At 66.4% G+C, this 339,064-nt stretch carries 306 protein-coding genes and 4 pseudogenes; 138 read left to right on the forward strand and 172 right to left on the reverse strand.

Features of this window, described 5'->3' with window-relative positions:
* Window positions 1–176 precede the first annotated feature (176 nt).
* Complete coding sequence (locus tag V3B46_RS00005) at window positions 177–464, forward strand: DUF3653 domain-containing protein (protein ID WP_329890728.1); 288 nt, start codon at window positions 177–179, stop codon at window positions 462–464.
* Window positions 465–552: 88 nt separating this feature from the next.
* Here the strand turns inward: V3B46_RS00005 and V3B46_RS00010 are convergent, their stop codons facing one another.
* From V3B46_RS00010 to V3B46_RS00030, 5 genes are all read right to left on the reverse strand, one after another.
* The gene (locus V3B46_RS00010) at window positions 553–2,220 is read right to left on the reverse strand and encodes an ATP-binding protein (protein WP_189719461.1); all 1,668 of its coding nucleotides are present in this window, start codon (window positions 2,218–2,220) and stop codon (window positions 553–555) included.
* Window positions 2,221–2,229: 9 nt separating this feature from the next.
* Complete coding sequence (locus tag V3B46_RS00015; RefSeq protein WP_329890729.1) at window positions 2,230–3,447, reverse strand: DUF4297 family anti-phage-associated protein; 1,218 nt, start codon at window positions 3,445–3,447, stop codon at window positions 2,230–2,232.
* 120 nt (window positions 3,448–3,567) lie between these two features.
* Window positions 3,568–6,189 (reverse strand): AAA family ATPase, encoded by a 2,622-nt coding sequence (locus V3B46_RS00020; RefSeq protein WP_329890730.1) that lies wholly within the window; start codon window positions 6,187–6,189, stop codon window positions 3,568–3,570.
* A complete protein-coding gene (locus V3B46_RS00025) occupies window positions 6,186–7,295 on the reverse strand; it encodes a metallophosphoesterase family protein (RefSeq protein WP_329890731.1) in 1,110 nt (369 codons plus the stop codon). The genes V3B46_RS00020 and V3B46_RS00025 overlap by 4 nt, the downstream gene beginning before the upstream one ends.
* A 354-nt stretch (window positions 7,296–7,649) precedes the next feature.
* Complete coding sequence (locus V3B46_RS00030; protein ID WP_329890732.1) at window positions 7,650–8,201, reverse strand: cation efflux transmembrane domain-containing protein; 552 nt, start codon at window positions 8,199–8,201, stop codon at window positions 7,650–7,652.
* A 160-nt stretch (window positions 8,202–8,361) separates the two neighbouring features.
* On the opposite strand from V3B46_RS00030, the gene V3B46_RS00035 reads away from it, so the two are divergent.
* A complete protein-coding gene (locus tag V3B46_RS00035; protein WP_180878399.1) occupies window positions 8,362–8,772 on the forward strand; it encodes a MerR family transcriptional regulator in 411 nt (136 codons plus the stop codon).
* 72 nt (window positions 8,773–8,844) lie between these two features.
* Entirely contained in the window at window positions 8,845–10,821 is a 1,977-nt protein-coding gene (locus V3B46_RS00040) for a TonB-dependent receptor plug domain-containing protein (protein WP_329890733.1), read from the forward strand.
* A gap of 142 nt (window positions 10,822–10,963) precedes the next feature.
* On the opposite strand, the gene V3B46_RS00045 is transcribed toward V3B46_RS00040, so the two are convergent.
* Window positions 10,964–11,674: a hypothetical protein gene (locus V3B46_RS00045; RefSeq protein ID WP_329890734.1), complete on the reverse strand. Its 711-nt coding sequence runs from the start codon at window positions 11,672–11,674 to the stop codon at window positions 10,964–10,966.
* Window positions 11,675–11,837: 163 nt separating this feature from the next.
* Between V3B46_RS00045 and V3B46_RS00050 the strand changes: the two genes are divergently transcribed.
* The 3 genes from V3B46_RS00050 (at window position 11,838) to V3B46_RS00060 (ending at window position 13,876) form a co-directional block, all read left to right on the forward strand.
* Window positions 11,838–12,593 (forward strand): hypothetical protein, encoded by a 756-nt coding sequence (locus tag V3B46_RS00050; RefSeq protein WP_329890735.1) that lies wholly within the window; start codon window positions 11,838–11,840, stop codon window positions 12,591–12,593.
* Between the two features lie 455 nt (window positions 12,594–13,048).
* The gene (locus tag V3B46_RS00055; RefSeq protein ID WP_329890736.1) at window positions 13,049–13,405 is read left to right on the forward strand and encodes a hypothetical protein; all 357 of its coding nucleotides are present in this window, start codon (window positions 13,049–13,051) and stop codon (window positions 13,403–13,405) included.
* Complete coding sequence (locus V3B46_RS00060) at window positions 13,406–13,876, forward strand: hypothetical protein (RefSeq protein WP_329890737.1); 471 nt, start codon at window positions 13,406–13,408, stop codon at window positions 13,874–13,876.
* A 90-nt stretch (window positions 13,877–13,966) separates the two neighbouring features.
* Here V3B46_RS00060 and V3B46_RS00065 read toward each other — a convergent pair whose 3' ends face one another.
* The 15 genes and pseudogenes from V3B46_RS00065 to V3B46_RS00135 all read right to left on the reverse strand — a co-directional run bounded on the left by V3B46_RS00065 (window position 13,967) and on the right by V3B46_RS00135 (window position 29,208).
* Window positions 13,967–14,593 carry a nucleotidyltransferase family protein gene (locus tag V3B46_RS00065; RefSeq protein WP_329890738.1) on the reverse strand — a complete coding sequence of 209 codons (627 nt, stop codon included), beginning with the start codon at window positions 14,591–14,593 and terminating at the stop codon, window positions 13,967–13,969.
* Complete coding sequence (locus V3B46_RS00070; RefSeq protein ID WP_329890739.1) at window positions 14,569–15,630, reverse strand: XdhC family protein; 1,062 nt, start codon at window positions 15,628–15,630, stop codon at window positions 14,569–14,571. The genes V3B46_RS00065 and V3B46_RS00070 overlap by 25 nt, the downstream gene beginning before the upstream one ends.
* A 9-nt stretch (window positions 15,631–15,639) precedes the next feature.
* Window positions 15,640–17,844 (reverse strand): aldehyde oxidoreductase molybdenum-binding subunit PaoC, encoded by a 2,205-nt coding sequence (gene paoC, locus V3B46_RS00075; protein WP_329890740.1) that lies wholly within the window; start codon window positions 17,842–17,844, stop codon window positions 15,640–15,642.
* Window positions 17,844–18,794 (reverse strand): FAD binding domain-containing protein, encoded by a 951-nt coding sequence (locus tag V3B46_RS00080; protein ID WP_329890741.1) that lies wholly within the window; start codon window positions 18,792–18,794, stop codon window positions 17,844–17,846. Before V3B46_RS00080 ends, paoC begins: the two co-directional genes overlap by 1 nt.
* Window positions 18,791–19,438, reverse strand: a complete 648-nt coding sequence (gene paoA / locus V3B46_RS00085; RefSeq protein ID WP_329890742.1) for an aldehyde dehydrogenase iron-sulfur subunit PaoA — start codon at window positions 19,436–19,438, stop codon at window positions 18,791–18,793. The genes V3B46_RS00080 and paoA overlap by 4 nt, the downstream gene beginning before the upstream one ends.
* 234 nt (window positions 19,439–19,672) lie before the next feature.
* On the reverse strand, window positions 19,673–20,014 hold the full coding sequence (locus V3B46_RS00090; protein WP_329890743.1) for a hypothetical protein: 342 nt from the start codon (window positions 20,012–20,014) through the stop codon (window positions 19,673–19,675).
* Window positions 20,015–20,092: 78 nt separating this feature from the next.
* Window positions 20,093–21,484, reverse strand: a complete 1,392-nt coding sequence (locus V3B46_RS00095) for a CehA/McbA family metallohydrolase domain-containing protein (protein WP_329890744.1) — start codon at window positions 21,482–21,484, stop codon at window positions 20,093–20,095.
* 78 nt (window positions 21,485–21,562) lie between these two features.
* A complete protein-coding gene (locus V3B46_RS00100) occupies window positions 21,563–24,631 on the reverse strand; it encodes a TonB-dependent receptor (protein WP_329890745.1) in 3,069 nt (1,022 codons plus the stop codon).
* Window positions 24,632–24,744: 113 nt separating this feature from the next.
* Complete coding sequence (locus V3B46_RS00105; protein ID WP_430541830.1) at window positions 24,745–25,794, reverse strand: FecR family protein; 1,050 nt, start codon at window positions 25,792–25,794, stop codon at window positions 24,745–24,747.
* Window positions 25,791–26,282: an RNA polymerase sigma factor gene (locus V3B46_RS00110; RefSeq protein WP_100472341.1), complete on the reverse strand. Its 492-nt coding sequence runs from the start codon at window positions 26,280–26,282 to the stop codon at window positions 25,791–25,793. The genes V3B46_RS00105 and V3B46_RS00110 overlap by 4 nt, the downstream gene beginning before the upstream one ends.
* 110 nt (window positions 26,283–26,392) lie before the next feature.
* Window positions 26,393–26,683, reverse strand: a pseudogene (locus tag V3B46_RS00115) (CHAD domain-containing protein); the annotation flags it as partial.
* A 151-nt stretch (window positions 26,684–26,834) separates the two neighbouring features.
* Window positions 26,835–27,458: pseudogene (locus tag V3B46_RS21690) on the reverse strand (CHAD domain-containing protein); the annotation flags it as partial.
* 84 nt (window positions 27,459–27,542) lie between these two features.
* Window positions 27,543–27,983 (reverse strand): hypothetical protein, encoded by a 441-nt coding sequence (locus tag V3B46_RS00125; RefSeq protein ID WP_329890747.1) that lies wholly within the window; start codon window positions 27,981–27,983, stop codon window positions 27,543–27,545.
* A gap of 117 nt (window positions 27,984–28,100) precedes the next feature.
* Window positions 28,101–28,577: a nuclear transport factor 2 family protein gene (locus V3B46_RS00130; RefSeq protein WP_329890748.1), complete on the reverse strand. Its 477-nt coding sequence runs from the start codon at window positions 28,575–28,577 to the stop codon at window positions 28,101–28,103.
* A gap of 61 nt (window positions 28,578–28,638) precedes the next feature.
* The gene (locus tag V3B46_RS00135; RefSeq protein WP_329890749.1) at window positions 28,639–29,208 is read right to left on the reverse strand and encodes a TetR/AcrR family transcriptional regulator; all 570 of its coding nucleotides are present in this window, start codon (window positions 29,206–29,208) and stop codon (window positions 28,639–28,641) included.
* A 168-nt stretch (window positions 29,209–29,376) separates the two neighbouring features.
* Here V3B46_RS00135 and V3B46_RS00140 point away from each other — a divergent pair, with 168 nt between their 5' ends.
* Window positions 29,377–30,330: an alpha/beta fold hydrolase gene (locus V3B46_RS00140; RefSeq protein WP_329890750.1), complete on the forward strand. Its 954-nt coding sequence runs from the start codon at window positions 29,377–29,379 to the stop codon at window positions 30,328–30,330.
* Window positions 30,331–30,429: 99 nt separating this feature from the next.
* On the opposite strand, the gene V3B46_RS00145 is transcribed toward V3B46_RS00140, so the two are convergent.
* Genes V3B46_RS00145 through V3B46_RS00155 form a run of 3 tightly spaced genes read right to left on the reverse strand, consistent with a single transcriptional unit; the run spans window position 30,430 to window position 33,130 of the window.
* Window positions 30,430–30,960, reverse strand: coding sequence for a cyclophilin-like fold protein (locus tag V3B46_RS00145; RefSeq protein WP_236494442.1), 531 nt, complete (start codon window positions 30,958–30,960; stop codon window positions 30,430–30,432).
* Window positions 30,957–32,165 carry an MFS transporter gene (locus V3B46_RS00150; RefSeq protein WP_329891179.1) on the reverse strand — a complete coding sequence of 403 codons (1,209 nt, stop codon included), beginning with the start codon at window positions 32,163–32,165 and terminating at the stop codon, window positions 30,957–30,959. Before V3B46_RS00150 ends, V3B46_RS00145 begins: the two co-directional genes overlap by 4 nt.
* A 2-nt stretch (window positions 32,166–32,167) precedes the next feature.
* Window positions 32,168–33,130 carry an alpha/beta hydrolase gene (locus V3B46_RS00155; protein ID WP_329890751.1) on the reverse strand — a complete coding sequence of 321 codons (963 nt, stop codon included), beginning with the start codon at window positions 33,128–33,130 and terminating at the stop codon, window positions 32,168–32,170.
* 225 nt (window positions 33,131–33,355) lie between these two features.
* Here V3B46_RS00155 and V3B46_RS00160 point away from each other — a divergent pair, with 225 nt between their 5' ends.
* On the forward strand, window positions 33,356–34,243 hold the full coding sequence (locus tag V3B46_RS00160) for a LysR family transcriptional regulator (protein WP_100472358.1): 888 nt from the start codon (window positions 33,356–33,358) through the stop codon (window positions 34,241–34,243).
* Window positions 34,244–34,463: 220 nt separating this feature from the next.
* On the opposite strand, the gene V3B46_RS00165 is transcribed toward V3B46_RS00160, so the two are convergent.
* Window positions 34,464–37,112 carry an excinuclease ABC subunit UvrA gene (locus V3B46_RS00165; protein ID WP_329890752.1) on the reverse strand — a complete coding sequence of 883 codons (2,649 nt, stop codon included), beginning with the start codon at window positions 37,110–37,112 and terminating at the stop codon, window positions 34,464–34,466.
* A gap of 178 nt (window positions 37,113–37,290) precedes the next feature.
* Between V3B46_RS00165 and V3B46_RS00170 the strand changes: the two genes are divergently transcribed.
* The 3 genes from V3B46_RS00170 (at window position 37,291) to V3B46_RS00180 (ending at window position 38,369) form a co-directional block, all read left to right on the forward strand.
* Complete coding sequence (locus tag V3B46_RS00170) at window positions 37,291–37,569, forward strand: hypothetical protein (protein ID WP_154263546.1); 279 nt, start codon at window positions 37,291–37,293, stop codon at window positions 37,567–37,569.
* A 126-nt stretch (window positions 37,570–37,695) separates the two neighbouring features.
* Window positions 37,696–37,950 (forward strand): hypothetical protein, encoded by a 255-nt coding sequence (locus tag V3B46_RS00175; protein WP_329890753.1) that lies wholly within the window; start codon window positions 37,696–37,698, stop codon window positions 37,948–37,950.
* Window positions 37,947–38,369, forward strand: coding sequence for a low affinity iron permease family protein (locus V3B46_RS00180; RefSeq protein ID WP_329890754.1), 423 nt, complete (start codon window positions 37,947–37,949; stop codon window positions 38,367–38,369). The genes V3B46_RS00175 and V3B46_RS00180 overlap by 4 nt, the downstream gene beginning before the upstream one ends.
* A 119-nt stretch (window positions 38,370–38,488) precedes the next feature.
* Here V3B46_RS00180 and V3B46_RS00185 read toward each other — a convergent pair whose 3' ends face one another.
* Window positions 38,489–38,665: a DUF3606 domain-containing protein gene (locus V3B46_RS00185; protein WP_329890755.1), complete on the reverse strand. Its 177-nt coding sequence runs from the start codon at window positions 38,663–38,665 to the stop codon at window positions 38,489–38,491.
* A 250-nt stretch (window positions 38,666–38,915) separates the two neighbouring features.
* Here V3B46_RS00185 and V3B46_RS00190 point away from each other — a divergent pair, with 250 nt between their 5' ends.
* On the forward strand, window positions 38,916–39,413 hold the full coding sequence (locus V3B46_RS00190) for a YciE/YciF ferroxidase family protein (protein WP_329890756.1): 498 nt from the start codon (window positions 38,916–38,918) through the stop codon (window positions 39,411–39,413).
* Between the two features lie 39 nt (window positions 39,414–39,452).
* Here the strand turns inward: V3B46_RS00190 and V3B46_RS00195 are convergent, their stop codons facing one another.
* The 4 genes from V3B46_RS00195 to V3B46_RS00210 all read right to left on the reverse strand — a co-directional run bounded on the left by V3B46_RS00195 (window position 39,453) and on the right by V3B46_RS00210 (window position 41,981).
* A complete protein-coding gene (locus V3B46_RS00195; RefSeq protein ID WP_329890757.1) occupies window positions 39,453–40,187 on the reverse strand; it encodes a DNA-formamidopyrimidine glycosylase family protein in 735 nt (244 codons plus the stop codon).
* On the reverse strand, window positions 40,180–40,941 hold the full coding sequence (locus tag V3B46_RS00200; protein WP_329890758.1) for a DUF72 domain-containing protein: 762 nt from the start codon (window positions 40,939–40,941) through the stop codon (window positions 40,180–40,182). The genes V3B46_RS00195 and V3B46_RS00200 overlap by 8 nt, the downstream gene beginning before the upstream one ends.
* Window positions 40,938–41,405, reverse strand: a complete 468-nt coding sequence (locus tag V3B46_RS00205) for a BLUF domain-containing protein (RefSeq protein WP_329891180.1) — start codon at window positions 41,403–41,405, stop codon at window positions 40,938–40,940. Before V3B46_RS00205 ends, V3B46_RS00200 begins: the two co-directional genes overlap by 4 nt.
* A gap of 237 nt (window positions 41,406–41,642) precedes the next feature.
* The gene (locus tag V3B46_RS00210; RefSeq protein ID WP_329890759.1) at window positions 41,643–41,981 is read right to left on the reverse strand and encodes a hypothetical protein; all 339 of its coding nucleotides are present in this window, start codon (window positions 41,979–41,981) and stop codon (window positions 41,643–41,645) included.
* A 204-nt stretch (window positions 41,982–42,185) separates the two neighbouring features.
* Between V3B46_RS00210 and V3B46_RS00215 the strand changes: the two genes are divergently transcribed.
* On the forward strand, window positions 42,186–42,578 hold the full coding sequence (locus V3B46_RS00215; protein ID WP_329890760.1) for a response regulator: 393 nt from the start codon (window positions 42,186–42,188) through the stop codon (window positions 42,576–42,578).
* 114 nt (window positions 42,579–42,692) lie between these two features.
* On the opposite strand, the gene V3B46_RS00220 is transcribed toward V3B46_RS00215, so the two are convergent.
* The 7 genes from V3B46_RS00220 to V3B46_RS00250 form a co-directional block, all read right to left on the reverse strand.
* Window positions 42,693–43,121, reverse strand: a complete 429-nt coding sequence (locus V3B46_RS00220) for a BLUF domain-containing protein (protein ID WP_329890761.1) — start codon at window positions 43,119–43,121, stop codon at window positions 42,693–42,695.
* Between the two features lie 157 nt (window positions 43,122–43,278).
* Window positions 43,279–44,016, reverse strand: a complete 738-nt coding sequence (locus V3B46_RS00225; RefSeq protein ID WP_329890762.1) for a glycosyltransferase family 2 protein — start codon at window positions 44,014–44,016, stop codon at window positions 43,279–43,281.
* Entirely contained in the window at window positions 43,968–44,555 is a 588-nt protein-coding gene (locus tag V3B46_RS00230) for a class I SAM-dependent DNA methyltransferase (RefSeq protein ID WP_329890763.1), read from the reverse strand. The genes V3B46_RS00225 and V3B46_RS00230 overlap by 49 nt, the downstream gene beginning before the upstream one ends.
* Entirely contained in the window at window positions 44,552–45,310 is a 759-nt protein-coding gene (locus tag V3B46_RS00235) for a PIG-L deacetylase family protein (protein ID WP_329890764.1), read from the reverse strand. The genes V3B46_RS00230 and V3B46_RS00235 overlap by 4 nt, the downstream gene beginning before the upstream one ends.
* Complete coding sequence (locus tag V3B46_RS00240) at window positions 45,298–46,239, reverse strand: acyl-CoA dehydrogenase (protein ID WP_329890765.1); 942 nt, start codon at window positions 46,237–46,239, stop codon at window positions 45,298–45,300. Before V3B46_RS00240 ends, V3B46_RS00235 begins: the two co-directional genes overlap by 13 nt.
* A 102-nt stretch (window positions 46,240–46,341) precedes the next feature.
* Complete coding sequence (locus tag V3B46_RS00245) at window positions 46,342–46,848, reverse strand: hypothetical protein (RefSeq protein ID WP_106468073.1); 507 nt, start codon at window positions 46,846–46,848, stop codon at window positions 46,342–46,344.
* A gap of 10 nt (window positions 46,849–46,858) precedes the next feature.
* Window positions 46,859–48,022: a zinc-dependent alcohol dehydrogenase gene (locus V3B46_RS00250; protein ID WP_329891181.1), complete on the reverse strand. Its 1,164-nt coding sequence runs from the start codon at window positions 48,020–48,022 to the stop codon at window positions 46,859–46,861.
* 149 nt (window positions 48,023–48,171) lie between these two features.
* On the opposite strand from V3B46_RS00250, the gene V3B46_RS00255 reads away from it, so the two are divergent.
* The 3 genes from V3B46_RS00255 (at window position 48,172) to V3B46_RS00265 (ending at window position 49,653) form a co-directional block, all read left to right on the forward strand.
* A complete protein-coding gene (locus V3B46_RS00255) occupies window positions 48,172–48,360 on the forward strand; it encodes a hypothetical protein (protein WP_329890766.1) in 189 nt (62 codons plus the stop codon).
* A 99-nt stretch (window positions 48,361–48,459) separates the two neighbouring features.
* Entirely contained in the window at window positions 48,460–49,098 is a 639-nt protein-coding gene (locus tag V3B46_RS00260; protein WP_329890767.1) for a DUF6766 family protein, read from the forward strand.
* Between the two features lie 3 nt (window positions 49,099–49,101).
* Entirely contained in the window at window positions 49,102–49,653 is a 552-nt protein-coding gene (locus V3B46_RS00265) for a cysteine hydrolase family protein (RefSeq protein ID WP_329890768.1), read from the forward strand.
* A 24-nt stretch (window positions 49,654–49,677) separates the two neighbouring features.
* On the opposite strand, the gene V3B46_RS00270 is transcribed toward V3B46_RS00265, so the two are convergent.
* From V3B46_RS00270 to V3B46_RS00300, 7 genes are all read right to left on the reverse strand, one after another.
* Window positions 49,678–49,911 (reverse strand): hypothetical protein, encoded by a 234-nt coding sequence (locus V3B46_RS00270; RefSeq protein WP_049422290.1) that lies wholly within the window; start codon window positions 49,909–49,911, stop codon window positions 49,678–49,680.
* A 130-nt stretch (window positions 49,912–50,041) separates the two neighbouring features.
* On the reverse strand, window positions 50,042–51,925 hold the full coding sequence (locus V3B46_RS00275; RefSeq protein WP_489686280.1) for a PepSY-associated TM helix domain-containing protein: 1,884 nt from the start codon (window positions 51,923–51,925) through the stop codon (window positions 50,042–50,044).
* A 46-nt stretch (window positions 51,926–51,971) separates the two neighbouring features.
* Window positions 51,972–54,428 (reverse strand): TonB-dependent siderophore receptor, encoded by a 2,457-nt coding sequence (locus V3B46_RS00280; RefSeq protein ID WP_329890770.1) that lies wholly within the window; start codon window positions 54,426–54,428, stop codon window positions 51,972–51,974.
* A 108-nt stretch (window positions 54,429–54,536) separates the two neighbouring features.
* Window positions 54,537–55,574, reverse strand: coding sequence for a FecR family protein (locus V3B46_RS00285; RefSeq protein ID WP_329890771.1), 1,038 nt, complete (start codon window positions 55,572–55,574; stop codon window positions 54,537–54,539).
* Complete coding sequence (locus V3B46_RS00290) at window positions 55,571–56,173, reverse strand: RNA polymerase sigma factor (RefSeq protein ID WP_329890772.1); 603 nt, start codon at window positions 56,171–56,173, stop codon at window positions 55,571–55,573. The genes V3B46_RS00285 and V3B46_RS00290 overlap by 4 nt, the downstream gene beginning before the upstream one ends.
* Before the next feature lie 418 nt (window positions 56,174–56,591).
* Entirely contained in the window at window positions 56,592–57,119 is a 528-nt protein-coding gene (locus V3B46_RS00295; RefSeq protein ID WP_329890773.1) for a DUF6622 family protein, read from the reverse strand.
* A gap of 87 nt (window positions 57,120–57,206) precedes the next feature.
* Window positions 57,207–58,040, reverse strand: coding sequence for a S1 family peptidase (locus V3B46_RS00300; protein ID WP_329890774.1), 834 nt, complete (start codon window positions 58,038–58,040; stop codon window positions 57,207–57,209).
* Between the two features lie 189 nt (window positions 58,041–58,229).
* On the opposite strand from V3B46_RS00300, the gene V3B46_RS00305 reads away from it, so the two are divergent.
* Window positions 58,230–58,508, forward strand: a complete 279-nt coding sequence (locus tag V3B46_RS00305) for a hypothetical protein (protein ID WP_329890775.1) — start codon at window positions 58,230–58,232, stop codon at window positions 58,506–58,508.
* Window positions 58,509–58,539: 31 nt separating this feature from the next.
* On the opposite strand, the gene V3B46_RS00310 is transcribed toward V3B46_RS00305, so the two are convergent.
* Together V3B46_RS00310 and V3B46_RS00315 are read right to left on the reverse strand one after the other, a co-directional pair.
* Window positions 58,540–59,409 carry a methylenetetrahydrofolate reductase gene (locus V3B46_RS00310; RefSeq protein WP_329890776.1) on the reverse strand — a complete coding sequence of 290 codons (870 nt, stop codon included), beginning with the start codon at window positions 59,407–59,409 and terminating at the stop codon, window positions 58,540–58,542.
* Entirely contained in the window at window positions 59,409–60,323 is a 915-nt protein-coding gene (locus V3B46_RS00315; RefSeq protein WP_106468084.1) for a LysR family transcriptional regulator, read from the reverse strand. The genes V3B46_RS00310 and V3B46_RS00315 overlap by 1 nt, the downstream gene beginning before the upstream one ends.
* 176 nt (window positions 60,324–60,499) lie before the next feature.
* On the opposite strand from V3B46_RS00315, the gene msuE reads away from it, so the two are divergent.
* From msuE to V3B46_RS00330, 3 genes are read left to right on the forward strand one after another with little or no spacing between them, the layout of a single operon-like run.
* Window positions 60,500–61,081 carry an FMN reductase gene (gene msuE, locus V3B46_RS00320; protein ID WP_329890777.1) on the forward strand — a complete coding sequence of 194 codons (582 nt, stop codon included), beginning with the start codon at window positions 60,500–60,502 and terminating at the stop codon, window positions 61,079–61,081.
* Window positions 61,082–61,138: 57 nt separating this feature from the next.
* Complete coding sequence (locus tag V3B46_RS00325) at window positions 61,139–62,116, forward strand: DUF1852 domain-containing protein (RefSeq protein ID WP_329890778.1); 978 nt, start codon at window positions 61,139–61,141, stop codon at window positions 62,114–62,116.
* A gap of 38 nt (window positions 62,117–62,154) precedes the next feature.
* Entirely contained in the window at window positions 62,155–63,189 is a 1,035-nt protein-coding gene (locus V3B46_RS00330) for a methionine synthase (RefSeq protein ID WP_329890779.1), read from the forward strand.
* Here V3B46_RS00330 and V3B46_RS00335 read toward each other — a convergent pair.
* Together V3B46_RS00335 and V3B46_RS00340 are read right to left on the reverse strand one after the other, a co-directional pair.
* The gene (locus V3B46_RS00335; RefSeq protein WP_329890780.1) at window positions 63,146–63,703 is read right to left on the reverse strand and encodes a hypothetical protein; all 558 of its coding nucleotides are present in this window, start codon (window positions 63,701–63,703) and stop codon (window positions 63,146–63,148) included. The two genes, V3B46_RS00330 and V3B46_RS00335, sit on opposite strands and share 44 nt — an antisense overlap.
* Before the next feature lie 91 nt (window positions 63,704–63,794).
* Entirely contained in the window at window positions 63,795–64,007 is a 213-nt protein-coding gene (locus tag V3B46_RS00340) for a hypothetical protein (protein WP_088026017.1), read from the reverse strand.
* Between the two features lie 245 nt (window positions 64,008–64,252).
* On the opposite strand from V3B46_RS00340, the gene V3B46_RS00345 reads away from it, so the two are divergent.
* Window positions 64,253–65,500, forward strand: a complete 1,248-nt coding sequence (locus V3B46_RS00345) for an arsenic transporter (protein ID WP_329890781.1) — start codon at window positions 64,253–64,255, stop codon at window positions 65,498–65,500.
* Window positions 65,501–65,534: 34 nt separating this feature from the next.
* On the opposite strand, the gene V3B46_RS00350 is transcribed toward V3B46_RS00345, so the two are convergent.
* Window positions 65,535–67,184 (reverse strand): ABC transporter ATP-binding protein, encoded by a 1,650-nt coding sequence (locus tag V3B46_RS00350; protein WP_329890782.1) that lies wholly within the window; start codon window positions 67,182–67,184, stop codon window positions 65,535–65,537.
* Window positions 67,185–67,315: 131 nt separating this feature from the next.
* Here V3B46_RS00350 and V3B46_RS00355 point away from each other — a divergent pair, with 131 nt between their 5' ends.
* From V3B46_RS00355 to V3B46_RS00370, 4 genes are read left to right on the forward strand one after another with little or no spacing between them, the layout of a single operon-like run.
* Window positions 67,316–69,706 carry a TonB-dependent receptor plug domain-containing protein gene (locus tag V3B46_RS00355; RefSeq protein WP_329890783.1) on the forward strand — a complete coding sequence of 797 codons (2,391 nt, stop codon included), beginning with the start codon at window positions 67,316–67,318 and terminating at the stop codon, window positions 69,704–69,706.
* A 27-nt stretch (window positions 69,707–69,733) separates the two neighbouring features.
* Window positions 69,734–71,176: a DUF3526 domain-containing protein gene (locus tag V3B46_RS00360; RefSeq protein ID WP_329890784.1), complete on the forward strand. Its 1,443-nt coding sequence runs from the start codon at window positions 69,734–69,736 to the stop codon at window positions 71,174–71,176.
* A complete protein-coding gene (locus tag V3B46_RS00365; protein WP_329890785.1) occupies window positions 71,173–72,528 on the forward strand; it encodes an ABC transporter permease subunit in 1,356 nt (451 codons plus the stop codon). The genes V3B46_RS00360 and V3B46_RS00365 overlap by 4 nt, the downstream gene beginning before the upstream one ends.
* A 12-nt stretch (window positions 72,529–72,540) precedes the next feature.
* Window positions 72,541–73,251 carry an ABC transporter ATP-binding protein gene (locus tag V3B46_RS00370; protein ID WP_329890786.1) on the forward strand — a complete coding sequence of 237 codons (711 nt, stop codon included), beginning with the start codon at window positions 72,541–72,543 and terminating at the stop codon, window positions 73,249–73,251.
* Here the strand turns inward: V3B46_RS00370 and V3B46_RS00375 are convergent.
* The 3 genes from V3B46_RS00375 to V3B46_RS00385 form a co-directional block, all read right to left on the reverse strand.
* Window positions 73,248–75,089, reverse strand: a complete 1,842-nt coding sequence (locus V3B46_RS00375) for an asparagine synthase-related protein (protein WP_329890787.1) — start codon at window positions 75,087–75,089, stop codon at window positions 73,248–73,250. The genes V3B46_RS00370 and V3B46_RS00375 overlap by 4 nt on opposite strands.
* 11 nt (window positions 75,090–75,100) lie before the next feature.
* Window positions 75,101–75,805 carry a lasso peptide biosynthesis B2 protein gene (locus V3B46_RS00380; protein ID WP_329890788.1) on the reverse strand — a complete coding sequence of 235 codons (705 nt, stop codon included), beginning with the start codon at window positions 75,803–75,805 and terminating at the stop codon, window positions 75,101–75,103.
* 72 nt (window positions 75,806–75,877) lie between these two features.
* Window positions 75,878–76,039, reverse strand: coding sequence for a hypothetical protein (locus V3B46_RS00385; protein ID WP_012511114.1), 162 nt, complete (start codon window positions 76,037–76,039; stop codon window positions 75,878–75,880).
* 205 nt (window positions 76,040–76,244) lie between these two features.
* On the opposite strand from V3B46_RS00385, the gene V3B46_RS00390 reads away from it, so the two are divergent.
* Window positions 76,245–77,171 (forward strand): hypothetical protein, encoded by a 927-nt coding sequence (locus V3B46_RS00390; protein WP_329890789.1) that lies wholly within the window; start codon window positions 76,245–76,247, stop codon window positions 77,169–77,171.
* A gap of 467 nt (window positions 77,172–77,638) precedes the next feature.
* A complete protein-coding gene (locus V3B46_RS00395) occupies window positions 77,639–78,322 on the forward strand; it encodes an AraC family transcriptional regulator (RefSeq protein WP_329890790.1) in 684 nt (227 codons plus the stop codon).
* Between the two features lie 49 nt (window positions 78,323–78,371).
* Here the strand turns inward: V3B46_RS00395 and V3B46_RS00400 are convergent, their stop codons facing one another.
* A complete protein-coding gene (locus V3B46_RS00400) occupies window positions 78,372–79,376 on the reverse strand; it encodes an extracellular catalytic domain type 1 short-chain-length polyhydroxyalkanoate depolymerase (protein ID WP_329890791.1) in 1,005 nt (334 codons plus the stop codon).
* 221 nt (window positions 79,377–79,597) lie between these two features.
* Between V3B46_RS00400 and V3B46_RS00405 the strand changes: the two genes are divergently transcribed.
* From V3B46_RS00405 to V3B46_RS00420, 4 genes are read left to right on the forward strand one after another with little or no spacing between them, the layout of a single operon-like run.
* Entirely contained in the window at window positions 79,598–81,760 is a 2,163-nt protein-coding gene (locus tag V3B46_RS00405) for a TonB-dependent receptor (protein ID WP_329891182.1), read from the forward strand.
* Between the two features lie 32 nt (window positions 81,761–81,792).
* Window positions 81,793–82,671: an alpha/beta fold hydrolase gene (locus tag V3B46_RS00410; protein WP_329890792.1), complete on the forward strand. Its 879-nt coding sequence runs from the start codon at window positions 81,793–81,795 to the stop codon at window positions 82,669–82,671.
* Window positions 82,668–83,144 carry a MaoC family dehydratase gene (locus V3B46_RS00415; RefSeq protein WP_329890793.1) on the forward strand — a complete coding sequence of 159 codons (477 nt, stop codon included), beginning with the start codon at window positions 82,668–82,670 and terminating at the stop codon, window positions 83,142–83,144. The genes V3B46_RS00410 and V3B46_RS00415 overlap by 4 nt, the downstream gene beginning before the upstream one ends.
* A 36-nt stretch (window positions 83,145–83,180) precedes the next feature.
* On the forward strand, window positions 83,181–86,510 hold the full coding sequence (locus tag V3B46_RS00420) for a hybrid sensor histidine kinase/response regulator (protein WP_329890794.1): 3,330 nt from the start codon (window positions 83,181–83,183) through the stop codon (window positions 86,508–86,510).
* A 4-nt stretch (window positions 86,511–86,514) separates the two neighbouring features.
* Here the strand turns inward: V3B46_RS00420 and V3B46_RS00425 are convergent, their stop codons facing one another.
* The gene (locus V3B46_RS00425; RefSeq protein ID WP_329890795.1) at window positions 86,515–87,189 is read right to left on the reverse strand and encodes a response regulator transcription factor; all 675 of its coding nucleotides are present in this window, start codon (window positions 87,187–87,189) and stop codon (window positions 86,515–86,517) included.
* Window positions 87,190–87,318: 129 nt separating this feature from the next.
* Between V3B46_RS00425 and V3B46_RS00430 the strand changes: the two genes are divergently transcribed.
* Both V3B46_RS00430 and V3B46_RS00435 read left to right on the forward strand, forming a co-directional pair.
* Window positions 87,319–88,965 (forward strand): fatty acid--CoA ligase, encoded by a 1,647-nt coding sequence (locus tag V3B46_RS00430; RefSeq protein WP_329890796.1) that lies wholly within the window; start codon window positions 87,319–87,321, stop codon window positions 88,963–88,965.
* A gap of 76 nt (window positions 88,966–89,041) precedes the next feature.
* Entirely contained in the window at window positions 89,042–90,508 is a 1,467-nt protein-coding gene (locus V3B46_RS00435) for a hypothetical protein (RefSeq protein WP_329890797.1), read from the forward strand.
* Between the two features lie 97 nt (window positions 90,509–90,605).
* Here V3B46_RS00435 and V3B46_RS00440 read toward each other — a convergent pair whose 3' ends face one another.
* Window positions 90,606–91,349 (reverse strand): FadR/GntR family transcriptional regulator, encoded by a 744-nt coding sequence (locus V3B46_RS00440; RefSeq protein WP_329890798.1) that lies wholly within the window; start codon window positions 91,347–91,349, stop codon window positions 90,606–90,608.
* A 102-nt stretch (window positions 91,350–91,451) separates the two neighbouring features.
* A complete protein-coding gene (locus V3B46_RS00445; protein WP_329890799.1) occupies window positions 91,452–94,343 on the reverse strand; it encodes a TonB-dependent receptor in 2,892 nt (963 codons plus the stop codon).
* A 241-nt stretch (window positions 94,344–94,584) separates the two neighbouring features.
* Here V3B46_RS00445 and V3B46_RS00450 point away from each other — a divergent pair, with 241 nt between their 5' ends.
* The 6 genes from V3B46_RS00450 to V3B46_RS00475 are packed head-to-tail and all read left to right on the forward strand — an operon-like array spanning window position 94,585 to window position 102,582.
* Window positions 94,585–96,024, forward strand: coding sequence for a polysaccharide lyase 6 family protein (locus tag V3B46_RS00450; protein ID WP_329890800.1), 1,440 nt, complete (start codon window positions 94,585–94,587; stop codon window positions 96,022–96,024).
* Complete coding sequence (locus tag V3B46_RS00455) at window positions 96,021–98,249, forward strand: oligoalginate lyase (RefSeq protein ID WP_329890801.1); 2,229 nt, start codon at window positions 96,021–96,023, stop codon at window positions 98,247–98,249. Before V3B46_RS00450 ends, V3B46_RS00455 begins: the two co-directional genes overlap by 4 nt.
* Window positions 98,246–99,550 carry an MFS transporter gene (locus V3B46_RS00460; protein ID WP_329890802.1) on the forward strand — a complete coding sequence of 435 codons (1,305 nt, stop codon included), beginning with the start codon at window positions 98,246–98,248 and terminating at the stop codon, window positions 99,548–99,550. Before V3B46_RS00455 ends, V3B46_RS00460 begins: the two co-directional genes overlap by 4 nt.
* A gap of 47 nt (window positions 99,551–99,597) precedes the next feature.
* On the forward strand, window positions 99,598–100,350 hold the full coding sequence (locus tag V3B46_RS00465; protein WP_329890803.1) for an SDR family NAD(P)-dependent oxidoreductase: 753 nt from the start codon (window positions 99,598–99,600) through the stop codon (window positions 100,348–100,350).
* A gap of 14 nt (window positions 100,351–100,364) precedes the next feature.
* Window positions 100,365–101,552: a GDSL-type esterase/lipase family protein gene (locus V3B46_RS00470; RefSeq protein ID WP_329890804.1), complete on the forward strand. Its 1,188-nt coding sequence runs from the start codon at window positions 100,365–100,367 to the stop codon at window positions 101,550–101,552.
* Between the two features lie 10 nt (window positions 101,553–101,562).
* Window positions 101,563–102,582, forward strand: a complete 1,020-nt coding sequence (locus V3B46_RS00475) for a sugar kinase (protein WP_329890805.1) — start codon at window positions 101,563–101,565, stop codon at window positions 102,580–102,582.
* A gap of 150 nt (window positions 102,583–102,732) precedes the next feature.
* Here V3B46_RS00475 and V3B46_RS00480 read toward each other — a convergent pair whose 3' ends face one another.
* Together V3B46_RS00480 and V3B46_RS00485 are read right to left on the reverse strand one after the other, a co-directional pair.
* Complete coding sequence (locus V3B46_RS00480) at window positions 102,733–104,184, reverse strand: S41 family peptidase (RefSeq protein ID WP_329890806.1); 1,452 nt, start codon at window positions 104,182–104,184, stop codon at window positions 102,733–102,735.
* A gap of 87 nt (window positions 104,185–104,271) precedes the next feature.
* Window positions 104,272–105,846 carry a S15 peptidase family protein gene (locus V3B46_RS00485; RefSeq protein ID WP_329890807.1) on the reverse strand — a complete coding sequence of 525 codons (1,575 nt, stop codon included), beginning with the start codon at window positions 105,844–105,846 and terminating at the stop codon, window positions 104,272–104,274.
* A gap of 321 nt (window positions 105,847–106,167) precedes the next feature.
* On the opposite strand from V3B46_RS00485, the gene V3B46_RS00490 reads away from it, so the two are divergent.
* From V3B46_RS00490 to V3B46_RS00500, 3 genes are all read left to right on the forward strand, one after another.
* Entirely contained in the window at window positions 106,168–106,425 is a 258-nt protein-coding gene (locus tag V3B46_RS00490; protein WP_154263601.1) for a hypothetical protein, read from the forward strand.
* Window positions 106,426–106,598: 173 nt separating this feature from the next.
* Complete coding sequence (locus tag V3B46_RS00495; protein ID WP_329890808.1) at window positions 106,599–107,339, forward strand: DNA/RNA non-specific endonuclease; 741 nt, start codon at window positions 106,599–106,601, stop codon at window positions 107,337–107,339.
* A 105-nt stretch (window positions 107,340–107,444) separates the two neighbouring features.
* Window positions 107,445–108,140 (forward strand): HAD family hydrolase, encoded by a 696-nt coding sequence (locus tag V3B46_RS00500; protein ID WP_329890809.1) that lies wholly within the window; start codon window positions 107,445–107,447, stop codon window positions 108,138–108,140.
* A 7-nt stretch (window positions 108,141–108,147) separates the two neighbouring features.
* Here V3B46_RS00500 and V3B46_RS00505 read toward each other — a convergent pair whose 3' ends face one another.
* From V3B46_RS00505 to V3B46_RS00520, 4 genes are read right to left on the reverse strand one after another with little or no spacing between them, the layout of a single operon-like run.
* On the reverse strand, window positions 108,148–108,378 hold the full coding sequence (locus V3B46_RS00505; protein WP_329890810.1) for a hypothetical protein: 231 nt from the start codon (window positions 108,376–108,378) through the stop codon (window positions 108,148–108,150).
* On the reverse strand, window positions 108,375–108,800 hold the full coding sequence (locus V3B46_RS00510) for a VOC family protein (RefSeq protein WP_329890811.1): 426 nt from the start codon (window positions 108,798–108,800) through the stop codon (window positions 108,375–108,377). The genes V3B46_RS00505 and V3B46_RS00510 overlap by 4 nt, the downstream gene beginning before the upstream one ends.
* Window positions 108,801–108,810: 10 nt before the next feature.
* Window positions 108,811–109,272: an AraC family transcriptional regulator gene (locus V3B46_RS00515; RefSeq protein ID WP_329890812.1), complete on the reverse strand. Its 462-nt coding sequence runs from the start codon at window positions 109,270–109,272 to the stop codon at window positions 108,811–108,813.
* A complete protein-coding gene (locus V3B46_RS00520) occupies window positions 109,269–110,195 on the reverse strand; it encodes a LysR substrate-binding domain-containing protein (RefSeq protein ID WP_329890813.1) in 927 nt (308 codons plus the stop codon). The genes V3B46_RS00515 and V3B46_RS00520 overlap by 4 nt, the downstream gene beginning before the upstream one ends.
* Before the next feature lie 91 nt (window positions 110,196–110,286).
* Here V3B46_RS00520 and V3B46_RS00525 point away from each other — a divergent pair, with 91 nt between their 5' ends.
* The 5 genes and pseudogenes from V3B46_RS00525 to V3B46_RS00540 all read left to right on the forward strand — a co-directional run bounded on the left by V3B46_RS00525 (window position 110,287) and on the right by V3B46_RS00540 (window position 113,111).
* Window positions 110,287–111,327 (forward strand): hypothetical protein, encoded by a 1,041-nt coding sequence (locus V3B46_RS00525; RefSeq protein WP_329890814.1) that lies wholly within the window; start codon window positions 110,287–110,289, stop codon window positions 111,325–111,327.
* Complete coding sequence (locus tag V3B46_RS00530) at window positions 111,324–112,205, forward strand: TolB family protein (RefSeq protein ID WP_329890815.1); 882 nt, start codon at window positions 111,324–111,326, stop codon at window positions 112,203–112,205. Before V3B46_RS00525 ends, V3B46_RS00530 begins: the two co-directional genes overlap by 4 nt.
* 68 nt (window positions 112,206–112,273) lie before the next feature.
* Window positions 112,274–112,372: pseudogene (locus tag V3B46_RS21695) on the forward strand (GFA family protein); the annotation flags it as partial.
* Window positions 112,373–112,387: 15 nt separating this feature from the next.
* Entirely contained in the window at window positions 112,388–112,810 is a 423-nt protein-coding gene (locus V3B46_RS00535; RefSeq protein ID WP_329890816.1) for a hypothetical protein, read from the forward strand.
* On the forward strand, window positions 112,803–113,111 hold the full coding sequence (locus V3B46_RS00540) for a DUF6958 family protein (RefSeq protein WP_329890817.1): 309 nt from the start codon (window positions 112,803–112,805) through the stop codon (window positions 113,109–113,111). The genes V3B46_RS00535 and V3B46_RS00540 overlap by 8 nt, the downstream gene beginning before the upstream one ends.
* Here V3B46_RS00540 and V3B46_RS00545 read toward each other — a convergent pair whose 3' ends face one another.
* Window positions 113,112–114,467, reverse strand: a complete 1,356-nt coding sequence (locus V3B46_RS00545) for a sigma-54 interaction domain-containing protein (protein WP_329890818.1) — start codon at window positions 114,465–114,467, stop codon at window positions 113,112–113,114.
* A 397-nt stretch (window positions 114,468–114,864) separates the two neighbouring features.
* Between V3B46_RS00545 and V3B46_RS00550 the strand changes: the two genes are divergently transcribed.
* The 10 genes from V3B46_RS00550 to V3B46_RS00595 all read left to right on the forward strand — a co-directional run bounded on the left by V3B46_RS00550 (window position 114,865) and on the right by V3B46_RS00595 (window position 124,137).
* Window positions 114,865–115,395 (forward strand): FapA family amyloid fibril periplasmic chaperone, encoded by a 531-nt coding sequence (locus V3B46_RS00550; protein WP_106468124.1) that lies wholly within the window; start codon window positions 114,865–114,867, stop codon window positions 115,393–115,395.
* Window positions 115,392–116,009: a FapB/FapC family functional amyloid domain-containing protein gene (locus V3B46_RS00555; RefSeq protein WP_329890819.1), complete on the forward strand. Its 618-nt coding sequence runs from the start codon at window positions 115,392–115,394 to the stop codon at window positions 116,007–116,009. Before V3B46_RS00550 ends, V3B46_RS00555 begins: the two co-directional genes overlap by 4 nt.
* Before the next feature lie 43 nt (window positions 116,010–116,052).
* Window positions 116,053–117,369 (forward strand): FapB/FapC family functional amyloid domain-containing protein, encoded by a 1,317-nt coding sequence (locus tag V3B46_RS00560; protein ID WP_329890820.1) that lies wholly within the window; start codon window positions 116,053–116,055, stop codon window positions 117,367–117,369.
* Between the two features lie 99 nt (window positions 117,370–117,468).
* Window positions 117,469–118,173 carry a C39 family peptidase gene (locus tag V3B46_RS00565; RefSeq protein WP_329890821.1) on the forward strand — a complete coding sequence of 235 codons (705 nt, stop codon included), beginning with the start codon at window positions 117,469–117,471 and terminating at the stop codon, window positions 118,171–118,173.
* A gap of 12 nt (window positions 118,174–118,185) precedes the next feature.
* Window positions 118,186–118,935 (forward strand): hypothetical protein, encoded by a 750-nt coding sequence (locus tag V3B46_RS00570; RefSeq protein WP_329890822.1) that lies wholly within the window; start codon window positions 118,186–118,188, stop codon window positions 118,933–118,935.
* A gap of 46 nt (window positions 118,936–118,981) precedes the next feature.
* A complete protein-coding gene (locus V3B46_RS00575; protein WP_329890823.1) occupies window positions 118,982–120,274 on the forward strand; it encodes a transporter in 1,293 nt (430 codons plus the stop codon).
* 109 nt (window positions 120,275–120,383) lie between these two features.
* A complete protein-coding gene (locus tag V3B46_RS00580) occupies window positions 120,384–121,268 on the forward strand; it encodes an NAD(P)-dependent oxidoreductase (protein ID WP_329890824.1) in 885 nt (294 codons plus the stop codon).
* Window positions 121,269–121,369: 101 nt separating this feature from the next.
* Complete coding sequence (locus V3B46_RS00585; RefSeq protein ID WP_329890825.1) at window positions 121,370–122,509, forward strand: SPFH domain-containing protein; 1,140 nt, start codon at window positions 121,370–121,372, stop codon at window positions 122,507–122,509.
* A gap of 21 nt (window positions 122,510–122,530) precedes the next feature.
* Complete coding sequence (locus V3B46_RS00590) at window positions 122,531–123,883, forward strand: TFIIB-type zinc ribbon-containing protein (RefSeq protein WP_329890826.1); 1,353 nt, start codon at window positions 122,531–122,533, stop codon at window positions 123,881–123,883.
* Window positions 123,880–124,137, forward strand: a complete 258-nt coding sequence (locus V3B46_RS00595; RefSeq protein WP_329890827.1) for a hypothetical protein — start codon at window positions 123,880–123,882, stop codon at window positions 124,135–124,137. Before V3B46_RS00590 ends, V3B46_RS00595 begins: the two co-directional genes overlap by 4 nt.
* A gap of 99 nt (window positions 124,138–124,236) precedes the next feature.
* Here the strand turns inward: V3B46_RS00595 and V3B46_RS00600 are convergent, their stop codons facing one another.
* Together V3B46_RS00600 and V3B46_RS00605 are read right to left on the reverse strand one after the other, a co-directional pair.
* Window positions 124,237–125,133, reverse strand: coding sequence for a tyrosine-protein phosphatase (locus V3B46_RS00600; RefSeq protein ID WP_329890828.1), 897 nt, complete (start codon window positions 125,131–125,133; stop codon window positions 124,237–124,239).
* A 17-nt stretch (window positions 125,134–125,150) separates the two neighbouring features.
* Window positions 125,151–127,439 carry a TonB-dependent receptor gene (locus V3B46_RS00605; protein WP_329890829.1) on the reverse strand — a complete coding sequence of 763 codons (2,289 nt, stop codon included), beginning with the start codon at window positions 127,437–127,439 and terminating at the stop codon, window positions 125,151–125,153.
* A 123-nt stretch (window positions 127,440–127,562) separates the two neighbouring features.
* Here V3B46_RS00605 and V3B46_RS00610 point away from each other — a divergent pair, with 123 nt between their 5' ends.
* The 6 genes from V3B46_RS00610 (at window position 127,563) to V3B46_RS00635 (ending at window position 133,307) form a co-directional block, all read left to right on the forward strand.
* Entirely contained in the window at window positions 127,563–128,207 is a 645-nt protein-coding gene (locus V3B46_RS00610; protein WP_329890830.1) for a TetR/AcrR family transcriptional regulator, read from the forward strand.
* An 82-nt stretch (window positions 128,208–128,289) separates the two neighbouring features.
* A complete protein-coding gene (locus tag V3B46_RS00615) occupies window positions 128,290–128,874 on the forward strand; it encodes an AprI/Inh family metalloprotease inhibitor (RefSeq protein ID WP_329890831.1) in 585 nt (194 codons plus the stop codon).
* A gap of 67 nt (window positions 128,875–128,941) precedes the next feature.
* Window positions 128,942–129,901 carry a cation diffusion facilitator family transporter gene (locus V3B46_RS00620; protein ID WP_329890832.1) on the forward strand — a complete coding sequence of 320 codons (960 nt, stop codon included), beginning with the start codon at window positions 128,942–128,944 and terminating at the stop codon, window positions 129,899–129,901.
* Window positions 129,902–129,973: 72 nt separating this feature from the next.
* A complete protein-coding gene (locus V3B46_RS00625) occupies window positions 129,974–130,600 on the forward strand; it encodes a DNA-3-methyladenine glycosylase (RefSeq protein WP_329891183.1) in 627 nt (208 codons plus the stop codon).
* Between the two features lie 115 nt (window positions 130,601–130,715).
* On the forward strand, window positions 130,716–132,425 hold the full coding sequence (locus V3B46_RS00630) for a sensor domain-containing diguanylate cyclase (protein ID WP_329890833.1): 1,710 nt from the start codon (window positions 130,716–130,718) through the stop codon (window positions 132,423–132,425).
* A gap of 480 nt (window positions 132,426–132,905) precedes the next feature.
* Window positions 132,906–133,307 (forward strand): hypothetical protein, encoded by a 402-nt coding sequence (locus V3B46_RS00635; RefSeq protein WP_329890834.1) that lies wholly within the window; start codon window positions 132,906–132,908, stop codon window positions 133,305–133,307.
* A 48-nt stretch (window positions 133,308–133,355) separates the two neighbouring features.
* Here V3B46_RS00635 and V3B46_RS00640 read toward each other — a convergent pair whose 3' ends face one another.
* Window positions 133,356–135,299: a MacB family efflux pump subunit gene (locus V3B46_RS00640; protein WP_329890835.1), complete on the reverse strand. Its 1,944-nt coding sequence runs from the start codon at window positions 135,297–135,299 to the stop codon at window positions 133,356–133,358.
* 2 nt (window positions 135,300–135,301) lie between these two features.
* Window positions 135,302–136,483 (reverse strand): efflux RND transporter periplasmic adaptor subunit, encoded by a 1,182-nt coding sequence (locus V3B46_RS00645; RefSeq protein ID WP_329890836.1) that lies wholly within the window; start codon window positions 136,481–136,483, stop codon window positions 135,302–135,304.
* A gap of 236 nt (window positions 136,484–136,719) precedes the next feature.
* Between V3B46_RS00645 and V3B46_RS00650 the strand changes: the two genes are divergently transcribed.
* The 4 genes from V3B46_RS00650 (at window position 136,720) to V3B46_RS00665 (ending at window position 140,252) form a co-directional block, all read left to right on the forward strand.
* Window positions 136,720–137,286, forward strand: a complete 567-nt coding sequence (locus V3B46_RS00650; RefSeq protein WP_329890837.1) for a hypothetical protein — start codon at window positions 136,720–136,722, stop codon at window positions 137,284–137,286.
* Between the two features lie 53 nt (window positions 137,287–137,339).
* Window positions 137,340–138,056 (forward strand): response regulator, encoded by a 717-nt coding sequence (locus tag V3B46_RS00655; protein WP_329890838.1) that lies wholly within the window; start codon window positions 137,340–137,342, stop codon window positions 138,054–138,056.
* A 3-nt stretch (window positions 138,057–138,059) separates the two neighbouring features.
* Window positions 138,060–139,136 carry an ATP-binding protein gene (locus V3B46_RS00660; RefSeq protein WP_329890839.1) on the forward strand — a complete coding sequence of 359 codons (1,077 nt, stop codon included), beginning with the start codon at window positions 138,060–138,062 and terminating at the stop codon, window positions 139,134–139,136.
* Between the two features lie 189 nt (window positions 139,137–139,325).
* Window positions 139,326–140,252, forward strand: coding sequence for an ABC transporter six-transmembrane domain-containing protein (locus tag V3B46_RS00665; protein WP_100472544.1), 927 nt, complete (start codon window positions 139,326–139,328; stop codon window positions 140,250–140,252).
* 59 nt (window positions 140,253–140,311) lie between these two features.
* On the opposite strand, the gene V3B46_RS00670 is transcribed toward V3B46_RS00665, so the two are convergent.
* A complete protein-coding gene (locus V3B46_RS00670; RefSeq protein ID WP_329890840.1) occupies window positions 140,312–140,920 on the reverse strand; it encodes a TetR/AcrR family transcriptional regulator in 609 nt (202 codons plus the stop codon).
* Between the two features lie 169 nt (window positions 140,921–141,089).
* On the opposite strand from V3B46_RS00670, the gene V3B46_RS00675 reads away from it, so the two are divergent.
* From V3B46_RS00675 to V3B46_RS00695, 5 genes are all read left to right on the forward strand, one after another.
* The gene (locus V3B46_RS00675; RefSeq protein WP_329890841.1) at window positions 141,090–141,926 is read left to right on the forward strand and encodes a siderophore-interacting protein; all 837 of its coding nucleotides are present in this window, start codon (window positions 141,090–141,092) and stop codon (window positions 141,924–141,926) included.
* 195 nt (window positions 141,927–142,121) lie between these two features.
* Window positions 142,122–144,299: a TonB-dependent receptor gene (locus V3B46_RS00680; RefSeq protein WP_329890842.1), complete on the forward strand. Its 2,178-nt coding sequence runs from the start codon at window positions 142,122–142,124 to the stop codon at window positions 144,297–144,299.
* A 52-nt stretch (window positions 144,300–144,351) separates the two neighbouring features.
* Window positions 144,352–144,651, forward strand: coding sequence for a DUF3649 domain-containing protein (locus V3B46_RS00685; RefSeq protein ID WP_329890843.1), 300 nt, complete (start codon window positions 144,352–144,354; stop codon window positions 144,649–144,651).
* A complete protein-coding gene (locus V3B46_RS00690) occupies window positions 144,648–146,258 on the forward strand; it encodes a PepSY-associated TM helix domain-containing protein (protein WP_329890844.1) in 1,611 nt (536 codons plus the stop codon). Before V3B46_RS00685 ends, V3B46_RS00690 begins: the two co-directional genes overlap by 4 nt.
* Complete coding sequence (locus tag V3B46_RS00695) at window positions 146,255–146,533, forward strand: DUF3325 domain-containing protein (RefSeq protein ID WP_164088645.1); 279 nt, start codon at window positions 146,255–146,257, stop codon at window positions 146,531–146,533. Before V3B46_RS00690 ends, V3B46_RS00695 begins: the two co-directional genes overlap by 4 nt.
* A gap of 255 nt (window positions 146,534–146,788) precedes the next feature.
* On the opposite strand, the gene V3B46_RS00700 is transcribed toward V3B46_RS00695, so the two are convergent.
* Together V3B46_RS00700 and V3B46_RS00705 are read right to left on the reverse strand one after the other, a co-directional pair.
* The gene (locus V3B46_RS00700) at window positions 146,789–147,877 is read right to left on the reverse strand and encodes a DNA glycosylase AlkZ-like family protein (protein ID WP_329890845.1); all 1,089 of its coding nucleotides are present in this window, start codon (window positions 147,875–147,877) and stop codon (window positions 146,789–146,791) included.
* A 77-nt stretch (window positions 147,878–147,954) separates the two neighbouring features.
* Window positions 147,955–148,539 carry a TetR/AcrR family transcriptional regulator gene (locus V3B46_RS00705; RefSeq protein ID WP_106468148.1) on the reverse strand — a complete coding sequence of 195 codons (585 nt, stop codon included), beginning with the start codon at window positions 148,537–148,539 and terminating at the stop codon, window positions 147,955–147,957.
* Between the two features lie 239 nt (window positions 148,540–148,778).
* Between V3B46_RS00705 and V3B46_RS00710 the strand changes: the two genes are divergently transcribed.
* Window positions 148,779–150,974 carry a TonB-dependent receptor gene (locus tag V3B46_RS00710; RefSeq protein WP_329890846.1) on the forward strand — a complete coding sequence of 732 codons (2,196 nt, stop codon included), beginning with the start codon at window positions 148,779–148,781 and terminating at the stop codon, window positions 150,972–150,974.
* Between the two features lie 157 nt (window positions 150,975–151,131).
* Here the strand turns inward: V3B46_RS00710 and V3B46_RS00715 are convergent, their stop codons facing one another.
* Both V3B46_RS00715 and V3B46_RS00720 read right to left on the reverse strand, forming a co-directional pair.
* A complete protein-coding gene (locus tag V3B46_RS00715; RefSeq protein ID WP_071229603.1) occupies window positions 151,132–151,488 on the reverse strand; it encodes a hypothetical protein in 357 nt (118 codons plus the stop codon).
* A 458-nt stretch (window positions 151,489–151,946) separates the two neighbouring features.
* Entirely contained in the window at window positions 151,947–152,612 is a 666-nt protein-coding gene (locus V3B46_RS00720) for a TraX family protein (RefSeq protein ID WP_329890847.1), read from the reverse strand.
* A 112-nt stretch (window positions 152,613–152,724) separates the two neighbouring features.
* Between V3B46_RS00720 and pip the strand changes: the two genes are divergently transcribed.
* From pip to V3B46_RS00760, 8 genes are all read left to right on the forward strand, one after another.
* Window positions 152,725–153,672, forward strand: a complete 948-nt coding sequence (pip, locus tag V3B46_RS00725; RefSeq protein WP_329890848.1) for a prolyl aminopeptidase — start codon at window positions 152,725–152,727, stop codon at window positions 153,670–153,672.
* A 271-nt stretch (window positions 153,673–153,943) separates the two neighbouring features.
* Complete coding sequence (locus V3B46_RS00730; RefSeq protein ID WP_329890849.1) at window positions 153,944–154,243, forward strand: EF-hand domain-containing protein; 300 nt, start codon at window positions 153,944–153,946, stop codon at window positions 154,241–154,243.
* A gap of 293 nt (window positions 154,244–154,536) precedes the next feature.
* A complete protein-coding gene (locus V3B46_RS00735; RefSeq protein ID WP_006447714.1) occupies window positions 154,537–154,836 on the forward strand; it encodes a hypothetical protein in 300 nt (99 codons plus the stop codon).
* A gap of 63 nt (window positions 154,837–154,899) precedes the next feature.
* Window positions 154,900–157,659, forward strand: coding sequence for a magnesium-translocating P-type ATPase (gene mgtA / locus V3B46_RS00740; protein WP_329890850.1), 2,760 nt, complete (start codon window positions 154,900–154,902; stop codon window positions 157,657–157,659).
* A 31-nt stretch (window positions 157,660–157,690) separates the two neighbouring features.
* Window positions 157,691–158,428: an MgtC/SapB family protein gene (locus tag V3B46_RS00745; protein WP_012511185.1), complete on the forward strand. Its 738-nt coding sequence runs from the start codon at window positions 157,691–157,693 to the stop codon at window positions 158,426–158,428.
* 129 nt (window positions 158,429–158,557) lie between these two features.
* Window positions 158,558–159,613 carry a sensor histidine kinase gene (locus tag V3B46_RS00750; RefSeq protein WP_329890851.1) on the forward strand — a complete coding sequence of 352 codons (1,056 nt, stop codon included), beginning with the start codon at window positions 158,558–158,560 and terminating at the stop codon, window positions 159,611–159,613.
* The gene (locus V3B46_RS00755; protein WP_329890852.1) at window positions 159,606–160,247 is read left to right on the forward strand and encodes a response regulator transcription factor; all 642 of its coding nucleotides are present in this window, start codon (window positions 159,606–159,608) and stop codon (window positions 160,245–160,247) included. The genes V3B46_RS00750 and V3B46_RS00755 overlap by 8 nt, the downstream gene beginning before the upstream one ends.
* The gene (locus V3B46_RS00760) at window positions 160,244–160,789 is read left to right on the forward strand and encodes a DUF1697 domain-containing protein (protein WP_329890853.1); all 546 of its coding nucleotides are present in this window, start codon (window positions 160,244–160,246) and stop codon (window positions 160,787–160,789) included. The genes V3B46_RS00755 and V3B46_RS00760 overlap by 4 nt, the downstream gene beginning before the upstream one ends.
* 153 nt (window positions 160,790–160,942) lie before the next feature.
* Here the strand turns inward: V3B46_RS00760 and V3B46_RS00765 are convergent, their stop codons facing one another.
* Both V3B46_RS00765 and V3B46_RS00770 read right to left on the reverse strand, forming a co-directional pair.
* Window positions 160,943–162,115, reverse strand: a complete 1,173-nt coding sequence (locus V3B46_RS00765; protein ID WP_329890854.1) for a low temperature requirement protein A — start codon at window positions 162,113–162,115, stop codon at window positions 160,943–160,945.
* Window positions 162,116–162,124: 9 nt separating this feature from the next.
* Window positions 162,125–162,391: a hypothetical protein gene (locus V3B46_RS00770; protein WP_032129472.1), complete on the reverse strand. Its 267-nt coding sequence runs from the start codon at window positions 162,389–162,391 to the stop codon at window positions 162,125–162,127.
* Window positions 162,392–162,594: 203 nt separating this feature from the next.
* Here V3B46_RS00770 and V3B46_RS00775 point away from each other — a divergent pair, with 203 nt between their 5' ends.
* The 3 genes from V3B46_RS00775 (at window position 162,595) to V3B46_RS00785 (ending at window position 166,468) form a co-directional block, all read left to right on the forward strand.
* Window positions 162,595–163,119 carry an RNA polymerase sigma factor gene (locus V3B46_RS00775; RefSeq protein ID WP_065723390.1) on the forward strand — a complete coding sequence of 175 codons (525 nt, stop codon included), beginning with the start codon at window positions 162,595–162,597 and terminating at the stop codon, window positions 163,117–163,119.
* Window positions 163,116–163,967, forward strand: a complete 852-nt coding sequence (locus tag V3B46_RS00780) for a FecR family protein (protein WP_329890855.1) — start codon at window positions 163,116–163,118, stop codon at window positions 163,965–163,967. The genes V3B46_RS00775 and V3B46_RS00780 overlap by 4 nt, the downstream gene beginning before the upstream one ends.
* Window positions 163,968–164,038: 71 nt before the next feature.
* Window positions 164,039–166,468 (forward strand): TonB-dependent receptor, encoded by a 2,430-nt coding sequence (locus tag V3B46_RS00785; protein WP_329890856.1) that lies wholly within the window; start codon window positions 164,039–164,041, stop codon window positions 166,466–166,468.
* A 54-nt stretch (window positions 166,469–166,522) separates the two neighbouring features.
* Here V3B46_RS00785 and V3B46_RS00790 read toward each other — a convergent pair whose 3' ends face one another.
* The gene (locus tag V3B46_RS00790; RefSeq protein WP_329890857.1) at window positions 166,523–168,262 is read right to left on the reverse strand and encodes an amidohydrolase; all 1,740 of its coding nucleotides are present in this window, start codon (window positions 168,260–168,262) and stop codon (window positions 166,523–166,525) included.
* Between the two features lie 202 nt (window positions 168,263–168,464).
* Here V3B46_RS00790 and blaL1 point away from each other — a divergent pair, with 202 nt between their 5' ends.
* Window positions 168,465–169,337 carry a L1 family subclass B3 metallo-beta-lactamase gene (gene blaL1, locus V3B46_RS00795; RefSeq protein WP_329890858.1) on the forward strand — a complete coding sequence of 291 codons (873 nt, stop codon included), beginning with the start codon at window positions 168,465–168,467 and terminating at the stop codon, window positions 169,335–169,337.
* Between the two features lie 124 nt (window positions 169,338–169,461).
* On the opposite strand, the gene V3B46_RS00800 is transcribed toward blaL1, so the two are convergent.
* Window positions 169,462–170,001, reverse strand: coding sequence for a DUF411 domain-containing protein (locus tag V3B46_RS00800; RefSeq protein ID WP_106468162.1), 540 nt, complete (start codon window positions 169,999–170,001; stop codon window positions 169,462–169,464).
* A 477-nt stretch (window positions 170,002–170,478) separates the two neighbouring features.
* Window positions 170,479–172,764 (reverse strand): FdhF/YdeP family oxidoreductase, encoded by a 2,286-nt coding sequence (locus V3B46_RS00805; protein ID WP_329890859.1) that lies wholly within the window; start codon window positions 172,762–172,764, stop codon window positions 170,479–170,481.
* A gap of 244 nt (window positions 172,765–173,008) precedes the next feature.
* On the opposite strand from V3B46_RS00805, the gene fdhD reads away from it, so the two are divergent.
* Window positions 173,009–173,848, forward strand: coding sequence for a formate dehydrogenase accessory sulfurtransferase FdhD (fdhD, locus tag V3B46_RS00810; protein ID WP_329890860.1), 840 nt, complete (start codon window positions 173,009–173,011; stop codon window positions 173,846–173,848).
* Between the two features lie 70 nt (window positions 173,849–173,918).
* Here the strand turns inward: fdhD and V3B46_RS00815 are convergent, their stop codons facing one another.
* Window positions 173,919–174,455, reverse strand: coding sequence for a carboxymuconolactone decarboxylase family protein (locus tag V3B46_RS00815; RefSeq protein ID WP_329890861.1), 537 nt, complete (start codon window positions 174,453–174,455; stop codon window positions 173,919–173,921).
* A 106-nt stretch (window positions 174,456–174,561) separates the two neighbouring features.
* Here V3B46_RS00815 and V3B46_RS00820 point away from each other — a divergent pair, with 106 nt between their 5' ends.
* On the forward strand, window positions 174,562–175,443 hold the full coding sequence (locus tag V3B46_RS00820) for an AraC family transcriptional regulator (RefSeq protein WP_329890862.1): 882 nt from the start codon (window positions 174,562–174,564) through the stop codon (window positions 175,441–175,443).
* Between the two features lie 149 nt (window positions 175,444–175,592).
* Here V3B46_RS00820 and V3B46_RS00825 read toward each other — a convergent pair whose 3' ends face one another.
* The 8 genes from V3B46_RS00825 to V3B46_RS00860 form a co-directional block, all read right to left on the reverse strand.
* Complete coding sequence (locus V3B46_RS00825) at window positions 175,593–176,153, reverse strand: TetR/AcrR family transcriptional regulator (protein WP_329890863.1); 561 nt, start codon at window positions 176,151–176,153, stop codon at window positions 175,593–175,595.
* 4 nt (window positions 176,154–176,157) lie between these two features.
* Window positions 176,158–177,690: an MFS transporter gene (locus V3B46_RS00830; RefSeq protein ID WP_329890864.1), complete on the reverse strand. Its 1,533-nt coding sequence runs from the start codon at window positions 177,688–177,690 to the stop codon at window positions 176,158–176,160.
* 181 nt (window positions 177,691–177,871) lie between these two features.
* Window positions 177,872–178,621, reverse strand: a complete 750-nt coding sequence (locus tag V3B46_RS00835) for a hypothetical protein (RefSeq protein WP_329890865.1) — start codon at window positions 178,619–178,621, stop codon at window positions 177,872–177,874.
* On the reverse strand, window positions 178,621–179,247 hold the full coding sequence (locus V3B46_RS00840) for a DUF3299 domain-containing protein (RefSeq protein WP_329890866.1): 627 nt from the start codon (window positions 179,245–179,247) through the stop codon (window positions 178,621–178,623). Before V3B46_RS00840 ends, V3B46_RS00835 begins: the two co-directional genes overlap by 1 nt.
* A complete protein-coding gene (locus V3B46_RS00845) occupies window positions 179,237–179,788 on the reverse strand; it encodes a DUF3299 domain-containing protein (RefSeq protein WP_329890867.1) in 552 nt (183 codons plus the stop codon). Before V3B46_RS00845 ends, V3B46_RS00840 begins: the two co-directional genes overlap by 11 nt.
* A 2-nt stretch (window positions 179,789–179,790) precedes the next feature.
* A complete protein-coding gene (locus tag V3B46_RS00850; protein ID WP_329890868.1) occupies window positions 179,791–181,044 on the reverse strand; it encodes an ABC transporter permease in 1,254 nt (417 codons plus the stop codon).
* Complete coding sequence (locus V3B46_RS00855; protein ID WP_329890869.1) at window positions 181,037–181,732, reverse strand: ATP-binding cassette domain-containing protein; 696 nt, start codon at window positions 181,730–181,732, stop codon at window positions 181,037–181,039. Before V3B46_RS00855 ends, V3B46_RS00850 begins: the two co-directional genes overlap by 8 nt.
* Window positions 181,729–182,262 (reverse strand): ZrgA family zinc uptake protein, encoded by a 534-nt coding sequence (locus V3B46_RS00860; protein WP_329890870.1) that lies wholly within the window; start codon window positions 182,260–182,262, stop codon window positions 181,729–181,731. Before V3B46_RS00860 ends, V3B46_RS00855 begins: the two co-directional genes overlap by 4 nt.
* A 32-nt stretch (window positions 182,263–182,294) precedes the next feature.
* Between V3B46_RS00860 and V3B46_RS00865 the strand changes: the two genes are divergently transcribed.
* Window positions 182,295–182,771, forward strand: a complete 477-nt coding sequence (locus tag V3B46_RS00865) for a MerC domain-containing protein (protein WP_329890871.1) — start codon at window positions 182,295–182,297, stop codon at window positions 182,769–182,771.
* A 114-nt stretch (window positions 182,772–182,885) separates the two neighbouring features.
* On the opposite strand, the gene V3B46_RS00870 is transcribed toward V3B46_RS00865, so the two are convergent.
* Window positions 182,886–185,018 (reverse strand): TonB-dependent receptor, encoded by a 2,133-nt coding sequence (locus V3B46_RS00870; protein ID WP_154263667.1) that lies wholly within the window; start codon window positions 185,016–185,018, stop codon window positions 182,886–182,888.
* Between the two features lie 188 nt (window positions 185,019–185,206).
* Here V3B46_RS00870 and V3B46_RS00875 point away from each other — a divergent pair, with 188 nt between their 5' ends.
* From V3B46_RS00875 to V3B46_RS00895, 5 genes are all read left to right on the forward strand, one after another.
* Entirely contained in the window at window positions 185,207–186,061 is an 855-nt protein-coding gene (locus V3B46_RS00875; RefSeq protein WP_154263668.1) for a helix-turn-helix domain-containing protein, read from the forward strand.
* Window positions 186,062–186,171: 110 nt separating this feature from the next.
* Window positions 186,172–186,549: a copper homeostasis periplasmic binding protein CopC gene (gene copC, locus V3B46_RS00880; protein ID WP_049399735.1), complete on the forward strand. Its 378-nt coding sequence runs from the start codon at window positions 186,172–186,174 to the stop codon at window positions 186,547–186,549.
* 10 nt (window positions 186,550–186,559) lie between these two features.
* Window positions 186,560–187,444: a copper homeostasis membrane protein CopD gene (gene copD, locus V3B46_RS00885; protein WP_329890872.1), complete on the forward strand. Its 885-nt coding sequence runs from the start codon at window positions 186,560–186,562 to the stop codon at window positions 187,442–187,444.
* Between the two features lie 45 nt (window positions 187,445–187,489).
* Complete coding sequence (locus V3B46_RS00890) at window positions 187,490–188,188, forward strand: heavy metal response regulator transcription factor (protein WP_329890873.1); 699 nt, start codon at window positions 187,490–187,492, stop codon at window positions 188,186–188,188.
* Window positions 188,185–189,552: a heavy metal sensor histidine kinase gene (locus tag V3B46_RS00895; protein WP_329890874.1), complete on the forward strand. Its 1,368-nt coding sequence runs from the start codon at window positions 188,185–188,187 to the stop codon at window positions 189,550–189,552. Before V3B46_RS00890 ends, V3B46_RS00895 begins: the two co-directional genes overlap by 4 nt.
* A 65-nt stretch (window positions 189,553–189,617) precedes the next feature.
* On the opposite strand, the gene V3B46_RS00900 is transcribed toward V3B46_RS00895, so the two are convergent.
* Window positions 189,618–190,511 (reverse strand): LysR family transcriptional regulator, encoded by an 894-nt coding sequence (locus tag V3B46_RS00900; RefSeq protein WP_329890875.1) that lies wholly within the window; start codon window positions 190,509–190,511, stop codon window positions 189,618–189,620.
* A gap of 106 nt (window positions 190,512–190,617) precedes the next feature.
* On the opposite strand from V3B46_RS00900, the gene V3B46_RS00905 reads away from it, so the two are divergent.
* The gene (locus tag V3B46_RS00905) at window positions 190,618–191,361 is read left to right on the forward strand and encodes an SDR family oxidoreductase (protein ID WP_329890876.1); all 744 of its coding nucleotides are present in this window, start codon (window positions 190,618–190,620) and stop codon (window positions 191,359–191,361) included.
* Window positions 191,362–191,461: 100 nt separating this feature from the next.
* Here V3B46_RS00905 and V3B46_RS00910 read toward each other — a convergent pair whose 3' ends face one another.
* From V3B46_RS00910 to V3B46_RS00920, 3 genes are read right to left on the reverse strand one after another with little or no spacing between them, the layout of a single operon-like run.
* Entirely contained in the window at window positions 191,462–194,539 is a 3,078-nt protein-coding gene (locus V3B46_RS00910; protein ID WP_329890877.1) for an efflux RND transporter permease subunit, read from the reverse strand.
* Window positions 194,536–195,708 carry an efflux RND transporter periplasmic adaptor subunit gene (locus V3B46_RS00915; protein ID WP_329890878.1) on the reverse strand — a complete coding sequence of 391 codons (1,173 nt, stop codon included), beginning with the start codon at window positions 195,706–195,708 and terminating at the stop codon, window positions 194,536–194,538. Before V3B46_RS00915 ends, V3B46_RS00910 begins: the two co-directional genes overlap by 4 nt.
* Window positions 195,705–196,952 carry a TolC family protein gene (locus V3B46_RS00920; protein ID WP_329890879.1) on the reverse strand — a complete coding sequence of 416 codons (1,248 nt, stop codon included), beginning with the start codon at window positions 196,950–196,952 and terminating at the stop codon, window positions 195,705–195,707. The genes V3B46_RS00915 and V3B46_RS00920 overlap by 4 nt, the downstream gene beginning before the upstream one ends.
* Before the next feature lie 62 nt (window positions 196,953–197,014).
* Between V3B46_RS00920 and V3B46_RS00925 the strand changes: the two genes are divergently transcribed.
* A complete protein-coding gene (locus V3B46_RS00925; RefSeq protein WP_262229367.1) occupies window positions 197,015–197,689 on the forward strand; it encodes a response regulator in 675 nt (224 codons plus the stop codon).
* Complete coding sequence (locus V3B46_RS00930; protein WP_329890880.1) at window positions 197,682–199,061, forward strand: sensor histidine kinase; 1,380 nt, start codon at window positions 197,682–197,684, stop codon at window positions 199,059–199,061. The genes V3B46_RS00925 and V3B46_RS00930 overlap by 8 nt, the downstream gene beginning before the upstream one ends.
* A gap of 660 nt (window positions 199,062–199,721) precedes the next feature.
* Here V3B46_RS00930 and V3B46_RS00935 read toward each other — a convergent pair.
* The 3 genes from V3B46_RS00935 to V3B46_RS00945 all read right to left on the reverse strand — a co-directional run bounded on the left by V3B46_RS00935 (window position 199,722) and on the right by V3B46_RS00945 (window position 202,915).
* On the reverse strand, window positions 199,722–202,073 hold the full coding sequence (locus V3B46_RS00935) for a GH92 family glycosyl hydrolase (protein ID WP_329890881.1): 2,352 nt from the start codon (window positions 202,071–202,073) through the stop codon (window positions 199,722–199,724).
* 96 nt (window positions 202,074–202,169) lie between these two features.
* Window positions 202,170–202,493, reverse strand: coding sequence for a thioredoxin family protein (locus V3B46_RS00940; RefSeq protein WP_329890882.1), 324 nt, complete (start codon window positions 202,491–202,493; stop codon window positions 202,170–202,172).
* A gap of 5 nt (window positions 202,494–202,498) precedes the next feature.
* Complete coding sequence (locus tag V3B46_RS00945; RefSeq protein WP_057501570.1) at window positions 202,499–202,915, reverse strand: baeRF12 domain-containing protein; 417 nt, start codon at window positions 202,913–202,915, stop codon at window positions 202,499–202,501.
* A gap of 162 nt (window positions 202,916–203,077) precedes the next feature.
* On the opposite strand from V3B46_RS00945, the gene V3B46_RS00950 reads away from it, so the two are divergent.
* Window positions 203,078–203,305, forward strand: coding sequence for a hypothetical protein (locus tag V3B46_RS00950; RefSeq protein WP_106468189.1), 228 nt, complete (start codon window positions 203,078–203,080; stop codon window positions 203,303–203,305).
* Window positions 203,306–203,782: 477 nt separating this feature from the next.
* On the forward strand, window positions 203,783–205,270 hold the full coding sequence (proP, locus tag V3B46_RS00955) for a glycine betaine/L-proline transporter ProP (RefSeq protein WP_329890883.1): 1,488 nt from the start codon (window positions 203,783–203,785) through the stop codon (window positions 205,268–205,270).
* A gap of 84 nt (window positions 205,271–205,354) precedes the next feature.
* On the opposite strand, the gene V3B46_RS00960 is transcribed toward proP, so the two are convergent.
* The 11 genes from V3B46_RS00960 to V3B46_RS01010 all read right to left on the reverse strand — a co-directional run bounded on the left by V3B46_RS00960 (window position 205,355) and on the right by V3B46_RS01010 (window position 217,551).
* Window positions 205,355–205,954: a hypothetical protein gene (locus tag V3B46_RS00960; RefSeq protein ID WP_329890884.1), complete on the reverse strand. Its 600-nt coding sequence runs from the start codon at window positions 205,952–205,954 to the stop codon at window positions 205,355–205,357.
* A gap of 84 nt (window positions 205,955–206,038) precedes the next feature.
* A complete protein-coding gene (locus V3B46_RS00965) occupies window positions 206,039–206,665 on the reverse strand; it encodes an ATPase (RefSeq protein WP_329890885.1) in 627 nt (208 codons plus the stop codon).
* Window positions 206,666–206,668: 3 nt separating this feature from the next.
* Window positions 206,669–207,010 carry a type II toxin-antitoxin system prevent-host-death family antitoxin gene (locus tag V3B46_RS00970; RefSeq protein ID WP_005413623.1) on the reverse strand — a complete coding sequence of 114 codons (342 nt, stop codon included), beginning with the start codon at window positions 207,008–207,010 and terminating at the stop codon, window positions 206,669–206,671.
* Between the two features lie 70 nt (window positions 207,011–207,080).
* Window positions 207,081–208,676 carry a sensor histidine kinase gene (locus tag V3B46_RS00975; protein WP_329890886.1) on the reverse strand — a complete coding sequence of 532 codons (1,596 nt, stop codon included), beginning with the start codon at window positions 208,674–208,676 and terminating at the stop codon, window positions 207,081–207,083.
* 9 nt (window positions 208,677–208,685) lie between these two features.
* Window positions 208,686–209,090, reverse strand: coding sequence for a response regulator (locus V3B46_RS00980; RefSeq protein ID WP_329891184.1), 405 nt, complete (start codon window positions 209,088–209,090; stop codon window positions 208,686–208,688).
* Window positions 209,091–209,226: 136 nt separating this feature from the next.
* Complete coding sequence (locus V3B46_RS00985; RefSeq protein ID WP_329890887.1) at window positions 209,227–210,681, reverse strand: surface lipoprotein assembly modifier; 1,455 nt, start codon at window positions 210,679–210,681, stop codon at window positions 209,227–209,229.
* Window positions 210,682–210,771: 90 nt separating this feature from the next.
* Window positions 210,772–211,536 (reverse strand): Slam-dependent surface lipoprotein, encoded by a 765-nt coding sequence (locus tag V3B46_RS00990; protein WP_154263688.1) that lies wholly within the window; start codon window positions 211,534–211,536, stop codon window positions 210,772–210,774.
* Between the two features lie 54 nt (window positions 211,537–211,590).
* A complete protein-coding gene (locus V3B46_RS00995; RefSeq protein WP_329890888.1) occupies window positions 211,591–214,713 on the reverse strand; it encodes a TonB-dependent receptor in 3,123 nt (1,040 codons plus the stop codon).
* Between the two features lie 183 nt (window positions 214,714–214,896).
* Window positions 214,897–215,853, reverse strand: coding sequence for a FecR family protein (locus V3B46_RS01000; RefSeq protein ID WP_329890889.1), 957 nt, complete (start codon window positions 215,851–215,853; stop codon window positions 214,897–214,899).
* 82 nt (window positions 215,854–215,935) lie between these two features.
* Window positions 215,936–216,439 (reverse strand): RNA polymerase sigma factor, encoded by a 504-nt coding sequence (locus V3B46_RS01005; protein ID WP_106468198.1) that lies wholly within the window; start codon window positions 216,437–216,439, stop codon window positions 215,936–215,938.
* A gap of 185 nt (window positions 216,440–216,624) precedes the next feature.
* A complete protein-coding gene (locus V3B46_RS01010) occupies window positions 216,625–217,551 on the reverse strand; it encodes a LysR family transcriptional regulator (RefSeq protein WP_329890890.1) in 927 nt (308 codons plus the stop codon).
* Window positions 217,552–217,702: 151 nt separating this feature from the next.
* On the opposite strand from V3B46_RS01010, the gene V3B46_RS01015 reads away from it, so the two are divergent.
* The 4 genes from V3B46_RS01015 (at window position 217,703) to V3B46_RS01030 (ending at window position 220,501) form a co-directional block, all read left to right on the forward strand.
* Window positions 217,703–218,569: a pirin family protein gene (locus V3B46_RS01015; protein WP_329890891.1), complete on the forward strand. Its 867-nt coding sequence runs from the start codon at window positions 217,703–217,705 to the stop codon at window positions 218,567–218,569.
* 71 nt (window positions 218,570–218,640) lie between these two features.
* Window positions 218,641–219,321, forward strand: coding sequence for a hydrolase (locus V3B46_RS01020; RefSeq protein WP_100472748.1), 681 nt, complete (start codon window positions 218,641–218,643; stop codon window positions 219,319–219,321).
* A 55-nt stretch (window positions 219,322–219,376) separates the two neighbouring features.
* Entirely contained in the window at window positions 219,377–220,018 is a 642-nt protein-coding gene (locus V3B46_RS01025) for a hydrolase (RefSeq protein WP_329890892.1), read from the forward strand.
* A gap of 84 nt (window positions 220,019–220,102) precedes the next feature.
* Window positions 220,103–220,501 carry an OsmC family protein gene (locus V3B46_RS01030; protein WP_329891185.1) on the forward strand — a complete coding sequence of 133 codons (399 nt, stop codon included), beginning with the start codon at window positions 220,103–220,105 and terminating at the stop codon, window positions 220,499–220,501.
* 28 nt (window positions 220,502–220,529) lie between these two features.
* Here V3B46_RS01030 and V3B46_RS01035 read toward each other — a convergent pair whose 3' ends face one another.
* From V3B46_RS01035 to V3B46_RS01060, 6 genes are all read right to left on the reverse strand, one after another.
* The gene (locus tag V3B46_RS01035) at window positions 220,530–220,859 is read right to left on the reverse strand and encodes a hypothetical protein (protein WP_049409507.1); all 330 of its coding nucleotides are present in this window, start codon (window positions 220,857–220,859) and stop codon (window positions 220,530–220,532) included.
* A gap of 98 nt (window positions 220,860–220,957) precedes the next feature.
* Window positions 220,958–222,703, reverse strand: coding sequence for a putative porin (locus V3B46_RS01040; RefSeq protein WP_329890893.1), 1,746 nt, complete (start codon window positions 222,701–222,703; stop codon window positions 220,958–220,960).
* A 41-nt stretch (window positions 222,704–222,744) separates the two neighbouring features.
* Window positions 222,745–223,410: a cell envelope integrity protein TolA gene (tolA, locus tag V3B46_RS01045; RefSeq protein WP_262229347.1), complete on the reverse strand. Its 666-nt coding sequence runs from the start codon at window positions 223,408–223,410 to the stop codon at window positions 222,745–222,747.
* Window positions 223,411–223,449: 39 nt separating this feature from the next.
* A complete protein-coding gene (locus V3B46_RS01050; RefSeq protein ID WP_005409874.1) occupies window positions 223,450–223,863 on the reverse strand; it encodes an ExbD/TolR family protein in 414 nt (137 codons plus the stop codon).
* A 10-nt stretch (window positions 223,864–223,873) separates the two neighbouring features.
* A complete protein-coding gene (locus V3B46_RS01055; RefSeq protein WP_329890894.1) occupies window positions 223,874–225,658 on the reverse strand; it encodes a DUF2341 domain-containing protein in 1,785 nt (594 codons plus the stop codon).
* A 38-nt stretch (window positions 225,659–225,696) separates the two neighbouring features.
* Window positions 225,697–227,313 (reverse strand): ShlB/FhaC/HecB family hemolysin secretion/activation protein, encoded by a 1,617-nt coding sequence (locus V3B46_RS01060; protein WP_329890895.1) that lies wholly within the window; start codon window positions 227,311–227,313, stop codon window positions 225,697–225,699.
* Between the two features lie 201 nt (window positions 227,314–227,514).
* Between V3B46_RS01060 and V3B46_RS01065 the strand changes: the two genes are divergently transcribed.
* Window positions 227,515–227,850, forward strand: coding sequence for a hypothetical protein (locus V3B46_RS01065; RefSeq protein ID WP_262082417.1), 336 nt, complete (start codon window positions 227,515–227,517; stop codon window positions 227,848–227,850).
* A gap of 90 nt (window positions 227,851–227,940) precedes the next feature.
* On the opposite strand, the gene V3B46_RS01070 is transcribed toward V3B46_RS01065, so the two are convergent.
* Complete coding sequence (locus V3B46_RS01070; RefSeq protein WP_049423092.1) at window positions 227,941–228,405, reverse strand: general secretion pathway protein; 465 nt, start codon at window positions 228,403–228,405, stop codon at window positions 227,941–227,943.
* 115 nt (window positions 228,406–228,520) lie between these two features.
* Between V3B46_RS01070 and gspH the strand changes: the two genes are divergently transcribed.
* Genes gspH through V3B46_RS01085 form a run of 3 tightly spaced genes read left to right on the forward strand, consistent with a single transcriptional unit; the run spans window position 228,521 to window position 229,937 of the window.
* Complete coding sequence (gene gspH / locus V3B46_RS01075; protein WP_329891186.1) at window positions 228,521–228,967, forward strand: type II secretion system minor pseudopilin GspH; 447 nt, start codon at window positions 228,521–228,523, stop codon at window positions 228,965–228,967.
* Between the two features lie 8 nt (window positions 228,968–228,975).
* A complete protein-coding gene (gene gspI / locus V3B46_RS01080; RefSeq protein ID WP_193391262.1) occupies window positions 228,976–229,326 on the forward strand; it encodes a type II secretion system minor pseudopilin GspI in 351 nt (116 codons plus the stop codon).
* The gene (locus V3B46_RS01085) at window positions 229,323–229,937 is read left to right on the forward strand and encodes a prepilin-type N-terminal cleavage/methylation domain-containing protein (protein WP_329891187.1); all 615 of its coding nucleotides are present in this window, start codon (window positions 229,323–229,325) and stop codon (window positions 229,935–229,937) included. The genes gspI and V3B46_RS01085 overlap by 4 nt, the downstream gene beginning before the upstream one ends.
* A gap of 359 nt (window positions 229,938–230,296) precedes the next feature.
* On the opposite strand, the gene V3B46_RS01090 is transcribed toward V3B46_RS01085, so the two are convergent.
* From V3B46_RS01090 to V3B46_RS01160, 15 genes are all read right to left on the reverse strand, one after another.
* Window positions 230,297–242,680: a filamentous hemagglutinin family protein gene (locus V3B46_RS01090; protein ID WP_329890896.1), complete on the reverse strand. Its 12,384-nt coding sequence runs from the start codon at window positions 242,678–242,680 to the stop codon at window positions 230,297–230,299.
* Between the two features lie 200 nt (window positions 242,681–242,880).
* The gene (locus V3B46_RS01095) at window positions 242,881–244,056 is read right to left on the reverse strand and encodes a substrate-binding domain-containing protein (RefSeq protein ID WP_100472769.1); all 1,176 of its coding nucleotides are present in this window, start codon (window positions 244,054–244,056) and stop codon (window positions 242,881–242,883) included.
* Between the two features lie 271 nt (window positions 244,057–244,327).
* A complete protein-coding gene (gene gspF / locus V3B46_RS01100; RefSeq protein ID WP_262082411.1) occupies window positions 244,328–245,527 on the reverse strand; it encodes a type II secretion system inner membrane protein GspF in 1,200 nt (399 codons plus the stop codon).
* A 7-nt stretch (window positions 245,528–245,534) separates the two neighbouring features.
* Window positions 245,535–246,968, reverse strand: a complete 1,434-nt coding sequence (gene gspE / locus V3B46_RS01105; RefSeq protein ID WP_329890897.1) for a type II secretion system ATPase GspE — start codon at window positions 246,966–246,968, stop codon at window positions 245,535–245,537.
* A complete protein-coding gene (gene gspD / locus V3B46_RS01110) occupies window positions 246,965–249,346 on the reverse strand; it encodes a type II secretion system secretin GspD (protein WP_329890898.1) in 2,382 nt (793 codons plus the stop codon). The genes gspE and gspD overlap by 4 nt, the downstream gene beginning before the upstream one ends.
* Window positions 249,343–249,870: a type II secretion system protein M gene (locus V3B46_RS01115; protein ID WP_100472781.1), complete on the reverse strand. Its 528-nt coding sequence runs from the start codon at window positions 249,868–249,870 to the stop codon at window positions 249,343–249,345. Before V3B46_RS01115 ends, gspD begins: the two co-directional genes overlap by 4 nt.
* Window positions 249,867–251,030 carry a type II secretion system protein GspL gene (gspL, locus tag V3B46_RS01120; RefSeq protein ID WP_329890899.1) on the reverse strand — a complete coding sequence of 388 codons (1,164 nt, stop codon included), beginning with the start codon at window positions 251,028–251,030 and terminating at the stop codon, window positions 249,867–249,869. The genes V3B46_RS01115 and gspL overlap by 4 nt, the downstream gene beginning before the upstream one ends.
* Window positions 251,027–251,932: a type II secretion system minor pseudopilin GspK gene (gspK, locus tag V3B46_RS01125; protein ID WP_329890900.1), complete on the reverse strand. Its 906-nt coding sequence runs from the start codon at window positions 251,930–251,932 to the stop codon at window positions 251,027–251,029. Before gspK ends, gspL begins: the two co-directional genes overlap by 4 nt.
* A gap of 9 nt (window positions 251,933–251,941) precedes the next feature.
* The gene (gspG, locus tag V3B46_RS01130) at window positions 251,942–252,379 is read right to left on the reverse strand and encodes a type II secretion system major pseudopilin GspG (RefSeq protein ID WP_262082408.1); all 438 of its coding nucleotides are present in this window, start codon (window positions 252,377–252,379) and stop codon (window positions 251,942–251,944) included.
* Window positions 252,380–252,436: 57 nt separating this feature from the next.
* Window positions 252,437–252,994, reverse strand: a complete 558-nt coding sequence (locus tag V3B46_RS01135; RefSeq protein ID WP_238381579.1) for a hypothetical protein — start codon at window positions 252,992–252,994, stop codon at window positions 252,437–252,439.
* Window positions 252,995–253,138: 144 nt separating this feature from the next.
* Window positions 253,139–253,690 (reverse strand): hypothetical protein, encoded by a 552-nt coding sequence (locus V3B46_RS01140; protein WP_262082407.1) that lies wholly within the window; start codon window positions 253,688–253,690, stop codon window positions 253,139–253,141.
* A 58-nt stretch (window positions 253,691–253,748) separates the two neighbouring features.
* Window positions 253,749–254,729, reverse strand: coding sequence for a FecR family protein (locus V3B46_RS01145; RefSeq protein ID WP_329890901.1), 981 nt, complete (start codon window positions 254,727–254,729; stop codon window positions 253,749–253,751).
* 69 nt (window positions 254,730–254,798) lie between these two features.
* The gene (locus tag V3B46_RS01150) at window positions 254,799–255,329 is read right to left on the reverse strand and encodes an RNA polymerase sigma factor (RefSeq protein WP_094001013.1); all 531 of its coding nucleotides are present in this window, start codon (window positions 255,327–255,329) and stop codon (window positions 254,799–254,801) included.
* A gap of 16 nt (window positions 255,330–255,345) precedes the next feature.
* Window positions 255,346–256,026 (reverse strand): TonB C-terminal domain-containing protein, encoded by a 681-nt coding sequence (locus V3B46_RS01155; RefSeq protein ID WP_100472802.1) that lies wholly within the window; start codon window positions 256,024–256,026, stop codon window positions 255,346–255,348.
* Window positions 256,027–256,423: 397 nt separating this feature from the next.
* Window positions 256,424–256,888: an Lrp/AsnC family transcriptional regulator gene (locus tag V3B46_RS01160; protein WP_005409896.1), complete on the reverse strand. Its 465-nt coding sequence runs from the start codon at window positions 256,886–256,888 to the stop codon at window positions 256,424–256,426.
* Window positions 256,889–257,015: 127 nt separating this feature from the next.
* On the opposite strand from V3B46_RS01160, the gene V3B46_RS01165 reads away from it, so the two are divergent.
* The 6 genes from V3B46_RS01165 (at window position 257,016) to V3B46_RS01190 (ending at window position 261,803) form a co-directional block, all read left to right on the forward strand.
* Window positions 257,016–257,747, forward strand: a complete 732-nt coding sequence (locus V3B46_RS01165) for an AzlC family ABC transporter permease (RefSeq protein WP_014037422.1) — start codon at window positions 257,016–257,018, stop codon at window positions 257,745–257,747.
* A complete protein-coding gene (locus tag V3B46_RS01170; protein WP_005409898.1) occupies window positions 257,744–258,058 on the forward strand; it encodes an AzlD family protein in 315 nt (104 codons plus the stop codon). Before V3B46_RS01165 ends, V3B46_RS01170 begins: the two co-directional genes overlap by 4 nt.
* Window positions 258,059–258,278: 220 nt before the next feature.
* Window positions 258,279–258,860: a hypothetical protein gene (locus tag V3B46_RS01175; RefSeq protein WP_157804620.1), complete on the forward strand. Its 582-nt coding sequence runs from the start codon at window positions 258,279–258,281 to the stop codon at window positions 258,858–258,860.
* A 380-nt stretch (window positions 258,861–259,240) separates the two neighbouring features.
* Window positions 259,241–259,714: a hypothetical protein gene (locus V3B46_RS01180; protein ID WP_329890902.1), complete on the forward strand. Its 474-nt coding sequence runs from the start codon at window positions 259,241–259,243 to the stop codon at window positions 259,712–259,714.
* A gap of 134 nt (window positions 259,715–259,848) precedes the next feature.
* Entirely contained in the window at window positions 259,849–260,277 is a 429-nt protein-coding gene (locus V3B46_RS01185; RefSeq protein ID WP_106548655.1) for a PAS domain-containing protein, read from the forward strand.
* Window positions 260,274–261,803: a diflavin oxidoreductase gene (locus V3B46_RS01190; RefSeq protein ID WP_329890903.1), complete on the forward strand. Its 1,530-nt coding sequence runs from the start codon at window positions 260,274–260,276 to the stop codon at window positions 261,801–261,803. Before V3B46_RS01185 ends, V3B46_RS01190 begins: the two co-directional genes overlap by 4 nt.
* A gap of 105 nt (window positions 261,804–261,908) precedes the next feature.
* Here the strand turns inward: V3B46_RS01190 and V3B46_RS01195 are convergent, their stop codons facing one another.
* From V3B46_RS01195 to moaA, 19 genes are all read right to left on the reverse strand, one after another.
* Window positions 261,909–262,577 carry a sulfate/molybdate ABC transporter ATP-binding protein gene (locus V3B46_RS01195; protein ID WP_100472814.1) on the reverse strand — a complete coding sequence of 223 codons (669 nt, stop codon included), beginning with the start codon at window positions 262,575–262,577 and terminating at the stop codon, window positions 261,909–261,911.
* On the reverse strand, window positions 262,567–263,250 hold the full coding sequence (gene modB, locus V3B46_RS01200; protein ID WP_201116384.1) for a molybdate ABC transporter permease subunit: 684 nt from the start codon (window positions 263,248–263,250) through the stop codon (window positions 262,567–262,569). The genes V3B46_RS01195 and modB overlap by 11 nt, the downstream gene beginning before the upstream one ends.
* A gap of 3 nt (window positions 263,251–263,253) precedes the next feature.
* On the reverse strand, window positions 263,254–263,997 hold the full coding sequence (modA, locus tag V3B46_RS01205; protein ID WP_329890904.1) for a molybdate ABC transporter substrate-binding protein: 744 nt from the start codon (window positions 263,995–263,997) through the stop codon (window positions 263,254–263,256).
* A 19-nt stretch (window positions 263,998–264,016) separates the two neighbouring features.
* Window positions 264,017–264,793 (reverse strand): helix-turn-helix domain-containing protein, encoded by a 777-nt coding sequence (locus tag V3B46_RS01210; RefSeq protein WP_100472820.1) that lies wholly within the window; start codon window positions 264,791–264,793, stop codon window positions 264,017–264,019.
* Window positions 264,794–264,804: 11 nt separating this feature from the next.
* Window positions 264,805–266,019, reverse strand: a complete 1,215-nt coding sequence (locus tag V3B46_RS01215; RefSeq protein WP_329890905.1) for an oxygen-independent coproporphyrinogen III oxidase — start codon at window positions 266,017–266,019, stop codon at window positions 264,805–264,807.
* Between the two features lie 97 nt (window positions 266,020–266,116).
* Window positions 266,117–267,448: an MFS transporter gene (locus V3B46_RS01220; RefSeq protein WP_100472825.1), complete on the reverse strand. Its 1,332-nt coding sequence runs from the start codon at window positions 267,446–267,448 to the stop codon at window positions 266,117–266,119.
* A 23-nt stretch (window positions 267,449–267,471) separates the two neighbouring features.
* The gene (locus V3B46_RS01225) at window positions 267,472–268,371 is read right to left on the reverse strand and encodes a peptidylprolyl isomerase (protein WP_329890906.1); all 900 of its coding nucleotides are present in this window, start codon (window positions 268,369–268,371) and stop codon (window positions 267,472–267,474) included.
* Between the two features lie 3 nt (window positions 268,372–268,374).
* Window positions 268,375–269,082: a respiratory nitrate reductase subunit gamma gene (gene narI, locus V3B46_RS01230; protein WP_010485313.1), complete on the reverse strand. Its 708-nt coding sequence runs from the start codon at window positions 269,080–269,082 to the stop codon at window positions 268,375–268,377.
* The gene (narJ, locus tag V3B46_RS01235; protein WP_065723459.1) at window positions 269,079–269,759 is read right to left on the reverse strand and encodes a nitrate reductase molybdenum cofactor assembly chaperone; all 681 of its coding nucleotides are present in this window, start codon (window positions 269,757–269,759) and stop codon (window positions 269,079–269,081) included. The genes narI and narJ overlap by 4 nt, the downstream gene beginning before the upstream one ends.
* Window positions 269,759–271,303 (reverse strand): nitrate reductase subunit beta, encoded by a 1,545-nt coding sequence (narH, locus tag V3B46_RS01240; RefSeq protein WP_329890907.1) that lies wholly within the window; start codon window positions 271,301–271,303, stop codon window positions 269,759–269,761. Before narH ends, narJ begins: the two co-directional genes overlap by 1 nt.
* The gene (locus V3B46_RS01245; protein WP_329890908.1) at window positions 271,303–275,058 is read right to left on the reverse strand and encodes a nitrate reductase subunit alpha; all 3,756 of its coding nucleotides are present in this window, start codon (window positions 275,056–275,058) and stop codon (window positions 271,303–271,305) included. Before V3B46_RS01245 ends, narH begins: the two co-directional genes overlap by 1 nt.
* Window positions 275,059–275,130: 72 nt before the next feature.
* Window positions 275,131–276,549 (reverse strand): NarK family nitrate/nitrite MFS transporter, encoded by a 1,419-nt coding sequence (locus V3B46_RS01250; protein ID WP_329890909.1) that lies wholly within the window; start codon window positions 276,547–276,549, stop codon window positions 275,131–275,133.
* Between the two features lie 145 nt (window positions 276,550–276,694).
* Complete coding sequence (locus V3B46_RS01255) at window positions 276,695–277,060, reverse strand: DUF7009 family protein (protein ID WP_049439036.1); 366 nt, start codon at window positions 277,058–277,060, stop codon at window positions 276,695–276,697.
* Window positions 277,057–277,599: a molybdenum cofactor guanylyltransferase gene (mobA, locus tag V3B46_RS01260; protein WP_049439037.1), complete on the reverse strand. Its 543-nt coding sequence runs from the start codon at window positions 277,597–277,599 to the stop codon at window positions 277,057–277,059. The genes V3B46_RS01255 and mobA overlap by 4 nt, the downstream gene beginning before the upstream one ends.
* Window positions 277,600–277,635: 36 nt before the next feature.
* Window positions 277,636–278,136 carry a molybdenum cofactor biosynthesis protein MoaE gene (locus V3B46_RS01265; protein WP_049439038.1) on the reverse strand — a complete coding sequence of 167 codons (501 nt, stop codon included), beginning with the start codon at window positions 278,134–278,136 and terminating at the stop codon, window positions 277,636–277,638.
* Between the two features lie 3 nt (window positions 278,137–278,139).
* Entirely contained in the window at window positions 278,140–278,400 is a 261-nt protein-coding gene (locus tag V3B46_RS01270; protein ID WP_049423015.1) for a MoaD/ThiS family protein, read from the reverse strand.
* Window positions 278,400–279,653: a molybdopterin molybdotransferase MoeA gene (locus tag V3B46_RS01275; protein ID WP_329890910.1), complete on the reverse strand. Its 1,254-nt coding sequence runs from the start codon at window positions 279,651–279,653 to the stop codon at window positions 278,400–278,402. Before V3B46_RS01275 ends, V3B46_RS01270 begins: the two co-directional genes overlap by 1 nt.
* Window positions 279,653–280,648 (reverse strand): bifunctional molybdenum cofactor biosynthesis protein MoaC/MoaB, encoded by a 996-nt coding sequence (gene moaCB / locus V3B46_RS01280; protein ID WP_100472846.1) that lies wholly within the window; start codon window positions 280,646–280,648, stop codon window positions 279,653–279,655. The genes V3B46_RS01275 and moaCB overlap by 1 nt, the downstream gene beginning before the upstream one ends.
* An 8-nt stretch (window positions 280,649–280,656) precedes the next feature.
* Entirely contained in the window at window positions 280,657–281,637 is a 981-nt protein-coding gene (gene moaA / locus V3B46_RS01285; RefSeq protein WP_329890911.1) for a GTP 3',8-cyclase MoaA, read from the reverse strand.
* 194 nt (window positions 281,638–281,831) lie between these two features.
* Here moaA and V3B46_RS01290 point away from each other — a divergent pair, with 194 nt between their 5' ends.
* Window positions 281,832–282,236: a ribonucleotide reductase subunit alpha gene (locus V3B46_RS01290; RefSeq protein ID WP_329890912.1), complete on the forward strand. Its 405-nt coding sequence runs from the start codon at window positions 281,832–281,834 to the stop codon at window positions 282,234–282,236.
* Here V3B46_RS01290 and V3B46_RS01295 read toward each other — a convergent pair.
* Window positions 282,230–282,559, reverse strand: a complete 330-nt coding sequence (locus V3B46_RS01295; protein WP_005416862.1) for a hypothetical protein — start codon at window positions 282,557–282,559, stop codon at window positions 282,230–282,232. The genes V3B46_RS01290 and V3B46_RS01295 overlap by 7 nt on opposite strands.
* A gap of 569 nt (window positions 282,560–283,128) precedes the next feature.
* Between V3B46_RS01295 and V3B46_RS01300 the strand changes: the two genes are divergently transcribed.
* Complete coding sequence (locus tag V3B46_RS01300) at window positions 283,129–283,503, forward strand: hypothetical protein (protein ID WP_262082397.1); 375 nt, start codon at window positions 283,129–283,131, stop codon at window positions 283,501–283,503.
* Window positions 283,504–283,548: 45 nt separating this feature from the next.
* Here the strand turns inward: V3B46_RS01300 and V3B46_RS01305 are convergent, their stop codons facing one another.
* From V3B46_RS01305 to V3B46_RS01315, 3 genes and pseudogenes are all read right to left on the reverse strand, one after another.
* On the reverse strand, window positions 283,549–283,884 hold the full coding sequence (locus tag V3B46_RS01305) for a DUF6984 family protein (protein ID WP_262226772.1): 336 nt from the start codon (window positions 283,882–283,884) through the stop codon (window positions 283,549–283,551).
* 208 nt (window positions 283,885–284,092) lie between these two features.
* Window positions 284,093–284,470: a hypothetical protein gene (locus tag V3B46_RS01310; protein ID WP_157804622.1), complete on the reverse strand. Its 378-nt coding sequence runs from the start codon at window positions 284,468–284,470 to the stop codon at window positions 284,093–284,095.
* A gap of 440 nt (window positions 284,471–284,910) precedes the next feature.
* Window positions 284,911–286,188 (reverse strand): annotated as a pseudogene (locus V3B46_RS01315) (RHS repeat-associated core domain-containing protein); the annotation flags it as partial.
* Window positions 286,189–286,244: 56 nt separating this feature from the next.
* Between V3B46_RS01315 and V3B46_RS01320 the strand changes: the two are divergent.
* On the forward strand, window positions 286,245–286,622 hold the full coding sequence (locus tag V3B46_RS01320) for a hypothetical protein (RefSeq protein WP_329890913.1): 378 nt from the start codon (window positions 286,245–286,247) through the stop codon (window positions 286,620–286,622).
* 82 nt (window positions 286,623–286,704) lie between these two features.
* On the forward strand, window positions 286,705–287,097 hold the full coding sequence (locus V3B46_RS01325; protein ID WP_329890914.1) for a diacylglycerol kinase: 393 nt from the start codon (window positions 286,705–286,707) through the stop codon (window positions 287,095–287,097).
* 49 nt (window positions 287,098–287,146) lie between these two features.
* On the opposite strand, the gene V3B46_RS01330 is transcribed toward V3B46_RS01325, so the two are convergent.
* Window positions 287,147–288,067 (reverse strand): M14 family metallopeptidase, encoded by a 921-nt coding sequence (locus tag V3B46_RS01330; protein ID WP_329890915.1) that lies wholly within the window; start codon window positions 288,065–288,067, stop codon window positions 287,147–287,149.
* 145 nt (window positions 288,068–288,212) lie between these two features.
* Between V3B46_RS01330 and V3B46_RS01335 the strand changes: the two genes are divergently transcribed.
* The 7 genes from V3B46_RS01335 to V3B46_RS01365 all read left to right on the forward strand — a co-directional run bounded on the left by V3B46_RS01335 (window position 288,213) and on the right by V3B46_RS01365 (window position 296,962).
* A complete protein-coding gene (locus tag V3B46_RS01335; RefSeq protein WP_262082389.1) occupies window positions 288,213–288,866 on the forward strand; it encodes a DUF3348 domain-containing protein in 654 nt (217 codons plus the stop codon).
* Window positions 288,867–288,876: 10 nt separating this feature from the next.
* Entirely contained in the window at window positions 288,877–291,141 is a 2,265-nt protein-coding gene (locus V3B46_RS01340) for a DUF802 domain-containing protein (protein WP_329890916.1), read from the forward strand.
* Window positions 291,138–291,776, forward strand: coding sequence for an OmpA family protein (locus V3B46_RS01345; protein WP_329890917.1), 639 nt, complete (start codon window positions 291,138–291,140; stop codon window positions 291,774–291,776). Before V3B46_RS01340 ends, V3B46_RS01345 begins: the two co-directional genes overlap by 4 nt.
* Entirely contained in the window at window positions 291,694–292,143 is a 450-nt protein-coding gene (locus V3B46_RS01350; RefSeq protein WP_329890918.1) for a DUF2894 domain-containing protein, read from the forward strand. The genes V3B46_RS01345 and V3B46_RS01350 overlap by 83 nt, the downstream gene beginning before the upstream one ends.
* A 155-nt stretch (window positions 292,144–292,298) precedes the next feature.
* Window positions 292,299–292,856 (forward strand): YrhA family protein, encoded by a 558-nt coding sequence (locus tag V3B46_RS01355; RefSeq protein WP_229655222.1) that lies wholly within the window; start codon window positions 292,299–292,301, stop codon window positions 292,854–292,856.
* Window positions 292,857–293,161: 305 nt separating this feature from the next.
* Window positions 293,162–295,480 carry a TonB-dependent receptor gene (locus V3B46_RS01360; RefSeq protein ID WP_329890919.1) on the forward strand — a complete coding sequence of 773 codons (2,319 nt, stop codon included), beginning with the start codon at window positions 293,162–293,164 and terminating at the stop codon, window positions 295,478–295,480.
* Window positions 295,481–295,501: 21 nt separating this feature from the next.
* Window positions 295,502–296,962 (forward strand): esterase-like activity of phytase family protein, encoded by a 1,461-nt coding sequence (locus tag V3B46_RS01365; protein ID WP_329890920.1) that lies wholly within the window; start codon window positions 295,502–295,504, stop codon window positions 296,960–296,962.
* 328 nt (window positions 296,963–297,290) lie between these two features.
* Here V3B46_RS01365 and V3B46_RS01375 read toward each other — a convergent pair whose 3' ends face one another.
* The 10 genes from V3B46_RS01375 to V3B46_RS01420 all read right to left on the reverse strand — a co-directional run bounded on the left by V3B46_RS01375 (window position 297,291) and on the right by V3B46_RS01420 (window position 308,968).
* Window positions 297,291–297,737 (reverse strand): REP-associated tyrosine transposase, encoded by a 447-nt coding sequence (locus V3B46_RS01375; RefSeq protein ID WP_329890921.1) that lies wholly within the window; start codon window positions 297,735–297,737, stop codon window positions 297,291–297,293.
* Window positions 297,738–297,881: 144 nt separating this feature from the next.
* Entirely contained in the window at window positions 297,882–298,640 is a 759-nt protein-coding gene (locus V3B46_RS01380) for a 2,3-dihydro-2,3-dihydroxybenzoate dehydrogenase (RefSeq protein WP_154263750.1), read from the reverse strand.
* Window positions 298,631–302,521 (reverse strand): enterobactin synthase subunit F, encoded by a 3,891-nt coding sequence (locus tag V3B46_RS01385; RefSeq protein ID WP_329890922.1) that lies wholly within the window; start codon window positions 302,519–302,521, stop codon window positions 298,631–298,633. The genes V3B46_RS01380 and V3B46_RS01385 overlap by 10 nt, the downstream gene beginning before the upstream one ends.
* Window positions 302,518–302,775 (reverse strand): phosphopantetheine-binding protein, encoded by a 258-nt coding sequence (locus tag V3B46_RS01390; RefSeq protein WP_180844389.1) that lies wholly within the window; start codon window positions 302,773–302,775, stop codon window positions 302,518–302,520. The genes V3B46_RS01385 and V3B46_RS01390 overlap by 4 nt, the downstream gene beginning before the upstream one ends.
* Window positions 302,775–303,407 (reverse strand): isochorismatase family protein, encoded by a 633-nt coding sequence (locus tag V3B46_RS01395; protein WP_329890923.1) that lies wholly within the window; start codon window positions 303,405–303,407, stop codon window positions 302,775–302,777. The genes V3B46_RS01390 and V3B46_RS01395 overlap by 1 nt, the downstream gene beginning before the upstream one ends.
* Window positions 303,407–305,059 (reverse strand): (2,3-dihydroxybenzoyl)adenylate synthase, encoded by a 1,653-nt coding sequence (locus tag V3B46_RS01400; RefSeq protein ID WP_329890924.1) that lies wholly within the window; start codon window positions 305,057–305,059, stop codon window positions 303,407–303,409. The genes V3B46_RS01395 and V3B46_RS01400 overlap by 1 nt, the downstream gene beginning before the upstream one ends.
* Window positions 305,056–306,249, reverse strand: a complete 1,194-nt coding sequence (locus V3B46_RS01405; protein WP_329890925.1) for an isochorismate synthase — start codon at window positions 306,247–306,249, stop codon at window positions 305,056–305,058. The genes V3B46_RS01400 and V3B46_RS01405 overlap by 4 nt, the downstream gene beginning before the upstream one ends.
* The gene (locus V3B46_RS01410; RefSeq protein ID WP_329890926.1) at window positions 306,246–307,442 is read right to left on the reverse strand and encodes an MFS transporter; all 1,197 of its coding nucleotides are present in this window, start codon (window positions 307,440–307,442) and stop codon (window positions 306,246–306,248) included. Before V3B46_RS01410 ends, V3B46_RS01405 begins: the two co-directional genes overlap by 4 nt.
* 153 nt (window positions 307,443–307,595) lie before the next feature.
* On the reverse strand, window positions 307,596–307,907 hold the full coding sequence (locus V3B46_RS01415) for a DUF3817 domain-containing protein (RefSeq protein WP_032129991.1): 312 nt from the start codon (window positions 307,905–307,907) through the stop codon (window positions 307,596–307,598).
* Between the two features lie 125 nt (window positions 307,908–308,032).
* On the reverse strand, window positions 308,033–308,968 hold the full coding sequence (locus V3B46_RS01420) for a TIGR03571 family LLM class oxidoreductase (protein WP_329890927.1): 936 nt from the start codon (window positions 308,966–308,968) through the stop codon (window positions 308,033–308,035).
* A gap of 66 nt (window positions 308,969–309,034) precedes the next feature.
* Between V3B46_RS01420 and V3B46_RS01425 the strand changes: the two genes are divergently transcribed.
* The 5 genes from V3B46_RS01425 (at window position 309,035) to V3B46_RS01445 (ending at window position 313,085) form a co-directional block, all read left to right on the forward strand.
* Complete coding sequence (locus tag V3B46_RS01425; RefSeq protein WP_154263758.1) at window positions 309,035–309,484, forward strand: GNAT family N-acetyltransferase; 450 nt, start codon at window positions 309,035–309,037, stop codon at window positions 309,482–309,484.
* Window positions 309,485–309,603: 119 nt separating this feature from the next.
* On the forward strand, window positions 309,604–311,124 hold the full coding sequence (locus V3B46_RS01430) for a thioredoxin family protein (RefSeq protein WP_329890928.1): 1,521 nt from the start codon (window positions 309,604–309,606) through the stop codon (window positions 311,122–311,124).
* Window positions 311,125–311,548: 424 nt separating this feature from the next.
* Window positions 311,549–312,178 carry a superoxide dismutase gene (locus tag V3B46_RS01435; RefSeq protein WP_154263760.1) on the forward strand — a complete coding sequence of 210 codons (630 nt, stop codon included), beginning with the start codon at window positions 311,549–311,551 and terminating at the stop codon, window positions 312,176–312,178.
* Complete coding sequence (locus tag V3B46_RS01440) at window positions 312,175–312,750, forward strand: flavin reductase family protein (protein WP_033833194.1); 576 nt, start codon at window positions 312,175–312,177, stop codon at window positions 312,748–312,750. Before V3B46_RS01435 ends, V3B46_RS01440 begins: the two co-directional genes overlap by 4 nt.
* Window positions 312,750–313,085, forward strand: coding sequence for a tetratricopeptide repeat protein (locus V3B46_RS01445; RefSeq protein ID WP_032129997.1), 336 nt, complete (start codon window positions 312,750–312,752; stop codon window positions 313,083–313,085). The genes V3B46_RS01440 and V3B46_RS01445 overlap by 1 nt, the downstream gene beginning before the upstream one ends.
* A 5-nt stretch (window positions 313,086–313,090) precedes the next feature.
* Here the strand turns inward: V3B46_RS01445 and V3B46_RS01450 are convergent, their stop codons facing one another.
* Entirely contained in the window at window positions 313,091–314,239 is a 1,149-nt protein-coding gene (locus tag V3B46_RS01450; protein ID WP_024957648.1) for a fatty acid desaturase family protein, read from the reverse strand.
* An 11-nt stretch (window positions 314,240–314,250) separates the two neighbouring features.
* A complete protein-coding gene (locus V3B46_RS01455) occupies window positions 314,251–315,321 on the reverse strand; it encodes a ferredoxin reductase (RefSeq protein WP_049462789.1) in 1,071 nt (356 codons plus the stop codon).
* 92 nt (window positions 315,322–315,413) lie between these two features.
* Between V3B46_RS01455 and fabR the strand changes: the two genes are divergently transcribed.
* The 3 genes from fabR to V3B46_RS01470 all read left to right on the forward strand — a co-directional run bounded on the left by fabR (window position 315,414) and on the right by V3B46_RS01470 (window position 319,037).
* The gene (fabR, locus tag V3B46_RS01460) at window positions 315,414–316,070 is read left to right on the forward strand and encodes an HTH-type transcriptional repressor FabR (RefSeq protein WP_005409961.1); all 657 of its coding nucleotides are present in this window, start codon (window positions 315,414–315,416) and stop codon (window positions 316,068–316,070) included.
* Window positions 316,071–316,345: 275 nt separating this feature from the next.
* Window positions 316,346–318,499 carry a TonB-dependent receptor plug domain-containing protein gene (locus tag V3B46_RS01465; protein WP_329890929.1) on the forward strand — a complete coding sequence of 718 codons (2,154 nt, stop codon included), beginning with the start codon at window positions 316,346–316,348 and terminating at the stop codon, window positions 318,497–318,499.
* Entirely contained in the window at window positions 318,489–319,037 is a 549-nt protein-coding gene (locus V3B46_RS01470; protein ID WP_164171327.1) for a thioredoxin-like domain-containing protein, read from the forward strand. Before V3B46_RS01465 ends, V3B46_RS01470 begins: the two co-directional genes overlap by 11 nt.
* A gap of 184 nt (window positions 319,038–319,221) precedes the next feature.
* Here V3B46_RS01470 and mntR read toward each other — a convergent pair whose 3' ends face one another.
* On the reverse strand, window positions 319,222–319,692 hold the full coding sequence (gene mntR, locus V3B46_RS01475; RefSeq protein ID WP_006372477.1) for a manganese-binding transcriptional regulator MntR: 471 nt from the start codon (window positions 319,690–319,692) through the stop codon (window positions 319,222–319,224).
* Between the two features lie 117 nt (window positions 319,693–319,809).
* Here mntR and V3B46_RS01480 point away from each other — a divergent pair, with 117 nt between their 5' ends.
* Entirely contained in the window at window positions 319,810–321,141 is a 1,332-nt protein-coding gene (locus V3B46_RS01480; RefSeq protein ID WP_329890930.1) for an Nramp family divalent metal transporter, read from the forward strand.
* A 117-nt stretch (window positions 321,142–321,258) separates the two neighbouring features.
* On the opposite strand, the gene V3B46_RS01485 is transcribed toward V3B46_RS01480, so the two are convergent.
* The 4 genes from V3B46_RS01485 to V3B46_RS01500 all read right to left on the reverse strand — a co-directional run bounded on the left by V3B46_RS01485 (window position 321,259) and on the right by V3B46_RS01500 (window position 325,543).
* Window positions 321,259–321,585: a thioredoxin family protein gene (locus tag V3B46_RS01485; protein ID WP_005409967.1), complete on the reverse strand. Its 327-nt coding sequence runs from the start codon at window positions 321,583–321,585 to the stop codon at window positions 321,259–321,261.
* Window positions 321,557–322,024 carry a flavodoxin gene (locus V3B46_RS01490; RefSeq protein ID WP_083797426.1) on the reverse strand — a complete coding sequence of 156 codons (468 nt, stop codon included), beginning with the start codon at window positions 322,022–322,024 and terminating at the stop codon, window positions 321,557–321,559. The genes V3B46_RS01485 and V3B46_RS01490 overlap by 29 nt, the downstream gene beginning before the upstream one ends.
* 25 nt (window positions 322,025–322,049) lie before the next feature.
* Window positions 322,050–323,090, reverse strand: a complete 1,041-nt coding sequence (locus V3B46_RS01495; RefSeq protein WP_005413719.1) for a ribonucleotide-diphosphate reductase subunit beta — start codon at window positions 323,088–323,090, stop codon at window positions 322,050–322,052.
* An 89-nt stretch (window positions 323,091–323,179) separates the two neighbouring features.
* Entirely contained in the window at window positions 323,180–325,543 is a 2,364-nt protein-coding gene (locus V3B46_RS01500; protein ID WP_329890931.1) for a ribonucleoside-diphosphate reductase subunit alpha, read from the reverse strand.
* 432 nt (window positions 325,544–325,975) lie between these two features.
* Here V3B46_RS01500 and V3B46_RS01505 point away from each other — a divergent pair, with 432 nt between their 5' ends.
* On the forward strand, window positions 325,976–326,953 hold the full coding sequence (locus tag V3B46_RS01505) for a zinc-binding dehydrogenase (RefSeq protein WP_329890932.1): 978 nt from the start codon (window positions 325,976–325,978) through the stop codon (window positions 326,951–326,953).
* 185 nt (window positions 326,954–327,138) lie between these two features.
* Window positions 327,139–329,766: a TonB-dependent receptor gene (locus tag V3B46_RS01510; protein WP_329890933.1), complete on the forward strand. Its 2,628-nt coding sequence runs from the start codon at window positions 327,139–327,141 to the stop codon at window positions 329,764–329,766.
* 166 nt (window positions 329,767–329,932) lie between these two features.
* Here the strand turns inward: V3B46_RS01510 and betT are convergent, their stop codons facing one another.
* A complete protein-coding gene (gene betT / locus V3B46_RS01515) occupies window positions 329,933–331,912 on the reverse strand; it encodes a choline BCCT transporter BetT (protein ID WP_154352740.1) in 1,980 nt (659 codons plus the stop codon).
* 195 nt (window positions 331,913–332,107) lie between these two features.
* The gene (locus V3B46_RS01520) at window positions 332,108–332,488 is read right to left on the reverse strand and encodes a VOC family protein (protein ID WP_154263769.1); all 381 of its coding nucleotides are present in this window, start codon (window positions 332,486–332,488) and stop codon (window positions 332,108–332,110) included.
* 150 nt (window positions 332,489–332,638) lie between these two features.
* Here V3B46_RS01520 and V3B46_RS01525 point away from each other — a divergent pair, with 150 nt between their 5' ends.
* The 3 genes from V3B46_RS01525 (at window position 332,639) to V3B46_RS01535 (ending at window position 337,116) form a co-directional block, all read left to right on the forward strand.
* On the forward strand, window positions 332,639–333,157 hold the full coding sequence (locus V3B46_RS01525; RefSeq protein WP_329890934.1) for a sigma-70 family RNA polymerase sigma factor: 519 nt from the start codon (window positions 332,639–332,641) through the stop codon (window positions 333,155–333,157).
* Entirely contained in the window at window positions 333,154–334,098 is a 945-nt protein-coding gene (locus V3B46_RS01530) for a FecR family protein (RefSeq protein ID WP_154263771.1), read from the forward strand. Before V3B46_RS01525 ends, V3B46_RS01530 begins: the two co-directional genes overlap by 4 nt.
* A 69-nt stretch (window positions 334,099–334,167) precedes the next feature.
* On the forward strand, window positions 334,168–337,116 hold the full coding sequence (locus V3B46_RS01535) for a TonB-dependent receptor (protein ID WP_329890935.1): 2,949 nt from the start codon (window positions 334,168–334,170) through the stop codon (window positions 337,114–337,116).
* Between the two features lie 181 nt (window positions 337,117–337,297).
* On the opposite strand, the gene V3B46_RS01540 is transcribed toward V3B46_RS01535, so the two are convergent.
* Both V3B46_RS01540 and V3B46_RS01545 read right to left on the reverse strand, forming a co-directional pair.
* Entirely contained in the window at window positions 337,298–337,621 is a 324-nt protein-coding gene (locus tag V3B46_RS01540; RefSeq protein WP_110712584.1) for a DMT family transporter, read from the reverse strand.
* A complete protein-coding gene (locus V3B46_RS01545; protein WP_136638070.1) occupies window positions 337,621–337,974 on the reverse strand; it encodes an SMR family transporter in 354 nt (117 codons plus the stop codon). The genes V3B46_RS01540 and V3B46_RS01545 overlap by 1 nt, the downstream gene beginning before the upstream one ends.
* Window positions 337,975–338,134: 160 nt before the next feature.
* Here V3B46_RS01545 and V3B46_RS01550 point away from each other — a divergent pair, with 160 nt between their 5' ends.
* Window positions 338,135–338,986, forward strand: a complete 852-nt coding sequence (locus V3B46_RS01550) for a LysR family transcriptional regulator (protein ID WP_329890936.1) — start codon at window positions 338,135–338,137, stop codon at window positions 338,984–338,986.
* Window positions 338,987–339,064: the final 78 nt, after the last annotated feature.

Raw genomic sequence — 339,064 nt, forward strand, 5'->3', positions numbered from 1 at the left:
TACAAGGCGGAAGCGGCTGTGCCGAACTTCGATAAGGCACACGTTGTATACATTATGCGAAATCCAGTATCCGTCGAATCTGGGCTTTTGTTGGCTCCGTGTGGCAATGGCTGGGCCTCTGGCTTGGCTCTTGCCTGCGCCCTCAGTCCCCGGCCAAGGATGAGATCGCGGCATGATTGAGTTCGACCCGCACCACCGTATTGACCTCACCGGCCCTTGGGCCGGTTTTTTCCTTCCTCGGTGATCGGCTGATCACCCCCGAAGGCCGCGAACTCCTCCCGGAAGATTTGGCCTGGCTGTCGCTGACCGCCTGCCAAGCGCAAGAATGGCGCCGAATGATGGACGCTGCTCGCTCGGCATCGTCGATCGACAGTTCCAGAAATGTGCGCAATCGGAACGCCGGCGTTCGCCATCATCCTGCCACTGTCGTCAATCTGCGGCCTGCCGCTCGACTACTGAAGTAATTTGAGCCCGACCGACACTGGCCAATCCGCAGACCGCTGTCCCAGACCGACCATAAACATTTTGCCATCTGCCGCCGCCTTCGCCTAGTTAGCGGCGCAACCACTCGTCGCGGATCTTATCGATCGCTAGATCCTTCCATTGCTCCTGCCAGAGATCCCAATAGGGAATGTCAGTCGACGCTGGAGCCACTGTGCATGCCTCGATCTGGACTACAGACGGCAGCGCGATCGATTCTCCGACCAGCAGCGCCTCCCCCTGCTTGAAAGCCGGCATCTTATCGATGAGCGTCCCCAGCGAGTCCGGCAGCAACTTACGAACGTAGCCTTGGTCGACCGGATTGGTCAGGCGCATTGCGATAAAATTGTTGCACTGTGAAAAAATCGTCTCGGAGATCTCCGAGGGCCGCTGACTCGCGAGAAGTAATGTAACGCCATATTTGCGGCCCTCCTTGGCGATGCGCTCGATCGACATCTTCGAGGCGCGGAACTTCGACAGTTCACTATTCGGCACATACTTGTGCGCCTCTTCGTAAACGAGAAGAATCGGTGCATCGTTGTTGATCTTTTCCCGCGGATCGGCGGCGCAACGCAGGCGCTTGTAGAAGTAGCCATGCTCGAAAATCAGGCGCGAGATCAGCGAGACTGTGATGCTCAAAACTTCGAACGGGACGCCGCTCAAATCGATAACGGTCACATTGTGCAGCTTGCCCGTGCTGTAGCCGAGAATGGACCGCAGCGTTTCCTCGAAAGAGATCGACTTGGATTTCTCGCCTAGGAAGAAGTCGAGGCGCCGGTCGTTGATCTTGCTCTCGAGACGGTTCACGAAGTTGGTCAGCCGCCCATAAAGGCTGCCCTGCGTGAGCTTAGGCTGCCCTGCCTTTTCCTTATTGCTCGAAGCATATACCTCTCCGGTATCGACCATCTCCGTGTTGCGATGGTTGGCGTGATCCAGAACATCGCGAATATCGAACAGGAGCGGTGTGTCCAGGTGGATCCGGTTCTTGTCGTCATCCGCTCCGGTAAAGTGCGCCTTACGGCTCTGGATCACGGCATCCTTAAACACGTTGCGCTGATTGTGATCATTCGCCTCGGTGTCGAGGAAGAACTCCTCCAACTCCTCGCCGCTCAGCATCCAGTAGGGGAGTACTAGGCTGGAGCTGTCGATGAAATTCGCTTCCGGAAAGGCCGCGCGATATTCTGAATGGATATCAAAAATGATCACGTGCGAGTTGTTCAACGTATAGTCGCCCTTAGCCCCGACCGCCTTCTGAACGATCTTTGCGACCGTGTGGGACTTGCCGGAGCCCGTGGAACCGACCACCGCGATATGCTTGTTGAAGAATTTGTTCCCGTCGACGGGAACCTCAACCTCTTTGTTCGTCGCGAGCCTCGAAAAGCAGAAGCGATCCTTCACGGGTAACGAGCTGCCATAGATCAAGCGAATATCGTCGATCGACGCCGGCTGGACCGTCTTCGGCGGGATCGCGAGGGCGTCTCCGCCGCGCTCAAACTTCTTATCGCGCAGAATGCCGAGCGGGAAAGCCTCGATCACATAGTCCTGGCTTCCGTCGTCGCGCGCCTGAATCTGGAAGTTCTCAATGATGGCGACCAGTACCGAATTCTCATTGTCGGCGATCTTTAAATATGAGCCGACGCGTAGAGATTCCTCAGCAATCCTGAAATTCTCGAGGTCATCGACGACGATCTTGACCTTGTTAGGAAAGACAGCGACGACTTCTGCTTTTACCTCACTCATAGCCACCCCCTAAATGATCTTGTCGATATCTTCGTAATTTGGAATCTGAAACCGGATGTGCCTTATAGCGCTATCACCAAATTCTTCAACGTGCTGATTGCGATAGAACTCGTAGATCTCGCGCGAGCGTCGGAACGATAGAAAGGTCTGCCTCGCCTCCGCAAGATCGCAGAATAGCCTCAGGGCCGGACCGGCTTGGGCGGATGCCGGTCGGGAGATCGACCCGGCATCGAACTTGGCACCCTTGAAATCGTAGCCGTCAACGAAGCGAACGTCTTCGTTGTGCAGCTCCTGCTTGAGACCGGCAAGTTCACTATCATCGATGCCCACGAGCAGCACGTAGGGCGAAAAGGGCTTTGCATCTCGCTTGGAGAGCTTGGAGTATTTCCGGGAGATAGTCTTCAGAAGCGTCTTGACCACGTTCCGGCTGTATTTTTCGCCAGCCGGGTGGATGATGAAAAGACGGTCGGCCGGGGAGACATTGACGCCCGCCGCGAAAAACTCGTTGCGTAGTTCGCCATAATATTTGGCCGTACCGAGCTTGGCGATGAACCACTCATCAAAAATGTAAGAAGATGTATCTATTCGCTTTATGAAGGCTGCCCTTGTCGTGGCGCGCAGAGCCTCGTCCGGCTCGATCGCCAGTTCCTTGATCACCCGCAGAGCGTTGTTATAATAGAAAAATTCTGCCACGAACGGTGAGCATCCGAACTGTTTGACAAGACTATCGATGATCGCCTGAAACTGATCCTTGAATTTCGCCGCATTCACGTCGATTGAGAGAACTTTCAGGAATTCTTCAAGCTCCGTGTCACTGACGTCAAGCTCTTCGTGTTTTTTAACCGTCTTATCTTTTGATGCAGTTGTGAGAAAATTTGTTTTGAGGAAGTTGATATCGAATGGGAGCGCCAACTTATCTTGCCCGGACGCAAAATGGCCGGTGAGCTGGTACTGGATCGTTGGCCGGCCGGCGGTCAGGCCCGCTTTATAGTGCGCGAGCATGAACATGATGGCAGGCTTGATGACCGAATGATTATATTCGGATTTCTCGTAATATTTGCACTGGACGGCAGTCGTTTCTGTAGCCGTGTGGATGTCGATATCCTCGATGCATTCGATCGATACCGAATCATTCGCACTGGATAGTCCCAGGATGCTGAGGATCGAGCGATCGAATTGATAGAAATAGCCAGTAATTGTCGAAATTGCGCTCCGATCAGCCACCATTACCCCCTGCGGTGATCTGCCGCGCGGACATCGCGTCCGCGTTCGTTCATCATCGAAATCCCCATTTTTGGATTCTCCCGTTTCTCGATGACTACATATCGGCGATTGATGACTTCATTGTCACAATGCGATCCGATTTCCAGCGACATGTCGGAAGGCGCGATCACGGCAGGTGAGAAGGACGACCTGCATGCGGGTTGCGGCCTCCGACAGAATCTCGATCATCGTGTCGAGACGGGCATCGTCGGAGTAGACCAGCGGATCGTCCAGTATCAGCGATACGGGCTTTCCCTGCTCCAACAGCATATCGGCGAATGCAATGCGCGTAAGGACAGCAAGCTGCTCTTGCGTACCGCGCGATAGGCTCGCGCAGCTTTCCTCCATGCCCGCACGGATCACGCTTTCGAGACCGAGATCCTCCGAAAAGGTGAGCTCGCATCCGGGCAGGAGACGCTCGATATGACGCTTCGCTCGCGCCGCCACCGGACCGACAAATTTGGCCGACGTCTCGTTACGGGCGGCATCGAGCGTGCTTCGCAGCACCTTCAGCGTTTGAGCTTCATCGGTGATGCGCTGAAGGGCAAGACGAGCCACCTCAACTTCCTCGGAGGCGGCAGCTGTCCGATCGGCGAGGCCGAGCCCGCCCTCGCTCTCGATAGTCCCTTCAAGGCGCGCGATATCGGTCTCCAGCCGAGTTCGGGTTTCTACGGCCGTGCGCACCCTTGCATCGATCAATTCAATCTTCCGCTCGATTGCCGCAACGTCGTGCGCAGAAGCATCGCGGAGCGCGTCTTCAACCCTGACCGAAGCCTCAGCGGCTTGCTCGCGCGCCTTGGCCAGATTTTTGGTAAGCGTCGTCCATTCAGGTCGCCGCTCGATCGCCTCAAGCGCGCTGACGGCGTTGGCAACGTCGCTCGAGGCCCTGGCTTCTGCCGTCGCAAGCGGCGCTTCCTCCTGCTCGGCGCGACGCAGGGCCTCGATGGCGCTATCCTGTGCCCCTTCGGCACGGGCTGCGGCGCTATCGGCCGTATCCATCGCCTTCGTGAGCGCCGCGATATCGGGAAGTTCCCCCTCCCCTATGGCATCTTCCGTGCCGAGCTCGGCGACGAACAGTTTGAGCGCGGCGGATCCAGCGGCAAGCTGAAGGACATCATCGGCGGGAGTGGCCGCTTCGATGCGCGCCTCCAAAGTTCGCAGCTCCGCTGCGGCATCCTTGGCAATCTCGTTGCGGGCTCTCGCGGCAGCAAGATCGACGACGCCGAGATCGTCGAGCGCCGTTTTCCGCTTACGAAGCGCAGACGCCAAGACCTCCGCGGCGCTGGTGGCAGACGCCGGCGGCGTGATCTGAAGCTCGGCGGCGCCGAAGCGGATATGAACTTCGCGATCAACGATGCGCGCGCCGATTGCCATTGGCTCGTCATCAATCGTAATTCCGTCCGCTGAGCCGGACAATGCAATCCGGGTTGCGCCGGCGTTCACCACCGCTTGCGCTTCCGCAACGGCGCGATCATGCGCTTCAAGCGACGCCAGCACTTTCGGGGCGATCGCCGTGTCGGAGAGCGCCTTCGCGGTGCTGTTTTGTTCCTCAAGCTTCAGGAGGTCGGCATGCCGCCGACGCGCGGCCTGGATCGCGGCACCACGACGGCTTTGTCGGATCCGCTCTTCGCCATCAGCCAGGGCTGTTCGTGCGGCCTGGCGGTCCGTGCGTGCGGAATCGAGTGCGGAGCGCGCATCCACCACCCTCTGCTTCGCCGCCGACAATGTGTCGATGACCCCGAGACGCTTTTCCGTTGCCTGGGTCAGCGCAACGTTGGCATCCATCCGGGCCTGCGTCGCGTCGTCGTGGCGCTGCTGGAGGTCCGCAAGCGCCTTCACCTTGCCGTTCACCGCTTCCTGCTCGGCACGACGGGTGGTGAGGATCTGGGCCGCCGCTCGTGCGATATCGAGCGAAGCAACCAGGCCGCTACGCGTCTGCGCGTCTGTGTTGTCCGACATCTCGCGCTGGATGATCTTCAGTCGGGCGCGAGTAGCCTCGACATCTGAGAAGCTGCGCTCCAGCGTGGCCAATCGATCTGCGGTTTCGCGCGCGGTAGTCTCGGCGGCCTCGAGCCGCTCACGCGCGTCGGTTTGTCGGCCACGCTTCTGGCCGGTCGGTGTCCAGTAGAGCTCATACTGAGCCTCGACCCGATCCCTGACGCGGCGATAGGCAGCGCCGCCAATGATCGATCCGACTTCCGCCTCGAGCGTGGAGGTGATGCTGTCGCGCACGATCTGGCCGGGCGCGGTCACGGACAAGGCCTCGGTCTGGGCGACCCAAAGTAAACCGAGCGCGCCATAGGTCGCGACATCGCCGCCTCGGCTCGTGTCGCGGACCGAGCCGAGCAGCGCACTCAACCGCGCCTCGGCCTCCTCCCCCTGCGCACGGCCCTGAGGCCCCGAGACCTCGACCGAGGCGCTGCGCAAGAAATGCTTGGTCACCGACCAAGACGTGCCATCGACATCGAAAGCGACCTCGACCTCAGGACTGACCGCATCGCCGTGTGGGGCGAAGGATTGGGCCAGCTGATTGCGCGTGTTGAAGCGGACGAAGAAGGCCGCGCGCAAAGCCTCGAGAAGCGTCGACTTGCCCGTCTCATTCGGCTCGATGACGATATTGAGGCCGTCGGTAAGGCCCTCGATCACGACGGGTGCGCGGAATTTCCGGAAATTCTTCACCACGATGCGACGAATGGCGAAACTCATGCCGACTCCTCCCGGCTATATTCGACGAAGAGGCGCTCAAGGGCCCGCTTCGCAATCGCCGCATCTTCGCCGCCACTTTCGATCCTGGTATTAAGCATCGCCGCCGCCGCCCCGAGCATGCCCTCGACGGCCAAGTTCGCAATGTCTTCTTCGCTCGGCCGACCCACCAGATCATCCGCGCGCACGTCGAGATACCGCAGCTGATGGCTAAGATCGTTTTCGAGTCGACCCAGCATGTCAATCCGGTCGCCGAGACTGGTGATACCAGCCAGCGTAAGGCGCAAAAGCGTTGTGGGCGCGTCGATCGCGCCGAGGAGCAAATCGCACTCGGCATCGAACGCTGCCCGGTCACTGACCATCCAGTCCCGCAAAAGCCATTGGAAGCGGCCCGTGCGGATCGGCGTGACGGACGGCTCCACACCGGGCGACAGCTCGACGACGAGGGCCTGTCCGGGATCGTCCCGCTGGAAGCGGTCGACTTCGGGCGTGCCAGCATACCAAGTACGACCATCGACGCGGAGTGCCCCGTGCCAGTCACCGAGTGCCAGATAATCGAGATTCGATCGGCGTGCGCGATCGGGCGCGATCTGGTTCCTCGTTTCGCCCTGCGAGCCGAAGTCACGGATCGAACCGTGTGCGAGACCGATACGGAGAGCCGCGCCGGGCGTCTCCATGGAGTCGAAGCGGGCGGTTGGATCTTCGAGATTGTGGCGATGCTCAAGCGGCGCGGGCAGCAGCCAGACGCCGGGGTTCATCTCGATCGGCTCGGGCTTCGACAAGATGGCGATGTTCTCGCTCGCCCGTTGACGGACGCGATCCCATAATCCGCCATTGCGGGCGAAATCATGGTTGCCTGGAAGCAGCCACCAGCGGCAGCTATGACGACTCATCCGGGATATAGCTTGGACAATCGTCCTGTCCTCCGGACCTTCGGTGTCGAAGATGTCGCCGGCAACGACGACGTGCTGTGCCCCGTGTTCGACCGCCGTGCGCCCAAGTGTATCGATTGCCTCGAACCGCGCCTCGCTGAGGCCGGCCCGGACTTCGGGCTCGAAGTACCGATACGGTTTGCCGAGTTGCCAGTCAGCAGAATGGATGAATTTCAATATGCCCCCCCGGTCAGGATTTCCCTATCCTCGCTATGCGCGGGACGTTTTGGGCCGCCGCCGGCTCGATCTTAACCGACGGGACAATGTTCGGCACCCTCAAAAAAAATACTGCTGCCCCTATGTTGGGGTCTTCCCCTAGAGTGTCACGTCGCGCTCACGCTTGCCATTCGCAGGCGATTGCCGCCCAAACTGCGAGACGATCCTGAATGACCACCTCGGGTCGAATGCAGCCCATATCTTCCCTACCCCCGATAAATCTTCCTAATCCCCTGCCCCGCTGGTGTCCGCTTTTGGCCAGTAGCGGACATCTATGCGGCACAATCGTAACCAACGCACACCTCGATCGCCCTGCTACTTCGCCGCTGCCCGCCACGCGGGCCACGCCTCCCCAATCACCCCCAACGCAGATTTCAGGAACAACAGGGCAATCACCGCGCCTGCTGCGATGTCCGGCCACCCGCTTCCGGTGAGCGCTACGCCCCCGGCAGCCACCAGTACACCGATGTTGGCGGCAACGTCATTGCGGGAGCACTCGAAAGTGCTTTTCATGTTGATGTTGAGTGCGCGGAACTGCCACAGCAATGCCAGGCACACCAGATTGGCCGCCAGCGCGATGGCGCCGAAGCCGAGCATCACGCCGCTGGAAGGGGGTACGCCGTTTGCCAGCTTGGCGATGACCTCCAGCACGATGAACACAAAGAAGCCCAGGATCAGCACCCCCTTGGCCAAGGCTGCACCGGCTTCCCAGCGCGCACCCCGGTTCACCGCCCACAGGCTCAGGCCGTACACGATGGCGTCGCCCAGCATGTCGACAGCGTCGGCCTGTAGCGCGCTTGAGCGCGCCACGATGCCTGCGCCGAATTCGATGAGGAACATCGCCAGATTGATGATCAGTACCGCCACCAGCACGCGCCGTTGCGCGCTGCGGAGTGCCAGCGTTTCCAGTTCTTGGCGCTTGTGGCCGCAGCAGTGATCCATGGGTATCTCCGGCTAGGCTTGGCCTGGGCTTGAACAGAGGCGGGGCAGCTGTTATCAACCCTGTAGCCCCTACAAGGTCAAGCCCATGTCCGCCCACCTCACCATCGGCCAGCTGGCCCGCCAGACCGGCACCAAGGCCGAGACCATCCGCTATTACGAAAAGATCGGCCTGCTTCAGCCACCGCTGCGGTCGGACGGCAATTACCGTTACTACAGCGCACAGGACCAGCGGCGGCTGTCATTCGTGCGCCGGGCCCGTGAGCTGGGCTTTTCCATTGAGCAGATCCGCGAGCTGATCGCCTTTGGTGAGCAGCGCGAACACGAATGCAGCTCGGTGGACGACGTGGTGAAGGCGCATATCGCCGACATCGCGCGACGGATCCGCGACCTGCAGGCGCTGCAGGGCGAACTGCAGCGGATGATCGGCAATTGCCCGGGCGGGCGCGTAGCCGATTGCAGGGTGCTGGAAGCACTTCAGCCGAAGGCCGCCGCTTGACCTTGTAGCTGCATCAAGGTTTACAAGACCGGGCTACTTCGCCACCGCGCGGCCTGCCCGCCCTGACGACCCATGACCCTGTTTCCCCATCCGCTTGCCCTGGCGTTGAGCGCCGCCCTGCTGTCCGCCGTCGCCCAGGCCGGTGCGCATGAACCACCCACCGCGCACGACGACCACCACGATGAGGCGGTGAAGCTGGATGCGGTGGTGGTGCAGTCCACCCGGTTAGGGCGTCGCGTTTCCGACGAACCGGTCCGAGTGGACGTCGTATCGCAGGAGGAGATCGAAGAGAAGCTGCTGATGTCGCCGGGCAACGTCTCCATGCTTGTGGCCGAGACGGCGGGCGTGCGGGTGCAGAACACCTCGCCGGGCATGGGGGCATCGAACATCCGCATCCAGGGCATGCGCGGCCGGTATACCCAGCTGCTGGCCGATGGCCTGCCGCTGTACGGCGGCCAGTCATCGTCCATCGGCCTGCTGCAGATTCCCCCGACGGACCTGGGCAGTGTCGAGATCATCAAGGGCGGCGCATCGGCGTTGTACGGCCCGGCAGCGTTGGGCGGCGTGGTGAACCTGATATCGCGCCGGCCCAAGGAGACCGCCGAGGCTGAAATGCTGCTCAATGCCACCAGCCGCGGCGGCCAGGACGTGACCGGCTATGCAGCCGGGCCGCTGGCCGAGCGCTGGGGCCTGTCGGTGGTGGGTGGCTACCATCGACAGGACCGCCAGGACCTGGACGGCGACGGCTGGGCTGACATTCCCGGCTACGAGCGAGCCACGGTCCGGCCGCGCCTGTTCTGGGAATCGGACAATGGAGCGCGTGCACTGCTGACGGCAGGCGCAACGCGCGAGAGTCGGCTGGGCGGGACGCTGCCCGGTCAGCTGGCGCCCGATGGGCAGCCCTTCGCTCTCACACAGCGCACGAAGCGCGTTGACGCCGGCGCCGTGGTCGATGTTCCGGTGCGCGAGAGCGACCGCCTGCAGCTGCGCGCATCGGCCATGTCCACCGATCACGACCACGGGTATGGCCCTGAGCAGGACAACGACACTCATCAGACCGGATTTGCCGAAGTGAGCTATGCGTCCGGAGCTGGCGCCACCAGCTGGCTGGCGGGCATTGCCGCGCAGCAGGACCGGTTCCGTTCCGCGCGATACCCGCAGTTCGATTACCGCTACACCGTGCCCGCCCTGTTCGTGCAGGCCGAGCAGGCGCTGCGCGATGACCTTACGCTTTCCGGCAGTGCGCGTTGGGATGACCACAGCGCCTATGGCGGGCACGTCAGCCCCCGCATATCGCTGTTGTTCCGCCCTGACGAGTGGACCCTGCGTGCCTCGATCGGCAGAGGCTTCTACGCGCCTACGCCCTTCGTCGAGCAGATCGAGGCCGCTGGCCTGTCACGTTTGGAGCCGCTCAGCGGCCTTCGTGCAGAGATCGCTACCACCGGGTCCATCGATGCTGGCTATGTGCATGGCCCCTGGGAGTTGAACCTCAGCGTGTTCGCATCCGACATCGACCATGCGGTACGCCTGGTGGGGTCTGCGACCGCCCCGGGAGAACGCGTGCAACTGGTCAATGTGGAGGGCGTTACCCGCACCCGTGGCAGTGAACTTCTGCTGCGCTACCGCTGGGAGGACATCACGGTGACCGGCAGCTACGTCTACACCGATGCGCGCGAGCCCGGCGAGGAAGGCGCAGGCCGACGCCTGGTCTCGCTTACGCCCCGGCACAGCGCAGGCCTGGTTGCCATGTGGGAGCAGCATGACCGTGGCCGCGTAGGGCTCGAAGCCTACTACACCGGCATCCAGGCGCTGGACGACAATCCCTGGCGTCGACGCAGCCGGCCGTATCTGGAAGTGGGTGCACTGGGGGAGGTTGTGCTGGGAAGAGTCAGCCTGTTCCTCAACCTGGAAAACATTCTCAACGTCCGTCAGAGCGGCTATAACCCGATGCTGCGCCCTCGCCGCGCCGACGATGGCCAGTGGACCGTGGATGCATGGGCACCGCTGCAGGGGTTTGTGGTGAATGGCGGCGTGAGGTTGAAGTTCTAGCGTGTAATCCAACGCCCTTGGCCGATGTCTGCTTCCGGCCGGCGTCCGACATCCACCCTACCCTCGATAAACATCCCTTATCGCTACTCCCCGTACTGAAGTGCACTGCCACTTTCAGCTTGGCGCTCGCCGAGATCCAGCCCTATGGGGCTGCCGAAACAGGAATCACACTCTTTCGCAGAATCTCCAACCTCCCAACATCGCCAACAGGCACAAGCACTGTAGCCTTCCGCGCCGGGTCCCACAGTGCATAGCTGTCACCAAGACGACCAATCAGGCTTAGGTCGCCCTGCACCTTTCCATCAACAGTCACAGCCGTCACGTGCTTGCCTCCGCCATAGGAAATCTTCTCGGCACGCTGGGAGCCAAGCATGCTTGAAGCTATCGAGACGTAGACCAGCATCACCAAGGCGTAGATCAGCCATGGGGAATCTTTCACTGCGGTGGGCACCACCGGCGAAAGATGCACGATCAACGCACAGATGACCGTCAGAAGAATCCCTATCAGAAGAGGCCACGTGTTCGACCACCAAAGCAGCAGCCCTAGGGCAGTGAAGAAAAGCACTGGAAACAGCCATGCGAACAGCTTGCTTTTGGAGCTGCCGCTCGTGACCTTCATTTCCACCCAGCCGCCTAACAGCGAGGCCAGCAGTATGAGAAATAACACCATGCCCATCCCAGCAAGCCCTGCCAGCGCAAGCTCACTCACCGCAACAAACTGAAAGGGATCCAGACCGAAGTGCCCCCAATACGCCTTCAGATAGAAGGCCCCTTGAATCAATCCGAACGTGACGAGCGCCGAACCCCATCCAGCAACATCAGCCATCGTTAGCGTCTTCTGCGTACGTTCCATGTATCCCCTTCCGTCAATGCAGCTCGCTGCATAGTGACATGTAGCGCTCCACCTCGCAGAATCCAACCAATTAACGTGACGCGTCACGCCAAGTCGCCCACCCATTGGCGCCCCACCCCACGCCCACTATAGTGCCAACCCCCACACGGACGAGGCGGCACTCATGCCCTATATCGGAATCGGACTCCACATACTGGCAGCCATCTACTTCGCGGTGCACGCCATCCGCTCAGGCCAGAGCCTCTACTGGCTCATCCTGCTCTTCTCGTTCCCGCTGCTGGGCAGCGTCGTCTATTTCCTGGCGATCTACTTTCCGGAAGCCCGTCACTCGCGCGGCGCCCGGCAGGTCGTCCGTTCCGCCAAGCAGCTCATGGACCCGGGCCAGGACCTGCGCAATGCTCGCGCCGAGCTGGCGCGCACGCCTACCGTGCAGAACCGTGTTCGCCTGGGCATGACGCTGCTGGATGCTGGCCAGGCGGAGGAAGCCAGAACCCTGCTTGAGCAGGCCGCAAGCTCGCCACTGGGTGACGACCCCTACATCCTTACTGGTCTGGCACGTGCCCGCCTGGAGTCCGGATACGCCGCACTTGCAGTCGAGACGCTGGACGGCCTGTTCGCCCGCCATCCGGACGTGCGCCGCAAGCCGGAGCAGTCGCTGCTTTACGCGCAGGCATTGGCAACCGCCCATGCCCCCGGCACTCGCGCCGCATTCGAGCGCGCTGTGGAATGCGGAAACGATGCGGCCGCCCGCTGCCTCTACGCCGAGTGGCTGATGGCACAACCGCAGCCCACCGACCGCGAGCAGGCCCGTAGCCTGTTCGCCAGCATCATCGACGATGCCCAGCACTGGTCGCGCCACGCGCGGAGCCACAATGCCGCCTGGCTGGAGCGGACCAAGGCCGCGTTGAAGGGCTACTGACGCCTGGCGGCCTTTGGCAATCCTGTCGCATCCGCCTCGCTCACGGCTCCACCGGGCGGATGCCGACACTCGTCAGGCTTGCACCACCGACATCGACAACAGCCTTGCGGCGCAAGGCTCCGGCCTCATTGAGCCGTATGCAACGATTCTGAAAATGTTGAATGTGGTGACGGCATCGGCCTTACTGCATTGGCATCGCGCACAGCCGGGCGTATTCCTCTCCGTGCCACCGAAAACAGGTGGCCGGGATTCGAAACCCCGGTAGTTCGCTGAAGTAAACGCTTGCCAGCCGGCATCACCCTGTGTGGTGCCGGCTGGCAATCCGTCGGCCGGCTATGGCGGGCGGTGCGTGGAGGCCTTGTGCCTGCCGGTTTAGCGAACACCGGGTTTCGAACCTCGCACCGTCCGCCACCTTTATCGGTGGCGGCTTCTGCATGCACGCAAGGAGCCCAGCCATGACCCCGCCCCACTCCCCTGCCCCGCATCCGATCCACGACGCGCCCGCCAACGGTCCCGCGCTGGATCCGAACACGCTCATCGCCCTGCTGCACAGCATCGGCTCCGGCGCTGCGTCCGATGGCCAGCCCTGGCCAGAGCGCCACCAAATGCCGGGCCGACGCATCGCCCTGGCAGACACCGATTGCTCGTTGGCCGGCCTTCGCGTAGTGCTGGAAATCCTGTTGGCCGCACAACGCGCCCGCGAGAACGGCGAGTTGGAGCAATACGTCGGCCCGCGCGTCATGGAGGGGCTGATCATGGCCGGGCTGGGCTTGGTGGCGCACGCCAGTACACGGGTACGCCCGGACGGCTGAGTGACGCGGCATCGCTGGGCGGCCACCGCGCTCTGTCTCGTCGCGGTGGTTGCGGCACAGGCGCAGTGGCCGGCGCCACCGGTGCCCTCGCCTGTCGGGTTCCAACGCATCAACGACGATCGATTCTCACAACTGCGCCGCCAGGCGATGCAGTTCGTGGAGTCTCGGCCACGACAGGGCTTCCAGTTCGTCGAGCGGCATCGAGATGCCGACTTCCAGGTTCATTGCCGAAGCGTACCAGTGCTGTGGCTGGAGAGGCGCTCGAAACATCTGCTGTTGCAGGTCTCACTGGACGCGGAGCAGCGGGCGCCCGCCGTTGTGCAGTTGCGGGCGCTCCTCCAATGGCAGCTGCAACCGTTGGGCCACTTGGAGCAGGTACTGGCTGGCGTGCCGGAACCTGTTCTGTTGGATCGGGTGCTGCAGATGTTCGCGGGCGAGGTGCAGGAGGGGGTGAGATGTGGCATGCCGTAGCCGAGCCTGGCTCGGCTCTAGAGAGCCGCGGCTGCGAGGGTTCGGGGCTAGTCACCTGCGCGGCGGGCATTGGTCCAGTGATCACGCGACTCACCTCACGGCATCGATCCATCCCGCAAGGCGCGCACGCGCGAGATCTTCTGGCGTGTCGATATCCAGGCCCAGCTCCGGCGCTTGAAGGGCATGCACGGCATCGATGGGAAGTTGCCTCAAGCGCGCTCCGAAGCCGCGGTCACCGCTTGCACCCACCTGATTGAACCATGCGCGCGGCACCACTGCAGGAACGCCAAGGGCGTTTGCGTGACGGGTGCCAGCGCACCCTGACGCCGAGGCGCGGGCACCCGAAAGCAACGCATGCAGATGGGAGTGCTCGATCGCGGGCTGGTCGCATGCCACGACCATCACGGCAGCCACCGCGGGCAGCAGGTGTGTGCCAGCAACCTGCAGGCTGCTGGCCAAGCCGCTTTCCCAGTGGTGGTTGGTTACCGGGGTGGCATCCAGCCCGGCAATGCTGGATGTCACGGCCTGTGCGTTCGCGCCCACCACCACCAGCACCTGCGAAGGCGCGAGCTCCAAGGCCAACCGCACTACGCGATGTACAAGGGTCTCGCCCTGCCGGGTCAGCAGCTGCTTGGGCTGGCCAAGCCGGGTGCTCCCGCCCGCAGCAAGCACGACGACTGCATGCGCGGCGGTCACGTGCCGGCGGTGCTTCGCCATTGCTGCAGCTGCGCCGCGATGCTGAGCGAAATCGCCTCCGGTCCCCGCCCGCCGATGTTGAGGCCGATGGGCGATCGAAGTCTGGAAGACAGGCGGTGGCGCTGATCCGGTGTCAGCAGCTTGAACAGATCCTCACGCCTTCGCCGCGGACCCAGAAGTCCAATGAAGGCAACCTCGGTATCGGCCAGGGCCACCAGCGCCTCGCGGTCCAGTTCGAAATCGTGATGCATCACCAGTACCGCGTCGCACGGGTCGGCATGGAGGGCCTCGGCCGGGCTGGCCTGGAGATGCGCATCCGCGCCCTGCCCCGCTGAGGCCCAGCGCGCCCGCCGTTCGGCCACGCCGACCCGCCATCCCAGGCCCCGCAGTAACGGAACCAGGAAGGGCGTTTCGGGACCGCCCCCCAACACCAGGGCCCGCGGAAGCCGGGGCAAGGGCAAACGCCACGCTGCTTCTCCAAAGGGCTGCGTGCCGTCCATCGGGTGCAGCTGCCATGCCTGCTCGCGATGGCCGGCGCGGAAAACGATCTGCCCCGACGTGCGAAGGTCGCGCTGGAGTGACACACCTTCGCGCAACCAAGCCTCGATCACGTCGTCGATGCCGGACATGGCACGCAATGGCAGGAGCGCAATCCGAAGTCGGCCGCGGCAGCCGAGCGCGGACCCACTCAACAGATCGTCGTCACTGCGGGTGTCGATCTCGATCCAGTCGACCTGCCCTGCCGCGCTCACCTGCTCCGCGCGTCGCGCGAGCTCGGGCTCCAGGCATCCGCCGCTGAGCCAGCCGACCTGGCTGCCGTTGCAGAACAGCACCATGTCGCCGGAACCGGCGTAGGTGGAGCCATCGGTTTCCAGCACCAGCGCGAGCACGGCGTGCTCGCCCGCGCGCAGGTGCGTCAACGCCGCCTCGAGCACGCCGCGCGGGCTGCCTTCGGTGAGGAAGCCCGGCGCTGCGGACAGGTGTCCGGCAGGATCCCTGGGTTCCACTCCCTCTGCCGCAGAGGGCTCCAGGACGGGTGAGGCCACGGGTCGGTCCATGCGCAAGGGTCAGCCCACGTCGGGCAAGCCGGGCAACAGCTTGTCCAGGGTGATGGGATAGTTGCGCACGCGCACACCGGTGGCGTTGTAGACCGCATTGGCGATCGCGGCACCGACCCCACAGATGCCCAGCTCACCCACGCCCTTGGCCTTCATCGGCGAGATCACCGGGTCCAGCGTGTCGAGGAAGACCACTTCCTGATACGGAATGTCGGCGTGCACGGGAACCTCGTAGCCCGCAAGGTCGTGGTTGATGAACAAGCCAAGCCGCTTGTCGACCACCAGTTCCTCCATCAGGGTCGCGCCCGCACCCATCACCATCCCGCCGATGACCTGACTGCGTGCGGACAGAGGATTGAGGATCCGGCCGCCATCGCATACGGCCAGCATGCGGCGAATGCGCGTCTCTCCGGTGTAGGCATGCACGGCGACCTCGCAGAAATGCGCTGCATAGGTGCCGACGTCGTACCCCTGCTTGAACTTGCCGAAGGCAATGCCGTCCTCTGCCGAAAGCGTGCCCGCTTCGGCCAGGTCGATGGTCCGCCCACCCGCTTGGATGTGGCCATTGGCGAAGTTTGCGGTGTCGCCGTCGAAGCCCAGTTTCTCGCCCACCTTGCGGCGCAGGCTGACGCACGCCGCGTACACGCCTGCGGTGGAGCTTGCCGCGCCCCACTGGCCGCCGGAACCGGCGGAGGCCGGATGGCGGGAGTCGCCGAGGGTGACCTGGACCCGGTCCAGCGGCACGCCCATGGTCTCGGCCGCCGTCTGCGCGATGATTGTGTAGGAGCCGGTGCCGATGTCGGTCATGTCGGTTTCCACGATCACCCCACCCTGGCCATCAAGCCGGACCCGCGCCGCCGACTTCATCGTGGGTGCGCCGCGATAGCCTGCGGACACGCCCATGCCGACCAGCCAGTGCCCTTCCCTTACCTGCGCCGGCTTGGCGTTGCGCTTGTTCCAGTTGAAGCGTTCCGCGCCCTCGCGCAGGCAGCGCACCAGGTTGCGGTCGGAGAACTTCTTGCTCGGATCGCCGGGTACGACCTCGGGTTCGTTGAGGATGCGGAATGCGATGGGGTCGAGGCCCAGCTTCTCGGCCATTTCGTCCATCGCCACTTCCAGCGCCATGTGGCCCGGCGCTTCGCCCGGCGCGCGCATCGCATTGCCTTCGGGCATGTCGAGCGTGGCGATGTAGTTGGCCACCAGGCGGTTGGCGCCTGCATAGAGTTTGGGCGTCTGCAGGGTACCGTTCTCGCCGTCCTCGCCGTTGATGTTGCCCGACCAGTTCTCATGGGCGATGGCGGAGATCCTGCCGTCCTTCGCGCAACCGATCCGGACGCGTTGGATGGTCGCGTGCCGGTGCGTGGTGTTGTTGGGCATCAATGGGCGTTGCAGCGCGATCTTCACCGGTCGCCCGACCTGCTTGGCCGCCAGCGCGGCCAGCACTGCATCGGCGCGGATGAACAGCTTGCCGCCGAAGCCGCCGCCGATATAGGGCGAGTCCACGCGCACCTTGTCGGGATCGATGCCGAGGATCGCGGCCATGCCCTGCTTGGCCCAGTCGATCATCTGGTTCGCCGTCCACAGGGTGAGCGTGTCGCCTTCCCAGGCGGCGATGGTGGCGTGCGGCTCCATCATCGAATGACTTTCGTCGGAGGTGTGGTAGGTCTCGTCGAGCTTGACCGCAGCGCTCGCGTAGGCAGTGTCGAAATCGCCCAGCGCCTGCCGGTCGGGCTTGCCGTCGCGCCCCTTTGCCAGCGGCGCGGACGGCGCCAGCGCCGGGAAATCGAAGCGCCCCTTGCCGCGCTCGTAACGGGTGCGGATCAGCGCCGCAGCGGCGCGGGCCTGCTCGAAGGTCTCTGCTACCACGCAGGCAATGGCCTGGTGGTAATGGGCGACCTCGGACCCGCCGAACAGCGGCGCGTTGTTCCAGTTCGATTTGCCGACCGGCTTGGTTTCCGGTGCGGTGATGACCGCCAGCACGCCGGGAGCGGAACGTGCGCGGGAGGCATCCATCGAAATGATGCGCCCCTTGCCGATGCCCGCGCCGACGATGTAGCCGTAGACCTGGTTCGGCGCCACGTCATGGCGCTCGTAGGCATAGGGGGCGGTGCCGGTGGTCTTGCGGGGGCCGTCGATGCGCGGCGTCGACTTGCCGACGACCTTGGCCTTGTCGAACAGGTTGTCACCGGCGGGGGCGTTGAATTCAAGGGCCATCAGCGCTCTCCTTCGGCCAGCACGGCGGCGAGGGTGCGCTCGGCGAGCGCGATCTTGAACGCGTTCTCCCGCGTTGGACGGGCACCGGCGAACACCTGTTGGGTCGCGGCCTTGACGCTCTCGCGCAGCAGGGGTTCGGCTGCCTCGATGCGCCACGGCTTCGGCGCGACCCCACCGAAGGCGAACCGCGCCGAGCCGTCACGCTGCACGACCGCGGCGACCGACACCAATGCGAACGCATAGGACGCGCGGTCACGTACCTTGTGGTACACGTGCCGGCCGCCCAGCGGTTCCGGCAGCGTGACGTGGGTGATCAGCTCACCGCGCTGCAGCACGTTGTCCTGCTGTGGCTTGTCGCCCGGGGAACGATGGAAATCGGCAATCGGAATGCTGCGCGTGCTGCCGTCACCCTTGACGGTCTGGACAGAGGCGTCCAGCACGCGCAGCGCCACCGCCATGTCGCCCGGATAGGTCGCGATGCAGCTGTCCGAGGTACCGATCACGCCCATCTGCCGGGAAAACCCTTCGAGCGCGCCGCAGCCTGATCCGGGCAGGCGCTTGTTGCAGGGCAGATGGGGGTCGTAGAAGTACGGACAGCGGGTGCGCTGCAGCAGGTTGCCGCCGGTGGTGGCCTTGTTGCGCAGCTGCCCGGACGCACCTGCCACGATCGCGCGGGTCAACACTGCGTAGTCGCGGCGCACGCGCTCATGCGAGGCCAGCGCGGTATTGGTGACCAGCGTGCCGATGCGCAGACCGCCGTCGTGGGTGGGTTCGATCCTGTCCAGGCCGATGTCCTGCACGTCGACCAGGTGCGTGGGCGTCTCGACCTCCAGCTTCATCAGGTCGAGCAGGTTGGTTCCTCCCGCCAGGAACTTCGCGCCCTCGGTGCCGGCGACGGCCCTGGCGGCCTCGGCCGGGGATTTCGCGCGTTCGTAACTGAAGGCCCTCATGAGCGCCTCCCCGCAGCGGGCACGCCAGCGACCTCTGCCATCGCCTCGGCAATGTTGGAATAGGCGCCGCAGCGGCAGAGGTTGCCGCTCATGCGTTCGCGCATTTCCATGTTGGTGGCCCGGGGCCGTGCGCTGATATCGGCCTGCACATGGCTGGGGACACCCCGCTTGATCTCGTCCAGTACCGCCACCGCCGAACAGATCTGCCCTGGCGTGCAGTACCCGCACTGGTAGCCGTCATGCTTGATGAAGGCGGCCTGCATCGGATGCAGGTCATCAGGGGTTCCGAGGCCTTCGATGGTGGTGATGGCATCGCCCTGGTGCTGCACTGCCAGGCTGAGGCAGGCATTGATGCGTTCACCGTTGACCAGCACGGTACAGGCACCGCATTGACCGTGGTCGCAGCCCTTCTTGGTGCCGGTCAGCTTCAGATGTTCGCGCAGGGCGTCGAGCAGCGTGGTCCGCGTGTCGAGCTCAAGCTCCCGGCGCGCGCCGTTGACGGTCAACGCCACCGTGCTGATGACCGGCGGCCTGGGCGGCGGGGACGCCGCCAGTTCGGCGGCGAGCGATGACGCCCCCGGTGCGGCGGACATCGCTACGGTCGTGGCGCCGCCGGCGATCACCTGGCGACGCGTCAGCTTCATTCCTTCGTCCCAACTTGGCACAGTGACCTCCTGGCGTTCGGGGAAACCCCGTGGCTGGATGGACGCGCTCAGACTACCCAAGGGGCACTATGCCCGGCTGGGTAGTACAGATCTGTGAAGCCTGTCCAGGGTGTGCCGGGATCGTCGGCCGAGCCTACTGGCCGGTCATCTTCAACGCCGCCTCTGGCAAACGTGCGCCTGGTGGACGGCGTATCGATGCCCAGGTAAAGCCGCTCAGAAAGGCCCACGGCGTGCCGTGGGCTGGTCTGCGGAACTGCGCCATGCGGCGCTCGGATACGGTGCCGCGTCAGAGGGGTACCCCAGATTGGGATCGAACGGGCCGAGCATCCAGCCGAGGCTCTTGAAGTAGTCACGTGCGAGAAAGTACAGGAAGACAAACATCCCCGTGAGTACGCTCGCCAGCAGCAGGTACCCGCCGTTGTGCATGCGCCACTGCCCGGCGATGCCTCGCCAGTCTGACCATCGGGATACCGCAGGCACCGGCGCGGCCAGCCATCGGGCAAGATCCTGGCGGCACATGCGAAGGCTGAGCATGGCTGAATAGGGTTCTGACACGGCGGTCCTTCCTCCGGTCTGCGTCTGCAGATGGGCTTGTAGCAGACAACGTGCATCACGCCAACAGGCGATACGAGGTCACCGCTGCGGCGGGATGACGCTGCCGGCAATCGTGACGAAGACCGGGTTGGAGTAGAACCACAGATCCTGCCACGGGTCCTCGCCGGGCGCGTCCGCCAGTGCATCAACCGCACCGGTGCTGTTGCCCCGCACCCGCACGAAGCCGCCGCGCGGCAGTGCCGGCAGTGACCCGCGCGCCACGATCCAGTCACCCTCCCGCACCCAGGTTGCCGCGTCGAAGCCGCGCCGTTGCATCTGCAGCCTGCCCTCCCCGTCCCTGCCGCCGATGATCAGCTCGATGCGCTTCAGCGCCGGGGGCTGCCCGTTCGCGTTGGTGCCGGCCGGCTGCCGTACCCGCACCTCCACCTGCATCGTCTGCGCTGGCCGCAGCACCAGCGTATCGCCCATTCCGCCGCTGGAGTCGCCAGCGGTCACGCGCAATTCCAAGGCATCGATCAGGTCACCGGTGACGGTGAACATGCGCCCCTTGCGCAGCGCATCCAGGATGTCTTCCGCATCCGGGCGCGCCCAGGCATAGGTCTTGCTGTACTCACCCGGGTCGTAGTCGCGCCCACCGTCGCGCAGGTTCACATGCGAGTCGGAGTTGGCGGTGATCCAGAAGCGGATGCCATCGGCCAGCATCTGGTCCCACACACCTCCCACCTGCGCGGTCATCTGGTCATAGCCGCCCATGGTGGGGGCGGCCGCATTGCGGTACAGCCCGCGTTCGCTGCGGATCGCCTGGTGCCCGGGCGCACCCTCCATGCCTACCAGCACATTGGGTGCGGCCGCATGCCAGCCGCGCAGCTCGCCCGGGGTCACCTCGCCCCACTGCCCCATCGCCGTCGCGGTGCGCGAGGGATGGTTGATGAACATCAGCGGTGCCGGGCGCAGGCTCCCGAGGTAGGCCAGTGCGGCCTGCATCTGCTGTTCGCTGTCGCGGCTATCGTGCAGCGGTTCGCTGCGACTGAAATCCCGCTCGGCGGTGACCAGTTGCTCCCGTTCCTGCGGGCCCGGCGCGATGATCAGGGAGGCGTGCTCGCCTGCGGGCACGTCGAATTCCATGCCATTGAACTGGAACACCTCGGGAACGTCGGTGCGTGCTTGCAGCAGCGCGGGATATGCCTGGTCGCGGGTGACCGCGGAGTGGCCGGGGCCACCGTGGTCGGTGTGGACCATCCAGCGCAGGCCGAACGCTCTGGCCTGGACGGCGTTGCGGCTGCGGCTGTAGGGCGAGTCACCACCGCGGACCGGGGTGGGCGGCGTGGTGCTGCGGTCCCAGTCCACGCTCCATTCGCTGTGCACGTGGTGGTCGCCGGCCAGCCATTGGCGGCCGCCATCGGCCGGGGTCGTGGCCGACAACGCCGGGGCCGCTGCTGCGAGCAGCGCCAGCATCAGAGGGGTCTTCATGAGTCTTTTCCTGAGAAAGCGCACGGACGACGCACGGACCCTCTCCGGTCCGCACGCCGCCCGTGCGGGAACGCTTGCCTAGAAGTCCGCGCGCAGGCCCAGGCTGATGCGACGGCCAGAGGTCTCATCCATGGTCGGGAAGGACGGATCCATGGTGTAGCCGCTGGTCCGCTCGTTGGTGAGGTTGATGCCCTTCAGGCTGATCTTGATGTTGTCGGTGATGCGGTAACCGATCGATACGTCCATCTGGCCATAGGCATCGCGCCAGATCGGGTACAGGTTGTAGCCGATCGATTCGACGTACTCGTCCTTGTGGTTGTAGGACACGCGCGCGTCGAAACGTTCATTCTCGTAGTACGCGGTGAAGTTCCAGGTCTTCTCCGACAACCCCGGCATCGGGGTGCGGATGCCCAGGTCGGACTCGCCGGCCAGCGAGCTGTCCAGCATCGTGTAGTTGGCGTTGATGCCGAACCCGTCCAGCCACGGCGTGAACATGTTCAGCGGCAGCTGCGCCACCAGTTCGATGCCGTCGACCTCGTAGGCACCCTTGGCATTGACCGGCTGGTACACGTCGAAATCGTAGATGCCATTGAGGCTGCCGTTGGCGTTGTACACCGCCACATCTTGGACCACGCCGGTCAGCGAGTTGATCACCACGCCGTCGATGTTCTTGCGGAAGTAGCTGGCGGCGAACAGCGCACCGTTGTCCAGGTACTTCTCCAGGCCGATTTCCCACTGCTTGGCGTAGGTCGGCTTCAGTTCGGGATTGCCGTCGGTGAAACGGTAGGAACTCCAGCTGGCGGTGCGCTTGTAGGCGATGTCGGTCAGCGCCGGGCGCATCATTACCTTGGACGCGGCCGCACGCAGCAGCAGGCCATGCGCGAGCTCAGCGGTCATGTTGAAGCTGGGCAGCAGATCGTCGTAGCTGCCATCCTTGGACACCGGCGTATCGGTGTAGCCGGTGCTGCCATTGGGCAGCTGGATCGGGTGGTAGCCGAACGAATCGACCTTCGTATCCACGTAGCGTGCGCCGGCGTTGACAGTGAAAGGCACGCTGCCGATATCGAAGGCGAAGTCGGCCATCGCGTAGAAGCTCATCACCTTCTCATCGACCTGGTAGAACTGGCCCGGGTCGAACGGGGTCTGGAAGCCCGCGTAACGGAATGCGCTGCGGGCGTAGTCGTTGGAGATCTGCTGCCAGGCCAGCCCCTTGTTGGAGTAGCTGCCGCCGGGGACGATGTCGTCGATGTACTGCAGCGGGCTGTCGGCCATCGTGCGGGTGTTGACCCAGGCCGCGCTGCCAGCGCTCGGCCCGGTGATCTTCAGTTCGCCATACTGGCGCTCCTTGGAACGGTCGGTGTAGCGCGCGCCGAACCGGACCGTGTGCAGCGCGGGCAGGAAGGCCATGTCCAGCAGGCGGGTGACATTGACCTGGGCGGCGTACTTGTCATCCTTCACCTTCTCCAGCGTGGTCTCGTAGGCCTCGAACAGATAGCGGCGCGGATCGTTGTACATGTCGAAGCTGCCGGCGGCGCCGGTGGAAAGGGTTTCACCACTGGCGCCGGTCCAGCGGGTACGCGACGGCGCATAGGCCACATGCTTGAGGTTGGAGAAATCCGAAGTCTTCTCCGCGCCCGAATACCCTACCAGCGCATCCACGTACCAGCGGTCACCCTTCCAGTCCATGGCCAGGCTGTACTGGCTGTAGTCGGTCTTGTTGATCCGCTCCTTGCTCAGCATCTCGTGCTGGGTGGCGGTGTAGGACACATCACGCAGCACCACCATGCCGTACTCGGACAGGGTGCTGGCGTCGTACGAATGGATGGTGTCGAAGGTGCTGCGGCTGGAGGCGGAATAGGCGGCCGCGTCGTACTCATCCTCGGTGCTGTCATAGCCACCGACCATCGCGTCGAAGGTCAGGTTGAAATTGTTGCTCGGCTTGTACTGCAGCGATCCAGTCGCGCCCCACTTGTCCTGCTCGTTGAGGTAGACGCGGTCGCCGACCTTGTCCTGGAACACGACCCGGTTGGTCTGCTCGGCATCATTGCGGTTGGTGATGTTGACGCCTGCGTCGCGGCGCAGCACCGACTGCGCCTGGGTGCCGCGGGTACCCGAAGCCGTGAGGAAGCGTGACGACGGGCGGAAGTTGATGCCCGAAGTGGAGTCGGTCCGGTTGGTGCGCTTGGACTGCGAGTACGACACCAGAGCGCCCCAGTCCCCCCACGTGTCGGCGGCGAGGAAGGCAAAGCGCGGGTCCACTTCCTCCGAGATGCTGTTGTGCGCGCCCTCGGCGGAGAACACCAGCTTGCGTTCGTTGTAGTCGAACGGGCGCGCGGTGGAAATCTTCACCGAGCCGGCAATGCCCCCCTCCTCGTCCGCGGCCGTGGGCGACTTCTGCACGGTCACCTGCTGGATGATCTCCGAGGCGAACATGTCGAATTCCACGTCGCGCCCGCCGCTGCCCGACGCGGTGGCCAGGTCGTTGATCGAAACGTGGGTGTACTCCGAAGGCAGGCCGCGCACATTGACCTTGGTGCCCAGGCCCTTGTTGCGTTCGATGGTCACGCCCGGCATGCGCTGCAGCGCTTCTGCGAGATTCTGTTCGGGAAAGTCGGCCACGTCGGTGGCAACGATCGAGTCAGAGAAGCCCACGGTGGCGCGCTTGATGTCCACCGCCTGCTCCAGGCTGCGGCTGTAGCTGCCGGTGACCTGGATGGTTTCCAGGTTGGCCGCCTGCGCGCTGGGCGCCGCCGCCCCTGCCTGCGCCGATGCCGCGACCGCGCCGCCCACGGGGCCTGGCGTTGCCAGCGCCGAGGTGGATGCCGGTGCAGCCGCATCCTGCGCTTCGATGGTGACGGTGGTGGCGTTGAGATAGCGGTAGCGCAGGCCGGTCCCGGCCAGCAGGCGGCTGAGCGCCGCGTCCGCGCTCAGCCCGGCCGGTACGCCCGCGGTACGCGGATTGCCGGCAGTCTGCGCGTTGTAGACGAACTGCAGGCCGGTCTGGCGCGACAGCGCGTTGAGCGCCCCATCCAGTGGCTGCGAGGCGATCGCCTCGCTGGCGATGCGGGCCGGTTCTGCGGCGTGGGCGCCGGCCGTGGCGGTGACCTGCAGTGCAAGGGCGATGGAAAGGAACAGTGTGCGGCGCATCGTGGGATCCAGTGAGGGAATGGCGGTGGTCGCGGAACGGATGTGTTCCTGCTTTCCCCAACTACGAGGGCGCAGCGCGCTGATCGGGCACCGCTTTTTCGATGAATTTTTTCTTACAGCGCCGGAGGCGGCCCGGCACGCAGCCGCACGTGGATCCCGTCCGCATCGGCCTGCGTGACCAGCGTCGGCTGCTGGTCAAGAAACGCTCGCAGCGATGCCACGTCATCGGCGCGCAGGTTGCCGGTCAGGCGCAGCGCGCCGGCGTCGTCGCTGACATGCAGGCGCAGCGCGTTGCGCCGGTTGAAGCGGTCGGCCACGTCGCGCAGCGCCTCGTCGCGGAAGATCACCCGGCCCGACCACCACGCAGTCATGCTGGCGGCGTCCTCATCGCGGATGCGCACGCGCTGGTCACGGTAATCGACCTGCGCGGCCTGCCCGGCGCCAAGGTCGGCGAGCATGCGGCCGCGACCACCATCGCCACGCACATGCACGCGGCCCTCGCTCACCCCGATGCGCGCCTGCTCGCGCAGCAGCGAGACATCGAACGTGGTGCCGATATCGGTGACCTGCAGGCCTGCGGCGTGCACCGCGAAGGGGCGCCGGTCCTTGGCCACGGCGAAGCTGGCCTGGCCACGTTCGAGCTCGACGCGCCGCCCCAGCAGGGTCATGCGCACCGATATCTCGCTTTCCGCATCCAGGCGCACGACGGTGCTGTCGGACAGGGTGATCTGGCGTGGCGTGCCATGTGCGGCCACGTAGTGCCCGGTGCGCGGCCAGGCAACGGTGGTGCCCACCCCGACGGCCAGCATCAGCACCGCCGCCACCGCGATGCGGGGCAGCCCGCGTACCGGCCGCGCCGCGCGTTCCCGGGCTGCAACGGCGGGCCGTGGCGACAACCGCACTACATTGTCGACGTCGTTGCGGGTTGGCGCAGGCGCGCTCAACAGCGCGTCCAGGTCATCGGGCATGCCGCGCAGCGTCTCGGCCAGTGCCCCGGCCACCTCGCTGATGGCCATGTACTCACGCAGATGGTCGGGGGACACCAGCAGCCACTGCATGAAAGCGCGCTGCTGCGATGGGCTGAGGTCACCTTCGCGCTGCAGCGCATGCCAGTGCGCGGCGGCCCGGGTCAGCGCCGACGGGTGTTCAATGGCCACGCTCACGACCTCCCCGCCGGTTCGGCCATCGCCCGGCGGCATACCGACAGCCCGCGTACCACGTGCTTCTTCACCATGTGCGGTGAAACACCCATGCGTTCGGCGATCTGCTTGTAGCTCAATCCATCGCGGTACTGCATGACCAGCACCGCCCGGGTGTGCTCGGGAAGGGTTCCCAGTGCCGCCTGCAGGCGTTGACGGCGCTGTTCGCGTTCGGCGGCATCTTCCACGCATTCCCCGCTGGCCAGGCTTTGGCCCGGGCCTTCGATCTCTTCGATGGACAGCGTCGACCAGCGCCGGCGCGCGGCCTGCTCGCGGGCCAGATTCTGCGCGACAGTGAACAGGTACGCTTCCGGGTTGGCGATCGGCTCGCCCTTGCCTTCATGCGCACGCAGCAGGCGCAGATAGGTTTCCTGCACCAGGTCCTCGGCATCCTGACGCGCGCCGCGCCGCACGAAAAAGCCGCGCAGCAGCGGCGCGTGGTCCTCGAACATGCGCGCCAGGCGCCGTCTTGCCTGCTCGGCCACCTGCGTCGCCTTTACCCCCTGAAGTGCGCCGCAAGGTAAGCGTGCCGTATGACGCGTTCATGACGGCCGCCTCGCCGTCAGGCGCCGGTCCCTGCGTCGGCGTCGACGGGCAGCGGGTGGCGCGCTGCGTCGATCAGCTGCAGCACCACCGCTTTGCCGCTGCAGGCGGGCATCGCCCGCACCAGATTGCGCAGGAGCCGCAGATCCTGCATGTCGCCCAGTCGATCGCTGAGCTGATGCAGCGATCGGGCGGCCTTGCCGTGTTCCGGCCCTTCGCGGGAGCGTCCAGGGCGCAGTTTCATGTCCTTGAGCAGCTCCAGCTGCATGCGCAGCCGCCGCGCGCGCCGGCGCCAGCGGTGGACGCCTTCGACGTCGTGGGTACCGCCATGGGGCGCGCGGGTTGCGGCCTTGGGGGGCGGCGGGGGGGGGGGGGGGGGCCCGCGGGGGGGGGCCGCCCGGGGGCGCGCGGGTTGCGGCCTTGCGGACCCGGCGCCGGGTCCGCTCCAGCCCGGCGCGGACGTCCCGACGGCGCAGTGCGTGCCAGGGCTGGTCCTGCAGCTGCCGGGCGACGCGCCGGAGCGTCATGGCCCTGCGCTGCAGCCCGGGATCCCGCCGCAGCAGCTGCTCGAGAATGCGGGCACGCCTGGCCGCGAGCACATCGATCACCGCTGCCCAGCCCGGTGCCGGATGAAGCTGCTGCAGCCGCTGCGCCGCTTCCACCACGACATGCGCATCGCGTGCACCGGACAGGCTGACGCCCAGGCGGCGCAGCGTGGCATCCAGGTCCTGCAGATCGAACGCTGGATTGCGCACCAGCGCCAGCAGCGAACGCAGTTTCCTGATGTGCTTGCGGGCGGAATGGATCGCGGCATGCGGATCGGCGAGCAGCGAAAGCTGCTGGAGTGCCTCCTGGCACTCACGCTGCGCGCGCTTGCTGATGATCGGCCCTGCACCGACGGCTGGCATGGGGTTGTCCATCGCATGGGTGGGGTCGAGTGTACCCGCCGGTCGCGAACAGACCAACGACGAGTCCTTGGGGTGTGTGGATGTGCTGCATCGCCGTATCACCACCGTCGCAATGGGTGACGGACGGAGCCACCTCTGCCGGACAACCGATACAGTGATCGGCATCGTCCGGCGCATCTGCGCCAGAGCGGCAACGGCACCCACGAGGCCTGGGTAGCATCGCGTGCCAGCGGAAACAGCTGCGAATGACGATGGTGCAGTTCAGCGCGCAGTTGGGCGCGATTCGGCCCGGAGGTAAGCGAGCACCAAAGCCGCAACGGGTATCGCCAGCAATGCCGCTGCCAACGCGGGATCAGGAAGCACGAACGCCGTGTAGAAGACATCCGCGCAATCGAGGCTGGCCAGCATCAGCGAGAAGCCTACAAAGCCCACGCAAATGTAGAAAAGCCAGACCTCGTAAACCCCAACGGGACACAGCAGGCGAATGACTCGCAGCACCAGTGGCAGCGCAAAGACGACAAACGCCATGATCATTACATCATCATCGCCGCCCGAGCTTAAAAGCTCTTTGCAGAAGAATGGGCCGGGTGCTGCAAAGCCACCGGGCGACCACTTCTGCCAGATCCAAGGGGTAGATGCCAGCAAGGCAAGAAGCATCATATAGACAAGCAACAGTCCTGCACGCAGGTTTCGTTGGGTCAAGCTGTATACCTCTCACGACGGGCACTTCTTTATGGTGATCCTGCCAGGAACCCCCTGAATGATGCCGACCGCTTCATCCTGGCCGAGGCGAACTTCCGGTGGCGCCACTGCGGTCGCTCACATGCCCAGGTCAGACAGCCCCGGATGATCATCCGGCCGACGCCCCAGTGGCCAGTGGAACCTGCGATCGCTTTCCTTGATCGGCATGTCGTTGATGCACGAAAAGCGGCGCTGCATCAGGCCATCGGCGCCGAATTCCCAGTTCTCGTTTCCATAGGAGCGGAACCAGTTGCCGGAGTCGTCATGCCACTCATAGGCGTAGCGCACGGCAATACGGTTGTCGGTGGAGGCCCATAGCTCCTTGATCAGGCGGTACTCAAGCTCCTTTTTCCACTTGCGGGCCAGGAACTGCCGGGCTTCCTCGCGCCCATGGGTGAACTCGGCACGGTTGCGCCACTCGGTGTCCAGCGAATAGGCCAGCGAAACCTTGTCGGCATCGCGGGAGTTCCAGCCATCCTCGGCAAGGCGCACTTTCTCGATGGCCGATTCACGGGTGAACGGGGGAAGTGGCGGGCGGGGTGCTTCAGTGGACACGGTGGGACCTCCAATCAAGTGGATGAACGGGGTGCTTTGATGGGTTTTGATGACTCAGGCGTCAGCGCCTGGCCTGCTCCAACAACACCGCTGCAACATCCCTTGCAGTGTCTGCGGCGTTGTAGTCGCCCATCACGCGCGAGACGGTGATGGCGCCTTCCATGAGAAGCAGCAGCTGCCGCGCCAGTGCTTCGGGCTGCTGGATATCCAGTTGCGCGGTGAGTTCCAGCGTGTAATCCAGCAGCTTCTGCTTGTGATGTTTTGCGATGTGGCGGATCGGATCGTCGGGGTCGCCGACCTCGCCTGCGGTGTTGATGAAGGCGCAGCCGCGATAGCCCTCGGACTGGAACCAGTCCTTGAGCACGGTGAACATGCCGAGGATGCGCGCCTCCGGGGTGTCGGCCTTGTCGCACTCCTGCTGGAACCACTGAAGCCATCGAACGTCGCGTGCGCTCAATGCCGCAGCGGCAACCTGGTCCTTGTTTTCGAAGTGGCGGTAGATGCTCTTCCGGGCAACGCCGGAGGTCTTCACCAGTAGGTCCATGCCGGTGGCGTGGATTCCGTTCTGGTAGATCAGCGCCTCGGCCGTGGCCAGGATCTTCTGCGCGGTGTCGGTGCCGGTCTTGTGCATGACGGCAAGGTAGAACGCACGTTCTACCTTGTCAACGGGCAATGAGCGGCGGTTTGTGTGCGCACAACCGTGCAAGACGCTATATCAAGAAATCCGGACAGTTCATCACCCAGGCGCCTGATTGCAGGCGCAAAGTACGCCTCACCACTCACCCATGAGAGTTCCCGCATGAACACCTTCGCCCGTACCCTGGCCGTTGCCACCCTCGCCCTCTCGGTCCAGGCCGGCCTGTCCGCGCAGGCCGCCGAACCGGCCAAGCCGGCGGCAGTCACCAGCATCGCGCGCACCGCCAGCTACATCACCACCGCCGATGGCGTGCAGCTCTACTACAAGGACTGGGGCCCGAAGGACGGCCCGGTCGTTACCTTCAGCCACGGCTGGCCGTTGAACTCGAACAGCTGGGAATCGCAGATGATCTTCCTGGCCAACCACGGTTACCGCGTCATTGCCCATGATCGTCGCGGCCACGGCCGTTCCAGCCAACCGTGGGAAGGCAACGACATGGATCACTACGCCGATGATCTGGCTACGGTGATCAACACGCTGGACCTGCACGATGTCATCCTGGTGGGCTTCTCCACCGGTGGTGGCGAGGTGGCGCGCTACATCGGCCGCCATGGCACCGGCCGGGTGAAGAAGGCGGTGCTGATCAGCTCGGTGCCGCCGCTCATGCTGAAGACCGCCGACAACCCCAACGGCCTGCCGATTGAAGTGTTCGATGGCATCCGCAAGGCCCAGATGGACAACCGTGCGCAGCTCTACAAGGACATCCCGTCGGGACCGTTCTACGGCTTCAACCGCCCGGGCGCGAAGGTCTCGCAGGGTCTGATCGATGCATGGTGGGCGCAGGGCATGCAGGGCGGCCACAAGAACACCTACGATTCGATCGCCGCCTTCTCGGCCACCGACTTCCGCGCCGACCTGAAGAAGTTCGACGTGCCCACCCTGGTCATCCACGGTGATGACGACCAGATCGTGCCGATCGACATCTCCGGCCGCCAGTCGGCGAAGCTGATCAAGGGCGCCAGGCTGATTGTGTACCCGGGTGCCCCGCATGGCCTGACCGACACCCACAAGGACAAGGTCAACCAGGATCTGCTGACATTCCTGCAGGAAAAGTGAGCAACAGGGGCTCCGGCACCGCGCCGGAGCCCGTCCCGGGCCGCAGAGTGTCATTACGGCGCCCTGCCCTGGTGTGCTTCCGCTCTCGGCCAGGAGCGGTCATTGCGAAAAAGTCACCTGTACACTGCCTTGACCGAGCTCCTGACCCAGGCCAACAGGATCATCCACGCGCGCCAGCGGGGTGTAGGCGTAAGACGAGCGGAAGGTTCTGTAGAAGACGACGACCGTACTCGATCCATAGAGCATGAGGTCGCCGCTGTGGATCGTCCCGGGGCGACTGGCATCGGCCGGAAGCGCTTGCGAGAGTTCAGCGTGCTTTTCGTTGCCGTTGAGCTCGGCCATGTCCAGCGTTAATGGGCATCGCGTGGCGAAAGTCCTTGCGGTTTCGTTGTCGGCCAAGGTGATGGCGAAGCGGCGTTCGCCGATGGTCATCCACATTCGGGACTCCTCCTGCCTGGTGGATGCCGTAACGGCATCCTGGGCGACGGCTACGGACGCCTCTGGCTGGCTGGCCTTGCACCCACCCATGACCGACAGGCCGAGCACTACGCCAAGCGCGCGCAGAGCCTTCTTCTCCGACGGTCCAAGGGTGGGGCGAGAGTAATTCGAGGTCATGGTCGTGCCGCTCATGCAACGCCCCGCGGCGCTTGTGAGCGCGATGCCAGCAGGGTCAGGAAGGCACCCAAAAAGAGGACGGCTGCACTCACCACGAAGGTGCCTTGATAGCCGCTGCCGTCGAACAGCATCCCGCCAATGGTGGAGCCCAAGGCAATCGCCAACTGGATCACCGCTACCATCAATCCACCGCCGGCTTCGGCATCCCCCGGCAAGGCCTGCGCGATCCAGCTCCACCAGCCCACTGGCGCCGCCGTAGCGAGCAGGCCCCACATTGCCAGGAGGGCGGCCGAGGTGCCGAGCCCGGTGCCGAAGGGGATCAGGGCCAGGGCGATGGCCGCCATCAGGACGGGAATGACAATCAGGGTTCGATACAGACCTTGTTTGAGGAATGTCCCGATGATTGCGGTGCCGATGACGCCGGCCACACCAATCCCGAGCAGGATGAGCGACAGCGTGGATACGTTCACGCGCACCACTGTTTCCAGGAACGGTCGCACATAAGTGAACAAGGCGAACTGCCCCAGGAAGAACGCACCACAGGCAGCCATGCCCAATGCGACCGATCGGCGCTTGAACAGACGGAACACGTTCGCCGGCTTGCTTGCCGGCTCCACGTCCATGTCTGGCACGCTGATCCACTGCCAGACGAGCGCCATCGCCGCCACCGGCACCAGGCAGAAGAAGGCCCCGCGCCAGCCGATGACCGAACCCAGGTAGCTGCCCAAGGGCGCGGCAATGACCGTGGCCAGGGCGTTGCCGCCATTGAAGATGGCCAATGCGCGCGGCACCTGGTCCGGCGGCACCAGGCGCATCGCGGTGGCCGCCGACATCGACCAGAAGCCGCCGATCACCACGCCGATCAGCGCACGCCCGGCCATATAGACAAAATAGTTCGTCGCCAGCGCGACCACGGTGCCCGACAAGGCCATCAGGCCGGTCAGTGCCAGCAGCACGGTCTTGCGGTTCTTGCTGCCGGCCAGCGCGGAGATGGACAGGCTCGTGAGCACGGCGAACGCCCCGGAAATGGCAATGCCGTAACCCGCCCAACCTTCGCTGACGCGAAGGTCGGCGGCCATCGGCGTCAGTAGGCTCACGGGCATGAACTCGGACGCGATCAGCGCGAACACGCACAGGGTCATGGCGAAGACCCCGCCCCAATGTGCAGGTTGCGCCGCCCCCCCGCCTTGGCCGACGACCGCCGGCATATCCACCGGCATGCTCATTTCGCCGCCAGGTTCTGATTGAAGAAGTCCGCCATCCTGTCGAACGGAATCTTGTCCATCTGGTCGTACAGGTCGACGTGGTTGGCGCCCGGTACGATCACCAGTTCCTTCGGCTGCGCCGCAGCGGCGTACGCGGTTTCGCTGAAGTAGCGGGAGTGGGCGTTCTCACCGTGGATGAACAGGATCGGGCGCGGCGAGATTTCCTTGATGTAGGTCAGGATCGGCATGTTCATGAAGGACAGCGGCGTCGTGATCGTCCAGGCGTTGCCGGAATTGACCGAGCGTGCGTGATACCCGCGCTTCGTGCGGTAGTAGTCGTGGTACTCGACCAGGAACTGCGCCTCGCCGCCCTTCAGTTCGTTGTAGGGTGGCTGGTAGGCGGGCTTGCCGGCCTCCGTATCCTTCCACCGCTGCCGACTCAGTTGCTCCAGCGTCTGCGTGCGCTGCTCCGGCGTCACGCGGTCGTTGTAGCCCTTGGACATGACGCGCGTCATGTCGTACATGGTGCTGGCCACGACGGCCTTGACCCGCTTGTCAACGGCGGTGGCATTCAAGGCCATTCCGCCCCAGCCGCAGATGCCGATGATGCCGATGCGCTCGCGATCGACGTTGGGTTGCAGGCCGAGGAAATCGACGGCGGCGCTGAAATCCTCGGTATTGATGTCTGGCGAGGCGACATTGCGCGGCTCGCCACCGCTTTCGCCTGTATAGGACGGGTCGAACGCCAGAGTGACGAAACCGCGCTCGGCCATCGTTTGCGCATACAGGCCGGACGACTGTTCCTTCACCGCGCCGAACGGGCCGCCGACGGCGATCGCCGCCAATTTGCCACTGGCATTTTTCGGCCGATACAGGTCGGCCGCCAAGGTGATGCCATAGCGGTTCTTGAACATCACCTTGCGGTGATCGACCTTGTCGCTTTTCGGGAACACCTTGTCCCAGGTCTGCGTCAGTGTCATGGCATATCCTCCTGATGTCGGGGCGTCCTGGGCGCTGCCAGCGACAGGCACCAGGGCCAATAGCAGCGCGGCGGACAGAGCAAGGGCTTTCATATGGCTCTCCTGGGGGTCGGGCGACCACCATTGCCGGTGCAGTCTGGTCCCAGGACGCTTCTGCGACTAGGTACTAACTAGTGAATGCGTCTATTAGTGCTTCTAATTGATGTGCATGGCACACTGGGCCCCATGGCCAGGAGCAACCTCAACGATCTGCTTGCATTCATCGCGGTAGCGCGCGAGGGCAGCTTCACGCGCGCAGCCGCCCAATTGGGAGTCACCCAATCGGCGGTCAGCCAGGCGGTCAGCGGCTTGGAGGCGCGGATGCAGATCCGCCTGCTCACCCGAACCACGCGCAGCGTGGCGCCGACACCTGCCGGCGAGCGCCTGATGCGGGCCATCGGGCATCGCTTCGACGAGATCGAAGCCGAACTCGACGCCATCACCGAACTGCGGGATAAGCCTGCCGGAACGGTGCGCATCACCAGCGGCGACCACGTGCTGCGCACGACGCTGTTGCCCAAGCTCACGCCGTTGATGCACCAGTACCCTGACATCCATATCGAGTTCGACGTCTCCTATGGCCTGCGGGACATCGTGGCGGATCGTTTCGACGCTGGCGTGCGGATGGGCGAAGAGATCGACAGGGACATGATCGCCGTGCCCATCGGGCCGCAGTTGCGCATGGCGGCAGTGGCTTCACCTGCGTACTGGGAAAAGCATCCGCCGCCGAAGGCGCCGCGTGATCTGGTCGGCCATCGCTGCATCAACATCCGGTTCCCGACCCATGGCGGCCTTTACGTTTGGGAATTCGAGCGAGCCGGGCGAGAGCAGAACGTGCGCGTCGAAGGGCAAGTCATCTTCAATGCCAGTCACCATATCGTTGCTGCGGCGCTGGAGGGCCTGGGTGTCGCCTTCCTGCCCGAAGATGAGTTCGCGCCCCACATCGAAACGGGCGAACTGGTGCGGGTGCTGGCACGCTGGTGTCCGCCATTTCCCGGATACCACCTGTATTACCCCAGCCGACGGCAGTCATCGCCAGCATTCCGGTTGGTGGTCGATGCGCTGCGCGTCTAGGCCTGCCCAGGATCGATCGGGGGCTCCAGCACTCTTGGCCGGGTTGTCTGGCGCCGGCACCTCTGACTTCGGCCAGCCGCGGACACTCTCGGTCAAGTCGAGATCTGGAAGCGCGGCCTCGATGTTGTCCTTCCGGTGCCATGGCTGGACTGGAGTTCGCAGCACCCGCTACCTGGGAGGCTCGATGCGGCGGAAATCGACAGCCGAGCATGGCTCGGCGCTACGCGGAAGCCAGCTCCCGCGCCAGGAACGGCGCCGTCCTGCTGCCCTTGGCCCGAGCCACCTGTTGCGGCGTGCCCTTCGCCACGATGGTGCCCCCTGCCCCGCCTGCGCCAGGCCCGACATCAATTACCCAGTCCGCCTGCGCAACCGCGCGCATGTCATGCTCGATCATCACCACCGTATTGCCCGCGTCCACCAGCCGCTGCAGCTGCACCAGCAGCCTGTCCGCGTCCGACGCATGCAGGCCGGTGGTGGGCTCGTCCAGCACGTACAGCGTGCGCCCGCGCTGGCTGCGCTGCAGCTCTGTGGCCAGCTTGATGCGCTGCGCTTCTCCGCCTGAAAGTTCCGTGGCCGGCTGGCCCAGCCTCAGATAGCCCAGGCCGATCTCCTGCAGCAACTGCAGCGGCCGGGCGATGGCCTCTTCCTCGCTGAAGAACGCATGCGCCTGGTCCACCGTCATCTGCAGGACCTCGGCGATGTTGCGGCCGTTCCACTGCACCTTCAGCGTGGCGTCGTTGTAACGCGCACCGTGGCAGGTGGGGCACGGCGCGTAGACGCTGGGCATGAACAGCAGTTCGACGCTGACGAAACCCTCACCTTCGCAGGTCTCGCACCGGCCCTTGGCCACGTTGAACGAGAAGCGCCCCGCATCGAAACGGCGGCGGCGCGCGGCGGGTGTCGCGGCGAACAGCTTGCGCACGTGATCGAACAAGCCGGTGTAGGTGGCCAGGTTGGAGCGTGGCGTGCGTCCGATGGGCTTCTGGTCGACCTGCACCACCCGCTGGATGGCGTCTACATCGCCGGCCAAGGTGCCCCGCGTCGTTTCAATCACGGTTGGCCCGTCAGAGGGTGCGCTGTCGGCACTGTCGTCCGCGGGCTCATGCCCGAGGTGCAGCAGCAACAGCTCGGGCAGCGCCTGCGCCATCAGACTGGACTTGCCCGAACCGGAAATGCCGGTCACTGCGGTCAACAGCCCCAATGGCACCTGTGCGTCCACGCCCCGCAGGTTGTGGCGGTGGATGCCCTTCAGTTCCAGCCAGCTGCTGGCGTTGCGCTGCCGGCTGGCGGGTGCGGGCACCTGGTCGAACAGGTACTGCGCCGTGCGCGACCCCTGGATCTGGCGCAGGCCGTCGGGCTCGCCACTGTAAAGGACCTGGCCACCGTGCTCGCCCGCCTCTGGCCCAACATCCACCAGCCACTGCGCGCGGCGCATCAGCTCCAGATCGTGTTCAACAACGAACACCGAGTTTCCGCCGTCGCGCAGGCGCTCCAGCGCGTCGTACAGCGCCTGGCTGTCGGCCGGATGCAGGCCGGCCGAGGGTTCGTCGAGAACGTACAGCACGCCAAACAGCAAGGAGCTGAGCTGCGTGGCCAGCCGCAGGCGCTGAAGTTCGCCGGCCGACAGCGTGGGCGTGGCGCGATCCAGCGAGAGGTACCCCAGGCCCAGGTCACGCAATTGCCGTACACGGGCCATGACCCCGCCTGCCAGTCGTTGTGCTGCCAGGCGCTTCTCTTCCGACAGGGCGGAGGTCAGGCGCACGTCGGGGGCAGCCTCGTGGGTCGCCTGGCCACTCGCGGCCCGACGGGCGCGATCGCGGGGTGTCGCGCGCCTGCTGGTACGCGCGCCGGTGCTGTGGGCACTGAAGTCGCCTTGCGCGATGGGCCCCAGCAGCGCCGCCAGTTGATCCAGCGGCAGCCGCATGAACTCGCCGATATCCACGCCGGCAAAGGTGACCGAAAGCGCCTCCGGCTTCAGGCGTTTTCCGTGGCAGGCCGGGCACAACCGGCCTTCCATGTAGCGCGAAACGCGCTTGCGCATCAGCGCGCTCTGGGTGTTGGCAAAGGTGTGCAGCACGTAACGCCGCGCGCCGGTATAGGTGCCCATGTAGCTGGGCTCCTGCTTGCGTTTCAGCGCGGCACGGGTCTCGGCGGGCGTGAACCCGGCATAGACGGGCACGCTGGGCGCTTCCTCGGTGAACAGGATCCAGTCCCGGTCCTTCTTCGGCAGCTTCTTCCACGGCACGTCGATGTCGTAGCCCAGCGTGACCAGGATGTCGCGCAGGTTCTGGCCATGCCAGGCCGGCGGCCAGGAGGCGATGGCGCGCTCGCGGATGCTCAGCGAGGGGTCCGGAACCATCAGCGCTTCGGTCACTTCGTAGACATGCCCCAGGCCATGGCAGGTGCTGCAGGCGCCCTGCGGCGTGTTGGGTGAGAAGTCCTCGGCATACAGCATGGGTTGGTTGGCCGGGTACGCCCCCGCACGCGAGTACATCATGCGCACCAGGCTGGACAGCGTGGTCACGCTGCCCACTGACGAACGCGCATTGCTGGCCCCGCGCTGCTGCTGCAGGGCCACTGCCGGCGGCAGGCCATCGATGGCGTCCACGTCCGGCACGCCCGCCTGATCGATCAGGCGGCGTGCATAGGGCGCAACGGACTCGAAGTAACGCCGCTGCGCTTCAGCGAAGACGGTACCGAAAGCCAACGATGACTTGCCGGACCCTGATACGCCGGAGAACACCACCAGTGCATTGCGCGGGATGGAGACATCGACATTCTTGAGGTTGTGCTCGCGTGCGCCACGCACCTCGACGCAACCGCTGGCGGCGGCAGCGCATGACGATTCACCAAAGGGGGTGTTGGACATCTCAGCGTTCCTGCAGTCGGTGGGCGCGACGTGCATGGGCACGCCGATGCGACATTCTCGCCGCTGCGGGGTGAATGGTGTGAGGGCGCCGGAGGCGGAATGCTGCCTTCACGTCCCCTTCCTACGCCGTTGCCCGGCCAAGGGCTAGCGTGAGCAATCTGGACGATGGGAGGCAATCATGCACCCCGATGTACTTGGCTGGGTCGCCACGGCGGTCCTGATGGCGACGTTGATCCGGCAGATGGTGAAACAGTGGCAGTCGCCGAACCCGGAGGCGGTATCGAAATGGCTGTTCGTGGGCCAGATGACCGCGTCCGCGCTGTTTACGGTGTACAGCGCGATGCTGGGCAGCACCGTCTTCGTGGTGACCAACGCGATGTTGCTGTTGACGGCGGTGGTTGGCCAGGTGATGGCCTGGCGCCGTCGCGGCCGACCCCGTACACCCCCGCCCTGCTGATTGTTAACGCGCTTTGCCTGAAGGCTTGACGCCACGTTGCTCCGCTCTTGATGGGACCGCTCACGATGCAGTTCCTATGCTGGGCCCCGCCACCTGAGCCGTGGCACCCAACCTGGAGACCGCACCATGCAACGTGATCAGAAAGACCTTCCCCACCCGGACCCGGAAGCGCAGAACCCCGATCCTGTCAGTCCAATACAGGCGAAGCTGCACAACCACCGCAATCATGACGAGGCGCTGCAGGAGACCTTCCCCGCCAGTGACCCGATCTCTCCCTTTGTTGCTGCACCAACACCGGAAGAGCAGGCCAAGCGTCTTGAGAAGCGGGTCAGGCTGCCGGACCGCCGCACGGATAAGGAGGCCGCGGGAGGTGATCAATGATCCGGCGCAGTTTTGCGCGTATTGCGGCCACAACGGCACGTATGTCGGGCAGCCTGGGCGCATTCGTCACGGCGCTGGGGGTGATCATCACCTGGGCCGCCTGCGGGCCGGCCTTCCACTTCAATGATACGTGGCAGCTGGTGGTCAATACGGGAACGACCATCGTGACCTTCCTGATGGTGTTTCTGATCCAGCATACACAGAACGCCGATACGGCCGCGCTGCACATCAAACTGGATGAACTGATCCGGGTCAGCAAGGACGCCAACCAGGAGCTGTTGAACCTGGAATCGATGGAGCCCGCTCACCTTGAAGAGATACGCCAGCGTTACGAGGCGCTGGCGAAGACCGCTGCAGACATCAAGTGCAAGAAAGAGCGTTGCATGCCCTGCGATGCGGATGCAGCCGCCGAAGCCTGAAAAGCGCCGCAACGGCGGCAGCCCCGCCTCAGGATGTCCTGGTGCAAGGCACTGCCTGGCAGAGCTTTGCAGCACTGTTCCGACGGAGGCCATCGACCTGGGGCGCAGACAGCCCCAGGCTACTTTCGCAGGTGCTTCCGCACAGCGACGGTTGTGGGCCCGACCGCCGCGACTGCGGCACGAAGTTCTTCCGCGGACACACCCAACGTCGTGGTCCAGTACCGCAGCTCATAGTCTTCGTCGACGTTGATACGGTCCCGGTCCGGACTGCCGGTATTCTTCTTGTCATCGCTCATGGGAGTCTCCAAGTGTGGCCCGCATGGTCGTGGCGGTAACGGTCACTGCATGGGCGCGAAGCGATGCCATCGTGAAGCCATGGCGAAGGTCTGGCTGCATTCAGATGCGGGCACGCAGTGACAGGCACAGCTTCGTGAAGACGGCGCGCAGGGTCAGCGTTGGCGCTCACATGTCACCTTCACCCGCCGCCCGCCAGGTCACAACCGGGCAGTGCCTACTCTGAGCGCTCCACTCACCACGGAGTCCACTATGGCTATCAAGACGGCGGAAGACCTGTTCATCCACGAACTCTCGGACATCTACAGCGCCGAGAAGCAACTGACCAAGGCCCTCCCACGCCTGGCCCGTGCGGCCGAGAACCCGGATCTGGCGGCGGCTTTCGAAACGCACCTGGAAGAAACCCAAGGCCAGATCGAGCGCATCGACCAGGTAGTGGAGGTGCTTGGCATCCGCCTGAAGCGCATCAAGTGCGCGGCGATGGAAGGTCTGGTAGAGGAAGGCAAGGAAGTGATCGACAGCATCGACAAGGGCGCTGTGCGCGATGCCGCCCTGATCGGTGGCGCACAGAAGGTCGAGCACTACGAGATTGCGTCCTACGGCACCATCGCCGCGCTGGCCAAACAGCTGGGCTACAAGGATGCCCTCCCCTTGCTGCTGGAGACGCTGGAGGAAGAGAAGGCGACCGATGAAAAACTGACCCTGCTGGCCAAGGGTGGCGGCAATGCCAAGGCGGCGCAGGCTGCCTGAGCCACGTCGCTGGCATACCGGCCGCCAAGGAAGGCGGCCTCAGGGCTCGTACAGCACCTGGTCGTTCGGGCAGAAGAAGGTGCGCCGCCGAGTGGTCCCCATGTAAAGCTTGCTGACCGGCCCGCTGCACGACGGGCAGATCCTGCGTGTGTGTACCTGCCAATGCTTTTTCAACTCGAAGCGGCGCTTCCACTCCAGGAAATCGAAGCTGTAGGCGCGTGCCTGCGCGATCAAGGCGGTGAGCTTGCGTGGCGGCAGGTTACCCAGGCGGGTGGCCGGATGCACGCCTATGCGGAACAGCACCTCGTTCTTGATGATGTTGCCCACGCCGGCGAAGACGGTCTGATCCAGAAGCGCGTCGCAGACCAGGACATCCGGCATTGCCTTCAGCTTGCGCCGGGCCAGCTTCGGATCCCAGGCATCGTTCATCACGTCCGCGCGCCAGTCGTAGACGTCGTCCAGTGGCTCGCCGATGAGCTTTACGGAACAGGCATAGAAGTTCAGTTCCCCATTGTCGAACTCCAGGGACACCCGCGCCGGGGTTGGCTTCCGTTCGTCGATGCGCCAGCTGCCGAACATCATCAGATGGATGCGCAGGGTCTGGTGGCTGAACTCCAACAGAAAGTGCTTGCCCCAGCTGCGAACCGCTTTCACCCTGCGCCCTTGAAGTGGCGACAGATCGATCCTGCTGTTCCCTGAAACGGTGCGGACGACGTGTCCTTTGAAATGCCTCGCAGCCTCGCGCATCAGTACGATGGATGGTCCCTCAGGCATGCTCGCCCTCCTGCAGCAGGGTCTGCAGGCGAAGGGCGTTGCTGGTGGCGTGGCCCAGCGCGGTATTGTCCAGTACGACCCAGACTGATCGCTGCGTATCCGATTCGAGCTGCAGCGCCCGCGCCAAGCCTGCCAAGGCCTGTTCGCTGTAGGCGCTTCGATAGATCTGCGGCTGGCCGTGCCAGCGCCAATAGCTCCACGTGCGGTCCCCGCCGGGAATCGCTGCCGAGGGCGCCCGTGCCGGGTCCGCTGCAACCCGTGCGACACGATGTTTGCTCAGCAGGGCGTCCACTTCCGTAGTGAACCAACTGGGATGGCGCGGCTCACAGGCCACATCGACCTCGGTACGTGCACGCAGGCCCTGCAGGAAGCCCTCCGCCGTCGCCGGGTCGTATGGCAGGTTGGGGGGCAACTGGAGCAACAGCGGCCCCAACCTGTCACCCAGTGCCAGCACGCCATCGAGGAACCGCTGCAGCGGCGGCATTGCATCGCGAAGCCGATGTTCATGGCTGATCGAGCGCGGCATCTTCACTGCGAAGCGGAAATGGTCCGGCACGCTCGCAGCCCACCGTGCATAGGTGCTGGGCAGGTGTGGACGGTAGAACGAGGAGTTGATCTCGACCATGGGCAGGCGGGTGGCGTAGCGTTGAAGAACACTGTTGCCCTGCCCAAAGGCTCCCTGCGCCGACCGGGACAGCGACCAGCCGGCGCAACCGATGCGTACCGTCCCAGGCGGCGACGGAGCTGTGTTCATCGTGCCACCCAGCCGTCAGGTTCCAGAGCGCTGCTGGCAACACCTTCCACATTTGACTGCGTCACCGACAGCAGGCGATCGAGTGCGCTGCTACTTGATGCCAGCGCCGATGCGCTGCGCACGAAGCCTGTCCAGTCGGAGATGGCGATCTTTCCCAGGACCAGTTCATCCACCCGTACGCAGCACATCCGCCAGTGCGGGAACTGCCGCCGGCCCACCCTCCCCCGGTTGAGTTCGACCACGCCGCTGTGGCTGGTAGATGCCAGGATCCGCTTGTAAGCGCCGTTGACCCCAGCCTCGGGACCTTCGAGGTACTGCAGGAAACGGGTGCCATCAAACAACAGCGTACCGGTGACATCGGCGGATTCATTGAACAGCACCGCGTCCATCACAAGCTGCTGCAGCCGTTCCGCAGTCAGGCTGTTGGACGCTTCACTTACATAGGCAATTGCGCGAAGAGGCATGACACCACCGGTTGTTGCAGACAGCTCTACCTTAGCGACGCGGATCGTACGGGCGGTGAGACCAGTGTGGAGGTTGCGTTGAGCCGTGGCGTGGCCGCTGCGCATCGCGTCTACACGCAACGTGCGCTTCGGATGTGCGCACGCGTGCCAGCACGTGGCAGGCATCGGCCGCGACGGCGGCCGGGATGGGCTGACGGTGGCAATCAGGCCGGAATGCCGTATCGGCCCAGGTCGCACTCAGGCGGTCATCGAGCTGGAGAGTGCCGCGCCCGGGAAACTCTTGAGCCTGGCCGGGTCCCGGTCCGGTTCCGCCGACATCAGCGCCTGCACCACGCGATGCTGGACGCGATGCCCACTCTCCTCCATGCCCACGATATACAGAAACTGGCCATCAAACTTCGCCTGTGCTCCCTCCATGGCGATGTCGGCCTGAAGGGCTCGCTTCACTGACTTCATCCACGCCCGTTCGGGTGTCCGGTCAAGCTCTACCACAACCGCGGTGCCACCGCAGTCCAGGGACATGTTCTCGACACGCAGCACGCGTGGCGAAGCAGGATCGGTTCCAGGTCGATGCATCGCAGAAGCTCCACTGTCGAAGATGGCGGCAATAATCCATGGCCGCTGCCAAAATGCCGTCAAGGAACAGCGGACTCTTTCCACGCCACCTCGACAGCACTGGCGACGCCATCGCAGCTTCGCACCGGCCTGACATTCCACACTCGCAGCGTTGATGGAGCACAGCACACACTGCAGTTCCCGAGGCAATACAGGCATGCGCGCATGCAATCCGATATGAGCCTGCGCAGGTGCAGCCTGCTGCTGGTGGAAGATCAGTTCGATCTGGCCGCACTCATGGAGCAGGCGCTCGAAAGCAGTGGGGGCCAGGTAACCCATGCGTACAGCGTGTTTGATGCAATGGGTCTATTGGAGAAGCAGACGTTCGATGGCGCCGTGCTGGATGTGGAGCTTCGGGATGGCGTGGTTTTTCCGGTCGCCGATCGCTTGGCCGAGCTTGGCATCCCCTTCCTGTTTGTATCTGCGGTCTACGACCAGCTGGTGCCGCAGCGCCACCGAGGCGCAGCCTTCGTGGCCAAACCCTTCCACATTGCCCAGTTGCAGAAAGCCGTCCAACGCGTGGTGGGGGACGCCTGCACGCCTTTGACCACGCACTGATGCTGCATAGCAGTCAGCTCAGATAGGGCGTCGGCACGGGAAAGCGCATTTCACTTGGCGTGCGCCGCCCCGTGAAACCCGGCAGGGTTGGCCTACAGCAGGCGCATCGGCCAATCAGGCCGCTGTTGCGTAGGGCTCGACGATCGATAGGAGCTTCTCCATCGCGGTAGCACCCGCCTGGTTCATCGCCGCCCGCTGGATGAAACTGGTCCAGTCAGCAAGGGCGATCATCCGCAGCTCATCCGCACTGACTGGCAGGCAGCGCATTGGCCAGAACGGCAACCGCCGTTGCCCGACACGCCCGCGAGCAAGCTCCATCAGGTCGGTGTGACTGCCGGCGCCGCTGACGCGGGAAAAGGCCACATCCAGCCCATCGGCGGGGCCCTCCATGTATTGCAGGAAGTGCCGGCCGTCGAATAAAAGGACGCCAGTCACACCCGCTGATCGGTTGAAGCGGGCCGCATCTTCCATAAGTGTTTTCAAGCGCTCGGACGTGAATCCAGGTACGGCTTCGCTGACGTAGACAACCGCTCTGTTCGGCATGATGACACTCCTACTCTCCCGGCCGCTCAATCTAAGGCCGGTGTCGTTGAGAGACCGTAAACGCCAAACGTGAATTGGTCACATATTGCCCGGCGAACCCGGGTTTTTCACAGTATTTTCGGCATTTCCCGCCACGGTGCGCCGAAACGGCTGATTCTCAAGCCAACAGGATCGGCTGGCCTGCCGCCGAGGCGGAACCCGCCACTCCCATCTCCGCCAGGTAGGCTGAAAACCCTCCTGCCGCGCGGCCTGCCAGGCGTGCACTGGTCATGACGAGCGGGGCACCCGCCCACCGCACATCAGCACCGAGACGCTGCAATGTCTTTACCAGCTGGACGTCCTCCCCGCAGTGCAGTGGCGCAAAGCCGCCTGCGGCAAGATAAGCCTGGGCGCAAACACCCAGGTTCGCACCGTGGATACGCCCATGATCGTCCCCCCATTGCTGCCGCCTCCGGAACGCCTTGCGCAGGCGCACCTCGGCGCTGCAGTTCGTTGCGATGTCCACCAGCCCGCAGAAGACGTCCCGGCGTTCCTCAAGCTGTGCGACCAGCCACTCAGGAGGTACCTCGCTGTCCGCGTCCGTGCTCGCCAGCCATCGTGCACCCCGGCCCAGCAGCTCGGCGGCGGCGGCGGCCCGGGCGATGCCGACGCAGCGTGCACGCAGCCGCAGCGTATCAACCCGTTGCTGGGCGCAGATGGATTCCGTGGCGTCCGAACAATCGTCCAGCGCAACAATCACCTCCACCGCTTCGCCGCCCAGCCTGGGATTCAGGGCCGCCCTCCTGATCGACTGCAGGCACCGCTCCATGCTCGCTGCCTCGTTGTGGGCCGGAACCAGTACGCCTATCACCGCAGGCCCTCCAGACGGGCCAACGACATCGCGCCGCGCGTCCACCCCTGCAGTACGAAGTCCGCGTCGCGATAGTGGAAGGCTTCCTGCAGGCCTTCACCCAGGCAGCGATGCACGACCTCGGTGCGGCTCGCGCGTCCCGGGAACGAAGGCAGCCAATGGCAGGCCACCAGCAGCCCGTCATCGCGAAGTGCTTCCCCGATACCGGCGCGCAGCTCACGCAGTGCGCCGGCTCCCAGGTAGTAGCCCATCTCGCCGCAGACGATCAGATCGAAGCGGCCCGGCGGCCATTGCTCGGGATGGCTGGCGCAGTGGACCTGCACGTGCGGCAGGTGGGCCAGGTTGCGGCGCGCCTGGAACGCAGCACGCGGGCTGATGTCGGTTGCCAGAAGGCGCTCGCAGCGGGTGGCCAGGGCCTCGGTCAGCACGCCATTGGAACAACCCAGCTCCCACCCGCGAGTGAAATGACGCTGGCTCAGACTTGCCAGCAGCAGCGCACGCTTGCGTTCTTCATACCATCGGCTGCGGTAGCCGAACGGGTCCTCCTGCTCATGCAGGTCATCGAAGTACGGTTGCGCGCTCATGCCAGGAATACCTCGTAGTTTCGGAAGAATCGGGTCAGTACATGCGCGGGCAGCACCGGAGGGCTGTTCAAGCCCGGCACGTCGCCCGTCTGCGTCCGGAAATGCGCGATCGCCTTTCGTTTCGCGGCCGCCACTGCTGAAATGTCGACCAGCCTGGGCACCTCCCACGCCATATGTGCGCAGGCCGGATCCAGCCAGTGCCAACCCCATACCGGGTACTCCAGCCGGCGACAACCCACTGCCCGCGCAGCGCTGCAGGCAGCACGCCCTGCCGCTTCATGGTCGGGGTGGCCATCAAACCGCCAAGGCGCGAGGACCAGGTCACGCGGCTGCAGATGCTGTTGCAGCCAGCCTTCCAGGCCCTGTTCGTGCGTGCTGACTGCGCCGTCGGCTATACCCAGGTGAAATATGGAACCGGCCGGTATGCCGAGTTCGCCAAGTGCCCCGGCAAGCTCCGCCCGTCGTGCCGACCGCAGGCGCTCTGGCGTCCACCACGGCTCGCCCGGGTAGCATGCTTCGCCATCCGTCACTGCAACGATGCTCACATCCATGCCCTGCCCCACTGCGTGATGGAGCAGCCCGCCACAGCCGAGGATCTCGTCGTCCGGATGCGGCGCGACCACCACCAGGCGGTCATGCCCGGCGCACAGCGCGGTTGCCGTTGTGAGCGGCTGCTGCCGGAGCCAATGGCAGCGCAGCCATGCCTGCTCGTGGGTTCCTTCGCCTTGCAGCGGTGCTTTGGCTACAGCGCCCATGTCGCCTCCTGGGCCGCCCGCTGCCCACCCAACCACTCCCAATCGCGGTCGGCGTGGTTCTGGCGAAGGAACACGGTCAGGTCCGCGCAGCGGTGGGCATGGGCGTCTTCCAGGCACATGGGGGCCGCGCCCAGGGCCCGACCCGCCAGATCCAGCACACGCGTAGCCGCACGCTCGACCACGCAGCGTACCCGCACCACGTCGTCGCGATGCGCCGATTCGGGTTCGGCATCGATGCGTGCCGCCAGTTCGCGAAGCAGCGCCGCGGCCGGCGCCAACGCGAGGTCCACTTCACCCAGTAGACGTGCGCGATTTCCCTCGGTGCAGGCTGATCGCATGCGCTCGGCCAGCGCGACCGCTGCGCCAAACCAGACTGCCGCAATACCCGCGCCTCCATGCCAGAAGCCCGGTCGCTGCAGATAGTCATCGCGCGCGCCCAGTATCACCATCGGCGCGGCATCAAAGCGCACGGTGGTGGACGGAATCCCGGCCATGCCGACGGCGGGCCATGGTTCACCCGACAGCGTCGTCCAGTGCTCCGCTGCCACCTGGCATAGCCACACCCCCTCAGCACTGCGGACCGTGACCAATGCGGCATCCACCCAGGCGCTGCCCGAACACCAGGGCTTGTCCCCGCGCAGCCTGCCCTCCGCATCGATGCGGAGTGTGCTCGCCGGGCCCTCTGCGGCCCACACCGCCCACAGTTGGCCTTCAGCAGCCGACGGGGCCTTCAACTCGGCCATGATCGCCTGCGCGTCGTAGTGCGCCTCCAACACCTTGGCCAGGCAGAGATCTTCGCCCCCCAACGCCGCAAGCGCCCTCCAACGATCCAGTGTCTGCCCGCATCCCGGCAATGGCAGTTCAGGCTGCTGGACAAGTACCTGGCGGGCGCGGTTGATCAACGATGATGGCGGCGTCACATCCTGCATGAGGGCTTCTGCAATGAAGACATGTCATGAACGTAGGCGGCAGACGGTCACATCACTGTCTTGGAGGTGTGGCGGGCACATGAATGCCCTGCGCAGTGATCCTCACGCACCTGTCCCACGCCCTTGCTGCCTCACGCGCAGGCACTGCTGCAATTCCCACAGCCATGGCAGCACCACCAGTACCAGCGCCGGCAACAGAACGAGCCACCAGGCCTCAAGCGCCGCAGGATCCACGCTCAGCGACCACCGCGGCTGCGCGTGCCAGCCGACCCAGCCCAGCAGAACCCAAGGCGCGGCATCGAGCACGCTGTGCACGTGCTGCTCCGCTGGACTGATGCGCCTGCGCCCGTCCGCGCTGACGGTGTCGAAATAGCCGGTGATCGCGTGTGCGATGACCAGAAGCGCCAGGAGCGCGACGAGTGACCGGGTATTCTCCAGCAGGAGCCATGCCAGCACGCCACTGCCAATCAGCAGTAGCTGCAGCCCGTGCAATGCGCTCTCCCGCAACGCAGAGGTGTGCGGCAGGTCGGTACGCCGGTGGAAATGGAAGTCGAGCCAACCGGCGGCCAACCAGAGCGCATAGACGCATGCCATGACGATCGCGCTCATGGCGGCATGCTCAGGGTGTCAATACGATCTTGCGGCAGTCGTCATCCTTGGCATCAAACATTGCATAGCCCTGCGCTGCATCGGCCAGGCGCATCCGGTGCGAGATGATGTCACCCGGGTCCAGCTTTCCTTCCATGATTGCGTCGAGCAGTTCCGGCATCAGTCCCTGCACATGGGTCTGCCCCATCTTGAACGTCAGCCCCTTGTCGAACGCGTCACCCAGCAGGAAGCCATGGATGAAGCCGGCGTAGACGCCTGGGATGCTGACCACCCCGCCGCGGCGTGCTGCCGCGATGCACTGCCGGATCGCCACGCCGCTGCTGCCTTCCAGTTTCACGGCGGTCAATGCTGACTCCAGCGCACTGCCCTCGGCCTCGAAGCCTACCGCCTCGATGCAGGCATCCACGCCCCGCCCGCTGGTGTGGGCAAGAATGAAATCGGCCGGGTCTTCGATCTCGTTGAAATCGATGGGGGTCACCCCGTAGGCCCGGCGCGCATAATCAAGGCGGTACCGAAGATGATCGATCATGAAGATCGTCTCGGCCCCCAGCAGGCGGCAGCAGGCCGCGCTCATCAGCCCCACCGGGCCGGCGCCGAAGATGGCTACCGTCGAGCCCGGCTTCACCCCTGCGTTCAGCGCGGCCTGATACCCGGTGGGGAGAATGTCAGACAGGAACAGCACCTGCTCGTCGGCCACGCCTTCCGGAATACGTAGCGGGCCCACATTCGCCTTGGGCACGCGCACGAACTCCGCTTGTCCACCGCCAACGCCCCCATACAGATGGCTGTATCCGAACAGCGCGGCCGGCGGCAGAAGGCCCTTCTGATTCAGCGCGGCGCCCTTGCCGGTATTGGTGGTTTCGCAGGCGGCATACTCGGCCAGCCGACAGTGGAAGCACTCACCACAGGCGATCACGAAGGGAATCACCACCCGATCCCCCGCCTTGACCTGGGTAACGCCGCTGCCGACCTCTTCCACGATGCCCATGAATTCGTGGCCCAGCACATCGCCGTCGTGCAGATCGGGAATCTTCCCCCGATACAGGTGCAGGTCCGAGCCGCAGATGGCGGTAGCGGTAACACGCAGGATCAGGTCGTCGTCTGCCGCCAGTACCGGGTCCGGCACGGTCTCGACGCGTACATCCTTGCGGCCGTGGTAGGTCAATGCCTGCATCGCGCTTCTCCAGCAAGAGGGGGTTCCAGCTTCGCAACACCCCCCTCCCCCCTGCGGTGACATCCCGGTGTGCATGGTGTTCATTTCGCGACGTCACCGCGTTAACCGGACGGGTCGCACGCTTCAACCTCCTGCTGCAGGAGCAACCCATGACCGACAAGCTTCCCTTCAATCCGACCACGGACGTGGATGATCAGTCGAAGGCACATACGCCTGACAAGCGGCGCAATGATCGAGCCAAATGGAAGGAGCACGACATGCCCGACGATGGCAATGGCCCCAAGGCCGTACCCGAGGACTACGAGCGTCCTGATCTCGATCCAACAGGAAAGCGTTGAGTCCGCCTCACATCCTGGATGCGCCGGATTCACAGCTCATGGGCCGCTGGCGGCGCAAGCTTCATCACGGCCATTGGAACAGCCTGAACGAGGTGTTGCATGTGGAAACGCAACGGTCTCTCGCTGGTACTGCTTGTGCTCACCATCGTATTCATCGGTGGGCAGGCAGTTGCGGGACATCACGTGCACAACCAGGAGCTGGTGCAGCACGGACGCACGCCGATCGATCTCTGGAACTATTTGGCGACCGGGCATTTCGTCAGCGCCACATTCGAGAACTGGGAAAGCGAATTCCTGCAGATGGGGATGTACGTACTTCTGACGGTGAGCCTGCGCCAGCGAGGATCGGCTGAATCGCGGCAGCTGGATCCTGCAAAGGAACAGAATCGCATCGAACCAGGGCCCACGCCGTGGCCGGTCAGGCGTGGTGGCGCATGGAAGGTCATCTACGGCCATTCGCTTGCCATCGCCTTCGGCCTGTTGTTCCTGACCAGCTTTACGCTGCACGCATTGGGAAGCTGGCGAGCCGAGCAGGCCGAGCAGCGGCTGCAGGGCCTGCCAGTGCCGGGCTTTGTCGAGCACCTGGCCAGCAGCACGTTCTGGTTCGAATCGATGCAGAACTGGCAAAGTGAGTTTCTGGCCGTGCTGTCTCTGGTTGTGCTGACCATCTTCCTGCGCCAGAAGGATTCGCCACAGTCCAAGCCGGTCGAAGCGCCGCATGCGCAGACAGGAGATTGAGGCATGGCACGCCCCCCTTCTACCGCCCTGCTGATCATCGACATGTTCAGTCGTTTCGACTTCCCAGGTGCAGACGCGCTGGCGCCAGCGGCAGAGAAGGCGGCCCGGCAGATCCGCCGCCTGAGAGACCACTTCGATGACCAGGGGTGGCCAGTCATCTATGCCAATGACAACTTCTCAGATTGGAAGCGGGACTTCCGCCAGCAAGTGGAGCAGTGCCAGCGGGACGGGGGGGCGGCTGCCCGAATTGCCACAGCCCTCTCCCCCCTGCCCGGCCACTATTTCGTGCTCAAGCCCAAGCACTCGGCGTTCCTCGCCAGTCCCTTGCCGATTCTGCTGGCCAAGCTGGGAGTACGCCGTCTTTGCCTCACTGGCATGACGGCCGACTCGTGTGTCCTGGCCACGGCGCTGGACGCCAACGCCAGGGAGTTCGAGGTCATGGTGGCACTGGAAGCTGTGGCGGCGATGCCCTCCCAGAAACGGCGTGCACTGGCAGTGCTGGAGGACTCGGGCGCAGCCCGGGTCATTCGACTTTCGTCGCTGGTCTCTGCGTAGTCGGCAGGATCAACCCGAGGCAACTCAGGCCCGGTCCGCTACACCCTGTACACCGGCATGACCGGCGCAATGTGCACAGCAGAAGATCTGGCCTTTTCCTTCAACGCCATGCCCGATAACCGCGCAGTCGCAATGTGCGCAGCGTGGCGCGAATGCATGGATCGCGCACTCGAACGAATCGAAGGTTCCGCTGCGTCCGCCCTGCTGCAGGGTAAAGCTCTTGTCGTAGTTGTTGCCGCAGACATCACAGGTGGCCATGTCGCACCCCTTCGTGTGTAAGGAAGGTGCAGTGTGGTGAGCGCAGGTGTTGGCAGCCGTGAATGCATCGTGTGGTATGCGTGCAGAATGCGGAATGCGGAATGCGCCACAGCGATTGCTTTGCCTGCCCTCAGCCTGCCCTCAGCATCACTACCAGCAACCCCATCAGGGCACTCCCCGCCGCCAGACTCAGCCACACCTTCCCAACACTACGGGCGCTGAAGACGCCCACAGCAATGGCAATGAACAGCACGAACCCCAGCAGTGAACCGGCCAGGACCGAAACGGACGTCCTTACCCCGAACAGCGCGGGCAACAACAACGCCAGTGCCGAAGCGGTAACGGCGGTGAGCGCGTAGCCGCCCAGCGAGGCGGCCAGCACGCGGCTCGCCACCTGCCAGCGATGGGCTGCTCCCCGCCCGGCCGGAGGCTTGGCCGTGCGCGCCGCCTCCGGCGCCCGTGGCCAGCGGCGCTGCAGCATCAGGGCCATTCTTGCCAGCATCAACCCGAACGCTAGTGCGACCAGTTCCACGCCGGCCTGCTGCCATGCACCCCGCTGCAGATACATCAGCACGCCCTGCCCGGTGGTTGCCATGTTCACCAGGGGCAGCGCCAGGCACAGTGCTGCGGCCAGCCACAGCTGCTCGATCCAGGCCAGGCGCGGTGGGCGCCACAGCGCGTGCAGCACCGAGGCAGCGCAGGCAGCAAGAAAAATGCGTATTTCCCACGCGCTGCGATCGCTCATTTCCAGTGGCAGCAACCGATTGCCGTGCAGGTAGACGATGCTTGCCAGTGCCACCCCGGCCAGCGATGCCACGTTGAAGGCTTCCACGCAGCGATAGATGCCCGCCGTGGCCGCGCCGAACTCATGCTCGCTGCGCTTGCGCCGCTTGATGGAGAACAGCAGCGTGCCAATGGCGATCATCGCCGTGCCGAGCAGACCGCTGATGAAGTACAGCCACTTCATCGGCCAGCCGCCGAAATCGGCCTTGTGCAGTGCTTCAATGGTTTCGTGCACCTGTACGGCGCCAATGACATGCGGATGTGCGCCATGCTGTTGCAGCAGCGCACCGCTGGCAGCATCGAACGTCACCCGGCTGGCCTCGGTCAGCAGATGCCTGTCCGCGCGCCCCTCGGGCTTGCGACCGATCACCTCCACCACGCTGTGCACGGTGCCGGGCGCCTGGATTACGATCAGTGCTGGCGACTGCCCGCTGATGGCCTGCGCGCGTGCCAGCAGTTGCGGCAGGTCCGGCAGTTGCGCGGTGGATACCAGAATGCCGGGCGGAGCCAGCTGCGCAGGCGCCAGCTCGGCTTCATAGCGCGCATAGGCGTCATCGGCATCGCCATAGGCTGCCTGCACGGGCCACGGCAGATAGCTGCTGTAGAAGAAGGTCAGCCCGGTGTAGCCGATCATGAACAGGAACGGCAGGGTCAGCACGGCACTCAGGTTGTGCGCATCCAGCCAGCTGCGCTGTCCCTTGCCCGGGCGGAAGGTGAAGAAGTCCTTGAAGATGCGTTTATGCACCACCACGCCGGACACCAGCGCCAGCAGCATGCAGGCGGTGATCCAGCCGACCAGCCAGTAGCCGGCCATGCCGCCGTGCAGGGTGTAGTGGAAGGACATGAAGTGGCGCCCGCCTTCGGTTTCCCGAAGACGAGGTGGAGGGTGTGACATGCCTGTACCGGCATCCACCCAGCGTTCGTGTGCGGTGCCGTCGCCATCCTCCCATGACAGCTCCAGCGGCCAGCCGTGCTGGACAGGCCAACGGATCTGCCATGCCCGGGCATCGGCGGCGTTTGCAGCCAGCCAGTGCTGTGCACGCACCGCCTGCCTTCCCGTGTCCACCGCCGACGAGGAGTCCGGCACGGGGCCGGCCTCCATCCAACGCGTGATCGGCTCACGAAACACGCTGAGCGTGCCGGTCAGGAAGATCGCGCACAGCAGCCAGCCACAGGTGAGGCCGCACCAGGTGTGCAGCCACGACATGCTCTGCCGAAAGCCCGCTTTCATGCCTGCCCCGTGGCGGGCAGGCCGTTGCCCCGCCGGCTGCGGAAGGTCACAGCGAGCCGCGCAGCGTCAGCATCACATTGCGGGGTTCGCCAAAGAAGTTGCCGCGGCGGACCTGGCTGATCATCGTGTAGTAGCGGGTGTCGAACAGGTTGGCCACGTTGACGCCTACGCTCCAGCGCGGATTGATCCGGTAGCCGGCACGCAGGTCCCACACTGCACGTCCCGCTGCGCCCATGCGCCAGTCCGGGTCGTCGTAGGCCGGATAGGAGTAGCTGCTCTGTGCCGATACTCCACCGCCCACGGAGAACGCGTTCCACTTGCCCGGCAGCTGGTAGGACGTCGACAGGCGCAGCAGGTGGCGGGGCGTCTCGGCGCTGATGGTCGCGCCCTCATCATCGCGGCTGGTGACGTGGGTATAGCCCGCCATCATCTGCCAGCCCGGCGCCAGTTCGCCGCTGGCCTCCAGCTCAAAGCCCTTGCTGCGCAGCTTCCCGCCATTGCGGTAGCAATCGGACGACGCCAGCGAGCCACGGCAGCTGCCCGGGTCGGATTCGTCCACCACGGCGTTGCCGGTCTTGCGGATGGAGAACACTGCGGCGGAGACATTCAGGCGGCCATCGTTCAATTCACCCTTCACGCCCAGCTCGTAGTTGGCGCCGATGGCCGGATCCAGCACCGAGCCGGACGCGGTGACGTACGAGCTCTGCGGCTGGAAGGTATCGGCGTAGCTGGCATAGACCGACCATTGCGGGCCCAGGTCGTAGACGAGGCCGGCGTACGGGGTGAATTCGTGTTTCTGTTCGTAGTCGCGGCTCTTTGCGCCGGTGAAGCCATCGCTGGACTGGTACTTCACCCAGCTCAGCCGGCCACCCAGCGTGAGGTGCAGCGGTTCTGCCAGCTGCAGGCGCAGGTTGCTGTACAGGCCGCTCTGCTGGGCGCGGGCGTTTTCTGACCAGTCCCACGCTGGCTGCAGCGGCTGCGCAATGGCGCTGTGGTCCGGTGCGTAGACATTGATCGGCACGTCGATGGCCAGGTCCGCCGAGCTCTGGCGGGTACGCTGGCGCGACCACATCGCGCCCAGCAGCAGCTGATGGCTGCGGCCGAAGGCGTCGAAACTGCCGGTGGTGTGCAGGTCGATGCCATCACTGCGCACGCGCGAGCGGTTGAAATAGATGTCATAGAAGCGCGAACCGATGCCGGTGGCGCGGTCTACCCCACCCAGCGGAACCGCGACACGCTGGTCCAGGTCCGATTCGGTGCGGTTCACCGACAAGCGCGCCTTCCAGCGCTCGTTGAAGCGGTGTTCCGCTTCGGCGAAGGCTTCGTCGACGGAGCCCTCCTGCCGGTTCCAGTCTTGGATGAGCGAGGTGGAGCGCTTGATGTCCAGCGCACCGCCATCGGTGTAGCGCGGCAGGCCGAACAGCCAGTAGCCGTCGGTGTCACTGGCCTGATGGCGCAGGCCGAACGTCAGCGTGGTGTCCGTGCCCAGATCGGCGTCGATCACTCCATAGGCCACCGGCGTCTTCGATGAGGTGCCCCGCTGGAAGTAGTCGCGGTCCTGGTAGGCGGCGACGAATCGGCCGCGCACGCTGCCGGCGGCATTGAGCGGGCCGCCACCGTCGACCTCGACGCGGTAGTTGTCCCACGATCCCACGGTTGCGGCCAGATCCAGATGGGCCTGGTCGCGCGGGCGCTTGCGCACCATGTTGATCGCTCCGCTGGGGTCGGCTGCACCCAGCATCATGCCACCGGCACCGCGCAACACTTCAACGCGCTCCAGCACGGCGGTGTCGATCGGCAGCCAACCCACGGGGGCATAGACGATGCCGGCCACGCCATCGACCAGATAGTTGCTGTCGTCCACGGTAAAGCTGCGGATCGAGAACTTGTGGTTGCCGAAGTTGCGGGCGGTCTTGGTCACACCCGTGGTCTGCGCCAGCGCCTCGTCCAGCGTGGTGAGGTTGCGATCGTCCAGCTGCTGGCGGGTGATCACGCTGACCGACTGCGGGGTCTGGCGGATGCTCTGCCCCAGCTTGCCCAGGCTCAGTTCACGTGCCGTGTAAGCGCCATCGCTTGGGGCATTGGCGGTCACGTTCACCGTCTGCAGGGTGGTCTGGGCATCCTTGCTGCGCGCAGGCGATGCCGCTTCCTGCGCCAGCGTGAACACACCCGGACGGGTGGCATTGACACGCACGCCACTGCCCTCCAGCAGGCGCGCCAGTGCTTCCTGCGGCGTGTAGCTGCCGGTCAAGGCCGGAGCGCGACGGCCCGCCACCGCCGATTCGCTGAACAGCACCTGCTGCCGGGACTGCTCGGAAAAGCGGCGCAGCGCGGCATCCAGCGGTTGCGCCGGAATATTGAACTGCACGCGCGCGGCCGGCTGCGCCTGTGCGATGGCCGGCGCTGCCAGCGCGCTGGAAATGCACAGTGCCAGCAACGGCAGTCGCTTGGCGTGTACCCCCGTAGAGAACGCGCCAGCGACAAGTGCGCGCTTGATCTTCATGTACCCCATTACCGCTCCATCATGCTTGGCCGCTACTGGCCTCACTGGGGTAAACGGAAAATGGCGGTGGAGTGGGAACCCGCGCCGGAAGAAATTTTCGATCCGGCGTCAGCGGGCCACAGCCCGCTCGTCGATGCGATAGCCGCCCTGGGCAGTGCGCGTCACCTGCACCGGCAACAGATCCGGCAGTGCTTCCAGGAAGATGGCCGGGGCATCGGTGGCTGCGTAGCCGGAGACCGGCAAGAACTTCAGCCCTGGCTGGCCCAGCGTGACAGGGTGGCCCAGATACTGCCCGACCTCCTGCGCCACTTCGTCCAGCGGAGTGCGCCGGAACACCAGGCGCCCGTTGCGCCAGCCGCCAACGCTGTCTGCACTGGCGGCAATGGAGCGGTAGGCGGCTGTGAGCGTGGTAACGGCCAGGCCCTGTTCGGCGTGCAGGCTGACCGGCGCGGTGCCTTCGGCGCGATCCGGCTGCACCCGCACGTGCCCATGCAGCACCTTGACCACGACTTCGCCCGGCCCATTGCGCACATTGAAGGCCGTGCCGACCACCGTCACTCGGCTGCGCTGGGCATCCACGGTGAAAGGACGGTCGGCCGCCGGGGCGACCTCGAAGAACGCCTCGCCCTGGCTGAGCACCACTTCACGACGGGATCGATAGAAATGCACGGCCAGCGTGCTGCGTGCATTGAGTGAAATCCGTGAGCCGTCCGGCAATTGCAGATCACGTATCTCGCCCGCACCGGTGACCACCTCCTGTACGTAGCTGGGCGCGGTGTACCAACCGTAGCCGACGTACCCCAAGGCCAGCATCGCCACGGCCGCAGCCGCCGCAACGCCTGGCAGCCGCCACGACCGCGCACGCCGCGCCGCCCTGCCCCGCCGTGGAGCGACTGGTACTGCCGGGGCGATCAGCGCATGCGCGTCCGAGGCCAGCACGGGGCGCGCCAGCTGCCCCAGGTCGTGCCAGGTTCTGGCCACGTCGGCGAACGCCTGTCGGTGCGCTTCGCTCTCGGCCAGCCAGTGCTGCAGGGCCGCCTCTTCTCCCGGTTGCCAGTCCGCATCCTGCCGCCGCACCATCCACGCGGCGGCCGCCTCATGCAGGGCAAACGGGTCGGAACCTGCGGCAGAAGGGAGATCGGTCATCGGCAGGGAAAATCAGCATCGATGGCAGGCGCCAACGCCTCGCCCGCCTTGATCGGGCGATGCAGTTCCTGCATCTGTGCCAGAGACGCATAGCGTACCCGCACTTCGCAGTAGGCAACCGCTCGCGACAGGTGCTTGACCACCATGCGGCGGGAGATCTGCATGCGAGCGGCCACGTCCTCCTGGGTCAGCCCATCGAAGCGGCAGAGCACGAATGCCTCGCGTTGACGCTCGGGCAGCTCGGCCAGCGCTTCTCGCAGGCGCTCCAGGCGCTGCCGCTGGGCGCTGAGCTGCAACGGGCACTGTGACTCATCGCTGGCGATGGCTTGGCCCGCATCTTCTGCATCTGCCAGTGGCAGCGTCTGGAGACGGCGGCCTGCGGTATGCTCACGATATTCATCAGCCACGGTGTTCATCACCGTCCGCCGGAAATAGGCGCCTTGCTGGTCGCACGAGGCCAGTGCAGGGTTTGCCGCCAGCCATTTGACTGCACCGTCGTGCAGGGCGTCCTCACCGTCCGCACCTCTGACACGCGCAAGGCTGCGCAGAATGGGCCCGCGCCAGCGGGCATAGGCTTTCGCAAGGAGGTTACCGCCCATTGGCGAGGCGTCTTCCGGAATGCCCGCCTCCGTGGACGAGGCCCGATCCGCGTTGCTGCCCGTGCCCCGGCCTAGCGTGGACACATCACCCTCAGGGCAAATGCCTGCGGTCTGCACGGGTGGGGCGGGGAATTCACGTTGGGAGCCGGAGTTCTGGCCGCCATAGGCGACGGAAGGGGTGGGATGCCGCAAGTGTAGTGAGAGTCATTTGCAATTGGAACCACTCGCCCCGCCCCGGCCCCGTAATGAAATGCAAGCAACAGCTCATCAGTGATGGTGCTGGACGCCAGCGAGACCTGCCGAATGCGCTGATCGCGGGCATGCGGGTTGATTGAAGCTTGTAGGGACAGGGTTGTCGGCCAGCGGCCGGCACCATCCTCCGGGGTTATTAACGTGACGCGTCACGCTGGAGCTGGTATCAGTCTGCGACCCCAACCCCTTTACCTGCCTCGCCCAGTCGCAACGAGGCCAGATAGCGGCAGTACTTGCCGATGAAGAGGCCAGTGAATCCGCCTGCCAGCAGCAGGTAGGCGGCGCTGGAGCCGGCGTTGCCGGTCAGCGACGGCGACACTGCAAATGCGACTTCGAAACCGTACTTCACCAGGAAGGTGATCAGCAGCAGCGGCAGCAGGCTGAAGTCCGCGTTGCGCCAGAGCTTTCCGGTGGCGCCATCCAGGGTCAGCTTCACGTGGCCCAGCAGCAGCCATCCCAGTGCCGCCCCGGTGCCGATGCCGGCCAGCCACTCGCCCCAGGCGTTCAGCGACGCGCCGAAGCGATGACTGATCGACCACGCGCCCCACACGGCGAACAGGACGGGCACGATCGCCAGCTTCTGCAAGGAGGTCTCACCCGGCTTCATGGCGGCGATGCCACGCGTGACCAGGAACGCCAGGAGCAGCCAGACCCAGATCGGCGTCTGCGAGGTGAGTTGCTGGAGCATGTTCATGAGCGGTCGCCTGGTGGGTGGTGGCGAGGTGCCCTCGCCTTGGCGCCCACTATTCGCTTCCGCCCGGGTTGCAACCAGTGACAGCTGTCAGTCTTCGGGTGTTACGGGCCGGTAATCGGGCGCACCCAGAACGCTCTCGATCCAGCCCACATAACGCGATACCCGCACGTTCTGCACCACCTGGCCATAGAAGCCGGCCTCAAGGGCATGCTCGGGAACGGCGGTGATCCAGGAGCCCAGCCCCACCAGCTGCCAGACGCCGTGATCCTTGATCACCAATGGGCCGCCGCTGTCCCCGTTACCGAGCACGCCTTCAAGCGGCAGGCCCTGTGGCGGGGCATCGAACCGATACCAGAGATAGCGATCATTGCCACCGGTAATGGCGTTGTACGCCCGCCGCAGCGTGGTGCGATGCGGCCCGCCCGGTACCAGCCCCATCGCACCGTTGCCGGTCGCGCCCTTTCCCATCAAGGCGACGATCTGCGCAATCTCGGCGCTACCGCGATACAGCGCCACGGGCTGCACATCCTTCACGGGCGCTGCGAGCCGGATCACTGCAATGTCATCCGACCTGGCCAGGAACGCATGGATCTTCGCCGGGCTCCCCGTCGCCAGCGCCTCTTTACCCAGTGCGTCGGGCATTCTCCTGTAGCCGGGATGCACGATTACACGCTCCACGCCGTAGCCCTTTCCGTTGATGGCGATGGTCTGCCCCATCCCTTCCATCGGTGCGGCATGCGCTGCTGTCAGCACCCACTGCGGCGCGATCAGGACGCCCTGCCCTTCGCCCGGCATGTCAGCCAGGGCCGGAAGCTCGGATCCATCGATCCGATAACGGGCATCGTCCACATCGTGGCGGATGACCACGGCTCCAGCAGCGAGCGGCAGCGCGGCAAGCGCCAGAAACAGCCAGCGGATCATGAGTGCCTTCATCCTTGCGATCAGTCGCTGCAGCCTAGCCGAACACCTCCGGTGAAGGGGAAACGTCCGACCAACCTCCCATGTTCGACGACGAATGCCGCAGAACCGGCCCCGAAGCCGGGGCGGCCACAGGGCGTTAACAGCCCCGCTCTATGCTGGTGCCTCATTGGAGACCCATGAGGAAGACCCATGACCAAGCTGCACACCCTGATGTTGACCGGCTGCCTGCTTGCACTGAGCCCACTGGCCTCGGCCGAGACCGTGAACCTGACCAACAGTGCCGACGGCGCCAACCGCGATACGGGCATCGCTGCGGTCAAGAAGAAGCTGCAGGAGGCGTGCACCGACCGCAAGGGCTCCCCCGATGCGGCTTCGTTCGAGGTGGTCTTCGAGAAAACCAGCGAGAACCCGAACGTACCCAAGCCGTACTACGTAGATGGCAAGATGAAGTGCGAACTGCCGGGCTGAAGGGCCGGGCCACGCGATCATCGATAGAGCATCAAACGCTGGCGGCCGACGTGCGCCGCCGGTACCGCTCGATCCAGTCCAGTGACGGGGCAATGCCGCCGAACGGGAAGAAGTGGGGGCTGACCGGGCCATGGGCGTCCGTCAGCCCTTTCACCAACCGATCCACAAACACCTCCGGCCCCGCCGTGCCGAGCAACCGGCCGATCGAGACGCCGTATCTGGCCAGCATCGATGCACTGGCACCCACGCCGCACATCGCGGCGTAGCGGGCCAACCGCGCAATGCTGGCCGGCCCTGGCACGCCCACCAGCACTGGCACCGTGATGCCACGGGCCCGCAGTACATCCAGCCAAGCCAGCACGATGTCCGCATCGAAGCCGAACTGGGTGATGATCAGCGGTGCCATGGCCCGCACCTCGATGGCCTGGCACTTACGCTCCAGCACGCGCCACCGATCCCCGGCGCTCATCACCGGATGCCCTTCCGGATGCCCGCCCATGGCGACAACCTTGATGCCGTAACGCTCAAGAAGGCCGGTCTCGATGATCGAGGCACTGTCGGCATACGGCCCTGCTGGCGCGGAAAGATCACCGGCGATCAGCAGGCACGTCTCTACCCCCGCTTCGCTGGCGGCGCGTTCCAGGAACCGCTCAAGCGCCGCACGCGACCCGATGCGGCGGGCAGAGAGATGCGGCATCGGCTCGAAACCGAGCTCGCGCACCGTCCGAACGGCCGCCAGCCGGGCATCGTCGTCCTCGCTCGCCAGGTAGGGAATCGAGATCGTCGTTCCGGGAGCGATGCGGCCCGATTCCGCGCGCAGTGCCGGCATGGCCTTGGCGCTCACTTCCAGAGAGAACGCGTTGATGAAGGCTTCCGTCCGCAGTGATCCAGGTGCAGACATCAACGCGCTCCGCCCACATTGCCGGCAACCGGCGTGCTGTTACGCGCCAGTTCGACGAAGGCCTGCAGATAGTCGATACCCGTATCGGCCTCACGCGCGCCCAGGTAGATCTGCTTGGGAATGCCTTTCGCACCCAGCCGCACCGGCACCACGTCCATGCGTGCGGCGTATTCCTCCACCAGCCAGCGTGGCATGGCGGCCACACCGCGGCCGCTGGCCACCATCTGCATCATGATGTCGGTGGTTTCGATGGTCTTGTGGCGCCGCGGCGTGATGCCGGCCGGCAGCAGGAACTGGTTGTAGATGTCCAGGCGCTCGAACGGCACCGGGTAGCTGATCAGCACTTCCTGGCCGAGCTGGCGCGGCTTTACGTGGTCCACCTTGGCCAGGGCGTGGTTCCTGGCCACCACCAGCACCTGCTCGTAATCGAACACGGGCACGAACTTCAGGCCCGGCTTCAGCAGTGGATCGGGCGTGACCAGCAGGTCGATCTCGTAGCCGAACAGCGCGCCGATACCGCCGAACTGGAACTTCTGCTTGACGTCCACATCCACGTCCGGCCACGCGGCCAGGTAGGGCGAGACGATCTTCAGCAGCCACTGGTAGCAGGGATGGCATTCCATGCCGATGCGTAGTGCACCGCGCTCGCCCTGGGCGAACTGTCCCAGCCGCTCTTCGGCCAGGTCCAGCTGCGGCAGCACACGGTTGGCCACCGCCAGCAGGTACTGCCCGGCCTGGGTCAGGCGCAGGCTGCGGCCTTCGCGCAGCCAGACGTCGGTGCCGAGCTGCTGCTCCAGCTTCTTCATGCTGTGGCTCAGGGCTGACTGGGTCAGGTTGAGCACGCCGGCGGCAGCGGTCAGCGAGCCCTGCTGCTCGACCTGCTGCACGATGCTGAGGTGGATCCGCTCCAGCATGACGATGAATCTCACTCATGGATTGGTGAAGTAATACCATTTTACGTCATGGAAGGGCATGACTAGGATCGGGTCATGCCTTCGGTTGCCTGCCAGCCCGGTCACCTCGCCGGCCTGCAGGACTGCGCCCCCGCAGATCGCCTGAAGGAGCTCCCTCCCCTGCTGAAAGCGAACAGATGACCCGCCCCCTCCGTATCGTCGCCGTTTCCGGCGGACTGCAGCGCCCCTCCAGGGCTGCAACTCTGGCCGAGCACCTGCTGGGCCTGATCGGCGAAGACGTCCTTTGCGAGCAGCACCTGATCGAGCTGGGCGAACTGGCGCCGCAGCTGGCCGGCGCACTGTGGCGCTCGCAGTTGCCCGACAGCGTGGAGCGGCAGCTGGTGGCCGTTGAACAGGCGGACGTACTGGTGGTGGCCACGCCGGTCTACCGCGGTTCGTACACCGGCCTGTTCAAGCACTTCTTCGATTTCATCCACCAGGATGCACTGGTCGACACCCCCATCCTGCTGGCCGCCACCGGCGGCAGCGAGCGCCACGCGCTGGTGATCGACCATCAGCTGCGGCCGCTCTTCAGCTTCTTCCAGGCCCGCACCCTGCCCCTCGGCGTCTACGCCACCGACCGCGATTTCGCCGATGGCCGCGTCCACAACGAGGCACTGATCCAGCGCGCACGGCTGGCAGTCCAGCGGGCACTGCCCCTGCTTGCCCTGTCCCATCGCGCAGCGCCCGCCATCGCCGAGACCGCCGCAATTCTCTGAATGCCGGATGCCAGCACCCTGCATTCGGATATCACCCCGCAAACCGGAACGCCACCCATGACGACCGAGAACTTCACCTTCAGCATCACGCGCATCCCGTTCAACGAGGATTACCAGCCCGCTGACGGCACGCGCATCACCACCAACTTCGCCAACCTGGCCCGTGGCGCGTCGCGGCAGGAGAACCTGCGCAACACGATCAGCATGATCAACAACCGCTTCAACGACCTGGCGCACTGGGACAACCCGAGTGCGGACCGCTACGCCGTTGAGCTGGACATCATCTCGGTGGAGATGCACATCGATGGCGATGACGGCAGCGATCCGTTCCCGCTGATCGAAGTGCTGCGCCCGACCATCGTCGACACGCGTACCGGCGCTCGCACCGAGGGCATCGTCGGCAACAACTTCTCGTCCTATGTGCGTGACTACGACTTCAGCGTGGTACTGCCGGCCAGCAACGAGGGCAAGGCCACGTTCGGCATTCCGGAAGGCTTCGGTGACCTTCACGGCAAGCTGTTCCAGCACTTCCTGCAATCGGAGGCCTACCGCGCCAATTTCAGCAAGGCGCCGGTGATCTGCATCAGCGTTTCCAGCAGCAAGACCTACCACCGCACCGAGAACCACCATCCGATCCTGGGCGTGGAATACCGCCAGGGCGAGTTCTCACCCACTGACCAGTACTTCGACAAAATGGGCCTGCAGGTGCGCTATTTCATGCCGCCGGGCAGCGTGGCGCCGCTTGCGTTCTATTTCCAGGGCGACCTGCTGGGCGACTACTCGAACCTGGAGCTGATCGGCACCATCAGCACGATGGAAGCGTTCCAGAAGATCTACCGCCCGGAGATCTACAACGCCAACTCCGTGGCCGGCAAGATCTACCAGCCCAGCCTGAAGCACCAGGACTACTCCTCCACCCGCATCGTCTACGACCGCGAAGAGCGCAGCCAGCTGGCGGTCAAGCAGGGCAAGTTCACCGAAGAACACTTCATCAAGCCGTACCGCGCCGTGCTTGAGCAGTGGGCTGCCCGCTGATCCATCGATTTCCCATTCGCCCCAGGACACAGAACGCAATGTCGACGAAGAAACTGCTCCCCACCTCCACCGCCGGCAGCCTGCCCAAGCCCTCCTGGCTGGCAGAGCCCGAAAAACTCTGGTCGCCCTGGAAGCTGCACGATGAAGGCCTGACCGAAGGCAAGCAGGACGCGCTGCGCCTGTCCCTGCAGGAACAGCAGCACGCCGGCATCGATATCGTCAGCGACGGTGAGCAGACCCGGCAGCACTTCGTCACCACCTTCATCGAACACCTCGACGGCGTCGATTTCGAGAAGCGCGAAACCGTGCGCATCCGCAACCGCTACGACGCCAGCGTGCCGACCGTGGTCGGTGCCGTGAGCCGCCCCAAGCCGGTGTTCGTGGAGGATGCGAAGTTCCTGCGCCGGCAGACCACGCAGCCGATCAAGTGGGCGCTGCCCGGCCCGATGACCATGATCGACACCCTGTACGACGCGCACTACAAGAGCCGTGAGAAGCTGGCCTGGGAATTCGCGAAGATCCTCAACGAGGAAGCCAAGGAGCTGGAAGCCGCCGGCGTGGACATCATCCAGTTCGACGAGCCCGCCTTCAACGTGTTCTTCGACGAAGTGAACGACTGGGGCGTGGCCGCACTGGAGCGTGCGATCGAAGGACTGAAGTGCGAGACCGCCGTGCACATCTGCTACGGCTACGGCATCAAGGCCAACACCGACTGGAAGCAGACGCTGGGCTCGGAATGGCGCCAGTACGAAGAGTCGTTCCCGAAGCTGCAGACCTCCAACCTCGACATCATCTCGCTGGAATGCCACAACTCGCACGTGCCGATCGATCTGATCGAGCTGGTGCGCGGCAAGAAGGTGATGGTGGGCGCCATCGACGTGGCCTCCAGCACGGTGGAGACGGCGGAGGAAGTGGCCAGCACCCTGCGCAAGGCGCTGCAGTTCGTGGATGCCGACAAGCTGTACCCGAGCACCAACTGCGGCATGGCGCCACTGGCCCGTGACGTGGCACGGGGCAAGCTGCGTGCACTCAGCGAAGGGGCCAGGATCGTGCGGGAAGAACTTTCGGCATAGCCTTCGCCGGGAACGCACTCGCATCCGGCCGTCGGGTTGACGGAGCCTGGGCTGGTATCGGCCAGGCTCCACCCCGCCCCGGCACCTCACGCTTGGCCAGCATCTCTGAGCGCCGCGGCGCCAACGCCTCCTTGATCCGCCCCATCTCGCGCGACCCGGCCTCAGCCAGGCGGCGGGCCTGCTGCCGCTGTTCCCGCGTGGGCGCCGGAGGTGATGGAGTACCGGTATCTACCAGCCGCGCCACCGCATCGCGCAGCCGCAACTGCGGGCAGAGCCGGGCGGCGCACCATCGTTCGGCGTAGCGCTTGGCCTGCCGCGCATTCGCGGCAGCCACCACCTTGGTCTGGGAGGTTTTTCGCGCATCCAGGAACAAGCGGACGCCGAATACGGCATGCGGCACGATGCTGGCCACGCAGCGGCCGTTCCACCACAGGTTCCAGCGCTCACCGTTCTGCACCCAGCCAGAGGGCCGGGTGTCCGTCATGAAACCGGGAGGGCTGGCGGTGGAGTGCATGGCCGGAAGAATACGATTGGCCGTCGCACGGACTGAGATTGCGGGTTGGTGGTGACAACGTCACAAGGCCTCCCTCGCAGCGAAGCCCCGTTCACCACTCTGGGCCAAGCAGCTTCTCCACCTCGGTTTCGAGCCTCTTGGCGGCTTCTGCCTGCGAGGCCACCTTGATGCACAGTCCGGACTGTGCGGGCCCGGGGGTCAGCCGGTAGCGGTTGATGGTGCCGCCGCCGTCGCCATCCAGTTCCACCCGGGCCACCAACGTTCGACCGTTGGCGTTGAAGGTCCAGTCCTGATATTCGAACATCGTTGATGCCACCGCAACGCATAGAGTGGTTCCCACTCTATGCGGGACGGTGGTGAAGAACGCCCGAAGAAAACGTTCGCGGAGCGTGCGCGCCAGGGGCGCAGGGCAAGCAGCCCAGCATGGGCGCGGCGCTACGTTTCGGGTGCGGCTCACGGAGTATGATGCCGCCTCCTCCCGAACTGCCGTGATTGCAGCGGACGCGTGCCGTTGAGGTATGCGTCGGCGCCGCTGAGACACTCCGCCCGATGCTCGCTTCCTACTCCTCTTTCCTCATCTGGATGGCCGTGGCCGTGGCGACCGTCGGCCTGCTGTTCCGGCCATTCCGCATTCCGGAGTATGTGTGGGCCCTGGGAGCTGCCATTCTGCTTCCGCTGCTGGGAGCGGTGTCATTCGGCACGACCTGGCACGCGGTGGCCGAGGGGCGCGATGTCTATCTGTTCCTGGTCGGCATGATGGTACTGGCCGAGCTGGCCCGGCGCGAAGGCCTGTTCGACTGGCTGGCGTTGTACGCGGTCCGTCATGCGGGTGGCTCGGGACGGCGCCTGTTCGACCTGGTGTTCCTGGTTGGCACGCTGGTGACCGTGCTCCTTTCCAACGATGCCACGGCGGTGGTGCTGACCCCGGCGGTCTACGCCGCCTGCAAGGCCGCCCGCGCCAACCCCCTGCCCTATCTGTTCGTCTGCGCTTTCGTCGCCAATGCGGCCAGCTTCGTACTGCCCATTTCCAACCCGGCCAACCTGGTGGTGTACGGCCAGCACATGCCGCCGCTGTTGCAGTGGCTGGCCCAGTTCGCGCTGCCGTCGCTGGCCGCGATCGGCGCCACCTATCTGGTGCTGCGCTGGGTGCATCGGCGCGAGATCGCGCAGCCGCTGGTGGCGGCGCCGGCGCATCGCCCGTTGACCGAAGGCGGCCGGCTCAGCGCACTGGGCGTGTTGTTCACCGGCACCGTGCTGCTGGTGACCTCCGCACTGAACGGCCCACTCGGCCTGGCCACGTTCTGCGCAGGCACGCTGAGTGTGGCAGTGGTGGCGATGCGCCAGCGGCGCAGTCCGTTGCCGCTGCTGCGCCATGTGTCATGGGGCGTACTGCCGCTGGTGGCCGGCCTGTTCGTTCTGGTGGAGGCGGTGGCCCAGACCGGTGTCATCCATACGGCGGCCAGCGCGCTGCAGGCCGTGGCGCAAGCCTCCCCACACCAGGCCAGCTGGCTGGCCGGTGGTGTGGCCGCACTGCTGAGCAACGTGGCCAATAATCTGCCGGTCGGCTTGGCCGCAGGCTCGCTGGGCCAGATGGCCGACCTGCCGGCGCAGACCCGCGCCGCATTGCTGGTCGGCGTGGACCTGGGCCCCAACCTGTCGGTGACCGGCTCATTGGCCACGATGCTGTGGCTGGTGGCACTGCGCCGCGAGGGCGAGCATGTCAGCGCGCTCGACTTCCTGCGCGTCGGTGCCCTGGTGATGCCGCCAGCGCTGGTCGGGGCGTTGTTGCTGCTCTAGGTCAGGCGTGGCTCGGTCGCCATGACCAAGCCGCTCAGCGATCACTGTCCAGTTCAATCACCCGGTCGGCCGAGCTCACGATGCCGCGCCGATGGGTGATGGCCACTACGGTTACGTCATTCGCCAGTGCGCGGATGTGGTCCATGATCTCGCGCTCGGTGGCCTCATCCAGCGCAGAGCTTGCCTCGTCCAGGAACAGGATGCCCGGCTCGCCATACAGTGCACGGGCGATCGCGATGCGCTGGCGTTCACCGCCGGACAACTTCAGGCCGCGCTCGCCCACCGTGGTTCCAAGGCCCTCGGGCAGTGCTTCGATCAACGGCAGGATCGCGGCCTTGCCTGCGGCATGCCACAGCCGGTGGTGATCGCGCGCACGCCCGAGCAGGATGTTGTCGGCCAGGCTTTCGTTGAGCAGGATGACATCCTGCGGAACCACCGCGACAGCAGCATGCCACGCAGCACGGTCGATCCGGGACAGGTCAACACCATCGACCAGGATCCGGCCATGCTGGGGATCGATCGACTTCAGGGCCAGCTTGAGCAGGGTCGACTTCCCTGCCCCGGTCGGTCCCATCAGGAAGTTGATGCTGCCCCGCTCCACCCTGAAGGACACGTTGCTCACCCCTCGCCCGTTGCCATAGCGATGGCTGACCTGCTGGAACTCCAGATGGCCACTTGCCCCGGCGAAGCGCTGGGCATCGGCCACCTGCTGCTCCTCCGGCGCGGCCCAGAGGGTTGAAAGCGGGCCCATCATGCTCCAGGAGCGCGCGACGTCGTCGATCGAACGGGCGATCATCTCGAATGGCATGTTGAGCTGCAGCAGCAGCAGATTGAACAGGACGATGTCGCCGATGCTGAGCGCACCGCTCTGGTAGCGCGGCAGCAACAGGTGGAAAGTGACAACGAACTCGACCGCCAGGCCGATGCCCAGCAGCGCGATGAAGCCGATGCGCTGCAGTACATAGGCACGCCAACTGTCGCGCACGCTCTGGGCCTTCTGCTCGAAGCGCTGCACCATCCAGGTGCTGCCGCCGAACTGCCGCAGCGTCTCCATGGCGTTCATGGCATTGCCAACGAAGCGGGCGTTCTGCTGCCCGGCCTCGACCGCGGCTTCGCGATGGATCCGGGCACGCCGGGTGGCAATCGCGGAAACGGTGACAGCCACCGTGCCGTAGACCAGCACGATCAGCACCACCTGCAGGTTGATCAGCGCGCCCAGCGTGACCAGGGTCAGCACAATCTGCAGTGCGCTGGGTATGAAGGCCACCAGCCCCAGCTGCACCACGATCTTCAGCGCGCCACGGCCTTTCTCACCTGCCACCTGCAGCTCGGCTGCATTGTGATCCAGGAAGAAACTGTTGGTCTTCTTCAGCAGGCGGGCGAAGTAGCGGGTGCTGGTGATGAAGCCGAGGTTCTCGCCGCTGAGGAACGACAGGTACTGCACGGTGTTCTGCAGGACGCTGCCTGCGCCGAGCATGACGGCGTACAGGAGGAAGCCGCCTGCCAGAGCGTCCACCCCATCGCTGGGCAGGCGGTCGATCAAGCGCGAGAAGAGATAGGGCGCCGCAACACTCGCCAGGCTGGACAGCACGACACTGCCGGCGATCAGCAGCAACAGCCGACGATCCGTCTTCCAGTACGCGCCCAGGATTTCCGCCACAGGGGGCGGAACGGCGTTCTTCATCATCGGCCTCGTTCCAGCATGGGCTCGGCCCGTCTCCGTCGCTCGCTTGAATGCTATGATATAACATCGCCATTCAGAGGCGGCGTGACCCTGCCGCAGGCCACACTCCAATGAGATCGATGGACCGGGGAATGACGAACGCATCCACTGCCATGGCGCGCGCGCGCCTGGCGATCAGCATCACCGCGGCCTTGCTGGCCAGCCTGCCCGCACTGGCCCAGAACCACGACAATGACCGTGGCTCGCAAGCGCCAGGCACACCGCCCGAGGCGCGGACCGCCACCCTGGACAAGGTGCTGGTTGTCGGCAGCAACATCCGCGATGCCGTTGGCGGCGGTGCGTCGCCGGTCATCGTGATCGACAAGGAGGCCATCGACCGTACTGGCGTGGCCACCGTGCAGCAGCTGTTCGAAAAGCTGCCACAGAACTTCGGCGGTGGCGCCAATGGCGCCAACGTCGCCAATCTCGGCGTCGACCGCGATACCGGCAACAACTTCGGCCAGGGCACTGCCCTCAACCTGCGCGGGCTGGGAACCGGCACCACGTTGACCCTGATCAACGGCCATCGCGTGACCTCATCGAACCGCTACCAGTACGTGGATATCTCCCTGATTCCGCTCAGTGCCGTCGAGCGTGTGGAGATCCTCACCGATGGTGCCTCGGCCATCTACGGCACCGATGCGGTCGGCGGCGTGGTCAACATCATCCTGCGCCGCGACTTCACCGGTTACAAGACTGCTGTGCGCTACGGCGCCGTCACCGCCGGCAGCATGGAGGAGTACCAGGCATCGCAGTCGGCAGGCTGGTCATGGAATGGCGGTCATTTGCTGGCCAGCTACGAGTTCCTGAAGCAGAGCAACCTGCCGGCGGTGGACAAGGATTTCTCGAAGAACGTGCGGGTCAAACCGTACGACCTCTACCCGGGATCCAAGCGCCACAGCCTGTATGTGGACGGCGTGCAGCAGCTCAGCGATGTGCTGACCCTGAACGTGACCGGCTCGTTCGCCAAGCGCGAAATGGACACCACCATTTCCGGCACCGCCGACGAAACCCGCCTGTTCCCGCACACGCGGCAGTTCGACCTGTTCGCCGGACTCACCCTGGATCTTCCGCGCGGGTGGCAGGCGCGCCTGGATTCCGGGTTCGGCAGGAGCGATGTGTCCTACCAGCGCACCACCATCACCGGCAGTTCGGCCAGTACCGCGCCACCCACCAATACCAACTCCGAATCGCGTTACCTGGACCTGGTCGCCGACGGCGAGCTGTTCAGCCTGCCCGCCGGTGGGGTTCGTGCGGCATTCGGCGCTGGCTACCGCCGCGACGGCTACGAACTGATCGATCACCGCGGCCTGGAAAAGCCCCTCGACCTGCAGCGCACCGTGAAGTCCGCCTTTGCCGAGCTCAACGTTCCGCTGCTGAAGGAACTGCCGGGCGTGCGCAGCCTGTCCCTGACCGCGGCAGCACGCTACGACGACTACAGCGATTTCGGCTCCACGTTGAACCCGAAATTCGGCCTGCTGTGGGAGACGACCCAGGGGCTGTCGTTCCGCACCAGTTATGGCCGTTCCTACCGGGCGCCGGTGTACCAGGACATGCAGTTGAACAACACCGTGGTGGTGGCGAATGTGCCCAACCCGAGCGCAGCCAATGGCAACACCATCCTGATGATGCTCTCCAATGGCAACCCGGATCTGGGCCCTGAGCGTGCCAAGACCTGGACCGGTGGTTTCTCGTTCGCGCCACCGTCCGTGCCCGGCCTCAAGATCGACGCGAACTACTACCACATCGAATACGCCGACCGCATCGGCAGTGGTTTCGGCAGCAGCTTCCCGTCGCTGTTCCAGCAGTCCACCGCACCTTACGCAGACATCCTGACCACCAATCCCACGCAACAGCAGATCCAGCAGGCGCGCCAGCTGGGCGTGTCTGGCCTGGGACTGTTCGTCTCGCGCGTGGGGCCGTATGCGTTGCAGCCAGGCACGGACGAAACCAACAGCCAGGTGATCCTCGACAACCGCTTCCGCAACAACGCCTTTACCCGGCAGCGTGGTGTCGACTTCAGCGGATCCTATGGCTTCGACGCCGGCCAGACCCACATCGCGATGAACCTGGCCGGGCAGTACATCATCGAATCGAAGCGGCGCGTGACCAGTACATCGCCCGAGGTGGATGCGGTGAACGCGGTGTACTACCCCGTCGATCTCAAGATGCGCGGCGGCATCACACTCAGCCGGCAGCAGGCAGCGGGCGGGCTCTTCGTGAACTACGTGGACAGTTATCGCGACCCTGCCAATGTCTCCCGGCCGCACGTCAGCTCCTGGACGACCGTCGATCTGAATCTCGCCTATCACTTCGGCCCATCGGCAGATCCGCAGCGTGGCACATCGCTTGCTTTCAACGTGCAGAACCTGTTCGACCGGGATCCGCCGTTCATCGTCAACAGCATCAACACCGGCTATGACCCCACCAATGCAACAGCGCTGGGTCGCTTCCTGTCCATGACGCTGACGCACCGCTGGTAAGCCGCCATGCGTGCCGAAGCCCCTGCCTTGTCCCGGTCCGTCATGGCCATCCAGCAGGCGTTTGCTGTTGCGGCAACCCAGCTCACGCTGATGTGGCGCGAGCGGCGCGTGCTCTGGCTCGCCCTTGCCCTGTTGCTGATTGCGGGAGCATCGGTGCTCAGTGGTGCCGCACGCCTGACCCTGCAGGCGCAGGAGCGGCAGGCAATGAGCGAGGAAGAGGCGCGGCTCTGGAACAGCCAGGGCACGATCGACCCGCATAGCGCCGCACATGTGGGGCGTGCCATTGCTGCCCCTGTGCGGCCACTGGCTGCACTGGACCCGGGGCTGACGGACTACCTGGGAACCTCGGTGTTCATCGAAGGCCACGCACAGAACCCGGCCCGGCACCGTGCCGTGGATGGTGGCACTGCACTCAGCCGCTTCGAGGGTTTCTCTGCGGCGTGGGCGCTGCAGGTGGTGGCGCCGCTGCTGATCGTCCTGGCCGGGTTCGCCACACTGTCCGGCGATGTGGCCCGCGAGACGCTGCGCCAGGAGCTCGGCACCGGTGCCTCGGCCGGCGTGCTGATCAGCGGGCGCTTGATTGCCCTGGCGACCGCCTCGCTGCTGCTGGTGCTGACCATGCTGCTGATCAGTCTTCCGGGCCTGTCCGTCCAGTATGGCGACACCGCGGATCTTGCCGCCCTGCTCGCACTGGCGGCCGCCTACCTGCTCTATCTGCTGGTGTTCTGTGCACTTACCGTGGGGGTGTCGGCTCTTGCCGGCTCGGCACGGACGTCACTGGTCGTGCTGCTGGGCTTCTGGGTGGTGTCCACACTGCTGCTGCCGAGGGTCGCGCCTGCGGTTGCCGAATCCATGTACCCGACTCCTTCGGCACCGGCATTCCGGACCGGCGTGACCGAGGAAGCGGAGAACGGCGCGGATGGCCATGACCCGGCCGACAAACGCCTTGATGCCCTGCGCGCGGCGTTGATGGCGCGCTACCGGGTCGACAGCGTTGACGACCTGCCGCTGAACTTCCGTGGCGTGGCGCTGGAGTTTGCCGAGGCCAACTCGACGCGCGTCTACAACCGTCATTTCGATCGCCTGCATGCCACCTACCAGCAGCAGGACGCCACCCAGCGCCTGTTTGCCTTTGCCTCGCCGACGCTGGCGCTGCAGTCCTGGTCGCGCGCCTTCGCCGGCACGGATTTCCCGGCGCATCTGGCGTTCCTGCGCGGCGTGGAGGACTACCGTTATCGGTTGATCCAGGCACTGAACCAGGAAGTGAAACTGCACAAGGCACCGCAGGGCGGGAAGCACGTGGCCGACATCGCCGGCATCACCCGTTCAGTGGAGTACCGGCCGCCGCAACAGACCCTGGCCGGCACTGCTATCGCGCAGCGCGGCAATCTCGTCATTCTGCTGGCCTGGCTGATGCTGGGCTGCGTGGTGGTGCTCATCTCTGCACGGAAGCTGGGGAGATCGCCATGAGCGGTGTGTCGATTGCACGCTACGAGATCCGCCGATTGCTGCGTGATCGAGCGCTGCCGGTGCTGCTTGTCCTGCTGCTCGGGCTGGGTGCCTACGCCGCGTGGAACGGCCGCGCATGGGTGGACCAGCGCGAGGCGGCCATCGCCCTGATCAAGCAGGAAGAACAACAGACGAAGGAACGCAGCCGGGCATTCGTCGGCAAGGCGCCCTCGGTGCTGCCCCGCGCCCAGCCGGTGCTTGCGCCCGCCGCCATGGCACCGCTGTCGATCGGCCAGGCAGACGCCTACCCCTACACCGCCGATGTGGTCGCGCTGGGTGATCCGACCCAGCTGCTCAAGCACGTCTGGGCCGACATCGGCAATCCAGCGGCACGGGCTGCGGGACGGTTCGACCTGGCCTTCGTGATCGTCTTCCTGCTGCCGCTGGTCATTCTCGTGGCCACCCACGATCTGTGGTCCCGTGAGCGCGAGCGCGGCATCGCGGCGCTGGTGCTGTCGCAGCCGGTGTCGGCAACGCGCCTGCTGGTGGTCAAGGTGCTGGCCCGTGGCCTGGTGGTGCTGCTGCCCGCACTGGCCATCCTTCTGGCGGTGACGATCGGGGCCGGCGCGCGCAGTCCTGCAGGCCTGGCCATGCTGGCACTGACCGTCCTCCTCTACGGCGCCTTCTGGCTGGCCCTGGCACTGCTGATCGGCTGCGTTGCCCGGCGCACCACCGAGGCGGCCATCGCCGCCGGCGCGCTGTGGCTGCTGATCGTGGTCATGGCGCCGTCGCTGACCCTGGCCACGGTGAACCTGATCGCGCCGCCGCCGTCACAGATGCAGTTCGCCACCGAAGTAAAAGCGATGCAGTCAGATATCGCCAAGCGCCAGCAGCGCGAGCATGCGACGTCGGCGCCAGTGAATTCGCCGTCCCCCGTCATCTCCGACACTGTGCGCCAAGCCTACGCCGATCGGGTTGCAGCTGACCGGGAACTGGAACGCCTGATGGCCTCGCATGCGCAGGCCGAGGCCGCACATCGCCAGGTTCTGGACAAGGTGCGGCTGCTGCTGCCGGCTGTGGCGACGCAGGACGCACTCGACCGCATCGCAGGCTCGGATGCCGACCGCGCGCTCGACTTCCAGCACCAGGTCCACGACTTCTGGCAGGCACGACGGCTGTTGCACAAGAGCTATCTGGACCGTGACGCGCCGCAGACCCTTGAAGAGTACGACGCACTGCCCCGCTTCCAGTACCGCGAGCCCGCGGGCACCGCCCGGCCCGGTGTCCTGGCCGATCTTGCTGCCTTGATCATCGCCACCCTGCTTGTCCTGCTTGCGGCCGGAGCGCTGCGCAGTCGACTGGAAATGCCCTGAGGAGACGTCCACATGCTGTCTGCAAAAAGCCTGGTCATGGAACACAGTGCACATCGGGCGCTGGATGACGTCAGTTTCGAGGTGAAGCCGGGCGAGATATTCTGCCTGCTGGGCGCCAACGGCGCCGGAAAGTCGACCACCATCAAGCTGTTCCTTGGCTTTCTGAAACCCACCTCGGGTGCGGCCGAAGTGGACGGTCTCAGTGCGCACCAGCAACCGCAGGAGGTACGCCGGCGGCTGTTGTACATCCCCGAGACCGTGGCGCTGTACGACGAGCTGACCGGCTACGAGAATCTGGATTACTTCGCGCGCCTGGCCGGTGTCGAGGAACGCTCGCCTGCACGGCTGAAGGACGCACTCAGGTCCGCCGGCCTGGCAACCGACGCATTCGGGCGACGCGTGGGCCTCTATTCCAAGGGCATGCGGCAGAAGGTCGGCATCGCACTGGCCATCGCCAAGGAAGCCAGCGCCCTGTTGCTGGATGAGCCCACCTCGGGCCTGGACCCAACGGCGTCGGCCGAGTTCCACGAGCTGATCGTGCGGCAGCGCGATCGCGGCACGGCGATCCTGATGGCCACCCACGATCTGTTCCGCGCCCGGGAAGTGGCGACCACCATCGGCCTGATGCGGGCCGGCCGCCTGCGCAGGACGCTGGATGCCAGCACGATCACCGCGAACGATCTTGAGAGCCTGTACCTGGAAGAAATGAGCCGCAGCGCCTAGGCCACTGCGGCCGCCTGCGTGCCATGCTGGCCGGACCAGCGCCGCAGCCACGCTTCGATGTTGATCTGCGGGCCGAAGATGCCGAGCACCTGCGACGAGTGGTCCGGGCCGACCTGCTGGATGCCCGCATCGGCCAGCGCGCTGTCGAGATAGCCGCGCCTGGCCAGCATGCCGTCAACCAGTAGATTCCTGATGAACTGCTGGTGCCCCTGGGTGACGGCCACCGAGTGATCATCCAGATAGGATTTCACCTTCCGCGACAGCAGCACCTCCGGCAACAGGCCTTTCATTGCACGCCGCGCGATGGTGCGGTCTTCCGCGTCCGCGATGAGCAGGTGCAGCGGAATGCGCGCGAACAGTTCGACAAGCGGCTGCGCACTGATCGGCGATACGCCATGCCAGTGGCCGGCGCCTTCAAACGGATCAAGGACGCTGGTCGGGAATACCATCCGGCCGATATGGGCCAGCTTGTAGGGTGATACTCGATGGCCCTGCGCCTGCGCATGCCGCAACCAGGCCGGCTGCAGACTGTCCTGTTCGGACAGGTCCACCCGCACCCACGGGCAGGGCTTGCCCCAGCGACCATTGATGATGCCCGGCCGCTTCAGCAGGCCGTGCACGACTGCATCCCTCAGTACGCCGTACAGTGAGTCGCCGGATTGCGCGGTTTCGAAGGCCACGCCGAAGAACGCGCGGTCGATGCCGCGTCGCCAGGCATAGTCGATCGCAGCGGCGTTGCCCTTGAAACGCAGGAACACCGCATCACCGCCGACACCGGTGAACTGCACGGTGTCACCGTCGAAGGCGACGTCACGGCGGTGGAGAAGATAGCCGGAACAATGCGCCGGCCGGGCCGTGCGCGGGAAGGTCATGATCTCTTCCAGCGCGCAGTGAGGCTGCCTTCGGTACTCGATGTATTCGCAACGCCTGCCCGAAGAATCACTGGCCCCTTGCACCGCCATCCGCGCAAACAGCCGTTCGTCGGCGCCAATGCCATCATCGTAGTGATGGACACACGCCACCTCGGGCGCCGATGGCGCCTGCAACAGGCCGGCCAGGATGATCGAGGAATCCAGCCCGCCCGACAGCTGCAGTTGGATGCGCCGGTGCTGGCTGGCCAGTGCACCGATGCAGCCCAGCAGCGTGGAACGCGCCAGCGACACGGCTTCCTGAAGATCCTCGATCGGCGCGTCGCGGGCCAGACGCACCACGTCCCACTGGCAGTGCCGGCCCACCGGCTCACCATCGCGGATTGAAACCGCTTCGCCCGCTTCTATCGCCGTGACCTCCTTGAAGCCGGTCTGCAGTCCATCACGAAACGGGTACAGCAGCGAGTACGAAAGGAAGGACCAGTCGACGCTGAAATCGCGCAGGCCCAGCATCAGGCAGTCTTCCATGTTGGAGAAGACCAACGTCAGCTGGCCCACCGTGGTCAGGTAGCACGGGATCTCCGCAGTGGGATCGCGCAGGACGAACCAGCTCCTTGTTTCCTGCTGGAAGCCGAACGCCACGTAGCGACCCCAGTACTGTTCGATGATGCTGCGGCCCTGGCTGCTGCATGCGGCGTGTGCTGATGCGGCATCCAGGTTCACGCGGCCAGGCACGGTGCCTTCGCCGAACATCTTGTGAAACAGCTTGCCCAGTACCACCAGCGCGTTCGAGCGATTGCATTCGAAATAGCCGTGGTTGTCGCTCTGCACGTGGATCACCGCGCCGTTGTCGTTCAGCACGCAGGCGATGCCGGGCAGCCGGGCGCCGATCCTTTCCACGATCCGTTCCGCCTGCGCCGTCGCGGATTCCGAGTGGGTGTTCCAGAGCACGGCGATGTATCGGTACATGGCAGGTTTCGTTACAGCACCAGGATGGGAACCATCCGGCGCAGGTTGAAGGGAATGTCGGTCAACACCTGATCGCCGTGCTGCAGCCAGCAGTGCGCGGCGAACGGCTGGGTTCTGACCGCGAACACCCAGGCCGGAACGATGCCGTAGTTCGACAGGAACCCGCGCATCGCCAGGCAGTAGAGAAAGCATTCATCGGTCTTCCGGAATGCCAGGGGTCGAAGCCAGTCGAACACCCGCACGCGCAAGGCCAGTTCTTCAGCGCTCACCGGCCTGCTGTGGCCGCGATCCGCCCGACGGCGCACGGCCGACACCGTGGTACTGAAAGGAAGGAATGTTCTGCTGCAGACGGCATAGGCGCACGAGGCAATGAATCGGCGGAGGTCGCGCGCATTGATCGGAGGACGGCCCCGCGGCTCGCCCTCGCGCACCCAGTGCCGTGGCAGCGCAATGGCGGGGCTGGCGGCGGATTTCCCCTGCTGCGGATCCGCAGTGATCAGGCGGCGGTCGATCAGGGCCTGCAGAAGCCTGGGGGCGCTTGCATCTTCGGACCGCAGGGGCCAATCGAGAACGAGATTGCCAAGGCCTGCGGCGCCGCGTTTTTCAAGGGAAAGATACTTTCCCGTGGCCTGGTCCAGTATCACCATGGCATCGCCGGTGACACAGACGTGCGCGTGCTTTGAGAGGAAGTACGGGGCAACAGCCTGCTCCATCATGTGCTCCTGCGCCGGAACCGGAGAAGCGGTGCATGCAGGGCATGCACCGCAGATGCGACATTGCGCAGTGGATCAGGGCGACGTGGTCGGGAACACGCCATCCCACAACGTGCCGTGGTTGTGCGCCTTCGTTTCCGAAACGACCGAGCCCAGCTCGATCAGTTCGCCACCCACACCCTGATCCTCAGGGTTCTGCTGTCCTGCCACTACACCCAGCTCAATCAGCTCGTTCATGAACATCTCCTATCGTCAGTGGATGTACCCACGCATTGCGTTGAACCGCGCTGCATCGGATACGGAGCAGCCAAGCCACCATCGCCACTACATTGCAGGGCGATTGCCGCCAAGGCACTGAAATGTTACGCTATAACATATTATTTTGGCGTGACGAATGACGCCGCCCGCCCGCTGTCGATGCGACCCATGAGAGGCAAGAGGGATGAACACCGAGATCAGTGATGACGGGCTGGATCCCACACTTCTGCTGAAGGGGATGTTTCCCCTGCCGAAGTTCATCCGCTTCGTACGGGAGCGCTGCCCACCGGGACGCCTCGACGAGGCTGCGCTGGTGGAGGACTGGCGGACGGCTCGTGCCGCGGTGCTGAGGCTGCAGCAGGAAGACGCCGGTGAGGCAGATGCCATCAATGTCCATGCGTTGCCGGATGAGATGCTGCCGCTGGCTGAGCAGGCGCTGCGGCAACCCTCGATGCACCGCATGACGAGTGTTCTGCCGCGCAGTTGGCAGATGGTCGATATCGATCGACTGGTGATCTTCCAGGAGTGCATCAACCTGCGTCACATCGACCAGTTGGCGGCATCCCTGACCTCCTCGCCCACCGCGCAGGAGGTCATGCAGCTTGTCGCCCGCAGCGGCAGCCATGCACATCCGGAAGTACGCTTCACCCAGTCCGATGGCAGCTACACCTTCGCGTCCACCTCGAACGACCTGCGTTTCCTCGACGTGGCGACCCTCGATCCGGCTGCCATCACCGATTACGAACCGTTCGGCGCGGCCAGCCACGCCGTCGTCATCTATCTTGGTTTCAGTGACAACCTGATCAGCGCCACCCGGTTTGGCAAGCGCCTGGTGCTGACCAATGGCTCCCATCGCCTGTACCTGCTGCGCCGGCTCGGGTTCCGCCATGCGCCCTGCCTCGTCACCGATGCCTCCGACAGCGACCTCAGCGAGATTCTGCTGCCGGCAGCGGTCAAGCAGGATCGCGGGTTCTACCTGTCTTCTCCACGGCCGCCGCTGTTCCGGGACTATGTCGATCCCCGCCTGACCTGCGTCGTTCCGGTCACCCGCAAGCACTACGCTCTGAGGGCCAAGCTCGACCTGCAGAGGATCACGGTTCCGGCCTTGTAGCTCGCGCCCACGTGGTGATTGCCTGGCCCGGCTGAGGATATGGCCGGATTGGTGAATCACCTGGCGGAACTGTCGAATGACGCCCTTCGGCTTGCCACCTACGCTACCGGTCCTCGAACAGAGAGGATGCCAACGTGAGCGAGAAAGCACTGGCTGCCGAAGCAGGAAGGACGGATCCACCCATCATCCATGTCCTGATGGGGCTGATCTGTGTCTGGCACAGGCGCGAACCGGGATCGGCACGCGATGACGAGTAAGCGCTACCGTGCTGCCCGGCGTGGCTTTGGGGCGTAGGTACCAGCGTGGAGATTTCGATTGCAGGGCTGAGCGAGGTTGGGCCCGACTACCCGGACCGTGTCGATCTTCCGGTGATGGTGCTTGGGCTGGACCCCATTCCAGATGCCTGGCAGATGCCCTTCCATGCGCATCGGAAGGCGCAGCTGCTGGTTGCCACGCGTGGCTTGATCATGCTGGAGACCGCAGCCGGACTATGGGTGGTTCCGCCACAGGGCGCGATCTGGATTCCCGGTGGCCTGTCCCATCGGGCCAGCAGCAGTGGACGGCCGCATGGCTTCGTGGTGTTCGTGGAATCCGGCGTCGTGCCGGGGCTGCCGACGCAGTGCGCTGCGATGGCGATCACTCCCTTCATGCAGGCCCTGCTGGAGCGCGCGTCCGCCCTTCCCCAGCACTACGAGCCCGGCAGCGCGCAGGACCGCCTGATGGCCGTGTTCCTGGATGAGCTGATCGCCGCGCCACCGGAGTGGCTCCATCTGCCCATGCCATCCGATGCAAGGTTGCGCCGGCTGGCCAACGCAATGCTGGACACGCCAGCCGAACGGGCAACGCTTGAAGTCTGGGCGAGCCGGATTGGAATGAGCGAGCGCAACATGTCGCGCCTGTTCTCTGGAGAAACCGGTTTAAGCGTAAGGCGCTGGCGCAGGCAGCTGCACGTGGTGGTGGCACTGCCGCTGCTGGCCAAAGGCAGGACAGTACAGGCCGTTGCGGACCACCTGGGCTATGACAGCGCCGGGGCATTCGTAACCATGTTTCGCAAGACCGTGGGTGCACCACCCAAGCGCTTCCTGGCGGAACGAGGCACTCGGCAGCGGACATCGGATGCCGACGATCAGCGGCCGCAGGAGCCACGTTGACGGATGCGGGAGCGCGTGGCTCCCGCACCGGCAAGGATTGCCCCTCCCCTCAGCGCTGGTAGTCCTTCAGGAACAGCCAGGTGATCAGCGTGGCATCCGGCCCCTTCGGGTCGGTGAACGGCAGGCCGGACTGGCTGCCGCTCCACGCATGGCCCATGCCCTGCACCACATGGTGCTGCACCAGCGTCCTGCCACCGTAGGCGTAGGTATCCACCGTATACGCACGTCCACCCGGCACCTGGCCGTGATAGGTGCTGGTCGGCACGTACTTCACCGAGTCGTTGTCCAGGCCGTCGTCGGCCAGATCATTGGTCTGCAGGAACTGGCGCACGGCCTGCTGGCCGTTCACCGGATTGACGGTGAGATCGGCGCTGCCATGGAACACCAGCACCGGCAGCGGTCGCGGCGACGGCGAACCCGAACACTGCCACGCCAGCCGGCCATTGCTGTCCGGGGAATAGATGCTGCCGGCCAGCAACGCATAGGCGCTGCCGGAAATCGTGGTCGCCCCCTTGAACATGCCACCGGAATGGATGGCGCCGGCAGCGAACATATCCGAATAGCAGGCCAGCATGATCGAGGTCATCGCACCGCCCGCGGAAATGCCGGTGACATAGACGCGATGCGGATCCACGCTGTAGCCCGCCTTCACCTTGTCCACGATGCCGGCCAGGATCGACGCTTCGCCGCTGTCGCGGGCCTGGTTGATCGGCAACTGCCAGTTCCAGCAGCGGGCCGGGTTGGAGGTGACGTTCTGCCGGGGGTAGACCACGATGAACCCTTCGCTGTCGGCAACGTCATTGAAGCCGGACGCCTCGCCCATCAGGTTCGGCCCGGTCACGCAGCCATGCAGCACCAACAGCAGCGGCAGCGGCTGGCTGTCGTCATAGCCGGCCGGCACCCATACCTGGTACTCGCGGGCGCCGAACAGATTGCCGTACAGGCCGATATCCCAATGCCCGGCCGGGCCAGCGGCAACCGCGCTGCCCGCCATCGCCAGCCAGCTGCACAACATCAGCAGTAACACCTTGATCGAATCGATTCCGGATTTCATGGCCAGATCCTCGTCAGTGAGTCGTGGATGAAGTAGTACCGGGGACCGCTTCCGGCTGGGGGCGCGCCCAGTATCCGCATCCACGGGCCGCTGCCGACTGGACCTAGGTCCACTCGCTGCTCGCCGATGGCACCGCTAGCCTTGGCTGCAGGGGTGGCAATGGGCCATCCGCACGCTCATGCCTGGGGGAGGACCGAATGAAACGGAATTGTTTGAGTCTCATGATCGGCGCGCTGCTGGCCACAGGGCCGGTACTGGCACAGGACGCGCCGACGGCAGGCAGATCCGCTTCGCCGACCAACCTGGACAGCATCAAGGTCACCGCGCGCAAACGCGAGGAGACCCTGCAGGAGGTGCCGGTTGCCGTCACCGCATTTACCTCCGAGGCGCTGGACAAGATGAATGTCCAGGACATCAGCGACCTCGATGCACAGGTCCCCAACCTGACCATCTACGCCGCCCGTGGTGCCAGCAGCACGGTCACCGCCTACATCCGCGGCATCGGCCAGTCCGATCCCACCTGGGGCGCCGATCCGGGCGTGGGCATCTACCTGGATGACGTCTACATCGCGCGTCCGCAGGGTGCGCTGCTGGATGTGTTCGATGTCTCGCGCATCGAGGTGCTGCGTGGCCCGCAGGGCACGCTCTACGGCAAGAACACCATCGGCGGTGCGATCAAGTACATCTCGCGCGGCCTGCCGACCCAGACCGAGGGCTTCGCCCAGATCACCGTGGGCAACTACAGCCAGCTGGATGCGAAGGCGGCCATCGGCGGCCCGATTGGCGGCACCGACAGTGGCCTGCGCGCCCGTGTGGCGGTGGCCAGCATGAACCACGACGGCTTCGGCGAGAACACCTTCAATGGCCAGCCGGTCAGTGACAAGCAGATCAACGCGGCACGCCTGAACCTGGGCGCGTACGCGGGCGATGACTTCGACGTGCAGTTCGCACTGGACTGGATCGACGATCAGTCCGGCATGCGCGGTTCGAAGATGCTGGCGCCCAATCCGTTCCTGCGCGCGTACCCGCCGATGGACAGCCGCTATGACATACGCTCGGGCATGCGCAACCTCAACAACGTGGAGAGCAAGGGTGCCTCGGCCACGGTGAACTGGCGACCGAACGAGGACATTGCGCTGAAGTACGTGGTCGCCAAACGCGAATCGGACAGCGAAGCCAACATCGACTTCGATACCACGCCGGTCAAGCTGGCCGACGTGGGTGGCACCTATCATGACGACCAGGTCAGCAACGAAGTGCAGTTGAACTACGACGCCGGCGGCCGCGTGCGCGGCGTGGTCGGCCTGTATCAGTTCAGTGGCGAGGCGGGCGGCCAGATCCAGAACAACTACTTCAGTGCGCAGTTCGCCGACAACCAGGGCAAGGTCTTGACCGACAGTATCGCGCTGTACGCGGACTGGACCTTCGACCTGACCAGCAAGCTGAAGCTCGATGTCGGTGCCCGCTACACCGATGAGGACAAGCGCGCGATCGTGTTGAACCGCCTCTACGCCGACCCGGGCTTCAGCCGGCCGGTGGCGGTGACCGCGGACTTCGACAAGAAGACCAACTTCAAGAACGTCTCGCCCAAGGTCTCGCTGGACTACCAGATCACCCCGGACATCATGGTCTACGGTCTGGCCACGCGTGGCTTCAAGTCAGGCGGTTACAACATCCGCGCCAACGCCGTGGCGGTGCCGCGCTCGGCCGAGCCGTTCGACGACGAGACCGTGGACAGCTACGAGGTCGGCAGCAAGATGGCCTTCCTCGACCAGCGCCTGTTCCTCAATCTGTCGGCCTTCTACAACAAGTACAAGGACATCCAGTTGTCGGTGTTCACCGGCCTGGATACCAATGGCGATGGCATCGACGATTCCTTCTTCGGTGATTTCACCAATGCCGGCGCGGGCACGGTCAAGGGCCTTGAAGTTGAATACCAGTACCTGCCCAGCCAGCACTGGCTGATCTCCGGCAACCTGGCCTGGCTGGACACCAAGTACGACGAGTACATGGACCGTGGCGTCAATGTGGCCAAGCAGATGAAGTTCACCAATGCGCCGGAATTCTCCGGAGCGTTCAACGTGGAGTACCGTACCGAGCTGGCCAATGGCAGCAACCTTTCGGCACGGGTGAGCTACAGCTACCAGAGCGAAGTGTGGCCGACCACCGATCTGAGCCCGGTGATCCGCCAGCAGGGTTACGGCCTGGTCAATGCCGGCGTCATCTGGCGCCTGGATGATGCGTGGACCTTCTCGCTGCAGGGCACCAACCTGGCCGACAAGGAATACCGCACCACCGGCTACAACATCCCGGCGGTCGGCACGCTGATTGGCTTCTATGGTCCGCCACGCCAATATAGCCTCAGCGTCCGTTACGATTTCTAGCGCATCCGTTACGATCTCCAGGAAGCTCCTGCATGACGCAGTCTTACGACGACCTGTACTGGAACAGCAATGATGGGTTGCGCCTGCACGCACGCGACCATGCACCCGATGCGGGGCAGGCAGCGCGTGGCACGGTGGTCTGCATTCCCGGGCTGACCCGCAATGGCGCCGATTTCGATGCGCTTGCCGATGCGCTTACCGCCGAGGGCTGGCGCGTGATCGCGGTCGATCTGCGCGGTCGCGCAGGGTCGGAACGCGCATATGACCCGTCCAGCTACAACCCGCGTGCCTACGCGGACGACATGGTTGCGCTGCTGCGTTCGCAGAACATCGACAAGGCAGTGTTCGTCGGCACCTCGCTGGGCGTGCTGGTGACCATTACCCTCGCCTCGCGCGCGCCCGAGCGGATCGCGGGCGCGGTGCTCAACGATGCCGGCCCCAAGGTGCCGCGTGAGGCGCTGGCACGGATCGGCAAGTACGCCGGCAAGCCGGTGCCGCCGATGGACCTGGTGCAGGCCACGGCTTACATGGAATCCATCGGCAAGGCCGCGTTCCCTCGCTTCAGTACCGACGACTGGCGGCAGATGGCGGTGCGCACCTTCCGCCCGCGCAGCGATGGACTGCTGGAGCTGGATTACGATCCGGCCGTGATCCGAACGACACGTCCTTGGCTGCTGTGGTTGCTGCGGCCGGTGCTGTGGCGTGCGGTTCGTGGGCTGACCGCACGGGTGCCGGTACTGGTGGTGCGCGGTGCGCTGTCCGACATCCTGCCGGCCGATGTCGCGCGGCAGATGGCGGCCACCTCGGAAAGTGCCCGCCTTGTGGAAGTGCCGGATGTGGGACACGCTCCGATGCTGTCCGAGCCAGAGGCGCGTGACGCGATCCTGACCTTGCTGGAGCGTGTGGCGTGAGTGTGGACAGCAACCTGCCTCCCGCGCTGCAGGCGTTGCAGCAGTGGGCGGCCAGCGAGCGGGTGAGTGGCGTGACCCGCGTGGACCAGGCGCGCATCGATGCCTTTGCCGACGCCACCGGCGACCACAACTGGATCCACGTCGATCCAGGCCGCGCGCAGACCCAGCTGCCGGGCGGGCAGACCATCGTGCACGGTTTCCTGCTGCTCTCGCTCACCGTGCAGGACGATGTGGCCGCCCTCACCCGCTTCCCCGGCATCGCCCATGTGCTCAACTACGGCCTCAACAAGGTCCGCTTCCTGGCACCGGTACCCAGCGGGTCCGGGGTGCGGGTACGCTCGCAGCTGCTGTCGCTGGACGCGCGCCAGCCCGGCCAGTGGCTGTTGACCCAGCGCAAGGCCGTCGAGCGGGTTGCCGATGGCGAGCTGGCACTGGTCGCTGAGCAGCTGTCACTGATCGTGGTCGCTCCCTAGCACCACCCTGCTCGGTTCTCTGCCTACACTGGAGCGATGTTGACGCCCTCCATCGTCCTCTTCGCCTGCATTGCATGGACCGCACTGCTGTTTGGCGTGGCGCTGTGGGGTGAGCACCGGGGGCACCGGCTTTCGAAGGCATGGCCGCTCATCCATGCGCTGTCGCTGGCCGTGCACTGCACCGCGTGGACCTACTACGGCGCGGCCTCGCAGGGACTGCAATGGGGCTTCCCGATTCCACCCACCCTGGCCGGCATGGCGTTGATCTTTGCGTTCGGCCTGCCGTTCCTGCTCCGCCTGGGGCGGCTGGCCAAGCAGCACAACAGTGCCACCATCGCTGATCTGGTCGTCGCACGACTGCGTGCCGATCGCGGCCTCGGCTTCACCATCACCCTGGTGGCACTGTTCGGCATCATTCCCTACATCGCCCTGCAGTTGAAGGCTGTCAGTCAGGGCCTGGGCGCGCTGCTGGGCGATCGTTTCGCGCCTGCTGCCGCGCAGCTGGACATGTCGTTCTGGTTCGCCCTGACGATGGCCGCGTTCACCCTGCTGTTCGGTGCACGCAAGGCATCGGCCACCGAGCCCAATCGTGGCATCGTGGTCGCACTGGGGCTGGAGTCGGTATTGAAGCTGGTGGCGCTGCTGGCCATTGGCCTCTATGCGGCGCTGTCGGTGCGCCAGGCGGGCACGCCGCTGCTGGAAAAGATGGCGCAGCTGCCGCCACCAGCCATCATGCCGGACTATCTCACCATGGTCGCGCTGGGGGCGATCTCCGCGTTTACCCTGCCGCACCAGTTCCATGTCGGCGTGGTCGAACTGCGCCAGACCTCGGACCTGAGGACGGCACGCTGGTTGTTCCCGGTCTACCTGCTGCTGATCGGGCTGCCGTCGGTGCCGATGGCGCTGGCCGGTACCGCGCAGCTGCCCGCATCGGTGTCGCCTGACCTGTACGTGCTGGCGCTGCCGCAGGCCGGTGGCCACCACCTGCTGGCCTTGCTGGCCTATCTGGGCAGCCTGAGCGCCGCCACCGGCATGATGATCCTGTCCGGGCTGACCCTGTCGATCATGCTCGGCAACCATGGCTTCGGCTCACGGTTGCTGGACGGCATTGCCGGCGGAGCCGCGGCGGCCGACCTGCGTCCGCGCGTGCTGGCCTTCCGCCGTGCCGGCATTCTCGCCGTGTTCCTGATGTCGTGGCTGTACAGCCGGGCGATGAGCGACACCGAGGCACTCAGCGACTTCGGCCTGATGTCCTTCACCGCCCTCTCGCAGCTGGCGCCGGCGGTCCTGCTGGCGGTGTATCGCCCGCGCACGCCCTCCCCGGCCATCATCGCCGGCATCGTGCTGGGGTCGTTGGCCTGGCTGTGGCTGGTGCTGCTGCCGATGGTGATCCCTGCCACGCCCCCAGCCTCGGGGCCCGATGACCTGCACTGGCTGTCCGTGGTCTCGCTGCGCCTGCAGTCGGGCCATATCGCCATCAGCATGGGCGCCAGTCTGGCGGTCAACCTGCTGACGGTTGCGCTGGTGTCGCGCGCGGTGCGTCCCTCGTTGCCGCGACGACGGGATGCGGTGGCGGCAGCCTCGCTGCGCAGGACGGCCGGACGCTTCCTCGGCCAGGAGCGGGCCCGGCAACTGATGGATGGGCATGCCGGGCAGCTGCTGGACGACGACCGGGTCATCACCATCGAACGCGAGCTGAGCGCCGTGGTCGGTGCGGGCATGGCGAGGCTGCTGGTGGAGGCCGCTCGCGACGGCGGCACTGCGCCACTGGATGCGGTGACCCGTGCAGTCGGCGAAGCAACCCAGGTGCTGCGCTTCAACCAGCGCCTGCTGGAAGCGGCGCTGGAGAACATGAGCCAGGGCATCAGCGTGGTCGACGCGCAGCTGCAGCTGGTGGCCTGGAACAGCCGCTACGCCGCGTTGTTCAAGTTTCCGCCCGAGTTGCTGCAGGTCGGGCAGCCGGTGGTCAATCTGACAGCGTGGGCGCTGGCCGAGCTGAAGATCGGCGACGGCCCCGGTGACTCTCGCGACAAGGCCCTGCAGCGTCGCGTCGCACACATGCGGCGTGGCACACCGCATCTGTCCGAACGGATCTTCCCCGACAACACCATCGTCGAGATCCGTGGCAATCCAATGCCCGGCGGTGGCTACGTTGCCACCTTCACCGACGTCACCGCCTTCCGGCGTGCCGAGGAAGCACTCAAGCGCAGCAACGAAACCCTCGAGCGCCGCGTGCAGGACCGCACCGCACGGCTGGAACAGGCAGTGCACGAAGCCGAGCGCGCGAACGTTGCCAAGACACGCTTCCTGACGGCGGTCGGCCACGACCTGATCCAGCCGCTGCATGCGGCACAGCTGCTGACCGATGCGATGTCACAGCACATCGAATCGGAGTTCCTCGACAGTTTCCTGCGCCAGATCCGTGGTGCGCTGGACTCCACCGACGACCTGCTGTCCGGGCTGCTGGATATCTCCCGTCTTGAAGCGGGCGGGCTGGTCGCCGATCCGCGCCCCTTCGCGCTGTCGACCGTCCTGGATCCGCTCGCGCAGGAGTTCGCGGTACTGGCAGCGGCGCGTGGCCTGCAGTTCCGCCATGTGCGGAGCCAGGCCTGGGTCCATAGCGACCCCCTGCTGCTGCGTCGGGTGCTGCAGAATTTCCTGGCCAATGCCATCCGTTACACCCGCCATGGCGGTGTGCTGATGGGTGTGCGCCGCCAGGGACAGGCACTGCTGATCGGTGTGCATGACACCGGCCCCGGCATTGCTCCGGAGCAGCAGGCGGTGGTGTTCGAGGAATTCCACCGGGTCGATCGAAGCAACGGCCAGGGGCTGGGCCTGGGCTTGACCATCGCGCACCGCATCGCCGACCTGCTGCACGCACCCTTGCACCTGCGCAGCGTGCCCGAGCACGGCTCGGCCTTCTCGATCAGCGTGCAACGCGCAGCCCCCCCGGCGACCCCGCGCAGCTCGCCGCCAGCGGCCGGCAGCAGCGCGCTCAAGGGAGTCCGCGTGCTGGTGGTCGACAACGACCCGGACGCATTGGAGGCGATGCGGCAGCTGCTGCTTTCCTGGGGTTGCGATGTCATCGCGGCAGGCCAAGCCGATGACATCGGACCCTCAGCGCACGAGGCGGCGCTGTGGCTGTTCGACTATCACCTGGATGATGGCGATACCGGTGTTGCGCTGTGGAAGCGGCTGGTAGGCGTGCATGGGCCGCGGCCGACGGTGATCCTCAGTGCGGATGCCGGCAGCGATACGCGCGAGGCGGTGCGCGGCGCTGGGCTGTCCCTGCTCAACAAGCCGTTCAAACCGTTGGCGCTGCGCTGGGCGATCAACCACCTGCTGGCGGCCAGCACCCCGTCCTGACCGGTCAGGGCTCAGGAAGTTCTTCGATCTGCCGGGACGGATCGGCCAATCCCATTTCGTGCAGCACGCGGATGGCCTGCGCGCGATTGCGCACGCCCAGCCGCTCCATGATGCGTGTCATGTGCGCCTTGACCGTGCGCAGCTGTACGCCCAGCCGGTCGGCAATCTGCTTGTTGAGCAGGCCCTCGGCCACCAGCCCCAGCACCTTGTACTGATGTGCCGACAGGCTGGCCAGGCGCGCGGCCAGGTCGGCATCCCTGCTGAACGTCGCCACCCGTGCCACCGGTTCGCGCAGCAGCGCCGGGATCCAGCGCTCGCCGTCGAGCACCGACTGCAGCGCCGCCTGCAGCTCGTTCAGGCCCGAACTCTTGGGTAGATAGCCGGCCGCGCCGAGATCGAGGGCGCGACGGATCACCTGCGGCTCTTCATTGGCCGAGACGATGATGATTGCCAGGCCCGGTTGCAATGCGCGGATGGTGGCCAGGCCCGCCAAGCCGTGATTGCCCGGCATGTGCAGGTCCAACAGCATCAGGTCGATCGACTGGCTCTCCAGTGTCTCGATCACGCTGTCCAGCGAGTCGGCCTCGCTGATCTGGAGATCGGCCACCGCCTCCTCGGCCGCGCGGTGCAGTGCCGCGCGGAACAAGGGATGGTCGTCGGCAATGAGCAGGGTCGGCATGTCCTGGCGAGAGTAGCAAATCACCCTTCGACAGGCACAGGTACCTAGGTACGCTGGTACGGGCGGGTGGGATGGCTAGTGTGGCCAGGAGAAGACTGGCCACCGACATGCCGCCCACGAGGAACCCTCATGCCATCCGCCCCCGCTACCGATGCCGCTGCCTATCCGCTGTTGATCAAACAACTGCTGCTGACACCCCTGGCGGTGTCCCCCGGGCAGGAGATCGTCTACGGCGATACGGTCCGCTACGACTACCGCACCCTGCATGCCCGCATCGGCCAGCTGGCGGGGCTGCTGACCTCGCTGGGTGTGAAGCATGGCGATACGGTGGCGGTGATGGACTGGGACAGCAACCGCTACCTGGAAGCCTACTTCGCGGTACCGATGATCGGCGCAGTGCTGATGATGGTGAACATCCGCCTGGCACCGGAGCAGATTGCCTACACACTGAATCACAGCGGTGCACGGGTGCTGCTGGTCAATCGCGAGTTCCTGCCGCTGTTGGATGGAATCGACGAACAGCTACCCGATCTGCGCACGCGTATCCTGATGGAAGATGCCCATGGGCCGCTGCCGGCCGGTTTCGTCGCCGAGTACGAAGCCGGGCTGCGCGACGCTGCGGCGGCCAGTGAATTTCCTGATTTCGACGAGAACACCCGCGCGACGGTGTTCTACACCACCGGCACCACCGGCTTGCCCAAGGGCGTCTCCTTCAGTCATCGGCAACTGGTGCTGCATTCACTGGCGGGGATGGCTGCCCTCGGCAGTGCGGCCAGCCAGGGACGGCTGCACCGCGACGACGTCTACATGCCGATCACCCCGATGTTCCATGTTCACGCCTGGGGATTGCCATACGTGGCAACCCTGATGGGCATCAAGCAGGTCTATCCGGGGCGCTACCTGCCGGGAAATCTGTTGGCGTTGATTGCCCGCGAGAAGGTGACCTTCTCGCACTGCGTGCCGACCATCCTGCACATGCTGCTGGAACATCCTGACGCCGCGCAGGCCGACCTGCGTGGATGGAAGGTGATCATCGGCGGTGCCGCCCTGCCCCGTGCGCTGGCGCAGCGTGCATTGGCGCGGGGTATCGATATCTTCGGCGGCTATGGCATGTCCGAGACCTGCCCGCTGCTGACCGTCGCGCAGATTGATGTGGACACCTCGACTGATCCGGATGAAGCGCTGTCACTGCGCACCAAGGCCGGTACTCCGGTGCCGTTGGTGGACCTGCGCATCGTCGACCCGGACATGGCCGATGTCGCCCACGATGGCCTCGCCACTGGCGAAGTGGTGGCGCGTGCACCGTGGCTCACCGGGGGCTATCTGCACGACCCGGCGGCTTCGGCGGCGCTCTGGGCCGGCGGCTACCTGCACACAGGGGACATCGGCAACATCGACGAAGGCGGCTACCTGCGGGTGACCGACCGTATCAAGGACGTGATCAAGACCGGTGGCGAGTGGATCTCCTCGCTGGCTCTGGAAGACATCATCGCGCTGCACCCGGCCGTCAGCGAGGTTGCGGTGATTGGTATCAGCGACACGAAATGGGGCGAGCGCCCGTTGCCACTCGTGGTCAGGAAGCCGGGCAGCGAGGTGAGCGAGGGCGAAATCATCGAGCTGGTCGCAGCGCGCAGTCGTTCGGGGGATATCTCACGCTATGCGATTCCGGAGCGTGTGAGTTTCGTGGAATCGATCGAGCGGACCAGCGTGGGCAAGATCAACAAGAAGAAGCTGCGCGGGCTGCATGATGCGGCGGTGGCGTCGGGTAGAGACTGAGAGATCTGGCCTCCGGCTTGCTTCTGTTTGCGGATGCCGGGAAGATTGCCCGGACTTGATGAAGCAAGGACGCGGCATGGCAAGTGTACTGAAGCTCTATCTGCAACCTCTCAATGCGCCGAAGTGGCCGCCGGGATACACCCATGCAGACATGACGGTGGCCTTCGCCCCACCCACCATTTCGCCACTGCCACATCCGCACGCCGTCGACATTCTGTTCGCAGCACTCGACTGCGGCTACGGGAACGTGCTCGCATTCCTTGGGCCACCGGGAGCCGTGCCTGGCCCGGGATTCGCCAACATGGGCGTGATGACCAAAGCGGATTGGAAAGCGCTTGGTACGTACATCTACGGAAAAGTCACACTGTTGGGCGATATCTTCGGCACTGCCGCAGGGGCTGGCGGTCCCTGCGTCAATACCCTTCCGTTTGTGCGCAAGCTCGAAAAGAACGAGAAAGGCAGCTTCAGCTACTTCCTCGGCATGGTCTATGCCCGCTATGCACTGGAGCAGGCCGTCGTTGCTGCGCCGGCAGTCCCGGGTTTCGTGAGTCGCATCCTTCACTTCCACACTGCTCAAGGCGGCCCCATCCAGATCCAGGGCTTGCCCATGCCCCCGGTCGCCGGGGCTGCAGATGCTCCAGATTTCCTGGTCCAGTTGAACAATGGCACGTGGGGGCTGCTCGAAGCCAAGGGCTCGTTGGGCGCACGAGCAAACAGCACCTTCCATGAAGCCCAGCAGCAGGTTGAGCAGTACCCGGCGGTCAATTTCTCCGTAGGGATCGGCGCGCCTGCACTTCTTGCCATCAATTTCTGCGCCATCAGCTACGCCTATGTTGAAAACGGAAATCTGCAGGTCGAGTACATCGATCCCGAGCCGGATAATGACCCTCTGGAAAGGGTGAGACGGGGCGAGGCATTGGCGAATCCCATTTTCATGCCCGCTGCAGACTGCCTCCGATTCCTGCAGGCCTGCGGACATTTTTCCAGCCAGGCTGAGGATGGCGGCGAAGCAGAGCGATACATGCGCTGGACGCGCTCCAAGGACGGTCTATGGTTGGGAGTGCCCAAGGATATGTGGAACAGTTTCGAGAAACTTGCCGACCTCATGACGCTGTTCCAAGCAGTCTTTGGAAAGGGATGCGTGAACAGTTGCGCCCCTTTGATCGGGACGAATTCGATCGACTTCGAAGTGACATTCACCAGGATGGCAACGACCCGCCTGCAGCGCCTTGCCGATGACGAAGCCTTTATCTTCAATCAGCACGCATCCCGTCAGCTTGCCAGGGTTGATGCCTCACGGCACTCAAATGAGGCGATCAGGCTGGGAGAATTCGCCAGGGACGTCGCTGATCCTGCGTCTGCCAACGGCATGATCCAGAGCCTGAATAGACTGTTGAGTTCGCTCCGCAGATTGTCCGAACTGAAGCTTGCTGACAAGCGCGAACGATACATCAAGTTCCTGTCCAACGGCCTCTGCATCGCCGACGACGCAGGGCGGCGGTACCTGGATGTCGACCCGCCTTTCAATACCGAGAGGTTCTAGGTTGGAGCCAACTGATTTGCTGTGATTGCCGGCCAGCGGCCGGCACTACCGACGCGCAGTCGCAGTACAACACGCTGCGCCCGCGCGAAGACGCCCTTCAGATCCGCGTCGTGGCCATGAACCGTTCACGGTCCTGCTGCGTACGGCGGCGGATCTCCTCCAGCGCCTGGCTTTCGGTCGCCTGCAGCATGGCTTCGAACAGGCGCTGGAAGTGATGGCGCATCGCATTGCGCGCGGCCACCGGATCACGCGCGCGCAGGGCTTCGAAGATCGCCATGTGCTCGTCCGCACGGCTGGCGCCATCGTCATGGCAGACCCGCGAATAGACCTCGGTCACGCGCGGCAGCTCGCTGCGCATGCGCCATATCTGCTGCACGAAGTACTCCACCACCGGATTGCCTGACAGACGGGCAATGGCCAGGTGGAAACGGCGATCGTACTCGCCGGCTTCCGCGTCGCTCAGGTCGCGGCGACACAGCGCCTCCGCCAGGACCTGCAGTTCGGCGATGCCGGCATCATCCAGATTGCTGGCGGCCAGGGCGGCAGCCTCGGCCTCGAACACCGCGCGGGCGGCAGTGAGGTCGAAGGCGCTGACATCCGGCAGCCCGCCGGACGCCTGCGTCGGGCGCGGTTTCACATGCACGCCCGAGCCGATGCGGATGGCGATCCAGCCCTGTGCTTCCAGTGCGATCTCGGCTTCGCGGACGGTGACCCGGCTGACACCGAACCGCTCGGCCAGCTCACGCTCGCCCGGCAGCCGCGAGCCCGGCGGAAATTCGCCGTCCTCGATCAGCTTGCGGAGCTTGGCAGCGATGGTCTGGTAAAGGCGGTTGGCGGACATGCGGCTGACCCTTGGCGATTCCTTCCGGGTCCCTGCCCTGCCACCGCGGCCGGCAAGGGTCCGGTTGGAGCGGCGGCGCGACCACTGGCCGCGCCGCCCTGTTCAGAACTTGTATCGTACACCGAAATACGCACGCCGCCCGTAGGTCACCACTTCGCGGAAGTTCCCATAAAGCGGCTGGTAGGCCACGCGCGGCTCGTTGGTCAGGTTCATCAGTTCCAGCGACAGCGACAACCGCTTGTTCACCCGGTAGCGCAGGCGCAGGTCCACGCTGGTGTTGTCATCGTAGTAGCGGTTCTGCTGCGCGGTGTTGCCGGTGAAGTCCTGGTAGTAGTGCGAGCGGTACTTGCCGATGGCCTGGATGTTGAAGCGCCCGACGTCCCAGTAGATCGAGCCGGACAGGACGTGCCGGGAGAAGCCGCTCAGGCCAGCCGGCGGCACGATCGCCGGGATGACCGTGCCATCACTGGCCAGCTGTTCGCCCAGTCGTGAATCCTGGGTCTGGTAGTCGGCATCGGCGTAGTTGTAGCTGACCTTGAAGCCCAGCCCGTCGAACGGCTTGGGCAGGTACGACAGGCGATGGGTGGCGGTCAGCTCGAAACCGGTCAGCGTACTGTCCTCGTCGGTGGTCACCTGCTGGCGCACCGGCACGGTCACGCTCTGGCCATCGATGGTGTAGGTCTCTGGCACCAGCGCAGTGGCGGTGCCGCCGTTGAACTGCTTCCAGTACACCGCGCCGGCCAGCATCGTGTCCGGGTTCGGGTACCACTCCAGGGAAAGGTCGCCGTTCCAGGACATCAGCGGCTGCGCGGCGGGGTTGCCGCTGGCGCTGATGTCATCCAGCGCGTCGGCCAGATTGCCGTAGGTGGCATCGCTGCTCACGTTGATGGTGCGCCCTGCACCCAGCGCGGCGATGTCCGGCCGTGACATCGCGCGGTATGCACCGACCCGCAGCAACACGTCCGGACGCAGCTCGAAGGCCGCGTTGAGGCTGGGCAGCAGCTTGTCGTTGCCCGCCTTGAACACCTGCGTGCTGTAGTCGCCGGTAGGCTGCAGGCGGATCGTGCCGTCTCCGTTGTCCTCGATGCGCAGGCCAGTACGCACCCCCTCGGAGCGCACATCGGTCTTCACCCAGCGCAGGCCGAGGTTGCCGGTCACCGGCAGCCCGAGCAACGTGCTGCTGAACTCGCCCATCAGGTAGAGCGCGCGGGTCTTCTCGGTGATATCGACATTGTTCGGATCCTGGAAACCCGGATCCAGCCCGCTGTCGAGGCTTCCGCGGAACGACTGGTACAGGCAGTTCGGATCGAAGTACGCCCACGAGGAGATCGTGTTGCCGCTGGCGGCATCCATGAAGTCATCCTGAGGGAAGAGTGCACGGCAGGCCTGGTTGGCGGCGATGATCTTCGCTTTGTCGGCCGCCACGCGCTGGTCGTAGTCGGTTACCAGGGTGTTGTCGCGCAGGCGGTAGTCGGCCTGGCTGGCGCGCACGCCGCCTTTGATGCGGGTGAAGAAACCGGACTCCGGCATGAAGCTGGCATCGAAGCGGCTGGCCTTGATCTTGTGGTCATTCTCGGTGGCGCTGGAAGTCACCCGCGCCGCCCCCGTGTAGGCGTCCCAGTTGTTGGGGTCGAAGTTCGGCGCCAGGGCAACACTGGGCACTTCGCCGTGCCAGTCCCAGTCATAGTCCACGTAGCCGGTGGCACCACTGCTGATACCGGGCACGACGGCATTGTTGACGTCGCGCTGGTTGGCGCGCACGCGGGTCATGCGCTCGCTGTCGAGGCGATTGGTATGCGAGTAGGAAAGATCGGTGGACAGCTCCCAGGCCGGGGTCGGTCGCAGGATCAGGTTCAGGCCACCTCCGGTGTATTCCTCGCCACGCCAGTAGCGGTTGGAGGTGGAGTCGATCGAGGTGCTGCCATGCAGGTGGCGCACGATGCCCCCTGCGTCCACGTCGCGCTGGGTGATGCCGCGTCGTGCGTTGGACAGGCTCAGATCGCTGCGATTCTCATACCAGTTGCGCTCGGTGTGCTCGAAGTCGAGGTTCACCTCAACCACATCATTTGGCCGCCACTGCAGTGCGGCGAACTCGCTCTGCCGGTCGTTGCGCTCCTGCTTGAGCCGGTAGATGCGGCTGCTTGGCACCAGGTAGTACGGCGCGCCGTTGGCGATGGCCTGCGCGGACACTTCGTTGCAGTTGGCATTGCCCACGTTCTGCGTACCATCGCAGGCATACCAGGTGGAACCGCTGGTAATGCTCTCTTCCGGATCGGTGCCGTCCAGGCGCTGGAAGCCCAGCGAGATGCCCAGCTTCTGCCCGTTGCCGAACTCGAACTGATCGATGTAGCTGGCGGTGCCGCGATAGCCGATGCCATCGTCGTCGCGGTACTTCTTGTCATACTCGGCCCAGCTGCCACGCAGATCGATCTGCGCCGAGCGCTTGCCGTATTCCAATGGCCGTACCGTTTCCAGGCCGATGGTGCCGGCCACGCCGCCTTCGATGAGGTCGGCGCGCTGGGTCTTGTAGATGGCCACCGTATTGATCAGCTCGGCCGGGAACATGTTGAAGTTGACCGAGCGGTCGCCACTGCCGTTGGTGATTTCGCGACCGTTGAAATTGGTGCTGCTGAGGAAGGCACCGAGGCCTCGGATCGAGATCTCCGAGGCGCCGGTCTTGTCGCGGGTCGAGGCGGCACCGGTCAAGGTCTCGATCGCATCGGCCAGCGAAGGTGCTGGCAGGTCGCCGATGTCATCGGCCGAGAGCACGTCGGCGATGACCGTGTCGTCGCGCTTCTTGTTGATCGAACTCTGCATTGATTCGCGGATGCCGGTGACCTGCACCTGGTCCAGCGTGGTGGGATCCTGCGCTGACGCGTCCTTGCTGGACTGCGCCTGGGCCGCGGGCATGCCCGCCAGCACGGCAAGCAGCGCCACGATCAGGGGTGTGGGGGACAACGAGATGCTGTGCACTGCTCCGGCGGGTCGCCGCATGGTTTCCTCCTCCCAAAGGATCGCCTGCATGCCAGGCGTGGGACGCAGCTTCGGCACGGCGACATGAAAATGTCAACCAATTGGTATGCGAATGTTCGAATGCCTTTTATCCATACCAGTTGAACGCAATTTAATGTGCTCATGCAGCATGACTTTGCGCGAAAGCTGGCTTACAACGGACTCGAAAGTGGTATGCAGGCCCACCCTGAAACGACGGCCCGCCCGTCTCTGGAAGGATTTCATGCGCATTCGTCCGCTTGCTCGACATCCGCTCAGCAATCCATCACTGTTTTGCCTGACCACTGGTCTGGCCATGTGCCTGACCACTTCAGCGGCAAGTGCAGCCAGCTGGCTCGTCCACGATGTCGCTGAGTTCACTACCGCCGCCTCGGCGCTGCAGCCCGGCGATGAGATCGTGCTGGCTGACGGCACCTGGACCGACGCCCGGTTGCTGCTGAAGGGCCAGGGCACGGCAGCCGCGCCGATCGTGTTGCGCGCGCAGACCGCCGGCAAGGTCGTCCTCAGCGGACGCTCGGACCTGCGCCTGGCGGGTAGCTACCTGCAGGTGTCCAACCTGGTGTTCCGCAACGGCTATACGCCGGGTGATGCGGTGGTGGCGTTCCGCGAATCCAGCAAGGCGGTCGCCCGCCACAGCCGGGTAACCGGCCTGGTGATCGATGACTACACCAACCCCGATGCCAGCGACCAGGACTACTGGGTATCGCTGTATGGCAGCAACAACCGGTTGGATCACAGCCAGCTGCGCGGCAAGACCAACGCCGGGCCCACGGTAGTGGTGGTGCGCGATGCCACCCAGGGCCTGGACAACCAGCACCGCATCGACCACAACTGGTTCGGACCGCGCCCCGCGCTGGGCGTCAACGGCGGTGAAACCCTCCGCGTCGGCACCAGCGACACCTCGTTGAGCGATTCCAACAGTACGGTGGATAACAACTGGTTCGAAGGCTGCGACGGCGAGACCGAGATCGTCAGCAACAAGTCCGGCGGCAATACCTACCGCGGCAACGTGTTCTACCGCTCTGCTGGCGCGCTCACGCTGCGCCATGGCAACGGCAACCGGGTGATCGACAACGTGTTCCTGGGCGACGACAAGGCCGGCACCGGCGGCGTGCGCATCATCAATGCCGACCAGACCGTCAGCAACAATTACTTCGAACGACTGGCCGGCTCCAGCAACCGTTCCGCGCTGGCGATGATGGACGCGCAGGCCGATCCGCCGCTGTCCGGCTATGCGCCGGTGGTGAATGCCACGATCAGCCGCAATACCTTCGTGGACGTGGCGAAGATCAGTTTCGGCGTCGGCCATGATGAAGCCAAGGGCATCGTGGTCGCCGCCAGCGACAGCCGCTTCAGCGGCAACCTGATCGTCAACCGCACCAGCAGGAACCCACCGAATGCCACCAGTTCGCTGGCCGGCATCGACTTCAGTGGCAACGTGCAGTCACCGGCAGCCAGCAACGTATTCCCAGGCGGCGTAGAGGGGCGTGGCGTCAGCCTGCAGCAGGCTGACAGCGGAATGTGGGTGGCCGCGCCCGCCCTACCCGCCGTGGGCGCCGATCCTGCCCTGGCGATGACCGCGCGCGAGGCGACCGGCGTCGACTGGTATCCCAAGGTGGGCGAAGTTGCCCTGTCACGCACCCGCAATGGAGTTGATCGATGAGGTTGCAGCCGCTGTTCGTCTCCCTGGCCCTGGCCACCCCCTTTGCCCTGCTGCCGGCCGCGCCGCTGTTCGCAGCCCCCGCTGCCGCTGCGAGGCAGGCCGACACCGCGCCGGTGCTGGTGACCGCAGCGCAGTGGCAGCGCATGGCCAGCGAAGGCGGCCGCTACCCGTGGTTCGCCAAGGAACAGGCACGCACGGAAAAATCGCTGAAGAAGATGATGAAGGCCGGCATCGACGTGCCGGTACCGAAGGACAAGGGCGGCGGCCGCACCCATGAACAGCACAAGCGCAACTACCAGGCCCTGCTGGCGGCCGGCACCCTGTACCGGCTGACCGGCGACAGGGCCTATGTCGACTACGCGCGCGACATGCTGCTGCAGTATGCCAAGCTTTACCCCACCCTGGGCCCGCACCCCGAAGGCCGCGGACAGATTCCCGGCCGCGTGTTCTGGCAGGTGCTGAACGATTCGGTGTGGCTGGTCAACGCCATCCAGGGCTACGACGCGATCCGTGATGCGCTGTCTGCCGAGGACCGCGACACCATCGAATCGAAGGTGTTCCGGCCGATGGCTGAGTTCCTCGTCAGCGAGCCGAAGAACTACGACCAGATCCACAACCACGCCACCTGGGCGGTGGCCGCCACTGGCATGACCGGCTACGTGCTGCGCGACCCTGAGCTGGTGGAGAAATCGTTGCGCGGCAGCCAGAAGAACGATCAGTTCGGTTTCCTTCGCCAGATCGACCTGCTGTTCTCGCCCGATGGCTATTACGAGGAGGGCCCGTACTACCAGCGCTACGCACTGGCACCGTTCCTGCTGTTCGCCAACGCCATCGAACGCAACGAGCCGCAGCGCAGGATCTTCGCGCGCCGCGACGGCGTGCTGCTGAAGGCCGTGGACGTGCTGGTGCAGACCAGCTACGACGGCCTGTTCTTCCCGATCAACGATGCGATCCTGGACAAGGGCATCGATACCGAGGAACTGGTGGCCGGCATCGGCATCGCGTATGCGCGCACCGGTGACGACCGCCTGTTGTCGGTGGCCCAGCAACAGAAACGCCTGCTGTTGTCGCCCGAGGGACTGCAGGTGGCGCAGGCACTGGCCGCCAACAAGGCCAGGCCCTTCGATTACCGTCCGATGCTGCTGCGCGATGGCCCGGACGGCGACCGCGGCGGCCTGGCGATCCTGCGCATGAACGGCGAACGCGGCCAGGCGCTGGTGCAGAAGGACACGATGCAGGGCATGGGACACGGCCACTTCGACAAGCTCAACTGGCTGTTCTACGACAACGGCAATCCGGTGGTGACCGACTACGGCGCCGCCCGCTTCCTCAACGTGGAAGCCAAGCGGGGTGGCATCTACCTGGCCGAGAATCGCAGCTGGGCCAAGCAGACGGTGGCCCACAACACCCTGGTGGTGGACGAGCAGAGCCACTTCAAGGGCGACTGGAAGCGCGGCGAGGAACATGCGCCGCAGGTGCGCTTCTTCCAGGCCGATGCCGATATCCAGATCGCCTCAGCAACGATGCGCGATGCGTATCCAGGCGTGGTCTTCACCCGCACCCAGGCGCTGCTGCGCCACCCTGATCTGGGCCTGCCGGTGGTGTTGGACCTGCTGCAGGTGCACGGTGACAAGGCTGCTCGCTACGACCTGCCGCTGCACTTCAACGGCCACATCGTCACCACCGGCTTCGAGGCAGAACACTTCCCCGCCCAGCGCCCGGTGCTGGGTAAGGACAACGGCTACCAGCACCTGTGGCTGGATGCGCGCAGCAAGCCCGGCAGCGAACCGCGTTCGCTGGCCTGGCTGCTGGATGGGCGCTTCTACACCTACCGCTTCGGCAGCAGTGCGCCGGCACAGGCGCTGCTGGTGGAAAGTGGTGCGAATGATCCGGAGTTCAACCTGCGCCGTGAACCTGCCCTGCTGCAGCGCGTGGAAGGTCAGAAGGACGTGACCTTCTTCAGCGTGCTGGAGCCGCATGGCGAGTACAACGGCACCGCCGAGTACGTGCACGGCGCCGACAGCCGCATCAAGGACATCGTGCGCACCCGCGGCAGCGATGCCGAGGTGATCGAGCTGCGCCTGGCCAGCGGCGCCCGCATCGCCCTGGGCGTGGCCGATGACAGCAGCGCCAAGGGCGAGCACAGCGTGACCGTCGATGGCCACGCTTACCGCTGGAGCGGCAGCCATGCGCGCATGGACCGCAGCAAGGGTGACGCGAAATGAACGGCCCGGCGGTGGTGAGCCAGCTGCGCAAGGTGCCGGTGCGGTCGGCGGTGCGCTGGCTGATCGTCGGCCTGATCGCCGTGGCCACGGTCATCAACTACATCGACCGCAATGCACTGGCGGTGATGTGGCCGGAAATCGCCAGGGAAGTGGGCGCGACCAAGGATGACTATGCCCTGCTGGTAACGGTGTTCATGCTGTTTTACGCCGCCGGCCAGTTCCTGTTTGGCCGCCTGTTCGACATGATCGGCACGCGCCTGGGCTTCGCCCTGTCGATCAGCGTGTGGTCGATCTCGATCGCGCTGCACTCGATCACCCATTCGATGCTGTCCTTCAGCCTGGTGCGGGCGATGCTCGGCATCAGCGAGGCCGGTGCGTGGCCGGGCGCGGTGAAGGCCAATGCGGAGTGGTTCCCGGCACGCGAGCGGGCACTGGCGCAGGGCGTGTTCAACGCCGGTGCGTCGATCGGCGCGATCGTTTCGGCACCGGCCATCGCCGGCCTGTACCTGTGGCTGGGCTGGCGCGGCACCTTCGTGCTGGTCGGTGCCATCGGCTTCCTGTGGCTGCTGCCGTGGCTGTTCGTGTACCGCGCCGGCCCGGACAAGCACCCGTGGGTGAGCGACGCCGAGCGCCGTTTGATCATGGAAGACCGGGCCGGGCAGCAGGACGCCGCTGCACCGAAGGTGAGCGTGCGTTCGCTGCTGGCCCATCGGCAGAGCTGGGGCATGCTCGCCTGCCGCTTCCTGCTGGACCCGATCTGGTGGCTGTTCGTGTCCTGGCTGCCGATCTACCTGGCCGAAACCTTCGGCTTCGACATCAAGCAGATCGGCCTGTTCGCCTGGGTGCCATTCGTGGGCGCGATGCTCGGCAGCCTCAGTGGCGGCTGGCTGTCCGGTCGCCTGATCCGCGCCGGGCAGAGCGTGGACCGCGCCCGCAAGCTGTCCATCACCCTGGGCTGCGTGATCATGGCCCCCGCCCTGCTGGGCGCGGTGCTGGCCAACCAGCCCTTGTTTGCCGTGCTGGCAATTGCCGCCGTGCTGTTCGGTTTCCAGGTCGCCATCGGCAACATTCAGACCCTGCCGGGCGACCTCTTCGATGGCCGCTCGGTCGGCACCCTCGCCGGCCTCGGTGGCCTGGCTGCGGTGGCCGGCACCCTCATCACCACTTGGCTGGTGCCGGTGCTGACTCGTCATTCCTACGCCCCGATCTTCATCCTCGTCGCCGCGCTGGTGCCGCTGTCGCTGGCCGCGCTTTGGTGGTGGACCGGACCGATCCACAAGCTTGACCGACCCTCCGGCTGAGCCCTGCCCTTCCCGTTCATTCCCCCGCAAACCAAGGAGTTTCCCGCATGTCGTTCCAGGACAAGGTGGCCATCGTCACCGGTGGTGGCCGTGACATCGGCCGTGCCGTCTCGATCAAGCTGGCCGCCGCCGGCGCACGCGTCTGCATCAACTACGCCAACGATGAAGCCAGTGCGCAGGACACGCTGGCACAGATCCAGGCCGCCGGTGGCCAGGCCATCGTGCATCGCGCCGATGTGACCGACGCGGCCGCCGTGGCCGGCCTCGTCGCCGCTGCCCAGGCCGCGTTCGGCGAGCGCATCGACCTGCTGGTGAACGTGGCCGGCGGCATGGTGCAGCGCCGTCCATTGGCCGAGATCGATCCGGCGTTCTTCCACACAGTGATGGACCTCAACCTGACCTCCACCTACCTGACCACCCACGCGGTGGTGCCGCACATGGGCGAAGGCGCGGCCATCGTCAATTTCGCTTCGCAGGCCGGCCGTGATGGCGGTGGCCCGGGCGCATCGATCTACGCCACCGCCAAGGCGGCAGTAATGACCTTCACCCGTGCCATGGCCAAGGAGCTGGGGCCGAAGGGCATCCGCGTGAATGCACTGTGCTGCGGCATGATCGCTACCCGCTTCCATGACCAGTTCACCAAGCCGGAGGTGCGCACCGCCGTTGCCGGCAACACCCCGCTGCGCCGCCAGGGCGTGCCGGACGAAGCCGCCGATGCGGCGGTGTTCCTGGCCTCGGAAGCAGCGGCGTTCATCACCGGTGCGAACCTGGACGTCAACGGCGGCACCTACTTCTCCTGACTGGAATCCTGACCATGCAGCGCTGGACGCTCCTGCTTTCATTGACGATCTGTTCCGCCGCAGTCGCGCCTGGCGCTTTGGCCGCACCGGTCTGGGTCACCGCCTGGACCGCCTCGCCGGCACCGGACCGCAAGGGTGGCACCGCCGAGGCCCCCGTGCAGTTCGCCGCGCAGACCGTGCGCCAGGACATGCGGATCGGCAGCCGTGGCGACGCGTTGCGGCTGCGCATCAGCAACGAACTGGGCACGGCGCCGTTACGGGTCGAGGACCTGCGCGTAGGAGTGAAAAGCGGCAAGTCCGCTCCTCTGCCGGTAACGGTGGATGGCCGCGCGGTCATCGAGGTGCCGGTGGGTGCCGCGCTGCTGAGCGACCCGGTACCGATGCCGGTGACGCCGCTGCAGGAGATCAGCGTGACAGCTTACTTCCCGCAGCCTACCCGTCCCGCCGTGCGCCGCACCGAAGTGCGGGTAGCGGACGGCAGGCAGACTTCGGTTGCCGACAGCGTGCGGCTGAGCTACCAGCAGAACGTGTTCTCGGCAGTGATGGTGCAGCGCGCTGATCGTCCCCAGGTGATCGTGGCACTCGGCGATTCCATCACGGAAGGCGCCACCGCGCGCCGTGGCACCTTCAACCAGTGGCCCGAGCGCCTGGCGCAGCGCCTGCAACAGGCCTGCCCGGACCGGTTCGTGGTGCTCAACCAGGGCATCAGCGGCAACAAGCTGCTTGACCATGGCCGCAGCCACAGCGCCCTGTCACGATTGGATCGCGATGTGATCGCGGTGGCCGATGCCGATCAGGTCATCCTGTTCGAGGGCATCAATGACATCCGCCACGGTGGTGGCGCGCAGCCGCTGCCTGGACGCAGTGCGGCGGACATGCTGCTGGGCTATCAGCAGGTTGCCGCGCGACTGCATGCGCACGGCATCCGCGCCTGGCTGGGTACGTTGACCCCGTTCGGCGGTTCCGAGCGCTACGAGCCCGTGTCCGCAGCGACCCGCACCACGATCAACCAGTGGGCACGCGATGGGAAGACCGGGTTCAATGGCATCATCGATTTCGATGCCGCGCTGCGCGACTCGAAGGCCGCGGAATCGTTGCCCAACGACATCACCCGCGACTACCTGCACCCCAATGACGAAGGCTACCGGCGCATGGCCGATGCCATCGATCTGCGCATGCTGGGCTGCACCCCCACCGAGTGAGAGAGAACCGATGAGCCGCGTCGTTTGTTTCGGTGAATTGCTGCTGCGCCTGGGCGCACCCGGTCGGGAACTGCTGCTGCAGACGCCGCAGCTGCAGGTCCACGTGGGAGGCGCCGAGGCCAATGTGGCGGTCTCACTGGCCTGTCTCGGCCACGATGTGCAGATGGTCAGTACGGTACCCGGCAACGCACTGGGCCGGCATGCCGTGGCCGAGCTGCGGCGGCATGGCGTGGGCGTGGCAGGTATGCGCGAAGTCGACCGCGACCGCATGGGTCTGTATTTCCTGTCCACCGGTGCGATACAGCGCGCCAGTGAAGTGGTCTATGACCGTGCCGGTTCGGCATTTGCCAACGGTACCGCGGCCGAGCATGACTGGCCGACACTGCTGCGTAATGCGCAGTGGCTGCACGTCTCCGGCGTCAGTCCTGCCCTTGGCGCCAATGTTGCCGAATCCGTATTGGTCGCTGTACGCGCCGCGCGCAAGGCGGGCGTGCGCGTGTCCTTCGATGGCAACTATCGCCCGTCGCTCTGGCAGCGGTGGGGCGGCAACGCCTCCGCCATCCTGCGGGAGCTGTTCGCCGAGGCGGATATCGTCTTTGCCGACCATCGCGATATCGAACTGGTGCTGGGACTGCGCTTCGCCGAGGACAGCCCCATCGCGCGGACCGAGGCGGCTGCAGCGGCAGCGTTCGCGGCCCTCCCCCACCTGCAGTGGCTGGCCTGCACCCAGCGCGACGTGGTGAGTGCAGACCATCACATCCTGGGCGCGCTGCTGTTGGGACGCGACGGTACCCGTGCGCAGGCCCCCTCGCGCCCATTGCCCGGTATCGTTGATCGCATCGGCGGCGGCGATGCATTCGCGGCAGGCATCCTGCACGGACTGGCGTCCGGGTTCGATGCAGAGAGCACCGTGCGCTTCGGTCTGGCGGCAGGTGCGCTGAAGCATTCCATTCCCGGTGACTTCAGTCCCGTGCGCGAGGCCGAGGTCTGGGCGCTGCTGGAGAGTGACCAGTTCGACGTCCGGCGCTGATTCCGCTGTAGTTCACTGTACTCAGCGCCCAACGCTCGACGCGGGTGAAGGGGCGAACCATGGCGAATCAAAACCCGCGAAGAAACTGACCGGGCTGGCAACTGCGGCAAGCAACAGGATCGGCAGCCCTGCACGAGGCCCGGCGCGCACTTACAGCGTCAACAGCCACGCTTCCAGCGCCCGGGTGTCGCGCATGTCGCCCGTATAGCGATGATCGGGCACGTGCGGTTCATTCGAACCACGTACCCGCCCACGGAACACCTTCATCGGCACCGAGATCCTGGCCAGCCCGCTGGGCAACCGCTCCGGCCGCACGTCCATGTACAGACTGTCGGCCGAGGTCTCGACGCCCACCTGCACCGCGCCCAGCCGCTTCCACAGGTCCAATGCATCCAGGCAGGCCGAGCCACAGGCAGCATCGGCCACAACCAAGACCCTGCCCTTGCGCACAGGTCCGGCTTGGCTTGTGGCGGATGCTGGATCTGCGCTGGCCTCGGATGGCTCGCGCCACAATGCCTCACCCCGGCTGCGTGCCTGCGTCATGCCCGCCGTCACCGATTCCAGCATGCGACGCAGCTCTGGCGACGCGTCGGGCGCCTGCTCCAGCTTCTGCAGGAAGCCGCGAAGCTGGGCGATGTTGCGCTCCGAGGTCCGCCACTCCACCCAGCTGCGGTCGGGCAGCGCGTCGACAGCGGCACGGCCCCAGATCAATCGCGCCAGTTCGATGCTCCAGTGCGACGCACCGCCACTGTTGCCACGCACGTCCAGCACCACCGACGGTGCCTGCTGCAATGCCTCGGCTTTCGGAGCGAGCTGCTCAAGCAGCGCGGTCAGTTCCTTGAAGTTCTGCTCCGTGGGGTCGGCATTGAAGCTGCTGGTGGTGATCCAGTAGCCGCCATCGGGCATGGTGTGCCAGCCATTGGCCGGGCGGAAGCTGCGCCGGGTGTCGGCCAACCGCTCCTTGCGCTGTGCCGCCTGCAGCGGCTGCCACTGCAGTGCATAGGGTTTTTCGCGTCCATCCACCTGGAATACGCAGGTTCGCAATGCCGGCACGTAAGGATTGCCCTGCTCCAACAATACTTCACCACCGCCGTGGATGCGGCTGGCCTGCAGGTTCCAGCGCCCGTTGAAGTCCCCGACCCGGCGCGCAGCCAGCATCTGTGCATCGATGCCATCACATGACAACAAACGCGCCCCCAGTGGCGGGTGGCCCGGACCACCCTCCACGCTCATGACCACCTGCGTGTCGCCGTCGAAGCCTGTCAGGAAGCCGGGCCACTGCGTTGGAAGATCGGGAGCATCGGCAAGCGCGTTGAGGCTGACATGCCCATCGTTGAAGGAGGCCGCATAGCCCTTCATCGCCCACCAGTAGCCCGGGTAGCTGGCGACCCGTTCCGCGCGCGAGCGTGCAAGCGCCAGGGCCTCGTCCAGCTGCGCGCCGAAACCAGGATTCCGCAGGTCCACGGCGCCCGGATGGCTGCCGCGCATGGCGGCGTCGGCAGCGTCCAGATCCTTCAACAGCGTATCCGACCAGTCGATCGGCGCGCCTTGCGCGGTAGGTGCCGCAAGCACTGCACCGAGCAACAGCCATGCAATGACCATGGATTCTTCCCTTCCCCGGAACAAACGCCAGTCTCGCAGTTCTACTGCCTGGCGTACCGCGCCCGCCGCAACGGGCGCGGCCTTCCATCAATGCAATGGCACCTTCAACACCGAAGGCGCATTTGCCGGCGAACTGAAGGTCACCGTGCCACCCAGCTGGCTGATGCCCGCATACCGCAGGTCCACGGTGTCCACCACCAGGGTCAGGCGACTGCCGGCCGGAAGGTTCCAGCTGCTGGCTTCCAGCCGCAGGTCGATGGTCTTCGCCTGCCCCGGTGTGGCACCACGCAGGGTATAGGGCTTGTGGCTGATCAGCTGGCCGTTGCCCAGCACATCCTCGGCGTACAGGTAGGCGTACAGCGTGGTGTTGGCGCGGCTGGGCGTGACGGTCAAGCGTACCTCCGGTGTTCCATCCAGGCGCTGCGCACTCCACTGGATCGGCCCTTGCCAGACACCTGCGGCGTTGCGGCCCACGAAGGGCACATAGGCACCCGGCGGCAGGTTGATCATCTGCAATGCACCGGAGGCCATCGCCACGCCGGAATTGGCGGCGGTCAGCAGCCCGCTGCCGATCCGGTAACTCCAGCCGGTGCTGCTGCCGCTCACGACCAGGCCGCCCGTGGGCAGCAGAAGTCCTTTGGGTGCGCTCAGCGCATAGCTGACAGCAGCGGCATTGGTCGCCTGCCAGTTCGGATAGGTGCTCCAGCTGCCCTTCTGCGATTTCAGCTGTACTGCAGGCTGCCGGTCGATGCCATTGGGTTCACCCTTGAGGTAATGGTCGAACCAGTCGCCCACCGAATCGTAGACCTCGTTGGGAACACCCAGAGCGCCAAAGGCTTCGTTGAGCGCATGATCGCCGTGGCGCAACTGCAACTGCTTGGGGCCTTTCAACCGGGTGAAGAAATCGACCAGCTGGCCCGGCGGGAACAGGCTGTCGTTGAAGGCGTTGGCGAGGAACACCGCTGGCTGGTTGGCGTTGATCTCGTCGATGCTGGACCCGGGGCTGCGCTGCGCCGCCACCGGCAACAGCGAATCCACCGCGCCCTGGTAGTTGCCGACCAGTACATTGCGATTGATGGTCGTCAGTTCCGGTCCCGGCCGGCCGGTGGCCAGGCCGGCTGCCACCAGCAAGGCGATGCCCTGCGCGCTGGGGGTGTCGTTGCTGTACAGCGAGGCCTGCAGATCGGCCCAGCCACTGAGCGCCGCCACGGCCTTGATGCGGGGATCGCGCGCCGCCGCCAGCAGGCTGGTGCCCGCGCCGTAGGAGATGCCCGAAACACCGATCCGGGCCGGGTCGGCGCGGGTGTTGTCCAGCGCCCAATCGATCAGGGCGCTGACATCTTCGACCGTGGCTGGGCCGGCGATGTCGATGCTGCCGCCGGATTCCCAGAAGCCACGCGAGCTGTAGCTGATCACCACATAGCCGCGCCGCGCCAGCGACTGCGCCACCCCCACGTACTCCACGCTGGGCACCGCCCAACTGCTGGGCATCACCAGCAGCGGATAGCGTCCGCTGCCCGCGTCCTGCGGTTCGATGACGAAGGCCCCGAGAGGCGTTCCATCCCAGCTGGGAATGGTCCGGTGTGTGGTCTTGACCGTGGCGGCCCAGGCGCTGGGCGCCAGTCCGGTCAGCAGGATCAACAGCAGCAATACCTTGCGCATCGTCGTCTGTCCCCGTCGGTGGTGGTGCAACGGGTTGGACCGTACCAGTGCGAATGGTGGGTGACACCTTGCGACGCAACATGACGTTTGCCGCCTTGCCGGCTATGGGATCCATGCCATGAGAGCTGGGTCCCAAGGATGAATGGACGTTATGAGGTCACGCTTCCTGCTCTTCGCTGTACTCGCGCCATGTGCGCAACGAATCGTGATGGTCAACGAACGGGGCCTATCCGGCGCGGCCGCCCGCGAGGTCTTCCGGCGCGCCGAACAGCTCTGCAACGGAGACGGGGCCAGCTGTGGGGTCACTGCGTGTAAGGGCCGATGATGCAGGTTGGTCCAAAGAGCCGGCAGGTCACCGCCTCGCAGGCAGACGCACATGGTGCGCTGAAGGAGCGCGGCAATGTGTTCGCAGGCCAGCTTCCGTCTGATGCGATCGTCGCCAACACCGCCGTGGACTGGTCCGGCATACGCTGGACGCAGCGCGATGTCCTAGCACGCCTGCGTTTCATCCACGCGCCGCATCATCTGACACATCTCCAGTGCTTGCGCGCTGTCACAGCTTCGTCGTTTCGCCATTGACCGAAAGACGACAGCTTGTGACGCTTACGACACCGCACGGCCTCCACGGCCCTGTCATCGCGGTCACGTCCCACGCATTCCGCACTACCCGACTCCGCAGTGTCCTCACATGACCTCGCTCCGGCCCGGTCGTGGCGGACGGCTGCGCCCTGAACTTCTGCTGGAGAATCGCAATGCGCCTTGCAGGTTTCCTATTCGCGTTCGTCCTCAGTGCCTTCGCCGGTGCCGCCCAGGCCCAGGTCGTCACCCTCAACAAGGGCGGCTTCGTGCTCACCTACGACTGCAGCATCCACAGCGCCACCCGCTACGAGTACACGCTCACCGCCGACACCGGCTCCGCCGCGCGCCCGTCCAGCTTCTACAAAGACCCGGACCTGCCAGCCGGCTGCCTCGGCCAGAACAGCACCGCGTCGTATGCCAGCATCCGCAGCGGCTATGACCGCGGCCATCTGGTGACCTCCAACCACATGGACTACAACGCGACCTACATCCGTCGCGCCAACTACATGACCAACATCGTTCCGCAGGTTTCCAGCTTCAACCAGGGCGTCTGGGTGAAGGCCGAAAACGTGGCCGAGTGCTACCGCGACATCGCGCCGGTGGATGTCTACGGCGGCGTGGTCTACGGCGACGCGTCCAACGATTACTTCCTTGCCAGCCACGGCATTCCGACCCCGGAGTTCTTCTGGAAGACGATCATCACCCGCGATCCGAACACCGGCACCTCCAAGGCAATCAGCTGGATCATCCCGAATGAAGCGAACCTGGGCAGCCTGGACAGCTACCTGGTGACCATCGCCGACCTGGAGGAGCTGCTGGGCGCCAGCTATGTGGCGATCAACGCGCCCGCTTCGCTGAAGAACATGCTGCCGGCCACCACCTGGCCGCAGCCGACGGGGTGTGATCTGGGCTGACCGGCCTGCCGGGAATGGGTGGCACCCGATCCGGGTGCCACGCAAGGATGGCTGTGGGAAAATGGCGGGCAATTGCACCACCGCATTGCCCCACTGGAGCTGTAGATGTCCCGTTTCCCCTTCGATGCCGTGCTGTTCGACTGCGATGGCGTAATCGTTGATTCCGAGCCGCTGGTGGCCCGCGTGCTTTCGGAAATGCTGACCGAGCGCGGCTGGCTGCTGACCCCGGCGCAGGCCGGTGAGGTGTTCCTTGGCCAGTCCGTGGCCCATCTGGCCAGCCTGATCGAAGAACGCACCGGCAAGCCGTTCACCGAGGAATGGCTGGAAGAGTTCCGCCAGCAGCGCAACCGAGCGCTGGAGCGTGACCTGGTTGCTATCCAGGGCGCACCTGAGGCTGTGCGCGCGATCAGCGCCGCCACCGGCGGGCGCATCGCCTGTGCCTCCGGCGCCGATCTGCACAAGGTGAAGCTGCAGCTGGGCAAGGTCGGCATCCTTGATGCCTTCGGAGCCCACGTGTTCAGCGGCCAGGACATGCCGCACACCAAGCCGCATCCGGATGTCTATCTGGCTGCCGCCGCAGCGCTGGGCGTGGACCCGAAGCGTTGCGCGGTGATCGAGGACACCGTGACCGGTGCAACGGCCGGTGTGGCCGCTGGCGCGACCGTGTTCGGCTTCAGTGAAGGCGGTCCGCACCACAGTACGCCGGAGGCCCTGCGTGCGGCGGGTGCACAGGTGATCTTCCAGCGCATGGAAGACCTGCCCGCCCTGCTTGCCGCCCATGCGGTCGACGTGGTCGCCTGACCTTGCCTCAGCCCGCAGCGCCGAGTGCGGCGCTGCGGCGCCTTCCGGCGTAGTGCAGCACGAACAGGTACAGGCCGGTGAACAGTTGCAGGAACAGGGGGGGCAACGGCGAGTAGGTGAGCCACGCCGCAGGCTCGCCCTGTCCCATCGCGCGCACTACGAAGTTGGCGATCACCGCCAGGGTGAATACGATCGAGGTCCAACGGTGCACGGGCCGTGCCCAGCCACCGAGGCTCATTGCCGGCGCCTCGTCTCGGAGCGGGCTTCGATCATCTTCCAGCCATTGCCTGATGGATCACGGAATCCGGCGTCCAAGGCGCCATAGCGCTCGATCGGCTCCTGGGTGAATTCCACGCCCAGCGCCAGCCATTGCGTGTAGCGCGCCTGGCAGTCATCCACGGCCAGCACCAGCGGCGGCATTGCGCCCTTGGCCACCAGCTGCTGCAGCGAAAGCGCGGTGGCCGCATCGTGGGTGGGCGGGCCTGGCACGAACAGGCCCAGCTGGAAACCGTCCTGGCCCGGGCTGCGTACCGTCAGCCAGCGGTAGCTGCCGTTGCGTACATCGGTATGCACTTCGAAGCCGAGCTTGCCGACATAGAACGCGAGCGCCTCATCCTGGTCGCGCACATACAGGCCGACCGTGTTCACAGTGTTCGTCATGGGACCTCCCTCAGGTGGGGTCCACGTTAGCAACCGCCTCGCGGCGACGCTTCTCCAAAACTGCGATTTTCAGGTCCGGGCGATGTGCGGCACGTGCGTGGCATTCCGGCACGCTGGCCGACGCCACCTGGCCTGCACGCTCACGCTCACGCACATTGCCCGGGCTGTCACCGGTGATGTCACGGAAGATGCGGCCAAAGGTGCCCAGGCTGCTCCACCCGGTCTGCACGGCGATTTCGGTGACCGGCAGGTCGGTGTCACGCAACATCCCCACGGCCCGTTCGATGCGCCGGCTGAGAAGATACCGGTGCGGCGGCAGCCCGAATGCCTGCTTGAACGAGCGGGCGAAGTGCGCCGGCGACACCGCACTGACCTCTGCCAGGCGTGTGACTGGCCATTCCTCATGGCTGGCCCGGTCCATCCGGTCCTTGGCACGCAGAAGGCGTCGCAGCAGTTCGGGGCTCTGGTTCACGGCGTCACCGCTTGCGCCAGTTGATGGCGTGCTGCGTGCCGTGCCTCGGCGGCCTGTTCGACCAACCAGTCACGGAATGCGATGACCTTGGCGCTGCCACTCCGCGCCGAGGGGGCCACGAACCAGAAGCTGCGACCGTCGCTGGCGACACCCGGATGCGCCTGCACCAGACGCCCGCTCTCCAGCTCGGCCTGGAACAGGATCGGCGAACCGATGGCGATGCCCTGCCCTGCGATCGCGGCGCCGACATCCAGATGCTCGACGGCGAAGGGCGTGACCAAACTCCCCGGTGCCGGCGGTGGAAGGTGCCCGTGCGTGGCGAACCACAGGGCCCACCAGTCCGGCCGACCGAGCAGGGGAATCTCCAACGCGGTGCTGCCCAGCCCACGGGCCGCCGGCAGCAGCGCCGGCGCACACAACGGCATGAAAACGCTGGGGAACAAGGGCGTGGCCTGCAGCCCAGGCCACTCGCCATGCCCGTTGCGGATGGCGGCATCGAAGTGGCCGGCGGCCAGATCCTGTGGCGCTGCCGACAGATCCAGTTCCAGCAGCAGCTGCCGATGGCGGGCGCGGAACGTACCCAGCCGCGGCGTCAACCAACTGGTGCCCAGCGTTGGCAATACGGACACGCGCAGCCGCGAGGCATCCATGCCAGCGGCGCGCATGAAGCTGGCGCGTAGTGCATCGAATGCCCGGGTGGCCTCCTGTGCGACGCTGGCACCCACCACCGTCAGTTCCACGTGCTGTGCGTGGCGCAGGAACAGGCAGGTACCGGTCTGGGCCTCCAGCCGCCGCACGTGATAGCTCACCGATGCCGCAGTGGTGTCGAGCTCCTCGGCGGCACGCGCGAAGCTACCCAGCCGCGCCGCCGCCTCGAAGGCGCGGATGGCGGCAAGCGATGGCAGCTGGCGTTGGGTGACCATAAGTGTGGCTTAGCCTGAGCCCCGATATCTGCGTGGTCAATCCCCTTCGTACCCGCAACGATGGAGGCACCTTCGGTAGGGGATCACGCATATGGATCGACGGCAGTTCCTGGTCACCCTGGCCGCCACGGCCGCGTCCACCGCCCTGCCCTCCGGGTGGGCCCTGGCCAGTCACAGCGACGACTGGAAGTGGTTGCAGGGCAACTGGCGGGTCCGGCACCAACGCCTGAAGGAGCGGCTGGTGGGCGATACCCGCTGGGAAGCCTTCACCGGCGCCAGCGCGGTCTGGCTGACCCTGGGCGGGCTCGGCACCATCGATGACAACGTCATGGCGCTGCCTTCGGGTCCCTACAGGGGACTGGGCGTGCGTGCCTTTGATCCGGTGTCTTCCACGTGGTCGATCTGGTGGATCGATGGCCGCAATCCTGCCCATATCGAAGCTCCCGTACGCGGCGGTTTCAAGGGCGATGCCGGCAGCTTCCGCGGCACCGACCGGATCGACGGGCGCCCCATCGACGTGTGGTTCCGGTGGCACGCCATCCACGGCGATGAGCCGTGGTGGGAGCAGGCATTCTCCGACGACGCCGGTGCGCACTGGGAGGTGAACTGGCGCAACTGGTTCCGCCGCACGGCTGCGGCCCCCTCTCCGCTTCCGAAGCTGCCGGATGCACCGGGCGATTTTGATTTCCTGGTGGGCCATTGGAACGTGCGCCATCGTCGCCTGCGCGCCCGGCTGGCAGGCAGCGATGCGTGGGACGCGTTCAACGGCACCCTGCACAACTGGCCGGTACTGGGAGGATTCGGCAACGTAGGTGACAATCTGATGGACGTGCCAGGAGCGCCGCTGCGCGGGATGGGCATCCGCGCCTGGAATGCGGCTGAGCGGCACTGGCTGAGCTGGTGGCTGGATGGCCGGGAACCGACCCGGATCGGCGCGCCGCTGCGCGGTGGTTTCGAGGCGGGTGTCGGTCGTTTCTTCGGCGAAGACCAGCACGACGGACGAGCAATCCAGACGCGGGTGATCTGGTCACGCATTACCCCGCGTTCGGCGCGCTGGGAACAGGCGGCCTCGACCGATAGTGGACGCAACTGGGAAACCAACTGGGTCAGCGACTTCGAGCGACAGGCATGAAGGCGCTGCTGGCCGTGATGTTGCTCGTGTCTGCGTCGCCTTGCGCGTCTCCATCCAGGGTGCTGCAGATTACCGGTCCGGCCGAGCGCTTTGCTCCGGGCGTTGCATCCACGCAGTACGACGAGATTCGACTGACCTTGAGTCCGGACGGAAAGACCGCACTGTGGTTCAGCCGCAACCGGCCCGGCGGTCCGGGCGGGTATGACATATGGATTTCACACCACGACGGACAGCGCTGGCGGCCGGCGAAGCCGGTCTCGTTCAACACGCCGGGACGTGACTTCGATCCCGCCTTTTCCGCCGATGGCCGCGTGGTGTATTTCTGTTCGGATCGAGCAGGCGGCCAGGGCGGCGACGATCTGTATCGGGTCAGCTTGGGGAGCGACGGCCGATTCGGAGAACCGGTCAATCTTGGCCCTGCAGTGAACAGCCGGGCCGATGAGTTCGCGCCGATGCTCTCGCCAGACACAGCCACGCTGCTGTTCTCCAGCGATCGCACAGGCGGTGCGGGTGGCCATGACCTCTACATCGCAGCGATGGTCCGTGGCGTGGCGCAGCCCGCGCGGCCGCTGCCCGGAGATCTCAATACCTCGGCGCAGGAGTTCGATGCCACCTTCCTCGGGGATGGCCGCACTGTGGTCTTTGCGCGCGCTCTCGACTTCGGCAGCGCACCGGTGCGCCAGTTCATTGCCTACGAACGTGGAGGCCGTTATGACGCGGGCCATGCATTGCCCTCGCCCTTGAACGAGACCTCCGGCGACAGCTACGGCGCGATGCTGGATGGCTCGCACCCCGGCACCTTGACCTACTCGGCGCGGCGTGCGGACGGTGCAGGATTGGACCTGTACCGCATCCGCTACCGGATGAAGCGCCCTTGAAGGCGGATGTTGTCGATTCCCGGCGCCCCGGTTCGTCGAGAGGATGAATACCCCAGGAGAAAATGCAGATGCCCTCCCATCAGTCCCTTGCCTGCGCCTGCGGCCAGGTCCGCCTGACCGCCACGGGCCAACCCATTGCCACTGTCGAATGCTGCTGCGACAGCTGCCGCAAGGCCGGCGCCATGCTGCAGTCGCTGCCCCGAGCACCCGACGTACTGGGCCCACATGGCCAGACGCTTTTCGTAATGCACCGCAAGGATCGCGTCAGCATCGAAGCCGGACATTCCAGGCTGCGTGCGTTGCGCTTGTCCAGCACGGGCGGCAGCCGCCGCGTCCTGGCGGGCTGCTGCGATACGCCGCTGTTCCTGGAGTTCAGTGGCGGCCATTGGCTGAGCCTGTATGGCCTGTTGTGGCCCGCATCGGCAAGACCCATCGTGGAGATGCGGACGATGGTCAGTGATCTGCCTGATGCGTCTGTCCTTCCGGACGATGTGCCGAACCTGGAGACCCGGTCGCTGCGGTTCCATGCACGGTTGATGAAGGCGTGGATCGCCATGGGCTTCCGCAGCCCACGCATCGAAGTGGCGGGAGATGGCCATGTCTGAGCCCGAGCGGATCGAGATCGAGAGCATCACCACGCCCGGGCACATCCAGCGCGTGGATCGTGCCAAGTATCTCGCCATGCGCCATGCCTTGCTGCAGGCCCTGCCTGCGCAACCGCCAGGCCTGACCGTTGCGCAGGCCAAGCAGGCGCTGCTGCCGCACCTGCCCGCCGCCCTGTTCCCGGCAGGCGCCACCGCCGGCTGGTGGTTGAAGGCCGTGCAGCTGGACCTGGAAGCCAAGGGCGTGATCGAACGCATCACGGGCAAGCCGTTGCGCCTGTTCAAGCACCTGGCGGCCGGCTGATCAGCGCTGCGCAGGCAGCTCCAGCCGGTGCTTGCGGCACAGGCGATACACCGTCACCCGCGAGATCTGCATCTGCCGCGCGCACTCGGAAACGTTGTAGCCGGTCTGGCGCAGGGTCTGCAGCAGCACATCGCGCTCGGCCTGGCCCCTCGCATCGTGCAGCATCGCCCCAGGCAAGATCGCTACCGATGCACCCAGTTCCAGGTCACGCTCGCTGATCAGCTCGCCCTCGGCCATGATCGCTGCACGCTGCACACGGTTCAGCAGTTCGCGTACGTTGCCGGGCCATTCGAAACGCCGCATGGCCTGCAGTGCGACCGGCGCAAAGCCGCGTGCACGCACGCTGTGGCGCTGCCGGAAACAGCGCAGGAAGTGTTCGGCCAGCAGCTGCACATCGGCACCGCGCTCACGCAATGGTGGCATCAGCAGGCGCAGCACGTTCAGACGGTAGTAGAGATCGCTGCGGAAGCGCCCCTGCGCCACCGCGTGTTCCAGTTCGACGTGGGTAGCAGCAAGCACCCGCACGTCTGCGCGCAGGGGCTGGCTGCTGCCCACGCGCTCGAAGGTTCCCTCCTGCAGCACGCGCAGCAGACTGGTCTGTGCCTCCGACGGCAGGTCACCGACTTCGTCCAGAAACACCGTGCCTCCGTGCGCGGACTCGAACACGCCGATCTGCCGCTTGTCGGCGCCGGTGAACGAGCCGCGTTCGTGACCGAACAGCTCCGACTGCACCAGGTTGGCCGGAATGGCCCCGCAGTTGACCGCAATGAACGGCTTGCCCGCGCGTCCCGACAGCGCGTGCAGCGCATGTGCCGCCAACTCCTTGCCTGTACCGGTCTCGCCGGTGACCAGCACCGGCAGCTCCACCGGCGCGAACTTGTGCAGCACCGTGCGCACCGCATGCAGCGCAGCGCTTTCACCAATCAATGCGTGCGGTCCCTGCCCGCTGCAGGTTGCGTCGACAGGCGGATCATCTGCGTCGAACTGCTGGCGCATTGCGCAGACCAGGTCCTGCAGGCCAAACGGCAGCGTGAAGCGGGCGCAGCATCGTTGCAGCAACGGCAGCCAGGCCTGCGAAGTGGGCCCAGCACCCGGTGGCAGTACCGCCAGCCAGGGTAGATGCTGGTGCTGCTCGATCCACGGCACCAGCAACTGCAGCGCGACCGCATCGAGGTGGCGCAGATCGAGCACGGCAAGCAGGCGATCGCGCCCGCGCAGGCCAATCGCCATGGCGGGATCGGGACGGATGCTGCGCACATACCAGCCTGCTGCCGCCAGCGCACTGCGTTCGTTCGCCAACGGCTCGCCAAACCAGAGCACGCAACGTGACGTTGAAGCCTCCGGGACCGCTGCCATGCTTCCCCCAGCATCCGGACACCGTCGGCGGACTGTCAGGCAATCACCGGCGTGCCGCCCCCCCGCCGGGACCTCTACGGCCACCGGGGCGGCCTTTGTTGGGCGGATCCTAGCGCTTCCCTAAACGGCGGCGCAATGAGCAGTGCGTAAAGAAATTCCTGGCTGAAGCGGCACCGTTGCAGACCGCGACGCCACCTGTAACACGGATGCGACAGCCGCCCGCCGCCCTTGCCCTGCGGTGCCTGGAGCTTCGAAATTCCAACAATCCCGCGACGTGCCTGTAACAGCGTGGCAGCAGCCCGGTCAGGTGCGGCACGGTGCCGACATTGGCCGGTGGGCATTTCGAAGTTGGCACGGTTGATGCGTGGTTCCGCCGCACCCATCGCGGGAGATCGGCATGGACGGCTCCACCCTGATTCGCGGCCTGGCCGCAGCACTGGCAGTGGCCCTGCTGTCGGTTGGCGCGGGCGCATCCGCATCCGGTGCCCGCCAAGGCGTGAAGGCACAACCGGGCGAGATCGTCCTGCTGCGGGATGTATCCGCGCGACCGGCGTATCGCATGGCACCGCCGGGCATGGCGCTGATTGCCGACCCGAAGCCGCAGCGCGAGATCGCCACCGCATTGGGCGCCGGCGGCACAACGACCGGCATGGACGAGTTGAGCGATGAGGACTATGCCGGCATGGCCGCCGGCCAGGCCGCGTCCATCGCGGCGCCGGGTGGCACCACCGTTGAACGGGTCACTCAGCAGGCCCTGGGCGGCACGCTGGGCCGCGGTGGCGACGGCATGGTCGGCAGCAATCTGGGGGGAGCCATGAGTGGGCCGCTCGGTGCGGTCGGCAGCAGCACCCGCGGTATCGCCGACACCGTGCGCGGCGCACTGGCCCAGTTCCCGCTGCAGGGCACGGCCCCGGCAGGTGGAAAATGAAGCCCCTGCGCGGGTTGCTTCTGCTGCTCGCTGCCGCGCCCTGGGCGACCCGGGCCGATGACTACAGCGGCATGCTCGCCTATCTCGACGTGGCCCGCATCGACGGCCACGCACTGGCCGGGGCGAATGGCGCCATCGCGGTCAACCAGGCCGCCGGTGACCTGAACCTGCAGGCCAACCTACGGGGTATCGCCGAGGGTGATCGCGCCGATGTCGCGATCAATGCGCGGCAACTGCAGCAGGGCAACCGCGTGCTGTCCGGGCCGCTGCAGGCCACTGCGTACATCGGCGGTGACGCACTGGCCGGCGCCAGTGGCATCGCATCCATCAACCAGGCCAGCGGCATCGCCAACACGACGCTCAACGTCGTCAGCGCGACGCTGGCCCGACAGGGCATACGCGAAACCGACGATACGGCCTTGGCCGCCGAGGGTTCCGCGTTGGCAGGGGGGCGGGACGACACCGGTCACGGCGTCGCGACGGGCACCCGCAGCGCAGGTGTAGCCAGCACCGCACTGCGGGGATTCGACGGGGTCCTGCAACTCAATCAGATCGCGGGCAACGGCAACGACACGGCCAACGTATTGGGCCTGGTCGTGCAGGACCGCCCGTGACAACCACCCAACCGATGCACCACCTGATGAGAGAGAGGGCACCATGAAAGCGACCGTCAAACAGACCATGCTCGCCATGGCGATTGCCACTGCCTCGACCGCCGCTGCGGCCAATGGCTGGGACAACCAGAACGCCAACGCGAACATCAATCACAACCACACCGTCAGCGAAACCCGCAACGACACGCACAACCACACCGACAACGACGTGCGCAACCGCACCGTCAATGTCAATGTGCAGAAACACAGCAACATCCAGGCCGACGAACGCAAGGAAAAGAACAACCACGGCGTCGACGTGAACCTGGAGAAGGACCTGCGACTGAGCACCGACATCGATTTCTCCGGTGACCCGAACATCACCGGCGACATCGACCTCGACTCGGCGGCCATCGCCGTGATCGACAACCGCCAGTCGATCAGCAACAACGCCACCAGCAACAGCCTGGTCACCAACAGTGCTTCCATCGGTGACAGCGTGGGTGCCGGCGCCTCGGGCAATCTCGGCTTCAACGTGGTCTCCGGCGACAACAACGCGCAGGACAATGCCGCGTCGCTGTCCGCTGCCGATGCATCCTTCAGCTTCGGCATGGCCGACGCCGAGGTGTTCGTCAACCAGGCCGGCTTCGGCAACGCCACCATGAACTCCGGCGTCACCAACGCCGCAGGTCTCGGCGGCAACGCCTTCGGTGGTGCTTCGGGCAACATCGGCGTGAACATCGCCTCGGGCAACAACAACGAGCAGAAGAACGCGCTCGCGGCTTCGGTAGCGACCACCGCGGTGGCGCAGTCGAGCATCAGCTCCAACCAGGTCTCCACCGGCAATACGGTCAGCAATGCCGGCTTCGTGCAGTCCTACACGGATACCGTGCAGGTCGGCATGCGTGGCGGCGTCAGTGGCCTGACCCTGGCCTATGGCGCGGGCACCTACCGCGGCTCCGGTAACGCCTACCAGATGGCCAATTACTACCTGGACACCTGGAACGGCGAGCTGCCACACCCCGACGGCAACAGCACCGGCCACATCGATCTGGACAACGAGATCCAGAACGCCACGATGAACCCCAACCGGCCGGGGGTGGGCGGCCTGGGCTTCGATACGCGTGAGAGTGGCACCAGCCAGTTCGTCGAACTGGGCGTGGCCGACCTGTACGCCAGCCTCAGCGGCACGGTCAGCACCACGCGCTGGGTGAATGTCAACGCGACCAATACCTCGGCGTTGTCCGGCAGTGCCTTCTCGGGCGCCTCCGGCAACATCGGCGTGAACGTTGCTGCGGGCACCGGCAACCTGCAGGCCAACAGCCTGGCCCTGGCAGTCGCCCAGCCCAGCACCGGCGGCGGTGGCGGCAGCGGCGAGTAAGCGCAACACCCCGGCCGTCCGCCAATGGCCGGGTCCCCGGGAGCCCCTGTTCCTCCTCCCCCTTGGGACAGGGGCTCCCCCCTGCTGCCGGAGAACGTGATGATCCGTTGCCGCTTCCTGATGCGCCTGCTGGCGATGCTGTTGCTGCTGGGTACGGCCTCCACGTGGGCGGGCGAGGTGCGCTTCAGCGGCGTACTGCCCAATGGCGCGTTGCTGCAGCAGAGGGTGGAGAGCATGCAGGAGCGGCGCTACCGCAACGTGGTGCGGCAACACACCGATTACAGCTGCGGGGCTGCCGCGCTGGCCACCATTCTGCGCCACGCCTACCACCTTGATACTGACGAGGCGACGGTGATCGAGGGGATGATGGGGGTCTCCGATCCCGCTCTGGTAGCCGAGCGCGGCTTCTCGCTGCTCGACATCAAGCGCTACGTGGAATCGCTGGGCATGCGCGGCCGGGGCTACCGCATCGATGAGGCACGCCTGCGCACGCTTCGCGTTCCCGGCCTCGTCCTGATGGACGTGCGCGGCTTTCGCCACTTCGTGGTGCTCAAGCAGGTGCGCGACGGTGTGGTCGAGGTGGCTGATCCCATCCTTGGCAACCGCAGCCTGGCACTGCCTGAATTCCTCGCTGCGTGGCCATCGCGTGCGGTCTTCGTGGTGATCGGCAGCGACTTCGATCGCAACACCGCTCTTCTGCAACCCAGCGAACGGCCAAGCGCCCGCGCGCTCTACGCGCGGCAAGGGCCGATCACCGATGCCGAACTGGTCGATTTCGGCTTCAGCCACGCCGACCTGTTCTGAGGAGGTACGACCATGTTCCGTCGACACGTATGGATGGCGCTGCTGTTGATGGCCCCTGCCCTGCCCCTGCAGGCCGCCGACGGCAGGACCGGGCGTGGACTCACGGAAATCCCCGACCCGGAACTGAGCCTGATGCGAGGCCGCTACACCGTGGGCGGCAACAACGTGGCCTGGTTCGGGGTGACCATGGTTTCGCAGTGGCAGGCCGGCAACGGCACGACGCTGCAGGGCAGCCTCACCTTGGGCATGGACTTCCGTGGTGGTGGCGCGCCGAAGCTGAGCTTCCAGCCCAGCGTGCATGTCACGGCAGCCGATGCACCGCTGCCCGATACCCACGGGCGCAGCATCGACAGCAGCGGCCTGGCCAACGCCAGCGGCCTGGTGCAGAGCGTACAAGTGGCTGGCGATGGCAACGTCGCCCGCAATGTCACCACGCTGAGCGTGCGTGATGGCGAGACGCCTTCTGCAGCGAGCGAGGTTGCGCGTTCGGTCAGCGCGCAGCAGGCCAGCGCCAGCGCGACAGCCGTGCTGGAAGGCAACCAGGCGCGCCTGCTGCTGCAGGTGGATGGCCAGGGCCTGGTGCAACAGTGGATCCGCAATGGCAGCGTCGGCCAGGGCATTGCCCTGGCCGGTGACGGCCAGATCGCCAGCAACCAGCTGCGGCTGGAGCTGGTGCGCAACACCGTGGGCGGCAACCTGCCGTTGAGCCAGAACGTGGCCCAGGCGATTGCGTTGAACCGCGGCATGGGGCCAGGCCAGTAACAGGGCCTGGCATTGGGGGAAATGCTCCACAACGCAGGACACGAACATGCACACCCTGATGAGGATCACCCCGTTGGCGCTGGCGGTGCTGGCGGGCACCGCGCTTGCCGCACCGCCGACGTCAGACGATGACGCTGACGTGCAGGCCCTGGCCAACCAGCTGGAACAGCTGAAGGCCAACTACGCACAGGAAGTGCGGCGGTTGCGCGAACTGGACATGCAGGTCCAGGCCATGCAGGCGCGCTTGAACGGGCGGGTTGGCCCGACCACGGCCCCACCGGCCGCGCCATTGGTGCAGGCGGCGGCCGCCGTGGTCCCACCGAGCAGCGAGGGCTACGCCAGTACCGCCGCCGAGGCGCAACAGGCCAAGCAGGAGTCGCGGCGCAGCGTGGACGACGTGAAGCAGCAGCAATCCGCGCTGTTCTCGCGGCGCTTCACCATCGAGAACAGCCTCACCTACGCGCGCTACGACCGCAAGCAGCTCACGCTCAACGGCTTCCTCGCGCTGGACGCCATTTTCCTCGGCAATATCGCCATCGAGAACGTGGAGTCCGACTCGCTGACCTACAACATGGCGGCCCGCTGGGGTGTCAGCCCGAACCTGACGCTCAACCTGGACGTGCCTTACCTGGCCCGGCGCACCGTATACCAGAAGGGCGGCGCCGGCGGAGCAGCGGCGGCCATCGCGCAGGAGCAGACCAACGGCAACGGCCTGGGTGATATCGGGCTGAGTGCCAACTACCGGTTGTTCGGCGAACGCGGCTGGCGCCCTGAGACCGTGCTCACGGCCGGTGTCACCGCCCCCACCGGGCGCGCACCCTACGGCCTGGACTGGAAGGTGATCGAGCGCGATGACGACGACTACATCCGCTTCGCCGTGCCGCGCGAGCAGCCCACTGGCAATGGCGTGTGGCAGGCCAACCTGGGCCTGTCGATGGTGAAGACCGCCGACCCGGCCATCCTGTTTGCCAACATCGGCTACGTGCACTCCATCCCGCGCGGGTTCAACGACATCGACAGTAATCCGGACACGGTCAATCCGGGCGATGTGAAGCTGGGCGGCTCGGTGTACTTCGGCGCAGGCGTGGCCTTTGCGTTCAATGAGCGGACCAGCCTGAGCCTGTCCTTCAGTGACCGCATCAGCGCCCGCGCTTCCACCCGCTTCCAGGGCGGTAGGTGGATGAAGGTGATCGGCAGTGACGCCAATGCGGCATCACTGAATCTGGGCGTGACCTACGCATTGAACCAGCACACCACGCTGGTGACGCTGCTGGGCATCGGGCTGACCCCGGATGCGCCGGACTTCACGTTGGCGTTCAAGATTCCGTACATGCTCTAGAAATGAACTGAACGGTATCAATGGCCATGCTTCACGCGCCCCACCGTGCACTGAAGCCGGCGCGGTTCTGGGTCATGATGGTCTTCCTTCCTGTCGCGCGGGTCGCACCATGTACATCGGATTCATCGGTCTGGGCGTGATGGGTACGCCCATGGCCGTCAACCTGGCCCGTGCCGGGAACCGCGTACTGGCATGGTCACGCTCCAGCCGGAACGACGAGGCAGCTCGCTCAGCAGGCATCGAGCGCGCCGGATCCGTGCAGGAGGTATTCAACGCCTGCCACACGGTCATCATGATGCTGGCCAACGATGAAGCCATCGACGCCGTGCTGCTGCGCGGCTCCGATGACTTCGACACGTACGTGCAAGGGCACCTGCTCATCAACATGGGCACAAGCTCCGCCGCCTACTCAAGGGCGCTGGCCGATCAGGTCCGTCGCGCGGGTGGGCGCTATGTCGAAGCGCCGGTCTCCGGGTCACGCCTGCAGGCCGAGGCGGCACAGCTGGTGGTCATGCTGGCAGGCAACCAAGCAGATCTGGCCGAGGCAGAGCCCTTGCTGGCCTCGTTGGGGCGGCAGATTGTCGCCTGTGGCGAGGTTCCGGCAGGCCTGCAGATGAAGCTTGCGGTGAACCTGTTCCTGATCACCCTGGTCACCGGTCTGGCCGAAGCCGTGCACTTCGCCGAGGCACATGGCATTGCCCTGGAGCGCTTTGCCCAGGTACTCAACGCCGGGCCGATGGCCAGCGAGGTATCGCGGATCAAGCTGGACAAGATGATCCGCGGGGACTTCACGGTCCAGGCCTCGATCACCGATGTTCTGAAGAACAGCGGCCTGGTGGCCGGTGCCGCGCACGAGGCGGGCATGCAGGCGTCCCTAATCGACGCCAGCGATGCACTGTTCGCACGGGCGCAGCGGATGGGGCTGGGAGGGCTGGACATGGCGGCGGTACTCCAGGCGATCCGGGGCGGCCGACAGGCCACCAGCGGAGCCTGATCCGGATTCATCTTCCGGCACCACGGCGGTCCCTGCCCGCTGCTATATTCAGTCCAGCTCGGCAGGCATGGTGCCTGCCCTCGAATCACAGGGAGTTGGTCATGGGTCTGGTACAGGCGGTGAAGGGTGCGGTTGGCGGTGTGCTGGCCGACCAGTGGAAGGACTTCTACACCGTGCCGGCGGGCCTGCCGTCCACGGCCGCCCTGTTCGCGGCGGTGCCGCAGGGCACCAATGCCGGCCGCGGCTCCAACACCAGCGGCTCGTCCAACATCATCACCAATGGCTCGAAGATCATCGTGCCGGAAGGCTACGGCCTGCTGCTGTTCCAGGACGGCGCGATCACCGCGTTTGTTGCCGAACCGGGCGGCTACGAGTGGCGCTCGGACGACCTGAACTCGCAGTCGATCTTCGCCGGTGACGGCCTGGTCAGCACCTTCATCAAGCAGAGCTGGGAACGCTTCAAGTTCGGCGGCCAGCCGGGCTCGCAGCAGGCAGCCTACTTCGTCTCGCTGAAGGAGCTGCCGGACAACCGCTTCGGCACCCAGTCGGAAATCTACTGGGACGACGGCTTCCTCAACACCCAGGTGGGTGCGGTCACGCGTGGTTCGTACACGCTGAAGATCGTCGACCCGATCCTGTTCGTGAAGAATTTCGTGCCGGCCAGCTACCTGCGTCCTGGCCAGGTGTTCGACTTCACCGATCTGGACAACGCCGCCGCCAGCCAGCTGTTCAATGAAGTGGTCGGCTCGCTGGCGCCGGCCTTCAGCCTGTATACCAACGACCCGAGCAAGGGCAACCGCATCACCAAGCTGCAGCAGGACTCGCTGGGCTTCGCGCAGAGCCTTTCGGCTGCGGTCGAACAGGGTTACCAGTGGAAGTCCGACCGTGGCCTGGCCATCGTCAAGACCGCCATCATCTCGATCGAGTACGACGCCAATACCCGCGAGCTGCTGAAGACCGTGCAGCGCGCCGACGCGCTGTCCGGTTCGCGCGGCAATTCCAACCTGCAGGCCAGTGTCGCCCAGGGCATCCAGTCTGCCGGCGAGAATGGTGGCGCTGCAGGCCTGGTCGGCGTCGGCATGGCCTCGGGCATGTTCGGTGTCGGCGGCATGCAGCAGCCGGTCACCCCGGCTGCCGACGATCCGGTCGCCAAGCTGAAAAAGGCCAAGGAAATGCTCGATCTGGGCCTGATCACCCAGAGCGACTACGACGCGCTCAAGGCCAAGGCACTGGGCCTGTAACCGGCAGGACGCACAAACCCTATGTCCGATCCCCGAAACGGCCCACCGCCGCTGCCCGGATCCGCGCCCGCGACGCCACCGCCCTTGCCGGCGGCGTCGTTGGACGGGCCCGGTTCGCCGCAGGACGTCCCTCCCCTGCCCGGCAGCTTCCCGCTGGACACCTCGAAGCTGCCTCAGGCCATCCGCGATGAAGTGGAAGCGCCCGATCCTGTGGCCATCGATACGTCGGCCAGCGAGCTGAAGGACGGCCTCAACCGCTGCCCCAAATGCGGCGCCACCGACATCCGGCCCAAGGCCGGTACCGATATCCTGGTCTGCCTGTACTGCCGTCACGAATGGCATGGCGCACGCGTCGAGGAGGAGTTCGGGCTGGGCGAGGCCATCGACCAGCTGCGTGGCACCGTCATCGCCTCCGGTGCACGTGACATCGATGCCGACACCTCGGCACTGATGACGTTCAAATGTACCGGGTGCGGCGCAGAAGTCACGGTCAACACCGAAAGCACGATGACGGCGCGATGCCACTGGTGCCGCCACGTGTTCGGCGTCAACGAGCAGATCGCCAATGGCGCGGTACCCGATGCGGTGCTGCCCTTCCACATCAAGAAGGACGATGCGGTCGCGCGCATCCGCCAGTTCGTCGACAAGCGGCGGATGTTCGCGCTGAAAGCGTTCAAGGACCAGTTCACTCCTGAAAACGTGGTGGGCGTGTTCCTGCCCTACATGATCGTCGACAGCAATGCCAGCGCTGCGGTGGCCGGCAAGGGCGAGATCCAGACCCGGCAGTACACCGTGGGCAGCGAGAAGAACAAGCGCACCCTCTACGACGCCGATGTCTACCAGGTCGAACGCCAGGTCGATTTCACCGTCGACGATCTTCCGCTGGAATCCTCGGCCGAGCGCGGCAATCTGGATACCCGCGCCAACACCAACAACATCATCAACACCATACTGCCGTTCGATACCAAGAACGCTGTGAAATGGAACGCCTCCTACCTGGCCGGCTTCACTTCGGAGAAGCGCAACCTGGATGTGGAAAAGCTGCGGCCGCGACTGGAAGACCAGCTGCTGTCGATTGCCCGCGCACAGGTAGAAGGCTCGGTGAAGCGCTACAACCGTGGCGTGCGCTGGGAGCAGGAACAGCTGGAGGTGCATGGCACCCGCTGGGTGTCGATGTACCTGCCGGTCTGGCTGTACTCGTACCACCAGCCCGGCAGGAACGGCGGCATGCTGCACTACATCGCGGTGAACGGCCGAACCGGCGAAACCATGGGCAGCGTGCCCGTGCAGCAATGGAAGATGCTGCTGGCGGCACTTGCTACCGGCACCGTCATTGAAGCCCTCGCAATTGCCTTCCTGGTGGCATCGACATGAGCGACGACAGTGGCCTCTGGCTGTTGGCGGCAGGTCCAGTCGGCGCAACCGCGCTGTACTGGGCGCTGTACCGCTATTACCGCAACACCGACAAATCGCATTCCTTCGAGCACGAGACCGAAATCGAGGCGCAGCCCGTGACCGGTTCGGACCAGCAGGTGGGCCGGGTCACCGGCACCGAGGAAAAGCGCATACGCGGTGACAATGTGTATGAGTACCGGAAACGGGTGGTGCGGGTGAAGCCCGATCAGTAGAGCCAGGCCATGCCTGGCTGCGGGGAGCGCCGGCCGCTGGCCGGCATTCCCTTGGTCTCTGGACATCAAAGGGGAGCCGGCCAGCGGCCAGCACTACCCTCAGCCAGCCTGCCCCAGCCGTACCTTCAACTGCTGGATCTCCTGTTCACTGACCCCGATCGACTTCAGGTACCCTTCCGCACCACCATACTGGCTGTGCAGCACCGCCAGGAACTGCTCCATGTTGTCCGGTGCGGTACCGGCCATACCGGCCATCTTGCGGCCGATCTCCGGGTTCTGCTTGACCAGCGCCATGATCTGCGCGTTCATCGCGCTGTCCTTCGGCTGCCCTTCCAGGTAATGCGCGGAGATCGCGTAGTTGTGCACGATCTCGGCCTTCGGCACGCCCGCCAGGTCCAGCAACAGGCCGGCGATGATGCCGGTGCGGTCCTTGCCGGCCGTGCAATGGAACAGCACGGCACCGTCCTGCTGCGCGGCAATGCGCTGGAATACCTGCTTGAACTGCGGCTGGCTGTGGCCCAGCCACTGCACATAGGCTTCGCCGAGCGAATCGGGGAAGCTGGTCATCATCTTCTGCAGGTCCATCTTCTCCGTGCCCATCAGCGAGATGCGCTGGTAGTCGAAGCGATCATCCTTGGCCAGCAGGTCCGGTGACTGCGCTTCCTCATCAGCGGTGCGCAGGTCGATGTCCAGCTTCACGCCGGCCGCGGCCAGGGCATCGCGGTCGGCATCGGTCAGGCGACCGAGATCGGCCGTGCGCACGAACGCATCGGCCGGAATCGGGCCGTGGCGGCCTTGGAGGCCGGCGAACGTACGCACGTTCCAGGCGCCCTGCAGAGGGATCACACGCTGTGCATCGGCAGCGACGGGCTTCACATTGGCGGCGGCCGTCGCCTTCGTGGAAACGGCCTGCGGCGCATCGGCGGCAACTGCGGTTGCAGCCAGCGGCAGGCTCAGCATCAGGGCCAGGGCGAGTTCGGTATGGCGGGTCTTCATGGGGTTCTCCGTTCGAATCAGAAATTGACGGCCACGTCCAGGCCGAAAGTGCGCGGGTCGTTGAAGATGCCGCTCTGGCCCAGCGCCGCGCTGTTGATCTTGTAGAACAGGTGCTGCTCATCCAGCAGGTTGCGCGCCCACAGCGAGAACGACATCGTGGTGCCGGTGCTGTTGACTGGAACGTCCACCAGCGCCACCCGCGCGTTCACCACGAACGAGCTGTCGGTCAGCATCTGGTCGTACTCGCTGGTGTAGTAGCCATCGGACCAGTTGCCGTCCACATGGAACTTCAGCGCCGAGAAGTTGGCGAACGGCACCAGGTAGTCCAGCGACAGGCTGCCCGCATTCTTCGGCGCCAGCAGCGGCTGCACGGTCACCTGCACCCCTGCGCCGAACGGGTCGGTCGCGGTCTGCGCATCGATCTTCGTGTAGGCGTAGTTGAGGCCGAGCGTGAGGTTGTCGATCGGCATCACATTGAACTCCAGCTCCGCACCCCGGGACTTGCCATCGCTCAGTGCGTTGGTGGTGACCATGGTGGTGCGGGTTTCACCGCTGTTCGGGTCGAACGGCAGCGAGAAGTCCATCTGCTTGTGTGCGATGGTCGAATCGAACACCGCCAGGTTCAGGCGGGCGCGGTTGTCCCAGAACTGCGACTTGAAGCCGAGCTCGTAGGCCGTCACTTCTTCCGGACCGAACGCGGTGTAGTTGGTCGAGCGCGAGTTGGCACCGCCAGCCTTGAAGCCAGTGCTGTACTTGGCGTAGACCATCGCGTGTTCGCCGAGGTCGTAGGCGATGTTGACCATCGGATCGAAGCGGCTCCAGCGGTCCTTGAACGCAAGGTTGGTCGCCGCACCATTGACAATGTACAGGCTGCCCTTCTTGTCATCTCGGGTGTAGCGACCGCCGGCGGTCAGGTGCAGGCGCTGCATCGCTTCCGGCGTCCATGTGGCTTGACCGAACACACCCAGGCTGTCGGTCCATGCTTTGCTGGCGCGGTCGATGCGTACCCGAGAAAGATCCAGCGGGTTGGTCGCCGGATTCACCGTATAGCTGTTGCCACCCGGCCCCCAGACGAGCATGTTCGGGGTCTGGGCGTTGTCGCCGGCGGTCTCGTGGTAGTAGAACGCGCCGCCGAGGAACTGGACCTGCGAGGTATTGCCGATCAGCTGGAATTCCTGGCTGTACTGGTGCTGGTAAACCTGGGCCAGGCTGTAACGCCCGAAGGGTGTGCCTGTGCCACCATAGGCCGAAATCGCATCGACCAGCCCCATGTCGAACTGCCCCTGGGTGAGTTCACGGTAGGAACTGATCGACTTCAACTCCAGGTTGTCGTTCAGCGTCCATGAGAGGTGCAACAGATGGCCACTGGTGCGGCCGATGTTGTCTTCCTGCGGACCGCCGAGGATGGCGCTGTCGCGGCGATCCTGGCTGGCGCCGGCCTTCTGCAGGGGGCTGAGGTAGGCGCCTGGCACCAGCACCTGGGTGTGATATGGCGTGGTGGCGTCATAGGAGCGATCGAACGCGTACAACAAAGAGAAGTCATCGCTCGGCTGCCACAGCGCACTCAGGCGTGCGCCTCGCTTGTCGTAGCTGTTGAAGTCGCGCTCGCCGCGCATCGGATTGTCGGTGGTACCGCCTCGCTTGGCCTGCACGGCGTCGATCTTGAAGCTGACGTCCCCCACCTTGGGCAGATCCAGGTGCAGCGCACTGTTGTAGCCACTGAAGTTGGACACGCCCGCGCTGACGCTGCCGCCAAACTCGCCGGTCGGCGCCTTGGTCACGATGCTCACCGCGCCGCCTTCGGTATTGCGGCCGAACAGCGTGCCCTGCGGCCCCTTCAGCACTTCGATGCGCTCCACGTCGTAGAGCATGCTGCCCAGGCCCTGCGCGCGGCCCATGAACACGCCGTCGACGTAGATGCCGACGCCGGCATCGCGGGCCGGCTGGTTGGCGTCGCCGGAGGCACCGATGCCACGGATGCCGATGTTCAGCGCCGAACTGCGGGTAGCGAACGGCGTGACCCGCAGTGATGGGATGGAGCCATCGGACAGGCTGCCCAGCGAGATCGCGCTGCGGTCCTTCAGCGCTTCGGCATCGACCACCGACACCGAGATCGGCGTCTCCTGCAGGTTGGTGGCGCGTTTCTGCGCGGTCACCATCACCTGGTCGAGGGCGACCACGGTGCGCGCGGCCTCGGCGGATGCCTCGGCGTCGGCGCTGGGACTGTCTTCGGCATGGGCCAGCGCCGGCAGAGCGGCGGCAATGGCGAGGGTGAGCAGCGGGCGGTGCAGCAGGGCGTGGCGCATCGGACTCATTCGCGGAAGGAGAAGGCCGGCGCAGTCTGGGAGGCGGGAATTACAAATGAATGACCGTTCATTCACACCTTTTGTGACGTACTATCCCGCCACTGGATGCCCCGACCTCACGCAATGACGCCGAAAACCGCCGTAGCCGTACCCGCCGACGCCCCAGCCGCCGCCCATGCCGAAGCCCAGCGCCGGCGCATCCTCGATGCCGCCCAGAGGTGCTTCATCACCCGCGGATTCCATGCCGGTTCGATCGGCGATATCGCCGCCGAGGCCGAGATCAGCCAGGGGCTGATGTACCGCTATTTCGCCAACAAGCGCGCCCTGATCCTGGCCCTGATCGAGCGTCAGCTGCGCCACGACCAGGCCTCGATCAGCGAGATGCCGGCGGCCTCGGATCTGGTCGAGGGCCTGCTCGCGTGCTACCAGCAATGGGCGCGCGGCGAGGTGCTGCCGATCCATGGCAATGCCATTGCCAGCGTGGCGCTGTATGCGGAAATCAACGCCGAGGCGCATCGCGACCCGGTGCTGGCCGAGGTGCTGCGCACCCATGACAAGCAGACCAGTGCCGCGATCCATGCCTGGCTGCGCCAGCATGACGTCAATCTGGGCCGACCCATTGACGAAGAGCAGATTGCCGGCCGCACCCTTCTGCTGCGGCTGCTGGTGGAAGGCCTGGCGATGCGTGCGGTACGCGATCCGGACCTGCCGCCGGCGCGGGTGCGCGCCCTGCTGGCCGATGCCATTGGGCGGGTGATGGCCGATTGAGGAGCGTTGAGGCGCGCCCTCACACCGTCTCCCGCCCTACGGGTTCAATACTCGCGCGATCCAACCTGCCGAGGATGCTGCAATGGCCGCCTTGCTCGCCCGTACCTGCCTGCTCGCGCTGTGCCCCCTGGCCCTGCCCGCCCTGGCCCAGGACGCCTCGTTCGGCTTCGGCCAACAGACCACCCGCACCGACCAGACCACGCAATCCAGCAGCACCGAAACCCGGAACACGGGATCGATGACCACGCAGACCACCACTACGGACAGCACGCAGTCCGAGTCGCGCAGCGAAAGCAAAGGCATCGACGTGGACTCCGGTTTCCACGACAGCAACGACAACTGGGGCCATGACCACCGGCGTGATGACCGCGATGTGCGCGACGCCGATCTGTTCGGCAGCTGGACGCTGGGCCAGGAAAACGGCAGTACCTGCACCATCGAACTGAAGAACAACCAGTGGTTCGGTGGCTACAGTGCGTACGTACCTGCCGGCTGCCCGGACGGCTTCTTCTCGACCAACCGGTGGGTGTTGTCCGGAAACCAACTGCTGCTCACCGATACCAGCAACACTGTATTCGGACGGTTTCGCGCGTCGGGTGGAGGTCGCTGGTCAGGCTATCGAGAGTCGGACGGGGCGCGACTGTATCTGAATCCCAAGGGGCGCTGACCTTACGTGCACGCAGCGGGCACGCATTGATCGGGAAGATCAGGCATTCTCCCTGCCCCAGATCCGAATGTCCGCCCCCACCGGCTCCCGCCTCGTCATCTATGCCGCACTGGCTGGCAACCTGGCCATTGCCATCGCAAAGTTCATTGCTGCCGGCATCTCCGGCAGCTCGGCCATGCTCAGTGAGGGCGTGCATTCGCTGGTCGACACGTTGAATGAACTCCTGCTGCTGTACGGTCTGCGCCGCGCCGGCAAGGCGCCAGACCCCGTGCATCCGTTCGGCTACGGCCGCGAGCTGTACTTCTGGAGCTTCATCGTCGCCCTGCTGGTGTTCGCGGCCGGTGCCGGCGTCTCGGCCTACGAGGGTATCCAGCACATCCGCCGGCCGGAGCCGGCCAGCAACCACGCGTTGAGCTACAGCGTGCTGGGCATTTCCATCCTGTTCGAGGGCGCTTCCTGGGGGGTGGCATTGCGGGAGTTCCGGCGTACCAAGGGCAGACTTGGCTACTTCGAAGCCTTCCGTCGCAGCAAGGACCCGTCCACCTTCACCGTGCTGCTGGAGGATAGCGCGGCCCTGCTGGGCCTGGGTTTCGCACTGATCGGACTCGTGGCTGCCCAGGTGCTGGACATGCCGGTTCTTGATGGTGTGGCGTCCCTGTGCATCGCAGGCGTCCTTGCCGCTACCGCCTTTCTTCTCGCACGCGAAACCAAGGGGCTGCTGGTGGGTGAGCCGGCCCATCCAGCGGTGGCCGAGCGGATCATGGCCGTTGCCGAAACCGATCCGGACCTGCGCCGCGCCAACGGCGTCACGACCATGCAGATGGGCCCGGAGCAGGTCGTGGCCATGCTCAGCGCAGAGTTCGAGGATGACCGGCGAACGCCACAGATCGAGGCCTGCATCACCCGCATCGAAACCGCAGTAAAACGCGAGTATCCGGAACTGTTGGCACTGTTCATCAAGCCGCAGACGCCCGAGGTCTATGCCGCCCGGCGCGCGGCACTGGCCGCACCGCCTGCACCGGAATGACGCTGCGTCTGCACTCGTTTCACCTGGTCGATGCCACAGTCCTACCAACGTTTGCCCGAGCCTGCCTCTGCCGTGCCGGATTGGTTGCCCTCTTCTCTTCACATTGTCCAGCGAAGCTTCTACCGGCGCCCGCCCGTCGAAGTCGCGCCCGAGCTGCTCAACAAACTCCTGGTCCGTGACGATGGCCGAACGGGTCGCATCGTTGAAGTCGAAGCCTACGCGGGCAGTGTTGATCCAGCCGCGCACTCCTATCGCGGGCAGACACCACGCACTGCCAGCATGTTCGGTGAGGCCGGCCATCTGTATGTCTACTTCACCTACGGCATGCACTGGGGCAGCAACGTGGTCTGCGGCGAGATCGGCGAAGGCGTGGCCGTCCTGCTGCGCGCCGCCGAGCCATTGGCGGGGCTGGAGCGAATGCGTGAACTGCGCCCCGCGGCCCGGCGCGACCAAGATCTGGCCAGCGGTCCCGGCAAACTTTCGCAGGCCTTCGGGCTGGACCGCAGCTTCGACGGCGCGGATCTAGTAAGCGGCAGCCACGGCATCGTCATTGCCAGCGATGGCGTGCCTCCCCCCAAGGATCCGGTCATCGGGCCCCGTATCGGCATCACCCGTGCGGTGGACTTTCCCTGGCGCTGGCATGTTCGCGACCACCGTCACGTTTCAGTGCGCCCCTTGCGCGGCCCCCGCAAACCCTGACCGGGATGCGTCACGTCGGCGTCACCCCGTCGTGGCGATACATAACGCGGTACGCACTAGCGTATTGCCCGACAGCCGCCGAAGCCGCCCTCGCCACCCTGCCCTGAAAAGCGCCATGGACGAAGCCGAACGACTGCTTGAACTCGACCGCCTGCATCTGCTCGACACCCCGCCAGAGCCCGTTTTTGATGCGATCGTCGCCGCCGCCCGCGCCGCCACCGGCATGACCATGGGGCTGATCTCGGTGGTGGCCGACGAGCGGCAGTGGTTCAAGGCCAACATCGGGCTGGAAGGCGTCAGCGAAACCGCACGCGAGATTTCGTTCTGCACGCATGCCATCCAGCAGGACGCGCTGTTCGAGATCCCGGACGCACGCCAGGATCCGCGCTTCGCCACCAATCCGCTGGTCACCGGTGGCCCGCGCATCCGCCACTACGCCGGCATCTCGCTGGGCTCGGCGCACGGCGCGCGCATAGGAACGCTGTGCCTGCTCGACCCGATGCCGGGCGTGCTGTCTCCCTCGCAGCGCGAATTGATGGTGCATCTGGCGCGGGTCACCACCCAGGTACTGGAGCAGCGCAGCACGCTGATGGCGCAGGTCGGCCAGGCCAAGGCCCTGCATCGTGAGCTGAAGCGCAGCGAGGACTTCCTGGAACGCACCAACCGTGCGGCGCGGGTCGGCGGCTGGGAAATGGACCTGGCCAGCAACGAAGTGCGCTGGACCCGCGAGACCAAGCAGATCCACGGCGTGCGCAGCAACTTCGAACCGACGCTCGAGACCGCGCTGTCGTTCTATCGCGAAGACAGCCGCAACATCATCCGCACAGCGGTGCAGCGCTGCATCGATGAAGGCACCTCGTGGGAGGTGCAGTTGCCGATGACCACAGCCGATGGCCGCGCCATCTGGACCCGCGTGGTTGGAGGTCGGCAGCAGGTCGATGGCCGACCGCGGCTGGTCGGCGCCATCCAGGACATCACCGAGGAGCGTGCCGCGCTGGATGCCCTGGAGGCCAGCGAAACCCGCTACCGGCGGCTGTTCCACTACAGCCTCGGCCTGATCTGCACGCACACACTGGATGGCGTGCTGACCTCGGTGAACCCGGCGGCCGTGCAGTCGCTGGGCTTCGACGAGAGCTACATGATCGGGCGCAGCCTGTGCGACCTGATGCCGCCGGAGAAGCGGGTCGCCTTCAAGGCGTATCTGGGACGCATCGCAGTCAACCACACCGACGCCGGCGTCATCGAGCTGATCGCCGCCGATGGCACCCGCCATTTCTGGGCCTATCACAACGTGCTCGACAGCGAGGCCAATCCCCCCTACGTGCTGGGCCATGCGCAGGACGTGACGGCGCTGCGGATGCAGGAACAGCAACTGCGCGAGATGTCCTTCAAGGACCCGCTCACCCAGAGCTACAACCGCCGCTTCCTGCCACGCCTGGACGAACTGATCGACCAGCCATGGGCCTGCCTGATGTTCGATCTGGATCATTTCAAGCAGATCAACGACACCCAGGGCCATGCGCGGGGTGACACGGTGCTGGTCGAGTTTGCCGCCTTCCTGCGTGCCCCGCTGGGTGCGGCGGAGAATGTGGTGCGCATGGGCGGCGACGAATTCATGGTGGTGCTGACTGCGCCGGAACCGGGACGGCTGGCCGCACTGGAGCAGTGGTATGTGCAGCAGGCGGGACAGTCGCCCACGCCGTTCTCGCTCGGTTCGACCCACCACACTCCCGGCGAATCGGTGGCCGATACCCTGCAGCGTGCCGACAGCCGCCTGTATCGCGAGCGCGCACGCGTGCGCCAGCATCCCCGTCCAACATCCTGAGACCGCGGTTGCAGAGCCGAGCCGATGCTCGGCGTGCTGCGCGCTGCGCAGGGTTCATCGTGGACTGGCCGGACAGCAGCCGGGCATGGGCTCGGCCCTACCGGAGTGTCGCGATTGGCATGCCTGATCCCGTTCTCGCGCCCCGACGCTGGATTTCCAATAAATTCGAACTTTCCAACTATTCTCATTGGCAGTCATGGCGCTGCATGCAAATCATGTCGAGCCACCGACAACGGGTGGCACGGGCTTGCAATCCCGTTTGATGATTCATGCTGTTTACGCTTGTCTGCCGGCGTCGCTCATTCCTTGTGGAGCGGCGTCGGCAGGCATTCTGTCCGCGCACCTATGGCGGGCGGTGCGTGGGGGTCTCGTGCCCGCCGGCGTTTCGCATGAATTGTCACCGGTATTGCAACCACGCACTGTCCGCCACCTTGCTGTTAAGCCAGGTGGCACCTTCGTCATCTACATGAGGAAGCCGCCATGAGCGCCAACCACTACCCGTATCTGTTCGCCACGCTGGGCGATGCCGCCCGCCAGCTGCCCGACGACACTGCCCGCCCGCTGGAAACCACCCTTGCCGCCAACCCCGCTGCCAACGGCATTACCTTGCTGGCGTGCCTGCAACGCATCCGCGAAGTGGACGCGGCCGACGGCCAGCCGCTGCAGCGCAAGGGGCGCGCGCCGGGCCAGTGCACGGCGTTGGCGCGCATCAACCGGGCCAACGCGGGCCTGACGGTGCTGCTGGAACTGCTGCATGCCAGCGAGCGCGTGCGCGTGGATGGCGACGAAGCGCAGCAGGTGGGCAATGACGTGCGCGAGGGCCTGCTGCTGGCCTGCCGAGGGCTGTCGGAATATGTGGACACGCAGGTCTACGCGGCCTGACCGATCGCGCCGGGCATGCCCCGGCGCTATCCATAGGTGGACAGGCCATCACTCCGCCGCCAACGCCTGGATCGGGTCCAGCTGCGCCGCGCTGCGTGCCGGGAAGTAGCCGAACCCGAGCCCGATGGCCGAAGAGCACGCCAATGCCACCAGCACCGGCCCCGCGGTGAACAGGAACGGCACACCCAAAGACAGCAGGCTGGACAACGCGCCCACCCCGAACGCCAACAGCACGCCCAGCACGCCACCGAACAGGCAGATCAGCACGGCCTCGATCAGGAACTGGCGCAGGATGTCGCCCTGCCGCGCGCCCACTGCCAGCCGCACGCCGATCTCGCGCACGCGCTCCTTCACCGAGACCAGCATGATGTTCATCACCCCCACCCCACCGACCACCAGCGCCACTGCTGCGATGGCCGAAACCAACGCGGCCATGGTCTGGCTGGATTTCATCACCGCCTTGCGGATCTGGTCGGCGTTGTAGATGAAGAAATCACGCCGCCCATGAAGGCGCTCCAGCTCGGCGCCCAGCGAGGCCTCGGCGGCATTGGTCGGTATGTTGTCGCGTACGCGCACGGTAATGCTCTCCAGGCGCTGGCTGCCCAGCAGCCGCGAGGCGGCCGAGGTGTACGGCACGTAGACCGTGGGGGTTGCACCACCCGCGAACGCAGTGGCCCCCACCACACCGATCACCTCCACCGGCATGCCGCCCAACAGCACCGTACTGCCGATCGGGTTGCCGGTGAACAACGCCTTGGCCGCCTTCTGGTCGACCACGCCCACTGCACGGTGCGCCTCCACTTCGGCGTTGGTGAAGAAGCGGCCGGCCTTCAGCCGCAGCCCACGCACGCGCGGCATGTCGGCCCCCACGCCCAGCACCTGGGTGTTGGCACGCCGGTTGCCCTGCAGCGCTGCCACCGATCCGCTCAGGTTCGGGCTCACGCTGTCCACGTAACTCAACGCCGCAAGATGGTCCGCATCGCCCACCACCAGCGTCTCGATCTCCGCCGAACGCGGGTCACCGAAATCCGCGCCCGGGAAGATCTCCAGCGTACTGGCGCCCAGTTCGTTGATCTGTGATTCAACCTGCGCCTGTGCCCCCTTGCCCAGCGCAACCACGGTCACCACGGCCGCTACGCCGATGATGATCCCGAGCATGGTGAGGAGCGTGCGCAGGCGATGGGCCAGCATTGAGCGCACGGCCATGCGCGCGGCTTCGCGAATCGCATCCATGCGTGCGCGGCGCTCGGCAGTCAAAGGCGGACCGCGTTCGGCGATGGACGCAGCAGGCGTCACCACCGGCGCCCTGTCACCACGATCGGCGACCACACGTCCGTCGGCGATCTCGATCACCCGGCCGGCATGCCGGGCAATTGCAGCGTCATGGGTCACCAGGATCACCGTATGCCCTTGCACATGCAGGCGCTTCAGCTCGGCCATCACCTGCTGGCCACTGGCGTGATCGAGCGCGCCGGTGGGTTCATCGGCCAACACGATGGCGCCGCCGTTCATCAGCGAACGGGCAATGGACACGCGCTGCTGCTGGCCGCCGGACAGCTGGCTCGGCCGGTTCGCCATGCGTTCTCCCAGCCCCAGCGTTTCCAGCAGCGTGCGTGCACGGGCAGTGCGCACGTCCGCCTCCACGCCGGCATAGACTGCCGGCAGCGCCACGTTCTCGGTGGCACTCAGGTTCTCCATCAGGTTGTAGCGCTGGAAGATGAAACCGAAATATTCGCGGCGCAGGCGTGCCAGCGCGTCCGGCGCCATCTGCTCGGTGGCCTCGCCGTTCATCCGATAGCTGCCCTCGGTCGGCCGGTCCAGGCAGCCAAGGATGTTCATCAGCGTGGACTTGCCCGAGCCCGAAGGGCCGATGATGGCGATGAACTCGCCGGCATCGATGCGCAGTGAAACGTCCTTCAGCACCACCACCTCGCCGGCGGCCGAGCGATAGGCGCGCGATACGCCATGCAGTTCCAGCAGTGCGTCGGCCATGCTCACATCCCCAGCAGGCTGGTCGGTTCGGATTCGCCACCGCTGGGCGCCTGGCCGACCACCACGTTCTCGCCCTCGCGCAGGCCGGACAGGATCTGCACGGCGGTGGCGGTACGCAGGCCGGTCGTCACCGCACGTTCCTGGGGGCGGCCCTTGGCGTCGACCACGCGCACGGTTCCGCGGCTGCCGTCCATGTCATCCGACGAGGTCAGCGCCGTCAATGGCACCTGCAGCGCGTTGGCAACCCGTGCCAGCTGCAGGGTCACCTTCACCGTCATCGAGGGCTTCAGCTTCAGGCCGGGATTGGCCACGTCGAACAGCCCGGCGTAGTACACCGCCTTCGGCGTCTGCGCAGAGCCACCCGCATTGCCGGTGGCGACGTCGGCAATCGAGGACGGCGCCGGTTCCAGCTGCTGCAGGTGGGATTCATAGCGGCGGCCGCTCGGCCCCAGTGTCGAGAACCACAACGGTTGCCCCGGTGCCACCAGCTCGACGTCGGCCTCGGCGATCTCGGCGCGCACGGTCATCGTATCCATCTGCGCCAGCATCACGATGGTCGGCGTGGTCTGCATCGAGTTCAACGTCTGCCCGGCCTTGGTGACGATGGCCACGATGTAGCCGTCGCTGGGCGAAACGATGCGGGTATAGCCCAGGTTGATCCGTGCGGTCTCGACCTGGGTCACTGCCTGGTCGATCTGCGCCTGCAGCGCGGCCACCTCTGAACGTGCCGCATCTCGCGCCACGCGCGCGGCTTCGAAGCCTTCCTGTGACACCAGGCGCGACGCCACCAGCTGCGACTGCCGCTGGTAAGCACGACTGGCCTGCGCATAGCGAGCCTCGCTGGCGGCATGCTGGGCACGCAGCGTGTTGGTGGCCGCTTCAGCGCTGCGCAGGGCGATACGCTGCGGCTGCGAATCGACCTCGGCGATCAGATCGCCAGCCTGCACGCGCTGGCCGAGCACCACATGCAGGCGCTTGACCTGGCCGGACACCTGCGCGCCCACCGCCACCAGTTCCTTGGGATGGACCCGGCCGACCGCCTGTACGGTCTTCTCCAGATCCGCCATCCTTGCCGGCGCGGTGATCAATGCGGCATCATCGCCGCCGGCAAATGCCCACCATCCAGCGGCGGCGGCCAATGTGGCCACGGTGGCGGCAATGATCCAGGTCCTGTGGTTGCTCATCGAAACGCCCGGCTGCGTGCAGTCGCCCCGTGCGACCGCCGAAACTGCAGTCTGGAAGCCACGGATGGACGTTTCCTGGAGCCACTGTGGAGATTGCATGGAGGCGCGGCAGCCGTTCAGGCACCAGCCCCGCGCATGAATGTTGCAGCCTGCGTCCACGCAATCTCGACACAATCTCGACCGAGTCTCCATCAACGGTCGCTAGCCTCGTCGGCCTCGCCGACTGCCAGCCTGCCGTGTCCCCTTCCTACCCAGACCTGCCACCCATCGATGTACGCCATGCCTACCTGGCGTGGTGTGCGCCTTCGCCGTGGTTGATCGCACTGGTGCTGGCATCGACCAGCACATGGATGTGGGTCGCGCCGTATCCGGTACTGCCATTGCTGGCCGGCTTCGGGGCCGCCGCGCTGGTGGGGTTCCGCAGTGATGGGCCCGGCCGCACCCGCCGCGCCGGATCCCTCGCAGCGCTGGCGCTGATCGGCCTGGCGGTCTGGGCGACAACGCACCCGGCGGCCAACGTCACCCTGCATCTCCTGCTTGCCCTTGCCACCGCCGTGGTCGCCGCCCTGCTGGCAGTGCGCCTGCGCACCATCGTGGGCATGGCCTCGCGGCTGCAGGCCCGGGTGAACGCCACTCCCATGGCTTCGCGCTGGAGCAAGCTGCCGGCGGCGGTGTCCACCCTGATGCTGCAGCAGCTGCGCGACGCACGTGCAGTGGAACCCAGCCTGCGGCGCACGCTGGTGCTGGCCACCCTGGCCTGGGCTGCCAACGAAGAGGCGCAGGAAATGGAATACCGACGATGACCGTGCCCCTGATCCCGCCTTTGACCGCCCTTGCCCCGAACCTGCAGCACGCAATGAAACACGATCTCCGTAACCGACAGGCACCCTTGGTGCTGATTGCCGAAGATGAGGGCGAAATCGCCGACATCCTCAGTGCCTACCTGACCCGTTCCGGCCTGCGCAGCGCCCGCGCCGCCGACGGTGAGGCGGCACTCGCCAGCCACCGCCAACTGCGCCCGGACCTGGTGCTGCTGGATGTGCAGATGCCAAAACTGGATGGCTGGCAGGTGCTGAGCGAACTGCGGCGGATCGGCAATACCCCGGTCATCATGCTCACCGCGCTCGACCAGGACGTGGACAAGCTGACCGGCCTGCGCGTGGGTGCCGACGACTACGTGGCCAAGCCGTTCAATCCGGCCGAGATCGTCGCCCGCATCCAGGCCGTGCTGCGCCGCAGTGCCCGCACCGTGGCCGAAGAACCCAACGGGCTGATCCGCCAAGGACCCTTCGAGATCGACCTGCGCAGCCACGAGGTGACCGTGCGCCATGGCGAGCAGGTGCACGAACTGAACTTCACCCTCACCGAGTTCCGGCTGCTGGTGCACATGGCGCGTGCGCCACGGCAGGTGCATGCGCGGGCCGATCTCCTGCATGCCTGCCTGCCCGAGGGCGACGCGCAGGAACGCACCGTCGACAGCCATGTCAGCAAACTGCGGCGCAAGCTGGAGGATGTCGGCGTGATCGGCATTCCCGCCACCATCCGCGGCGTCGGCTACCGCTTTCTGGACTGAATGATGAACCCCAAAGGCAAGAGCATCGGACGCCAGATCACGCTGTCCATCACCGTGGCCTCGCTGTGTTCGACGGTGCTGTCGATCAGCGGCTTCTACCTGTTCTATTACCTGATGGAGGTGTTCTATCCACGCTGGTACGACGAGCCGGAAACGATCATGCCGTCCGGGCTGGAATGGCTGTGGATCGGATTGACCGCCACGGTGGTCGTCATCTTCGCCACGCTGGTCGCATCGCGCCTGACCCGGCGCATCATCACTCCGTTGAACTCGGTGGCCGAAAGCCTGCGCCGGGTCGCCAGTGGCGATCTGGAGGCGCGTGCACGCGGTGGTGACACCACGATGGCCGAAGCGGCCACCCTGGTCAGCGATTTCAACTCCATGGCAGAACGGCTGAGCCGGATGTCCGAGAACCGGGTGTTCTGGAACGCCGCGATCGCGCACGAACTGCGCACGCCGATGACCATCCTGCGCGGCCGCCTGCAGGGCATCGCCGAAGGCGTGTTCGAGCCGGGGCCTGAGCAGTTCAACAGCATGCTCACCCAGCTGGAAGGCCTCACCCGCATCATCGAGGACCTGCGCGTGGTCAGCCTGGCCGAGAGTGGTCACCTGGATCTGCGCCTGCAGCGCAGCGATGTCAGCGTGCAGGTGGCCGCGGTGGTGGAAGCGATGTCCGAGGCACTGACCGAGAGCGGTTTCTCGGTGACGCTGGACGCGCGTCCATCGCTGGCCGATTGCGATCCTGCACGCATCCGCCAGGCAGTACTGGCTCTGTTGGAGAATGCACGACGCCATGCCATTCCCTGCCCGTTGCGGGTGGCCGTCACCTTGGCCGAAGGCCATTGCACCGTGGCCGTGGAGGACGGCGGCCCCGGCGTGCCGGACGAGCTGCGCGACAGCATCTTCGAGGCGTTCCAGCGCACCGATGTCTCGCGTTCGCGGCAGAGCGGTGGCTCCGGGCTTGGCCTGGCGGTCGTGCGTGCGATTGCCGTTGCCCATCACGGAACAGCGCTATGCCGGGCCACCGAACGTGGTGGCAGTGCCTTCGAAATCCGCTGGCCGGTGCATTCGCGTCGTTGAGGCGGTAGACACTGCCCTGGTAGCGGCCCACCTTGGTGGGCATTCGAATCGCTGAACGGCGCCGGTTTCTCCACGCAATCTCCATCGTCCCTCCATACCCGCTCCAAAGGGCCGCCGATACTGGGCGTGACCAGGGAGGCGGCAGGTATCCGGCCCCCTGCCCTGCCTCCACCTTGCCCAGGCACCCCAATGAAACACCCGCACGATCCGGCGGCCGCCGCCGGCAGCATCGGCCAGCAGAACGCGGCCGCCACCCTCAAGGCCATCCTGCGCACCTACCCGTGGCAGCTCACCGGCACCTTTTCGCTGGTGGCGCTGGAAAATGCGCTGCTGCTGGCGTATCCGCTGTTTGCCGGCTTCGCGGTGGACGCGATCATCCGCGGCGACATCGGCCACGCCATTTCCTACGCCGGCGTGGTGCTGCTGTTCTGGCTGGTCGGCGCCGCCCGGCGTGCGGTCGATACCCGCACCTTCACCCGAATCTATGCCGACCTGGCGGTGAACGTGGTGCAGGCGCAGCGTAGGCTGGGCCAGGCCACCTCCACCTCGGCCGCGCGCGTTGTTCTGGCCCGTGAGTTCGTCGACTTCTTCGAAAAGCACGTGCCGATCATTGCTACCGCGCTGGTATCGATGTTCGGTGCGGCGGTGATGCTGCTGGTGATCGAACCACTGGTGGGCGCCGCGAGCCTGATCGCACTGCTTGGCGCAGTGTTGCTGATGCCCTCGTTCGCACGCCGCAACGAGCAACTGCATGGCCGCCTGAACAACCGGCTGGAACATGAAATCCGCCTGGTCGACCGGGTCAGTCCGTCGGTGCTGCGTCGCCACTACACAACGCTGTCGCGGCTGCGCATCCTGCTCTCCGATCGCGAAGCCGGCGCCTTCGTCGTCGTTGGTGCAGCGGCAGCGGTGCTGTTCGCGTTGACCATCGGCCGTCTCGCCACTACCGATGGTGTGACGCCGGGCCATGTGTATGCGGTGATGACCTATCTGTGGACCTTCGTCGGCAGCCTGGACGATGCACCATCGATGGTGGATCAGCTGGCGCGGTTGAAGGACATCGGTCGCCGCGTCAGCCCTGGCATGGAAGATGCGGAGCGCAAGGATGCCGCGTGACCGGTAGATGCCCACCTTGGTGGGCAACGATGTATCGCGGCGCCAACCAAGGTTGGCGACTACGTTGCCGTGCGCCCGCACATCGCCAACGCACCGATGATCAACGCTTCCATGCTGCGGTCGAACTCGGTTTCCTGTGCCTTCCGATCCAACGGACGTCGCGTGGTATCTACCACTGCGTGCCGCGAATACACGGTGTCAGCCAAGGCCACAGCGTGATAGGCCACGGTCGACAGCAACCATGCTGCCTGTTCCTGCGGCAGGTCATGCACGCGGCTGAATTCGGCATGGTGACGCTGGATGCGCGCCAGCATCTCCGGTGTCTTCGCGCCGTGGCTGACCAGGAATGGCGCCAGGCCCGGATTGGCATCCACCAGCGCCCGCAGTGAACGTTGGAATGCGCGCAGGTCCGCTTCGATGGAAACATCGGCGTCGGCATCCAGCGCCGGCGCCTGCCAACGCTCGAAGATCGCCTCGGCCACCAGCTCGCGCAGTGCCGCCAGATTCGCCACATGCTTGTACAGCGCGATGTGGCTGACCCCCAGCGCCGCCGCCACGCCCACGAAGCTCAGCCCCGGCAGCGTCATGGCAATGCCGGCATCGGCGATGCGCTCGCGGGTGATGCTGGGCGGCCGCCCACGGGCAGCGGTCTTTTTCGGTGCAGCCATGCGGTAACGGTTCCTGCGCGGTGCGCGGGCAAGGGCTGTCATGGTGGTCTGCGGCAACGCAATGGTCAACGCGCTGCATACGCCTCCAGCAGGCCTGGGTTGCGGGGCGCTCAATTTAGTTTACTATGATGTAACTAATTCGCATTCGCAGCCTTCTGGATCGTTGTCGATGTCCGCGCCCACCCTTTCCACCACCCCGGCCGGGCCGCTGCGCGGCGCAGACCACGACCGTGGCCTGCAGGCGCTGCGCGTCCACGTGGTTGACGTCACCCAGCCCTGCGCCAGCCTGCTCCGGCTGGTCGTGCAGCTGCCGCCACAGGCCGAGCTGGCACCCTGGCAGCGCGCCAACACCGCCGTGCGCATCCAGCTCGGCGCCGCCTTCAGCGATGTGTCACGGATCTACACCGTGCGCAGCGTCGACGCGCAGACGCGCCGTTTCACGCTGGACGTGGTGCTGCACGAGGCACCGGGGCCGATGCTGGCCTGGGTGCGTGCGCTGCAGCCCGGCGACGCCTTCGATCTCACTGGTCCGCGACCGCATCTGCAGGTGCCGCATCGTCAGGGTAGCGTTGCCCTGCTGTTCGCCGACCAGAGTGCCATCCCGGCCCTGTTCGCCTTGCTCCAGCAGTGGCCCAGCGGCCTTCGCGCGCAAGCCTGGATCGCTTCGGATGACCCCTTCCCGGTAGACGAACTGCCCGCCATTGAAGGCGTTTCTGTGCACCGCCTCGCCACCGGTGACGCGCCGTTGCTGCAGCAGGCGCGCCAACTGCGGCCGGAGCCCGGCAACACGGTCTGGGCGGCCGGCGAGCGCGAGGAGATGCGTGCCCTGCGCCGCCACTTCATCGAAACGGTCGGCCTGCCACGCAGCGATGTTGCCGTGGGGGGCTACTGGAAGCGTGGCGAGACCACCACCGAAACCGACCAGCGACGCCGCCGCAATTACGAGCGCGTGCTGGCACGCGGCGGTGGCCTGCAGGACCTCGACGACCTCGCCGACGATATCTGATCCACCCCGCAGCATCCGCGCTCCGCGCTTCGTTCCAGCCAGCCACAGATCGCCCGCGCACCTCGCGTGCAGCACTGCCACAGCGGCAGCGCCGTGCCCTCTGCCAGCCATTCCACAGCTCGCGTCGTCCTGCCCGTGCAGGTCACCGACGGCGCCGTGCTGGCCGATCGCACGACCCATCACACGAGAACTGCCATGTCCCTCCCCCTGCGAGCCCTGTCCCTCCCACGCCGCTCCGCGCTGTCCCTGGCCGCCCGTGCAGCGCTGCTGCCCACCCTGCTGATCGCCACCGCCGCCCACGCCAGCGACGCACCCGATGACGCCCGCCAATTGCCAACGGTGAACGTGCGCGCCGACAAGACCACGCCTGCCGATGCCTACGCCGGTGGCCAGGTGGCCCGCGGAAGCCGCGTCGGCCTGCTCGGCGAGCTCGACTTCATGGACACGCCGTTCAATACCACCCGCTACACCGCCGACTTCATCGACAACATCCAGGCGCCGGACCTGGTGCGGGTCATCGCGCTGACCGATCCCAGCGTCTACAACAGCGGCTCCAGCGGTGGCATCACCGACTACTTCAACATTCGTGGCTTCGGTGTCGCCTCCTCGGACATCGGCTTTGGCGGGCTGTACGGTCTGATCCCCTATTACCGCGTCACCCCCGAACTGGCTGAGAGCATCGAAGTGCTCAAGGGCCCGTCTGCGCTGCTCAACGGCATGCCACCCGGTGGCTCGGTGGGCGGTGCGGTGAACCTCGTGCCGAAGCGTGCCGGCGACACGCCGCTGACCCGCTTCACCGCCAGCTACGGCAGCGATGCGCGATGGGGCGGTCATCTGGATGTCGGCCGCCGCTTCGGCGCGGACAAGCAGTTCGGCGTACGCCTCAATGCCGTGCACCGCGACGGCGACACCGCCACCGACCACCAGCAGCACAAGGCGCAGCTGGCTTCGCTCGGCCTGGACTGGCGTGGTGAGCGCTCGCAGGTGTCGCTGGACCTGTTCAGCAGCCGCGACCATGTGGATGGCCTCAACCGTGGCGTCTCGCTGGCGCCCGGCCTGGCCGTGCCCCGCCCGCCGAAAGCCAGCACCCTGTTTGCACCGGACTGGACCTTCAGCACCGTCAAGGACCAGGCCGCCGCACTGCGCTGGTCGTTCGACATCAATGACCACCTGCAGGCGCATGCCAGCTACGGCCACGGCCATACTGATTTCGATTCCATCGCCAGTGCCACCACGCTGATCACCAATACGGCCGGCGATTTCCGCAACAACTTCGCCCACCAGCGTTTCATCTACAGCAAGGACACCGCCGAAGCGGGCCTCTCGGCACGCTTCCGCACCGGCACGGTCGATCACGCGTTGGCGATCAGTGCGGCCTGGTACCAGCACGACCAGAAGTTCGGCTTCAAGCGCAATCTGCTTGCCCGCGACTGGGTGACCAACCTGTACGACCCACAGTGGGGGCCGGCCATCGATCGCAGCTTCAGTGATGCGTCGCTGCCGAAGACCGCAGAAGTGCGTACCACCAGCTTCGGCATCGCCGACACGTTGTCCTTCGTCGATGATCGCGTGCAGCTGACCCTGGGCATCCGTCACCAGACCGTGCTCAGCGACACCTTCGACGGCAGCACCGGCAAGCGCACCGCACGCTACGACGCCAGCGCCAATACCCCGGCCGGTGCACTGCTGTTCAAGGCCAGCGATCGACTGTCGCTGTATGCCAACTACATTGAAGGCCTCAGCCAGGGCAGTACCGCCCCGGCAACCGCCGCCAACGCTGGCGACGTGTTCCCGCCGTTCAAGACCCGCCAGCGTGAGGTCGGTGCCAAGTTCGACTTCGGTCGCCTGGCCAGCGCATTGAGCGTGTACGAGATCGAAAAGCCCAGTTCCTATACCGACCCGGCCACCAATGTGTTCTCGTTCGGCGGCCAGCAGCGCAACCGTGGCGTGGAATGGACCGTGTTCGGCCAGGCCACCGAGCACCTGCGCGTGCTCGGCGGCATCGGCTGGCTGCAGCCGAAGCTGACCCGCACCCAGGGCGGCATCAACGAAGGCCGGCTGGCGACGGCCACACCCCAATGGCAGGGCAAGCTGGGCGTCGAATGGGACGTGCCGACCGTTGCCGGCCTCACCCTCACCGGCAACGCGGTCAGCCTGTCCAAGGGCTACATCAATGCTGACAACAGCCAGTGGGTGGCGGGCCGCACCGTGTTCGATCTGGGTGCCCGCTATGCGACGCAAGCGGCCGGCCATCCGCTGGTGCTGCGCGCCACCGTGCAGAACCTGACCAACAAGGCGTACTGGGCGGGCAGCCTCGGCTCCGGCCTGGGCACGCCGCGCACCGCCCTGCTGTCGGCCACCGTCGACTTCTGATCCTCGTTTCAAGGGCACCACGCCATTGCGCGTGGTGCCCTGGAGAAGTGCTTTGACCGTTTCCCGTTACCCTTCCGTGCTGGCCTGGCTGCCCCTGGTCTCACGCATCATCGCCGCGTTGTTCGGCGGCTATGTGCTGGCCGCACTGTGCAGCATCGCGGCACTGGCGCTGCCCATTGATGGTCGCCAGGCCGTGTTCACCGGCATGCTGGCCAGCTTCCTGCTGTACGCCGGTGCCGTGGTCTGGGTGTTCGCGGTTCGCTCGGCGTGGCGCGCATGGCTGGGCCTGATCATCGCCGCGCTTCCGCTGTGGTTGATCGCACAGACGCTCGGCAACGGAGGCGCTGCATGAGCAAGGTCGATCGCACCCCCAAGCCACGCGGCATCCGCCAGACCATGTCCGACCTGCATATCTGGGTCGGGCTGCTGGCCGGCTGGATCCTGTACGCGATGTTCCTCACTGGCACCGCCAGCTACTTCCGCGACGAACTCTCGCGCTACACGCGCCCGGAAATCGCCACACCGTCCACGTTGCCGGACGCCGCCACGGTCGCGCAGCGTACCGTCACGGCGATCATGGCCGACACGCCTGCGGCCAGCCAGATCAACCTGGGCCTGCCGAGCACGCGCATGCCGTGGGTGTCGGCGATGTGGGCCAGCCCGGGTGGAAGAGGCCGACATGGTTTCGACTCGGGCCTGTTCGACGCCAGCACCGGCGCGCCGCTGCAGGCACGCGACACCGGCGGCGGCGACTTCTTCTACGCCTTCCACTTCAACCTGCACTACATGCCGGCCATGTGGGGCCGCTGGATCGTCGGCCTGTGTGCGATGTTCATGCTGGTGGCCATCGTCAGCGGCGTGATCACCCACAAGAAGATCTTCGCCGACTTCTTCACCTTCCGCTGGGGCAAGGGCCAGCGCTCATGGCTGGATGGGCACGCGGCGCTGTCGGTGCTCGGGCTGCCTTTCCATTTCATGATCACCTGGAGCGGGCTGGTGATGCTGGCGGTGCTGTACATGCCGTGGGGCCTGGCCAAACTGCCGGACAAGCGCCAGCAGGCCGAGGTGGTCAGCGAGATGCGCCTGTTCCTGCCCCCGCAGAAAGCCGCCGGCCACCCTGCTCCGCTCACCAACGTCGGTGCACTGGTGCAGCAGGCCGAGCAGCGCTGGGGAGCCGGCGCTGTAGGCAGCGTGCAGGTGCAGAATCCCGGCGACGAGAACGCACGCGTGGCCGTGGTGCGTGCGCAATCCAGCCGTGTTTCGACCACCCCGAACTATCTGCTGTTCGACGGCAGCGGTGGGCAGTTGCTGCAGATCAAGGAACACTCGGGCGTTGCCGCCGATACCCAGGGCGTGCTGTATGGCCTGCACCTGGGCCGCTTCGCCGATGCCGCCCTGCGCTGGCTGTACTTCATCGTCAGCCTGGCCGGCACTGCCATGGTCGGCACTGGGCTGGTGCTGTGGACGGTGAAGCGCCGTGCGCAGCTGCCCGATCCGCAGCAACCCTACTTCGGCTTCCGTCTGGTCGAGCGGCTCAACATCGCCACTGTCGCCGGCCTGTCGGTGGCGATGACCGCCTACCTATGGGCGAACCGCCTGCTACCGACTGCCATGGACGGGCGCGCGGCGTGGGAGGTGCATGTGTTCTTCCTGGTCTGGGCGGCCATGTTCGTGCACGCCACGCTGCGCACACCGAAGCGTGCATGGATCGAACAGTTCCTGCTGGCGGCATTGCTGCTGGCGCTGCTGCCGGTGCTGACCGCGGTGACCACGCTGCATCCGCTGTGGCGCACGCTGGCCGCGGGCGATTGGGCGTTTGCCGGCACCGACCTTACCCTGCTGGCATTGGCCGCCCTGCACACGCTGCTGGCCTGGCGCACCTGGCGGCATGCGCCGAAGGTGAAACGCGCGCGGCCGTCTGCCGCGTCACGCACTGCGGCACCGGAGGCCAGCGCATGATGCACGTCATTCTGTTCGTGTTGTCTCTGGCCGCGTTCGCCTGCCTGGCACTGGCGATGGAGCGCCATCAGCGAGACGTATTGCGTCGTGTGTTGAGCGCGCAGGCAACCCAGCAGCTGCGGGCCATAGGCTGGGCGCTGCTGGTATTCAGTGCCGTGTTCGCGATGCGTGGGCTGGGGGTGGGTTTCGGTCTGGCCGCATTGTCCGGTCACACCAGTGTTGCCGCTGGCGTGGTCGTGCTGGCGATGGTGGCGCATGGGCGATGGAATCGGTAGATGCCCACCTCGGTGGGCACCGGTGGAAGCCAGCGCCAACCAAGGTTGGCGACTACCGGGCCTGAGCGGCGTTGCTTTGGTAGCTGCCCACCTCTGTGGGCACCGATGCATCGCGACGCCAACCAAGGTTGTCGACTACCGGGCCTGAGCGGCGTTGCTTTGGTAGCTGCCCACCTTGGTGGGCACCGGTGCATCACGGCGCCAACCAAGGTTGTCGACTACCTGGACCTGCAGGCACCCATGCGCCGCTTGGCGCTACAGGAACTCCGCCATGCGCTGCAGCTCGTCGTCCAGCGCGCCACGAAATACCTTGTCGCGGGCCAGCGACTTGCCGGCATAACCCACGTTCGACACCAATTCACCGTCGCGCACGCTGAGATTGGCCCAGCCCACCACCTGGTCGTGCCACAGCACCGGTAGTGCGTAGTAGCCGTACTGGCGTTTCGGCGCAGGCGTGTAGGCCTCGAACTTGTAGACCCAGCCCCACAGCAGCTCGAAGCGGCGGCGGTCCCACACCACCGGGTCGAACGGGGCCAGCAGGCGCACCTGTTCGTCCGGCGCATGGCGGCGCGAGCGCGGATTCTCGTCTGCCGGCCAGTACCAGGTGGTGCCCTCCAGCGTGCAGCTGGCCAGTTGTTGCTTGGCTAACGCCAACGCCTGTCGGGTCTGCTCGGCCAGATGTGGTGCGCCATAACCCAGCAGGCGCACCAGATAGGTCAGGCTGGCCGACGGCAGCGGCGCGTACTTGCGCACCACCAGATCGATCAGGGCGGCGGCGCGTTCGATCTGCGCCTGCGCGCTGGCATCGGATTCCGCGTGCTCGGCCACGGCATAGATGCGGGTGCCACTGTCGCGCCGCTGCACGCGCAGCAGGCCACGGTAGTGCATGCCATCCAGCAGGTGCGTGCTGGCATTGCTGGTGCCGCCCCAGTAGTTGGTCACCCGCCCATGCGCGAACGCCTGGTCCACCTCGCGCGGATGCACGCTGCCGCGCTCGCGCACGAAGGCCAGTACATCCGCCGCGCGACGCTGGGTCTCGGCGTCCCATACGCGCTTGGACACACGCGGATGCATCAACGCCAGATGTTCGCGTGGCAGGAAGCCGTAGTTCACCAGGCAATCTTCCTCCACCGGCAGGCGCGTATAGCGCCGCTCCAGATCACCGGCGCGGTAGTCCTTCACCCGATGGCGCAGGGTCAGGTCCTGTGCGCGTGCCGGCGCCCGGATCGGGTCAGCCTGCACGAAGCCCAGGCGACGGATCGCGGTCAGCAGCGTGGTGGGTTTGAACAGCGTGCGCGCCACCGCATGGCGACGCAGATCATCGAGGGTGGGCGTGGCAGGCATGGCCGCATTGTAGATCCACGCCATGCATGGAGGGGGCCGTGGCGAACCGTGCAACCGCATCCACGCATGGCGTGGATCTACCGAAGTTCCAACACCTCCAGCGAACCGATCACCAGCGCACGCATGCCCTGCTTGAACTCGGTGATCACCTGGCCCTCTTCGTCGTCGGCAATCCCGTAGACCGTGTCCGCACCGGCAATGCAGTAGAAAGCAATCGTGGCCAGCAGCCAGCGCGCCTTGTCCAGCGGCAGGCCGAACACCTCGGCCACATGGGCCTGGTGCGAGGCGATCTTCTCCAGCATCGGCGTGGTCGCCACCGAACGGCGCAACAGGTACGGCGGTAGTCCGGGGTGCGCTTTCACCACCTCGCACAGCGATTCCACGAACCCCAGCAGGTAAGCCTGCAGCCCGCCCGGTGCATCGGCCGACGCGCGCGGAATCTGCCAGCGCTGGAACACCGTATCGGCCACCAGCCGCTTCAAGGCCTCCAGGTTGGCCACACGCTTGTAGAGCGCGGCCTGGGTCACCGCCAGTTCGGCGGCCACGTTGGCCATGGTCAGGTTCGGCAGGCCCAACGTGATGCCGATGTCGGCCAAGCGATCGGGGGTGATGGTGGGCGGACGGCCACGGGCCGACGCCGGGGTTTCAGGGTGCATGTTCATACCGTAGTGAGGGTGCCAGCAAAGGGACCCTCTTGTCCGCTTCATATGGTTTAGTTTAATTTACTCAACTAATTCGGAATGCGTGTGGTTCGCAACCCCGCCGCCGTCCGCAATCGAGCCCATGGCTCACTTCCCGCCAGGTCCCCACCCAGCCGACAACCCTGCGCCGCGCCCTCCCCCGTGCTTGCCGTCGGCAGCGCGCCAAGCGCGCTCGCACCTGCGATTCACAGGAACCTGGCATGACCGTGTACAACCTTTCCTCCCCGCTGCAGCGTGCAGCGGCCGCCGCGACCCGCGTGCATCCGCATCCGCCGATGGCCCGGGGCTACCGGGTGTCGGCCCTCGCTCTGGGGCTGCTGGCATCGTCTGCCGCGCTGGCCGACTCCGCACCATCCACCCTGCCCTCGGTGCAGGTGCAGGAACAGCGCCGGGTCACTGCAGACTATGCGGGCGGCCAAGTGGCCGCCGGCAGCCGGGTCGGCCTGCTTGGCGACAAGGACTTCATGGACACGCCGTTCAGTACGGTCAGCTATACCGAGTCCTTCATCCGCGACCGCCAGGCCAAGGACCTCACCGACGTCATTGCCGCCACCGACCCCACGGTGTTCAGCAACGGCGTTACCGGTTCGTGGAGCGAAAACTACGCGATCCGTGGCTTTGCCTCCAACACCAGCGACACCACCTTCAACGGCCTCAGCGGCATGGCGCCGTACTATCGCACCTCGCCGGAGATGTTCGAGCGCATCGAGGTCTTGAAGGGTCCGTCCGCGCTGCTCAACGGCATGCCACCGGGCGGCTCGGTCGGCGGCAGCGTCAACCTGGTCCCCAAGCGTGCCGGCGATCAACCGCTGCTGCGCGTCAGTGCCAACTTTGCCTCCGATGCGCAGTTCGGCACCCATGTGGATATGGGCCGTCGCCTGGGCACAGACAAGCAGTTCGGCATCCGCTTCAACGGCGCGTACCGTGATGGTGATGGCGCCGTAGGCAAGCAGAGCAAGAAGGTACAGGTCGGTTCGCTGGCATTGGACTGGCGCGGCGAACGTGCGCGGCTGTCGGCCGATCTTTACAGCGCCGACGACCGCGTGGACGGCCCGGCGCGTGGCGTCGGTCTGGCACCGGGCGTGGCGATTCCGCGACCGCCGCGTGGCGACACCCTGATCAACCCGGACTGGGCCTACGTGGACAGCCAGGACAAGGGCGCGATGCTGCGCGGCGAGCTGGACATCAACGAACACCTGATGGCCTACCTGGCCTACGGCACCAGCAAGACCGACTACCGCTACAACGGTTCGATCAGTGCGCAGATCCTCAACCCCGCCGGTGACTTCACTACCGTGATCGGCCAGCTGGCGTTCGACATCAAGAAGCAGTCCGGTGACGCTGGCCTGCGCGGCAGCTTCCGTACCGGCAGCGTCGGCCACCAGTGGGCTGCCAACGTGACCCATTACCAGCACACCCAGAACGACTACGGGCGCCGCAGCGTGCCGGGCTGGGACTGGACCACGAACCTGTACAACCCGGTGTGGGGCCCTGCGGCACCGTTCGTGGCACCGCACATTTCGCATACCGAGCTGAAGCTGGACAGCATCGGCTTCGTCGACACCTTGTCCTTCGCCGATGACCGCGTGCAACTGACGCTGGGCGTGCGTCGCCAGCAGGTGGTCAGCGAGACCTTCAACGTGGCCAGCGGTGCGCGCACCTCGCGCTATGACGAAAGCGCCACCACCCCTGCCGCCGCGTTGCTGGTGAAAGCCACCGATAAGCTTTCGATCTACACCAACTACATCGAAGGCCTCAGCCAGGGCGCCACCGCGCCGATGACCGCCGCCAATGCCGGCGATGTGTTCGCACCATTCCGCACCAAGCAGAAGGAGCTGGGCCTGAAGCTGGACCTGGGCAGCTTCGCGCACACCTTCAGCGTGTACGAGATCAAGCGCCCGAGCAGCTACACCGACCCGGTCACGAATATCTTCTCGTTCGGTGGCGAACAGCGGAACCGTGGCGTGGAATGGGGCTTCTTCGGCTCACCACTGGATGGCTTGCGCCTCCTCGGTGGCGTGGCCTATGTAGAGCCGAAGCTGACCCGCACAGCAGGCGGTGTGAATGAGGGGCGCATCGCCACTGCCGTAGCGCAACGGCAGGCCAAGCTGGGTGTGGAATGGGATGTGCCGACCTTGCAGGGCCTAACCCTGACCGGCAATGCCACGGCGATGTCGAAGCAGTACATCAGTGCCGACAACAGCCTGTCTGTGCCGGGGCGCACGTTGTTTGATGTGGGTGCGCGTTACAACACCACGATGGCCGGACGACCACTTTCCTTGCGCGCCAGCGTGAACAACGTGACCAACAAGGCGTACTGGGGCATGCCGTTGCTTTCCAGCCTGGCGCTGGGCGCACCGAGGACGGTGTTGTTGTCGGCCACGATGGATTTCTGAACCGGGCGGCCTCCGCGCCAGACATGCATCACCTGTAGAGTCGAGCCATGCTCGACTCGCTTCATCAGTAGAGCCCGGCCATGCGTGGCTGCCGCCATGTTGATCCGCCAAAAGCATCCACGCATGGCGTGGATCTACTGAACCTCGGCCTACCCTTTCATTCCGGATGCAGGCGATAGATGGCATGACTGGTCAATGCCAGCGCGGCCAGCTTCAACCCTTCCATCACGCGGTCGCCGACGTAGTGTTCCGGGCCGCCATTCTGGCGGGCGCGTTCGGCCGCCAGCAGGATTTCCTGCACGATGCGCAGCCCGGCCAGCGCACCATCGGCATCGGCCAATGCCATGCATCGGCCCGGCAGTTGATGGCGCTCGGGCCAGGGCTGGCCGTCAGAAGCCGCGCCCAGCCCGATGCGATGCAGCAGGGCCGTCAGGTTGTTGGGATCGGGCGGGATGTCGTGCCCTTCATCGGCATTGGCCGGGGCGCGCTGATGGGGGAACTCCGATGCGTTCATGGCAGGTCTCCGTGCAAGGCATGCGGGACCACCGCCCTTAACAAAGGCGGCGGACGGTACGTGTGTGGAAACCGGTAGCCAAGCGTCATTACCCGGTGGGTCCGCTTGCGCGCACCCCACGTACCGCCCGCCATGGAACGCGAACGGAATGCCAGCCGGCGCCGCGCAAGGCGACGCCGTCTGGCAAGCGTAAACAACGCATAGCTAAACGGGTTTCCACACCCGGCCACCCTTTTTCGGCGGCAATCCATCATGTGCACAGCGGGGTGGCAGGCGCCAACAACCCAAGTGCAAAGACAGCAACGTTCACGCAGTGGCAGCATTGTCGCATATCGACAATCGCGCCGAAAATTCAATAACTTGCACCATGCCGGTGGCGGCATGCTTCACCCGCATCGGCACCGCGCATTCCTTGACCGCATCCGGCATTCAGGACATGCCACATGCCAGTTCCGACATTACGCAAGCAGATGGGCAATCAACGCCAGCACCGCCAGATGGCCCACGTAGTACCCGTAGAACGCCCACCGCCAGCGCGGCAGTTGCCACGGCACCCGCGCCGCCAACAGCACCACCGGAACGGCCAGCAATGCCCAGCCGTTGTGGTTGGCCCAGCACACCGCTGCAAGCCCAACCAGCAACAGCCACCACGCGCGATGCCGGAACGCGATCCAGGCCAGCAACACGCTGCCAACCCCGGCCCACTGGTAATCCACGAACATCGGCAGCACGCCGGCGGCCAGCAACAGCTGCACCGGCCGATTGTTCGCCAGCGCATGCACGGCCACTGCCGCAAAAGCAAAGGTGAGCAGAATGTTGAGTGGCAGCCAGTCGCCGAAGGCCCATGCGTGCAGCGGCTGTGCGATGACGCCCCATACGGACAGGCGACGGATCGACTTGCGCAGGTCCGCACCCGGCTGGGCGAGATTGCAGGCCATGACAAGCCCGAACAGCGGGAATGCGATGCGCCCCAGTTCGCTTACGACCGGCACGTAGCCTCCATAGACCACTTTTGCCACGTGGTCGCCGGTCATGGTCAGCAGCGCGATCCACTTCAGCAGCTCGCGGCCGCCGCTGCTGAGGCTGGGATCGGGCGTGGGCATCCCTGTAGTGGTCGCTTGCATCGCGGAAGCTTATGCGCATCGGCCAGCCCATTTCCAGCGCTGGGAAGGCGTGTGCGACTGCAGGCACCGGGCTGCGGCGCTATGCTGGCCGCCCCTGCTTGTGAGCACCACCATGCGTACCCTCTACCCCGCCATCGAACCTTACCGCGAGTTCACCCTGTCGGTGAGCGATCTGCACACCCTGCATATCGAAGAGTGCGGCACGCCAGAGGGCATCCCGGTGGTGTACCTGCATGGCGGCCCCGGCGCCGGCATCTCGCCCACCCATCGGCGCTTCTTCGATCCGGCGCGCTACCGCATCGTCTTGATCGACCAGCGCGGCAGCGGACGCTCGACGCCGTTCGGCGAGCTGCGCGACAACACCACGCAGGACCTGGTGGCCGACATCGAGAAGGTGCGCGAGCACCTCGGCATCGAGCGTTGGCTGGTCTATGGCGGCTCCTGGGGTTCGACCCTGTCGCTGGCCTACGCGCAAGCCCATCCCGAACGCGCCACCGGCCTGATCGTGCGCGGCGTGTTCCTCGGCCGCGAGATGGAGAACCGCTGGTTCGCGGAAACCAGCGGTGGCGCGCGCTGGATCTTCCCGGAGCGCTGGGACCGCTATGAGGCTTACATCCCGGAGGAGGAGCGCAGCGACATGATTGCGGCCTACTGGACGCGCCTGGACAGCCCGGACCAGGCCACCCGCATCGCAGCCGCGCAGGCGTGGCTGGGCTGGGAAGACAACGCCGCCACCCTGCTGCACGACGTGGATGCTGTTTCCACGGACGACCCGCTGGACACGCTGGCCAAGGCCCGCATCGAAGCGCACTACTTCCGGAACAGCATCTTCCTGGAACCGAACCAACTGTTGCGCGATATAGATCGCATCCGCCATCTGCCCGGCGTGATCGTGCAGGGCCGCTACGACATCATCTGCCCGCCGCGCAGCGCCTGGGACCTGGCCAAGGCCTGGCCGGAGGCAAAGCTGGAGATGGTGACGTCGGGCCACAGCGCGAACGAGCCGGCAACGGTGGATGCACTGGTGCGCGCGACGGATGCGTTTGCCGACAAGTACTGATGCCTACCCGGTAGAGTCGACTGTCAGTCGACTCTCGCCCGCAGCGCGGGATTTCGGTTTCCTGCCAAGTGCAGTCGACTAACAGTCGACTCTACCCAGCCGTCTTCGCGCAACCGCCTCTGCGCCGTCGATCGCGGCAGCCCGGTGAATGTCGGCCCACCGCAACCTGCCAGGCAGGTGGAGTCTTCGCAGCTCGCTTACAGGCGGGCGCCGATGATCCGGCCGTGGCCACGGACAACCCTGGCCTACCTCCCTACTTCTGGAGCCTGCCATGACCGGTGTTCGCTTTCTCGCCCTCGCTCTCGCCCTTTGCGCTGGCCTGCTTCTCGGTGCGTGTTCCAAGACCCAGGAAGCCAGCAAGGCCACCGCGGCCGAGGACGTAACCGAAGTGAAGCTCATTCCTGCCTATGAATCGCTGGACAAGGACAAAGACGGCATCGTCACCCTCGCCGAAGTCGATGCGGTTGCGCCGGACTGGGCTGAACGACTGCACGCCTGCGATACCGATCGCAACAAGACGTTGAGCCGCGGCGAGTACGACGTGTGCAAGCAGACCAGCACCTCGCATTGATTCCTTGATGCGCCATCAATTGGCGCGATGCGTGACCGGCTATACCAAGGTATAGCCGGGCTAACCCACGAGCCTCTAGGACTACCCCATTCAGGGGCGGACAATAGCGCCACTGGCCAGGGCAACCCTGGCTGGCACCCTCCCCTCATGGAGACACAGATGGACCCCGATCCTGCCGGGCGCGACGCGCCCCGGATGACCGCCTGTTGCCTGTTCCTGGCGCCTGCCCGCCGGTCCCTGCCTGCCTGAGTGACGGGGGATCGCCAGGCGCCGCCTGCTTGGAGATCACCCCCATGTCCTACAAGATCCTCTACATCACCCTGCGCCGCCTGATCGGCGAGCGCGATGTCGCCGCCCTGCGCAGCCAGCTGCTGCAGCACGGCCCGGTCATGTTTGCCCGTTCGCTGTCGCTCGGTTCGCCGCGCGTCGTCGCCGACGCGCTGTCACTGCTGCCCATCAGCGAGCGCATCAATGTGCTGCGCCATCTGCCCTATCCCCTGCGTGATGCGATGAAGCCGCTGTGCATCGGCGGCAGCCAGCGCCTGCACATGCAGCCGTGGTCGCCGGCGGTGCTGGCGATGCGCCACGCCTGATCTGTTTCATCCGTTCCGTTCGTGTTCCGGCCGCGGCCGGCTCTGACATTCGAGGAGAGTCCCATGAGCCTGCTCAACGCCTGGTTCAATGCCTTCCTGCGCAGCCGTCGCGCAGGCAACCTGTTCCGCCGCCGTGCGATGCCCGAAGTCGGGTTTGGCCCGGGCAGCGCCGAGGCGGCGCCGTTCGCGCTCACCACCGGCCTGGTCACCCTCGCCCAGCAGGAGGAAGCCGAGCTTCTGGCCACGCTGGAATCGCATGTCGATGGCCTCAGCCCGCATGAGGCCGAGGAGCGGCTGGCCACGCTCGGCCCCAATGAGGTGGATCACGAAAAGCCACTGCCGTGGTGGCGCCATCTGTGGCAGTGCTACCGCAACCCGTTCAACCTGCTGCTGACCGTGCTGGCGGCGGTGTCCTGGCTGACCGAGGACATCAAGGCCACTGTGGTGATTGGTGCGATGGTGCTGCTGTCCACGCTGATCCGCTTCGTGCAGGAAGGCCGCTCCAACCGTGCCGCCGAGCGGTTGAAGGCGCTGGTCGGCAACACCGCACGCGTGCTGCGTCGCAATCCGGGTACCGAGGCGGCCGATGTGGCCGACCAGTACTTCGGTGCGCACCTGAACAGCCGTCGCCCGGCGCGGCTGCTGGATCTTCCGATCCGCGAGCTGGTGCCCGGTGACCACATCGTGCTGTCGGCCGGCGACATGATTCCGGCCGATTGCCGCGTGCTGACCGCCAAGGACCTGTTCGTGGCGCAGGCAGCGATGACCGGCGAGTCGCTGCCGGTGGAGAAGTTCGCGCACCCGGGCGATGGCCTGGCTGGCCTGCTGGAGCAGCACAACCTGCTGTTCATGGGCACCAATGTGGTGTCCGGCACCGCAACCGCCGTGGTGCTGGCCACCGGCAACCGCACCTACTTCGGCACGCTGGCCCAGCGCAGCACTGCCACCGACCGTGCGCCCACTGCGTTCCAGGCCGGCGTCAACAGCGTCAGCTGGCTGCTGATCCGCTTCGCGCTGGTGATGGTGCCGTTCGTGCTGCTGATCAACGGCTGGACCAAGGGCGACTGGACCGAGGCGTTTCTGTTCGCACTGTCGGTGGCGGTAGGACTGACGCCGGAAATGCTGCCGATGATCGTCACCTCCACCCTGGCCAAGGGCGCGGTGCTGCTGTCGCGGCGCAAGGTGATCGTCAAGCGCCTGGATGCAATCCAGAACTTCGGCGCGATGGAAGTGCTGTGCACCGACAAGACCGGCACCCTCACCCAGGACAAGATCGCGCTGGAACGGCACACCGACGTGTTCGGTCACGATTCGGAGGATGTGCTGAAGTTCGCCTACCTCAACAGCCATTTCCAGACCGGGCTGATCAACCTGCTCGACCGTGCGGTGCTGGAGCACGTGGAGCTGCAGAGCTCGCTGCGGCTGTCGCAGGACTACCACAAGGTGGATGAGATTCCGTTCGACTTCGAGCGCCGCCGCATGTCGGTGGTGGTGTCCGAACGCGAGGACCACCATGAGCTGATCTGCAAGGGCGCGGTGGAGGAAATGCTGGCGGTATGCAGCACGGTGCGCGAGAACGGCGAGGACAAGCCGTTGGATGAGCAACGGCTGGCGCGCGTGCGGCAGACCACCGAGGAACTGAACGAACAGGGCCTGCGTGTGGTGGCAGTGGCGATGAAGGAGACCGCTGCAAGCCAGACCACCTATTCGCAGGCCGACGAATGTGGCCTGACCCTGGTCGGCTACGTCGCCTTCCTGGACCCGCCCAAGGAATCGGCTGCGCAGGCGCTGCAGGCGCTGGCCGCGCATGGCGTGGAGGTGAAGGTATTCACCGGTGACAACGAACTGGTGACCGCCCGCGTCTGCGCGCAGGTCGGGCTGGAGGCAGACACCATCCTGACCGGACCTCAGATCGAGCGCATGGATGACGGCGCGCTCTCGCGGGCGTTGCACCACCACCGCGTGTTTGCTCGCCTGACCCCGCTGCACAAGGAGCGCCTGGTGCGCGAGCTGCGTGCGCAGGGCAAAGTGGTCGGTTTCCTCGGCGACGGCATCAACGATGCGCCGGCGCTGCGCGCGGCCGACATCGGCATCAGCGTGGACAGTGCGGTGGACATCGCCAAGGAGGCGGCCGACATCATCCTGCTGGAAAAGAACCTGATGGTGCTGGAGGAAGGTGTCATCCAGGGCCGGCGTACGTTCAACAACATGCTGAAGTACATCCGCATGACCGCCAGCTCCAACTTCGGCAACGTGTTCTCGGTGCTGGTGGCCTCGGCCTTCCTGCCGTTCCTGCCGATGCTGCCACTGCAGCTGTTGGTACAGAACCTGCTGTACGACATCTCGCAGATCGCCATTCCGTTCGACAACGTGGACGAGGAACTGGTGCGCAAGCCGCTGAAGTGGAACCCGGCAGACATTGGCCGCTTCATGGTGTTCTTCGGGCCGATCAGTTCGATCTTCGACCTGAGCTGCTTCGCGCTGATGTGGTACGTGTTCGATGCGCGCACACCGGCCGACCAGGGTCTGTTCCAGTCCGGCTGGTTCGTGGTGGGCCTGCTGACCCAGACGCTCATCGTGCACATGATCCGTACGCCGAAGGTGCCGTTCCTGCAGAGCATCGCTGCGCCGCCGCTGCTGGCGATGACCGGCCTGATCATGGCCATCGGCGTGGCCCTGCCGATGAGCCCGCTGGCGGGTTACTTCAAGCTGCAGGCCCTGCCTACCGGCTACTGGCCGTTCCTGGTGGCGATCCTGTTCGGCTACGCGGTGCTGACCACCGTGCTGAAGAAAATCTATATCCGTCGCTACGGCTGGCAGTAAGCGCCCGCCGCCCGGTCCAAGGAGAAGCACAATGGACATCAATCCGAACCTGCCGGCGTTCAACGCCGGCGCGACCCTGAGCTCGTTGATCAGCCTGTCGGTGGCCTTCGTGCTTGGCACCGTCATCGGCCTGGAGCGACAGCTGCGCCAACGCACCGCCGGTCTGCGCACCAATACACTGGTGGCGGTGGGTGCTGCCGTCTTCGTGGACCTGGCCGTGCGCTTCCACGACCTGTACGGCGGCCCGCCATCGCCACTGCACGTGGTGGCCTATGTGATCTCCGGTGTCGGCTTCCTCGGCGCCGGCGCGATCATGAAGGACGGCGCGCAGGTGTCTGGCCTCAATACCGCCGCCACCCTGTGGGGCTCGGCGGCAGTGGGTGCCTGCGCGGGTATCAAGCTGCTGCCGGAGGCGGTACTGGCGGCCGTGTTCGTGCTGGCCGCCAACACCCTGCTGCGGCCGGTGGTGAACCGCATCCAGCGGCAGCCGTTGCCGGAGGCGTTCAGCGAGGCGACCTATGCAATCAACGTGGTCTGCCAGCGTGAGCAGCAGGCCGAGGTGCTGGACCAGCTGTTGCTGCTGCTTGAGCAGGCGCACTACCCGGTACGCGCGGTGGACCAGCGCCCGTTCGGCGAACGCGACGTGGAGATCGAGGCGGTGCTGTATGCCACCACGGTGGATGCCGGTGAACTGGATGCGGTACTGGCCACGCTGGCGACCACCCCCGGCGTGCTGCAGGGGTTCTGGAACGCCAGCCTGGAAGAATAGGTAGCGCGGGGCCATGCCCCGCGAGCGCGCAGCGCGGAGCCGGACGCATTCCGCCAGGCGTGGCCCGGCGCTACCGGAACCCAGGGTCACCTTTGCTATTCTTCCATCCCACGCCAGGGAGACGTCCCGATGCCATCGCTGTCGCCCCGCCGCCCGCTGGTGCTGCTGGTCCTGATCGTCGTGATGGCGGCGATCTTCCTGGTCGATACCGTCACCGACTACGCCGTGGCGGCGGCCTGCTTCTACGCAGCGGTCATCCTCGCCGCATCGCGCGTACTGGCCGCGCGCGGGCTGATCAGCCTGGCCATTGCCTGCATCGCACTCACCGCCCTGAGCTTCTTCCTCACTCGCTTCGGCACCTACCGCATCGGCCTGGTCAATTCGGTGATCGGCATGCTGGTGATCGGCATCACCACCTACCTTGCGTTGAAGATGGAAGCGGCCAAGGCCGCGGTGCAGGAGGCACAGGGCCGGTTGCTGCGGGTGGCGCGCGCATCGACCGTGGGCGAGCTGACCACCTCCATCGCCCATGAAGTGAACCAGCCGCTGGCGGCGATCGCCAGCAGCGCCGAAGCCTGCCAGCGCTGGCTGGCACAGGACCCACCGAACGTGGACAAGGCCCGGCAGACCGTAGCCCGCATCCTGGCCGACGCGCATCGCGCCGGTGACGTTATCGCCCGCATCCGCGGCCTGACCCAGGGCGCGGCACCGGAACGACGCGCCTTCGACCTGAACCAGGCGGTGGAGGAAATGCTGGCGCTGTCGCGCAGTGAACTGGACCAGCATGGCGTGGCCGTCGCCTTGCTGCTCGATGCCGACCTGCCACTGGTGCAGGCCGACCGCGTACAGGTGCAGCAGGTGATCGGCAACCTGATCCTCAATGCTGTGGACGCGATGGAGGCCGTGCCCGCCGCTGATCGTCGCCTGTCGCTGCTGACCCAGCGTGACGGCCAGCGGGTCAGCCTCAGCGTGCGCGACCGTGGCGTCGGCCTGCCCGCCGATCATCCCGAGCGTGTGTTCGATGCGTTCTGGACCACCAAGTCGCACGGACTGGGCCTCGGTCTGAGCCTGAGCCGTTCGATGATCGAGGCCAACGACGGCCAGATCCGCGCTGAGCGGCCGGCAGGTGGCGGCGCCTGCTTTGTGTTTGACCTGCCCATCGCCACGGAAGTCTCCCATGCGTAAGCCCGCTGCACCCATCACCGACCCGGCACCCATCGTCTACGTGATCGACGACGATCCGTCGGTGCGCGCCGCGCTGGAAGACCTGCTGGCCTCGATGGGCCTGCAGGTACGGGCCTTCGCCTCCACCCAGGCCTTTCTCGAGCACGAACTGGAAGACGCCCCGGCCTGCCTGGTGCTGGACGTGCGCATGCCCGGCCAGAGCGGGCTGGAGTTCCATCGCACGATGGGCAATCACGGCCTGCAGCTGCCGGTGGTGTTCATCACCGGCCACGGCGACATTGCAATGGGCGTCAACGCGATCAAGGACGGTGCCATCGAGTTCCTGACCAAGCCGTTCCGTGACCAGGAGCTGCTGGATGCCATTCACAAGGGCATCGAGATCGACCGCCAGCGGCGCCGGGACGGCGAGGCACTCGGCGCGCTGCAGCTGCGCTGGGACACCCTCAATGCCGGCGAGCGCGAGGTAGTTGACGGGGTGGTGCGCGGCCGCCTCAACAAGCAGATCGCCGGCGATCTCGGCGTCAGCGAGATCACGGTGAAAGTGCGCCGCGCACAGGTGATGCGCAAGATGGGGGCGCGTACGCTGGTCGACCTGGTGCGAATGTACGACCGCTTGCAGGCAGGTTCCCCATGAGCGTGCATGTCGCGCTGCTGCGAGCGGTCAATGTCGGCGGCACCGGCAATCTGCCGATGGTTGAACTGGTGGCGATGTGCGAAGACGCCGGCTTCACCGACGTCCGCACCTATATCGCCAGCGGCAACGTGGTGTTCCGCAGCGGACTTGGCGAAGCCGGCGTGCGGAAAGCCCTCGGCCAACGGCTGCAGGCCTATGCCGGAAAACCGGTGGGTGTGTTGGTGCGCTCCGCAGCCGAGATCGCAGCGGTTGCCGCCCGCAATCCGTTTCCGCATGCCGCCGGCAATCGCGTGGTCGCGCTGTTCGTGGATGAGGCACTGCCCACTGATCCCCTGACCGGGGTGACCGGCCTGCGCGATGAGCAGCTGGCGCTGGGTACCCGCGAGATCTTCGTCCACTATGGCGACGGCATGGCCGACTCGCGCCTGCGGATTCCCTATGCCCAGCAGGGCACCGCCCGCAACCTCAACACGGTCGGCAAGCTTGCGGCAATGGCCGCCGCACTCGGCCAGGTCACCGCAGACGGTAGAGGGCGGCGGTAGAGTCGACTGTCGCGCGCAGCGCGGGATTTTCCACAACCTTGTGGAAGAGCAGTCGACTAACAGTCGACTCTACATCGCGCGCAGCGCGGGATTTGCCACAACCTTGTGGAAGAGCAGTCGACCAACATTCGGCTCTACCCGGCAGAGGGCTGATCACGCCCGTTGCAGGCGACGCTTCAATCGCGTATCCATCAACCCCACCGCCAGCAGCACCGCACTGGTCAGCCAGCCAGCGGCCAGCAGATGGGTCTGCGGCAGTACGACACCGAACACCCCCAGCGCCACCGCACCGATCAGATGTGAGTACGGTGCGCGCCCGTACACCACGCGCTTGTACAGCGCGCTGCCCAGCAGGTAGATCAACGGGCCGGCCACCAGCACGGCCGCATACACCGGCGTCACCGCGGCATGCGGGTGGCCCATGACCAGGTCATTGCCCACCGCCGTAGCGATGATCCCGGCGATCAGCAACGCGTGCACATAGTGGAAGTTGGCCCCCATCCGGCCCGGGTCTTCGGCATGGCTGATGGCCTCGGTGGCGTCGCGACTGGAGATGCCGAAGTACAGCCACCACATGGCGATCGTGCCGGCGAAGGTGGCGAGCACTGCGGACACCACCGCCCCACTCCACTGTTCGACCTCGCTGAGCACGCCACCGGTGGCCAGCAACGTCTCGCCCAGTGCGACGATGACGAACAGCTGGCAGCGCTCGGCCAGGTGCCCACCTTCGATGGTCCACTCGCGGGTGTGCGAACGGCCCAGCCCCGGGAATGCGAAGCCGAACATCGGTGAGACGTATTCGCACGCCACCGCCACCGCCCACAGCGCCAACCGCGTATTGCCCTCGGCTGCCGCACCTGCCAGCCAGAAGCAGGCCGACACGCTCACCCAGGCCAGCATGCGACGGAAGTTCGGCGCCAGCGGGTGCGTGCGGCCAACCTCGAACAGCACGAAGGCGGTACGCCCGACCTGCATCGTGGCGTAGGCGCCGGCGAACACCCAGGCACGGTCGGCGAAGGCCTCGGGAATGGACGAGGACATCAACAAGGCCAGCAGCATGGTGGCGAACAGCAGGCCACGGATGCGCGGCGCCTCCGGATTGAACCAGTTGCTGACCCAGCAGGCGTACTGCCAGCCCAGCCAGACCGCGAACCACAGCACCAAGGTCTGCAGCACCCCGGCCAGATCCAGGTGATGCAGCAGGTGGTGGCTGAGCTGGGTGACCGCGAACACGTAGACCAGGTCGAAGAACAGCTCTTCGTAGGTCACGCGCGCGTGGTGGCCATCGCGCTGGCGCAGGGCCGGCAATCGCAGTCGTGTACGCATGGCTGTCCTTCAGCGCGCCAGGCGCCAGTAGAGCAGACCGGCCAGCAGGGCCGGCACCGCGAACACCAGCAGCAGGATCGGCAGTTCTTCGCGCATCCCGTAGCCGGCCTTGCTGACGCCCACCCACAGGTTGGCCACCGTCACCAGCAGCCAGGTGGCGATGAAGGCGATCAGGGCCGTGGGCAGCTGTGAGGTGCCCACGCTCCACAGCCGCCCGAACAGCAGGAACACCCCAAGCAGCACGACACCGCCCACCATCACCAGAAGCACGTGCATGGTCCACCTCCTTGAGCCTGCAGGCAGGCTAGCCGTGGGCGATTCTGCGCTCCAGCCGATGATCGTGGATTCACTTTCCAGATGCGGCGAACAATCGCCCTGACGATCGCGGCATGGCAGACGAGAACAGTTCCCATTAGTATTGCGTCATTATGCAGGGATGACCTCCCGGCACCCGCCTTTCACCCTTGCTGCCCGTACGGATGTCCCAGCCGACACTTCCCCGCCCACCTGCGCTGCCGCTGGTGACCTCGCTGGTGCGCCACTACGAGGAACTGGTGGACTACCTGCATCGCCGGTTCCGCTCGCCCGGGCTGGCCCGCGAAGTGGTGCACGATGTCTGTGTACGCCTGCTGGAACGTCCGGCCGTGCATGACGCCCGCCAACCGATCGCGCTGCTGCGGCGCATCGCCCACGATGCGGCGGTGGACCGCTGTCGCGCCGAGGATCTGCGCCGGCACTGGGTGGAGCCCCGCGCCGAGCTTCCCGAAGGCGCCTGCGAGCGCCCCGGACCCGAGCGCCAGGCGCAGGGCCAGCAGGCGCTGCAGCGCCTGACCACCAGCATCGAGCGCATGCCCTGCCGGCGGCAGCAGGTGTTCATCCTGCACAAGATCCACGAGCTGCCCCAGGCCGAGGTGGCGCAGCGGATGGGCATCGGCCTGAAGGCGGTGGAACGTCATCTGCGCCTGGCCATGGCCGACTGCCGGCTGCACGGTGCGCTGCGGTGAGTCCTGCATCACCCGATCCGGCACCGCCGTCGGCGCCCGCCGAACCGTCCGCCGAGGACACGCTCGACCAGCACCGGGAGGCACTGAAGAAGCGCTTCCCGTTGCCAAGCCCGGAGCAGCTGCAGCGCCGCCGCAGTGGATCTGGCGCGAAACGGGTACTGCCGGTGCTGTTGCTGGCGGCTGCCGCGCTGCTGCTGGCCGACCCGGCCTGGCAGGTGCGTGACTACCAGACCGCCGTCGGCGAGCGCCGCGACATCGAGCTGCCGGACGGCAGCCACGTGCTGCTCGACGCGGGAACCCACCTGCAGGTCCGTCGCCACCTGCGTTCGCGGCGGGTGCTGCTGGCGCAGGGCCATGCGCGCTTCGAGGTGCAGCATTCGGCGTGGCGCCGCTTCCAGGTCGATGCCGGGCCGGTACAGGTACGCAACTACGGCACGGTGTTCGATGTTGACCGCCAGGGCGATCTCAGCGAAGTCACGCTGTGGCGCGGCGAGGTCGGTGTCAGCGTGGATGGCGGCGGCACCGAGCAGCGGCTGAAGCCGGGGCAGCGCCTGCTGGCCCAGCCGGGGTCGCTGTCTCCGCCGGAAGCTGTGGATCCGGACCGGGCCGACTGGACCACCGGCCGGCTGCAGTTCGACCGCATGCCACTGAGCGAGGTGCTGCGCATCCTGCAGCGCTATCACGACCGTCCGATCGTGCTGGACGACCCTGCACTGGGTCCGCTGCAGGTGTCGGGCGTGTTCGATGCCGACCGTGCCGAGACGGCGGTCGCCTTGTTGCCGGAGATCCTGCCGGTCCAGGTGCATACCGCCGCCGACGGCAGCCTGCATCTGCGCGCCCGCGATTGATTGCCACGCCGAGGGTGGGTCGCGCGCCGTCCCATCCGGCAAGTGCTTGAACCCTTCCGAAGGACCCCCGCATGACCCGCCCTGTTCCGCCCGCCGCGCTGCGCCGGCTGGCCCCCACCCTGCTCGCCGCCTGCCTGTGTGCGGCGCTGCCCGCCACCGCGCAGACCGCTGCGTCCGCACCCGTCGAACTGCACCTGCCGGCCGGCCCGCTGCAGGCTTCGCTCAACTCGCTGGCGCGCCAGAGTGGCATCCAGCTGCTGTTCGCCGCCGACAGCGTGAGCGGCCGCAACGCGCCCGCCCTCGACGGCCGCTACACCCCGCACGACGCCCTGCAGCGCCTGCTGGCCGGGCAAGGCCTGGCGATGCAGGAGCGCTCGCCGGGGGTGTTCGTGGTGAGTGCCGCGCCGGCATCCCCCAAGCCCCGCGCTCCGGCCCGGGCCGCGTCATCGGCAGCGTCCCCGGCCACGACCACTTCGCTGGCCCGCGTCACGGTATCGGCCTCGACCGCGCGCATGCCGCAGGGCGAGACCGCGATGCCCAACACCATCACCGTGCTGACCCGCGAGGACATCGCGCAGCAGCTGGCGCTGGGCTCGGATGTCTCGCGCGTGCTGTCGGCGCAGATCCCGGCGTTTGCCCCGGCGCGCGAGAAGATGTCCAACTACGGCGAAACCATGCGCGGCCGCGGCATCCTGTACATGGTCGACGGCGTGCCGCAGTCGACGCCACTGCGCGATGGCTCACGTGATTCGCACACCATCGATCCGGCGATGATCGAACGCATCGAGGTCATCCACGGCGCCAACGCACTGCAGGGCATCGGCGGTACCGGTGGCATCGTCAACATCATCACCCGCAGCGCGCCCAGCGAGCCCGGCGCCTTCCTGCTCGACACCAACGTCAGCTACAGCTCGGCCCTGCCCAGCCGCCGCGATGACAATGGCCAGCGCGGCTCGGCACTGGTCGGCGTGCGCGGCGAGCAGTTCGATCTGGTCGCCGGCCTGGCCTATGAGAAGCAAGGCCTGTACCACGACGGCGAGGGCCGTTCGATCGGTACCAACGCGCAGGGCGAACTGATGGATTCGACCTCGTCGAACGTGTTCGCCAAGCTGGGCTGGAACATTGCCGAGGGCCACCGCCTGCAGCTGATGGCCAACCGCTACGAGCTGCGCGGGCTGGACAACTACCTGGCCGTCAATGGTGACTACCGAACCGGTCGCCCGACCATTTCGGTGCCCGGCGATACACCGCTGGATCCACCGATGAACCGCTCGCGCTCGCTGACCCTGGACTACAGCCATGCCGACCTGCTCGGCGGCCAGTTCCTGGCCCAGGCGTTCGCGGTGGATTTCGAAGGCCGCTACGGCGCCAGCCAGTGGGACCCGTGGGGCAACACCGGCGCCAACGCCGCCTGGGACCAGACCCAGAACGAATCGGACAAGCGCGGCTTCAAGCTGACCCAGAGCTGGGCCCGCATCGCCGACACCACGCTGGACGTGACCCTGGGCCTGGATGGCCTGCGCGACCGCACCCACCAGGTACTGCTGGCCAGCGGCATGAACTGGGTACCGCAGACCACCTATCAAAGCCTGTCGCCGCTGCTGCAGCTGCACTGGTGGCCAACCGACCACCTCATGCTGTCCGGCGGCCTGCGCTACGAAAAGGGCGAGCTGGAAGTAGGCGACTACACCACCCTGCCCCGCTACGGCGCACGCAAGGTGGCCGGCGGCAAGCCGACCATGAGCGAGACCCTGCCCAATTTCGGCGCGGTCTGGTACATCAACGATCGCCTCAACGCCTACGCCTCGTATTCGGAAGGCTACACCGTGGCCGACGTCGGCCGTGTGCTGCGTGCAATCAATCGCGACGGCCAGCGCGTGGACAATCTGATTGATCTGTCACCGGTGGTGTCGGACAACCGCGAGATCGGCCTGGAGTACGACGATGGTCGTTTCAGCGGTGACATCGCCTACTACACCTCCGAATCCAAGCTGGGCTCGGTGCTGATCTACGATCCGGGCATCGACGCCTATGCGGTGCAGCGCCAGGCCACCCGCGTGGAGGGCTTCGAAAGCAACCTGCGCCTGCGCCTGGGTGACAGCCGGCTGGGCCTGGGCTATGCGCGCGCCAACGGCCGCTACGATGCCGACGTCGACGGCCGCCTCGACAGCGACCTGGCGGGCGTGAACATCGCGCCGAACCGGCTGACCGCGTTCTGGGAGCAGAGCTGGACACCACAGCTGAGCACCCGCCTGCAGGCCAGCCACGCCTTCGACCGCGATTTCGACCTGCGTGGCGCGCGGGTGGCGGAATTCAAGGGTTACACCACGGTGGACCTGGTCGCGCGCTACACGCTGGACAAGCACGCCTTCACGCTGGGCGTGCAGAACCTGGCGAACAAGCAGTACATCAGCTACTACTCGCAGACCACGCCGTCGAACCCGAGCTATTTCTCGGGCCGCGACCGGGTGCTGACGCTGGGGTGGCAGTACCGGTACTGAACCTGCACGGGGCCCGGGGCGGTGTCGCCCCGGGCCCAAGTCGCACGCCTCGGGTCACGCGGCGTAGCGACGCTGCCCCTGCAGCCAGGTCTCCATCACCTTCAGGTCGATGACCCTTGCCGGATCGATCGTGAGCGGATCGCGGTCGAGGATGACCATGTCCGCATACTTGCCATGCTCCAGGCTGCCGACGATGTCGTCCACCCGGCATTGCCATGCCGCATCGATGGTCACCGCGCGCAGCGCCTGTTCGACACTGATGCACTCTTCCGGGTTCAACACTTCGCCGCCATCACGCATGCGGCGGTTCACCGCGTTGTCGATGTAGCGCAGCGGTTCGATGGTGGTGACGTTGAAATCGGAGTGCAGCGAAATGCGCAGGCCGCCCGCCAGCGCCGACCGGCATGGATCGTAGAGATCGGCGCGCTGCGGGCCGAGGATGTTGTCCCGGAAGGCTTTCCCCCAGTAGTACACGTGTCCGATCAGGAACGAAGGTGAAACCTGGAGATCGCCCAGGCGGACGATCTGCTCAGGATGCAGCACGCTGCAGTGCTCGATGCGATGGCGATGATCGGCGCGCGCGGTCTTTGCCAGCACCGCCTGATAGACGTTCAGCGTGGTATCGATTGCCGCATCGCCATTCGCATGGATTCCCACCTGCCAACCGAGGTCGTGGGCGCGCTGCACCCCGGCTATCAACTCGGCTTCGGTGTAGTTCAATGCCCCTCGCTTGTCCGAACCCAGATAGTTCTCGCGCTGATAGCCTGTCTGCGCCTGGTTGGATCCATCGGACCAGAATTTGATACCGGTCAGGCGGAATCGATCATTGCCATCGCCCGGCTTGAGGCCGCGCTTGATCCAGTCGTCCATCAGATCGGAGGTGAGGAATCCCGAGTAGCGGATGGGTGGATTCTTCGCCATCACCCCATTGAGCACGTCCAGGTCCGCCGTGCCGCCGGTGCCAATGCCTGCGTCATGCAGGCTGGTGCAGCCAGCCTTGGTCGCGTCCGCGAACAACTGCTGGATCAGCACGGTATAGCGTTCCGGGCTGGGCATCGGCATTGCCGCCATGAACGGTTTCATCGCAGGAGATTCCTGCATGCGCCCCGTGAGCTTTCCGTGCGCTCGATCGTAGCGCCCCTGGTCGGGATCGGGCGTTGCATCGGTGACGCCTGCTGCTGCGAATCCTTTCGTGTTGCTGTAGGCGATATGCCCATTGGACTCCAGCACGAACACCGGATTATGGGCCGCCACATCGTCCAGCGCCTGCATCGTGATGGCCTGGCCGGGCATCAGCGAGGGGTCGATGCCCTGCGCAACCACCCATTCGCCGGGTTTGCTCGCACTCGCGGCGGCACCAATCTTCGACAGCGCCTCGGCCAACGTGGCGGTACTGAACGGTGTCACGTCCACCCAGTCGGACAGCATCGCCATCGCCGAGTGCATATGCGGGTCGATGAAGCCTGGCAGCAGCGCCCTGCCGCGCAGGTCGACCACATCGGTCTGGCGCCCCCGATGCAGCATGACCTCCTCGTGGCTGCCCGTGGCCAGGATCCGCCCCTGGCGAACCGCGACAGCCTGCACCTTGCCCTTGGGCCCGAGCGTATGGATCGGACCGCCATGGAAAATCCGATCCGCCGGCCCTGCCAGGTTCGGCGCAGGCGTAGCAGAGAACGCCGGCAGCGGTACGGCAGCCCCGGCCAGCACCGCCGCCCCCAACCCGACCATCCCGCCGAGAAACTCGCGACGTGCCTGCAGGAATGCTGCGGCCCCTGGATTGCACACAATGCACATGCGCCTGCTCCTTCCTTGTGGTCGCTGCAGGCTACCCTGCGCGATGCGAACACGTTGCGAACTGCATCGCCCTTTCACGGCAGTTGTCGCGCCAATATTCCGGCACCCGCAACGCCGGCTTATGGCAGGCATGAGGAATCATAGAAACGGCACCGGAAAGCGCCGTGCTAGCCTCGGTCCACCTTCCCGATACACCTTTCACATGCGCCCGCACATGCTCGCCCTCTCGCTTGCAGCAGTACTCCCGATCGCCTACGCCAGCGCCGCCGAGGCACCACTGCCGCAGTTGCGGGCCTACACCGTGGATGCTTCCTGGCTGCAGCCGATGGCACCACTGCAGATTGCTGACCACACCTGGCAGATCGGCACCGAGAACCTGACCGCACTGCTGGTGCAGACCGCCGAGGGCGCAGTGCTGCTGGACGGCGGCATGCCACAGATGGCCGGCCACCTGCTGGGCAACATGAAGGCGCGCGGCGTGGCCCCGCAGGACCTGCGATTGATCCTGCTCAGCCACGCGCATGCCGACCACGCCGGGCCGGTCGCCGAGCTCAAGCGTCGCACCGGCGCACAGGTGGCGGCCAACGCCGAATCGGCGGTGCTGCTGGCACGCGGCGGCAGCAACGATCTGCACTTTGGCGACGACATCACCTATCCTCCGGCCAGCGCCGACCGCATCGTGATGGATGGCGAGGTGGTCGAGGTGGGCGGCATCGAATTCACCGCGCACTTCATGCCGGGACACACCCCGGGCAGCACCGCTTGGACCTGGACCGATACCCGCGAGGGCAAGCCGGTGCGTATCGCCTATGCCGACAGCCTGAGTGCGCCGGGCTACCAGCTGAAGGGCAACCCCCGTTATCCGCGCCTGGTCGAGGACTACAAGCGCAGCTTCGCGACGGTGCGGGCGTTGCCCTGCGACGTGTTGCTGACCCCTCATCCGGGCGCGAGCAACTGGGACTACGCCGCGGGTGCCAGGGCCGGTGCCAAGGCACTGACCTGCAAGGCCTACGCGGATGCGGCAGAACAGAAGTTCGACGCACAGCTGGCCAAGGAAACAGCTGGCGCCCGCTGATTTTGTAGATCCTGTAGAGCCGAGCCTATGCTCGGCTTGTCGGCGGAGAGCAGCCGAGCATAGGCTCGGCTCTACACAGGACGCGTGGAATGGTGCCGGTCTGGACGACCGGCACCCGCGATTGTCAGCCGCCCTGCCCGTGCTGGGCAAACGGCTCGGTTGTGCCATCGGTACGCACCAGTTCAACGGTGTACGGCTGCACGTAGCCATCCGGCATTTCCATGCCCGGCGAACCGGCCGGCATTCCCGGCAACACCAGCCCACGCGCCGCCGGACGTTCGGCCAGCAGTCGCTTGATGTCTTCGGCCGGGATATGGCCTTCAACCACGTAACCACCGATCTCGGCGGTGTGGCAGGACGCCTTGCCGACCGGCACCCCCAGCCGGACCTTGATCGGGTTCATGTCATCGGTATCGCGCACATCCACCTGGAAGCCTTCGGCCTTCAGGTGGTCGACCCATATGCCGCAGCAGCCGCAGCTGGCGGTCTTGTGCACGATGGCGATGGGCAGTGCCGGGTCCACCTGCGACGGGCTGGACTTGATCGGTGCCGCCGGGGCTTCGCTGGCAACCGGCGCGGCAGGCGATTCTTCGGCAGCACGCGCGCAGGCGGTGGTGGCCAGCACTGTGCCCAGCAGCAGGCCGAGGGAGAGAGAGCGGTTCATGGTGTTGATTCCTTTGCAGATGCGGGCAACGCGGCCCGCTGCCTGCGCATCGAAGGCACAGGCAGAGTCGAGATTGAGTCGAGCAGCTATGGCAGGCGCTTGAGGCCTGCAGGGAATCACACGATGGGAGGCCGTAGCGGATCCGGCAACGGCGGCGGTGCGCGTTGCTGGGCGCTGGCTGAAAAAGGTGCCTCACGCCAGGGTGACGCCGGCGTTCCGCTCAGGGCGGCCAGCATGCCGACGCTGGCCGGCGGGCATTCGCACTCATTGCTCTGGCAGACCGTTGAAGCTGTCTCGTCACAGCATCCGGCCATGGCCGCCGAATGCGGTGCGGCGCAGTGGTCCGCGCTGGACTGCGCCGCGTACGAGGATGAGGCAACCGCAAGCGCCGGTGCATTCAGCACCAGGGCAAGGAGGAGCATCCATCGCAGCAGCAGGCCAGGCAGGTTCACCCGCCGATGATAGCCGATGAACGCATCACGCAATTGCCTCGGCCATCGCCCGCATCCGCACCGGGATCGACTTGGCGGCTGGGGTACCGCTGACCCGATCGTAGTGGTCCAGCGGCAACAACGGGTTCAGTTCCGGGTAGTAACCGGCCAGGGCGCCGCGCGGCATCGGGTAGTCCAGCACGGTCAGGCCCTCGATGCGCCGGTTCACGCCGTCGCCGCTGATCGTCTCCAGGCTGACCCGCGCTTCCTTCTCCAGCCCACGCGCCAGCCGATCTTCGATGTTCATGAACAGCACCATGCGATCGTTGTACACGCCTCGGTAGCGGTCGTTGTAGCTGTAGATGGTGGTGTTGTACTGGTCGTGCGAGCGCACCGTGGCCAACCGCAGCATCCCGGGATCGTCTACCGGCGCGTCCACGTCCAGGCCTGGCATCACCAGGATGTTCGCCTTGCCGTTGGGCGTGGGCCACACCCGACGGCGCGGTGGAATGTCCAGGTGGAAGCCATGCGGCTGCTGGATGCGCTCGTTGAAGCCGGTGTAGATCTCCGGGTACACCACCGCGATCAGCTCGCGGATGGGCGCGTAGTCATGCATGCACCCGGCCCAGTCGACCTTGCTGTGCGGCAATGTAGCCATCGCCATGCGGCAGACGATCTCGACCTCCGGGAGCACGTCCGTGCTGACCGGCTCGAGCACACCGCGCGAGGCGGTCACGTTCGACATCGCGTCCTCGATCGTGACGAACTGCTCGCCGGCAGGCGTAACGATGCGCTCCGAACGCGCGACTACCGGCAGGATCAAGGCATCGCGGCCATGCACCAGGTGACCCCGATTGAGTTTGGTGGCGATGCCGACCGTCAACTCCAGGCCACGCATGGCCTCGTACGCACGCGGCGTATCCGGTACAGCGTGGATGAAGTTGCCGCCCAGGCCAATGAACACCTTGGCGCTGCCGTCCAGCATCGCCTCGATCGATTCGACCACGTGATGACCGTGCTCGCGCGGCGGATCGAAGCCGAACACCTGCTGCACGCGGTCCAGATAGGCTGGCTTGGGTTTCTCGTCGATGCCGACGGTACGGTCGCCCTGCACGTTGGAATGGCCACGGATCGGCCCGATGCCGGCACCGGGCTTGCCGAAGTTGCCACGCAGCAGGAGCAGGTTGGCCACCTGCTGCAGCAGGGTCGAACCATACTGATGCTGGGTCAGGCCCATGCCGTAGCAGATCACCGTGGCCTTGGAGCGGATGTAGATCTCGGCGCAGCGGCGGATCTGCGCCTGGGTGATGCCGGAGACCTCCACGATCTCGTCCCAGTCCTGCGCCAGCACGTCTTCGCGCAGCGCCTCCAGGCCCACCGTGTGTTCTGACAGGAACTCATGGTCAAGCACGCGCTCGCCCTGCGCTTCGCGTTCGAACATCACCTTCATCATGCCCTTGATCAGGGCCAGGTCGCCGCCGATACGGATGTGCACGAACTCGCTGGTGATCTCGGTCGAACCGAACGTGGCCATCTGCACCATGTCCTGCGGCTCGGCGAAGCGGATCAGCGCGCGCTCTGGCATCGGATTGACCGCCACGATCGGGATGCCGCGTTTGCGCGCTTCGACCAGGTTGCTCATCATCCGCGGCGAATTGGTGCCGGTGTTCTGACCGATCACGAAGATCGCCTCGGCGTGTTCGAAATCCTGCAGCACGATGGTGCCCTTGCCCACGCCAATGGCCGGCGGCAGGCCGCGGCTGGTCGGCTCGTGGCACATGTTCGAGCAGTCGGGGAAATTGTTGGTGCCGAACTCGCGCACGAAGATCGAATACAGGAACGCGGCTTCGTTGGGTGTGCGGCCTGAGGTGTAGAACTCGGCCTGGTGCGGGCTGTCCAGCGCCTGCAGGTGGTGGCCGATCAGCGCGAAGGCATCGTCCCAGCTGCACGGCACGTAATGGTCGGTCGCCGCGTCGTAGCGCATAGGCTCGGTCAGCCGGCCCTGCATTTCCAGCCAGTAGTCGGTCTGCGCCATCAGCTCGGTGACCGTGTGCTGGGCAAACAGCGCACGACCGGCACGGAACTGCGTGGCTTCCCAGGCCAGTGCCTTCGCGCCGTTCTCGCAGAATTCCAGCTTCCTGCGTTCGTCGGCATCGGGGAACGCACAGCTGGGGCACTTGAAGCCACCGGGCTGGTTCATCGCCAGCAGCGCCTTCGATCCCTTGCTGATCACGCTCTGCTGCAGCAGCACCTTGGCCGTGGCGCCGGCGGCACCCCAGCCACCGGCCGGCTGGTTGTAGGGCTTGTAACGCGGCGGCTTCTGCTCGGACATGTTCGGGAACCTGACGGGAGGAACGCGGCAACAATGGGCACAACGCGGTCCGGCGGCGCTTTCGAACGCACAGCCATCCCCACAGTCAAACACGGCCTGCACGGCTCCGCTAGTAGGTGCGCGCTGTTTTCAGCGCAGCCTGCCATGACAACGGTTACACCCGCGTCAGCGCCCGGCCACTGCGCTATTCTCGAAGCCGTGGGTGGTTCACCACCTGCGTATTTCCCTTGCCCGGACGCGCTGCATGCCTGACTCGACCCCGCCGCACACCCCGCCTGCCGGCACGGCCCAGCGTCCGCTGCAGCGCTGGCGCAGCGAGGGGCACCAGCAGCAGGTCGACGTGGTGGCTGAGGAAGTGCCGGTTGCGCTGCGCTACAACGGCGCCGCCTTCGCAGTGATGATGGCCACACCCTGCGACCTGGAGGACTTTGCGCTGGGGTTCTCGCTCAGCGAGGGATTGATCGCCGCGCCTGCCCAGCTGCTGGCCATCGAGGTACGACCGCAACTTGAAGGCATCGAGCTGCAGATGACCGTGACCGAGGATGCACCCGGTGCTGACCTGGATCCGGCCAACGGGCGCCTGCTGCCCGGCCGCGGTGGCTGCGGCCTGTGTGGCACGCGCCAGCTGGAAGAAGTGCTGCGGCCGCTGCCCGAGGTGCGCGAACGGCGGACCTACCCGCCGGCGGCGCTGCAACGGGCGCTGGCCACGCTGGCGCAGCATCAGCCAATGAATGCGGTGAGTGGCTCGACCCACGCCGCGGCCTGGGCCGATGCCAGCGGTCGCATCGGCTGGGTGCGCGAAGACGTCGGCCGCCACAACGCGCTGGACAAGCTGATCGGCGCCCTGCATCACAACGAACACACGATCGACGGCGGGCTGCTGGTGATTTCCAGCCGCGCCAGCTACGAAATGGTCAGCAAAGCCGTACGGGCCGGCGTCAGCGTACTGGCTGCAGTCTCGGCACCGACCGCGCTGGCGATCGACCTGGCCCGCAGCGCAGGCCTGTGCCTGGTCGGATTCGCGCGGGAGAGCGGGTTCAATGTGTATACCCATCCCGAACGGCTGCAGGCGGACGACAGGTAGCGCCGACCACGCCGTCTGCTCCCTTTCGACCGGCCCGGGCGGCCCACTGCCACCCGGGCCGAACCGCATCTCAGCGCAGCGCCACCTTCGGGAAGTCCACCGGCACGTCGAACGCGACGTTGACGTAGTTGGTGAACAGGTTGAGTGCCACATGGGCGAGGATCTCGACGATCTGCTCGTCATCGAAGCCAGCCGCGCGCAGCGCCTGCACGTCGCCGTCGGTGATCTGCGCACGTTGCTCCACCACCTTCAGCGCGAAGTCGAGTGCCGCCGAAGTGGCCGGATCGCTGGACTGGCCGATCTGCGCGGCAGCCATCTGCTCGCTGCTGGCGCCTGCCTTGCGGCCCAGCGCGGTATGTGCGGCGAGGCAATACTCGCAGGCATTGCGGTTGGCGATGGCGACGGCGATCTGCTCGCCCAGCAGCGGCGACAGGCGACCGCCGCCCAGTGCGCCGAACGAACCCCACATGCTCTGCAGGGCGGCCGGCGAATTGGCCGCGGCGCGGAACATGGCCGGGGTGGCGCCGAAGGCGGCGTGGACCTGGCCCAGCAGGGCCTGGCGGTCGGCGGTGGTGTTGGCGGCATCGATCAGGGGGACACGGGACATGGTGGATCTCCTTGGGAAAGCGCCCGGGATTGGACGACCCGCTCATCCTAGGTAGACTTCGCGGACGAATCATGAGCAATCAGCCACACATGTTGTCCATACGTCCATGAACTTACCCACCGGCACTACTGCACCCGACCGCCTTTCCTCCCTGCTCGAACGCTTCCGGGTGCAGGCCGCGCTGTTCCACAGCGGTCCGCTGTGCGGGCGCCATGTCTTCGAGCCCCAGCCCGGTCGCGCCTTCCTGCACATCCTGCGCCAGGGTGAAATGGAGGTCCGTCATCCCGACGGCGATATCGCGCTGCCCCGGTTGAAGATCGACACACCCAGCCTGCTGCTGTATCCGCAGCCGCTGCACCATGTGTTCTTCAATGCACCGCTGGATGGCCCGGATTTCACCTGCGCCACGCTGGATTTCGATGGTGGCGCGCGCAATCCCATCGTGCAATCGCTGCCGCCGGTGATGGTGGTGCCGCTGTCCGCGATCAGCGAACTGGACGACACCCTGCATCTGCTGTTCACCGAGGCCGACCGCCAACGCTGCGGTTCGCGGCTGCTGACCAACCGCCTGTTCGAGGTGGCGTTGATCCAGATCCTGCGCTGGGTGGTGGATCATCCCGATGCGGCCGGGGTCAGCCACGGGCTGATGCGCGGCCTGTCCGATGCGCGGCTGGCACGTACGCTGGTGGCGATGCACCAGGCGCCGCAGGACGAATGGACGCTGCCGCGCATGGCCGCGACCGCCGGCATGTCGCGCAGCGCGTTCGCAGCAGTCTTCAAGGACGTGATGCAGGCGACGCCGGCCAGCTATCTGCTGGACTGGCGGCTGAGCCTGGCCTGTGCGCAGCTGCGTGCCGGCGTGGCGGTCAAGCAGGTGGCGATCGAAGTCGGGTTTGCCGATACCGCATCGCTGTCGAAGGCGTTCCGGAAGCGGTTGGGGGCGTCGCCGAGGGCGTGGCTGGCGGCGACCGCAGAACAGGCTGGGTAAATGGATGAGGGGTAGAGTCGACTGTCAGTCGACTATCGCGCGAAGCGCGGGATTTCGTTGTCTGACCGAAGAACAGTCGACTGACAGTCGACTCTACCAAAGCGGGACTATCGTGGCCTGACCGGAAGGCAGTCGAGCATGGCTCGACTCTACAAGGGCGGCGACCCATCGGGCTTCGCCAGCAGCCCGGCGATGCGTTCGGCCACCTGGGCGCGCACACTTTCATCCAGCTGCCCTTCGTACATCGCTTCGTAGATCCACAGGCCATCGGCCGCCAGCCGCGCTACGAAATTGTCCAGCGCGGCCGGATCCTGCTCTCCGGCCGACGGCGGCAACGGCGCCCAGCGCCGCACTGCCGGCCCCCACGGACGCTCATCGGCGTCCGGGTCAGCCGATTCGAGCATGAACATCAGCTCGGCACGGGTGGCGCTCTGCGCCGACACACGCACGAAGGTCTGGTAGCGCTCCAGCGCCGTGGCCTCGCCTGCGGTCTTGCCCAGCAGCGATTCCATCGACGCTTCCCAGGCCTGCACCAGATGCTCGTCGATGCCGCGCAGCAACGCTTCGCGCGACGGGAAGTGATACAGCAGGCCGCCACGGGTCAGCTTGGCCTCGGCGGCTACCGACTCGAAGGTCACCGCGCGCACGCCGTCACGATTGATCACGTTGACGGCGGCGTCGAGGATGCGGTCGCGCTTGCTGGTTCTCATCGCGTCATTTTACGCGATCAGCCGCGCCCTCGCGGCCACCGACGCGCCCCCGCAACAGGCGCGCGATGATCGCCGCGCCCACTGCCAGCACCACCGTGATCACCAGCAGCACGATCTGGTAGCCACGGTCATATGCGGCCGCAGCCAGCGCGAACCACTCGCCCTGCCCGCTTTCGCGTGCGGCATGCAGCGCCTGGGTGAAGCCGTCACGGGCAAGCTCGGGCATGTCGGCCGAGACCGGCAGGAAGGCGCCGTACATTGCCGCACTCAGGCTGCCCAGCATCGCCACTGCCAGCAGGCCACCAAACTCGTAGGACACCTCTTCCACCGACGAGGCCATGCCCGCGCGGTGTGCCGGCACATTGTTGAGGATGGCAGTGGATGCCACCGAGATGGCCGAGCCCATGCCGAAACCGGTGATCGCCATGCCGGCCACCACCCAGCCGAGGCCGTGCGGGAAGCCGAACGCCACCACGCCGACACCCAGCGCACCTGCGGCCAGACCGCCGCAGATCAGCGGGCGCAGGCCCACGCGGTGCAGGATGCTGCCACCCAGCAGCGCACTGGGCAGGCTGCCCAGCGCCGCCACCGATACCAGCAGGCCTGCCTGCAGCGGCGTGAAGCCCGCCACCAGCTGGAAACGCTGGGTGGTAACCAGCTGCAGGCCAGCCATCGCGAACAAGGTGAATACCGCCGACAGCGTGCCGGCCAGGAACGCCGGATTGCGGAAGATCGCGAAGTCCAGCAACGGGTACGGCAACTTCCGCTGGCGACGTGCAAACGCCGCGCCGCTGATGACGGCCAACAGCAGCGCACCGGCACCCAGCGCATACGACGGCGGCGTGGCGATCAGCGACTTGATCGCCAGCACCAGGCCGGACAGCGCCGCCAATGCCAGCAACGAAGACACCAGATCCCACGGCCGCGAGGTATCGCGCTGGCCTTCCGGTGCCAGCAGCAGCGTGGCCACGAATGCGACCACCACCACCGGCACGTTGATCAGGAACACAGAGCCCCACCAGAAGTGCTGCAACAGCCAGCCGCCGATGATCGGACCCAGCGCTGCACCGACGATGGCCACCGAACCCCAGATCGCGATGGCGATGTTGCGTTCGCGCTCTTCGTGGAAGCTCAGGCCGATCAACGCCAACGTGGCCGGCATCATCGCGGCCGCGCCGATCGCCAGGAACGCGCGCGCGGCAATCAGCTGCGCCGCTGTACCAGCGAACGCCGCTGCCAGCGAGGCGATGCCGAACACCACCAGGCCGATCAGGAACATGCGGCGGTGGCCGATGCGGTCACCAAGCGTGCCCGCGCCCAGCAGCAGGCCGGCCATCACCAGCGGATAGGCGTTGATGATCCACAGTGCCTGGCCGGCACTGGCCGAGAGTTCCTCGGTCAGGGTGGGCAGTGCGGTGTAGAGCACGGAGTTGTCGAGCGTAACCAGCAGCAGGCCGGCGGCGACGGTGAACAACAGTGCCCAGCGACGGGCACGCGACAGGGCCGGAGCGCCGGCCAAGGGCTGGGACAAAGCCATTGGAGAACCTGGTGGGGGTGAAGTACCGGCATAACTATACAGGATGTCCTGTATAGTTATGCTCCTGGTAGTTCGTCGATTCAGCTTTTGTAGAGGCACGCTTGCTCGACTGAACCGCCAGCGAGGCATGGCTTGGCTCTACCGATCCAGGCAAGGTCGGCCTGGGCCCACCGGGAGGCGATTACCGGCAGTCCTCCGGCAGCGCGGCAATCGCCGACACCACCGCCGCCTGCATGCCCTGCCCCACTGCCATATCCAACTCCCCGCCAATGTCGCCGTGCTGGCGGCGCAGTTCGTCCTCGCACAGGCCGCGTACCCGCGCACGCGCGTTGGCGCGCAGGCTACTGCAACGCCAATCAGTGCCGCCCAGCGGCAGCACCGAATACACCACGCTGTTGCAGGCGTTGCCTGCCCGCTGCTGCAGCGACAGGCCGCCGAAATCACGCGGTTCGCTGCTGCGCTGCGGGTCGAAATAGCTGTCCGGGAAGGTGCGCGCGTACTGTTCGATGTCCACCTGCATGCTGCGCCCACCGGCCAGCGGCACCTGCAGCGACTGGCCACAACGCGTGGCGTCTGCACGATGCTGGATGTACTGGTAGATCGGTCGGTCCAGCGTTGGATCCTGCTGGGTCACCGCACTGACCGCCGCCAGCACCGGCAACGATGCACGATTGGCCATGCGCGCCAGCAACCCGGTCTGTGCCGGCTGGCAGCGGTCGCGCAACGTGGCCGCCAGCAGGAACAGCACATCATTGCGAAAGGCGTGGTCTTCGCCCAGGCGTTGCTCGATGCGCTGGCTGGCATCGGCTGCCGGTGCCGGAAACGCGACCGCCGGAGGCTCTGGGACTACGGCGCGCCGCTGCCAGCCCACCGCCAGCGCCACGCCTGCTGCCGCCAACACCACCGCAGCGATGATCCAGCGCGCGCGCATCAGTTGTGGATCGCCGTCAGCGTCGCCGCTGCGGCGTCGTAGGACGCGCTGGCGATATCCGCATCGAAGCGCTTGACCTGCAGGCGACCGGCCAACCGGTACGGATCCCACAGGTCGCCCAGTGCGATCGGCGTGGCCAGGGTCACATGGATGATCTGGTTCGGCGGTGGTGGCGGCACATGGATGCAGGCCCCGTAGAACGGCACGAACAACAGTTCGTCGACCAGTCCTGCGTCGTTGGTGCCCAGCGGCACCACGTAGCCATCCAGGTCAACGGCGCGGCCATCGGCAGTTTCGACCACCTGCGATGAACCGAACTGCTTGGCGCGGTCCGGGCTGGAATGGTCGATCTCCTGCCCCGGTGGCGTGCCCGAGCCGGTATCGTCGATCAGCCCGCCCACCCCGTCCATGCCATTGCGTGACAGGCCGATCTGCGGCGGCGGCCGCTGGTAGGTCACTTCGTCGGGCCGCAACGCGTCCCAACGGTCAATGGGCGCTTCGGTCGTGGCCGGCTGCGCCGCTGCCGGTGCCGGTGCCGCGGTGACGGTGGTGGCGCTCCCACCCGCCTGCGTACACCCCAGCAAGCCCAGGCAGCACGCCAATCCGATCAGGACGCTACGGTTCATACGGCCTCAGCTGCGCATCGCGCATGGTGTAGGCGGAGCCAGCCAGATCATCGTCCAGCCGTTCGGCACGCAGGGTACCGGCCAGGAAGAACGGCGAATACATGTCCGGCATCTCGATCGGGCGCGGCAGCACCACGTGCACGATCTGGTTCGGCGGCGGCGGCGGCACATGGATGCAGGCGCCGTAGTACGGCACGAACAGGAATTCGGTCAGCCGCCCGTCCTGTGCGTTGGCCAGCGGCACCACATAACCCGGCAAGCGCACCGGCCGCTGCAGTACGGTGTCCACGGTGCGGAACGTACCGAACTGCGGCATGCGCCGGTTGCCGTTGTGCTCGACCTCCGGGCCCTCGCCCCGCTCCAGTGCGGCCAGCTCGTCCTTCGGCATCATCTGCAGCCAGTCCAGTTCCTGCTCCTCGGCAGCGGCCGGGGCATCGCGATCGACCACCGGTGAGGGTGGCAGCGCCTGCACGCCTGTATCGACCGGTCGCTCACAGGCAGCCAGTGCCAGCACCATCGGTACTACCCGCATCCATCGCATGCTCAGCCTCCCGGTGAAAGGCCATCGGCCAAGGTGCGCCGGTAAGCGAGCAACGCCGGGACCAGCCCGGCCACGGCGCTGACCAGCAGCACGCCCGCAGCCCATGTCAGCTCGCGGCCATCCGGCCAGATATGGGTGATCGACAGACCGAAGGTGGCCAGTACCCAGCCGCGCCCGGCAATGCTGGCGACCACCAACAGCGACAGGGCCAGCGCGCAGGCCACCGCACTGGTCGCCACCGCCTCCACCACGAGCAGGCCAGCGATGTAGCCCGGCCGCGCACCGGTGGCACGCAGAATGGCCATCTCGCGCCGCCGCTCCTGCAGCGTAGAGACCAGCAGCGCCACCAGCGAGACCATGCCCAGCAGCACCACCATCGCACTGATCAGCTGCAACGCCCGCTCGGCGGTGCCCAGTGACTGCCACAGCTGCTGCAACGTCACGCCGGGCAGGATCGCCAGCATCGCCTCGTCCGGATACTCGTTGATCCTGCGCTGTACCGAAAACGTGGCGATGCGCGAATTCAGGCCGAGCATGAAGGCGGTGATGCTGGTCGGGGTAAGGTCCAGGTGGCGCGCCTGCTCGGCGCTGACGCTCTGGCTGCGCAGCTGCACGCCTGATCGCCAGTCGATATGGATCGCCTCGATGGCCGGCAGCGAGACCAGCAGCGACGAATCCACCGGTGTGCCGGTGCGCTGCAGGATGCCTGCAATGCGAAATGGCTTGTCGGCATGCGTGGCCAGCGTGACCGCGCCGGTGCCGTGCGCCAGCACGATCTCGTCGCCGAGGCCGACCTTCTGCGCGCGTGCCACCTCCGCGCCGATCACCGCGTCATACAGATCATCGAAGGGCCGCCCCTGTGCAAAGGCCAGCTCGTGACCGGAACCATAGCGATAATGTTCAAAGTAGCCGCCGGTGGTACCCACTACCCGGTAACCGCGCCAGGAATCGCCCAGCGACAACGGCACCGACCACTTCACCTGCGGCAATGCGGCCAGCTCCTGGTAGGACTGCCAGGACACGTTGTTGGTCGGGTCGCCGATGTGGAACACCGAATACAGCAGCAGGTTCACCGGCCCAGAGCGGGCACCGACGATCAGGTCAGTGCCTGAGACGGTGCTGGCGAAACCTTCGTGCGCCTGCGTGCGCACGCGCTCAACACCGAGCAGCAGCACCACGCTGAGGGTGATCACCAGCACGGTGAGGCTGACGCTCAATGCGCGGCTGCGCAGGCTGGCCCAGGCAAGCTCAAGCATGGCCAGCACCTGCCTGGTTGATCTCGGACAGTGAAATCGTGCGGTCGAACAACGGCTGCAGGCTGTCGTCATGGCTGACCACCAGCACCGTGGTGCCGGCTGCCTCGCACTGTGCGGACATCAGCTTGAGGAAGGCGGTCGCCGCTTCGCGGTCTAGCGCCGAGGTGGGCTCATCGGCCAGCAGCAACGCCGGCCGACCGATCAGGGCGCGTGCAGCGGCCACGCGCTGCTGCTGGCCGACACTCAGGGTGCCGGCCGCACGCTTGGACAGCGCCGGATCCAGCTGCAGCGCTTCCAGCAGGCGCAGGATCTCATCGTCCAGCGGCCCGCTGATGCGCTCACTGCGCACCGGAGAAAATCGCAGGCCCAGCGCGATGTTGTCGCGCACGCTGAGGAACGGCAGCAGGTTGAACTGCTGGAAGATCACGCCCAGGTGATCGGCACGGAAGCGATCGCGCGCGGCACCGCGCATCATCGGCAGTGCGTGACCTGCCACTTCGACGCGCCCCCTGCTGGGAAGCAGGACGCCGGCCAGCAGGCCGAGCAAGGTGCTCTTGCCTCCACCGCTCACTCCACGCAACAGCACGCTGCTGCCCTGCTCTATCAGCAGCTGCGGGATGTCCAGCACCAGGCGTGTTGCGTAGCCGAACTGCACATCCTCCAGGGCGATCACCGCTGGCGTGCTCACGGCGCCAGCACCACGCGCAGGTTGTCGGCACTCAGCACGCTGCGGTCCTGGCCGTTGGCGGTCGCACTGTTGACGATGACTTCGTGCAGCCCGGGGAACAGCACCGGCAGGCGCACCACCAGGGCGCGCAATGCACTCGGATTCGTGCAGCGATACTGCAGGTTGGCACTGAAACCGGCGTGGCGATGCTGCCCGGTCGCTGGCACAGCGGCGGTCGCAGCGAAGCCTTCGGCACTGGCGTCACTGCTGGCCAGGCGGCAGTTGGCGGCAGTGGGCAGGGTGACCCAGCTGCCGCCCTTCAGCAATGCCGTGGCGCGCGACAGTGCCGCCTGCTCGGTCGCGTTGGCGGGCCGTCGCTCGAAATCAAGAATACCGATACCCGGCGCCTGCAGGGCGAACTCCAGCGTTCCCTGGTCGAGTGCGAGATCGACGGTGGCCTGGCCGTGCACGTGCGGCGCGTGCTGGCGGACATCGTGTGCCTGAGCCGCGTTGACAGCCAGCAGCAGGAAAAGAGCAGCAGGAAGCTTCATGGGGGAGACTCCAATTGTTACTATGTAACATAATGGACCACATCCCCCCGACCCCCGCAAGGGCTCTGGCCCAGCCGCCAACTTCGGCACGCTGGCATCTCCGTTTCGATCTGGCCGGCGCCTGGCTGTCGCTGGCCTGCGCCGCCCATTGCATCGCCCTGCCACTGCTGCTGGCCTTCGTGCCGGCGGCAATGATGGCGCTGCGCTCGTTCCAGCACCCTGGCCATGGGGTGATGACGCTGCTGCTGGCGATGTCGCGCTGGGAATGGTTGTTCGCCTTGATGGCCTCGGCGCTGGCGCTGGGCAGTACCACGGCCGGGCTGTACCGGCATGGTCGCTGGCTGCCGGTGCGGCTGGCCGTGGTTGGCACGGTCCTGCTGGTGTCGGCGTCGCTGTACCTGCCGTTGAAGGAATCGCTGCTCTGGCATGGCGTGGCCACCGCCTGCGGTGGCGTGCTGCTGGCATGCGCGCACATCGGCAACCGGCGGGCATTGCACGGCCACAGGTAGCGTTCCGAAGATGCCGGCCAGCGGCGGGCACTACCGTTTCGTTGGAAGCGCGGGCCGTCTGCGCCGCACCACCACCGGTAGCGCCGGCCGCTGGCCGGCGCGCGCCCCGCCTCCTCAGAAGCGGTAACCCACTTCCGCGCCGTAGATGCGCGGGCTGTCGACCGGACCGTAGTAGTTGCCGTCGCGGCCGAAGGCCAGGTTGTCGAAGATCAGGCCATTGATGCGGCGCTTGTTGGTCAGGTTCTGCACGAACACCCGCGCGCTCCACGGCCCGGTCTCATAGCCCAGCTGAGCACCGAGCACGGCCACGGCGGGCTGGAACGCGCGGTTGCGTTCATCCAGTGCACTGGAACCGGTGAACTGCGATTCCAGCCGGGCATGGATGCCCGAGTCGAACTGATAGCGCGCCGCCAGATAGCCAGTGTAGTGCGGCGTCAGCTTGACCCGCTTGCCATCCAGGTTCTGGTCCACGCTGACCCACAGCTTGGTGTACTTCGCATCGACGTAGCCCACATTCGCCATCAGGGTGAAGCCCGGCAGCACTTCAAACACGCCCTCCAGCTCGGCACCGCGGGAACGGATCGAGGCATCCGAACCGACGTAGTCCGACGAGATCGGGCGGCCGTTGGCATCGGTGGCTACCTGGATCTCCTGCCAGTTGTCCGAGGTGATGTGGAACAGCGCACCACCGATGTGGCCACGACCGCCGGCCAGGTTCATCTTGAAGCCCAGCTCATGGCTCCACATGCGTTCGGACTCGTAGCGCAGCACCTTGTCGTTGACCACATCGCTCTGCGCCGCAGCCAGATTGAAGCCACCCGGAATGTAGCCCTTTGCCGAGGCCGCGTAGAAGGACAGGTCGTCAGTGGCGTCGTAGCGCAGCGACACCCGCGGCAGCGTGGCCGAGAAGGTATGCACCAGCGCGGCATCGCGGTACAGCACGCGGCCCCCGGCGCCAAGGTCCAGCGCACCGGCACGCTGTTCGGTGGAGCGCCGTGCCTGCTCATGCCGCAGGCCGGCGCTGGCCGTCAGCTTCGGCAATGCCGGGAAGGTATAGCTGGCGGTGGCGAAGACGCTGTAGTCCTCGCCCTTGGAGGTCTGCCGCGGTGCCAGGTTGTAGCTGTCCAGCCCGTGCAGCGCCGGGCCGACGAAGGTGCCGAGGATCGAATCCTTGCTGTTGCGGTAGGTCGACACACCGGCCATCCAGGTCAGCGCCTGGTCGCTGGGCGAGCTGAAGCGCGCCTCGGCCGTCCATTCCTTCTTCCTGTCGTAGATGCGACCGGCCAATGCCGGGCTGTTGGTCATGTCGAAGTCGTAGCCGGCAGAAGTTACTTCCTCGTCCCGCCAGGAAGCGGCAACGTCCAGCGTGCCGGCCTGCAGCTGCCACTGCGCACTCAGGCCCGCCACCGTTTCGTCCTTTTCGGTGCGCTTGGGCGCGTCGTTGATGTAGGTGAAGTCTCCGGCACGGCGGCCGCCATTGAGCGAGGTGCCGTAGGTGCGGTTGTAGAGGCCGGTATCCAGCGGCAGGTATTCATACTCGAACATGCCCGGCGCGCGGGTGCGCAGGTGGTAGGCCAGCGCGTTCACCGAAACGTAGTCGCTCGGCCGCCAGCGCAGCTTGCCCTGCAGGTAGCCTTCGCCGACCTTGCCGCGTGCACCGGAAGGCGTGAGGTTCTTCAGGTAGGCATCCTCGTCGGAGCCCATGAACGCCACCGAGCCGGACAGGCTGCCCGTCTTGTTCAGCGGCCCCGCCAGGAAGCCATCGAGAGCGGTGCCATTGCCGTTGCCGAACCAGGTGCTGCGCAGGTTGATCTCGCCCTCGCGTGCATCAGCCGGGCCGCGTGTGCGCACCAGTACCAGGCCGGATTCGCTGTTGGCGCCGTACAGCGTGCCCTGCGGGCCGCGCAGCACCTCCACCGACTCGACCTGGTTGAGCACGGCATTGCTCAGCTCGCGGAACGGGATGCCATCGATGTAGACCGAGGCACGATTGACCAGAAATGGATTGGACTCGATGCCGCGGATCGAGATGAACATGTTGCTGAGCTGGCCCATCGCATTGAACTTGACGTTCGGCGCGAGCTTGTCGAGGTCACGGAACTCGGTGACACCCGCTTCTTTCAGCGCCTGCCGATCGAGCACCGTCACCGACAGATCGCTCTTCAGGTAAGGGGTATCGCGCTTGGAACCGGTGACGCGGACACCGTCGAGCGTGGCCGGGTCAGCCTGCTGGGCAAGGGCGGGCAAGGCAGGAACGAGCAGGGATGCTGCGATGAACGCGGCAGCAGGCGTGGACGACTTCAAAGCGTGAACCTCGACGGATGGAGTGACGGAAGCGCGGGCGGCGGCAGCGCGGGACAAGAGTGTTATCCTGTAACATTAGCGCCCTGCCGCCACTCCATTTCAGGCAGCGCCGCTCCATTCCCGGATCCGTGATGCCCGCCCTCGCCGACCAGCTGCTGCAGGAAACCGGTTCGCAGGTCCCTGCGGCCTACGCCAGCGACGATGGTGCGGTGGTGCTGCTGCGTCATCGCTTCGATGCCAGCGAAGGTGAGATGGGACATCCGCAGCAACTGCGCCTGGGCCTGGCCGTGGGCGGCGGCGGTCGGCTGCAGCAGCGCACCCCCAGGGGTCTTCTGCAGGCGCCGTGGCGGCCCGGCCAGTTCAATCTGGTACTGCCGGGAGACACCGGCACCTATGCCAGCCCAGCGGTCGATCTGCTCGGCATCGCCATCGATACCCACCTGCATCCGCAGGATCCGCAGCAGTTGCAACAGCTGCAGCCGCTGGCGGCGCGGCTGCACCACGACCCGGTGATTACTTCGGTGCTGCAGGCGCTGTGGTCCAGCGCACAGGCCGACGCCTGCCTGCCCGGCTTCCTCGAGCATGGCGCGCAGGTGCTGCTGCACCGCCTGGGCCAGCTTGCCGCTCAGCCGCGTCAGGCGCGTGGCACGGTGTCCCCACTGTCGGCACGACGGTTGCGGCTACTGGAGGCCTACATCGACGCGCAACACGGCCAGGCGCTGACCGTTCCACAGTTGGCCGCTGCGGTGCAGATGGACCCGTCCACGTTCGGTCGTGCGCTGCGCGCCGCCACCGGCCTGCCACCCTATGCGTTCCTGACCCGACGCCGCATGCAATGGGCGCGCGCCGAGCTTGCGCAGGGCCGGTGTGTCACCGACGTTGCGCTGGCCAGCGGGTATGCCAATCCCAGCAAGTTCAGCGCGGCGTTCCGGCGTGTGGTCGGTTGTTCGCCGTCGGCATGGATCGCGCAGTCACGGGCACGGTAGTACCGGCCGCAGGCCGGCCGCCAACATTACAAACTGGTAATGTCCAGGTCAGGGCCTCGAAAGGCGGTGGACGTCACCCTGCAGGCCACTTCCTCATCGGTGATCCGCATATGACCCGCTCCCTGTTCCGCGTCGCTCCGCTCGCCCTGCTGCTGTCCGGCCTTTCGGCCGCGCCGCTGGCGCTGGCGCATCCCAGCCTGGTGCGTTCGACGCCAGCGGCCGATGCCACTGTGGCCCCGGCCAGCCAGATCGAGCTGCAGTTCAGCGAGAAGGTGATGCCGCGTGCAACCCGCATCGAACTGAGCATGGACCACGGCCGCATGAAGATGGCGATGCCGACCACGGCGCAGGAGATCTCCGAGGACGGCCACACCCTGCGCGCGCGCTTTGCCAAGCCGCTGCCCGCCGGCAGTTACGCGCTGCAGTGGCGCGCGGTCGGCCAGGACAGCCATCCGATCACCGGCACCTACCGCTTCACCGTGAAGTAAGGCCATCGCTGTGGCCGAGCTTTCGCCATACGCGCTGCGGCTGGCGCTGTATCTGGCCCTGATGCTGCTGTTCGGGCGGATGCTGTTCGTCCGCCCCGGACTGCCGCGCAGCGTCTCGCTGGGCCTCACTTTGGTGGCACTGGTGCTGGTCGGCATCGATGCGGTTACCCGATTGTCCGGCGTGCTTGGCATATCACCGGTCGACATCGATGGCGAGACAGCGCGCTGGTTTCTTACCGGTACGCCGGTGGGCGAGGCGGGACTGCTGCGCATCCTGGCCCTGCTGGCAATGCTGCCGCTGCTGGCAGTCAATCGCCCGGTGCAGGGCCTGCGCCGCCCTGCACTGCTGGCACTCTCGGCGGTGACCCTCGCCAGCCTCGCCTGGAACGGCCACGCCGCTGCTGGCGATGGGGTCGCTGGCCGGCTGCGTCTTGCTGCCGGCATCGTGCACCTGCTGGCGGCCGGTGCCTGGATCGGTGCGATCGCCGCCATCGTACAGCTGGCACTGCGGCGGCAAGGGCCGAGCCTGCGTGAGCGCACCCACGAACTATGGCAGGCCGCGCACGGCTTCGCCCTGCCCGGCACGATCATCGTCGCCCTGCTGGCAATGACCGGCACCTATACCTATGTCGATCTCGGCGGTTCCATACAGACCCTGACCGGCGCCGCGCATGGACGCTGGCTGCTGCTCAAACTGGCACTGGTGGGTGGCATGCTGGGCCTGGCCGCGCTGCATCGCTGGCGGCTGGTGCCGGCGCTGGCGGTCTCCATCCGAGCTGGCTGGCAGAGCAGGCCGCTGCGTTCACTACGCCACAGCCTGACCTGCGAATCGGTACTGGCCGTGCTGGTGCTGGCCTGCGTAGCGGTGCTTGGCACGCTGGACCCCTTGGCATGACTCATCCGTTCCAGCATGGGCCCAAGCTGCGATGATGGGCGTACCATGAAACTGCTGATCGTCGAAGACGAACCCAAGACCGGCAACTACCTGCGCCAGGGCCTGATCGAGGCCGGCTACGTGGTCGATCTCGCCTGCAACGGCGTCGACGGGCTGCACCTGGCCGGCAGCGGCGATTACCGCCTGGTCATTCTCGATGTGATGCTGCCCGGTCTGGATGGCTGGAACGTGCTGTCGCGGCTGCGCGAGGCCGGCTGGCAGGTGCCGGTACTGTTCCTGACCGCGCGCAGCAGTATCGCCGACCGCGTGCAGGGACTGGAGCTTGGGGCCGATGACTACCTGGCCAAGCCGTTCGCCTTCGCCGAGCTGCTGGCACGCGTGCGCACCCTGCTGCGTCGTGGCCAGGCGCTGCCGCAGGCCGAGCGCATCGTCATCGCCGATCTGGTGGTGGACACTCTGCGCCGCCGGGTCGAACGCGGCGGCCAGCGCATCCCCCTCAGCCAGAAGGAATACACCCTGCTGGAACTGCTGGCGCGGCGGCGTGGCGAAGTGCTGCCGCGCTCGTTGATCGCCTCGCAGGTGTGGGACATGAACTTCGACAGCGACACCAACGTGATCGACGTGGCCATCCGCCGCCTTCGCGCGAAGATCGACGATGACTTCGATGCAAAGCTGATCGTCACCGTGCGCGGCATGGGCTACGTGCTCGAAGCACCAGACGACGGCGCTGTGAGCAACGGATGAGCCTGCGCCGTTCAATCGCGGTGCGGCTGACCCTGCTGTTCGCCATCGTGGCCACGCTGGTGCTGGCCGCATTGGGCGTGGCCATCTATGTCAGCGCCCGCCATGACCTTGTTGCCCAGGACTTCATCGAACTGGAGAACAAGGTTGCGTTGATCCGCGATATTGCTGGCAATGGGCCCGCCGCCGCGCGCGGCCCGCGGTTGGCGGAGGCGCTCAGCCATCATCCCGATATCGCCTTCCACATCGTCGATGGCCATGGAGCCGTGCTGTTCTCGACCGCACCTGCACTGCTGCGCGAGCACGCACGCAGCCAGCCCATCGACGCCGTGCCACGGCGGCACGACTGGATTCTCGACGATGGTCGCTGCATGCATGCCCTGCACCTGCGCCAGACCTTGGCCGACGGCAGCCAGCTGGTCACCCTGCTGGCCATCGATGACGACCGCCATGCCGATTTCCTGCAGCGCTTCCGCCATCTTCTGGCGATCGCCATCATCGGCGCCGCCGTGGCCAGCAGCCTGCTCGGCGGCTACGTAGTGCGCCGAACGCTGCGACCGCTGCGCACGTTGGCCGATGAAGCCCGGCAGATCACCGCCGGTCGATTGCAGCGGCGTCTGAGCGCGCGCACGGCACCGGCCGAACTGGAACAGCTGGCACAGACGCTCAACGGCATGCTGGCGCGCCTGCAGCAGGACTTCGCGCGCCTGACCGAGTTCTGCGGTGATCTTGCCCACGAGCTGCGCACGCCGATCACCAACATGCTGACCCAGGTACAGGTGGTGCTGGCCCACCCGCGCAGCAACGAGGCCTACCGCGAGACGCTGGCCTCGTGTGCCGAGGAACTGCAGCAGCTGGCGCAGACTGTAGGCGATCTGCTGTACCTGGCGCAGGCCGAAGCGCCGGGTGCATTGCCGTCGCGCGAGCGGGTGGCAATGGATGGGGTGGTGGATTCGCTGCTGGAGTTTTACGAACTGCTGGCTGAGGACCGGCAATTGACCCTGCGCCGCGACGGCGTGGCGAGCGTGGAAGGCAACCGTTTGATGCTGCACAGGGCGATCGCCAATCTGCTGTCCAACGCGTTGAAGCACGCAGCCGTGGGCAGCGAGGTGCGGGTGCAGCTGGTCGAGGCCGATGCCGTGTGCAGGGTCAGCGTGCACAACCTCGGCCCGCCGATTGCCGAAGCAGCACTGCCGCGCCTGTTCGATCGCTTCTATCGCGGCGAGCGTGGCCGCCACGAAGGCGCTGGACTGGGCCTGGCGATCACCCGTGCGATTGCACAGGCACATGGCGGAGCGGTAAGCGTTACCTCCGATGAAACCGGCACCGTGTTCGAACTGGTACTGCCCAGCGCATCAGCCCGGTAGGGCCGGCCGCTGGCCGGCAACCTTGGCACATCACGCGTGTTGCAGCTGCCGGCCAGCGGCCGGCACTACCTCATATGGTCGAACACCCCGGCCACCCAGTCGATGAACACCCGCAGCCGCGGCGACGGTGTGCGGTTGCGGGGGTAGACCAGGCTCAGTGGACTCGGCGTCGGCGGCGCGTCCGGCAACAGCTCGACCAGCTGCCCGCTCGCGATGTAAGGGTCCATCCTGTAGCGCGGTGCCTGGATGATGCCCAGACCCGCCAAGGCGGCCCCAAGGAAGGCATCCGCACCGGAAACACGCACCCGGGCCGGCAGCGGCACGTAACGCACCCGCCTACCCTGCTGGAACTCAAGCGGAATCAGCTGGCCGGTGGCGCTGGAGCGGTAGCCGACCATCTGGTGGCCTTGCTCCAGTGATTCGATGGTCTCGGGCACACCGTGCGCCTGCACATAACCCGGTGCGGCCACCGTAACTTCCCGCAGCATCGTCAACCGGCGCGCCGCCAGATCGCTGTCGGCCAGCGTCCCCACCCGCAACGCCGCATCCACGCCTTCGCGCAGCAGGTCGACATAGCGGTCGCCTTCGCTGACGTCCAGTTCGATCTCGGGGTAATGCTGCAGGAAGTCCGGCAGGTGCGGAAACAGCAGGTGCCGGCCCAACGTGCCGTGCACTTCAATCAGCAGCGGGCCGCGTGGCGGCACGTCACGGAACGCGGCTTCAGCGTCGTCCATGTCGGCGATCAGGCGCAGGCAACGGCCATAGAAGGCCTCGCCTTCCAGCGTCGGCACCACCAGCCGCGTGGTCCGGTGCAGCAGGCGCACGCCCAGCCGCTGTTCCAGCGCCTTGATCGCATCGGTCACTGTGGCCCGCGGCAGGCCCAGGTCCTCGGAGGCCCGGGTGAAGCTGCGGCGCTCGACGATACGGACGAAGGCGCGCATGGCCGTGAAGCGATCCATTATTCGGCTGTCCGGATGATGTTGGCGGATTATGCATGATTATCCGGAACATTGATGTGGCGAAGATGGCCCTGCGCCACTCCGGCGTGCCCTGCTGGAAGCCACCATGACCCTTTCCCCCACCTGCTCTGTCGCCGTGGTCACCGGCGGCTCCCGTGGCATCGGCGCGGCCATCTCCCGCCGTCTGGCCGCCGATGGCCACGCGGTCGCCATCAACTATGCGGGGCGCCGCGACGACGCCGAAGCCTTGGCGGCCGAACTCAACGCGGCCGGTGCGCAGGCCATCGCGCTGCAGGCCGATGTGGCCGATTCGCAGGCGGTCCACCAGCTGTTCGACGCCATCGAGGCGCGCTTCGGCGGTATCGACGTAGTTGTGAACAGTGCCGGGGTGCTGCAGTTGGCGCCGCTGGCCGACAGCGACGATGCCTTGTTCGAGCGGGTGATCGGGATCAACCTCAAGGGCGCGTTCAACGTGCTGCGCGAAAGCGCGCGACGGGTGCGCGACGGCGGCCGCTTGATCAGCCTGTCCACCAGCGTGGTTGGCATCAGACTGGAGACCTACGGCGTGTACGCGGCCAGCAAGGTGGCGGTGGAAACGATGGCGGCGATCCTCAGCAAGGAGCTGCGTGGGCGCAACATCACGGTGAACACGGTGGCTCCCGGCCCGACCGCCACCGATCTGTTCCTGGAGGGCAAGTCACCGGAACTGATCGAGCGGTTGGCAAAGATGAATCCCCTGGAGCGGCTGGGTACGCCGGAGGACATTGCCGGTGCGGTGGCCTTCCTGGCCGGTGCCGATGGCGGATGGATCAACGGCCAGGTGCTGCGCGCCAATGGCGGGATGGTGTAGGTCGCGGCCATCGCACACCGGTAGTCGCCCACCTGGGTGGGCGCTTCGCCCTCTGCCAACCAAGGTTGGCATCTACTGGGCGGAGAACCGCATATCGTCGTCAGCCCGTCCGGGCCTCGCGGCGCCGGTGCACCCAGTAATACAGCGTCGGCAGTACCAGCAGGGTCAGCAGCATCGCCGACAACAGGCCGCCGATCACCACCACCGCCAGCGGCTTCTGGGTCTCTGCACCGATTGCATGCGAGGTCGCCATCGGCAGCAGGCCGAACATCGCCAGCAACGCGGTCATCAGCACCGTGCGCAGGCGCTGCAGCGAGCCCTGCACCACCGACTGCAGCAGGTCCATGCCCTGCTCGCGCAGCTGGGCGAAGCGACTGAGCATCACCACGCCGTTCAGCACCGCCTGCCCGAACAATGCAATGAAGCCGATCGCCGCCGACACCGACAGTGGAATACCGGTCAGCCACAGGGCGAGGATGCCGCCGATCATCGCCAGTGGCACGTTGGCCAGGATCAATGCGGCGCTGCTGATGTCCTTGAAGGCATCGAACAGCAACACGAAGATGATCAGCACCGACAGCGGAACCACCCAGCCCAGCCGCTTCATCGCACGTTGCTGGTTCTCGAACTCGCCGGACCATTCCAGCCGGTAGCCTTCCGGCAGCTGCACGCCGGCATCCACGCGCTTGCGCATGTCGGCCACCACGCTGCCCATGTCACGACCAGCGATGAAGATGCTCACCGCCTTGACCCGCTGTGCGTTCTCGCGCGAGATGTTGATCGCGCCGCTGGCCATGCGGAAGTCGGCCACCTCGGACAGCGTCACCGTGTGGCCATCGCCGATGCCCACCGGCACCGCGCGCAGCCGCTGCAGGTCACGATCGGCATCGTCCAGGCGCAACGTGATCGGGAACTTGCGGTCGCCCTCCCACAGCTCGCCGACCTGGCGCCCGCCCAGTGCGGTCTCGATCACTTCGTCGATGTCGCGCACGTTCAGGCCATAGCGTGCTGCACGGTTGCGGTCGATCTCGATCTGCAGCTGCGGCAACGAACCATCGCGGTCGATGAAGGCGCTCTCCACGCCCTCCACCCCGCGCACCTGGCCCAGGATGGCCTGTGCGTGCTGGTTGAGCACGTCCAGATCCGAACCACTGACCTTGATCACCACCTGGCCCTTGATCTGCGAGATGCTTTCCAGGATGTTGTCGCGCACCGGCTGCGAGATCGAGAACTCCGGCCCCGGAATGCGCTGCTCCAGCGTGCGCTGCAGGTCGCTCACCAGCTGCCGCTTGTCCACGCCCTTCGGCCATTCCTTCTCCGGCTTCAACGCCACCAGTGCCTCGATCTGGTTGGCACCCTTGGCATCGGAGCCGTCTTCCGGGCGCCCCAGCTTGGCCACCACCGTCGACACCTGCGGGAAGGTGCCGACCAGCTCACGGATGCGCCGCGACTGCTGCTGCGCTTCGGCCAGGCTGGTGCTGGGATCGAGCGTGGCGGTCAGCCAGATCGATCCTTCGTCCAGCTCCGGCAGGAACTCCGAACCAAGGCGGGTACCCAGTGCCAGCGTGCCGACCAGCAACGCGACCGCGGTCAGCACTACCGCACGCGGGCGCGCCAGGGCGCGTTCCAGGATCGGTCGGTACCAGCCGGTGAGGCGGTCCATCAGCGGGTTGCCGTCGCGCATGCGGTCACGCCGCAGCCACCAGTAGCAGAACAGCGGCACCACGGTCAGCGCCAGGATCAACGCACCGATCAACGCCGAGGTCACCGAGTACGCCATCGGCGCGAACATGCGGCCTTCCTGGCGCTGCAGGGTGAAGATCGGAATGTGCGCGGCGATGATGATCAGCATCGAGAAGAACGTCGGCCGCCCCACTTCCGATGCGGCAGAAAGAATGGTCGAGAACCGCGTCTTCCGATCGGCCGTAGGTGGCAGCTTCGACAATCGCGAGACGATGTGCTCGGTAACGATCACCGCGCCATCGATGATGATGCCGAAGTCCATCGCGCCCAGTGACAGCAGGTTGGCCGGCACGCCCCACAGGTGCAGGCCGAGGAAGGTCGACAGCAGCGCCAGCGGCATCATCGCCGCCACGATCAGCGCGGCGCGGGCGTTGTACAGGAACAGCCACAACACCAGGAACACCAGCACGGCACCTTCCAGCAGGTTGCGGAAGACCGTCTTCAGCGTGGTCGTGACCAGCCACGAGCGGTCGTAGAACGGCTCGATGCTGACCCCGGCCGGCAACTGGTTGGCCTCGATCTCGGCGATGCGCGCATGCAGCGCGTCGAGCACGTCGGACGGATTCTCGCCCTTGCGCATCAGGACCATGCCGAACACCGCATCGTCATTGTCGTCCTGGCCGACCAGGCCCTGACGCGGCAGGCCGGTATCGGCAATGCCGGCGAGGTCGCGCACCAGGATCGGCGTGCCCCCACGCTGCGCCACCACCACGTTGCCGATGTCGGCCGGCGAACGCATCAGGCCCACGCCACGGATCAGGAACTGCTGCTGGCCGCGCTCCACGTAGCCGCCGCCGGCGTTCGAGCTGCCCTTCTCCAGCGCCTCGGCGAACTCACCGAGGCTGATACCGCGGTCACGCAGCTTGTCCAGGTCCGGCTTGACCTGGAAGGTGCGCGCGAATCCACCGAAGCTGATCACATCGGCCACGCCCGGCACGGTGCGCAGGCTGCGCTCCATCGTCCATTCCTGCACGGTGCGCAGCTGGGTCGGCGTCATGTGCGGGCCCTTGAGCACGTAACGGTAGATCTCACCCACCGCCGAACTCATCGCCTCCAGCTCCGGCGTTACCCCTTCCGGCAGCTCCACGCCCTGCAGGCGTTCCAGCACCTGCTGGCGCGCGAAATAGTCATCGGCCTTGTCGTCGAAGGTCAGGATGATCATCGACAGGCCAAACTGGGTATGCGAGAACACCCGCACCGAATGCGGAATGCCGGACAGCGCCACTTCCAGCGGCATCGTCACTTCGCGTTCCACCTCTTCGGCGGCGCGGCCCGGGTGCAGCGACACCACCGTTACCTGGGTGTCCGACACATCCGGGAAGGCTTCCACCGGCAGTACGCGGAACGCGGCAATGCCAGCGCCGATGAACAGCAGCAGTGCCAGCATCACCATCAATGGCTGGCGCAGGCAGTAGGCAATCAGGCGATCGATCATGGCGCAGCGTGCCCGCTACCGGTGCTGACGGCTGCCGGAGCGCTGTCGACCAGCTGCTGCAGCAGCAGGCCGCCTTCGACCACCACCCGGCTGCCGGCGGCGAGGCCCTCACGTACCCACAGCCGGCCGTCACCCAGCTCCTCGGCGTGCACGGCGCGACGCACGAAGCGGCCCTTGCCCTCTTCCACGAACACCACCTGCGTGCCGTCGATCAGCAGCACCGCGGCATCGGGCAATGAGACACCGCCCTCGGCCGGCAACGCCACCTGGGCGCGCACGTATTGCCCCGCCTTGAAGCCGCGTGCGCGGTTGTCCAGCTCGGCGCGCGCCTGGACCACGCGGCGTTCGCTGTCGACGAAGTCATCCACGTGCTGCAGGGTCGCCTGCAGTGGCTGTCCATCGGCGCCGGGCACGCTCACCTGCATGCCGGACTTCAAGCGTCCGGCCAGGCTTTCGGGGATGTCCAGCAACAGCCACAGGCGGTCCGGATCGCCGATCACTGCCAACGGCTGGTCGCTGTCGGGGCTGACCGCCATGCCCGGGCTCATCCGCCGCTCCACCAGCACGCCATCGATCGGCGCGCGCAGCGGCAGGCGCTGATCGACGCGCTGGCCATTGCCATACGCCTTGGCGAAGGCGGCCGCGCGCGCATGATCGGCCTGGCTGCCGGCGAAATTGGCCTCGGCCTCGTCCAGTTCGCGGCCCGACGCCACACCCGCCGCATGCAGTTCGCGGGTGCGCTCCAGCTCCTTGCGCGCCTGCTGCAGCTCGGCACGGCCACGCACGCCGTCGGCCTGGGCCTGGCCGAATTCGGGCGAGGTGATCCAGGCGATCACCTCGCCCGCCTTCACTTTCTGCCCCGGCTGCGCCTCGATGCGCGCTACCTGCCCCGGCAGCGGCGCGTGCAGTGCGCTGGAGCGCGTCTCATCCCAGACCACCCTGCCAGGCAGCTGCAGGCTGGCGCTGGCGCCGGCGGTTACCGCCTCGCTGCGCAGCACGTCCAGCTGGCGGCTGTCGGGGGGAAACTGAATCTGGCCGGCGCTGACCCGAGGCGCATCCTCAAGATAGGAAGCTGGCTCTCGACCACAGCCACCCAGCAGGACCAGCGCCAGCAAGACGGGCAGCACGGCGTATCGCGCCTGCGGGCGATAGGCGGCGGTGGACTTCATCGGGACTCTCCTTCAGCAACAGATGTGGCCGCTTCCCAGCGCGCCAGGGCAATGGCATGGTTGGCACGCGCTTCAATCAGCGCGGCCTCGAACTCGCGCCAGCTTCGGCGCGCGTCGAGCAGATCGGTCAGGCTGGCGGCGCCACGGCGATAGGCCAGTTCGATGCCCTCCACCGCCTTGCGTGCAGCGTCGGACTGCAGCCCCTCGTAATCGCTGCGGCGCTGTGCGGCGGACTGCGCGCTGGCCTGCAGCTGGTCCAGCTCGGCGCGTGCTTCGCGCTGCAGCACCTGCAGTTCCAGCGCGGCGCTGTCGCGGTCGGCCTCGGCACGCTGGATCGCGCCGCGTGCGCGCGACGGGCCGCCCAGCGGAATGGTCAGTGACACGCCCCAGGTGACACCGCTGATGTCGGTGGGCTCGCGCTCTGCCTCCACGCCCAGCTGGATGTCGCGATGGCGCTCGCTACGCGCCAGTGCCACGCCCGTGTCGGCGGCGGCCAGGCGCGAACGCGCCGCACGCAGATCGGCGCGCTGCTGCGGATCGAACGCGCGCACATCGGCCACCCTACTGGCAGCCGGCCACGGATCATCGGCGCTGAGGTCCTGGCTGTCGTCGCGTCCAAGCAGCAAGCCCAGCGCATGCCGCGCGTCACGCAGATCCAATGCTGCCTCGCGCGCCGCGTCTGCCACAGCCAGGTTGTCCACAGCCAGCCGCGCGCGATCCACCGGTGCCATCGCCCCTGTCGCAACCTGTTTGTCCGCCGCCGCCATCTGCTCGGCCGAACTCTGCCGGTTGGCGTCGGCAATCTGGGCCCGCTCCTGCGCGCCCTTCAGGCCGAAATAGGTTTCATGCAGCGCCACCTGTTGTCGGCGACGGGTATCGAGCATCTCCAGCCCTGCCACTTCCAGCAGCGCGTCAGCCTGGCGGATGCGCAATGCACGCTTGCCACCACGCTCCCAGGTCCAGCCCAGGCCCACGGTGCTGTCCACGCGCTTGTCCTGCCAGCGCCCCGGGCCGATGCCATGCTTGGGGCTGATCTTGCTGGTACCGAGCGACAGCTCGGTGGCCGGGCGCAATGCCGCCGTCCGCGCATCGCCCTGCACACCGCGCAGCTCCAGTGCCGCCGCACGCAGGTCAGGGTTGTGTGCTTCCATCGCGCGCTGCGCTTCCTGCAGGGACAGCGCCGATGCTGCGGGTGCGCACAGGAGGACGGCCAGCAGGGCCGCAAGACGAGGGGAGAAATTCATGCACGTCACGGTAAGGTGACGCACTTGCGCCAAACTTGCCCCAACCTTGCACCAAGCTTGCAATGCGAATCCTGCTGATCGAAGACGATGCCGCTCTGGCTGATGGACTGATCCGTGCCCTGCAGGGCGCGGGTCATCTGTGCGACCACCTTTCGCGCGGGCTGCACGCGCCCGCTGCACTGGCCAGCGCGCCGTATGACGTGATGGTGCTCGACCTTTCATTGCCCGACGTCGACGGCCTCGACCTGCTCTCGCGCCTGCGCAACGACGGCGTCACCCTGCCGGTGCTGATCCTGACCGCACGCGATGGCGTGGAGGACCGCATCCTCGGCCTCGACCGGGGTGGCGATGATTACCTGGCCAAGCCGTTCGCACTGGGTGAACTGGAAGCCCGCCTGCGTGCGCTGTCGCGCCGCCGCAGCGACGCACCGGCGCAGAAGCGATTAGGCCGGTTGTGCTTCGACAGCATCCGCAATGAAGCGCAGGTGGACGGCCAGCGCATCGAGCTGACCGCGCGCGAGCTGTCGCTGGTCGAGGCACTGATGCAGCATCCCGGCCGCACCGTCACCAAGCAACGCCTGTTCGACGCGCTTTACAGCTGGGACCACGAGGCCAACCTGTCGGTGATCGAAGTGCATGTCAGCCGCCTGCGCCGCAAGCTGGAGCAGGCGCATGCAGGCGTCGGCATCCGCATGCTGCGTGGCCTCGGCTATCGCATGGAAGCCGGTGGTGACTGAGCGCATGCACAGCCTGCGTGGCCTGCTGCTGCGCCGACTGTGGCTGCCGCTGCTGGTGCTGCTGCTGTGCAGCGCGGTGGGTTCGTTCGCGTTGGCCCGCTTCTATGCCGGCCAGGTCTACGACCGCTGGCTGCTGGATTCGGCGATGTCGTTGTCCGAGCTGGTGACAGTGCAGGATGGTCGCGCTTCAATCGAGATCACCCCGGCGGTCTCGCGCATGTTCACCTGGGACACCGCCGACGAAGTGCATGGCGAGGTGGTCGACGCCGCGGGTGGGCGCCTGTATGGCGACCTGCCCGAGGCATTGCCGCGTCCGGCGAGCGCCGCCGCGAATGATGATGCGGTCTACTACGATGCGCGCCTGCGTGGTCAACCGGTGCGCATGGTTGAAGTGGTGGTCAGTGCCGGACCGGGCCATGACATCCGGCTGCGCGTGGCCGAGACACTGCGCAAGCGCCATCGGCTGGAACGCAAGCTGCTGCTGACGAGCGTGCCGTTCCAGGCCGCGATCCTGGCACTGGCGGCGTGGCTGGCCTGGTCCGGCACCGGCGCCGCCGCACGCCATGCCAACCTGGTCGCGCGGAAGCTGGCCAGTCCGCGGCCGGATCCGTTGGCACCGCTGGATCCGGCGCAGGAAGCCCCGCGCGAACTGTGGCCGGCGGTGGAGGCGTACAACGCCCTGCTGCAGCGGCTGGACGCCATGCAGGATGCGCAGCGGCGCTTCGTCAGCAACGCTGCACATCAACTGCGCACACCGTTGGCGGCCATGCAGGTGGAGCTGGAGAGCTCGCTGCGCCAGCATGATCCGCAGGCCCAGCAGCTGGCGTTGTCCGGCACGCTGGCCGGGCTGGCGCGGCTGCAGCACCTGGTCAACCAGCTGCTGATGCTCAGCCGTTCCGAGGATCCGCATGGCAGTGCACTGCCGCTGCAGTCGCTGGACCTGGCCGCGTTGGCACGCGGCGTGGTGGAGCGCTACGCCGACCGTGCACTGGCTGCAGGCGTCGATCTTGGCTATGACGGACCTGACGATGGCCTGCAGGTGCAGGGCGACCCGCAATTGCTGCGTGAGGCGTTGGGCAACTTGCTGGACAACGCGCTGCGCTACGGTTCCGTACCGGGTGTGATCACCCTCGGCGTTCGGCAGGAGGCCGAAGGCGTGCTGGTGTGGGTGGACGATAACGGCACCGGCATTGCCGAAGCCGAGCGCACGCGCGTCACGGAACGCTTCTACCGGGCCAGCACAGAAGGCGACGGCTGCGGACTGGGATTGGCGATCGTGGCCGAGATCGCGCAGCGGCACGGTGCCGCGCTGGTGATCGATACCGCCCCGATCGGTGGCGCGCGGGTGGGATTGCGGTTTCGTTCCCACTGACGTCCTGCGTGCCAACCAAGGTTGGCACCTACCAAAAGCACCTCGGCCGGCGGATTCCGGTAGACGCCCACCTTAGTGGGCGCTGTTGACCTCCCGTGTGCCAACCAAGGTTGGCACCTGCCAAAGGCACCCCAGCCGGCGGATTACGGTAGACGCCAACCTTGGTGGGCGCCGTTGATGTTCCGCGTGCCAACCAAGGTTGGCACCTACCAAAAGCACCCCGCCGGTGGATTCCGGTAGACGCCAACCTTGGTTGGCGCCGTTGATGTTCCGCGTGCCAACCAAGGTTGGCACCTACCAAAAGCACCCCAGCCGGTGGATTCCGGTAAACGCCCACCTTGGTGGGCGCTGTTGACCTCCCGCGTGCCAACCAAGGTTGGCACCTACCAAAAGCACCCCAGCCGGTGGATTCCGGTAGACGCCAACCTTGGTTGGCGCCGTTGATGTTCCGCGTGCCAACCAAGGTTGGCACCTACCAAAGGCACCTCGGCCGGCGGATTCCGGTAGACGCCAACCTTGGTTGGCGCCGTTGATGTTCCGCATGCCAACCAAGGTTGGCACCTACCAAAAGCACCCCAGCCGGCGGATTACGGTAGACGCCAACCTTGGTTGGCGCCGTTGATGTTCCGCGTGCCAACCAAGATTGGCACCTACCCATCATCATCGGCTCATCGAATACGGCGCCTGCGCTCCCTGCCCCGGCCACGTCTTGTTCGGCTCGGCCTGCATGCTGAAACGCAGTTCGCCGCCGGCCAGGATCTCGTCGTGGCGCAGGAAGGTGCGCTGCAATGGCTTGCCATTGAGGCTCACATTGCCAACGTAGGCGTGCTTGTCATCCAGCCCATCGGCCACGATGGTGAAGGTCCTGCCGTTCGGCAGTCGCATCGCGGTCTTCGGCAGGAACGGGCGACCCAGGATGTACTCGCCCGAGCCGGGTGCCACCGGGTAGAAGCCCAGCGAGGTAAACACGTACCACGCCGACATCTGGCCGACGTCATCATTGCCGGCCAGGCCATCGGGTCGGTCGGCGTACTGGGTGTCCATGATCTGCTTCAGGCGTGCCTGCGTGCGCCACGGCTGGCCGGCGTACGAATACAGGTAGGCCACGTGGTGGCTGGGCTCGTTGCCATGCGCATACCAGCCGATCAGGCCGGTGATGTCTTCCATGTGCTCGAAGATGGACGGATCGACCTTGGCGTTGAACACCTCGTCCAGGCGCGCGAGAAGCTTGTCGCTGCCACCGTGCGCGGCGGCCAGTCCGGCCACGTCCTGCGGCACGTACCACGAATACTGCCAGGCGTTGCCTTCAGTGTAGTCGGTGCCATAACCGCTGGCGCTGGGGTCGAATGGCGTGCGGAAGCTGCCATCGCGCTTGCGTGCGCGCATGAAGCCGGTGTCCTTGTCGAAGGCGTTGCGCCAGTTGCCGGCGCGCTTGTCGAAGGTGGCCGCAACATCGATCTTGCCCATCGCCTGTGCCATGCGAGCAATGGTCCAGTCATCGAAGGCATACTCCAGCGTCTTGCTGGCCGCTTCACCTTCCTCGTCGATCGGCACATAGCCCAGCTCGCGGTACTGCGCGATGCCGTCATAGGGGCCGTAGTTGGCGGTCTCGACCATCGCCTTCAATGCCTTGTCGGCGTCGAAGCCGCGGATACCCTTCACGTAGGCGTCGGCGATCACCGGCACGGCGTGGTAGCCGATCATGCACCAGTCTTCCAGGCCATGGAACGACCACACCGGCAGCATGCCGTAGGGGCTGTGCTCATGGTGGGCCAGCATCGAATTGACGAAGTCGTTATTGCGCTTCTCCGGCTGCACCAGGGTCAGCAGCGGATGCAGCGCACGGTAGGTGTCCCACAGCGAGAACGTCGAATAGTTCGCGAAACCCTCGGCTTTGTGCACGGCGTTGTCCGAACCGCGGTACTGGCCATCGGCATCCATGAACAGCGTCGGCCCCAGCATCGTGTGGTACAGCGCGGTATAGGCACTGCGTCGCGCATGTTCCGGCGCATCGATATCGAGCACCGACAGCGCCTGCGTCCATTCCTGCTTTGCCTGCGCACGCACGCGGTCGAAATCGAAGTCGGCCACTTCCGCGTCGAGGTTGGCGATGGCACCGGCTTCGCTGACCGGCGAGATCGCCACCTTTACCACCAGTGGTGCGTCCAGCTTGCCGAACGCGAACGTACCGACCAGCTGACGGCCCTCGATCTGTGCACGCTGCGCCGGGTCCTTCTCGCCCGGCGGCGGGAAGCCCTTGTAGACGATGTCCTGTTCGGTATTGTGCAACTCATGCCCCGACAGCGGTCGCGAGAAACGCATCGCGAAGTACAGCTGGCGGCCCGGCGCCCAGCCGCGCGTCTCGCGGAAGCCGGTCACCGTACCGTCGGCGCGCACCCGCACCCGCGACCACAGCACCTTGCCCGGGTAGTCGTACATGCTGGTGCGCATGTCCAGCAGCACCTTGGCGTCGGTGCCCTTGGGGAAGGCATAGCGGTGCACGCCCACACGCGCACTGGTGGTCAGTTCGGCGCGCACCTTGTAGTCATCCAGGGTGACCGCGTAGTAGCCCGGCTCGGCCTTCTCTTCATCGTGGCGGAAGCGCGAGGCATAGCCGCTGCGCGGCTTCTCAGGATCACCGCGCTCCAGGCCGGGGTTGCCGGTGAACGGCATCAGCAGGATGTCGCCCAGGTCCGAATGACCGGTGCCGGAAAAATGCGTGTGCGAGAAGCCGACGATACTGCTGTCGTCGTAGCGGTAGCCCGCAGCCCAGCCATAGGCCTTTTCGCGCGGCTGGATGCGCGTGTCCGGGCTGAGCTGGACCATGCCGAACGGCACCGTTGCACCCGGATAAGTGTGGCCTTCCCCACCCGTGCCGATGAACGGGTCGACCGAGGCATAGGCCTTGTCGGCGGCCGTTCCGGCAGGCGCAGCCGAGGCCAGGCCGGAAGCGAGCATCGCCGTGGCGGCGACAACGATCAGGAGACGACGGTCCAGCGTGGGCATCGGCATTTGGATCGATTCAGGTGATGGTCAGATGCTAGCACCGCGCCTGTCACGCTGCATGCTGCAGTGCGACTGCCCGGCTTCCCACGCCCGGTTCAATCTTCAGTCGGGAAGCGCGCTCTGCAACGACATCAGGTCCGCACGATCCAACGGCCTTACCACCCGCGCAACCTCTTCTCCATCGTGCAGCAGCACCACTGTCGGCCACAGCTTCACCTTGAACGCTCGCCCCAATGGCCTTCCCTTGCCATCCTCGACCTTCCAGTGCGGCAGATCGTTCGTTTCGACAAAGGCCTGCAATGCGGGCTGCGCGGCCTGGCAATGGCCACACCAGGGTGCACCGAACTCGAGGAGCTGCCAGCCGACCTGCGCCTCCACATCCGAGCGGTCGGGCTCCGCCGACAGGTGATCGCGCATGAAAGGCATCCGCGCTACGCCGCCAGCGCCTTCTGGATATCCGCCAACGGTGCGTTGGTCAGGTCCTTGGCGATGTCGCCCAACAGGCGGGCCTGGGTCTCCTTGTGCAGCAGCGGACGGATTCGCCCCAGCGTGGTCGGATCCGCGATCAACACCAGATGTGCATAGCGGTTCTTCAAGGCATCCTCATTGAGCTGTTCCGCCACCTGCTTGGCGAACGTCGCCTCGTTGAGCTGCGAGACCGACATGTCCTTCGGCACTGCACCCGCAGGCCCCTGCCCGGACACGCCCTGCTCACTGATGTCCTGCAGGCGCAGCTCGCCTTCCTGCTTCAGGGTCAACTGATGGTTGCTGCCCACGTTGGTGAACACCCGTGCCGAACCACCGTCGGCTACCACGATCAGGGTCCCTTCGGGAATCGTCCGCGCCATTGCATCCTCCATCAATCCAAAAAGTGGGTGTGCGCTCCACCTTATGCACGCCGGTGTCACCAGAGCGCGTACAGGATGTGATCCCGTCATCGCATTCTGAAATCCGCGCTAAATTTACCCGGATGCCTGCCGCTATGGCCTCCATCATCGCGAGGAACCTCTGTGTACGCTGGCTCACTGTTCCACGTCTGCTTTGCCACCAGTCTGGCGATCGTCGGCTGCGCAGGTTGCATCCATCAGTTCCTGTTGGGCCAACCGCTGTTCGCATTGGCCATCATGTTCTCCGTGCTGACGATGATTGGCGCCGCACTGGTCACACGCCGGCTGGCGCTTCCCGGCGCATTGGCCATGGCCTGCACCGTGTTCGGGTTGATGGCGAAATCGGCCTGAGCCATCTGAACAGGCAGTGTGGAACACAGCGTGCAGATCAGCCTGCTTCGCTGCATGCTCACGCCGATGCCGTTATGATGAACGGATGATCGACACGACCCACTACGTGACGGGCGCACCTGTTACGTGGGAAGCACTGCCGACCGGCGCTTCGCTTGCCACGAATGCTCCCGCCCTGCACTTCCATCGCCTCGCGCTGGATCCCGGCGGATGATGCCCGCAGGCCCATGGCCTGCCTTCCCCACACGTTGATGTGACACGCGGCTGCCAACTGCGCAGCCGCTGTGATTGCGTTGCCGCGTTTCCGCCCTTGCGGCGGTGCTTTGCCGTGCGCGTGGCGTTGCGCCTGCACACATTCCCCGGCCCCCACGCCGCCTTCCGATGCCCCTGCGCCACTTGCGCCTGCATCGCCGTTTCCGATTTCCGGGACACACCACAGCACCCATTCCCCTATTCCATACCTACAAGGGAGCCCCTATGCAGGACACGCCCGATTCCCATGCCCACTTCGGCTGGTTCAAACGCCGCCGCCACCTGAAGGTCGATGAGATCACCGTCGTCGACAAGCCCATGCTCAAGCGCGCCGTCGGCGCCGCTGCACTCGGCAATGCCATGGAGTGGTTCGACTTCGGAGTCTACGGCTATCTGGCCGTCACCCTCGGCCAGGTGTTCTTCCCGTCGAGCAATCCCACCGCACAGGTGATCGCGGCCTTCGCCACCTTCACTGTGGCGTTCCTGGTGCGCCCGCTGGGTGGCTTGGTGTTCGGCCCGCTCGGCGACCGCTATGGGCGCCAGAAGGTACTGGCGTTCACCATGATCCTGATGGCGCTGGGCACGTTTGCGATCGGCCTGATTCCTTCCTACGAGCGGATCGGCATCTGGGCACCGGTGCTGTTGCTGCTGGCCCGCGTGGTGCAGGGCTTTTCCACCGGCGGCGAGTATGGCGGCGCGGCCACCTTCATCGCCGAGTATTCCACCGACCGCAACCGCGGCCTGATGGGCAGCTGGCTGGAGTTCGGCACGCTGGGCGGCTACATCGCCGGCGCCGGTACCGTCACCGCACTGCACATGCTGTTGAGCAGCGAACAGATGCTGGACTGGGGCTGGCGCATTCCGTTCCTGGTGGCCGGCCCACTCGGCCTGCTCGGCCTGTACATGCGCATGAGGCTGGAGGAAACTCCGGCATTCCGCGCTTTCGCCGAAGAAGCCGAGAAGCGCGAGCACGACCGGCCCGGGCTGGGCGCGCTGTTGCAGGTACATGGCCGCCAGCTGCTGGTCTGCATGGGCCTGGTGCTGGTGTTCAACGTGACCGATTACATGCTGCTGACCTACATGCCCAGCTACCTCAGCGTCACCATGGGCTACGCCGAGAGCAAGGGCCTGCTGCTGATCATCATCGTGATGCTGGTGATGATGCCGCTGAACATCGTCGGCGGGTTGTTCAGTGACAAGCTGGGCCGCCGCCCGATGATCATCGGCGCCTGCATCGCGTTGCTGGTGCTGGCGGTGCCGTGCCTGCTGCTGGTCGGCAGCGGCAACGATGGGCTGATCTTCCTCGGGCTGATGCTGCTGGGGCTGGCGCTGGTGTGCTTCACCAGTTCGATGCCATCCACGCTGCCGGCACTGTTCTATACCCCGGTGCGCTACAGCGCGCTGTCGATCGCCTTCAACGTGTCGGTGTCGCTGTTCGGTGGCACCACGCCACTGGTGACGGCATGGCTGGTGGAACGTACCGGCGACCCGCTGGTGCCGGCCTACTATCTGATGGGCGCAGCAGTGATCGGCCTGGTGACCATGCTGTTCGTGAAGGAGACCGCCGGCCTGCCGCTGCGCGGTTCACCGCCGGCGGTCGGCTGCAGGAAGGAAGCCGCTGCGCTGTTGATGAGCGATGCACCGGTGACGGTGGACCCGACCCTGCCACCGCTGCCGGACGTTGCGGACCCTGAGCAGGTGAAGCCGGCCTGAGGCTGGGCGCAGAACGCGATCCACGCATGGCGTGGATCTACAGAGTCAGTGGCGCCGGGCGGATACGCCCGGCGCTGCCTGGCGCTACTTCTTGACGCGGGTCAGCTTTCCCTGCGTCCAGCGCAGTGTCCAGGTGTAGTGACCCCCCGGCGGGCAGACGTGGCGGAAATCGCGGGGAATTTCGCAGACCGTTGCGCCCGCGGTAACCGTGAAGGCAACGATGATCCGGTTACCATCGATTCGAATCGACTGCACCGCGCCAGGAATTTGGATGCCGGTATCATCACCATAGCCATACTGGCGGATGGCGGCATAGTCCTCTGCTTCCACCGGCGACAGGCTGTTCGGGTTCTCCTGGCCGCGCGGATCGTTCGCCGTCAGCGCCGTCATCACCGCCACCACATTGCGTTGCGCGAAGCTGCCGCCGGTGTAGGTGGACGTGTAGAAGTACACGACCTCCGCACGGCCATCGCCATCGAGGTCGGCAACAGCGGTCCACACCGGACGGAAATCGGATTCAATGTCGTCGCCGGGAATCAGCCGCAGGTTGGCTTCGGCGGCGAGGTAGGCCTGTACCAGGCTGGGCGGCGATGGTCGCTTGGCGGCGGGCGACGCGGCCATCGCCGGCAGGCAGGACAGCGCCAGCGCGGAAATCGCCAGACGGATCGGGGGCGAGCGGAGCATTGCAGGTCCGTGCGTGTCATCCTCCTTGATGCTGCGGTCAGTCTAACCGCAGCTCCGGTGGCGCAAGTCATGCACGGCGTGGATCTAGTGCGGGGTGTCCAACTCAATCGCACGCATTACGATGGGCTTGGCCCAGTCTGGCGTATGCAGCAGCTCGGCAACCGAGACCGGGTATTGCATCTGGCCCTGTGCCATCACCAGTACCGGTAGCGGCTCAACGCAGCCGTCGGCGTCGGCAGGAGCGCTGTTGTCGTAGACATGCAGCTCGGCAAGGTGTGGCAGCAGTTCCAGCAGGTTCTCGCGCGCCGAATCAAAGCGCGCGTGGATCTTCTCCACCGGGATGTCATGGCCGCCGGCAGCCACCCGTGCCGCAACGCGGGCGATATGCAGCTCGACCGTGGCCAGGCCACAGAACCAGATCGCGACGTGATGGTGCTCGCAGGCCTCGCGCAGCAGGCGCGGAATGGTGGTGCCACCCAGCGTGGTCTCGAAGGCGAAGTCCGTGCCATCGGCCATGGCCTGGCGCAGGCGGCGGGTGCCTTCCTGCCAGGCCTCGGCATTGGCTTCGGGCAGCGGCCAGCCAGCCTCGACCAGGCGGCGGGTGAACGAATCGGGGTTGAACCAGCTCAGTCCTTCGGCTTCCAGCCAGGTACCCAGCAGCGAACTTTTGCCGGCGCCATTGACGCCGGCCAGCACCAGGATCCGCCCCATCGTTCAGAGCGGACGGCCGAGGGTGACCTTGCGGCCACGGCGGATCGGCTGGCCCAGCACCTTGCCCAGCCCCTCGCCGCGCTGGAGGCTGGCCAGGGTCTGGTCGAACTCACCGCGCAGGCGCAGCAGTTCTTCACTGCGCTCACCGGCGTCACCGCCGGCGGCCTTGGCCAGCAGCTCCTGATACGTGCGGATATCCACGATCACCGCTTCCGGATGATTGTGGTTGGTGATGACCAGTGCCTGCTTCTCGCGCACGGTGCGCATCAGGCTCGGCCAGCCACGGGTCTTCACCGACGAGGCCGGGGCCTTTTCGAGGCCAGGCAGATCCAGCGGCAGGGTCATGGCACGGCTCCAGACGGGGATAGTTGTGGCCATTATGCCCAATTTGGCCCAATTGGGGATAAATGGACTTTTACCTGCCGGAATCGTCCGCCGCCGCGCCCGGGGCATCGGTCTGCAGCAGGCTGTCACGCTGGCGCAACGGGAAGCGGATCCAGGCATCCAGGCCTTGCGGGCCAAAGCGCAGCTCGCCGCTGCCGGCCAGCTCGTACGGCACGCGCTGCTCGATCAGCGCCCGGCCCAGGCCGCGCTGGCGGGGCAGCTCCCAGTCCTCCACCTCGGCATGGCGCTCGCACCAGTGCAGGCCCAGCCATGGCTGGCCGGCCTGAACCTGCAGATCCCAGGTCACCTCGATCCGGCCATCCTCATGGGTCAGTGCGCCATGCCGCAGGGCATTGGTCGCCAGCTCGTGGATCGCCAGGGACAGTACTTCGGCTGCTTTCGGCGGCAGCAGCACGTCCTCGCCCTGCAGGCGGTAGGCGGCCGCTGCCGGTGTCTGTGCCGCGATCTCTTCGTCGAGCATGCCGCGCAGGCAGACCCCCGCGTTGGCACCACGGGTCAGCAGGCTCTGCGTGCGCGCCAGCGACATCAGCCGCCCGCACAGGCGTTCGGCGTACTCATCCACGCTGCCAACCGACTCGCGGGTCCGCCAGGCAATGGCATGGATGGTCGACATGATGTTGCGCACCCGGTGCTGCAGTTCGGCCAGCAACACCGACTGGCGCTCGGTGGCCCGCTTGAGATCGTCGATGTCCACGGCAATGGCGAACACGCCGGTTACTTCGCCGTCTGCATCGCGCAGTGGCGCGGCCGCGACGCGTGTCCAGCGTGCGCGCCCGTCATCATGGGTGAACTGGAACTCCAGGCCCGGAACCACCGTCTCGCCCCGCAACGCCCGGGCGATGGCGAAGTCCTCGGGGCCGATGGCCGAACCGTCTGCATGCCAGCCGCGCCAGCGATGCTGGTTCTCTGCATCGGCCGAGGGCACCTTGCCACTGGGCAGGTAAGCACGCATCTGATCATTGGACAGCTGCAGGCGGCCTTCGGCGTCGACAATGCAGACACCCACCGGCAGCACTTTGAATGCCAGCGCCAACCGGCGATCGCTTTCCCGGCGCTTGCGCTCCTCGCGCTCGCGGGCCGCCTGCGCAACGTGCGCCGCGGTGGTCTCGAACATGGTCACCAGCACGCCGTTGATGCGGCCTTCCTCTCCGCAGATGGGGCTGTAGGTGATGGTGAACCAGACATCCTCCAACCGCCCCCGCCGCGCCAGCGGATAGAGCTTGTCCTCATAGGTGATGGTCTCACCCTGCCAGACCCGCTGGTAGATCGGCCCGTTGATGTGCCAGACCTCGGGCCAGCACTCGCGGGTCGGCTGGCCGAGTCCGCCAGGATGCTTGTCGGCCAGGATCTCGGCATAGCCGTCGTTGTAGAGCTGCACCAACTGTTCGCCCCACAGCACGATCATCGGGAAGCCGTGGGCCAGCATCAGGTCGACGGTGGCGCGCAGGTGGGGCGGCCACTGCTCACAGGCGCCCAGTGGTGTGGACGACCAGTCATGGCGGGCGATGCGTGCGGCCATGCCATCGTGGCGCGCATGCAGGCGCGGTGCCGGCGGCATGGCGCCCCGAGGGCCGACGGCCTGGAGGCCTTCGATGCGGCGCGACATGCCGCGCAATCAGGCGATGCCCGCAGAAACCTGCGGCGCCGCCACCAGCCCGGCCAGCTGCTGCACCAGGGTTTCGATGTGATAAGGCTTGGTACAGCGCGGCGCGCTGGCGAAACGGCTGGGCAGGTTGTCGTCGTAACCGGAGGTCAGCATGAACGGCGTGCCCGCTTCGGCCAGGCGATCGGCCAACGGGTACACCTGCTCGCCGCCCAGGTTGATGTCCAGCAGGGCCACATCGATGGGGTTGTCATCCACCAGCCGCCCCAAGGCCTGCAGGTCGCCGGCCGGCCCAACCACCTGCGCGCCCTTCAGCTCCAGGTAGTCCACCAGGAACATCGCGATGGCGAATTCATCCTCCGCCACCAGCACTCTCAGCCCTTTCAGACCCTCTGGTTTGTTGCCCGCTTCCAGCACGACCGGCGCTCCTCGATACACGCGGCCCACCTCTGCCGCAACGCCCGCAGCATGCGCGAACCGGGCTACAAGAGCGCGTGATGATGGATGAAAGTCGCGGCCACGGCACGTTCACCGCGGCATTGCAGCGGCGCATTCAGAAGGCCCGCTCCCATTTCAGGCTGAGCAGGCTGCGGTCGTGGCTGTACAGCCAGCCGACGTTGCTGTCGATGCGCGCGTAGCGCAGGTTCAGGCTGGGTACCAGCCCGGCCACGGCAAGGCGCTCGCTGCGCACAATGGCGATCAGGTTCTGTTCGCTGTCCTCACGCCGCGCCTCCAGCAGCGGACTCCAGGCGTCGTAGTCGCGGTGGCGCAGCGACACGAACACGGTGGCGGTGGTGCCACTCCACTGCCGTGCCGCGCCCAGCCGCAGGCCGCGCTGGCGGTAGCCGTTGGCCGGGGCGGCAGCGCTGCTGTCGGTGACATCCAGTCCTGCGAAGACCGTCCAGCGCGGATTGAGCGCGCGGAACCAGGTGGCATACAGCGATGCCAGCTCGCCGTCGTAGTTGCTGGCCAGGCCCTGCTGGCGATAGCGCTGGCGCTTCCAGTCGGCCTCCAGCTTGAGCAGGCTGCGCGCATCCAGGGCGTACTGCCATTCTCCGTGCACGCCACTGCCACCCTGCAGCGCATGGTTGCCCAGGCCCTGGTAGTCATAGCTGGGGGCAAGCATCACGGTCTGCCGTGCACTACGCCAGCTGTAACCCGCCTGCACGTTGGCATTGAGCTCGTTGTACGCACTGTGCCCTTGCCATGCCTGACCGAAGGCGAGACCGCGCACGTACAGCCCATGATGCCCGCCGAGCAGCCAGCGCCGTTCCAGGCTGGCGTCGTAGTCGAGGCCCGCCGCGCGCTGGGCGTCGGGCAGTTTCCGTTCGATGATGCAGGCGTCGCCCACGCCGAACAGGCAGGTGCGACTGGCCGAGCTGCGGTTGATGTTGTCACTCCATGCCGGGCCGGCGGACAGCGCGCCTTTCCAGCGCTGGCGCGCCTGCAGGGCACTCAGGTAGCCGTCCACGCGGGCACGGACGCCGGCCGTGGCTGGATCACCGGCATTGATGCCTGCAGCGATGGCCGTGAACAGCGCAACCGCATCGCGATCGCGCTGGTCTTCCGCATAGACACGCGCCAGCTCGAGGCGGGCTGGCAGGAAATCCGGCTGCGCCGCCAGCAGCGCTTCGTACTCCTTCGCCGCGCGGCGATGGTCGCCGGCGACCCGCGCCAGCGCCCCCTGCGCATAGTGGCGCAGCAGGGGATCATGCCCCGGCAGCTCGATGTACTCCTCGAGGAACGCGGCGGCGGGCTGCCATTGCTGATGCTGCAGCGACAGGTAGAGCGCCTGGCCGAGATCGTCGACGGTGCGCTCCACGCGCAGCATCTGGCCGTCGATGGTGATGGTCGGCCGCGCCGACTCGGCCTGCTGCAGGCGCTGCTGGTCCTGATGCTGGTGGCGCAGGTCGGTGCCCTGTTCAAGCACGCGTCGAAGATCGTCCTGCTGGGCGCGCACATCGGTGGCAGCTAACAGCAGTACGACAAGGAAGATGGAGTGGCGCATGGTCGATCCGTGGTGGTGCATGCAGCGGGCCGAAGCAGGGACTGGCGGATCGCGGCTTGTCCCTGCCCTGCCCCGTCAGGGGCGTGGCGATCAGTTCTTGCTGCCGCCGAAGGCGGTGTCGTACTGGCTGTTGCCGGCGAACGTGGCGATACCGGCCAGGGTGGCGGCGTTGGCGCCGAAGAACTGGCCCTGGGTGGCACCGGCAACAGTGCCGTTGGCGGTGGCGGTACCCGCGAACGAAGCGTTGGCGGCGTTGATGTTGGCGTTGACGTTGATCGCCAGACCGCCACCGGTCAGGCCGCCGAGCAGCTTGCCGCTGCCGAAGTCCGCACGGAAGGTGCCGGACAGCAGGTTGCTGCCGTTGAACTTGTTCAGGCCCGCAACGCTGTAGGTGGCCACACCGGCGGGCAGCGTGGTGCCGGCACGGTCACCGACGAAGTAGACCTGGCGGTTGTTGAAGCCACCGGCGGCGCCATCCTTGGACCACTCGCCAAACCACACATCGCCGCTGCCGACCTTGACGAAGTTGAAGTGGCCCATGCCGGCATGGCTGCCTGGTGCGCCGGTGATCGGCATGGCCAGGGTGCGCACAGCGGTGCCATTGACGGTGGTGGTGCCCGAGTACAGGCTCAGGCCCTGGAAATCGACCGGCTTGGCGTTGGAGACGGTGCCGACGCCGATACCGGCCTTGCCTGCCTGGTGCGGGCCACCGTTGACCTGCGATTCGCCCACGGCGACGTACAGCTCGGCGTCGGTCACCGGGCTGGCCGCACCGACGATGTCAGCGGCATGCGCGACGCCGGCCAGGGCAAAGGTGGCGGCAACGGCGAGAACCGAGCGGGAGATCATCTTCATGGTATTGCTCCTTGGGTTGTGGGAACTACGGGTACAACGCTTGAAAGCGGGAGGTCAGAAGCGCGCGGTGATGCCAAGCTTGAGGGTGCGGCCCGGCGCCGGCAGCGTGGAGCGCGTGGCCGGGTCGACGTAGTAGCGGTTGCCGAGGTTGCTGCCCACCAGCTCGACGCTGGCGTGCTCGTTGAAGCGCCAGCGCGCGTATGCATCGACGGTGGTGATGTTGCCCCAGGTGAACGGCACGTTCTGCCACAGCAGGCTGCTGCCACCGGCCAGCAACCGGTCGCGGTAGGCCTGTAGGTCGGGGTTTTCGTGGCGCTGGTAGTGCACGATGCGGCTGCCCAGTTCCAACCGTTCATCGAACAGGCGCGTACCAAGCGACAGGTTCACCGACAACTTCGGAATCGCCTGGGTCAGCAGGTAGCCACTGACGAAGCCGTCCTGCACGCAGTTCGGCACCAGGCCCCGGTTGGCATCCAGCAGCACTGCCGTGCTTTCGTCGCACACCTCGTTTTCCAGCGTGCGCGAAACACCCAGGTCGGTGAAGAACCGCCGGTTGTCGAAGCGTGCCTGCAGCTCGATGCCGCGGATGGTCTGCTTGTCGATATTGTCGAACAGGAAGTAGGCGTCGCGCTCGATCACGTTGCGGGTCTTGTGCACGTAATAGGCCAGCTTGACGTCGGCATCGGCCGTGTTGCCGAACAGGCCCGACAGGTTGTGCACGTAGCCCAGCTCGTAGTTGTAGGCATGCTCGGGCTTGAGCGTGTACAGCGGGTTGAGGCTGCTGGAGAAAGCGATGGTGCTTTCGAACATGCTGGGGAAGCGCACTGCCTCGCTGTAGCGCAGGTAGACGCGCGCGGCCTTGGAGAGGTTCACCGTGGCCGAGAAAGTGGGCAACCAAGCGTGATCGCGGCGGCGGTCATTGCGCCCGTCCACCGGCCGCGACTGCATGGTGTTGCCGATATTGCAGACCAGGTCGCTGCCGGGATAGATCGGCAGCACGCCGGGTATCGCCGCCACCTTGCCGTTGAGACAGGGGTTGGTCGCACGGGCATAGTTGCCGTTGGCATCGGGCAACCACGGAAGCCGATGTTCCACCGCCTGCGGCGTCTCGTAGTACGCCAGCAGACCATGCAGTGCATCGTCAATCACCGAACCCATGCCGATGCTCTCCCAGAACTCGCGTTCGGCCTCCAGTGCATCGATCTCCGCTTGCAGGCTGGCCGGCCGCTCGGGCAGCTCATTCGTCCGGTACGTCGCCTCCTTGCTGCCCACTCCCTTGGTCAGCAGCTCCGGATGCGCCTGCAGGAAATCATCGAAGGCCCAGTAGCGGCTGTAACGCACGCCGGCGTTGAGGGTCAGGAAGTCGACCGGACGCCATTCGAGGTTGAGATAGCCTTCGCCCTCCTGGCGCCGGCCAGCACGTGGAAACATGCGCCATCCATCGGTCGTGCCGAAGTAAGGGTCGCGCGAACCCAGCTTCTCGTACTGCCAGTTGCCGCCCACGGTCAGGTCAAGTGTGGAATGCAGCGCGAAGCGGTTGCTCAGGGTCAGGCCGGTGCGGTCATTGCGCGCATTTGCCAGCGCGGTGTTGCGCAGGATCGGGCTGACCCCGGGATTCCACGCCGGATTGCCCGGTGCGAAATTGGGAAACCCACCGGCGGTGTAGGTATCGCTGTCTGTCTCGGTGCGCCACAGGTTGGCGTACAGATCAAGCCAACGACTGTCGGCGGGCTGGAAACGGTACTCGAGGTTCCAGGCATCGGAATCGACCCGACTGAGCGGCCACTGGATGCGACCATAATCCGGCGCCGACAGGATGCGCGACGGCATGATCTCGCCGTAGTGCGACAGTGTACGCCGCCAGGTGGCCTTCAGCTGCTGGTCGTCATTGATCTGCCAGCTGCCCTTGACCAGCCAGGACTCCTGTTCGCTGGAAGTATTGGGCACTTCATCGCCCGGCTTGAAGTAGCGCGCCAGCGTGGTGATGTAGTCGATGCCCTGGTACTCGTACTGCTCGCGCCGGTCCTGGTCGTAGTACGCGCTTCCCTTGCTGCCGGAGAAGTAGTTGCCGCGCTTGCGCCAGGCGTAGGCGGCCATCAGGTCGACGTTGTCGCCACGCACGCCCAGCGCCAGGCGCCAGGCCTGGTCCTCGCCATCGAAGGGGTTGTTGCCACTGCGCGACTTCACCGGCACCACCAGGGTGCGGTCGTCATAGGGCGAGTTCGGCGAGCCCTGCGGGAAGCCCGGTACGTTTCGGTAGTCCTCGCCGGTGTGCAGGCGAGGCAGGCGTGGGGCCACCGCATTGCTGCTGCCTTCGATCTTCAGCTCCCCGCCGAAGCGCTCGCCGGCAGCAACAATGTCGTCAACGTCGATGGTCTTGATCACCAGCGCACCACCGATCCCGCTGTGCACATCGCGCACCAGCCCTGGCCCCTTGATGACCTGGATGCCACCAATCAGGTTGGGATCGATGTAGTTGCGGTTGCTGACGCCGTTGTAGCCGCGCCAGACCGTGAGCGCCTGTTCGCCACCGTCGATGCTGACCGGCACCCGCCCCGGCCCCTGGATGCCGCGGATGTTGATGTCCAGCGCGCCGCTGTTGCGCGCATCGCCGCTGAACACGCCGACCAGATCCTTGACCACGTCGGCCGGGTTGGAGCCGCGGTAGCGCTCCACCCGGTCGCGCCCCGAATACGCCGTGGTCAGGTCCAGCGCGAACACATCATCGTAGCCGCGCCGATCGCGGGCCTCGCCCCCTTCCGACTGAAGGCGACCGGCCACGTCCAGTGTTTCGGTCACCCGCACCCCTTCCCCTTCACCCGCCTCCGCTGCGGCCCGCAGGCTCCAGGTGCCGTCCATGCCGCGCTGTGCGCGCACGCCGCTGCCGCGCAACAGCTGCTGCAGCGCCTGCATCTGGCTGTACTCGCCTTTTACTGCACTGGAGCGGCGGCCTTCCACCAGGTCGCTGCGGAACACCACCTGCACATCGGCCTGGCGGCCAAAGGCACGTACGGCATCAGCCAGCGGCTGCTCCGGAATGGCGTACTGGCGCAGCGGCGCGACGATCGCCGGTTGTGCCTGCACGGCCGGCACCCAGGCCAGCGGCAGCAATGCGGTGGAAACGGCCAGGGCCAGAACGGTGGCGCGACGATGACAGGCGGATGCCGTGGACGGCATGGACAGGAACTCCTCAAGCGTGGCTGGACCACGGGCACATCTGGTGCCGGTGGTGTGTCTGGCTTGAGAAGAAACGGTGTTTCGCTCTGGCTATATCTCTATAGACAGCCGCGTGTGGCGACTGCCCACGGTTTTTTCATGTTTTTTTTCATGTGGCGAGCCGTGCTATGCGCCGCAGGCATCTCACCACACCACCAGCGCGCCGCCGGGCAAGCGCTGCACACGCAGTCCTGCCTGCGCGGCCACCGCTTCGATGGCGGTCTCCGGTTGCCGCAGGTGGAACAGGCCGCTGACCCGCACGCTCGCGCCCTGCCCGCCCAGTACCCATACCGGGGCACGACGGTACCGCGCCAGATCGGCGATGGCCTGCGCTGCCGGCTGATCGTCGATCACGACCTCGCCACGCCGCCACGGTGCCATGGTCTCGGGATCTTCCAGCTGCACCGGCTGCAGCCAGCGACCGTCACGGAATACACGTGCCTGCCCGGCATGCAGGCGCTGCACACTGCCATCGCCTGGGCGCACATCCACTACACCCTCACTGACCTGGGTCACGACCGTGGTGTCCTGCATCGACACGCTGAAGGCCGTGCCGATATCACGCACCTGGCCGCCCGCCGCCTCCACCTGGAACGGGCGAGCCTCGTGCGCTACCTGGAACCAGGCCTGGCCGCGCAGCAGGCGCAGGTGCCGCTGCTGGCCATCGAACTCGACCGCCAATGCGGTGCCCGCATCGAGTACGGCAGTGCTGCCGTCCTCCAACTGCACCACGCGCGGTGCATCGCCACTACGCAGGTCACTGCGTGCCAGCAGCAGCGCGTGCGGTGCAGCGGCAACCATCAGCACCACTGCGGCAGCACTGGCCAGCAGCCACGGCAGGCGGCGGCGCGGTGCGATCGGACGCAGCCCTTGGTGATCAGCCGTCAACTCGGGCAGCGCGGCCAGCACCTCGGGCCCGGCGGCATCCAGCCCCTGCCAGAAGGCCTGCTGCCGGCGCCAGGCCAGCGCATTGCGGGGATCGGCCTGCAGCCAGCGCTGCAGGGTTCGTTGCTGGCGTTCCGGCAGCGGGCCTGCACTGCACCGGATCACCCAGCGCAACGCCTGCCTGGCCTGACGCGGCGAGGGTTCGGACGTGGTCATGGTTGTGGCCTGCCGCACCACGAACGGGTGCGCTTTCCTGTTGTGACAACGGCCGGCGCGATCTGCCCACGGCAATCGCCGCTCATCGATGCATTCCCTGCTGGTGCTGCTGGATCAACAGCGCCGCACGCAGCACATGCTTGCCGACCAGGCTCTTGGAAATACCCAGCCGGGCGGCGATCTCGCGCTCGCTCAGGCCCAGGTAGCGGTTGAGCACGAAGCATTCGCGTACCTGGGCCGGCAACGCGAGGATGGTCTGGGTGATCTCGCGCAGTTGTGCCTGGTCCAGCGCCTGGGCCTCGCCGTCGTGGCGGTCCTGCGCCACGTCCACCGCGTACTCGGCCATCGCGCGGCGTTCGCGCGCGTCGGCCTGGCTGCGGTTGAGCGCATGGTGGTAGGCCATCCGGTACAGATAGCCGCGCGGCTCCAGGATGGGCGGGTCGCCGGGGACGCTGCTGGCCTTCAGGTACAGGTTCTGCAGGGTGTCCTCGGTACTGGCCGGGTCGAGATAGCGCGCGATGAAGCGAGACAACGCACGGCGCTCGCGGATCAGCAGCTCGACCAGCGCCAGGGCATTGGGAGACATAGGTGCCAAGGCCGGACCGGGGAATGATGGGCGTGATGGCGACGGTCCGGACATGGATTGTGGGCTGCACGGCCGCAGGCGGCAAGCGAAGGCCCGTCGCGCGGCACCAGGATCATCCACACATGGCGTGGATCTACCAGGCGGCGGCGGATCCACCAGATCCACGCCATGCGTGGATGCGGAGCCTACGGTTCATCCAACGCCTCGAAACGCTCGGCAAGGTAATCGATCAACGCACGCACCGCAGGCAACAGGCCGCGCCGCGACGGGAACACCGCATGCACGACGCCGTGTTTCGGCACCCACTCAGGCAGCACCGGCAGCAGCGCCCCGCTCTCCAGCTCATCGGTGATCATCATCCGCGGCAGCATCAACAGCCCGACCCCGGCCACCGCCGCCGCACGCAACGCAATCATGTCATCGCTGACCAGCCGTGGGCGGTGGTGCACGCTGGCCAGCACATCGTCCGGCCCGGTGTATTCCCAGACATGCTGCTGGCTGGGCGATGCCAGATCGACGGTCGGCATCATTGCCAGATCGGCCGGCACCTGCGGCGCGCCCAGCCGCTGCAGCAGCGCCGGGCTGGCACTGGTGCACCAGACCCGGCGCGCCAGCACGCGTACCACCAGGTCACTGTCCTCCAGCGGCGGCGGTCGCACGCGGATCGCCACGTCCACGCCCTCGCCAACCACGTCGACGCGCCGGTTGGTGGCATCCAGCTGCACCGTCACCTGCGGGTGCAGGGCGAGGAAATCGGCCAACATCGTGCCGATGCGTGCATGCAGGATCGCGATCGGGCACGCCAGGCGGATGGTGCCGCGCGGCTCGGCGCGTGACATCGCGATGGCTTCTTCGGCTGCTTCGGCCTCGACCAGCATCGCCTTGCAGTGGCGGTAGTAGTCCTGGCCGACTTCGGTGACTGAAAAGCGCCGCGTCGAACGCTGGATCAGGCGCACGCCCAGGCGCTCCTCCAGCAGCGCGATGCGCCGGCTCAGCTTCGACTTGGGCATGGCCAACGCCCGGCCAGCCTGCGAAAAGCCGCCGTGCTCGACCACCATGGCGAAGTAGAACAGGTCGTTGAGGTCACAACGGCGGATATCTGCGATGAACACGGGCGATCTCCTATGGCGGCGCAATGCCTGCACCATTGTTCACCTGATAGGACTATGACGGCAAATATTGGCGTCTACCGGCCCCATTGTCGCGGCGATACCTTCTTTGCAACGAAGAACAGCGGCCGGCAGCCCCGGCCAGGAGATCGCCATGAAGCGTGTCACCGGCATCTACAGCGCCCCTCGCCCGCATTGGGTTGGCGACGGATTCCCCGCCCGCTCGATGTTTTCCTACAACACCCATGGCCAGCACCTGAGCCCGTTCCTGCTGCTGGACTATGCCGGTCCTTACACCTTCGCCCCCAGCGATACCCCGCGTGGGGTCGGCCAGCATCCGCACCGCGGTTTCGAGACGGTCACCATCGTCTATGAGGGCGAGGTCGCCCACCGCGATTCGACCGGGGCCGGCGGCACCATCGGCCCGGGTGACGTGCAGTGGATGACGGCAGCCTCCGGCATCCTCCACGAGGAATTCCACACGCCGGAATTCAGCAGGCGCGGCGGCACGCTGGACATGGTCCAGCTGTGGGTCAACCTGCCGGCGCGGGACAAGATGGGCGCACCGGGCTACCAGACCCTGCTCGACGCAGAAATCCCCTCGGTGGAGCTGCCCGATGGCGCCGGCCGCGTGCGTGTCATCGCGGGCCGCTTCGACGGCCGCGCCGGTCCGGCACGTACCCACACGCCGATGGATGTCTGGGACATCCGCCTGCAGCAGGGCCATCACGCCGAACTGCCGGTGGCCGATGGCCGCACGCTGGCGGTGGTGGTGCTGAAGGGCACGGTCCGGATCAACGGCGGCCAACCGGTCGACGAAGCACAGCTGGTCACCTTCGACCGCAACGGCGAGGACGTGTTCGTCGACGCCGACAGCGACGCCACCCTGCTGCTGCTCAGCGGCGAGCCGATCGACGAGCCGGTGGTGGGCTACGGCCCGTTCGTGATGAACAGCCAGGCCGAGATCGCACAGGCGGTCAACGACTTCAACAGCGGCCGTTTCGGCCAGATCGCGCACTGAGCGCTTCCGCGCGGCGGGCGATGACCCGCCGCGCCAATGGGCCATCGCCCACCTTCCCCAGGAGACTGACCATGAGTACCCCCGCCAACTTCAACGGTGCCCGCCCGGTGATCGACCCGGACAACGCCGCGATGCTGCTGATCGACCACCAGAGCGGCCTGTTCCAGACCATCGGTGACATGCCGTTCACCAGCGTGCGCGCCCACGCCACGGCGCTGGCGAAGATGGCCACGCTGGCCAGGATGCCGGTGATCACCACCGCCTCGGTCCCACAGGGTCCGAACGGGCCGCTGATTCCGGAGATTCACGAGGCTGCACCGCATGCGCAGTACGTGGCACGCAAGGGCGAGATCAACGCCTGGGACAACCCGGAATTCGTTGCCGCAGTGAAGGCTACTGGCCGCAAGCAGCTGATCATCGCCGGCACCATCACCAGCGTGTGCATGGCATTTCCGTCGATCGCCGCCGTGGCCGATGGCTACCAGGTGTTCGCGGTGATCGATGCCTCGGGCACCTATTCGAAGATGGCCGAAGAGATCACCCTGGCCCGCGTGGTGCAGGCCGGCGTCGTGCCGATGGACACCGCCGCGGTGGCCTCGGAGATCCAGCGCAGCTGGAACCGCGACGATGCCCAGCAATGGGCCGAGGTCTACACGAAGATCTTCCCGAACTACCAGCTGCTGATCGAAAGCTACCTGAAGGCGCAGGACGTGCAGAAGAACCACGAGCAGCTGGATTCGCAGCGCAGCTGAGCTGGCCCCGGGGTGCCGGCCCGCTGCCGGCACTCCTCCCAACCAGAGACCCATCATGTGCAGTGAACCGATCCGCGACCCGGCCAGCGACCACCTGCTGACCCCGCAGAATTCCGCCTTCATCATCATCGACTACCAGCCGGTGCAGGTGAACTCCATCGCCTCGATGGACCGCCAGCTGCTGGTGAACAACATCGTAGGCACCGCCAAAGCCGCCGTGGCCTATGGCTTGCCGATCGTGCATTCGACGGTGAACGTCAAGACCGGCCTGAACAAGCCGCCGATTCCGCAGCTGCGCAAGGTGCTGGGTGACTACCCTACCTACGACCGCACCACCATCAATTCCTGGGAGGACGTCGAGTTCCGCAAGGCGGTGGAAGCCACCGGCCGCCGCAAGCTGATCATGACCGCGCTGTGGACCGAGGCCTGCCTGACTTTTCCGGCCTTGGATGCGTTGAAGGAAGGCTATGAGGTGTACGTGGTGGTCGACGCCGTCGGCGGCACTTCGCTGGCCGCGCACGATGCCGCGCTGCGCCGCATCGAACAGGCCGGTGGCCAGTTGATCAGCGTGCCGCAGCTGTTCTGTGAACTGCAGCGCGACTGGGCCCGCTCGGAAACGGTGCCGGCCTTCATGAACCTCTTCATTGAAACCGGTGGTACTGCGGGCATCCAGTTCTCGTACGATCGTACCGAGTGATTGGGTGGCGGCGCTGGCCATGGCTGGCGCCGCCGTTGGGAGCAGTCGAGCATGGCTCGACGCTACAGACAGATGGAGAACGTGATGGCCTACGCACGCATTGTTTCAACCGCCGACAACTACCTGCACCACATCAGCAATGGCAGCTTTGATGTGGATGCGGACGAGCCCGCCTCCTTGGGTGGCCAGGGCAAGGGTTTCGCTCCGTTCGATCTGTACCTGGCCTCGCTGGCGGCGTGCACCGCCATCACCCTGCGCATGTATGCGCAGCGCAAGGGCTGGGAACTGGGTGAGTTCCATGCCGAGCTGCGTTCGGAACGCGACGCGGATGGACGCTTCCATGTGCACCGCGTGCTGCATGCCAGCGCCGAATTGAGCGATGCGCAATGGCAGCGCCTGCTGGAAGTGGTGGAGAAGACTCCAGTGACCCTGGTGATGCGCGAGGGCGCGCGCATCACCAGCGAACGCGGGGTGGCAGCGTAACCCCATGCACGCAGGGCGTGGATCTACATCAGCGCCGCGAGTGCAGCACGGTGCGCTGGCGCATCGCGTTGAATTCCTGCTCCACCTGCTGGATGTCTTCTGCCTGAAAACCGGCCGCATCCAGCAGCTGGTCGGCGGCGGCGGCGGCCAGCGGATCATCGTCACGCTGACGCCAGCAGCGCGCCGGCAGGAAATAGCCCACTTCGCTGCGCCCGCGCATGATCACCACCGGCCGGCCCGCATACAGCAGGAACTCGGCCAGATGCTGGCGCAGCCCCTCCACCGAGACGTAGGCGGGCCCGATGCCCAGGGACTGGCTGGACGGTTCGGGACTCTCGAACAACTTGCGACGGCTCATCCACTCCTCCTTTTGAACAACGCGTGGTCTCCTTTCCTTAGACGGGCGCATCGCTGCGCCCCCGCCACGCGCTACGTGAACCGAATCACGCCCGCCACTCAGAAGCCGGTGTTGAACTCCAGCTGGAACACGTCGATCGACAGCGGTGCCCCGGATACTTCCTTGGCCGCCATCCATTTGCCGCTGATCCAGCTGCGCGCATCCAGCGCATAGGCGCCGCCCACGTAGTAGCCACGGGCGTTGGTGCCGCCCAGGTGGAAGTTCGAATCGTTGTAGGCGTCGGGCAACGCGTCGGCCTCGATGTGCTTGTAGCCCAGCAGCGCCTGCCATTGGCCCTTCTCCTTCAGCTCAGTGGCGCCGAAGGTGGCCTGCAGCATCCAGGCGGTGTCGCCGCTGCGGAAGGTATCGATGCTGGCGGTGCCGCCGGCGCCGTAGTTGTTGACGATGCCGCCGTTGGCGCGGTTGAACATGGCCTGCTTGTCGTAGGCCAGGTTGCGGATGTAGTCGCCATCCAGGCGCAGACCGACGCCCTGCGCCAGCTGCGTATCCCAGCGCAGGTTGAGCGTGGCCAGGCGGAACGCCGAGGCCAGGCCGACATACTGCGGGGTTGGCGTGTTGGCCGGATCCAGCGGATTGCGCGCGATGTCGCGGATCAGCATCAGGGTGTTGCCCTTCTGCATGAACGCCGGGCGCGACCAATCGGTGTCGCAGCCATCGACGCCCGAGAACAACGCGCACGGCGACGACAGCCGACCACTGATGTTCTTGAAGTCGTAGTAGCCCAGCGCTGCGCGCAGCGAATTTTCGTCGTTGAAGCGCCAGTTCACGCCCACCTGCGCACCGGAAAGCCACTTGTTTTCGTTGGGCGTCTTGACCTGGTTGCGGTTCGGCGAATTGTCGGAGGTGTACTCCAGCGGCACCACCGCGAGGTTGCCGAACAGATCAACGCCGCCACCGTCGAAGTCATGCTTCAGGTTGGCGGCAAGGCCGTCGAAGTTGAGGTCGTTGGAGAACAGCGTATCGCTGGTCCAGAACGGATTGCCGAAGCGGCCACCGCGCACCGTCACCCAGCCGGCCGGAGCATAGGCAAGCCAGGCCTGGTCCAGCCACACGTCCTTCTTGCTCAGGCCACCGCCCAGCTGCTCGGTGGTCGACACCGGGCCATTGCTGCTGCCGCTGGCCAGGCGCACGCCGGCCGTGGTGTGCTGTCCGATCATCGCCTCGATGCCGAGGCGGGCGCGGATGCGCCACAGGTTGCGGCGGTCCTGGCGGGTGTTCAACAAGGGCGGCAACTGCAGGTTGGTGTTGCTGTTCGTATCGAAGCCGCTGCCGGAGTTGATCGACGCCCAGTTGCTCACGATATCGCTGTTGCGCTCGGAGTAGAAGCGCGACTCGCTGCGTACGCGCATGTCACCGGTGACCTTGATGCGCTTGGTCCATTCGGCCACTTCGTTGGGTGCCGCCCAGCCTTCCGACTTCGCCTGTGCCATCACGTCCTGGCGCACCTCGTCACGGATGCCGTCGCGCACGCTCTGCGGTACGTACGGCACGCGCACGTCGCCGGCCTCCAGGGCCACGCCACCGCTGGCGGCCGCGCTCCCGGAGGCTGCAGTGCGCTGCGCGGCCGCTGCTTCAGCCTCGGCCTGCACCAGCAGCGCCTGGCCGTCTTCGGGCTTCAGCGCGCCACTGGCGATCAGGCCCTTGATCAGCTTGACCATGGTGGTTTCAGCCGCCATCGCACCGGCCGGGGCGGCCAGGCTGAGCAGCACGGCGCAGCACAGCAGCGCCCGTCGGGCCGGCCGCGGGCGGCGGGAGTCGGTTCGTGCGCGGACGTGGTCGTTCATCACGGTTCTCATCGAAAGAAGGGAAATCACGGAAGTCGGAGTCAGGCCCCGGGCCGGCGGCCCTGGATCAGGACGCGGGCGGGGAAATCGAGTGACGGCGGCGGTGCCTGGTCAACCTTGCCAATACGACGCAGCGCATCGAGCACGGCCGCGTCGGCCTCCTCGTTGCCACTGCCGCGCACCAGTTCGACCTTTTCCAGGCGGCCGTCGTTGGCCAGCCACACATTCACCTGCAGCTGGAACGCCAGGCGCTTGACCTTGTCGTCGCGCGAGATCGCCTGCTGCATCAGGTAGCCCAGGTAGCGCCCATAGGTGGCATTGCCGGCGCCGCCACGGCCGACGCCGGACGAACCACCGCCACTGCCGGACTGGATGCCGAAGTTGTCACCGCCAGCCTGCGCATCTGCATTCATCGTCACCGGATCGGCGTTGTCCGGCGTCGGCGTCGGCTCTTCGGCCGGCGTCGGCTGATCCAGCGGCTCCGGCTCGGGCATCGTTTCTTCCGGCGGCGTTTCCGGCTCTGGCGGCTTTTCCGGTGGCGGGGGTGGCGGCGGAGGCGGCGGTGGCAGCGCCAGCATCGGCGGCTGCACCACCGGCCGACGGGTGCTGGCGGTGTCCTTGAACAACAGCCACCACACCGCGATGCCCAGCACCAGCAACGCGGCCAGCACCAGCACCACCGTCACCAGCAACTGCCGACCGCGCATGCCGGGCTCCGGCCGAGGGGGTTGATGGGCCGTCATGCCTCAGCCCTGCGCCTTGCCGGTGACCAGGCCGACCTGGGCCAGCTCCAGGCGCCGCAGCAGGTCCAGCACCTCGACCACGCGGGCGTACTGCACCTGCGCATCACCGCGCACGATCACAGGGAAATCCGGCGTGGTCGCGCGCTCGGTACGCAGCCGGTCTTCCAGCTCGGCCATTGTCACCGGGTAGGCATCCAGGAACACCTGTCCACTAGGGTCGATGGTGATCGCCTTGGTCTTCGGTTTCTCCAGCGCGACGCTGTTGCTGGCCTTCGGCAGGTTGACCTCGATGCCGGGGATGGAGGCGTTGCTGGTCAGGATGAAGATCACCAGCACCACCAGCAGCACGTCGACGAAGGGCGTCACGTTGATGCCCTTCTCGCGCTTCTTGATGCCGAACTTCGCCTTCTGGCCCATGGCGCGCCCCTCAGCCCTGGACCGCGGCCGGGCCGCGCCCGTCCTGCTCTTCGGCCAGGCGCGCGGCGAACTCGTCGATGAAGACCGCCATGTCCGCGCCGATCGCTTCGGCACGCGCGCCCAGGTAGTTGTAGCCGAACAGTGCCGGGATCGCGACGCCGAGGCCGGCGGCGGTACACAGCAGCGCCGCGGCCATGCCCGGTGCCACCGAATTGATGTCCACCGCGCCGGCCATCGCCGCCACCACGAACACCAGCATGATGCCGATCACGGTGCCGAACAGGCCCACGTACGGCGCGCCCTCGATGGTGGTCGACAGCCAGTTCATGCGCCGCGCCATCGCTTCCTGCTCGCGTACCATCACCGCATCCATCGAAGCGCGGATCGCCGCAATGGTGGCACCACTGAGATAACCACTGTTGCCGTCGCGCTGGTGGCGCTGCTGCATTTCATCAATGGCTACCTGATAGATGCGCCACAGCGAACCGTCATGCATCGCGGTCGGTGCCTTGCCCTGGCGGTCCATGTCGGACAAGGTGCGCAGCGGCACGCCGGACAGCTTGCCGAAGCTCTCGGTGAACACCGCATTGGCCTTGCTGGTACGGCCGAAGTGGCGGCTCTTGGCAATCATGATCGCCCACGACAGCAGCATCATCAGGCCGAGGATGGCGACCACCACCCAGGCGTCGAACGGCATCGCCTTGAGGATGAAGGCGAAGTGGCTCTGGCCGGCAGACTGCTCGTCGGCACCGTAGCTGATCAGGCGCGAATCGGCGCCCTGCGCGGTGGCGTCGGCCAGCAACAGCGCCGCCGGGCGCGCCACCCGCGAGATGCGCAGCTCATCCAGCGCTCCTTCGAAGTTGGCCAGCGGCTGCGCCGCGCCCGGCGCATCGGCGCCCACCACCGGCGCGGTGGCCAGCGCCGGCAGCTCGCCGCTCAGCTGGGCAACTACGCGACCATTGAGGTACAGCTGCAGCGCGCCCTTCTCTGCGGTCAGTGCCACGTGCGCCCACTGCCCTTCCGGAATCGGCTGTGCCGGCGTGCTGCGCTGGCCATTGAGCTGCACGAACGGCACGCGGTTCTCGATACCGACCACCAGCTCGGAGGCGCCATCGCGACGGGCGTAGATCGCCTGTGCCGCGTTGGTGCTGCCCGGCTTGATCCAGGCCGAAACAGTGAGCGGCGCGCCGGCTTCCTGCGCCAGCGAGGCGCTGGCCGGCAGCGGCAGCGGGGCTGCACCCAACTGAACGCCGCGGCCGATCACCGAGCCTTCCGATGGCGGCACGACGGCCCCGGCATTGTTGCCGTAGGCCGTGGTGTCGCGCGCCGGCGCATTGGCTTCGGCGAAGTGGTAGACCAGCGTGTAGTCCGGGTCGAATACCTGCTGGCCATTGCCGCTGGCCGGGGCCTTCTCATTGCCGTAGTACATCCAGATCGTCTGCGGCGCGGCTGCGCTGACTGCCGGCACGTCCACCCAGACCAGGGCCAGGCCGAGCTTGGGGTCGAACTGTTCGATCTGGTGGGCCAGCACGGTGCGGCCATCGCCCGACACGAAACGCAGGTCGTTGCCCGCATCCTGGGTACCGTCGAAACCGAAGTTGCCGGTATGCAGGCGCAGCAGCAGCGGCGTGCGGCCCGGGTCACCGGCCAGGCCCGCGCCCTGCGGGCCGGCGTCGACGGTGATCGGCTTGCGGTACTTCCATTCGGCCTGCCACCAATTGGCATCGGCCGCAGCGGCGGGCAACGCAACCAGCGCGGCCAGCAGCAGCAACACTCGGGAAAGCAAACGGTCCATGCGAGGGGTCTCCGGAGAACGCATGTTCAAGGGAAGGGTCAGTAACTGGTGCTGATGTTGAAATGCAGGCGCGGGTCATCCTTGCGCGTGACCGGGCCATCGGCATAGGGCCAGGCGTAGTCAAGGCGCAGTTGCAGGTGTTCGCCCAGGCGCAGCTGCGCGCCCAGGCCGACCGAGGCCAGGTTGTACTTGTCACGCTGTTCGGGCAGTGGTTGGCGCAGGCGCAGATAGGCCGCGTCGGCAAAGCTGTAGACGCGCAGGTCGGTGCCACTCCACAGCGACCACGCCGGTGTGCGCCATTCCAGACTGGCCAGGCCGCCGTAGTCGCCGATCGCTTCGGCCGACAGATAGCCACGTACGGTATACATGCCACCGGCGGCGAACTGCTCGGCCGACACCAGCGGCGCGTCGGTCACCTGCAGCGAGCCGCGCGCGTACCACTGCCAGTCGCTGCCGAAGGTATGCGTGTTGGCCACATCGGCCTTGAACGCCACGAAACTCGGGTCGGCCCAGTAGCGCTTCTGTCCGAAGGCGGTGGCGTCGCTGCCGTAGCCCAACAGCCGGCGGGTGCCGGCCACCAGCTGGGTGTTGATGCTCAGCTGATCGTGCTCGCCCTGGCGCACGCCGACGAAGGCCAGCGTGATCGGCGCGTACTTCAGCGGCGTCTTCAGGCTCTCCGTGCCCATCTGCGTGTCTTCCTCGGTGTCCTTGAAGTCCACACCCAGGCTGAGCTGGCGCCACCACTGACTGCTGCCCGCCAAACGGTAGTTGAGCTTGACGCCGATCGAATGACCGTTGCCGATCACGTTGGTTCCGGTGCCGGTACCGACCTGTCCGCCCGCGTTCAGCACGCGGCTGTCGGACGTGTAGCCGGACGCTTCCAGGCTCCACGGCGTGCCCTCGAACGGCATCATGTACGAGGCCGAAAACACCTTGGCCTGCTTGGTATCTTCCGGCGCCAGATACACGCCGATGTTGACGCTGTGCCCGCGCCTCCACAGGTTGTCGTAGGCCAGCGATGCACTCAGTCGCAGCTTCTCGGTGTCGGCGCTGTGGTCGTTGTTGAGCGCCGCGCTGGCGCGCCACGGCGACTTCTCCTCGACCTGCAGGTCCACATCCATCGTGCCCGGCACCTGGCCTTCGCGCACCAGCGGCATCACCTGGCGACGCCCGCCCTCATTCAGCGCGGTCAGTTCCTTCTGTGCCTGGTCGAAATCGGGCACCTTGCCCTCGGCAAGTGCCGGCACGCGTTCGCGGATGCGTTCGGGCGATTCGTGCTTCGTGCCTACGACCCGCAGCTGGCCGATCGGCGTCTGCTGCACTTTCAGCAGCACCACGCCGCCACTGACCTGCTGCTCGGGCAGCTCGACGTAGACCGACTGGTAGCCTGCCTGCTGGTACAGCGCATTCACCGCGTCGCGTGCCTTTTCGACATCGGCCAGGGTCTTGCCCGGGCCGAGGAACGGCTCCACCGCGCGTTCAATCTGGCGCGGATCGAGCACGGTGTTGCCGCGCACGATGTATTCATTGATGTTCACGCTGGGCGCAGGCGCCGCGTCCTGCGCGAACAATGGCAGCGGCATCGCGGCCAGGGCCAGCACCAGTGGATGCAGGCGCAGCGGAAGGCGGACAGCTCGGCACGGAACAGGAGTCATCGAAGGCATCGCGTCGTATCGAAGGGAGTGGCCAGGGAGCGGCGCGTGGGTCTACCAACAGGACGTGCACGTCGCGTCAAAACCGCCAATAGTTTTGTGACAGCACTGTCATCTTTTGACCCGGCCGAAACGGTGGCGGGCGGAGACTGCCTTCGCCACACGTCTTCCTTGCAGAACGCCGGTTGCCGCGGGAGATTGGAAATGAGTGCACTATCGATAGCGGGCATCCGCCCTGCCCTGGCGCTGGCATTGCTGCTGGCGTTGCCATCGCTCCGTGCCGAGGAGGCGAAGAAGCGGGAAGAGGCCGTGCCGTGCATTGAAGTGCAGGTCAACGGCGAGCGGATTCCGGCGTGGGACTGCCTGCAGCGCAAGCTGGCACCGGCGGCGAAGCCAGCCAAGTCACCGGCGCTGCCTGAAGCCGAACGCCTGATGCGGCAGCCCGGCAACCAGCTGATGCAGTACAACCTGGAAGGCACGCGACAGCGCATGGGCGATGCCTTCGGCCGCTCGGTGGTGCCGCAGCGCCCGGCGCGCTGAGCCTGCGCAGCTGTAGAACCGGGCCCACGCCCGGCTGCTCCAGCGCGCCCTTCAACGTTCATGCAGAAGCCGCCGGGCGTGGACCCGGCTCTACAGTGAGCCACCGTTCGAGGGCGCAGGCACGATGCCATCGGTCGGCACCGGCGGCAGCTCGGGCACCGGCACGCTGCGCGACTGGCCGGCCTGATTCAGTTCCACTGCACTGGCACTGATGCTGGCCAGCACCGTGCAAGGCCCCAGCCGCTGCCCGGGTGCGTACGCTTGCGCAGGACGACCATCCACCGACAGCAGCGCCAGTGGCGCGTGCTCGCCGGCCATCACGCCGAGCACGACCACCTCGGTCCGTACCGCACCGGGGGACAGCAGCCGCACCAGCGGCAGGCTGGCCATCGCATCGAACAGGGGCCGTACCGGCGCCTCGGCCTGCGCTTCACCGGCCGCCACCGCTGGCGCCACCGCAGACAGGGTGACACTCCAATAGGCCACTACGGCCAGCAGCAGCATCGCTGCCAGCAGGGTCAGCATGCGATTGCGATCCCAGCGCCTGCCATCCATGTTCCGCACCATCGCCACGTTCGTGTCCGCCTACGCTAGCAGCTGCGGCTGACGCTTTTGTTTCATCGTACAGGCCTATGCTGGCGCGTATCGGCAAGGACCGGAGGCAATGTCGGTGCAACGCATCCCGCGCGGTTTTACCCTGCTGGAGCTGATGGTGGTATTGGTGATCATCGGCATCTGCACTGCCGGTATCGGCCTTGGCTTGGGCAGCCTGCTCGATCCGGCCCGGCAACTGCGCCAGGAAGCCGAGCGGTTGGCGCAGCGGCTGCAGGTGGCACGCGACGAAGCCCGAATCGATGGCCGGCCCCTGCGCTGGCAGTCCGATGCCAAGGGCTATCGTTTCAGCCGCCGCGAAGGCGGCCGCTGGGTGACCGTGGAACGCGATGACCTGTTGCGGCCGCAGCAGTGGCAGGCCGCTGGCATTGCGGTAGCGCCCGCCAGCGCCATCGAACTGAGCCCGGAATGGATCGGCACTGCCTGGGAGCTGGGGCTGTCGCTGGAGGGCCGCACACTGCGTCTTCGTGATGATGGCAGCGGACAATTGCAGGTCGTGCAGTGAAGCAGGCGATGCGAGGATTCACCCTGATCGAAGTGCTGATCGCGCTGGCGATCGTATCGATTGCGTTGGCGGCGGTGATGCGTTCGGTGGCGGTGGCGACCGACGATCAATCGCGGCTGCGCGATCGCCGCCTGGCGCTGATGTGCGCGCAGGACCGCTGGCAGGAACTGCGCCTGACCGGACAGGCAGCGCAGGATGGCCGCCAGCGCTGCGTGCAGGGACGCGGCAGTTTCCTGGTGCTGCAGCATCTTGGCACGGGCAGCGACGGCCAGCCGCAGCTGGAACTGAGCGTGGTGGCCGAGGACGCACCGCGGCGACCGCTGGCGCGGATGCAGCTGCCGTGGACGCTCGCACCGTGAAGCGCGCCGTGCGCGGCTTCACCCTGATCGAGGTGATGATCGCGATCACCATCATGGGCGTGCTGGCGCTGATCTGCTGGCGTACGCTCGACAGCGTGGCCAGCAGCGACCAACGCCTGCGCCAGGCCGATGCCGAGACCACCACGGCGCTGCGCGTGCTGCAGCAGTTCCAGCGTGATATCGACATGCGCGCAGACGACGCGCTGATGAATGGCGCCGTGCGCCCGGCGGACCAGCCGCAGCGACTGCTGCCACCTTCGCTGGTAAGCGAACGGCACCCGGATGGAAGCTTCGCGCTGGAGATCACCCGCAGCGTCGGCAGCGACGGGCTGCGCTGGCAGCGGGTGCGCTGGTGGCAACAGGGCAACACGCTGTGGCGGGCCAGTGGCGAGGCGACCGACCGGTATCCGCTGCCAGCGCCTGAGCAATCGAGGGGCATCGCGGTGGCCCAAGGTGTGCAGCGGTTCGAGGTGCGGGCCTGGCAGCCCGGTGCCGGTTGGGCGGTGCTGCCGGGCGAAGGCGAGGTTTTGCCGGCGACGGGGCTGGAGCTGCGGCTGGGCCTTCGCGATGGGCGTGGGCCGCTGAGCTACCGGCGGGTGCTGGAGTTGTAGGGTTCGTTCGTGGCACCGCATCCACGCAGGGCGTGGATCTACTGCTGAGGCTGCTCTGGTGATGGCGGGGATCTACCCCCGAGCCTGCTCTGGTGGGTGCCGACCGTTGGTCGGCACTGATGCTGGCCCAGGCATCCACGCATCGCGTGGATCTCCTGCCCTCCTGCCGCCGGGTGCTCTCCTGCACCCGACGGCGCTGTGTCGGTGGTCCTCACCGCTGATGGCCGCTCCCTGCCCTCGGTGCCGTCCTGGCTGGGGCCGCCACCGTTCCGTGGCGGCTGGCCCGATGCTGCAGCCCGATGCGCTGCACCGGGCAATGCGTGCCGACCAAGGTCGGCACCTGCCGGGGCGTGGAATGCCTAGCGGCGCTCGGTGCCTTCGTCGCGGCTGGCCTGCGGGAACTGGAAGGCGCTGTTGGCGTCGTAGCCACTGCCGGCGGTCGTGCCACGCGCAGGCGGAGCGATGCTGCTTGTACCACTGCCAAAGCCCAGAATCTGCACGCTGATCACCGATGGCTGGTTGCGCCGTGCATCGTCCTGGCTCTTGCGCATCACATCCTGTGCGGCCTGGCTGGCACTGTTCGCCGCCGCACTGGCCGAGGCCAGCGCATTGACGTTCACCGTGGCCAGCACCGGCAGGCCCTTGCTCTCGCCCTGTACCTGGATATTGGCGGCGTTGAGCACCTGCAGCGCCGCCAGATTGATGTTGCCCGAGACGCGGATACCGGCCTCGCCCGCATCGATGGTGCCCAGCGGCGCGATCAGGTCGACGTCGCCCGGCGGCACTTCGGCGATGGGGTTCAAGGTCGCAATGCCTGCGCCACTGGCGGGAGCCTGCGGCGACAGGATCACATTGCCCCAGCCGTCATAGAGGCGACGCGGTGGCGTGTACAGCAGCGTCGTCTGCGAACCGCGACCGGCATTGATGTCACCCTGCTCCGACCAGGCCAGGATGTCGCCGCCGAACGTGGTCATCACCCGCGACAGGCCCAGCAGCACGCTGTCCTGGCTGAACAGGCGGATATCGCCCTGCCCCTGGGTGACGAGGCCGGCGCTGGCAGGCGGCACCACGCCCTGTACGCCGACCACGATCTGTCCGCCCGGTGCCATCAGTTCGATGTTGCCGCCCGCCTCGGTGCGCACGCCGGAACCGCCGTACATCACGATATCGCCGGTACGGTCGATCGTCGCACCGGCCGCATTCCTGTCCGGCATCAGCGTGGCGATGGCTTCGCGCCCGCGCAGGTAGGAGCCGAAGCGGGGCCCTTCTGCATCGGTGTACTCACGCCCACCTTCGCGCAGTTCGGCGTAGTACACCTGACGCAGGAAGATGCGCTGCTGTTCCTGCGGCAGTGCGTCGAATGCAGCCAGCGCCCCGTCGCCGTCGGCAGCCACGCCGAAGCGCTGCTGCAGCCACTGCTTCAGCTCCTGGTTGTAGACCTTGACGGCCTTGCCCGGCTGCGACGCGAGCGATTGCGCGGGATCGGCCAGATTCGCAGGATCCAGATAGCGGGCACGCAGGGCCGCGAAATCGATCTGCTGGTTGCCGGCCATCAGCGCGATGCTGGCGCCGGGACGGTTATCGCCCTGCACGATGCCACCGAGGCTGACGATGCTGCCCGCATCCTCCTGGCGCAGCTGGCGGCCGGCACTGATCTCGGTGTTGCCGGGGCCGGCGATGATCGCGTTCAGATGCACGATGTCGCGGCCCGCCGCCACCACCGTGAAGTCGGTGGACGCGGTGTTCAGCGCGGTCATCGACACCCCGAGGATGTCCCGGCCTGCCCGCAGTTGCACGGCGCCGGCGGCCTCGAACCAGTTCAGCTGCGTGCGCTGCCCCCCGTTGGGAGTCAGCGTGCGTTGGGCGCCGGTGGCCAGACCGATGATGTCGCCCTGCACCGCGTAGAAGCGGCTCGGCGCCAGGGCCGCAGACACGGTGGACAGCGGAGTATTCGGACCGAACGCAAACAGCGGAAGCGACGCCTGCGGCGATGCAATGTTGCCGTCGACCGACAGGTTGTGACGCGAGCGGGTCACATTGCCGCTGGAATCCCCCTGCTCGGCCATGAATGCAGGGTCGAAGGGTCCCGGCAGGCGCGCGTCGCTGGCGGAGCGCGCGATCTGGGTCGCGCCACGCTGGGCGAAGATGCCGCCACCGGCCAGGACGTCCAGCCGTCCTGTCGCCGAGGGTGCCAGCAGGATCACATCCTGCGTCCCCGGCGTGGTGCTGATCCGGTCCAGCTTGACGTCGCCCTGCGCAGCAACGGCGCTGAAGCGCGAAGGATAGAGCCAGTAGTTCAGCAGCTCCTCCCGGCTGCCCGGTGCCAGCGCAACCTGCTCGGGCCACAGATTGCTGCCGGTCACGTTCTCCGGCCCGGCCAGGCCCGGCGCCAGGTCGCCACCGGCACTGAACAGGTCCACGGCGGTCGTGTCGGTCCACAGGGAGAACCAGGTGCTGCCCGCAGCGCGGCTGCCGTTGTCCTGCACCACCGCGCTGTAGTTGGCCGGTGGAACCCGACCGGCATCGGCGACGCCGCCGAGCACGACGTCACCCCGCGCCTGCAGCTGCGCGACCGCATCGCCCAGCACCAGCACCGGCCCGCCCATCGGGCGAGCGGCGTCGGCGGCGAACAGATCGGCCGCACGCAGCTGGCCCAGCGTCGCGTAGCTTTCCAGGGTGACGCCCATTGCACCGATGCGTCCCGCATCCAGCTGCAGGCTGCCACGCAGATTGCTGAAGGTACCGTTGAGGTCGAGATTCTGTCCCGCCCTGGAGGCATTGAGGCTGGAGAACGTCGCCCGCAGATTCGGATTCAGTGCGCCACCGATACGCAGTTGCAGGTCGCCGCCGCCGGTCAGGTGCAGCTGGCCATCGCTGACCCGGCCGGTCGATCCCACCGCCGCGATGATCGCACCCGAGCGCGGTGCGATCGTCGAGTCCAGCGCGTCACCTATCGCATCGCGCACGCCGGCGTCACGCCCGGCCTCCAGCGTCAAGTTGCCGCCGCCCAATGTACCGAAGCCGGTGAAGCCGACCATCCGCGGAGAGGCGCCAGCAGCAGCGGACACGTTGGTGTAGGCGCCAAAGTTCACCCACCAGCTGGTCGGCACCGGCTCCACGCCGGTGGTGCTGCCGGTTCCCTGCCGCCACAGCCAATTGCCGACCGCGGCACTGGAGTACAGCGCCCAGTCACGCTCGCTGGTGCCCGACTCTGCGCGCCCGGTCCAGACGTCACCGACGATATCTCGCCCGGCTTCGACGCGCAGGTTGCCGCCATGATCGGGATACCAGGCCTGGTAGCCGGCCAACGCGGCATCATAGCTGCCCGGCACCAGGTTCGGACCCAGCAGTGCGGTGTTCCTGGGGGCTGCTGCACGGGGCGAATTGAAGGCAGCGTCGCGGCCCTCGCCCAGCGTGGTGGGAGTGCCCGCCGTGTACACACCGAAGCCGGACTTCAACACGACGTCGCCGGCAGCGAGCAGTTCCAGGTCACCCTTGCCGGTGCGCAGCACGCTCCAGGCCGGCGTGCCCGCGCGCTTGCCATAGGTGGTCACTTCGGTCTGCGTGCCACCGCCGGCGCAGTAGGTCGGTGCGGTGCTGCAGAACTCGTCTTCGGTCATGCCGAACATCGCCGCGAAGTCCTTCGCAGGGGTGCCCACGTAGGACTCGTCGCCCCAGTAATCCAGCGAACCCTGCGCGGCCACCTGGCGGGGTGCCGGGCCGCAGTAGTCGGCCGACATCGCGCAGAACTCATCTTCGGTGAAGCCGAACATGTCGGCCAGCTCTGCGATCGGACGGCCCGCATAGGAGGTGTCGCCGATCCAGTCCAGCGATGCCTGCTCGGTCAACGCGCGGTCACCCACCCAGATGATTTCGGTCTTGACCGTACCGATCGAGCCCTGGTGGGTATCGGCCAGCACCACGCTGCCTTCGCTGCCCCAGCGTCGGCTGCGTGGATCGGCCGCCCCGGCATCGGCACCGGCAACCACGGTCAGGTCCCAGGAGGTGGTGCCCTCGGCCAGCATCGGCGCCAGCGCCCAGTTGCGTCCCTGGTTGCCATTGGCATCGGCCGGCCGCAGATTCACCGGCCCGTTGCCGGGCAGCTCCACCTTGGTCAACGATGGGATGTACGCGCCCACCTTGAGCTCGACTTCCCGCGCCAGGCGCAGCGCAACCGGCAGCACCGCGCCGGCAGGCCACTCCTGTGCCGCCATCTGGACCGCGCTGCGCAGGCGGAAGCCGGCGCCGAGGCGCGCGCCGGCCGCCAGCACCAGCGGCTCCTGCAGCACGGTGCCCGCCGCCAGCGTCTGCCCGGACTGCGTGGTCACCGCCGCACCCAGCACCGTGCCCGCAGGCAGGCGCAGGGTCTGCGAGATCTCCATCGGCGCGGGCAGCACGGTACCGACCGGAAGCGTTACCGATTCGACCGGCACGTCATAGTTCAGGCGGGTGCCGGCCTGGAACTCGGTGCCCGGCTGCAGCTTCACTCCGTCCACCGGCACCACCAGGCCGCCACCGAAGGGGGTGTGCCCGGCGCTGCCATTGCGAGCCTCATACAACTGCCAACCGCCCTCGTCCGGCGTGGACGGCGGCGGTGCGAAACCATCATTGATGCTGCCATGGACGTTGATGTTGCCTTCGGCGCGCAGCACTAGCGAGGCCGATTCACCGAAGCCACGCCGCGATGGATCGGCGCGGTTGGCTTCGGGCCCGTAGCGGTAGCCGGACAGATCGATGTCGCCGGCAATGGTCAGGTCGCCCTCGGGATTGGCCTCGCTGCGCCGCGCCACCACCTGCACGCCGGGACGCAGGCGGACGTCGCCCAGCGCGGCGGTGCGCTGCTGCAGATCCGGATTGCCCAGCGCGCCATCGATCCAGGCCACGCTGTGCGGATCGACCACCTGGTCCAGCCACTGCTGGGTGACCAGCTGCGCGCGGTTGCCGCGCACATCAGCGGTGCTGGCCAGGGGCGCATCGTCGTAGCGACGGACACCATTGAGCTGGATGTCGGCCGCGCCATCGATGCGCAGGCCGCTGGCCGCAGCAATCGCCGCGTCGTTGCTGCCCAGCCGCGGCACATCGATCTTCAGCGAGCCCCGCGCCATGCCGTCGTTCTGTCCAGGGCCGTCACCGAGGGCAACGTCGCTGCCTGCACGCATGTCCAGGTGCGCCGCGCTGCCCAGACCAACGGCGCCTTCGGCGCTGCCCAGCGTGATGGTGGCCCGGTTCGGACTGTCGATGATCTTGCCATGGCTGTCCACGCGCAGGCCGGTACCGTGCGCGTCCAGCGTGCCGTCCACCTGCAACTGATCACGGGCGTACAGGCGGATGCTGCCGACCTGCTCGCCGCTGGCATCGATGCGGCCGGCCACGGTCATGCTGCCCGCGTCGACACTGATGTCGACCCGGCGCGCCTTCACTTCGTCGCCGATCCGCAGATCGCCTTCACCGATCTGGAAGCTGCGACCACCGACGACGCCGCCGGCGGTCAATCGCTGGTTGAGGCCGGTGAAGTCTTGCAACTGGCGTGCCCGCACCACAAGTTCACCACCGTCGTAGGGCACCAGCGTGCCACCGGCATCGTAGCGGCCACTGGCGGTGCCCTGCAGATCACCGGCCAGATCGGCTCGGCCGGCCATTGCGGTGACCGTCATGCGCCCGCCGCGGTTGTTGCGGGCGGAAACATCGATGCGGGAGGCCGCATCGGTGCGGATGTCCCCCGTGTCGCTGGACAGCAGGACATCACCGCCCCAGCTGAACTTGTCCACGTCGTACAGCGAGACCTTGCGCCCGGCAAGGTCCAGCGCCGCCCGGCTGCCAAGCGTGATGCCCTCGCGCGCGTTCGCAGACAGCCGTCCTGACGCCAGCGCGATCGTGCTGTCCAGCGTGATCCGGTTGGCGTCGATGCTCAGCTCACTGCCCAGTGCATCGCCACCCGCCTTGCCGGTGCCCCCCTGCAGGCGGAAGTCGCCGCCGGTGCGCACGCGCAGCTGCGCGGCGGGATCGGCGGTCAACAGCGGTGTATCGATACCCAGGCTGCCTCCGCTGTACTGCCAGCCCTTGTCGGCCAGATAGTCGCCGCGCTGCTGGAACACGTCCAGCGTGCCCTGCGCGGAGAACGACAGCTGCTCCGAAGCACTCAGGTTCAGCGCACTGAATCCGAGTACCTGACGGTTGGCAGGCACCTCGGAGCTGGGACGGCTGAACGGGGCGCGCGCCAGCTGCAGGTTGCGGGTGACGATGTCCAGCTGCCCGGCGCCGAGCCGGTCCACCATCGGATCGGCCGGCGGCACCGACGCATCGCTGCCCGGCCCCTGCGTCGCCGCCAGCGAACCGTCCCAGACCAGTGTGTCCACCAGGATGCGCGCACGGTCGCTCGCCGCACCATAGCCATGGATGGCCTGCGCGCCCAGTACCAGCGTCTGCAGGCCACCGCGGCCGGTGGCACTGTCGCGCGCATCCAGGTCGACGCTGCCGAAGACGTTGACCGAATCCCGTGCGATTAGGCTCAGCGTGTCCAGCGCCGGCGCGCCGGTGGCATCATTGCCGCGCAGCAGTTGCTGCAGCACGGACTGGTTCATGGTCATGCCACTGGGCAGCGCCCCTGCCGCAGCGGCCTGCGCGATCGCTTCGGCACTGCCGAGGTTCAGCGCCGCCATGCTCAGGCCGAGCTGACGGGTGCCATAGCTGGCCGAGTCGCGCATCTGCAGCGTGCCATCGGTCGCTACCGCGATGCTGCCATCGGAAACCAGCCGGGTCTGGCCGTCGCACGCCGTCTGGCACCCCCCGATGTCGATTGCCACCGGACCGGCCTCCACGCCGGTGGTGCCGGTGATCAGGTTCAGGCGCTGGTTGGACACCGCCAGCAGGCCGCCGGAGACCTGGTAAGGCAGCGTCGCCCTGGCATCCGCGTTGGCGGATGCGAACGGCAGTGTATCGAGGGTCGCACCGGCCTCGACCAGCACGCCGCTGCCACCGGAGGCCGCTGCCACCAGCACTTCCGGTGCGTTCAGGGTGACTCCGGAACGGATCGCCACGCTGCGTGCCTGGCCGGTCACCGCCACCTGCGAAGTCACCTGGTTGAACTGCCCGCCGATCATCATCCGCACAGGCAGGAAGGCATTGAGCGCGTCGTCGCTGAAGGTGGCACCGCGATCACGCGCCTGCGATTGCGCACCGCCATCGACGATCTCCAGTGAACCGACCGCCGGGCTGGCCAACGTGGCTGTCAGCGTGCCGCCGCGCCCGTTGTCGGTGGCGGCGCCGAACCGCGCGGTGCCGGCGAAGCGGATGGCAGGCGTGTCTGCACGACCTGCGCCTTCGCCCAGCGCCAGGGTCAACCCGAGCGCATCGATGGTCTGCCAGCCGCGCGACTCGCCGCGGCGGTCGGCCACCGATTGCGCGAAGCTGTTGTAGGAGGTTTCGTTGTAGCCCGAGTGCCGGCGTACCACCGCGGCGGGGGTCAGCAGGATGTCGGTGAGCAACGGCGAGATTGCCGCGCCCAGCGCCGCGCGCTGCTGCCCGGACACACGCCAGGTGCCGGTGCCGGTCGCGATGGGTTGCGCGATGCCCGAGGCACCGGTGGCGCCCAGCTCCACCCGGAAGGCACCGGGCTGCAGCGCATAGCTGGCCGGCATCAGCGTGTAGGTGCCTGCCACCAGGCCGGGCACGCCCGCCGGCACGGTGATCTGCTGGCCCACCCCCGGTGCGGCGAATCCTTCCTCGCCGCTGGGGGCGAATGTCCCGGCGCGTCCCGGCACGATTGCATACACCGGGTTGCCCGACGCACTGAATTCATAGCGCGGATTGGCGTCGGCCAACGCCGTGCGCAGCACGTCGACAGAGCCGCCGCGCCCGGACACGAAGGCCGCACCCGTCAACTCACCACCGCCGGACATGTCCAGCAGTGCCCCCGGCGCCACCTCGACCTCGTTGGCCTTCAGGGTCACCCCCATCGAGGAGATGCCGGCCGGCGTCAGCGAACTCACGCTGCGCGTGCCGACCCGCCAGTCGACACCATCGACGGTGCCACCATAGGGCAGCGACAGGCCGGCACCGCTGGTGGAGGTAACGCTGCCCGGGAGCAGTTCCACCCGGCTGCCGACGGTTCCGTTCTGGATCAGGCCGCCCAGCTGCAGCGTGCCCATCGGCACCTGTACGTTGCCGCCCTGCTGCACCGTGGCGGCCACCAGGCGAAGCGTGCCCCGCGCCGATTCCGGCGCCGGCTGCGTACCCGCACCGATGCCGTGGATGCGCAGCACGGCATCTGGATCAGCCCAGTAATCAGCGGTCTGCACGGTCTGCGCAGAAGCGCCGGCCACCAGCGTGCCGGCCGCACCCGTGGTGGGGTACAGGCGGGCAGCGGTCACATCCATCGAACCGGCCGTCATCAACGCGCTGGTGTTGCCATTGCTGGCAATGCTGTTGGTCAGGCGCACATCACTGCGGCTTTCCAGCGCCACGTGTTCGAACCCGGGCAGCCAGGTGACGTCGCGGATGTCGATCAGATCGGCCTGCACCGCCAGCGCATGCTGGTCCGGCGCCGCCGAGGCAACATCGGCCGTGACCAGCAGGTTCTCGCCCGGCAGCTGGCGCCAGCGTGCCTGCGCCAGGCGGACGTAGGGCGCACTCAGTCGCAGCCCCGAGGACGGCCCGGCATCCACGGCCATGCCCAGGCTCGACGTTCCCTGGCCGTGGAAGCGCAGGCTCTGGGCCAGGCGCAGGTCGACATCGCCGGCGGCGCGGATGTCACCGAACACGGACAGGCTACCGAAGCCGCCGGCCTGCAGCTGCTCGACCGACAACGCGGCGTGGCCATATTCCAATGCGGCCGGCAGTGGCTGCGCCGGTGCGTTGTGCTGGCTGAGGCTGATCGCACGCGCCCGCAGTACCTCATCGCTGGCGCCACGTGCATGGATGCTGCCGCCAAAGGCCAGGCCAAGCGTGCCGCCGCGTGCGCCGGCACCACCGGCGGCCGCGTCCATCCCGCCGTCCAGGTACAGCGCATTGGCAGAGCGCAGCACGATCTGCCCGCCGTCGCTGTCCACGCGCACACGGCCCTGGCCGTCGATGTCCAGTTCGGCCGACGCGCCCCGCGCCTGCAGGCGCGCACCGCGTTCGACCACCACGAAGGCTTCCGGTGGACGGTTGTCGACGAATGCTGTGCTCTCCCAGTCCAGCGCCCCACCAATCTCGATGCGTCCGCCCGCGCGCACCTGCCCGCGCAGGCGGCCGCTGGCATCGGGCAGCGAAATCGCGTCGGCATCGGCATCCAGCAGCGCGCCTTCGGCGAAACGCCAGGTGCGTTCGGTGCGCTGCCCGGCGTACAGCGCGTTTTCCGGTCGCACATCGTCGATCAGGATGCGGCCGCCCTTGGCGCGCAGCGTGCCTTCAACATCGATGTTGCCTGCACCAAGCAGCGAGATCGTCTGCCCTGGATCGACCGCCACCAGTGCATCCGTGCCGACCCGCAGGTCACCGCCCACGCTGTTGCGGTCCGAACGCAGGCTGATGCTCGCGCCTGCGCGCTGGCTGACGCGCCCGCTCGACGGATCGGCGCTGTACAGCGGCGCATCCCACGCCGCCAGCGCGCTCGCCCGATCAGTTGCCATCCGAGCGCCCTGGGTCAGCTGCAGGCCCGGCAGGGCAGCGACCAGCTGCGCGCCATCGGTCACCTCCAGGCCCTGGTGGCCGTTGATGTCGTACTGCGCAAAGCCACTGCCGAACAGGCCGGGGTCCAGTCGCAGCGACGCGCCCGCCGGGTCCGCATCGCCCACCCGAACGTGGCCACCGGTTCCCAGCGAGAAGGAACCACTGCCCTGTCCTCGGCCACTGAACCGGCTCCCCTCGCCCAGCTGCACCCGTCCACTGCCGTCGGTCGCAACCGTGCTGCTGTTCGCCTGCAGGCTGACGCTGCCCCCTTTGCCGATGCGGCCCTTGCCGCGCAGGTCCAACGCGGCGCCGGCCTCCACGTCAACCGATGCCTCGGCGCCCACGACCACGTCATGACTGTTGCTCAGGCTCAGGCGACCGCCATCCGTCCAGGCACCGCTGGCGTCGAGCGGCATCGCCAGTGACGCATTGCTCCATTCACCGGAGAGATCGATCCGCGTGCCGTCGGCAATGGCGGTGCGGGCGCGGCCATCGTGCAGCAGCGCCGTCGGCCGGCCCTGGACATCCAGCAGGTTGCCCGCCGACAGCTGGCCGCCGGCAATGCCGATGTCGCCTGCCAGTTCCACCTCGCTGCCGGTCAGATTGAGCTGTCCGCCTGCCTGAAGGCGAAGGCTGCCATCGATGCGGATGCGATCGGCGGTCGCCAGGTCGATCCGTCCCCACTGCTGGGCACTCAGCTCTGCGGTATCCAGCCACACTGTGTCACGCCGCTCCTCGTTGACCGGCGCCAGCAGCGACCACGCCGCCTTCGTCGGAGCCTTGTCATCCAGGCGCACCTCCGAGCCGAACACACCGCTGCGGCCCTGGCCGTCGTAGCGCCCCAGGTACAGCTGCGCGTTGCGTGCGGCCGCCGTCTGCGCCTGCGCATAACCCTCCAGCGCGGAATCCGGCCTGCGGTTCTGCTGCGCACCCTGGAAGGTGGCAGTCTCAACCTGCCCATCCAGCACCGCGGTCGGTGCGGAGACGATCAGGCGTCCTGCGTCGCGGCCGACCGTGTACCCGTTATCGACACGCTGCGCCGCGAATACGATCGGATCACGGAAGGTCTCGGTGATGCCCCAGCGCTCCTGCTTTACTTCATGGCCGCTGTACAACCCATCGAACAGCATCTCCGCCGGCGCATCATCGAGGCGGTAGACCTGGCCATCGACGCCGCGCACCCAGCTCTGCCGGATCACGCCGCTCTGCACATCCAGACTGCCACCGGCAAGGTTGATGCGTGAGCCGCCATGCGTGATCACTTCCCTGCCGCCCAGCAGGACGGTGCCTCCCTGCGCGGCCCATTCGCCGATCGAGTGCCCCTGGTTGTCGAGGTAGCCGCCCACTTCCAGCAGGCCACCCGCCGCGTACCAGCGCTCACCCTCGTAGCCCCCGGTACCGGCCGGAACGTGGACCAGCCGGCGGCGGTCGACCCAGACCTCGCTGCTGGTCAGCTTGCCGCTGTCGCGGTTGTCCAGGGCATCGCGCAGTTCGTTGCCCTGCACCTTGACCTGGACATTGTTGCTCTCCATCGACACCTGTACGCCCACTGCACCGGAAACATCCACGCGTGCCGCGTCGTCTACGTAGCTGCGGGCCGCCGCATCGGCAATGATCTGGCCGCCCGTGGCAACCGTCAGCGAATCCGCACTGAAATGGATGTTGCCACCCGAGACGATCTCCACCCGCGACTGGTCCCGGCGATCATTGTGCTGGGACAGATTGTCGAAGGTTGCCGAGCGCGCGCCGGCGCGGATCGCGTCCTGCTCTGCCGATTCCTTGATGAGGCTGTCGCGCTGCGTATCCAGCACCGTAGCCTTGCCATCGTCCTCGATCAGCACCGCCGTGGTGGCTCCATCGGCAAGCGTGACGCTGCTGCCGGCATCACTGGCCGAGGCCAGAAGATGCACGGTGCCGCGCTGCGCAAGCGTGGTGCTGGCCACGGCCACACCGGCCTGCTCGACGCTGCGCCCGGCCAGGGTCACGTCACCCTCGCGGGCGCGCAGCAGGCCGGTGTTGCGCACGCTGCCAGCCGTGCTGCCAGCGATGAAGCGCGGCGCGATTTCATTGCCGCGGGTGGTGGAGCTGGTATTGGTCGCCGTACCCACGCCGCGCCGGATCACGAAACTGTCACCGGCAGCGAGCTGCACCTGGCCCTTGCGCGCCTCGATATGTCCTGCATTCTCCACGCTGTGCCCGGCCAGCAGCACGTAACCACCGCCGCGCGTCGCACTGGTCGGCTCATGGGTCGCGATGCGGGCGCCCTGCTCCACCATCACCTTGCCGAATGCATCGCTGAGCGCGCTGCTGCTGGCGTCGGGGCTGTACAGGCCGTTGTCGCGGAACTGCGCATCGCTGATCCGTGCTGCGGCTGCCAGCAGGTTACGTACATTGACCTGGCTGTTGTTGCCGAACACCACGCCATTGCGGTTGGCCACGAACACCGTGCCATTGGCGTTGAGCTGCCCCAGGATCTGGCTGGGCCGCGCACCCGGGTCATTGACCCGGTTCAGCACGGCCCAGTCAGGGTTCTGCAGGAAGTTCAGCGTGGTGTTACCGCCGATGTTGAAGGTCTCCCAGTTCAGGATCGCCTTGTCCGCGGTCTGCTCGACCGTGACCTGCACCCGCCCGTCGCTGCCCTGCGACTGGACCGCGTCGCGCGCGTTGAGCCAGCCACGGGTCAGCGGGTTCTGGTCGACGCTCAGGCCGTCCTTGCCGAGGCCATCGGCAACGATGAAGCCAGCCTCGCGGCGCGCCTGCCGCGCCTGTTCCTGCAAGCGCTGCTGCAGGGCGATCGCCTGCGCCGCGGTGCCGAGATTGTCGATCGACTGCTGCAGCTTCTGCCGTGCTGCATCCTGCTGCTGGGCCGGCAACTGGAACTGGATCGGCACGCCGTTGGGCATGCGGCCACTCTGTGCCGCGCTGCCCTGGGCCGCGCCGCGTTCGGCGAACCAGCCCGGACTGAATGCCTGCTGCGCCTGGCTGGCCGGGGCCACCATGCTGCCCAGGGCGACCGCGATGGCCCACGCCATCGGATGATTGCGGCGCATCGGCGCGGCCGGATGAACAGCGGACGGGAGCGGGTGCGACATCGGAACCTCATCAACCTGGTGGGCCGCGGCTGCGGCGACGATCGGGGAGGCACGCGCAACGCATGCCCTGCCCCTGATAGACGGTTCATGTGACACGAAGCCGACAGCGAAACACTGCAGTGGCGGCACCGTCGCGGAAATGGCGACGCCGGCCCAGGAGGCCGGCGTCGGGTCAAGCAGGACTCAACCAGTGCTGCGGATTACAGCGGACGACCGATGCCCGAGCAGGTGCTGGGGTTGTTCAGGCCGGCAGCGCTGCTGGCCAGCACGAAGCGGTTGCGGATCGCATCGCGCCAGGCCTTGGTCAGCGGGATGAAGCCGTGGTCGGTGATCGACTTCTCATACGCGACGGTGTAGGTCGCCGGATAGTGGCGGGCCAGGAAGCCGCGCAGGCTGGTGGCGACGCTCGAATCCTTGTAGCACTGGCCGATCACCAGGTTGGTGTAGCCGGCGATCGGATAGCCGGCCGACGGGTTGCCGAACACCGGCACCCAGTTGGCGGGGTCCTCGGCTGCGGCGCCGGTCGGCGGAGCGACGGTGTCCAGGGTAGCCTGCACGCTCACCTGGTCCGGCGAGAAGCCCTTGACCTTGGCGACCTTGGTCGCATCGGTCAGGCTCGGGATCACGTCCGGGCCGACGTAGCCGATACGGCCGTCAGCAGCGTAGACAGCGTTGTACAGCGAGGTGCCACCGGTGGCCGGGGCGGCCACCAGGAACGCCGGCAAGGCGCCGTTGTCATCGCGCTTGTACAGGTCGGCGAAGGTCGACTTGATGGCGAACTTGCCACCCACCAGCTTCGAGGTTTCAGCGTTCTCAGCGGCACAGGCGGCGGTCAGGAAGCGGCTGAACATTTCGCTGGTACCGCTGCTTTCCGGGCGGTACACCACCTGGATCGGGCCGCTGCGGTTGGCATCGATGGTCGACCAGTCGCTGATCGCGCCCGAGAACACGCCGCAGATCTGCGCCACGCTCAGGTCCACCGCCGAACCGGCCTTGTTGAACGGAATGGTGACCGAGGTGGCCACCGACGGCACCTGGATCAGCGCGCCGTAGCGGTTGGCATTGGTCGGCTGGTTGAAGTTGGTGGTGTAGGTGTTCAGCTCGGTGCTGCTCAGCACCGAATCGCTGCCGGCGAAATGCACGGTGCCGGTGGTCGAGAACAGCGCCGAGTTGTTTTCCAGGAACGCCTTCTTGCCGGTGCCCGAACCGGTCACGGCGTAGGTGAAGTTCGCCGGCAGGATGCTGTCGGCCGAACCCTTGTAGAGGTCGGCCGGCAGCGATGCACCGCCGCCGGTAACGGTCTGCGCCGACGCGGCGCCCACGGTAGCGAGCAGCGCGGTGGCAACCAGCGCGGCCAGGGTCTTGTACTTGGTCATGATCTTCTCCTGAAGGGTTTACTGCGAAGGGAAACGCCAAGGGAGGAACGGTCATTGCACGCCTGCTGTCGCCAGGGGCCTCCCAGCCCGCTCTGCGACGACGTGGCTATGCTGGTCCGTGCCGATGACAGACCGCTTAAGAAACCTGTGGAAGATCGAAAAAAGGTGTGGAGGATTGTGTGGAGAAATCCAGGCACCAGTAGATCCACGCCATGCGTGGATGTGCCGCCCATGTCGCGCGTCGGTTGATCCATCCACGCATGGCGTGGATCTACTGCACCAGCTGATTCATTTCCATGATCGGCATCAGCACGGCCAGCACGATGGTCAGCACCACGCCGCCCATCACCAGGATCATGGTCGGCTCCAGCAACGCGGTCAGTGCCATCGCGCGGCGCTCGATCTCGCGCGAGATCGTCTGTGCCGCGCGATCCAGCAGTGGTGCCAATGCGCCGGTCTTTTCGCCGCTGGCCACCAGGTGCACCAGGATCGGCGGATACACCTTCTGCACCTTCAACGCAGCACCCAGCGCGGCACCTTCGCGTACGCGCGCGGACACGTCATCAGCGCAACGCGCCAGCAGTGCATTGCCAAGCGTCTGCCGCGCCGCTTCCAGTGCACGCAGCAGCGGCACGCCGGCATCCAGCAGGATCGCCAGGGTCGAGGCAAAGCGCGCACTGTTCACACCCAGTACGAAACGCCCGACCATCGGCACCCGCAGCAGCATCGCGTCCCAGCGCAGGCGCAGCTCGGGCTTGCGCAGAGCCAACCGCCATGCCACCACCAACGCAGCGATGCCGAGCCCCGCCCACACTCCCCAGCTGCGAACGAATGCACTGGCCGCCAGCATCACCTGGGTCAGCATCGGCAGCGTCTGCCGTGCCTGCACGAACGCGGTCACCACCTGCGGCACCACATAGCTGAGCAGGAAGACCACGATCGCCACCGACACCAGGCTGATCGCCGCCGGATAGATGAAAGCCGTCAGCACCTTGGCCTGCAGCGCATTGCGCTCTTCGATGTAGTCGGCCAGGCGCTCCATCACCCGTGCCAGGTCGCCGGAGTCTTCACCGGCGCCCACCAGCGCCCGGTAGATCGGCGGAAAATCACGTGGCCGCGCAGCCAATGCCACGGTCAGGCGCTGTCCAGCACGTACGTCGGCGCGCACCGCGGTGAGTGCCTGGGCCACATGCGGGCGCTCGGCCTGTTCGATCACCGCACTCAATGCACCTTCCAACGGCAGGCTGGCGGCCAGCAGGCTGGCCAGCTGGCGGGTTGCCCAGGCCAACTCGCTGGCGGACAGCCGGCGCGTGCCCCAGCCACTGCCGGCGTTGCGCGCCGCGCTCACCTGCACCGGCGTCAACCCACGGCCGCGCAGCAGCTGGCGCGCGCCGCGCGGGCTGTCCGCGTCCAGCTGGCCCTTCTCGATGCGGCCCTGCGCGTTGGCGGCCTGATAGTCGAACAGCGCCATGCAGGCCTCAGTCGTCGCCGGTGACGCGCAGGATTTCTTCCAGCGTGGTCACCCCGCTGTCGACCCAACGCTGGCCGTCCTGGCGCAGCGTGCGCATGCCGGCATGCCGCGCCGCTTCGCGCAGCGCGGGCTCACCCTGCCCTTCATGGATCAGCGCACGCACGCGATCGTCCACCACGAAAAGCTCATGGATGCCGGTGCGCCCCCGATAGCCGCTGTTGGCACAGGCCGCGCAGCCCACCGCACGCCACACGGTGCGGCCTTCGCCATCCACCTCGGCACGCCTGCATTGCGTGCAGAGCCGCCGCACCAACCGCTGCGCCAGCACACCGCGCAGCGACGAGGCCAGCAGGAACGGCTCCACCCCCATGTCGGCCAGACGGGTTACCGCTGAGATAGCGTCATTGGTGTGCAGGGAGGCCAGCACGCCATGCCCGGTCAGCGACGACTGCACCGCAATCTGCGCGGTTTCCAGATCGCGGATCTCGCCAATCATGATGGTGTCCGGGTCCTGGCGCAGGATCGCGCGCAGCGCGGTGCCGAAGCTCATGCCGATACGCGCGTTGACCTGGATCTGGCCGATGCCGGCGAAGTCGTACTCCACCGGGTCTTCCACGGTGAGGATGTTGCTGGTGCTGCTGTCGAGCTGGCCCAGCGCGGCGTACAGCGAAGTGGTCTTGCCGCTGCCGGTCGGCCCGGTGACCAGCACGATGCCATGCGGCTGCCGGATCAATCCGGTGAACGTGGCCAGCGTGTCATCGGCCATGCCCAGGCGCTGCAGCTGCAGGCGGCCGGCATCCTTTTCCAGCAGTCGCAGCACGGCGCGCTCGCCATGCCCGGTCGGCACCGTGGAGACACGGATATCCAGCGGACGCCCACCCACGCGGATCGCGATGCGCCCGTCCTGCGGCAGGCGCTTCTCGGCGATGTCCAGGTGCGCCATGATCTTGATGCGCGACACCAGCGCCGCGTGCAGTGCGCGCCGCGGCTGCACCATGTCGCGCAGGGTGCCGTCCACCCGGTAGCGCACCACCGAATGGGTCTCGAACGGCTCGATGTGCAGATCGCTGGCGCCCTCGCGTGCGGCCTGTGCCAGCAGCGCGTTGATCATGCGGATCACCGGCGCATCGTCCTGTGCATCCAGCAGATCGGTGACCTCCGGCATATCCTGCATCAGCCGGTCCAGATCCACTTCACTTTCAGCAGCCCCGACCACAGCAGCGGCATCGCCGCCGTCACGGTACTGTTCACCCAGCCGCTGTTGCCAGGTCGCCGCATCCAGCGCCTGGAACGGCAGCGGGCCATGCCGGCGCCGCAGTTCGGCCACGGCCCACGCGGCAGTTTCGGCGGTGCCCAGCAGTACGGGTTCGCCGCCGGCCTCGGACAGCATCACGCCATGGCTGCGCACCCAGGCGTACGGCAGCGGCGCGGCGGCGCTCACGGCCCGATCACCAGTTCCGGCGTGTACCCCAGCCCGCGCAGTTGCTGCAGTGCCGGGTCCAGCGTCGCCGGATCGCGCGGCAGGCGCACGCGCAGGCGTTGCCCGCTCTCGCCCGGCGTGGCTTCGGCATAGGCCTGCAGGCCCAGTGCACGCACCTGCGCAACGCCCTGGCTGGCACGCGCCGGGTCCAGCCCCTGCGCGAACTGCACCAGCTGCGCATCGCCGTCGCCGGACGGATACAACGCCGCCAGGCTGCTGCTCTGCTGCGGCTGACCCTGGCCATCGCGCGCATTGCCCTGGCCGAGTACAGACAGGTCCTGCGGCGGCAGCTGCGGCGCCGACAGCGCCGGCAAGGCCCAGCTCTGTACCGGCTGCGCGCCGGCCTGTGCGTTGCGCATGTAGTCGTAGCGGTCGCGGGTCAGGCGCTGGCCGGCAGCCGGGTCACGCACCACGTGCGGGCGCAGGAACACCATCAGGTTGGTCTTGGCGCGCTTGCGCGTGTCGCTGCGGAACAAGGCGCCCAGCACCGGGATCCTGCCCAGCCCCGGAACCGCATCACGGCCATGACTGACGCTGTCTTCCAGCAGGCCACCCAGCACCATGATCTGGCCATCGTCCAGCAGCACGCTGGTATCCAGGGCGCGCTTGTTGGTGATGATGCCGGCCGTGCTGTTCGCGCTCTGCGCGTCGATGCTGCTGACTTCCTGGTAGATGTCCAGCTTCACCGTGCCGCCCTCGGAGATCTGCGGGCGCACCCGCAGCTTCAGGCCCACGTCCTCGCGCACGATTGTCTGGAACGGGTTGTTGCTGCCGCCACCACCGTCGGTCACGTAGCGGCCGCTGACAAACGGTACGGTCTGGCCGACCATGATGCTGGCCGCTTCGTTGTCCAGCGTCATCAGGTTCGGCGTGGACAGGATGTTGGCGCCACCCTTGCTCTGCAGCGCGTTGGCCAACGCCTTCATGTTGAGGATCTGGCCGACGCCGGGCAGGTTGATGGTGCCGTCGATCACACCGATCTTCAGGCCGTCCTTGGGCAGCACGTCCAGGGTGGTGCGTGCGGCGGTGTTGAGCCCGCTGCCACCGGTGGTGCCGCCGAAGTGGGTGCCGCCGAAGGTGCGGCCATTGCCCAGCATCCACTGTACGCCCAGCTCGGCCGCATCGGTCTGGTTGACCTCCACGATCAGGCTTTCCACCAGCACCTGCGCACGGCGCTGGTCAAGCTGGTCGATCACCCGGCGCAGGTTGCGGTACACAGGCTCGGGGGCCGAAATCAGCAGCGTGTTGGTGGCCACGTCCGCCTGCACCGAAATGCCGTGCTGGCTGAAGCCGGTGCTTCCGGCGTCGATCGGGTCGCGGCGGTTCGGGTCCAGCCGCTGTGATTCCAGCGCATTGCCACCGGCCTTGGCCTGCTGCGGCTGCGACGGCTGCGCCGGTGTGGAACCGTTGGCATCGCCGGGCAGTGGCGTGATGCCCTCGTTGCTGCCCATTGCCGGTGCATCGCTCTGTCCGGCCACCACGCCGCGCAGCACACCAGCGAGCTGGTTGGCCTGGGCATTGCGCAGGTAGACCACATGCAGGTTGCCGGATTCATCCTGGGCGCGGTCCAGCTTCTCCACCAGCTGCCGTGCCAGGCGGGTACGCCCGGGGCTGCTGGAACGCAGCAGCACGCTGTTGCTGCGCGGGTCGGCCATCACCACCACCTTCTGGCTGGGCTCGGCGCCCTGCGCATCCAGCAGCGGCGCGACCATTGCCGCCACGTCAACGGCAATGCCCTGCTGCAGCTTCACCACATCGGTGTCCATGCCAGCCGGCGTGTCGACGCTGGCGATCACCCGTGCGATGCGCTCCAGGTTGTCGGCATAGTCGGTGATCACCAGGGTGTTGTTGCCTGGGTTGGCAGTGATCGGATTGTCCGGGCTGATCATCGGCCGCAGCACTGCCACCAGCGCGGCCGCGTTCTCGTAGCGCAGCGCGAAGGTGCGCGTGGCGATCTCGCCCCCTGCACCGCCGCTGCCCACCCGGCCACCGAGCAGCTTGGCGTCGGCCTGCGGCACCACCCGGCTGACGCCGCCGTTCTCGACCACGGCGAAGCCGCGCATGCGTAGCGCGCCCAGCAGCAGCTGGTAGGCCTGGGTACGGCTGACCGGGCCATCGGAGACCACCGTCATCTTGCCGGTCACCCGCGGGTCGACCAGGAACTGGCGGCCGGTGAACCGTGCCGCCATGCGCAGCACGCCGCCGATATCGGTATCCACCAGGTTCAGCTGCACCGGCTCATCGCGGGTGTCCTGCGCCAGCACGGGCGGCGGCACGTGGGCCATGCCCACGATCAGCGCCAATGCAGTACTGCAGGCAAGGCTGCGCATCGCCCTCATGGATGGGCACCCGCAGTGGCCACCATCACGATGTTTCCGGAAATCCGTGCCGCCGGCATGTTCGCATCCCCTGTGCGTGTCAGTTGCAGCTGCTGCAGCTCGATGGCCGGGTCGGCCAGCAGCGGCAGCAGCCAGTTCCATAGCGCGTCGGCGGGCACCGCCTGCACCTGCAGGTGCCAGCGCCCGTCGCGCGCTTCGATATGCAGGCCGTCGGCAAGGCCGGCGGATCTGATTCCGTCCCGCAGGCTGGCCAGCGTCGGGCGCTGGCCCTGGGCCTGCTGCTGGCGCTCCCGGGCCCGCAGCAGCGGCGCCAGTGCGCGGGACTGCGCCTGCAGCCGTGGGAGTTCGGCCTGCCAGTACGCGTGCTGCTTCAGCAGGGGGTCCAGCCACAACGACCACAGGCCTGCCGCCAGCAGCGCCACCACCATCACCCACAGCATCAGCCGGTCGCGCGCTGGCAGGCGCTGCCAGCGCTGCCGGAGGCCGGCCAGTCCCTCGCCCAAGCGCAGGGTGCGGGTCGTCACTGTCCGGCTCCGCTCACCCGCAGTTGTCCATCGGAACCACGTGCCAGCTGCAGGCCCTGCGCCTGCACCGCCTGCTGCCAGCGCTCGAGCCGCTGCGGATCATCGGCCAATGCCTGGGCATCGGCGTCCAACGCCATGTCCAGCTGGCCCGGCTGGTAATGCAGGCTGTGAACCTGCCCCGCCAACTCCGGGACGGCCTGCAGCGTGCTGGCCACCTGGCGTTGCAGTGGCGGCAACGGCGGCGCCGGCAATGGCACCGCCAATGCCCGCCTTGCCTGCAGCACCGGGTCCACCACATCGGTGATCTCCGGGAAGCGTGCATTGAACTGCCGCGTCATGCCCTGTTGCAGCACCTCGCCCTCACTTCGCCACCGCGAGACCTGCAGCTGCAGGCCGAGCGCGGCCAGCAGCACCGCCGCCAACGCCAGGCCGATCGCCAGCCGGGGCGCCCGCTGGCCAGTACCAGCCAGCGGCAACGACCATGCCGGCACGGGGCCGCAGGCCTGCCGCTCATGCGCGACGGCGGTGGCGGGCAGGCTCGCCGGCCACGTCGAGGGCACGCTGTCGATCCACTGCACGGCGTGCGCGCCGGCCTGTTGCAGGCGCACTGCCAGGGCCTGCATCACTGCGGACGCGTCACGTCCGCCACACCATTGGACGAAGCCCCGATCGCGCCCGCTGCGCACAAGCAGGTGCTCGCCGCTGACCTGCAGCGTGGCCTGGCCCTCCTGCCAAGGCAGCAGCAATGGCGTGGGATACAGTGCCTGCAGCTGCAGTGCGCACGAGGCCAGCAGCTGCTGCGCCTGCAGGACTGCCTGCTGGCCGAGCCAGGCCACCGGAACCGTGCCGTCCGCCGCCTGCGCACCGTGGGCCAACGCCACCTCCTGCAGGTCGTCCAGCAGCATCGCCTCCACCTCACCCTGCAGCGCCGACTGCAGGCGGCGCCCGGACAACGGCGGCAGCTGCAGTTCCAGCAGGATCAGGTCGTGCGGATCAAGGCAGGCGCGCACCGCCGCATTCGGATGACGCAGGCCCAGCGCCGCCAGTGTGTCGCGGCCGTGTGCCAGCACCTCGCCCTTGTGCAGCTGCACCCAGTCCACTGCGCTGTCGGCGCGCAGGTGCTCCAGCGGCGGCAGGCGCACCCGTAGCTGCACGCTCATGCACCGATCCTCGTCCACACTCGCTGCACACGTGCCCCATCGTCACGGTACTCGCGCCAGAGCAACGCACGGAACTCGACCGCACTGCCGTCGGCCTGCACCTGGCCGACCGCAAGGAACCACTCGCTATGGATGCCCAAGGGAAGCATGGCCATCTGTTCGTTGCTCAGTTGCAGCCGATTGGCGATGTCGCCGCGGTTGAGCAGCCAACGGCCACCGTCGCGCTCACCGAGCAGCGCCTGCAGCCGCGCCGGCTCGACCGCAGGCGTCACTGCCTGCAGAACGCGCAGGTCGCAGGTGTTGGCGTTGACCAGGGTCTGCGCCGGCAGTACGACGGTGCGCCGCGCCAGCGCCTGCACCGCCACCGGATCGGCACCGGCCAGTGCCTGCGTGACCAGCAATTCGCGCGGTAGCGGGGCCTGCGCCTGCATGCCGCCGTCGCGCAGGCGCGCCTGGATGTGGTCCGCTGCGGATGCGCAGGCGCCCAGGCCCAGTCCCTGCCCGGCACACAACGCGATGAACGCGCGTCGCGCCTCGGGGTCCGGCCGGCCATGCGCCAGCAGGTTGCGCAGGTTGAACATCGACTGCGCGTCGACCAGCTGCAACTGCACCGGCAACGGCGCCTGCAGCGTCAGCGGACGCGCCCAGCGACCGCTGCGTACCGTGGTCAACTGCTCGCGCACATCCTCGCGCAGCTGCTGCGCCGCACGCTCCAGCGTGGCGTCGACCGCCATGCGCACCTGCGCACGCAACTGGTCGCTACGCAGCGCGCGCAGCTGCGCCGACTGCCGGGTCAGCAGCGCGGTGGCAATCACCGCCACCAGTGCCACCACCAGCAGCGCAACGATCACCGCCATGCCACGCTGGCGGGTGCACGGGACCGCACGTGTCCGGGTTGCCATCAGCGCGCCTCACAGCTGCCAGGAGCCGATATCCGCGTTCCCGGCGTCGCCACCTGGCTTGCTGTCCGCACCCAGCGAGAACACGTCGATGTCGCCATGGGTTCCGGGAATCTGGTACTGGTACGGATGGCCCCACGGATCATTCGGCAGGCGATCCAGATACGGCGTCACCGGCATCGAACCGCTGCCCTGCGGCGGCTTCACCAGTGCCTGCAGGCCCTGCTCGGCACTCGGATAGCGCCCATTGTCCAGCCTGAACAGTTTCAGCGCCTGCATCAATGCCGCGATATCCTGCCGCGCCGCGACCACGCGCGCCTGGTCAGGGCGATCCATCAGGCGCGGCACGATCAATGCGGCGAGGATGCCGATGATCACCACCACCACCATGATTTCGATCAGGCTGAACCCCTGCTGCCGAGCCCTGCGACCACGAACCTGCCTTGCCATTGTTCCGCCCTCGTCATCCTGGAAGAGACCGCTGCGCCATGGTCAGCGGTGCATGTGTCAGTACGATAAACATCCGCCGGCAATTCGCTGCGCATGTGCCTGCGCGGGCGCAGGGGCCGCCTGCGCGCGTGCCGCGTCGAACAGGTGTTGCGGCACGCTGGCCAGCGTTTCGTCGATGCAGCCGCGCACCAGCGGATGCGCGCACGCCTGCAGCAGGCGCACGCACTGCATCGGCGACCACGCGGTGCCGTGGTCGAGGCCGATGAACATCCGGTAGGCCTGGTGGTAGCGCAGGTCGTCATAGACGCGCTGCGCACTGTTGAGGTCACGCACGACCAGCAGCAGGGCCGCGCGTTGCAGCAGCCGCGCATCGCCCGCCTCAAGCGGCAGCGCGTTCATGGCCGCTTCCGGCCAGGGCCGCAGCTGCAGATCGAGCGCGCTTCGCAGCGCCGCCAGCGGATGCGCGCTGCTGTCCAGCGCCGCCCAGCGCGCCGCTTCCGCCCAGGCATCACTGGACAGCACCCATACCCAGGAATGCCCGTAACGTTGCACGTTCAAGGGCGTGTGCCGCGCCTGCTCCAGTGACTGGCTCAGGTGGCGATCCAGCTCCAGCATGCTGATCCTGCGACTGTCTGCCATCTGCGTCGCCCGCGCTCCGCGACGCGTGGTGCGTCGTACTCTGGAGAAGACGTCAGCAAGGCAGGTGAAGCGACAGCGCGAATGCAACTCTGTGCGCTGGGTGGTGCTTCATCGGCACCGTCATCGCAGCGTCATCCGCCTGCAGGCTTCGCGCAGCAGGCGCGGTGCGTCGCCGCCGCAGCGCCGGGCCAATACCGCCACGTCGCTGCGCGTGGCGAACGCAGCCAGCGCACCCGTCATCTCCACGTCATCGCACCATGACGCCATCGCAATGCGTAGCGCCGGCAGCTGCCAGCCGTCCATCACGCCGCGGGTGCCCGCCACGAACCAGTGCCACAGCCGGTGGTGCAGCACCTGCTCGTGCAACTGCGCCAGACCGTCGATGCCATGCATGCCCATCAGCAGCAGTGCGCGTGCAAGCGCCGCAGGCGGCAACGCACCGGTTTCAGCCAGCGGCAGCACCTGCTGCTGCAGGCGCAGCAGCATCGCCAGCGGGTGCGACTGCGGATCGAAGTCCAGCAGCACAGCCTGTTGCTGCCACTGTGCGTCAGACACCACGCACACCCATGGCGAGCCGTAGCGGTGCACCATCAAAGGCCGTCGCTGGGTGGTTTCCAGCAACGCCGACAGATTACGGCGCAGATCCAGCACACCGATGGTCTCGTTGCGCATCCTTGGCTTCTCCGTGCTTGCAACAGCCCCGCGCGGCGCGCGCAGCCAGCGTCTTCACCTAACCAAGGACGGCAATGCCACCCGGAAAGCGACGCAGATCCAGCGACATCGTCAGTCGCAGCTGCTCCAGCGCGGCGTCCGGATCATCGATGCGGAAGCGGCCACTGACCGGGGCACGCGCCAACGCCGATTCGCCCAGCAGTACCTTGCCGCGGCGGTATCGGTTGATCTCATCCACCACCTCGCGCAGCGGTGCGCGGCGGAATACCAGCATGCCCTCGGTCCAGGCGCCCACCTCCGAAGCCACGGCCTCGGCCACCACGCCACTGAGGCGCTCGTCGTACTGGGTCTGCTGGCCCGCCTGCAGCTGCAGGCGGCCCTGTGGGTGCTCGATGCGGGCACTGCCCTGCAGGCAGGTCACCCGTACCTGTCCATGGGTATTGCGCACGTCCAGGCGCACCGCACCTTCCTCGGCAATCACGCAGCCTGGCCCCGCGAACAAGGCCAGGCGCAGGCCAGCCTCGGTTTCGATCGCGGCCTGGCCCTGCACCAGCTCGAAGCCTTCGCCCTGCGCGTCCGCACGGCGGCGCAGGCTGCTCTGCGTATCCAGTTCGATCTTCAACTGCGGCAGGGGCGCGATCCGCAGCCGTTCGCCGGTGCCGGTGTGGAAATCGGCCGCCATGGCCGTCACCGACGGCCACAGCCCCAGCGGTGGGCGGATCGCCGCCACCACCACCAGGCTGGCTGGCGCAGCAATCGCGGCGCCCAGGAAGGCGCGCCGGCTCCAGCGCTGGGCCGGCGTCGGCGCGACCGGCTGCCGTGCTGCGGCGGGCAGCTGCTCGCCGGCCAGCCGTACCTGTTCCCATTGCCGGCGCGCCCGGCCGAACGCTTCGCGATGCTGGGGGTCGGCCTCGCACCACGCACGAAACCTGCGTGCATCAGCGGCAGTGGCTTCGCCCGAGGTCAGCCGCACCACCCACGCGTGGGCCTGACGCTCGACGGCATCCAGCGGGCGTTGCGGGCGATCGTCAGGATCCATGGGGACTCATGCCGGACCCGCACGCTGCGGGGTTCTGCTCGGCGTCAAAGTGTAGACGGATGCCGCCGCTCAGAACCGCACCTGGCGCCCCTGCCCGCTGCGCTCGGCCAGATAGTCCTGGGCCGCCTTCAGCTCACGCTGCACCAGCCGCAGCGACACGCCCAGGTGATCGGCGACATCGCGCTGCTGCAGGCCGTCGACGCGGATCGCCAGCAGGATGCGGCGACGACGCTCGGGCATGCGCTGCAGCAGGCCGACCATGTCTTCCAGCGCGAAGTCCAGCTCAGCTACCTGCGCCGGGCCCGGTGCCGGGTCGGCCATGTCCATCAGCGTATCCACCTCTTCCAGGCTCAGCAGGCGGTGGTCGGCACGTTGGCGGTCGATCACGGTGTTCATCGCCATGCGCAGCAGGTAGGCCGCGGGATTCTGCACGGCATCCAGACGGTCACGGCGCGCACTCAGGCGCATCCAGGTGTCCTGCAGCGCGTCGCCGGCCAGCTCTTCCGAGCCCAGCTTGCGCACCAAGCGGCGCTTCAGCTCGTCGTAGGCCCCCAGAAGGTGGTCCATCAGGTCAACTGCCCCAGCCGTACCGTTGCTCATGTTCGGATCCTTGAAGTCATGGAAGGGGCGCGCGCCGGCCACAGTCGTGGTCGGTGCCGGAAGGACGGATCTGCAGCGTCACCGGCTGCGGCAGCGCAGCGGCATCGGGCGCCAGCACCAGGCCCTGCAGCGCCTGCAGCAGGCGCGCATCGCGGCGGGCACTGCCACTACCGGACAGCAGTTCGGGCTGCTGCACCTGGCCCTCGGCGTCGACGCGGAAGCGCAGGGTTGCGGCATAGCGGCCGGGCGCGATCTCAGGGTCGTCACAGAACGCCGCGCGCAGGCGCTGCTGCAGGCCGCCATAGCGGCGGCGACGTTCGGCCTCGGGAAGATCGACGCCAACACCGGGTTCGGCGGCCGAGGACGTTCCCCGGCGCAGCACCACGCGCTGCTCGCCGATCACCTCGGCTTCGATGCCGGTGTCCTGCAGCAGCATCTGCAACGCAGGCAGCGGCATCAGGCTGGCGCGCAGCGCATGGCTGCTGCGGCCCGCGGCGAGGTCGCCCGGGTACATCACCGACCACCCGCTGATGACACTGAAGCGCTCGACCGCCTGTTCCAGCGGCTGCGCAGGGATATCGTAGGCATGAACACCGTCCTGCGCGGCAGCGGCAGAGGACAGCAGCAGCCATGCGGCGATGGCCACCTTCCAAGTTCTGACCGCATGGTGTCCATTCAGCCCCCTGACGTAGAACACATGACCCTCGGCAGCGACAGCAGCTGCAGTGGACGCGCCCACGACCGGAACCCGGCCCGCGCGCGACCAGCAAGCGGGCTCAAACCGTACCGGGGTCACATGTCATTGCGATGACCGCCGCCCACGGCTGGCGGCGCGACTGGCGCCATGAAGCCAGTCACGCATCGGGCATCAATGAATCGAACAGACCACGTCACGCCTGGGGTCAGAGCCCGTTGCGCAGCAACGGGATCCGACCCCGTGCCGACCCAATCGTGTCGACCAAGGTCGACACCCACCAAGAGCAGCTCATGCCCCCTGCAACCGGACCTACCCCGCCGTCCCACGGAATGCACGCTGTTGCTCCGGCCGTTGCCTCTGCGGGTGCCGGGTGCAACCCGGCCACAGCCCCCATCCCTCAAAGCGGCAACTGGGTCGTCTGCTTGATCCGCTGCATCGGGATCTCGGTCTTGGTGTTCTGCACCCCGGCAATCCGGTTCAGGTGCTGCATCTGGAACTGCCGATAGGCATCCAGATCCGCCACCGCCACCCGCAGCAGGAAATCGCAGTCCCCCGCCATCAGATGGCATTCAAGTACTTCCGGGAAAGACTTGATGCTGTTGATGAAGTGATTGGTCGTGTCCTCGTCCTGCCCGCGCAGCCACACCCGCACGAACACCGTGAAGCCACGTCCCACCTTGGCCTCATTCAGCAGGGCAACATAGCGGTCGATGTAGCCGCCCTCCTCCAGCAGCCGCACCCGCCGCAGGCAGGCCGAGGGCGAAAGGCCGACCTGCCGGGCAAGCTCCAGATTCTGCAGGCGGCCGTCGCGCTGCAGGGCGTCGAGGATGCGCCGATCAAGGTTGTCGAGCTGGTACTGCATAGGATTTCACCGTTGGCGACATTGGCCGCATGGAATCTCAATATTCTCGAATCGAGTGGCATCAACGCAACCCGATTTCGCGATCGGACCGATAGCATGGGCCACCCCCACCATGTTGTGCCGTTCCATGGACGCCCGTACCACCCTCCCCCTGCCCGACACCTGCGATACCGCCCCGCGTGCCGAATTCCTGCGCGGCCTGCGCGCCGCCGTGCCGGTGATGATCGGCTTCATTCCCTTTGCCCTGGTGCTCGGCGCCCAGGCCGCCCAGAAAGGCCTCAGCGCCCTGGAAGTGCCGCTGATGACCGGCCTCAACTTCGCCGGCGGCTCGGAGTTCGCCGCCGTCGAACTGTGGACCTCGCCGCCGCACATCGCGCTGATCGTCGCGATCACCGCGCTGGTCAACAGCCGCCACCTGCTGATGGGCGCCAGCCTGGCCCCGCTGCTGCAGCACCTGCCGCGCCGCCGCGTGCTGCCGGCGCTGTTCTTCATGTGCGACGAGAGCTGGGCGATGGGCGTGGCCGATGCACGGCGCCGTGCGCTCGGCTTCAGCCTGGCCTATTACCTGGGCGTGTCGGCAGGCCTGTACACGGTCTGGGTCGCCTGCACCGCGCTGGGCGCGATCGTTGGGCCAATGCTGGGCGACATCCACGCTTATGGTTTCGACATGGCCTTCCCCGCCGTGTTCCTGGTGCTGCTGCGTGGCATGTGGCAGGGCATGAAGGCCGCGCGGCCTTGGCTGGTCAGCCTGGTGGTGGCCGCTGCCACCTACCTGCTGGTGCCGGGTGCGTGGTACGTGGCCAGCGGCGCACTGGCGGGCCTGGCCGCGGCCTGGCTGCTGGCGGAGGACGCAGCATGATCTTCAACGGCCTGATCCACTGGACCTCGGTGCTGACCATCGTGCTGATGGCCGCCGCCACCTACCTGACCCGCATCGTCGGCTTCCTCGCCCTGCGCAACCGCACGCTGAGCAAGCGCGCGGTAACGGTGATGGAAGCCGCGCCGGGCTGCGTGCTGATCTCGGTGATCGCGCCCGACTTCGTCGCCGACAAGCCCGCCGACCTGGCCGCGCTGGCGATCACCCTGCTGGCCGCCACACGGTTGTCGATGCTGCCGACCGTGCTGATCGGCGTGGTCTCGGCCGGCGTGCTGCGCTATCTGATGGGCTGATGCGCCCGCGAGTTCCCCACGTGGTGTGAGTGTAGGCGCAAGTGTCGCCATTGGCGCGACCTGCGCATGTGTCTGGCGCGTCGAATGAGGCCCGGAGCCAGCTACCAGAGGTCCTTGAAACACTTCCGATTGCCTGATCGAGCCTGAGCCGGTACGGATCGACTGCCGAATCAGCAGGTTGAGCTGATCGGTCAATCGACGTCCAACGTGGAGATTACCAATGAGCAATCTGCGAGTTGTCGTGGCAGCTGTCGGTATCACCCTCGTCTCTGCTGGCTGCGGGCCGATGGAGTGGCAGTTGAGCGCATCGTGCGAAGAAACCAAGAAGTGCCGGATAGAAGGCAGGATTGGAGGCAAGATCGGCGTAGGCGAAAGCGATGGCCTACCTTGGTTCGAGCGAGTTCTGCTGGCGTCGACATCAGAAGTACCAGATGCCGCGCAGTTCGAAATCGACGTCTCGGGTTCATCCATAGCCTTCCCAGCCAATGGATTCGTAACCCTGCTGTTGTTTGATGCCCGGCAAGGAGCCACCATCGCCGCCAAGCAGTTCCAATGGCATCGAACAGGAACCGTCCTCCGGCTTGTCGATCCGGATGATGCGAACGCCTGGGCCGCATCTGCGTCCGGTCCAGCGACCGAGTTGAGGTACGACCTCGCAACATTCGATGTAGGTGCAGCCCCTGGACCAAACACCATCGCGGCGGCCTCTCGATACGGCGGAGCCACCAAGGCGGCCTCAGTCTCGGACTTTCAAGTCTGTACGAAATATCCATCGCCGTATCAATGCGGGCTGACCCCCTGATGCAGCGCCGCCAGTCCAGGCGTACCCAACCAGACCCCGCCCTCGGGCACTATGCTGGGCTGGCGGCAATCCTTCTGGCCACAAGTGCGTGCCAATCCCTCCAGCTGCCTCCCCGGAACCTGGTCAGTCCCGATGGAGGGTATGCCACCCTGCTGCGAGGCCCTTTCTCGCATCTGAAGATCAGCACAGTATCGGTGCTACCCGGCCCGGAAAGCTCGGAGTATCCCAATCGATCCATCGAGTGCAGGAGGTCATCCGTCGCAAGTCGAGTCCTCTGGGCAGATCGAGCGCTTTCAGCCATGCAGGCGTCGCGGCTCTGCGAGGCCGCCGCACGATCCGCTGAATTGCCGCTCCAGGCCAATGGGCAGGAACGGACACCAATGCGCTATCAGCTCACGATCGTAAGTGACGGAGGCGGCATCTGGCGACAGCTGCCAGGACCAGAGCCGCAGGGCCAGATGGTCAGTTTCTGGTTTCCCTCCGGCCCCGACACCGACTCACTGCGCAGGCACGTGATCGCCACCACCGCCCATGAGTTCCAGCATATCGCCACCGCATTGTCAGGGCAGCCGCGGCGCGGCCGGCAGCGGGAACCAGACGCCTATCTGGCAGGCGCATGTGCCCAGCTAGTGATCGAAGGCGCCCTTGCACGTGCGGATCTGCCTGGCGGACATGATCCGCGAGCTGATCCGTTCCTGCCATCCGCAGCCAGGCGCTCCGCGCATGCGGGCAGTACGACCGGGGCAGCACTGCTGCGGTTCTTCGGTGGCGCAGACATCTTGCACATCAATGAGGGAGGTCGCCCCCTCGTGCAGCATTGCCACGAGACGATCGGCTTTCCCCAGCAGAAGTGAACGCCCCCTGCGACACCTGGTCGCAGTCGATCCCGCCACCTACTTGACCAATGTCAAACCGCCCGCCACCGCGCGGGCGTATCTCTATGCAGGAACCCAATACGCCGGCGTTACCGGCATCCAAAGGACCTGCGATGAGCTACACCCCCGACAACGCCCAGCTGCTGAATGCCATGCAGAACGTCATGGTGATCTCCACCACCGACCTGCAGGGCAACATCACCTACGCCAACGACCTGTTCTGCACGCTCACCGGCTTCGCGCGCGAGGAACTGATCGGCCAGCCGCACAGCATCGTGCGCCACCCGGATGTGCCCAAGGCCGTCTACAAGGACATGTGGGACACCATCAAGGCCGGCAAGACCTGGACCGGCATCGTGCCCAACCTCGGCAAGGGCGGCGTGCTCTACGTGGTCGACACCACCGTGCAGCCGCTGTTCGACGCCAACGGCAACATCACCTCGTACATCAGCATCCGCCGCGTGGTGAACGACCTGATGCAGAACTACGACCTGGTCGAGTTCAGCAAGGAAAAGTTCGACGACTTCTACGAGGCCGCGTGAACGCCCTCCCGACCAGTACGCCCTTCAGCCGCCTGCTGGTGGGTTTCGCGTCCGAGTCGGGCAATGCCCGCGCCCTGGCCCAGCGCCTGGGCGCGGACCTGCAGCCGCACGCGCCGCAGGTGCTCCCCTTCAATGACATCGACGTGGCCAGCCTCGGCCAGGGCGATGTGCTGCTGGCGATTTCCAGCTCGTTTGGCGATGGCGAACCGCCGGCCAACGGCGAGCAGTTCTTCGAAACACTGCGCCAGACCCCGACGCTGAGCGGCCTGCGCTATGCGGTGTTCGGCCTTGGTGACACCGGCTACCCCAGCTTCTGTGGCTTCACCAAGGCGCTGGATGCGGCGCTGAGCGAGCGCCAGGCGCAGCCGCTGCTGCACCGCGTGGATGCCGACCTGGGCTACGAGCAGTTCTTCCAGCAATGGCAGCCGGTCCTCGGCCAGGTGCTGGATGGCGACCTCAGTGCTGGCCAGGACCTGCGCCTGCAGGTCACCGCCTATGGCGAAGACAACGCCTTTGCCGCCCCCATTCTCGAACGCCGCCGCTTGAACAGCAGCGACCCGGCCGCCTGGCACCTGCAGCTGGACATTGCCGGCAGTGGCATGGCCTACCGCGCGGGCGACACCCTGCACGTGGTACCCGAGAACGACCCTGCCCTGCTGCAGGCATTGGCCACCTGGTACGGCGACACCGCCGCCGTGGCCGCCCTGCATGACCGCGAGCTGCGCCTGCTGAGCAAGGGCGTGCTGCGCGAACTGGCCAAGCTCGGCGGCAGCGAGGTGCTGAAGGGCCTGTTGAAGGTCAGCCAGAAGCGCGAGCTCGAAGCCTACCTGCACGGGCTGGACGTGCTGGACGTGCTGCAGGACCACGCCACGCCGGACAGCGTGCCGCTGGCCCGGCTGCGCGAACTACTGTCACCGCGACTGCCGCGCGCCTATTCGATCGCCTCGCACCCCTGCAACGACCAGCTCAGCCTGTGCGTGCGCGAAGTACGCTACACCCTGCGCGGTCGCGAGCGCTTCGGCACTGCCACCGGCAGCCTGCTGCACGGCGGCGACCACGCCCGTGTGTACTGCCGCTCCAATCCCGGCTTCCATCTGCCAGATACCGGCGAAGCTCCCCTTCTGCTGGTCGGCACCGGCACCGGCATCGCGCCGCTGATGGGCCTGATGCAGGAGCTGCAGGCCACCGCCTGCCAACGCGAAGTGCACCTGGTGTTCGGCGAGAAGCACAGCCAGCACGACTACCTGTATCGCGACCAGCTGCAGGACTGGCACACGCGTGGTGTGCTGGCCGGCCTGCATACCGCGTTCTCGCGCGATGGCGCCGAAAAGGTCTATGTGCAGCATGTGCTGCAGCAGCGCGGCGATGAAGTGCGCGATGTGCTGGCCCGCGGCGGGCATCTTTACCTGTGCGGCAACAAGAGCCACCTGGAAGGCGCGGTGCGCGAGGCCATCGATGCCATCAGTGGCGAAGGGCACTGGGACGCGCTGCGAGGTGAAGGCCGCACGCACTGCGAGTTGTACTGATCCATTCCACTGGACCGCACGAACCCTGGATCAGTAGAGCCGGCAGCTGGCCGGCTGCCCCGGATTCCACGGTTGCCGGCCAGCGGCCGGCACTACCATCACGGATCAACCGCCGACGATGCGGCCGTCCACCATGCGCGCCACCTGCTGGCCGAACATCGCCACATCCTGCGGATCGTGGCTGATCAACAGCAGCGGGATGCCGGTGGTGTCCAGCACGGTCTCCAGCTCCTGGCGCAGGTGCTGGCGCAAGTCATGGTCCAGCGCGGAGAACGGCTCATCCAGCAGCAGCGCCTGCGGCTGCGTCACCAGGGCACGCGCCAGGGCGGTACGCTGACGCTGTCCCCCGGAGACCTGCGAGGGCAGCAGATCGCCCACGGTGTCGATACGGAATGCATGCAACCACTGCTCCACCGCCTCGAAGCGCTGGCCGGCGCGCGGATTGAGCCAGCCCTTCTCCAGCCCAAACGCCACGTTCTGGCGCACGCTCAGGTGCGGGAACAACGCATAGTCCTGGAACACATAGCCCAGCCGCCGACGCTGCGGCGGCAGGTCCACGCCTGCCGCCCCGTCAAACAACGTCTGCCCCTGCAGGCGCACATGGCCCTGGCCTGGCCTCAGCAACCCGGCCACTGCCTTCAGGGTCAGGCTCTTGCCCGCGCCGGAGGGTCCGAACAGCACCACCTGCCGCTGCGTGCACTGCAACGCCACGTCCAGCACGAAACTCTGGCCGGCCGCCTGCAGTCGGCGCTGTACCTGCAGGTCAAGCCACATCACGCAGCTCCCGGCGACGCCTGCCCACCAGCCGCGCGGCCAGCAGCAGGATCACGATGCACACCACCGAGGTCAGGATCACCAGCGCATTGGCCTTGCCGTCCTGACCGGCCTGCACCGCTTCGTAGATGGCGATCGACAGCGTCTGCGTGCGGCCCGGAATGCTGCCGGCCACCATCAGCGTGGCGCCGAACTCGCCCATCGCGCGTGCAAACGCCAGCAACAGGCCGGCGAGGATGCCGCGCCAGGCCAGTGGCAACGTGATGCGGAAGAACACCGCCGCTTCGGACACACCGAGCGTGCGTGCGGCCTGCTCCAGCTGACCGTCCACTTCCTCGAACGCCGCGCGCGCCGGTTTGAACACCAGCGGCAGCGAAGCCACCGCCGCAGCAATCACCGCCGCCTGCCAGGTGAACACCAGGTTGATGCCGAACCACGACTGCAGCCATGCACCGATCGGTCCGTTGCGGCCGATCAGCACCAGCAGGTAATAACCCAGCACGGTCGGCGGCAGCACCATCGGCAGGGTCAACACCGAATCCAGCAGCTCGCGACCGGGAAAGCGACGGCGCGCCAGCAGCGCGCCCAGACCAACGCCCAGCACCAGATTGATCGCAGTGGCCCAGCCGGCCACCTTCAGCGACAACCCCAGTGCGCTCCAGTCGAGATCCATGCCTCAGGGCTTGCCGAACCCATGCCTGGCCAGGATCGCCTGGCCCTGCGCCGAACGCACGAACGTGGCAAACCGCTTGGCCTCGGCCGGCTGCGCACTGGCCTTGGTCACCGCCAGCGGATAGGCAATGCGCCCCGACACCGGCACCACGAAGGCGCGGCGCACCCGGTCGGGCATCGCCTGCGCATCGGAGGCATAGACGAAGCCGGCATCCACTTCACCGCGCGCCACGTAATCCAGTGATTGGCGCACGTTCTGCGTGGTGATGATCCTGCCCTGCACCGCCGGCCACAGGCCGGCTGCCTGCAGCGCGCCCTTGGCATAGCGGCCGACCGGCACGCTGTCCGGGTTGCCCAGTGCGATGCGCTGCACGCCGGCACCGGCCAGGTCCTTCAAGCTACGCGGCGCGGCCTTGGCCTGCGGCGGCACCACCACCCACAGCGCGTTCACCGCGAACACCTCGCGGGTGCCAACCGCCAGCAGATCCTGCTGTTGGGCCTGGTCCATCGTGGTTTCATCGGCCGACGCGAACACGTCCACCGGCGCGCCACGGCTGATCTGCTGCAGCAGCACGCCAGAGGCGGCGAAGTTGAAATCGACCTTGGTACCCGGATGCGCCTTCTCATAGGCAGCGCCCAGCTCGCGGAAGCTCTCGGTCAGGCTCGAGGCCGCCGACACCGTCAGCTCGGCCGCCCAGGCCGGCAGCGTGGCCAGCAGTCCCAGCAACAACAGTCCAGCGCGCTTCATCATCGGCTCCCGGCCAGGTTCAGTTCGGATCAGATTCGTCGGCCACCGCCAGCGCCGCCAGGCGCTCGGGCTGCAGCAGCAGGATCTCACGCTGCTTCACCGCGATGATCCCATCATCGCTCAGGCGGCGCAGCACGCGGCTGGCGGTTTCCGGCGCCATCCGCAGATAATTGGCGATCTCGGTACGTGCCATCGTCAGGTTGAAACGCGTGGCGGAAAAACCGCGCCGCGCGTAACGCTCGGACATGTCCAGCAGGAACGCAGCCATGCGCTCTTCGGTACGGTGGTTGGCGGCCAGCGTGGCGACCTTGCCGATCTCCGCACTGAGCAGGCTGAACAGCTTGGCCTGCAGCCCCGGCATGCGCGTGGCCAGCAGGCTCAACTTGGGGAACGAGATGCGGCACAGGTGCACGGTGTCCAGCGCCACCGCATTGCAGGGGAAGCGCGAACCGTGAATTGCGTTGAGGCCGATCACTTCGCCCGGCAGGCTGAAGCCCAGCACCTGCTCGTTGCCCTGGCTGTCATCGACGAAGGTCTTGACCATGCCGGCGCGCACCGCAGCAATCGAATCGAACGATTCGCCGGCGCGGAAGATGTAGTCACCCGCATGGAACGGACCGACGTGGTCGACCAGCACATGCAGGTCGCCCAGCGCGGTCTTGTCGTACCCCTGCGACATGCAGGCATCGGAAAATGCACAGGTACTGCAGAAATGCAGCGCGTCGCCGTCATCGGCGGCAGCGGGATTCGGCGTGGCCCGGCCGAGGCGGCCCTGGGTAGGCGGAGTTGAAGACATCGAGGCAGGACTCAAGCGATGGCGGCCGCCGGCCGGAAGCATGCGGCCATCATACGCCACAGCAGGCGCCCTTCTTCGGCCAGCCGCAGCACGCGTGCATCCCAGTGTGCCCAGCCGCGCGCCAGCAGCGGCGACAGCGCGGGCAGCTGCTCGGTGAAGCATTCCTCGAACGGTTCTTCGTTGCGCCATTCGAAGGCCGCGGCATCGAGGGCATGGTCGCAGGCGATGCTCTGCGCCACTTCAGCCACCAAGCGCTCGTCCTCGGACAGAATCAGCCCGGCAGCCACACCCATGTGACCCGCTTGCAATCGCGCACGCCATTCACCCAGTTCGTCCTCCAGCCGGTAGAACACCTCGCCGATCTGGCTGCAGGCAGACAGGCCGAGGCCGATGAAATCACTGCGGTCGCGACGCGGCACGCCGGCCAGGTCGCAATGGCGCTGGCCGTCACCCGGCCCGTGCGGGTTCGGCAGGTCGCCCCGCTGGTAATGATCGCCACCGATCGCCTCGTAGCCGGCTGCGCGCAGCAGCCGCCAGCTCTGCAGCCATCGTGCGGCCGAGGGATGCTCTGGCAGCGCACACGGCGCCGGCAGCAGAATACGCTCGGGTGCTTCGGCCAGAACTTCATGCAGCCGTTCGATGAAGCCGGCGTCCTCGCAGCTGGGCACGCGCAGCTGGTAGTAGCGCGCAGTGAAGCCGACCTGCCGCGCCTGTGCCAGCAGGGTCGGCCCCGGCGCATCGGCACGATCGATCACGTTCAGGCGGGTGCAGCCCACCGCGCGCAGCTGCGCCGGCGCCAGCGCGCTGCCGGCGTCCAGCCGCACTTCCACCTGTGGCCGCGCCACCGTGCGCAGGTGCTGCGGCACCGCGTCCAGCAGCTGGCCCAGCTGGGGCGGCGGCAGCGTCTCGGCCAATCCCAGCTGCAACACCATCGCCACCACTTCGCGGTCCTCGGCCAGAGCGTCGGCCTGCAGCCGCAACGCCAGCAGCAGAGTATCCAGATACGCCTGCGGTGGCGCATCGCGTCCGCCACGACCGGCCTGGAAGCCGAGCGTCAAGCCGCGCGGGATCAGGTGCTCGTTGCTGGCGCGTACGGCGGCGCGCCACCCGCTTTCGCCAAAGCCGGTGCTGAACTGGTCAGCCGGTGGAAACAGCACGTGCCGGGGCTGCCGCAGCAGTGCCGCCTGCAGCGCAGTGTCCTCACTCTCATCGACGTGGAAGCTCATGGCACACATCTTCGGGCGTTCCTCTTCGCGTAGCCCTGATTGAAATCAAGCGTGGCGCATCTGCGCGTTCATGCTGGCCAGGGGCCGGCACGCACCTTCACCCAGCGCGCACCCGCTCGGCGGCGGCCGCATCAATGGCTTCGGGCAGATCGGTTTCGCGGTCGATCTGCGGGAAGTGGCGGCGTTCCATGCGACGGATCGCGAAGTGCATCCACGCCAGTGCGGCCGCCACCAGCACGAACAGCAGCATGAAACAGCTGCTCCAGATGCCGACCGCATCGTTCAACGCGCCGAACACGATCGGCAGGATGAACCCACCCAGGCCACCGATCATGCCGACCACGCCGCCTACCGCACCCACGTGCTGCGGGTAATACACCGGAATGTGCTTGTAGACGGCCGCCTTGCCCAGCGACATGAAGAAGCCCAGCACGAACACCAGCACGGTGAACATCACCACGCCGATGGCCAGATGGAAGTGGATCGGGCCATGGATGCCCTGCACCACATACTCGGTATCCGGATAGGCCAGCAGGAAGGTGCAGATGGCCGATACGCCGAAGGTCCAGTACATCACCCGCCGCGCGCCCATCCGGTCCGACATCCAGCCACCGACCACGCGGAACAGGCTGGCCGGGATCGAATAGCACGCCGCCAGCATGCCGGCGTGGCCCACGTCCATGCCATAGGCGCCCACCAGGTAGTGCGGCAGCCACAGTGCCAGCGCCACGAAGCCGCCGAACACGAAGAAGTAGTACAGCGAGAACCGCCACACCTGCAGGTTCTTCAGCGGCGCCATCTGCTCCGCGAACGGGACCGGCTTCACGCCTTCGCGGCGGCGCTGCTCCAGCGACGGGTCTTCCTTGCTGAAGAGGAAGAACAGTACCGCGGTGACCGCCAGCGCTACAGCCCATACCTTGGCAACCATGGTCCAGCCGGCCGCCACCATCACCAGCGGCGCCAGCAGCTTGGTCACCGCCGAGCCGATGTTGCCGGCACCGAAGATGCCCAGCGCAGTGCCCTGCTTGCTGGCCGGGAACCACTTCGAAACGTAGGCCACGCCTACCGAGAAGTTGCCACCGGCGATGCCCACGCACAGCGCGGCAATCAGGAACTGGGTGTAGGTCTGCGCGTAGGTCAGCATCCAGGTGGCCACAGCACCACACAGCATCACCAGCACCATCACCTTGCGGCCACCGAACTGGTCGGACCAGATGCCGAGGAAGACCCGGCTGACCGAACCGGTCAGCACCGGCGTGGCGATCAACAGGCCGAACTGGGTGTCATTCAACCCGAGCTGCTGGCTGATCTGGATACCGATGATCGAAAAGATCATCCACACCGCGAAGCACACGGTGAAGGCGAACGTGCTCAGCCACAGCGCACGTTGCTGCTGCCCGGCACTGGCGGGGGCAAGGGCCTGGTTCATGGGGTTTCCTCGTTCAATGGGGGTCAGCCGATATCCGCTTCGGCTTCGATCTCGTCCAGCCCGCGCACCGGGTAGCGTTCCTGCAGCTGCAGCAGGTAGGCCTGCACCTCGCGCTGGCGCACCTGCAGTTCAAGATAGTCACGCAGCTGCGGCAGCACCGCCTCGAATGGCTGCGGCTGGCCCTCCTCGCGGGCATCGACGCAGACCACGTGGTAGCCCCAGCGCGACTCCACCGGGAACCCGGCCAGGCCCTCGCGCAGGCGGAACACCTGGCGGTCGAACTCCGGCGTGGTCTGCCCGCGCTGCAGCCAGCCCAGGTCACCACCTTCGCTGCTGGACGGGCAGCGCGAATGACGCAGGGCGAAATCGGCGAACAGGTGCGGCGATTCCTTCAGCAACCCGACCAGCCGCTCGCCTTCGGTGCGAGCGGCGAAGCGCCCGGCCACATCGTCGGCCGGCGCCGCCAGCAGGATATGGCGCAGGCGCACGCGATCGGGCGAGCGGAAGCGCTCGGGGTTCTGCGCGAAGTAGCGGCGGCAGTCCGCGTCGGTCGGCACCCGATCCTCGATCGCGTCTTCCAGCAGCTGCTGGATCAGCACCTCTTCATCGCTGACCCGGCCGCCCTCCGGCGCCTGCAGGCCCAGCCGCTGCGCTTCCAGTCGCAGCAGCTCGCGCACCACCAGTGCACGCGCCGCTTCGGCGCGTGACTGTTCCGGGCGCATCGCCCGGTGGTGCTGCATTTCACGGGCGATATCGGCCTCGCTGATCGCGGTCTCGTCCACGAACAGCCGGCACGGCGCCGGCTGCCCGAGCGAGCGCGGCCCCTGCGCTGCCGCGTCGTGGTGATGCGAATGCGCCTCGGCAGGAACCGGTGCGGCGGAGTCGATCACGGTGATCGGCAGGAATTTCGGCAGGCTGCCCATGGTTTACTCCCGCGGACCGTAGCGCAGCGTGGCCTGGCGGCGGCGCACCACCTGGTACGGCCTCCACAGGTAGCTGATCGGAATGCTCCACACGTGCACCAGGCGAGTGAACGGCGCGATCAGGAACAGGGTCAGGCCCAGGAAGATATGCATCTTGTAGACCCAGCTGACGCCCTCGATGTAATCGGCGGCACCGGCGCGGAAGGTCACAATGTGCTGCGCCCATTCGGCCAGCTGCACCATCACCCCACCATCAAGGTGGCCGGACGAGATGCGGATGCTGTACAGGCCCAGGCACAGCTGGGCGAACAGCAGCACCAGCACCAGGGTATCGCCGAAGCTGCCGGTGGCCCGTACGCGCGCATTGAACAGGCGGCGTACCAGCAGGATGCTGATGCCGATGAAGCACAGCGCGCCGAACACGCCGCCGACCACCATCGCCAACATCTGCTTCTGCGAGGAGGTGATGAAGTGCTCGTACACCGCGTGCGGGGTCAGCAGGCCGACCAGATGGCCACCGAGGATGGCCAGGATGCCGATGTGGAAGCAGTTGCTGCCGATACGCATGCCCTTGTCCGACAGCATCTGGCTGGAGCCGGTGCGCCAGGTGTACATGGCCTTGTCATAGCGCGCCCAGCTGCCGATCAGCAGCACCGCCACGGCGATGTACGGGTAGTACTGGAAGGCGAATTGATGCAGGGAGTAACTCATGGCTGGACCTCTCGATGCGAAGGACGGGCCGGCGAACGCACGGGCGGCTTGCAGTCTTCAGCGGGGGCTTCGGCACCGAAGCGCACCGCCTCCTCCTCCCACAAGCGGTCCATGGCCTCGGCGGTATCGTCGCGGACTTCCTCGCTGGCACGCTGGCGCAGCGCCTGCAGATCGGCCTTGCCGTCGCCGGCTTCGACCAGGATCTCGAACAGCACCCGGTGCGGCAGCTCGCGCTCGGCCGCACGCGCCGCCAGCATCCCGGCGATATGGCCGATGTGGTGCAACCACTCGCGGGCCTCGCTGCCGGGGCGATGGGCCAGGAACTCCAGCAGCAGCGGCAGGTAGTCCGGCAGCTCGCGTGCATCCAGCTCGAAGCCGTTGCGGCGGTAGGTCTCGACCAGATCGACCATCGCCTGGCCACGGTCGCGCGACTCGCCATGGATGTGCTCGAACAGCAGCAGGCTCATCGAGCGGCCACGGTCGAAACTGGCCAGCCACGCCGCCTGCGCATCCAGCGCATCGGTGGCCAGCAGCTGCTGCACGAAGCTGCGCAGCTGCTGGCGGCGGGCGGCGCCAAGTGCCGGGTCGTCGCAGGCGGCGAGCAGTTCCTCGCCGTGCTGCCACAGTTCTTCACGGGGGTAGTCCAGCAACACCCCGACCAGCTTGAGCACGCTCATCACACCACCTCCTTGCGGCGGTGGTTCGGCCCCTTGTCAACCACGAAGGTAGTGGTCTTGCGCTGGCCGAACAGGTCGGCCGGGCTGTCACCACTGCAGCCGTTGCCGAAGGTGAAGCCGCAGCCGCCGCGCTCGCCGAAGGCATCGTTGGCGTATTCGCGGTGGCCGGTGGGAATCACGAAACGGTCCTCATAGTTGGCGATGGCCAGGTAGCGGTACATCTCTTCCACCTGGGCGATGCTCAACCCGGTCTGTTCCAGCACGGCGGTGTCTTCCACGCCGTCCACGTTCTTGGCCCGGCGCCAGGCGCGCATGGCCATCAGCCGTTCCAGCGCGCGCACCACCGGCGCCTCGTCACCGGCCGTCAGCAGGTTGGCCAGGTAGCGCATCGGAATGCGCAGTGACGCCACGTCCGGCAGTTCGCCGCTCATGCCCACGCGGCCACGCTCGGCGGCTGACTGGATCGGCGACAACGGCGGCACGTACCAGACCATCGGCAGCGTGCGGTATTCCGGGTGCAGCGGCAGCGCCAGCTTCCAGTCGATCGCCAGCTTGTACACCGGCGACTGCTTGGCCGCGTCCAGCCAGCTGTCCGGGATGCCTTCCTTGCGCGCGGCGGCGATCACCGCCGGGTCGTTAGGGTCCAGGAAGATGTCCAGGTGGGCCTGGTAAAGGTCCTTCTCGGCGGCCACCGAAGCGGCCTCGGCGATGCGGTCGGCGTCGTACAGCATCACGCCCAGGTAGCGGATGCGGCCCACGCAGGTCTCCGAGCACACCGTCGGCTCACCCATCTCGATGCGCGGGTAGCAGAAGATGCACTTCTCGGACTTGCCGCTCTTCCAGTTGTAGTAGATCTTCTTGTATGGGCAGGCCGACACGCACATGCGCCAGCCGCGGCACTTGTCCTGGTCGATCAGCACGATGCCATCTTCTTCGCGCTTGTAGATCGCACCCGAGGGGCACGCCGACACGCACGCCGGGTTCAGGCAGTGCTCGCACAGGCGCGGCAGGTACATCATGAAAGTCTTCTCGAAGGCGCCGTAGATCTCCTTCTGCACCTGGTCGAAGTTGTAGTCGCGCGAGCGCTTGCTGAACTCCGAGCCCAGGATTTCCTCCCAGTTCGGGCCCCACTCGATCTTCTGCATGCGCTCGCCACTGATCAGCGAGCGCGGCCGCGCGGTGGGCTGGTGCTGGCTGTCCTTGGCGGTGTGCAGGTTCTGGTAGTCGAAATCAAACGGCTCGTAGTAGTCGTCGATCTGCGGCAGGTCCGGGTTGGCGAAGATCTTGGCCAGCATGCGCCAGCGGCCACCGGCACGCGGCACCAGCTTGCCGGCGCGGGTGCGCACCCAGCCGCCGTTCCACTTGTCCTGGTTCTCCCATTCCTTCGGGTAGCCGATGCCCGGCTTGGTTTCCACGTTGTTGAACCAGGCGTACTCGACGCCCTCGCGCGAGGTCCAGACGTTCTTGCAGGTGATCGAGCAGGTATGGCAGCCGATGCACTTGTCCAGGTTCAGCACCATCGCGATCTGTGCACGGACCTTCATCACACCACCTCCTTGCTGGCCGATGCCGAAGCACCAGCGGGCTGTTCATCGTCCAGCCAATCGATCTTGTCCATCTTGCGCACGATCACGAACTCGTCGCGGTTGGTACCGCAGGTGCCGTAGTAGTTGAAGCCGTACGCCAGCTGCGCGTAGCCGCCGATCATGTGGGTGGGCTTGAGCACGATGCGGGTCACCGAGTTGTGGATGCCACCGCGGGTCCCGGAAATCTCCGAGCCCGGCACGTTGATGATGCGTTCCTGGGCGTGGTACATCATCGCCATGCCCGGCATCACGCGCTGGCTGACCACCGCACGCGCGGCAATCGCACCGTTCACGTTGAACAGCTCGATCCAGTCGTTGTCGACGATGCCGGCGCTGCGCGCGTCGTCCTCGCTGATCCACACGATGGGTCCGCCGCGCGACAGCGTCTGCATGATCAGGTTGTCGCTGTAGGTGCTGTGGATGCCCCACTTCTGGTGTGGCGTGATCCAGTTCAGCACGATCTCCTTGTTGCCGTTCGGGCGCTGGTTCAGCAGCGGCTCCACCGTGCGCGTGTTGACCGGCGGCCGGTAGCCCATGAAGGCCTCGCCGAAGTCGATCATCCACTCGTGGTCCTGGTAGAACTGCTGGCGGCCGGTCACCGTGCGCCACGGAATCAGTTCGTGCACGTTGGTATAGCCGGCGTTGTAGCTGACGTTGTCGTCCTCCAGGCCCGACCAGATCGGCGAGGAAATGATCTTGCGCGGCTGCGCCTGGATGTCACGGAAGCGGATCGCCTCGTGCTCCTTGCCCACCGCCAGGTGGGTGTGCTCGCGGCCGGTGAAGGTGCCCAGCGACTCCCACGCCTTCACTGCGACGTGGCCATTGGTTTCCGGTGCCAGGTGCAGGATCACCTCGGCCGCGTCGATCGCGGTCGAAATGGCCGGACGCCCCTGGCTGACACCTTCGTCGTGCACGGTGTGGTTGAGCTTGCCGAGGAATTCGACTTCATGCTTCGTGTCCCAGCTCATGCCCTTGCCGCCGTTGCCCAGCTTGTCCAGCAGCGGGCCCAGCGAGGTGAACTTGCGGTACAGGTTCGGGTAGTCGCGCTCCACCACTGTCATCGACGGCATGGTCTGGCCCGGGATGGCCTCGCACTCGCCCTTCTTCCAGTCGGCCACGCCGAACGGCATGCCCAGCTCGTTGGGGGTGTCGTGCAGGGTCGGCACCAGCACCAGATCCTTCTCCACGCCCAGCACGCCCGGCGCCATCTCGCTCACCGTGCGGGCGACCTCCTTGAAGATCTCCCAGTCGCTGCGCGATTCCCACGCCGGGTCCACCGCCTTCGACAGCGGGTGGATGAACGGGTGCATGTCCGAGGTGTTGAGGTCGTCCTTCTCGTACCAGGTCGCGGTCGGCAGCACGATGTCCGAGTACAGCGCGGTGGTGCACATGCGGAAGTCGAGCGTGACCAGCAGGTCCAGCTTGCCTTCCGGTGCCTCGTCACGCCACCTCACTTCCTCCGGCTTGATCGCACCCATCTCGCCCAGGTCCTTGCCCTGCAGCCCGTGGCGCGTCCCCAGCAGATGCCGCAGCATGTACTCGTGGCCCTTGCCCGAGGAACCCAGCAGGTTCGAGCGCCAGATGAACATCATGCGAGGGTGGTTCTGGCTGGCGTCCGGGTCGGCGAAGGCGAAGTCCAGCGAACCGTCCTTGAACTTGCCCAGCGCATAGTCGGCCGGGGCCACGCCGGCCGCTTCGGCCTCGCGTGCCAACTGCAGCGGGTTGCGGTCCAGCTGCGGGGCACACGGCAGCCAGCCCATGCGCACCGCGCGCAGGTTCAGGTCGGCCAGGCTGCCGCTGTACTTGCTGGCATCTGCCAGCGGCGAGAGCAGCTCATCCACCTGCAGCTTCTCGTAGCGCCACTGCCCGGTGTTGAAGTAGAAGAACGACGTGCCGTTCATGTGGCGCGGCGGGCGGCTCCAGTCCAGGCCGAACGCCAGCGGCTGCCAGCCGGTCTGCGGGCGCAGCTTCTCCTGGCCCACGTAGTGCGCCCAGCCGCCACCGGTCTGGCCCACGCAACCGCACATGATCAGCATGTTGATCAGGCCGCGGTAGTTCATGTCGTTGTGGAACCAGTGGTTCATGCCCGCGCCGACGATGATCATCGAGCGGCCATGGGTCTTGTCGGCGGTACGCGCGAACTCGCGGGCGATCTCGATCACCTCGGCACGCGGCACGCCGGTGATGCGCTCCTGCCAGGCCGGGGTGCCCGGCACCATCTCGTCGAAGCTCGATGCCACGTTGCCGCCGCCAAAGCCACGGTCCACGCCGTACTGGGCCAGCAGCAGGTCGTAGACCGTGGCCACCAGGGTCTGGCCACCGTCGGCCAGCGCCAGGCGACGCACCGGGATGTGGCGCTCAAGCACGTCGTCGGCCGGCGCGGCAGTCCAGCCGTCGGTCTCGATGCCACCAAAGTACGGGAAGCTCACCGCCTCGATGCCCTCATGGCCATCAGCCAGGCTCAGGCGCAGGCGTGTCTCGGCGCCCTTGCTTTCCTTCTCCTCGATGTTCCACTTGCCCTTCTCGCCCCAGCGGAAGCCGATCGAGCCGTTGGGCACCACGATCTGGCCGCTGGTCTCGTCATAGGCCAGCGTCTTCCAGTCCGGGTTGTTGGCTTCGCCCAGCCCGCCCAGTTCACTGGCACGCAGGAAACGGCCCGGCACCAGGCGGCCATCGTCGCGGCGTTCCAGGCGCACCAGCATCGGCATGTCCGAGTACTGGCGGCAGTAGTCCTGGAAGTACTGCGAGGGCGAATCGACGTGGAACTCGCGCAGGATCACATGGCCGAAGGCGAAGGCCAGTGCCGCGTCGGTGCCCTGCTTGGGGTGCAGCCAATGGTCGGTCAGCTTGGCCAGCTCGGAATAGTCCGGGCAGATCGCCACCGTCTTGGTGCCGTTGTAGCGCGCCTCGGTGAAGAAGTGCGCATCGGGCGTGCGCGTCTGCGGCACGTTCGAGCCCCAGGCGATGATGTAGCGGCTGTTGTACCAGTCGGCCGATTCGGGCACGTCGGTCTGCTCGCCCCAGATCTGCGGCGAGGCCGGCGGCAGGTCGCAGTACCAGTCATAGAAGGACAGGCAGGCGCCGCCCAGCAGCGACAGGTAGCGCGCGCCGGCGGCGTAGGAGACCATCGACATCGCCGGAATCGGCGAGAAGCCGACCACGCGGTCCGGGCCATACTGCTTCACCGTGTACAGGTTGGAGGCGGCGATGATCTCGTTGGCCTCTTCCCACTGCAGGCGCACGAAGCCGCCCATGCCGCGGCGGGTCTTGTACGAGCGCGCCTTCTCCTTGTCCTCCACGATGCTGGCCCAGGCGTCGACCGGGCCCTTGCTCTTGCGCGCTTCGCGCCACAGACGCAGCAGCGTGCCGCGGATCAGCGGGTACTTCAGCCGGTTGGCGCTGTACAGGTACCAGGAATAGCTGGCGCCACGCGGGCAGCCACGCGGTTCATGGTTGGGCAGGTCCGGGCGCGTGCGCGGGTAGTCGGTCTGCTGGGTTTCCCAGGTGACCAGGCCGTTCTTGACGTAGATCTTCCAGCTGCACGAACCCGTGCAGTTCACGCCGTGGGTGGAACGCACGATCTTGTCGTACTGCCAGCGGGCGCGGTAGCTGTTTTCCCAGTCACGGCCTTCGCTCTTGGCGAATCCGTGGCCATCGGCAAAGGTCTGGGGGTCACGCTTGAAGAACTGCAAGCGATCGAGGAAATAACTCATCGGGGGTCTCCCTTTGCGGACATCGGCATCGTGGCTGTGTGTGTCATCTGGCTGCGGTGCGTTTTCATGTCGTCAGCAGGGTGTCTCGGCACCGCGCCGGTAGTACCACCACCAGGTCACGGCCAGGCAGGTGACGTAGAAAACAACGAATCCGTACAGCGCCATGTCGGGGCTGCCGGTCAAGGTGATGGATGAGCCGTAGCTCTTGGGAATGAAGAAGCCGCCGTAGGCACCGATCGCACCGGAGAAGCCGACCACCGCGGCCGATTCGATGCTGGCCTGGTGGGCAGCAGCCACCTTGCCCTCGGCGTTGTCGTTGGCCGACCAGCGCTCGTGCAGGGTGCGGAAGATCACCGGGATCATGCGGAAGGTGGTGCCGTTGCCGATGCCACTGAGCACGAACAGCGCCATGAAGCTGAGCAGGAAGCCATGGAAGTTGCCGCCTTGGCCATCGCTGGGCAGGAAGTGCAGCACGCCGAACACCGCCGCGATCATCAGCGCGAACACCCAGAAGGTCAGGCGTGCGCCACCCCAGCGGTCGGCCATGCTGCCGCCCACCGAGCGCATCAGTGCCCCCAGCAGCGGGCCGATGAAGGCGTAGGCCAGCGGGTTCACATCCGGGAACTGGCTCTTCACCAGCATCGGGAAGCCGGCCGAAAAGCCGATGTAGGAGCCGAAGGTGCCGATGTACAACCAGCACATCAGCCAGTTGTGCTTGCGGCGGAAGATCACCGCCTGTTCGGAGAACGACGAGCGGGCGCTGGTCAGGTCGTTCATGCCGAACCAGGCCGCGATGGCGCACAGCGCGATGGCCGGCACCCAGATGAAGCCGGCGTTCTGCAGGAACAGCGGCGCCCCACCCTCCACCGTGGGCTGCGGCGCACCACCCAGCGCACCGAACACGCCCACGGTGATGACCAGCGGAATCACCGCCTGCGCCACCGACACGCCCACGTTGCCCAGGCCGGCGTTCAGGCCCAGCGCCAGGCCCTGCTTCTGCTTGGGGTAGAAGAAGGAGATGTTGGACATCGACGACGAGAAGTTCGCGCCACCGAAGCCACACAGGATCGCGATGGCCACGAACACCCAGTAGGGCGTGGTCGGGTCCTGCACCGCAAAGCCGAGCCAGAGCGTCGGCGCCAGCAACGACGCGGTCGACAGCGCGGTCCAGCGGCGGCCGCCGAAGATCGGAATCACGAATGAATAGAAGATGCGCAGGGTGGCGCCGGACAGGCTGGGCAGCGCTACCAGCCAGAACAGCTGGTCGGTACTGAAGTTGAAGCCGATCTTCGGCAGGCTGATCGACACCGCCGAGAACAGCACCCAGACCGAGAAGGCCAGCAGCAGCGAGGGGATCGAGATGACCAGGTTGCGGGTGGCGACCCGCTTGCCGGTGCGCTCCCAGTAGCCGGGGTCCTCCGGCGTCCAGTCGCTGATGACGCGACCCGGACGGACAGTGCTGCGGACAACAGGATCGCTACCGACGGTCATACATGGCTCCAAGGCTGTGGAATGACGTGGGTACTGCGTTTCAAGTTGTGACCCGTCGTCATGCAGCCATTAGGCCGTGCAGCACGGACGACGGGGTTGATCTGGATCAATCAGGGGCCGGTTTCCAGCCTGCCCCTGACAAATGTCAAACCGATGAAGCGGTGTTGCGGCGGGTCACCCCGCGCTGGCGCACGCTGTCACGCACGTCCACATCGAACTGCAGCTGAAGCTGGCCGCCATCTTCCAGGGCAATGTCGAACGGCAGGCCATCACGGCACGGCAGCCGCGCCGCCAAGGCCTCAACGGCCGAACGTGGCAGCACCAGGCGGCAGAAGGTGCCACCGTCCAGCAGCACGGGCTGCTCGCCGCCATGCAGCGAGACCGCCATGCCCCAGCCTTCGATACCGCCGAAGCGGGTCATGTTCTCGACCGATTCGCCGGCCAGCAGGCGCGCCAGTTCGGCCTCATCCAGGCGAAGCCGTACCGATTGGTCCTGCAACTGCACTTTCATGACGCAACATCCTCCCATTGTTCGGGGGTATTGCAGTTGACCAGGCAGGCTTCGTCAACGCTTTCCAGCGCCAGCACGTGCATCTGCAGGCGACGCTGGAAGGCCTGTACCGAGCGCTGCCCCTGCGCATCATCCAGCATCGCGGCCAGCACGCTACGAGTGGCATTGTCCACATTCAGCAGCATGGGAAAGGGATGCCCGTCAAAGATCGTGCATGCCCCCTGCCGCTCTGCCGCCAGCCGTTGCAGCAGCTGCGGCGCCAGCAACGGCGTGTCCACCGGCACCACCCACGCCGGGCCATCGGGCATGCGCATCGCCACGCTGTAGAGCCCACCCAGCGGCCCGCAACGTGCCACTCGGTCCGGCACGGCGCCGAACGCCGGGTAATTGCCGCTGACCCAGACCTCGCGCGCGCCCGCCTGCATCAACAGGCCCCGCATGTGTTCCAGCAGCGTGCGCCCCTGCCACGGCAGCAGCGCCTTGTCGCGCCCCATCCGGCTGGACAGGCCCCCGGCCAGCACGATGCCGTTGATGCTCATCGCAGTGGAGCCACGCCATGCGTGGCTGCGGCGGCATCAATGCCGGTGATCGTGCGCGTGGTCATGGCCGTGTGCGGGTTCGTTGTCCGCGTGGCACAGGCTGCAGCCCTCGCTCCACTCGCTGTCGCCGTCCTCGTAATGTTCCTGCTTCCAGATCGGGCACTGGTGCTTCACCACCTCGATCAACTGCCGGCAGGCACGGAACGCCTCGTCACGGTGCGGGCTGCCTGCGGCCACCACCACCGCCACATCGCCAATGCCGAGCCGACCCCTGGCGTGCGCCACGTACAGCTTCAGCTTCGGCCCGAACGTGGCCTCGACCTCCGCCGCCAGTCGCTTGAACTCGTTCAACACCAACGGTTCGAACAGATCGTAGGTGATCCCGGTCACCGGCCGGCCGATGTTGACGTCGCGCACCTTGCCGATGAACACATCGATGCCACCGAAACCCGCATCAGACACCGCCGCGATGCCCTCGGCCGGATCGATCGCTGCCTGCGCGCGGTCCACCACCTTGGCGATGATCTTCTCGCTCATCGCTCAGCCCCCGCTTACCGGCGGCAGGATCGCCACCCGGCCATCGTCGGGCAGCGCCTCGTGGTCACGCAGCACGCGTTGCTGGTCGGCGAACGCCGAATAATCCAGCAGGCCGGCACGGAAGTCCGGCCAACGCACCGGCAGCAGCTCGCGCAGCGCCTGGCGCAGGTCGGCCACGGTGCCACCGGCCACCTCCACCGCGATTTCGCGGCTGGCATCCAGATCGGAAAACGCACCGAACAACTGCAGATTCACCTGTTTCATCATGACTCCTGGCTCGCCAGCTGCACCGGGTCATGGTGACCCCAGCCCTGTACCCGCACCGGTGTGCCAGCGGTGGCCAGGTCGCCCTCGGCCTCCAGCACCACCCAGGCGTTGGCCTGCAGCATGGACATCAAACGGAATGACTCCTGCCCGGACAGCACGCGCGCACTCAGGCGCCCCTGACCGTCCACTTCCACTCGCGCCCGCGCATGGAAGCGCAGGCCCGGCGGCGTGCGCACGTCGGCCTGCAGCGGCAGCTGCAACACGGGTTCCGGTGCCAGCCCCAGCAGGCGGCGCAGCACCGGCTCGACGAAGAAGCGCTGGCCCACGGCGGCCGAGACCGGGTTGCCGGGCAGGCCGAAATACAGCGCGCCATTGGGCAGCACCGCGAACAACAGCGGCTTGCCCGGGCGGATTGCCACCTTGTGGAACACGATGCGAGCGCCACGACCACGCAGCGCATCGGGAACGAAATCGTAGCGGCCGGCCGACACCGCGCCCGTGCTGATCAGCAGCTGCGCGCCGGCAGCCAGCGCGTCATCCAGCACCGCATTGAACGCGGCCACGTCATCGCCCACGGTGCCCTGCCACACCACTTCGGCACCGGCGGCCTGCAGGCGGCCGACCAGGTACGGTCGGTTGCTGTCACGGATCTGGCCGGATTCCAGCGTCTGCGCCGCCTCGGTCACCAGCTCCTTGCCGGTGGCGATCACCGCCGCCTTCGGCCGCGCCACCACCGCCACCTCGCCCTCGCCGATGGCATGCAGCAGGGTGCGCGCGTTGATGTCCAGTACCTGCCCAGCCTGCAGCACGCGCTCGCCATCGCTCACATCCTGGCCGCGCAGCCGCACGTTCTGGCCCGGCTTCACCGTGCCCTTCAGGGCGATGCGGGTCGGGCGTCCATCTTCGCTGGCGAGGACCTCCACGTTCTCGACCGGCACCACCGTATCCAGCCCAACCGGCATGCGCGCGCCGGTCATGATTTCCCAGGCACCCTCGCCGCCTTCGGCACCGGCATCGCCGGCCGCCTGCCAGCCCTGCACCGCGAATTCGGTACCAGCTTCGAACGTCGCGCCGTTGGCGCGCAGCGCGAAGCCGTCCATCGCCGAATTGTCGAACGGCGGCAGCGACTGCGCACTGTGGATGTCACTGGCCAGGGTACGGCCTGCAGCCGCATGCAACGGCAGGTGCTCGGCCGGCAGCGGCGTGGCCGCGTCCAGCAGGTGCTGCAGGGCTTCGCTGTAGGCAATCATCAGTGGCCACCACCATCGACCATCGCCAGGGCGTGGCCCAGTACCGGCGCCAGGATGTCCAGGCACTGCGCCGCCGCCTTCGGGCTGCCGGGCATTGCGAACACCAGCATATTGCCCAGCTGCACCACTTCGGCGCGGCTCAGCCAGGCCATCGGCGTGTGCTGTGCGCTCAGTGCCCGCACCATCTGCGCCAGGCCATGCACCGGCCGTGCGTTCAAGGAACGCAGCGCCTCCGGGGTCAGGTCACGCGGGCCCAGCCCGGTACCGCCGGTGCACAGGCACAGGCGCACGCCATCGGCGGCCAACGCCTGCAGGCGGCCCGCCAATGGCTCGATGCCATCGGGCAACACCTCCGCGGCCACGACCTCACCACCCAGCTTCTTCACGCCGCTCACCAGGGTCGGGCCAGACACATCTTCATAGGTGCCCTCGCTGGCGCGATCGCTCAGCGTGATCACCGCACAGGCCGCGCCCGCCAGGCCCTTCGGCGCACGCGGCTTGAAGCGCGCGCGCTCGGCATCGTCCATGCCGTCCGGGTGCAGCCATACACCGCGCTTGCCGCCTTCCTTGAACAGCAGGCGGATGCCTTCGATGCGCAGGGCCGGTTCCACCGGCTTGCTCAGGTCGTACAGGGTCAGCAGCGCCGCGTTGACGCCAGCCAGCGCCTCCATCTCCACGCCGGTGCGCGCCTCGCTGGCGCACTCGCACCACACGCGGATCGCCTGCCGTTCCGGTACCGGCGCGCAGAACACCTGCACCAGTTCCAGCGGCAGCGGGTGGCACAGCGGCATCAGCATCGAGGCCATCTTGGCGCCCTGCAGGCCGGCAATTTCGGCCATCACCAGCGCATCGCCCTTGGGCAGGCGGCGCTCGACGATCAGCGGATAGGCCACCGGGCCGGCATGCAGCTCGCCCACCGCCACCGCACGGCGGCGGGTGATGCGCTTGTCGCGGACATCGGCCATGTGGAAGGCCGCATTCAATTCCCCACTCATCGTGTTGCTCATCCTCCGATGGAGGCCAGGTGCGGGGTCAGCCCGGTCTGGCCCTGGTGCAGTCCATGCCCGGCCGCTTTCAGGCCAAGCTGTGTGGTGATGCGTGCCAGCAGCGCGTCGTGGTCGTCGTCGCGCTGCAGCAGCGGGCGCAGCGGCACGCCGAACTCGCCGAACAGGCACAGCCGAAGATCGCCCTTGGCGGTTACCCGCAGGCGGTTGCAGCCCTTGCAGAAGTCACGCGAATACGGGGCGATGATGCCGATGCTGCCGCGATGGTCAGGGTGGCCGAACTCCCGCGCTGGGCCGGCATCGGCCGCGCGCGGACGCTCGTGCCAGCCGGCGGCCAGCAGCTGCTCGATCACCAGGTCGGCGCGCAGGTGGTGGCGCTGGAAATAGGCTTCGTTGTCGCCGGTGCGCATCAGTTCGATGAAGCGCACGCTGAAGGGGCGGTCGCGCAGGTAGTCCATCCACTGCGGCAGCTCGTCGTCGTTCAGGCCACGCAGCAGTACCGCGTTGAGCTTGATCGCGGGCAGGCCCAGTGCCTGCGCCAGCGCCAGGCCCTGTTCGATCTCCGGCAGGCGGTCATGCCCGGTGATGGTCCTGAAGCGTTCGCGCTGCAGGCTGTCCATGCTCACGTTCAGCGCGGTCAGGCCGGCACGGTGCCAGCCCGGCAGGCGACGCGGCAGCAGCGTGCCATTGGTGGTGATGGCCACCTTGCGGATGCCCGGCACTGCCGCCACGGTGGCGATGATCTCGTCCAGGTCCTTGCGCAGGCTGGGCTCGCCGCCGGTCAGGCGGATCTTGCTCATGCCCAGCGCGGCAAATGCACGCACCAGCCGCGCGATTTCATCCACCTGCAGGAAGCGCGGGCGGCCATCGGCCTGGTAACCGTCGGGCAGGCAGTAACTGCAACGGAAGTTGCAGGCTTCGGTCAACGACAGGCGCAGGTACGGAAAGCTGCGTCCGAAACCGTCGGTGAGTTGGCTCATGGCTGGTCCACCTTGTTGCTCCACCGTCTTGCCTGTGCCCGGAACGGCCCGGATACCCTCGCCTGCTGGAACGATTGCCAGAGTACGCGGCTGTCAGTTCCATGGGCATGACTTAAATCAATCGCGTTCGGCCCCGCGCGGCAGGCGTTGTGGCAGCATGCGGCTTTCCGTGCAGTAGGCGTGTGACAACCCTCATGATGATGAACGATTTCCAGCAGCTGCTGCACGCCGCAGGCCAGCAGGCTGAACCGCAACGCTTGCTGTTCGTATTCGTGCGCGCCGAGCTGCCCGAATCGCCCACCAGCGACCAGCTCGACCGGCATGACCGTCGCGAGGGCGGCACCCTCTCGCCGGTGCTGTGCGTGGACAAGCTGCCGGCCGAGGTGCCCAGCTTCCAGGCGCTGGCCACCGAATCGACCACCACCGGCATCGACTGGGACCTGGTCTTCGTGGCGGCGCTGGACGGCCGCGCCGGTTTCGCGCCCAACAGCGACGAAGCCGCGCGCCCGCTGCAGCTGATGGTCAACGCCATCCATGACGGTCAGATCGGCCGCTTCGCCGCCTTCGACCGTGGCGGCGAGCCCGTTCAGTTCTATTGAGCCACCAGCTGCAGGGTCAGGAAGAAGATCACCAGCACGGTGTTCAGCCCCCAGGCGACGGTCAGCCCACGCGCGGCTACGCCCAGGTTGGGGTTGTGCGCGGTGGGCGCCGCCCGCCACACCGCCGGGATGATCCAGCCGGTATAGAGCAGCAGCACGGCAAATACCCCCAGCAGCAGCGTGGTGCGCTGGTTGGCCAGGGCCCAGAGGGCTACCGCCCACAGAATGTTGCTGGGAATGACGCCCTGCAGCCAGAACACACTCCAGAGGCGGGAACGGCCCTGGGTGTCGGGGGTTGGGTGCAGCGAAGCGGTCGCGGTCATAAGTCTCCTTCTGGTTAGGAAACGTGCTGAACAAGCCTGCGCTTGGTGGCTGGGAACGTCAACCCGAGTCGCACGTCACGCTTTGGCGCTGCTGGGGCCCGGCCAGGCTCGACTCAGCCTCGCGCGGAACCTGTCGCCATCGCCCCTCCCCACTCGCTCCCTCCCGCTTCCCAACCTCGACACCTGTCGCAGATTGCACGGTTCGGGCGGATCACCGCGCCAGCCCGCGCTGGCGGTGCTTAACAGCGTGGGAGAATGCCGAAAGCGTCTCCAATCGAACGATGTTTGCAACTCTTCTGATTGGCATTGCACAGCGCCAGGGGCTCAGATGGCGTGCCACCGGAAAAGGGTGGCCGGGCTTCGAACACCCGAGTTGATGTTGATGTATGCGCTTGCCAGCCGGCGTCACCTTAGCGTGGCGCCGGCTGGCAATCCGTCTGCCGGCTATGGCGGGCGGTGCGTGGGGGCCTTCGGGCCCGCCGGACTGACATCAACCCGGTGTTCGAACCACGTACCGTCCGCCGCTTTTATGAGTGGCGGCTACCGATTGCCCTGCACGGAGCCTTGCCATGAACGAATCGGACTTCCCGCATCTGCACGCCTACCGCAGCACCGCCCACGACGACGGTTCGCCACAGGCTGTGCCCGCAGTGGACAGGAACACCTTCATTGCCAACCTCCATCGCATCGGCGTCGGTGCGGCGGCCGATGGCCAACCCTGGCGGGAGCGGCATCAGCTGCCCGGGCGCTGCCTGGCCCTGGCCGATGCCGATTGCGCGTTGAGCGGGTTGCGGGTAGTGCTGGAACTGCTGCTGGCGGCCGAACGCACCCGCCAGAACGGCGAACCCGAGCAGTACGTGGGCGACCGGGTGATGGAGGGATTGGTCATGGCCTGTCAGTCGTTGTGCGCGCAGGCGGCGGGGCGGTTGCAGCCCGACGGGTGAACGCCAGGCGCAACGGCCTTCAGCGAGGAACGCTTTCAACAGGCGTCAATGCTCCCTGAAAGCGCTTCTCAGATCGACGCCGATGATCGGCGAGAAGTCCACCTTGCACAGTTCCAGCTCGAAGAGCTGATCGTGATTATCCAGGCACAGGGTGACTCTCACCGGCACGCCATCGGCATCGGCAAGCATGGCCGTAGCAACGTCACTGCCGAAGAGCTGGGTCGTGCTGGACAGGAACACCACGCCCCCGAATCCGACGACCTCTACGTCCTCCACCTGGGCGAGCGCAAGATCCTTCAACAACCGTTCGGACAGCTCGGTCGTCTCAGGCAGCAGCCTGTGGATGAGAGAAACCTCGTCGGGGGTGAGGAATCTGGGCACGGGATGTCCTTCAGGGCACTGCATCCGCCATCGGCAGATGCTCGATCCGCCATGTCCTGGCGTAGATGAGAATGACGCTTCCAGTCAAGCTGGTTTCGAGACGGAAACACTGCAGGTGACCGGTCGAAGCGGTCAGGGCAGTCCTGGGTGCTGCCTTTGGAATGCGGCACTTGCCCGAGGCGCCCCTTGGCAGAAGCGTCGGACCACATCACTTTATGCATGAAACTGCCAAAGCAGTCTTCACGTCAGAATCGCCGATATTGGACGATGCCAGCTGATCGACAAGCCCGCAAGGAATCTTAGCCTCCCCATGCTCGGGAACCGTCAGAAGATCTCCATTATGCTTCCTGGAGTTTAGTGCAACCCACACTCTTTTTTGTGGTCCCACTGAAAATCCGGCCAGCAGATGCCCCCCAGTCTCGTCATAAATCAGGCCCGGTCCCGGCTTGCCTCTGAATTGCAGCTCCGCCGCTTGTAGAGAGGCATAAACAGGTTTATCTGCGAGCTCCCCTCTGGAAAGCCCCCTAAAGAACCAGATCGCGACGCCCACGAGAATCGCAAATATTAATATATAAATGAATTTCACGGCCCATTCTTTCCGTCGAAGTTCTGAAGTTCCGGGGGGATCCCGCCACCCCGAAGAATGAGGGAAGTGCCGATTCGCAATGGACTAGCCAACGCGTGTGCATAGACAAATCCCGGATGGATATGGCCGCTCGATATAGCCACTCCGGCAGCCTCCAAAGAACTGTCCACTGCTGTTGCGCAGTTATTGGAAATAACAGAATAGTTGCCCGGATTATGCTTCCTCATCTCTGCTGCGATCGCAGCCTCTTGCTGGGGCGTAGTACGAAGTCTAACAATCTGAACAAATCTATCTTTCACTTGGGACTTCAAGTATTCGTAGGTACTCCCTCCGTAGGGATGGACAGTACCGTAGCTGAACACGCCTCCGCTTGATGTAGCTATGGCTATGTGGCCAAAAGGATTGCCATCAACCGCTCCGGAGTCGATGACCAGCGTATCAAGTCCCAGCGGATCAAGTGCGGCTACTGGGTACCCACGCGCATACGCGTAAGTGCTCACACCGCCCATCAACCCAATCGGATCACTCTGAGAATACCGCCCCACCGCCGGGTCGTACTCGCGCTGGTAGTTGTAGAACAACCCACTCGCATCCGTCGCCTGCTGGCCCGGGAAGCGCAGCGCCAGCTCGAACGCCACACCATCGCCGTCCGGGTCTGCACTCGGAATCTGGTTGCCGAACACCTCGCTCTTGTTGCTCCACTCCCAGATCGAGACATTCCGTACCGGATCGATCACCACGCGCGGCGTGCCCAGATGATCCGGCTGCACGTAGGCCAGTTCAGGCACGCCGGTAGCCGGCACATTGATCAGCGCTACCGGATAGTTGTCCAGCCAGATGGCCTGCTGCTGCGCCTGGCCTGTGGCCGAGTAGTTGCCCAGCCACTGCCCCGCCTCGTCATACAAGGTGATCTGTGCAGCGCCACCGGCCGGGCTGCGCAGCATGCGCTCGCCGCGATGGTTGTAGGCGTAGCTTTCCAGTACGGAATTGCCCTGCTTCACCGCGTTCATGCGGTTGGCATCGCTGTAGGTGAACGTCTTGCCGCCGATGCTGGTGGTGTTGCCCACCGCGTCATGGTTGCGCGCTTCGCCATCCACTGCGGTCAGCCGGTGGCTGGTTGCGGGATAGGTGTAGCTGGCGGTGCCTGCCGAGGTAGTCAGCGAAGTGCGATTGCCGGTGGCGTCGTAGGCATAGGTTTCGATCGGCGTGCCGGTCGTACCGTCCTGGGTCTGGGTCAGGCGGCCCAGCGTGTCGTAAGCGTACTTGGCCAGCACCGTCGAGCCTGTGCCGTTCTTCAGCTCGGTGATCGAACCGACCGGATCATAGCCGTAGCCCAGCGACAGGCCGCCCGCGGCCGGGTCGTGCACCGCTTGCGGTCGATAGTCCAGGTCCAACGGACGCTGCAGCTGGCGGCCATTGCCGTAGGTCCAGCCGGTCGCCGGACCGAAGGCTGCATAGGTCACGTTGTTCACCACGATCTGGCGCGCCTGGCCGGGCCGGGTCAGGCCGATCTGGCTGATGCGGCCCTGGATATCACGCACGTAGTCGGCCACGCTGCCGTCGGGGTAGGTCAACGCGGTCAGGCGACCCGACTTGCTGTAGGCGTAGCGCAGCGTGCCGGCAACGCCGTTGACGGTCTGTACCTTGCGGGTCACCTGGCCGAAGCGATCGTGGCAGTACTGGGTGCTGCCATTGGCATGCAGCACCTGCCCCAGGCGCCACGCTGGAGCACGCCCTGTCCGGTGCCGTTCCACTGAATGGCGATGCGCGCCGGATGCTGGATGACCTGCGCTTCCTCGACATCTGGTCGTGGGGCTTCTCCCGCCATAACTCGGGAGAGACGAACCTCAGTGGCGAAGCGTTCAAGAACCGCGAGGAATTCGTGTTCGATGGCCCGGCCTATGCGGCCTTCCTCAACACGGTCACCGAGCCGGCCGGTTCGTTGCAGGGCGCCTTCCAGGCCGCCGTCCGCATCTGCGTGTTGATGTCCGGCCTGCTGCGTCATGCGGAGAAGGACAATCCTGCCTTCGATGATGTACTGCGATCCTCCGACTTCGTGGAGACCGAGGCGTACCCGGCATGGCTGGCCTCGCCGACGGATGATCTGGATGCCCTCGACCAGGCCATCCAGGCGCAGCGCCAGGCCGGCTGAAGGAAAATCCAACGGGCGTCCGACGCTTTCCCGACGCCCGCCTGCACATCCTGTCGTGAGGTCAATTCATGGCAGGAGCGGCATGCAGCCACCTCACCCCAGGGACAGCGGCAAGTACCCGCACGGCAAGACCGGGCTTGCCCGCATCTTCCATACGCTGATCCATTCGCGCGATGGCTTCATCGCCACCTTCCGTGGCGAAGCAGCCTTTAGGCAGCTGTTGCTGCTGCATGCACTGCTGATCGCCACCGCGTTCCTGCTGGACATCAGCCGGGTCGAACGCGCCGTGGTGCTGGCAGTCTGCTTCATCAGCCTGCTGGTGGAACTGCTCAACTCGGCCATCGAAGCGGTGGTCGACCGCATCTCGCTTGACCACCACCCACTGTCGAAGAACGCCAAGGACATGGGCAGCGCCGCACAGACCACCTCACTGCTGATGGTCGGCACGGTGTGGGGCGTGATCCTGCTGGGCTAGCTCACGCCGAGCCGCTGGGCATGACCCGGCGCGCCCCTGGGCGGAGGTATTACTGCGTGGCCAGGGCGAAATCCAGGCCCGCGCATACCGCCGCCACCTGGGCGTCGTTGCATTCCTGCGGGTTGGTGCGCGGGCTGTCCGGGTAAACCTCGGTGGTGGTGGCAAAGCGCGCGTCGGTGAAGCCGGCGCAGGCGCCGATCGAGCGCGACTCGCCCCAGACCACGCCCGGCGACTGCAGCGGCAGGCCGACCAGGTTGCCTTCGGCGTCGGCCGGGGCGATGTGGGTGATGGGCGCCACTGCGGCGATCAGGGCCTTCTGGAACTCGGCCTGCGGATCTTCGCTGTTGCCGATCACGTAGAAGCCATCCGGAATGGTGTCGCGCTCGAACGGCTTGCCGTCGCGGGCGCAGCGCGCCGGATCGAACTCGTGCAGGTCGCTGTCGGTGGTCTCGTGCAGGTCCAGGTGCACCAGCAGGTTCGGCTTGCGCTCGGCCACCCAGCGCATCAGCGCGGCGGCTTCCTCGATCTGGCCGCCGTCACGGAAGCTGCGGTTCGGGTCGATGGCATCCGGGTTCCAGCGCTGGATGCGCTCGTAGCCCCACGGGCTGACGCACGGTGCCACGATCAGGTTCAACCGGCCCAGGTAACGCTCGGCCTGCTGCTCCAGGAACTGCAGGGCGCCATGCACGCCGCTGGTCTCGTAGCCATGCACGCCGCCGGTGATCAGCGCGGTCGGCAGCGCCGGGTTCCAGTCGTGGTTGACCACGGCGAACAGCGGGTAATGGTCCGGCGCATAGTCCAGCTGGCCGTACTGGATCACATCGAAGCTGTCGTCCAGGCGTTCAAGCGCGGCCACTACATCGTCGTGGTAGCTGCGCTGGCGCTGCTGGCGGGCCCGCCACTGTGCGCGTTCCGCGTCGCCCCAGGGCTGTCCGGGGGTGCCGATCGGGTAGAACTGCGCAACAGTCATTGGGTACTCCAGGGGTCGAACGGATGGGTGCAGCCGGACATTCTAAGCCCTGTCGCGCCTGCGGGTGCCCTCCCCCCGGCCCCGCCTTCATCCAGGCCGGGTCATCTGGTTGTAAAATCAGCGGTTTTTGGCCCCTCACCCCTTGATGGCGAAAGCAGCGCAGCCGGTCCTGGGTGGACCGGAATTCCTCCGCCTGCTCGCCCGTCTCAGCGACGGCGCGATGCCGGCCAGCAGTCCCGCCCTGACCGATCGCCTCGGCCAGTGGGTGGACTGGAGCCGTGCCGTGGCCCTGTCCGGCGCGCTCGGCGGACGCCTGCCCGAGCCGGGTGAGGCCGCCGAAGCGGCCGAGGATGTGCTGGACGACTGCGCGCAGGCTCATGCCAGCCTGCTGGCCTCGATCCGTGAAGATGCCGAGGCCGAACGCCTGCTCGACTTGGCCGAAGCCGCCGCCGCACCCAATTTCGCCTCGCTGCGCCAGCGCTACCGGGTGCTGCAGCAGGCCATCCAGACCGCCACCGGGCGCCTGCGCGGCCGCCTGCGCGACCAGCTGGTGCAGGTTTCACCCGAGCTGGCACGGCTGGCCGAGGTCGACGCAGTGATGGAGCAGACCCTCACCCCGCGCGAGCACAGCCTGCTGGCCACTGCGCCGGCGGTGCTCGGCGCCCGTTTTGAACGCGTGCACGGCCAGCCCGGCTGGCGCGCGGCCTTCCGCCATGACATGCGCACACTGCTGCTCGCCGAGCTGCAGCTGCGCTTCCACCCGATCGAAGGGCTGCAAGACGCCCTGCGCTCCCACTGACCGGAACACCATGTCCAGAACTGCTTTCCATGTCGTTGTCTTCCTTGTCGGCCTGCTGGCCGTGTGCTGGATCGGCATTGGCTACGTTTCGGTGCATCCGCTGGGTGCAGCGGTGGCGGCGATCATCGCGGCCTGCTACATCGCCGGTGGCGTGGAGCTGTACCGCTACCGCCAGGCCAGCAACGGCCTGCGCAGCGCACTGAGTGACCTGTCCAGCGCGAAGGAGAGCCTTGCCCCCTGGCTGGAACGCGTGCCGGTGGGCCTGCGCAACGCGGTGCGCCTGCGCGTGGAAGGCGAGCGCACCGCCCTGCCCGCGCCGGTGCTGACCCCGTACCTGGTTGGCCTGTTGGTGCTGCTGGGCATGCTCGGCACCCTGCTGGGCATGATGGACACCCTGCGTGGCACCGGCCTGGCCCTGCAGAGCGCGACCGACATGGCCGCCATCCGCGGCTCGCTGGCGTCGCCGGTCCAAGGCCTGGCGGTGGCATTCGGCACCTCGATCGCCGGTGTGGCCAGCTCGGCCATGCTCGGCCTGCTGGCCGCGCTGCTGCGCCGTGACCGCCTGCAGGCCGTGCAGCAGCTGGACCGTGCCATTGCCGGCGACCTGCACCCGTACTCCCAGGCGTGGCAGCGCGCTGAATCGCTGCGCCTGCTGCAGGCACAGTCCGCCGCGCTGCCGGCGCTGGTCGACCGCCTGCAGGCGATGACCAGCACCTTCGAACAGCACAGTGCGGTCGCCAATGAGCGCCTGCTGGCCGGCCAGGCCGAGTTCCTGGCCCAGAGCCAGGCGCTGCAGGAACGCCTGGCCGTCTCGCTGCAGCAGTCGCTGCGCGAAGGTGCCGAGGCCAGCGCCGCTGCCATCGGTGGCGCGCTGCAGCCGATGGCCGAAACCACCCTGGCTGGCCTGGCCCGTCACGGCGAAGCACTGCACACCCGTGTCGAGCAGGCGGTGCAGCAGCAGTTGTCTGGACTGAGCGACGGTTTCGAGCGCAGCCGCGTCGCCACCGAGGCCAGCTGGGCCAAGGTGGTGAGCGAGCAGACCCAGGCACAACAGGCGCTGGTGAGTGATCTGCGCCAGCACCTGCAGGCCTTCAGCGATGGCCAGGGCACGCACGCCGAAGCACTGGTCGCGCGCATCGGCGAGCGCCTGCAGGCCGATGCCAGCGGCAATGCCGAGGCCTGGCGCGCCGCCGCCGAACAGCAGCAGGCACTGAATACCGCGCTGGTCGAACGCCAGCAGCAGGCGTTGCTGGCCGCCAGCGAGCATCTGGACGCGCGTGCGCAGGCGCTGCTGCAGGCACTGGAACAACACCACAGCGCCAGCCAGGCGTTGCTGCAGGATCACGAACTGCAGCGTTCGCAGCAGTGGCAGGCCGCGCAGGCCGCCGCCGCCGCCGCGCACGCCGAACTGCAGGCCAGCCTGGACAGCCGCGAGCAGCAGCGCCAGGCGCGCTGGGATGCGGTCAGTGCCGAACTGCAGCAGGCCCACGCCGCGCTGCAGGCCCAGCTGCAGGCCGGCGACGAACAGCGCCTGCAGCGCTGGAGCGATGCCCTGCAGCACGTTTCCACCGATCTGGCCGAGCGCCTGCAGGCCAACGGCGAACGCCTGGCCGCGCAGCAGCAGCAGGTCTGCGACACGCTGGCGGCAACCGCGCAGCAGATCGGCGAGAACGGTCGCGCCCAGGCCAGCGCCACGCTGGCCGAAGTGTCCACCCTGCTGCAGACCGCCGCCGCTGCGCCGAAGGCCGCCGCCGACGTCATCAACGAGCTGCGCAGCACGCTGTCCGAGAGCCTGGTGCGCGACAACGCGATGCTGGAAGAGCGCGGCCGCCTGCTGGCCACCGTGCAGACCCTGCTGGATGCAATCAACCACGCTTCGCACGAGCAGCGCACCGCGGTGGACGCCCTGGTCGGCGGTTCGGCTGAGCTGCTGGAACGCGTCGGCAATCGCTTCACCGACCATATTGCCGCCGAGACCGGCAAGCTGGATGGCATTGCCGCAGCGCTCAGCGGCAGCGCCGGCGACGTCGGCCAGCTGGCTGGCGCCTTCGGTGACGCGGTCGCGCAGTTCGGCAGCGCCTCCACCGAACTGTCCAGCCGCCTGGAACAGATCGGCGGCGCGCTGGATGCCTCGCTGGCCCGCAGCGACGAACAGCTGGCCTACTACGTGGCACAGGCGCGCGAGGTGGTCGACCTCAGCCTGCTGTCGCAGAAGCAGGTGATGGAAGAACTGCAGCAGCTGGCTGCGCGCCGCGCCAAGGCCGGCAGCGCATGAGCGACGAGCTGGAGGTCGATGGCGGTTCGCACGCCCCGATCTGGGCCGCCTTCGGCGACCTGATGTCGGTGTTGCTGGGTGCGTTCGTGCTGATCCTGGTCGGCGTGGTTGCCGTGCAGCTGGAGCTGTCGCAGCGGCTGGACCAGGAAGTGAAGCAGCGCCAGGCCGAAGCCAAGCGCCTGCAGACACTGGAACAGGCGCTGGCCGGCCCACTGGCCGCCGGTCGCGTCACCCTGATCGATGGCCGCATCGGTATCAGCGGCAGCGTGTTGTTCGCGCTGAACTCCGACCAATTGCAGCCGGAAGGCCAGGAGCTGCTGCGCAGCCTGGCCGCGCCGCTGGCCGCCTACCTGGGCAGCCGCGAAGAAATCCTGATGGTCAGCGGCTTCACCGATGACGCGCCGGTGCGCGAAGGCAACCGCCGTTTCGCCGATAACTGGGAGCTGTCCGCGCAGAGATCGCTGACCGTGACCCGCACGTTGATTGCCGATGGCGTACCGGCCGACGCGGTGTTCGCCGCCGCGTTCGGCAGCGAGCAGCCGGTCAGCTCCAATGCCAGCGAAGACGGCCGCGCGCGCAACCGGCGCGTGGAAATCGCGCCGATTCCCAAGCCCAAGGCCGCGGATGCCAAGTAAGCCGCCCGCACTGGAGGGCCTGCGCGCACTGGTGCGCGACCTCGATGCGGGGTCGCGCTCGCTGCCGCATTACCCGCAGGTGCCGATGCTGCAGCAGGTGCAGCGCGAGTGGTCGGAACTGCGCAGCGAACTGCAGGTGCGCCGCTCGTTGCGCACCGAAGCGCCCGCCGACGGCGGCCCGCTGAACTCGGCGGTGCTTGTGCAGCGCATGCTGGACACGATGCAGGCGACCAGCCCCGGTTACCTGCGCCACTTCATCGACTACGTGGATACCCTGTCCTGGCTGCAGGCATTGCAGGATGGCGCCGCCAGCGGCGGTGATACCCCGAAGCCGAAACGCACGCGCAAGCCGCGCAACGCGGGTTGATCGCACGTCGACGCCGACCTCGCTCGGCACCCCTGGATACGACAATCCCGTTCCGCGCTGCTGGTAGATGCCAACCTTGGTTGGCGCTTTTCGATTCCCAGCCGCGCTGCTGCCCAATCGACGCCGATTGCCAATCGCGTCATTGATTGACTGGCTTGACCTGTCTGGAACGCCTTGAATTGACGTCGGGTGATGAATCCCGCCAATGTCTGCCTGATACCCTCGCCCGTGAGATCCAACCTCAGCAGATGCAGCCTTCAATAGAAGCCAGACTTTTCAAGCTCCGCGCGGCTCTCAGCAAAGCCGAGATGTACCTTGGCCCTTCACTTGGACGTTCCAGCATCGAAGCCCTCCAGAGCTTGGCGCTTTCTACGCTAGGCATCGCCCTGCCGGAGTCCTATCTGGACTTCCTTTCAAGCCACGACGGTCTGGCAGCAGAGGGAGCATTCCTTTACTCGAGCATTCCACGCCCCTATTCCGATGGCGGCTCAGCCCTTGCGTTGGTGGAAATGAATCTCCTTGCACGCGACCAGGGATTCATGGACGGCTATATAGAGCTCGGAGAAAGTGATATGGACTGCTATGTCTTCGACTCTGGAACCGGCCTGTACCAAGTCCGCGACAAAGTGGCGTTCGATAACGTCTATGAAGAGTTTGCCTCCTTCGACAGACTTCTGTCCCACATACTCGATTTGATAGAACAACGCTGTTGACGGCAACCTAGGCCGGAACTCTTACAACTGAGTGGCGCAGCATCCATTCAACGCTGCGCATGCCAACCAAGGTTGGCATCTACCAATGCAGTAAACCGGCCGTTTGGAGTGCAACGAGACGCCGCGCCGCGGGCCAGTTGCCAGCACAAATGACAGTGTCACCAGACAGTCATCTGTCTAGCGCACCATTTTCACGTTGATCCACGGCGCCTGCAGCGCCACCGGTCGCATCGCTTGTCTCCCCTTTTGAACTCCATGAGCTCCGCGCCCGTGCGGTGGCTCGTGCCTGCCTGAGTGTCCGTAACATGACGAAGACTTTGTTGGCCGCTGCGCTGTCGATCGCGCTCGCTCCCGCGGCCTGGGCGCAGGATGCTGCCCCGACCTCCACTGGCACCTCCGCCACCGATCTCGATGCGGTCTCGGTGATCGGCAGCGGTGAAGCGCGCCAGGTGCAGCGCATCACCCGCGAGAACCTCGACATCCTGCCGCCGGGCACCAGCCTGCAGAAGACGCTCAATCTACTGCCTGGCGTCAACGCGCAGTCGGCCGATGCGCTGGGCACCAACGAGCAGTCGATGACACTGAGCCTGCGCGGCTTCAACTCCACCCGTCTCGGTTACACGCTCGACGGCGTGCCGCTGGGCGACGGCGCGTACAACAACTACAACGGCCTGACCATCAACCGTGCGCTGATCAGCGAGAACATGGCCGGCGCGGAACTGGCGGTGGGCATCGGCAGCCTCGGCACGCCGTCCACCAGCAACCTCGGCGGCACCATCTCGTATACCTCTGACCGCCCAGCCCAGGAGTTGGGTGGCCGCGTGGTGCAGACCTTCGGCAGCGATGCCAACCGCCGCACCTTCGTGCGCGTGGACAGCGGCGAGTACAACGGCTTCTCCGGCTACGTTTCCGGCATGAATGCCGTCTCCGATCTGTGGAACGACCAGACCGCCTACAACCAATCCGTCACCAAGCAGTTCAATGCCAAGGGCGTGTGGAACTTCGGTCGCGGCCAGATCACCGGTTTCGTCGATACGTCGCGCACCACCCAGGCCGACTACTTCTATTTGTCCAAGGACGAGATGTCGCGCGGCCTCGGTTGGGACTGGGGCGGCTACGCGCCGGACTGGAACAGGGCGGTGGCCAAGGCCTACTGCAACACGGCCAGTTTCAACGCGAAGAAGTGCGACAGCAGTGGCCCGGACAAGGACGCCGACGGTGCATTCACTGCCGGGCAGATCCTGCGCGATGACAACCTCTACTACCTGGCCGGCGACTTCTTCCTGGCCGATGGCTTCAGCCTGCGTGCCCTGGCCTACCACCACGATGACCGTGGCGAAGGCCACAACTGGAACAGCGGCGCGTGGTCGAACAAGGGCACCGCGCAGGAGATTCCGATCATCTTCCGCAACACCATCTATACCATCGACCGCGATGGCGGCACGCTGTCGTTCGACTGGGAGCTGGGTGCACATCGCATCGAAGGCGGCGTCTGGTACGAGCGCAATACCAGCAGCGCCGAGCGCTACCAGACCGCCATTGACGGCCCGCGTGACCTGAGCGGCATGAACACCTTGCCCTCCGATGTGGGCGTGTTCGCCCAGCGCACGCGCTGGAAGACCCATCAGTTCTTCCTGAAGGACACCTGGCGCCTGCTTGATGATCGCCTGACGCTGGAGTTCGGCGCCAAGAGCCCGCACGCCACCTCCGATGCGCAAGCACTGCCGGGCGACGCGAAGACGCCGATCTCGCCGACCTCGAACAACCAGTTCGCCACCGGTTCGTTAAAGGCCAGCAAGAACTTCCTGCCCAGCATCGGCGCCAACTTCCGCCTGGCCGAGCACCACGAAATCTTCGCCAGCCATGCCGAGAACATCGCCATGTTCCAGGGCGGTTTCAAGCTCGGTCCGCAGGCGGTCAGCCAGGCCACCTGGAACGCTCAGGGCAACCTGAAGCCGGAGGAATCGCGCTCGCTCGAAGCTGGCTACCGCTTCGTCACCGATACCCTGCAAGCCTCGATCGCGGCCTACAACGTGCGCTTCGACAATCGCCTGCTGCAGTACAACCCCTGTGACTCGCGCCAGCCGGTCGGCCCGACCTGCGGCAACCGCTTCTACAACGTGGGCGGCGTCGACAGCCGCGGCGCCGAGCTGACCGTGCTGTGGACCCCGAACGAGCACTTCAGCTGGTACACCTCGGCCTCGCTGAACCGTTCGACCTACGCCTCCAACTACGTGCAGGCCGGTGTCGAGCAGCAGATCAAGGGCAAGATCCAGACCGACACGCCCAGGCAGCTGCTGGCCACCGAGATCACCTGGCGTGACAACGGCTGGTTCGCCAGCCTGCGTGGCAAGTACACCGGCGAACGCTTCTACACCTACACCAACGACCAGGGCTTCGGCGGCTTCACCGTGTTCGACCTGGCCGGCGGCTACGACTTCGGCCAGGTCGGCTTCGCCAAGGGCATGCGCCTGTCGTTCAACGTGACCAACCTGACCAACAAGCGCTACGCCAGCAACCTCGATTCGAGCGTGTTCGCACCCAGCGACCCGGCCGGCAAGCTGTACGTGTTCCATGCCTCGGCACCACGCCAGGTGTTCGGTACGATCGACCTTCGCTTCTGATCGACCACTTGGAGTCCACCCATGCTCGCGACCGCCCTGCTGCTGGCCACCCTCTCCGCCAGCGGATACTCCGCTCCGCATGAGGCAACGAGTGCACCACCGCGCACCCTGCAGCTGGGCGGTCGTACCTATGTCGACAAGGGCCTGGTCGCCGCCGGGCGATTGCCGGCGGGCACGGTGGACTTCCTCGGCGACACACTGGGCTCGTTCTCGTCGCTGGCGGTGCAGCCCGGCACCTGGAAGCGCACCGCCAGCGGCTACGAAGGCGTGCTGTGGACCCTGCCCGACCGCGGTCGTAATGATCCCGAGGCCGGCCTGTTCTACGACTACGCCGGACGCGTGGAGCGCATGCAGCTGCGCATCGACGTTACCCGGGGCAAGCCCGGTGCGCCCGGTACGCTGACGATGGTGCCGGACAAGGGCGTAGTGCTGAAGGACTTCAACGGGCAGCCGTTCACCGGTGCCGACCCGGGTGAGCACACGATCACCCAACGCGAGGTGGTGCTGCCCTCGCCGGCCAGCGGCGCGGGTGCCGGCAAGGTCTCGCTGGATGCGGAGTCGCTGCAGTTCACCGCCGATGGCCACTTCTACATCGGCGATGAGTACACCGCCAACGTCTACTACTTCGATGCACAGGGACAGCTGCAGGGCGTGATCGTGGCGCCGCCGGCGATCCGTCCCCAGCGCGATGGCAAGCCTGCCTTCGGTTCGCTGGCGGCGCCGCAGACTGGGCGCCGCAACAACCAGGGCGTGGAAGGCATGGGTCTGTCACCCGACGGTACCCGCCTGTTCGTGGCCCTGCAGAGCGCGACGCTGCAGGACAGCGCAAAAGGCAACGCAGCCGGGCGCATCAACACCCGCGTACTGGTCTACGACGTGACGGCCTCGCCGACGCCACAACAGCCGATCGGCCATTACGTGATGGCCCTGCCCGCCTACGCACACGACGGCAAGGGCAAGCTGGACCGTACCGCCGCGCAGAGCGAGCTGCGCGCACTGGACGGCCATCGCTTCCTGCTGCTGGCCCGCGACGGCAACGGGCTGGGCAAGGACGGCGACGACCCGATCGTCTTCAAGTCGGTACTGCTGGTGGATCTGTCCGATGCCAGCAACCTAGCCGGCAGCGCCTACGAAACCGGCACGACCTCGATGCTGGCTGATCCCACCAGTACCACGTTGAAGGCAGGCATCGTGCCCGCACGCAGCGACGAACTGTTGAACCTGCTCGACCGCCCGCAGTTGGCCCGTGCCGGGCTGGATCTGGAAACGAAGCGCGGCCCGCATGCGGGACTGCTTTCGGAAAAGTGGGAAGCCATGGACGTGCTACCGGCGCTGGACCCGCAGCACCCGAACGACGTACTGCTGCTGATCGGCAACGACAACGACTTCATCGCCCGCCGCTGCCGCATGCAGGGCCAATCCTGCGACAGCCCGTACGACAACGACAACCGCGTGCTGGTCTACCGACTGACGCTACCCTGACTGCAACGGGTATTGCCGCAACCGTCTCGCTCGAAAGCCTGGTAGTGCCGGCCGCTGGCCGGCATCACGTCCAGGCCGACCACGCATGCGCGTACTCGCCAATCTGCTGGGCAATACCGGCGCGTACCGGGTTCGCCAGGATGTATAGGACCTGCTCAGCCCTCACCGCACCGGTAGTGCCGGCCGCTGGCCGGCATCACGCCCATCTCGACCACGCATGCGGGTACTCGCCAACCTGACGGGCAATACCGGCGCGTACCGGGTTCGCCAGGATGTATAGGACCTGCTCAGCCCTCACCGCACCGGTAGTGCCGGCCGCTGGCCGGCATCACGCCCATATCGACCACGCATGCGGGTACTCGCCAATCTGCTGGGCAATACCGGCGCGTAACGGATTCCCCAGGATGTATAGGGCTTGCCGCGCCAGCGACTCCTTGGCCCTCACGGCATGATCGAAGTAGCCAGGCTGCCACACCGTACTTCGACGACCCGCCAGGCGATTCAGGGCAAGCGCGCTCGACGACTTCATTCGGCGCGCAATGTCTGGAAGGTGAGCTGCACGCAGCTCGAACATCCAGTGGACGTGATCCGGCATGACGACCCATGCGAGTGACCGCACCAGCCCCCGCCGCTCGATGTAATGGAACTGGTCAATTACACATGCTGCCGCAATTTCGCTTTCGAAGAGCCGGCGGCGCTGATGCGTCGTCGTTGTCATAACGTAGACCTGGCCGACAATGGAACGCCGGCCCAGGCGGAGGCGGTGGCTGCTCATGCCCCATGGTGGAGCGATCATTGAGCGTTGAACGTCAGGCCATGACTCGACGGATGTTCGGAGATGTCCGAAGTTGAATGCGGTTGCCGGCCAGCGGCCGGCACTACCAGGCATCATGGATTGCCGGCCAGCGGCCGTCGGCGCTCACCCGCGCAGGGTCGCGCCGCCGTCCACGTACAGGTCACTCATCGCCACGTGCCCGGCCTGCTCGGAGAGCAGGAACATCACCGAGTGGGCGATGTCTTCCGGGGTGGCCAGCTTGCGCAGTGGAATGCCGGCCTTGTAGGTCTCCAGGCTGCCGGCGATCACCCGCTCGGCACCGTGATCGTCCTGCCACATGCCGGTCTGCATCGGGGTCAGCGTTGAGCCCGGGGCGACGATGTTGCAGCGGATGCCCAGCGGCGCCAGTTCCAGCCCGAGGCAGCGGGTGAACATCGTGGCGGCGGCCTTGGATGCCGCGTAGGCGGCCATACCATGCCGCGGCACGCCGGCGGCATTCGAACTGACGGTGACGATCGCACCCTGACCACGCGGTGACATCACCCGCGCCAGCGCACGCCCGACATGGAACACGCCATCGGCGTTGACTGCGAATACCCGGCGCCAGTCTGCATCTGTGGTTTCCGCAACAACTCCCACATGCAGAACACCGGCCACGCTGGCGGCAACGCCAATTGGCCCAATACTGGCTTCCACACGATCCACCAGGGCGTCCACCGCCGCGCTGTCGGTCACGTCGAGCGCAAACGCCTGCACACGCGCATCCATTACCACGGGCGCCTCGCGGTCGGTTGCCACCACCGTGCAGCCGGCCTCGGCCAACAGCCTTACCAGTGCCTCGCCGATGCCACCGGAGGCACCGGTCACCAATGCCACGCGGCCTTCAAAGCCGGTCAACTGCATGTTGCGATCTCCTGTTGCTCATCCCAGTGGCGCAGTCGCGCCGACAACCACGGTGCCAGCTGCGCCACCGCATCGCGGCCGGTCAGCTCGGCATGCAGGAACGGCAGTTCGAGCGCCTGCACCTTGCGCGCATGGGTCCGCCACAGCGCCGACTGCAGCTGTGGACGCGCCTGATGATCCCGGCCAGCGCGCACGTGCACCAGCGTGCCGTCGAACGGTTGGTGGATGTGTTCGCGGATCAGCCGGTTGGTGCCGGTCACTGCACGCACCACGCCATCGAGCACCACATCCGGAAGGCTGCCGAGCGCACTACCGCCGCGACGCAGGAACGCCAGAATGCGTTCACGACTGTCCAGTTCCGGATGCGCATCCGGATCGTGGCCGGCAATCGCCAGCAGTGCCCGCAATGCGGCGATGGCATCGGGTTCCGGCTCGGCCCGCCAGCACTCGCTGGGATAGGCGTCCAGCAGTACCAGCTCGCCGACTTCGCGGCCGATCTCATGCAACCGCACCGCCATCGCCTGGGCCAGGATGCCACCCACCGACCAGCCCAGCAGATGCACCGGCCCCTTCGGCTGCAATGCGACCACGCGCTGTACGTAGTCATTGGCCATTGCTTCGATGCTGGACGGCAACGGCTGCTTCGGATCCAGCGCGGGCGACTGCAGGCCATACACTGGGCGTGGCGGCTGCAGAGCACGCGCCAGCGTCCGGTAGTTCCAGGCGATGCCACCGGCCGGGTGCAGCACGAACAACGGAGTGGGCCCGTCAGCATCAGTCGCAGCCAACGAGATCACCGGCCCCAATGCGTGGTCGGCCAGCGCCGGCGGTTCGGCAATGCGTGTCGCCAACGCGGCCACGGTGGGCTGCGCAAACAAGGCTCCCAAACCCAGATCGCAGCGCCAGCGCTGTTCGATCGCCAGCAGCAGGTGCACCGCCGACAGCGAGTCACCGCCGAGACTGAAGAAGTCCGCATCGACCGCCACTGGCGCTTCACGCCCGAGTGCCTGGGCAAACAGCACCGCCAGCTCCTGTTCCAGCGGCGTGCGCGGTGCCAGTCCAGCAACCTCATGCTGTGGTGGTTTCGGCAGTGCGTTGCGGTCGAGCTTGCCGTTGGCGGTCACCGGCCAGTGGTCCACACCAACGAAGGCCGAGGGCACCATGTAGTCCGGCACACGCGTGGCGAGGTGGCTGCGCAGCACTACGGCATCGGCAAGCGCCGCTGGCACATAGGCCACCAACCGGGCATCGCCGGGCGCATCCTGTCGGAGCAGCACTTCCACCCGCTCCATGCCAGGCAGTTCGCGCAGTGCCGCCTCAATCTCGCCCAGCTCGATGCGCAGGCCGCGCAGTTTTACCTGATGGTCGCTGCGACCGAGATACTCGACCGCACCATCGCGGCGCCAACGGGCTACGTCGCCGGTGCGGTAGATGCGCTCGCCCGCCCGGAACGGATCCGCAATGAAGCGCTCGGCAGTCAGATCATCACGACCGAGATAGCCGCGTGCCAGCTGCACCCCGCTCAGGTACAGGTCACCGGCCACACCGACCGGCACCGGCTGCATCCGGGCGTCCAGCACATACAAGCGGGTATTCCAGACCGGGAACCCGATCGGCACCGGCCGCGAGCGATCCTGCGCCGACGCCGGCCAGTAGCTGACATCCACCGCAGCTTCGGTCGGGCCATACAGGTTGTGCAGTTCGGCCTGCACGCGCGAATGGAAACGATCACGCAGCGATGCGTCCAGCGCCTCGCCACTGGTGAATACACGACGCAGCTGCAGGCCCTCGGAGGCCGGTGCGGCGAGGAAGGCATCGAGCATCGACGGCACGAAATGCGCCGTGGTTATGCCATGGTCGCGGATCAGCCGCGCCAGCTCGGTCGGATCACGATGCGCGTCCGGACCCGCCACCACCAGCGTCGCGCCGCACAGCAGCGGCAGGAAGAATTCCCAGACCGAGACATCGAACGTGGCCGGGGTCTTCTGCAGAACACGGTCATCGGAACGGATGCCGTAGTGCTCGCGCATCCACAGCAAGCGATTGACTATGGCACGGTGCTCGATGACGACGCCCTTCGGCTCGCCGGTCGAACCGGAGGTATAGATCACATAGGCCGCATCGCTGGGCGCCGGATCGGCCCACGGTGCTGCGAAACTCAGCGCGGTCCATTGGTCGGGGGCAAGCACCAGCACGCCGTTCGTGCGCGCCGATACCTCTGCCGCAGCCAGTACGCACGCCGGCTGCGCCGAGGCGAGAATGCGCGCGAGGCGCTCATCGGGATGGGCAAGGTCCAGCGGCAGGTAGGCGGCACCCGCACGCAGCACCGCCACCAGCGCGATCACCAGTTCCAGCGAGCGCGGCAATGCCACCGCCACGACGCTGCCCGGGCCGACGCCCATCGCACGCAGCTGCGAGGCAAGCGCGAAACTGCGCGCTTCCAGCGTCGCGTAATCCAAGGCAGCGTCACCGAACACCAGCGCAGGCGCGTGCGGATCCCGATCCATGCCCTGCTGCAGCAGCTCAACCAGGGTCGTCTCCGGCAGCGCATGCGCGGTGGCATTGAAGCCCTGCAGCACCTGCTGCGCCTCCGCGGGCGTCGCCAGAGGTACGGCTGCGATATCGTCAGCCTGCAGTGCCGCGGACACGAAATGCAGCAACCGCGCCGCGTGCGCCTCGACATCCTCGCGACTGTACAGCGCGGGATTGGCCTCGATCTCCAGATCCAGCAGGTGCTGGCCGTCGCCACGGAAGCCCAGCGTCAGATCATCCACCGGACCGGTGCACAGCACCTCCAGCGTCGCCCGCACGCCGCTCAGTGCCAGTGGCTTGTAGAACGGCTGCACATTCACCAGCGGACCGTGCAGGCGCTGCTGCGCGCCGACCAGGCCCAGGTCCCGGCGCAACTGCTCACCGCGGTAACGGCCGTGCTTGCGGCCCTGGCTGAGCTGCCGGCCCAGGCCGCGGGTAAAGGCCTCGACGCTGCCCTCACCGGCCGCCACCCGCAGCGGCAGCACATTCATCACCATAGCCGGCACCCGCGCCGATGCGTTGCCGAGCCGCCCCATGTAGGGCACCCCCAGCACCACTTCATCGGCGGCGCTCATCCGCCGCAGGTACTCGGCCGACAACGCGGCCAGCACATCTGGCCAGGGCTGCAGCCAACGCACCGATGCCTGCAGCAGCTGCTCACGGAATGCAGCATCGAGCGGCTGCACCCAGCGCAGCGCGTCGTCACTGGCCGCGAGCGTACCGGCCAGGCCCGCGCCCGCCGGCGCGCCCTGCATCTGTTCGCGCCACCACTGCCCGGCCTGCGTGCGACGCGGGTCGGCACGATAGGCGGCATCATCGGCCAGCACGCCCGCCAGTCCCGGCAGTGCCTCACCCGCACGACCGGCATACAAGGCGCATACGCGATCAGTGAACAGCGCCATGCCATAGCCATCGGCTGCAAGGTGATGCACACGCAGATACCAGACCCAGCGCTGCCCACCCAGATCGAACAACACCTGCTGGCTTATGCGGTCGCGGGTCGGATCGACCGCGCTGAGCCGGTCGGCCTGCATCACGGCACGCGCCGCCGATGCCGGCTCGGCCTCGACGGATAGATCACGCAGCGAAAGCAACGGCACGTGTGCCGGGTCATGCCACTGCAGCGGCTGACCATCGGCACCTTCGGCAAAGCGCAATGCGAAGGCGTGGGCCTCGCCTGCAGCCTGGTCTGCCGCTGCAATGAACGCGGCCACGTCCAACGAGCCGTCGATCCACACAGCGTGCGCGGTATTGAATGACGGATTGCCCGGTGCCAGCCGCTGTGCGAACCACAGTCCGGCCTGGGCCTCGGTCAGCGCCACCGGCGTGGCCAGCGCGGCGGCGTTCATGCGTTCTGCGCGGCCTGCAGCGTCTGCACCACACCCCACCACTGGCGCAGCGTGGTGTGTTCGGCCAGCTGCGAGAACTCCAGTGGCAGGCCGGTGTTGCCCCAGGCCAGGACCAGGCCGAGCATGCGCATCGAATCCAGGTCCAGATCGATCAGGTTGTCGTCGTCACCGATCTCGGCCGGCGTGCACTCCAGCACGCGCGCAACGTCGGCACGCATCCGCTCCAGATCCAGCGCATCACCCGTGGCAGCCATCACAGCACCTCCAGCAACTGATCGGTGGTCATCGGCACGCCACAGGTGCGTGCGATCCAGTGCAGCGCCTGATCGTGATCGGCACGCGAAAAGTCCGCCACCGCATCGGCGGCGATGAAGGCCTCGATATCGCGCTGGAAGGCCTCCACCAAGGTCGCGGTGCAGCCGATATGCGCGTACACACCGGTCACCAGCAGCTGGTCGCGGCCACGCACCCGCATCAGCGTCTCCAGGTTGCTGCGCTGGAAGGCGCTGTAGCGGTGCTTCACCAGCACATGCTCGCCCGGCTGCGGTGCCAGCGCCTCGATGATCGGTTCATGGTCGGCGCTGCGGCGCATGCCGGGCCCCCACAGATCGGCCTGCAGGCCACGGTCACGGCGATCCTGGTCGCCATGCTGGGCGGTGTAGAACACGGGAATGCCGTGCGCGCGGCAATGCGCCAGCAGGCGCACGATATTGTCCACCGCCGGCCGCAGCGGCGTACTACCGGCGTCGAATGCCGCCAGGAAGTAGCGCTGCATGTCATGCACCAGCAGCGCAATACGATCACGCTGCGGGCGCCACGGGCCACGGGCCTGCGGCAGTTCGGCGGCGGTCGGCAAGGGGTAGTCGGTGATACGGGGCAGCGCCATCAGCGCGTTCCTCCTGTCTGTTGCAGATGACGCGCACGCAGCTGCGCGCGCAGTTCGCGGCGGCTGATCTTGCCGACCGCGGTGGTATCGAAACTGTCGACGAACACGACCTGGTCCGGCACCTTGAACGCCGCCAGGCCGCGCGTACGCATCCAGGCTTTCAGTGCCGGCGCCTTGATCGGCTCCCCCTGCTGGATCACGAACGCGCAGCTGCGCTCACCGAGATACTCGTCAGGAATGGAGACCACGGCGGCGTCGAACACGCCGGGGTGGGCCAGCAGGTGATCTTCAATCTCCTCGGCGGAGATCTTCTCGCCCGCGCGGTTGATGTGGTCACCGGCACGGCCCTGCACCACCAGATAGCCGCCGGGCAACTGCTGCACGCGGTCACCGGTGCGGTAGAACCCATCGTCGGTGAACGAGCGCGCGTTGGCCACCGCATCGTTGTGGTAACCACGGATGGTGTACGGGCCGCGGGTCAGCAGATGACCCACTTCACCCTCAGTCACCGGCTGGTCGTGGTCATCGACCACGCGCACTTCGTCGTCCGGGCTGATCGGCCGGCCCTGGCTGACCACGATCAGTTCCTCCGGATCATCCAGGCGGGTGTAGTTGACCAGGCCTTCGGCCATGCCGAACACCTGCTGCAGGGTACAGCCCAGGCCGTCGATCACCCGCCGCGCAGCTTCCGGCACCAGCTTGGCGCCGCCCACCTGCAGTACCTGCAGGCTGGACAGATCGTGCGGAGTGGTTGCCGCCGCCTGCGCCCACAGCAGCGCCAGCGGCGGCACCAGGCCACAGCAGGTCACGCGCTCGCGGGCGATCAGCGGGAAGGCCGCATCCGGGCCGGGACCGGGGCTGAGCACCACGCGGGCGCCGGCATACAGCGCACCGAAGAAGCCGGGCGAACTCATCGGGAAATTGTGCGCGGCCGGCAGCGCGACCAGGTAGACGCTGTCGCGGTCGATGCCGCAGAGGTCATTGCTGGCTCGGAACGAGTAGATGTAGTCGTCGTGCGTGCGCGGGATCAGCTTGGACAGGCCGGTGCTGCCGCCGGAGATCTGCAGGAACGCCACCGACTGCGGATCCGGGTCGGCCGGCAGCTCGCTGCGATCGCCCTGCAGCGCCTCCAGCGCGGTGAACTCCTCCGCATCGCCGTCGATGACCACGTGGCGCAGTGCCGGCACCTCGGCCTGCAGCGCCCGCGCCAGCCCGCGATGATCGAAGCCATCGTGCAGGTCGGCAGTGATGTAGGCACTGGCCTCGGCCTTGTTGGCGAAGTGCACCAGCTCGGTGAAGCGATGCGCCGGCAACGCGTATACCGGCACCAGACCCGCACGGAACAGACCACAGACCGTGGTGATGAAGCCTGCGGTGTTGCCCAGCTGCACCAGCACCCGCTCACCGGGCTGCAGGCCGAGTGCCAGCAGTCCGGAACCAATGCGACCGGCTTCGTGCCACAGCTGCGCGTAGCTCAGGCGCACATCACCGGCGACAACCGCAATGTCGTCGGCATAGCGTTCCGCACGTTCGCGCAGAAACGCCGGGAAGGTCTCGCCGCGCCAGTGACCGGCCTCGCGATAGCGCGCCACCAGGTCATCAGGCCACACCTGCTGCAGTGGCAGGCGGGAGGAATCAGTGGAGGTAGTCATGCGGCAGGCTCAATGGCGGGCGCGGATTCATGGACACCCAGCGCGTTCAACAGGGCAGCGAACTTCGCCGCGGTTTCGGCCACCTCGGCCTCGGGTTCCGATTCGGCGACGATACCGGCACCTGCGTACAGGCGCAGCTGCGTGCCCTGCAGGCGTGCGCAGCGGATCGCCACGTACCAGTCGCCGTCACCCTGCGCATCCAGCCAGCCCACGGCGCCGGCGTAGAAGCCGCGCGGCACCGGTTCCAGTTCGCGGATGCGCTGCAGTGCCGCCAGCCGCGGCGTACCGCAGACCGCCGGCGTGGGGTGCAGCTGTGCCAGCAGTTCGGCGGCAGACGTCTGCGGATCCTTCAGGGTGGCATGGATGCGGGTGCCCAGGTGCCACATGCTGGCGGTGGCATGCAGCACCGGCCGAGGCTGTGCATCGATGTGGCTGCAGTACGGTGCCAGGCCCTCGACGATGGCGTCCACCACATGGCGATGCTCGTCATGGTCCTTGGTCGAGGCCAGCAGCGCCTGCGCGGCACGCTCGTCCTCGGCAGCATCGGCGCTGCGGCGTGCTGACCCGGCGAGCGGATGCGACAACAGTTCGGCACCGCGCTTGCGCAGCAGCAGTTCCGGGGTTGCCCCCACCAGCCACGCCGGCGCCTGGCCCAGCTCCACCGGCAACGGCACCGCGTAGGTCGCCACCGACGGATCCGCGCCCAGGCGTGCCAGCAGCACGTCCGGCGACAGCGCCTGGCGGGTGCGTGCCAACAGGCTGCGCGCCAGCACCACCTTGTGCAGGTTCTGCTCGGGCTCACGCAGGACCTGCACCGCCGCGGCAACCGCTGACGCATAGTCCTGCGGCACAGGCTCGGCCCGCAGGGCGCCGTCCAGCGGCGGTGCGGCCTGCGGTTGCAATGCCAGCGCAGGCAACAGGCGCTCGGGCTGGTACAACGCATCGTCCGCACGCGGTTCGAACGGCACCGCGCCAACCAACAGGCCCGGACCGCCGCGCTGCTGGGCAAAGAACTCCGCAACACGCTCAGCCAGCGTCGCCAGCGCACCGGCCGGCAGCGCGGCGCGGCAGCCGCGTGCGTGCACGTGCTGGCCGGCATGCTGCAGCAGGAACAGCGACGCGTCGTCGGTGTTCTCCTGCGGCGCTGGCGCAGCCTCAGGCCACGCGCCCTGCATCAGGGAATCGTTCATGGGGTCTCCTTCATCCGATGCGCTGCAGCCAGCGCGCACAGCAACAGCAACAGCGCGCCGACCAGCAGGTAAGGCAGGCTTGGCCCGCCGCGATACAACAGCGTGCCGAGCATCGGCCCGGCCACCATGCCCAGCCCCTGCGCGGCCGCCACGGTGCCGGCGGCGGCGCCCTGCTCGTGCGCCTCCACCGCATCGGCGGCCAGCGCCTGGAACGAGGGGAACACGAAGCCCATGCCGAACGCGGCCAGCGCGTATGCCGCCGGCAACTGCCAGGCCTGCTGTACGCCCGCCACTGAAGCAAAGCCGATGCCGGAAATGAGGGCGCCGAGAATGATCCAGCGACGTGGATGTACCTCCAGCTTCATCACCAACGCCTGCGCCAGGATCAGGCCAACGCCAACTGCGGTGAGTGCAATGCCAGCCATGCGCGCGCCCGCAGCCGCATCCAGGCCCAGGCGATCAATCGCGAAGAAGCCAACCGTGACCTGCGCGATGGTCACCGAGACCATGGCGATGAACGCTGCCAGCTGCGGCAGGCGCAGGCGCGCGTCGAGGCGGCTCATCGGCGCGCGGCGCTGTGCGGACGCGCTCTCCACCGGCGGTGTCGCCGGCAGCCGCCAGGCCAGCAATGCAAGTGCCAGCAGCGGCAGCAGCGCGGCCACGTACAGCGCCAGCGACAGGTTCGTATAGGCCAGCCAGCCCGCGGCGGCCGGACCAAGCACCATGCCCAGTGCGTTGGCGCTGCCCAGGCGGGCGAGGAACTTCGCACGCTGCCCGGTTGGTGCCTTGTCGGCGATCAGCGCAGCGGCGGTAGGAGGCACCGCTGCGTAGAACAGGCCGATCAGGCCACGCGCACCGACCAGCACCAGCACCGATACCAATACAGGCGGCACCGCCTGCAGGGCCACGTCGATGAACACCGCCAGCGCGATGTAGACCGCGGTGTAGGCACTCATCGCCAGCATCAGTACGCGCTTGCGGCCGATGCGGTCGCTGAGCTGGCCCCAGGGGCGCGCGGCCAGCATCCACAGCACGCCTGCGGCAGTGACCGACAGGCCTGCATGCCACTCGGACAGGCCGAGCATGCGGACCACAGGGCCGATCACGGCGACGAAGGACATCATCGCCATGGTGCCGATCAGGGCAGCCAACACCAGCGCCGGCAAGCCGGGAACGACGGGACGTGCGTGCATGAAACACCAGCCGTAACAGGAAAGGATTGGCCGGGCGCATCTGCACGCCCGCCCGGCACCCGCCCCATTCAGGACCGGACACCATTCTCAAATGATAACGGCTCGTATTTGCATTTGATACCCATTCTCTTGAATGGGCATGCAACAGTGGGTTCAGCGCATTGCACGCAGGCCAAGCAGGCCACGGCGCTTGAACCACCACTCCAGCGGCAGCGTCACCAGCGGCGGGATCGCCGCCAGCAGGGCCAGGGCACTGGCCCACCACGGCCAGCGCAGGCGCACCGCCGCAAACAGGGTGACGGCCACATAGACCAGGAACGCCACGCCGTGCAGGGGCCCGAACAGCTTGACCAGCGCCACATTGGCCATCGGGCCGTACTTCATCCACATGCCGATGAGCAGGCCGGCCCAGGTCACGGCCTCGATGAAAGCGACGGCGGCGAACAGGCGTCCGGTCGGGTGCATGGGGGAACGTTGGGTCACGCAGAGCTCCGGCATCGGGATATCAAATGCGAATGATACGCAGATGCGAACCCCATGTAGAGTCAAGCCGTGCTCGACTGCTGGAACGTATTCCCCAAGGTGGACACCTACCGGAGCACATCCGGCAGGACCTGCTCGCCGATCTCGCGCAGCACCGCGTCCATCGGCCGTCCATTTTCGACCAGATTGAACATCACGTGCGCCACGCCCTGCGCATGCACGCGCCGCAGATAGTCGCGCAGGCCATCGCGGCCGACCTTCAGGCCCAGCGGCAGCGGCTCGGCCGGCGCCTGCGGATCCGCCTGCAGATCCAGCAGCATCGACTGCACGAACGGCTTGCCTGGCCCACCACGCTGCACCAGTGCCTGCTGCCACAGGCCGATGCGTCCTTCCTGCGCAGCCTCCTCGCGGTGATAGGTGGCCCAGGCCTCCGCCTCGCGCGCGATCCATTGCAGGCTCTGCCGCGCGGTACCCACCACCAGCATCGGAATGCGCGTTGCCGGCGCCGGCAGCACGTCGAAGCCCCCGGTCGCCTGCAGTACGGCAGTCCGCTCATCGGCCTCCGGTGACAGCGCCGCGCGCAACAACGTCCAACGCTCACGGAACGTCGCCGCCCTGCCCTCCAGATCCTCGCCGAATGCGGCGAACTCTTCCGGGCGGTCACCCGAACCCAGGCCCAGTACGAAGCGTCCGCCGCTGATCCGGTCCAGGCTCAAGGCCGCCTTCGCCACCTGCAACGGCTGGCGCAACGGCAGCACAATCGCTGCGCTGCCGACCACGATGCGCTCGGTCGCAGAGGCCAGCATGCCCAGCCACAGGAATGGGTCATCCAGTGCGCTCGCTGTCGCATCCGGACCCTGCGGCACCATCAGCGGCACGTCGCGCGTCCACAACGCGGCAAAGCCCAGGTCATCGGCCAGTCGCGCGATACGTCGGGCCTCACGTGGATCGGCCAACCCATGCGACGCCACGGGCGTCATCAGGCCCAGGCTCAGTCCCTGTTGCGGAAACAAGGAAGCATAGGCGGGATTGAAATCACTCATGCCGCCAGCTTAGCGTGCAGGCCTGCGGCAACGATGACGCGCTGCCCACCACCGGAAGAACACTGCATGCCGATGATCCGCCCTGCCCACGTCGATGACCTGCCCGCGATCAGCGCGGTGTGCCTGGCCGCGTTCACTGCGGCGGTGGCGCCCTCGCTCAGCGCGGCCGGGATTGCCACCTTCGGCAATGTCGCTGCCGCCGACGCGTTCGGCGCACGCCTGCACGGTGACAACCACATCCTGGTGGCCGAGCAGGACGGCCGCGTGGTCGGTGTGGTCGAGCTGAAGGAAGGCCGGCATCTGGCGATGCTGTTCGTCGATCCCGCCTGCCAGGGCCAGGGTATCGGCCATGCCCTGTTCGAAGCCGTGCTGCCGCAGGTGCGCGAACCGGTGCTGACCGTGCGCGCCTCACTCAATGCAGTGCCGACCTACCTGCGCTATGGCTTCGTGCTGGATGGCGAGGTCGGCGAGTTCAACGGGCTGGTGTACCAGCAGATGGTGCGGGCAGCGGCCTGAAGGCATCCGCCCGGCAATGCCCGGTGGGCGTCATGCCCTGCGGCACGCCTGTCATAAGCAAACTGAATCAGCAGGCTCCCCGACGGTTCCTACAATGGCCTGTCACCCTGCCCTTCGAGATGCTGCCGATGCGCGTCGCGCTTTCCGTGTTGCTGCTGGCTTCGGCGCTGAGCGCCTGCACTCCGGCCCCGGTATCCACCGCCAAATCCGCCGAAGCACCCGCGCCGGCGCCCGCCATCGCCTGGCGCCAGGGCGATGTGGACGATGCATTCGCCGAAGCCGCCGACAGCGGCAAGCCGGTGCTGCTGTACTGGGGCGCGGTCTGGTGCCCGCCGTGCAACCAGCTCAAGGCGGGCCTGTTCAAGGACCCGGCTTTCATCGCGCTGACCAGCAAATTCGTTCCCGTCTACCTGGATGGCGACGAGGAAGGTGCGCAGGCCTGGGGCGAACGCTTCGGCGTGCGCGGCTATCCGACCCTGATCGTGCTGGACCCACAGCGCAACGAAATCACCCGCGTGGCCGGCGGCAATGACGCCGCCGAACTGACCCGCGCACTGACCGTGGCCGCAGGCCGCCGCAGTGCTGTTGCCGCCACCTTGGCCACCGCCTTGGAAACGCCGGACCGACTGGCCGCCGAAGACTGGCAGGTGCTGGGCGACTACGGCTGGGAAGTGGACGCCAACCGCCTGGCCGGCGAGCGCAGGAGCCAGGATGTACTGCGCCAGTTGTCCAAGGCCGCCCCGGACGCCGCCCTGCAGCGACGCTTCGCGCTGCTGGCGTTGGCAACGGCCGACAAGCCCGATGCCTCGCCCACCGAAGTGCGCGAGCTGCTGCAGGCCGTGCTGGCGCAACCTGCCGAAGTCCGTCGCAACCGCGAGCTGCTGGGCTATGCAGGCGTGCAGCTGGTCAAGCAGGCCAGTGCCGGACCGGCCACCAGCAACACGCTGGGACAGCAGCTGCTGGTCGCACTGGAGCGCGTCGATGCCGAGCGCGGTGATCGCGCCGACGACGCGTTGTCGCGTGCGCTGACCGAAGTATCGCTGGCCCGCCAGCAACAGCCGAAGGGCGCACTGCCCGCGGCTTTGGTCGAGCGAGTCAAGCAGCGCGTGGCCGCTGCCGATGCCGCCGCCATCGAAGCGCATGCACGCCAGGCCACGATCAGCAGCGCGGTGTACGCATTGCGCGAGGTAGGCGACGACGCGGGTGCCGAGGCGCTGTTGCTGGCCGAGCTGAAGCGCAGCGAGCAGCCGTACTACTACATGCCCGAACTGGCCGAACTGGCCGAGCAGCGCGGCGATTCCGCTGGCGCGCTGGAGTGGCTGAAGCGCGCCTACGATGGTGCGCAGGGCCCGGCCACCCGCGTGCAGTGGGGCGTGCTGTACGTGGAAGGCCTGCTGAAGCTGGCGCCGGACGATGCACCACGCATCGAGCAGGCCACCGCCTCGCTGATCGCCGAACTGGAAGCGCAGCCGTCTGGCTACCACCAGCGTACCCGCCAGCGTTTCGAACGCTTGGCCGGGCAGTTGAAGACGTGGAGCGGCAAGCATCAGGGTGCGGAGACGCTGGCACGGCTGCAGCAGCGCATGCAGCGGGCGTGCGGTGACCAGGTGGATGGTGCGTGCAAGGATTGGTTGAGTTGATTTGATGAAAGCGCTGGCGGCTGGTTCGCCTGCCGGCGCTTTTGTTGATACGTGTGGGAGGGGGCGGGGGCCGCTCCTGACAGTTTCCTGCGAGCTCGGGCAGCGCATCAGCGCGCCGGTGAGGTTCGAAAAGCGGGTTCTGGTAGTGCCGGCCGCGGGGCGGGCCCCCGGCCGTGGGTGGTTTGCGGGCCGGGGGCGGGCGTTGCACGTCGCGTCTGGTGCTGCCTTTGACTCCGTCTCCGCGCCAGCGCAGGGAGCTGTCCTGCAGGGGCTGATGGGTCATCAGCCCCTGCCTGCCAGGAAGAATCAAGGCGACGAACGCGCAAGCATTTCAATCCCGCCCCTTGACCTCAACCAATGTTGAGGTGCGATAACAATCTCCCCACGGCCAGCCCTTCTGGCCTTCCCCACGGAGATTGCTTCGATGTCGTACTCGCTTCCCCCGCTCCCCTACGCCTACGACGCCCTCGAGCCGCACTTCGATGCGCGCACGATGGAGATCCACCACAGCAAGCACCACCAGACCTACGTCAACAACCTCAATGCCGCCATCGAGCAGGCCGGCCTCGCCGAGCAGCCGGTCGAGGCGCTGATCGCCAACCTCGATGCCGTGCCCGAGGCGCAGCGTGGCGCAGTCCGCAACAACGGCGGTGGCCACGCCAACCACAGCCTGTTCTGGACTGTGCTCAGCGCCAACGGAGGTCAACCCGATGATGAGCTCGCCGCCGCCATCGACCGCGACCTTGGCGGCTTCCATACCTTCAAGGATGCCTTCACCAAGGCCGCGCAGACCCGCTTCGGCAGTGGCTGGGCCTGGCTGACCAGCGACCGCGATGGCCGCCTGCAGGTCGAAAGCAGCGCCAACCAGGACAGCCCGCTGATGGGTGCAACGGTCGGCCTGTCCGGCAATACCCCGATCCTCGCACTGGACGTATGGGAACACGCCTACTACCTGCACTACCAGAACCGCCGCCCGGACTACATCGGCGCCTTCTTCAACATCATCAACTGGGCCGAGGTCGGCCGGCGCTACCGCCAGGCCCGGGCCTCATGAGCGGCGAGACACTGCCGTACGCCGGGCCGTGGGCTGGGGTCTTCCCCGCCCCGGCCCCGGTGCCGTCGGTCGAGATGCCGCCGCGTGCACTGCGGCGGCTGCTCGGTCACTTTCCTACCGGCGTGGCCATCGTCTGCGCGCGCGATGCGCAGGGCAAACCCATCGGCCTGACCATCAATTCGTTCGTGCCAGTGTCATTGCAGCCGCCGCTGGTGCTGTGGAACCTGGCGTTGCACGCGCAGAGCCTGTCCACCTTCCAGCGCGCCACCCGCTTTGCGATCAGCGTGCTGGCAGCCGACCAGGAAGCACTGGCCCGGCGCTTTGCCGATCCGCAGGTACGCAACCGCTTCGACGGCCTGGCATTGCTGGATGACGACGAAGACGCCCCGCCACGCATCGCTGGCGCGGTAGCCCATCTCACCTGTACCCGCCACGCTCAGTGGCCGGTGGGCGATCATCTGCTGCTGGCCGGCCGCATCATCGAGGTGCACGAGAACGGCGGTGCGCCGCTGCTGTTCCATCGGGGCCGCTTCCAGCCCGGCCCGGCCGAGCTGCTGGTGGAGGTGCGCTGATGAACATCGAGGCTCTGGAATGCATGCTCGCCAGCGGCAAGGACGGCGCGCTGCTGCGCTTCGGCCTGGGCAAGGGCTGGCTGGATGCCGGCAACCCGGTGCGCGCGGCGACCCATCTGGGCCGCTGCGTGGTGCTTGATCCGCAGTACTCGGCGGCGTGGAAGCTGCTGGGCAAAGCCTGGCTGGCCAGTGGCCAACCGCAGGCGGCGCGCGAAGCGTGGCAGCGCGGTTTGAGCGTGGCCGGCAGCAAGGGCGACCAGCAGGCACGCAAGGAAATGCAGGTATTCCTGCGCCGCCTGGACCGCGAGCAGGCGGACCTGGCGAAAGCGGGCTGAGTCGATCAGCCCGCGTTGGCCGATGCCGGTGCGGACATGATGTCCGACATCGGCAGGCGGCGCGGCTTGCTCGGGAATGCGTGGCGCAGGATGCGCCAGACCACCTGGCCGAACTGGCGTGGCAGCGAGCCGTTGTTGTAGTGCTGGCCGTAGCGACGGCAGATATCCTTCACTTCCTTGGCGATGGCCGCATAGCGGTTGGCCGGCAGGTCCGGGTAGAAGTGATGTTCGATCTGGTGGCTGAGGTTGCCCGACAGAACGTTGATCAGGAAGCCGCCGCTGATATTGGACGAACCGCGCAGCTGGCGCAGGTACCAGTGGCCGCGCGACTCATTGCGCAGGCACTCCTTCGGGAAGGTTTCCGATTCGGCGGTGAAGTGGCCGCAGAAGATGATCACGTAGGTCCAGATGTTGCGCAGGCCGTTGGCCACCAGATTGCCCAGCATCACCGTGAGGAAGAACGGGCCGGCCAGCAGTGGGAAGAACACGTAGTCCTTCAGCACCTGGCGGGCCATTTTTCGCGCCACCGGGCGGGTCTGCATCCACATCGCGCGACCGCTGATACGACCCTTCAGCCAGCGGCCCAGGCGCAGGTCCTGCGCGGCCACGCCCCACTGGAACAGCAGCGCGAAGATCGGCGCGATGATCGGCTGCAGCAGGTAGAACGGCTTCCAGCGCTGTTCCGGGAAGATGCGCAGCAGGCCGTAGCCGATGTCATCGTCCATGCCGCGCACGTTGGTGTAGGTGTGGTGGCGGAAATTGTGGGTCTTGCGCCAGTTGTCGGCGGTGGCAACGATGTCCCACTCGTAGGTGTTTCCGTTGAGCTTGGGGTCGCCGGTCCAGTCGAACTGGCCGTGCATGACGTTGTGGCCCAGCTCCATGTTTTCCAGGATCTTCGACAGCGCCAGCAGCAGCGTGCCGGTGATCGCGGCCGGCCACAGCAGCGGCATCCAGAACAACGGCGAGAACGCCGCAAGGAACAGCAGGCCACGGCCACCCACGCCGAACCAGCGCACGGCGGCAGCCACGCGGCGGATGTAGCGGGTATCGGAGGCGCCGAGGCTGCCGATCACACGGTCGCGGATCGCGTCGAGTTCCTCGCCGAAGGCATGCATCTCGGCAGTACTCAGGGCACGGTCGGTAGCGCGGGTCATGGCAGGCGTCCTCAGAGATCCAGGGTCAGGTCGGTGGTCGGTGCGCTCACGCAGATCCGCACCGGCTGTGCCGATTCGGACTGCAGGTCGCCGGTGCGCAGGTGGCGCGTGGCGCCACTGACGCGGTCACAGCTGCAGCTGTTGCAGATGCCCATGCGGCAGCCATGCTTGGGCTTGATGCCGTGGGCTTCGAGGCTTTCCAGCAGCGAACGGCCACGCGGCACGCTCAGCTGGCGACCACTGCGCGCAAGCGTCAGCGACACTTCGCCTTCACTGTCGGCATCGCGAAGCGGCGCTGGCGGGGTGAAGGCTTCGGCCTGGAAACCGGCCACCTGGTGCGCCAGGCGCTCGCGCGCGGCGGCAACGAAACCGTCCGGGCCGCAGGCCAGCACATGGCGCTGCGCCAACGGCGTGTCATCGCCGGCCACCTGCAGATCATGGGTATCGATACGCGCGGCCGGTGCTTCGCCTTCTCGGGTGGTCAGCAGGTGCACGCGCAGGTTCGGGTTCGCTGCGGCCAGCGCCTGCAGTTCATCACGGAACTGCAGGTGGGCGGCGGTGCGTTCCCAGTAGAACAGGTCCACGGGCGCGGCCAGCGGGCGCTGGCAGGCCTCGCGCAGCAGGCTGCGCATCGGCGTGATGCCACTGCCGGCCGCCAGCAGCAGCACCGGCGCCGCGGCCGGCATATGGAATTCGCCGAAAGCGGCATCGAGACGGAACAGTTCGCCCGGCTGCGCATGGTTCACCAAGTGCTGGCTGACCCGGCCGCCGTCGATCGCCTTGACGGTGATCGCCAGCTCGCGCCGACCGAGTGCGGTGGGGCTGTAGCTGCGCTGCCACAGGCGTCCTTCAATCTCGACGCCGAGGGTGACGTGCTGGCCAGCGCGCATGCCAGCCCAGTGCCGGTTGGTGCGCAGGACCAGGGTCGCCGCGCCCTCGCCGGCCGGCTCGCGCCGGACCAGGCGGGCCACAGGCTCGCGCAGAGTCCACAGGGGATTGAGCTGGCCCGCCCAGAAATCGAACAGCGACGGCGAGACCCAGCGGTACGGAGAGAACAGGGACGGACGGACGACAGCGCTCATGAGTGAACTATACGGGCGCACATACACCTGTGTATACATGTGTATATTGAACCGGATTGGGTATGATTCAGCCTCGCCCCACCGGAACCCCCATGGCCGCCGCCACCGCCTTGTCGACGCCCGAAGATGCCAACAGCCCGGCCCGCCGTACGGTGAGCCGCGAGGATCTGCTGGCCGCCGCCCTGAAACTGATCGGGCCGCACCGTAGCCTGTCCACGCTCAGCCTGCGCGAAGTGGCACGTGAGGCCGGCATCGCGCCGAACAGCTTCTACCGGCAGTTCCGCGACATGGACGAACTGGCCGTGGCGCTGATCGATGCGGCCGGCCGCTCGCTGCGCACCATCATCGGCGAGGCCCGCCAGCGCGCCACCTCCACCGCCACCAGCGTAGTGCGGGTCTCGGTGGAGACCTTCATGGAGCAGCTGCGCGCCGACGACAAGCTGCTGCACGTGCTGCTGCGCGAGGGCGCAGTCGGCTCGGACGACTTCAAGCACGCGGTCGAACGCGAGCTGCACTACTTCGAGGAAGAGCTGCAGCACGACCTGGTGCGCCTGGCCGCACTGGACGGCGCGGTGCTGCACGCCCCGGAACTGGTGGCCAAGGCCATCACCCGGCTGGTGTTCGCGATGGGCGCCACCGCCATGGACCTGCCGCCGGAGAAGGATCCGGAGCTGGTCGAGCAGATCTCCACGATGATCCGCATGATCATCGTCGGCGCCCGTACCCCCGCCGCATTCCGCCGCGGTTGACGATCCGTTCCGGGGTCGGATCCCTTTCCAAAGGAAAGGGCTCTGACCCATCTCCCCTGCCCGCCACGGCAATTCCATCCTCCGCACATGACCACCGGCAGGGTTGCGGCTGATATATGTAATGTTATAACACTACCATGATCCACTTGGATGGGTGCTCTTCGCCGAATTGCCGCAGCTTCGTTATATAGCTCTTGCTATATTCATAAGCCGCTGCTTTTATATGCACCAGCCAGGTCGCCCTCGCCGCCCTCTCTCCCCAAGGACGACGCCTCATGCGCATTTCCGCCCTTCGCCGCCTGCCACTGGCTGCCGCCATCGCCCTCACCCTGCCGCTGCCCGCAGTGGCAGCCACCCCGAAACCGACCGAACTGGATCGGGTGCAGGTGAAGGTCAGCACCGCCACCCGCAGCGAACGCCTGCTGTCCGACGTGCCGATCCGCACCGAAGTGCTGCGCAAGGAAGACATCGCGCTGCGTGCGGCCACCGACTTCTCGCGTGCCGCCGAGCTGATCAACGGCCTGCGCGTGGAGAGCAACTGCCAGAACTGCAACACCAGCGAAGTGCAGCTGCTGGGCCTGCCCGGTGCCTATAACCAGTTGCTGTTCGATGGCATCCCGCTGCTGTCCACGCTGGGCAGCGTGTACGGACTGGAACAGATTCCGGCCGGCTTCGTCGACCGCATCGAAGTGGTCAAGGGCGGCGGCTCGGCGCTGTACGGCCCGGGTGCGGTTGCCGGTGTAATCAATTTGATCCCGCCGCTGCCGGCGCGCAGCGGTGGCCATGTGCAGGCCGGCGTGGATGTACTGAAGGGTACGCCGCAGAAGAACGCCGACGTGCGACTGGACCTGGTCGCCAAGGACGCAGACGCCGGCCTGTCGGTGATCGCCCAGCGCAACTGGAACGGCGGCATCGACTACAACGGTGACGGCTACACCGAGATCACCCGCAAGGACCTCAAGGTCGGCGGGTTGCAGGCCTGGTATGCGCCCACGCCGGGTACGCGCCTGCGCCTGGACCTGCAGGTGACCGATGAAACCCGCCGCGGCGGCAACCGCCTGGACCAGCCCGAGTACCTGGCCAACATCGCCGAATCGCTGGATACGAAGTACCGGCGCGGCAGCGTGTCGTGGGACCAGGAAATCAATGCTGACGTCGATTTCCGCCTGGCCTATGCCTTCGCCGACATCGACCGCGACAGCTTCTATGGCGGCCTGGGCGACGTGATCACCGATCCGTCTACGCCTGGCTATGACCCGTCGCAACTGGACCCGAACGTGGCCGGCAGCGCGGCCTCGCGGTCGTGGCGCCAGTACGGCCGCACCCACAATCCTCTGCACTACATCGACAGCCAGTTGAACTGGCGGTTGGGTGCGCACGCGCTGGCCTTCGGCGTGCAGTACAAGCACGAGGCGCTGCGCGACGACAACCGCACCGGTGACGGCCAGCGGCTGGCGGTGCTGGAAGATGCCACCTTCCACAACCTGGGCGCCTTCATCCAGGACGAGTGGAGCCTGCGCGACAACGTCGACCTGGTGCTGGGTGCCCGCGTGGACAAGAGCTCGGAGCTGGACAGCGCGGTGTTCTCGCCGCGCATCGCGCTGGCCTGGCAGGCGACGCCGAAGCTGAAGTGGCGGGCGGGTGTTGCCACCGGCTTCCGTGCACCGGAGATCTTCGTCGAGGACGTGCATGTCGATACGTTGGGGGCCGAACAGGTGCGCGTGCGCAATACCGACGGCCTCAAGGAAGAGCGCGCGTTGACCACCCTGTTCGGCTTCGATTGGCGCTCGGACCCGGCCAATCCGGTCTGGAGCTGGGATGCCACCGCCTCGTATGCCCGTATCCGCGACACCTTCGCGCTGGGCGAGATCCAGCGCGGTGATGACGGGCAACTGAGCCAGCTGCGCTACAACGCCTCCGGCTCCAATGTGCTGGGCGCGGAAACCAACCTCGGCTGGCAACCCTCGCCGCAGTGGCGCCTGACTGCGGGTGCCTCGTGGTACCGCTCGCGCTTCCGCGAACCGCAGCGCATCTTCGATGACACCGGCGACGGTGGCGACACCGTCATTGAAAGCCGCGACTACCTGAAGACACCGCGCTGGACCGGCCTGGCCCAGCTCAGCTGGATGCCCGCCGAGCCGTGGGAAACCTTCGTCGCGCTGCGCCATACCGGGCCGATGTCGGTGCTGAACAACCGGCTGGGCGAGTTGCACCGCACGCGTTCGTTCCTGGTGACCGACCTCGGTGCGCGCTGGCACCGTCACCTGGGCGCGCAGGCGCAGCAGGAAGTGTCGGTGGCCGCAGGCGTCAAGAACGTGTTCGATCAGCGCCAGAAGGATCTGGAGGTAGGCGCGCTGCGTGACAGCGACTATGTCTACGGGCCGCGTTTCGCGCGTTCGTGGTACGTCAACCTGCGCTATGCGTTCTGAGCTGCAGCGAGCGTTGTTGCTGGCCTGTGCCGTGCTGCTGGCCACACCGGCGACGGCTGCGGACCTGCACGCGCAGGTCTCGGCCTCGCTGATGCGGCCGGAACAGCGCTCGCTGCGACCGATGAAGTGGTCACCGCCGCCGAAACTGGTGGCGCTGTACTTCGGCGCCGACTGGTGTGCACCGTGCCATGCCTTCGTACCCACGCTACGCAGCGTGCGCGATGCGCTACGCGAAGCTGGCGCCGATACCGAAGTGGTGTACGTCAGCCAGGATGAGAGCGAGAGCGCGTTGCGACGCTACATGCACGCGCAGGACATGCCGTGGCCGGTGCTGGACCCGCGCCGCGCCGCACGCATGCCGGCACTGCAGGCCTTGGCCGGGCTGGCACCGCCGAACCTGGTGCTGATCGATGCAGACGGCAGGGTGCTGGCCAATGGCTGGCAAGGCCGGCGTTACGAAGGCCTGCAACCCGTGTTGAAGGAATGGACGAAACGGGCGTGCGCGCAGGAACAGGCGCGATGTCCGCCTGGATTGTAGGGTCGCGCGAACAAAAGCAGATTCCGCAAGTAGATCCACGCCATGCGTGGATACATTTGTAGAGTCGAGCCATGCTCGACTGATTCCATCACCGCGCGAACGGCAGCCGAGCATGGCTCGGCTCTACAGAACACCGGATTCCGCCACCACACGGACACCCTCCGGGCATGGCCCGGCGCTACCGTTACGGCGCCTCGCCCTCGGCCTTGCGCACGAACGCTTCAAACAGTGCCAGCGTCTGCTCGCTTACATGGTGCTCGATACCCTCGGCATCGCGCCGCGCGGTATCCGGGTCCACGCCCAGCGCCAGCAGGAAACGCTCCACGGTCTGATGACGCTGGCGGCTGGCATGGGCCAGCGCCTCGCCTTCCGGGGTCAGGAACACGCCACGATATGGACGCTGCACCACCCAACCGTCGCGGGCCAGCCGCCGCAGCATCTTCGCCACGGTGGGCTGGGCTACGCCCAGTCGGGTGGCGATGTCGACCTGGCGGGCCTCGCCGCCATCGGCCAGCAGATCCGAAATCAGCTCGACATAGTCCTCCACCAGCTCCATCCGGTGCGCCTCGCGCACTTGCCGGAAGCTCTCGACCTGGCGCTCGGCCTCGATCAAGGGAGTGCTTTTCAGCGATGTCGAATCGTCGGTCTTGCCCACGCCTGCGCCTGTCCTTCCGGGGTGATCCGGTGTTGAACCTGAATTCTGGACCAGTAACGCGATAAAGACGATTGTTTCACATTGCTAATGACTATAGCAGGAGCTATATTCGGAACCATGAACACCCTGGCACCCCGCGACCCTTCGGCCTCCACTGCGGCCAGCCTGGGCGCGCTCAACGCCTCGGTGGCAGTGCCCGACAAGGGCCACTGGTGGTTCCGTCTGCTGGCCTTCCTCGGCCCGGGCTACATGATCTCGGTCGGCTACATGGACCCGGGCAACTGGGCCACCGACCTCGCCGGCGGTTCGCGCTTCGGTTACCTGCTGCTGTCGGTCATCCTCATCTCCAACCTGATGGCAGTGATCCTGCAGGCGCTGTCGGCCCGGCTGGGCATTGCCACCGGAATGGACCTGGCTCAGGCCTGCCGTGCCCGCTACCCGAAGCCGGTGAACCTGGCGTTATGGGCGCTGTGCGAGGCGGCGATCATCGCCTGCGACCTGGCCGAGGTGATCGGCACCGCGATCGCGCTGAAGCTGCTGTTCGACCTGCCGTTGCTGTGGGGCGCGGTGATCACCGCCCTGGACACGCTGCTGGTGCTGCTGCTGATGAACCGCGGTTTCCGTGCGCTGGAAGCCTTCGTGATCGCGCTGCTGATGGTGATCTTCGCCTGCTTCGTGGTGCAGATCGCGATGGCCGCACCACCGGTGATGGCGGTGCTGGGCGGGTTCATTCCGCGCGCACAGGTGGTGACCGATCCGCAAGCGCTGTACATCGCGATCGGCATCATTGGCGCCACGGTGATGCCGCACAACCTGTACCTGCACTCGTCGATCGTGCAGACCCGCGCCTATCCGCGTACCGACGAAGGCCGTCGCAGTGCGCTGCGTTGGGCGGTCACTGACAGCACCATAGCGCTGACCCTGGCGTTGTTCATCAACGCCAGCATCCTGATCCTGGCGGCGGCGGTCTTCCATGCCAATGGCCGGTTCGACGTGGAAGACATCGAGCAGGCACATCAACTGCTGGCGCCGATGCTGGGCGTGGGTGCAGCGGCCACGCTGTTTGCGATTGCCCTGCTGGCATCCGGCCTGAATTCGACAGTGACCGCGACGCTGGCCGGCCAAATCGTGATGGAAGGCTTCCTGCACCTGCGCCTGCCGCCGTGGCTGCGGCGTCTTGCCACCCGCGCACTGGCGATCATTCCGGTGGTGGTGGTGATCATGCTTTTCGGCGATCAGGGCGCAGTGAAGCTGCTGGTGCTGAGCCAGGTGGTGCTGTCGATGCAGCTGCCGTTCGCGATCATCCCGCTGGTGCGGATCGTGACTGACAAGGTGACGATGGGCGCGCTGGTGGCGCCACGCTGGCTGGGCGGCATCGCGTGGGCAATCGCACTGGTGATCGTGGTGCTGAACGTGAAGCTGCTGGTCGACACCTTCACCGGCGGGTGACGCCAATGCCGGGATCGGTCCTGCCCCAGTAGATCCACGCCATGCGTGGATGCCTTTACGCGGTGTGGGGTCAGAGCCCTTGCCTCTGGCAAGGGATCCGACCCCGCCATCTCCACGCTACAGATGCAACGCGATCGCCGCTTCAATCTGCTGCGGCGACTGGAACCCGGCCAGGCGCGTGCGTTCGTCGCCGTCACGGAACAGCGACAGCGTCGGCGTCTGCCGCAGCCCCAGTTCCCTGAAGAACGCCTCGCCCAGCACCTCCAGCTGCACGCGCAGCAACGTGGTGCCCTGCCCCGCCACGCTGTTGGCCACACGGTGCAGCGACATCTCCAGCATCCGGCACCCCGGGCACTGGTCCTTGTGGAAGTCCACCAGTACCCTCGGGTGTTCGGCCAGCAACTGCTGGAACTGCTCAGGCGTGGTGGCGTCGATGATCTGCATCGGTGTTGCTCCAGTAATGGGCCAGGACCGCATCGGTCCAGGCCTCGATGGCCGCGGCATGGCGTTCGCCATGCGGCATCTGTTCGATCTCCAGCGGCGGGTAGTCGCTGCGGAAGTAGCGGATCAGGCGGTGCACGGCACCGCAGTAGTACTCCTGCCCCCACTGCGTCTCGCCGGTGCCGAACACCGCCAGCTGCCGTGGCCGCTCGCCGCGCTCGGCGATGCCGGCCACCCACGCCTTCATTTCTGCCGGCGTGCGGCCGGCGTTGTCGGTCCAGCAGCCCAGCAGCACCAGGTCGGCCTCATCGGCCGCCAGCGGCGGTGCCTGGCGCAGGTCGTCGGCCTCCTGCCAGTGCACGGCATGCCCCGCAGCGCGGCAACGCTCGGCAATCTGCCGGCCGAGCTCGCGGGTGTTGCCACTCAGCGAGGCCACCACCAGCAGGATGCTCAGCGCCGCGCCGGGCTCAGAGGTCGTCGAAGCCGTTGTCGACGTTGGTCTTCTTGTAACTTGCATTGCGCATCTCGAAGAAGTCGGTCTTGGTCTCGGTGAAATTGTCGGCGTAGGCCTTGATCCACGGCATCACGTTGTCGGTGGTGTCGCTGTACAGGCGCTCGATGCCGAGCATGCCGGCCATCTTGTTGGCGCGGTACTTCACGTAGCGCACCATCTCGTCCACGTCGATGCCATCGATGCCGTCCAGCACCTCCGACGACCACTGCGTCTCCAGCTCGATCGCATGTTCGAACGACTGGTGTACGTAGGCGGTCAGCTCATTGGTCTGCAGCTCTGGGTTCTCGCCGATGATGGCGCGGATCAGCTCGCTGATGAACTTGGTATGCGCCAGCTCGTCACGGTTGATGAAGCTGATGATCTTGCCGGTGCCGTTCATGCGGTTCTGCCGCACCATGTTGTAGAAGTACGCAAAACCGGAATAGAAGTTGATGCCTTCCAGGATCGAGGACTGGATCAACGACTTCAGCAGCGTTTCGGCGGTCTTCTCGCGCATGAAGTCGTCATACGCGCCCATGATCGGTGCATTGCGCTTGATGATGGTCGGGTGGGTGCGGGCGATCTCGAAGATGCGGTTCTGGTTCGGCAGGTCGGTGATCGAGGCCAGCACGTAGCTGTAGCTCTCGTTGTGGATCACCTCCTGCTGGCCGATGATCGCCGCATTGGCATGCGCGGCCGGGTCGGTGATGTACTCGGCCACGTTGTAGATGAATCTCGTCTGCGGCGAATCAAGCGTGGCCAGCAGGCCGATGATCGAATCGTAGGCATTCTTCTCACGCGCGTTGAGCTCGCCGTACTGGCGGGCATCCAGCTTCATGTCGACCTCGTCGGGAATCCAGAAGTTGGTCGACAGCTCCTTGTAGGCCCGGTAGAACGATGGGTACGGAATGTCGTTCCAGTTGAGAATGCCGCTGGTCTGGCCGTTGATGATGCCGGTGCTGCGGTTGGGATGGCGCGGTTCGAGGATCTTGATGCGGTCGAGGGGGGTTGCCATGGTCTTCTGCCTTCGTTCTTCTATCGTGTTGCCGGCCAGCGGCCGGCACTACCCTGGATCGCGGGGTTGCTACCGTGGGTCAGCTGTGATCAGCTGGAGCACCACTCGCATTCGCTGATGTCGATGTCGTTGGAGCGCACGTAGTAGGTGGTCTTCAGGCCTCCGCGCCAGGCGCTCAGGTGCAGCTCCAGCAGGGTGCTGGCGCGGATGGTGCTGGGCACGTACAGGTTGAGCCTGATCGACTGGTCGACGTGGCGCTGGCGGCGCGCGTTCTGGCGCACGCTGGCGAACTGATCGACCTTGTAAGCCCCTTTCTCGTAGTACGGCCAGGTTTCCAGCGACAGGCCCGGTGCAGCCACCGGACGCCGGAAATCCTTTTTCTCCTCGTAGTAGAACGCGCTGTAGATCGGGTCGATGGAGGCGGTGGAACCGGCGATCTGCGCGGTACTCATGTTCGGCGCCACCGCCAACAGCCAGCCGTTGCGCAGGCCGTGCGTGGCGACCTCGCGGGCGAGGCTGTCCCAGGCCGCGCCGCTGTAGTCGCGGTCACTGAAGTAGCGTCCGTTGTGCCAATCGCTGCCGGCGAACATCGGGTAGCTGCCCTTCTCCTTCGCCAGCTGCGCGCTGGCCTGGATGGTCAGGAAGTTGATGCGCTCGTACAGGCGGTCGGCCAGCTCTTCAGCATCCTGCGACTCCCACTGGATCGACTGCTGCGCCAGCAGGTGGTGCCAGCCGAACGTACCCAGGCCGATGGCGCGGTACTTGCGGTTGGTGATCGTGGCCTGCGGCACCGGCAGTGCGTTGAGGTCGATCACGTTGTCGAGCATGCGCACCTGAATCGGGATCAGGCGTTCCAGCACGTCGGTGGCCAACAGGTCATCCGGTGCACTGATCGCACGGCCGAGGTTGATCGAAGACAGGTTGCAGACCACGAAGTCACCGGCACGACGCGTCGTGACGATCTGGTCGCCGCTGACGATCTCCTGGATCATCCGCGTCGGGCTCATGTTCTGCAGGATCTCGGTGCACAGGTTGCTGGAATAGATCATGCCCGCGTGCTTGTTCGGGTTCCGGCGGTTGACCTCGTCGCGGTAGAACAGGAACGGGTTGCCGGTCTCCAGCTGGCTGAGCATGATCCGCTTGAACAGATCGATGGCCTTCACCGTGCGGCGGCTGATGCGCTCGTCGGCCACCAGCTCGGCGTAGCGTTCACGGAAGCTGCCCGAACCACGCTTCTCGTCGTAGAAGTCCTGCAGGTACCAGCCCTTGGCCTGCTTCACCTCGTGCGGATCGAACAGGTACCAGTCGGCGCGACGCTCGACTGCTTCCATGAACAGGTCGGGCACGCAGACCGAGGTGAACACATCGTGCGCGCGCAGGCGCTGGTCGCCGTTGTTGAGGCGCAAGTCCATGAAGGCTTCGATATCGCGGTGCCAGATGTCCAGGTACACCGCCACCGCACCCTTGCGCTGGCCGAGCTGGTCGACCGACACCGCCGTGTTGTTGAGCTGCTTGATCCATGGAACCACGCCGCCGGAGGAATTGGCCACGCCACGGATCGGTGCGCCACTACTGCGCACATAGCCCAGATAGGCACCCACACCACCGCCGTGCTTGGACACGCGGGCGATATCGGTGTTGGAGTCATAGATGCCCTGCAGGCTGTCGTCCACCGTGTCGATGAAGCAGCTGGACAACTGCCCCCCCACCTTGCCGGCATTGGCCAGGGTCGGTGTGGCCACCGTCATGTACAGGTTGGACAGCGCCCAGTACGCCTCTCCGACCAGCTGCATGCGCCGCTCGCGCGGCTTTTCCTCCTGCATCAGGTACAACGCGATGGTCAGCCAGCGCTCCTGCGGCAGTTCATAGACCTCGCGGCTGCGGTCGCTGGCCAGGTAGCGCGTGGCCAGCAGGTACAGGCCGTTGTAGGCGAACAGGCGGTCGCGTTCCGGGTCGATCATCTCGCCGGCCTGCTGCAGCTCTTCCTTGGAATAGCAGCGCAGGATGTCATTGCTGTAGATGCCGCGGTCGGCCAGGCTTTCCTGCAGGCCCACATACGAGCCGTACTTCAGTCCAACGTCGTAGAAGCGGTTGCGGCTGGCGCGCTTGTACAGGCGGCGCAGGTAGATGCGCGCTGCAAACTGTTCCCACTCGGGTGCGACCAGGTCCACCCGCGACTCAGCCTCGCGGATCAGCAGATCGACCAGGTCATCGGCGCTGATGCTGGGCTTGCGCTCGACCATCGCCTGCACCACGCGGCGGTAGTCGCTCACATCCAGCTGCGGGAACTCGGCATGCACGGCGTCGATGCTGCGCTGCAGGCGCTCGGCCTCGAACGGCAGGCGACGGTTGCCGGCCTCCTTGGTGATCCAGGTCGGCACGCGCTCGCCACCGGCGCGCAAGGCGTCGCCAGCGCCGGCCAGATCGGCCACGCGGAAGGTACTGTCGGTCATGGTGGTGGAACTCCAGGCTCGTACGCGCGTTGGCGGTCGATGCCATGGCGGCCCTGCACGCGATACCGGCGCACGGGGCGAACGGGTGGATTGCCAAGGCACGGGAACGTAGGTCGTCGGCATCTGCCTGCGCCTGCGGCCGGTATCCGGGCCGTGGGGGGCGACCTGCGTCCGCACGGTGGCGGCCGCGTCGACACGGCAAGCCTTCAGGGGCGGGCCGCGGGACGTTTGCTGCATGTCCGGCGGCGGCGGCTGACCGGGAGTGACGGACACAACATAGTGGGGATATTTCAGCCCGTCAACACAAGATGCGGTAATCAACACATGTCGCGACGATCAGTCGCAGGATGCCGTGTTGCACCTGCGGCGCCTTGTCGACAATGCCTGCGTCCCCAGTTCGGTACAACGTCAACTTTCCCCGGAACACCGCCCATGCGCGCTGCCCAGTACCCCTCCTTCGGCGACCCGGCCGACGTCCTTGCCATTGCCGATGCCGCCCTGCCCGAGCCCGGCCCCGGCGAGGTGCGCATCCGCACCGTGCTGGCCTCGATCCACAACCACGACCTGCTGACCGTGCGCGGCCTCTACGGCTACAAGCCGACGCTGCCGGCGATCGGTGGCAGTGAAGCACTGGGCGTGGTCGATGCACTTGGCGACGGCGTCGACGGCCTGCAGATCGGCCAGCGGGTTGCCGCCGCCTCGGTGCACGGCACCTGGGCAGAGGCCTTCATCGCACCGGCACGCATGGTGATTCCGATGCCAGAGGCGATCCCCGACGAAATGGCCGCACAGCTGATCGCGATGCCGCTGAGCGCGCTGATGCTGCTGGAATTCCTGCACGTCGAGGCGGGCCAGTGGATCGTGCAGAACACCGCCAACGGCGCGGTGGGCAAATCGCTGGCGATGCTGGCGCGGGCGCGTGGCGTGCATGTGGCCAACCTGGTGCGCAATGCCGATGCGGTCGCACAGTTGCAGGCGCTGGGCATCGATCATGTGTTCGACACCTCGATGGACGGCTGGAAGGATCGTGTGCGTGCAGCGACCGGCGAAGCGCAGGCGGCGGCCGCGGTGGATTCCATTGGTGGCGACGCCAGCGGTGATCTGGTCGACCTGCTCGGCCACCACGGCACGCTGGTCTCGTTCGGTGTGATGAGCGGCGAACCCATGCGCATTCCCGCCGGCGGCCTGATCTACAAGGAAGCCACGGTGAAGGGCTTCTGGGGCAGCAAGGTCAGCCAGGCGATGGCGGTGGAGGACAAGCGCCGGCTGGTTGGCGAGCTGCTCAAGCGCGCGGCCAGTGGCGAGCTGACGCTGCCGGTGGAGCAGGTCTTCGCACTGGACGACATCGCCAAGGCGGCGAAGGCCGGTGCCGGTTCAGGCCGCAATGGCAAGGTGCTGCTGCGGCCTTGATGGCCGGACAGCCGGTGGGTGCGGACCAACGGTCCGCAACCACCGGAGCACAGGCCGCCCCACGGAGGCTGCAGACTTTCGTTAAGAACCTGTGATGTATAACTGAATGCGCTTTCGTCATTGGAAGGCGCAGGTGGCTGCGTGCGGTACTGACGGCCCCTCCCCCGTTCGGCGTTGTCGCTTCCATGTACCGCACCACCCTGAACCTGCTTGCCGGCGCGATCGCGCTGGGCCTCACCGCCGGCGCTGCCGGCGCCGCTGAAACCGCCGACACCGGCAAGGACAGCACCACCCTCGGCACCGTGCTGGTGACCGGCTCCAACATCAAGCGCAGCGATACCGCCGGGCCGAATCCGGTGCAGATCGTCAGCCGCGAACAGATCGAACAGACCGGTCGTTCCACCCTTACCGATGTGCTGCGCAACCTGTCGGCCAATGCCGGCAACAGCTTCGACGAGCAGTATACCGGCAGCTTCGCCGCCGGTTCTGCATCAATCGGCCTGCGCGGCCTGTCGCCGAAGAACACGCTGGTGCTGGTCAACGGCTACCGCGTGTCCAACTTTGGCTTCGCGCTCAACACGCAGGACACTTTCGTCGACCTCAACGCCCTGCCGATCAGTGCGGTCGAGCGCATCGAAGTGCTGAAGGATGGCGCCTCGGCGGTATACGGCTCCGACGCCATCGCTGGCGTCATCAACATCATCCTGCGCAAGAACTTCCAGGGCGTGGAAGTCGGCGGCGGCTTCGGCACCGCCACCCAAGGCGGCCTGGACGAACGCAAGGCCAACCTGCTGGCCGGCTTCGGCGACCTGGAACAGCAGGGCTGGAACGTGCTGTTCGGGCTGGACCTGCTCAAGCGTGATCGCCTCGACGCCGACCAGCGCGCCTATACCCGCAGCGGCGATTTCCGCGACAAGCCCGGCGGACGCCTGGCCGGCCGGTCCACCGCCGGTGGCAACTGGCTGTCCAACCCGCGCGCGCCGCAACCGTTCGCCAACTGCCCCGACGGCAGCCAGCTGCGCCCGTACAGCGACTTCGGCAGTACCCTGCCCGGCCAGGCCTGCGCCTTCAACGCGCAGCCGTTCAAGACCCTGCAGCCCGGTGCCGAGCGCCTGCAGGCCTCGCTGAGCGCGACCTACCGCTTCAATGACAGCGTCGAGGCGTTCGCCGATGTGCTGTACAGCCACAACAAGGCCGACCAGATCTTCAGTGCGCCGCTGACCGTCGGCCCCGGCCTGCGCGCGTACAACCCGGCTACCGGCACGCTGATCGACGTGCCGGCGGTGCTGCCGGTCGGCCATCCCAACAATCCGGGCAGCACGCCGCTGCCGTTCGAGTACACCTTCTTCGACCTCGGCCCGCGCCTGAAGGACAACACCCAGGTGTTCTACCGTGCACTGGCCGGCGTGCGCGGCAGTGGCGAGCGCTGGGACTGGGAAGTCGCAGCGCTGACCTCGCAGAGCGCGCAGCGCGAGTACGTCGACAACTTCGTCAACCGCTATGCGTTCGAACAGATCCTGCGCGACGGCAGCTACAACTTCCTCAACCCGTCCAGCACGCCGGGCGCGCTGGATGCCCTGCGCCTGCAGACCAAGCGCCCGGGCTGGTACAAGCTGCACGCATTGAACGTGAAGGCGTCGACCTCGCTGTGGGAGCTGCCGGCCGGTGCGGTCGGCTTCGCCTGGGGCGCCGAGTTCCGCAAGGAATCACTGGACGCGCGTACCAGTGCACAGGTGCTGTCGGGCACCGAACTGCGCCCGGCCATCAACGTGGTCAACGGCGAGCGCGAGGTCAGCGCCGCCTACGCCGAACTGAGCGTACCGCTGCATCGCACGCTGGAACTGCAGGTGGCCGGCCGTGGCGACCACTACGATGACTTCGGCAAGGCGTTCTCGCCGAAGGTGGCGCTGCGTTGGCAGCCGCTGGACAGCCTGCTGCTGCGCGGCTCGTTCTCGCGCGGTTTCCGCGCGCCGTCGCTGCCGGAGATCGCGCCGGGCCAGACCGTCAGCTATGGCTCGGTGATCGATCCGCTGGATCCGCTGCAGCCCGGCGGCAGCCGTGGCGTGACCAACATCCGCACCGGCAACCCGGACCTGAAGGCCGAACGCTCGCGCAATTTCAACGTGGGCGCGGTGTGGTCGCCGGATGGCGCTACCAGCATCGGCCTGGACTGGTACCGCATCGAGCAGGACAACCTGGTCAAGCCGGACAGTGCGCAGTTCATCGTCGACAACCCGACGCTGTTCCCTGGTCGCGTGCAGCGTGATTCACAAGGGCGCGTCCAGTTCATCACCAACCAGTACGCCAATCAGGGCGAGCTGACCACCTCGGGGCTGGACCTGGACGCCAGCCGTACCTTCCGCACCGACGGTTGGGGCAACTTCACCGTGGCCGGCAGCTGGACCCACCTGCTCAGCTTCAAGCAGCCACTGGTGGCCGGCCAGGCCCCGTATGAGGGCGCCGGCAACAATCGCCACGGCGCATTGCCGCGTACGCGCGGCACCACCTCGCTGAACTGGGCGGTGGGCGACTGGAGCAGTACGCTGAGCCTGCAGTACGTGAGCGGCTACGACCAGCGCGTGGCGACGGCCACCAGCAACCCGGGGCTGCGCGACCGCATCAAGCCGTATCACCAGCTGGACCTGTACGTGGCGTACGAGGGCATTGCCAACACCACGCTGTCGCTGTCGGTGCTGAACCTGACCGACAAGGACCCACCGTTCGACCCGGCCGGTGGTTCCAATGGTTTTGACATCAGCCAGTACAACCTGCGCGGGCAGTTCGTCTCGCTGGGGGCGCGCTACCGGTTCTGATGCGGCAACGGGGCGGCGGTGATGCGCCGCCCCTCTCCCGGTAGAGTCGACTGTCAGTCGACTCGCGCGCGAAGCGCGGGCCTTTCGATGTCCGCAAGCAGGAGCAGTCGACTAACAGTCGACTCTACCCATCCAGGCATTCATCACCCATCGAAGCGGTCGTGCATCACCGGCTCAGGTGCAGGAACTGCAGGTGCCGTTCGTACTGGCTGATGATGTCGTTGATGATCTGCTTGCGGCTGTACCCCACCAGGTCGTAATCCTGACTGCCTTCGAACAGGTGCACTTCGGCGCGGTAATAACGCTGGTTGCGCAGCTGCTGCGCGGCGAACGACGGGGTCAGGTAGCCGCTGAGGATCACCCGGTACAGGAAGTCCTGCTGCTCGCCGTGATTCACCGTCAGCTCCATGTCGCCGGCCTCGAAGCGGGTGGCTACATCCCAGCCCTGCCCGCGCAGCTGCTCGGCCACCGCCTCCATCGCTGGCTTCACGGTGTCGTCCATGAAGCGGTAGACCTGGTCGCGCACCGGGAAGTGCATGGCCTGGCTCAGGCGCTGGCGCCAGCCCTGGTGGTGGCGGTCGTCACCGATCAGCGGCGACGGCCGGTACTGCAGCGCGCGCTTGCGGTGCGATTCGTCACTGAAGGCGCGGGTCAGGCCCCACATCATCAGCAACAACACCGCCGAGAACGGCAGCGACGCCAGAACCACCGCCGATTTCAGCGCATCGATGCTGCCGGCCAGCAGCAACCCGGCGGTCAGCACCGCGATCACCGTGCCCCAGAACACCCGCAGCCAGCGCGGACCATCATCCTCCGGCGCCCCGCCATGCGAGGACAACGTGGACAGCACCACCGCGCCGGAGTCAGCCGATGTCACGAAGAAAATGAAACTGACGAACACCGTCACCGCGATCACTGCCTTGCTCCACGGGTAGCCGTCCAGCAGCGCGTACAGCACAGTGGGTGGATCATCCACCGCCAGTTGCGCCAGTTGCTGCTGGCCATGGTGCAGCACCTGGTCCAGTGCACTGTTGCCGAAGATCGACAGCCACGCCAGGGTGAAACCCAGCGGGATCAGCAGCACGCCGAACACGAATTCACGGATGGTGCGGCCACGCGAGATGCGCGCGATGAACAGGCCGACGAACGGCGCCCAGCCGATCCACCAGGCCCAGTAGAACACCGTCCAGCCGCCCAGCCATTCCGGTCGGCCGCCATAGGCGTACACATCGAAACTCTTGCCGACCACGCTGCCGAGGTAGTCGCCCAGGTTCTGCATCAGCGTGCTGAGCAGGTACTGGGTGGGGCCGGCGCACAGCATGAACAGCACCAGCGCGATCGCCAGCAGCATGTTGATGTTGGCCATCCAGCGCACGCCCTTCTCCACGCCTGAAACGGCCACGGCCACCGCCGCGCCCATCATGCTGACCACCAGGATGATCTGCACCAGGTTGGAGTGCGGGATGTTGAACAGGTGCGTCAGGCCAGCGTTGAGGTGCAGCACGCCGAAGCCCATGTCGGCGCCGATGCCGAACACGGTGGCGACAATGCCCAGCGCGTCCACGGTGTAGCCGATCGGTCCATTGATGCGCTTGCCGATCAGCGGGTAGAGGGCCGAACGCAGCGCCAGCGGCAGGTTGTGGCGATAGGCGAAGTAAGCCATCGCCATCGCCGCCAGCGCGAACACGCCCCAGCCATGCAGGCCCCAGTGCAGGAACAGCAGCTGCATGGCCTGACGCGCACCGGCTTCACCGGCCGCCGGATCGCCCTGCGGCGGCTGCAGGTAATGGGTCAGCGGTTCGGAGACGCAGAAGAAGAACAGGGTGATGCTGATGCCGGCGGCGAACAGCATGCCGGCCCAGGAGAGATAGCTGAACTCCGGCTCGTCATGGTCGGCACCGAGCTTGATGCCACCGTACTTGGACAGCGCCACGCCGACTACGAACACCAGGTAGAGGGTCATCGCCAGCAGGTAGTACCAGCCGACATTGAGTGCGGCCCAGTCCTGCGCCTTGACCAGAAGGCGGCCCGCACCGAGCGGGAACAGGCTGACGAACAGCGCGAACGCCACGACAACGATCGCCGCGAAGGCGAACACAGGTCGAAGGGTGCGCACCGGGGATTGTTGCGGCTCCAATGCTTCCATGGGGCGGCGTTCTCCGGTAGATCAAAGGGTTAGCCGACCGATTCTGGCTGAACCGCAGTGGACAGAGCATGAAGTTGCGGCCCGTGGTCACAGGCCCGGCCCGCCAATCCGTGTTATCACGCGCGCGCCGGTGCGTGCCTGCAAGCGCAGCCAAGCGCGGACCGCGTGCGACGCGGCCACGCGCTTACTGTCCAATCACGACATCACATGCACCGCACACAGCTTGTTGCCATCCGGGTCGCGCAGGTAGGCCAGGAACAGCTGACGCCCGGCCATAGTGCGGATGCCGGCCGGGTCTTCGATGGCAGTGCCGCCATGGGCCACGCCCGCATCCTGCCAGACGCGCACGGCCTCGGCGCTGTCGAGGGTGAAACCAATCGTGCCGCCGTTGGCATGGCATGCGGGCTGACCATCGATCGGTGCAGTGACGATGAACATGCGGCCATCCTTGAAGTACACCAGCCGCCCTTTGTCATCGAAGACACCCGGACGGGCGCCCAATGCAGTGAACAGGGCATCGTAGAAGCGGTGCGCGACGTCCATGTCGTTCGTTCCAACGGTGATGTGGCTGAACATGCGGGCACTCCTTGTGGAAAACCGCAGTGTCGGCGAGCGCGGCGGGCATCGCAAATGCACGCCTTCGGCCTGCTGCTGCGTGCGCAGGGTTTGTCGTGCGCCGCTCGATCACTCTATAATGGGAATCATTCTCATTAATGATCGATGCCGATGGCCGTGCCCGCCGCCTCCAGCGCCGCGCTGGCGGGGTTCTACCGCGAACACCATGGCTGGCTGCTGGGCTGGCTGCGTCGCCGCACCCACAACGCCGAGTGCGCCGCCGACCTGACCCAGGATACGTTCCTGCGCCTGCTCAGCCGTCGCGTCGATCCCTCCGAGCTGCGCCTGCCACGCGCCTATCTCAGCACCATCGCCCATGCGCTGCTGGTCAACCACTGGCAGCGCGCGGACCTGGAGCGCGCCTACCTGGCCGCACTGGCCGCACAACCGGAGCCGGTGCATCCCTCCGCGGAGGAGCGCACACAGGCGTTACAGCTGCTGCATGCCATCGCCGACATGCTGGCTGGCCTGGCCGAGCGGCCACGGCGTGCCTTCCTGCTGGCGCGGCTGTCTGGCCTGGGCTACGTGGAGATCGGCCAACAGCTGGGCGTGTCCGAGCGCATGGTCAAGAAGTACATGGCGCAGGCGATGCTGCATTGCCTGCGCCTGTCCGGCGACGCGGCGGCATGAGTGCGGCACTGGCCAGCCCGGCGCTGGAGCAAGCCGCCGAATGGTTCGCGCTGCGCCAGCAGGGCTGGAGCGACGGCGACCAGCAGCGCTGGCACGCCTGGCTGCAGGCCGATGCCGGCCACGCCGACGCGTGGCGCCGGGTCGAGACGGTCTGGCAATCGTTCGCTCCCCTCTCTGCACCGGCGGCAGCAACGGCGCTCGATGCTGCCGGCCGTCGCCGCCGTCGCGCGCTTCGCAGTCTCGGTGGCGCCCTCGGCATCGGTGCGGTCTCCGTGCTCGGCCTGCACGGGCTGCGCGAACAACGCGGCCTGCAGACACAGCGCACCGCTGCCGGACATACCGGGCACTGGACGCTGATGGATGGCAGCCAGTTGTGGCTCAACGCAGACAGCGAAGTCACGATCGACATCGGAAACGGCCGCCGCACCCTGCATCTACTTCGCGGCGAACTGCTGCTGCAGACCGGCCACCACCCCGCCCATGCCGGCCTGCCCTTGACCGTGCACGTGCCGGGCGCACGCCTGCAGCCGATCGGCACCCGTTTCGCGGTCGGCCGCGAGGCGCAGGGCAGTCGCCTGGATGTGTTCGAGGGCGTGGTGCGCTGCCTGCCGCTGTTCGGCGCGGCCCTGGACGTACCCTCAGGCGGGGCGGCACGAATCGGCCCGATGGGTGGACTCTCCCCGGTGGCTGCGGATCCGTTGCGCGGTGACTGGCAGGAGGGACGCCTGCACGTGCAGGACACCCCTTTGATACGGATCATCGATGAGCTGGCCCGTCATCATCAGGGCTATCTCGGTTGTGATCCGGCGCTCGCCGCATTGAATGTCACTGCCGTACTACCGCGCCTGGACAGCCTGCAGGCTCTGCAGCTGCTGGCCCGCGCCCTGCCGATCCGCATCGAGCAGCGCTGGCCGTGGTGGACCGTCGTGCGTCCGCTTTGAACTCGCGGTTCCCTTTCTGCGCGCTCACCGGGCCCTACAAGGGAACCCATTGCGGATGTTGCCGCCCCCATGAAACTGCCCTGCCCCTCCCCTCGCCCCCTGGCCATTGCGCTGTGCCTCGCCCTGGCCAGTCCCTGCCTGCTCCCCGCCACCGCCTTTGCGCAGAACACCGCAACGACGGTGCGCTGGCAGATTCCAGCAGGCCCGCTCGACCAGGCGCTGACAGCATTCGGCCAGCAGTCCGGCCTGCCGATCGCCGCAGATGCGCGCCTGACCCGCGGCCGCCACAGCAGCGGTGTGCAGGCCACGCTCGGTACTGACGCCGCATTGGCGCAGCTGCTGGCCGGCACCGGCCTGGCCTTCCAGCGTGTTGCCAGCGGCGTGGTGCTGCAGGCGGCACCCACCGCTGAAGCCGGGGTACGCCAGATCGGCACCCTGCGCGTGGCTGGCCAGGCCGGCGAAGGCGCTTCACCGTGGGGGCTTGCCGATGCGGACGCGGTCTACCGTGACAGCGGCTCGCGCGTGCACCTGGACCGCCAGCAGCTGGAACGCTTCCGCGGCCAGTCGATCGGCGACGTGCTGGGCGGTGCGGTGGGCGTGCACACCGCTGACGTTCGCAACGGCGGTGCGCTGGACGTCAACATCCGCGGCCTGCAGGGCCAGAACCGGGTGCCGGTGATCATCGACGGTGGCCAGCAGGCCATCGACGTGTACCGCGGCTATGCCGGTGTGCAACAGCGCAGTTATCTCGACCCGGACCTGATCAGCGCGATCAGCATCGAGAAGGGACCGAGCTTGGCCGCCAATGCCGCCAGCGCGATCGGCGGCGTGGTCTACATGGAAACGTTGAAGGTCGATGACATCCTCGATGATGGACAGACCTGGGGCCTGCGCGTACGCGGCGGCGTGGCCGACAACAGCATCGATCGCACCCGCACCTTCAAGCAGATCGCGCGTGGCAGCGACAACCGCAACAGCCTGCGCGACCCGCGCGACTGGAATGGCAGCGTGGCCTTCGCCCAGCGTGGCGAAGACTGGCAACTGGTCGCGGCCTATGCGCGGCGCCGCCAGGGCAACTTCTTCGCCGGCAGCAACGGTGCGCATCGCTATGACAACCAGCACCTGTCCAGCGGCGGCACCGGCATGTCCAGCCAGGCCGTTTCGAAACTGTTCCACCCAGGCGATGAGGTACTGAACACCCATACCGACAACGAATCGGCATTGCTGAAATTCACCTGGACGCCCAACCCGGACCAACGCCTGGAGCTGAGCCACCGCTACTTCAATTCGAGTTTCGGCGAGATCATGCCGTCGGCGATCGGCCGCGTGGGCGAGTCCAACGAATGGGTGACCTACGTGGACAAGGCCAACACCATGTTCCAGTTCGAGCCGGGGAAAATGCGGGTCAACGCCACCTCGCTGCGCCATCGCTACCGGCCCGAGGTGCATCCGTGGCTGGATCTGAGCAGCACGCTGTGGTTCACCACCGCCACCAGCCGCATGTTCAACAGCAACATCGCCAACACGCCGCTGTTCAAGGACGTGCCCAACGACCAGATGCCGGACACGCTGGGTGAAACCTATGGCCCGGGCCTGCAGTCGGACGTGAAGACCCGGCGCTGGGGCGTGGACAGCAGCAACACCACGCGCTTCAGCAATGCTCTGGGCGACTGGACGCTGCGCTATGGCGCGTCCTTCCAGCACGAGGACACGGCGCCCAACTCACCGGTGCTGCCGGTGGATTTCAACAACAACCGCTACCTGCGCTCGGGCACGCGCCGCGAGGCCAGCGTCGTCGCCTCGCTGCAATGGCAGCCGTGGGACTGGCTGTCGCTGACTGCAGGCGGCCGCTTCACCGACTACCGCACCCGCGACCGCAACCGCGTGGCCTTCGTCAGCGAATCGCGCGACCTGCGCTACACCTTCGCGCGCCTGAGCAAGGGCGGCCAGCTGCTGCCGGACTGGTACAAGGAGTGGTACCCGGATGCCCAGGGCAACTACACCTACGACTCGCTGCGCGCCACGCCCTATGGCGACAGCACGCTGGGCCAGGCCTACGATTTCGACGGCTTCATTCCTGATCCGCGCGGTGCCAACGGCTTCTATACCAAGCAGATTCCCACCGCCTGGGGTTACAAGCCGGCAATCCGGCGCTCGGGCCACGGCTTCGCGCCCTATGCCGAAGCACGCTTCAACCTCGACGACGACATGTTCTTCTACGTGAAATACGCGCAGGGCTGGAAGATGCCCAGCCTGTTCGAGTCGACGCTGGGCAACAGCACCTCGGCGCCGGTGGCTGACCTGAAGCCGGAGAAGAACCGCTCGTGGGACATCGGCTTCAGCCTGCTCAAGCAGGACCTGTGGCGCGACGGTGACCGCCTGGCGTTCAAGGTGGCCTGGTTCAAGAACGATATCGACAACGCGATCACCCGCCGCTTCGATTCCAGCAACTGGGCGTTCTACGTCGACAACGTCGACAACTACACGGTGTCCGGCTACGAGCTGCAGTCCGGCTATGACGCCGGCATCGCCTACCTGGACCTGTCGGCCAGCTACTACCAGCGCGCGCGCACCTGCGATGCGGCCACCGCCAAGCGCCTGCGCGAAGGCCCGTATGCGAAGTGGAGCAAGCTGGACACCACCCCGGACTGCGTGGACGGCGGCTTCGGCACCTCGTTCGTCAACGCGCAGAACCCACCGAAGTACTCGATCCACAGCACGCTGGGCTTCCGCCTGTTCGACAAACGGCTGGATACCGGCATCCGCCGCACCTACAACAGCGGCCCCACCCACGAACTGGACAAGCCCTGGAACACCACCGGCTCGACCGGCCTGCAGAACATCTACCTGCCGACCGCGATCTATGACTTCTACGCACGCTGGCAGTTCACCCCGCGCAGCGAAGTGGAGCTGGTGGTCAGCAACCTGCGCAACACGTACTACATGGACACGCTGGCGATGAGCCTCATGCCGGGCCCGGGCCGCACCACGCGGCTGAACTTCACCGCACGCTTCTGAGTGCTGCAGAAACAGCAACGCCCCGGGCAGATCATCCCCGGGGCGCTTGCTTGCGGCGGCTCACGCCCTGGTAGATGCCAACCTTGGTTGGCACAGCGACTCAGCACTGGTAGGCGCCAACCTTGGTTCGCACAGCAACCAAGCACTGGTAGGTGCCAACCTTGGTTGGCACAGCGACGCGCTACTTCGCAGTACTCAGCAGCAGCACCGCAACAGTGACCAGACCGATGCCGACCCAGCCGATCGGGCGCAGGCGGTTGCCGAACAACAGGCGGCCGCAGGTGGCGGTGCCGATCACGCCGATCGCACCCCACATCGCATAGGCGGTGGCCAGATCCATGTAACGCACGGCCTGGCCCAGCAGGGCAAAGGCGATCCAGACCATGACGATCGCGCCGACGCCCCAGCGCCAGCGGCGGAAACCTTCCGACTTGGCCACCATCATGTTGGCGGCGACGTCGATCAAGGCCGAACAGATCACGAAAAACAACGCCAAGGTATTCATCAGTGCGCCTCCCCGAGGGTGACGCAGACGATGCCGACCACTGCCAGCACCAGGCCGGCCAGCTGCTGCAGCGACAGGCTTTCACCGAAGACGGTGAGGCCGACCACAGTGAGCAGGGTCAGGCCGAGGCCTTCCCAGACCGCATAGGCCACGCCCACGGCGATGCGGCGCACCGACTGCGCCAGGAAGAAGTAGGACAGCGCCAGCGCGCCGGCCATGATCAGGTAACCGGTCCAGCCGCCATCGCGGGCGGCATGGGCCATGAACGAGGTGCCGACCACTTCGGCGATGATCGCCACGGTCAGGCAGGCCCAGGCGACCAGCGCGCCACGGGCCGGAACAGTACGGGACATGTGAAGCTCCTTGCAGTGCGGGGACCACGCCGCCTCATCAATGGATCCACGCCGAGCGTGGAGGGTCCGGAACGCCCCGCAGACGGGGGCGACGGAAGCCAGTATCATCGCCTTTTACGGTGGTATCAAAATGGATTCCATCGACAGGAGCGATGGATCAATGCCCCACTCCCCTGAATCCCTGCAGGCCTTCGTGGAAGCCGCAGCGCTGGGCTCGTTCTCGGCGGCAGCGCGACGCCTGCGCAAGACCCAGTCGACGGTCAGCACCGCCATCGCCCACCTGGAAGCCGACCTGGGCGTGAGCCTGTTCGACCGCAGCGGGCGCTACCCGCAGCTGACCGAGGCCGGGCGCCAAGTGCTGGGCCACGCGCAGGAGATCCTCGCGGCCGATGCCCGCCTGCAGCAGCTGAGCGTGCGCCTGGCCGCACCGGTCGAATCGCGGCTGACCGTGGTGTTTTCCGATGTCTACCAGCTCGATCCCGAGCAACGGATTCTGCAGCGCTTCGCCGAGACGTACCCGGAGATCGAACTGGAATGGCTGGATGCCGAGGGCGAGGACGTACTGGAGCTTGTCGGCAGTGGTCGCGCCGCGCTCGGTCTGCTGCCACGGCAGGAGCACTATCCGGACGGACTGGTGGCACGGCCGCTGGCGCACCACAGCGAACTGTCGGTGTACGTGGCGCGCGAACACCCGCTGGCCAGTGCCGGGAGTCGCGCCGCCGCACAGCTGGCGCGGCATAGACAGGTACGCCTGAGCGCGGAAGTCGATCAATCCCGCGTGGTCACTGGCCTGGCCTGGACCGCCACCGACTACCTGATGGTGATGGAGATGGCCGAGGACGGCATCGGCTGGGCCGAACTGCCACGGGCACTGGTGCAGCGCTACGACCGCGGGCAACTGGTGGAACTGGTACTGCCCGGCTGGCCACGGCGCATACACAGCGACCTGTTGTGGCGCCGCGATGCGCCGCCAGGCCCAGCCGCACTCTGGTGGGCCGACGCATTGGGGTGAACCGAAAAAGGGGACGGAGGGGATCAAGTCGTGTTTGGCCAAAAACACTTGTTGCCCGCCCTGCCCGTTTTGAGGTTG

This window comes from Stenotrophomonas sp. SMYL11 (genome assembly GCF_036320005.1).
Lineage (GTDB): Bacteria > Pseudomonadota > Gammaproteobacteria > Xanthomonadales > Xanthomonadaceae > Stenotrophomonas > Stenotrophomonas maltophilia_A.

What these genes read in the sequence shown, in the direction of transcription:
- modB (WP_201116384.1), bottom strand. Translation starts at nt 263,250, where the DNA reads ATGGATCTCGACTGGAGCGCACTGGGGTTGTCGCTGAAGGTGGCCGGC.
- V3B46_RS00255 (WP_329890766.1), top strand. Translation starts at nt 48,172, where the DNA reads ATGACCGACAAGCTTCCCTTCAATCCGACCACGGACGTGGATGATCAG.
- V3B46_RS00500 (WP_329890809.1), top strand. Translation starts at nt 107,445, where the DNA reads ATGTCCCGTTTCCCCTTCGATGCCGTGCTGTTCGACTGCGATGGCGTA.
- V3B46_RS00095 (WP_329890744.1), bottom strand. Translation starts at nt 21,484, where the DNA reads ATGAAGACCCCTCTGATGCTGGCGCTGCTCGCAGCAGCGGCCCCGGCG.
- V3B46_RS01025 (WP_329890892.1), top strand. Translation starts at nt 219,377, where the DNA reads ATGTGCAGTGAACCGATCCGCGACCCGGCCAGCGACCACCTGCTGACC.
- modA (WP_329890904.1), bottom strand. Translation starts at nt 263,997, where the DNA reads ATGAAGCGCGCTGGACTGTTGTTGCTGGGACTGCTGGCCACGCTGCCG.
- V3B46_RS00540 (WP_329890817.1), top strand. Translation starts at nt 112,803, where the DNA reads ATGTCTGAGCCCGAGCGGATCGAGATCGAGAGCATCACCACGCCCGGG.
- V3B46_RS01005 (WP_106468198.1), bottom strand. Translation starts at nt 216,439, where the DNA reads ATGTCTCCCAATGCCCTGGCGCTGGTCGAGCTGCTGATCCGCGAGCGC.
- V3B46_RS00820 (WP_329890862.1), top strand. Translation starts at nt 174,562, where the DNA reads ATGAACTTACCCACCGGCACTACTGCACCCGACCGCCTTTCCTCCCTG.
- V3B46_RS01065 (WP_262082417.1), top strand. Translation starts at nt 227,515, where the DNA reads ATGAGTGCACTATCGATAGCGGGCATCCGCCCTGCCCTGGCGCTGGCA.
- V3B46_RS00285 (WP_329890771.1), bottom strand. Translation starts at nt 55,574, where the DNA reads ATGACCGATCTCCCTTCTGCCGCAGGTTCCGACCCGTTTGCCCTGCAT.
- gspG (WP_262082408.1), bottom strand. Translation starts at nt 252,379, where the DNA reads ATGGCAAGGCAGGTTCGTGGTCGCAGGGCTCGGCAGCAGGGGTTCAGC.
- V3B46_RS00200 (WP_329890758.1), bottom strand. Translation starts at nt 40,941, where the DNA reads ATGAACACAGCTCCGTCGCCGCCTGGGACGGTACGCATCGGTTGCGCC.
- V3B46_RS00425 (WP_329890795.1), bottom strand. Translation starts at nt 87,189, where the DNA reads ATGCCGACCCTGCTCATTGCCGACGACCATCCCTTGTTCCGCGCGGCA.
- V3B46_RS00785 (WP_329890856.1), top strand. Translation starts at nt 164,039, where the DNA reads ATGACCCGCCCTGTTCCGCCCGCCGCGCTGCGCCGGCTGGCCCCCACC.
- V3B46_RS00330 (WP_329890779.1), top strand. Translation starts at nt 62,155, where the DNA reads ATGTCGACGAAGAAACTGCTCCCCACCTCCACCGCCGGCAGCCTGCCC.
- V3B46_RS01550 (WP_329890936.1), top strand. Translation starts at nt 338,135, where the DNA reads ATGCCCCACTCCCCTGAATCCCTGCAGGCCTTCGTGGAAGCCGCAGCG.
- V3B46_RS00045 (WP_329890734.1), bottom strand. Translation starts at nt 11,674, where the DNA reads ATGGAACGTACGCAGAAGACGCTAACGATGGCTGATGTTGCTGGATGG.
- V3B46_RS00830 (WP_329890864.1), bottom strand. Translation starts at nt 177,690, where the DNA reads ATGGCTTTGTCCCAGCCCTTGGCCGGCGCTCCGGCCCTGTCGCGTGCC.
- V3B46_RS00485 (WP_329890807.1), bottom strand. Translation starts at nt 105,846, where the DNA reads ATGCGCAAGGTATTGCTGCTGTTGATCCTGCTGACCGGACTGGCGCCC.
- V3B46_RS01325 (WP_329890914.1), top strand. Translation starts at nt 286,705, where the DNA reads ATGCAGCCACCTCACCCCAGGGACAGCGGCAAGTACCCGCACGGCAAG.
- V3B46_RS01215 (WP_329890905.1), bottom strand. Translation starts at nt 266,019, where the DNA reads ATGAGCTTCCACGTCGATGAGAGTGAGGACACTGCGCTGCAGGCGGCA.
- V3B46_RS00355 (WP_329890783.1), top strand. Translation starts at nt 67,316, where the DNA reads ATGACGAACGCATCCACTGCCATGGCGCGCGCGCGCCTGGCGATCAGC.
- V3B46_RS01530 (WP_154263771.1), top strand. Translation starts at nt 333,154, where the DNA reads ATGAGTGCGGCACTGGCCAGCCCGGCGCTGGAGCAAGCCGCCGAATGG.
- V3B46_RS01385 (WP_329890922.1), bottom strand. Translation starts at nt 302,521, where the DNA reads ATGAACGCCGCCGCGCTGGCCACGCCGGTGGCGCTGACCGAGGCCCAG.
- V3B46_RS01090 (WP_329890896.1), bottom strand. Translation starts at nt 242,680, where the DNA reads ATGTCGCACCCGCTCCCGTCCGCTGTTCATCCGGCCGCGCCGATGCGC.
- V3B46_RS00405 (WP_329891182.1), top strand. Translation starts at nt 79,598, where the DNA reads ATGATCGGCGCGCTGCTGGCCACAGGGCCGGTACTGGCACAGGACGCG.
- V3B46_RS00450 (WP_329890800.1), top strand. Translation starts at nt 94,585, where the DNA reads ATGCGCATTCGTCCGCTTGCTCGACATCCGCTCAGCAATCCATCACTG.
- V3B46_RS01380 (WP_154263750.1), bottom strand. Translation starts at nt 298,640, where the DNA reads ATGCAGTTGACCGGCTTTGAAGGCCGCGTGGCATTGGTGACCGGTGCC.
- V3B46_RS00750 (WP_329890851.1), top strand. Translation starts at nt 158,558, where the DNA reads ATGCCATCGCTGTCGCCCCGCCGCCCGCTGGTGCTGCTGGTCCTGATC.
- V3B46_RS00505 (WP_329890810.1), bottom strand. Translation starts at nt 108,378, where the DNA reads ATGAGCCTCGGTGGCTGGGCACGGCCCGTGCACCGTTGGACCTCGATC.
- copC (WP_049399735.1), top strand. Translation starts at nt 186,172, where the DNA reads ATGACCCGCTCCCTGTTCCGCGTCGCTCCGCTCGCCCTGCTGCTGTCC.
- V3B46_RS01375 (WP_329890921.1), bottom strand. Translation starts at nt 297,737, where the DNA reads ATGAGCAGCCACCGCCTCCGCCTGGGCCGGCGTTCCATTGTCGGCCAG.
- V3B46_RS00350 (WP_329890782.1), bottom strand. Translation starts at nt 67,184, where the DNA reads ATGAAGAACGCCGTTCCGCCCCCTGTGGCGGAAATCCTGGGCGCGTAC.
- V3B46_RS01165 (WP_014037422.1), top strand. Translation starts at nt 257,016, where the DNA reads ATGGACGCCCGTACCACCCTCCCCCTGCCCGACACCTGCGATACCGCC.
- V3B46_RS00035 (WP_180878399.1), top strand. Translation starts at nt 8,362, where the DNA reads ATGTCCGCCCACCTCACCATCGGCCAGCTGGCCCGCCAGACCGGCACC.
- V3B46_RS01250 (WP_329890909.1), bottom strand. Translation starts at nt 276,549, where the DNA reads ATGACCGTCGGTAGCGATCCTGTTGTCCGCAGCACTGTCCGTCCGGGT.
- V3B46_RS01340 (WP_329890916.1), top strand. Translation starts at nt 288,877, where the DNA reads ATGTCCAGAACTGCTTTCCATGTCGTTGTCTTCCTTGTCGGCCTGCTG.
- V3B46_RS00430 (WP_329890796.1), top strand. Translation starts at nt 87,319, where the DNA reads ATGCCATCCGCCCCCGCTACCGATGCCGCTGCCTATCCGCTGTTGATC.
- V3B46_RS01465 (WP_329890929.1), top strand. Translation starts at nt 316,346, where the DNA reads ATGCGCATTTCCGCCCTTCGCCGCCTGCCACTGGCTGCCGCCATCGCC.
- V3B46_RS00265 (WP_329890768.1), top strand. Translation starts at nt 49,102, where the DNA reads ATGGCACGCCCCCCTTCTACCGCCCTGCTGATCATCGACATGTTCAGT.
- narH (WP_329890907.1), bottom strand. Translation starts at nt 271,303, where the DNA reads ATGAAGGTCCGTGCACAGATCGCGATGGTGCTGAACCTGGACAAGTGC.
- V3B46_RS00905 (WP_329890876.1), top strand. Translation starts at nt 190,618, where the DNA reads ATGACCCTTTCCCCCACCTGCTCTGTCGCCGTGGTCACCGGCGGCTCC.
- V3B46_RS01500 (WP_329890931.1), bottom strand. Translation starts at nt 325,543, where the DNA reads ATGACCGACAGTACCTTCCGCGTGGCCGATCTGGCCGGCGCTGGCGAC.
- V3B46_RS01175 (WP_157804620.1), top strand. Translation starts at nt 258,279, where the DNA reads ATGAGCAATCTGCGAGTTGTCGTGGCAGCTGTCGGTATCACCCTCGTC.
- V3B46_RS00990 (WP_154263688.1), bottom strand. Translation starts at nt 211,536, where the DNA reads ATGAAGATGATCTCCCGCTCGGTTCTCGCCGTTGCCGCCACCTTTGCC.
- V3B46_RS00220 (WP_329890761.1), bottom strand. Translation starts at nt 43,121, where the DNA reads ATGCCGAACAGAGCGGTTGTCTACGTCAGCGAAGCCGTACCTGGATTC.
- V3B46_RS00545 (WP_329890818.1), bottom strand. Translation starts at nt 114,467, where the DNA reads ATGGCAGCGGTCCCGGAGGCTTCAACGTCACGTTGCGTGCTCTGGTTT.
- V3B46_RS00690 (WP_329890844.1), top strand. Translation starts at nt 144,648, where the DNA reads ATGAGCAAGGTCGATCGCACCCCCAAGCCACGCGGCATCCGCCAGACC.
- V3B46_RS00575 (WP_329890823.1), top strand. Translation starts at nt 118,982, where the DNA reads ATGCACACCCTGATGAGGATCACCCCGTTGGCGCTGGCGGTGCTGGCG.
- V3B46_RS00245 (WP_106468073.1), bottom strand. Translation starts at nt 46,848, where the DNA reads ATGAGCGCGATCGTCATGGCATGCGTCTATGCGCTCTGGTTGGCCGCC.
- V3B46_RS00435 (WP_329890797.1), top strand. Translation starts at nt 89,042, where the DNA reads ATGGCAAGTGTACTGAAGCTCTATCTGCAACCTCTCAATGCGCCGAAG.
- V3B46_RS00215 (WP_329890760.1), top strand. Translation starts at nt 42,186, where the DNA reads ATGCAATCCGATATGAGCCTGCGCAGGTGCAGCCTGCTGCTGGTGGAA.
- V3B46_RS01470 (WP_164171327.1), top strand. Translation starts at nt 318,489, where the DNA reads ATGCGTTCTGAGCTGCAGCGAGCGTTGTTGCTGGCCTGTGCCGTGCTG.
- V3B46_RS00100 (WP_329890745.1), bottom strand. Translation starts at nt 24,631, where the DNA reads ATGCGCCGCACACTGTTCCTTTCCATCGCCCTTGCACTGCAGGTCACC.
- V3B46_RS00560 (WP_329890820.1), top strand. Translation starts at nt 116,053, where the DNA reads ATGAAAGCGACCGTCAAACAGACCATGCTCGCCATGGCGATTGCCACT.
- V3B46_RS00260 (WP_329890767.1), top strand. Translation starts at nt 48,460, where the DNA reads ATGTGGAAACGCAACGGTCTCTCGCTGGTACTGCTTGTGCTCACCATC.
- V3B46_RS01070 (WP_049423092.1), bottom strand. Translation starts at nt 228,405, where the DNA reads ATGGATGGCAGGCGCTGGGATCGCAATCGCATGCTGACCCTGCTGGCA.
- V3B46_RS00325 (WP_329890778.1), top strand. Translation starts at nt 61,139, where the DNA reads ATGACGACCGAGAACTTCACCTTCAGCATCACGCGCATCCCGTTCAAC.
- V3B46_RS01345 (WP_329890917.1), top strand. Translation starts at nt 291,138, where the DNA reads ATGAGCGACGAGCTGGAGGTCGATGGCGGTTCGCACGCCCCGATCTGG.
- V3B46_RS00555 (WP_329890819.1), top strand. Translation starts at nt 115,392, where the DNA reads ATGAAGCCCCTGCGCGGGTTGCTTCTGCTGCTCGCTGCCGCGCCCTGG.
- V3B46_RS00370 (WP_329890786.1), top strand. Translation starts at nt 72,541, where the DNA reads ATGCTGTCTGCAAAAAGCCTGGTCATGGAACACAGTGCACATCGGGCG.
- V3B46_RS00970 (WP_005413623.1), bottom strand. Translation starts at nt 207,010, where the DNA reads ATGACCCTGCCGCTGGATCTGCCTGGCCTCGAAAAGGCCCCGGCCTCG.
- fdhD (WP_329890860.1), top strand. Translation starts at nt 173,009, where the DNA reads ATGCCTGACTCGACCCCGCCGCACACCCCGCCTGCCGGCACGGCCCAG.
- V3B46_RS00170 (WP_154263546.1), top strand. Translation starts at nt 37,291, where the DNA reads ATGCACCCCGATGTACTTGGCTGGGTCGCCACGGCGGTCCTGATGGCG.
- V3B46_RS01425 (WP_154263758.1), top strand. Translation starts at nt 309,035, where the DNA reads ATGCCGATGATCCGCCCTGCCCACGTCGATGACCTGCCCGCGATCAGC.
- V3B46_RS00080 (WP_329890741.1), bottom strand. Translation starts at nt 18,794, where the DNA reads ATGAGGGCCTTCAGTTACGAACGCGCGAAATCCCCGGCCGAGGCCGCC.
- V3B46_RS00940 (WP_329890882.1), bottom strand. Translation starts at nt 202,493, where the DNA reads ATGCCTTTCATGCGCGATCACCTGTCGGCGGAGCCCGACCGCTCGGAT.
- V3B46_RS00840 (WP_329890866.1), bottom strand. Translation starts at nt 179,247, where the DNA reads ATGAACCGTAGCGTCCTGATCGGATTGGCGTGCTGCCTGGGCTTGCTG.
- V3B46_RS00860 (WP_329890870.1), bottom strand. Translation starts at nt 182,262, where the DNA reads ATGAAGCTTCCTGCTGCTCTTTTCCTGCTGCTGGCTGTCAACGCGGCT.
- V3B46_RS00160 (WP_100472358.1), top strand. Translation starts at nt 33,356, where the DNA reads ATGGCCAGGAGCAACCTCAACGATCTGCTTGCATTCATCGCGGTAGCG.
- V3B46_RS00175 (WP_329890753.1), top strand. Translation starts at nt 37,696, where the DNA reads ATGCAACGTGATCAGAAAGACCTTCCCCACCCGGACCCGGAAGCGCAG.
- V3B46_RS00465 (WP_329890803.1), top strand. Translation starts at nt 99,598, where the DNA reads ATGTCGTTCCAGGACAAGGTGGCCATCGTCACCGGTGGTGGCCGTGAC.
- V3B46_RS00570 (WP_329890822.1), top strand. Translation starts at nt 118,186, where the DNA reads ATGTTCCGTCGACACGTATGGATGGCGCTGCTGTTGATGGCCCCTGCC.
- V3B46_RS00310 (WP_329890776.1), bottom strand. Translation starts at nt 59,409, where the DNA reads ATGTCTGCACCTGGATCACTGCGGACGGAAGCCTTCATCAACGCGTTC.
- V3B46_RS00335 (WP_329890780.1), bottom strand. Translation starts at nt 63,703, where the DNA reads ATGCACTCCACCGCCAGCCCTCCCGGTTTCATGACGGACACCCGGCCC.
- paoA (WP_329890742.1), bottom strand. Translation starts at nt 19,438, where the DNA reads ATGAAGCTGACGCGTCGCCAGGTGATCGCCGGCGGCGCCACGACCGTA.
- V3B46_RS00315 (WP_106468084.1), bottom strand. Translation starts at nt 60,323, where the DNA reads ATGCTGGAGCGGATCCACCTCAGCATCGTGCAGCAGGTCGAGCAGCAG.
- V3B46_RS00395 (WP_329890790.1), top strand. Translation starts at nt 77,639, where the DNA reads ATGCTGGAGACCGCAGCCGGACTATGGGTGGTTCCGCCACAGGGCGCG.
- V3B46_RS00480 (WP_329890806.1), bottom strand. Translation starts at nt 104,184, where the DNA reads ATGGTCATTGCATGGCTGTTGCTCGGTGCAGTGCTTGCGGCACCTACC.
- V3B46_RS00765 (WP_329890854.1), bottom strand. Translation starts at nt 162,115, where the DNA reads ATGCGTACACGACTGCGATTGCCGGCCCTGCGCCAGCGCGATGGCCAC.
- V3B46_RS01455 (WP_049462789.1), bottom strand. Translation starts at nt 315,321, where the DNA reads ATGAGCGCTGTCGTCCGTCCGTCCCTGTTCTCTCCGTACCGCTGGGTC.
- V3B46_RS01480 (WP_329890930.1), top strand. Translation starts at nt 319,810, where the DNA reads ATGAACACCCTGGCACCCCGCGACCCTTCGGCCTCCACTGCGGCCAGC.
- V3B46_RS00390 (WP_329890789.1), top strand. Translation starts at nt 76,245, where the DNA reads ATGAACACCGAGATCAGTGATGACGGGCTGGATCCCACACTTCTGCTG.
- V3B46_RS00755 (WP_329890852.1), top strand. Translation starts at nt 159,606, where the DNA reads ATGCGTAAGCCCGCTGCACCCATCACCGACCCGGCACCCATCGTCTAC.
- V3B46_RS00230 (WP_329890763.1), bottom strand. Translation starts at nt 44,555, where the DNA reads ATGAGCGCGCAACCGTACTTCGATGACCTGCATGAGCAGGAGGACCCG.
- V3B46_RS00945 (WP_057501570.1), bottom strand. Translation starts at nt 202,915, where the DNA reads ATGGCGCGGACGATTCCCGAAGGGACCCTGATCGTGGTAGCCGACGGT.
- V3B46_RS01040 (WP_329890893.1), bottom strand. Translation starts at nt 222,703, where the DNA reads ATGAACGACCACGTCCGCGCACGAACCGACTCCCGCCGCCCGCGGCCG.
- V3B46_RS01435 (WP_154263760.1), top strand. Translation starts at nt 311,549, where the DNA reads ATGTCGTACTCGCTTCCCCCGCTCCCCTACGCCTACGACGCCCTCGAG.
- V3B46_RS00985 (WP_329890887.1), bottom strand. Translation starts at nt 210,681, where the DNA reads ATGCGCCACTCCATCTTCCTTGTCGTACTGCTGTTAGCTGCCACCGAT.
- V3B46_RS00275 (WP_489686280.1), bottom strand. Translation starts at nt 51,925, where the DNA reads ATGAAAGCGGGCTTTCGGCAGAGCATGTCGTGGCTGCACACCTGGTGC.
- V3B46_RS01265 (WP_049439038.1), bottom strand. Translation starts at nt 278,136, where the DNA reads ATGAGCGAGAAGATCATCGCCAAGGTGGTGGACCGCGCGCAGGCAGCG.
- V3B46_RS01495 (WP_005413719.1), bottom strand. Translation starts at nt 323,090, where the DNA reads ATGGCAACCCCCCTCGACCGCATCAAGATCCTCGAACCGCGCCATCCC.
- V3B46_RS00865 (WP_329890871.1), top strand. Translation starts at nt 182,295, where the DNA reads ATGGACCACATCCCCCCGACCCCCGCAAGGGCTCTGGCCCAGCCGCCA.
- V3B46_RS01210 (WP_100472820.1), bottom strand. Translation starts at nt 264,793, where the DNA reads ATGTCTTCAACTCCGCCTACCCAGGGCCGCCTCGGCCGGGCCACGCCG.
- narI (WP_010485313.1), bottom strand. Translation starts at nt 269,082, where the DNA reads ATGAGTTACTCCCTGCATCAATTCGCCTTCCAGTACTACCCGTACATC.
- V3B46_RS00135 (WP_329890749.1), bottom strand. Translation starts at nt 29,208, where the DNA reads ATGCACAAGACCGGCACCGACACCGCGCAGAAGATCCTGGCCACGGCC.
- V3B46_RS00620 (WP_329890832.1), top strand. Translation starts at nt 128,942, where the DNA reads ATGTCCGCCCCCACCGGCTCCCGCCTCGTCATCTATGCCGCACTGGCT.
- pip (WP_329890848.1), top strand. Translation starts at nt 152,725, where the DNA reads ATGCGTACCCTCTACCCCGCCATCGAACCTTACCGCGAGTTCACCCTG.
- V3B46_RS00380 (WP_329890788.1), bottom strand. Translation starts at nt 75,805, where the DNA reads ATGATGGAGCAGGCTGTTGCCCCGTACTTCCTCTCAAAGCACGCGCAC.
- V3B46_RS00410 (WP_329890792.1), top strand. Translation starts at nt 81,793, where the DNA reads ATGACGCAGTCTTACGACGACCTGTACTGGAACAGCAATGATGGGTTG.
- V3B46_RS00020 (WP_329890730.1), bottom strand. Translation starts at nt 6,189, where the DNA reads ATGAGTTTCGCCATTCGTCGCATCGTGGTGAAGAATTTCCGGAAATTC.
- V3B46_RS00180 (WP_329890754.1), top strand. Translation starts at nt 37,947, where the DNA reads ATGATCCGGCGCAGTTTTGCGCGTATTGCGGCCACAACGGCACGTATG.
- V3B46_RS00510 (WP_329890811.1), bottom strand. Translation starts at nt 108,800, where the DNA reads ATGACGAACACTGTGAACACGGTCGGCCTGTATGTGCGCGACCAGGAT.
- V3B46_RS00640 (WP_329890835.1), bottom strand. Translation starts at nt 135,299, where the DNA reads ATGGCCGACGCACTGCTGGAACTGCATGGCGTATCGCGCGCCTATCGC.
- V3B46_RS00875 (WP_154263668.1), top strand. Translation starts at nt 185,207, where the DNA reads ATGCCCGCCCTCGCCGACCAGCTGCTGCAGGAAACCGGTTCGCAGGTC.
- V3B46_RS00695 (WP_164088645.1), top strand. Translation starts at nt 146,255, where the DNA reads ATGATGCACGTCATTCTGTTCGTGTTGTCTCTGGCCGCGTTCGCCTGC.
- V3B46_RS00270 (WP_049422290.1), bottom strand. Translation starts at nt 49,911, where the DNA reads ATGGCCACCTGTGATGTCTGCGGCAACAACTACGACAAGAGCTTTACC.
- V3B46_RS00185 (WP_329890755.1), bottom strand. Translation starts at nt 38,665, where the DNA reads ATGAGCGATGACAAGAAGAATACCGGCAGTCCGGACCGGGACCGTATC.
- V3B46_RS01245 (WP_329890908.1), bottom strand. Translation starts at nt 275,058, where the DNA reads ATGAGTTATTTCCTCGATCGCTTGCAGTTCTTCAAGCGTGACCCCCAG.
- V3B46_RS00585 (WP_329890825.1), top strand. Translation starts at nt 121,370, where the DNA reads ATGGGTCTGGTACAGGCGGTGAAGGGTGCGGTTGGCGGTGTGCTGGCC.
- V3B46_RS01390 (WP_180844389.1), bottom strand. Translation starts at nt 302,775, where the DNA reads ATGGCTGCCACGGGTGATGCGCTGGATCTGGAGCGGATGCGTGCCGAC.
- V3B46_RS00700 (WP_329890845.1), bottom strand. Translation starts at nt 147,877, where the DNA reads ATGCCTGCCACGCCCACCCTCGATGATCTGCGTCGCCATGCGGTGGCG.
- V3B46_RS00825 (WP_329890863.1), bottom strand. Translation starts at nt 176,153, where the DNA reads ATGAGAACCAGCAAGCGCGACCGCATCCTCGACGCCGCCGTCAACGTG.
- V3B46_RS01440 (WP_033833194.1), top strand. Translation starts at nt 312,175, where the DNA reads ATGAGCGGCGAGACACTGCCGTACGCCGGGCCGTGGGCTGGGGTCTTC.
- betT (WP_154352740.1), bottom strand. Translation starts at nt 331,912, where the DNA reads ATGGAAGCATTGGAGCCGCAACAATCCCCGGTGCGCACCCTTCGACCT.
- V3B46_RS01450 (WP_024957648.1), bottom strand. Translation starts at nt 314,239, where the DNA reads ATGACCCGCGCTACCGACCGTGCCCTGAGTACTGCCGAGATGCATGCC.
- gspI (WP_193391262.1), top strand. Translation starts at nt 228,976, where the DNA reads ATGCGAGGATTCACCCTGATCGAAGTGCTGATCGCGCTGGCGATCGTA.
- V3B46_RS00630 (WP_329890833.1), top strand. Translation starts at nt 130,716, where the DNA reads ATGGACGAAGCCGAACGACTGCTTGAACTCGACCGCCTGCATCTGCTC.
- proP (WP_329890883.1), top strand. Translation starts at nt 203,783, where the DNA reads ATGCAGGACACGCCCGATTCCCATGCCCACTTCGGCTGGTTCAAACGC.
- V3B46_RS01360 (WP_329890919.1), top strand. Translation starts at nt 293,162, where the DNA reads ATGACGAAGACTTTGTTGGCCGCTGCGCTGTCGATCGCGCTCGCTCCC.
- V3B46_RS00375 (WP_329890787.1), bottom strand. Translation starts at nt 75,089, where the DNA reads ATGTACCGATACATCGCCGTGCTCTGGAACACCCACTCGGAATCCGCG.
- V3B46_RS00550 (WP_106468124.1), top strand. Translation starts at nt 114,865, where the DNA reads ATGGACGGCTCCACCCTGATTCGCGGCCTGGCCGCAGCACTGGCAGTG.
- gspF (WP_262082411.1), bottom strand. Translation starts at nt 245,527, where the DNA reads ATGGCGCTGTTCGACTATCAGGCCGCCAACGCGCAGGGCCGCATCGAG.
- V3B46_RS01275 (WP_329890910.1), bottom strand. Translation starts at nt 279,653, where the DNA reads ATGATTGCCTACAGCGAAGCCCTGCAGCACCTGCTGGACGCGGCCACG.
- V3B46_RS01430 (WP_329890928.1), top strand. Translation starts at nt 309,604, where the DNA reads ATGCTGCCGATGCGCGTCGCGCTTTCCGTGTTGCTGCTGGCTTCGGCG.
- V3B46_RS01395 (WP_329890923.1), bottom strand. Translation starts at nt 303,407, where the DNA reads ATGGCGCTGCCCCGTATCACCGACTACCCCTTGCCGACCGCCGCCGAA.
- V3B46_RS01020 (WP_100472748.1), top strand. Translation starts at nt 218,641, where the DNA reads ATGAGTACCCCCGCCAACTTCAACGGTGCCCGCCCGGTGATCGACCCG.
- fabR (WP_005409961.1), top strand. Translation starts at nt 315,414, where the DNA reads ATGGCCGCCGCCACCGCCTTGTCGACGCCCGAAGATGCCAACAGCCCG.
- V3B46_RS00790 (WP_329890857.1), bottom strand. Translation starts at nt 168,262, where the DNA reads ATGTGCATTGTGTGCAATCCAGGGGCCGCAGCATTCCTGCAGGCACGT.
- V3B46_RS01545 (WP_136638070.1), bottom strand. Translation starts at nt 337,974, where the DNA reads ATGTCCCGTACTGTTCCGGCCCGTGGCGCGCTGGTCGCCTGGGCCTGC.
- V3B46_RS00155 (WP_329890751.1), bottom strand. Translation starts at nt 33,130, where the DNA reads ATGACACTGACGCAGACCTGGGACAAGGTGTTCCCGAAAAGCGACAAG.
- V3B46_RS00195 (WP_329890757.1), bottom strand. Translation starts at nt 40,187, where the DNA reads ATGCCTGAGGGACCATCCATCGTACTGATGCGCGAGGCTGCGAGGCAT.
- V3B46_RS01445 (WP_032129997.1), top strand. Translation starts at nt 312,750, where the DNA reads ATGAACATCGAGGCTCTGGAATGCATGCTCGCCAGCGGCAAGGACGGC.
- V3B46_RS00710 (WP_329890846.1), top strand. Translation starts at nt 148,779, where the DNA reads ATGACCGTGTACAACCTTTCCTCCCCGCTGCAGCGTGCAGCGGCCGCC.
- msuE (WP_329890777.1), top strand. Translation starts at nt 60,500, where the DNA reads ATGACCCGCCCCCTCCGTATCGTCGCCGTTTCCGGCGGACTGCAGCGC.
- V3B46_RS01255 (WP_049439036.1), bottom strand. Translation starts at nt 277,060, where the DNA reads ATGAAAGTGCAGTTGCAGGACCAATCGGTACGGCTTCGCCTGGATGAG.
- V3B46_RS00580 (WP_329890824.1), top strand. Translation starts at nt 120,384, where the DNA reads ATGTACATCGGATTCATCGGTCTGGGCGTGATGGGTACGCCCATGGCC.
- V3B46_RS00495 (WP_329890808.1), top strand. Translation starts at nt 106,599, where the DNA reads ATGCGCCTTGCAGGTTTCCTATTCGCGTTCGTCCTCAGTGCCTTCGCC.
- V3B46_RS00610 (WP_329890830.1), top strand. Translation starts at nt 127,563, where the DNA reads ATGACGCCGAAAACCGCCGTAGCCGTACCCGCCGACGCCCCAGCCGCC.
- V3B46_RS01135 (WP_238381579.1), bottom strand. Translation starts at nt 252,994, where the DNA reads ATGCTGGAGCTGGATCGCCACCTGAGCCAGTCACTGGAGCAGGCGCGG.
- V3B46_RS00420 (WP_329890794.1), top strand. Translation starts at nt 83,181, where the DNA reads ATGTTGACGCCCTCCATCGTCCTCTTCGCCTGCATTGCATGGACCGCA.
- V3B46_RS01335 (WP_262082389.1), top strand. Translation starts at nt 288,213, where the DNA reads ATGGCGAAAGCAGCGCAGCCGGTCCTGGGTGGACCGGAATTCCTCCGC.
- V3B46_RS01180 (WP_329890902.1), top strand. Translation starts at nt 259,241, where the DNA reads ATGCGCTATCAGCTCACGATCGTAAGTGACGGAGGCGGCATCTGGCGA.
- V3B46_RS00015 (WP_329890729.1), bottom strand. Translation starts at nt 3,447, where the DNA reads ATGGTGGCTGATCGGAGCGCAATTTCGACAATTACTGGCTATTTCTAT.
- paoC (WP_329890740.1), bottom strand. Translation starts at nt 17,844, where the DNA reads ATGGCCCTTGAATTCAACGCCCCCGCCGGTGACAACCTGTTCGACAAG.
- V3B46_RS01535 (WP_329890935.1), top strand. Translation starts at nt 334,168, where the DNA reads ATGAAACTGCCCTGCCCCTCCCCTCGCCCCCTGGCCATTGCGCTGTGC.
- V3B46_RS01170 (WP_005409898.1), top strand. Translation starts at nt 257,744, where the DNA reads ATGATCTTCAACGGCCTGATCCACTGGACCTCGGTGCTGACCATCGTG.
- V3B46_RS00995 (WP_329890888.1), bottom strand. Translation starts at nt 214,713, where the DNA reads ATGCCGTCCACGGCATCCGCCTGTCATCGTCGCGCCACCGTTCTGGCC.
- V3B46_RS00295 (WP_329890773.1), bottom strand. Translation starts at nt 57,119, where the DNA reads ATGAACATGCTCCAGCAACTCACCTCGCAGACGCCGATCTGGGTCTGG.
- V3B46_RS01400 (WP_329890924.1), bottom strand. Translation starts at nt 305,059, where the DNA reads ATGACTACCTCCACTGATTCCTCCCGCCTGCCACTGCAGCAGGTGTGG.
- V3B46_RS01060 (WP_329890895.1), bottom strand. Translation starts at nt 227,313, where the DNA reads ATGACTCCTGTTCCGTGCCGAGCTGTCCGCCTTCCGCTGCGCCTGCAT.
- V3B46_RS01300 (WP_262082397.1), top strand. Translation starts at nt 283,129, where the DNA reads ATGAACGAATCGGACTTCCCGCATCTGCACGCCTACCGCAGCACCGCC.
- V3B46_RS00290 (WP_329890772.1), bottom strand. Translation starts at nt 56,173, where the DNA reads ATGGGCGGTAACCTCCTTGCGAAAGCCTATGCCCGCTGGCGCGGGCCC.
- V3B46_RS00040 (WP_329890733.1), top strand. Translation starts at nt 8,845, where the DNA reads ATGACCCTGTTTCCCCATCCGCTTGCCCTGGCGTTGAGCGCCGCCCTG.
- V3B46_RS00705 (WP_106468148.1), bottom strand. Translation starts at nt 148,539, where the DNA reads ATGAACATGCACCCTGAAACCCCGGCGTCGGCCCGTGGCCGTCCGCCC.
- V3B46_RS01485 (WP_005409967.1), bottom strand. Translation starts at nt 321,585, where the DNA reads ATGCAGATCATCGACGCCACCACGCCTGAGCAGTTCCAGCAGTTGCTG.
- V3B46_RS00615 (WP_329890831.1), top strand. Translation starts at nt 128,290, where the DNA reads ATGGCCGCCTTGCTCGCCCGTACCTGCCTGCTCGCGCTGTGCCCCCTG.
- V3B46_RS01185 (WP_106548655.1), top strand. Translation starts at nt 259,849, where the DNA reads ATGAGCTACACCCCCGACAACGCCCAGCTGCTGAATGCCATGCAGAAC.
- V3B46_RS00300 (WP_329890774.1), bottom strand. Translation starts at nt 58,040, where the DNA reads ATGATCCGCTGGCTGTTTCTGGCGCTTGCCGCGCTGCCGCTCGCTGCT.
- V3B46_RS00760 (WP_329890853.1), top strand. Translation starts at nt 160,244, where the DNA reads ATGAGCGTGCATGTCGCGCTGCTGCGAGCGGTCAATGTCGGCGGCACC.
- V3B46_RS00525 (WP_329890814.1), top strand. Translation starts at nt 110,287, where the DNA reads ATGGATCGACGGCAGTTCCTGGTCACCCTGGCCGCCACGGCCGCGTCC.
- V3B46_RS00920 (WP_329890879.1), bottom strand. Translation starts at nt 196,952, where the DNA reads ATGAATTTCTCCCCTCGTCTTGCGGCCCTGCTGGCCGTCCTCCTGTGC.
- V3B46_RS00150 (WP_329891179.1), bottom strand. Translation starts at nt 32,165, where the DNA reads ATGCCGGTGGATATGCCGGCGGTCGTCGGCCAAGGCGGGGGGGCGGCG.
- V3B46_RS00110 (WP_100472341.1), bottom strand. Translation starts at nt 26,282, where the DNA reads ATGTTCGAGGACCACGCGCCGCTGCTGCGCGGCTTTTTCGTGCGGCGC.
- V3B46_RS00895 (WP_329890874.1), top strand. Translation starts at nt 188,185, where the DNA reads ATGAGCCTGCGCCGTTCAATCGCGGTGCGGCTGACCCTGCTGTTCGCC.
- V3B46_RS00400 (WP_329890791.1), bottom strand. Translation starts at nt 79,376, where the DNA reads ATGAAATCCGGAATCGATTCGATCAAGGTGTTACTGCTGATGTTGTGC.
- blaL1 (WP_329890858.1), top strand. Translation starts at nt 168,465, where the DNA reads ATGCGCCCGCACATGCTCGCCCTCTCGCTTGCAGCAGTACTCCCGATC.
- V3B46_RS01525 (WP_329890934.1), top strand. Translation starts at nt 332,639, where the DNA reads ATGGCCGTGCCCGCCGCCTCCAGCGCCGCGCTGGCGGGGTTCTACCGC.
- V3B46_RS00975 (WP_329890886.1), bottom strand. Translation starts at nt 208,676, where the DNA reads ATGTCGCGCCGCATCGAAGGCCTCCAGGCCGTCGGCCCTCGGGGCGCC.
- V3B46_RS00565 (WP_329890821.1), top strand. Translation starts at nt 117,469, where the DNA reads ATGATCCGTTGCCGCTTCCTGATGCGCCTGCTGGCGATGCTGTTGCTG.
- tolA (WP_262229347.1), bottom strand. Translation starts at nt 223,410, where the DNA reads ATGCGCGGTCGGCAGTTGCTGGTGACGGTGGTGCTGGTGCTGGCCGCG.
- V3B46_RS00520 (WP_329890813.1), bottom strand. Translation starts at nt 110,195, where the DNA reads ATGGTCACCCAACGCCAGCTGCCATCGCTTGCCGCCATCCGCGCCTTC.
- V3B46_RS00340 (WP_088026017.1), bottom strand. Translation starts at nt 64,007, where the DNA reads ATGTTCGAATATCAGGACTGGACCTTCAACGCCAACGGTCGAACGTTG.
- V3B46_RS01195 (WP_100472814.1), bottom strand. Translation starts at nt 262,577, where the DNA reads ATGTGGCTTGACCTGCAGGTACAGCGCCGACTGCAGGCGGCCGGCCAG.
- V3B46_RS00440 (WP_329890798.1), bottom strand. Translation starts at nt 91,349, where the DNA reads ATGTCCGCCAACCGCCTTTACCAGACCATCGCTGCCAAGCTCCGCAAG.
- V3B46_RS01015 (WP_329890891.1), top strand. Translation starts at nt 217,703, where the DNA reads ATGAAGCGTGTCACCGGCATCTACAGCGCCCCTCGCCCGCATTGGGTT.
- V3B46_RS01145 (WP_329890901.1), bottom strand. Translation starts at nt 254,729, where the DNA reads ATGGATCCTGACGATCGCCCGCAACGCCCGCTGGATGCCGTCGAGCGT.
- V3B46_RS00445 (WP_329890799.1), bottom strand. Translation starts at nt 94,343, where the DNA reads ATGCGGCGACCCGCCGGAGCAGTGCACAGCATCTCGTTGTCCCCCACA.
- V3B46_RS00365 (WP_329890785.1), top strand. Translation starts at nt 71,173, where the DNA reads ATGAGCGGTGTGTCGATTGCACGCTACGAGATCCGCCGATTGCTGCGT.
- V3B46_RS01055 (WP_329890894.1), bottom strand. Translation starts at nt 225,658, where the DNA reads ATGGACCGTTTGCTTTCCCGAGTGTTGCTGCTGCTGGCCGCGCTGGTT.
- V3B46_RS00670 (WP_329890840.1), bottom strand. Translation starts at nt 140,920, where the DNA reads ATGGCTGCACCGAAAAAGACCGCTGCCCGTGGGCGGCCGCCCAGCATC.
- V3B46_RS00910 (WP_329890877.1), bottom strand. Translation starts at nt 194,539, where the DNA reads ATGATCGATCGCCTGATTGCCTACTGCCTGCGCCAGCCATTGATGGTG.
- V3B46_RS00305 (WP_329890775.1), top strand. Translation starts at nt 58,230, where the DNA reads ATGACCAAGCTGCACACCCTGATGTTGACCGGCTGCCTGCTTGCACTG.
- V3B46_RS01410 (WP_329890926.1), bottom strand. Translation starts at nt 307,442, where the DNA reads ATGCACGCACGTCCCGTCGTTCCCGGCTTGCCGGCGCTGGTGTTGGCT.
- V3B46_RS01420 (WP_329890927.1), bottom strand. Translation starts at nt 308,968, where the DNA reads ATGAGTGATTTCAATCCCGCCTATGCTTCCTTGTTTCCGCAACAGGGA.
- V3B46_RS00800 (WP_106468162.1), bottom strand. Translation starts at nt 170,001, where the DNA reads ATGAACCGCTCTCTCTCCCTCGGCCTGCTGCTGGGCACAGTGCTGGCC.
- V3B46_RS01295 (WP_005416862.1), bottom strand. Translation starts at nt 282,559, where the DNA reads ATGACCGCGACCGCTTCGCTGCACCCAACCCCCGACACCCAGGGCCGT.
- V3B46_RS00815 (WP_329890861.1), bottom strand. Translation starts at nt 174,455, where the DNA reads ATGTCCCGTGTCCCCCTGATCGATGCCGCCAACACCACCGCCGACCGC.
- V3B46_RS00845 (WP_329890867.1), bottom strand. Translation starts at nt 179,788, where the DNA reads ATGCGATGGATGCGGGTAGTACCGATGGTGCTGGCACTGGCTGCCTGT.
- V3B46_RS00805 (WP_329890859.1), bottom strand. Translation starts at nt 172,764, where the DNA reads ATGTCCGAGCAGAAGCCGCCGCGTTACAAGCCCTACAACCAGCCGGCC.
- V3B46_RS00345 (WP_329890781.1), top strand. Translation starts at nt 64,253, where the DNA reads ATGCTCGCTTCCTACTCCTCTTTCCTCATCTGGATGGCCGTGGCCGTG.
- mgtA (WP_329890850.1), top strand. Translation starts at nt 154,900, where the DNA reads ATGAGCCTGCTCAACGCCTGGTTCAATGCCTTCCTGCGCAGCCGTCGC.
- V3B46_RS01220 (WP_100472825.1), bottom strand. Translation starts at nt 267,448, where the DNA reads ATGAACCAGGCCCTTGCCCCCGCCAGTGCCGGGCAGCAGCAACGTGCG.
- V3B46_RS00070 (WP_329890739.1), bottom strand. Translation starts at nt 15,630, where the DNA reads ATGGACCGACCCGTGGCCTCACCCGTCCTGGAGCCCTCTGCGGCAGAG.
- V3B46_RS00050 (WP_329890735.1), top strand. Translation starts at nt 11,838, where the DNA reads ATGCCCTATATCGGAATCGGACTCCACATACTGGCAGCCATCTACTTC.
- V3B46_RS00165 (WP_329890752.1), bottom strand. Translation starts at nt 37,112, where the DNA reads ATGTCCAACACCCCCTTTGGTGAATCGTCATGCGCTGCCGCCGCCAGC.
- V3B46_RS00730 (WP_329890849.1), top strand. Translation starts at nt 153,944, where the DNA reads ATGACCGGTGTTCGCTTTCTCGCCCTCGCTCTCGCCCTTTGCGCTGGC.
- V3B46_RS00140 (WP_329890750.1), top strand. Translation starts at nt 29,377, where the DNA reads ATGAACACCTTCGCCCGTACCCTGGCCGTTGCCACCCTCGCCCTCTCG.
- V3B46_RS00280 (WP_329890770.1), bottom strand. Translation starts at nt 54,428, where the DNA reads ATGAAGATCAAGCGCGCACTTGTCGCTGGCGCGTTCTCTACGGGGGTA.
- moaA (WP_329890911.1), bottom strand. Translation starts at nt 281,637, where the DNA reads ATGAGCCAACTCACCGACGGTTTCGGACGCAGCTTTCCGTACCTGCGC.
- V3B46_RS01270 (WP_049423015.1), bottom strand. Translation starts at nt 278,400, where the DNA reads ATGAAACAGGTGAATCTGCAGTTGTTCGGTGCGTTTTCCGATCTGGAT.
- V3B46_RS00960 (WP_329890884.1), bottom strand. Translation starts at nt 205,954, where the DNA reads ATGCTCCGCTCGCCCCCGATCCGTCTGGCGATTTCCGCGCTGGCGCTG.
- V3B46_RS00235 (WP_329890764.1), bottom strand. Translation starts at nt 45,310, where the DNA reads ATGGGCGCTGTAGCCAAAGCACCGCTGCAAGGCGAAGGAACCCACGAG.
- moaCB (WP_100472846.1), bottom strand. Translation starts at nt 280,648, where the DNA reads ATGAGTGGGGAATTGAATGCGGCCTTCCACATGGCCGATGTCCGCGAC.
- V3B46_RS01150 (WP_094001013.1), bottom strand. Translation starts at nt 255,329, where the DNA reads ATGAGCAACGGTACGGCTGGGGCAGTTGACCTGATGGACCACCTTCTG.
- V3B46_RS01330 (WP_329890915.1), bottom strand. Translation starts at nt 288,067, where the DNA reads ATGACTGTTGCGCAGTTCTACCCGATCGGCACCCCCGGACAGCCCTGG.
- V3B46_RS00665 (WP_100472544.1), top strand. Translation starts at nt 139,326, where the DNA reads ATGAAACACCCGCACGATCCGGCGGCCGCCGCCGGCAGCATCGGCCAG.
- V3B46_RS00680 (WP_329890842.1), top strand. Translation starts at nt 142,122, where the DNA reads ATGTCCCTCCCCCTGCGAGCCCTGTCCCTCCCACGCCGCTCCGCGCTG.
- V3B46_RS01350 (WP_329890918.1), top strand. Translation starts at nt 291,694, where the DNA reads ATGCCAGCGAAGACGGCCGCGCGCGCAACCGGCGCGTGGAAATCGCGC.
- V3B46_RS00850 (WP_329890868.1), bottom strand. Translation starts at nt 181,044, where the DNA reads ATGCTTGAGCTTGCCTGGGCCAGCCTGCGCAGCCGCGCATTGAGCGTC.
- V3B46_RS01225 (WP_329890906.1), bottom strand. Translation starts at nt 268,371, where the DNA reads ATGGGCAGCCTGCCGAAATTCCTGCCGATCACCGTGATCGACTCCGCC.
- V3B46_RS00720 (WP_329890847.1), bottom strand. Translation starts at nt 152,612, where the DNA reads ATGCAAGCGACCACTACAGGGATGCCCACGCCCGATCCCAGCCTCAGC.
- V3B46_RS00210 (WP_329890759.1), bottom strand. Translation starts at nt 41,981, where the DNA reads ATGCATCGACCTGGAACCGATCCTGCTTCGCCACGCGTGCTGCGTGTC.
- V3B46_RS00240 (WP_329890765.1), bottom strand. Translation starts at nt 46,239, where the DNA reads ATGCAGGATGTGACGCCGCCATCATCGTTGATCAACCGCGCCCGCCAG.
- V3B46_RS00965 (WP_329890885.1), bottom strand. Translation starts at nt 206,665, where the DNA reads ATGGGGCGGATCCTGGTGCTGGCCGGCGTCAATGGCGCCGGCAAAAGT.
- V3B46_RS00600 (WP_329890828.1), bottom strand. Translation starts at nt 125,133, where the DNA reads ATGAAGACCCGCCATACCGAACTCGCCCTGGCCCTGATGCTGAGCCTG.
- V3B46_RS00715 (WP_071229603.1), bottom strand. Translation starts at nt 151,488, where the DNA reads ATGAACGCATCGGAGTTCCCCCATCAGCGCGCCCCGGCCAATGCCGAT.
- V3B46_RS01510 (WP_329890933.1), top strand. Translation starts at nt 327,139, where the DNA reads ATGTACCGCACCACCCTGAACCTGCTTGCCGGCGCGATCGCGCTGGGC.
- V3B46_RS00770 (WP_032129472.1), bottom strand. Translation starts at nt 162,391, where the DNA reads ATGCACGTGCTTCTGGTGATGGTGGGCGGTGTCGTGCTGCTTGGGGTG.
- V3B46_RS00735 (WP_006447714.1), top strand. Translation starts at nt 154,537, where the DNA reads ATGTCCTACAAGATCCTCTACATCACCCTGCGCCGCCTGATCGGCGAG.
- V3B46_RS00065 (WP_329890738.1), bottom strand. Translation starts at nt 14,593, where the DNA reads ATGGCGAAGCACCGCCGGCACGTGACCGCCGCGCATGCAGTCGTCGTG.
- V3B46_RS01405 (WP_329890925.1), bottom strand. Translation starts at nt 306,249, where the DNA reads ATGAACGATTCCCTGATGCAGGGCGCGTGGCCTGAGGCTGCGCCAGCG.
- V3B46_RS00535 (WP_329890816.1), top strand. Translation starts at nt 112,388, where the DNA reads ATGCTGCAGTCGCTGCCCCGAGCACCCGACGTACTGGGCCCACATGGC.
- V3B46_RS00675 (WP_329890841.1), top strand. Translation starts at nt 141,090, where the DNA reads ATGTCCGCGCCCACCCTTTCCACCACCCCGGCCGGGCCGCTGCGCGGC.
- V3B46_RS00925 (WP_262229367.1), top strand. Translation starts at nt 197,015, where the DNA reads ATGCGAATCCTGCTGATCGAAGACGATGCCGCTCTGGCTGATGGACTG.
- V3B46_RS01520 (WP_154263769.1), bottom strand. Translation starts at nt 332,488, where the DNA reads ATGTTCAGCCACATCACCGTTGGAACGAACGACATGGACGTCGCGCAC.
- V3B46_RS00890 (WP_329890873.1), top strand. Translation starts at nt 187,490, where the DNA reads ATGAAACTGCTGATCGTCGAAGACGAACCCAAGACCGGCAACTACCTG.
- V3B46_RS00470 (WP_329890804.1), top strand. Translation starts at nt 100,365, where the DNA reads ATGCAGCGCTGGACGCTCCTGCTTTCATTGACGATCTGTTCCGCCGCA.
- V3B46_RS01320 (WP_329890913.1), top strand. Translation starts at nt 286,245, where the DNA reads ATGCTGGATGACCTGCGCTTCCTCGACATCTGGTCGTGGGGCTTCTCC.
- V3B46_RS01290 (WP_329890912.1), top strand. Translation starts at nt 281,832, where the DNA reads ATGATGATGAACGATTTCCAGCAGCTGCTGCACGCCGCAGGCCAGCAG.
- V3B46_RS00530 (WP_329890815.1), top strand. Translation starts at nt 111,324, where the DNA reads ATGAAGGCGCTGCTGGCCGTGATGTTGCTCGTGTCTGCGTCGCCTTGC.
- narJ (WP_065723459.1), bottom strand. Translation starts at nt 269,759, where the DNA reads ATGAGCGTGCTCAAGCTGGTCGGGGTGTTGCTGGACTACCCCCGTGAA.
- gspD (WP_329890898.1), bottom strand. Translation starts at nt 249,346, where the DNA reads ATGAGGGCGATGCGCAGCCTTGCCTGCAGTACTGCATTGGCGCTGATC.
- V3B46_RS00460 (WP_329890802.1), top strand. Translation starts at nt 98,246, where the DNA reads ATGAACGGCCCGGCGGTGGTGAGCCAGCTGCGCAAGGTGCCGGTGCGG.
- V3B46_RS00145 (WP_236494442.1), bottom strand. Translation starts at nt 30,960, where the DNA reads ATGAGCGGCACGACCATGACCTCGAATTACTCTCGCCCCACCCTTGGA.
- V3B46_RS00635 (WP_329890834.1), top strand. Translation starts at nt 132,906, where the DNA reads ATGAGCGCCAACCACTACCCGTATCTGTTCGCCACGCTGGGCGATGCC.
- mobA (WP_049439037.1), bottom strand. Translation starts at nt 277,599, where the DNA reads ATGAGCATCAACGGCATCGTGCTGGCCGGGGGCCTGTCCAGCCGGATG.
- V3B46_RS01050 (WP_005409874.1), bottom strand. Translation starts at nt 223,863, where the DNA reads ATGGGCCAGAAGGCGAAGTTCGGCATCAAGAAGCGCGAGAAGGGCATC.
- V3B46_RS01035 (WP_049409507.1), bottom strand. Translation starts at nt 220,859, where the DNA reads ATGAGCCGTCGCAAGTTGTTCGAGAGTCCCGAACCGTCCAGCCAGTCC.
- V3B46_RS00205 (WP_329891180.1), bottom strand. Translation starts at nt 41,405, where the DNA reads ATGCCTCTTCGCGCAATTGCCTATGTAAGTGAAGCGTCCAACAGCCTG.
- V3B46_RS00915 (WP_329890878.1), bottom strand. Translation starts at nt 195,708, where the DNA reads ATGAAGTCCACCGCCGCCTATCGCCCGCAGGCGCGATACGCCGTGCTG.
- V3B46_RS00660 (WP_329890839.1), top strand. Translation starts at nt 138,060, where the DNA reads ATGAACCCCAAAGGCAAGAGCATCGGACGCCAGATCACGCTGTCCATC.
- V3B46_RS00900 (WP_329890875.1), bottom strand. Translation starts at nt 190,511, where the DNA reads ATGGATCGCTTCACGGCCATGCGCGCCTTCGTCCGTATCGTCGAGCGC.
- V3B46_RS00775 (WP_065723390.1), top strand. Translation starts at nt 162,595, where the DNA reads ATGTCCCAGCCGACACTTCCCCGCCCACCTGCGCTGCCGCTGGTGACC.
- V3B46_RS01365 (WP_329890920.1), top strand. Translation starts at nt 295,502, where the DNA reads ATGCTCGCGACCGCCCTGCTGCTGGCCACCCTCTCCGCCAGCGGATAC.
- gspK (WP_329890900.1), bottom strand. Translation starts at nt 251,932, where the DNA reads ATGGCAACCCGGACACGTGCGGTCCCGTGCACCCGCCAGCGTGGCATG.
- V3B46_RS00475 (WP_329890805.1), top strand. Translation starts at nt 101,563, where the DNA reads ATGAGCCGCGTCGTTTGTTTCGGTGAATTGCTGCTGCGCCTGGGCGCA.
- V3B46_RS00595 (WP_329890827.1), top strand. Translation starts at nt 123,880, where the DNA reads ATGAGCGACGACAGTGGCCTCTGGCTGTTGGCGGCAGGTCCAGTCGGC.
- V3B46_RS00835 (WP_329890865.1), bottom strand. Translation starts at nt 178,621, where the DNA reads ATGCGCGCGCGCTGGATCATCGCTGCGGTGGTGTTGGCGGCAGCAGGC.
- V3B46_RS00455 (WP_329890801.1), top strand. Translation starts at nt 96,021, where the DNA reads ATGAGGTTGCAGCCGCTGTTCGTCTCCCTGGCCCTGGCCACCCCCTTT.
- V3B46_RS00190 (WP_329890756.1), top strand. Translation starts at nt 38,916, where the DNA reads ATGGCTATCAAGACGGCGGAAGACCTGTTCATCCACGAACTCTCGGAC.
- V3B46_RS00010 (WP_189719461.1), bottom strand. Translation starts at nt 2,220, where the DNA reads ATGAGTGAGGTAAAAGCAGAAGTCGTCGCTGTCTTTCCTAACAAGGTC.
- V3B46_RS01415 (WP_032129991.1), bottom strand. Translation starts at nt 307,907, where the DNA reads ATGCACCCGACCGGACGCCTGTTCGCCGCCGTCGCTTTCATCGAGGCC.
- V3B46_RS00385 (WP_012511114.1), bottom strand. Translation starts at nt 76,039, where the DNA reads ATGAACGAGCTGATTGAGCTGGGTGTAGTGGCAGGACAGCAGAACCCT.
- V3B46_RS00745 (WP_012511185.1), top strand. Translation starts at nt 157,691, where the DNA reads ATGGACATCAATCCGAACCTGCCGGCGTTCAACGCCGGCGCGACCCTG.
- gspL (WP_329890899.1), bottom strand. Translation starts at nt 251,030, where the DNA reads ATGAGCGTGCAGCTACGGGTGCGCCTGCCGCCGCTGGAGCACCTGCGC.
- V3B46_RS00655 (WP_329890838.1), top strand. Translation starts at nt 137,340, where the DNA reads ATGAAACACGATCTCCGTAACCGACAGGCACCCTTGGTGCTGATTGCC.
- V3B46_RS01140 (WP_262082407.1), bottom strand. Translation starts at nt 253,690, where the DNA reads ATGCGCAACGAGACCATCGGTGTGCTGGATCTGCGCCGTAATCTGTCG.
- V3B46_RS01540 (WP_110712584.1), bottom strand. Translation starts at nt 337,621, where the DNA reads ATGAATACCTTGGCGTTGTTTTTCGTGATCTGTTCGGCCTTGATCGAC.
- V3B46_RS00250 (WP_329891181.1), bottom strand. Translation starts at nt 48,022, where the DNA reads ATGCAGGCATTGACCTACCACGGCCGCAAGGATGTACGCGTCGAGACC.
- V3B46_RS00490 (WP_154263601.1), top strand. Translation starts at nt 106,168, where the DNA reads ATGATGCAGGTTGGTCCAAAGAGCCGGCAGGTCACCGCCTCGCAGGCA.
- V3B46_RS00935 (WP_329890881.1), bottom strand. Translation starts at nt 202,073, where the DNA reads ATGCCGATGCCCACGCTGGACCGTCGTCTCCTGATCGTTGTCGCCGCC.
- V3B46_RS00605 (WP_329890829.1), bottom strand. Translation starts at nt 127,439, where the DNA reads ATGCGCCACGCCCTGCTGCACCGCCCGCTGCTCACCCTCGCCATTGCC.
- V3B46_RS01000 (WP_329890889.1), bottom strand. Translation starts at nt 215,853, where the DNA reads ATGACCACGTCCGAACCCTCGCCGCGTCAGGCCAGGCAGGCGTTGCGC.
- V3B46_RS00590 (WP_329890826.1), top strand. Translation starts at nt 122,531, where the DNA reads ATGTCCGATCCCCGAAACGGCCCACCGCCGCTGCCCGGATCCGCGCCC.
- V3B46_RS01505 (WP_329890932.1), top strand. Translation starts at nt 325,976, where the DNA reads ATGCGCGCTGCCCAGTACCCCTCCTTCGGCGACCCGGCCGACGTCCTT.
- V3B46_RS01030 (WP_329891185.1), top strand. Translation starts at nt 220,103, where the DNA reads ATGGCCTACGCACGCATTGTTTCAACCGCCGACAACTACCTGCACCAC.
- V3B46_RS00055 (WP_329890736.1), top strand. Translation starts at nt 13,049, where the DNA reads ATGACCCCGCCCCACTCCCCTGCCCCGCATCCGATCCACGACGCGCCC.
- V3B46_RS01160 (WP_005409896.1), bottom strand. Translation starts at nt 256,888, where the DNA reads ATGCAGTACCAGCTCGACAACCTTGATCGGCGCATCCTCGACGCCCTG.
- V3B46_RS01095 (WP_100472769.1), bottom strand. Translation starts at nt 244,056, where the DNA reads ATGACCAAGTACAAGACCCTGGCCGCGCTGGTTGCCACCGCGCTGCTC.
- V3B46_RS00645 (WP_329890836.1), bottom strand. Translation starts at nt 136,483, where the DNA reads ATGAGCAACCACAGGACCTGGATCATTGCCGCCACCGTGGCCACATTG.